A 456422-nucleotide genomic window follows, 5' to 3' on the forward strand; every position below is an offset into this window, starting at 1 on the left:
CGCGTCGCAGGTGATCGGGATCATCATCATGATCGTCCTGGCCATCGTGATGGAATCGGTCCTGGCGCTGGTGATCGGCGGCGTCGCGGGGGCAGGGGCCAAGCTGCTGCTGACGCATTTCGGCCTGCCGGGCCTGCGCAACCGGTTTCGCTGGGAACGGACCGCCGCGAGCGAGCTGATCCATTTCGGCAAGTGGATCTTCCTGTCCACGCTGTTCTGGTTCTTTGCCAGCCAGGGTGACAAGGCGATCCTCGGAAAGTTCCTGACCCTTGAAACGCTGGGCATCTACAACATCGGCTACTTCCTTGCCAGTTTTCCGCTGTTGCTGGGGCTGAACGTGACGGGGCGTGTGATGATACCGGTCTACCGCGAGGGGGCGGCGCCGGACCGGCTCGCGCGGCTGCGGTATGGCCTGACGCTGGGGGTCGGGGGGATGCTGGTCGTCATGGCCCTGATCGGTCCGTGGCTCGTCGATCTGCTGTACGACAGCCGGTACGAGAGCGCGGGCGGGGTTGTCGTGCTGCTGGGGCTGGCGCTGATCCCGCAGGTGATCGGGATGACCTATGACCAGGCGGCGCTTGCAGCGGGGGACTCGCGCCGGTTCTTCATCTATTCCGCGCTGCGCTCGACGCTTCAGGTCTCCCTGCTTCTGCTGGGTGCCTTTCAGGGCGGGCTGGTCGGCGCGATTCTTGGCATGGGGCTCGCCATGGCGCTGTCGCATCTGGTGCTGATCTGGCTGGCCCGGGCGCATCACGTCTGGGATGCGCGCCACGATCTGCTGTTCTTTGTCTTGGGCGGAATCGCCACCGTCCTGGCGCTGTGGCTGCACATGGCGGCGCTGCAGGCGCTGACCGCCTTTGCCTGACCCTTGCGGGTCGGTCGCGCGGCGGCTCAGCCCTGTCCCGGATCGGCCTGCCGCGCCAGCCGGGCGTTGCGCCCCCGCTGGCCCGCCTCGGCCCGGTCCTGCCAGAGTTTGGACAACCCGCTGCGCCGCTTGATGCGTCCGACCTCCGGGATCGACACGACGGGCACCAGCCCGGTCTCGCGCTCCATCTGGCGGGCGGTGCGGATCACGGGGCGGCGCAGTTCAAGCAGGAAGGCGAGGCCGAGCCCGAGCATGAGCGAGGCCGCCGCGCCCATCGCCGCGCGTTTCTTGCGGCTCATGCTGATGGGGTAGTCGGGCACGCGGGCCTCTTCCAGTGTCGTCAGCCGCTCGCCCCGCGCCGCATTCTCGAGGGAAAATCCCACCTCGGCTTCGTTGCGCCGGGTGGCGATCACGTCCAGCTGCCCCTGAAGCTGTTCCATCCGGCGCTGGAACTTGGTGAGCGTCTGCTCCACCTCGGGTGTCGTTTCGATGCTGGCAGCCAGTTCGGCGCGGCGGTCCTGCAGCAACTCGCGCTGGGTCGTGAGGCTGTCGATCTGCGCGTCTAGGTCGGCTTCCTCGCGCGCGATCGTCTCCGCCCGGGCGTTGCGGTCTATCCGGCTTCGCGCCAGCTGTGTCGCGATGATCTCGCGGTCCAGTTCAAGCAGCGCGTCGTTGATGCTGGCGATCTCGGAGCGGACGAATTCCAGGCTCCCTTCGATGGAGATGTCGTTGGCGCTGCGGTAGGCGGCGAGTTCCTCGTCCAGTCGGGCGATCTCCCCGATCAGCTGATCCTCCTGGGCGGAAAAGAATTCGAGCGTCTCGCGGGTCTGCTCACGGCGCTGCGCGGCGGCCAGATCGCGGGTGCGGTCGGCGAATTCATGCGCGACGGCCTGTGCCTTTTCGGGGTCGCCCAACCGGGCGGTGATGGTAAGCACCGCGATGGTGCCATCGTCGGCAAAGCCTTCGCGGGTGGCCGCCACACCGTTGATCGTCACCGAGCGGCGCAGCAGATCCACCTTTTCGGACGGACGCAGCGCCGGCAGGTCGGCAAAGAGGTCGAATTTCTCGATCATCGCGCTCAGGCTGTCCCGCGCCATGAGCTGCTGCTGGATCAGCTGAAGCCTCCTGGCCGAGGACGCCTCGACCGTGGAGGGGGCAAGCGAACCGGCGATCTTGGGCTGTTCGATCTGGATGACTTCGGCGGATTCGTAGACATGCGGCTGCGACAGCGCCCAGTACAGCGACAGGAAGCATCCCGCGATGAAGACGAACGAGATGATCCCGATGCGGCGGCGCACCATGTCCAGGAAGTCTGCCAGGGAATAGATTGGTCCCATGTGCCCGTCACCTCAATGCAAATGACCCCTGAACGGCGCGGCCGATCTGGGGTTTTCCGTCTTACACCATCGAATTCGGGCGAAGTTGAGGCACAAACTTGCCGGCTCGCCCGCTTTACCTGTATGTTGGCAGGCTGTTCTTGCGCGCGCGGTTCAGCACGACACCCAGAAGCGGGACCTGACCATCCAGCATCCGCTCGCATTCGACAAGCTGCCGGCCCATAGTCCGCGTGCCATCGGACACCAGCAGCATGCCGTCGAGCTCCGGCAGGAACGCCGATACGTCATCGTGCCCCAGCATGGGGGGCAGGTCGTAGATCACGAGGCCGGGCCGCAGCGCGGCGCGCATCTGGTCAAGGGTGCGGGACAGCCTTGGATTCTGCAGGGTTTCGGCGGCGTCCGGGTCGGGCCGCGCGTTGAGGCCCAGCGCCAGGGTGTCGCTGACACGCTGGATGTGATCCTTGAGGGATATCTCGCCGCGCAGATAATCCCGCATGTCGCACGGCGGGGTGATGCCCATCGCCTTGTGCAGGCCGGGATCGCGCATGTTCAGATCCATCAGAATCGTCCGCGATCCGGCGATGCGCGAGAGGCTCAGCGCCAGGTTCAGGGCGGTGAAGGTGCTGCCACAGCCGCGGGTCGGAGCCGATACCGCGATGTTGACCCAGCCGTTTTCGCCGGTCGTCTTGCGCAGGCGGGTGCGCAGCAGGTCAAACGCTTGCACCGCGAGACTGTCGCGGTCCGCGTCCACGACGGGGATCGAGGTGCTGCGCCTGTCCCGATCGCCGGGCGCCGCGAGGTCGAGTTCTTCCCACTGGGGCAGATCGCGCTCTGCCAGCCCGGACGCTGGCGTGTGCGCCGTGATCGCAGGTGCGGGCGACACGGTGGGCATCTGCATACCCGGCGTGGGCATCGCTGCCGCGCTGTCGTCCGTGCCCGCCGGCTGGTCGGGCTGCGGGCGCGCGTCGCGCGCCGCCGCGGCGCTGTCCGTGCCCGCACGGTGGCGCGGCCGGATGCTGTGCCGCAACCCGTCCGGGCGTGCCCAATCGGCGTCTTCCGCGCCGAAATCCGAACTGTCGGCCCTCAGAAGATTATCCTTCATTCCGGCCTCCTTGGGGGTGTCTGACATGGGCAGGGACCATACCACAGTGTTCTTCGGCGCTAAAGCAAGCCATCGTTTCAATACCCCGTCTGGCGCAGGACCACGCCGACCGTCTTGTACAGGATCGTCATGTCGAGCCGCAGGGACAAGGCGTTTTCGTAGGCCTCGTCGACCCCGTGGCGGTAGGTAAACCTGTTGTTGTTGCGCGCGCTGACCTGCCAGAGGCCCGTCAGACCGGGACGTACAGCGAAATAAGCCTTGGGATTACCGTAGAGTTCCAGTTGATCCACCATCATCGGGCGCGGGCCGACAAGCGACATCTCTCCCTTGAGGACATTGATCAGCTGCGGCAGTTCATCCAGCGAGGTGGCCCGGAGAATCCGGCCGACCCGTGTGATTCGGGGATCGTTGCGCAGTTTCTGGAGCGCGTCCCATTCGGCCTTGGCCGCCGGGTCGCTGGCCAGCAGCTCCAGCAGGACCTTGTCCGCGTCGCGCACCATGGTCCGCAGCTTGATGATCGAGAATGTCTTGCCGCGACGCCCCAGACGGTCCTGCCGGTAGAAGGGCTGGCCCCCCTCGATCCAGAGCGCGATGGCGCAGAGCGCGATCACCGGCACCCAGATCGGCATGGCAAGGACGATCAGCGTCAGGTCCATCAGACGCTTGAAGCCGTTTCTGTAGGGTTTGGCAGGCGTGTGTTTGCGCGCTATGGCTGCGTCCCAGAGGGGCGCCGTCGGTGCCGTTACGCTTTCCGCTCCGACGACGAATACCGGCGTGACGGACTGTTGATCAACAAGATCGAACAGCCCGTAGCCCGGTCGATCCATCTGGAATTTCTTCATCACAACCCCCCAGGGTCGCATCATAATGTTGACCCGGTGCGGACATGCCCGCACCGGGCCGTTACTGGTCACTCACCCTGCCGAACCACGAAAAACCGGCAGTACTTTCCGCGATGCATACGCCCAATCAGGACCGCATGACAGGGATTCGCCGATCAATTTTGTGCAAGCACGGCGGCCATTTCGTGACCGGGCGAGGCAGGCACCACGGCTCGGGCCAATTGTTAGCATTTTTTCGCCTCAATTGGCCGGATTTGTCGGAAACAATCTGTTTCACGGTCGACTTCGGCCAATCTTGCACGCAGCGCGCGAAAATCGCCTCCGCCGATGGCGATCCGGCCCAATCCCACGTGAACAATGCGCCGCACGAAGCTGGATTGTCGGCATATGCGCCTTGGGCGTTTGCCGCCGCGTCGTTGGAATCGCCTAGGCAACGGCAGGGCAGAGCGATGTGGGGGGAAGTGGCAGCCCGTAGGGGAATCGAACCCCTCTTTCCAGGTTGAAAACCTGGCGTCCTAACCGATAGACGAACGGGCCACTGACCGTGAGCGGTTCATTAGGGTTTTCGGTGGGGGTCCGCAAGCAGAAATTTCCCCAAGTCCGAGATAATCTGCACTCAGGCGCGTGCCGCGTCTTCCAGCCGCAGCTGTACGCTTTGCCTGCCGCGCCAGGTGTTGATGTCGAGCCGGCCGGCGAGGTGAAAGCGCGCCCCGCCGTGCGCCTCGAGCGCCGCGCCGAGGGGAGAATCGTACGCGCCGAAACAGATCGCGTCCATCTTCGTGCCCACGCCGTCCCCGAAGCTGATCTTGAGGTGGCTGTCGCCGAGACGCCTTGCGAAATGAACCTTCATGTCGGCAAAGACATAGCGCGGCGCAGGGGCCGCCGCCCCGAAGGGGCCGGCTTCCTCGATGCGTTCGGCCAGTTCGACGGTGGCCGCGCCGGGCATCAGCAGACCGGTCACGTTCAGGTCCGACGGTCCGGCCAGATGCGCCCCCTGGCGGGCCAGCAGTTCCGCGAGCCGCGCCATCGCGGCCTCAAGCTTGTCCTCCGCCACGGTCAGCCCGGCGGCCATCTTGTGCCCGCCCCCCTTGAGCAGGAGCCCTTCGGCCGCCAGCCGCTGGATCGGCGCGCCAAGGTCTATGCCGTTGACGGAACGGCCCGACCCCTTGCCGATTCCGTCCTCGATCCCGATCACGATGGCCGGACGGTTCGACGCCTCCTTGAGCCGCGAGGCCACGATGCCCACGACGCCGGGGTGCCAGCCGGGGCCGGAGGCCCAGACCAGCGGGGCGTCGAAACCGCGCGCTTCGGCCTGTGCCAGGGCGGCGGCACGCACCGCCGCTTCGACGTCGCGGCGCTCGGTGTTCAGCGAATCCAGCCGCTCGGCCAGCGCGGCGACCTCGTGCGAATCGTCGGAGGCCAGCAGCCGCGCGCCAAGGTCGGCCTGTCCGATCCGTCCGCCCGCATTGATGCGCGGACCCAGCAGAAAACCGAGGTGGTAGGCGGTGGGCGCGGTGTCCATCCTCGCCACGTCGGCCAGCGCGGCCAGCCCCGGCCGGTCGCGCCGGGCCATCACCTTGAGCCCCTGGCGGACGAACGCCCGGTTCACGCCGACCAGCGGCGCCACGTCCGCCACCGTCGCGAGCGCGACCAGATCCAGAAGCGCCATCAGGTCCGGCCCCTTGCCCCCCGCCGCGCGCAGTTGACGGCCCGCTTCCACCAGCATCAGGAACACGACCGCGGCAGCGCAGAGATGCGCCAGCGCCCCGTCCTCGTCCTGCCGGTTCGGGTTCACGACTGCCAGGGCCTCGGGCAGCGTTTCACCGCCCAGGTGGTGATCCAGGATCACCACGTCCGCGCCCGCCGCGGCGGCCACCGGGCCATGGGACAGGGTACCGCAATCCACGCAGACGATCAGGTCATGCGCGGCGGCCAGCGCGGCCATCGCGGCGTCGTTCGGCCCGTAACCCTCGTCGATGCGGTCGGGGACATAGAGCGTCGCGGAATGGCCCATCCGGCGCAGCCAGATCAGCAGCAGCGCGGCGGAACTGCCGCCGTCGACATCGTAGTCCGCAAAGATCGCGATCCGTTCGCGCCGGTTCACGGCCGCGAGGAACCGGGCCGCGGCCTTCTCCATGTCCTTGAGCGTCCTCGGGTCGGGCAGCAGGTCGCGCAGGGCAGGGGCAAGAAAGCCCGCCGCTTCCTCCGGCGGCACGCCGCGGCGGGCCAGCACCTGGCAGACCGCCTGCGGCAGCCCGGTGCGCTGCACCAGCAGCTCGGCCGCGCGTTCGTACTCGACACCGGGACCGACCCAGCGCCGTCCGGTCAACGAGGCCTCAACGCCGAGAAAGCTCACCTTCACCCCGTTTCATTGTTCCAGAAATACACGTCGCGGCGCCCGCCAGGGGCGCGCCTTCAGGCCCGGTCGACCGGCGTGCGGTAGTTGATCCGCCGCACCGATCCGGTCTTGGACCGCATGATCAGGGTCTCGGTCGTCATCCAGCCCGGCTCGCGCTTGACACCCGGCAGGATGTTGCCGCCGGTCACGCCGGTCGCGGCGAAGATCACGTGCTCGGTCACCATTTCATCGCGGCTGTAGACGCGGTCGAAATCGGTGATGCCCGCCTTGGTCGCGCGGGCGCGTTCGTCGTCATTGCGGAACAGCAGCCGGCCGTACATCTGCCCGCCCATGCACTTGAGAGCGGCGGCGGCCAGGACACCTTCGGGGGCGCCGCCTGCGCCCATGTACATGTCGATTCCCGTTTGCGGGTCGGCGCAGTGCATCACCCCGGCGACGTCACCGTCGGTGATCAGCCGGATCGCAGCCCCGGTGTCGCGGACTTCGGCGATCATCTCTTCGTGGCGCGGACGTTCAAGGATGCAGACCGTGATATCCGAGGCCGCACAGCCCTTGGCTGTCGCCAGCGCCTTGACCCGTTCACCGGGGGTCATGTCCAGCGTGACGACCCCGGTCTCAAAGCCGGGACCGATCGCCAGCTTGTCCATGTAGGTGTCCGGCGCATGAAGCATGGAGCCGCGCGGACCCATCGCGATCACTGTCAGTGCGTTTGGCATGTCCTTTGCCGTCAGCGTCGTACCCTCGAGCGGGTCGAGCGCGATGTCCACGCCGGGGCCGTTCCCGGTGCCGACTTCCTCACCGATATAGAGCATCGGCGCCTCGTCCCGTTCGCCTTCGCCGATGACGACCACGCCCGCGATGTCCAGCATGTTAAGCTGCGTGCGCATCGCGTTCACGGCGGCCTGGTCCGCGGCCTTCTCGTCACCCTTGCCGATCAGCTTGGCCGATGCGAGGGCAGCCGCCTCGGACACGCGGGCGAGGCCGAGGGACAACATGCGGTCTTGGAAATCGGCGGATGTGGGCATGACAATTCCTTGCTGGTTTGAATATTGCCCCGTCCTCTAGCGCGCCCGGTGGGTTCACACAAGCGCGCCGGCCCCCATGGCGCACCCGGCCCGTGTTTCACGGGCCGGGTGCCTGTTTTCAGGGATATATCTCGCCGGCGAACCATGTGTCGGCGGGCACCCAGTCATTTCCGCTGCCGCCCCAGCCCTGGTTCACGTAGAACCACCGGTCATAGACGGTCTCGTTCCAGCAGAAGACAAAGCACTTCCGGACCACGCGGCGCTGCCAGGCATAGCCATAGGCCACCGGATAGTGGCTGAGCCAGCCGGTACCGATCACCGCCGGGGTGTCCCGGTCGCGGATCGAATTGCGGGCGTATTCGCGCAGGCGGCTTTCCGAGGCGCCGACGGAATTGTAGTGGGTGGTCAGGCTGGTTCCGGTACGCCCCACGAAATAGGCGCTCGCGTCGCTCATCTCCCAAGGGTAGGTCGCGCCCTGGCCGAAGATGCAGAAGGTGCCGACGTCGTCCGCGATCTCCTCGATCACGTTGTTGACGCCGGTGGTCTGCGAGGTGGGCGAGATCACGTTCGCCCCGGTGCCGCCGTCCTGCCGGTAGAGCCCCCAGCGCGGCGCCCAGTAGCTGTTGCCCGTCCCGGCCTGCCGGTCCCCCCAGAGGAACAGGATGGTCCAGGCCAGTGAACCGCAACCGATGGCGCAGCCGTTGACCGTGTATTGATTGTAGGGTTGTTCGCTGACGTTTCCGTCCGCCCAGTAGTATGTGTAGGCCATTGAAATCACTCCTCGAAAAAGTTCATGCCGCTGCCGGGCTTGCGGTCCGACGGGGTGCTGTCCGATACCGCGAAGAACGGCAGCGTCTCGCGCAGCCCCGACCGGTAGGAGACATGCATCTCGAACGAGACTTCCTGCGGCAGCGCCTCGTCCGCGACGTGAAGGGCGACCGCGCCGCTGCCCTCGGGCGTATCAAGGGGTTCGATGCGCACCAGCCGCGCGCCCTCACCGGAGACTTCGACGGCGGCATCGGATTCGAGCAGGGCAACCCGGTGCGTGGTGCCGGTCTTGATCCCTTCGCCCATTTTCGCAACGAGGTCCTCGATCTCCCATGCAGGGGCCGCGTTGCGCGCGAGATCGGCCAGAAGGGGGCCGAACGTCTTGGCATAGACCTTGCGCAGCTGGGCCCAGCTTTCCACCTCGCGCAGCTTGACCCGCTGGGGGCGCGCGCCGCGATTGATGGTCTCGGGCTTGTCCTGCAGCGGATCGCCGTCGTCCTTCGGCTTTTGTGAGGGCCGCACGAGGGTGGAGGAGATCCGGCCCCTTGCCTTTTCCATGTCGTCTGGCAGCCCTTCGATGGGCAGCGGCAGCTGTCCGGTCTGGGCGGCCATCTCGCCATCCTCGGTTTCGCCGACGTAGGACAGCGCATCGACCTTGAAGATGCGGGCGACCTTGCCGCCCTTTTCCTCTGCCGCCGCCGCGATCTGCCGGCTTGGCGGTTCCCGGTCGAGCGACCAGTGGGCGATGGGGTGGTCGTGCCCCTTGCTTGCCGCGATGATGAAGCCGGTATCGGCAGGCATCGCCATCTTGCCGCCGCGGTCGCCGCGACCGGTGATGGCGGCGGGGCGATCCTCCCCGCGGCCCAGGTCGACCGCGAACTCGTAATAGGCGACCTCGTCGAGGTCGGGGCGGAACAAGGCCGTGACCTGCGGCATCAGGCGTGCCCGGCCGCCCGTGGGGTCCATTTCCGTACCCCTGACGGTTTCGAGCAGTTGTGCCGCACGGCGCCTGATCGCCGTGGGGACTTCTTCAATATGAATTTGCATCTGTTTGCTCCCTTGAATGAAAGGGGCGCCTGGAAATATCTCGGCATACGCGATGCCCGCGCCCCGGGATACCATCAACCGGGACTAGAATTTCGCCAAGTACGGGAATCCTTACCCGTTTTCCGCGGGTGCAGCGAAACGGCCCGAAGTCAACTTCGGGCCGCAGATGCTTGTTTTGAAATGGATTTGTGGAGAGCGGCTCGCGCCGGTCAGACTTCCTCGATCCGCAGGGCGACAGGTGCGCCAGCCATCACGCCGGTGCCGTCCATCGCGGCGATGGCGCGTTCGAGATCGGCAGGTATCGTCCGGTGGGTCACGATCAGCACCGGGGCCGAGGCCGCGTCGTGTTCGTACTGGCGCATCCGGTTGATGCTGACGCCCGCCTCGCCGAGGACCGTGGCGATCTTGGCGAGGGCGCCGGGTTTGTCCACCAGCGCCATCCGCAGGTAGTAGGGGGCCGGTGTCTTGGACTGGGCCGATTTGGCCTGCACCAGCGTGGTCGCGGGCTGGCCGAAGACCGGCAGCCACACGCCCCGCGCGATGTCGCAGACATCGGCCATCACGGCACTGGCGGTGGGCCCTTCGCCGGCCCCGGCGCCGCGGAGCACGATCTGGCCGACGGCGTCCCCTTCGAGCACCACCATGTTGGTGCCGCCGTCCAGTTGTCCGAGCGGCGAACTGTCCGGCACGAGGCAGGGCTGCATGCGCTGTTCCAGCCCGCGCCCGGTTTTCTGGGCAACGCCCAGAAGCTTGATCTTGTAGCCCATGTCGGCGGCGGCGCGGATGTCCTCGATGGTGACCCGTTCGATCCCCTCAAGCTGAATGCCGTGGAAATCGACCTGTGCGCCGAACGCGATGCTGGACAGGATCGCCAGCTTGTGCGCCGCGTCGATGCCGCCTACGTCCAATTGCGGATCGGCTTCGAGATAGCCGAGCGCATCCGCCTCGGCGAAGATGTCCTGATAGGTCTGGCCGGCGCTTTCCATCCGCGTGAGGATGTAGTTGCACGAGCCGTTCATCACGCCCATAACCCGCGTGATGCCATTGCCCGCCAACCCTTCCAGCAGGGTCTTCACCACGGGGATGCCCCCGGCGACGGCCGCTTCGTAGCGCAGGCTCAGGCCCTGTGCCTCGGCCAGTTCGGCCAGAGCCTGACCATGGATCGCAAGCATCGCCTTGTTGGCGGTCACGACGTGTTTACCCGCCTTCAGCGCGGCCTCCGTTGCGGCCTTGGCCGGGCCGTCGGACCCGCCCATCAGTTCCACGAAAACATCCACGTCGTCCCGGGTGGCCAGCGTGACCGGATCGTCTTCCCAGTCATATCCTTTCAAGCTGACGCCACGGTCGCGGTCGCGGGTGCGGGCGGATACCGCCGACACGCTGATCTTGCGCCCCGTGCGCGCTTCGAGCAGAGCCGCCTGTTGCCGGATGATGCGCAGAACGCCGACGCCGACCGTGCCCAGACCGGCGATACCAAGGCGAAGGGTGTCAGACATGGGCGGGATCCTTTGGCTGGGGGGAAGAGACGGTTTTGCCGCGATGTAGCCGTTTCGATGGTCGCGTGCAACGCGCGAGACCTATTGCAGGCCCTCTGCCAGCCGCTGGCGTTCCCGGCCCGTGAGCACCGAGCCCCGCAGCCGGGCGGCGCGGGCGCGCAGCCGCGCCACGCGCGCCTCCAACTGGGCCTGGGTGGCGCCGGCATCCACGCGGCCCGCCGTCGCCTGTGCCAATACCGGCTCCAGCGGCACAAGGTCGGGATATTCCGAAGCGGCCAGTTCCGGCGACACGGTCCTGTCCAGTTCGGGAAACTGGGTGCAGGCCGCAAGGCCACCGGCAGCCAACAGGACGATGAGGGCGCGAATGCTCATGCGGACTTTCTTGCACCAGCGCGTTTCACGGCGCAAGCGGGCTTTGCTTTTGAACAAGGGTTCATTAGTCAGGTGCCATGGCACGTACCGCAGGTTCACATTCCGACATTACCGGCCCCAAGGTCCGCGCGGCAGCGCAGAAGCTGTTCGCCCGCGGCGGCTATGCGGCGGTGTCCATGCGGGCCATCGCGGCCGAGGTGGGCGTGCAGGTCGGGGCGCTTTACAACTATACGCCCGACAAGCAGACGCTGCTTTTCGAACTGATGCGCGACCATCTGGAAGAGCTGCTGACGGCGCTTCCAGTCCCGGCGGGCGACGCGCTGGCACAGCTTGAAACCTTCGTGTCTTTCCACATCCGCTTTCACGCGGACCGGCCCGATGCGGTCTTTATCGCCTATATGGAGCTGCGCAACCTCGACGAGGAAAACTTCATCACGGTCGAGGCGTTGCGCCGCAGGTACGAAGACCGGCTGGAGAATATTCTGCGCGCGGGCGTCGACAGCGGTGCCTTCGCGGTGCAGGACACCAAGATCGTGACGCTGGCGCTCATCGCCATGCTGACGGGCGTCAACACGTGGTTCCGCGAAAGCGGCCGGCTGTCACTGGACGAGGTCGTGGCGCAGTACTGGGACATGGTCCGCAAGGCGGTGGGCCACACCGCCTGACGGGGGAGGGGTGGGCCGCGTGCCCACCCTGCGGGTCAGTGTGCGGGCCGGATGAACTTGCCGTTTCGCAGGTCGGCAAAGGCTTGTTCCAGCTCGGCGCGGGTGTTCATCACGATGGGTCCGTGCCAGGCGACCGGCTCTTCGATGGGCGCGCCGGAAATCAGCAGGAAGCGCACGCCTTCCTCGCCCGCCTGCACCGTCACCTCGTCGCCGGTGCCGAACCGGATCAGCGTGCGGTCACCGCTGAGATCGCGGATGTTCACCTCTTCGCCCGCGACTTCCTTTTCCAGCAGCACGCCCGACGGGGCCGACGCATCGGCAAAGGCGCCGGCACCTTGGAAAATATAGGCGAACGCGCGGCGGTAGGTATCGATCCGGAAGGTCTTCTTCACGCCCGCAGGCACCGTGATGTCAAGGTATTGCGGATCGGCGGCGATGCCGTCCACCGGGCCGGTCTTGCCCCAGAAGTTGCCGGTAATCACCTTGACCCGCGTACCGTCGTCGTCCGTCACGACCGGGATATCCGCCGACGTCACGTCCTGATAGCGCGGCGCGGTCATCTTCTGCGCGGAGGGCAGGTTGCCCCAAAGCTGGAAGCCATGCATCTGACCGCGGGCGTTTCCGGCGGGCATCTCCTGATGCAGGATGCCCGACCCGGCGGTCATCCACTGCACGTCGCCCGCGCCCAGCGTGCCGGTGTTGCCCAGTGAATCGCCGTGTTCCACCGTACCTTCCAGCACGTAGGTAATGGTTTCGATCCCGCGGTGGGGATGCCAGGGGAAACCCTTTTCGAAATCCTCGGGGCGTTCGTTGCGGAAGTCGTCGAACAGCAGGAACGGGTCCAGTTCCGACGGGTCCTGAAAGCCGAAGGCGCGGTGCAGTTTCACGCCGGCCCCTTCGAGGGTGGGGATCGCACGGCGGGTTTCTAGGGTAGGTCTGAGGGACATGATCGGTCTCCTGTGACTGGTATGCCCGTGGGATATAGGAGCGGGCGGGCCGCGCACAATGCCGGCCGCCGCGCGGTCCCTGTGCATTTCTGCAAAGGCCCCGACCGCCGATCACCCGCTTGGCGAGAATCACCCTTTCGTGTCACGCTGGGATTTTTAGCAGGTATTTCGGTTCTTCATTCATTTCTTGCGCAAGGATTCCGTTCATGAAGCTCATTCATCCCACGCTGGCCCTCGGGCTTGCCCTTGGCGCCTCGGTCGCACTGGCGCAATACAAGCAGGATCATCTCTGTGTCGACGGGACCAACCGGATCTGCAACATCCTGCCCGCCGATCTGGACGGGCTGGCGATAGGTGTTCAGGGATATACCCCCTCGACCGACCGCCGGAACGAGGACCAGGCCCAGCAGATCAACTTCGATTACTTCGGCTGGCAGAGCTTCGCGGCGCTCAACGCGCCGGCTGACGCCAGCGGCCGACCCATCGGCGTCATCGGAAGCGCCCCCGAGGCCCCGCGTGTCTGGGAAAGCTTTGCCGGCGTGGACGATGTTTTTCCCGGCAATGCCATCGTGCCCGACATCTGCGACGCCGGCGGACGCATGACGCTGGCGCGGACCTCCAAGGTGACGACGTCGAGCTTCATCCAGCCGATGACCCCCTATCCGCTGATCGACGCCGCGGGGAACTTCGTTTTGTACGATGTCCGGATCAACGACGCCGCCGTCGGATACCTCGAGGAGAACGGGCTTACCACCAAGGCCGGGCAGCAGGCCTTTGCGGACGCGGGCGGTGTCTGGGACTTTCCGCGTGGCAAGGACGGCGTGGTCGGCGCGATCGAAGTCAAGACGTCATGGCGCCTGCTGGAGAACGGCGACAACCCGCTGGGGTATTTCACCCTGCCGGTCACCGTCGTGGTCGCGGCGGAAGACAGCGCCAGCGGCGCGCCGATGTGCCTGGAGGAGATCGCGGGCCTGACGGGCATGCACATCATGCAAAAGGTCGCGACACCCGAGGAATTCGCCGAATTCTGGATCTGGGCGTCGTTCGAGCACGCCTCCAATGCGCCGCTCGCCAAGGGGGCGCCAATCTCGCAGATGGATGAGCAATCGACCCTGAAGAACCGCGAGCCCGCCGCGTCCTGCCCCATTCCGGACGATGCCGCCGGGCCCTATGCATTCTTCGATGCGGCCTGCACGGACGGTGGTGCGGCCTGCACGCCGAACGCACCACCGGTCGGCGCGGATTTCAAGTGGCAGGCGCAGATGCCCTACGGCGGCGCGTATCTCTTTGACGACCGTTTCGGCACGCAGGTCGTCCGGTGCTGGGATCTCTACGCGACGGGGCAGGAGGTGAACGCCCGGTTCAAGGCCGCGCTCGCCGGGACGATCTGGGAAAACTACGACCTCATCGGTGTCCAGTGGGCCAACGACCACGGGGATTATTACGCGGAAAAGATGAAGCCCTTTGCCGCGCCCATCTACATGGTGAACTCGACGCTGGAGACGTACCTGCAGATCAACCCGGTGCTGGATGCCCACGGAGGCCTGAACCGGGACAGGCCTTCTTCCTGCATCAACTGTCATGACATGGCGCGGGATGCGATCGGCAACCACAGCAACTTCAGCTTCCTCGGGGGCTACGCCAAGTAGCCCGTTCCGGCCCAGGTCGCAATCAGGCGCGACAGGTCGCGTTCGCGGCCCGCTGATGGGTGGCACCGGGACAGGAGGATGGCATGAAGGTCGGTTTCATCGGTTTGGGAAACGTCGGCGGCAAGCTGGCAGGCTCGCTGCTGCGCAACGGGGTGGCATTGCATGTGCACGACCTGAACCCCGCGCTGGTGGCGCGGAAGGTCGAAAAGGGCGCCATCGCCGCCGCGGATCCCGCCGCGCTGATGCAGGCCTGCGACGTGGTTATCACCTGCCTGCCAAGCCCCGCCGCCTGCGCGGACGTCTTCGCGCAGATGCTGCCCCATATCGGGCCGGGCAAGGTCTGGATGGAAATGTCGACCACGGACGCGGACCAGATCAAGGCCCATGCGGAGGCGGCCATCGCCCGGGGCGGGGAGGCGGTCGACTGCCCGGTGTCGGGCGGTTGCCACCGCGCGGATACCGGCAACATCAGCATCTACGCGGGCTGCACGCGCCCCACCTTCGAAAAGGTGCTGCCGATCCTGACCCACATGGGCCGGCGGATCCTGCATGTGGGCGACGTCGGTGTGTCCAGCACGCTGAAGGTGATGACCAACTATCTTGCCACGATCAACCTGCTGTCGCTGTGCGAGGCGCTCACGGTGATGAAGGCGGCGGGGATGGATCTGGGCGTGACCTACGAAGCGATCGCCGCTTCCTCGGGCAACTCCTTCGTCCATGAGACCGAAAGTCAGCTGATCCTGTCGGGATCGCGGGATGTGAATTTCACCCTCGACCTCGTGCAGAAGGACGTCGGGCTGTTCCAGAAACTGGCCGACGATCACGGCGTGCCGCTGGAACTGTCGCCGCTGATGATCGAGATGCTGACCGATGGTCAGCGGCGATACGGCGTGACCGCGCAATCCGACCGCATGATCGAACGTCTCGAAGAGGCAACGGGCCTCAGCATCACGGCGCCCGGATTTCCCACCGAACTGGTGGACGACGAGCCCGAAGAGCGCGGCTACGAGGTGCCGGTGCGCCGATAGGGCCCCAAACGCAGAACGCGGCCCCGGTCAGGGGGCCGCGCTCCGATGTCTTCGCGTGGTTCGGCTTATGCCAGTGCGAGGTTCGTCGCCGATTCGCGGCCGTCACGGCCGGCTTCGATGTCGAAGGTCACTTTCTGGTCGTCTGCCAGGCCGGTCAGGCCGGCGCGCTCAACAGCGGAAATGTGCACGAACACATCTTTGCTGCCGCCGTCGGGCGCGATGAAGCCGAAGCCTTTTGTTGCGTTGAACCATTTTACGGTGCCAGTGGCCATATCCGTAGTCTCCGTTTTGGGGCTGTCCGCAGTATGCGACAGCGTGGCGTAGTCGGTCTGGATCGGGACTGAGCGCCGTGTGAGGGAGACAGTGGGTCGAAAAAGAATAACGTAAGCAACGTCCGTCTATCACAAAACACGACGAAAATCAAGTGTCGATGACCTTCGCGCGCCCGATGTCACCCAGCGTCAGAGCGCGGATTTCCTCAGCAGTTCGGGACGTTCACGGCAAGGCCGCCGAGCGAGGTTTCCTTGTACTTTTCCGACATGTCCGCGCCGGTCTGGCGCATCGTCTCGATACAGGCATCGAGGGGGACGAGGTGCGTTCCGTCGCCGCGCAACGCAAGGGAGGCCGCGGAAACCGCCTTGATCGCTCCCAGCCCGTTACGTTCGATGCAGGGCACCTGCACCAGTCCCTTGACCGGATCGCACGTCATGCCGAGATGGTGTTCCAGCGCGATCTCGGCGGCGTTCTCGATTTGCTCCGGCGTGCCGCCCATCACGGCGCACAGACCGGCGGCTGACATGGCGGCGGCGCTCCCGACCTCGGCCTGACAGCCCGCTTCCGCACCGGAAATGGAGGCGTTGAACTTGACTAGTCCGCCGATGGCGGCTGCGGTCAGCAGGAAATCCTCAATATGCGCCTCCGAGGCGCCGGGCACGTGGTCGAGGTAGTATCGCAAGGTGGCCGGCATGACCCCGGCGGCCCCGTTGGTGGGGGCGGTGACAACCTGGCCACCTGCCGCGTTCTCCTCGTTCACGGCCATGGCGTAGACGCTCATCCAGTCGTTGATCGTGTGCGGCGCGCGCTGGTTCTGGCCGCGTTCGGCCTGAAGGGCGTCGTGGATACCCTTGGCGCGGCGTCTGACGTTGAGCCCGCCTGGCAAGGTGCCGTCGGTGGTCAGACCCCTGTCGATGCAGTCGTTCATCACCTGCCACAGCCGTTTCGCACCTTCGCGCAGATGGATCTCGCCGTTGCGGGAAATCTCGTTGGCGCGCTTCATCTGCGCGATGCTTTTGCCCGAGGCGCGGGCCATTTCCAGCATCTCGGCGGCGGATTTGAAGGGGTAGGGCACGGGGTCGCCCTCTTCGGTGTTGCGCCCGGCTGCCAGTTCGGCTTCGGTCATCACGAAACCGCCGCCGATGGAATAGAAGGTCTCTCGCAGTGTCACGTCGCCCTGGGCGTCTCGTGCCATCAGCATCATGCCATTGGCGTGGCCCGCGAGTTTCGTGTCGTAGTCAAAGACCATGTCCGCGCCCGGATCGAAGTGCAGCGGCGGCAGCCCGTCGACCTCGATGGTGTGGGTCTTGGCGATCTGCGCAAGCACGGCTTCGGCCCTGTCGTGGTCATAGGCCTGCGGCGTGAACCCGGCGAGCCCGAGGATCGTCGCGCGGTCGGTCGCGTGGCCGACCCCGGTAAAGGCGAGGCTCCCGTGGAGCGAGGCGCGCAGCCCGGCAAAACGGAAAGGCGACGCGCGCATCATGTCGAGAAAGCGTCCGGCGGCGACCATCGGCCCCATCGTGTGCGAGGACGAGGGGCCGATGCCGACCTTGAACATGTCGAAAACGGAAAGAAACATCAGGTGGCACTTCCTTCGGGTGGCGTCGCAAGACACGGCGCGGTGAACGGGGTTGGCCCCAAACCTTCGGCGTCCTGCGCGGCGCGGGTACAGGGCAGGGCTTCGACGGCGGCGCAAAGATTGCGGAGATGCGGCGTATCCGCAAGGCGGAACCATCCACGGTCCGCATCGCTGGGATAAAGCGCGCACCAGCGCAGACAGGCCGCCAGATAGAAATGCATCACGCCGGGGTGCGCCGGGTCCAGCCAGACGGGGCATTGCGCCGCCACTGCGTCGAGCGTCCCCAGATGCGTCGCGATGGCCGTCTGCATCGTCTTGCGCAGCGCGGCTTGGTGCAGCTTATCCGGGCCCGCGTATTTCTCCGGGTAGAACGTCATACGCAGCGCGGGGTGCAGGGTATTTGAAACGAAGAACAGCCATTTCAGGAAACCGGCGCGGTCCCGCATGTCGGGCGACGGCGCCAGACCCCCATGCCGGTCGGCGAGCCACAGCAGGATCGCGCCCGTCTCGAACAGCGTGCCCTGCGGCGTTTCCAGCACCGGAATCAGCCCGTGGGGATTCAGCGCCCGGTAGGCGGCCCCGGCCTGTTCGGCAGCGGCGCGGTTCACCAGTCGGGTCCGGTAGGGCAGCCGCCGGTGTTCCAGCGCCAACCTGACGATCAGCGACGCGTTGTCGGGGGCATAGTGGAGGATATACGCGCTCATGAACGCTGACCTACCGCAGGCACGGCGGCGCGCATGGCGGAAAACGACACTTCTGCGCCGGGCAGGGTCAGGCGCTTTACCGTCCGGGCCGCAGGGCGGCATCCTCTACACTGATCCGGTGATACAGCATCGCCGCGTTCAGCAGCGTAAAGACCACCGCCACCCAGGTCAGACCGAGGACCATCGGCGCCACGATGATCTCGGCGACCACCAGCGTGTAGTTGGGATGCGGAATGAACCGGTAGGGACCGCGCGCCACCAGGGGTTCGTCCAAGACGATGATCCGCGTGGTCCATCGGCCGCCAAGGGTGGCGAGTATCCAGACCCGTAGAAATTGCAGCAGCACGTAAAGCGTTAGCCAGAGCCGGTCGAGGTGGCTGTCATGCCCGAAGACGATCAGCGCCAGCACCCAGGCGGTGTGCAGCGCCACCATCACCGGGTAATGGCCCGCGCCGACCTCGCGGGCGCCGCGCGCCAGCAGCAGGGCGGTATTGCGGCGGGCGATGGCCAGCTCGGACAGGCGCTGGACCACGATGAACCCGAGGAACAGCGCGGCGCCGACAGTCATATCCCGACCTGTATCGGCAACATCGCGGCGGTGAAGCCGGGACCGAGCGCGCAAAGGGCGAGTTGCCCGCCCTGACCGGCCTGCAACACCCGGTCGAGAACGAAAAGCGCGGTGGGCGCCGACATGTTGCCTGCCGCCCGCAAGGTGTCGCGTTCGGCATCGAGCGCGCCCGGACGCAAGTCCATCGTGGCCTCGATCGCCTCAAGCACCTTGGTGCCGCCGGGATGGCAGACGAAGCGATCCACGTCATCCAGCGACATATCAGCCGCGCGCAGCATCCCCAGCAGGGCCTCGCGGAAATTTTCCTGAACGAAGGGGGGAATCGACCGGTCGAACACGACCCCGAGGCCGGATTCGTCCACGTCCCACCCCATGATCGGCAAGGTGTCGGGCCACAGGTGTTCCTGCCCGCTCCCCAACTGCACGCGCCCCGCGCCGTCAGCGGTGTCGGAACGCAGAACGGCAGCGGCGGCGCCGTCGCCGAAAAGGACGGTGGCGATGATGTCGGCCTTGCTGAGCCTGTCGCGCCGGAACGCCAGAGAGCAGGTTTCCACTGCCACCATCAGGATGGTCTGGCCGGGATGGGCCGACGCGAGCCGCTGCGCGATGGCCAGCCCGGTCACACCGCCCGCGCAGCCGAGACCGAAAACGGGAACACGGTGCACGTCGGTCCGGAATCCCATTTCCTTGTGGGCCTGCGCTTCGAGGGTCGGGGTCGCGATCCCCGTCGAGGACACGGTCACGATGGTGTCGACCTGTGGCGCGGTGATGCCCGCAGCCCGCATCGCGCGGTCGGCGGCCTGCATGAACAAGGCCTTCGCACCTTCCTTGTAGGCTGCACCACGGTCGGCCCAGCCATGATCGCTTTCGAACCATTCCAGCGGCTGGACGCAATAGCGCCTATCGACGCCGGCATTTTCGAACGCCGGGACCAGCCGTTCGAACTGCGGATAGGTCGGCGCGAGGAGACGCCGCGCGGTTGCCACGGCCGCGTCTTGCGTGAGTTCATGCGGTGGAAGTGCCGTTCCGATGCCATCGAGGCTGACAAGGGTTGCCTCAACGGCCCGTCCCCGGGGGGAGGAAAGAATCTGGAGCATCTACTGGCACTTTCGAAAAGGGTTACGAAGATGAACGACCGCGGTGCGGGCTTCGTTCCCGGCCCCGCAGCGGGGTACCGCCCCGGTTTGCCCCCGCGTCCTCCCGATTTCGGGCAGAAACACGGCGCTTGCCCCTCGCGCCGGGCGGTCAATGGCCCTATAAGCCGGTGAGGTTACGCAGAAGGAAGAAGTCACATGGCTGGTGAGCTGTCCCCCATCGACAAGGCAAAGTTCGTCGCCGCCAAGCGCGCGGCGCAGTTCGTCGAAGACGGCATGCGGGTCGGCCTTGGCACCGGGTCCACCGCGGCATGGCTCGTGCGGTGTCTGGGCGAAATGGTGCGCGAGGACGGCCTTCGGATCCGCGGTGTCCCGACATCGACCCGCACGGCGGAACTCGCACGCGAGGTCGGCATAGAGGTCATCAGCCTCGACGAGGCGAAATGGCTGGATCTCACCATCGACGGTGCGGATGAATTCGACGGGGATCTCAACCTCATCAAGGGCGGCGGGGGCGCGCTGCTGCAAGAGAAAATCGTGGCGACCGCCAGCGATCAAATGGTCGTGATTGCCGACATCGGCAAGGAAGTGGAGCATCTGGGCGCCTTTCCCCTGCCGATCGAGGTGATCCCCTTCGGCTGGCAGACGACACAGGCGCTGGTGGAGGAAACGCTCATCAGCATGGATGTGCTGGGCCGGTCCTCGACCCTGCGGATGAACGGCGACCGTCCTTTCATTACAGACGAAGGCAACCACATTCTCGACCTGCATCTCAACCGGATCGGCAACGCGCGGCAGCTTGCGCTGGTGCTGAACCAGATGCCGGGCGTGGTGGAAAACGGCCTGTTCATCGACATCTGTGACGCGGTCGTGATCGGCTACGGGGATGGCAGGGTCGAAGTGCGGGACATAAATGAAGGCACGGTTGCGACGGAGCGACTGGATTTCGTCGAGACGGACAACCTGTTTTCCGATCTCAGCGACTGATTGCAGACAAGGAACTTCCGAATGGCTGATACCGATTTCGACTACGACCTCTTTGTGATCGGCGGCGGGTCCGGCGGCGTGCGCGCCGCGCGGGTCGCGGCCGGGGAACACGGGGCAAAGGTCGCACTGGCCGAAGAGGACCGGTACGGTGGCACCTGCGTCATTCGCGGCTGCGTGCCGAAGAAGCTGATGGTCTTCGCGTCGGGGTATTCGGACGTGGTGGACGAGGCCAAGTGTTTCGGCTGGGACCTCAAGCAGGGACCGTTCGACTGGCACGACTTCCGCTACCGGCTGATGAAAGAACTGGACCGGCTCGAACAGGTCTATCGCAAGCTGCTGGCAAATTCCGGCGTGGAAACCTTCGACCAGAGGGCACGGCTCAGGGACGCGCACACGGTGGAGCTGGCGGACGGCACCACGAAGACCGCCAAGCACATTCTGGTTGCGACCGGGGGGCATCCGGTCCGGCCTGACCTGCCGAACGCGGACCTCGGCATCGTGTCAGACGACATATTCCACCTCGAGAAACTGCCGAAGTCGCTGCTGATCATCGGCGGTGGCTACATCGCCTGCGAATTCGCCTGCATCATGCGCGGTCTGGGTGTCGAGGTCACGCAGTACTATCGCGGGGCGCAGATCCTGCGCGGCTTCGACGAGGAAGCGCGCGGTCTGGTCGCGGAAAGCATGCGCGACAGCGGGATCGATCTGCACACGGGCACCAACATCGTCGAAATGTCGCTTGCCAGCGAGCGCGAAGAGGGCGGGCAGCCGACGGGCTCCGATGCCACGATGGGGGCCAGCGCCCAGCAGGCCGCCGATCTGCGCGAGTCCGCTGAAGGCGCGAAGGCAGGGCAATCAGGGCCGATCTGGGTCAAGTCGACCAACGGCGGTGAAAAGGTCTTCGACATGGTGCTGTTCGCCACCGGGCGCGATCCTTCCACCCATGACATGGGGCTCGAGGACATCGGTGTGAAACTGGGCCGCCGGGGCGAGATCGAGGTGGACGAGTACAGCCAGACCGCCGTGCCGTCCGTCTATGCCATCGGTGACGTGACCGACCGGGTCAACCTGACCCCGGTGGCGATACGCGAGGGCATGGCATTCGCCGAAACGGTGTTCGGCGGAAACCCGACGCCGGTGGATCACGAGCTCATCCCCTCTGCCATCTTCACCCAGCCCGAGATGGGCACCGTGGGGCTGAGCGAGGAGGACGCGCGTGACCGCGAACCGGTCGAGATCTATTGCACCTCCTTCAAGCCGATGCAGACCGCCTTTGCCGGCAAAGCGGACCGGGTGCTGATGAAGCTGGTGGTGTCCAAGGAAACCCGCGTGGTCCTGGGCTGCCATATCGTCGCACCCCATGCCGGGGAGCTGATCCAGATGGCGGGCATCGCGGTCAAGGCAAAGCTGACAAAGGAACAATTCGACGCGACCTGTGCGGTGCATCCGACCATGTCCGAAGAACTGGTCACCATGCGCAAGCCGACCCGCACCGCTTGAATCCGGGCGGTTTGCGCCCACATTCAAAAGCGTACATAGAGTAACCAGATAAGGCCGCGTTCCGCGGCGCAGAGGGGAACACGACATATGGCTGGCAATTCGGGCGGCCCCTGGGGAGGGGGCGGCAATGGCGGTGGAGGCCGCGAGAACGGACAAGGCGGCGGACAGGGCGGCGACCGTGGACAGAACGGTGGCGGTCGCGGCTCCGGCGGCCGCGGACCCGGTGACCGACCGCAGATCCCGGAAATCGACGATCTGGTCCGGAAGGGGCAGGAACACCTGCGCGTCCTGATGGGCGGCGGCAACCGCAACCGGGGCAATGGCTCCGGCGACAACGGCGGCAATGGCGGCCCCGCGCTGACACGGGGCACGGTCGGTCTGGGGCTTCTGGCCGCGGCGGGCCTCTGGGCTTTCGCCAGCTTCTACACGGTGCGGCCCGAACAGCAGTCCGTCGAGCTTTTCCTCGGCGAGTTCCACCAGATCGGGACGGAAGGTCTGAATTTCGCGCCGTGGCCCTTTGTCACCGCCGAGGTGTTCGACGTCACCACCAACCGGACCGAGACCATCGGCATGGGTCGCGGCGCGTCCGATAACGACGGGCTGATGCTGACCACGGACGAGAACATCGTCGATGTGGATTTCCAGGTGGTCTGGAACATCAAGAACGCCCGCGACTTCCTCTTCTCGCTGCGCGAGCCGGATGCGAGCGTGCGGGCGATTTCGGAATCCGCGATGCGCGAGGCGATCGCGCAGTCCGAGCTGGCCCCCATTCTCAACCGGGACCGGGGTGCCGTGGCCGAGCAGGTGAAAGTGTTGATCCAGTCGACGCTGGACAACCGCGAGACCGGCATCAACATCCTGCGCGTCAACCTCAACAAGGTGGACCCGCCCAGCCAGACGGTCACGGTGACGAACGCCGATGGCACGACGCGGCAGGGGTCCGCGGTGGATGCATTCCGGGATGTGCAGGCCGCCGAACAGGAGCGTGACCGTCTGATGCGTCAGGCGGATGCCTACGCGAACCGGCGCACCGCCGAGGCGCGCGGTGAAAGCGCGCAGCTGCTGGAATCCGCCGAAGGCTACCGCGCGCGCGTCGTCAACGACGCGGTCGGTGAGGCCAGCCGTTTCGAGGCGGTTCTGGCCGAATACGAGCAGGCCCCGGAAGTCACCCGGAAGCGCCTGTACATCGAAACGATGCAGAAGGTGCTGGGCGACGTCGACAAGATCATCCTTGAAGGTGGTGTCGGCGGGTCCGGCTCGGGGCAGGGCGTTGTGCCCTATCTGCCCCTCAACGAGTTGCGTCGCAATGGAGGGTCGAACTGATGCGTAAGATCGGATTTCTGATACCCGTCGTGGTGATTGCGCTTGTCGCGCTGCTGTCCTCCATCTTCGTCGTGGACGAACGGGAGAATGCCCTCGTCCTGCGCTTTGGCCAGATCAAGCAGGTCAGGACCGAACCCGGCCTCGGCTTCAAGCTGCCGTTGCTGGACGAGGTCGTGCGCTTCGAGGACCGGATCCTCACGCTCGAGACCGAGCTGATCGAGATCACGCCCGCCGACGACAGGCGTCTGCTGGTCGATGCGCTGGTGCTCTACCGTATCGCCGATGTCGTGCAGTTCCGTCAGGCCATCGGTGTCGGCGGCCAGCGTCAGGCCGAGAACGACCTGAGCGGCATCATGGAATCGCAGATCCGTGCCGTGCTCGGCTCGCAGGGGGTGACGTCGAACACCATCCTGTCGCCGGAACGGGCGGGGCTGATGGACCAGATCCGCGAGAATGCCGACCAGCGTGCAAGCGTGCTGGGGCTGAGCATCGTGGACGTGCGGCTGCGCCAGACGAACCTGCCGGAGCAGAACTTTGACGCGACCCTGCAGCGGATGATCGCCGAGCGGGACCGCGAGGCAACGGACGAGCGTGCCCGTGGTCAGGAAGCGGCCCAGCGGATCAGGGCGCTGGCTGACCGTACGTACGAGGAAATCCTGTCGGAGGCCCGGCGTGACGCGCGCATCATCGAAGGTGAGGCGGACGCCGAGCGCAACAGGATCTTCGCGCAGTCCTACGGCCGGGATCAGGAATTCTTTGAATTCTACCGGTCGCTGACGGCCTACGAGGAAGCGCTGAAGGGGCAGAACTCGACGATGGTGATGTCCCCGGATTCGGAGTTCTTCAACTACCTCCGGTCGGATCAGGGCAGCCGGTCTGTCGAGGGCGAGTTCAACGCCAGTGGCGCGCCCGCGCGTTCCGCGAACAACGCTCCCGCAACCCCCGCGGCATCCCAGCCCGCAGCACCGGCGCCCGAGGCGCAGGAGCCTGCCGCGGATGAAACCGCTGACGAGGCACCGGCACCCGCCGCCGAGCCTGCCGCTGAGCAACCCGCGGCGGATGCGCCGACGCAATGACGCTCCTGCTGCTCGCGCTCGGGCTGGTGATGATCCTTGAGGGGCTGGTGTACGCACTGGCCCCTTCGCTTTTGGAGCGGATGCTGGAACTGCTGCGCACCATGCCCGAACAGGCGATCCGGCAGATCGGTGCGCTGGTCGTCGTGGGCGGCCTTGTGCTCGTATGGCTCGCGTTCCAGATCGGGGTCTGACGGTGGCTGACGCCCGCTCTCGTTTCCGTCACCGGCTGTTGAAAAGCCCGTGATGTGCCACATCTTTGATGTTGCGGTGCATCTGTACACCATGCACTCTGTCGGCAAGATGCTTCGGGCAGCTTGCCCCATCGGACAAAGCAGGAGACAACCCCATGCAGTCACGCACACAAGTGCGCGCCGTTCCCTTTCACGAAAGCCGGATGTTCAAGGGCCTGATGCTGAGCCTGCTGGCCTTCGTGCTGATGGTGGCGCAATCCATCGCGGTTCTGGCCAAGCCGGAAAGCCTGGCGCCGCTGGCGGAGCAGATCAGCCCCTCGGTCGTCAACATCACCACCTCCACCGTGGTCGAAGGGCGTACCGGCCCGCAGGGCATCGTGCCCGAGGGCTCCCCCTTCGAGGATTTCTTCCGTGAGTTCCGCGACCGCAACAACGGGGGCGAAGGTCAGCGGCCCCGCCGGTCGTCCGCGCTCGGGTCCGGCTTCGTCATCTCCGAAGACGGCTACGTGGTCACCAACAACCACGTGATCGACGGGGCCGACGAGATCACGGTCGAATTTTTCTCGGGCAAGGAATTGACCGCCAAGGTGATCGGCACCGACCCCAACACGGACATCGCCCTGTTGAAGGTCGAAGCGGACAATCCGTTGCCCTATGTCAGCTTCGGCGACAGCAACGAGGCCCGGGTCGGCGACTGGGTGATCGCCATGGGTAACCCGCTGGGGCAGGGGTTCTCGGTAAGTGCGGGGATCGTATCGGCCCGCAACCGCGCCCTGTCGGGCACCTACGATGACTACATCCAGACCGACGCGGCCATCAACCGCGGGAATTCGGGTGGACCGCTGTTCAACATGGACGGCCAGGTGATCGGCGTGAACACGGCGATCCTGTCTCCCAACGGCGGTTCCATCGGGATCGGGTTCTCCATGGCGTCCAACGTCGTGACCCGCGTGGTCGACCAGCTGAAAGAGTACGGCGAGACGCGGCGCGGCTGGCTGGGCGTCCGCATCCAGGACGTGACGGAGGACATCGCCGAGGGCCTGGGCCTCGCGTCCGCGACCGGCGCGCTGATCACCGATGTGCCGGACGGTCCCGCCAAGGAAGCGGGCCTGCTGACCGGTGACGTCATCATGTCCTTCGACGGGGTCGAGGTGGCCGATACCCGCGCCCTCGTGCGTCAGGTGGGCAATTCCCCCGTGGGAGCGAGCGTTCGCGTCACGGTGATGCGCGAAGGCAAGAGCCAGACCGTCAAGGTCGTGCTTGGCCGTCGCGAGGACGCGGACAGCGAGGCCGTGACCGGCGCCGAGGAAGAAGAACTCGAGGAAGCGCCGGTTCAGCAGTCCATGCTGGGGCTGACGCTGACCCCGCTGACCGACGAGATCCGCGAGGAACTGGGTGCCGATGCCGGTACCATGGGTCTTGCGGTCACCGAGGTCGATGAAGCGTCGGAGGCGTTCGAGAAAGGGCTGCGCGTGGGTGACATCATCACCGAGGCAGGCCAGCAGAAGGTGACGTCCATCGCGGACCTCGAGGAACGTGTCGCCGCGGCAAGGGACGCGGGGCGCAAGTCGCTTCTGCTGCTGGTCCGCCGGGCGGGCGACCCCCGCTTCGTGGCGCTGTCGCTCGAAGGCTAGGCAGACCGCTGGCGCAGGACAGGAAAGGGCACCCCGGCGGTGCCCTTTTTCATTTTCGCGCTTCGCGGTCGGCGGCGGGCGGATCAGCCCGTATCGCGCTCGACCGCGATCAGCCCGAGGCTCCGCGCGGCCTCAAGCGACAGGACGCCGCTGTCGGGCCCGCTCTCCTGCTGATACCGCTGGACCGCAGCGCGGGTGGCATCGTCCATCTTGCCGGTAATCGCACCGTCAAACAGGCCACGTGCCGACAGGGCGCGCTGCAGCGATGACACGAATTCGGCGGTCAGCACCTCGGGACAGGGGGTCTCGAACCAGTTGTCGCGGCGGGGCACCACCATTTCCTGATGCGTTTCCGACCGGTAGACCGGCAGCTTGGCGACGCTCCCGTCCGGATTGACCTTTGCCGGCTCGACCTGGACCTGTTCGGTCACCGTCTCGAAGACCGCCGGGCTCACCGTCCGTCCCCAGCAGCTGCCGGGGGCCGCGCCTGCGGGGCCGTTGCGTGTCGCCTCGAGCACGCCGGGATCGGGGGGCGCGTCCGCGGCGGGGGCCACCCCGTCGCAGGATGCAAGAAGCGCGCAGAACAACGCGCCGAGACAGGGGCGCAATACGCGCGCCGGGGGGATAATCGCCTGTGACATGGCCCAATACCTGTGGGTCTGGTGTTTTGCCGCGACCCTAGCCGGTTTTCCCGACCTTGCCTAGCGCAGCGCCGAGAAATGGGGGTGGCAGACGACCATCCACGCCGCTAGAACATGCGGAAAGCAGATGAGGGAAGGGACCCATAATGGCCAAGATTACTTACGTGGAGCATGGTGGCAAAGAGCACGTCGTCGAGGTCGCCAACGGCATGACCGTGATGGAGGGCGCACGTGACAACAACATTCCCGGGATCGAGGCCGACTGCGGCGGCGCCTGCGCCTGTTCGACCTGCCATGTCTACGTCGATCCCGCCTGGGTCGACAAGCTGCCGGCGAGGGACGACATGGAAGAAGACATGCTCGACTTTGCCTACGAGCCCGACGCGGAGCGGTCGCGGCTGACCTGTCAGCTCAAGGTGACCGACGCGCTGGATGGCCTGCGGGTCCAGATGCCCGAAAAGCAGATCTGAATGCCTCGGCCGCCGCGTCGGCCCTGGCCATTCGGTCGCGGGGTTGCCTGTGGCGCCCTGATGCTCGCCGCGCTGGGGGCGGGCCGGGCGGTCGCGGATATCGAAGCCGCGCGCTACGACATGCCGACCGAGGTGTACGGCCACGGCGTTCTGCCCGGCGGGGAATACGCCGGGCTGGAGGTCCGGCTGACCGGGGGGCGTGTCATCGGCGTCGGCACGTTCGAGGCTGTCTACGAAGATACGGCGCCCCGCCTCGTGGATCTCGACGGCGACGGCGAGAACGAGCTTATCACCGTGATCTCGTATTTCGAAGAGGGGTCAGCGGTGCGCATCTTCGACGAGGTGCCAAGCGAGGGCCACCCGCGCGGAACGACCATCGCCGTCGTGGCGGAGACACCGCCCATCGGCACCCGGCATCGGTGGCTCGGTATCGTGGGGGCCGCCGATCTGGACGGCGACGGCCAAGTGGAGATCGCCTATGTCGACCGGCCGCACCTTGCGCGGGTGCTGCGGATCTGGCGCTACCGGGATGGCACGCTGGAAGAGGTGGCCCGCCTGCCGGGCGTGACCAACCACCGGATCGGCATGGCCGACATCTCGGGTGGCATCCGGCGATGCGGCGGGCGGCCCGAGATAATCATGGCGGACGCGGCGTGGCGTCGGATCGTTGCGGTGCGGCTTCAGGCGGGCGCGCTCACGGCGCGCGACGCCGGACCCTACCGGGGCAATGGCAGCATCGACGCTGCAATGGCCTGCTGATGCGCCTGTGTCGTGCGCTGATGCCCCTTGTCCTGCTGCTTTGCGGCCCCGTTTCGGCGCAGACGCAGCTTTCGCCGGAAGAATTCATGGACCACGCGGCAGGTCGTACCCTGACCTTCGAAAGCCTCGGGACGGGGCGGCTCGTCGGGATCGAGGAATTCCTGTCGCGCCAACGCACCGTCTGGGCGCGCAGCGACGGAAGCTGCACCTATGGCGAGGTCACCCTGACCGACAGCCAGGTCTGTTTCCGCTACGAGGACCAGTGGGGCGTGAACCACTGCTGGACACCCTACGAAGTCGACGGGACCATCATCGTCGTATCGCCGGGTGGCTCCCGCCAGCGGGTCAGTCGGATCACCGATCAGCCGGTGGCCTGCTATGACCCGCCGATGTCGTGAGCGGCGGCGCCGTCAGTCAAAACCGCGCCAGCATTTGCCTTCGTAGATCTCGTAATCCGCGGCAAACAGCTCTCGTATCCTTCCGCGCTGGGCCGGTGTCGGGGTGAAGCCGTTGTCGCGTGACCTGTTCACATGGGCGGCCTGGTCCGGCGGGATCGGCGCGCGGTCAAATGCGACGCGCACCATGTTGAGGGCGGGCAGCAGGTCTTCGAGCCGAAAGATCATGTCGAGCAGCGGCTTGCCCGCGTCATCGCAGATGTCGTCCGACATCGCGGCCACATGGGTCTGGAAATGCAGCCCGTAGGGTTTGATGTTGGAAGGCGAAGCGCGGCATTCCTCGATGGCCGCCAGAAACCGGTCGAAGTCCTGCTCCGGCTCGCCGCCGAACACCAGACGGTCTGTCATGAGGGAGGTTTGCGCCCCGAACCGTGCCGGATCGCTGCGCGCCCAGAGGTAGCGGAACTGGCTGACGCAGCGCGCCAACGGGTCGCGGCAAAAGGCAAAGCGGAAATAGCGGTCGAAATCGTCGGGATACAGATAGGTCTGCGCGAACAGGCAGCGCCGGAACTGGTAGGGGCCCAGCAGGACGCGGAAATTGTTGAGGATGTCGTTGTATTCGGCTTTGGGGGCCTGCAGGAAACCGGTCGGCATCATGTTCTTGTCGGTCAGGTGATACAGATCCCCCAGCATTTTGCGTGTGGACAGGCCCGCGCTTTTCTTGATGTGAAGCCAGAAGATGCCTGTCTTTCCGGTCACGTCGAGGGTGGGCAACCGGCTCACAAGGCCCGCCATCCGATGTCACGCCGGCAGAACCCTTCGGGCCAGTCGATCCGGTCCACCATCGCATAGGCCCGCGCCTGCGCTTCGGCCAGGGATGCACCGCGCGCCGTGACGTTGAGCACCCGGCCGCCGGCGGCGCGGAACTGCCCCTCCGCGCGGGTGGTTCCGGCGTGAAACACCATGTTCGCGCTGTCCTCCGGCAGCGCGTCGAGGCCCCCGATCACGCTTCCCTTCTCGTAGCTGCCGGGATAGCCGTCAGCCGCCATCACCACGGTGATCGCGTGATCCTCGGCCCAGTTGACCCGCGCGTCGGCCAGGCGGCCGTCGGCGGTGGCGTGCATCAGGTCGAACGCCTGCGCGCCCAGCCGCATCATGAGGACCTGGCATTCCGGATCGCCAAAGCGGACATTGTATTCGACCAGCCGAGGCGCGCCGTCGCGGATCATCAGCCCGGCGTAGAGCACCCCTTGGTAAGGGATGCCGCGCCGGACCATCTCGGCCATGCAGGGGCGGACGATCTCGTCGAGCGCCCGCTGCGCGATTGCGTCGGTCAGCACGGGCGCGGGGGAATAGGCCCCCATGCCGCCGGTGTTCGGTCCGGTGTCGCCGTCGCCGACGCGCTTGTGATCCTGCGCGGTGCCGATGGGCAGCACCGTCTCGCCGTCGCACAGCACGAAGAAGGAGGCTTCCTCGCCCTCCATGAACTCCTCGATCACAACTTCGGCGCCCGCATCGCCGAAAGCGCCTTCGAACATGGTATCCACCGCCGACAGGGCTTCGTCCTCCGTCATGGCGATGATGACGCCCTTGCCCGCGGCGAGGCCGTCTGCCTTGATCACGATCGGCGCGCCATGGGCCTTGACGTGGGCGCGGGCGGCGTCCGCATCGGTGAAGTGGCCGTAGGCCGCCGTCGGCGCCCTGGCCGCATCGCAGATTTCCTTGGTAAAGGCCTTTGACGCCTCGAGCGCTGCCGCGGCAGCCGAGGGGCCGAACACCGTGTAGCCCGCGGCACGCAGGTCGTCGGCGACCCCCGCGGCGAGGGGCGCCTCGGGCCCGACGATCACGAAGTCGATGTTGTTGTCGTCGCAGAAGACGGCGACGGCGCCGCCATCCATGATATCGAGATCGGCGCAGTCCGCGATCTTCGCGATGCCCGCATTGCCCGGTGCCACGATCAGCTTGTCGCACTTCGGGTTCTGCAGGGTGGCCCAGGCGAGACTGTGTTCGCGTCCGCCGCTGCCCAGAATGAGGATGTTCATGGGGCTGCACTCCCTTGGCCTTTGTCTGCTCGCGTTCTATTCTGCACCCGACCAAGACACAAGGACAGGACATGGACCTGATCGACGATCCGCGCGAAGGGCTGAACAGCCCCGAATTCTCCGTCACCGAAATTTCGGGGGCGATCAAGCAGGTGATCGAAGGCGAATTCGGACACGTCCGGATCAGGGGCGAGGTGGGCCGTGTCAGCAGGCCGAGGTCAGGGCATGTCTACCTCGACCTCAAGGATGACAAGTCGGTGATCTCGGGCGTGATCTGGAAGGGGGTCACCGCCCGGCTGGAGACGCAGCCCGAAGAAGGCATGGAAGTGGTTGCGACGGGGCGCGTCACCACTTTCGGGGGGCAATCCAAGTACCAGATCGTGATCGAGGACATCAAGCCGGCGGGGATGGGCGCGCTCATGGCGCTGCTGGAAAAGCGCAAGAAGGCGCTGGCGGCGGAAGGCCTGTTCGACCAAGGGCGCAAGCGGCCCTTGCCCTACCTTCCCGATGTCATCGGTGTGGTCACATCGCCTTCGGGTGCGGTGATCCGCGACATCCTGCATCGACTGCGCGACCGGTTCCCGCGCAAGGTGCTGATCTGGCCGGTCGCGGTTCAGGGTGCCAGATGCGCGCCCGAGGTGGCGCGGGCAATCGCGGGCTTCAACGCGCTGACCCCCGGCGGCGCGATGCCGCGGCCCGACTTGCTGATAGTCGCGCGCGGCGGCGGTTCGGTCGAGGATCTGTGGGGCTTCAACGAGGAAATCGTCGCACGGGTAGCCGCGGCTTCGGAGATTCCTCTGATCTCCGCCGTGGGGCACGAGACGGACACGACGCTGATCGATTACGTGTCGGACCGTCGCGCGCCCACGCCCACGGCGGCGGCGGAACTGGCGGTGCCTGTCCGGCACGAACTGGCGGCCTGGCTCGACAGTCAGGAAGCCCGGATGCGCGTGCTGCTGAGCCAGGGGCTCAGCCGCCGCGACCAGCGCCTGCGCGACATGGCGCGTGCGTTGCCCCGCGCCGACACGCTGCTCGACGGGCCGCGCCAGCGGCTCGACCGCGCGGGCGAGAAGCTGGAGCCGGCGCTGATCTCCGGCGTGCAGCGCCGGCGGGTCAGGCTTGCGGATGTGTCGGGTTCGTTGCGCCCGTCGACCTTGCGCCAGCGCGTGGGGCAGGAACGCCGCAGGCTGAACGAGGTCGCCGCGCGGCTGACGCCCGCCCTTGATCGGCTCATCGCGGCGCGGAGAGACCGCTTCGAGAGCCGTGCGCGGGGTTTCCGGCCCGCTGCGCTGGAACGCGACCGTGCCCGCAAGGCCGATGCCTTTGCCGCGCTGGTCGGCCGGCTGTCCGATGCGGGCCAGCGCCAGACGCGCGGCTGGCGGCAGCGGATCGACGCGCTGGACCGGCTTCGTGAAACGCTCAGCTACAAGGCGACGCTGGCCCGCGGCTATGCCGTGGTGCGCGGCGACGGCGAGGTCGTGACCGGCAAGGCGGCGGCGCAGAAGGCGGCACGGCTCGAGATCGAATTCGCCGATGGCCGCGTGACCGTCGGCGCGGCGGGCACGGGTCCGACAGGCAAAGCGACCTCACGCAAGTCGGGTGAAAAGCCGCCGGAGCAGGGATCGCTGTTCTAGGTCAGACACCGACCTTGGGGCCGAGGCATTGAAAGGCATCCTTGCCGGGGTCGCTTTCGACGATGCGCGTGGGAAAGCCGCCGTTGCGCAGAACCGCCACAATGCCGGTCGACGTGCGTTCCACCGCCCAGCACTGGGGGTCGGGGTTGTTCTCGTAGGTAAAGCAGATCAGCCCGTCGCGGGCGAACCATTCGCCCTCGATGCAGGTCCCATCCCGCTCCGACCAGCGGACGCGCCGGTCCTCCATGTAGCTTTCGGCGGCGGTCACGCCCCGTCCGTCGCCCCGGTCGAAATAGATCGTCTTGCCGCCCACGTAGTCCCGAAACGCCTGTGCGGTGTCCAAAGGCTCGGCCGATGCGATGCCCGCGCCCAGCAGCAGGGCCGCGATCAGCGGTTTCACACGCCGACCTTCGGGCCGAGGCAGATCATTTCCTCGTCGCCGTCCCGCGCCTCGTAAAGCTCGGTCGTCTGCGGGTCGTTCTCGAACCGGGCGATCAACCCGCCGGTGCCGCGCGAAAAGCTCCAGCACTGGGGGTCGGGATTATCCTCGTAGACAAAGCAGATCAGCTGCCCGTCCTGATACCATTCGCCCTCGCGGCAGTCGCCGTCGAGAAACGACCAGACGACACGACGGTTCTCGTGGTAGACCTCGGCACCGTAGGCGGTGCCGCCCCGCCCGTAGAACAGGGTCTTGCCGCGGGTGTAGGCATCGAACTCCTCGGCCGTCATGAGATCCTGCGCGGCGGCAGGCAGCGCCAGCAGGCTGGCGAGGATCAGGGCAATGCTTCTCATTCGGGCAGAGTGTCAGAAAGGCCCGAACGGTTCCAGTGGGGATCGAGGCTCATGCGACATCCTGCCACCGCGCGGCGCGCCGGTCCATGACCCGCCGCCAGACCGGCGGCACGAGCGCCACGACGGCCATCACGGGCAGGCTGTGCGGCAGGACAGGCATGGTGTCGGGGGTGACTTCCAGCGCCGGGAAGGCGCGGGACGGCCGCATGTGATGATCCGAATGGCGCGGGGCGTTCAGCATCATGGCGCTGGAATACCACTTGGGCGCGTTCCAGCTATGCTGTGGCCCGACCGGTTCGGGCTTGCCGGTATCGAGGCGGCGGCGCAGGCCGTAGTGCTGCACGTAATCCGACAGCAAGAGCTGCCACTGGGCGTAGAGCGCGATGCCGACATGGGCCGCGACGCCCGGAAGCCCCGCGAGCGCAAAGGCACAGGCCAGCGCCACGGCGCCGCCGCCGACGTAATACAGGTAGGGATGGCGCCAGAGGGCGGGCGGCGGCACGGCGCGGTTGCGATGCCGGTTCTCGGCGCGCAACCCGGCGAGGAATTCCCCCTTGAGGACATGACCGCAGTAGCGCCAGAAGCCCATGCCGAGCGGGGCCGAGTTGGGGTCCGCGTCGGTGGCGGCGTGGACATGGTGCACCCGAAGATGGGCCGACACATGGTGGCCATGCAGCAGCGACACGTAGATCGCCGCCCCGATCCGCCGGGGCAGGCGGCTGCGCGCATGGATCAGCTCGTGGGCGTTGGAATTCGACACCTGGCCAAAGAACAGCCCGAGGCCTGCGAAGATCAGCAGCCTGTCCACGAGGTCGAGATGCGCCCCGGCCCCCAGCGCCCACACCCCCAGCGCCAGCAGCGGGAAATGCACCGCCGCCAGCAGAAGGCTCAGCGACCGGCCCGTGGCGGGGCTGACCTGCGCGCTCCGTGGCAGCTTGTCCATGAAGAACACGAAAACCGTGATCGACAGCACCGACACGACAGGCCAGGCGCCGCCGAACAGGCAGGCGAAGGTCAGGAGGCCCGCGGGCAACAGGCTGGCAAAGGCGTACCACATCATCGTTTGCGGCTCCGGTCCGGGTCCGGGGTTTCTTATAGGCGAATTGTGTTCCCGCCTAGACGCGTATTGGGGATTTCGACGCGCAAACCGTGTCGAAATCGTCGCTTTTCGATCGCGGCAGGCGGCGGGGTTTTGCTAGGGTCGGCGCAGCCCCGGCGGGGCACGGCAGAAGGGAATGCAACATGGCGCTGGACGATCACGCAAACACCGGGAACGACGGGCCGAGGAAAGGCGTCTGGAAGTCCGGCAAGGGCAAGGGGCGGCGCCACACCAAGGGGCGGCAACTGCTGGACGGGCCGTGGGAAGAGGTACGCGCCCTGCTGGGCGACCGTCCCCGCGACCGCGACCTGCTGATCGAATTCCTGCACCTGATCCAGGATGCTTTCGGCCACCTGTCGGCGGCCCATCTGCGTGCCCTCGCCGAAGAGATGCGGATCTCAATGGCGGAAGTCTACGAGGTCGCGACGTTCTACGCGCATTTCGACGTGGTGAAGGAGGGCGAGACTCCGCCCCCCCCCTGACCATCCGCGTGTGCGACAGCCTTTCGTGCGAACTGGCCGGGGCCCAGGCCCTGAAGACCGCGCTGCAAGACGGGCTCGACCCGGCGGAGGTCCGCGTGCTGCGGGCGCCCTGCATGGGCCGCTGCGACACCGCGCCGGTGCTGGAGATCGGCCATAACCACATCGACCACGCGACACCCGAGAAAGTCCAGGCGGCGATCGCCGCCGGGGACACCCACGCCCATGTGCCGTCCTACCAGGCCTTCGACGCCTACAGGGCGGAGGGCGGGTACGAAACCCTTGCAGACCTGCGGGCGAGTGGCGACTGGGAAGCGGTCCAGCAGAAAGTGCTGGACAGCGGGCTACGCGGCCTCGGTGGTGCCGGCTTCCCGTCGGGCAAGAAATGGGGCTTCGTGCGGGGCAACGCCGGGCCGCGATACATGGCCGTGAACGGTGACGAGGGCGAGCCGGGCACGTTCAAGGACCGCTGGTATCTCGAACGCGATCCGCACCATTTCCTCGAAGGGATGCTGATCGCCGCCTGGGCGGTCGAGGCCGAAAAGGTCTTTCTCTACATGCGCGACGAATATCCGGCCGTGCTGGAGATTCTCCGGCGCGAGATCGCCGCGATCGAGGCGGCGGGGATCGTCGAGACCGGCTACATCGACCTGCGGCGCGGGGCCGGCGCCTATATCTGCGGCGAGGAATCCGCGATGATCGAAAGCATCGAAGGCAAGCGCGGCATCCCGCGGCACCGGCCGCCCTACGTGGCGCAGGTCGGCATCTTCGACCGCCCGACACTGGTGCACAACGTCGAGACGTTGCACTGGGTGGCAAGGGTCTGCCGCGAGGGGCCCGAAGTCCTGAGCGGGACCGAAAGGAACGGGCGCAAGGGATTGCGCAGCTATTCCGTGTCGGGCCGCGTGGCGAAGCCGGGAATGTACCTGCTGCCGGCCGGCTCCACCATTACGGACATCATCGATGCCGCGGGCGGGATGGCCGAGGGACATGTGTTCAAGGCCTATCAGCCGGGGGGGCCGTCCTCGGGCCTGCTGCCCGCGTCGATGGACGACATCCCGCTCGATTTCGACACGCTGCAACCTCACGGGTCGTTCATTGGGTCGGCCGCGGTGGTGGTCCTTTCCAAAGCCGACAGCGCGCGTGCGGCGGCGTTGAACATGCTGCGCTTCTTCGAGGACGAAAGCTGCGGCCAGTGCACGCCCTGCCGTGTCGGATGCGAAAAGGCGGTCAAGCTGATGCAGGCGGACCGCTGGGACACCGAATTGCTGGAGGAACTCAGTACCGCGATGGTCGATGCCTCGATCTGCGGTCTGGGGCAGGCGGCGCCGAACCCGATCCGGATGGTGATGAAGCATTTCCCCGACGAGATCTGAGGCGTCCGATCCGGGGCAGGCGGCCGCTTTGCGACCTCCTGTCAGCCGAATCTTGCCTGTGCCCCGCGTCTTTCGGTTCCCTCGGGCATGGCGCGGTGCCAAAAGGGGCGCACCTGCCAGAGGAGAACGAGATGCGAGGTATGATCGGAGCCGTGCTGGCCGCCAGCGTGACCGTCTGTGGCTGTGCCGCCCCTTCGGCGGGCATCCTGCCGGGCCGGTACGAGGTTTTCGGCGTGGAAGAGGGCGACATGCTCAAACTGCGGGCGGGGCCGGGGACCGGGTTCGTCGAACTTCTGGGCATGCCCAACGGCACCGAAGTGGACGTCGGGCGCTGCGAATCGACGGGCGCGACCCGCTGGTGCGAGGTCACCCTCGCAGACGCGCGGGGCGCCACCGGCTACGCATCCTATGCCTACCTGCGGCGGAAGTAGCGGGCGCAGAGGCGACCGCCGGCGGCGTCAGCGGTCGGCCTTGTCCACGCCATAGGTCTGGAACAGCTTGCCCTGCAGCATGAAGAAACCGAACATCGCCACCGGCAGGCCGAACGTCTTGAAATAGACCCATGTCTCGGTGGAGAAGCTGCGCCAGATCACCTCGTTCGCGATGGCCAGCCCGATGAAGAAGTACATCAGCCGCCGGGTAAGCAGCATCCAGCCGCCATCCTGCAACGGCATAATCTCTTCCATGACGTATTTCAGGTAGGACTGCCCCCGCAGCAGCCCGACGGCAAGGATCCCGCCGAACAGGAGGTAGATCATCGTCGGCTTCATCTTGAAGAAACGGTCGTCGTTCAGCCAGACCGACAACCCGCCGAAGACCACCACGAGAACCACGGTGGCCACCTGCATGCGGTTGAGCCGGCCTGTCAGCGCCCACATGATCCCGGTCGCCGCAACCAGCAGCGGGATGAAAGCGGCGGTGACCACGATGAACCCGTCGTACTCCGTCCCGGCGATGGTGAAGGTTCGGTCCTTCAGCCTGAGGTACGCGATGAAGAACAGCAGGATCGGGCCGTACTCGAGGGCCGATTTCAGAAAGGGGTTCACTTCCCGGTGTGTCGCCATGTCGTCGCGCTCCTTTATCCGCCAAGTTCCACTATCACAGCGCCCGCCGCGATCAATGCCATCAGGGCCACGCGGCGCGGGCCGACCGTCTCCTTGAGAAAGACAACCCCGATCAGCGCCGCGAAGACCGTCGATGTCTCGCGCAGGACCGCGGCCTCGCCCACCTTGTCGAGCCGGGTCGCCATCATGATGGCACCGAAGCTGGCAAAGGCGACCAGTCCGCCGAACAGTCCGCGCAGCATCAGCGGCCCGACCTCGGGCGGGGCGGCCATCCGGCGCCAGCGCACCGCCGCGATGACCGGCATGACGACACCGTCGATCATGAAAAACCATGCAAGGAAGGTAAAGGGATTCTCGGTCGCGCGGATGCCGTAGGCGTCGAAGGTCGTGTAGAGCGCGACGAAAAGGCCCGTCAGCACCGCGAGACCCAGCGCGGCGTTCAGCGTGTCGCGCTGCGCCTCGAGCTTGCGCAGGTTGTAGACCGCTAGGCCGAAGATGCCCGACAGGAGCACCGCCACGCCCATCCACTGCACGCCCGTGAACCGTTCACCGAAGATCAGGTAAGCACCGATCACCGCGAACAGCGGCCCGGTGCCTCGCACGACCGGATAGACCACCGTGTAGGCACCCTTGGTATAGGCCCATGCCTGAAGCAGCTTGTAGCAGACATGGATCACCCATGCCCCGGCAAAGATGATCCACATGTGCGGCTCGGGCCATGGCACCACGAAAAGGGCAAAGGGTGCCGCCATCACGCAATAGCAGAAATCCACCGCGCCGCGCGTCATCCAGGGGTCGTGACGCCCTTTCTGCAGCGCGCCGAACACCGCGTGCAGGACCGCGGCGGACAGCGCCAGGACCAGCGCCAACTGGTGGCCCGCAGGGGTACCTTCGATGGCAAGCAGCCAGTCGCTCATTCACGCAACCTCGGAACCGGGGCCCGGCAGGGACTGTTGGTCAACAGAAGTTTCAAGCCAGGAACGCCCCGATGTTCGAGACCATCGCCGCCGATCTGACCAATTCGTTTTCCGCGACCCCCATGAGCGTCGCGGCCCTGCGCATGGGCATGGCGCTGCTGTTCGGCGCCATCATCGGGTTCGAACGCGAATGGCGGGCGAAGCCCGCGGGATTGCGCACGCACATGCTGATTTCACTGGCCGCCTGCGTCTTCATTCTTGTCGCCTTCGAGATCAGCGCGCTGGACTTCGGCGACGACGACACCCGGCGGGTCGATCCGCTGCGCCTGATCGAGGCCGTGACGGCCGGTGTGGCCTTTCTGGCCGCGGGCGCCATCTTCACCTCGGGCGGCAACGTCAAGAACCTGACCACCGGCGCCAGCATGTGGCTTGCGGGCGCGATCGGCCTGTGCTGCGGTGCCGGGCGCGTCCCGCTCGCCGCGCTGGCGACGGTGCTGGCCCTCCTGGTGCTCATTCTGCTGACCTGGGTCGAACGGCGGTCGCCGATGATGTCTGACGACCCGGACTGAAAATCATCTGTCGTAGCCAACCAGTGCATCCGCGAATTCCTGCGGGTCGAAAGGCGACAGGTCATCGATCTGCTCGCCCACCCCGATGGCATGGATGGGCAGGCCGAACTTGTCAGCCAGCGCGACCAGCACGCCCCCTTTTGCGGTGCCGTCGAGTTTCGTCATGACCAGACCCGAGACATCGGATATTTCCTGAAAGACCTTGACCTGGTTCAGCGCGTTCTGCCCGGTGGTGGCATCCAGCACCAGCAGCGTGTTGTGCGGCGCGGTCTCGTCCTTCTTGCGGATGACGCGCACGATCTTGGCGAGTTCCTCCATCAGGTCGCCGCGGTTCTGCAAGCGGCCCGCGGTGTCGATCAACAGCAGGTCGGCCCCGTCCGCCTGCGCCTTGGTCATCGCGTCGAAGGCGAGGCTTGCCGGGTCGGAGCCCTGTGCGGCCGTCAGCACGGGAACGCCGGCACGGTCGCCCCAGACCTGCAACTGTTCCACCGCCGCGGCGCGAAAGGTGTCTCCTGCCGCGATGACGACCTTCTTGCCCGCCGCGCGGAACTGGCTGGCGAGCTTGCCGATCGTCGTGGTCTTTCCCGATCCGTTCACGCCGACCACCAGCACCACCTGTGGGGTCTTGGGGTAGATCGGCAGGGGCCGCGCCACCGGGTCCATGATGCGACTGACCTCGTCGGCCATCAGCTGCTTGATCTCGACCACCGAAAGCTTCCGGCCGAAGCGCCCCTCGGCCATGTTCGCGGTGACGCGCAGGGCGGTATCCACGCCCATGTCCGCGGTGATCAGCAGTTCCTCGAGCTGTTCGAGCATGTCATCGTCCAGCACCCGGCGCACCACGTTCTTCTGGCTGGCGCCCCGGCCCATGATACGGCCCAGGAAACCGCCCTTGCGTGCCGGTTCCTCCACCGCGTCAGACAAATCCGGCGCGACGGAGGTCATCGTGGTGCGCAGCGGGGCGGGCGCGGCCTGCGGCGGAACGGGATCGGCGAGCGGCGTCACCTCCGGCGGCGTATCGCGCTGCGGCACCTCCTGCGGCGGGCTGGTGGGCGAGGGCAGCTCCTCCGGTGTCGGGTCCTGCGGTTGCGGTGCCTCGGGCGGCGGCGTCGGGTTCGGCTGCGGCTGCGGCGCGGGATCGGGACGCGGTGCGGGATCCGGCGCCGGAGTCTCCCGCGGATCGGGATCCGGGGCAGGATCGGGGCCCGGGTCCGGGACGGTTTCAGGCTCCGGCTCCGGAACTGTTTCAGGCTCCGTTTCCGGTACTTTTTCCGGCTCCGGCTCGGGGACCGGCTCCGGTTCGGGGGTGGGCTTTGGATCGGGTGCGACCGTCTTGATGTCGGGTTCGGCATCGGCGGCGGGCAGGGGGGCCGGTTCGCGGTCCACCGCCTCGGGGAGTGCGGCGGTGGCGGCGGCGGGGGCTTCCTCCATCACCTCGTCGACGCCGGCCGCTTCTTCCTCGCCGCCGTCGCTGACGATCGCTTCAAGTCCCTCGTCGATCTTGGAAGAGGACTTGAACAGCCGGTCTTTCAGCTTCTTGAAAAATGCCAAGGGGTATCTCCATTCCGGTTTCCATTGAAATATAGGCTACCTGGGCGGGATGGAAGGGCGCGGCGTGCAATTGACATGACAGCTGGCCCGTTCCACCAAGAGGGCATGACCCGTTGGCTGATCCTCGCTGTCGCATTGCTTGCGCCGCCCGTGCTGGCCGACGCGCCGGGGCGCATGTGCTCTTCGGGCAAATGGGGACACGTGGAATGCATCCGGTCGGCGCATTTCGTCTATGATACCTGCAACGCCATCCGGACATTCGCGGATCGTCATGACCTGAACCGCGATTTCTTTGCCCGGCTCATCTGGCAGGAAAGCCGGTTCGACCCCAACGCGCTGTCCCACGCGGATGCGCGCGGCATCGCGCAATTCATCCCGTCCACCGCCGCGCTGCGCGGGCTGAAAGACCCCTACAATCCGGCGGAGGCGCTGGAGCATTCCGCGCAATATCTGGCCGAAATGGTTGCACGCTACGGCAACGAAGGCATGGCCGCCGTGGGATACAACGGGGGCGAGCGGCGCGCCGAAGGCTTCCTGAAGGGCGGCGGGCTGGCCCCCGAAACCGTGCAATACGTTCCGATCGTCACCGGCCTTTCCGCAGAGACCTGGCGCGACGACCCGCCCAAGGCACATGACATGCGCCTGTCGAAAACGTCAGACTTCCTGCCCGCCTGCTACGAGATGGCGCGCAACAGGCGGATCACCGCGCTCGCGCGGCCCAAGGCGCGGGTGAAGCCGTGGGGCGTGCAGGTCGCCTTCGCCACCTCCGAAAAACTTGCGCGGGCGCGCGTGACGGAACGCACGGCAAGTTGCCGGGCCGCCGTGAAGGGCGAGACGACCGACCTCGTGTTCAAGAAGAACCGGGTGAGCGGGCGGAAGGGCTACTACTTTGCCCAGTTCGGCCGGAACCGGAGAGAGGATGCGCAAGCGCTGTGCGATGCCATGCGCCGCCAAAGCTGCATCTGCCTTGTCGTGCAGAATTGATCCGCGACCGAGGCCCCGAACCGGACGACTGAGACAGAGAGGCGGCTAGGGGCGCTTGTCCGCGTGCAGCGCGCGTCCCGCCTGCACGCCGGGGCGGGCGCCCATCAGATCGAGCCAGCGCGCCATGTGCGGCTTGTCATCCAGTGTCTGTTGCTGGCCTTCCCACAGCGAAGCCCAGCCCCAGATCGCGAAATCCGCGATCGACGGGAAATCGCCGGCAACATACTCGTTCCCCGCCAACTGACGATCCAGAACCCCGTAAAGCCGTGCGGTTTCCGCGCGGTAGCGGTCCTTGGCATAGGGAATGTCCTGTGGCGGATCCTGTCTGGGGGCGAACTTGAGGAAGTGGTGGGCCTGACCGGCCATCGGGCCAAGCCCGCCCATCTGCCACATCAGCCACTGGTCCACCGCGATGCGTTCCCGCTCGGTGCCGCCGCAGAATTGCCCGGTCTTGCGGGCGAGATACTGAAGGATCGCACCGGATTCGAATATGGAGACCGGCGCGCCGTCGGGGCCGTCCGGGTCCACGACTGCGGGCATCCGGTTGTTCGGCGCGATCTTCAGGAACGCCGGGTCGAACTGGTCGCCCGCGCTGATGTCCACCAGATGCGTGGTGTAGGGCAATCCCATCTCCTCCAGCGCGATGGAGATCTTCCATCCGTTCGGGGTGGGCCAGTAATAAAGGTCGATGGGGGCGGTCATGCCGGTTCTCCTGCCTGCGCGGCTCCATCATGCCGGTTTTGCAGCGAATGCCAAGGCGCGGCTCTTGACCTGCCGGTGGCCGCGCAGTAGCACAGCGGCGTGGTGATTTGTTACCGGATTGCGGGCCACGGCAGGCACAGCCTGTCAAAACCGCTAAAAGGTCGAGGAAAGACTCCTTTCGCTTGACCGCGTCTGGAGTTTTTTTGTGGCCCGCAGGCCAGGCCGAAAGGATACGAAAATGAGCAAAGACTGGCATCCCAGCACCCGCGCCATCCATGCGGGCACCCGCCGCAGCCAATACGGCGAGGTGAGCGAGGCGGTATTCCTGACGCAGGGCTTCGTCTATGACAGCGCCGAACAGGCCGAGGCGCGGTTCGAGGCGCTGGGCGAGGACGAATTCATCTATGCCCGCTACGGCAACCCGACAGTGCGCATGTTCGAGGACCGCATCGCCGACCTTCTGGGCTACGAGGATTGCTTTGCCTGCGCCTCCGGCATGGCCGCCGTCAGCGGAGCGCTGACCGCGTTGCTCAAGGCGGGGGATCACGTGGTCGCCGCCCGCGCGCTCTTCGGATCCTGCCTTTATGTGCTGGAAGACGTGCTTGGCCGCTTCGGGGTCGAGGTCACGTTGGTCGACGGCACCGACAATGCCGCCTGGGATGCGGCAATTCGTCCCGACACGCGCCTCGTGTTCTTCGAGAGCATCTCCAACCCCACGCTCGAAGTCGTCGACATGCGTCACGTGGTCAAGGCGGCACATGCGGTGGGCGCGATCGTCGTGGCGGACGATGCCATGGCGACCCCGGTATTTTCCTATGCCAAGGCCTGCGGCGCGGACATCGCCATCGTCTCGACCACCAAGCACGTGGACGGGCAGGGGCGGATGCTCGGCGGGGCGATCTGCGGGCCCCGCGACCTGATCCGGGGCCCGATCGAAGCCTACATGAAACACACGGGCGGCGCGATGAACCCCTTTGCCGCATGGACCCACCTCAAGGCGCTGGAAACCATGGGCCTGCGGGTGCGTGCACAGGCCCAGACCGCGCTGGCGCTGGCCGATGCGCTGGACGGGCACGACCGTATCGCAAGCGTCCGCTATCCGACCCACGCCGCCCATCCCCAGCAGGCGCTGGCACTGGCACAGGCCCCGGTGGGCGGCACCGTCATCGCCTTCGAGGTCAAGGGCGGCAAGGAAGCCTGTTTCAGGTTCCTCAACGCGCTCGAGATCATCACGATCTCGAACAACTTCGCCGATGCGAAGTCCATCGCGACCCACCCCGCCACCACGACGCATCAGCGGCTTGCGCAGGAACAGAAGGATGCGCTGGGCATCTCGCCCGGTCTGGTCCGGCTTTCCGCCGGGCTGGAGGATCCGGCCGACCTGATCGCCGATCTGGTGCAGGCGCTGACGGTCTGAGCCGCCAGCCGGTCGGGTTTGACCGCGCAGGATGCAAACTGTGACATATTCTCCTGTGGTAATCCGGGCGGGGCAACCTAAGTATCGGCTTGCAAGGACAATGGGAGCCTGAGCCATGAATGCGATCACGTCAGTAGAAAAGGCGCCGGAACGGTCGGACGCCGAAAAGGCACTTGAAACCCTGCTCGCCTGGGCCCGTTCGGCCAGCAAGGAAGAGGTGGCCGACCTCGACCCCTCGGTGTCGCGGCTTCTGTCGGACGCTCCGGAGTACCCCCAGTTTCGCCGGGACTATCCCGACGATTTCGCGGTTGGCGAGGTCTACAAGTCGTCCCTGCCGGACCTCCAGAACGGCCCGAGCAGCCTGATCCGGGGCGCGCGCCAGCAGATCCAGCACGTCGGCATATCCAACTTCCGCCTGCCGATCCGCTTTCACACTCGCGACAACGGCGATCTGACGCTTGAAACCTCCGTCACCGGCTCCGTCAGCCTCGAGGCCGACAAGAAGGGCATCAACATGTCGCGCATCATGCGCAGCTTCTACAAGCACGCCGAGGAGACCTTCAGCTTCGACGTGATCGAGAAGGCGCTGGACGACTACAAGACCGACCTCGAAAGCATGGACGCGCGTATCCAGATGCGGTTCTCCTTTCCCATGAAGATCGAGAGCCTGCGCTCTGGCCTGTCGGGCTACCAGTACTATGACGTCGCGCTCGAGCTGGTCGAAAAGGACGGGGTGCGGCGCAAGATGATCCACCTCGATTACGTCTATTCCAGCACCTGCCCCTGTTCGCTCGAGCTGAGCGAACACGCAAGAGCCACGCGCGGGCAGCTGGCGACACCGCATTCGCAACGCTCGGTGGCGCGGATTTCGGCCGTGATCGACTGCGCCAAGCAGTGCCTGTGGTTCGAAGACCTGATCGACGCCTGCCGGCGTGCGGTGCCGACCGAGACCCAGGTGATGGTCAAGCGCGAGGACGAACAGGCCTTCGCCGAACTGAACGCGGCCAACCCGATCTTCGTCGAGGACGCGGCACGTCTGTTCTGCCAGCAACTTCAGAAGGAACCGCGGGTGGGCGACTTTCGCGTGGTGGCCAGCCATCAGGAAAGCCTGCACTCGCACGATGCGATCTCGATCCTGACCGAAGGGCCGACTTTCGAAATGGCGAGCATCGATCCCAAGCTGTTCAATACGCTGTTCCACGTCGGCTGACATCGCGGCATGGCGCGGTCGGGGCCCGGTCTTCGGACCGGGCCTTTTGCGTGTCTGCGCGGCGCCCGCGCCAGCCTCCCGAAAGCCGTCCATGCTGCAGCGCAGAGACCTGCAGAACCGGCGCGGCGGCTATGCATTTTTGGTGGTACTCCCCGACACTTGGCAGGGCTATTTGGGGGTCAGGGAAGAGACCACAAGCACTAAGGCACTTTCAAATGACCTACCAGACCACCATGACAACAACCGGCTTCGGCGCTTCCGCACACGCGGTCCGGGCTCGGGTCGGTGCGTTCTTCAACACTCTCGGCAAGGCGATGGTCGCAAACTCCGCCGGTCAGCGCCGCGTCAACCAGGTTCTGGCCCTGCAGGCCAAGTCGGACGACGAACTGGCCGCGATGAAACTCAAGCGTGACAACATCGTCTATCACGTGTTCAAGGACCTCTACGCTTTCTGAAGCGCACCCTTTTTTCCAGATCAACGGCCCGGAGCCGTGCCGCCTCAAAAGCCGCACGCCGGGCCGTTTTCATGTCTGGCGGGGGTGTGCGCTTGACACCGCGATTGCCAGACGCCAACGCTGCCGCATGATGGATCTGCGCCCTGTCGGTTACGTTGTCGGCCTTCTCGTGGGGGTCATGGGGCTTGCCATGACCGTACCACTGCTGGTCGATCTGGCCGAAGACCGCGGCCATGTCTTCGTCTTCGTCGAGGCCGGATTGATCACCACGGCGGCGGGCGGACTGATGGCGCTGGCCTGTGCCAACGGGGTCAAGCAGGGGCTGACGATCCAGCAAACCTTTTTGCTGACCACGGGCGTCTGGGTGATGCTGCCGATCTTCGGGGCCCTGCCGTTCATGCTGGGCGCGACGCAGTCCAGTTTCACCAACGCGGTATTCGAGGCCATGTCGGGGCTGACCACCACCGGTGCCACAGTGCTCACCGGGCTGGACGACCTGCCCAAGGGGCTGTTGCTGTGGCGCGGCATCCTGCAGTGGCTGGGCGGCATCGGGATCATCATCGTCGCCATGGTGTTCCTGCCGGAACTCAAGGTCGGGGGCATGCAGATCTTCAAGTCCGAGGCCTTCGACACCTTCGGCAAGATCCTGCCCCGCGCCGGCCAGATCGCGACACAGATTTCCGTCATCTACCTCTGGCTCACGGTGGCCTGCGTGTTGAGCTACCTGGCGCTGGGCATGAACACCTTCGACGCCACGGTGCACGCGCTGACCACGATTTCCACCGGCGGGTTCGCGAACTACGACGCCTCCTTCGGGCGGTTCACCGGGGCGCCGGAGTACGTGGCCAGCCTTTTCATGATCCTCGCGGCACTCCCTTTCGTGCGCTACGTGCAGCTCATCAACGGCAATCCGCTGGCGCTGCACCGCGATCCGCAGGTGCGCGGCTTCGTCATGACGATCGGGGTGCTGGTGCTGGTCATGGTCCTGACATTGCAGCACGTCTTTCCCCACGACGTCGAACAGAGCTTTCGGGAGGCGTTGTTCAACATCACCTCGATCATCTCGGGCACCGGCTATGCCTCGGTCGACTACATGACCTGGGGGCCATTCGCGGTCGCGCTGTTCTTCTTCATCGGGCTGATCGGGGGCTGCGCGGGCTCCACGGCCTGCTCGATCAAGATCTTCCGCTACCAGCTTCTCTTTGCGTCGATCCGCGCCCAGCTTGGCCGGATCCGGTCGCCCCACGCCATTTTCACGCCCCGCTATGACGGGCGGCCCGTGGGCCCCGACGTGCTGTCGTCGGTCATGTCGTTCTTCATGTTCTTCGTGGTGACGCTGGGGCTGATTTCGGTCGCGCTCAGCATGACGGGGCTCGATTTCGTCACCTCGGTCTCGGGGGCGGGCGCTGCGCTGGCAAACATCGGCCCGGGGCTGGGCGACATCATCGGCCCGGCCGGCAATTTCAGCACCCTCAACGATACCGCCAAGTGGATCCTCGTCTTTGCCATGCTGCTGGGGCGGCTGGAACTGATGGTGGTCTATGTCCTGTTCACGATCAGTTTCTGGAGGGCCTGATGGCCGACACGACGCAAACGCGCCCCCTGGGCGCGCAGATTTCGCACATGCTCAAGGACAGGGGGGTCGATGTGATCTTCGGCATTCCGGGTGTGCATAATCAGGAAATGTACCGCGGGATCGAAGAGGCGGGCATCACGCACGTTCTGGCGCGCCACGAACAGGGCGCGGGTTTCATGGCCGACGGCTACGCGAGGGCCACGGGCAAGCCGGGTGTCGCCTATGTCATCACCGGGCCGGGACTGTGCAACATCATGACGCCGATGGGGCAGGCCTATTCCGACAGCGTTCCGATGCTGGTGATCTCCTCCTGCCTCGACGAGACAGCGGCGCGGCGCGGCCAACTTCACCAGATGAAGGACCAGCGCGCGGCGGCGGAGACCGTCTGCGACTGGTCGGAGGAGGCGCGCACGGCCAAGGCCGCCTATGCGCTGATCGACCGCGCGATGGCGGAATTCACCGCCAGCCGCCCGCGGCCCAAGCATCTGCAGGTGTCCATCGGCCTGCTGGAGGCCGAGGCCCCGGCCGCGCGCGCACCCCTGCGCCCGACGTCCCGCGCGACCGGAACGGCCGATGGGGTGGCGCAGGCGCTGGCCCTGCTCGAAGGGGCGCGAAGGCCGCTCTTCGTCTTCGGCGGCGGCGCGCAAGCGGGGGCCGAGCCGGCGCGCGCGCTCCTGCAGAGGCTCGGCGCGGCCAGCTTCACCACCTATGCCGGTCGTGGCATCGTGTCCCCCGACGCGCCGCTGCACTTCGGCAGCTATCTCTCTCGCCCGGACAGCGCCGATGTGGTCGCGAGGGCCGACGCGGTCATCGCCATCGGCACCGAGTTGGCGGAGGTCGACATCTGGCGTCCGGATCTGGGCCACGCCGGGCAGATGCTGCGCGTCGATCTCGATCCCGAAAGCCTGACCGATGCCGCCCGCGCCGACTGGCACGTGCAGGCGGACGCCGCCGCGTTCCTGTCCGATCTGCTGACCGCCCTCGACGGCAAAGCGGACCGTCACAGCGACTGGACGAGCGAAGAAGTCGCCAGCGCGCGGGGCAAATGGCGCCGCGACGTCGAGGCGGAGTATCCCGGCATCCCCGGCATCACCGATGCCCTGCGTGACTGCCTGCCCGACGGGACGATGGTCTATTCCGACATGACCCAGTTCGCCTATGCCGCGACCGAGGTCTGGGACATGGACCGTCCCGGCCACTGGCATCATCCCTACGGGTTCGGCACGCTGGGCTATGCGCTGCCCGCCGCCATCGGCGGTGCAGTGGCGCGGCGGGGGCAGCCCACCCTGGCGATTATGGGCGACTACGGCTTCCATTACACGATGGCTGAGCTGGGCGTGGCTGTGGAACTGGGCCTGAGCCTGCCGATCCTGTTGTGGGACAATGGCAAGCTGGGCGCCATCGAGGCCAGCATGGTCGGCGCACAGATCGCGCCGAACGCGGTGGTCGCGCGGAATCCGGATTTCCCCAGACTGGCCGAAGCCTTTGGCGCCCGCGCCGTGCGTCCATCGAGCCTGTCGGAGATGCAGCAGGAAGTGCGCTCGGCGTTCGATGCTGATGGTCCGACGCTGATCTACGTGACGCCCGACTTGGCGCGCTGAGCCGCTTTTCAGGGCAACCGGCCGGATCCCGTGGGGTTTCCGGCCCTGTCGGCCGTGTCAGTCCCAGCAGCTCACGAGAACGGTCATGCCCTGCGCGGCAAGGCGCAGGTCGCGCGGGGCGATCGTGCCGGAACGGTCGCTCGCCTCCAGCGTCAACCCGGCGCCGCTGGCCAGTTCCGCGATCACGGCCGCATCGACGGCGAAACTGACGTCCTCCGGCAGTTCCCGCGCCCCGGTGGCGCGGGGCAGGAGCATGCCCATCACGTTGCCGCTGGCATCGAAGACGGGCCCGCCCGCATCGCCGGCCTGCGCGCCGAGGGACAGGCGCTTGACGCTTTCCTCGCCCTGCAGGCCGCGCACGTCCGACAGGGTGCCGAAGGTCAGTGTCGCCGCCGACAGGACCCCTTCGTAGGAGAAGCCCGCAACGGACACCTCTGACTGGAGCCGCGGCGCCTGGACCCCGAATTCCGCCACCGCAAGGGGTGCCAGCGCCTCGCGCGGGCGCAGCAGGGCCACGCCGCTGGCGCTGTCGACGGCGATCACGTCGGCTTCGGTATCGCCGTCGATGGTCAGGCGACCGCAGCCTTGCACCGCTTCGGATGTGGTGGCGACGGCCCCGTCTGCGTCCACGAAGAAGCCGGAGCGCGCGATGCGGGGCTGGCGCACCTGCAGGCCGGCCACGAGGTCCACGGCCTGTTCCTCTCCCGCGCCTTCCGCCGGATCAAGCACGCCGGGCAGGCGGCGCAGGCTCTTGGACATCTCGGCGATCACGCGGCGGCGGCGTTCCTCGTCGCCGGCGGGCCAGATCAGGGTAAAGCCTTTGATCTGTCCGTTCTCGAGCGACACCTGCGTCTGGCTGATGATGCTGCCGTTCTCGCCGATCAGTTCGAACGAGGTGCTGCTGCGCTCGCGCGGGCCATTCAGCGGCACGATCTCGAGGGTCTGCATGATGTCGTAGAGGCCGAACAGCGTATCCTGGTCGCCCTCCTGGCTGATCAGCAGCACCCGCGCCCCGATGTCGCCGATGCTGTTGTACTGCGCAAAGGGCGGTTCGTATTCGGACAGCGCCACTTCTGCCGTGGGCATCACGATCTCGATCCCGGCCTTGTCGTCCCGCACGGTCTGCAGGCCCAGGCCGTCCAGCACCGCGTTGTATTGCTTGAGCAGCGCCGCGCGCTGCAGCGTGGTCAGCACGCCGGTCACCTCGAAACCGTTGGCCTCCTGCCATGCGGCCATGGAATTTCGCGTGCCCCTGCCGAAGGCACCGTCGATGGCCGCGTCGTAGAAGCCTGCCCACTGCAACGCGATCTGCAGGTCGCGGCGTTCCTGCCCGTCCAGCAGGCGTTCGGACTGGCGTGCCTCCTGCACCGTTTCGTCGGCGGGCTCGGGTTCGGGGGCGGGCGCCTCGGCAAGCGGTTCATCCTGCGGGGCCGCCTCGGCGGGGTCTTCCGCCGGCGTGGTTGCGACAGAGGCGGGCGGTTCGATCACGCCGTTGTTCAGCACGTTGGCGCCGATGGGCCAGAACTGCTGGCGAAACCGGATGCTGAGCTGGATGAAGCTGTCGCGCGGCACCAGACCGTCACGGACGTAGCTGCGCAGCACCTCTTCCGCGTCCGCACGCCGGTACGGGCCGACGGCAATGCCGTACCAGCCCCCGCCAAGGGCAAAGCCGTTCACGTCTTCCAGCAGGGAGGCATAGGCGCGCGCCCGGTCCGTGGCTGCGGCAAGGCTCGGCTGCGCCTCGATCTGGACCCAGACGATCTCGTCCGCGGCCTGTGCGAATGTGGGGCTGGACATGGGCGGAGAGAAGACCAGGGTTGCGGCGCAAAAAGCCAGAACAAGACGGATCATCGTGGGGCGTACTTTCACTGAATCGAAATCCGGCGCAGATAAGCAGGAAACCGCCACGATTGCCATGGCTTATGGCCCGGATTTAATCACAATGCCGCAATTGACGCCTTGCGGCGACAGCCGTAGGTAGGGCGCGCACACCAGGAGGTCCTTCAGATGTCCCGAAATCCCGACGCGCCGCGTTCCTTCCAGGCCATCATCCTTGCCCTTCAGGCCTACTGGGCCCGGCAGGGCTGCGCGGTGTTGCAGCCCTATGACATGGAGGTCGGTGCCGGCACGTTCCACCCGGCCACCACGCTGCGCAGCCTCGGCACGCAGCCCTGGACAGCCGCCTATGTCCAACCCTCGCGCCGCCCCACGGACGGCCGCTACGGCGAGAACCCGAACCGCCTGCAGCATTATTACCAGTACCAGGTCCTAATCAAACCCAGCCCGCCGAATTTGCAGGAGCTTTATCTGGGATCGCTCGAGGCGATCGGGATCAACATGGATCTGCACGACATCCGATTTGTCGAGGACGACTGGGAAAGCCCGACGCTGGGCGCATGGGGGCTGGGCTGGGAAGTCTGGTGCGACGGCATGGAAGTCAGCCAGTTCACGTATTTCCAGCAGGTCGGCGGCCACGACTGCCACCCCGTCTCGGGCGAACTGACCTACGGGCTGGAGCGGCTGGCGATGTACGTGCTTGGTGTCGATCACGTGATGGACATGCCGTTCAACGATCCCGACGCGCCGATCCCGCTGAAATACGCCGATGTCTTTCGCCAGACGGAAGAGGAATACGCGCGCTGGAACTTCGACACCGCCAATACCGAGGTGCTGCTGCGCCAGTTCGAAGAGGCCGAAGCCCACTGCAAGCACATCCTCGACCAGCCGGCCGAGGATCCCAAGACCGGCAAGCGTATCGTCATGGCGCATCCGGCCTATGACCAGTGCATCAAGGCGAGCCACATGTTCAACCTGCTGGACGCACGCGGCGTGATCTCGGTTACGGAACGCCAGGCCTATATCGGGCGGGTGAGGGCGCTGGCCAAGATGTGCGCGGACGCCTTCGTGCAGACCCGTGCCGGCGGCTGGACCGGGGACGCGGCGTGAGCGGCAAGATCATAGGAATCGTCATCTTGGTATCTGCTCTGGTCGCGGGCGCGGCGCTCTATTACCTGCAGGTCTACGGCTACTACGACGAGGTGCGTCAGGAGAGCGTGGCCCTTGTTTCGCTGAACTCGGGCCAGTCCGAGGAAATCCCCGCGGACGGCATCACCGCGATCGACGCGGACAGCTCGCCCATCCGGTTCCGGGCCTGTTTCACCACGCCGCTGAGCCTCGCCTTCCTGACCGAAAGCTACGAGATGGTGCCCGATGCCACGCCCCGCAACGCGCCCGGCTGGTTCTCCTGCTTCGACGCGGAGGCGATCGGCACCGCGCTAGACGCGGGGGGCGCGCTCGCCTTCATGGGACAGAAGAACGTCGCTTACGGCGTGGACCGGATCGTCGCCATTACCGAGGACGGGCGCGGCTACATCTGGCACGAACTCAACGACTGCGGCGAGAAGGCCTATGACGGCACCGTCGTGGGCGAGGAATGCCCGCCGCGCCCGGAGACAGCCGCGGACTGAGCGCGCAATTACCGGATTTGCTGGAACCATATGCCGGGCTCGTGCGCTCTGCCCTTCATGGGGAGGCGCTGCACATGGCGGACAAGTCACACGAAGGTCTGAAATGGGTGATGCGCGCGGGCTACGGTGCGCGGGCCATGATCTACGCGACGATAGGGGTGCTGGCCATCATCGCCGCCTTCACCTCGGTCGAGGCGTCGGGCACCGAGGATTCCCTCCAGACACTTCGCGCGCAGCCCTACGGTGTCGTCGCACTCTGGATGATCGGCATCGGCCTTCTGGGCTACATGGTCTGGCGCGTCATCGCGGGCATCGCGGACGTCGAGGATCATGGCACCGATGCCAAGGGGATCGTCGCGCGGGGCGGTCAGGTGGCTACTGGCCTGATCCACGCGGGTATCGGCGTGTCGGTGCTGTCGCTCGCCATGGGCAACGGCGGATCGGGCGGCGACAGCACGCAGGACTGGACGGCCAAGCTCATGAGCATGCCGATGGGCCGCTACATCGTGGCCGTGGGCGCGCTCGTGCTGCTGGGGGCCGGCATCTACTATTGCTACAAGGGGTGGAGCGGGAAGTACAAGGAACACCTCGCCGCCTCGACCTTCACCACGAGGTTCGATCCGGCGATCAAGGGTGGCCTGATCGTCTACGGGATCCTGCTGTCGCTCGTGGCGCTGTCTATCGGCATCGCGGCCCTCAACGCCGATCCGTCGCAGGCCGGCGGACTGGGCAAGGCGTTGCACACGTTGCGGACGCAGCCCTACGGGCCGGTTCTTCTGGGGATCGCCGGCGTGGGCCTGCTGGGTTTCGCGCTCTACAACGTCGTTGAAGCCGTGTTTCGTATCGTGCCCAAGGTCGAAGGCCCGGACGTGGAAACGCTGGCAAAAGCGGCCACAGGCTGACGGCTGGGTCTGGACGGCAGGGAGCGCGACAGTTATCCCTCCGCCACGTTCCCAACCAAAGTGTGACCCGTGCCAGACCTGCTGATCGAACTCTTCTCGGAAGAAATTCCCGCCCGCATGCAAAGCCGCGCCGCCGCCGACCTGCAGAAGCTGGTAACAGACGGTCTGGTCGAAGCGGGTCTGACCTATGCGCATGCCGCCGCCTTTTCCACGCCCCGCCGCCTGACCCTCGCGCTGGAGGGGATGCTCGCCGCCAGCCCGCGCACCGTCGAGGAACGCAAGGGCCCCAAGGCGGATGCCCCCGAAAAGGCGATCGAAGGGTTCCTGCGCGGCGCCGGCGTCAGCCGGGACGCGCTGGAGGAACGCGAGACCCCGAAGGGCACGATCCTGTTCGCACGTATCGAAAAGCCGGGGCGCCCGGCGGCGGAGATCGTCGCCGAGGTGCTGGAACGCACGATCCGCACCTTTCCTTGGCCGAAGTCGATGCGCTGGGGCAACGGGACGCTGAAATGGGTGCGTCCGCTGCACTCCATCATCTGCCTCATCTCGGACGAGAGCGGGGCCGAGGTGGTGCCGCTCGACATTGACGGCATCCGGGCGGGCGACAGCACCCGGGGGCACCGCTTCATGGCGCCCGACAGCTTTGCCGTCACCGGGTTCGAGGATTATGAGGCCAAGCTGGCGCGGGCCTGCGTCACGCTCGACCCGCAGGCCCGGGCGGATACCATCTGGCACGACGCGACGAACCTCGCCTTCGCCGCCGGGATGGAAGTGGTCGAAGACGCGGGACTGCTCGCCGAGGTCGCGGGCCTCGTGGAATGGCCCGTGGTCCTGATGGGCCCCATCGCCCCCGATTTCCTCGACCTGCCGCCCGAGGTGCTGCAGACCTCCATGCGCGAGCATCAGAAGTTCTTTTCCGTGAAGAATCCCAAGACGGGCCGGATCGAGAAGTTCATCACCGTCGCCAACCGCACGACCGCGGACGAGGGTGCGACGATCCTCGCGGGCAATGAGAAGGTGCTTTCCGCGCGCCTGTCGGACGCGAAATTCTTCTGGGAAAACGACCTGCGCGTGGCGACGTCCGAAAAGGGCATGGAGACGTGGGTCGACGCGCTGCGCGACGTCACCTTCCACAACAAGCTGGGCACGCAGGCCGAACTGATCGACCGGATGGCGGCACTCGCGCGCGAGATCGCCCCGATGGTCGGCGCCGATCCCGACCGCGCCGAACAGGCCGCCCGCGTGGCCAAGGCGGATCTGTCGTCCGAGATGGTCTACGAATTCCCCGAACTTCAGGGCCTGATGGGCCGCTACTACGCCGAAGCCGCCGGGCTGCCGGCCGATGTCGCTGCCGCCGCGCAGGAGCATTACGCGCCCTTGGGGCCGTCCGACCAGGTGCCGACCGCGCCCGTCTCCATCGCCGTGGCGCTGGCCGAGAAAATCGACAAGCTGACCGGCTTCTGGGCCATCGACGAGAAGCCCACCGGGAGCAAGGATCCCTTTGCGCTGAGGCGGGCGGCGTTGGGGGTTATTCGGATATTGGTGGAGAATGATATTGGTCTTGCTTTGGCCGACCTGTTTCGTGCGAGTGGCAAAATGCATGCTTGGGAAGAAGGCAATGAGTACGGCGCAGCACTGACTGACCTCCTCGCCTTCCTCCACGACCGCCTCAAGGTCTACCTGCGCGACCAGAGCATCCGCCACGACATCATCGACGCCTGCATCGCGATGGAGGGCAGCGACGACCTGACCCTTCTCGTCAAACGTGCCCGTGCGCTGAACGAGACGCTGAAAACCGATGACGGCGAGAACCTGATCCAGGGCTTCAAGCGCGCCAACAACATCCTCACGCAGGCGGAGGAGGCCGATGGCGTCGAATACTCCTTCGGAGCCGACCGCAAGTTCACCGAGACGGAGGAGGAGCGCGCGCTTTTCGACGCGCTCGACGCTGCCGAGGCGCGGATCGGCATCGCGATGGAGACGCAGGACTTCGCCACCGCCATGGCCGCGATGGCAGAGCTGCGTGGCCCCATCGACGCCTTCTTCGAAGCGGTGCAGGTGAACTCGGACAATGGCACGATCCGGCGCAACCGTCTGAACCTGCTGAGCCGGATCCGCACCACCTGCACGTCGGTCGCCGATCTGACCCGGCTCGAAGGCTGATCGTGGCCTTGTCCCGCGGCCGGACGGGCAGGGCGCGGGGCTTGCCAGACCGCGCAATCGGCCTATGCTGCCGGGGAATGTCCAAGGTGCTGCAGTGCAGAATAACCCCTATACCACACTAGTCACGGCCACCGCGCCCATCACCAACGAGACTCACGGGGGGCGGGCAAAATGCCTGCAGCGGCTGGTGCGGCTGAACCTGCCGGTCCCGCGCACCGTGGCCCTTTCTTTTGAAGCGGTACGCCATCTGGCCGACGCGCAGCTGCCCAACGTCGATGCGGTCGTGGGCGAATTCCCGCAGGATGCGATGCTGTGCGTCCGCCCGTCCAGTCAGGATCCCGACTGGGGCGGGCCGGGCGCGGTGCTGAACATCGGCATGAACGACGCCATGCACGAGGTGCTTTCGGCCTCGCTGGGGGAAGACGCGGCAGCGCGTCTCTACACCCGGTTCGTGCAGTCCTACGCGGTCAACGTGGCCCGGCTGGATCCCGACATGTTCGACGAGGTCAACGGCGATGGCAGCGCCGCGCTGGCCCAGTCCCTGCAGGCCTACGAGCAGGAGACGGAGGAAACCTTTCCGCAGGACCGCACGACCCAGCTTTCCGCGGTCCTGCGCTCGATGGCGCGGGCGTGGAACGGCACCTCGGCCCGTCTGCTGCGCCAGGCCAAGGGGCGCCGGCGGATGCCGGGCTGGGGCTGGTGGTGCAGGAAATGGCCTTTGGGGTCGGGTCCGGTCAATGCGGGTCCGGGGTGCTGCAACTGGTCAACAGCGACTCGGGCGCGCCGCAGATCACCGGGCGCTATCTCAGCCAGTCACAGGGCCGCGACGCGCTCGAAGGGGATGCGGCGGCGCTCTATCTCACCCGCGATCCCCGCGGCGACTCGCTCGAGGAACTGGTGCCGGACGCCTTTGCCGAGCTTACCGAACACGCCGCGCTGATGCGGCGAAAACTGCGCGAGGAGATGCAGGTCGAGTTCGTGATCGAGAACGGCCGCCTGCACATCCTCGACGGCGTGCGCGTGGCCCGGTCCTCGCGGGCGGCGGTACGGATCGCGGTGGCACTGGCCGATGACGGGATCATCCCACGCGAAGAGGCCCTGATGCGCGTGCAGCCGCGCACCCTCACGGAACTGCTGCACCGGCAGGTCGATCCGCGCACCAAGCGCGACGTGATCGGGCGCGGTATCGCCGCAAGCCCCGGCGCCGCCACCGGCAGGATCGTATTTACCGCGACAGAGGCCCAGGCCAGCGCGGCACGCGGCGAACCCTGCATCCTGATCCGCCGCGAAACATCGCCCGAGGACATTCGCGGCATGCATGCGGCCGCCGCGGTGCTGACCGAACGGGGCGGGATCACCAGTCACGCGGCGGTGATCGGTCGCGGGATCGGGCTGCCCTGCGTCGTGGGCGCGTCCAACATGCGCTTCAACCTGCGCAAGGGGCAGATCACCGCGCCGGATGGCCGGGTGTTTTCGACCGGCGACGAGATCACGGTCGACGGCACCAACGGACAGGTGCTGGCCGGGGCGGCGCAGATGCGCGAGGCGGCGCTGGACGAGACCTTCAACCGCCTGATGTCCTGGGCGGAGAGCGCCGCCGATATCGAGATCCGCGCCAACGCCGACACCCCGGCCGATGCGCAGACCGCGCGGAACTTCAACGCGCACGGCATCGGGCTGTGCCGGACCGAACACATGTTCTTCGATCCCGGCCGCCTCACCGTCATGCGCGAGATGATCTTTGCCGAAACCGGCGAGGACAGGCGCGCGGTTCTGGAACGGCTGCTGCCCATGCAGCGCGACGATTTCACCCAGCTTTTCCGCATCATGCAGGGGCAGCCGGTCTGCATCCGCCTGTTCGATCCGCCGCTGCACGAATTCCTGCCGTCGGACAAGGCGGGGCAGCGCGAACTGGCCGAAGCGCTGAACCTGCCGCTGTCGGACGTGACACGGCGCGTCGAGGGCCTGAGCGAATACAACCCGATGCTGGGCATGCGCGGCGTAAGGCTGGGTGTAGTGGTGCCGGAAATCTACGAGATGCAGGCCCGCGCGATCTTCGAGGCGACCATCGCCGCCAGCCGCGACGGCGAGCCTGTGGTCCCCGAGGTCATGATTCCCCTCGTCAGCGCCCGGCGGGAGGTGGAACTCATCAAGACGTCGGTGGATGCCATCGCCGCCGCCGTCCGCAACGAGACCGGCGTTCAGTTCACCTACCGGCTGGGGGTCATGGTCGAAACTCCGCGCGCGGCGCTGCGCGCGGGCGAGATCGCGCCGCATTGCGCCTTTCTCAGCTTTGGCACCAACGACCTCACACAGATGACCTATGGCCTGTCGCGCGACGACGCCGGCCGCTTCATGTCGAACTACGTCCAGCAGGGGGTCTTCCCCGAAGATCCGTTCCACGTGCTCGACACGGATGGGGTGGGGGAGCTGCTCAAGCTCGGCGCGGAACGGGGGCGTGCAACCCAGCCGGGCATCACCCTGTCCATCTGCGGAGAGCACGGCGGCAACCCCGAATCGATTGCCTTTTGCCGCGCTGCGGGATTCGACTACGTTTCCTGTTCGCCGTTTCGCGTTCCGGTTGCACGTCTGGCGGCGGCCCAGTTGGCGATCGCCCACAAGATCGGGTAGCAGGCGGGTCTTTGCCGGCTAGAACTGGCCGTTCAACATGTCGCACGGCCCCACGGGTTTACCTGCGCGCCGATCTTGGCTAGGCCCGCCCAAGCTGAAATAACATAATGGTGCGCAAAATGCGTCTGTTCCTCTCTGCCGCCAGCCTCGTGCTGTTGTCACTGATGACGGTTCTGCCCGTCGCGGCCCACGCCAATGCCTTCCAGGCCCAAGAACTCGCGCGGCTGGAAACCAACGGTCTGAAATCCGCCGGCGCGAAGCGGCTGAAGTCCTTCGTCTCCGCGCCGAAGGGGGCGCAGGGCGACGTGAAATTCTCGCAGGCCTGGCTCGATGCCCAGCCCAAGGCGACGGGTTCCGCCGAATGGCGCTGCCTGGCCGAGGCGCTGTACTTCGAAGCGCGGGGTGAAACCGTCAAGGGCCAGTTCGCCGTTGCCGAGGTCATCAAGAACCGCGTCAAGAGCGGACGTTTCCCCGGTTCCTTTTGCGGGGTCATCAACCAGGGCACGGGCAAGAAGTACCAGTGCCAGTTCACCTACACCTGCGATGGCCACAAGGAGGTCATTGCCGAGCCGATGGCCTTTGCTCGGGTCGCCAAGGTCGCCCAGTACACCATCGACGGCAAGGTGCCGCCGCTGACCGATGGGGCGACGCACTACCACACCACCGCCGTGCGTCCGCGCTGGAGCCAGGTCTACACCCGGACCACCCGCATCGGCGTGCACCTCTTCTATCGCCATACCTGGCGGTCGGCGTCGAACTGACGCCGCTTTCGGGCGCCAGTCCGACGGATTGCGGGCTGTCAAGGACGCGCCGAGCGGGTAGAGAGACCCCGAAACCTCCGCCCGCGATCTGCCCCCTTGCCGAAAGCCCGATCCATGTCCGATGAAGCCCGCCTTGCTTTTGCCCACCCCTCAGAGCGGGCGGAGGCCCTGGCCGGGCCGGACCCGCTGGACCGCATTTCACTGCGCGATCATATCGTCGAAGTCGAGATCGGGGCCTTTCAGGCCGAACGCGGGGTCACCCAGCGGGTCTGCTTCAACGTGGTCGTCGAAGTACAGCCCCTGACCGGGCCCGTGGACGACGACGTCGACCGTATCCTCAGCTATGACCGCGTGACGGAGGCCATTGCCGCCGAACTGGCGGTCGAGCGTCTGGCCCTGCTGGAAACGCTGGCCGAAAGGGTGGCCGAGCGGATCCTGCTGGAGCCTCAGGCGGTGCGCGCCTTCGTCCGGATCGAGAAGCTGGACCGCGGGCCCGGCGCGCTCGGGGTAGAGATCGTGCGCGCGCGCGGCGATGCCCCCGCCGCCGAGGTTTCGCCGGATGCCGCGCCGCATCCCGAACTCGTGTATTTCGGCAATGCCGCCATCGCCTCGCCGCATCTGCCGGGTTGGCTGGACCAGCTGGAAACGCTCGGTCGTCCGCTGATCCTCTGCGTCGGCGCACCGGACCGGACGGCCCCGCAGGTGCCGCACCGCATGGCGCAACGCCGGATCGACCTGCTCGCGATCGAACAGAACGCCTGGGTGCTGGCGGCGCGCGATCCCCGCTGCGTGGTGGTGGCCACCCGCACGGAGCTCGACTGGGCGATGCGCAACGGGCAGACCTGCGTCTGGGCCCCGTCCAAGATCGTGCTGGATTCGGTCGATTCGCCCTCCGTCCAGCCCCGCGACTCGGTCGCGTTGGCCGCATGGTTCGCCGCGACGTTCGATGCGCAGGAAATGCTGGTGATCGGTGCCGACCTGCCCGATGGCGCGGATGTGCCCCTGCAGGGCGTGGCCCTCGATCAGGCCCGGCTCTGATGCGCTACGTTCGCCCGCTGGTGCAGGTCGGCACCGTCCGTCCGGACGACGCCCATTCTCTCGCCGGGGGATGGGCCTGGTTCAACCAGGTCGAGGTCCTGTCCCGGCAGGAACCGCCCGCCATCCTCCCGGCGCGTGACGTGCCGGCCAGCCGGCTGGCGACCCTGACGGACCCGAGGCCGAACATCGGCGGTCTGAGCCTCGACCGGCCCCGCGTGATGGGTATCCTCAACGCCACGCCCGACAGTTTCTCCGACGGTGGCAAGCACGCCGCCGCGGCGGACGCCATCGCGGCGGGTCTGCGGATGCGCGAGGACGGCGCCGACATTCTGGATGTCGGCGGTGAATCCACCCGTCCGGGCGCGGTGACCGTCCCGGCCGGGGAGGAGACCCGCCGCGTGGTGCCGGTCATCGCGGGGCTGCGCGACAGCGGCGTGCTGATCTCGGCCGATACGCGCAAGGCCGATGTCGCGCGCGCGGCGCTCGACGCGGGCGCGGGGCTCATCAACGATGTGTCCGGCTTCAGCTACGACCCCGCGCTGCAGGGGGTCGCGGCCGAGGCAGGCGTCCCGGTCTGCGTGATGCACGCGCTCGGCGATCCCGCCACGATGCAGGACGACCCGCGCTACGACGACGTGCTGCTGGACGTCTACGATTACCTCGATGCGCGCATCGGCGCACTGGTCGCCGCGGGCATTCCGCGCGGGCGCATCATCGCCGATCCGGGCATCGGCTTCGGCAAGACCATCCAGCACAACCTTGCTTTGCTCTCAGGCCTGTCGCTGTTTCACGGATTGGGTGTCGCGATCCTGCTTGGTGCCTCACGCAAAGGTTTCATCGGGAAACTCGGGCGCGCACCCTTGGCGGAAAGCCGCGCAGGCGGGTCCATCGGCGTCGCCCTCGCGGGGGTGACGCAGGGTGTCCAGATGTTGCGGGTTCATGACGTGAGAGATACCGTACAGGCGATCACGCTCTGGCGTGCGGCTATTTCAGGACGGGCAGATGACTAAGCTTTTCGGCACCGACGGCGTGCGCGGCACCGCCAATATCCACCCGATGACCGCCGAGATGGCGCTGCGCATCGGCGCGGCCGTCGGCAGGTACTTCCGTCGCGAAGGCAAGGGCGTGCACCGCGTGGTGATCGGCAAGGACACCCGGCTGTCGGGCTACATGTTCGAGAACGCCCTGACGGCGGGGCTCACCAGTTCGGGCATGAACGTGCTGCTGCTGGGGCCGGTGCCGACACCGGCAGTCGGGTTGCTGACCCGGTCCATGCGCGCCGATCTCGGCGTGATGATTTCGGCCAGCCACAACCCCGCGCAGGACAACGGGATCAAGTTCTTCGGCCCTGACGGCTACAAGCTGTCGGACCAGGTAGAGGCCGAGATCGAGGCGCTGGTGGCCGATGGGGTCGAGATGGTCCAGGCCCCCGAGATCGGCCGGGCCAAGCGGATCGACGACAGCCGGTTCCGGTATATCGAACGGGTGAAATCCAGCTTTCCCCGCCAGATGCGGCTCGACGACCTGAAGGTCGTGATCGACTGTGCCAACGGCGCGGCGCACCACGTCGCACCCATGGCGCTTTGGGAACTGGGCGCGACGGTGGTGCCGATGGGCGTGTCGCCGAACGGGCACAACATCAATGAAAGCTGCGGGTCCACCCACCCCGAAGCGGCGGCGGAAGCGGTGGTGGCCCATGGGGCGGATGTCGGCATCTGCCTTGACGGTGACGCCGACCGGGTGATCCTGATCGACGAGAACGGCAACGTCGGCGACGGCGACCAGTTCATGGCGCTCATGGCGGCGCGGTGGGCGGCGGAGCAGCGGCTGGCCGGCGACGCGCTGGTCGCCACGGTGATGAGCAACCTCGGGCTCGAGCAGTTTCTGCAGGACCGCGGCCTGCGGCTCGAACGCACCGCCGTCGGCGACCGTTATGTCGTCGAACGGATGCGCGAGGGGGGCTACAACCTCGGCGGCGAACAGTCCGGTCACATCGTGATGACGGACCACGCCACCACCGGCGACGGCCTCATGGCCGGTCTGCAGTTCCTGGCGGAAATGGTCCGTGCGGACCGCCGCGCCTCGGAGCTGCTTCACCAGTTCGACCCGGTGCCGCAGTTGCTGAAGAACGTGCGCTTTGGCGCGGGGCAGACCCCGCTGGACATGCCGGATGTGCAGGCCGCGATCTCGCAGGCGGAGGCGGAACTGTCCGGAGGAGGCCGGTTGCTGATCCGCAAGTCGGGCACCGAACCTCTGGTGCGGGTGATGGCCGAACACGAGGACGCCGAGTTGATGGCCCGCGCGGTGGACAGCGTCGTCGCGGCGGTCTCGCAGTCGGTCGAGGCCTGAAGGCTCCGGGCCTCAGGGCCGGGCAAAGAGCCGCCGCAGGGCGCCGTACTGGCTGAGCGCCAGTCCCGCAAGGATCAGTGCCATGGCCTGCAGCAGGCTGGGCGGCAGCGGTTCGCCAAGCAGCGCGGCGCCCAGCAATACCGACCACAGGGGCACCTGGTAGTTCACCAGCGACATGAAGACGGGACCGGCGCTGCGCACCACCAGCACCCTCAGGAAGTTCGCCGCGGCGGTAGGCACGATGCCCAGAAACGCGATGACGCCCAGCATGTAGGCGCTGCCGATCGCGGGCGGCCAGCCGTCGACGGCCAGCGCAAGCGGCACCGACAGGCAGGTGCCGATGAGCAGCAGGACCGTGGCAAGGCCGATGGGGTCGACAGGCGGCAGGCGCCGCATCAGGATCGAGCTGAGGGCATAGCATGACGCCGCGCCCAAGCAGGCGAGCCGTCCCGCCGTCTCGAGCGTGCTGCCGGTATGCGCCAGTGCCTGACCGCCGATCAGCACGGCAACCCCGGCAAAACCGATCAGGAAACCTGCCAGCCGGCGCAGGGTCATCCGTTCGCCCGGCACAAGAAAATGCGCGAGCGGCAGCAGGATCAACGCGGTGGAGGCCATGCTGACCCCCGCATACCCCGAGGTCACATGCTGCTGACCCCAGGCGAGAAAGGCAAAGGGGACCGCACCGCTCAGCGCGCCCACGGACACAAGGGCAACGACCTGGGACCGGTCGGGCGCGGCATAAAACAGGGGGCGGCCCCGCAGGGTCCAGATCACCACCATCACCAGCGAGGCCAGCCCCACCCGCGCCGCCGCGACCCAGAAGGGGGGCAGGGCCGTCAGGGCGATTTCCGTCACCATGAAGGTGCCGCCCCAGATGATGCCGAGCGTGGCAATCATCAGCCAGCTTGTCGCGGTGATCCGGGGGGTGGTGTCCATGGCGCCAGATAGGCCGATGTCCCGATCCGTCACAACCCGAAACTGCGGGCGACCGTATTGACCATCGGCGAGAAAAGCTATGTTCCGCATTGCCCGCCGCGCGCGGGACCGGACAAGGAAGGTTTATGGATACCGAAGGCTTCATCGTTGTCGTGGGCATGGCGTTCGCCATTGTCGCCATTCTGTACTGGATGCAGGTCCGCAAGGACGGACGCCGCAACCGCAAGGACTGACAACCGGTCGCGTCGGGCAGCCGTGATAACCAGCGCGGGAACTTTCCGGTCGTTTCGCATGTTCGCTTCCGAAGGAGGAACTGAACATGGACTGGACGATACTGACCGGCCTATTGGCCTTCGTGACATTGGCCATCGTGGTGTATGTCGCCCTCAGAAGCAAACGCAGGGTGGACGACAGGCGTAAAACGCCCGAAGCCCCCAAATCCACCCTCGCGGCGGATGCACCTTCAAAGGGCAAACCGGCGGACGTCTGAGACGCCGCCCCGCGCAACGAAAAGGCCCGGTCCTGCGACCGGGCCTTCCTGTATCGGATCGGGCCGTCTGGCCGATCAGTTCTTGGCCTTGTCCACCATCTTGCCGGCGGAAATCCACGGCATCATCTCGCGCAGCTTCTCGCCGACCTGTTCGATCTGATGCTCGTCGTTCAGGCGGCGCGTGCCCTTGAAGAAGGGCTGACCCACGGCGTTCTCCTGCATGAAGTCGCGCACGAACTTGCCGCTCTGGATGTCGGACAGAACCGCCTTCATCCGCGCCTTGGTCTCGTCGTAGGGCAGGATCCGCGGACCGGAGACGTATTCGCCGTATTCCGCCGTGTTCGAGATCGAGTAGTTCATGTTGGCGATGCCGCCTTCGTAGATCAGGTCGACGATCAGCTTCACTTCGTGCAGACACTCGAAATAGGCCATCTCGGGCGCGTAACCCGCCTCGACCAGTGTCTCGAAACCCATGCGGATCAGTTCGACCAGCCCGCCGCAGAGAACCGCCTGCTCGCCGAAGAGGTCGGTCTCGCATTCCTCGCGGAAGTTCGTCTCGATGATGCCCGAACGGCCCCCGCCGATGGCGGAGCAGTAGGAGAGGCCGATTTCCAGCGCCTTGCCCGACGCGTCCTTGTCCACCGCCACGAGGCAGGGCACGCCGCCGCCCTTGACGTATTCGCCGCGCACGGTGTGGCCGGGGCCCTTGGGTGCCATCATGATGACATCGACGCCTTCCTTCGGCTCGATCAGGCCGAAGTGGACGTTCAGACCGTGGGCAAAGGCGATCGCGGCGCCCTCGCGGATGTTGTCATGGACGTATTTCTTGTAGGTTTCCGCCTGCAGTTCGTCGGGCATCGTGAACATGATCAGGTCGGCCCAGGCCGCGGCCTCGGCGATGCCCATGACCTTCAGGCCTTCACCTTCGGCCTTCTTGGCCGAGGGCGAGCCTTCGCGCAGGGCGACCACGAGATTCTTGGCGCCGGAATCGCGCAGGTTCAGCGCATGGGCGTGGCCCTGGGAGCCGTAGCCGAGAATGGCGACCTTCTTGTCCTTGATCAGGTTCACGTCGCAGTCACGGTCATAGTAAACGCGCATATCGGATGTCCTCTGGTTGGTGTGTTCCGTTGCGCACCATAGGGAAGTTCGCGCTGGCCGCCATTGATGTTCTGTGTGTATTTGGGAAACAATGAAAAATGTCATTCGCCAAAATGGAGAAACTCGGAAAAATCATGCTTGATGACCTGGACCGGCGCCTGTTGCGCTACTGGCAGGCGGAGCCGACGCTCGGCCCCGTCGACCTCGGGGAACGCTGCGGCATCACCGCCGGCAAGGCGGCGCGCCGCATCGCGCGGCTCGAGGAAGCGGACGTGCTGCGCGGGGTGGGCGCGGTGATCAACTGGGCCGCGCTGGGATACGCGGTCGAGGTATCGCTGCGGGTTACGCTGGACAAGACGCAGGGGAACGCCTTTGACCGGTTCCTCGCGGAGGCCCGGCAGGTGCCCGAGGTGATCGAGGTGCAGACGTTTCTCGGCCGGGTCGACGCGCGGCTGTCGATCATCGCCCGCGACATGGCGCACTACCAGCACATCTACCGGAGCCGGATCCTCACGCTGCCGCACATCGCGGATATCGAGGCGCTGATGCACGTGGCCCGGATCAAGCGCGAGGCGGCGCTGCCGCTGTGACCGATCTCGACGACATCGACCGCAAGCTCATCCGCGCGCTGGCCCGCGATGCGCGCCAGTCGGCAAGCGCGCTCGGTAAACGCTTCGGGCTGTCGCAGCCCGCGACATGGCGGCGGATCCGCCGACTGGAAGAGGCGGGCATCATCCGCGAGCGCCACTTGCGTCTGAACGCCGAGGCGCTGGGTTTCGGCGTGACCGTCTTCCTCGGCATCAAGCTGGCGACCAAAGGGCGCGTCTCGCTCGAGGATTTCGAGCGCGCGGTGGTGGCCATTCCCGAAGTCCAGACGGTGGAGCACGTGCTGGGCATGTACGACTACCGCCTGCGGGTTGTCGCCCGCGACCTGCCGGATTTCGAACGTGTCCTGCGGCGGCGCATCATGACGCTGCCCGGCGCGGGAGAGGTGGAAGCGAACGTGCTGCTGAGCGAGGAGCGGTTGCCGGGCCCCCTCTGATCCGCGCGGACCCCGGCGACCCTGACTTTATTTCCGGCCGTCCGCCGGATGGCTTTGCCAAGGCGGGCGCAAAGGATTAGCAGTCGTACCAAACAGGAGAATGACATGGCGCTGCTCAACACGATCGACCCGGAGGGTCTTGAAGAATTTTCCGTGGTCTTCACCGACCGCTCGCTCAACCACATGTCCGCCGCGTTCCAGCAGGTGATGCGCGACATTTCCGCCGTGCTCCGCGAGGTCTACCAGGCCGACGCCGTGGCCGTGGTGCCCGGTGGCGGAACCTTCGGGATGGAGGCCGTGGCCCGCCAGTTCGCGCGCGGTGCCGATGTGCTGGTGGTCCGCAACGGCTGGTTCTCCTACCGCTGGTCGCAGATCATCGAGAACGGCGACCTGACCGGCGCGGTGACGGTGATGAAGGCCCGGCCGCAGGGCAATGCCCCGGCGAGCCCCTACGCGCCCGCCCCGATCGAGGATGTCGTGCAGGCCATTCGCGATCAACGGCCGCAGGTGGTTTTCGCGCCGCACGTGGAAACCTCCGCCGGGGTGATCCTGCCGGATGATTATATCGCGCAGATGGCCGCCGCCGCGCAGGAGGTGGACGCGCTCATGGTGCTCGACTGCATCGCCTCGGGCTGTGCCTGGATCGACATGCGCGCCCTGGGGGTCGACGTGCTGATCTCGGCGCCGCAGAAAGGCTGGTCGGCGTCGCCCTGCGCGGGGCTGGTGATGATGTCCGAGCGCGCCGAGGCCCGGCTGGCCGAAACCACGTCGGACAGTTTCGCCATCGATCTGGCAAAGTGGCGCGCGATCATGAAGGCCTACGAGGACGGCGGCCATGCCTACCACGCGACGATGCCAACCGACGCGCTGCGCGGCTTCCGCGACACCATCCTTGAAACCCGCGAGCATGGCTTCGCTCGCCTGAAGGAGGCCCAGTGGCGACTGGGAGACGGTGTGCGCGCCCTGTTGCGCGACAGGGGCGTCGTTTCCGTCGCCGCCGACGGGTTCGGCGCGCCGGGCGTCGTCGTCAGCTATACCGACGACCCCGAAATCCAGTCGGGCCGCGCCTTTGCCGCCGAGGGGATGCAGATCGCGGCGGGCGTGCCGCTTCAGGTCGGCGAACCCGAGGGATTCAGCACCTTCCGGCTGGGGCTGTTCGGTCTCGACAAGCTGTACGATGTGGACGGCACGCTTGCGCGGCTCAAGGCAGTGGTGGACAAGGTTCTGTAATCCCCTGACGGGAGCGCGATCCGACAGGTCGGGTTGGAGTATTTATGGCATAAAGAAGCGAGGCCAAGTCCTTCTTTATGCTGCAAATACTCAAACCTGACAGGGCCACCGGCGCGAGGATGAAGACGTCTTACCGGACCCCCAAACCCATCTGCATGAGCATCTTTCGCACCGGCGCAAGGCTGTAGAGCGCGTCCAACCCGGCGGCGCGGGCGTCGCGGGCCACCGGCGTGCTGGCCTGGCTGGCGCGGTTCAGCAGGTCGATGCCCGTGATCCGCAGCCGGATGTCGCCATGGCGCGCCTTGTGATAGGCGTCCAGCATCTCGGCATCGCCCAGCCCGTCCGGCCGGGCCTGCGCGAGCTCCAGCAGGGTTGCGATATCCGTCAGTGACATGTTCAGCCCCTGCGCGCCGATGGGGGGCAGCACATGCGCGGCCTCGGCGATCAGGGCCAGCCGTTCCCCGTTCAGCCGGGCGGCCTGCTGGCTGATGATGGGCCACAGGTTGCGCGGCGTGACGAGGGTCAGCGGCCCGAACAGGTGGCAGGAGCGCTCGGACATCTCGCGCTCGAACTCAGGCACCGGCATCGTGGACCGGGCAAGCTGCGCACGCCCGTCATCCATCCAGACGATCGCCGAACACGGCAATCCTTCGTGGTCGGGCAGGGGCACCAGCGTGAAGGGACCGCCGGTGCGATGAATCTCGGTCGACACGTTGTCGTGCGGGATCGGGTGGGTCACTGCAAAGGCAAGGGCCTTTTGTCCGTAGCGGCGTGTCGTGACGGGAATGCCGGCCGCGGTGCGCATCGGGCTGTCGCGTCCATCGGCGGCGATCACCAGCCGCGCGCTGATCCGGCTGCCGTCGGTCAGGGTCACGCGCGCCTCCGCCAGTCGGGTAAACAGCGATGTCGTCCCGGTGCCGGGGCGGAAATCGACCCTGTCCAGTGCGTCAAGCCGGCCCACCAGTTCGCGCCGCAGCAGCCAGTTGGAAAAGTTCCAGCCAAAGGGCGCGTCCGAGATGTCGGCGGCGTTGAACTCCCGCGTGACGCGCGGTTCCGGCTCCGCCCCGCCGGCATCGACGATCCGCATGATCTGCAGCGGTGCTGCCTGGGGGGCCAGCGCCTCCCAGACGCCCGCGTTCTCCAGCATTCGGCGGGCGGGTTGCAGCATGGCGGTGGTCCGCATGTCCGCACCTTCCGCATCGCGCGCCGTCACCGGCGGGGCAGGGTCCACGCAGATCACGTCGAAGCCCGCGGTGCCAAATGCGGCCGCAGCCGTGAGCCCGGCAATGCCGCCGCCCGAAATCAGGATGTCGCAGTCATATGTCATGACCGCTATTTAACCCTTCAGCAGGCCAAGGAAAGCCGCCAGATCGTCGGTATGGTGATGGATGTGCGCGGCATCGCGTCGCGTCGGCGCGACGTGGATCGTCTGCATGCCCATGGCGTGGGGCGCGATCAGGTTGCGCGCGTCGTCCTCGAACATCGCGCCGCGTGCCGGGGTCAGCCCGTCGAGCGCGAAGACGGTGTCGAAAGCCGCGCGGTCCGGCTTGGGCAGGAAGCCCGCATGTTCGACACCGTAGATCGCATCGAACAGCCCGCTCAGGCCGCGGGCCGCCAGCACCCGTTCGGCATAGGGCGCGCAGCCGTTGGTATAGACGATGCGGCGCCCCGGCAGGTCACGGATCTGCGCGGCCAGTTCCGGATCGGGGGTCAGGCTGTCCATCGAGATATCGTGCACGTCTTGCAGGTAGGGGGCGGGATCGACGTCGTGTTCCCGCATCAGCCCCGCCAGCGTGGTGCCGTGGGTTTCCCAGTAGTGCAGCCGAAGGCGGTCCGCCTCCGCGGCGTCCACACCCAGAGTACGCATCACCCAGTCGGTCATGCGCACCTCGATCAGCGCAAAGAGCTGCGCCGAGGGGGGTACAGCGTATGGTCGAGGTCGAAGACCCAGGTGTCCACGTGAGAGAAGGCATCGCGCATCATGTGCCCGTGTTAGGCGCTGCATCGCGGCCCCGCAAGTCTTGCGCTGCGGTCGAAGGGCGGTAAGGTGGCGCGTCAGAAAGGAAATGCCATGCCGCCGCCCAAACCCGGCTCCACCGATGCCTATACGATGATCCTCGATGCCATCGATTCCGGCATCTATCGTCCGGGGGACCGGCTGGTGGAAAGCGAGCTTGCGGACCGTTTCGGCGTGTCGCGCACGCCCATCCGCGAAGCGTTGCAGCGGCTCGAGACCCAGTCGCTGCTGGCCCGCGACGGGCGGAGCCTGATCGTCGCCTCGCTCGATCACAACCAGACGGCGGAACTCTACGTGGTGCGCGGCGAACTGGAGGGGCTGGCGGCGCGGCTGGCCGCACGGCACGCCACGCCCGAAGAGGTCCGCGTGCTGCGCGAGATGGTCAGCGCCGATGACGCGCTGGTCGGCGATCCGACGGCGCTGGCGCGGTCGAACCGCCGGTTTCACAAGCAGATCCACCTCGCGTCGCACAATCGGTATCTCGTGCAGCAGCTTGACCTCGTCTACCGTTCCATGGCCCTGATGGCGACGACCTCGCTTGCCGTCGAGGGACGCGGAGAGATCGCGCAGGCCGAACACGACAGGATCGTCTCGCGGATCGAGGCGCGGGACGAGGATGGCGCGGACGAGGCATTGCGCGCGCATATTTCGCTCGCCTTCGTGACCCGGCTCAAGCAGGAGGCCGCGCGGCTCGAGACCGAGGGCTGACGGGCGAGAGCCCATGCGCCGTCTTGTCCCAGAAAAACGGGTCGCGGATACATTCGCGCAAGGCCTTGAAGGCCGCGAGAGCGCCCATGGGGAAATACATCGGCGTCGTAAGCACCCAGACCATCAGGTGCCTGTGCGCAGGCCCTGACACGGCCACCGCGGCGATGGTCAGGTTCACCAGTTCCGCAAGGACGAAACCGGCCGCCATCGCCCAGGTGGCGTGCGGCCCCAGCGTCAGGGCGAGAGGATGGGTCACCCCGAAGAGGGTGATCCAGAAGGACCACAGCAGGGGCGCACAGGCAAACTGCGAGAACGTGGCCAGCAACAGGGTCTGGACACCCAGGAACCGCTTCCAGCCCAGATCGCGCAGCAGTTGGCCGGGCCGGCGCATGTGCACGCACCACGTGATGAGAAACCCCTTGAGCCAGCGGGACCGTTGCCGCACCCAGGGCCAGGCGCGGCAGTTTGCCTCCTCGTAGGTGACGGTGGGGAGCAGTTCAGTGACATAGCCATGCCGCGCCAGCCGCACGCCGAGGTCCGCGTCCTCGGTCACGTTGTGGGCATCCCAGCCGTTCAGCCTTTCCAGAATGTCGCGACGAAAGAACAGCGTGGTGCCGCCCAGCGGGATCACAAGGCCCAGCCGGGCGACGCCGGGCAGGATCATCCGCCACCAGGTGGCGTATTCGATGGTGAAACAGCGCGAGATCCAGTTGGCCCGGCTGTTGTAGTAGTCGAGGACGCCCTGCAGGCAGGCGACATTGCCCGGCGCGTCCCGAAAGCGGGTCACCACCCGTTCGATCTGGTCCGGTGCCGGTGCGTCTTCCGCGTCCCAGACCCCGATGATGCTGCCTTCGCAGAAATCGAGGGCGTAGTTCAGCGCGCGCGGCTTGGTGGTCAGCCCGTCGCCCTGCGGCACCTCGATCACGGTGATCCAGTCCGGCAGGTCGGTGCGGCCGATGGTGTCGCGCGTCAGGTTGTCGTGTTCCTCAAGGACGAGGACCACGTTGAGCAGGGACTTCGGGTAGGTCAGCCGCGACAGACGTGCGATCAGCGCGCCCGCGATTTCCGTCTCTTCGAGCAGCGGCACCAGAACCGATACGCGGGGCAGGCGAAACGGCCCGACCGTCCCCGGCGGCTGCGGGAGCGTGTCATCCTGAAGCGGGGAGACCTGCGTGACGAAGGCCGCCAGCTTCAGTCCGGTACTCAGGGCCAGGGTGGCGAACGCCCAGAGCATCGCGACCGTCATGACCCACAGCGGGGCGACCAGCAGCGCGAGGATAAGGCCGGTGACAACCGCGGCGGCGCCGTAGTGCCGAGCGCCGCGCCGGGACTGCCAGGTGCGGCAGCTTTCCACCGCCGGAACCCGTTGCGCCGCCTTCACCGCCAGTTCCGGGCCGTAGAGCCGCCCGATCTGACGGCGGATCTGCCGCGCGTCCGAAATGACCGGGAGCAGGGCCAGCCCCCCGGTGCCCATGCAGGCGCGCAGCCTGTCGAAATCCTGTGGCCGTTCGGTGGCCACCAGCAGCAGGCCGCCGATCCGCTGCCAGGGCACGACGCCGAACCGCAGGCAAAGCGCGGCGGGCAGATCGCGGCCAAGTGCCATGTCGGGCGGATCGGCGGACAGGTCGACCCGGTGGGCGCGGTACTGGTGCGAAAGGGCCTTCAGCACGTCCTCGCGCCCGACCATGCCCTCGGCGATCAGGATCTCACCCAGCGGCGCGTCGATGCGCATCTGCACCCGTAGGGCGTGCCGCAGGTCGGCCGCGTCGATGGTCCCGGCATCCACCAGGTATTGACCCAGGGGCGTGCCCGTCGGCGCAGGCGGCGCGACCTTCACCTCCGGCCAATGCAGGCGAAGGTTGCTCATGCTCTACCAGCCCGGCTATTCAAGATGCCGGCACGGTAGGGCCTTATTGGTTAAGGCCGGATTAAGAGAAGATTAACAACGTCCTAACGGGCGGGGCCGCTATCAGGCATCCGCCGCCACCTTACCGCGCGCGGCCATCGCCTCGGCAAAACGTTCGAACAGGTAATAGCTGTCCTGCGGCCCGGGCGAGGCTTCGGGGTGATGCTGAACCGACCAGACAGGGCGGCCGTCCAGCCGGATCCCGCAGTTCGAGCCGTCGAAGAGCGACACGTGGGTTTCCAGCACGCCCTTGGGCAGGGATTGCCCGTCAACGGCAAACCCGTGGTTCATCGAGGTGATCTCGACCTTGCCGGTGTCGTAGTCCTTGACGGGGTGGTTCGCCCCATGGTGCCCGTGGCTCATCTTGACGGTCTTGCCGCCCAGCGCGAGCGCCAGCATCTGGTGTCCGAGGCAGATGCCGAACACGGGCAGGTCCGTCTTGTCGAGCACCTCGCGGATCATCGGCACCGCGTAGGTGCCGGTCGCCGCCGGGTCCCCCGGCCCGTTGGACAGAAAGACGCCGTCGGGCTGGTGCGCCATGATGTCGTCATACGTCGCCGTCGCGGGCAGGACCGTGACCTCGCATCCGGCCGAGGCGAGGCACCGCAGGATGTTGCGCTTTGCACCGTAGTCCACCGCCACGACCTTGTGGCGCGGGGCGTCCTGCGTGGGATAGCCATCGGGCCAGGCCCAGCGCATCTCGTCCCAGCGGTAGGACTGCGCACAGGTCACATCCTTGGCAAGGTCCATGCCCTCGAGCCCGGCAAAGGACCGCGCGGCGGCGATCAGCCCCTCGATGTCGAAGTTGCCTTCCGGATCATGGGCAAGCGCCACGTGGGGCGCGCCCAGGTGCCGGATCGCGCGGGTCAGCCGCCGGGTGTCCACGCCGCCAATCGCGATGCGGCCGCGTGACGCGAGCCAGTCCGACAGGGGCTGCGCGTTGCGCCAGTTGCTGGGGTCGGTGGGCATCCATTTCACCACCATGCCGGCCGCGACCGGGTCGCCGGTCTCGTCGTCCTCGGGGTTGGTGCCGACATTGCCGATGTGCGGGAAGGTGAAGGTGACGATCTGGCCCGCGTAGGAAGGATCGGTCATGATCTCCTGGTAGCCCGTCATCGCGGTGTTGAAGCACAGTTCCGCCGTGGTCTGGCCGGTCGCGCCGAACCCCATGCCGTAGAAAAGCGAGCCGTCCGCAAGGGCGAGACAGGCAGTCGGGCGGGGGGGAGTGGGCGCGGACATCGGGGCAGCCTCCGGAACGGGATGTGGCAGGGTAAACGGCTGGCAACCTACTGCCCGGCGGTCATGGGGTCAAGGCTGCGCGCGAAAACAGATATGAAGCGAAATCAATCACTTGACGTTACGTGCGTCCCCATTGCGCGGCGGGCGGCGTGAAGGTATGTTAGGCACTTTGACACCTGCTGGACCAAATGGGGACCATATGACACTGCGCACGCGCATTTCGGAATCGCTGAAACAGGCGATGAGGGACAAGGATGCGAACCGCCTGTCCACCCTGCGGCTGATCAATGCCGCGATCAAGGACAGGGACATCGCGGCGCGCGCCACCGGCAATGACGATGGCGTCGGAGACGACGAGGTGCTGGCGATCCTCGGCAAGATGGCCAAGCAACGTCAGGAATCCGCCCGCGCCTACGAGGAAGGCGGCCGGCTCGACCTCGCGGAGCGCGAGAACGGGGAAATCCTGGTGATCGAGGAATTCCTGCCCCGTCAATTGTCCGAAGCGGAAGTGGCCAAGGCCGTCGACGCGGCGATCGCGGAGCAGAACGCCACGTCGATCCGCGACATGGGCAAGGTGATCGGCGCCCTGAAAGGCCGTTACACCGGCCAGATGGATTTCGGCAAGGTCGGCCCGATGGTCAAGGACCGGCTGAGCTGAGGCCCCGCCGGCGCTGCATCAGTCAAGCGTCAGTTCGCTGATTGCCGTGTCGCTGTAGCGGCTGCCGGGGTAGGTGGCCCGGATCGTGAGGCTGATCCAGCTCACCGCGTCCAGACCCGTCGTGTCGAAGGCCTGCATGGTGGTGTCGTCCCGCAGGGCGATGGCGCCTTCGGCCCGGTTGGACGCTTCGAGGTACAGCTCGCGCACGCGGCCGTTCTTGAGGAAGATGTCCTGCGACTTGGCATAGCCGGTGACCACGCCCAGACGGCGGACCGTGGTGGGCCGGTCGAAACTGACGGTGATGCGCTGGCCCTCGCCGGTGCCGCCGACACCTTCCACCCAGGCGGTTGCGAGATCGTTGTCGAACATGTTCGTCAGCACGTAGCTGTTGCGCCCCTGCGATTCCAGCGTGGAAGAGGCGCAGACCCGGGCCGGACCCGCCCCCAGCGTGAGCTGGCGACAGGATTCGCCGGCCATCGCGGGCGCGCGGGCCTGTGCGGCGGGCGGGGCGGGCTGCTGGGCCACGGGGGTCGCAGGCACCGGCCCGGCAGCGCCCTTGCGCCGTTCCCATCCCCGCTGCACCGCCGCGAGCCGCTGATACCGGGGCGGATGCGTGGCCGACCCCTGTTCGCCAAAGCTCTTCCACAGCGCCTGTGTCTCGTCCAGCGTCGCGCCGAGCGCGGCCAGCGTGAAACCCGCGTATTCGTCGGCCTCCAGCTCGGTGGGCGGGCGTGATCCCCCCGCGGTGATCGTGTGGCCCTGCAGGTGATGCCCGACCTCGTGCGCCATCACGGCATAAAGCTGCCAGTTGCTGTCCGGCTTGTCCCGGTAGGTCCGCATCCAGACCGGGTTGAACGCGAGGTACCGCTGCTCGTCGATGATGACGGCGGCGGCATTCCCGACTTCCTGCGTCTCGACCACCTGGAAATTGGGCGCGAGGCCGGACACGCCGAGGATGTCGTTGACCACCGACCACACCTCCTGCACCGAAAAGGCATCGGCGGCGGCAAAGTCCGAAATCTCGATATTCACCTTCTCGCAGCCGAGGATGGTACAGGCGACCTGTTCCTCCGCCCGGACGGGAAGGGCGAGCATCATCAACAGGGCAAGCGGGGCTTTGGCAAAGGGGGGCATGGCGATCTCCGGAACCTCGTTCGACTTAATCGCGCCGAAAATTCCGGTAAAACCCCCTGAACAGGGGATATCAGCGCCTCAGCGACCGGTTGAGGTCGTCGTAGAGCGCGATCCGCTCTTCCTCGCTCAGAAAGCGGCCGATCTCGACTTCGCGGCCGTGCCCGGACAAGGTGATGTAATGCGGCACCGGGCCGTCCTTTTCGTACTTGGTGACTTTTGTCCAATAGCGGTTGCAGTCCCATTCCTTTACCTCGCCCTTCGGCGTGCGGTGGGTCAGCCGGGCCGTGTCGGCATCGAGAATCAGGATTTCCTCGATCTGTCGGGACCGATGGTTGGCCTGCAGGGCAAAGTAGATCCCCGCGACCGCGGCAAGCATAAAGGGCAGCAGACCCCAGAGCAAAATCGTCCCGAGCAGGGGGAGCGTCGGGATCAGGATCAGGGTAAAGGTGGTCAGGATAAAGGCGGCGAACCCCCGCGCCGGCAGGGATTCATGCGGCCAGAGGCGCATGCGCTGCGGCGTTTCATCGGGCTGTGTGGTCCACTCGTACGGCATGGGCGAATGATAGCCGCATCGCGCGCCTTGGCAATGCGGCACCTGCGCTCATCCGGCAGGCCCCGCGCGCCGTCGGGCGCGCGGCATCTGCACCGGTCTGATCAGGAAAGGTGCGCCCGCAGCATCCAGGCGAATTTCTCGTGTGTCTGCCCGCGCTCGATGCACAGGTCCTCGGTCAGGGTATCGCCTTGTTCGGCCGCCAGTTCACCGGCACCGGCCAGCGTTTCCGCCAGCGTTTCCTGCGCTTCCTTCAGCAGGCGGATCATCTCTTCGGCGGCGGGTTCCCCCTCGGCCTCGGCCACCTTGGACCGTTTCAGCATGCCCGCGAGCGTGCCTTCCGCATGGCCCTGCAGCGCCTTCACCCGCTCGGCCAGGTCATCCTGCGCGGTGAAATGATCCTCGTAGATGGTCTGGAACAGCTCATGCAGCGGGCCAAAGGCCATGCCGGTCACGTTCCAGTGGAAATTCTGGGCGAGCATCGTGGTCACCGCGGTTTCGGCGACGCACTGGTTCAGCGCCTCGATGATCTGCGCGCTGGCATCGGTGGAAAGGGTCTGGGCTGTCTGGGTCATCTGCGCCTCCTGCATCTTGAAAGGGGTGCTGGCTGGCATCCGGCTGGCTTGCACCCCAAGCAATATAGGCGCCGTATCGCCTTGGCAAGGCAATTTAGAATAATTCTAAGAAGTAGGCGGCGAGAGAGCGGCGCCCAGCAGGAAGATCAGGTTGCGCCGCGCGTGGCGTGGCACGCGCGAATGCAGCAGGAAGGTCGCGCTGGCGGTGTCGTCGGTATCCAGCGCACGGGCCAGCGCCATCAGCCAGTTCTCGTCGAAGGACGTGTCCCGCTCTCCCTCGCGGAAGAACACGGGGCGCCGGCCCAGCGCCTGATGCAGGCCGCGGATCAGGATCTCGGACGCGGCCTGCGCGGCCACCTCGCGGTTCCCCGACAGCGCGGCGCAGGCACCGAACAGGTCGATGAAAGACTTGCACCGGCTGTCCCGCGACACCCGGCGCAGATGGGTCAGCAGCGGGGTCGGGGCGGGCGGCCCTTCGGGGTCGCAATCGTAGGCGCCCAGGATCCTGTGACGTACCGCGCTCATGCCGCCTTGCCACCGTCCAGCACCGACAGGCTGACCTTTTTCTTGCGGCACCGGTTCGCATAGGCCTTTTCCCAGTGGCCATAGCGGCCCATCACCGATTGCTGCGCCACCAGCAGCTCGATGAAGGCCTCGCGCTCGCCGTTCTTCTTGAGGCCCTTGAACACGGATTTCTGCGCCTTGGTCATGGAACACCCGATGCAATGGCCTTCACGCCTGAACTTGCAGACGTCGATGCAGGGACTGGGGACTTTGGGCATGCTATCCTCGTTTGACTGGGGCGGGGTGCCGCCTTGGCTGGGTCGATTTCAATGCAGTACCGGCGTTGCGGCGCCGGGCCTGCCGGGGCGGGAAGGCGGGGCGCTGCGGGCCATGCCCTGCATCGCGCGCCCGACCTGGGCGGCCATCAGCGCCAGATGCTCGGCCTGTGCGGCGGGGGCGATCAGGCTCGCGATCATCGCCGCCTCCGCAAGATCGCCCTGTGCGGCCTCGCGCACGAAGGTCTGCAGCACCGCCTCGTCCGCGCCGATGCAGCTGCAGCCCAGCCCGTGCCAGGTCAGCGGACGCCGGGCGTGCCGGCACAGCGCGCCGAGCAGGCGGTCGAAACCGCGCGTCTCGGCGGCGCCGCCCGCGGGGCCATAGCAGCGCGCGAACCCCCGGCTGACTTCGGCCTGTCCCTCGGGGCTCTCCCGCCACAGGCGCATCGACAGGATCAGCTCGGCCTCCCAAAGGGGAATGTCGGTCAGATGGCCCACGACGCTGCTGCCGGGAATGCGATCGGCGCCGGTCATTTCGTCAGGATCAGCTTGCCCGCGCGGGTGATGCGCAGGATGTAGGTCTGTCCGTCCAGAACGATGGTCGCCTTTTCCCCGTTCGCGACAAGGTCCCGGGCATCGTAGACGGCGGAGTCCGCGGCGGCGGCATCCGGCCGGGGCGTGGGCAGCTTGGACATCAGTGTCATTGTCCCGTCCCCGTGGCGCGCCCGCGCTCCAGATCCATCAGGTGTTCAAGGGCCACCCCCTCGATGCTGGCGGCGTCTCCGCCGGATTGCACGATGTCCCGCCACGCCGACGCGGCGGTCGCGCGCGGCCCCCGGTCTGTGTCACGCTCGGTCTTGGTCACGTCTGTCTCCTTTTCGTGAACATCCGGGCTGCCTGTCGCGGTGGCTGGGACGGGTTGGGTTCCGACTGCAAAGCTGAGTATTCGAGTCGGGTATTAAGGTATCGTTACTTTTTCCGACTAAATCAGTCAAGAAACTATCGAACGCCGATGCGGACCTTTGCCGGCAGGCCCCAGAACGGAAAAACCCGCCGTCCAGGCATGAACGGCGGGCTCGGGGCAAGTACGACCAGGGGGCGGATGCCGCGGCGGCAGCGGTCAGTCGTATTCCACCAGCAGGTCCTTCGCGTCGATCTGCGCGCCCGGCTGGACGTGGACAGCCTTGACCTCGGCGTCACGCTCCGCGTGGATGCCGGTTTCCATCTTCATGGCCTCGATGGTCAGGAGCAGGTCACCCTGCTTGACCTTCTGGCCGGCCTGCGCCGCGACGGAGGCAACGACACCCGGCATGGGCGCGCCCACGTGCTTGTCGTTGCCCGGCTCGGCCTTGGGCCGTTTCGCGGCGGTGCCGGCGACCTTCCGGTCGGGCACCCGGATCACGCGGGGCTGGCCGTTCAGCTCGAAGAAGACCTTGACCTCGCCGTCCTCCGTCGTCTCGCTCAACGCCTGCATCCGGATTTCCAGCGTCTTGCCGGGGTCGATCTCCGCCGAGATTTCCTCGGCGGGTTCCATCCCGTAAAAGAAGGTGGACGTGGGCAGGGTGCGCACCGGGCCGTACTGCTGGTGCCGTTCCATGTAGTCGACAAAGACCTTGGGATACATCAGGTAGCCGCACAGATCCTCGTCGTCGATCTCCATGCCGTCGAACTTCTCCGACAGGTCCTTGCGGGTCGCTTCCAGGTCCACGGGGTCGAGATGCTTGCCCGGCCGTTCCAGGTTCGGCTTTTCGCCCTTGAGAACCTTCTTGACGATCTTGTCGGGAAAGCCGCCGGGCGGCTGGCCGAGATTGCCGCGCATCATGTCGATCACGGAATCGGGAAAGGACACATCGACGTCCGGGTCTTCCACCTGTTCGCGGGTCAGGCCCTGGCTGACCATCATCAACGCCATGTCGCCGACAACTTTCGAGGAGGGCGTCACCTTGACGATATCGCCGAACATCTGGTTCACGTCGCGGTAGGTCCGTGCGACCTGCGGCCACCGGTCGTCCAGCCCCATGGCGGACGCTTGCGCTTTCAGGTTGGTGAACTGCCCCCCCGGCATCTCGTGCAGGTAGACCTCGGAGGAGGGGGCCTGCATCCCGGTCTCGAACGCGGCGTAATGCGCGCGCACCTCCTCCCAGTAGTCGGAAATCTCGCGGATCGCGGACATGTCGAGCCCGGTGTCCCGGTCGCCGTGCTGGAGCGCCGAAACCACCGAACCCATCGTCGCCTGCGAGGTGTTCCCCGAAAGCGCGTCCATCGCGCAATCGACGGCATCCACACCGGCCTCGGACGCGGCGAGAATGGTGGCGCAGGCGATGCCCGCGGTATCGTGCGTGTGGAAATGGATCGGCAGGCCGACCTCGGTCTTGAGCGCAGAGATCAGGACGCGCGCCTGCGCGGGTTTCAGCAGCCCCGCCATGTCCTTCAGGCCCAGCACGTGCGCGCCCGCGGCCTTCAGGTCCTGGCCCATCTTGACGTAGTACTTCAGGTCGTACTTGGCCCGGTCGGGGTCGAAGATGTCACCGGTGTAGCAGATCGTGCCCTCGCAGACCTTGTCGGCCTCGATCACCGCGTCCATTGCGACGCGCATGTTCTCGACCCAGTTCAGGCTGTCGAAGACGCGGAACACGTCGACGCCGGAGGCGGCGGCGGTCTTGACGAAATGCTGCACGACGTTGTCGGGGTAATTGGTGTAGCCCACCCCGTTGGAGGCCCGCAGCAACATCTGGGTCATCAGGTTGGGCATGCGTTCGCGCAGGTCGCGCAGGCGTTGCCACGGACATTCCTGCAGGAACCGGTAGGCCACGTCGAAGGTGGCGCCGCCCCAGCATTCCACGCTGAAAAGCTGCGGCAGGTTGGCGGCATAGGCGGGGGCCACCTTGATCATGTCATGGCTGCGCATCCGGGTCGCCAGCAGGGACTGGTGGCCGTCGCGCATGGTTGTGTCGGTAATCAGAAGCTGGCGCTGCTGGCTCATCCAGTCCGCCACGGCCTGCGGGCCTTTCTGCTCCAGCAGGTTGCGGGTGCCCATCATCGGCTCGCCCCGCGTGGCGGGCGGCCGGGGGTCACGCAGCTGCGCGGGCGGGCGGGCGTGGCCCTTTGTTTCCGGGTGCCCGTTCACTGTGATGTCCGCGATATAGGTCAGCACCTTCGTGCCCCTGTCGCGGCGCGAGGAGAACTGGAACAGCTCCGGTGTCTCGTCGATGAACTTGGTGTGGTACGTGTTGTCTAGGAACGTGGGGTGCTTCAGCAGGTTCTCGACAAAGGCGATGTTGGTGCTCACACCCCGGATGCGGAACTCGCGCAGGGCCCGGTCCATCCGGGCGATGGCCATCTCGGGGGTCGGTGCCTTGGCCGTGATCTTGGTCAGCAGGCTGTCGTAGTACCGGGTGATGACACCGCCCGCATAGGCCGTGCCGCCGTCCAGCCGGATGCCCATGCCCGTGGCAGAGCGATAGGCGGTCAGCCGGCCGTAGTCGGGGATGAAGTTGTTCTGCGGATCCTCGGTGGTGATACGGGTCTGCAAGGCGTGCCCGTTCAGCTGCACATCGCCCTGGCTGGGCTTGCCCGCCGCCTCGGCGATCGTCTTGCCCTCCGCGATGAGGATCTGCGCCCGCACGATGTCGATCCCGGTGACTTCCTCGGTGACCGTGTGTTCCACCTGCACGCGGGGGTTCACCTCGATGAAGTAGAATTTCTCGTCTTCCATATCCATCAGGAATTCGACGGTGCCCGCGCATTCGTAGTCCACGTGCGCACAGATCTTGCGGCCCATCTCGCACAGTTCCGCGCGTTGCGCCTCGGTCAGGTACGGGGCGGGGGCGCGCTCGACCACCTTCTGGTTGCGGCGCTGGACGGAGCAGTCCCGCTCGAACAGGTGATAGATCTCGCCGTGCTTGTCCCCGAGAATCTGCACCTCGACGTGCCGCGCCTTGAGGATCATCTTCTCGAGATACCCCTCGCCGTTGCCGAAGGCCGCTTCGGCCTCGCGCCGGCCCTCGCGGATCTTCTCCTCCAGTTCTTCTTCCTTGTAGATCGGGCGCATGCCGCGCCCGCCGCCGCCCCAGGACGCCTTGAGCATGAAGGGATAGCCGATCTCGCGCGCCTCGGCACGGATCGCGTCCATGTCGTCGCCCAGCACCTCCGACGCGGGAATGACCGGCACGCCTGCCTCGATCGCCACCCGCCGTGCGCTGGCCTTGTCCCCCAGGGCGCGCATGGTCTCGGCGCGGGGCCCGATGAAGGTGATGCCGTTCTGGACGCAGGCGTCCACGAGGTCGGGATTTTCCGACAGCAGCCCGTAGCCCGGATGGATCGCGTCCGCGCCCGAGGCCTTGGCGACCCGGATGATCTCGTCGATGCTCAGATAGGCCGCCACCGGGCCCAGCCCCTCGCCGATGCGATAGGCCTCGTCCGCCTTGAACCGGTGCAGGCCCAGCTTGTCCTCCTCGGCAAAGACCGCGACCGTCCTTTTTCCCATCTCGTTGGCGGCGCGCATGATGCGGATCGCGATTTCGCCCCGGTTCGCAATGAGAATCTTGGAGAATTCGGTCATATCAGGTTTCCTTCGACAGCATGGTAACGTGCGGGCGTGCTGCGCTGCGGCACCAGCGCAGGCTCACACGCTGCCGGGACTTTGGCAAGGTGCTCTGCGGCGTCCCGTCATGGCAAAACGACGTCAGGACAGCAGAATCGGATCGGGCAGGGCGCCGAGATCGGACAGGCCGAGCTGCCCCATGTTCGAGATCATGTCCTTGGCCAGCATGTCGATCAGGTGGTCCACGCCGCGCGGCCCCAAGGCCCCCAGCGCAAAGTGGAACGCCCGGCCCAGCATGACGAAGTTGGCCCCGAGCGCCAGCGCGCGCAGAATGTCGAGCCCGCCTTCGATTCCGCTGTCGAAGATCAGCGGGAGGCCGGTCGCCGCGCGGATGTCTGGCAGCGCCTCGATGCTCGCCGGGGCGCCGTCGAACTGGCGTCCGGCGTGGTTCGACACCCAGACGGCATCGATTCCCATCTCTTCGAGCCGGACCGCGTCCTCGGGCCGCAGCACGCCCTTGACGATGAAGGGGCCGTCCCAGGCATCGCGCAGCCAGGCGACGTAGTCCCAGTCGGGGGCGGTACGCAGCAGGTAGCCCATGTGCGCGGTCGGGGGCAGGTTCGCGGTGGCGTCGGTGACGTATTTGTCCAGCCCGCGCATGTGGGGCATGCCCCGCAGTGCGGTATGCCAGGCCCAGACCGGCCGGGTGGCGACCTGCGCCAGCAGCCGCGGCGTCAGGCGCGGCGGATTGGTCAGGCCAGATCGGACCTGCCTCTCGCGACGCGACGAACTGGGGACGTCCACCGTCAGGATCAGCGTCCCGAAGCCTGAGCTGCGCGCGCGCTCCAGCATGTCGGCGCGGATCTCCGGATCACGGGGGGATACATCTGGAACCAGGCGTGCTTGCCGAGGTGCGGGGCCATGTCCTCCGGGCTCTGGGTGGCCACAGTGGAGATGGCATAGGGGATCTCACGGCGTGCAGCGGCGCGGGCAAGGTGGCCTTCGGCGCCGGGCCAGATCAGGCCGGACATGCCGATCGGCGCGATGCCGAACGGGTAGGGAAAGCGCTGTCCGAGGAAATCGGTCGTCAGGTCCGGCTTGACTTCGCCATGCAGGACGGAAGGCACCATGCCGATCCGGTCGAGCGCGCTGCGGTTTCGCGCCTTTGCCGCCTCCGTGCCCGTACCACTGTCAAGGTACTCCCACACGAAGGGGGGATGCGCCGTTTCGCACGGGCGCGCAGGTCGGCGATGGCGGGGTATCTGTTGTCGAGGTCCATGCGCCATTTGCGCCGGGACCATCCGCAATGTCCAGATACCGCGCGGGCTGCCCGCCGGATTCCGCGAAGCGCCGCTGCGGGGGTGTCACCCGGCCTGTCGCCGCAGCCGGTCGTGCTGCGTTCCCTGCTCGATCAGACCGACGAGTGCGGCGATGGCGGTATCGACCTCGTCCTGCGCCCCGGGTGCATCACCGGCATCCTTGATCAGGTGAAGCCCGCTCCGGGTGACGGCGCGCGTCGCGCGTTCGGCGATGCGCCGTTCCGCGGCCGACCGGATGTCGTCCAGCCGTGAATCGATGGTCCGGCACAGCCCCGCGAGCATGCCGGCCGAACCGCTCAGGATATCGGGGGCGTAAATACCCTGTTCCACCGCCTCCAGAAGCGCGGAGATCTTGCCCAGTTCACAGACCGAGGTCGTGGCGAGATAGCGCATGTCCTCGAACGCGATCTCGTCGTGGTCGTCACGCTCGATCCTCTCCAGCACGACGGCGCTGCCGATGATGCGGTCGGGGCCGTCGGGCATGGGCAGATATTGCAGGGTGGTGTCCCAGATCATCGTGCCCTCGGGCAGGTCCAGCACCTCGCGATAGCGTTGGGTCGCCTTTTCGGTCAGACATTTTTCGTACTTGCGGCTCACCGCCGCCGCCTGTTTCGCGTTCAGCAGATCCGTGATCGGCTTGCCCCGGATGGCCTGCGTGGACAGCCCTGTCACGCTCTCGTGGCGCGCGTTCAGCGCCAGTACCTCGAAACTGCCTGTATCCTGGTAGCGCTGCGCGATGAACATGGGCACGTTGAACCTGTCGATCTGCCGTTTCAGGCGCTGGGCGTCTCCTGTCTTGAACATCGGGTCGTCCTTCTTTGCGTAACCTTCGTTCGTGAAAGGTATACGGAAATTCATTATCAAATGGTGAACCGTCGAAGACGTTTAAAAATGCATGATAATCAGCAGCTTGCTTTCGGTAATTCGGCCCGATCGAACAGCCCCGCGGCGGGCGCGAACATAATGAGAACTCGGCTTTTCATCAGTGCCGCGAACCGCTATGTTTCCCGCCATGAGCAGCTTTGATGAAATGGACGCCTTCGAAGGCGCTTCGCTGTCCGCTCGGGCGATGGCGGCACGGCCGCAGCCCTACCTGGACTCCCTGAACCCCGCGCAGCGCGCCGCGGTCGAACAGCTCGACGGGCCGGTCCTGATGCTGGCGGGGGCGGGCACCGGCAAGACCAAGGCGTTGACCACGCGGATCGTCCACCTGCTGGTCACGGGCCGCGCCCGCCCGAACGAAGTGCTGGCGGTGACCTTCACGAACAAGGCCGCGCGCGAGATGAAGACGCGGGTGGGCCAGACGCTGGGCCAGCAGGTCGAGGGGATGCCGTGGCTGGGCACCTTTCATGCGATCTGCGTCAAGCTGCTGCGCCGGCACGCGGAACTGGTCGGCCTGAAATCCAACTTCACCATCCTCGATACCGACGATCAGCTGCGGCTGCTCAAGCAGCTCGTCGCGGCCGAGAACATCGACGACAAGCGCTGGCCCGCGCGGATGCTGCTGGGCATCATCGACGGCTGGAAGAACCGCGCGCTGACGCCCGACAAGGTGCCGGCGTCGGATGCGGGCCTCTACAACCACCGCGGCACCGAGATCTACGAACAGTACCAGCGCCGGCTGGTGGAACTGAACGCGGTGGATTTCGGCGACCTGCTGCTGCACATGGTCACGATATTCCAGAAACACCCGGACGTGCTGGAACAGTACCAGCGCTGGTTCCGCTACATCATGGTGGACGAATACCAGGACACCAACGTCGCCCAGTATCTCTGGCTGCGGCTCCTGGCGCAGGGCCATCGCAACATCTGCTGCGTGGGCGACGACGACCAGTCGATCTATGGCTGGCGCGGCGCCGAGGTGGGCAACATCCTGCGCTTCGAGACCGATTTCCCCGGCGCGCATGTGGTCAAGCTGGAACAGAATTACCGCTCCACCCCGCATATCCTTGCCGCCGCCTCGGGCGTGATCGCGGGCAACGAGGGGCGGCTGGGCAAGACCCTGTGGACCGAGGCCGAGGAGGGCGAGAAGGTGCGCCTGATCGGCCACTGGGACGGCGAGGAGGAAGCCCGCTGGATCGGCGAGGAGATCGAGGCGATGCAGCGCGGCACCCGTGGCATGGACGCGATCGGGCTCGACTCCATGGCGATCCTCGTGCGCGCCTCGCACCAGATGCGCGCCTTCGAGGACCGGTTCCTGACCATCGGCCTGCCGTACCGCGTCATCGGGGGGCCCCGTTTCTACGAGCGGTTGGAGATCCGGGACGCGATGGCCTATTTCCGGGTGGTGACCTCGCCCGACGACGATCTCGCGTTCGAGCGGATCGTGAACACGCCCAAGCGCGGCCTCGGCAACGTGGCGCAGCAGAAGATCCAGACCACCGCCCGCGAACACGGCGTGAACCTGGTCGAGGGCGCCCGTATCCTGCTGGCGCATGACGGCATCGGCGGCAAGGGGGCGGCGCAGCTGCGCCAGTTGATCGACGGCATCGACCGCTGGCACAAGATGCTGCGCGGGCCGCTGCGCCCGGCGGCGGGCGGCGAGGACGACGTGATCGAACAGACCGCCACCGTCTTCGACGAGGGCCCGCCGGAGGTCACCCACGTGGAGCTGGCCGAGATCATCCTGGACGAATCCGGCTACACCGGCATGTGGCAGAACGACAAGACGCCGGAGGCGCCGGGGCGGCTCGACAACCTCAAGGAGCTGGTCAAGGCGCTGGAGCAGTTCGAGAACCTGCAGGGCTTCCTGGAGCATGTCAGCCTCATCATGGACAACGAAAGCGACGACGGCGGCGAGAAGGTCAGCATCATGACCCTGCACGCGGCCAAGGGGCTGGAGTTTCCCGCCGTCTTCCTGCCGGGATGGGAGGACGGGCTGTTTCCCTCGCAGCGGTCGATGGATGAAAGCGGCATCAAGGGGCTGGAGGAGGAACGCCGCCTGGCCTACGTGGGCATCACCCGCGCGGAAGAACTCTGCACGATCTCGTTCGCCGGGAACCGCATGGTGTTCGGCCAGTGGCAAAGCGCGATGCCGTCGCGGTTCATCGACGAACTGCCCCAGGACCACGTCGAGGTGCTCACGCCGCCCGGCCTCTACGGCGGCAGTTTCGGCGCGGCCATGCCGAAAAGCACCCTGCACGACGCGGCGGCGGAGGCGAACGTCTACAACTCGCCCGGCTGGCGCCGTCTTCAGGCCCGCGCGGGAGAGCGCGGTGTCAGCCAGCCACGCGAGCAGCGCAATGTCACCATAGACATGAACGCCGTCAGCAGCTTCACGATGGGCGAACGGGTGTTCCACCAGAAGTTCGGCTACGGCGCGATCATCGGGATCGAGGGCGACAAGCTGGAGGTGGATTTCGAGAAGGCCGGCGTGAAAAAGGTCGTCTCGCGTTTCCTGTCCGGCTGCGATGACGTGCCGTTCTGAAGGCATCCCGCCGGCGCGGGTCTGATCCTGCGGTGCGCGCTGCGCGCGCATTACATTATTGACTATCGCTGCGGGCCCACCATCCCAGAGGGTCCGGCACCGCCCTTTCTTGATCCCGTCCTGGCACCCGCCGTCCGGCCCCACAAGCAAAATAGCCGTATCCCCTTCGGGGCCCCTCGGCGATTTGGCTTGTGGGTCCACCCGTCGCGCGCCCTGTCGGGGTCAAGCAAGGGCGGCGCCAGACCAGAGATGTGGGGAGGGGACAAAGAAACAGCGGTGCCGTGGGAGGACGGCACCGCTGCTCTTTGTCGGCCCGAAACGTCTAGGGAGGATCGGTTTCGGGTCTGTACGGGACCACGCTGCATCAGGGAGGAGGAAGGTGCAGTGGCCCCGGTCACCAGTCGTCCCAAGGGAGGAGGGGACGACCGATCTCTGTATCGCGTCAGATGCGCGAGGATTCGATCGCGATCCGCTTGATGTCGCTGCGGCTCAGGCCGAGGTCCGCGAGATCACGGTTGCTGAGCGCGCTCAGCCCGTCGAAGGTTTCGCGGTACATGCGGTATTGCTTGTAGCGGGTTGCCAGCGCGTCAAAGCCTGAGCCGATGCGGCCGAGCAAGGAAGAAGTGGGTGCGTTTGTTGTTGTCGTTGAATATGCCATCGTGGCGCCTCTTGTTTTCATATCATCGTCGTTTCGGATAGGGGGCATATACGCCTCGAAAAATTCCGCGCAACGGCCAACGCTGCAACGCCGTTATGCGGCTTTTGCATGGGCGACGTCGGGGCAACCTGTTGTTATGAATGCATAAACAACGCGCCCTGCACGGGCGTCTACGACTTTGGATGGGGGGAAACAGAAAAAGGGCGGCGACATCAGGGAGGAGGAGGATGTCGCCGCCAATAACAGACGGTGTCGGGAGGAGGATGACCCCGTCTGGTCTTTCTCTTGAAGAGCGTTGCCGCGCTTCACAGGCTCAATATCGCCTTTATGCTGCAATTGCACAATGGATAGTTTTGCAATGCTGCCATGCAGCAAGAACATGGAGTCGCTGTAGAATTCCTGTGCACCCTGCCAAAGGCTTGGGCAGGTCGCCGCGCGCCCTTGTGATTTTCGCAGAAAATGGCATGTGAAGGACAAGCACAGGAGGTTCTCATGCCGATCAGCAAGTCCGATGTCGAATCCGCCCTTTCCCGGGTCAGCCTTCCCGATGGCCGGAGCCTGATGGCGCACGACCTCGTTCGCGCCCTGCGGATCGAGGACGACGTGGTCCGTTTCGTGATCGAGGCGCCGAGTGCCGAGGTGGCGCAGGCCATGGGCCCGCTGCGCGACGCCGCCGAGAAGGTGGTTGCGGAACTGCCCGGCGTGCGGAGCGTGTCGGTCGCCCTGACGGCACACGGCCCGGCGAAGAAGCCGGAAGCGCCCCCCAGTCTCAAGATCGGCGGCCATCCGAAGCCGCAGGAGGCCCCGATGAAACCCGCGGGGGTCGACCGGATCCTCGCCATCGCCTCGGGCAAGGGCGGCGTGGGCAAGTCCACAGTCAGTTCCAACCTCGCCGTCGCGCTGGCGCGTCAGGGCAGGCGGGTAGGGCTGCTCGACGCGGACATCTACGGTCCCAGCCAGCCGCGCATGATGGGTATCAACAAGCGCCCGGCGAGCCCCGACGGCAAGACCATCATCCCCCTGCAGGCGCACGGGGTCACGATGATGTCGATCGGCTTCATGATGGAGGAAGGCAAGGCGGTCGTCTGGCGCGGCCCGATGCTGATGGGTGCGCTTCAGCAGATGCTCGGGCAGGTGCAATGGGGGGAGCTCGACGTGCTGATCGTCGACCTGCCGCCGGGCACGGGTGACGTTCAGCTGACCCTCTGCACCAAGTCGGAACTGACCGGCGCCATCGTGGTCAGCACGCCGCAGGATGTCGCGCTGCTGGACGCGCGCAAGGCGATCGACATGTTCGCCACGCTCAAGACGCCCGTGCTGGGCCTGATCGAGAACATGTCGATGTTCGTCTGCCCGGATTGCGGGGCGGAGCATCAGATCTTCGGCCACGGCGGTGTCGCGGCCGAAGCGGAGAAGATGGGCGTGCCGCTGCTCGGGGCGCTGCCCATAGACCTCGAAACCCGGCTGGCGGGGGATTCCGGCACACCGGTTGCCGCTGGCGAAGGGGCGATGGCGCAGGCCTATGCCCGCATCGCCGAAGGCCTGGTCAAGGGCGGCATGGCCTGAACCGCGCGGGCGGTCAGGACAGGGGGCGTCCTTCGACCAGATGGCCATAGAGCGTCGTCAGCACCGAGACGAAGATGATCCCCTCGGCCAGGAACACGCAGGTTTCCAGCAGCAGGGCACCCGCGCCCGTGGCCGGAAAGACGAGCGATGCGACGACGGTCATGAAGACGCTGAGCAGCGACAGCAGGGCCGCGACCGCGAGGATCGGCCCCGACAGAGGGGCGGTGACGATCCAGCTTTGCACAAGCCCCATGCGCTCTCCCATGGCGGCGGCGGGCAGCGTCACGCTGAAGCGCATCGCGACCCAGAGAAACGCGATCCCTCCCACGACGCCGAGGATCACCGATCCGCCCCCGCCCGGTCCGCCTGTCAGGCTCGCGAGGATGCTCAGGGCCGTGAGGATCGGGACCGCCGTCAGCATCTGCACCAGCGCAAGGGTGAAAGCGCGCCAGACGTAAAAGGCGATGACGCCCCAGCCCGGCCGCAGATCGCGCGCCCGCTCGGGGCCGTTCAGCAGCACGTGGCGGTGCCAGTGGATCGCCATGAGCGCATAGCCCAGCAGCCCCGAAAGTCCCAGCGCCAGCATCAGCAGGATGTCGGACGGCGGAATGGTCAGTATCGTGTCCGTATCGCTTGCGGCAATGGCCGCCAGCGTGTCGGGCACCAGCGTCGTCACGGCGATCGTGCTGGCCAGCACCATGGCCAGCCCCGGCAGGATGACCCGGAACGTGGTTCCCGGTTCGTGGATCAACATGCGCAGCGCATGGGCGATGATGGACAGTCCGAAGGTCACTGCAAACTCCCGTGGTTGCTCACCTTCTGACCAATCCGGACTGCGGGCGCAAGCGAAGGGCGGTCAATTCTGCCATCGACCGCCCCGCCTGCGCGCCGGTTTCGTCCGGCCTCAGAAGATGAAATCGGCGCTGTCCAGATCCCCGAGGTCCACGCCCCGCAGCAGAACCGTGCTGTTGTCGCCCGCGTCGATCAGCACGCTGCCGCCGATCTGCGTGACATGGTTGGCCATCAGGTCGGCGAAATCGGTGATCTGCGCGGCCCCGCTGAGGTCGATCCGTTCAAAGGGATTCAGCGCATCGAAATCGTTGATGGTGTCGTTGCCGAAGCCGCCCGCCATGTCGGCGAACACGAAGGTGTCCGCGTTGAAGTGGCCTGCCATGACGTCGTCTCCGGCGCCGCCGATCAGCACGTCGAAACCGGCGCCGCCGGACATGGCGTCATTGCCGTTGCCGCCCTCGATCAGGTCGTTGCCCCGGCCGCCGAAGAACCGGTCGTCACCGTCCTGACCCCGCAGGGTGTCGTTGCCCATCTGGCCGAACAGCGCGTCGCCGGTGGCGCCGCCTTCGGCCACGTCATTGCCGTCGCCGCCGAACAGCCGGTCGAACCCGTCGCCGCCCAGCAGCAGATCGTCGCCGCCGTCGCCGTAAAGGTTGTCCGCCTGCGCGCCGCCGTCGATCGTGTCGTTTCCGGCGCCGCCGCGCAGCAGGTCGAACCCGCTGTCGCCGAACACGCGGTCGTCGCCGTCGCCTGCGTCGATGCTGTCTTCCTGGGCGCCGCCCCGCAGCAGGTCGTTGCCGCTACCGCCGAGGATGCCGTCGTTGCCGAAGTCCCCGAGGATGGTATCCGCGCCGGCATTGCCGTGCAGGTTGTCGTTTCCGCCGCCGCCGCGCACGAGGTCGGCACCGTCGCCCGCGCGCACGCTGTCGTCGCCGGCCCCGCCTTCGACGGTGTCGCGCCCGGCGCCTGCCGTGATCGCGTCATGACCCGCGCCGCCGGTGATGTGATCGTCCCCGAAGGAGGCGGTCATGGTGTTGTCGCCGGCATCGCCGATGAGCTGCTGGTCAAGGGCCCCCTGCGACGCGCCGAAGTTCTGCGTGACGAGAATGGAATCGTAGAAGCTGCCGCTGCCATAGCTCATCGGGCCGATGCCGATGCCGATGCCGACATGGGTGTAGTCGGCGTTCAGGATGTTGGCGCGGTGCGACGGTGAATTCATCAGCCCCTCGTGGAGGTCGCGCACATCGTCCCAAAGCCCTTCCGGCCCCCGGATCGTCTGCACCGCGAGGTTCTCGCCGGTCCGCCAGGCGCCTGAATTGTCGAAACCCGCTGCGAGGATACGCTGTGTCGCCGTGCTATCATTCACGCCGGTGTGGCTGAACGTATCGGTCAGCGTCATCCAGTCGGTGTGGGCGTCGGCGGACTGGTTGAGGTTCATCTCGAGCGTGAGCGGCGCGAGCCCGTGCTCCGCACGCACGTCATTGATGAGGGTCAGCATGTAGGCTTCGATATCGGAAGCGAGGGTCATGAAGGGTTCCTTTTGTCAGCGGTGCCACCGGGGCCGCCGTGATTTTGGGTTCGAAAGACTAACGAGTGTTTGATGTGATGAATGCGGTCTCCTTTCGTCCCGTTTCCGGTTTTTTCTGGACCTTTTCTGGCATCCGAAAAAGGCGCGAAGCCCGAACCGTGGCAAATTGTCTCCCATTTCCGGCCTTGCCGGGCCTTTCGGTTCCGGCCCGCGATTGGTGCGTCCCCCGAAACGCGGCGTGAGGGGGCAGGGTGGGCTGCCCCGAAATGGGCGATCACGGGAAACGGGCCGCGCCGGGTGCGAGGCGCTGGGAATTCAGGGGAAACCGGTTCCGGCCGCCACGGCGATTCGGCCAAAACCTGCCGATTCCGAATCAAATTCATGGGAACGGGCTTGAAAATCAACGGACAATGCCTTGAAAATCGGGAACAGGTCGGGAACATAACCTGTGGATAAACTTGCGGATGAAATTTTCCGGGAATTCATGGGACATTTTTGTTCCGCACCGCGCCTCACAATATATTGTGTTGATCGGACAGATTCTAACTGAATAGGCTAAATTTTGCTCAAATTATTCTACCAGATTTTGATCGGTCCCCATGTGCAAAACTAAATCTCGTGGGTTTCGGGCAAAAAAAATGTAGACGCCCACGAATTCCCGTGGCATCCCTAGTGCATCGGATGAGAACGGGACACGGGGCAACAAACGACCCCACAAAAACAAAAAACCTAGCAGGTTTCATACAGGCACCTCGCTTTCATCAGACCAAAGAGATCCGGCGCGCGGGCGAGCAGACATCCCCCCAGGTGGCGCGCGCAGTCGGACTTCCCCGCCAAGCTGCGGGACGAGGGCGGCGGGTTGATCGGTGGCAGCAGATCAACCCGCCGTTTCCATGTCCGGAGGACGCTTCGGATCAAGAGAACGGCACTTTCGCGGGGGCGCGACAAAAAGACGAAGCGCAACGCGCGCAGGCAGGAAAATCAAGTGGGCCGCAGGTTCAGAGGCGAAAGCCAGCACAAGGTCGATAGCAAGGGGCGGGTTTCCATACCGGCCTCTTTCCGACGTGTGCTGGAAGCCGGCGACCCCAACTGGAAATCCGGCGAGAACCCCGAACTCGTGATCGTCTACGGCGACGAAAAGCGCAATTTCCTCGAATGCTACACGATGGAGGCCATCGACGAGGTCGACGGCAAGATCGATGCACTGCCGCGCGGCTCCGTCGCGCGCAAGGCGCTGCAGCGGCTGTTCCACGGCCAGTCCTTTCCCACCACGGTGGACGAGACCGGCCGCCTGGTACTGCCAACCAAGCTGCGCAAGAAGATCGACCTCGACACCGAGGCCTTCTTCTTTGCCACCGGCGATACCTTCCAGATCTGGAAACCGGAAACCTACAAGGCCGAAGAGGAATCCTGGGCCGAGAAGCTGCCTGAAGATTTCGATCCGATGGCCTTCCTGGACGGCGACGTGGAGGTGTGAAGCTGATGGCTGCTGCGGCCTCTCCCGAACCGACTGCCCCTCATACTCCCGTTCTGCTGCGCCCGCTTCTGGATGCCGTGGCGCCCGTGTCGGGCGTCTGGCTCGACGGGACATTCGGCGCGGGCGGCTACACGCGTGGCCTGCTCGAGGCGGGGGCCGACCGGGTGATCGCGGTGGACCGCGACCCGCTGGCCTTCGAGATGGCACAGGGCTGGGCAGCCGACTACGGCACGCGGATCACCATGCAGCAGGGCGTCTTCTCGCGGATGGACGAGTACGGCCAGGATCTCGACGGCGTGGTGCTGGACCTCGGCGTGTCCTCGATGCAGCTCGACCGGGCCGAACGCGGCTTTTCGTTCATGAAGGACGGACCGCTCGACATGCGGATGTCGCAGGACGGGCCGACGGCCGCCGATCTGGTCAACGAATCCGACGAGGCGCTGATCGCCAACATCCTCTTTCAGTACGGCGAGGAACGCGCCAGCCGCCGCATCGCCAAGGCGATCGTCCGGGCAAGGGCCGAAGCGCCGATCACGACGACCTTGCAGCTGGCGTCGCTGATCGAAGGCTGCCTGCCACGCGCCAAGCCGGGCCAGTCGCACCCCGCGACCCGCAGCTTTCAGGCGATCCGCATCGCGGTCAACGATGAATACGGCGAACTGTTCGAGGGCCTCATGGCGGCGGAGCGTGCCCTCCGCCCCGGCGGGCAGCTCGCGGTCGTGAGCTTCCATTCGGTCGAGGACCGGATGGTGAAACGGTTCCTGACGGCCCGGTCGGGCGGCGGCGGCAATGCCAACCGCTTCGCCCCGCAGGAAGAGCGCCCGGACCCGCAATTCAAGGTCGAAAAGCGCAAGGCGATCGGCCCGGACGCGCAGGAACTCGACGAGAATCCGCGCAGCCGGTCCGCCAAGCTGCGTGTGGCCATCAGAACGGATGCACCCAGCGGTGCGGTAGATGCAAAATCCATCGGCATGCCGATGGTGAAGGGGCAGTAGATGCGAGCGATACTTTATGTTCTCACGTCCATGGCGGTGATTGGACTGGCTTTCTGGGCCTACCGCGAGAATTACGCGACGCAGCAGGCGCTCAGCGAGGCGGACAAGCTGCACGCCAACATCCGCGCGGCGCACGCCCGGCTGGCGGTGCTCAAGGCGGAATGGGCCTACCAGAACCGCCCCGAACGGCTGCGCGATCTCGCCGTGCTCAACTTCGACCGGCTCGGCCTGCTGCCCCTGCAGCCCGACCAGTTCGGCGCGGTCGATCAGGTGGCTTATCCGCCTGCGCCGCTCCTGCCCATCACCGATCCGGTCGACGTGTCGACCATGAACGCCCCCGAGGAGGACCCGCTATGATCCGCACCCCCCTGCGCCCGCTGGCCCGCATCCTCGAGGCCCGCCAGAAAGGCGAGAATCCCGACGCGATCGAGCGCGAGAACAAGCGCATCCGGCACGAACAGATGCGCGACCGGTCGCGCCAGCGCGCCGAAGGCCGGCTGCTGGTGCTCGGCATCTTCTTCTTCTGCGCCTTCTCGGTGGTGGGCGCACGCATGGGCCTTCTCGCCACGTCCGAGGCCACGGAGCCGCGCGCCCATGCACCGGGCGCCGTGATCTCGGCCTCGCGGGCGGACATCGTGGACCGCAACGGCAACATCCTCGCCACCAACTTCGAGACCCACGCGCTCTATGCCCAGCCGCGCCACATGGTGGATCCGGTGATGGCCGCCAAGAAGCTCGTCGGCGTCTTTCCCGACCTCGACGAGGAGCGTCTGCTGAAGGATTTCACCGGTAAGCGCAAGTTCCTGTGGATCAAGAAGAAAATCAGCCCTGAACAGATGCAGGCCGTGCATGATATCGGCGATCCCGGCCTGCTGTTCGCGCCCCGCGACATGCGGCTTTATCCCAATGGCAAGCTTGCAGCGCACGTGCTGGGCGGTGCGAGCTTCGGCAAGGAGGGTGTCCATGCCGCCGAGGTCATCGGCGTTGCCGGGGTCGAGCGGTACTTCGACGACTACCTGCGCGATCCCGCCAACGGCAACAAGCCGCTGGAACTGTCGCTGGACCTGACCGTTCAGGCGGCCGCCGAGCAGGTGCTCTGGGGCGGGATGAAGCTGATGAACGCCAAGGGCGCCACATCGGTGCTGATGGACGTCAAGACCGGCGAGGTCGTCAGCGTGGTCTCGCTGCCCAGCTTCGATCCCAATGACCGGCCCCGCCCCGCGACCAAGGGCGACCCGTCCGACAGTCCGCTCTTCAACCGGTCGGTGCAGGGCGTCTACGAACTGGGGTCGACCTTCAAGATCTTCGCGGCGGCGCAGGCCATCGACCTCGGCCTCGTGAGCGCGGAGACGGTGATCGACACCAGCGGCCCCTTCAAGGTCGGCGGGTTCAAGATCGGCGAATTCCACAACAAGAACTACGGCAAGCTGAGCGTGACGGACATCATCGTCAATTCGTCCAACCGCGGCACCGGGCGCATCGCCTTGCAGATCGGCGCCGAGCGGCAGCAGGATTTCCTCAGGAAGCTCGGCTTCTTCGAGGCGACTTCCTTCGAGATCGTCGAGGCGGCGGGCGGCAAGCCACTGCTGCCCAAGCGCTGGACCGACCTGTCTTCGGTCACGATCTCCTACGGGCACGGGCTGTCCTCCAGCCCGATGCACCTCGCGGCGGGCTATGCCGCGCTGGCCAACGGCGGCTACAAGGTCGCGCCCACCCTGATCAAGCAGACCACGCCGCAACTGGGGCCGAGGGTGATCTCGGCAAAGGCGGCGGCCGATGCGCGGATGATGCTGCGCAAGGTCGTCAGCGACGGGACCGCCAGCTTCGGAGAGGTGCCCGGCTATCAGGTGGGCGGCAAGACCGGCACGGCGGACAAGCCCAAGCCGAACGGCGGCTATTACAAGGACAAGGTCATCGCGACCTTCGCATCGATCTTTCCCGCGCATGACCCCCAGTACGTGCTGATCGTCACGCTCGACGAACCGGTGGAGACATCGGGCACCAAGCCGCGGCGCACCGCGGGCTGGACCGCGGTACCGGTCGCGGCCGAGATGATCCGCCGGGTCGCCCCGCTGCTGGGCGTGCGGCCGACAGTTGAACCGCTCGAGGAGGCTGTGATAACGCTGGCTGGCAACAACTGAGCCACACGCCAAGCCGCAAAGGCGCCAAGATGAGCAGCCCCAGAACATCCTCACTCAACGCGCTGGGCCTGATTTCAGGCAATGGCGCGAACCCGGAAATCCGCGATCTTCAGGTCGACAGCCGCGAGGTGGGGCCGGGATGTCTCTTTGCCGCGATCCCGGGCACGCGGGTGCACGGCGCCCACTACGTGGAAAGGGCGCTCGAAGACGGGGCCGTGGCGGTTCTGACCGACAGCGAGGGCGCCAGCATTGCCGGCGATGCGATTCGCGCGGCGGGTGCCGCGCTCGTGGTCTCGGATACCCCGCGCGAGGCGCTGGCACGGACCGCGGCGCTGTGGTTCGGCGGTCAGCCCGCCGTGATGGCGGCGGTGACCGGCACCAATGGCAAGACCTCGGTCTCCACTTTCGTCCGCCAGATCTGGATCGAAATGGGGCACGCCGCCGTCAACCTCGGCACCACCGGTGTTGAGGGCGCCTGGACCGCGCCGCTGGCCCACACGACGCCCGAACCGATCACCCTGCACCGCGCCCTGCGCGCGGCGATGGACAACGGCATCACCCATGCGGCGATGGAGGCGTCGAGCCACGGGCTCGACCAGCGGCGGCTGGACGGCGTGACCCTGCGCGCGGCGGGCTTCACCAACTTCACCCAGGATCACCTGGACTACCACGAAACCTTCGACGCCTATTTCGACGCCAAGGCGGGCCTGTTCGCCCGCGTCCTGTCCGAGGACGGGACGGCCGTCATCAACATCGACGACCCCAAGGGGGTGGACATGGCGGCCATCGCCCGCGCCCGTGGCTGCGAGGTGCTGACCGTGGGCCGGGACGGCGGCGATCTGCACCTGACCGCGCAGCGGTTCGACGCCACCGGGCAGGATCTGCGTTTCGAATGGCAGGGCAAGGCGGTGCAGAAGCGGCTCGACCTGATCGGCGGTTTCCAGGCCGACAACGTGCTGCTCGCGGCGGGGCTGGTCATCGCCTGCGGGGGACAGCCGCAGGAGGTCTTCGACACGCTGCCGCACCTGACCACGGTCCGGGGCCGGATGCAGCTTGCTGCGACCCGTGGCAACGGGGCGGCGGTCTTTGTCGATTACGCGCATACGCCCGATGCCGTCGCGACCGCGCTGTCGGCGATGCGCCCGCACGTGATGGGCAGGCTCGTGGCCATCGTGGGGGCGGGCGGCGACCGGGACCGGGCGAAGCGGCCGCTGATGGGGGCCGCGGCGATGGCCCATGCCGACACGGTGATCGTCACCGACGACAACCCCCGGTCGGAAGACCCCGCGAGCATCCGCGCCGCCGTGCTCGAAGGCGCGCCCGGCGCGATCGAAATCGGCGACCGCGCCGAGGCGATCCTGCGCGGCATCGACCTGCTCGAGCCGGGCGACGCCCTGCTGATCGCGGGCAAGGGACACGAAACAGGGCAGATCGTCGGCAGCGACGTGCTGCCATTCGACGACGCGGAACAGGCCAGCATGGCCGTCGCGGCACTGGACGGGAGACTGGCATGACACTCTGGACCGCTGCGCAAGCGGCGACGGCCACGGGCGGCCGCGCGGTGGGAGACTGGTCCTGCGACGGCGTTTCCATCGACACCCGCACCATCGAGGCGGGCGATCTCTTCGTCGCGCTCAAGGATGTCCGCGACGGGCACGACTTCGTGGCGCAGGCGCTCGAGAAGGGCGCGGGCGCGGCGCTGGTGTCCCGGGTGCCGGACGGCGTGGCCAAGAACGCGCCGTTGCTGATCGTGGAAGACGTGCTGCAAGCGCTCGAACGGCTGGGGCAGGCGGCGCGCGCCCGCACGCAGGCCAGGGTGGTGGCGGTGACCGGCAGCGTCGGCAAGACCTCCACCAAGGAGATGCTGCTGGCAATGCTCGGTGACCAGGGCCGGACCCATGCCAGCGTGGCCAGCTACAACAACCACTGGGGCGTGCCGCTGACGCTGGCGCGCATGCCCGCCGACACGGAATTCGCCGTCATCGAGATCGGGATGAACCATCCCGGAGAGATCGCACCGCTGGCCCGGATGGCGCAGGCCGACGTGGCGATGGTCACCACCGTCGCCGCGGCGCACCTCGAGGCCTTCGAGAACCTGGCCGGCATCGCGGTGGAGAAGGCGTCGATCTTCGAGGGCGTCAAACCCGGCGGCTGGGCCGTCCTGAACGCCGATATCGAACACGCGGCGATCCTCATGGCCAAGGCGGTGGACTGCCGGCTGCGCGACCTGGAATTCGGGGTGCACGGGCATCATTTCAAGCTGCTCGACGTGCAGGTGCAGGCCGATACCACAGTGGTGCAGGCCAGCCACGAGGGCGCGCCGATCCTGTTCAAGATCGCCTCGCCCGGCCGGCATTTCGCGATGAACGGCCTTGGCGCGCTGGCGGTGTGTCACGCGCTGGGCGTCGACATGGCGCTGGCGGCGCAGTCGCTGGGCCGGTGGCAGCCCTACCGGGGCCGTGGCGTGCGCGAGGTGATCGTGCTCGATCCCGTCGACACCCACATGACACTGGCCCTGATCGACGACAGCTACAACGCCAACCCGACCTCCATGGCCGCCGCGCTGGCGGTTCTGGCGGGGGCCGAGGTCACCCATGACATCGGACGGGTCAGCAAGGGGCGGCGGATCGCGATCCTGGGCGACATGAAGGAATTGGGCACGGGGGCCGAAGCGCTCCACGCCGGGCTCGCCGGGCTGGAAACGACCCGCGCGCTGGATGTCGTCCATTGCGTCGGGCCGCTGATGCGCGCGCTCTACGACGTGCTGCCCGACCATCAGCGCGGTGCCTGGACCGAAACCGCCGCCGAGTTGCTGCCCGACCTGCGCGGTCTGCTGGATTCCGGCGACGTGGTGCTGGTCAAGGGGTCGCTTTCCACCCGTCTGGGGACGATTGTTGACGCCATCCGGAAAATGGGCCATCCGGTGGAAACCCCGTGATCCGGGGCCCCGGCAACAAGATGTTGAGTAAGGACGCGATCGAATGCTCTATTGGTTGACCCTCCTGTCGGATGGTGGCGATTTCTTTAACCTGTTTCGCTACATCACCTTCCGCGCCGGCGGGGCGTTCCTGACCGCGCTGATCTTCGGCTTCCTGTTCGGGCGCCCGTTGATCGCGGTCCTGCGCCGGCGCCAGGGCAAGGGCCAGCCGATCCGCGGGGACGGCCCGGAAGGGCACTTCGTCAAGGCGGGCACGCCCACCATGGGGGGGCTGCTGATCGTGGGGGCCCTGCTGACGTCGACGCTGCTCTGGGCGCGGCTCGACAATGCCTATGTCTGGATCGTGCTCTTCGTGACCATGAGCTTTGCCGCCATCGGCTTTGCGGACGACTATGCCAAGGTCAGCAAGCAGAACACCACCGGCGTGTCCGGCAAGGTGCGGCTGCTGCTGGGATTCCTGATCGCCGCCGTCGCCGGGTTCTGGGCCGCGCAGTATCATCCGGCGGAGCTGCAGTACCAGCTGGCGCTGCCTGTCTTCAAGGACACGCTGGTCAACCTCGGGGTGCTGTTCGTGCCCTTCGCGATCATCGTGATCGTGGGGGCGGCGAACGCGGTGAACCTGACGGACGGTCTGGACGGGCTGGCGATCATGCCGGTCATGATCGCGGCCGGAACGCTGGGCGTCATCGCCTATGCCGTGGGCCGGGTCGACTTCACCGACTACCTCGACGTGCATTACGTGCCCGGCACGGGCGAGATCCTGATCTTCACCGCCGGCCTGTTCGGGGGCGGGCTGGGGTTCCTGTGGTACAACGCGCCGCCCGCGGCCGTCTTCATGGGCGACACCGGGTCGCTGGCGCTGGGCGGGGCGCTGGGCGCGATCGCGGTGGCGACCAAGCACGAGCTTGTCCTCGCGATCGTCGGCGGGCTGTTCGTGGTGGAGGCGCTGTCGGTGATCGTGCAGGTGCTTTATTTCAAGCGGACGGGAAAGCGGGTGTTCCTGATGGCGCCGATCCATCACCACTACGAGAAGAAGGGGTGGGCGGAACCGCAGATCGTGATCCGCTTCTGGATCATTTCGCTGATCCTCGCGATGATCGGGCTGGCGACGCTGAAGGTCCGGTAGATCGCGCTGCCGCGCCGCCTGCGGCGGGCGGGGCGGCGCGCCGGGGCGCGCGCCGGTGGAGGCGCTGCCTCCACACCTCCGGTGTATTTGGGGAACAATGAAAGGGCGCGTCAGAAGATGGACCAGTCCATCCGGGTGGTGAGTTCCGCCAGCGCCTCGGTGCCGCGGTGGGAGTTGCCGTAGCGGTTGAGGCCGGGGCTCCAGACCGCGATCGCGGCGGTATGGGGAACGATGGCGAGAATGCCGCCGCCCACGCCGCTCTTGCCCGGAATCCCCACGCGGTAGGCGAAATCGCCCGAGCCGTCGTAGTGTCCGCAGGTGAGCATCATCGCGTTCAGCCGCCGGATGCGGCGCGGCGAGACGAGGCGCGGCAGGCCGGGCGCATGGACAAGGAACCGTCCCGCCATGGCCAGTTGCGCGGTGGTCATCTCGATGGCGCAATGGTGGAAGTATGTGCCGAGGACCTTTTCCGGGCTGTTGGTCAGGTTGTCGTGGGCGGCGAGAAAATGTGCGAGCGCGAAGTTGCGGTGCCCGAAGTCGGTTTCCGAGGCGGCCACGGTTTCGTTGATGTGGATGTCCTCCGATCCTGCCGCGGTGCGCACGAAGCGGATGATCTCGGCCAGGGCCTCGCGCGGGGCGCGGCGGCCCAGAACCGCGTCGGTGGTGACGATGGCGCCCGCGTTGATGAAGGGATTGCGCGGGCGGCCGTTCTCCTGCTCGAGCTGGACGATGGAATTGAAGGCCCGGCCCGAGGGTTCGCGGCCGACACGGGTCCAGAGCTGGTCGCCGGCCCGGCCGAGCGTGATCGCGAGGGTGAAGACCTTGGTGATCGACTGGACGGAAAAGGGGACGTGGGTGTCGCCCGCCTGGTGCAGCCGGCCGTCGGCGGTCACGACGGAGATGGCGAACTGCGCGGGGTCCACCCCCGCGAGCTGCGGAATATAGCTTGCGACCTGGCCCCAGTCCGCCGCCGCGCGGGCGTCACGGTCCAGCTTCTGCAGCACGCTGTCGAGGTCGGGCATTTCGCGGCGCTCCGGGTTGTGAAGGGCGCGCGTTGCGACCATTCTGCCCCTCAACGGGTAACAGGGGTAACGAGATGATTCCAGTACGAGGCTTGGAGGGTGCGCAGGTGGCGGTCCTGGGGCTGGGCCGGTCCGGTCTTGCGGCGGCGCGGGCGCTGGCGGCGGGCGGCGCGCAGCCCCTGTGCTGGGACGACAACGCCGAGGCCCGCGCCCGCGCCGAGGCCGAGGGGCTCGTCTGCGCCGACCTCAAGGCGCCGGGCGCCTTCGAGGCCATCGCGCGGCTGATCGTCAGCCCCGGCATTCCGCATCTCTATCCCGCGCCGAACCCCGTGGTGCAGGCCGCGCTGGAAGCGGGCGTGCCGGTGGACAACGACATCGGGCTCTTCTTCCAAAGCTTCGCGACCCCCGACTGGGACGGGTACGACGTGATGCCGCGGGTGGTGGCGGTCACCGGGTCGAACGGCAAATCCACCACCTCGGCGCTGATCCATCACATCCTCGAACACGCGCAGCGGCCCTGCCAGCTGGCGGGGAACATCGGGCGGGGGGTGCTGGATCTCGACCCGGCGGTGGACGGCGAGGTGGTGGTGCTGGAATTGTCGAGCTACCAGACCGAGCTGGCGCGGGCGCTGACGCCGGACGTGGCGGTCTTTACCAACCTGAGCCCGGATCACCTGGACCGGCACCATGGTATGGGCGGCTACTTCGCGGCCAAGCGCCGGCTGTTCGCCGAAGGCGGGCCGGACCGCGCCGTGATCGGGGTGGACGAGGTCGAGGGGCTGTACCTTGCCGGGCAGTTGAGCGAGGGGCGGGCCGACGACCGGGTGATCCGGGTCAGCGTGGACCGCAAGCTGACCGGGCCGGGCTGGCAGGTCTTTGCGCGCAAGGGGTTCCTGTCGGAGTATCGCAAGGGCAAGCAGGCGGGCGCCATCGACCTGCGGGGCGTGGCCGGGCTGCCGGGGGCGCACAACCACCAGAACGCCTGTGCCGCCTATGCCGCCTGCCGGTCGCTGGGGCTCGCGCCGCGGGTGATCGAGGCGGCGTTCCACACCTTCGGCGGGCTGCCGCACCGGTCGCAGACCATCGCGGAGGTGGGCGGCGTGCGTTACGTCAACGACAGCAAGGCCACCAATGTCGATTCCGCGGCCAAGGCGCTGGCGGCCTTCGGCAACATCCGCTGGATCTGCGGCGGGCTGGAAAAGGAAGGCGGTCTGGAAGGGCTGGCGGGGGCCACGGGCGGCGTCCGCAAGGCCTATGTCATCGGGCGGGAAGCCGCGGCCTTCGCCATGCAGCTGAACGTGGAGGCCGAGGTCTGCGGCACGATGGAGGTTGCCGTGGCCCGCGCGGTGGCCGAGGCGGAACCGGGAGACGTGGTGCTGCTGGCCCCGGCGGCGGCCAGTTTCGACCAGTACGACAGCTTTGAACGGCGGGGCGAGGACTTTGCCGCGCGGGTCGCGGCGGAAGTCGGCGTTGCCCATGGGTAACGTCCTGTTTTCGTTAGTAAAACATTAACCCTTTGCCGATGTGGCGATGGCGTTCCCGCAGGCGACGGCGGAGGACCATGCCCATTGGAAATTGTAGCCGCCCAGCCAGCCCGTGACATCCAGCGCTTCACCGATGAAATGCAGGCCGGGCACATCGCGGCTTTGCATGGTGCCGGAGGAGATGCGATCGGTGGCGACCCCGCCCAGCGTGACCTCGGCGGTTCGGTAGCCCTCGGAGCCGGTCGGCTTGAGATGCCACTGGCGCAGGGCTTGGGTGATCTCGGCGAGGCGGGCGTCTGACTGGTCCGCGAGGTTGCCCGACAGGCCAAGCGCGGGGGCAAGGTGATCCACCAGCCTTGCGGGCAGGTGGCGGCCCAGTTCGGTCGAAATGGCGCGCCGGCCCTCTGTCTGGCGTTGCGCGCGCAGGGTCGTCAGCAGGCTGTCGCCCGGATCGAGGTCGAGGGAGAGGGTGTCGCCCTCGCGCCAGTAGGACGAGGCCTGAAGGATGGCGGGACCGGACAGGCCGCGATGGGTGAACAGCACCGCCTCGTCGAAGGCCGTGCCGCCGGCCGTGACACGCGCGGGCGCGGCGACACCCGAGATCGGCGCGAACCTCTGGTCGGAGAAGGTCAGCGGGACGAGTGCCGGGCGCGTGTCGGTCACGGCGTGGCCGAACTGGCGGGCGATGTCGTAGGCGAGGCCGGTCGCGCCCATCGCGGGGATCGACTTGCCGCCGGTGGCCACCACGAGGTTGCGCGCCCTGACGATCCGGCGCGCGCCCTCGCGGTCGAGCGTGACCGCGAACCGGCTGCCGTCGTGGGTGATCTCGCCCACGGTCGTGCGCAGCCAGAGGTCGGCCCCGGCCGCCGTCATCTCGTCGCGCAGCATTTGGATGATCTGGGGCGATTTCCCGTCGCAGAACAACTGGCCGAGGGTTTTCTCGTGCCAGGTGATGCCGTGCCGCGCGACCAGATCGATGAAATCCCACTGGGTATAGCGGCTGAGGGCGGACTTGGCGAAATGCGGGTTCTGGCCGAGAAAGTTCGCGGGCCCGGTGTGCATGTTGGTGAAATTGCACCGCCCGCCGCCCGAGATGCGGATCTTTTCGCCCGGCGCCTTGCCGTGATCCACGACAAGCGTGCCGGGCCCTGCGTGGGCCGCGCACATCATGCCGGCGGCCCCGGCGCCGAGGATCAGGGTGGTGACGTCCATGCGCGGGCCATGCCCGCTTTGCGCGCGCCGGTCAAGCGCGGGCCGGGATCAACCCGGCGTGAGGTCGCCTTGCCCCGCCGGCGGCGTGCGCCAGTTCCAAGCGAGCGGGTTCTTGATGGCGTCTTCCCGCCCTCCGGGAAATTTTTTTCGGCGCCCGTATCCGCGCGAAAGCCATGACAGAGCGTCCGGACGCAGGGCAGGCGCCGTCCGCGCCTTTGCCGGCGGGGTCGGGCCATGGAACGCGGGCTGGAAACGCCGCGTTGGAATGTCGCAACTCAAGACATTGGAGGAGTCACATGAACATCCAGACAAGACCCGACATGCTGACCACTCAGGACGAGTATCCGACCCGGCTGCCCGGCGAGGAACGGCTGAGCAGGCGCAAGGACCCGGTGCTGTGGTCCGAGTGGTCCGACGACGCGCCGATCGCCAAGGCGGAAGCCGAGCATTATGCCGAGAACGGCTATCTCGTGCGGCGCGACCTTTTCGATGCGGACGAGCTGAAGATGCTGACCGAGACGGCCGATCTTCTGCGCGAGGGCGGCGGTGACGTTCCGGACGCCGACCTGATCCGCGAGCCGGACAGCGATGCCGTGCGCACCGTATTTCGCCTTGACCAGCATTCCGAGGCATTCCGCCGTCTGGCCTGCGATCATCGTCTGGCTGGCGTGGCCGAGTTCCTTCTCGGCGACCGGGTGTACCTGCACCAGTCGCGCCTGAACTACAAACCGGGCTTTGCCGGCAAGGAGTTCTACTGGCACTCGGATTTCGAGACATGGCACGCCGAGGACGGGATGCCGCGGATGCGCGCCGTATCGGCTTCGGTGCTGCTGACGCCGAACGGTCCGCACAACGGGCCGCTGCTGCTGGTGCCCGGATCGCAGGGCGTTTTCATCAGCTGTGCCGGCGAGACGCCGAAGGACAACCACGAGACCTCGCTGAAGGAACAGAAGGTCGGGGTGCCGCAGCCCGGTACGATCGACCGGCTGGCGCGCGACGCAGGTGGTATCGCCTCGGCCGAGGGGGACACCGGCACGGTGATCTTCTTCGAGTGCAACACCCTGCACGGGTCCAACGGCAACATCACGCCCGATCCCCGCGCGAATGCGTTTTTCGTCTACAACGCGATGTCCAACGCCGTGACCGCGCCCTTCGCGGCATCGGCGCCGCGCCCGGATTTCCTCGCCAACCGCGAGACGCCGGAAGCGATCCGGCCGATTTCGGGTAGATTGGTCGACTGAACGCGATCCGGTGGGTGCAGAACGCTTCCCACCGGATCGAACTGCTGCTATACTGATCCGAACGCCCCCGGCAAAAGAGGGGCAAGAGGCAGTCTGAGGCAGTGTATCCATGACAGAGATGGTCTATGGCGCGGTTCCCGTTCGGGAAGGCGAGCCGATTGTTCCGAAATGGTGGCGTACCGTCGATCGCTGGGCATTGTCCTGCGTCCTGATGCTGTTCGCCGTCGGCATGTTGCTGGGCCTTGCCGCGTCACCGCCGCTGGCGGCCAAGAACGGCTTTGATCCTTTCCACTACGTTCAGCGTCAGGCGTTCTTCGGCGGGCTCGCGATCGTCGCGATGGTGGTGACCTCCATGATGTCGCCCGTCGTGGTGCGGCGTCTCGCCGTCATCGGTTTCATCGGCGCCTTCGTGGCACTTGCCCTGCTGCCCTTTCTCGGCACCGATTTCGGCAAGGGTGCTACGCGGTGGTATTCGCTGGGCTTCGCCAGTGTGCAGCCGTCCGAGTTCCTCAAGCCCGGTTTCATCGTGGTGACGGCGTGGCTGATGGCGGCGAGCGTGGAAATCAACGGTCCGCCGGGCAAGGCGTGGTCCTTTGCGCTGTGCATGTCGATCGTGCTGATGCTGGCGCTGCAGCCGGACTTCGGGCAGGCCTGCCTCGTGCTTTTCGGCTGGGGCGTAATGTATTTCGTCGCCGGGGCCCCGATGACCCTGCTGGTGGGCATGGCGGGGCTGGTGGTGATGGCCGGCAGTTTCGCCTATTCCAACTCCGAGCACTTCGCGCGGCGGATCGACGGGTTCCTGAGCCCGGACGTCGATCCGACCACGCAGCTTGGCTATGCCACCAACGCCATCATCGAGGGCGGGTTCTTTGGCGTCGGCGTGGGTGAGGGCGAGGTGAAGTGGTCGCTTCCCGACGCCCATACCGATTTCATCATCGCGGTGGCGGCCGAGGAATACGGGCTGGTGCTGGTGCTGTGCATCATCGCGCTTTACACCGGAATTGTCGTGCGGTCGCTCCTGCGTCTCGTGCGGGAACGCGACCCCTTCATCCGGCTCGCTGGGACGGGCCTTGCCTGTATCTTCGGCGTTCAGGCCATGATAAACATGGGGGTGGCGGTACGGCTGCTGCCGGCCAAGGGGATGACGCTGCCTTTCGTCAGCTACGGCGGGTCGTCGGTGATCGCCTCGGGCATCGCCGTGGGCATGCTGCTGGCCTTTACCCGCAGCCGTCCGCAGGGCGAGATTTCCGACATTCTTGGCCGGGGCCGGGGCCGCTAGCCCCGCGCCGCCGGACGGAGGACACCATGACCGCACCCTTGTTGATCATCGCAGCCGGCGGCACCGGGGGGCACATGTTCCCCGCGCAGGCGCTGGCGGAGGTGATGCTGGCGCGCGGCTGGCGGGTGCGCCTGTCCACCGACGCGCGGGGTGCGCGCTATACCAGCGGATTCCCGTCCGAGGTCGACATCCAGCAGGTCAGTTCGGCCACTTTCGCGCGGGGCGGCCCGCTGGCCAAGGCCATGGTGCCGCTGCGGATCGGGGCAGGGGCGCTGGGTGCGGCGGTGCGGATGATGCGCGACCGGCCCGCGGTGGTCGTCGGCTTCGGCGGCTATCCGAGCATTCCGGCGCTCTCGGCGGCGACGCTGCTGCGCGTGCCGCGCATGATACATGAACAGAACGGCGTGCTGGGGCGGGTCAACACGCTTTTCGCGCGCCGGGTGGATGCGATGGCCTGCGGCACGTGGCCGACCGACCTGCCCGACGGGGTCGAGGGCGTGCACGTGGGCAATCCCGTGCGCAGCGCGGTGCTGGACCGGGCGGGGGCGGGTTACATCCCGCCGGGCGACTATCCGATGGAGATCCTCGTGATGGGCGGCTCGCAGGGCGCGCGGATCCTCAGCGACGTGGTGCCTGCCGCGCTCGCGGCGTTGCCGCTTGCCATGCTCAGGAACATCCGCGTGAGCCATCAGGCCCGCGAGGAGGACGGCCAGCGGGTCGCGGACTTCTACGCCGAGAACGCCATCGCGGCGGATGTGCAGCCTTTCTTCGACGACGTGCCACGCCGGATGTCGGAGGCGCAACTGGTCATCAGCCGATCCGGCGCGTCCTCGGTCGCGGACATCTCGGTGATCGGCCGGCCGTCGATCCTGATCCCCTTTGCCGCCGCGACGGGCGACCACCAGACCGCCAACGCGCGGGGACTGGTGGAGGCGGGCGCGGCGGTCATGATCCCCGAAAGCAAGCTCAGCACCGACGCCCTTGCCGAGCAGATCCAAAGCATTCTCGAACAGCCCGACGCGGCCTTGCAGATGTCGCGGGCGGCCCATGCCGTGGGCAAGCCCGAGGCAGCGGAGGCGCTGGCGCAGATGGTCGAAACCCTGGCGCAGGAAGGAAAACGCAGATGAACGCAGCAGCAGCCACCAAACTGCCCACGGATGTGGGCCCGATCCATTTCGTCGGCATCGGCGGTATCGGCATGTCTGGCATCGCGGAAGTGCTGATCAACCACGGCTACCGCGTTCAGGGCTCCGACCTGAAGGCGAGCAAGATCACCGACCGGCTGGCCGATTTTGGCGCCACGATCTTTGAAGGGCAGCGTGCCGAGAACATCGAGGGCGCCGAGGTCGTCGTCATTTCCTCGGCGATCAAGAAGGGCAACGCGGAACTGGACGCCGCACGGCTCAAGGGGCTGCCCATCGTCCGGCGGGCCGAGATGCTGGGCGAACTGATGCGGCTGAAGTCCAATATCGCGGTCGCGGGCACCCACGGCAAGACGACGACGACTACGATGGTCGCGGAACTGCTGGTCAAGGGCGGGATCGATCCCACGGTTGTGAACGGCGGGATCATCCACGCCTACGGCTCCAACGCGCGGATGGGGCAGGGCGAATGGATGGTGGTCGAGGCGGACGAGAGCGACGGGACGTTCAACCGCCTGCCCGCCACCATCGCCATCGTGACCAACATCGACCCCGAGCACATGGAGCACTGGGGCGATTTCGACCGGTTGCGGCAGGGCTTCCTCGACTTCGTGTCGAACATCCCCTTCTACGGGCTGGCGGTCTGCTGCACCGACCACGACGAGGTGCAGAAGCTGGTGGGCAAGATCACCGACCGCCGGGTCGTCACCTATGGCTTCAACGCGCAGGCGGACGTCCGGGCGCGCAACCTGACCTACAAGGCGGGGATCGCGCATTTCGACATCCACCTTCAGGCCGAGGACACGGTGATCGAAGGCTGCGAACTGCCGATGCCGGGTGACCACAACGTGTCCAACGCGCTGAGCGCGGTGGCGGTGGCCCGGCATCTGGGGATGAAGCGGGACGAGATCCGCGCGGCGCTGAAGAGCTTCGGCGGCGTGAACCGGCGCTTCACCAAGGTGGGCGAAGTGGACGGGGTGACCATCATCGACGACTACGGCCACCACCCGGTCGAGATCGCGGCGGTCCTGAAGGCCGCGCGGCAGGCGACCGAGGGGCGGGTGATCGCCGTGCACCAGCCGCACCGCTACACCCGGCTGAGCCATCACTTCGACGAGTTCTGCGCCTGCTTCAACGATGCCGACGTGGTGGGGATCGCCGATGTCTATGCCGCGGGAGAAGACCCGATCGAGGGGGCGGACCGCGACGGGCTGGTGGCGGGCCTGATCCGGCACGGCCATCGCCACGCCCGCGCGGTACAGGGCGAGGACGACCTGCTGCGGCTGGTGCGCGAACAGGCGGGACCGGGCGACATGGTGGTCTGCCTTGGCGCCGGGACCATCAGCGCCTGGGCCAATGCGCTGCCCGATAAGCTGCAGGCGCTCAAGGGCGCCGCGGCCTGAAACGGGCGCCGGGGCCATAATTCTGCCGCGCCGGCGTGGTTCAACCCGCCCGCCGGCTGATCGGAACGCCCCGACAAGCGGGCGACGACACGAGGAAGAGGAAGGAGCAGCGGGCATGACGCTATTATGGGTTTCCGTTCTTTGGGTGCTGGCTTCGGCTGCGGTGGCGATGCTGCCCATGCGGCAGCAGTACGTGCCGGGTGTGGCGCTGCTGATGGCGGCGCCGGTGCTGATCGTGGCGATCGTCGCGCACGTGGGCTGGTTCATGGGCATGCTGGCGCTGGCCGCCTTCGTCTCGATGTACCGCAACCCGCTGCGGTATCTGGTGGCGCGCCTGCGCGGGCAGGAATTCGAGGTTCCCCGGTGACCCCATCGCTGGTCCTTGCCTGCCTGTGGGCGCTGGCCGCCAACGTGATCGCGATGACCCCCAGCCGGGATCACCACTGGCGCAATGCCTACATCCTGATCGCCATCGGCATCCCGATCCTCGGCTACGTCACCATGCAGCATGGTCCCTGGGTCGGGTTGCTGGTGCTGGCGGGCGGATGTTCGGTGCTGCGCTGGCCGGTGATCTACCTGATGCGCTGGTTGCGCCGCGGCGGGCGGGACATGGATGTGAGGGGGCCTGCCGAATGACCGGGACCATCGCCGTGCTCGTGGCGATTCTCGCGGCGTGGATGCTGGCCTGCGCCGTGCAGGGCTACCGCGTCAGGCTGCTGGGTTTTGCCGGCGTTCTGGTGCTGGGGCTGGCGTTGAACATGCTCTGGATGACGCTGCATCTGGACGCGCGGCCGCTGGAGGGCAACGCGCTGATAGCGCAGGCGGCGCTGACGCTCTACGGGCTTTGCGCCTTCGGCGCGGGATGGCTCGTCGGCCGGGTGGTGCGGCAGTTCCGGGCCAGCCGGGTGGACGACAGCACCGTCTGACCCCGCGTGCGGGCCGTTTGACGGCTGCGGACATTGCGGCTACTCCGATGCCATGAGCAAAACCGACCTTCCGGCCGTGCGCGGCAAGCTGACGGCGCAACGCGCGCTGCGAGACCTGACCTGGCTGCGCGTCGGTGGTCCGGCGGATCACCTGTTCCAGCCAGCCGACCTCGACGATCTGCGCGACTTCCTCGCGGCGCTGCCCGACGACGCGACGGTGTTCCCCATGGGTGTCGGATCCAACCTGATCGTCCGGGACGGTGGCCTGCGCGCGGTGGTGATCCGGCTCGGGCGGGGGTTCAACGCGATCGAGATCAGCGGCGACCACGTGATCGCCGGCGCCGCCGCGCTGGACGCCCACGTGGCCCGCAAGGCGGCGGACGCGGGGTTCGACCTGACGTTCCTGCGCACCATTCCGGGCAGTATCGGCGGTGCGGTGCGGATGAATGCGGGCTGCTATGGCAGCTACACGGCGGATCATTTCGTCAGCGCGCAGGCGGTGACGCGACGGGGCGAGATCGTCACCCTCACGGCGGAAGACCTGAATTTCCGCTACCGGCAGAGCGACCTCGACGAGGGCGCGGTGATCGTCGGCGCCGTCTTTGCGCCGCCACGGGGCGTTCCGGAAGAACTGCACGCGCGCATGGAGAAGCAGCTCGCCCGGCGGGACGAGACCCAACCGACCAAAGACCGGTCCGCAGGGAGCACCTTCCGCAACCCGGCGGGCTTTTCCAGCACCGGGCAGGCGGACGACACGCACGAGCTGAAGGCCTGGAAGGTCATCGACGATGCCGGAATGCGCGGTGCCCGGCTGGGCGGGGCACAGATGAGCCCGAAGCATTCCAACTTTCTCATCAACGCGCAGGACGCGAGCGCCGCCGACCTCGAAAACCTTGGCGAACAGGTGCGAAAAAAGGTTTACGATTCCAGCGGGATCACGCTAGAATGGGAAATCATGCGGGTCGGTGATTTCGTGGACGGGCCGGACGCAGAGGCATAAGCCGAAAACGGCGAACACCATAATAACAATGGGCCGAAAATGGCCCGGGACAAAGGCACTTCAGTGGGTATGTCGAGCAGGACAAACCCGACAGTGGCGGTACTATTGGGCGGACTCTCGGCCGAGCGCGAGGTGTCGCTTTCATCGGGGCGCGCTTGCGCCGCTGCACTGCGGGAACATGGCGGATACAAGGTGGTCGAGGTCGACGCGGGCCGCGACCTGTGTGCCGTGCTGGCCGATCTCTCTCCCGATGCCGTTCTGAATTGCCTGCATGGTCGCTGGGGCGAAGACGGCTGCGTGCAGGGCCTGCTCGAATGGATGGGCATTCCCTACAGCCATTCCGGCGTGCTGTCCTCCGCGCTGGCCATGGACAAGCAGCGCAGCAAGGATGTCTATCGCCGCGTCGGGCTGCCGGTGGTCGACAGCTTCATCCGCTGCAAGGCCGAGGTGATGGCGCACCATGTCATGGCGCCGCCCTACGTGGTAAAGCCGAACAACGAGGGATCGTCGGTGGGCGTCTACCTCGTGAACGAGGAGAACAACGGTCCGCCGCAGTTGGACGACGCCATGCCCGAGCACGTGATGGTCGAGACCTACGCGCCGGGGCGCGAGCTGACCACCACGGTCATGGGCGACCGGGCGCTGACCGTCACCGACATCATCACCACCGGCTGGTACGATTACGACGCCAAGTACAAGGCGGGCGGATCGACCCACGTGGTGCCCGCCGACATTCCTTCCGACATATTCGACCTGTGCCTCGACTACGCGCTGCGCGCGCACGCGGCGCTGGGGTGCCGGGGCATCAGCCGGACGGACTTCCGCTGGGACGAGGCGCGCGGCGCCGACGGGCTGATCCTGCTGGAGACGAACACCCAGCCGGGCATGACCGCCACCTCGCTGTCGCCCGAGCAGGCCCAGTCCTGCGGCATATCCTTTCCCGAGCTTTGCGCGTGGATGGTGGAGGACGCCTCATGCGATCGCTGATCCGTCGCAACAGGCAGACGGCGGTCAAGGCCGATCCCGCGCCGTCCCGCTGGGCATGGCGTATTCAGCGCCTCATGCTGACGCCCGGCTTCCGGCTGATGCTGCGCGCGGGCGTGCCGTTCTGCCTGACCCTGATGGCCGGCACGATCTACCTCGCGGATGATGCCCGGCGCACCCAGATCGTCGAGGCGGTCGCGGATGCCCGCCGTGCGATCGAGGAACGCCCCGAATTCATGGTCAAGCTGATGGCCATCGACGGTGCCGAGGACGCGCTGTCCGCCGAGATCCGCGCCGCCGTGCCGATCGAGTTCCCGCTCAGTTCCTTCGATCTGGATCTCGAGCAGGTGCGCGACACGATCAAGGGTCTGAACAGTGTCAAGAACGCCAGCGTGCGGATTAAGCCGGGCGGCGTTCTGCAGGTGGTGGTGATGCCGCGCGTGCCGGTGGCGGTCTGGCGCAACGCGGAAGGGCTGACACTGGTGGACGAGGGCGGCGCGCCGGTCGCGCGCATCGCCGGCCGGGCCGAGCGCCCGGACCTTCCGCTGATCGCGGGCGAGGGTGCTGCGCGCCACGTGCCCGAGGCGCTGACCCTCATCAAGGCGACCGAGCCGATCGCCGGACGGGTGCGCGGGCTGGTGCGGATGGGGGCCCGTCGCTGGGACGTGGTGCTGGACCGGGATCAGCGCATCCTTCTGCCCGAGTACGACGCCCTGCCGGCGCTGGAGCGCGTGATCGCGTTGCAAGGCGCGCAGGAGGTGCTGACCCGCGACGTGTCCCGCGTGGACATGCGGCTGTCGGAGCGCCCCACGGTCAGGCTGACAGAAGAAGCCACCGAAGCGTGGTGGAACATAAAACAGAGCACGGGACGCTAGAGCCCGGCCATATCACAAGGCAGTGACACGATGATGGACCTTTACGACAGTCAACGCTCGATGCGGAACATGCGCCGGATCGCGATGCAGAGGGGGGTCGTGGCCATTCTCGACGTGGGCACGTCGAAGATCGCCTGCCTCGTGCTGCGGTTCGACGGCAGCGGCGAACTGGGTGACGAGGGCGAGATCGGCTCTCTCGCGGGGCAGTCGGGCTTCCGCGTCATCGGGGCGGCGACGACGCGGTCGCGCGGGGTCAGGTTCGGCGAGATCTGCGTCATGAGCGAGACGGAGCGGGCGATCCGCACCGCGCTTCAGGCGGCGCAGAAGATGGCGGGCATCCGCGTCGATCACGTGATCGCCTGTTTCTCGGGCGCCGAGCCCCGCAGTTACGGGCTCGACGCGCAGATCGAACTCGACGGCCAGTCCGTCACGGAGCAGGACGTGGCGCAGGTGCTGGCGAACTGTGACGTTCCGGAATACGGCGAGGATCGCGAGGTGCTGCACGCGCAGCCCGTGAACTTTGCGCTCGACCACCGGTCGGGCCTGATCGACCCGCGCGGACAGCTGGGCAACACGCTGTCGGTGGACATGCACATGCTGACGGTGGATGCCGCCGCCGTGCAGCACCTTGCGCATTGCATCAAGCGCTGTGACCTCGAACTCGCGGGGATCGCGAACTCCGCCTACGTGTCGGGCATCTCGTCGCTGGTTGAGGACGAACAGGAGCTTGGTGCCGCCTGCATCGACATGGGCGGCGGATCGACCGGGGTGTCGATCTTTATCAAGAAGCACATGATCTATGCCGATTCCGTACGGATGGGCGGCGATCACGTGACATCGGACATTTCCATGGGGCTTCAGGTGCCCACCGCGAACGCGGAACGCATCAAGACCTTCTACGGCGGGGTGCATGCCACCGGGATGGACGACCGCGAGATGATCGAGATCGGCGGCGAGACCGGCGATTACGAACACGACCGGCGCACCGCCAGCCGGGCGGAGCTGATCGGCATCATGCGGCCTCGGGTGGAAGAGATCCTCGAGGAGGTCCGGGTGCGGCTGGACGCGGCCGGGTTCGATCACCTGCCCAGCCAGCAGATCGTGCTGACCGGCGGGGGCAGCCAGATCCCCGGACTCGACGGGCTGGCGTCCAAGATCCTTGGCCAGCAGGTGCGCCTGGGGCGTCCGCTGCGTGTCCATGGCCTGCCGCAGGCCGCCACCGGCCCCGGCTTTGCCAGCGCGGTGGGCCTGTCCCTGTTCGCGGCGCATCCGCAGGACGAATGGTGGGACTTCGACATTCCGGCCGATCGCTACCCGGCGCGGTCGCTGAAACGCGCCGTGAAATGGTTCAGGGACAACTGGTGATCGCAATATGGAGTGGGGTCACCGACATGCGGGCAAAATCAGCAAGAATCTGCCCATATATTGCGTAATTATGGTGTTTTGTAGGTGACGATGCGGCAGCAAACCGTTAAGCTTTCCTGAAATCTCGACGACGAAGCGCTCATGGGACGTGGGCTAAAAAACAGGCGGACAGCACATGACACTGAACCTTTCATTGCCCGGACAGGACGATCTGAAACCCCGTATCACCGTCTTTGGTGTGGGCGGCGCCGGTGGTAACGCGGTCAATAATATGATCGAAAAACAACTGGATGGCGTCGATTTCGTCGTGGCCAACACCGACGCGCAGGCGTTGCAGCAGGCCCGTGCGGAGAACAAGGTTCAGCTGGGAATCAAGGTGACCGAAGGGCTGGGCGCGGGTGCGCGGGCCTCTGTCGGTGCCGCGGCGGCCGAAGAATCAATCGAACAGATCGTCGATCACCTCGCCGGTGCGCACATGTGCTTCATCACCGCAGGCATGGGCGGCGGCACCGGCACGGGCGCGGCCCCGATCATCGCCCAGGCCGCGCGTGAGCTGGGCGTGCTAACCGTGGGCGTCGTGACCAAGCCGTTCCAGTTCGAGGGCGCCAAGCGGATGCGCCAGGCCGAGGACGGCGTCGAGGCGCTGCAGAAGGTCGTCGATACGCTCATCATTATCCCGAACCAGAACCTGTTCCGGCTCGCGAACGAGAAGACGACCTTCACCGAGGCATTTTCGATGGCCGATGACGTTCTGTACCAGGGCGTCAAGGGCGTGACCGACCTGATGGTGCGTCCGGGTCTCATCAACCTCGACTTCGCCGACGTGCGCGCCGTGATGGACGAGATGGGCAAGGCGATGATGGGCACCGGCGAGGCCGAGGGCGAAGATCGCGCCATCCAGGCCGCCGAGAAGGCCATCGCCAACCCGCTGCTGGACGAGATCAGCCTGCGCGGTGCGAAGGGCGTTCTCATCAACATCACCGGCGGTGCCGACCTGACCCTCTTCGAACTGGACGAGGCCGCCAACCGCATCCGCGAGGAAGTGGACCCGGAAGCCAACATCATCGTCGGCTCGACCATGGACGAGGGCATGGGCGGCGTGATGCGCGTGAGCGTGGTGGCCACCGGCATCGACGCGACCGACGTGAACACCGACATCCCGGTGCCGCGCCGGTCCATGAGCCAGCCGCTCAAGCCGCAGACCGTGACCGAGGAAGCGCCGGCGCCCGCCGCGGCAGCCGTCGCCGCCTCCACGCAGCAGGACAGCCAGAAGCCTCTGTTCGAGGACATGGACGTGCAGCGTGCCGCCGCCGAGGAGCAGGCAGAGGACATCTTTGCCGAGGACACTGCGCAGGAGACGGACGATCTGCCGCCGCCCGCGTACCAGCCGCAGGTCGCCGCCTTCGAGCCGCGTCAGGAAGACGACAGCATCGAGGCCGAAGTGGAGCCGGAAGCCTACGTGGCGCCCCGCGCGCCCGCACCGGGCACGCCGTCTCCCGAGGCGCTGGCACGTCTGCGCGCCGCAGCGCAGAAGGCCAATCCCGAACAGGCGCGTCCGGCAGCGCAGCAGGCGCGTCCGCAGCACGCCGCGCAGGGCGGTCAGGACAAACCGCGCTTTGGCATCAATTCGCTGATCAACCGCATGACCGGCCATGGCGAAAGCGACAGCCAGGCGCAGCCGCAGCACCGCCCGGTGCGCCAGCAGCCGCCCGTCCAGCACACGCCGCAGCGCAGCGCATCTGCCGCGCCGCAGCCCTCGCAGGAGGCCGATCCGGACCAGGAACGCATCGAAATTCCCGCGTTCCTGCGCCGTCAGGCAAACTGAGACCTCACATATTCGAACGGGAAAGGCCGCCTTTGGGCGGCCTTTTTCATTTGTGAACAGGGAGTTGCGGCCGGTCGGGCGCGATCGTGCGCATTTGTGACAGACATGTTTCAGTCGGTTGCAAAGATTGAGTTGAGTGAAACGAACCCCGCCCTTAACTCTGGGTTCAACTTAGACAACGATCTATGAACCCTGAGGACGAGCCCGTGCAAACCACCATCAAATCCCCGATTTCCTTCGGCGGTCATGGCCTGCATTCCGGTGCGCCGGCCACGGTTACCGTGAATCCCGCCAGCGCGCATCATGGCATCTGGTTCAAAAGGACGGACATCTCTCTGGGTGACCGGCTGATCCCGGCGCGGTGGGATGCGGTGAACCGCTCTCCGCTGTGCACCAAGCTGGAAAACGCCGCCGGTCTGCATGTGTCGACCGTTGAACATGTCATGGCCGCCCTGGCGGGCTGTGGCATCCACAACGCGCTGATCGAGATTGATGGCCCCGAAGTGCCGATCCTCGACGGGTCGGCGGTGCAGTTCGTGCGCGGCTTCATGCAGCGCGGCATCCGCGTGCTGGCCGCGCCGGTAATGGCCTTTGAAGTGCTCAAGGAAGTGACGGTCACCGACGGCGAAGCGCGGGCGACCCTCGCACCGTCCGACACGCTGCGGATCGATTTCGAGATCGATTTTCAGGATGCCGCCATCGGCCACCAGAAGAAAACCCTTGTCATGAACAACGGATCCTTCGCCCGCGAGCTGTGCGACAGCCGGACATTCTGCCGTCGCGCGGACGTCGAGGCCATGCGCGCCAACGGTCTGGCCCTGGGCGGCACCGCGGAGAACGCGGTTGTCGTGGACGGGGACACCATCCTGACGCCGGGCGGCCTGCGCCATGCGGACGAGCCGGTGCGGCACAAGATGCTGGACGCGCTGGGAGACCTCGCCCTCGCGGGGGCGCCGCTGCTGGGCCATTACACCGGCTACCGCGCGGGCCATTCGCTGACCAACACGCTGCTGCGCGCGCTTTTCGCGACGCCGGATGCCGTTCGGCTGGTCAAATGCGACCCACTGATGACCGCGCGTCTGCCCGGTTCGGGCCTTGTCTGGGACGAGATCCCGCAGGTCGCCTGAGCGGGCGCGGCGGTATCGCTTTACACCCATTGAAACACGCCGCAAGGCGCTGTATTCCCGATGCAAAGCCATCTGGCGCGGTCGCGTTCACGCATTCGGACGTCACCATGCTACAAAGCGCGTAATGCAAGTTTTGCCGCGCAAAATATTGTGGTAGTCAGAGGCTCAACAGGGGTCGCAAGGCCATGGGCAGGACCGGACGAAGGGGGAAACGCATGTCTCGGACGATATCGCGCAAGCGGATGATCGGAACGGTCCTTGTCGTCGCTGCCCTCGGGGCGTGTGGCAACCAGGACACCGGACGGTTCACCAAGAACTTCTTCAACCCGCAGGAAATCCCGCTCGAAACCTATTCGGCGGAGCAGATCTTCGAGCGGGGCGAGTTCGAACTGAACCGCCGGCAACCGCAGGAAGCGGCGTTCTATTTCGCCGAGATCGAGCGGCTTTATCCCTATTCCGAATGGGCGAAGCGCGCGCTGATCATGCAGGCGTTTTCCTATCACCAGGACCAAGACTATCCCAACAGCCGGTCCGCCGCGCAGCGGTTCATCGATTTCTACCCCGATGACGACGACGCGGCCTATGCCCAGTATCTGCTGGCACTCAGCTACTATGACCAGATCGACGAAGTCGGTCGCGACCAGGGGCTGACCTTTCAGGCGCTTCAGTCCCTTCGTGATGTCATCGAACGTTATCCCGACAGCGAATATGCCAAGGCGTCGATCCTGAAATTCGACCTTGCCTTCGATCACCTTGCCGGCAAGGAAATGGAGATCGGCCGCTACTACCTGCGGCGCAACCACTATACGGCGGCGATCAACCGGTTCCGCGTCGTGGTCGAGGACTTCCAGACCACCACCCATACCGCCGAGGCCCTTCATCGCCTCGTGGAGGCCTATCTGTCGCTGGGCCTGACGCGGGAAGCGCAGACCGCGGGCGCGATCCTCGGTCACAACTTCCAGGGCAGCGAGTGGTACGAGGACAGCTACAAGCTTCTGACCGGGCAGGGCCTGCAGCCGGCGTTCTACAAGAACAACTGGCTGGGTGCGATCTACCGCCAGACGATCAAGGGCGAGTGGTTGTAAGCGGGGCGGGCTGAGGCCCGGCCCATCGGAAAGCTGTCATGCTGCGCGGACTCGACATTTCTGACATGCTGATCATCGATCGGCTGGAGCTCGGCTTTCAGCCGGGTCTGAACGTGCTGACGGGCGAAACCGGGGCGGGCAAGTCGATCCTGCTGGACAGTCTGGGTTTCGTGCTGGGCTGGCGCGGGCGTGCGGACCTCGTCCGGCAAGGGGCGGAGCAGGGCGAAGTGACCGCATGGTTCGACCTGCCGCCCGGCCACCCGGCCCACCGCGTGCTGGAAGAAGCGGGATTGCCCGGCGGGGACGAGCTGATCCTGCGGCGGATCAACACCTCGGACGGGCGCAAGACATCATGGGTGAACGACCGCCGCTGTTCGGGCGAGGTGCTGCGCGCCCTGTCGGACACGCTGGTCGAGCTGCATGGCCAGCACGACGACCGGGGCCTGCTGAACCCGCGGGGTCACCGGGCGATCCTTGACGATTTCGCGGGCAACGCGGCGGCGCTGGCCCGGACCCGCAGCGCGTGGGCCGCGCTGTCGGCGGCGCGCAAGGCGGCGGAGCGGGCGGCGCGGGAGCGGGCGGAGATCGCGGCGGAAGAGGAATTCCTGCGCCACGCGGTCACAGAGCTGGACAAGCTGGACCCGCAGGAGGGCGAGGAAGCGGCGCTGGACACCCGCCGGCGCCTGATGCAAAGCGCCGAGAAGATCCGAGCGGACGTGGTGAACGCCTACGAGATCATGGGCCAGAACGGGGCGGAGCGGGCACTGGGCGACGCCTTGCGCTGGCTGGACGGGGCGGCGGCACGGGCCGAGGGGGCGCTGGAAGCGCCGATGGCCGCGCTCAACCGCGCGATGGTCGAACTGGACGAGGCGATGTCGGGCGTGGCGGATGCGATCGACGGCATGTCCTTCAACCCGCTGGAACTGGAAGAAACGGAAGAGCGGCTGTTCGCGATCCGGGCGCTGGCGCGCAAGCACGACGTGGCGCCCGACGATCTGGCAGGCTTCGCGGAAACCCTGCGCGCGAAGCTGGACGCGCTGGACGCGGGGGAGGCGGCCCAGGCGGACCTGGAAAAAGCGGTGCGCGATGCGGAGGCGGCCTATGCCGCCGCGGCGGAGGCGTTGAGCGCCGCACGGGCCACCGCGGCGCGCAAGCTGGACAAGGCGGTCACCGCGGAACTCGCCCCGCTCAAGATGGAGCGGGCGGTCTTCGAGACCCGGATCGAGCCCGAAGACCCCGGCCCCGAGGGGCACGACGCGGTGTCCTTTACCGTGGCGACCAATCCCGGCGCCCCGGCGGGCCCTCTGGGCAAGATCGCCTCCGGGGGCGAGCTCAGCCGGTTCCTGCTGGCCTTGAAGGTGTGCCTGACGCAGGGCCAGTCCGGACTGACGCTGATCTTCGACGAGATCGACCGAGGGGTCGGCGGGGCGACGGCCGATGCCGTGGGCCGGCGGCTGTCGGCGCTCGCGGCGGACGGGCAGGTGCTGGTGGTGACCCATTCGCCGCAGGTGGCGGCCCTCGGCGCGCATCACTGGCGCGTCGCCAAGGCGGTGAACAAGGGCATGACCACATCAACCGTCGTGCCGCTGAGCCCGCCGGAGCGGGTGGACGAGGTGGCGCGGATGCTGTCGGGCGACCAGGTGACCGATGCGGCCCGTGCGGCGGCAGAGGCCCTGCTGGCGGGATGAGGCTGTCGCGTGGCACCCTGACGCCGCGGGGGCGGCGCACCGCCGCCCGGAGCCGGACAAGGGGAATGGCGCGGGGGCGGCGGACCCGATGAGCGAAGCGGACAGATCCTTTGTCGCCGGGCAGATCAGCGATGCCACCGACGCCTGTCGTCAGGGATGGCGGGTGCTCAAGTCGCAGGGGCCGGGCAAGATCCAGTTCTGGTTCATCGCGCTGGTGATCGGCATCGCGGCGGGGTTCGCGGCGCTGTTCTTCCGCAAGGGCATCAACTGGCTGCAATCCACCCTTTACGGGACCGACGACGTGAACACGCTGCACAGCTTCCTGTCGGGGCTGGAGTGGTACTGGGTCGTGATGATCCCGGCCATCGGCGGCCTGATCGTGGGGATCATCCTGCACCATTTCACGCATGACGCGCGGGCGCGGTCTGTGGCGGACGTGATCGTCGGGTCCGCGCTGCACGAGGGGCGGGTGGAGACACGCGCCGGAATCGCCTCGGCCGTCGCGTCGTGGATCACTCTCAGCACCGGGGGGTCGTCCGGGCGGGAAGGGCCGGTGGTGCATCTGGCGGCGGTGATCTCGACCAAGATCAGCCGGTTGATCCATGCCGACGGCGTCAACGGCCGCGACCTGTTGGGTTGCGCGGTCGCGGCGGCGGTCTCGGCCAGTTTCAACGCCCCGATCGCCGGTGCCCTGTTCGCGCTCGAAGTGGTGCTGCGCCATTTCGCCGTCCATGCCTTTGCCCCGATCGTCATCGCCTCGGCGGCGGGCACGGTGATCAACCGGCTGGAGTTCGGCGGCGTGACGGAATTCGCCCTGCCGACCTACGGCGATCTGCAATTCTATGTCGAACTGCCCGCCTTCCTGCTGCTGGGGCTGACCTGCGGGCTGGTGGCGGTGGCGCTGATGCGCAGCATCTTCTGGGCGGAGGATTTCGGCAACTACCTGCAGGCCCGCACCCGGTTGCCCCGGTGGCTGCGCCCGATGGTGGCGGGCGGGCTGCTGGGCGTGATCGCCCTGTGGTTTCCGCATATCATCGGCGTGGGGTACGAGACCACGTCGCGGGCGCTGACCGGGTCGCTGGTGCTGAACGAGGTGATCGTCTTTACCATGCTCAAGGTGGCGGCGGTGGCGATCACGCTGGGCGGGCGCATGGGCGGCGGGGTGTTTTCGCCCTCGCTGATGATCGGGGCGCTGACCGGTCTGGGGTTCGGGCTCATCGCCACGGGGGTGTTTCCGGATGTATCCGGATCCTCGACGCTTTACGCGCTGGCGGGCATGGGGGCGGTCGCGGCGGCCGTGCTGGGCGCACCGATCTCGACCACGCTGATCGTGTTCGAGATGACGGGCGACTGGCAGACCGGTCTTGCCGTGATGGTGGCGGTGAGCATGTCGACCGCGCTGGGAAGCCGTCTGGTGGACCGCAGTTTCTTCCTGACCCAGATCGAACGGCGGGGCATCCATCTGGCGGCGGGGCCGCAGGCCTATCTTCTGTCCATGTTCACGGCGGCACGGGTCATGCGGCGACCTGACGACACCCATGCCGCGAGCGCCGAAGAGTGCTGGCAGCTCATCGACGAGGGGACCTACATCGACGCGACGGCGACGCTCGAATCGGCGCTGCCGATCTTCGAGAACACGGGCGTGCGGTTCATCCCGGTTGTAACGCTATCCGCCGGTACCAACGCCGAGTTGCTGGGGGCGCTTTTTCACGTCGATGCGCTGAAAGCGTACAATCGGGCGCTGGCGGCCACGGCGGCCGAAGAACACAGCTAAGCGTTTCATCTTGCAGGACAGTTACGGCAAAGGCGGCGCGACTGTTTCCGAATCGGCGCAAATATCCGGCCGCGCCGGCATTTTTTGACTTCCTCAATTCGTTAATAAATTCCTAATCTCGGAAATATGTCAAATTTAAGGAGCGGTCTGCCATGCTCGCCTATTTCCTTCTTCCCCTTATTGGTTTGGGGCTCATCGGGGCCATTATCAACGACAACAACGACGATGATCCGGTGACCGAGACACCGGAAACCCCGCAGGAGCCGGAGACGCCGCAGGAGCCTGACCTTCCGGTGACCGAAGGCACGTCGGGCGACGACGTCTATATCGGCACGGGCGGGGACGACCTGTTTCGTGCGGGCGCCGGCGATGACGTCCTGAACGGCTATGGCGGCGACGACACGCTGGACGGGTCCGCCGGGGACGACAGCATCAACGCGGGCGGTGGTGACGACGTGATCGACGGGCGGCAGGGCAATGACACCCTGAGGGGCCGCGAGGAGAACGACACCATCAATGGCGGCTTCGGAGCGGATTCGATCTTTGGCGACGGCGGCGACGACAGCCTGACCGGCGGCGGACAGGGCGACACCATCTTTGGCGGCCGCGGCGACGATTTCATCGCCGGACAGTTGGGCAACGACCTGCTGGAAGGCGGGCTGGGTGCGGATACGATCCTCGGCGGCGCGGGGCAGGACACGCTCATCGGCTACCGGACGCCCACCAACGGCACCGAGATTCCCGGCCTCACGGACGAGGCGCCGGACGTGCTGGACGGCGGCAACAACAACGACCTGATCCGCGCCAACGACGGCGACATCGTCACCGGCGGCGCCGGGGCCGACATCATCGAGGCGCTCGGGTTCGATCAGCCCGGCGAGGCGGCGGTCGTGGTCACCGATTTCGACCCGGAGGAGGACGTGCTGGTCCTGGCCGAAAGCCAGGGTGACCCGCTGAGCATCGAGGCCGACGACAGCCGTCTCGACATCCGCGCGGCGGCCAACGGCACCGACACCGAGGTGGTCTTTGACGGCGTGGTCTGCGCGATATTGCAGAACACGAATGCCTCGGCGCTGGCGTCGAACACGAACTGGCTGGCGAATGTCATGCAGGTCTCCGACCCGCTGCCGTTGCCCACGCCGCCGAACGTTCCCGCCGCGCCGGTTCCGCCCGCGGCCTGAGCGGCGATCACCTGACAAAGGCAGAACGGCGCGGGACATCCCGCGCCGTTCGTCGTCATGCAGGGACCGGTGCCGGGGCTTTAGGCGGCACTGGCCAGTTCATCCGCGCCGGCAGCGTCTCGCGCCGTCCAGGTGCCGCCCCGGTACCGGCGCCCCAGTCCACCCGTGCCGTCCATCGTGAACAGGGCCAGCCAGCCGTTGTCGAACAGCGCGCGGACCTGCGGCTGCCGGTCGAGCACACCCGAGATCATCTCTTCGGGGGCATCGACGACGACGATCAGGCGGCTGGGCAGGTGGCGCGGCGCGTCGCCGTCGTTGACCGACTGCCATGGCAGCCCGGCCCGCAGCGGCCCGCCGTTGCCTTCGAGGACACCGATGCCCCCGACCACGTTGTGCAGCAGCTTGTTGCCGGCGCCGAACATCTCGGGCGCGACGGTCGCGCCGTGGTACTGCAACGCGATCCAGCTCGCCACGACTACCGGCGCGGTCAGGATCAGGTCGAGCGTTGCGGCGTCCTTGTCCTGCGTCCAGTCGTAGTCATGCAGGAACACCTGCCCGCCGAGATCATGGCCAAGGGTGCGGGCGCGGGGTGCGGCGATGAAACCGCGACACCCGGCCAGACCCCATTCCGGGCGCACCTCGGACCAGTCGTGGCCCCGGCGGGCGAGCGACGCGGGCGTTCCCCGCGGGATCGTGCCCGCGCGCTCGGTCCGCGCCACCAGTCCGGCCCTCGCGAGGGCCGTCTCGAGCCGGCGCAGTGACGCCAGGTGGCTCTCCGGCACGGTGTCTGCATAAAGGTGTACCGCGTCGGACACCGTATCGTGCAGACCGGCGACGAACTGCGTATCCTCGGGCACCGCGATCTGCCGGTCGGCGAGCCCCTGACGCACCTGCCGGTCGTTCAGGAGGGCCGCCAGAAGCCGCGCGTTCACGTCGCCCGCGTGACCGCCGCAGGCGCCGCACTGCAGGGCGCTGGCATGGGGCGCGTTGGTGACCGTCGCCCCGTGCCCGCACAGCAGCACCAGCGGCGCTAAATCCCGCGTCAGGGACATGGCGCGCAGGATGTTCTCGGCTGCCGCGACCCGTTCCGACAACGGAAGATCGAGCGTCGGGGCGGGCGCATGGGCCGCCCGGCCCGCGATCCCCAGCGCATCGCGCAACAGCTTCCCGACGTAGAGCGGCCCGGCGGCCTCCACGAAGGCGAAGGCGGAAACCGCCGCGCGCTTGAACCGGCCCCAGGCCCGCACGGCGCGCAGCCGCACCCTTTCGGCGGTCTCTGCCGGGTCGCCGGCGCCGCCACGGGTTTCGATGCCGGGGTTCAGCAGGATCGGCGCCCGCGCCTCGACGATGTCCGAGGCATAGGCCCGGTGCGCCACCGGCAGGCCGAAGAAGCCCGCGAAGCCGATGGTCCGGATGCCGTGGTCGGCGGCTTCCAACGCGCGCCTCAGCCGCTCCGACCGGACGTCGATGCAGAAGGCCGCCTGGATCTCGGACCGGGTGTCCGGCTGGGGAAGGGCGGATGTCGACAGCGTTTCCGCAAGCTCGCGTTCCGCGCTGCGGTCGACGGCGTCCTGAAGCGCCGCGTCGATCAGCGTGTCTTCATCGGCGTGCACGGGCTGGGCATAGCGCGTCTTTGCCGCCTGCCATGCCGCGGTGCCCGACGGGCCCAACCGGGCGTGCAGCGCGGCCTCCCACGCGAGGCGAATGGTCAGAAGCTCGAAGAGCGTCGCATCGCGCGTGCCGTCCCGTTCCGCGATCCAGGACAGGTGCCGGGCGTATTGGCTCCATCCCGGCAGTGTCATCAGCAGCCGGTGAAAGTAGAGCGGCGCCGCTTCGGCGGGGAGGTCCAGCGTCTCGCAGGCCTCGGCAAAGGCGGTACGGGCGTCCGTGGGCAGCGCCTGCACCTCCTGCGCAAAGCCCGCGAAACCGGCGATGGCGGGCGTGAGGTCGCGACTTGCCTGCGCCTGCCATGACGCCCAGGCGCCGACGCGGGGCGCGGGCCAGAAGGCCTGGCCCTGGTCGAAATGCGCCCCGGCCCAGTGGCTGATGCGGTCTTCGACCAGCGCGGGCCAGTCGATGCCCGTGTCGTTCGCCGCGATCCCGGCCACGGTGGGCAGGGGGCGCGCAGTGTCGCCTGCCCGGTCCAGCGCGTCGCGCAGGGATTGCGCCGCGATCCCGTGTGCGGTGGCGGCCTCCTGCAGGTCCATGTCGGTGATCCGGCCTGATTTCAGGCGCTCCGACACCGTCTCCCGCGCGAGGAACATGTTCCCGCCGCCGACCAGCTTCATCCTTGCCGCGGCAATGGTCCGGTCTTCGCGCGTCTGACCCAGCCACGGATTGACCGCCACGGTGGCTTCGAGCGGAAAGGCGGGGGGCAACTGTTGCATGGCGTCTTCCGCCGCTGCGAAGAAGCGAAGGGTCTGGCCCGGCCAGGTGATGTGGGTCTTCATTGCATTTCTCCGGTCTTGAGGGTCCACCGGCCGGAAATCCGGTCCGACATTGCGTTGAGATAGAGGCCGTTCATCAGATGGACCCGCAGGCCCATGGCCGCGGGATGATCGGCCCAAAGGGGGAAGGTCGACTGCGCCACCGCGGCGACCGCGAAGCTGACCACGGCCAGCGTGATCGCCGCCCAGACCAGTCCGTCGGGCGCGGGCGGGGGCGGCAGGGTGCCGGCTGCGGCGAGGCTCGCCATTTCCTGCAGGGCGAAGTAGGCGACGGTCGCCGCGATCGACAGGCCGACCGTGCGCCACGCCAGCGCGCGAGGGGCGAGACCGGCCATGCCCTGGGCGATCAGGTAGACGACGCCGAAGATCAGGATCGCCCCGAGCGCCGCGGCCTGCGGCGATTTGGAGGGCAGGCCGAAGGCGAGACCGACGACCACGTACAAGGCCAGCGCGATGCCGAAGGCGCGGGCCACGGCCCCGAGATGCGGCACCGCGATCGGCCCCGGACGGCGGATCGACGACACTTCGCCCACCGCCCCGCCAGAGGCGAGGAAGGCGTGGGCCTTGTAGAGCGAATGGGCGACGATGTGCAGCAGGGCCAGCGGAAACAGGGCCAGCCCGCACTGGAGCACCATGAAACCCATCTGTGCGCAGGTGGACCAGGCAAGCGCGGTCTTGACCGCCGGTTGGGTCAGCGCCACCGAAGCGCCGAGGAGCGCGCTGAAACCGCCGACCAGCGCCAGGGCCGCCAGCACGCCGGGCGCGGCCAGAAGCACGTCGGCGAACCGAATCAGAAGGAAGCCGCCCGCGTTCACGACGCCGGCGTGCAGCAGGGCCGAGACGGGCGTGGGGGCTTCCATGACTTCGGTGAGCCACCCGTGGGTCGGGATCAGCGCAGATTTGAAGATCGCCGCAATGGCCAGCAGCAGCGCCGCTGCCCAGAGCAGATCCGCACCTGACCCTGCGCGGGCCTGCGCGTTGAGTGCGGCGATGTCACCGGTGCCGGCGCAGGCGATCAGCACCCCGCAGGCGAGGACCAGCGCGACGCTGGCGACGATGGCGCTCCGCGCCTTCTTGCGGGCTGCCCGTTGGGCGCGCACGCGGTCGGGGTAGTGCAGGAGCAGCCTGTGCAGGGTCGTCCCGGTGGCGACCCAGCCGATGGCGAGCTGGACGAGGTTGCCGGCACCGACCAGCAGCAGGACGCAGCCGACGGTCGCGGCCATCCAGCCTAGGAACGCGGGCTGGCGCGCTTCGCCGTCGAGGGCGACGCGGGAGAACCGGAGCACGATCCACCCGACGAAGGCGACGGTCAGCGTCATCGCCACGCTGACGATGTCGATCCGCTGCGAGAGACCGAAGGTGCCGACGCCGATGAGCGCGCCGGTCGACGGGCCGAGGATCGCGAGGCGCAGGGCCCCCAGCAGACCGACGAGAAGCGCCGCGAGCGCGGCAAGCTCGGGCAGGCGCAGGCGCCAGTGGCCGCGCGGCGGTGGCGCAAGATGCATCGCAAGGGCCGAGACGGCCATGAGAAGCGGGGCGAGAAGGGGCAGGAACGTCATCGAAATCCTCCGAGGCTGGAACTCCGGACGATCTAGAAGACGTGTGTCATGAAGAAAAATACATTGTTATGAACATTTCGTTCATATAAACAGAACGATATGCGCCTGAACTATCACCACCTGCGGTACTTCTACGAGGTCGCCCTCGAAGGGAACCTGACCCGCGCGGCGGAGCGGCTGAACCTGTCGCAATCGGCGCTGTCCACGCAGATACGGACACTGGAGGACCGGCTGGGGCACGCCCTGTTCGACCGCGGGGGGCGCAGCATGACCCTGACCGAAGCGGGGCGCATCGCGCTGGATCACGCGGAGCGCATCTTCGATGTGGGCGACGATCTGGTCGGCACCCTGATCGGAGCAGGCGCGACCGGCGCGCCGCTCAGGGTCGGTGCGCTGTCGACGTTGTCACGCAATTTCCAACTGCGGTTCCTGCAGCCGGCGCTGTCGGAGGGGGCCGAACTGGTCCTGTCGTCCGGCGGCAGCGGGACGCTGTTGCGCGCGCTGGAAGACCTCGCGCTGGACGTTGTGCTGCTGACCGATCCGCCGCCGCGTGACAGTTTCCCCGACCTCGTGGCGCATCGGATCGCGGAACAGCCGGTGGGGCTGCACGGCACGGCCGCGCGCGTGGCCCATGACACCTTGGCGGACCTGCTGAGCACCGAGCCGGTCATCGTGCCCACCGAAAGCTCGATCCGGACCGGATTCGACAGCCTCGTGTCGCGCCTGGGGGTCACGCCCCGGATCGCGGCGACGGTGGACGACATGGCGATGGTTCGTCTGCTGGCGCGCAACGACGTGGGGCTGGCCATCACGCCCGCCGTGGTGCTGGCGGACGAACTGGCGCAGGGCATGCTGTTCAGCGCGCCCTTTCCGCTTGATATCGTGGAAAGTTTCTACGCGGTGACCGCCCCGCGCAGTTTTCCCCATCCCCTGATCGAAAGGCTGCTGGCCCCGCGCCCGGAACCGTCCGGGCGCGCCGCATCGACGGTCGGCTGACGCCGGTCAGATCCGTTCGACGGTGATTTCATCCAGCGGATAGAAGGCAAGGTGATCCTTGATCTCGGCCACGTCCTGCTTGGGATCCTCGTAGGACCAGACCGCGTTTTCCAGTGTACGGCTCTTGGTCACGACGGAATAATAGGCCGCATCGCCCTTGTGGGGGCAGTGGGAGCTATGGTCCGTCCGGTCGAGGAAGGCCATCGCGATGTCCTCGCGCGGGAAGTAGATCACGGGATCGTAGTCGCCTTCGGCCAGTTCAAGGGCATTGTTGCTCTCGCCCAGCACGGCGCCGCCCGCCCGAACGCTCCAGGTGCCTTCTGCCTTGGTGATCTTGATATGGTCTGCCATGCTCTCCCCCTTGCTCGACGGCCGTCACAGCGGCGCGGTGGCGGCATCCAACCACAGTTTTGTTTCAGGCGATACCCGCGACCCGATTTTTTCCGCGACGTCCGCATGATACCGGTTGAGCCAGTCGATATGGGCGGGTTCCAGCATGTCGGGCAGGATCAGCCGCCGGTCGATGGGGGCGAAGCTGAGCGTTTCCCAGTGCAGCATCGCGCGGTGGTCGTCCCCGCCGGGCAGGGAAGGGGCCTCGCGCACCACCATCAGATTCTCGATCCGGATGCCGAAGGCGCCTTCGCGGTAGTATCCCGGTTCGTTGCTGAGGATCATGCCCGGGCGCAGCGGCGTCGTGCTGATCCGGCTCAGACGCTGGGGGCCTTCGTGAACGCTGAGATAGGCGCCGACGCCATGGCCCAGCCCATGGTCGAAATCCTGCCCCGCGAGCCAGAGCGGCATGCGGCCCACGGCCTCGATATGGCTGCCGGCAAGGCCTGCGGGCCACCGCAGCCGGCTCATGGCGATCATCCCGGCGAGCACGCGGGTAAAGGCGGCGCGCGCGTCCTCGGGCGGGGTGCCGATGGCGATGGTCCGGGTGATGTCGGTGGTCCCGTCGAGGTACTGGCCGCCGGAATCGATCACGATCAGGTGGCCGTCCTCGAGGGTGCTGTCGGTCTCCTCGGTCACGCGGTAATGCATGATCGCCCCATTGGGCCCGGTGCCCGCGATGGTGTCGAAGCTGATCTCCTGCAGGGCGTTGTCCCGGCGTCGGAAGGCTTCCAGTTTCGCGACGACGTCGGTTTCCGTCACCTTGCCCGCCGGTTGCGCATCGAGCCAGGCGAGCAGTTCGCACAGCGCGGCACCGTCGCGCAGGTGGGCGGCGGCGGAGCCGGCGATCTCGGCGTCGTTCTTGCAGGCCTTCGGCAGCGCGCAGGGGTCATCCGCCCAGGCGGCGCGGTCGCCGAGCGCATTGGCCACGGCCAGCGGGACGGACTGCTTGTCCAGCCGCACCGGGCCTTCGAGCGTCGCCAGCCGGTCGAGCAGATCTCCGGGAGGCGAGACATGCACATCGGGGCCGAGGTGGTCGGCCATGCCGTCCAGCTTGGCGGGTGCCATGAACAGATCCACCGAACCGGTGTCGTGCAGAATGGCAAAGCCGTGCGCGACCGGGTTGTGCGCGATGTCCGACCCGCGGATGTTCAGCAGCCAGTTGTGGCTGTCGGGCAGTGTGATGACGGCGGCACGGTGGCCCGCGTCCTGCAATTCCCGCGCGAGGCGGGCCCGCTTGGACGCGTGGCTTTCCCCGGCAAAGTCGATCGGATGCACCTTGGCCGGCCCCATCGGCGGCGCGGGCTGGTCGGGCCAGACCCGGTCCACGAGGTTGTCGCAGGCGCGCAGCTCGATGCGGCTGCCTGCGAGGGCCTCCTCGATCTGGTCGATCTGGCCCGGCGTGTGCAGCCACGGATCGAAGCCCACGACGCCGCCGTCCGGCAGGTGGTCCTTCAGCCAGCTGCCCAGCTGTACCTCGGGCCAGGGCACCGGCGTGAAGTCGGACGCGACCTGCGCCTTGACCTGCGTGCGGTAGCGGCCGTCCACGAAGACTCCGGCGACATCGGGCAGCACGGCACAGAACCCGGCGGAGCCGGTGAATCCCGTCAGCCATGCCAGCCGGTCGTCCCGCGGGGCCACGTATTCGCCCTGGTGGGCATCCGCACGGGGTACGATGAACCCCGCCAGCCCCTCGGCAGCGATCTCGGTACGCAGCGCCCGCAGCCGGGGCGGTCCCTGTTCCGGCCGCGCGGTGACCTCGAAACTCTGGAACATGCCCGCTCCTTCATTGTTCTTCAAATACACAAATACCCGGCGTCAACCGGCGCGGCGCATGCCCATGACGCGCGCCCGCGCCCTCGGGTCCTTGTCGAAGAGCGCAGCGAGCTGTTCGGTCATCGCACCGGCGAGCTGGTCGACATCGGTGATCGTCACCGCCCGGTCGTAGTAGCGCGTCACGTCGTGGCCGATCCCGATGGCGAGCAGTTCGACCTGCTTCTTGCGCTCCACCATGGCGATCACGTCGCGCAGGTGCTTCTCGAGATAGTTCGCCGGGTTCACGCTGAGCGTGGAATCGTCAACCGGGGCCCCGTCCGAGATCACCATGAGGATCTTGCGTGCCTCGTGGCGTGCCGTCATCCGGCGGTGGGCCCATTCCAGCGCCTCGCCGTCGATGTTCTCCTTCAGAAGCCCTTCCTTCATCATCAGTCCGAGGTTCGCGCGCGTCCGTCTCCACGGGGCGTCGGCGGACTTGTAGATGATGTGGCGCAGGTCGTTGAGGCGGCCCGGCTGGGTCGGCCGGCCGTCGTTCAGCCAGGCTTCGCGGGCCTGTCCGCCCTTCCACGCACGGGTGGTGAAGCCGAGGATTTCGACCTTGACGTTGCAGCGTTCCAGCGTCCGCGCAAGCACGTCGGCGCAGATGGCGGCGATGGAGATCGGCCGCCCCCGCATCGACCCGGAGTTGTCGAGCAGCAGGGTCACGCAGGTGTCGCGGAATTCGGTGTCTTTCTCCACCTTGAAGGACAGCGGCGTGGTCGGGTTGGCCACCACCCGCGCGAGGCGCCCCGCGTCCAGCGTGCCTTCCTCGAGGTCGAATTCCCACGACCGGTTCTGCTGCGCCTGCAGGCGGCGCTGAAGCTTGTTGGCCAGACGGCTGACCGCGCCCTTGAGCGGATCGAGCTGCTGGTCGAGGTACGCGCGCAGGCGTTCGAGTTCCACCGGCTCGGCCAGGTCCTCGGCCCCGATCACCTCGTCATGGGTGTCGAGGTAGACGAGGTAGTTGGGGTCGGCGTCCGAGACCGGCTGCGGCGCGGGCGGCTCCATGGGGGCGTCGCCCTCGGGCATCTCGGCTTCCTCGCCCAGCTCCTGGTCGGCCATGTCGTCCATGCTGACCTGCGCCTCGGAGGCATCCTGCTGCTCTTCCTGGGACTGCTCGGCGCTGCCTTCTGTGTCGTCCTCTTCCTGGTCGTCCTGTCCGGTGCTGTCGGGATCCTGTTCTTCTTCGGCCCCTTCCTCGGCGTCGTCCTCCTGGTCGTCGTCCATCTGGTCGGGATCGTCGCCAAGCTGGTCGCCGTAGCCGAGGTCGGAGATCATCTTGCGCGCGAATTTCGCGAAGGCGGACTGATCGTGCAGCACGTCGCCCAGCGTGTCGAGCGATCCGCCCGCCTGTTCCTCGATGAAGCCGCGCCAGAGGTTCATGGCATTTTCCGCGCCGGCAGGCAGGTCCCGCCCGGTCGCGAGGTGCCGCACGAGGTATCCCGCGGCGGTGGCCAGCGGCACGTCGCCGGGCTGCTTGGCCTGATCGTAGCCGCGGCGCAGCGCGTCATGCTTGATCTTGACGTCGATGTTGCCCGCGGTGCCCGGCATGTCGCGCGCGCCCATCGCCTCGCAGCGGGCGGTTTCCATCGCCTCGTAGAGATCGCGGGCCATTTCCCCCTGCGGCTGGTAGCGCGCGTGGGTCTGGCCGTTGTGGTACCGGCGGTTCAGGGCGAGGGCATCGGCGGTGCCGCGCGCCAGCAGCACTTCGTCGCGGGTCATCCGGCGGCTGACCTGTGGCAGCCGCATGGCGTCGCCCGACAGCCCGGAAGGATCGACCGAGTAGCTGACGCTCAGGTCGGGATCGTTCGCCATGACCTTGGATGCCTCGGCCAGCGCCTTCTTGAACGCATCTGCTGGGTTGTCGGATTTGGTCATCGGGGCACTCATGCAATGGTCTGGTCTGTGCCGCAACCTAGGCCGTTCACACTGGAATGACCAGCGGCGCGGAGGGCTTTCAGCGGATCAGATCATCGCATTCGCGCAATTCCAGCGACAGCCGTTCACGCGCGCGATCCCGGCGGCCAGCGTCGGGCGAGAATTCCGCGTCGTTGCGCAGGTAGGCATGGCTGCGCCACGCGTGGAACTTGGCGTTATGGGCGACCGAAGGCGGCATCCCGTAGGCCACCGCCGCGGGCAGGGCGGCCTCCGTCAGGGTGTCGAAGATGGCACTGTCCCGCGGGCCGGTAGCATTGCGACCCCAGAAGGTTTCCTGCGCCGACAGGCGGCCCGCGCAGGCCGCGAACAGCGTGGCCCGGTCCGAAGGGGAGACGGGCAGCGCCTGGGCGGCGCCGGCAGTGACGACAAGGGCGGTCGTGATTCGTATGAGGTGCGCAGGGGTCATGTAACGAGTTTATGACACTTTCCGAAAAAGTCCTGGCATGGGTGAGATTTTTTCGCCGCACGGGCGGTAACCGGGGGTCGCACGCACCGGTCGACAGCGCCGACCCCCAAAGCGCGTCGTCAACGACTTTCGGCGCGGGCGGAAAGCCGCGCGCGGCAAGGAACGCGGTCTAACCGCTTATCCCGATTGGAGTTTCGCCCCGCGCGACCATCCGTGCCCCGCCTGCCATGGGCCAAATTCCGCCGGTTCCGATCTGCTCGCCGGGAACCGGACACGGGGTTGGCGGATTTGCTGCTCAGAACGGCGGGAGCGGCGATGCAACAAGGCGCTGTCGGCCCCGTCAGCAACCAAGTGAGGAGAAAGACCATGACCAATCTGAAGCAACATGCGAGCACCTTGGCACTGATCGCCACCCTGACTGCGACACCCGCCATTCTTGCGGCCCAGACGGCCACAGCGCCCGCCGACGACACGGCAACCGAACAGCCGATGGCGCAGGACAACGCGGAAGCGCCCGCCGATGAAACCACTCCGGAAGCGTCCGACACGGCTGATGCAGAGATGCCTGCCGACGATGCGGCCAGCGACACGGCAGAGGCACCCGCGGATGACGCGATGACGTCCGACACCGCAGAGGCCCCGGCGGATGACACCATGTCCTCCGACACGGCGGAAGCGCCTGCGGACAACACGATGTCCTCCGACACCGCGGAAGCACCGGCTGACGACACCATGGCAACTGACGGCACCGACACCGCTGCCGTGCCCGCCGATGACGGGATGACCGCCGAGGGCGCCGAAGCGACCGAAATGGCCGCCGACGAGCCGGCCAAGGAAGTCGAGGGCCAGATCCGCATGCAGGGCGAGAACACCATCCTTGCAGATGATCTGATCGGCACGAATGTCTATTCGACTGCCGGCGAGAACATCGGTGAGATCGACGACCTGATCGTGAACCTCGACGGATCGGTCGAAGGTGCCGTGATCGGCGTCGGTGGCTTCCTCGGGATCGGCGAGAAGTGGGTCGCCGTCGCCATGGACAGCCTGTCCACACAGCAGGACGAGAACGGCAACGTGACGCTGACCAGCTCCGCCACCAAGGCCGACCTCGAAGCGGCCGAGCCCTTTGTGACGGCACGCGACCTTGCCGCCGCCCAGCGGTCGGTTGAATCCGCGCCGGCCGACGGTGGGGTGCAGACCCAGCCGGTGGAATAAGTCCGGCAAAACGGGATCGGTCTGACTGATCCGACAAGCCACCGACGTGATCGCGTCGGTGGCTTTTTCGTGCGTGGTGCCGGGTGCGGTACGGGATGTTCTGCGAGCATGTGCGTCGTCGCGCAAGTTCAAGGCGCCAGGGCTTCACGAAGAAAAACAATTAGGTGAACAGCAAAATTGCGTTCTGCGGGAACCAGTTCCGTGCGGGGTCGTTATCTATTCAGCAAATCAAAGGATAACGGTGCGCTGATGCACACCGCCAATGAAAGGAATGAACATGACCTTGAAGAACAACGCCGCCCGTATCGCTCTTGCAGCAATGCTGACCGCTTCGCCCGTCGCCCTGATGGCGCAGCAGGCCGACACCGGTTCCCCCGCACAGTCCGTCGCGTCGGACCCCGATGAGAACGTCGGCGGCGAGACCGCCGCGGCGGGCTCCATGGAGCAGACGTCGAAGTCGCTGGAAGACACCGGCGCCTACAGCGATGACGCGCGGGCGGATGCAGAGACCGAAGGGTCGCTGATCAAGACCGACCCGGAAGACACCGAAGGATCGCAACTGCTGACCGAGTGATCCAGACCGGATCATGAATGGCCCTGCCGATCGGCGGGGCCATTTTTCGTTCAACGCTGCAATGAAAAGGGGCGCCCCGACGGGACGCCCCTTTTTCCTTACACGATCCGCAGGATCAGCCCAGGCTGACGCTGGCGGCGCTTTCGGGCAGTTCCTCGTCGAACAGGCGCTGGTAGAATTCCGCAACCGTCTGACGCTCCAGTTCGTCGCACTTGTTGAGGAACGACAGCCGGAAGGCATAGCCGATGTTGCGGAAGATCTCGGCGTTCTGTGCCCAGGCGATCACCGTCCGCGGGGACATGACGGTGGACAGTTCCCCGTTCATGAAGGCGGTGCGCGTCAGGTCCGCGACGGTGACCATCTGGCGGACGGTCTTGCGCCCTTCGGCATTGTTGTAATGCGGGTTCTTGGCCAGCACGATCGCGCTTTCGGCGTCGATGCTGAGATAGTTCAGCGTGGCCACCAGCGACCAGCGGTCCATCTGGCCCTGGTTGATCTGCTGGGTGCCGTGGTAGAGGCCGGTCGTATCGCCCAAGCCCACCGTGTTCGCGGTGGCGAAGATGCGGAAGTAGGGATGCGGTTCGATCACCTGGTTCTGGTCCAGCAGGGTCAGCTTGCCGTCGACTTCGAGCACGCGCTGGATCACGAACATCACGTCGGCGCGGCCCGCGTCGTATTCGTCAAAGACGATGGCGGTCGGGTTGCGCAGCGCCCAGGGCAGGATGCCTTCCTGAAAGTCGGTGACCTGTTTGCCGTCGCGCAGCTTGATCGCGTCCTTGCCGATCAGGTCGATCCGGCTGATGTGGCTGTCGAGGTTGACGCGCACGGCAGGCCAGTTCAGCCGCGCGGCGACCTGTTCGATGTGCGTGGACTTGCCGGTGCCGTGGTAGCCCTGGATCATGACGCGGCGGTTGTGGTTGAAACCGGCGAGGATCGCCAGGGTCGTGTCGGGATCGAACTTGTAGGTGCTGTCGAACTCCGGCACGCGGTCCGTCCGGTCCGCGAAACCTTTGACCATCATATCCGTGTCGATGCCGAAAACGTCGCGGACGCTGATGTCTTCTGTCGGTTTCATGTTGATGTCCAGCTCGGCGTCAGCCATGTGTCCTCGTCCTTTTCGGTCTGGTCCCGCTCGGGGAGATATCGGCCCGCCTCTGGTGCAACATATCTAGAGCACGCGCAAGGGTCGGGCCGCGGGTTTGTACCGGCCCGCGCCCCGTTAACTGGCGCGTGCCGCGTCGATGGCAACCTGCGCGCATCCGCAGGCGGCTTTCACCGGGTGGTCGGCGCGCGCTTCGGCGAGGTCGAGCCGCAGCTTGACGTGCGGCGCCTCGTCGCTGTCGCCCCGGGCGATCAGGCAATCGTAGAGGCCGCGCAGCGCCCAGACATTGTCGGGATGCACGCAGGCGCGCGGCAGGCCGGGTACGAGGCCCAGATCCTGACGGAACACCTGTTCTGCCTCTGCCAAGTGACCCTGTTCGAACAGCAGCGCCCCGAGGGCGTGCCGCGTGGGCTGCATCCATCCCCAAGGCTCGTCGTAGGGCAGCGCGTCGTCCAGCGCGACCGCGCGGCGCAGGTGGGTAAAGGCGACGTCGTAATCGCCCTTGCGGTAGGCCAGTTCCCCTTCCAGCATGGCGGTCGCGACTTCCAGCAGGTCAACGCCACGCACGTTGTGCAGCAGGCGGGTTTCGGGCACCCGCGCCTTGACCGCGAGAAAGGTGTCGAGCTGTGCATCGGCGTCCTCGATATGCCCCAGCGCGGAATAGGCCAGTCCCTTGGCATACTCGATGAAGGCGGTGCACATCACGTAGGTTTCCGTATCCTCGGGCAGCTCCAGCTTGAGGATCTCCTCCCACATGCCGAAACGGATCAGGACGTGCGGCTCCATCCCCAGGATCGTCTCGAAGAAATCGGCCATCGGCGGTGACTTGATCTGCAGCAGCGCGTCTGGCGTCGTCTCGCGCATGCCGCGGACGGCCCGCATCGCCGGTTCGAACTGCCCCATGTAGAGCGCGCCGCTGATGACGAAGTGATAGTTGTGCTGGCGGTATCCGGTGTAGATGTTGAACGGGCCTTCGGCTTCGTAGTATTTCAGATCGGCTTCGATCGCGCGTTCGTTCCATCGCACGACGTTCTCGTAGGCGCCGCACAGCACGTCGATGTGCGTGGGCATGTGCACAAGGTGGCCCGCGTCGGGCACAAGGGTGCGCAGCACGTCGGCGGCGCGCAACGCCTTCTCCGGGTAGGGCGACATTTCCATCAGGTGGACGTAGAGGTGCAGGATGCCGGGATGCGCCATGCCGCCGGGCAGGGCCATCTGGGTTTCCAGCACCGCCTGCGCCTCCAGCGTCTCGGCGTCCGGCGCCACGGCGCCCTGCGCGATGTCCCACATCTGCCAGGGCGTCAGGTTCATCAGCGCATCGACAAAGACGGTCGCCACGTCGGCGTCGGTGGGGTGCTCCTTGTGCAGCGCGCGCATCGCGTCGGCAAAGGCGCGGTCCCACGGCGCCATGTCCTCCACCGGGTCGCGCTGCGGATAGCGGGCGGTGAGGGCCTGTATCAGCGCCGCTTCGACCGGGCTTGCGCCGTCGGCGACCGCCAGCGCGGCCTGCGTCGCGTCATAGGCTTCGGCCAGTGCCTCGGCGCGGCCCTTGCTGTCGAACAGGACCCACGGCAGGTTGTAGTTCGGCCCGGCGGCATAGGCGTGGCCCCAGTGTGCCATGGCGCAGCCCGGATCGGCCTCGGCCGCCCTGCGGTAACAGGCGATCGCCTCCTTGTGGTTGAAGCCGTAGGCCCAGTTCAGCCCCCGGTCGAACCATGTCTGTGCCTGCGCCGACGCAGTAGTGACGGGGCGGGTGTAGGCCCCGAGGTCGTATTGATAGTCCATCCTGACGCTCCTGCAATCGGGCGGAGCATGCCAAGTCCTGCCGCGATTGCCCAGAGCCATGGGCCGCTGAATTCCGCAAAACCTGCACGATCACACGGCGGTGCCCTGCACGCGGCTAACTTAGCAAGGGGTTACATCACAAGGAGACAATGAGATGCGCAAGATGACAGTGGACCAGCGATTTCCCATCGCGCTGGTGATCGGGTCGGCGGGGGCTGCCGTGGCCCTGGCCATTCAGGCCACAACGGGCACCTTTTCCGGCGAGGCGGGGTTTGTGCGGGTTGCGGGCGCGGGGGCGTTGCTGGGCGGCCTCGCCCTGGCTGACGGGTTCGGACGACCGGGCTGGGCCGGGCTGATCCGGTCGGTCCTGAGCTTTGCCGGGGCCACCGTCTTCGGGGCGATGATGGCGGTCGTGTTGCTGCCCCTCGACCAGTTCCTGTCGGATATCGACCCCTTCGGTCCGCTGCGCGATGCCGTGTCGGCGGCGGTCGTGGGGCCGTTGTTCGTGCTTGGCAGTATCCTCGAAGAGGCTGCCGTGCTGGCGGTCTGGTCGGTGGGGGCGGGCGCGGCGCACCTGTTGCGCCGGACCCTCTGAAGCGGCGATCAGTCCTTGAAGCTGCGGCTGCCCTTGATCTGGTCCCAGGCCCACATGACCTGCTGAAGCTGGTCTTCCTGAGACCGGTCGCCGCCGTTCATGTCAGGGTGCAGCACCTTGATCAGCAGCTTGTAGGCCTTGCGGATCTCGGGCTTGGTCATCGTATCCTTGACCTCGAGAATCTCGACCGCCCGGCGTTCGGTCGGGGGCAGGCGGCGGCCGGTCTGGCCGGTCCGGCCCGGGTTCTGGGTGGCGTTCTTGCCCAGCACCTGATGCGGGTCTTCGATGCCCAGCCGGGCCCAGGCCCGTGCCTCGGGGTCGCCCAGCGGCTTGGTCTTGCGTTCCCAGACCTTGTCCTCGCTCATCTGGGCATTCAGCTCGGCCTCGGTGGTGCCGTCGAAGAAGTTCCATTTCAGGTTGTACTCGCGCACGTGCTGCTGGCAGAACCAGTAGTAGTCGTCCAGAACGTCGGGCGCCTTGGGCGCGCGGTACTTGCCGGGCTCTTCGCAGCCTTCGTGATCGCAGATCCGTGTCGAAGTCTCGGAGGCCCCTGACATGCCGCGACGGCCGCGGGGGTTCTTCTTTTTCGAGGACGACACGGACATGTCGAACCCGAAGGGATCTGGTTTGGACATAGCGATAGACCTTTTCGACTCGGAGAGATGAGTTTAGACCTTCCGGGGCAAGATTGAAGGGGCTTGACAAAAAAATGGCGGGAAAATTGTCGAAGACGGAAGAGATCAGAACGGCCCTGGAATCCGCTTTCGATCCTCGCGAACTGGAGGTGGTGGACGACAGCGAAAGCCATCGGGGTCACGCCGGCTTTCGCGAGGGGGGCGAAACGCACTACAACGTGCGCATCCGGTCCACCGCTTTCAAGGGTCAGTCACGCGTCGCGCGCCACCGCGCGGTGCACGCGGCGCTGGGGCCGGAGCTGATCGGCCGCATCCACGCGCTGGCGCTTGATCTCGACGTTTAAGAGCGGCCGCTAATCGTCTGAAACCGGAAGATTCTTGAACTGTGCGCGCTTGCCGAGAGAGGTGCCGACCTTCTTGACGTCGCCGGTGTCTTCGACGCCGTTGTCGTCATCGTTCTTGGTGTCTGCCGGCGTGTCGTCGGTCTTGGGCGCGTCGCTGTCCGTTTCCGCAGCCGCCGCCGGGGCGTCGGACTCGTCGGAGGACGGGGCCGCTTCGGCTTCGTCATCAGCAGGGCCGGGCAGAAGCTCGGGTGCGAAATCCGCCGTGTCGTCCTCGCGCAGGCGGCGGAAAACCAGAACGTTGCGCCATTCGGTCGTCGTCGATGTCAGCCCCGACCGTTCGATCGACGGCAGGGTCTCGGCGCGCTGGTATTCCCAGCCGTAGCCCGCGAGGCCGTTCATAAGCTCTTGCAGGGCATAGGAAAAGCGGGCCTCCGCGCCCTTGACGCCCTTGCCTTTCAGGCCCTTCGACGGGGCCGGGACGACCTTGTATTCGTAACGGGGCATGGGGTTCCTTCGCGGTGGTTCGGTGGGTCTCTTAGCTGATTGCCTGCGTCAGGGTCGCTTCAACCCGATGCGGCGTCCCACGCGGGCGTCGGCCGGCAGCGGGTCCTGCGTGGTCTTGAGGCTTGTCAACGCGTCCTGGATCGGCTGCGGCATCGGCGCGACGCGCGGGCCGGATTGGTCCACGTGCAGGGTCAGCCCTTCGGCGGTTGCGGCGATCCAGCCGTCCTCGTGAAACAGTTCCTGATAGTAGTGAAAACGTTTCTCATCGAAATCAATCAGATGGAAGGCGGACTTCACCCTGTCACCCTCGTGAAGTTCCCGCAGGTAGCAGATGTGAAATTCAGCCACGTAGGTGGTGCAGCCGGTCTTCTGGTAGTCGGGGCCGAACCCGAGCCTCTCGTAGATCTCGTCGACAGACTGGTCGAACAGGACCGAGTAATAGGCCATGTTGAGGTGGCCGTTGAAATCGATCCATTCGGGCTTGACGGTCTGGAAGGAAGTGCTGGTCATCATGGAAATCGCCGCGCCCTCAGCCCTTGAGCTTCTGCGCGACGATCTGGTTGACCGCCTTGGGATTGGCCTTGCCGCCTGTCGCCTTCATCACCTGGCCCACGAACCAGCCGGCCAGCTTCGGGTTCTCCTGCGCCTTCGCGACCTGATCGGGATTGGCGGCGATGATCTCGTCCACCGCCTGTTCGATCGCGCCGGTATCGGTGACCTGCTTCATGCCTTCGGTTTCCACGATCTCCGCAGGGTCGCGGCCGGTGGTGTAGCAGATCTCGAACACGTCCTTGCCGATCTTGCCGCTGATCGCGTCCGAGGCAATCAGGTCGACGATGCTGCCGAGCTGGTCCGGGCTGACCGGGCTTTCGGTGATGTCGCGGTCGTCTTTCTTGAGCCGTCCGAACAGTTCGTTGATGACCCAGTTCGCGGCCATCTTGCCGTCGCGGCCCTTGGCTGTCGCTTCGAAGTACCCGGCGGAGTCGAGGTCGGCCGTCAGCACCGACGCGTCGTAGTCGCTGAGGCCGAAGTCATTGATGAAGCGGGCCTTCTTGGCATCCGGCAGCTCGGGAAGGCGGGCGGCGATATCGTCCACCCATGCCTGTTCGATCTCGAGCGGCAGCAGGTCGGGGTCGGGGAAATAGCGGTAATCGTGCGCTTCCTCCTTGGACCGCATGGAACGGGTTTCCTGCCGGTCGGGGTCGAACAGCCGCGTTTCCTGCACCACTTCGCCACCGCCTTCGATGATCGCGATCTGGCGGCGCGCCTCCACCTCGATGGCCTGCTGGATGAAGCGCATGGAGTTCATGTTCTTGATTTCGCACCGGGTGCCGAGGTGGCTGAAATCCTGCGTCTCCTGGTACCGTTCGTAGGCGCCGGGACGGCAGACCGACACGTTCACGTCGGCGCGCATCGCGCCCGACTGCATGTCGCCGTTGCAGGTGCCCAGATAACGCAGGATCTGGCGCAGCTTGCCAAGGTAGGCCGCCGCTTCCTCGGGGCCGCGGATGTCGGGGCGGCTGACGATTTCCATCAGGCAGACGCCCGTGCGGTTCAGGTCGACGAAGGACATGCTGGGATCCATGTCGTGAATGGATTTGCCGGCGTCCTGTTCCATGTGGATGCGCTCGACCCGGACAAGCCGTGCGGTGCCGTCACCCATTTCGACCAGAACTTCGCCTTCGCCCACGATGGGTTCGTAAAGCTGGCTGATCTGGTAGCCCTGCGGCAGGTCCGGGTAGAAGTAGTTCTTGCGGTCGAAGGCGGACTTCAGGTTGATCTTTGCCTTCAGGCCCAGCCCGGTGCGCACGGCCTGTTCGACGCAGAATTCGTTGATCACCGGCAGCATCCCGGGCATGGCCGCGTCCACGAAGGCGACGTTGCTGTTCGGCTCGGCGCCGAACCGGGTCGATGCGCCCGAGAACAGCTTGGCGTTCGAGGAAACCTGCGCGTGCACCTCCATGCCGATCACCAGTTCCCAGTCGTCCTTGGCCCCGGCGATGCGTTTGGGTTTCGGCGTGTCGTAGGTCAGGTCTAGCATGGCGCACCTTGGTCAGGGATCATCGGTCTATCCGGGTCATAGGACAGCGCGGGATATGTCGCAAGGGTGTGCTGCGCTGCCGCGTCAGGCGGGCATGGCCTGCGGTCCGGTCTCGGTGAACACGATGCGGTGGCCGGCGGCGATCTCGCGGCTGAACAGCGACGTGATGATCCGCATCGCGTCCTCGCGCCCCGAGGCTGCGAAACGCGCCGGTGACCGCACCCGAAGGTTGTTGTCGAAGCCCTGCGCGGCGTGGGCCCAGATCATCGGGTGAAGTTCGGTCAGGTGATCGCGGACGATGTCATGGGCGCATTCCGCGATGTGCACGCGGTTCTGGTCGGCCTGGTCGTTGCCGGAAAACGCCTGTCCGACCGAATTGGCACAATATGCCGCCAGCAGGTTCGCGGTGTAGGCGTTGGGTCGGCGTTCCAAAATGTCGTGCAGACCCTCGATGAAGAAATCCACGTCGAGGTTCGCGCAGGCCTGGTCGTCACAGGCGATGGCGTCGAACTGCACCCAGGTGTAGCCGCCCGCGCCCCAGAGGCTTTCCGTGCGTGCGGCGGTGCGGCGCGCTTCGAGTTCCAGTTCGCCGTAGCTGCCGAACCACCGCGGGAGAAGATGATTGCCAAGCGCCCGCATCGACCGCGGGTTGGCGGGGTTGAGGTCGATCAGGGTTTCGTAGTGGTCGGCGACCCGGTGTTCGCCCTGCGCCGCGTTCGCCAGCAGCGCGCAGCCCGTTCCGGCCAGCAGCGGAGAGTCCTTCTTGCGGTCCTTGTAATCGTCGACGATATCCCGCGCGCGGTCGAAATGCGCGGCAAAGGCGGCGCGGTTGCGCTGGGGCACTTCCGCGTCCCAGCCGGTGCCGCGCCAGGCCCAGCCGATATCCATGTGGGCCTGCGCCACGATGGCACCGATCACGTGGTCGTCGGACCGTTCGGCAAGCACGTGTTCCAGCGCTTCGATCCCCGCCAGCAGGGGCGCGTCCTTGGCCGGTTTGCCATCCAGCAACGCGTGTTCCGCTGCGAGGATCACATCGGAGCGGGCGCCGTAGGCGAGGAGTTCGGCGACCGGCATGAAGCCGGGGGTCAGTTGGCGCTGCGAGTCGGCCTCGCGGATCATGTCCGACAAGGCGTCCCAGTCCTCCTGCCGGACCATGCGCTGACCCCGCTGCAGGTAGTGGTCGCGCACGTTGTCCTCCGCCGTCGGATCGGGGCAGGCAATGCTGAGCATGGCCGGGGGTTCCTCGGGGCCGGGCCGGGGACGGCGGCGCAGGAGCGGTGTCTTCAACGGCAGGACAGGCTCCGGTTCCGGCCGGGAGGCGAGCAGCGATCCCAGAGGCCGGATGCGGAGTTTGAGAAGGGGGAGCAGCGATTTCATGTGGGGATCGTCCGAAGGTTCTGGCAGGTTCCCCGAGGGTGGTCCCGCAATCGGGCTGAAACATGGCTGGCGTGCGGAGATCTCGGGGAATAACTTCCCCTGTCGCGTGCATTTTTCTCAGGAATGTCAGAATGGTTAAGGATTGTCCCGGCCCCGGAACCGAAGGCGGCGCGGGGCCCCGATTGTTGCGGGGTCTTGCCGGCAAATGCGCGGAAGCTTGCCAGCCCCAATTGCCGCGCACATAGTGTGCGTCATGAAATTTGCCGGCCTGACCATCACGCTCGTCATCATCTCCGAGGCGCTTCTGGCCGAGGGGCGCGCGCCGCTGCGTCCGCAGGCCCGGACCACGGTCGTCGAGCAGCCGGTGATCGGCCCGATCCCCGTGGTTCCCGTGTCAGAGGATCCGGTGCCGGCGCTGCCGGCCCGTGCCCAGGCCGCGCCGCTGGAATTGCCCGGCACCGTCGATCTGCCCCCCGCGTCAGCCGACGACGTGGCGCTGGCCATGCCAGTGGTGCCGGTGCTGAGGCCCAAGGCGCGCGCGCCGAACCTGCCGCGGACACGGTGGCAACATATGGCGGGGCACGCCCTGTGGACGCGCACGGCGCTGGCCGCGCTCAAGGCGCATGGCAAGCCGCTGGTGGACATGGTGCCCGGCGACATCGACACGTGGTGTCCGGCCTATCCGCAGGCCGACGAACGCAGGCGCCGGGCCTTCTGGGTCGGTTTCCTGTCGGCGCTGGCCAAGCACGAGAGCACCTACAAGCCCTGGGCGGTCGGCGGCGGCGGTCGCTGGTACGGCCTGCTGCAGATCCTGCCGGGCACCGCACGCGGCTACAAGTGCAACGCGGGCGACGGCGCGTCGCTCAAGAGCGGCCCCGCGAACCTCAGTTGCGCGGTGCGCATCATGGCCCACACCGTGCCGCGCGACGGTGTCATCTCGGGCCCACGGGGGAACCGGGGCGTCGGCGCGGACTGGGGGCCCATGCGCTCTGCCTCCAAGCGGCGGGAGATGGCCAACTGGCTGCGGCGGCAAAGCTATTGCGAGCCGATCAGTGTCGTGCGTCCGCGCGCGCGCCCCTGAGGCCCGGCAGCCGTTCGGCGGGGCCTATTGCAGCAACTGGAAATGGAACCGCTTGACCCGCACCCCCTGCGAGACAAGCGCCGTCTCGAATGATCGGTGCGGCGGTGTCGCCTCGAAGGGGATCCTGATCTTGCGGCCGTTCGAGAGGACCACGGTAGCGCGCACCGAGAAATCGAGCCGCGTGTCGAGCCGCAGGTGGTCGATTTCAGACAGGGCGATATGCGCGTCGCGCGGTCCGGTAAACCAGCGCAGCCGGGTGGGTGTCAGATCCATCCCCGCCAGCGGGTTTCGCACGAGATCCCAGAGCGCGGGCAGGGTGAAGGCGCCGAGGATGGCCACCAGCACCGGCGCGGCCTCCAGCCCGATCCAGAGGGCGGCCAGCGCGCCCCAGACAGCGACGAGCACCGCTGCCCCCCGCAGGCTGCGCCCTTCGCGGCGGAAGCTGAGAACCGCGTCCTGCGGGGCCACCGTCACCGCGTCTATCTGCCGCCCGAGACATCGAGGGTCGAGCCGGTGATGTAGCTCGCCTCGTCCGACAGCAGCCACAGGGCCGCATGGGCGATTTCCTCTGCGGTGCCCGCGCGGCGCATCGGCACATTGCCGGACAGGCGCATGGCGCGGTCCGGGCTGCCGCCCTTGGCGTGGATGCCCGTTTCGATCAGGCCGGGACGCAGGGACATCACGCGGATGCCTTCGGCCGCGACCTCGTCCGACAGGCCCTTGGTAAAGGTGTCGATGGCGGCCTTGGCGGCGGCATAATCGACGAACTCGTTGGCCGATCCCAACCGCGCAGCGGCGGAGGAGATGTTGACGATCGCACCGCCGTCGCCCTGCGCCTGCATCCGCCGGACGGCGGCGCCGGCCACCAGTATCGCGCCGATCACGTTGACGTCGAACATCCTGCGCAACCGGGCGTGGGTCAGTTCGGTCACCGATGCCGCGTGATCGACGATACCGGCGTTGTTGATGAGCGCATCGAGCTGGCCGAATTCGTCGTCGATCTGCGCGAACATGTCCTCGATGGCGTCCGGGTCGGCCACATCGGCAGGGCAGAGCAGGGCATGGGCCCCCGCACGTTCCACATCGCTGGCGACGCGGTGCGCCCCGTCGTGATCCGTGCGATAGTTGAGGACGAGGTCGTAGCCCCGTGCGGCCGCCAGCCGTGCGCAGGCCGCACCGATCCCCGCCGAAGCGCCGGTGATGAGGCAGACCGGCCGGGTCACGACGCGCCCCGGATGCGGGTCAGCATCTCGGTGGTGTCGCGGCTGAGCTTCGGCGTGGACAGGATCCGGTCGAGTTCGGCCGCGATCAGCGCCTGACGGTCCGCGTCGTAGCGCTTCCACGTCTGGAACGCCGAGCACATGCGGGCGGTGGTCTGCGGGTTCTTCGGGTCAAGCCGGATCAACCAGTCTGCCAGCAGCCGGTAGCCCTTGCCCGAAGCGTGGTGGAAGCCCGCATGGTGCATCGCCAGCGCACCGAACACGGCGCGGAAGCGGTTCGGCGTCTGCCACGTGAAATCGGGATGGTCGGTCAGCGCCTCGGCGACCGATGCCGCCTCCTCGGGCCGGGCCTGCGTGACCTGCAGTCCGAACCACTTGTCCATGACCAGCCGGTCGTCCTTCCACTGGGCCTCGAAGGCGGCCAGCGCCTCGCTGCCCCTGTCGATATGAAGCAGGGCCGCCAGCGCGGCGAGCTGGTTGGTCATGTTGTCCGCGCTGTCGAACTGGGCCTGCGCCGCCGCGCCGCCGTCCCGCCGGGTGATCAGCGACAGCATGGCGTTGGCGAGGCTGCGTTGCCCGGCCTGTTCGGCGCCGGGGTCGTAGGGCGCGCTGACGAGATGGGTATCGCGGATGCGCTGCGCGGCGTCGCCGAAGGTTTCGGCCATGGCATCGCGCATCGCCTCCACCCCGGCATGGATTTTCTCGGGCATCGGGGTGCCGCCTTCGGCGTGGATCAGCGCCGCCAGTTCGGATTGCGTGGGTAGTCCCAGCATCAGCGCCCTGTAGGCGGGGTCGAGCGTGTCATCCGCAACGACCTTGCGGATCGCGTCGAGAAAGGCGGGATCAGCCCCTGCGCCGTCGTGGATCATGGGCAGCAGGGATCCGCGCGCCAGCGTCCGCGCCGATTCCCAGCGGTTGAAGGGATCGGTGTCGTGGGCCAGCAGATGCGTGCGGTCCGCATCGCTCAGATCATGTTCGAGCATCACCGGCGCGGAAAACCCGCGCAGGATCGAGGGCACCGGCCGCCGGGCGAGCCCTTCGAAACTGAAACTCTGCGTGGCTTCCGACATTTCGAGGATGCGGGTCTCGGCCACTTCCTCTCCATCGGGGCCGATCAGCCCGGTCGCGATGGGAATGATCTGCGGTTTCGGGTCGGGCGAGGCCGCGCTTGGCTTGGTGTCCTGACGGAAGGTCAGGGTCAGGATCCCGTCCTCCCAGCTTTCGCTGACCTTCAGCCTCGGGGTGCCGGCCTGCGAGTACCAGCGCTTGAACTGGGCGAGGCTTCTTCCCGTGGTGTCTTCAAAGACCTTCAGCCAGTCCTCGATCGTGCAGGCCTGTCCGTCGTGACGGTCGAAATAGAGCGCGAGCGCGCGGTCATAGGCCTCGTCACCCACCAGCGTCTTGAGCATCCGGATGACCTCGGCCCCTTTCTCGTAGACCGTGGCCGTGTAGAAGTTATTGATTTCCTGAAAGCTTTCCGGCCTGACGGGATGCGACAGCGGGCCTTGGTCCTCGGGGAACTGGCGCGCGCGCAGGTCGATCACGTCCGCGATGCGTTTGACCGGGGCGGAGCGCATGTCGGAGGTGAACTGGCTGTCGCGGAACACGGTCAGCCCCTCCTTGAGGCACAGCTGGAACCAGTCGCGGCAGGTGATGCGGTTGCCGGTCCAGTTGTGGAAATACTCGTGCGCGATGATGGCTTCGATCCGTTCGAAGTTCATGTCGGTGGAGGTCTGCGGCGACGCGAGCACGGCGGAGGAGTTGAAGATGTTCAGCCCCTTGTTCTCCATCGCGCCCATGTTGAAATCGTCGACGGCGACGATGTTGAAGAGGTCCAGATCGTATTCGCGGCCATAGACGTCCTCGTCCCACTTCATCGAGGCCTTGAGCGCCTGCATGCCGAAGGCGCATTTGTCCTCGTCGCCGGGGCGGACGTAGAGGTTCAGATCCACCTCGCGGCCGTTCATGGTGGTAAAGCGGTCCGAGTGGGCCACGAGATCACCCGCGACCAGCGCAAAGAGATAGGCAGGCTTGGGCCAGGGGTCGTGCCATTCCGCCTGATGTTCCGTCGCGGCGACGGGGTTGCCGTTGCTCAGCAGGACGGGGTGGGGCCCGTTGATCGTAACCGTGAAGACGCTCATCACGTCCGGGCGGTCGGGATAGTAGGTGATCTTGCGAAAGCCTTCGGCCTCGCATTGCGTGCAGTACATGCCGTTCGACATGTAGAGCCCCTCGAGCGCGGTATTCTCGATCGGCGCGATCTCCACCTCGGCCTCCCAGATGAAGGGGGCATCGGGGACATCGCAGGTCAGCCCTTCTTCGGTGAGGGTGCAGGTCACGTCATGGCCGTCGATCCGGGCGGAGATCAGTCGCAGGTTCTCGCCATGCAGGAAGAATCGCCTGTCCGTGGCATCGGGGTTGGGCCGGAAGGCGATCCGGCTTTTGACGCGGGTGTGCCGCGGATCGAGGTCGAACTCCAGCGCCACGCTGTCCACGATAAACCCGAACGGGGTGTAGTCTGACAGGTAGACGGTGTTGGGGGCGGCATCGCGCATGAAAGTACCTCTTTTGTCGGAACCGATCTTTGTCCCGCACGTTATGTTCCTGAAGCATGCCCTGCAACGGGTCGAATTTATTGAGACGAGGAGAGATTAATGTCCGCGCCTGACACGAATGTTGACAAGCAAGAAGAACGTCACAAGCCCGCGTTGCTGGGCATCAAGGGTGCAATGCTGTTCGGTGTCCTGATGCTGCTCATCATCGTGTTCCTCGCCGTGATGCGCGGAGGCGATGACGAAGCGGTGCCGGTTGGTGCAAACAACGATGCAACGACCAGCGACACCGGTGCCGTTGCGGTCGATCCAGTCGAGCCCGGGACGAACGAGTCCAACTGAGGCTGATTACAGTGTAGAGAAGTCAGACGGTCTCCGGTTTCGGGGGCCGTTTTGTCGTTCCGGCAGAGGTGCCCCATGGCGAAGATGCGCAAGAAGTCGGACTTGCCGGAAAAGACGTGTGCGACCTGCGGTCGGCCGTTTGTCTGGCGTCGCAAGTGGGCCGACTGCTGGGACGACGTCAAGTACTGCTCCGACCGGTGCCGCCGCGACAAGCCCGACACAAGGGGCGGATCCACGGCATCGGCGGACTGATCCGGCGGCGATACTTGTCCACCCCCGCCAAGCACCGTACACCTGCGTGACCTGAGCAACGCAAGGAGGGGCAAGGATGGCGGACAGGATGGACAAGCACGGCCTGCAGGTGGCGACCACGCTCGTTTCCTTCATCGAGCAGGAGGCGCTGCCCGGCACCGGTGTCGCGCCCGATGCGTTCTGGCGGGAATTTTCGGATCTCGTGCATGAATTGGGCCCGACCAACCGGGATCTCTTGTCAAAACGGCAGGACCTTCAGCGGCAAATCGACGACTGGCACGTCGCGCGCCGCGGACAGCCCCATGATGCCGAAAGCTACCGCGCCTTCCTCGAGGATATCGGCTATCTCGTGTCCGAGGGGCCCGATTTCACCATCGACACCGATAACGTGGACCCCGAGATCGCGACAGTGCCCGGCCCTCAGCTGGTCGTCCCGATCACCAACGCGCGCTTTGCCCTGAACGCCGCCAATGCGCGGTGGGGCAGCCTGTATGACGCGCTTTACGGCACCGACGCGCTGGGCGATATGCCGCCGCCGGGCGGATACGATACCGACCGGGGCGCGCGCGTGGTCGCGCGGGCCAAGGCGTTCCTCGACGATGCGGTGCCCCTGATGTCCGGCAGCCACGGTCAGCTTGTCGGATACCGGGTCGTCGACGGCCAACTGGAAGGATTGCTGCTGAACGACGAGGATCATCGCGGGGCAATCACCACGCACAGCGAATCCGGCGGCGCGCCCACGATCCATCACGGGATTGCGCTGGCCGATCCCGGCTGCTTTGCCGGGTACCGGGGGGCGGCCGATGCGCCAGATGCGATTCTGTTCAGAAACAATGGTTTGCACATCGAAGTTCAACTTGACGCCGACAGCCCCATCGGCAAGACCGATGCGGCTCATGTGTCGGATATCCTGCTGGAAAGCGCGGTCTCGACGATCATGGACTGCGAGGACAGCGTCGCGGCGGTCGATGCGGAGGACAAGGTCGGTGCCTATCGCAACTGGCTGGGCCTGATGAAAGGCGACCTTGCCGAGACCTTCGAGAAGAACGGCAAGACGGTCACCCGCGAGATGCACGCCGACCGCGACTTCACCGCGCCGGACGGCGGCACGGTCACCGTCAAGGGGCGGGCCCTGATGCTTGTCCGCAACGTGGGGCACCTGATGACCAACCCGGCGGTCCTCGACCGCGAGGGCCGAGAGATCGGCGAGGGTCTGATGGACGCCATGATCACCACGCTGATCGCCATGCACGACCTCTCGCGCCGGGACGGCCCGCGCAATTCCGTGACCGGGTCGGTCTACGTGGTGAAACCCAAGATGCACGGTCCCGCCGAAGTCGCCTTTTCCGACCAGATTTTCACGCGTGTCGAACAGGCGCTGGGCTTGCCGGTTCACACCGTCAAGCTGGGGATCATGGACGAGGAACGCCGCACCAGCGCGAACCTCAAGGAATGTATCCGCGCCGCACGGCACCGGGTGGCCTTTATCAACACCGGCTTTCTCGACCGGACGGGCGACGAGAACCATACCAGCATGGAAGCCGGTGCCATGGTGCCGAAGGGCGAGATGAAGAACGCCGCCTGGATCGCCGCCTACGAAGATCGCAACGTGGACATCGGCCTCGCCTGCGGGTTGCAGGGGCGCGCCCAGATCGGCAAGGGCATGTGGGCCATGCCGGACCGCATGGCGGACATGATCGAGGCCAAGATCGGCCATCCGCAGGCCGGGGCGACCTGTGCATGGGTGCCGTCTCCCACGGCGGCGACGCTACACGCGATGCATTACCACGCGGTGGACGTGATGGCGCGCCAGAAGGAGATCGCGGCAGGCGGGCCGCGCGGGACACTGGAAGATCTGCTGCGGATCCCCGTGATGGAGGGGCGGAACCTGAGCGACGAGGAGATCACCCGCGAGATCGAGAACAACGCGCAGGGTATCCTGGGCTACGTGGTGCGCTGGGTCGACCAGGGCGTGGGATGTTCCAAGGTGCCCGACATCAACGATGTCGGCCTGATGGAAGATCGTGCCACCTGCCGCATCTCGGCGCAGGCGCTGGCGAACTGGCTGCACCACGGGGTGATTTCCGAGGCACAGGTCAGGGCGGGGCTGGAGAAGATGGCACAGGTCGTGGACCGTCAGAATGCCGATGATCCGGCCTATCGCCCGATGGCGCCGGGATACGACGGCATCGCCTTCAAGGCGGCCTGCGACCTGGTGCTGAAGGGGCGCGAGCAGCCGTCCGGCTATACGGAGCCGGTCCTGCACGCGCGGCGGCTGGAATTGAAGGCGTCGGGCCGGGATTGACGCGGCAAGGCGTATTGGCGGCAAACGGAGGGACAGCATGGCCATATCATTGAGACGCGCCCGGACGATCATTCGCAAGGCGCTCGAGAAGGGGCGCGAGATGGGGCTGAAGCCGCTGTCGGTCGTGGTGCTTGACGCGGGGGGACACGTTCAGGCGTTCGAACGGGCCGACGGCGCGGCGCCGGGCCGGTTCGCCATCGCGCACGGCAAGGCCCATGGCGCCGTGATGCTGGGCATGGCCGGCACGGCGCAGATGAAACGGGCAGAGGACCAGGCCTATTTCATGGCGGCGGTCAACGGGGTGTACGGCGGCAAGGTGATCCCGGTGCCGGGCGGGGTGCTGATCCGCGACCGGCGGGGCGCGGTCGTGGGGGCCGTCGGCGTGACGGGGGACGCGTCTGAAAAAGATGCAGAATGCGCGATGGCGGGCATCGAGGCGGCGGGCCTGCAGGGCGAAATCTGACGGGGTGCTTGAGCGTGCGGCGGCCATGGCCTATGTTCATGCAGATGCAGCAACAGAAGGTGATCCATGGTCCGTCCCGTCGTCGGCATTATCGGTAATTCGCATCTGATCAACGATCAGTACAAGGTCCATGCCGGGGGCCAGATGAATACCGAGGCGGTTTCCCAGGTGTCCGACTGCGTGCCCTTCATCATTCCCGCCGACCCGCGGCACATGTCCGTGACTGAGCTGATGGAAACCTGCGACGGCTTCCTGTTCACCGGTGGCCGGCCGAACGTGCACCCCGAGGAATACGGCGAGGCGGCGACGGCGGCGCATGGCGATTTCGATCGCGCCCGCGACGGGATCGCGCTGCCGCTGATCCGGGCCTGCGTGGAAAGCGGGCAGCCCTTCTTCGGCGTCTGCCGCGGCTTTCAGGAAGTGAACGTGGCGATGGGCGGGACGCTTTACCCCGAGATCCGCGAATTGCCGGGCCGCATGAACCACCGTATGCCGCCGGACGGCACCATCGAGGAAAAGTTCGAGCTGCGCCACGACGTCACCTTTTCCGAAGGCGGTGTGTTTCACAAGCTGATGGGCGCGCAGAAGGTGCGCACCAACACGCTGCACGGGCAGGGGATCAAGACGCCCGGTGCGCGCATCGTGATCGACGGTTACGCGGACGATGGCACGCCGGAAGCGATCTATGTCAAGGGCGCGAGCGGTTTCACCCTGTCGGTCCAGTGGCATCCGGAATGGAACGCGGGCCAGGATCCCGTGTCCCGTGTCCTGTTCGAGGCCTTTGGCAAGGCCGTTCGCAGCTGGGCGGCTGGCGAAAGAACCCCCGCGCTGAAAGCCGTCTGAGCGTCGCCGCAACGGCCCAGCCCCTCTAATGCAAAGCCGTCAGCGGGTCGTGCCGCGCCCGAGAGGTGGGCGCCGGCGGGAGCGATGGCGTCACGAGGTCCGGGATCGGTTGCCCGCGCCGCAGGTCGCGATGGATCGAACTGTGGGCCCAGTCCTCCGGGCGCGTCACCAACCCTGCGTGCACCGGGCTGAGATGCACGAGGTCGCGGTGACGGGCGAAGTCGGCATGGTCGGTGATCCGATGCTCCCAGAACCGCCGTTGCCAGATCCCCTTTTCGCCGCGCGCGATCTGGCCGGGTGTCCGGTGCGCGGGAAAGGGCATGTTCCTCGAGAACTTCGCCTTGACCATGCCGATGCGGATGGCAAGCCCGGCGCGATCTTCAGGCAGGGTCCAGACCGTGTGGATCACCGACGGCAGGACGGCGATGGCGTCGATCCGGAAGGGGTGGTGGACGAAAGTCTGCCGGACAGCGCGGCGCAGGTCGTCGACACGCCGGGTCAGCAGGTCGTCCCCGGGCTGCGCGAGCCGTATGGTAAAGAAATAGGTGCCGCCGGTGCGGTTTCCGAAACGATCTGCCATCCGCCCACGCTAGCGCCGGCGCGGTTAATGACAGGTTAACCGGCGGGCAGGACGAAAGCGGGCGTGACGTGGCGGCGCGGGGCTTCCATCAGGTTTCATTGTTGCGTTTGCTGCATTGCTCGTGAAATAAAGTTTCGACATGGAATCCGGTGGCGCTGCCTTATATTTGGGCAACGATAGCGCCAAACGCCGGAACACCGCTGCGGTAGCAGGGGTGTTCCGCTTGTAGATCAGGGGGCTGCGCGGTAAGTGCATCATGTGCAGGATCAAGCCGCGCGCGCCTGCCTGACCAGAATGGGGGAAGAAGAGTGAAGATCGGTACGCCGAAAGAGATATTCGAGGGGGAGAACCGGGTCGCCATGACGCCGGAGTCCGCGCAGCAGCTTCAGAAACTGGGGCATGACTGCGTGATCGAGACCGGCGCGGGGATGGCCGCGGGCTTCGACGATGCCGCCTACAAGGACGCGGGCGTGGAGGTGGTCAAGACCGCCGCCGCCCTGTGGAAAGCTGCCGACGTGGTTGCCAAGGTCCGCACTCCTTCCGATGCCGAGATGAAGCGGTTGCGCGAAGGGCAGACGCTCATTTCCTTCTTCAGCCCGGTGGCCGATGAAGCCAAGATGAAACAGGCCGCCGAGAAGGGCGCGACCGTCATCGCGATGGAGATGATCCCGCGCATCAGCCGCGCCCAGAAGATGGATGCCCTGTCCTCTATGGCGAATATCGCCGGGTATCGCGCGGTGATCGAAGCGGGTAACAACTTCGGCCGCTTCTTCACCGGCCAGATCACCGCCGCGGGCAAGGTGCCGCCAGCCAAGGTGCTGGTTGTCGGGGCAGGGGTCGCCGGCCTCGCCGCCATCGGCACGTCGACCTCGCTGGGCGCGATTACCTATGCCTTCGACGTCCGGCCCGAAGTGGCCGAACAGGTGGAAAGCATGGGCGCGGAGTTCGTCTATCTCGACTTCGAGGAAGAACAGCAGGACGGATCGGCCTCGGGCGGCTATGCCTCTGTTTCGTCTCCTGAATTCCGCGAGGCGCAGCTTGCCAAGTTCCGCGAGCTGGCCCCCGATATGGACATCGTGATCACGACGGCGCTGATCCCGAACCGCGAGGCGCCCGAGCTCTGGACCGAGGACATGGTCAAATCCATGAAGCCCGGCAGCGTCATCGTCGACCTCGCGGCGGAAAAGGGCGGCAACTGCAAGCTGACCGTGGCGGACGAGAAGATCGTGACCGACAACGGCGTGACCATCATCGGCTACACCGACTTCCCCAGCCGGATGGCCACGCAGTCCTCCACCCTGTTCGCGACCAACATCCGTCACCTGATGACCGATCTCACCCCGGACAAGGACGGTGTGATCAACCACAACATGGATGACGACGTGATCCGCGGCGCGACGATCGCGCACGGCAAGGAAGTCACCTTTCCGCCGCCGAAACCCAAGGTTTCCGCGATCGCGGCGGCACCGAAGAAGGAAAAGGCCAAGGAACTGACCGCCGAGGAAAAGGCGGCGCAGGAGCTTGCGGCCTTCAAGACGCAGACGCGCAACCAGGTGACGTTGCTGGCCATCGGCGGTGCCCTGTTGCTGGGCGTGGGCCTCGTGGCGCCCGCCAGCTTCATGCAGCACTTCATCGTCTTCGTGCTTGCCGTCTTCGTCGGCTTCCAGGTGATTTGGGGCGTCGCCCATTCGCTGCACACGCCGCTCATGGCGGTGACCAACGCGATTTCGTCGATCATCATCCTCGGCGCGCTGATGCAGCTCGGATCGAGCTCGTTCATCGTGGTGCTTCTGGCCGCGCTGTCGGTGTTCATGGCGGGGATCAACATATTCGGCGGTTTCATGGTGACGCGGCGCATGCTCGCCATGTTCCAGAAATCCTGAGAGCGGAGAAGTAACAATGGAATTCGGTTTTACAACAGCGGCATACGTGGTCGCAGCCGTCCTGTTCATTCTGTCGCTCGGCGGGCTTTCGGGGCAGGAAAGCGCCAAGCGCGCGGTATGGTACGGCATCGTCGGCATGGCCCTTGCGGTCGTCGCCACGCTGATCGGGCCGGGATCGGGGCTGTGGCTGCTGTCGCTGCTGCTGATCGCGGGCGGCGGCGTGATCGGGATGCAGCTGTCCCAACGAGTGCAGATGACGCAGATGCCGGAACTGGTGGCGGCGATGCATTCGCTCGTCGGTCTGGCGGCGGTTTTCGTGGGCCTGAACGCCCATATCGAGATCGGTCGCGTGGCCGCGGCCTTTGCCGATGCGGGTTTGCCCTTTCCGCAGCAGGACTACGGCACGCTGACCGGCGCGGCCAAGGAGGTCGCCGACCAGTTCCGCGGCTTTGCGGCCATTGTCGCCAAGAAGACCCAGGTCGAAGTGAACATCCTGCGGGTCGAACTGGTGCTGGGCATCTGGATCGGCGCCGTGACCTTCACCGGGTCGGTGATCGCCTATGGCAAACTGGCCGGGCGCGTGAACTCCGCGGCCGAGAAGCTGCCGGGCGGCCACATGCTGAACATCGCGGCGGCTACGGTGTCGGTGCTCTGTCTGATCTGGTACCTCGGTTCGGGCGGGATCTTTCCGCTGCTTCTGCTCACGCTCTGCGCGCTTTTCGTCGGGTATCACCTGATCATGGGCATCGGCGGTGCGGACATGCCGGTCGTGGTGTCGATGCTGAACAGCTATTCCGGCTGGGCCGCCGCGGCCATCGGTTTCAGCCTCGGCAATGACCTGCTGATCGTGGTGGGTGCGCTTGTGGGCTCCTCCGGTGCGATCCTGTCCTACATCATGTGCAAGGCCATGAACCGGTCCTTTGTCAGCGTGATCCTCGGCGGGTTCGGCGGACCGGCGGGCGAACAGATGCAGGTCGAGGGCGAGCAGGTGGCCATCGAGGCGGACGGCGTCGCACAGGCGCTGAACGAAGCCGACAGCGTCATCATCATCCCGGGCTATGGCATGGCCGTTGCGCAGGCGCAGCAGGCGGTCAGCGAACTGGTCAAGAAGCTGCGGGCCAAGGGCAAGAACGTGCGGTTCGCCATCCACCCGGTCGCCGGGCGCCTGCCGGGGCACATGAACGTGCTTCTGGCCGAAGCCAAGGTGCCCTATGACATCGTGATGGAGATGGACGAGATCAACGACGACTTCCCCGACACGGACGTCGCCATCGTGATCGGCTCCAACGACATCGTGAACCCGGCGGCACAGGACGATCCCAACAGCCCCATTGCCGGCATGCCGGTGCTGGAGTGCTGGAAGGCCAAGACGGTCATCGTCTCCAAGCGGGGGCAGGGTACGGGGTATTCCGGGATCGAGAACCCGCTGTTCTTCAAGGACAACACGCGGATGTTCTACGGCGATGCCAAGGCCAGCCTCGACAAGCTGCTGCCGCTGATCGACTGACCTACCCGGTCGAAGAACGGCCATGACAGAGGCACCCCACCCGAAAGGGAGGGGTGCCTTTTTCCGTTCTGGCGGGGGCGGATGGGGTCAGGGGCGCCCTGTTCAGCCGGGCCTTCCGCCGCTGCCCGGCGGTCCGGCGCGGTTTCCCGGCGGGATGGTATACGGCGGTGCACCGTCAACCTATTGAAAAAATGAAATTTTATCTGTTCAAGTTTGCAATATCGCCTATGTTCAAACGAAATGACATTCAATGCCGGACCTGCACATGGCCCCGATCAAGGATTATCCCCAGCGCTACGCCCTCACCGGCGAATTGCATGCGCGACCCTTTCCGTCGATCAGGGCGCCGTCCACGGCAGTGTTCCTTGCCATCAAGCAGCCGCACGACGCCGCCTCCCGGGACAAGTCCGCGGATCTCGCGCATCTGGCGGCACTGCTGGACCACTACGGCGCGCCGCGGCCCGATGCGAACGCCACGCACTATTTCGGGGAGATGGGCAAGTACTGGCTCAAGTGGGAACAGCACACCGAGCTTGTGACCTACACGGTGTTTCGCCGGGACCTGAGCGAACGGCCCTTCGACCCCTCCGAGTTCGACGTGTTCCCGGACTACTGGCTGGCCGATGCGCCGGGCGGGCGGATCACGTCGGCCTTGCTGCGGATCATGCCCCGACCGACGGAGGACGATACCATTTCCGAGATGCTGCGCGACTGGTTCGTGCCGGAAAGCCTTGCGGTCGCAAGCGTGCTGGAAGGTGCGGCGGTGGTGGCGAGCGATTTCCGCATCGATTCCTCCGGTCACATGCGCATTGCCGTCTTTGCCCATCCCGAGACCGGCAACCGCCGGATCGGCCGGATCGTGCAGCGCCTCTGTGAAATCGAGATGTACAAGGCGGCCTCGATGCTCGGCTTTTCCATGGTGCGAGAGGTCGGACCTCAGCTCAACGCGCTGGACAACAAGCTGACCGACCTGATGGCCGACATGCGCGGCCCCACGGCGCTGGCCGAAGACACGCTGCACGCGCTTCTGGATATTTCGGTGGAACTGGAAACCCTTGCCGCGCAGTCCGCCTTCCGGTTCGGTGCGACAGGCGCCTATCAGGCGATCGTGGACCAGCGCATCGGCGCGTTGCGGGAGACGCGGTTCATGGGGCGTCAGGGCTTTGCCGAATTCATGATGCGCCGCTACGAGCCCGCGATGCGCACGGTCCAGTCGGCGGAACGGCGGCTGGCGACGATGTCGGGCCGGTCCATCCGGGCGTCCGACCTGCTGCGCACGCGGGTGGACGTGGAACGGTCGGCCCAGAACCAGGCGATCCTGGCCAGCATGGACAAGCGCGCCGATCTGCAACTGCGCCTTCAGCGCACGGTGGAGGGGCTGTCCGTCGTCGCGATCAGCTATTACGCCGTCTCGCTGGCGGGCTACCTGCTTTATCCGGTGGCCGAGGCCGCGGGGCTCAGCAAGGGGCTGCTGACCGCTGCCGTCACCCTGCCGGTGGTGGTGGGCGTCTGGTGGATGGTGCGGCGCCTGCGCAAACATCTGGAGTAGCGGCGCAGGCCCGGCCTGTGGGAATGGACCGGGCCGGACCTCCCGAGACGTCCGGCGCCGGGGTCAGCGGCCGCGAATCCGCGGGTCCAGCGCGTCACGCAGGCCATCGCCGAGGTAGTTCACGCTGAGCACTGTCAGTGAAATCGCGATACCGGGCAGCAAGACCCGTTCCGGAAAGTCCTGCATCCGCGGAACGGCGTCGGCCAGCAGTTTGCCCCATGTCGGATAGTCGGACGGGAACCCGACACCCAGAAAGCTGAGCGCGCTTTCCGTGATGATCGCGGTGGCAAGGCCAAGGGTGGCCGAGACCATGATGGGCGAGATCACGTTGGGCAGCAGGTGGCGCCGGATGATCTTGCCGCTGGTGGTGCCGATGGACCGTGCGGCGAGGATGAACTCACGCTCCTTCAGGGCGAGGATGTCGCCGCGCACGATCCGCGCGGTCTGCATCCACGAGGTCAGCCCGATGACCGAGACGATCAGGATGAACATGCCGCCTTCGGGACCGAAGTTTGAATTCAGGGGCTGGCGGAACAGCGTCACCGCGAGCAGGACGAGGGGCAGGATGGGCAAAGAGAGCACAAGGTCGGTGAAGCGCATCAGCCAGAAGTCCAGCCGCTTGAAGTAGCCGGCGATGACGCCGATCGCGGTGCCGATCACGAGCGCAAGGCCCATGGCGAGCCAGCCGACGGCCATCGACACGCGGCCGCCCGCGATCATCTGCGCGAGAATGTCCCGGCCCAGCTGATCGGTGCCGAAAGGATGTGCCCAGCCCGCCGCGGCCTCGCCATCCCAGAGGAGGGTGTAGATCGGGCGCCAGTTCTTGTTGCGGATGTCCAATGCCTTGGGGTCCACATCCCAGATGTAGGGGCCGAAGAGCACGGTGAACGTGATCAGGATCAGGAAGCCGCCGCCAAAGACCGCGCCCTTGTGCTTTCGGAACTGATCCCAGACATCGCGCCACTGGCTGCGGGGTGGTTTGGACGGCCCCTTGTCCATCAGCGCGCCGATGGTTTCGATATCGGCTTCGAGCGGGCTTGCGGGGGTCGCTTGCTCAGTCATAGCGGATCCTCGGGTCGAGCAGGCCGTAGAGCACGTCTGCAATGAGGTTGAACAGCACGATCAGGACCGCGAAGATGAAGGTCAGTGTCATCACCATCGGCAGATCGTTGGCGAAGAGGGCGGTCAGCAGCAACTGGCCGATCCCGTTCACCTTGAACACGTTCTCGGTGATGATGGCCCCGCCGAAGATCGCGGGCATCCCCAGCGCGATCACGGTGACCACCGGGATCATCGAGTTGCGCAGCACGTGCACCATCACCACCACGCCTTCGCGCAGCCCCTTGGCGCGGGCCGTGCGGACATAATCCTGGTTGAGGTTGTCCAGCATGGCGCCGCGCATGTAGCGGCTGATCTGCGCGGTGGTCTGCAGCGCGAGCACCATCACCGGCATGATCATCTGGAAGAACTGCACCTTGAAGCTTTCCCAGTCGTTCACGACGTGAGTGGTATCGTAGATCGACGGCAGCCAGCCCAGGTAGACCGAGAAGATGACGATCAGCAGCGGCCCGGTAAAGAACGGCGGGATGGAGAAACCGATCATGGTGATGAATGTGCCCGCCTGATCGAAGACCGAGTAATGGCGATAGGCCGAGTAGATCCCGATGGGGATGGCGATGACGATGCCGACGATGTAGCTCAGCCCGACCACCCAGAGGGTCTGCGGCATCCGCTGTGCCACGATGTCCATGACGGGGCTGCGGGTCTGCCACGAGATCACCCGCAATTCACCCTGGTAGAGCGACGTGTCGGGCAGCCAGCCCAGAAGGGTGCTTGAATTCGTGAGGTAGTCGATGAAGACCTTCGGCTCGATCCAGAAGAACTGCACAAGCCACTTGTAGTACTGGATGTACCACGCCTGACCGAGGCCGAGCGCCTCGCGCATCTTCTGCTTCACTTCCGGCGGGACCGTCAGCGGCACCTGCGCCATGGGATCGCCGGGAGCCAGTTGCAACAGGCCGAATATCACAAGGCTGATCAGCAAAAGCGTCGGAATCGACAGAATCAATCGTCGTATGGTGAAGGTCAACATGAGCGCCGCCTTTGCCTATGTGTCTTGGGGGAGGATCGCGAAGGGGGAGAGGCCCGCAGGCCGCGCGGGAGGCCGGAGCAGGGCGCGCAGAAATTGCGCGCCCTGCCGTGTCACATCATTCCTTGATGCGGTACCAGTCGGCGACGTTCCACAGTTCGGAGTCCCAGGTGTTCAGGACCACGCCGCCAAGCGTGTTCGACACGGCGGAGACGCGGCCACGATCGACCAGCGGCACGATGGTCATGCTGTCCTTGGTGACCATGTTGTTGAGCTGCTTGGCGATCTCGCCGCGCTTGTCCAACTCGCCGGTGCGGGACAGTTCGTCCAGCAGCGCGTCGTACTCTTCGTTGCAGAAACGGTTGATGTTTTCGCCCTGCCACTGGCTGGACGGCTTCGGCTCGTTGCCGCAGCGGTAGGCCGCGAGGTAGGCCTGCGGGTCGGTGCCGTCGAAGTTGTTGGCGTACATTTCCACGTCCGCATAGAACTTCTGGAAGGTGTCCGGCGAACCGGGGTCGCCGCCGAAGAACACGGAGGCATCGACGTTGCGCAGTTCGGTTTCAACACCGATCTGGCTCCACCAATCCTTGATCAGCGCCTGGAAGTCCTGGCGGACCGCGTTGGTCGAGGTCTGGTACAGCAGCGACAGCTTCTTGCCATCCTTGTCGCGTACGCCGTCACCGTTGGTGTCGGTCCAGCCGGCTTCTTCCAGCAGGGCCTTCGCGCCTTCGATGTCCTGAGTCAGGCACTCGGTGTTGTCAGACGCGTAGAGCGCCGGCGCCGGCACGAGGTTGCAGGTTGCGCGGCCGGCCTGGCCGTAGCCCACTTCGACCAGCAGTTCGCGGTCGATCGCCATGGACAGCGCCCGACGTACCCGTTCATCCGACAGGATCGGATGCGGATGCGCCACGGTGGAACGCTCGCCCTCCGGCAGGTCCGGCGAGGGGTCGGTCAGGTTCATCTCAAGACGCTCGACCAGCGTGCCGAAGGCGGAGATCGGCTTGCCCATGCCAGCTTCGGCCATCTTGGACAGCACGTCGGGGGCCAGCTGCATGTTCCAGGCGTAGTCGTATTCGCCCGTTTCCATGACCGCCCGGCCTGCCGCGACCGCATCGCCGCCGCCCTTTAGGGTCAGCGTGGCAAAGGCCGGCTTGCTGGGATCGCGGAAGTTCTCGTTGGCCGCCATGGTGATCACGTCGTTCGGGCGGAACTCCGTCACGGTGAAGGGGCCGGTGCCGATCGGGTTGAAGTTCTGCTCGGTGCACTCGGGCGCCTTGGGGCCAAGGCAGTTCTCGAACTGCGCTTTCTGAAGGATCGGGGACTGTGCGCCCATGAAGGGGCCGTAGGGGTTCGGCTTGGCTTCGTTGAAGTGAACGGTCACGGTCTGGTCGTCGATGATTTCGACTTCCTTCACGCCGTCGAACTTGGCGCCCTGCGCGCAGCCGCCTTCGGGGTGCATGCAGTACTCGGCCGTGAACGCGAGGTCAGCGGATGTGACGGGCGTGCCATCGGACCACATCATGCCATCGGCGATCTTCCAGGTGATGGAGGTCAGGTCTTCGCTCACGCCGCCGTTCTCGACGGTCGGGATCTCGGCGGCGAGGTAGGGCACCATCGCGCCGGTCTCGTCGTAGCGGCCCATGGGCTCGATCACCAGCGACGAGGCCTCGAGGTCCTTGGTCCCGCCGGAAAGGTAGGGGTTCATGATCGAGGGCGCCTGCCAGTAGATGATCTTGACGTCACCGTCGCGGCCACGCTCGCCGCCCTGGTCCTGCGCCAGGGCGAGGGGGGCGAAGGCCGTCGTGGCGATGGCACCCATCAGTAGGGTTCTCAGTTTCATAGTGTACTCCATGTTGGACGCTTTGGTGCGCCGTGTTCTGCGACGGGATAGTGCCCATCTGTTTTTGCCATCCGGGCGAAGGTTTAAGTAAGGCTTCTAACCTTGCGTAAACTTGGAGGAATACCAGTGTCCAGCCGCCAGTCCCCCCGGAATGCATGGCCAGTATCGAAACAGTTTTTGCCAGAAATGCAAGCCCGGAGATTTGCCTGACACGAAATCGAACCCGCGCGGGCGACAGTGGTTTGACGCAAGAAGGGATTGGCCTTAGCGTTCATCAATCGCACCCGCAGATTTCACAGGGAAACCCATGCTGGACAACTCAGGCACGGCACCGATCGCACAAATCAAGGGCTTAAGGGTCGAATTCCAGACCAAGGACGGCCCCGTCGTGGGGGTGGAGGACGTCAGTTTCGACATCAATCCGGGCGAGACGGTCTGTATCGTCGGCGAATCCGGATCGGGCAAATCCGTGTCCTCGCTGTCGCTCATGCGCCTGATCGAATACGGCGGCGGGGAAATCGCGAACGGCCGCCTGCTTTTTAATCGGTCGGATGCCGGCGAGATCGATCTGGCGCAATCCGACCAGTCGCTCATGCGGCACATCCGCGGCAACGAGATCGGGATGATCTTTCAGGAACCGATGACGGCGCTGAACCCGGTCTTCACCGTGGGACGCCAGATGACCGAAGGTCTGCGCCTGCACCGCGGGCTGAGCAAGGCCCAGGCCGAGGAGCGGGCGCTCGCGCTGCTCAAGCAGGTGCGAATCCCCGAACCCGAACGGCGGCTGAAGCAGTTTCCGCACGAGCTGTCGGGCGGTATGCGCCAGCGGGTCGTGATCGCCATGGCGCTTGCCTGCGAGCCGCGCCTGCTGATCGCCGACGAACCGACGACGGCGCTCGACGTGACGATCCAGGCCGAGATCCTCGCGCTGATGGACCGGCTCAAGCGCGAGACGGGCACGGCGGTGATGTTCATCACCCACGACATGGCGGTGGTCGCACAGATGGCCGACCGCGTGGTCGTGATGTTCCGTGGTCTCAAGGTCGAGGAGGGCACGGTCGAGGAGATTTTCGAGAATCCCAAGCACGCCTACACCAAGGCGCTGCTTGCCGCGGTGCCCAAGCTGGGGGAGATGAAGGGGAAGCCCTATCCCGAGCCGATGCGCCTGCTGGGAACGAAGGACCAGGAGATCAAGCCGATCAAGGGCACCACGGAGACGCTGCTGACGGTCCGGAACCTGACCACGCGTTTCCCGGTCACCGGAGGTTTCCTGCGCCGCACCATCGCCAACGTGCACGCGGTGGAGGACCTCTCCTTCAGCATCAACAAGGGCCAGACCCTGAGCCTCGTTGGGGAATCCGGCTGCGGCAAGTCCACCGCGGGCCGCTCGATCCTTCGGCTTGTGGAGCCGAAATCCGGCGAGATCGACCTCGACGGCAAGGACATCATGGCGCTGAACCAGCGCGACCTGCGCACCGCGCGTCTGGACATGCAGATGATCTTCCAGGATCCCTTTGCCTCGCTCAATCCGCAGATGCAGCTGGCGGACCAGGTGGCGGAGCCGATCCACAACTTCCGGACGCTGAAGGGCGCGGAGGTCAGCAAGCGCGTCGAGATGCTGTTCGACAGGGTGGAACTGCCGCGCAGCTTCATGCGGCGATTCCCGCACGAGCTGTCGGGTGGCCAGCGTCAGCGCGTGGCGATCGCACGGGCACTGGCGTTGAATCCCAAGCTCATCATTGCGGACGAGGCGGTGAGCGCGCTGGACGTGTCGGTGCAGGCACAGGTGTTGAACCTGATGATGGAACTGCAGGCCGAAATGGGGCTGTCCTTCCTCTTCATCAGCCACGACATGGCCGTGGTCGAACGGGTGAGCCATCAGGTGGGCGTGATGTACCTTGGCCGGATCGTGGAACTGGGCTCGCGCCAGCGGGTCTTCGAGAACCCGCAGCATCCCTATACCCAGGCGCTGATGAAGGCGGTTCCGGTGGCCGACCCGCGCCAGCGCAAGAAGGAAAGCGAGCTGAACTTCAAGCCGATTCCCTCGCCGATCCACCCGGTCGGCTATCAGGCCGAACCGTCGGCCTACCGCGAAGTCGAACCGGGCCATCTGGTGCTGACGACGGACAGCGGTTACTGAACATGCCAGTGATCTACCCGAATTCCCCGGACCGAACGGCCGCCCCGCGCGCCGCGGGGCCGGGCCCGCGATGAATGGAGCCGCGATGACCGACCGCCTGACCCCCCTGCAACTGATGGAAAAGCTGATCAGCTTTCCCACCGTCAGCCGGGATACCAACATTCCGTTGATCGACTGGGTCGCGGACTACCTCGACAGCCACGGCATCGAAAGTCATCGCTACATCGACCCCGAGCAGCCCAAGCATGCGCTGTTTGCCCATGTCGGCCCGTGGGAGGAAGGGGCGATCGTGCTGTCGGGCCATACCGACGTGGTGCCGGTCGACGGCCAGCCATGGGACACCGACCCGTTTTCCGTCGTGGAGCGGGACGGCAAGTACTACGGGCGCGGCACCTGCGACATGAAGGGATTCGATGCGCTGGCCCTCTGGGCGCTGGTCGAGGCACACCACGCCGGTGTCAGCCGGCCGCTGCAGATCGCGCTGAGTTTCGACGAAGAGGTCGGCTGCACCGGCGCGCCACCGATGATCCGGGCCATGCAGCCCGTTCTGCCCAAGGGATCGGCCGTGATCGTGGGCGAGCCGTCGCGGTTGCAGGCGGTGACGGGCCACAAGGGCGGCATCGGCTTCGACACGCATCTGATCGGCTTCGAGGTCCATTCGTCGATGTTGCACAAGGGCGTCAACGCGATCATGGCGGGGGCAAAGCTGATCGAATGGGCCAACGGCATCAACACCGAGAACATGGAGGCCAAGCCGACATCGCTGGCGGCCATGTTCGACCCGCCCTTCACGACACTGCATGTCGGCATGATCTCGGGCGGGACGGCGCACAACATCACCGCGAAGGACTGCCGCTTTGCCATGGATTTCCGCGTGGTGCCGGGCGAGGACAAGGACGCCTGGGCGACATCCTACCTCAAGAAGGTGCGCGAGGTGGAAGAGCAGATGCAATCGGTGGTGCCCGAAGCGCGGATCGACATCTCGGAGCGCTTCGACGTGCCCGCGCTTCAGCCCGAGGACGAAGGCGCGGCCGAGACGCTGGTGCGCCAGATCACCGGCGACAACGCGAGCCACAAGGTAAGCTACGGGACCGAGGCGGGGCAGTTCCAGGAGGCGGGCTATTCCGCCGTGATCTGCGGCCCCGGCAGCATCGACCAGGCCCACCAGCCGAACGAGTTCATCGAGGTCAGCCAGTTCGAGGCGGGTCATGACTTCATGAAGAAACTGGTGGCCCGGCTGGGGGCCTGAGGCTTGCGGGAGGCGTCTGCGGCCGCCCTCACGTGACCGGCGGCGCGGGCGGCCTGCGTTGCATTCGAGTATTTTGGGCATAAAGAAGCCGGGGGAGCGCCCGGCCCGGGACGAGGTTTCCAGATATGGGCGGTTTTCCGATTTCGATGCGCAACCCGGTGGTGTACCCCGGCCCGCCGCCCGCCGACACGGACGTGGTGGTGATCGGCGGCGGCGTGATCGGGGTTTGCACGGCGCTCTATCTTGCGCGGGCAGGGCGGCGGGTGACGCTGCTGGAGAAAGGGCGCGTGGCGGGCGAGCAGTCCTCGCGCAACTGGGGCTGGATCCGGCAGCAGGGCCGTGATCCGGCCGAACTGCCGATCATGATGGAGGCGCTCCAGCTCTGGCAGGATCTCGCTGCCGAGACGAACGTGGATTTCGGCTTGCGGCAGACCGGTGTCACCTATCTGGCCGAAACTGAAAAGGCGCTGGCGGGCTACGAGGCCTGGGCCGGGACCGCCGCCGCCCACGGGCTGGACACGCGGATGCTGAGCCCCGACGAGGTGGCCGGGATGTTTCCCGGCCTGCATCGGCGCTACGTGGGGGGCATGACCACGCCGTCCGACATGCGGGCCGAACCCTGGCTGGCGGTTCCGGCGTTGGCCGGGATCGCGGCGCGCGCGGGCGTCCGCATCGTCGAGGGCTGCGCGGTGCGGCGGCTGGACGTCACGGCCGGACGCATCAGCGGCGTTCATACCGAGGCGGGCCGCATCGCCTGCGGGCAGGTGGTGCTGGCAGGCGGCGCATGGTCGGCCCTGTTCCTGCGCAATCACGGGATCGGCCTGCCGCAGCTTTCCGTGCGCGAGACCGTGGTCGCGACCGAACCGCTGGCCGACGTGCACGCCGGGGCCGCGGCGGACGCCGGGCTGGCCTTTCGCCGCCGCGAGGACGGCGGCTATACCCTGGCGGGCAGTGGCCGATCCGAGCTGTTCATCGGCCCGGACGCCTTCCGAGCGCTGCCGCACTACATCCCGCAGTTGCGGGCGGCGCCCTTCGACCAGGGCTATCGGCCCGCGGCCCCGCGGGGATTTCCCGATGCCTGGGGCACCCCGCGCCGTTGGAGCGCGAAGGAGGAAAGCCCGTTCGAACGCATGCGGATCCTCGATCCCGCGCCGAACCGGCGCCTCGTGGCCCGTGCCTGCCGTGGTTTCGCGGCGCGTTATCCCGACCTCGGGCCGGTAAAGGTCAGGGCCGCCTGGGCGGGCATGATCGACACGATGCCGGACATCGTGCCGGTGATGGATCACAGCCCCGACATCGAAGGGCTGGTGATCGGCACCGGCATGTCGGGCCACGGCTTCGGCATCGGCCCCGGGGCGGGGCGGTGTCTGGCCGCACTGGTCACGGGCGGCGAGGTCGGTCATGATCTGAGCCGATTCCGCGCCAGCCGATTCACCGATGGCAGCCCGATCGTGCTGCCGCCTCTCTGAGACACCCGCGCAAAGGACCGTCCATGCCGATCAAGAACCGTTTCGCCGAAACCCACGCCGAGATCACCGCCTGGCGCAGGCATCTGCATCAGCATCCCGAACTGCTGTTCGACGTGCACGAAACCGTCAAGTTCGTGGAGGAGAAGCTGCGCAGCTTCGGCATCACCGATATCACCACCGGGATCGGCAGGACCGGGCTCGTCGCCGTGATCGAGGGGCGCCAAAACACATCGGGCAGGACGATCGGCCTGCGTGCGGACATGGACGCCCTGCCGATCACCGAGGCGACCGGGGTCGACCACGCCTCGACGAACCCGGGCAAGATGCACGCCTGCGGCCATGACGGGCACACCGCCATGCTGCTGGGGGCGGCGCAGTATCTTGCCGAGACCCAGAATTTCGACGGGCGCTGCGTGCTGATCTTCCAGCCGGCGGAGGAAGGCGGCGGGGGCGGCAACGAGATGGTCAAGGACGGCATGATGGACCGCTGGGACATTCAGGAAGTCTACGGCATGCACAACATGCCGTTCTTTCCGGCGGGGGAGTTCGCGATCCGGCACGGCGCGCTGCTTGCGGCGGCGGACGAGTTCGAGGTGTTCATCGACGGGCGCGGCAGTCACGCGGCGGCCCCGCACAACGGCGCCGACAGCAACCTTGCCGCCGCCCACGTGGTGGTGGCGCTGCAAAGCATCGCGTCCCGCAATGTCGATCCGGTCAAGCAGGTGGTGGTTTCCGTCACCACGGTCCAGAGCGATACCGACAGCCACAACATCCTGCCGCAGTCGGTGCGCCTGCGCGGTACGGTGCGCACCCTCGACGAGGCGGTGCGCGACCTCGCCGAGGCGCGGTTCCGGGAGGTGGTGGAACACACCGCTGCCGCCTACCAGTGCAAGGCGCGCATCGACTACCAGCGCGGCTACCCGGTCACCGTGAACCATCCCGACCAGACGGATTTCGCGGCGGACGTCGCCGAGAAGGTGGTGCCGGGGGTTCTGCGCGACCTGCCGCCGGTGATGGCGGGGGAAGATTTTTCCTACATGCTGAACGCGCGGCCGGGGGCCTACATGATGATCGGCAACGGTGACAGCGCGTCCCTGCACCACCCGGAATACGATTTCAACGACGCGGCGATCCCGGCGGGCTGTTCGTGGTTCGCCGAACTGGTGGAAACCCGGTTGCCGGTGGGGTAGATGAAGGCGAAAGGTGGGCGAACGGCCCGCCTCTATCTGGTTTCCCCGCCCCAACCATCGAAAAGGACATCCCATGCCCGTCAAGAACCGCTTTGCCGAACTGCACGATGATATCACGGCCTGGCGACGTGATCTGCACGAACATCCCGAAATCCTGTTCGACACCCACCGCACCGCGGCCACCGTCGCGGAGAAGCTGCGCGCGTTCGGGTGCGACGAGGTGGTCGAGGGGATCGGCCGCACCGGCGTCGTCGGCGTGATCAGGGGCAAGAGCACCGCATCGGGCAAGGTGATCGGGTTGCGCGCGGACATGGACGCGCTGCCGATCCACGAGCAGACCGGGCTTGACTATGCCTCGAAGACGGACGGGGCCATGCATGCCTGCGGCCATGACGGCCATACCGCCATGCTGTTGGGGGCGGCGCAATACCTGGCGGAGACGCGGAATTTCGATGGCACGGCTGTGGTCATCTTCCAGCCCGCCGAAGAGGGCGGCGGCGGCGGCAAGGTCATGTGCGACGACGGCATGATGGACCGCTGGGGCATCCAGGAGGTCTATGGCATGCACAACTGGCCGGGTATGCCCACCGGCAGCTTCGGCATCCGGACCGGTCCGTTCTTTGCCGCCACGGACCTGCTGCAGATCGAGATCGAGGGGCTGGGCGGCCACGCGGCCAAGCCGCACGAGACGATCGACACGGGGGTGGTGACGGCGCATGTCATCACCGCGCTGCAGACGATCGTCAGCCGCAATGCCGACCCGATCGGCAACATCGTGGTGTCGATCACCTCGATCGAATCGTCGTCCAAGGCTTTCAACGTGATCCCGCAACGCGTGAACCTGATGGGGACCGTACGCACCTTGAGCAACGAGCTGCGCGACCTCGCGGAGAAGCGCGTCACCGAGATCTGCGAGGGGATCGCCGCAACCTTCGGCGCCAAGGCAACGGTCGACTACAAGCGGAACTACCCGGTGATGGTGAACCATCCCGAACAGACCGAGTTTGCCGCCGACGTGGCGCGGAGCGTTTCCGGCCAATGCGACGAGGCACCGCTTGTGATGGGGGGAGAGGATTTCGCCTTCATGCTGGAGGAACGGCCGGGCGCCTATATCCTGGTGGGCAACGGTGACGGGGCGATGGTCCATCACCCGATGTACAACTTCAACGACGAGGCGATCCCGGCGGGATGCAGCTGGTGGGCCGGCGTGGTCGAACAACGGATGCCGGCGGCCTGACCCACACGCGCAGGGCGGGCTGGGGCCCGTCCTGTTTCGCGCCACCCGGAGGGCGTGCCCCGGGCCGGCGTTCCGTTTGAGTATTTTCGGCATAAAGAAGCGGGGGATGCGCCCCGGTGCACCCCTGCGCGCGCCTGTCAGCCGTGCCAGAGGGACTGGTAGACCGCGTCGATCCCGTCCGCTTCGGCGCGGGCGCTGAAGCGGGACAAGGCGGTGTGGCGGGCGGCTTCGGCGATGGTGTCGTCGCGCTCCAGCAACGCCTTGGCGGCGGCGGCGGCAGCTTCGGGGTTGTCGAGGGGCACGATGGTGCCGACCCGGCCCGCATCGGAAAAACTGCGGTAATAGCCTGCGTCGCTGCCTACGAACGGCGTGCCGCTGGCGAGACCTTCGAGCGGCACCATGCCGTAGCCTTCGTAACGGGGCAATTGCATGACCAGCGACAGGGCGCGCATCAGGGGGGGCAGGTCGGGGGACGGTATCTCTCCGACAAAGCGCAGGCGGTCCGTCAGCCCTGCCGCCGAAACCCTGTTTCTGAGGCCGTTCAGGTAGCTTTCGAACTTGCCGCCCGCGCGGCCGACGACCAGGGCGGTGACATCCGGATGATCGGGCAGGAAGCGCAGCATGGCGTCGACGAAGATATCCGTTCCCTTTTCGGGGCGGATGCGCCCCACCGTGGCGATCCCCCGGCTGCCGCCGAAGCCCAGGGCCTGCCATGCGGCGGCGCGGTCCGGTGCGGGGGTGAACAGATCGGTATCCACCCCGTGAGGGACGACCGCGCGGACGTGGGGGACGAATTCGGCGGCTTTCTCGGTGGTGGCGATGACCGCGTCCATGCGGCGGATCAGCCAGCGGGGATAGGCGGAATGCAGCCTTTGCGCGGCGGAGGTAAAGACGATGCGGATCGGCGCGCGGCGCACGTCGCGCAGCCAGATCGCGCTGCGCATCTCGGGGTTGCGGCGCACGTGCCAGATGGCGAAGGGGCGGTTTTCCGTCGGGCCGCTGCGGCAGACGCGGTGGGCCTGCGCAGGCGTCACGGGGGCCGGGCATCCAGGCAGGGGCTGGCCCACCAGCGCCAGATCGTGGTGGCGCATCTGCTGGCGGATGACATTCGCCGCCGTGGCGGAAACGCCGGTGAAGTTCGGGTTGTAGTTGGTGACGAAGAGCTCAGGCACGGGGGGCAAGCTCCAGCGCCTTGATCAACCGTTCGGCGATGCTGTCGAGCATGTCGGTCCGGTCTCGGGTGAAGGCGGAGGCCGCGGCCCTGACCGCCTCGAGCGCGGCGGGATCGTCTAGCAGCGCACCGACCCGTTCCGCGATGTCACGGGCATCGGCCACCAGGCGCGCGGCGCCGCGGGCCTCCATCTCGGCGAAGGTCTCGGCGAAATTCGTGACGTGGTTCCCGGACAGGACCGCCGCCCCCGCCTGCGCGACCTCGAACGGATTGTGCCCGCCGATGGGGCGCAGCGAGCCGCCGAGGAACACGATATCACCGAGCGCGTACCAGGTACCAAGTTCGCCCAGTGTATCGGCGAGAAAGACCTGGCCGCCCGGCATGTCGCCCCGGGTGCGGCGGGTCAGGCTCAGCCCCGCGTCCGCGATCAGGCCGGTGACCTCCTGTCCCCGGTCGGGATGGCGCGGCACCAGTATCAGGCAGAGGTCGGGATAGCGTTCCAGCAAGGCCTTGTGGGCGGCCAGCACGGTCTGTTCCTCGCCCGGGTGCGTCGAAGAGGCGATCCAGACCGGGCGATGCCCGAGCGCCGCGCGCGCCTCGAACAGGGTATCCTCGTCCCGCGGCAGGGGGCCGGCCAGCGATTTGAGGTTGATGCCCCGGGCCACCCGGTCGGCGGGTGCGTTGATCTCGACCATGGCTTCGGCCATGGCGTCGTTCTGGGTGAGGATCAGGTCGAAGACCTCGAACAGGTAGCGGGCGGTTTTCGGAAAGCGGCGCCAGTTGGCGATGGATTTCGCCGACAGGCGCGCGTTGACCAGCGCCATCCGTGTCCCCCGCGCGTGGGTCCGCCGCAGCATCTGGGGCCAGAGCTCGCTTTCCACGAAGATCGCGGCATCGGGACGCCAGTGGCGCAGGAACCGCCGCAGCGGTCCCGGTGCGTCGAGCGGCGAGAACTGGTGCACGCATCGCGGCGGCATCCGCCGCGCGACCATCGCGGCTGACGTCGCGGTGCCGGAGGTGATCAGGAAGCGTGCCGCCGGCAGGGCATGGCCCATCCGGCCGATCAGCGCGAGGACCGCCTGCGTCTCTCCCACGGAGGCGGCGTGGAACCAGACGAGCGGCGCGTCGGGATCGCGCGGTTCGGTGGCATGGCCCAGCTTTTCGTGGCAGCGCACGACCGGCACGCCAGCGCGGCGCAGCTTGGAAATGGCCACGCGGGCGGCGAAAGGCACCAGCACCGTGCTGGCCCCCACCCAGAACCGGTAGAGCAGGGGAGCCATGCCGGGATCAGCCGCCGGTGTGGCTCATGTGCCGGGGCATCTGGCCGTCGAGCCGTTGGCGGGAGTAATCGAAATCGTGACCCTTGGGCTTGCGGTCGATGGCGGCACGGATGGCCGCCTCGAGCGGTGCATCGTCATCGGGATGGGAGCGCAGGGGGGCCCTCAGGTCGGCCACGTCTTCCTGTCCCAGGCACATGAAGATCTCGCCGGTGCAGGTGATCCGCACGCGGTTGCAGCTTTCGCAGAAGTTGTGGGAGAGCGGCGTGATGAACCCGATCTTCTGTCCGGTCTCCTCGAGCCGGACATAGCGCGCGGGTCCGCCCGAGCGTTCCGCCAGATCGGTGACGGTGTATTCCTCGGCGTAGCGGGCGCGCACGTCGCGCAGCGACCAGTACTGGCCCAGGCGGTCCTCGTTGCCCAGATCGCCCATCGGCATGACCTCGATCCAGGTCAGATCCATGTCCCGTTCCGCGCACCAGCGGGTGATCGCCGGCAGTTCTTCCTCGTTGAAGCCCTTGAGCGCGACCGCGTTGATCTTGACGCGCAGCCCCGCACGCTGGGCGGCGTCGATGCCGCGCAAGACCTGCGGCAGGCGGCCCCAGCGGGTGATCTCGGCGAACTTGGCCTCGTCCAGCGTGTCGAGCGAAATGTTCACCCGGCGCACACCTGCGGCGTAGAGATCGTCGGCGAAGCGTTCGAGCTGGCTGCCGTTGGTGGTCAGCGTCAGTTCCTTGAGCGCACCGCTGTCGAGATGTCGTTTCATGTTGTCGAAGAACGTCATGATCCCACGGCGCACCAGCGGCTCGCCCCCGGTGATGCGCAGTTTCTGGACACCCAGGCCCACGAAGGTCGAGCACAGACGGTCCAGTTCTTCCAGCGTGAGCAGTTCCTTCTTCGGCAGGAAGGTCATGTTCTCCGACATGCAATAGACGCAGCGGAAATCGCAGCGGTCCGTGACGGAGACGCGCAGGTAGGTGATGGCGCGGGCGAATGGGTCGATGAGCGGAGCGTTCATACACAATAGGTAATGGCGTGCCCCCATGCCCGCAAGCGGCATTTCCGAGATTGCGACCGGGGGCGCGGGGCGCTAGCCTGTGGGCATGAAAAGAACACTTGTCCTCATCGCGTTGGTATCCGGGGTATCGGGCTGCGCCGCCGTGTCCGAACGGTTCGGGCTGGGTGGCGGATCCGGCACCACCGACCAGACGACGCCCGCCGACCCCTTCGTGTCCGCCCCGGAAACCGTGGAAACATCCGCGCTGGACCCGGCGACAGCGGCCCCGCCGCCCCCGGCCTCGGCCCGTTCGGCCGAGTCGCTGGACACCACGACGCCGGAACAGCGCGCCGCGGCAGCGGCCCCGGCAGCCGAGGGCAGCCGCGCCCTGGGCACGACCGTTGCCTCGTTGGGCGATCCGACGCAGCCGGGGCTGTGGCTGAAGACACCCTTGGTCGGCACCGAGTCGCAGGGGCGGGTGACCAATCCCGCGACCGGCAAATCCTCTGCCGTCACGCTGATTCCCCGCGGGGGCGAGGCGACGGGCGGCAGCCAGATGTCGCTTGCCGCGCTGCGTCTGATCGGTGCCTCCCTGACGGACCTGACCGAGGTCGAGGTCGCGCTGGAGGGGTGACGCGATCCGCCTTTGCGCGTGCCGGACGTCAGCTTGTCCTGGTCAGATGGCGCAAGGCTTCGCGGCGGGCGAAGGGCTTCATGTCCCCGCCGTGCCGGTCGATGAACGCGGTGGTGCGCGCGGGATCGTGTTTCGACAGGTCGCGCAGCCACCAGCCGATCGCCTTCTGAATGAACCATTCCCGGTCCGCGACCAGATGGGCCGCCCATCCGAGGATGCGGTCGCGTGCCGCGCTTTCCGCGGGCTTGGGGTTGTTCTGCTTGGTCCACGGCAGGGTGGAGACAAGCGCCGCGCGGCGGGTCCACATGTGATCGGAGGAGACCCACGTTTCCACCTCGTCCAGCCGTGCGGGATCGGCCACGAGCCGTCTGGCACCGGCCATGCAGGCGTGATCCGCGATGGCCCAGCTATCGAAGGTCGGTGTCCATGAGGCGATCAACTGCCATGCGGGGGTATCATCGGGCCGGATCCGGGCCTGTGTCAGCAGCTTTGCCGCGGCGAGGCGGGCTTCGAACACGTCGGTGCGCCATAGCCCGTCGGCGATCGCCACGCGGGCCTTCGCGTCTGTGCCGGCACGCCATTCCTTTACAAGGTCGTTGATCTGCGGGTTCGACAGACCGAGGTAGGGGCGGTCGATCTTGTGATAGGCCTGCATCTGCGCGGCCCGGTCCGGATCCGCGTGCGCCCGGAGCTCCTCGAGGCAGCGCTCATGCATCGGTGTCGCCGAGGATGTGGGTCGGCAGGCCGTCGATGCTGTTGAGGTTGCGTTCCCGCCAGTAGGCCGCGACGCCGTCCGGCCCCTTGTCCTCCGACCATTTCCGCAGCACCTCGCGGGGTGCCTTGTGGTCGAAGAAGGGCACAGCGAAGCCGCAACTCGTCTGAACGAGGTCGACCGTCAGGTCGTAGATCTGACGCGCACCGGGATCGGGGGGGAACGCGGCATTCAGTTCGGCGAACGCGTGGTCCCGCGGATGCAGCGTCCGGGCCGAGCCGTAGGCGCGCAGGATCATCGGGCGGGTTTCAAAGCCGCACCACATCAGCGTCATCCGGTTGACCTGCGCCAGATGCGCCGCCGTCTCGTTCCCCGAGCCGGTCAGGTTGCGCCAGACGATGCGGTTCGGATCGAGAACGCGCAGCGAATCCATCCCCTTCGGCGACACGTTGACACGGCCCTCGGCCGCTGCTGTGCCGCAGAAGAATATGTGCTGCGCCTCGATGAACTGGCGGTGGTCGGCGGAGATGCTGTCGAACTGCTTGGCCACGGGCTATTCCACCGTCACCGATTTCGCCAGGTTGCGGGGCTGGTCCACGTCCGTGCCCTTGGCGACGGCGGTGTGGTATGCCAGCAGTTGAGCGGGCAGCGCGTAGAGGATGGGCGCCAGCGCATCCGGTATCTCGGGCATCTCGATGCTCGACCACACCCCCTGGCTCGCCTCCGAAAGGCCCCTGGCGTCGGAGATCAGGATCACCTTTCCCTTGCGCGCCATGACTTCCTGCATGTTGCTGACGGTCTTGTCGAAGAGCGCGTCGCGGGGCGCCATGACAATGACGGGCACCTCTTCGTCGACCAGCGCGATGGGGCCGTGCTTCAGCTCGCCTGAAGCATAGGCTTCGGCGTGTATGTAGCTGATTTCCTTCAGCTTCAGCGCACCTTCAAGGGCGAGGGGATACATCTGGCCACGGCCCAAGAACAGGACGTCCCGCGCGGTCGAGAGCTTGTAGGCCGTGTCGCGCATGGCGGCGTTCTGCTCCAGCGCCTGATTGATGATCGACGGCAGCCCGCGCAGCGCCTGCACGTGGCTGTCGAGCGTGCCGGCATCCAGCACGCCGCGGTCGCGGGCGGCCTTGAGCACGAGCATGAACAGCACCGTCAGCTGGCAGGTGAAGGCCTTGGTCGAGGCCACGCCAACTTCGACGCCTGCGTAGATCGGCAAGGCAACGTCGCTTTCCCGCGCGATGGAGCTTTCGGGAACGTTGACCACGCTCGCGATCTTCTCGGCCTTGCCGGCGCAATAGCGCAGGGCGGCGAGGGTATCGGCGGTCTCGCCCGACTGGCTGACGAAGATGGCCAGTGTCCCCTTGGTGATCGGGGGTTCGCGGTAGCGGTACTCGGACGCCACGTCGACTTCGACAGGGATGCGGGCGATCTGTTCGAACCAGTACTTCGCGGTCAGACAGGCATAGAAAGCGGTACCGCAGGCGACCATCGTGATCCGTTCGATCCCGGCGAAGTCGAGCCCCGCACCCGGCAGGTGGATCTCGCTGTCGGTGCCGAGATAGTGTTGCAGCGCCTGACCCAGCACTCCGGGCTGCTCGGCGATCTCCTTGGCCATGAAATGCTTGTGCCCGCCCTTGTCGATGCGGGTGCTGTCGATCTGGATGGTCTTGATCGGCCGCTCGACCACCGCGCCCGCGCTGTCGGTGATCTCGACCGATGTGCGCGTGATGACGGCGGTGTCGCCTTCTTCGAGATACGAAATCCGGTCGGTCAGCGGCGACAGCGCGATGGCGTCAGACCCGACGAACATTTCGCCCGTGCCGTAGCCGATCGCCAGCGGGGATCCCTTGCGCGCGGCAATCATCAGATCGTCCTCACCGTCGAACAGGAAGGCCAGGGCGAAGGCGCCTGTCAGCCGGGACAGCGCCTGTTTCGCTGCCGCCACCGGGTCGGCGCCCTGTGCCATGTAGTGCTGGGTCAGCAGCGCGACGGTTTCCGTGTCCGTTTCGGTCACGAATTGCACACCGTGTCCGGCGAGTTCCTCGCGCAGTTCGCGGAAATTCTCAATGATGCCGTTGTGCACGACAGCCACGCCGCCGGCGCGGTGCGGGTGGGCATTTGTGACCGTGGGCGCGCCGTGGGTGGCCCAGCGGGTGTGGCCGATGCCGGATTTCCCGGTCAGCGGTTCATGCACCAGCAGGTCGCTGAGGTTGACCAGCTTGCCCACCGCGCGCCGGCGGTCCAGTGTGCCGTTGTTGACTGTGGCGATCCCGGCGCTGTCATAGCCGCGATATTCCAGGCGCTTGAGCGCCTCGACTAGGATCGGCGCCGCCTCGTGATTTCCGAGGACTCCCACGATTCCGCACATTTTCAGCTGCCTCGCTGCATTCTGGCCTTCTTGGCCTTCAGGATTTCGAACAGTTTCCGGCCCATGCCGGGTTTTTCCACCTGCGGCGCGCGGGCGAGGGCCAGCGCATCGGGTTCCACGTCCGACGTGATGACGGAGCCCGATCCCGTCATGGCGCCGTCGCCGATGCTCACCGGGGCCACCAGCATGGTGTTGGACCCGATGAAGGCGCGGGCGCCGATGTGCGTGTGGTGCTTCATCACGCCGTCGTAGTTGCAGGTGATGGTGCCTGCGCCGATATTGGCGGCGGCGCCGACAAAGGCATCGCCCACGTAGCTGAGGTGATTGATCTTGGCCCCTTCGGCCACCTGTGCATTCTTGATCTCGACGAAGTTGCCGACGCGCACGTCCTCGGCCAGTTCGGCGCCGGGGCGCAGACGGGCGTAGGGGCCGACAACCCCGCCGCGGGCGACATGGCACCCTTCGAGATGCGAGAAGGCCCGGATGGTCGCGCCGGATTCCACGGTGACGCCCGGCCCGAAAACCACGTTAGGTTCGATCAGGGTGTCGCGCCCGATCACGGTGTCGCGGGCAAGATAGACTGTTTCCGGGGCCGTCAGGGTCACGCCGTCTTCGAGCAGCGCCGCCCGGGCGCGGGTCTGGAACGTGGCGTCCGCCAGCGCGAGGTCGGCGCGCGAATTGACGCCCATGGTTTCGGCCTCGTCGCAGGTGACGGCGGTGGCCCGCAGCCCGCGTCCGCGGGCCAATCCCACGATGTCCGTCAGGTAATACTCGCCCGCCGCGTTGTCGTTGCCGACCGCGTCGATCAGGTCGAACAGCAATTCGGTGCGGGCGGCGACCACGCCAGAGTTGCACAGCGTGATCGCGCGCTCTGCATCGGTGGCGTCCTTGAACTCGACGATACGCTCCAGCGTGTCGCCGTCCATCACGAGACGGCCGTAGCGGGCCGGGTCGGCGGCCTCGAACCCCAGCACCGCGACATCGTGGTGATCCAGCGCGGCCTGCATCCGCTCCAGCGTCTCGGCACGAATGAAGGGGGTGTCGCCGTAGAGGACAACCGTCATGCCGTCGAAAGCCGCCAGTGCCTCGCGGGCCTGGGCGACGGCGTGCGCCGTGCCAAGCTGCTCTGCCTGTTCGACCACGATCGCGTCGGGATCATGGGCCAGCGTGGCGGCGCGCACCAGATCGGCGCCGTGGCCCGCGACCACGACGGTGTGTTCGGGCGCCAGCACGCGGCCGGATTCCATCGCGTGTATCAGCATCGCCTCGCCGGCGATGGGGTGCAGGACCTTGGGCAGGTCCGAATTCATCCGTGTGCCTTTGCCTGCGGCAAGGATGACCAGTGACGTATTCATACTGTTCTCTTTATGCTCTACCTTGCATTCTGTTTACCCCCTCCGCACAAAGGCGCAAGGGTGGCAGGGATCAAGATAGGTTGCGGCCTGCAACAAGAAGGGGCAGGGAACCGCGTGGACGGGGGTGGCATGAAGACGGTTGTTTTCGATCTGGACGGAACGCTGGCGGATACGAGTGGCGACCTGATCGCCGCCGCGAACGCCTGTTTCAGGGACATGGGAGCGGGTGACATCCTGGACCCCGTCGCGGATGCCGGCACCGCCCTGCGCGGGGGGCGCGCCATGCTCACTCTGGGCATGGGGCGGCTGGGACGGGCCCGGGATGAGGACACCATCAATGCCTATTATCCGCGCCTGCTCGAAGCGTACGCGCGCGACATAGACACGCATACTACGCTCTATCCCGGCGCGATGGAGGCGGTGATCCGGCTCAAGCAGGCGGGTTACAGGGTGGCGATCTGCACCAACAAGCCCGAAGAGCTTGCCAACACCCTGCTGACCCGGCTTGGCGTGCGCGACGTGTTCGACGCGATGCTGGGGGCCGACACGCTGGCCGTGCGCAAGCCGGACCCCGAACATCTGTTCGAGACGGCCCGGCGGGCCGGCGGCGATCCCGCGCTGTGCCTGCTGATCGGCGACAGCGATACCGATCGCAACACGGCCCGGAATGCCAAGAGGCCTTGCGTCCTCGTCACCTTCGGACCGGCGGGCGACGACATGGCGGCACTGGAGCCGGAGGCGCTGTTGAACCATTACGACGATCTGCACGACATCGTCGTGGGCCTTGTGGGGGCGGCAGGATGAGCGACGTGTTCAAGGGCAGTTTCACCCAGCAGGAACCGATCCCCGAAGAAGGGATCGAGGCGGCGGTCGCGGTCATGCGTTCGGGTCGTCTGCACCGCTACAACACGGCCCCGGGCGAAGTCGCACAGACCGTGCTTCTGGAACAGGAATTCGCGGCGAAGGTCGGCGCGCGCTACTGCCTTGCCGTGGCATCGGGTGGCTATGCAATGGGCACCGCCCTGCGTGCCGTCGGGGTCAGGCCCGGCGATCGCGTCCTGACCAATGCCTTCACCCTCGCACCGGTGCCCGGCGCCATCGCCGCCGTGGGTGCCGTTCCGGTTTTCGTCGGGGTGACGCGGCAATTGGTGATCGACATCGAGGACCTCGCGGCAAAGGCCGATCAGGCCAACGTCCTGTTGCTCAGCCACATGCGCGGCCATCTGGCGGACATGGAGGCCCTGATGCGCCTGTGCGATGCGCGCGGCATCACGGTGATCGAAGACTGCGCACATACGATGGGTGCCGCATGGAACGGTATCCCGTCGGGGACACAGGGCAAGGTGGGGTGTTATTCCTGCCAGACCTACAAGCACATGAACGCGGGCGAGGGGGGCTCCTGATCACGGACGACCCGGTGATCGCCGCCCGTTCCGTGATGCTTTCCGGCTCCTACATGCTGTACGAGAGCCACAAGGCCGGGCCCCCGAAGGAGGTGTTCGAGACCATCCGCTTTGACACGCCGAATGTTTCGGGTCGCATGGACAACCTGCGCGCGGCGATCCTGCGGCCCCAACTGCGCGACCTCGACCGCCAGTGCGCGCGCTGGAACGAACGCTATTTCCGTATCGAAGCGGGATTGCGCGGCACGCCCGGTCTGACGGTGATCGAGCGTCCGGCGCAGGAAACGATCGTCGGATCGTCGATCCAGTTCCTTCTCGACGGCTGGGACGCGCGGGACGTGCAGGAGGTGCTGCGCCGGTGCCGGGAGCGGGGGGTGGAGCTGAAGTGGTTCGGCGCTGCCGAACCGGTCGGGTTCACCAGTCGCTACGATTCATGGCGGTACGTGAAGGCCGAAAGAATGCCCGCCAGTGACGCGGTACTGGCGGGCATCGTGGACATGAGGGTGCCGCTGACCTTTTCTCTCGAAGACTGCGATCTCATCGCGCGGATCATCCGTGCCGAGGTGGGCGCGGTGCACCAGAACGTCGAAGGCGGGGCGCACAGCCCCGCCTGAGCGTCAGAACATCAGCGTTCCGTGCTTGCCCGCGTCGGGCTTTTCATCGGTGACGTTAGCCTTGGCGATCTCGTAGAGGAACTTGAGGTTGCCTTCGGTCACCCAGACCTCGGCTTCCTTGAGGTCCATGCGCAGCAGTTGCACATCGGGGTCATTCTTGTCCCCGTCGAACCATGCGGCGGCAAAGGCGTTCCAGATGTCATCGAGCTGTTCGTCATCGTGTGAAACGGTGATCCGCCCATGGATGCGCGCGTAAAGATGCTCATCCTTGCTGGAAACGATGTATTCCGCGTCCGCGCCGGTGCCTGCGGCCTTGGAAATGTCGGTGTCCTTGGCGGTGATGAACCAGAGCGTGTTCGGCGTATCATCATCGACGAAATGGCTCATCGGAACGGAGCGCGCGTTGTCGGCGCCCAGCATGCCGGAGCGGATGTCTTCCATGCGGTCCCAGAATTCCTTTTTCAGATCGGTGCTCATTGCGGTATCCTTTGCAGATGTTGGCGTGTTTCAGTCGGCCAACGGCTGCGGGGGGCAGCGGGTTCCGCAGCAGGACGCAGCTTGACGAAAACGATGCCGCCGCGTAGGTAATGAACATTCGTTCAATAACGAAGCCGGGGAGGCGGACATGTTCAATGCGAGTATGAGTTTCGATCTGGGGGAAGACATCGGTGCCCTGCGGGAAATGGTGCATCGCTGGGCGCAGGAACGGGTCAAGCCCATGGCGGCCGAGATCGACGCCAAAAATGACTTCCCTTCCGAACTCTGGCGCGAGATGGGCGAGCTGGGCCTTCTCGGCATGACCGTGGAGGAGGAATACGGCGGATCCGGCATGGGCTATGCGGCGCATGTGGTCGCGGTCGAGGAAATCGCCCGCGCTTCCGCGTCCGTCTCGCTGTCCTACGGCGCGCATTCGAACCTTTGCGTCAACCAGATCAAGCTGAACGGCACGCCCGGTCAGAAGGCCAAGTATCTGCCCAAGCTCTGCACGGGGGAACATGTCGGCGCGCTGGCCATGTCCGAGGCCGGTGCGGGAAGCGACGTCGTGTCGATGAAGCTGAACGCGGAGAAGCGCAACGATCACTATCGTCTTTCCGGCAACAAGTACTGGATCACGAATGCTCCGGATGCCGAAACGCTGGTCGTTTACGCCAAGACCGACCCGAAAGCGGGATCGAAGGGGATCACGGCCTTCCTGATCGAGCGGGGGATGAAGGGGTTCAGCACGCCACCCCACCTCGACAAGCTGGGCATGCGCGGGTCGAACACCGGCGAACTCGTGTTCGACGATGTCGAGGTGCCGTTCGAGAACGTGCTCGGCGAGGAAGGCCGCGGTGTCGCTGTCCTGATGTCGGGTCTGGACTACGAGCGCGTGGTGCTGGCCGGGATCGGGCTGGGCATCATGGCCGCGTGCCTTGACGAGGTCATGCCCTACGTGAGCGAACGCAAGCAATTCGGGGAGCCGATCGGAAATTTCCAGCTGATGCAGGGAAAGATGGCCGACATGTACACCGCGATGAACTCGGCGAGGGCGTATGTCTACAGCGTGGCGCAGGCCTGTGACCGGGGCAGCGTCACGCGTCAGGACGCCGCTGCCTGCTGTCTCTATGCCTCCGAGCAGGCGATGACGCAGGCCCACCAGGCGGTGCAGGCGATGGGCGGCGCGGGATACCTGAACGACACCCCCGTCGCGCGCATCTTCCGCGATGCCAAGCTGATGGAGATCGGGGCGGGCACCTCGGAGATCCGGCGCATGCTGGTGGGGCGTGAAATGATGGCGTCGATGGGCTAGGCGATGCCGCGGTGGTTGTGGTGGACCCCCTTGGTCGTGCTGACCGCGGTGGCGGGACTGTTGGTTTTCCGCCAGGGTTGGATCACCGCGCATATGACGGAGACGGACGTGATAAATCACTATGCCGACCGCTACGTTTCCGAGCATGGTGGACGGAAGACCGATTGCCACGCGGTGCCGGGGGCGGTGGCCGAAGTCTGGCTCGAGGTGCGGTGCGGCGGTGTGGTGATCTATCCGGTGGACCGGGCGGGCCGGCTGCTGCGGCGCGACCCGTCGGAGCCGACGACATGAGGACTGGCCGATGCCTTCGACCCGGCGGGCCCGGATTGTCGGCAGCAATGAAAACGAGGGAGACACGACCATGAGGCTGCTCTTGGTACTGGCGATGACCTGCGCGGGCGCGGCCGCGGCGCAGCAGGTGGACGGCAATGCGGTACGATCCTGTTTCGCGAACACCCCGATCGGAGAGACGACGCCCGACTGCCTTGGCGCGGCATCGAATGCCTGCCAGGACCAGGGCTTCGACACCACGCAGGGGATTACCCAGTGCATCCAGGCCGAAACGGCCGTCTGGGATGATCTGCTGAACGCCGAGTACAAGAGCACGCGCGCCGCCTTGGCGGATCAGGACGCCGCGCTGCCGGACACGTTGCTGACCGCGCAACGCGCCTGGATCGCCTTTCGCGATGCGGAATGTGCTTTGGACTATGCGCGCTGGCAGGGCGGTTCGATCCGCAGCGTGGTGTTTGCGAACTGCATGATGGTCATGACGGCCCGGCGCACGCTGGAGCTGCGGGACATGAAGGGAAATTGACGTGAAATTGCTATCTCAGGCTTTGCCCTCCTCCGAGGCCTACAAGGCGAACGAGGCCGCGCACCTCAAGGCGCTTGAACCGGTCCGGGCGGCGGCGGAGGCCGCGGCGCTGGGCGGCGGAGAGAAATCCCGCGCGCGCCACGAAAGCCGGGGCAAGATGCTGCCGCGCGAGCGTGTGGCGAACCTGCTCGATCCCGGCAGCCCGTTTCTGGAAATCGGCGCGACGGCGGCGCATGGCCTCTACGACGGGGCGGCGCCCTGCGCGGGCGTGATCGCGGGCATCGGCCGGGTGCAGGGGCACGAGGTCATGGTGGTCTGCAACGATGCCACCGTGAAGGGGGGCAGCTATTATCCGATGACGGTGAAAAAGCACCTGCGCGCGCAGGAGATCGCCGAGGCCAATCATCTGCCCTGCGTCTATCTCGTGGATTCGGGCGGTGCCAACCTGCCGAACCAGGACGAGGTCTTTCCGGACCGGGACCATTTCGGCGCGATTTTCTACAACCAGGCGCGGATGTCCGCCAAGGGTATCCCGCAGATCGCCGTGGTCATGGGGTCGTGCACGGCTGGCGGTGCCTATGTGCCCGCGATGTCGGACGTCACCATCATCGTCAAGGAGCAGGGCACGATCTTTCTCGCCGGGCCGCCGCTGGTCAAGGCGGCGACGGGCGAAGTGGTCAGCGCCGAGGATCTGGGCGGCGGCGACGTGCACACCCGGCTGTCGGGCGTGGCCGACTACCTCGCCGAGGACGACGCCCATGCGCTCGCGCTTGCCCGGCGGGCCGTGGGCGGGTTGAACCGCGCGCGCCCGGCGACGGTGCAATGGGAAAGCCCCGAGGAACCGGCCTATGACCCCGCCGAGATGCTGGGCGTGGTGCCCGCCGACCTGCGCACCCCCTACGACATCCGCGAGGTCATCGCACGGCTGGTCGACGGCAGCCGCTTCGACGAGTTCAAGTCCCGCTTCGGCGAGACGCTGGTGACCGGCTTCGCCCACGTCAAGGGGTGCCCCGTGGGCATCATCGCCAACAACGGCGTGCTGTTTTCCGAAGCCGCCCAGAAGGGCGCGCACTTCGTGGAGCTCTGCAGCCAGCGCAACATTCCGCTGGTCTTCCTGCAGAACATCACCGGCTTCATGGTGGGCCGCAAGTACGAGAACGAGGGCATCGCGCGCCACGGGGCCAAGATGGTCACCGCCGTGGCAACCACAAATGTGCCCAAGATCACGATGCTGGTGGGCGGATCTTTCGGCGCGGGCAACTACGGGATGTCCGGGCGGGCCTATCGACCACGGTTCCTCTGGACGTGGCCCAACAGCCGGATTTCCGTCATGGGCGGGCCGCAGGCGGCGGGCGTGCTGGCCACCGTGAAGCGCGATGCGATGGAACGGGCCGGGGAAACCTGGACCGAGGAAGAGGAAACCGCCTTCAAGCAGCCCACCATCGACATGTTCGAGGAGCAGTCGCATCCGCTCTACGCTTCCGCGCGGCTTTGGGACGACGGCATCATCGACCCGCGCAAGAGCCGTGATGTGCTGTACCTGAGCCTGACAGCCAGCCTCAACGCCCCGATCGAACCGACGCGCTTTGGCGTGTTCCGCATGTGACCCGCAACGACGGAGGATCGAAGGATGGCGAAACTTGAAGAGGTGCTGGCGCGCTACCCGGGAGCGCAGACGTTCTCCTTCGGGGACACGCCCGAGCTGATCTCGGCGCTTACGGCGCTGGTCCGGTCCGGGGCAAAGCGGGCGACCTGTACCGCCCTCGCCGATGTGGAGGCCGGGCGCGAGACGATGCCGGTCGTGGGGCGGCGGGACGTGGCGCTCGACGCCGACGGCAGGCCCGCGCTGGTGATCGAAACCAAGGAACTGGTCCGGACCACCTGGGCGGGAATGACCGAGGAGATGGCGCTGGCCGAGGGGGAGGACGACACGCTGGAAAGCTGGCGGGCCGGGCATCGCCGATACTACGAGCGCCACGGCATATTCTCCGAAGACATGACGCTGATCTGGGAGCGCTTCGAGGTCGTCGAGGCGTTCTGACCGTTGCGGCGGTGCCTGACGCCGCGCCGGGTAACAAAGAGATGAAAAGGGACCAAAGATGTTCGACACGATCCTGATCGCAAACCGGGGCGAGATCGCCTGCCGGGTCATGCAAACGGCCCAGGCGATGGGCGTGCGCTGTGTCGCGGTCCATTCGGATGCGGATGCGGGCGCCAAGCACGTGGAAATGGCTGACGCGGCCGTGCATATCGGCGGGTCGGCCCCGGCGGAAAGCTATCTCAAGGGCGACCGGATCATCGCGGCGGCGCTGGAGACAGGCGCGCAGGCGATCCATCCCGGCTACGGCTTCCTGTCGGAGAACCCCGACTTCGTCGAGGCGGTCGAGGCGGCCGGGCTGGTGTTCATCGGCCCTTCTGCAAAGGCGATCCGCGCTATGGGGCTCAAGGATGCCGCCAAGGCGCTGATGGTCGAGGCAGGCGTGCCGGTCGTGCCGGGATATCACGGCTCGGACCAGGACGATGACCTGCTCGCGCGGGAAGCCGAAAAGATCGGCTATCCCGTCCTGATCAAGGCGGTCGCCGGCGGCGGCGGCAAGGGCATGCGGCAGGTGGACGACGCCAAGGGGTTCAAGGCGGCGCTCGAGTCGGCCAGGTCGGAGGCTAGAAGCGCCTTCGGCAACGCCGATGTGCTGGTCGAGAAATTCGTTGCCAAGCCGCGCCACCTCGAGGTGCAGATCTTCGGCGACGGAACTTCTGCGCTGCACCTCTTCGAGCGCGACTGTTCGCTGCAGCGGCGGCACCAGAAGGTGATCGAGGAAGCCCCGGCACCCGGCATGACGGAAGAGATGCGCGCCGCGATGGGCGCCGCTGCCGTCCGCGCGGCCGAGGCCATCGGCTACGCCGGGGCGGGAACGGTGGAATTCATCGTGGACGCGTCGGACGGGCTGCGCCCGGACGGGTTCTTCTTCATGGAGATGAACACACGGTTGCAAGTGGAACACCCCGTGACGGAGGCGATCACGGGGGTCGATCTGGTCGAATGGCAACTTCGGGTCGCGGCGGGAGAAAGCCTTCCGATGCGTCAGGAAGATCTCGCCATCGACGGCCATGCCTTCGAGGCGCGGCTCTACGCCGAAGATGTTCCCAAGGGTTTCCTTCCGGCGACCGGAACGCTGACCCACCTGACATTCACCGAACGGACGCGCGCCGATTCCGGCGTGCGGGCGGGCGACACGATCAGCCCTTTCTACGACCCGATGATCGCCAAGGTGATCGTGCATGGGCCGACCCGCGACGTGGCGCTGGCGCGACTGCGCGCGGCACTGGCGGGGGCACGGGTGGCCGGCACCGTCACGAACCTCGCGTTCCTCGGGGCGCTGGCGGGTCACACCGGCTTTGCCATGGGGGACGTCGATACGGGGCTGATCGCCCGCGACATTGACGCGCTGACCGAGGTTCCGGCGTTGCAGCCCTGGCACGAGGCGCTGGCGGGCATGGCGGCGCTGGGCCTGCTGGACCCGTCGGAGGATGCGGGCTTCGCGCTGTGGCGACCGCTGCGACGGCAGGTGATGCTGGCCAGATCGGGCGAGGACAGTCTGCTCAAGGTCAGGGTGATGTCGCCGGACCGGCAGGTCTGGTCGGTGGGAGAGGCCGAGGTGACGGCCGAGCGCCGCGCGGGCGCGTGGTATCTTGACGGCAACCGGGCGCCCGAAGTCAGTGTCGCGGGGCAGGTGGTCACCGTCTTCGACGGCTACGGCATGGCCTTCGACGTGATCGACCCGCTGGCGCGGGCGGCGGGCCGCAGCGGCGACGGGAATGTCATCGAAGCACCGATGCCCGGCATGGTCAGGCTGGTCGATGCAAAGGTGGGCCAGAAGGTCGCCGCGGGCGACAGGTTGGCCGTGCTCGAGGCGATGAAGATGGAACATTCCTTGCTGGCCGAGCGTGACGGTGTGGTGGCCGAGGTGCTGGCCGCGGCCGGCGATCAGGTCGAGGCGGGCGCCGCCCTGGTGCGCCTCGAAGCGGAGGATGAGGCGGCCGCCTGAAGGGGAGGCAAGCGGTGAACCGGCGCCCCGGTACTGGTCGCCGGGCCGGGGAACGGCTATCTCTCCCCCGGGTGGATCCCGCAGGGCGCCGGCACGGTGCCGGGCAGGCACGCCGGCCCTTGACCACCGCAGCAGCGCCCCATGTGCGTGAGGACGACAAAAGATTCTATTGAGGTTTCCAAGATGATCACACTGCATCACTGTCCGCAAACGAGGTCGATGCGCACGCTCTGGCTGTTGAACGAGATGGAGGTGGAGTTCCAGGTGCGCACCTACGCCTTCGACAGGTCGCTGCGCGACCCGGCCTATCTGTCGCTCTCACCGGCAGGGCGTGTGCCCGCGCTGGAGATCGACGGCGAGCGGATGTTCGAAACCGGTGCGATCACGGAATACCTGTGCGAAAGGTTCAGCCCCGAAAGGCTGGGCCGGATGCCCGGCGTGCCGGACCGCATGGCATGGCTGGTCTGGCTGCATTTCGCCGAGACGATCAGCCAGCACACGGCGGCGCTGACCCAGCAGCACGTGGCGCTGCGCGAAGACCACATGCGCAGCCCCATCGTGATGAAGCTGGAGGCGGCGCGCATCGGCAAGTGCTACGACGCATTGGAAGCGCGGCTATCCACCCCGGTCGAGAACCGCGACTACCTGCTGACCAGCGGTTTCTCGGCGGTGGATATCTCGGTCGGGCAAGCGGTCTACATGGCGCGTTTCTTCGCGAAGCTGGACAAGCATCCGGCAGTTGCGGAATGGTACGAGAGGATCACGGACCGCGAGAGCTTTGCCGAGAGCCTTCCGCAGGGGGAAGGCATCTACGACAGGGACTTCTACGAGCCTTGGCCCGTCGACTGACCGGCGCGCTGCGCGCCCGCAACCATCGGAAAGGGGTCTCGAATGAGCCTTGGTCCTTGCGAGATATTCGAAGTCGGCCCGCGTGACGGGCTTCAGAACGAGGCGCGGGAGATCCCGGTGAGCGAGAAGGTCGCGCTGGTCGACAAGCTGTCGGGCGCGGGCTTCGTTCGGATCGAATGTGCGTCCTTCGTATCGCCCAAATGGGTGCCGCAGATGGCGGGGTCGGGGGAGGTCCTTGCGGGGATCGACCGGCGCGAGGGGGTGCGCTATGCCGCGCTGACCCCGAACATGCGGGGCTACGAGGATGCGTTGGCCGCCGGGGCCGACGAGGTGGCGATCTTTGCCTCGGCCTCGGAAGGGTTCAGCCGAAAGAACATCAACGCCACCATCGCCGAATCCATCGAGCGCTTTGCCCCGATCCTCGAGGACGCGCGGCACCGCGACATGCCCGTGCGGGGCTATATCTCCTGCGTGGTCGAATGCCCCTACGACGGTGCGGTGGCCCCGGCCTCCGTCGCGTCGCTCGCCGACAAGCTGTTCGCGATGGGCTGCTACGAGATATCCCTCGGCGACACCATCGGCGCCGGAACGCCCGACAGCATCGCGAGGATGCTGCTGGCGGTCCGCGATGCGGTGCCGGTGGGCCGGCTCGCGGGCCACTACCATGACACCAACGGACGGGCGATGGCGAATATCGACACTTCCCTCTCGCTGGGGGTCCGTGTCTTTGACGCCGCGGTGGGCGGTCTGGGGGGCTGCCCCTATGCACCCGGGGCCAAGGGGAATGTCGCCACCGAGGCCGTGAATGCCCACCTGCTGGCGCTGGGCTACGAGACCGGCATCGACCAGGCCGTGGTCGAAGAGGCGGCAGACCTCGCCCGGTCGATGCGGTAGCGGCACAGGCGCCGGTGTCCAGACAGGAAAGCAGAAGGAATAGAACGATGTTCAAGACGGTTACGATCGAAACGGATGCCCGGGGTGTGGCGACCCTGACCCTGAACCGCCCGGACAAGCACAACGCCATGTCGGCGCAGATGCTGGCGGACCTGACGGCCGCGTCGGAACACCTGGCGGCGGACGATGACGTGCGCGTCGTCGTACTGACCGGGGCAGGGGCGTCCTTCTGTGCGGGAGGGGACCTGGCCTGGATGCGTGACCAGCGCGACATGGACGCCGAGACCCGTTCGGCCGAGGCGCGCAAGCTGGCGGATATGCTGGGTGCGCTCAACCGCCTGCCGAAGCCGCTGATCGGCCGGGTGCAGGGCAACGCCTTTGGCGGGGGCGTGGGCATGGCGAGCGTTTGCGACGTGGCCATTGGCGTGGACAGTCTGCGCATGGGTTTCACCGAAACCAGACTGGGCATCATTCCGGCCACCATCGGACCTTACGTGATCGCCCGCATGGGCGAGGGCAAGGCGCGGCGGGTGTTCATGTCGGGTCGGCTGTTCGACGCGCAGGAAGCTCTGTCGCTGGGCCTGCTGGCGCGGGCGGTCCCGCAAGACGAACTCGACGCGGCGGTGGAGCGCGAGGTAAAGCCCTATCTGTCCTGTGCCCCCGGTGCGGTTGCCGCGGCAAAGGCGCTGGCGCTCAAGCTGGGCGGTGCGGCGACGCAGGACGCGGTGGAGATGTCCATCGCGGCACTTGCCGCCCGGTGGGAAACCGACGAGGCCGCCGAGGGGATCGGCGCCTTCTTTGACAAGCGCAAGGCCGCATGGGTGGCATGACCGCGCACCGGGCTTGCGCGGCGCGCGTGATTGGCGCAACTCTCCGCTGATCCCGACAGCATCGCCGGAGCGCCGCTTGAAATTCATCGTCGACTATTTCAGCCCACGGGAAGTCTTCCGGACGGGCGACGACACGGCGGCGCGGTCCGTCTGGGGCTATGTCTGGCGGATGACGGGCTGGCATCAGGTCGGATGCTGCATCGGGGCCATCGCCGTTGCCGTGCTCAACCTTGCGCCCATCGAGCTTCAGCGCCGCATCGTGAACGAAGTGGTGGAAACGCAGAACGTGCCGCTGCTGCTCCAGTTCGGGCTGGCCTACCTCGTCGTGATCGTCCTGCATCAGGCGGGCAAATTCGCATTGCGGTGTTACCAGTCGTGGCTGACCGAAAGCGCCAATATCTACACCCGGCGGCACCTGCTGGGGCTTTACGGCAACAAGATCGAGACCGCCGAAGACAGCGAGGGGCGGGTCGTCTCGATCATCGGGTCCGAAGTGGAGAAGCTGGGCGGTTTCGTCGGTGAGGCGCTGTCGCAATCCTGTGCGAACGTCGCTCTCCTGCTGGGCGTTCTGGGCTACATGTTCGTGGTCGAACCCAGCATCGCCCTGTTCGCACTGGCGTTCATGGTGCCGCAGATCGTCCTCACGCCGCTGATGCAGCGGCGTCTGAACGAACTGGTCGAGGAAAGGGTGGCCTTCATCCGCGAACTGGGCGACCGGGTGTCCGACATGGAGGCCCCGGTGCGCGAGGAGGGCGGCAGGATCCTCGACCGGATCTTCGACAACCGGATCCGGTTCAACCTGCTCAAGTTCGCATTGAAGGCGGCGCTGAACCTGCTGAACGCGCTTGGGCCGCTTTCCGTGCTGATCTTCGGTGGCTACCTCGTGATGCAGGGCGAGACGCAGGTCGGCGTCATCGTCGCCTTCATATCGGGGTTCGAGCGGATCAGCGCCCCGGTGCGCGAACTGGTCAGCTTCTATCGCGTGGCAGAACAGGCCCGTGTGCAGCACGCGATGATCGCAAAGTGGATGGCCAAGGTCGCCACGTGAACTGCGCCCCGTGTTGAGGCGTTGGCCCCACAAATCACAGGAGCTTAGAGACATGCGAATTCTTTTCACCGGAGGGGCGGGCAAGGCGGGGCGTCATGTCGTCCCCTATCTGCTGGCGCAGGGGCACCAGATTCTGAACGTCGATCTTGAACCGCTCGATCATGAAGGTGTCGACAACCGCATCGCCGACCTGACGGACGCGGGACAGGTGTTCGACGTCATGCAGAACTATGCCAACCTGTCCGAGCTCGAACCGGGCGGCGGCACGCCGGCGTTCGATGCGGTGGTGCACTTCGCCGCCATTCCGCGCATCCTGATCCGGCCCGACAACGAAACCTTCCGCAACAACACGTTGAGCACCTACAACGTCATCGATGCGGCGGTGCGCAATCGCATCCCCAAGATCATCTTCGCATCCTCCGAAACCACCTACGGAATCTGCTTTGCCGACGGCGGTCGCACGCCGGAGTATCTGCCGGTCGACGAAGAACACCCCACGGTGCCGGAAGACAGCTATGCCATGTCCAAGGTCTGCTGCGAGGCGATGGCGCGCAGCTTTCAGGCGCGATCGGGGGCGAACATCTATGGCCTGCGGATCAACAACGTGATCGAGCCGCATGAATACGAAACGCTTTTTCCCGGCTTCATCGCCAATCCGGAACAGCGTGAACGGAACCTGTTCGCCTATATCGACGCGCGCGATCTTGGCCGCATGGTGGAATGCTGCCTGCGCACCGACGGTCTGGGATACGAGGTGTTCAATGTCGCGAATGCCGAGCATTCCGTCGATCTGCCCACGCAGGAACTCATCTCGAGATTCTACGCCGACGTGCCGATCAGGCGCGACATGGGGCGCGAGGAGACGTTCTACAGCATCGAGAAGGCGCGCGAGATGGTGGGGTTCGAGCCGGCCTACCGATGGCGTGATCTTGTTGATCTGTCGGCGGTTTGACCGGCGCGAGGGCGCCGGCGCCTGCGTCAGTTTCACGCCGCCAAAAACATGGGGCTTCGGTTGACCCTGTCGGGACGTCGGAGTAAACCCGAAACCGAGCCATGACTGGCCCGAGCGCCTTGGCGCACCGTGCCCAGCACCATAAAGGAGCCTCCCCTTGGACGACATGCTGCGGGAATATCTGCCCATCCTCGTTTTTCTGGCGGTGGCCATCGGATTCGGCGTGATCCTGATCCTCGCCGCCGTCGTCATTGCCGTGCGCAATCCCGACCCCGAAAAGGTGTCGGCCTACGAGTGCGGGTTCAACGCGTTCGACGACGCAAGGATGAAATTCGACGTGCGGTTCTACCTCGTGTCGATCCTTTTCATCATCTTCGATCTCGAGATCGCCTTCCTGTTTCCGTGGGCCGTGGCGTTCAAGGACATTTCGATGGTCGGCTTCTGGTCGATGATGGTTTTCCTTGCGGTGCTCACGGCGGGCTTTGCCTATGAATGGAAGAAAGGGGCCCTCGAATGGCAGTAAAGGACAACGAAACCCCTCTGGTCACCGAGACCCGGGGGTCCGGCGGTCACCAGGGCGAGCGGATCAAGTCGGGCCCGTCGGCCCGCGCGCCGGTCGAGGCGTACAAGGCCGGTTTCGACCGCGACGTGGCGACCCAGAACCTCAACGCCGAACTGCAGGACAAGGGGTTCCTCGTCACCTCGACCGCCGACATCATCAACTGGGCGCGCACCGGGTCGCTCCACTGGATGACGTTCGGCCTGGCCTGTTGTGCCGTCGAGATGATGCACACCTCCATGCCGCGCTATGACCTCGAACGCTTTGGCACCGCGCCACGCGCCAGCCCGCGCCAGTCGGACCTGATGATCGTCGCGGGGACGCTGACCAACAAGATGGCCCCGGCGCTGCGCAAGGTCTACGACCAGATGCCCGAGCCGCGCTACGTGATTTCCATGGGATCCTGCGCCAACGGTGGGGGGTACTATCACTACAGCTACTCGGTGGTTCGCGGCTGTGACCGGATCGTGCCGGTGGACGTCTACGTGCCGGGCTGCCCCCCGACGGCGGAGGCGCTGCTCTACGGGATCATGCAGCTGCAACGCAAGATGCGCCGGACCGGCAACATCGTGCGCTGAGGCGCGCGGCGCGCACCATGCCTGCGCGTGACGCGCGGAACGGAACAACCATGCGCCCGATGCGCATGTCGAAGGGATAGAGATGAGCGAGCAACTTCAGGAACTTGGTGCCTACATCGAGGCGAAGCGTCCCGATTGCATTCTGGCGTGGGACATCGCACAGGGCGAGCTGAACATGGACGTCACGCTGACGAACATCGCCGGTCTGGTCGATTTCCTGAAGGGGGACCCGACGTGCCGGTTCTCCACGCTGGTGGACATCACGGCGGTTGACTACGCCGGCCGGGCAAAGCGGTTCGACGTGGTGTATCACCTGCTGAGCATGTACCAGAACCATCGCATCCGGTTGCGCGTCGCCACGCGCGAAAAGGACATGGTGCCGAGCCTCGTGAACGTTCATCCTTCGGCCAATTGGTTCGAACGCGAGGTGTTCGACATGTTCGGCATCCTCTTTTCGGGGCATCCGGACCTGCGGCGCATCCTGACCGACTACGGTTTCCGCGGCTATCCGCTGCGCAAGGATTTCCCCACCACCGGCTACACCGAGGTCCGCTATGACGAGGCGCAGAAGCGCGTCGTCTACGAGCCGGTCAGCCTCGTGCAGGAATACCGCCAGTTCGACTTCATGTCGCCGTGGGAAGGAGCGGAGTACATCCTGCCCGGTGATGACAAGGCGGAAGGTGCCAAGTGAGCGTGTGGTGGCTGATCCTGTCGGCACTGACGGCCATCCCGATGGTGCGGCTGCTGCCCCACTTCGGAATCAACAAGTACTGGGTGGCAGTCTGTGTCGTTCCATTCGGAACTCTCGCCCTTCTGTGGTGGATGGGCTTCAAACTGCAAGAGTTGGAGAAACTGTGATGATCGCATTTCTGGAAGAGGTACTGTCCCGTCTTTTCGGCACCCGCCAGCAGGTGCCGGTCCGGGTCCGGGCGGACCGTCCGCATCCACAGCAGCGCCAATTGAAGGGACGTAAATGATGGACGGCGACATTCGCGTGAACCGCTACGACGACGGATCGAGCGACGCCCAGACGGGCGAGCAGCAGATCCGCAACTTCAACATCAACTTCGGCCCGCAACACCCCGCGGCGCACGGGGTTCTGCGCCTCGTGCTGGAGCTGGACGGCGAGATCGTGGAGCGCTGCGACCCGCATATCGGCCTGCTGCACCGTGGCACCGAGAAATTGATGGAGAGCCGGACCTACCTTCAGAACCTGCCGTATTTCGATCGCCTCGATTACGTCGCGCCGATGAACCAGGAACATGCCTGGTGTCTGGCCATCGAGAAGCTGACCGGTACCGTCGTGCCGCGCCGCGCCTCTTTGATCCGCGTGCTGTTCTGCGAGATCGGTCGCGTTCTCAACCACCTGCTGAACGTGACGACGCAGGCGCTCGACGTGGGCGCGCTGACGCCCCCGCTCTGGGGATTCGAGGAACGCGAGAAGCTGATGATCTTCTACGAGCGGGCCTGCGGCGCGCGGCTTCACGCGGCCTATTTCCGGCCCGGCGGCGTCCACCAGGATCTGCCGGATGCGCTCCTCGATGACATCGAGGCGTGGTGCAAGTCTTTCCCCGAGGTGCTGGAAGACATCGACGGCCTGCTGACCGAAAACCGTATCTTCAAGCAGCGCAACGTGGATATCGGCGTGGTCAGCGAAGAGGACATCCTGAACTACGGCTTCTCCGGCGTGATGGTGCGCGGCTCGGGCCTCGCCTGGGACCTGCGGCGGTCTCAGCCCTATGAATGTTACGACGAGTTCGACTTCCAGGTGCCGGTCGGCAAGAACGGCGACTGCTTTGACCGTTACCTCTGCCGGATGGAGGAGATGCGCCAGTCGGTCCACATCATCGAACAGGCGATCGAGAAACTGCGCGCGCCCGAAGGAAAGGGCGACGTGCTGGCCCGCGGCAAGATCACGCCGCCCAGCCGCACCGCGATGAAGACTGATATGGAAAGCCTGATCCACCACTTCAAGCTTTACACCGAAGGGTTCCACGTGCCCGCGGGCGAAGTCTATTGCGCGGTCGAGGCCCCGAAGGGGGAATTCGGCGTCTACCTCGTGGCGGATGGCTCGAACCGGCCCTACCGCGCCAAGCTGCGCGCGCCGGGCTTTTTGCACCTGCAGGCGATGGACCATATCAGCAGGGGCCACCAGCTGGCCGATATCGCCGCGATCATCGGCACCATGGACGTGGTGTTCGGGGAGATCGATCGGTGACGGTACGTTTTCGAGACCGAAAGACTGGTGAAGAATATGTGCTTGAGCCATATGAAGATGGATATCGTCTCGAACTTTCATTCAGCAGCATTGAAGACTGGAGGCGGTTCAGGCCGATTGCCCGCGGTGCGCGTCTGAAGAAGGTTTCGACAGACAAGCCAAGTATGAAATCTCTAGAGAACCTGGAAGAAATCTAATGCTACGCCGCCTATACTCTGAACAACCCGAGAGTTTCGCCTTCACGCCCGCCAACCAGAAGTGGGCGGAAGCGCAGATGACCAAGTATCCCGAGGGGCGGCAGGCCTCCGCGATCATCCCGCTCTTGTGGCGTGCGCAGGAGCAGGAGGGCTGGCTCTCCCGTCCGGCGATCGAGCATGTGTCCGAGATGTTGGGCATGGCCTATATCCGGGGTCTCGAGGTCGCGACGTTCTACTTCATGTTCCAGCTCCAACCCGTTGGTTCGGTTGCGCATATTCAGGTCTGCGGTACGACCTCCTGCATGATTTGCGGGGCAGAGGACCTGATGGCCGTCTGCAAGGAACGGATCGCCCCCAATGCGCACGAACTGTCTGCGGACGGCAAGTTCTCGTGGGAAGAGGTCGAATGTCTCGGCTCCTGCGCGAACGCGCCGATGGCGCAGATCGGCAAGGACTACTACGAGGATCTGACGGCGGAGAGTTTCGGCAAGATCCTTGACGAACTCGCCGCGGGCCGGGTGCCGCTGCCGGGGCCGCAGAACGGGCGGTATACCTCCGAGCCGAAAGCCGGTCTCACCAGTCTGAAGGACCACGAGGACGGCAGGCCGGAACACAATGCGAGCGTGGCCCTCGCCGTGGAGATCGGCGACACGATCAAGCGGATCGACGGAACCGAGGTTCCGCTTCTGACGCCGTGGCTTGCCGATGGCGCCAAGCAGGGCGGGAAGCCCGCGCGCGCAGGTCATGACGACCTGATGCCGCCCGAAGGTCCGGACGGGGCGCAAGGTGGCAGGTCCAAGGCCGAGGAACAGGCCCCCCGCGACCGCGGCGACAGTTCGGACAAGTACGCCGAGGCAAGCGGGGAAGCGCCCGAGGTCGAGGCCAAGGGCCGGCCCGACGAGGGTGACGTGGCGCCTGATGCCAAGACCGACGCGAAGGCCGAATCCGGCGTGACGACATCCTCCGGCGCAAAGCCGGCGACATTGGACACCGCCCGCGACGGCGGGGCGGACAACCTGAAGCTGATCAAGGGCGTCGGACCCAAGCTGGAAAAAATGCTGAACGAAATGGGATTTTTCCATTACGATCAGATTGCCAATTGGACCGCGGAGGAAGTGGCCTGGGTCGATCAGAACCTCACCGGGTTCAAGGGCCGGGTCTCGCGCGACAACTGGGTTGACCAGGCCAAGCGTCTGGCTGCCGGAGAGGAGACCGATTTTTCCACCCGCGCCAGCAAGGACGGCCTGTACGATAACTGACCGGCTCTGAACCGGTCCAACAGGAAGGGAACTTGCGATGGCGGTGAATGACAATTCGATGGGATGCGCGGCGAGAAGCTGGGCATTGGCCGTGTTGGGCGGGCTCGTCATCGGGGTCGTGGTCTGGGTGGTCTCGCCCTGGGGTTTCGCCGCCGCTGCCACGTTGGCGGTGCTGATCGCGCTGGTCGTCGGTCTTTTCCTGTCGCTCGCGGTATGCCCCGGATCGAAACGGTCAAGCCCGCCCGTATCTGCAGGGCCTTCGACGTCGGCCACGTCTTCCGGGCAGGCCGAAGCCCCGGCATCCGAACCGGCAGCCGCCCCGTCCAAGCCTGCGTCGTCCGCGCCTGCATCGTCCAAGCCAGAACAGTCCGGCACCGCGTCGGCCACTGCGGTCAAACCATCCGCGCCCTTGCCCGGACAGGCCGAACTGGCAAGCCGCAAGGGGGATTGGAAATACCAGAAGGACGCCGATGTCCCGGCATCCGACGCACCGGCCCGGGAATCCGCACCGGCCAAGGCGGGCCCTTCGTCGGTGTCCGATGTTCCCGCGGCCGATGAGGGGGAGGCCAAGCCCAGGCGTGCGCCCGTGGCCGCCGACGGCAAGCCCGAACTGCTGGACGCCCCCCGCCCCGAAGGTGCCGATGACCTCAAGCTGATCAGCGGCGTGGGACCGAAACTGGAGCAGACCCTGAACGAACTGGGGATCTGGCACTTCAGCCAGGTTGCAGGCTGGCGCAAGAAGGAAATCGCTTGGGTCGACGAGCGGTTGCGCTTCAAGGGACGGATCGAACGTGACGATTGGATGAGCCAGGCCAAGATCCTCGCCAAGGGTGGCGAAACCGAATTCTCGAAGAAGAAAAAGAAATAGGGTCACGAAAGGTGACGGAGCCGTCATGAACGAGCAGAGGGACAAGGCGCTGGCCCGCAAGGGCCAGACAGTTGCGCTGGTGATTGCCGGAACCATGCTGTTCTGGCTGGCGGCGAACTGGGTGGGGCCCGCCCTCGGTCTGCCGGGGCGCTACGCCCTGCTGATCGACTTTGCCGCGCTAGCGGCGTTGTTCTGGGCGCTGGTACTCACCTACCAGATATGGCAGGTCAGACGGTCGGCGGACGACAGATAGAACGCTCCTCGGGGAGCAACAGACAATCCGGCCTTGCATGGGCCGGGCAAACGTAAGGGACGCAGCAATGCTTGCAGATCAGGACCGCATCTTTACCAACATCTACGGGATGCACGACCGCACCCTCAAGGGCGCGCAGCAGCGCGGCCACTGGGACGGCACCGCCGGGATCATCAAGAAGGGCCGCGACTGGATCATCGACCAGATGAAGGCCAGCGGGTTGCGCGGCCGGGGCGGCGCGGGCTTCCCCACCGGGCTCAAGTGGTCCTTCATGCCCAAGGAAAGCGACGGCCGGCCGGCGTATCTGGTCATCAACGCGGACGAATCCGAACCCGGAACCTGCAAGGACCGGGAGATCATGCGCCATGACCCCCATACGCTGATCGAAGGCTGCCTGATCGCGTCCTTCGCGATGAACGCGCATGCCTGCTACATCTACATCCGGGGTGAGTACATCCGCGAGCGCGAGGCGCTGCAGGCGGCCATCGACGAAGCCTACGAGGCCGGCCTGCTGGGCAAGAACGCGGCGAAGTCGGGCTGGGACTTTGACCTGTACCTGACCCACGGCGCGGGCGCCTATATCTGCGGCGAGGAAACGGCGCTGCTGGAAAGCCTTGAGGGCAAGAAGGGGATGCCCCGCATGAAACCGCCGTTCCCGGCGGGCGCGGGACTCTACGGTTGCCCGACGACGGTGAACAACGTCGAATCCATCGCCGTCGTGCCGACGATCCTGCGGCGCGGACCGGAATGGTTCGCCAGCTTCGGACGTGCCAACAACGCGGGCACCAAGCTTTTCGCCGTTTCCGGCCACGTCAACAATCCCTGCGTTGTCGAGGAGGCGATGTCGATCACCTTCGAGGAATTGATCGAGACCCATTGCGGCGGTATCCGCGGCGGTTGGGACAACCTCAAGGCGGTGATCCCCGGCGGTTCCTCGGTGCCGCTGATCCCCGGATCGCAGATGAAGGATGCGATCATGGACTTCGACTACCTGCGGGAGCAGCGGTCGGGGCTGGGCACCGCGGCGGTGATCGTGATGGACAACTCCACCGACGTGATCAAGGCGATCTGGCGGCTGTCGAAGTTCTACAAGCATGAAAGCTGCGGCCAGTGCACGCCCTGCCGCGAAGGCACGGGCTGGATGATGCGGGTGATGGACCGTCTGGTGAAGGGCGATGCGGAACCCGAAGAGATCGACATGCTGCTGGACGTGACCAAGCAGGTCGAAGGGCACACCATCTGCGCCCTGGGCGATGCGGCGGCCTGGCCGATCCAGGGTCTGATCCGCCATTTCCGCGACGAGATCGAGGATCGGATCAAGCACAAGCGGACCGGCCGCGTCAGCGCCGTGGCGGCCGAATGATGGCGGGTTTCGAGGCCTATGGGCATGCGATCATGTCGCTGGCCCTCTGGTCCGTTGTCAGCATCGTTCTGGGCATGATCGCCACGCGGGGCAAGACCGCCGAGAACACCTGTGCCTGCGGCCATCCCAAGCGCGACTACAGCAATGTGGTGTACCGTCGGGGCCGTGCCTTTGCCAACGCGATGGAAATGTCCGGGCCCTTCATCGGCGCGACAGTCGCCGCGATGCTGGCCGGTGCCGCGCCGTTCTGGGTCAACCTGCTGGCGTCGGTCTTTCTGGTTTCCCGCGTCGCCGTGGCGGCGGTGCACATCGGAACGGAGAACCAGCCGTTGCGCTCGGCCGTGTGGATGGTTGGGCTGATCTGCGTATTGGGGTTGGTTGGCATGGCCGTCTGGGCGGTGCTCTGACCGGGGTGCCGATTGCCGGTCCTCGCCGCCAGTGAAAGGTTGCCTGATTTCGCGATTTGGCCGATATGTTGGCGGAGAAGGGGCAAACCCCGCGGGCAGAGCAGGAGACCGCAGATGAAGAAGTTCAGATTTCCCGAGGACGGCGACGTCGCTGCCGACATCCGGGAACGTTACGGCTTTGACGGCGCCCTGCTGGACATTTACGCGCAGAACGAGGGGGTTAAGGTGCACAAGTGGCACCATTATCTGCCCCTCTACGACCGCTATCTGAGCCGATACCGGGGGACGCCAGTCAAGTTCCTGGAGATCGGGGTGAACAACGGCGGATCGCTGCAGATGTGGCGGCGCTACCTCGGGCCGGATGCCGTGCTGTGCGGCATCGACATCAATCCTGATTGCGCGCAGTACGACGGCCAGTCCGGCATGGTCCGCATCGGATCTCAGGACGACCCCGAATTTCTGGCCAGCGTGGTCGCGGAAATGGGCGGCATCGATGTGGTTCTGGACGATGGCAGCCACCGGATGCGGCATATCGAGGCATCGCTCCGGGCGTTGTTTCCGCTGTTGACCACCGGGGGCACCTACATGATCGAGGATCTGCACACCGCGTATTATCCGCGTTTCGGCGGTGGCTTTGACGCGCCGGAGAATTTCTATAACACGGTGCGCAGGATGATCGACGACATGCACATGTGGTATCACAACAACAAACCTGCGCGGATTCCCGAGATGAAGCGCGAAATCAGTGGGGTGCATGTGCACGATTCCATTGTCGTGATCGACAAGGCGGAAGCGCAACGGCCCACCCATTCGAGAGTTCAGAAATGACGAAGACCCGAAACAGCGTACTGGCGCTGCTCTGCGCCGCCCTGGTCGCGGGCTGCTCCGACAACGAGAACCGCTTTGCCTTCGACGGCAAGTACTTCCGCACGAAGGTCAAGAAGGTGGATCGGCAGCGCGACGAATTCACCGCCACGGTGCGCGGTGTCTCGCAATCCTTCGAGGGCGCGCGCGGTGCGGTGCTGCATGCGGCGAACGGATATTGCGTCAGCACCTACGGCAGTTCCGATATCGACTGGGTCGTCGGGCCGGACACCCCTGCGGATCAGCTGCGCATCGTCGACGACACGCTGACGTACCGCGGCACCTGTCCGCAGGCGCAGTAGGGACATGGGCTGAAACCTGCGGATCATGGCCGTCCGCCACGGTGGTTATTGCATATCAGGGCGATTTTCCCCACGTGTCGGACGGTTTCCAAAGGAGAACACTATGCGTTTGATGATGACCGCCCTGTTGGGCCTCGGCCTGCTGGCCGCCCCCGTATCCGCAAAGCCGCCGCTGCGCGAAGTGGCGGCGATCGATGATGCCCTGCTGGACGTGGGCATCGCCGATGCCATCCGCGATCATTGTCCCACGATCGAGGCGCGGCTCATCAAGGCGACCGCGTTTCTGTGGCGGCTGAAGGGTCAGGCGAACGACCTCGGCTATACCGACGCCGAAATTGACGCCTATCGCAAAAGCGATGCGGAAAAAGAGCGGCTGAAGGCCAGGGGGCGGGCGTTTTTCAAGGCGAGGGGGGTCGATACTTCCGATCCGCAAAGCTATTGTGCGCTCGGACTCGAAGAGATTCAAAAACAGAGCCGGATCGGTTCGTTACTGAGAGCAAAGTGAACCTATGAGCGACCTGCGCAAGATCATCATTGATGGCAAGGAAATCGAAACCGATGGCGCGATGACGCTCATCCAGGCGTGCGAGCAAGCGGGGATCGAGATCCCGCGTTTCTGCTATCACGAGCGGCTTTCGATCGCCGGCAACTGCCGCATGTGTCTGGTGGAGGTCGTGGGCGGCCCGCCGAAGCCGGCGGCAAGCTGCGCGATGCAGGTCAGGGACCTGCGCCCGGGGCCGGAAGGTCAGCCGCCGGTGGTCAAGACGAATTCGCCGATGGTGAAGAAGGCCCGCGAGGGGGTGATGGAGTTCCTGCTCATCAACCACCCGCTCGACTGTCCGATCTGCGACCAGGGCGGCGAATGCGACCTGCAGGATCAGGCGATGGCCTACGGGGTCGATTTCTCGCGCTACCGTGAACCCAAGCGGGCGACCGAAGACCTCGATCTCGGGCCGCTGGTGGGCACGCACATGACGCGCTGCATCTCCTGCACGCGCTGCGTGCGTTTCACGACCGAGGTCGCGGGCGTGCACAAGATGGGGCAGACCGGCCGCGGCGAGGATGCCGAGATCACCAGCTACCTTGGCGAGACACTGGACAGCAACCTGCAGGGCAACATCATCGACCTCTGCCCGGTGGGCGCGCTGGTCAGCAAACCTTACGCCTTTACCGCGCGTCCCTGGGAACTGACCAAGACCGAATCCATCGACGTGATGGATGCACTGGGATCGAACATCCGGGTGGATACGAAGGGCCGCGAAGTGATGCGGATCCTGCCGCGCAACCATGACGGCGTGAACGAGGAATGGATCTCGGACAAGACCCGCTTTGTCTGGGACGGCCTGCGCCGTCAACGTCTGGATACCCCCTATATTCGCGAGAACGGCAAGCTGCGCAAAGCCGAGTGGCCCGAGGCGCTGGCGGCGGCGGCCGCCGCGATGAAGGGCAAAAAGGTCGCCGGTCTGGTCGGCGATCTGGTGTCGGTCGAGGCGGCCTATGCCTTGAAACAGCTTGTCGAAGGGCAGGGCGGTATCGTCGAATGCCGCACCGACGGGGCCAAGCTGCCCGCGGGCAACCGCTCGGCCTATGTCGGAACGGCGACGATCGAGGATATCGACACGGCCAAGGCGATCCTTCTGGTCGGCACCAACCCCGCGGTCGAAGCGCCGGTGCTGAACGCGCGCATCCGCAAGGCGTGGACGCGGGGGGCGAATGTCGGCCTGATCGGCGAGGCGGGCGATCTGACCTATGACTATCATCACGTGGGCACCGGGCCGGATGCTTTCGCGGGGCTCGACGACAGCGGCTTCGATCCCGCCACCGACGGGCCGTCGCTGGTCATCGTCGGGCAGGGCGCGCTTGCCCGTGACGACGGCGACGCGGTTCTGGCGCAGGCGATGGCCGTGGCGGAGAAATCGCAGGCCAAATTGCTGATCCTTCACACCGCCGCGTCGCGCGTCGGCGCGATGGATGTCGGCTGCACGGCCGAGGGCGGGATCGCCGACGCGCTCAAGGCCGATGTGATCTACAACCTCGGGGCGGACGAGGGCGACATCCCCGCCGGACCCTTCGTGATCTATCAGGGCAGCCACGGCGACCGGGGCGCGCACCGCGCCGACATCATCCTGCCGGGTGCGGCCTATACCGAGGAATCGGGCCTGTTCGTGAATACCGAAGGCCGCCCGCAGGTCGCGCAACGCGCCAGCTTTGCCCCCGGTCAGGCCAAGGAAAACTGGGCCATCCTGCGCGCCCTGAGTGCCGAGATGGACGCGACGCTGCCGTTCGATTCCCTTGCGGCCCTGCGCCGGGCGTTGGTGGATGCGGTGCCCCATCTGGGTGACGTGGACATGGTGGCCGAGAACGACTGGCAGCCGCTTGAGCGAGGCGAGTTCGACAGCGCACCTTTCGGGGCGGCGATTGCCGACTTCTACCTGTCCAATCCGATCGCGCGGGCCAGCCAGCTGATGGCCGAGCTGTCGGCCAATGCGGCGGCCCGTCGGGCCAATCCCATGGCGGCGGAGTGAAAATACCTGCCGTTCTCGCCGTGATGGTCGTGGGCGCTTGCGAACCGCAGGTGCCCATGGCGTCCGATTTCATCCCCGAATACAAGGGGGTGGAAACGGTGTTGCTGGACGGCGATCTGGTGCAGTTCAACGTGGCGATGACCAAGGCCCTGAGCACACAGGACGTGGCGGATTACGCGGAATGCGCCGCCGCGCGTTACACCCTGATCCGGGGCTACGGATTTGCGCGTCACGTGCGCACAAATGTAGATCAAGAGGGTGGCATCTGGCGGGCGGATGCTGTTTATACGATCTCGCCAAGCTTGCCACGGGGCATAAAGACAATCGATGCCGAAGTGACCACGCAGAACTGCGTGGAAAAAGGCATACCGACGGTGTGAGGGACAATGGCTGACTTCTTTACGAACACGGGGTTGGGGATCGGGCTGCTGGTCACGGGACAGGTCCTTCTGATCCTGCTGCCGCTGCTGCTTTGCCTGGCTTTCCTGATGTACGCCGACCGCAAGATCTGGGCCGCCGTGCAGATGCGCCGCGGGCCCAACGTGGTGGGCGTCTTCGGCCTGCTGCAAAGCTTTGCCGACCTTCTGAAATACGTGGTCAAGGAAGTGGTGATTCCCGCTGGTGCCGACCGGGCGGTGTTCCTGCTCGCCCCGATGGTCAGCCTCGTGATGGCGCTGATTGCCTGGGCGGTGATTCCGTTCAACGACGGCTGGGTGCTGTCGGACATCAACGTCGCGATCCTGTACGTGTTCGCCATTTCCTCGCTCGAGGTCTACGGCGTCATCATGGGCGGCTGGGCGTCGAACTCGAAATATCCGTTTCTCGGCTCGCTGCGCTCCGCCGCGCAGATGATCTCCTACGAGGTGTCGATCGGTCTCATCATCATCGGGGTCATCATCTCGACCGGGTCGATGAACTTCTCGGCCATCGTCGCGGCGCAGGAAGGGGCCGGAGGCATCTTCAACTGGTATTTCCTGCCGCACTTCCCGATGCTGATCCTTTTCTTCATCTCGGCCCTGGCCGAGACGAACCGCCCGCCGTTCGACCTTCCGGAAGCTGAATCGGAACTGGTTGCGGGCTATCAGGTCGAGTATTCATCGACCCCGTTCCTGCTGTTCATGATCGGTGAACTGGTCGCCGTCGTGCTGATGTGCGCGCTGGTGTCGCTGCTGTTCCTCGGCGGCTGGCTGTCGCCCATCCCGTTCCTGCCGGACGGGTTCCTGTGGATGTTCCTGAAGATGCTGCTGGTGTTCTTCATGTTCTCCATGGTCAAGGCAATCACCCCGCGCTACCGCTACGATCAGCTGATGCGCCTTGGCTGGAAGGTGTTCCTCCCGTTCTCCCTGTTCTGGGTGGTGTTCGTTGCGTTCGCGGCAAAATTCGAATGGTTCTGGGGCATCTACGCCCGCTGGCCCGTAGGAGGCTGACATGACACAAATCGACTATTCCCGCGCTGCCAAGTACTTCTTGCTGCAGGATTTCGCCAAGGGGTTCGCTCTTGGGTTCAAGCAGATGTTCCGGCCCAAGGCGACGGTCAACTATCCGCACGAGAAAGGCCCGCTGTCCCCGCGTTTCCGGGGCGAGCACGCCCTGCGCCGCTATCCCAATGGCGAGGAACGGTGCATTGCCTGCAAGCTGTGCGAGGCGATCTGCCCCGCGCAGGCCATCACGATCGACGCCGAACCGCGCGAGGACGGCAGCCGTCGCACCACGCGTTACGATATCGACATGACGAAGTGCATCTACTGCGGCTTCTGCCAGGAAGCCTGCCCTGTGGACGCCATCGTCGAGGGTCCGAATTTCGAATTCAGCACGGAAACGCGCGAGGAGCTGTACTACGACAAGGCGAAGCTTCTTGCCAACGGCGAGCGTTGGGAAGCCGAGATCGCCCGCAACCTCGAGCTGGACGCGCCCTACAGATGAGTGACCCCACCAACCCCTTCGAGGCGATGATGCGCCAGGCCCAGGAGATGGCGAAGTCCTTTCCGGCGATGGATGCGTTTTCGCCCAAGGTCTTCGAGGCGATGATGGGGACGATGCCGAAGGACATGATGGAAATGATGTTCGGCAACACCATTAACGAGGGTGGACTGGACGCGCGTACGCGGCTGCTCCTGACGCTCGCCGGGCTGACGATGCAAGGGGCGCAGAACGACGTGGCGGTACGCCAGACCGTCCGCCACGCGCTGGAGGCCGGCGCGACCAAGCAACACATCACCGAGACGATTGGCCAGATGTCGGTATTCGCCGGCGTGCCCGCCATGAGCCGCGCGCTGGAACTGGCCGGGCAGGTCTGGGACGAAAAAGAGGAAAAGGAATGACTGTCTTTTCATTCTATCTGTTTGCAATCTGCGTGATCGCCGGCGGGCTTTTCACCGTCGTCAGCCGCAATCCCGTGCATTCCGTGCTCTGGCTGATCCTCGCGTTTCTCAGTTCCGCCGGTCTCTTCGTCCTTCTGGGGGCTGAGTTCGTCGCGATGCTGTTGATCATCGTCTACGTCGGCGCGGTCGCGGTGCTGTTCCTGTTCGTCGTGATGATGCTGGATGTCGACTTTGCGCAGCTCAAGGCGGAGATGGCCAAGTACATGCCGCTCGCGCTGCTGATCGGGCTGGTCATCCTGATGCAGTTCGTCATGGCCTTCGGTGTCTGGGAAAGCAACGAGGCCGCCGAGGGTCTGCGCACGCAGGTGACCAACCCGGATCTCTACAACACCGAGGCGCTGGGGCTCATCCTTTACGATCAGTACTTCCTGCTGTTCCAGCTTGCGGGCCTGATCCTGCTGGTCGCCATGATCGGCGCGATCGTTCTGACGCTGCGCCATCGCACCGACGTCAAGCGGCAGGACGTGGTTGCCCAGATGATGCGCGACCCGGCCAAGGCGATGGAACTGCGGGATGTGAAACCGGGGCAGGGGCTTTGAAACCGGGCGTCGCCATCGCGGTGGCGACAGCCATCGTGGTCGGCGTCCTTGTGGCCAACGGATACTTTTGACGGATAGGCGGATAGCAATGTCCAGAAACACAATCGTGGTGCTGATAATCGTCCTGATCGTCGCGATCGGCGGCTACGGATTTATCGGCTGAGCGGCGGGTTCCCGGTGGAACTCGGGACCGTGAAAGACTAGAAGCCCGGCAACAGGGCGCGAGACGAGGGACGACATGATCGGACTTGAACATTACCTGACGGTGGCGGCGACGCTGTTCGTCATCGGCATCTTCGGGCTATTCCTGAACCGCAAGAACGTGATCATCCTGCTGATGAGCATCGAGCTCATGCTGCTGGCGGTGAACATCAACTTCGTCGCTTTCTCGAGCTTCCTCGGTGACCTCGTCGGGCAGGTCTACACGCTCTTCGTGCTCACGGTCGCGGCGGCCGAAGCGGCGATCGGTCTCGCGATCCTTGTGTGCTTCTTCCGCAATCGCGGGACGATCGCGGTCGAAGACGTCAACATGATGAAGGGCTGAGGATCATGGAAACCGTTCTCCTTTTCGCTCCGCTCGTCGGTTCGCTCATCTGCGGCTTTGGCTGGAAGATCATCGGCCAGCCCGCCGCGCAGTGGACGGCCACCGGGCTTCTGTTCCTGTCCGCCATCCTGTCCTGGATCGTCTTTCTGGGTTTCGAAGGCCCGACCGAGCATATCGCGATCATGCGGTTCATCGATTCCGGCAGCCTGACCACCGACTGGTCGATCCGGCTGGACCGGCTGACGGCCATCATGCTGATCGTGGTCACAACCGTGTCCAGCCTCGTGCACCTGTATTCCTTCGGCTACATGGCGCATGACGAGAACTTCAGGGATACCGAGCAATACCGCGCCCGGTTCTTTGCCTACCTGTCGTTCTTCACCTTCGCGATGCTGATGCTGGTGACCTCCGACAACCTCGTGCAGATGTTCTTCGGCTGGGAAGGGGTTGGCGTCGCGTCCTACCTGCTGATCGGCTTCTACTATCGCAAACCCAGCGCCAATGCCGCGGCGATCAAGGCGTTCGTGGTGAACCGGGTGGGTGACTTCGGCTTTGCGCTCGGCATTTTCGCCCTGTTCCTGATGACGGACAGCATACGCTTCGACGATATCTTTGCCGCAGCACCCGACCTCGCGGATCAGACCATCGGCTTCCTCTGGACCAACTGGAACGCCGCGAACCTGATTGCCTTCCTGCTGTTCATCGGCGCGATGGGCAAGTCGGCACAACTGTTCCTGCACACGTGGCTTCCTGACGCCATGGAAGGCCCGACCCCGGTGTCGGCGCTGATCCACGCCGCGACGATGGTGACGGCGGGTGTCTTCCTCGTCTGCCGGATGTCGCCGCTGATGGAATTCGCCCCGCAGGCGATGACCTTTGTCACCGTGATCGGCGCGACGACGGCTTTCTTCGCCGCAACCGTGGGCCTCGTGCAGACCGACATCAAGCGCGTGATCGCCTATTCGACCTGTTCGCAGCTCGGCTACATGTTCGTGGCCGCCGGTGTGGGCATGTATTCGGCCGCGATGTTCCACCTGTTCACGCACGCCTTCTTCAAGGCGATGCTGTTCCTTGGGGCGGGGTCGGTGATCCATGCCATGCACCACGAGCAGGACATGAACAACTACGGCGGCCTGCGCAAGAAGATCCCCTATACCTACGCCGCCATGATGATCGGGACGCTGGCGATCACTGGTGTCGGCATCCCGCTTACCCACATCGGCTTCGCGGGCTTCCTGTCCAAGGACGCGATCATCGAAAGTGCCTGGGGTGGCGGTTCGATGTACGGCTTCTGGCTGCTCGTGGTCGCCGCGGCGATGACCAGCTTCTACAGCTGGAGGCTGATCTTCCTGACCTTCCACGGCAAGCCGCGCGGGGACAAGCACACGCACGATCATGCGCACGAAAGCCCCATGGTCATGCTGGTCCCGCTGGGTGTGCTGGCGCTGGGGGCGGTCTTCTCGGGGATGCTGTGGTACGGCAGCTTCTTCGGGCACGCCGACGAGGTGGCCGAATTCTACGACATCCCGCTGGCAGAGGCCGCCGCACAGGGTGACGACCACGCCGAAGGCGCGGAAGACAGCGGCGTAACCGGACCGGTCGATGGCGACCATGGCGCCGGCGCCGTGATCGAAGGAGAGCAGGGCGCGGAACACCACTATGCCTTTGGTGGCGCGCCGGGCGAAGGGGCGCTGTACTTCGGGCCCGACAACCACGTGCTCGAGGCCGCGCACGAGGCGCCGGTCTGGGTCAAGGTCAGTCCGTTCATCGCGATGCTTCTCGGCCTGCTGATGGCGCTGTGGTTCTACATCTGGAACCCCGCGCTGCCCGGTCGTCTGGCCGCGAACCAGCAGCCGCTCTACCAGTTCCTGCTGAACAAGTGGTACTTCGACGAGATCTATGACGCGATCTTTGTCCGTCCCGCCAAGGCCCTTGGCCGCTTCCTGTGGAAGCGCGGGGATGGCAGCGTGATCGACGGCACCCTGAACGGTGTCGCGATGGGCTTTGTCCCCTGGCTCACACGGCTCGCCGGTCGGGCGCAGTCGGGTTACATCTTTACCTATGCCTTTGCCATGGTGATCGGGATCGCGGTTCTGGTCACATGGATGACGATGACCGGAGGGTCCCACTGATGGACACGCATCTTCTTTCCATCATCACCTTCCTGCCGGCCTTTGCGGCGCTTGTCCTGGCGGTGTTCCTGCGGGGCGACGACGCGGCCGCGGCCCGCAACGCCAAGTGGCTGGCGATGATCACCACCTCGGTGACCTTCGTCATATCGCTGTTCGTCCTGTTCGAGTTCGATCCCGCCAACACAGGCTTCCAGTTCGTCGAGGAGTCGGAATGGCTGCTTGGCATGACCTACCGGCTGGGGGTCGACGGCATCTCGGTCCTGTTCGTGATGCTGACCACCTTCATGATGCCGCTGGTCATCGCGGCAAGCTGGAACGTCGAAACACGGGTCAAGGAATACATGATCGCCTTCCTCGTGCTCGAGACCCTGATGCTGGGTGTCTTCATGGCGCTGGACCTGATCCTGTTCTACCTCTTCTTCGAGGCGGGGCTGATCCCGATGTTCCTGATCATCGGGATCTGGGGCGGGGCCAACCGGATCTATGCCAGCTTCAAGTTCTTTTTGTACACCTTCCTCGGCTCGGTTCTGATGCTGGTGGCGATGGTGGCGATGTACACCGACGCCGGCACCACATGCATCGGGGCCTGCGACGTGAGCCTGCTGAACCATACCTTCGCCTCCGACACCTTCAGCGTGCTGGGCGTCCAGGTGATCGGCGGGATGCAGACCCTGATGTTCATCGCCTTCTTTGCCAGCTTCGCTGTCAAGATGCCGATGTGGCCGGTGCACACGTGGTTGCCCGACGCGCACGTTCAGGCGCCCACGGCCGGCTCCGTGGTGCTGGCGGCGATCCTGCTCAAGATGGGTGGATACGGCTTCCTGCGGTTTTCGCTGCCGATGTTCCCGGTAGGGTCGGAGGTGCTGACACCGCTGGTGCTGTGGATGAGCGCCATTGCCATCGTCTATACCTCGCTGGTCGCGCTTGTTCAGGAAGACATGAAAAAGCTGATCGCCTATTCGTCGGTCGCGCACATGGGCTTTGTCACAATGGGCATTTTCGCCGCGAACCAGCAGGGCGTTGACGGGGCGATCTTCCAGATGGTCAGCCACGGCTTCATCTCGGGCGCGCTGTTCCTCTGCGTCGGCGTGATCTACGACCGGATGCACACCCGCGAGATCGACGCCTACGGGGGTCTGGTGAACCGGATGCCGGCCTATGCGCTGATCTTCATGCTGTTCACGATGGCGAACGTGGGCCTGCCTGGCACATCGGGTTTCGTGGGCGAATTCCTGACCTTGATGGGCACGTTCCAGGTGAACACCTGGGTTGCCGCGGTGGCGACAACCGGCGTGATCTTCTCGGCAGCCTACGCGCTCTGGCTGTACCGCCGGGTGGTGATGGGCGACCTGATCAAGGAAAGCCTGCGGTCGATCACCGACATGACCGCACGGGAGAAGTGGATCTTCGCGCCTCTCGTCGTGATGACGCTCCTGCTCGGGGTCTACCCGTCCCTTGTGCTGGACATGATCGGGCCTTCCGTCGCCGCGCTTGTTGAAAATTATGACCTCGCGCTGGAGGCGGCAGGGACCGCCGTCCAGACCGCCGAAGTGTCGAACTAAAAGGACCGACGCGATGATTTCCGCTGATCTGAACATCATCCTGCCCGAAATCCTGCTGTCGTGCTTTGCCATCCTGGGCCTTCTGGTGGCGGTCTACACCACCAAGGACAGGGTGGGCGGCCTGCTGGTCTGGCTGACCGCGATCGTCTTTGTCGTGCTTGCGGCATGGATCGGCTTTACCGGAGAGGGCACACGCATCGCCTTTGGCGGCATGTTCATCGAGGACAGCTTTGCCCGGTTCGCCAAGGTGACGCTCCTGCTGAGCGCCGCGGCGGTGCTGGTCATGTCCGAAGGCTACATGAAGGCGCGCGGCCTGCTCCGGTTCGAGTACCCGATGCTCGTCGCGCTCTCCGTTGTCGGCATGATGATGATGGTCAGTGCCGGTGACCTCATGGCGCTGTACATGGGGCTGGAACTGCAATCGCTGGCGCTCTACGTCGTGGCCTCGCTGCGTCGGGATTCGGTGCGGTCGACGGAGGCGGGGCTCAAGTACTTCGTGCTCGGCGCGCTCAGCTCGGGCCTGCTGCTTTACGGCGCGTCGCTGGTGTACGGCTATGCCGGTACCACGATGTTCTCCGGCATCATCCAGACGGTGCAATCCGGCGAGACCTCCGTCGGAATGCTCTTCGGCATCGTCTTCCTGATCGCCGGCATGGGCTTCAAGGTGTCCGCCGTGCCATTCCACATGTGGACGCCGGACGTCTACGAAGGGTCGCCGACGCCGGTTACCGCGTTCTTCGCCACCGCGCCCAAGGTTGCGGCCATGGGGCTTTTCGCCCGCGTGCTGCATGACGCCTTCGGCAACGCTGTCGGGGACTGGAGCCAGATCGTCGCGCTGCTGTCGGTCCTGTCCATGTTCCTGGGGGCCATCGCCGCCATCGGCCAGACCAACATCAAGCGCCTGATGGCCTTCTCCTCCATCGCCCACATGGGCTACGCGCTCATGGGCCTTGCCGCCGGTACGGCCCTCGGTGTTCAGGCCATGCTGGTCTACATGGCGATCTACGTCACCATGAACGTCGGCACCTTCGCCTTCATCCTCCTGATGAGCCGCGACGGCGCGCCGGTGACCGACATCGCCTCTCTCAACATGTACTCCAAGGTCAATCCGGGCCGGGCGCTGGCCATGCTGGTGCTGCTCTTCTCGCTCGCCGGTGTGCCGCCGATGCTGGGCTTCTTCGGCAAGCTTTACGTGCTGCGCGCGGCCTATGACGCGGGGCTGGTCTGGCTGGCGGTCGCGGGCGTGATCGCGTCGGTGATCGGTGCCTACTACTATCTCCGGATCGTGTTCTTCATGTATTTCGGATCCGAACAGACCGACCCGCTGGACCGTTCGGGCAGCGGGGTGCTGTCGGGCTTCCTGATGGCTTCGGCGCTGATCATGGTGCTCGGGATCATCAACATGTTCGGTGTCGAGGGGGCGGCGGCGGCGGCCGCAGGGGCGCTTGTCAACTGACCTGAAAGCACCGCTTCGGGGGGCAGGCGGGCGGCCGATCGCCGGGACGGTCTGATGGCCTGGCCAGACGGATACAACCGGCACGTTCTCGACTCCGTCGATTCGACCTTGGCCGAGGCGGCACGCCGCCTGTCGGCAGGCGCGTCGGCCGAGTGGATACTCGCCTTGGAACAGACGGCGGCGCGGGGCAGGCGGGGCCGGTCCTGGTCCACGCCGCGCGGCAATTTCGCGGCCACCCTGATCCTGCCGTGTTCCGAGCCGCCCGCACGGGCGGCGCTTCGGTCTTTCGTCTCGTCGCTCGCCCTCTACCGCGCTTTCGAGGAAGTGACGGGCCTGCCCGGGAGCTTTGCCCTGAAATGGCCGAACGACGTCCTGCTGAACGGGGGAAAAGTGGCGGGGATCCTGCTGGAAGCGAGCGGGTCGACCCTGTTGATCGGGATCGGTGTGAACCTCGCCAATGCGCCGGCCGCCGCCGAAGTCGAAGCCGGTGCGGTGACCCCGGTCAGCATCGCGGCGGAACTGGGAATCGACGTGGCACCGGAGGTGTTTCTGGACGTGCTCGCATCGGAATACGCGGTGCTGGAAGACCGCTTTTCGACATACGGGTTCGAGCCCATCCGCACCGCATGGATGGCCCATGCCGCGCGCCGGGGCGAGGTCATCCGCGCCCGTACCGCCCGCCACGAGACGCGTGGTGTCTTTGAGGATGTGGACGATCAGGGTAACCTGATACTCGGGACCGAAGCGGGCCGGGTGCCCATTGCGGCGGCTGACGTATTTTTCTGAACGAAGGGGGCCGGGCATGCTCTTGGCGATAGACTGCGGAAACACCAACACGGTCTTTTCCGTCTATGACGACGACACCGCGCTGTGCACCTTCCGCACATCCACGCATCACGCACGCACGGCCGACGCCTATTTCACGTGGTTCTCGACCCTTCTGAAGCATCACCGGATCGAGCCCGACATCACGGAGGCGGTGATTTCCTCGACTGTGCCGCGCGTCGTCTTCAACCTGCGTGTCTTTTGCGACCAGTACTTCGGGTGCCGCCCGCTCGTGGTCGGCAAGCCCGATTGCCTGCTGCCCGGCCAGCCGCGCGTGGATCAGGGCACGATCGTGGGGCCGGACCGACTGGTCAATACCGCGGGGGCCTTCGACCGGCACGGTGGCAACCTGATCGTGGTGGACTTCGGCACCGCCACGACATTCGACGTGGCGGGCCACGATGGTGCCTATGTGGGCGGGGTGATCGCGCCGGGGGTGAATCTCAGCCTCGAAGCCCTACATATGGCAGCAGCGGCGCTGCCGCATGTGGACATTACCAAACCACAGCGTGTAGTAGGCACCAACACGGTCGCCTGCATGCAGTCCGGTGTGTTCTGGGGCTATGTTGGCCTGGTCAAGGAAATATGTGCCCGGATCAAGGCCGAGCGGGACCAGAACATGAAAATCATCGCGACCGGCGGGCTGGCCCCGCTGTTTGCCCAGACCGAAGACCTTTTCGACGTCATTGAAGATGACCTCACGATGCACGGCCTGACCGTGATTCATAAGTATAATAAGGACAAAGCTGAATAATATGAGCAGCGACAGATTGATCTACCTTCCCCTCGGCGGGGCGGGTGAAATCGGCATGAACGCCTACGTGTATGGCTACGGGAAACCCGGCAAGGAGCGGCTGATCGTCGTCGACATGGGCGTGGCCTTTCCGGACATGGACAGCAGCCCCGGGGTGGACCTGATCCTTCCCGACATCCAGTGGCTGAAGGAACGGCGCGACCGGATCGAGGCGATTTTCGTCACCCATGCGCACGAGGACCACGTGGGCGCCGTCGCCCACACCTACGAGGCGCTGCAGGCGCCGGTCTATGCCCGAAATTTCACGGCCAATATCGCGCGGCGCAAGATGGCCGAGCATGGTCACCCCGACGACGCGGTGCAGACCGTGGGCGCATGGCCGCACCAGCAGGGGGCGGGGCCGTTCAAGGTCGGCTTCCTGCCGATTTCGCATTCGATACCTGAATCCTCCGCCCTGGTGATCGACACCCCCGAAGGCCGGCTCATCCACTCCGGCGACTTCAAGATCGATCTGACACCGGGCGTCGGAGAACCCTTCGACCCCGCGCTCTGGGCCGATGTGTGCAAGGACGGGGTCAAGGCGCTGGTCTGCGACAGCACGAACGTGTTCTCGCCGCTGCCGGGGCGATCCGAAGGGACCCTGGGCCCCGATATCGAGAAGCTGATCGAAAGCGCCTCGGGCATGGTTGTGGCGACCACCTTTGCGTCCAATGTCGCGCGGGTAAAGACCCTCGCCACGGCGGGGGAAAAGGCGGGGCGGTCGATCGTGTTGCTGGGCCGTGCGATGAAACGCATGGTAGAGGCCGCGCTCGAGACCGGCGTGATGGACGATTTCCCCCCGGTCGTCAGCCCCGAAGATGCCCGCGGTATCCCCCGCGAGAACCTGCTTCTTCTGGTCACCGGAAGCCAAGGCGAACGCCGCGCCGCATCGGCGCAGCTGGCACGGGGCAAGTACCAGGGGATCGAGATGAAGGAAGGGGACATGTTCCTGTTCTCGGCCAAGACCATCCCGGGCAACGAGCGCGGTGTCATCCGCATCGTCAACCAGTTCTCCGAACTTGGGGTCGATGTCGTCGACGACAGTTCCGGCCTTTACCACGTGTCGGGCCACGCCAACCGTCCCGACCTCGAAACCCTGCATGACGTGGTCAAGCCGCAGGTGCTGATCCCGATGCACGGCGAACACCGCCACCTGCGCGAACACGTCAAGATCGCCGAGGGCAAGGGGATCACCGGTGTTCTCGCGGTCAACGGGATGATGATCGATCTGTCGGGCAACAAGCCGACCGTGGCCGAGTATGTCGAGACGGGCCGCACCTATCTCGACGGGTCGGTTCAGATCGGGGCGCTCGACGGGGTGGTTCGCGACCGCATCCGCATGGCCCTGAACGGCCACGTCACGATCACCGTGATCCTCGACGAAGACGACGAGCCGCTGGGCGATCCATGGGTCGACATGATGGGGTTGCCGGAAACCGGGCGGTCGAATGCGCCCCTTGCCGAGATCATCGAGGCTGACCTCGCGCAGTTCCTGGGCCGGTCCAAGGCTGCGACCCTGCGGGACGACGACAAGCTGAACGAAGGCCTGAAACGCACTGCCCGGCAGTCGGCGCAGGACGAGATCGGCAAGAAGCCCGAAGTGACAGTGGTGGTCAGCCGGCTGAGCTGACGCCCGATCACTCCTCCGGCGCGGCTTCGGCCGGGTCGGAGGCGACAGGTTCGTCGCCACTGCACATGTAGACGGCGCCGCCCACTGCCAGAACGGACACGCCCACGGCAGCAAGGGCCGCAGGCGTGGAAAGTGCCGTGACGACGGCCGAACTGGTGTTGCCCACATTCGCAATCAGCGTGCTGGCGCTGCCTGACAGGATCATGGCGCCCGATTTGTGCGCGACCGCGACCGCCGCCGAAGGGTCGGTGACGGCCGCGACCGCGGAACTGGCGATGGATTTGCTGACGGCAACCGTTTCGGCCTTGGTCGTGTTGACACGTTCGCAGACGGTCGTCCGGCACAGGCCGCGGAAATTGCGTTCTCCCGGCACGAGGAAATACCCGGTCTCGGCGTCACGGGTCAGGCAGTAGCCGTCGATCTGGTTGTCCGGAACGGTGGTGGCAAGGTAATCGTACAGCACACCGCTCAGGCAGGCGGGCGGGCTGCCCCACGCCCTGTTCCACTTGGCCGAGGGCCAGTTCAACAGTTTTTCCCGGGTTTTGACCTCGTCGGCGAAGGTGGCGAAGTTTTCCGCCTCTATGACCACCTCGCTGCCGTTGACGAAGGCGCGGCATCGTTCCGCCGTGGCGGTGGATGCGACAAGCATGAAAAGAAGGATCAGGAAACTGCGGAACATGGGGGCCTCATCGACTGCCGGCCCATCATAATGCTCCGTCGCGCGCGCGGCCATGCGGTGACGCGACCGCGCGCTGCTTTCTGCCGATCAGCAGTCCGCCGTCATTCGCGGTCTTCGAAACTCAGTCCGATGAAATCGGGCGTGTGATCGCCCAGGCCCACGACACGCTTGTCGTTGCCGCGGCTGTTCTGGCTCCGGCTGCGCGACTTGCTGCCCTTGTCCTGATCGTCCTTGGGGCCGGAGGTATCGCTTTTCGTGTCTGCGACGCTTTCCTTCGGCTTGTCGTCGGCCTTCGCGGCGACGTCGGTTTTTGCCTCGGTCTCCGGCTTTGCGGTGTCCGGCTTTGCGGTGTCCTGCTTTGGCTTGCGGCTGCGCGAGCGGGATTTCTTCGGCTTGTCGGTCTTGTCGGCGCCGGATTTTTCGCCGCCGTCCTTGTCGCTTTCGGATGCCGAGGCGGTGCCGAGCGGGTTGTCCATGCGGGGAATCTCCCGTTCGACAAGCCGCTCCACATCGGCGAGGTTCTTCTCGTCGCGCGGGTTGCAGATCATGATCGCCTTGCCGTCGCGCCCGGCGCGGCCGGTGCGACCGATGCGGTGCACGTAGTCCTCGGCGTGGCTGGGCACGTCGAAGTTGAAGACATGGCTGACCGACGGCACGTCCAGCCCGCGCGCCGCAACGTCAGAGGCGACGAGGAAGCGCAGATCGCCGGCGCGGAAGCCGTCCAATGTCCGCGTGCGCTGGCTCTGGTCCAGATCGCCGTGGATCGGCGCGGCGTCGTAGCCGTATTTCTTCAGCGACTTCGCGACGACGTCGACATCCATCTTCCGGTTGCAGAAGATGATGGCGTTGGTGCATTTTTCGCCTTCGGCGTCGATGAGGGCCCGCAGCAGGTTACGCTTTTCGGTGCCCTCGCGATCCTTGCGGGAGGCCTTGAACATGACCACGCCCTGCGTGATGTTCTCGCCGGTGGTGGCCTGCCGGGCCACTTCGATGCGGGCCGGGTTGCTGAGGAAGGTGTTCGTGATCCGCTCGATCTCGGGCGCCATGGTGGCCGAGAAAAACAGCGTCTGACGGGTAAAGGGAACAAGGCCGAAGATGCGTTCGATATCGGGAATGAACCCCATGTCGAGCATCCGGTCGGCTTCGTCCACCACCATGACCTTGACGTCGTTCAGGATCAGCTTGCCGCGTTCGAAATGGTCCAGAAGGCGACCGGGCGTGGCGATCAGCACATCGACACCCTTGTCGATCGCGGCATCCTGTTCCTTGAAGGAGACGCCGCCGATCAGCAGGGCCTTGGTCAGCTTCGCGTGCTGGGCGTAGGTGTCGAAGTTCTCCGCCACCTGGGCGGCCAGTTCCCGCGTCGGGCACAGCACGAGGCTGCGCGGCATCCGTGCGCGTGCGCGGCCGCGGGCCAGCATGGTGATCATCGGCAGCGTGAAACTGGCGGTCTTGCCGGTACCCGTCTGGGCGATACCCAGAACGTCGCGTCCTTCGAGCGCAGGGGGGATCGCGCCGGCCTGGATCGGTGTGGGGGTTTCGTAGCCCGCTTCGGCAATCGCCTTGAGGACCTTGGGATTCAGGTTCAGGTCAGAAAATTTTGTCATGTATGTCCGTGTTTCGCGGACACTTGTTGGCCCGCAGCAGCAGTCATGCAGGCCCCCGTGGCCCAAGGCGGCACTGCCGCTGCATGTTGTGCTCCCATAGCAACATAATGGGGCGCGGTCAAACAGATGCGGCCCTAGTCAGACCAACCGGGGAAATGCGTTGCCAAATGGGTGCTTAACTTTAGATCGGTCCGGTGCAGCAGATCGTGCGCGGCCAGCCGCGCGCGGTGGTCCGGCGTATCGGCGCAGACCTCGTCGTAGAAGGCCCGCAGCCCCGCTTCGCCGTCCTCCGCTTCGAGGATCGCGAAGAATTCGTTCAGTGTCAGGCCGCCGCGCGCCCGTGGCTTGGCGGGGCCAAGATCGGCGCGGTAGGATCCCTTTTCCAGCCTGAACCTGTATGCGGCCTGCCAATCCTCCCAAGATCTGGCGTGGGCATGGGCCAGGCGCAGGCCGTCAAGTTCCTGCGTGTCGTCGATCATGTCCGGTCCGCGAAAGGCATTGTGGATCCGGATCGTGATGCCCTCCATTCCGGTCCTGACAAAGACTTTCCCGGCGAGGTGGCTCAGGAAGCCGCCCTTCACGTATTCTCCGAAGGTCGGGTAGACCGCGTTCACGATGCGCTCCCGGTCAGGCCCGTTGGGGATGAACCGTTTGAAGGCCGTGCCATCGCCTCCCAGCATCTCCATCGGACGCGCGCGGGCGGTTTGGACGTGGGAAGGCAGCAGGGCGAGGTGATCGGCCACCGGCCGGTCGCTGACGAGGAATTCGTCGACATCGATATGCGCCAGCCAATCCACGTCCTGCGCCCGCGCATAGGCCTGCGTGGCGTTCAGGGTCTGTCGCGACTGATGCTTGACGGGGCGCTTGCCGATGAGCGGCTTCCAGTGCGCAGCGTCGCACAGGGTCACGCGGCACTTGGGGTGGTCCTGCAGCGCCCGCTGCGCCGCGGGGCAGGGTTCGTCGAGGTAGATGAACAGGCGATGCGCACCGGCCTCGATGTGGTAGGCGGCAAAGCGCAGGATTTCCTCGGCTTCGGCCTTGATCGTCGCGACAAGACCCCAGCGCGGGCTCACACCATCATTTCCTTGGTCGCGGTCAGGCGCACGTCCGGATAATCGCGCTCGACGCGGTCGATGTCCCACTGCAGGCGCGTGAGGTAGACGATGTCGCCGTCGTGGTCATGGGCGATGTGCTGCTTGTTGGCCTCGGTGAACTTGTCCACGGCCTGCTTGGGGCCGTTGACCCAGCGGGCCGATGTGAATTGCGAGGCTTCGAAACGGACCGGCAGCCCGTACTCCAGTTCGATCCGGCTCGCCAGAACCTCGAACTGCAGTTGCCCGACGACCCCGACGACGAAGCCCGACCCGATCGCGGGCTTGAAGACCTTGGCCGCGCCTTCCTCGGCGAATTGCATCAGCGCCTTCTCCAGATGCTTGGCCTTCATCGGGTCGCCCGCGCGCACCCCCTGCAGCAGTTCGGGCGCGAAGGAGGGAATGCCCGTGACTTTGATCTGCTCGCCTTCGGTCAGCGTGTCGCCGATGCGCAACTGGCCGTGGTTCGGAATGCCGATGATGTCACCGGCCCATGCCTCTTCGGCCAGTTCCCGGTCGGAGGCGAGGAACATGACCGGGTTGGTGATCGACATGGGCTTCTTGCTGCGCACGTGCGTGAGCTTCATGCCGCGGGTGAAATGCCCCGACGCGAGCCGGACAAAGGCGACCCGGTCGCGGTGCTTGGGGTCCATGTTCGCTTGAACCTTGAAAACGAAGCCGGAGACGTTCTTTTCCTCGGGGAGGATCTGGCGCGGTTCGGCGGACTGGATCTGCGGCTCCGGTCCGTAGGTGGCGATGCCGTCCATCAGTTCCTTGACGCCGAAGGAATTGATGGCGCTGCCGAACCAGATCGGCGTGAGCGACCCCTCGGCCATGAGTGCCGGGTCGAGGGACGGCATCAGTTCGCGGACCATCTCGAGGTCTTCGCGCAGTTTTTCCAGCAGGTCAGCCGGCACATGCTCGGCCAGCTTAGGGTCGTCCAGACCTTCGATGCTGATGCTTTCAGCCACGCGGTTGCGGTCGGCGCGGTCCATCAGCTCCAGCCGGTCGCGCAGGATGTCGTAGCACCCGATAAAGTCCCGGCCCTGGCCGATGGGCCAGCTGGCCGGTGTCACGTCGATGGCGAGATTTTCCTGGATCTCGTCGATGATTTCGAACACGTCGCGCGATTCACGGTCCATCTTGTTGCAGAAGGTCAGGATCGGGAGGTCGCGCATCCGGCAGACTTCGAACAGCTTCTGTGTCTGGCTCTCGACGCCCTTGGCGCCGTCGATGACCATAACCGCCGCATCCACCGCCGTCAGCGTGCGATAGGTGTCCTCGGAAAAGTCCGAGTGGCCCGGCGTATCCACCAGATTGAAGCGATAGGTGCGGTCCTTTCCGCGGAAGTCGAAGGACATGGCCGAGGCGGAAACGGAAATCCCGCGGTCCTTTTCCATCGCCATGAAGTCCGACCGCGTGCGCCGTGCCTCGCCCTTGGCCCGGACCTGCCCGGCCATCTGGATGGCGCCGCCGAACAGCAGGAACTTTTCCGTCAGCGTGGTCTTGCCCGCATCCGGGTGCGAGATGATCGCAAAGGTGCGGCGCCGCGCGATTTCGGGCGGCAGTTCGGGGCGGTTCTTGGGGCTGTCCAACATGGATCGGCGTATATATTCGCCATGGTGCCGGGGCAAGCGCGACCTGAGGGTGGTTATTCGGCCGCTTTCGGCTGCAGGTCGACGATGGTGTTGTCGATCGCCGTCGGATCCGTGCGGACGGTCTTCTCAAGGCCCAGCTCCGGCATGATCTCCTGCATTTCGGCGCGCAGGCGGTCCAGCTGCGCTGCCGCCACGCTCTCTTCCAGCTCCACCTCGTGAACCCAGTGCTTCAGTTCCGTGGAGATGCTCTTGGCCTGTTCCAGCCTGCTGTTGAAGAGTTCGATTTCCTGCTGGCGCTGCTCGAGGAAGCTGCGCGCGCGGGCGATCTTCTCGTCGGCATAGACCTGCGCCAGTTCACGGCTGATATGGCTCATCTGCGCCGCGACCTCCAGCAGGCTCGGCTCGAGCGTCGAGAGATCCGGGTGATCGCGCAGGTAGGCCAGGCGTTCGCGGACGGCGTCGAACTCCGAACTCATCTTGAAGGTCTGGGCGCGGTCCGCGGCGTGTACGACGTGATAGGCCTGGGCGACGTCACGCATCCCGATGGAAAACGAGCGATGCGAATTCTCGAGCTGCATGATGCGGCGGTTCGACGGCAGGAAGAAACACAGGCCCACGGCAAGAACCGTCAGGCCGATCTGCGCGTACATTCCGGCTTCGGGGACGGGCTCGCCCTGAAAGAAAACGGTCATGCTGATCCACGACCACTGGCCGAATGCAGCCATCAGCGTGGCGCCCAACAGCGCGAGTGCGGCCAGCAGGAAGACTGCCAACGCGAGGCGCTGCATCAGGTATTGGACCAGATAAAGGGCCGCCTGAACATGTAACAAAAACTTTACTCCGCAAACCGTCGTTATAGGCAAGTTTATGCTGATCGGGTCGCATTGCCATAAAAAAACTAAATTTTGCCCGAAAAGTTAACGCCTACGCGTACTATGACATACCGAAGGGCGGGATTGTCGCGGTTTCGGCGTCAATCCCGCGCGCCCGAGCGGGATTGTTCAGTGCGCAGGCCGATCAAAATAGAACCGATCACGCAGCCAGTAAACAGGTAAAGACCCCATGCCGTTTCGACGCGGCCGACGCCGATTCCCTTGGCCAAAGTGACGTAAAGCGCGATGAGGAACACGTCCGCCATCGCCAGTTTTCCCAGCAATTGCAGGGCCGGCAAGGCGCGATGACTGAGCAGGCGGAAGTGGATCAGCGCAAGCCCGATCGTCTTCAGATACGGCGCGAAGAGGGCAAGGAAAGTGACGAGAAGCGCCAGCGGGATGTCCGTGGTCCAAAGCGATGCCAGACCCGTCAAGACCGAAATCTCGTCCATCCCGAAGATCGGCAGCAGTCCTGCGCGCATCAGCGGCGCGGTCCAGGCGATGGGATAGAGCACCAGCAGCGTCAGGTTCGCCGCCCTGAGCATCAGCGCAGGTAGACCCTGTCGTACCGGGGGCCGAGCGATGTCAGAACCTCGTAGCCGATTGTTCCGGCGAAACCGGCGACGGTGTCGATCGACTGGTGAAGACCGATCAGTTGCAGGTGTTCCGGGACCTCGTCCAGCGCGGTCACATCGACGGTGAGCATGTCCATCGACACGCGGCCCGCCAGCGGCAACTTGTGCCCGTCATGGGTGAGGGTGGCGACATTGCCCATCGCGCGGATCAGGCCATCGGCATAGCCGCCGCTGACCGTGGCGATCCGCATCGGTGCGGGGGCGGTAAAGGTCATTCCGTAGCCCACGGTTTCCCCGGCCGCGATGTCGCGCACCTGCACCACCGGCAGGTCCAGCGTGACCACAGGTGTTGCATCGACGAAAGGCAGGCCGCCATAAAGACCGATGCCGGGGCGGGTCATGTCGAAGTGGAATGCCGGGCCGAGGATCGTGCCGCCCGTCGCGGCCATGGAACGCGGCACGTCCAGCCCCTCGGTCATGTCGGTGAAGTTCTGCAGCTGCATCGCGTTCATCGGATTGTCCGGCTCGTCGGCGCAGGCGAGATGCGACATGATGAGCGTGGGCTTCTGTGCCAGCGCGATGTCGCGCAGGGCGGCCCATTCCGCCGGTTCCATTCCCAGCCGGTTCATGCCGCTGTCGAGTTGCAGGCCGAAGGGATGGCCCGGCAAGGCCTCCACGTGGATCAGCAGCTGATCGACGGAGTTGATCATCGGCACGAGGTTGCCCTCGCGGATCATGTCGGCGTCGCCCGGCATGTGGCCGGAAAAGACGTTGATCGCGGGACCGGGGCCGATCACCCGGCGCAGGGTCACGCCCTCTTCGGCGGAATGCACGAAGAAGGTCCGCGCCCCGGCGTCGGCCAGTACCGGTGCCACCCGCGCCACCCCGAGGCCGTAGGCATCCGCCTTGATGACCGCGCCCGTCTCGCAGGTGGACAGGGCGTCGAGCGCGCGCCAGTTGGCGGCGATGGCGGGCAGGTCGATGGTGAGGGTCGGTGAGCTCATGGTCTGTGTTGGTCCTGTCGCAATGGTGTGGTCACGCGGTCTTGCGCTTCATCCGGGCGCTTACACCGCGCAGGCGGTCGAGGAAAATCCCCACGATCTTGGGGTTCAGGAACAGGCCGGGGCCGAAACGGATGCCGAGGTTGTTCAGGTTTTCGATCGAAATGGATCGTGCGGCGCGGGAGAATCCACCCTCGCGCGCTTCCTCGAAGGTGCCGTTGACGCCCAGCGTATCGAAGCCGAAGGAATTCGAGAACAGGAAGTTCAGGCTTTCCGAATGCATCGTCAGGTCTGCGGGATCGTCGGTCTTGTCGAGCGTGCCGCGCGGCGGGTCGATGCGCCAGCTTTGCCCGGTATCGTCGAGGTGCACGACCACCGGCTGCAGCACGCGGATCGGCGAAGCGACCTGTGCCAGCCGCATGGCGGCCCGCGAGTTGTTGGCGAATACCCTCTCGCGCCATTTGGCGAAACTGGCGCGCAGGGTATCCTCGTCCACCGTGTCGTAGGTCATGAGGTCCTGGCCCGCACGGTCGTACTGCGCCGCCCAGTACGCGACGGCGGCCGCGTTCTGGCCGGGACGCACGCGGCCGTCCGTCACGTCGCCGGGTTGCATGACGCACAGATCGAATGGCGCTTCGAGGAAGGCCTCGATCACGTCTTCCGGGCGGTTCGCCGCGTCGTTCAGATAGGCGTTGCGTTCGTGGGCGAAGCTGACGAAACTCGCGAAGGGGATGACGGTTTTGGGTTCAAGAACTTCCGCCTGTATCTTGATATTGTTCAGCTTTTCCTGCGCTGCCGCCTCGCGCCAGTCGCGGTTCTCGCGCCCGCCTTTCCAGGCTGCATAGCTGAACTGGGTCAGCAGGATGTCGCATGTTCCGACCGCTGCACGCACCTCTTCGGCGCGCGCGATCGTTCGCACCGCGCAATCGTTGAGGTTCAGAACGTGGGTATCCCCCATCCGCACCGAAAGCGCCGAGTCGTAGAATTCGTCCTTGAAACAGGTCACCGATACGTCTTTGCCCAACTCGTAGGATTTGCCAAAGGTCAGCTCTGTCAGGTCGAATCCTTCGGCGCGGAGGAAATAGGCCACGCGCTGGTCGTCGATGTCCTGAAACAGCAGCTTGATGCCGCGCTGGCGGATCATATCGCCCCATCGCTTGAAAAAGCCGACCGAGAAGTGATCGGGATGTTCGTGGCTGATCCAGATATGCGTGACCCGCGACAGCAGTTCCCTGATGCGATCGTCGGGTGTTTCGACCAGCAGCCGCCAGCCCTTGTGAAAGGCCGGGCCGTTGTACCACGGGTCGGACAGCAGGGCGACCTGACCATGGGTCATCAGGACCGAGGCGTGGTTGACGAATTCGATCTGCATCACGATGCTCCGCAGTCAGGGGTTGCCACCGTCTAACCAAGACGGCCAAGGGGGTAAAGCATATGCAGCGGCTCAGGATCATGGCGGGCCATCCCGCGCTGGTCATGATGGCTCTGGCGTGGATCTGCGGGGTTGTCGCGCTGCTGCTGGCCGGCCCCGCATGGGCCTGGTATCTGGTGCCGCTCGGGATCGGGGCGCAGCTTCTGAACGAATACAACCTGCATCGTTTCGTCTTTCACCTGCCGCCGCCGCGTCGGCAATGGGCCTTCGACCTGCTGTACCGTGCACACTACGGTCACCACGATTTTCCGACGAACACGGGGCTGTTCTTCGTGCCCGCCTGGGTGGCGCTGCCGATGCTGGCGGCGAACTTCTTACTGGTGTGGGGGATCGCCGCTCTCGTCGGGGTGACGCAGCCGATGTGGGTCGCGGTGGCCATCGTGCCGGTAGGCGGGGTGGCCATGTTCATGGTCTACGAATGGTTCCACATGACCGCACACCTCAACATCCCCAAGTCGCGCGTCGCCGCCGAGGTGACGCGGCTGCACAACCAGCATCACTTCCGCGATTTTTCGCGCTGGTTTCACGTCAGCCCGGGGGGACGGGTAATCGACCGTGCGATGGGGACGGACATCGACCGCGAGGCGCTGAAACAACGCCAGCGCGTCGATTTCATCCGGACGTTGGGCCTGCGGCCGGACGACTCCCGGCTGGTCGCGGCACGGGCGCGGTTCGCGCCGCGGTTCGGCATCAGCGCGGCGGAGGTGGCCCAGGCCGGAAATGTGAAGTCTCCGTAACGTCACGCGAACTTCCCTTGCCCTGCCCCGGAAGGTGCCTAAGGTCGTGGCATCGACAAAGGGAGAGGAACATGAAGCATTACATCATCGCCACCGCCGCGGTGGCACTCGGCGCGCAGGGCGCACTGGCCGAGAACCGGATCGACACGCAACTGCCCAACGCCCCGGAACTTGCCGGCTACGGCGACCTGACGGTCGGGGTTCGCACGCTCGAGATGGTGAACCCCGACCAGATCGACATTCTCGCGATCGACCCGCAGGCGGAGAAACCTGCCGAATGGCCGCGCTACGATCGGCCCCTGACGGTCGAGATGTGGTATCCGGCGGCGGAAGGGGCCGAGGGGGACACCAGCTTGCAGGCCTATCTCCGCGACGGCACGACCGAAGTGACGCTGGTCGGCAAGGCCCACCGCGATGCCGAGCCTGCCGCCGGTGAAGAGGCCTATCCGCTGGTGCTGATCAGCCATGGATATCCGGGCAACCGTTTCCTGCTGTCCCACCTGGCCGAGAACCTGGCGTCCAAGGGGTACGTGGTGGCCTCCATCGACCATACGGACAGTACCTACCGCACGCAGGCGGCCTTCGGGTCGACACTGGTGAACCGGTCTCTGGACCAGCTCTTCGTGCTCGAGCAGATGGCACAGAAGGCTGCCGATGGCGGCGAGTTCGCCGGCCTCTACGATGCCGGGAACACGGGGCTGGTCGGTTATTCGATGGGCGGCTACGGCGCGGTCATCACCGCCGGCGGCGGCGTGACCGAGGCGTCGGTCGGATATGGCTGGGGCGGCCCGCACGGCACGCTGGGTATCCATCAGGCCGGTTCGGAAACCCACGAGGATCTTTTCGACGACAGGATCAAGACCGCCGTCGCCTTTGGCCCCTGGGGCATGAACACCGGCTTCTGGGATGCCGAAGGTCTGGCCGGGGTAAAGATCCCGATGTTGTTCATCGCAGGGTCGCAAGACGACACCTCTCTCTACGAGAAGGGCGTGCGCGCGATCTGGGAAAACGTCTCGGGCGTTGAAACGGCGCTGCTGACCTACATCAACGCGGGTCACAACGCGGGTGCGCCCATGCCCGCGCCGGAAGAAAGCTACTATTTCAACGAGGACAAGGGCTTCAACATCTCGGAGCACTACACCGACCCGGTGTGGAACACGGCGCGGATGAACAACATCGCCCAGCACTTCGTGACGGCCTGGCTGGACGAGCATCTCAAGGGCGACGCCGAAGCGGGCACTTACCTCGACCTGGTCGAGAACTCGAACGACGGCACCTGGTCGATGAACGAGGACGGCACGGAAAAGGAAGACCACAGCTACTGGAAAGGTTTTCCGGAAGGCACGGCCAAGGGGCTGGTCTACGAGGTCAAGACCCCCGAATGACAAGACAAGGGCACCGGCATCAGGCCGGTGCCCTTGATCGGCTGAAGGTTCAGTGGGCGCAACCGGCCCGGAAAACCTGAAGATCTCGGAACCCGGGCCAGACGATCAGAATTCCTGGTCGTTGCCGTTGCCTTGCTGCCAGGGTTTGACGAGGTTGCCGAAGCGGGTGAAACGCCCCTCGAAGCTCAGGTCGACCGTCCCGATGGGGCCATGGCGCTGCTTGCCGATGACCACCTCGGCGCGACCGTGCAGGCGCTCCATCTCTTCCTGCCAAGCGGCCATTTTCTCCAGCTCGTGGTCGCCGGGTTTCTCCCGCTCCTTGTAGTATTCCTCGCGGAACACGAACATCACCACGTCTGCGTCCTGTTCGATCGAGCCCGATTCCCGCAGGTCCGACAGCTGCGGGCGCTTGTCCTCGCGGCTTTCCACCTGACGGCTGAGCTGTGAGAGGGCGATCACCGGAATGTCCAGTTCCTTGGCAATGGCCTTGAGACCCATGGTGATCTCGGAAATCTCGTTCACCCGGTTCTCGGACTTGCCGGTGCCGCGGACCAGTTGCAGGTAGTCCACGATCAACAGGTCGAGCCCGTGGGTGCGCTTGAGGCGCCGGGCGCGGGCCGCAAGCTGGCTGATGGGCAGGGCGGGCGTGTCGTCGATGAAGAGCGGGCAGGCTTCCAGCGCCTTGGCGGCGTCGACGAAGCGGCGGAACTCGGCTTCGGTCATGTCGCCCGAACGGATCTGCTGGGACGGAATTTCCGCGGCTTCCGACAAGATCCGCGCGGCGAGCTGTTCGGCGCTCATCTCCAGCGAGTAGAACCCGACCACGCCGCCGTCGACCGCGCCTTCGGTGCCGTCGGGCGTGATGCCCCGCTTGTAGGCCTTCGCGACGTTGAAGGCGATGTTGGTCGCCAGTGAGGTCTTGCCCATGGACGGACGGCCGGCAAGGATCAGCAGGTCGGACCGGTGCAGGCCGCCCAGCTTGGCGTCCATGTCGATCAGCCCGGTACTGACGCCGGACAGGCCCCCATCGCGCTGGTAGGCCGCGTTGGCGACATTAACGGCGTCTGTCACCGCCTTGAGAAAGCTTTGAAATCCGCTTTCGACCTGACCTTGTTCGGCCAGTTGGTACAGCTTCTGTTCCGCCTCGACGATCTGCTCCCGGGGCTCGGAACTCACGTCCACCTGCGCGGCTTTCGCGGAAATGTCCCGGCCCAGCTGGATCAGGTCGCGCCGCACGGCGAGGTCGTAGATCATCTGTGCGTAGTCGCGCACCGCGAAGGCGCTGATCGCGGCCCCCGCAAGGCGTGCCAGATAAGCGGGGCCCCCCAGTTCCTTCAGGCCCTCGTCGTCTTCCATGAACGCTTTCAGCGTCACCGGGCTGGCCAGGTTGTTCTTGGCGATCCGTTGTGCGGCGATGTCGTAGATGCGCGCGTGCACCGGATCGTAGAAGTGCCGCGCCGAGATGATCGAAGCGACACGATCGTAGATGTCGTTGTTCGTCAGGATCGCACCCAGAAGCTGCTGTTCGGCCTCGATGGAATGCGGCATCGTTTCCGGCGCCTGCACGGCGATGTCGTTCGCGTTCAGCGATGTGATCTCGTTCATTGTCTCACCCGTTTACTGCGTCCGCTGTCATAGGCAGCGGGGCGGGCGGGGGCAAATTGTATGTTTTTGTGGATATGTGGTTGAGAACCGCCCGCGCACCACATCTTGCCCGCCGCAAGGGGGTCGGGTCAAGATGCGGTAGGGTCTCTGTCAGGATTTGCGGGCGTCCTGCCACTCTCGCGGCGCGTTGAGAAAGCTTTCCACTTCGCGCATCGTATCGGCGTCGAAAGCGCCCTGCGCCTTCGCTTCGGCCAGCACATCCCACCACGTGCAGAGCGCGTGAAGGGTAACGCCATGATCCCCCAATGTCTTTTCGGTCTGCGGGAAAATGCCGTAATAGAAGATCACAGCCGTGTGCGCGCAGGTCGCCCCGGTGTCGCGAATCGCGTCCACGAAACTCAGTTTCGAGCCGCCATCCGTGGTGAGGTCTTCCACCAGCAAGACGCGCTGCCCCTCGGTCATGTCGCCTTCGATCCGGGCGTTGCGGCCGTAACCCTTGGGCTTCTTGCGCACGTAGGTCATGGGCAGCGCCATGCGTTCGGCCACCAGCGCCGCGAAGGGGATGCCAGCCGTCTCGCCGCCCGCGATGTTGTCGAAGGCCTCGAACCCCGCGTTGCGCATCACGGTGACGGTCAGGAAATCCATCAGCGTCGCGCGGATGCGGGGGTAGGAGATCAGCTTCCGGCAGTCGATATAGGTCGGCGACGGCAGGCCGGAGGCGAGCGTGAAAGGCTCCTTCGCATTGAAGTGTACTGCACCGATCTCCAGCAGCATCCGGGCGGTCAGGCGGGCCATCTCCTCGGCGGGGGGGAAGCTGGTGGGGATCATGGGCAGGCTCCTTCAGGCGGTCCAGTGCAGCGGCATGGCCGGATCGAAGACGGTCACGGGGCCGTCCGGTGTGTCGATGTGGGCGGGGAAGTCGGGCGTTTCGCGCACCAGCGTGAGGGTCTCCTCGTTCACCGGCAACCCGTAGAAGGCCGGGCCATGCAGCGACGTGAAGCCTTCGAGCCGGTCGAGCGCGTCCTCCTGCTCGAACACTTCGGCGAGGATCGACAACGTGTTGGGCGCGGTGAAACAGCCTGCACAGCCGCAGGGAAGCAGCTTGTTCGCATCGGTGTGCGGCGCGCTGTCGGTGCCCAGAAAGAAGCGCGGATCGCCACCGGTCGCGGCGCGCCGCAAGGCCAGCCTGTGGCTTTCGCGCTTGGCCACGGGCAGGCAGTAGTAATGCGGGCGAATACCGCCCGCGAGGATGTGGTTGCGATTGATCACCAGATGATGCGTCGTGATCGTCGCGGCGAGGTTCCGGTCCGAGGCCAGGACATAATCCACCGCGTCGGAGGTCGTGATATGCTCCATCACGACGCGCAAATCCGGATGGGCCGTGCGGATCGGATCAAGAACACGGTCGATGAAGGCCGCCTCCCGGTCGAAGATATCGACCGCCGTATCCGTCACCTCGCCGTGGGTACACAGGGGCAGGCCGATTTCGGCCATTTTCTCCAGCACGTGACTGACGCGCGAGAAGTCGGTGACGCCACTGGCGGAGTTGGTGGTGGCACCGGCCGGATAGAGTTTGACCGCGTGGATCAGCCCGTCCGCGTAGGCCTGTGCCACGTCGCCTGCGTCCGTGTTCTCGGTGAGGTACAGCGTCATCAGCGGGGTGAAGGCGGACCCTTCGGGCAGGGCGGCGCGGATGCGGTCGCGGTAGGCTGCGGCATCGGCGCCGGTCACCACGGGAGGCACGAGGTTCGGCATGATGATCGCACGGGCGAAATGCCCCGCGGAGTGAGGCAGCACGGCGCGCAGCATGTCGCCGTCACGCAGGTGCAGGTGCCAGTCATCTGGCCGGCGGATGGTCAGGGTCTGTGTCATGCCGACGCGCTAGCACAACCGCAGGGGCGGGGCCAGTATCCTTTGCGGGGCAGGACGCGGCGGCGCGAGGGCTAGCGGGCCACGCGCGCCTTTTCTATCTGCGCCAGACGGTTCACGAAACGGCGACCGCCGATGCGGTTGGTCACGTTGCGGCACAGCAGTTCCAGCAGCCCTTCGCGATCGTCGTTGTCGAGCGCGTTCATCAGGTTGCGCAGGTAGGGCCGGTAATCGCGCCGGGCGCGATAGAGCCGGGCGAACAGGTCCGAATCGAGGCTGCCGTCCGCCGCCGCTTCGAGCAGGGGCGCCCATTGCTCCATCTCCAGCAGGTCCGTCTGGAGCGCGTCGCCCATGAAGCGCATGCGCAGCTTGGTGACATTGGGCCGGGTGAACAGCGCCGCGTGCATCGCATCCAGCGCCTCGCGCGGATCGTACAGCACGAACGCCCGGTCGGCGGCATCCAGCATGTCGGGGGCATATCCGTAGCGCGAGGTGAAATCCTGCATCCGCATGTCGGTAAACCGCGGATCCCATTCCGTCACGCGCGGATCGAGCGTCGCCTGCGGCTGGATGGCCAGTACGGCAGCGCCCGGAGAGGCGACCGAATAGGCCGAAGCGGCATAGCCGCAAGGCCCCGCGCCGTAGAACAGGACGGTTTCGAATTCGTCGAAGAACCCGTCGTCAATCAGCCTGTCGAAATAGCCGAAGACGGCCCGATCGCGAAACCACGTGTCCCCGTCGCTGGCGAGACACAGGTGGGACCAGTTCCGGTTGCGTACCATCTCCCATCCCAGCGGCTGCGCGAGATCCGACAGGGCGTGCATGCCCTGAATGGTCTCGAAGCTGACAAGCAGCACCGGGTCGCGTTCGATGAAGGCGGCAAAGTGGCGCTTGCCCAGGGGTTCGAAATAGCCGTCCTCCTCGCAGAGGTTCGATACAGCCGCGAGCCAATCGCGTTTGGAAAGGCCCGCAAGGGACGATTGCAGTGTCAGGTTTTCGTCAGCCATTGCTGCATCCTCGATGCCACTTGCCACGCCGGATACGCGGGATTGTGCAGGCAGTAATGCAGGAATGAGGCAGAAATTGGGAGAATTTTCGCGGAATCGGTGCTAGTCGCCCTGGCTCTGCCGCGCGAGGTTGGCGTGATGGATCAGGAACCGCGCCGCCTGTCGGGAAAGCGGTCTGGTCGGTTGGGCCATCATCAGCCGCCCGAAGAGCGCGCGGAAAGGCTCCTGCAGCATCAGTGCCTCGAAACGGGACTTGCGCCATTCCACCGCCGTCTTGTGGAGCCCGCCCAGCGTCGGGTCCGCTTGCAGATCCCGCAGCACCTGATCGCGCCGCGGCGCGATGGCACCGATGCTGGTGTCCTCGTCGGTGTTGAAATTCCGCTCGACGAAGTAGTCGAGCCCGAGCAGGTCGTCGGCATGCACCGCCCGGCCTCGATCCGCCTTGAGCACGTAGGATTCCAGCGCGCCCAGCGGGTAGTGGTTGAGCTGGGCGAGGCCGTAGTTGTCCTGTCCGAAATTGGAAAAGATGCGCTTGGTCTTGAACTGGTCGGGCAGGGGGCGGCCGTGCCCGTCGAACCATCGTGCGTCGGGCAGGCGGTCGGGGTCGGGTGATCTTGGACGATGTACGCCCGGTTTCCGGTAGGTGCCGTCGTTGCGGTACAGGGTCTTGAACATCGCCGCGCGCCAAGGCCAGTGCAGCACGGCGGGTGCGCAGCGGGTAAAGGTTTCGGTCACGGGGGCATCCTGATAGCGGACGTGCCCGCCGGTTCCGAACAGCCGCCACGTGAGGGTGATCGCCGTGGCCTCCGGAAGGGCGGCGTGCAGGTCGGCCAGCGTATGCTCACCTGCATGGATGTTGACGAATTCGTCCACGTCCAGCGGCAGCAGCCAGTTTGCCGCGCGGACGTCTTCCAGCCCGGCCGCCGTCTTGAGCGCGGTGAACTGGATGCCGCCCTTGTCGTAGGGGCCGTCGTTGCGCACGTGCCTGAGCCAGCCCAACCCCTCGAGGTGATCCAGCATGTCGTCGGTCCCGTCATCGCAGTCGTTGGAAAAGACCACGAACCGGTCGATTCCCACGGCGCGGTGATGGGCCAGCCATTCAAGCAAGAAGGCGCCTTCGTTGCGGACGCACAGAAGGGCTGCGTGGGTCACTTACCAGTCCGTGCGGAAACAGACGACCTTGCCCTGCGAGCCGCGGTGGTAATAGGCGAGCCCCGCGTCCATGAAGGCCTTGAAGATCTTGTTGATCCCCTCCGGGCCGATCCACTGGGGATGGGTTTCGAGGATCGCGGCGCGCAGGCCCGACAGGTCCATCTGCGGGATCAGGTCCGCCTCGGCCCCCTCGATGTCGCAGATCAGCACGTTGGGTTTGATGTCTTTCATCACCGTGTTCATGTTCAACACGTCGACCTTGGTGGCGGGCGGGTCCACTTCGCCTTCGAGCACCTGAAGGGACGAGCCGAGCAAGGCGTCACGGACGTAGAAATCCACCGTGCCCTTGCGCGGCCCCAGGATGGCATTGGTCACTTCGGCGTTCCCGACCCCGTTGGCGGCGTGGACGGTCTGGATATAGGGGATGAGGTGCGGATTGGCCTCGAACGAATGGACGGAGGCGATCTTGCGCTTGGTGGCAACCAGCGTGGACATGTATCCGATCCCCGCGCCCAGTTCCATCACCACATCGCCTTCCCGCACGACCCTCAGGGCGGCTTCGGTCTCCTTTGCCTCGTATTGGTTGGTGCGCAGCAGCTTGCGGACGCGGCCCTGAATGATGTCGGGATGCTTGGGAAACCGCATCCCCCGCGACATCACGAATTGCGCATTGGCCGCGCCGCCGGATTTGCGCGGGGGGGTATCGACCGGGTTGCCATCCATCTCAGCTCTCCATGTCGAGCGAGAGCGCATAGGCGACCCGCTCCGTTTCGTTCAGTTTGATCTCAAGCGCCTGGGTGTAGAGATCGCGGAATTCCGGCATGTCGTGCAATTCGGCCGCCTTGGCCTTGTGCCATCTGAACCCCGCTTCGTGGGCGGCGCGCAGAACCTTGTCCTGCATCAGGCGCTCGTATTCCGCCCGAACGCGGGGGATGTTGCGCTTGATCGTGATGTCGCGGAAATCGGACCAGTCCATCCTGATCCAGTAGTTGATCCCGATCGACCGGTCCACGTGCAGGGCCCGGCCACGCTGACGCTTGATCAGAAAGGATTCGGCGGACCGCAGCGCATAGTGGTTGAGCTGGAGAAGGTCGTAGCCGACATTCTTCTTGGAGGACCGCCAGCCGTTGTGGGCGGCGTCGCGGGTCATGTCGCGGCCCGATCCGTTGACCCATTTCACCTTGTCTTCAAAGGGTTGCGCCAGCTTGTTCGGCCGGTGGCAGGACAGTTTAGCGTAGGCGCCGATGTTGCGGAACATGGTCTTGAAGCCCCAGACCGTGTGCGGCTTGGGGCAGTATTTCGGCGCGCAGGTGTCGAACTGGTCGATGACGAAGTCGTCGCGCAGTTCCGTCACACCGTTGTGGCCGAAAAGGCGCCACGTCATCGCGACATTGGTGGCATCGGGCACCGCGGCAAAGAAATCGTCCAGCGTGCCGTTGCCCGTCCGCACGTTCATGAACTCGTCCACGTCGATGTGGATGATCCATTCCGCATTGCGGATCACCGGTTCCTTCAGCGCCTGGTTCAGCGCGTACTGCTGGGGGGAGTTTCCCTTCCAGTTGTCGTTGTTGCGGTGTTCGATCACCCCCATCTCCTGCAGGCGTCCGAGGACCGCGTCGGTGCCGTCGCTGCAGTCGTTGGTGTAGATGAGGAAATTGTCGACCCCGATGGCACGGTGATACGCGATCCACTCGACGATGTAGGGCGCTTCGTTCTTCATGCAGCCGACGATCACGTTGCCGGTCGATCCGGGCGGGAGCGCACGGGGCGGGGCAGGGTCATAGGCCGCGCCCAGCTCTTCCTCGTTCACCGCGCCGAGGTTGTTGTGGGGGCGGAACTGGGTGGAGAGCACCATCTGGTGGTTGACCTTGACCCGGTTCAGCAGGCGGGTGTTCGCGTCCTGCGCCGTCGGGTCGGTATCGTCGCCGGGCAGCAGATCGTCGAATTTGCCGGCCGCTTCCTGCACGGCTGCGGCCTCCGCCTTCTTGCTGGCGACGGGGATCGCGTTCTTCTGGATGCCGAAAGCGAAGGCGGCCAGATACTGGGTCGCACGGAATCCCATGGTCGGGTCGGCTTCCTGCCAATCATTTTCTGGCGGATCCGGTGTCAGCGCGGTCTTCAGGTCCGGAAAACGGTCGACCAGCGCGGCATTGGCGGCGGCGAAATGGCGCGACACCGCGTGCAGGCTTCCCGGTGCGATGGGCGGGCCACCGACGCGGACGTTCATGCGTACTTGCTGGCAAAACTCGCGGTCGATGATGATCTGCCGCGCGCGGGCATAACGGAAAAGCCCCTCGTTCATCTGGCGGATGCGGGTCAGCGATGCGGCGGCTTCCGGCTGGGGGATGCGGTCGGTCTCTGCCTTTCCCAGCCCCCTGACGCCCAGCACGTTCTCCAGCTCCGCCGTCCCGCTGTCGGCGCACAACGTGTCGAGGTCCAGCGGGCGCAGCGTGACCCGGCCCTCGCCGAACACGTCTTCCCAGGTCGACAGCAATGCCGTGTAGTCCAGCCAGAACGGGGGGCACTGCACGTCGTTGAACTGCGCAAGGTAGCTGTCGTTCTCCTGACGCAGGGCCAGGGCCGCCTGCCACCAGTCCGTCTGACCCGCCAGCGCCAGCTCCTGATCCAGGTTGCGACGCCGCCCTTCCAGCACCGCGAGGTTGTAGTGATGCGCGAGGGCGCGGGCCTGTTCGTCGACATGTGCGACGATGTCGATGCGGTCGAAGTGCGGCGACATCAGCGCGTGCAGCCGGGACACCTCGGCAGGAGAAGACAGCAGGCTGCCCAGCTGCGCCGCGGCAAGCACCACGTGATCGCCCTTCATCTCGGGCAGTTCCCTGCTCAGGAGGGTCCGGAACTCCGCCGTCAGCGTCTGCTGGACCAGCGGATTGTCGAGCCCGCGCTTGTGCCGCAGCACGCTGACCTCGTCCGCGTCGGCACATGCGGCGTAAAGACGTACATGGTTCCAGTCGGGCGCGATGACCCCCTGCTTGGCCAGCGCCCCTTCCTTCTCCTTGAACAGGCCCCGCAGCCGCATGGCCGATTTTTCGGAAGGTCCGATGAAGAGCGTCAGCCGCATTCAGCCTGCCTCCTGCGCGGGGCCTTGCCCACGTTGCTCTGCCCCCACCAGGGCAGGTTCAGTCCAAGATACCTGCCGATCCGATCGGGCGCGTCGGCGTCCTCGATGTCGTATTCCATGAAGTTTTCCGCGCCGGCAAAGACACGGCGGCAGAAGGCGTAGTGTCCCTCCATCCAGCGGGCCAGTTCCGCCTCGGAACCGCCGAAGCCGCGCGGCAGCCCCGGTATGTCGGCTTGCGGGAGACGCCGCTTGCCCAGGTTGTTCCAGCGCATCATGCTGTCGGCGGCCCGCGCGGGGTCGCGGGTCGTGAGCAGGAACCGGACGCCGGGATGATGCGTGGCGATGGCGCTGATCAGGCCCCAGTCGGTCTGCGGCCAGAGCGAGCGGTCCTCGCGCACCGCCGACATCTCGTTGATCGCGTCGAATTCATCGAGCCGGGCAAGGGGGTCGCCGGTCGCGAAATAGTCCTCGTAGATCACCTTGCCCACGTGCTGGCGCGGAATGTCCGTGCGGGTGCTCTGACCCGGCCGGATCTTCCAGTCCGCCACGGTCAGACCGGCCTCGCGCAGCGCATCCGTGAGGGTGGTGGTGCCGGTCTTGGGCAGGGCGAGATTGACGACACGCAAGCGGCTCACAGGGTTTCCCCCGGTTGCAGGCCGATCTCTTCGCGCAGGGCGGCTTCGGACGCGGCATAGGGGCTGGCCGGGCGCAGCTGGTCGCGCATCTCGCGGTAGCTGTCCTGCGCCAGCAACGCATCGCGTTTCTCCCGGTGCAGCCGGACCGCCTCGGCGTGCAGGACCGCCACACCGTCGAGCGCCATGAGCCTGTCCATCTCGGCCTCGAGGGCGGGCAGGTAGCGCAGGATGCTGTCATCGAAATATGCGCCGTCGTTGCGCTCCCGCCAGTAAGTGTCGTCGAAAGCGCGGTGCTCGCGGTTCACGTCGCCGCGATCGTTCTTCACCAGATAGCTGTCCAGCGAGCGCAGCGCGTAGTGGTTCAGCGTGGCGAAGGCCCGCGCGCCGCGGGCGGGGAAGGCCCGGATGCGTCGCTTGTTCAGCCGCTTGCGGAACGGCGGCGGCACGGGGCGGCCGGCGCCGTCGGTCCAGCGCGGCCGCTCCTTCGCCTCGTCGTGAAAGGGGCGGTGCGCCCCGTAGTACTCCAGCGGAAAATCCCGTCTTACCAGGCTCTTGACCTCGATCGCGGTCTCGGCGCACCAGATATCGGGATTGTGGCTGCGCAGGAACTGAGAGATCACCGGCGCGTCCGCAAAGGTTTCCAGCCCCCCGTTCGCCATGAACTGGAAGGTGATCGAGATCGCCTTGGGGTTGCCGCAGGCCGCGACCAGCGCCGGGATCGTGTGATCGCCCACGTGGATGTTCAGGAATTCGTCCACGTCCGCGATCCAGACCCAGTCGGCCTGCCGCACCAGCGGGTGCCGCCGCGCCGCCTTGAGCGCCTGCATCTGGTAATTGCGGTTGGTCGCCGGGTTCGGCAGATGCGCGCAAAGGCCATGCGCCGCCAGCCGGTCCAGCAGCAGGTCGGTCGCATCGGTGCAATCGTTGGAATAGAACAGGAAATCGGTCACCCCGATGACCCGGTTGAAGGCGATCCATTCCAGCAGGAAGGGCCCTTCGTTCTTGACGCAGGTGACGGCCGTGATGCCCATGGCCTAGCTGCCCAACGCTGGGGGGGTGTCTGTGGTCTGTCCCATCATCCGCCTCCGGGTGTCGGTGGCAACAGGCCCCGACCCTCGTCATTATTCGACAAAGAGTATGGCAGCGTCACGGAATCGCGTCAATCTGGCGCGTCGATGCAGGACACCGGGTGGCGATACGGCACTTTTTGGCACCTTGACCCGGCAAGGCACAGATGCACCTTTGATGCCAGTTGGGGAGGTTTCATGCACGACATCACATCCATCGATGCGGTCCAGAAAATGCTGGACGCACAGGGCTATGTCTGCGGCAGGCCGCTGGCAACGGTCGTCTTCCTGTCGCTCAAGCTGGGCAGGCCGCTCTTTCTCGAAGGCGAGGCGGGGGTGGGAAAGACCGAGATCGCCAAGGCGCTCGCGGCAGGGCTCGACCGGCGCCTGATCCGCCTGCAGTGTTACGAGGGGCTGGATGCGGCGTCCGCGGTCTACGAATGGAACTTTCCGGCACAGATGATCGCCATCCGCAGCGCCGAGGCTGCGGGTGCCGCGGACGGCCCGGCGCTGACGACGTCGCTGTTCACCGACGACTTCCTGATCGAACGGCCCTTGCTGCAGGCGCTGCGCCCGGACGCGCGGGGCGCGCCGATCCTGCTCATCGACGAGCTGGACAGGACCGACGCCCCCTTCGAGGCGTTCCTGCTCGAGGCGCTGAGCGATTTTCAGGTCACGATTCCCGAAATGGGCACGATCACCGCGCCGGAACCTCCGATCGTGATCCTGACCTCGAACCGCACCCGCGAGGTTCACGACGCGCTGAAGCGCCGCTGCCTCTATCACTGGGTCGACTATCCCGGCTTTGACCGGGAGATGGAGATCCTCTCTGCCCGCGCGCCCGAAGCCGCCGAGGCGCTGAGCCGCGAGGTGGTGGCCTTCGTGCAGCAGCTGCGCACCGAGGACCTGTTCAAGAAACCCGGCGTGGCCGAGACCATCGACTGGGCAAAATGCCTGCTGGCACTGGACGTTCTGACGCTCTCGCCCGAGGTGATCGCCGACACGCTGGGGGCGGTTCTGAAATACCAGGACGATATCGCGAAACTGCAAGGCTCCGAGGCCAAGCGCATCCTTGACCAAGCGCGTGCCAGCCTCGGGCCGGCGTGATCTTCTTTATGCCCGAAATACCTCCGGGGGTCTGGGGGCAGCGCCCCCAGGAAACGGCAGATGCCTGAATACCCGCCGCTCGACCTTCCCGAGGACCCCAAGCTTGCGGGGAACATCACCCATTTCGCGCGCGCCCTGCGCCGGGCGGGCCTGCCCATCGGGCCGGGCCGTGTGATCGACGCCATCCGGGCGGTCGAAGCGGCGGGATTCACCGACCGGCGGGATTTCTACTGGACGCTGCACGCCTGTTTCGTGAACCGGCCCGAGCACCGGCGCGTCTTTGCGCAGCTGTTCCGGCTCTACTGGCGTGACCCGCGCTACCTTGAGCACATGATGGCCGCCATGCTGCCCGCGATCCGCGGCGTTCAGGAGGACCGGCCCGCGCAGGCCGCCGAGAAACGGGCGGCAGAGGCCCTGCTGGACGGCGCGGAGGCCCCACCGGCCGAAGACGCGGAGGAGCCGCGCGACGAGGACGCGCTGATCGAGGTCGACGCCAGCCTGACCATGTCCGCTTCGGAGCGGCTCAAGACGCTGGATTTCGAGCAGATGAGCCTCGCCGAGATGGCCGAGGCGAAACGGATGCTTGCACGGCTGAAGCTGCCGGTGAAACCGATCCCTTCGCGGCGTGCGATGGCATCGCAGCGGGGGCGGATCGACCCTGCCCGCAGCCTCAGGGCCGCGCTGCGGCGGGGGGGCGAGATGGACAGGCTGGCCTACCGGACGCCGCGACCGCGCTACCCCAACCTCGTGGTGCTGTGCGACATCTCCGGCTCGATGAGCCAGTATTCCCGCGTGATCCTGCAATTCCTCCACGCGGTCAGCAACGCGCGTGGCGCCGGATGGGCACAGGTGCATGCCTTTACCTTCGGCACCCGGCTGACCAACATCACCCGCCATCTCGCGACCCGCGACGTCGATGCGGCACTTGCTGCCGCCGGGGCCGAAGCGCAGGACTGGGAAGGGGGCACGCGCATCGGTGCCTGCCTCGAGGCCTTCAACCGCGACTGGTCGCGGCGGGTCATGGGGCAGGGGGCTGTCGTCCTTCTGATCACCGACGGGCTGGACCGCGACGCGCCCGAGGACCTCGCACGCCAGATGCAGCGTCTGCACCTGACCGCCCGGCGGCTGATCTGGCTGAATCCCCTGCTGCGGTGGGACGGTTTCGCGCCCAAGGCCGCGGGAATCCGCGCGATGCTGCCCCATGTGGACAGCTTCCGCGCCGGTCACTCGATCGCGTCACTGGAAGAACTGGCGGCGGTGATATCCAGACCCGACGACACCGGCGAGAAGACCCGCCTAATGGGGGCGTTGGAAGCCTGAGCGCCCGCGGCGCGCCGCCCTGTCGCGGCACGCCGTCGGCCCGCGCCGCGGGATCAGGCGAATGTTGCGGCGAAGGTCTTGCGATAGAGGTCCGACAGGTCGGCCAAGGGGGCCGAAACGCCGCCGAAACTGACATCGCTGCCGCCGAACTTGCCGACGCTGACCAATGTCACGCCCGCGCGGGCCGCCGCGATCATCAGCGCCTCGGCCTGGTCGAAGTTGCAGGCGATCAGGTAGCGGGCCTGGTCCTCTCCGAAAAGCGTCGGGGTGTCGGCCGCGTCGAGGGTGACGCCGACGCCGGATTTCTCCGCCAGTTCGAACGCGGCCAGGGCGAGCCCGCCATCGCTGAGGTCGGTACAGGCCTTGATGTTCGCGCGGTTGGCGCGGATGAAATCGCCATGGGCCTTCTCGGCCGCCAGATCCACCGCCGGGGCATCGCCCTCGACCCGGCCAAAGACGCGCGCCAGCACGGCAGACTGGCCGAGGTGGCCGGTCGTCTCTCCGAGCATCAGGGCGACATGGCCGTCGCGGACCTCGCAGCCGATTATCTCGTCCGGGTGGGAAATGAGACCGACCGCGCCGATGGTGGGGGTCGGCAGGATCGCGGTGCCGTCGGTTTCGTTGTAGAGCGACACGTTACCCGAGACGATGGGCATGTCCAGCGCCTCGACCGCGGCGCCGATCCCTTGGATCGCCCCCACGAACTGACCCATGATCGCCGGCTTCTCGGGGTTGCCGAAGTTCATGTTGTCGGTGGTTGCCAACGGGGTGGCGCCGACTGCGGTCAGGTTGCGGTAGGCCTCCGCGACCGCCTGCTTTCCGCCTTCTACCGGGTTCGCCTTGACGTAGCGCGGGGTGACATCCGAGGTGAAGGCGATGGACTTGTCGGTGCCGTGTACGCGAATGATCCCCGCGCCCAGACCCGGCGTGCGGGCGGTGTCGCCCATCACCATGGTGTCGTATTGCTCGTAGACCCACGCCTTGGAGGCGTAGTTCGGATCGGACAGCAGGGCGCGCAGACCGTCGATCGGATCGACGCCGGGAACGTCGGTAAGCGGCTCGGCCGCCGGGGTCTCCTCCCACGGGCGGTCGTATTCGGGAGCGGTAGAGGCGAGTTTGCTCAGCGGCAGGTCCGCCTTGACCTCTCCGTTGAGTGTGATGAGGAAACGGTCCTCGGCGATCGTTTCGCCTATGATGGCGAAGTCCAGATCCCATTTCTCGAAAACCGCGCGCGCCTCGGCCTCGAGCTCGGGTTTGAGCACCATCAGCATCCGTTCCTGGGATTCGGACAGCATCATTTCATAGGCGGTCATGTTCGCTTCGCGCTGGGGGACGGCTTCGAGGTTCAGGCGCACGCCCAGACCGCCCTTGTCGCCCATTTCAACCGCCGAGCAGGTCAGGCCCGCTGCGCCCATGTCCTGAATGGAGATCACGGCACCCGTCGCCATCAGCTCAAGCGTCGCCTCCATCAGCCGTTTTTCGGTAAAGGGGTCGCCGACCTGCACGGTGGGGCGCTTTTCCTCGATGGTGTCGTCGAACTCGGCCGATGCCATCGTTGCCCCGCCGACGCCGTCGCGGCCCGTCTTGGCACCGAGGTAGACGACCGGCATGCCCACGCCCGAGGCCGCTGAGTAGAAGATCTTGTCCGCATCCGCGAGCCCGGCGGCAAAGGCGTTGACCAGGCAGTTGCCGTCGTAGGCCGCGTCGAAACGGACTTCGCCGCCCACGGTGGGCACGCCGAAGCAGTTGCCGTAGCCGCCGACACCGGCCACGACGCCGTGCACCAGTTGGCGTGTCTTGGGGTGGTCGGGCCGGCCGAAGCTGAGCGAGTTCATCGCGGCGATGGGACGCGCGCCCATGGTGAAGACATCACGCAGGATGCCGCCGACCCCGGTGGCTGCCCCCTGGTAGGGCTCGATGTAGGACGGGTGGTTGTGGCTTTCCATCTTGAAGACCAGCGCCTGCCCATCGCCGATGTCCACGACACCGGCATTCTCGCCGGGGCCGCAGATGACCTGCGGGCCTGTCGTGGGCAGGGTACGGAGCCATTTCTTGGAGGACTTGTAGGAACAATGTTCGTTCCACATGGCCGAGAAGATGCCCATCTCGGTGTAGTTGGGGGCACGCCCGAGAATCTTGTTCACCTCTGCGAATTCGTCGGGCGTGAACCCGTGCGCTTTGATGATCTCTGGCGTGATCTCAGGTTCGGTCATGTGATGGTATCCCCGGTGGCGTCGCTGCGCCCGTCTTAATTCAACCGGGGTGAGGGGAAAAGGGCAAAGCGGCCCGACCGGCGTCGCCGGGTGGCGCAGCGGGCGATCCTGCCTCGGACCGTGTGACGGGCAAAAAAAAAGGCCGAGCACGAAGCTCGGCCCAAGTCCAACAGGGAGGTATGAAGCGAAGTGCCAGAAACGTGTTCGAAGCGCTTCAATCTTCATACCGCCCAATTAGGCAGCAGCGTGCATCGGATCAAGTCGGATCTGCGATTCCGACAGCATGCCGGGTATGCGCTTGGCGCATGGCTCAGGCGTTTTCCTTGTCACGCATGCGCTTACGGTAGGTGATGATCTCGTCCTGCACGAAGTCACGGAAGGCGGCGACCCGCTTGGACTGCCGAAGTTCCTCGGGGTAGGCGAGGAAGACCGGCACATCCGCCGACTCGGTATCCGGCAGCACCTGCACCAGATTGGGGAAATCCTGCACAAGGTAGTCGGGCAGGACGCCGATCCCGAGGTCGTGCAGCACGCCTTGCAGCACACCGAAGTAGTTGTTCACCGTGAGCAGCGACCGCACGTCGTTCAGCATGATCTGCTGGACAAGGTTCTGGCCGGCGGCCACCTGGGCGCTGTCGGTGTTCTGGCAGATCAGCCGGTGGTCCTGAATGTCCTCGAGCCGTTTGGGCGTCCCGCTGGCGGCGAGATAGGCCGGCGTCGCGTAGAGACACATGCGGATCATCATCAGCTTCTTGCGGATCAGGTCCGCCTGGCTGGGTTCCTTCATGCGGATCGCCACGTCCGCCTCGCGCATCGGCAGGTCGAGCACCCGCTCCTCCAGCATGAGGTCCACCGACAGGTCCGGATACTTCTCGTAGAGTTTGGGCATCCGCGGCGCCAGCCAGAGCGTGCCGAAGGCGGTGGTGGTGGTCACCCGCAGCTGGCCGAAGACTTCTTCCTCGCTGTCGCGGATGCGGGCGGTGGCGGCATCGACCCGCTTCGTCATCGAGCGGGTCGCGTCAAAGAGCAATTCGCCCTGTTCGGTAAGGATCAGGCCCCGTGCATGGCGGTGAAAGAGGTTGGTGTTGAGCTGTTCCTCGAGCCCGCGGATCTGGCGGCTGACGGCGGATTGCGACAGGTTCAGCTTGTCACCCGCATGGGTGAGCGACCCCGCATCGGCCACGGCGTGAAAGATTCTGAGTTTGTCCCAATCCATGATCGGCGCTTTCGTTGGCTTTGGCTGTCTCTATCCTAAATAGACATAAGATAAAGTCGCTGGGTGGGATTAATGCCAGTATTCCCACAAAAATTACCTATACAGGTCAGCATAGATGACCTATATATCCCGTATGAAGCGAGACATACGCCCGGGGAGGACGCCATGACCACGCAGAAGATTTCACTCAACGATCGGTTCGACCTGGAGAAAAGCCCGGTGTTGCTGAACGGCACGCAGGCTCTGGTCCGGATGATGTTGATGCAGTCGGCACGGGACAAGGCGGCGGGGTTGAATACCGCGGGCTACGTGACGGGATACCGTGGCAGCCCCCTGGGGGCCGTGGACCTTCAGATGGCCCGGGCCGAGAGGGTCCTCACCGAACATCGCGTGCGGTTCGAGCCGGGCCTGAACGAGGATCTCGCGGCCACCGCATTATGGGGCTCGCAGCAGGCGGAACTGCGCGGCGAAGGCCTGTATGACGGGGTGTTCGGTCTCTGGTATGGCAAGGGGCCGGGTGTGGACCGTTCGGGCGACGTGATGCGTCACGCCAACATGGCGGGCACGAGCAGGCACGGCGGCGTCCTGATGGCCATGGGCGACGACCATACCGGCGAATCCTCTACCGTGCTGCACCAGTCAGAATGGGCCATGGTGGACGCCTACATGCCTGTCGTCAGCCCGGCGGGCGTTCAGGAGATTCTCGACTACGGCATCTACGGCTGGGCGCTGAGCCGCTTTTCCGGGCTCTGGGTCGGCCTCAAGACGATGAAGGACACCGTGGAGGCCACCAGCGTGGTCGACGGCGACCCGCAGCGGATGCAGATCGTGGTGCCCGAGTTCGAGATGCCCGAGGGCGGGCTGAACATCCGGCTTCAGGACACCCCGCACCTGCAGGAAGCGCGGATGATCGACTACAAGCGTTTCGCGGCGGAGGCGTTTTCGCACGCCAACAAGATGGACAAGCGGATGTGGGGCAAGCGCGGCGCCAAGATCGGTTTCGTCGCGGCGGGCAAGAACTGGCTCGACCTCGTTCACGCCATGAGCCTGCTGAACATCGACGAGGCCGAAGCGGAGCGCCTCGGTCTCACGCTGTACAAGGTCGGGCAGACCTTCCCGCTGGACATGCACGGCTTCCACGACTGGGCCGAAGGGTTGGACCTGATCGTCGTGGTCGAGGAAAAGCGCAAGCTGGTCGAGATCCAGATCAAGGAGGCGCTGTTCAACGACAGCCACCGGCGCGTCTATGGGTGGCACAAGTCCGGGGCGGGCATGGAGCACGGTGAAGAGCTGTTCCCGACACGCGGCGCGCTGGACCCGATCTGGATCGCCGAGAAACTGGGCGGCATCCTGCTGGAGGAGGGGCGCGACACCGACGGCATCCGCGCCGGCATGGAGGCGCTGGACGATGCGCGGCGGGCCGACAACGCCGAGGACATCGCGGCGCGGTTGCCCTACTTCTGCTCGGGATGTCCGCACAACACCTCGACCAAGCTTCCCGAGGGCGCCCGCGCTTATGCGGGCATCGGTTGCCACTACATGGTCCAGTGGATGGACCGCGAGACGACGGGCTTCACCCACATGGGGGGTGAAGGGGCGAACTGGATCGGGGAGGCCCCGTTTTCCAAGCGCAAGCACGTGTTCCAGAACCTCGGCGACGGGACCTACAACCACTCCGGCGTGCAGGCGATCAGGGCGGCCATTGCCGCGGGCACGAACATCACGTTCAAGATCCTCTACAACGATGCCGTCGCCATGACCGGCGGCCAGCACAACGAGGGCGACCTCGACGCCCCGCGCATCGTGGCCGAGCTGCGCGCGATGGGGGTCAGGGAACTCGCGGTTGTCTACGACGAGAAGGAGGACGTGGACTTTGCCGCCTTCAAGGGCGTGCCGTTGCATGAACGTGCGGAGCTGATGAACGTACAGAAGAAGTTCGAGCAGGTGGAGGGCGTCAGCGCGATCGTCTACATCCAGACCTGCGCGGCCGAGAAACGCCGCCGCCGCAAGCGCGGACTTTTCCCGGACCCGGACAAGCGCGTCTTCATCAACACCGATGTCTGCGAGGGCTGCGGTGACTGCGGCGTGCAGTCCAACTGCGTGTCCATCGTGCCGCAGGAGACCGAGCTGGGCCGCAAGCGGGCCATCGACCAATCGTCCTGCAACAAGGATTTCTCCTGTCTCAAGGGGTTCTGCCCTTCTTTCGTGACGCTGGAGGGGGCGCAGGTGCGCAAGGATCCGACCACGAAGATCGACATACCCGATCTGCCCGCGCCCGATCTGCCCAAGATCACCGGCACCCATAACGTCGTCATCACCGGCGTGGGTGGGACGGGGGTCGTCACCATCGGCGCCGTGCTGGCGCAGGCGGCCCAGCTCGACGGCAAGGGAGCGGGCATGATGGAAATGGCCGGTCTGGCGCAGAAAGGCGGCGCGGTGCACATCCACTGTCGCATCGCCGAACGACCCGAGGACATCAGCGCGATCCGCGTCGCCACCGGCGAGGCACATGCCTTGATCGGAGGAGACCTCGTGGTGTCCGCAGGCAACAAGACGCTGGGCCTGACACGGGCAGGGCGGACCGGCGCGGTGGTCAATTCGCATCAGATCATCACCGGCGAATTCACCCGCGACACCGAATTCAACATGCCCTACGACCGTCTTTCGCTGGCGCTCGAAGCGCGGCTGAAGGAGGACGTATCGTTGTTCGATGCCTCGGATCTGGCCAAGGCCGCGCTGGGCGACAGCATCTATTCCAACATGATGGTCTTTGGCGGCGCCTGGCAGAAGGGGCTGATCCCGCTGAGCCTGCAAAGCATAGAGGATGCCATCCGCCTGAACGGGGCCGCCGTCGAACGCAACCTGCGCGCCTTCGAGATCGGGCGTTGGGCGGTGCTGCATCCCGAGGACGCGGCCGCTGTCACCAAGCCGAAGGTCGTGTCGCTGCCGAAATCGCTGGAGGACCGGATCGCCTACCGCAAGGAGCACCTGACCGGTTACCAGTCGCGGGGGCTGGCCAAGCGCTATGCCAGGATGCTCGAGGGGATCGAGGATGCGAAGCTGCGGGAGGCGGTCGCGCTGGGCTATCACAAGCTGCTGTCCTACAAGGACGAATACGAGGTCGCCCGCCTGCTGCTGCGCAGCCACGACAAGGCGTCGGCGGAGTTCGAAGGCGATTTCAAGATGACGTTCCACATGGCGCCTCCGATCATCTCGAAGGAGGGGCCGGATGGACGTCCGGTCAAGCGGGAGTTCGGCCAGTGGCTTCAGGGGCCGCTGCGTGTCATGGCGGGGATGAAGCGTCTGCGCGGCACCCCGCTGGACATTTTCGGATACTCGGCCGAGCGCAAGATGGAACGCGCGCTGATCAAGCAGTACGAGGCCGACATGGCCGAGGTGCTGCCGAAGCTGACGGACCGGACCCGAGACGCCATCGTCGCGCTGGCGGAGTTGCCCCTGCAGATCCGGGGCTTCGGCCCGGTGAAGCAAACGAACGAGGCCAAGGCGGCCAAGCGGCGCGAGGAACTGCTGGCGGTGATCCGCGCGGGCGGTGCCGAAACCGCCAAGGCCGCGGAGTAGCTGTAACGCTCCTGTCGCATTTCAGCCCTATACTGCCTGCAGCGCAAGAAATGCAGGTGCAGGCATGCCGAAGTTGAGCCCGGCGCGGGCCCGGGACATTTCCTATTCGTGGTCCGCGCAGAGCCCGGCGGGCAGGGCGCTCATCCGATTGATGGAAAACTCGACCGGGCGCCTGCGCCTGATCCGGCGCGCGGCGGGATACGAGGACGAGGTGGGTGCCGGGGCGTGCTTCTTCGATGTCATGGTGGCGCGCTACGGCCTGACCCTCGACGTCGTGTCGGGGAGCCTCGATGCGATCCCGCGACAGGGGCCGGTCATCTTCATCGCCAACCATCCCTATGGCATTCTGGATGGGCTGATGCTGGGTCACATCATGTCGCGGTCGCGGGGGGACTTCAGGATCCTTGCGAACGCCGTCTTCAACCGCGCGCCCGACCTGCATCGCCACCTCCTGCCGATCGACTTTGCCGAGACGCGCGAGGCACTGGCGCTGAACCTCGCCACGCGGCGCTCCGCGCTCGATTACCTCGGCCGGGGCGGGACCATCGGGATCTTTCCCGGCGGCACCGTCAGCACGGCGGCAAGACCGTTTTCAAGGCCCCTCGATCCCGGCTGGCGCGGTTTCACCGCGCGGATGATCGCGAAATCCGATGCCACGGTCGTGCCGGTCTTCTTCGACGGGCAATGCAGTCGCACGTTCCAGATCGCCAGTCACCTGCATTCGACCCTGAGGATGGGCCTGCTGATCAAGGAGTTCCGAAAACGGCTGGATACGCCGGTGCGCGTTTCCATCGGCGCGCCGCTGGGGCGGGAGGTTCTTGACCCCCTGCGCGGCGACACGAAAGCGATGATGGATTTCCTGCGAAAAGCCACATATGAGTTGTCCCCGACGCCGGTTCATGTGCATGAACTGGGGTATGAATTCGAGGAAAGGCATCGCGCCTGAAGGGACGACATGGCGGTTGGCATTTTTGACAGTGGGTTGGGTGGTCTGACCATCTGGCAGGCGGTGCAGGCGCGGCTTCCGGAGGTGGAGTTCACTTATCTTGCCGACAGCGCCCACGCGCCCTACGGCGTGCGAACCGCCGATGACATCTACAACCTGACGACCGCCGCGGTCCAGCGGCTGTTCGATTCCGGCTGCGGCCTGGTCGTGCTGGCCTGCAACACGGCGTCGGCCGCCGCGCTGCGCCGCATGCAGGAATCGTGGGTGCCCACCGACAAGAGGGTGCTGGGTGTTTTCGTCCCGATGATCGAGGCGCTGACCGAACGCCAGTGGGGCGACAACTCGCCGCCGCGCGAGGTGGCGCTGAACCACGTGGCGCTGTTCGCGACCCCCGCGACGGTTTCCAGCCGTGCGTTCCAGCGCGAACTGTCGTTTCGCGCCATCGGTGTCGACGTCGAAGCGCAGGCCTGCGGCGGCGTGGTCGATGCGATCGAGGAGGGGGATTACATCCTTGCGGAGGCGCTGGTGCGAAGCCATGTGGACGCGCTCAAGCGCAAGATGCCGACCCCCCAGGCGGCGATCCTCGGCTGTACCCACTACCCCCTCATGCAGGAGGCGTTTCAGGACGCCCTGGGGCCGGACGTTCAGGTGTTTAGCCAGGCAAATCTCGTGGCCGAAAGCCTGGCGGACTACCTTGACCGGCATCCCGACATGATCGGCGGGGGCGGCAGTGCCTTCCTGACGACAGGCGACCCCAAGCAGGTGAGTTCGCGCGCGACGCAGTTCCTGCGACGACCGATCACATTCACTGCAGCCTGAACCCAAGATATTCCATCCCCTGCAAGAGGGACCACGACATGACCCACAACATCGCCATTCTCGGCGCGTCCGGCTATACCGGTGCTGAACTGGTCCGGCTGATCGCCGGCCATTCCTCGATGAAGATCACGGCTCTTGGCGCCAACTCCAAGGCCGGCCAGACCATGGCGGAGGTATTCCCCCACTTGCGCCATCTGGATCTTCCGGCGCTCGTCACCATCGACGAGATCGATTTTTCCGGCATCGACCTGTGCTTTTGCGCGCTGCCGCACAAGACATCGCAGGAAGTGATCGCGGCGCTGCCGCCCGACCTTAAGGTCGTCGATCTTTCCGCCGACTTCCGGTTGCGCGATCCCGCGGCCTACAAGAAATGGTACGGCAACGACCATGCCGCGCTGGCCCAGCAGGAGGAAGCGGTCTACGGGCTCACCGAGTTCTACCGCGAGGAAATCGCCTCCGCGCGGCTGGTGGCCGGAACGGGCTGCAACGCGGCGACGGGGCAGTTCGCCCTGCGGCCGCTGATCGCCGCCGGGGTGATCGACCTCGACGAGATCATCATGGACCTGAAATGCGCGGTTTCGGGCGCAGGGCGCTCGCTCAAGGAAAACCTGCTGCACGCGGAACTGTCCGAAGGCTATCATGCCTATTCCGTGGGCGGGACACACCGGCACCTGGGAGAGTTCGACCAGGAATTTTCGAAAGTGGCGGGACGGCCCGTGCAGGTTCAGTTCACGCCGCATCTAGTCCCCGCAAACCGCGGGATCCTCGCGACCTGTTACGTCAAGGGTGACGCCCAAGCCATTCTGGATACACTCGAAAAGGCGTATGAGGCAGAGCCTTTCATCAAGGTGCTGCCACTGGGCGAAGCGCCCAGCACGCGTCACATCCGGGGCTCGAACTTCTGCCATATCGGAGTTGTGCGCGACCGGATCGAAGGGCGGGCATTGGTGATTGCGGCGCTCGACAATCTCACGAAAGGGTCAAGCGGGCAGGCGTTGCAGAACGCCAACCTGATGTTAGATATCGAAGAGACGGAGGGGCTGATGATGGCGCCCCTCTTCCCATGAGGATCCGATAGCGCGATGAAAAGCCTGAAAAAGCAGCGTCGAATTCAGGTCATCGCCGTGGCGGTCGTTGCCCTGATCGTCTCCACGGCGCTGATCGGCTACGCGATGCGCGATGGGATCAATTTCTTTCGCGCACCCTCGCAAGTGATGGCGGAGCCGCCTGCGCCCAACGAAGTCTTCCGCATCGGCGGCCTTGTCGAGGCGGGCAGCCTTGTGCGCGGCGATGGCGAAACGGTGCGGTTCAGCGTGACCGATGGCGGGGCGACCGTCCCCGTTACTTTCAGCGGTGTTCTGCCGGATCTGTTCGAGGAGAACCAGGGCATGGTCGGCACCGGGCGCTACGTGAACGGTGTCTTCGAAGCCTCTGAAATCCTTGCGAAACACGACGAAACCTACATGCCGAAGGAAGTTGTGGACGCCCTGAAGGAACAGGGCGTCTACAAGGCGCCGGAGGGCTGAGCAACGCGCGGTCGGCCTCGCTTTCGTTAAGTCTTTCCTGAGCAGTCTTTGCCCCGATCATCGGGCAAGGAGCGGCAGACATGCAGACGGTCAGGCAGATCGCCGAAGCCATCGTGGCACGGGAGGGCGGTTTCGTGGACGACCCCGACGATCCGGGCGGGGCGACCAATTTTGGGGTCACGATCCACACGATGCGGCGGCTGGGGCTGGACCTGAACAGGGATGGCAAGGTCGATGCGGTCGATGTGCGCAGCCTGACGCAGAGGGATGCGGTGGACATCTTCATCCGCCATTACTTCGACCGGCCCCTGATCGGTGACCTGCCGACGATGCTTCAGCCCAGCGTTTTCGACATGTACGTGAACGCGGGGGCGAACGCGATCCGCATCCTTCAGGGGCTGCTGACGCAGATGGGCTATGACGTTGCGGTGGACGGGCTGCTTGGGCCGCAGACCGTCGGCGCGGTCCAGAGCGCGATGCGCCGCGGGGCGGATGCCTTTGTCGATGCTTATGGCATCGCGCGGCGCAACTACTACTTCCGTCTCGCGGACCGTCGCCCGGCGAGCCGCAAGTACGCCCGCAGCAGGGCTGGCGGCAAGGGGGGCTGGATCAAGCGGGCCGAGGAGTTCATTTCGCCGCAGTACCACCTGACCGCCGCGGCATTCCAGCAAAGGATCGCGGCATGGGACTGATCGAGAACATTCTGGGACTGGTCTTTGGCGGCGGGCGCAACGCGCTGCGCGAGACGGTCGAGGTCTTTCGCGAAAACGCAGAGGCCGGGGCGGTACGCGGGGCAGAGGCCCGGAATCAGGCCACGACGCAGTTTGCGGCGGAGTTCGCGCTGGCGCGGCAGGGCCGTTTCGACCGCTTCATGGACGGGTTGAACCGCCTGCCGCGTCCGGCGCTGGCGCTTGGGACGCTGGGCCTGTTCGTGTCCGCGATGGTCGATCCGCTGTGGTTTTCCGAACGCATGCAGGGGATCGCGCTGGTGCCCGAACCCCTGTGGTGGCTGCTTGGCGTCATCGTTTCGTTCTACTTCGGCGCGCGCCACCAGCTGAAGGCCCAGCAATTCCAGCGCGAGATCGCGGGCAGCGTCGTGCGGTTGCCGCAAGTGCTGGACAACATCGGCCAGATCAGGGCGCTGCGTGCCGACAGTCCGCGCGCTGCGGACACGGATGGCGATGCGCGCCTCGCCGTCGCGGCGATCGCGCCAGACGCCAACCCGGCGCTCGAGGTGTGGAAGCGCGGCGCGGCCTGAAGGGCGGGCGGCTGCGACGCTTTGATGCGCCGCGGCCCACAGAAACCCATGGCGGCGGCACGGGCCCGGCCCTATACTCGGGTCATGATCACAGAGCTCGGACATTTCGCCCTGATCCTCGCCTTCGCAGTGGCGATCGTTCAGATGATCGTGCCCCTCGTGGGCGCGCAAAAGCGGTGGCCCGGGTGGATGGCGGTCGCGGAGCCCGCGGCGGGCGCGCAGTTCGCCCTGACGGCGCTGAGTTTCGGCGCGCTGATGTGGGCCTTCATCAACTCCGATTTCTCCCTTCGGCTCGTGGTGCAGAACAGCCATTCCGCGAAACCGCTGCTTTACAAGATCAGCGGCACATGGGGCAATCACGAAGGGTCGATGCTGCTGTGGGTGCTGATCGTCACGCTTTTCGGCGCCATGGCGGCATGGTTCGGCGGCAACCTGCCGCCCACGCTGCGGGCGCGGGTGCTGTCGGTGCAGGCGGCCATCGCGGTCGCGTTCTTCGCGTTCATCATCTTCACCTCCAACCCCTTCCTGCGGTTGGAGACTCCGCCCTTTGACGGTCGTGACCTGAACCCGCTCCTGCAGGATCCGGGTCTCGCCTTTCACCCGCCGTTCCTCTACCTCGGCTACGTGGGGCTAAGCATGGCCTTCAGCTTTGCCGTCGCCGCGCTCATCGAGGGGCGCGTTGACGCCGCATGGGGCCGTTGGGTGCGCCCGTGGACCCTGGCCGCGTGGATCTTCCTGACGATCGGCATCGCCCTGGGATCCTGGTGGGCCTATTACGAACTGGGCTGGGGCGGTTTCTGGTTCTGGGATCCGGTGGAAAACGCAAGCTTCATGCCGTGGCTTCTGGCGGCGGCGCTGCTGCATTCGGCCATCGTGGTCGAGAAACGCGAAAGCCTGAAAAGCTGGACGATCCTGCTGGCCATTCTCGCGTTCGGCTTCTCGTTGATCGGCACCTTCATCGTGCGCTCGGGCCTTCTGACGAGCGTGCATGCCTTCGCCAACGATCCTGAAAGAGGTGTTTTCATCCTCGGTATCATGGCGTTCTTCATGGGTGGGGCGCTGATCCTGTTCACCCTGCGGGCCAGGGTGATGGAGGCCAAGGGTGTCTTCGGCCTCGTCAGCCGCGAGTCCGCGCTGGTGGTGAACAACCTGCTGCTGGCCGTCGCCTGTTTCGTTGTGTTCGTGGGGACGATGTGGCCCCTGCTGGCCGAGATGTTCTTTGACCGCAAACTCAGCGTGGGCCCGCCGTTCTTCAACGCGGCCTTCACGCCGTTCATGGTGCTTCTGGGGCTCATCCTCCCTGTCGGCTCCGTGCTGCCGTGGAAGCGCGCGCGGCTCGGTCGGGCGATCCGCCCGCTGCGCTATGCCTTCGTGCTTGCCCTGGCGGTCGGCGGGCTGGCTTGGGCCATGCAGTCGGGGCGCAGCCTGCTGGGACCGATGGGGCTGTTCCTGGGCGCCTGGCTGATCGCCGGCGTGGTCGTGGAACTGGCGCAGCGCACGGGGCGCGGGGCGGGTCGCCTGGCGCGGCTGCGGCGCCTGCCGCGCGCCGACTGGGGCAAAGCGGTCGCCCACGCGGGGCTGGGCGTGACCATCGCGGGCATCGCGGGGCTCACGGCCTGGACACAGGACGACATCCGCGTCGCGCAGTTGGGCCAGCCGTGGGAGGTTGGCGGCTACACCCTGACGCTGAACGCGGTGAACGACATCCGCGGGCCGAACTACCAGTCGACGCAGGCCGACGTCACCCTGTCGAAGGATGGCAGCGTCATTTCGCAATTGCAGCCGGAAAAGCGTTTCTACCCCGTCGCGCGGATGCCGACCACGGAGGCCGCGATCGACTATAACCTCGCACGCGACGTCTATGTCGTGATCGGGGATCGCCAGCAGAACGGCGGCTGGACCGTGCGCGTCTACATCAAGCCGCTCACGAACTGGATCTGGATCGGCTGTGGGCTGATGGCGCTTGGCGGTCTGCTCAGCCTCAGCGACCGCCGCTTCCGCGTCGCCGCCGGGGCGCGCAAGACCCGCAGGGCAGCGGTGCCGGCGGAATGAAACGGCTGGTCCTGATCCTGATGTTGCTGGCGTCGCCGCTCGCCGCGGTACAGCCGGACGAGATGCTTGACGATCCCGCGCTCGAGGCGCGGGCGCGGGAGCTTTCCAAGGGACTGCGCTGTCTGGTGTGCCGGAACGAGAGCATCGACGAAAGCAACGCGAGCCTGGCCCGTGACTTACGGATCCTGCTGCGCGAAAGGCTCGTGGCCGGTGACAGCGACGAGGAGGCCGTGGATTTCATCGTGCAGCGCTACGGCGAATACGTCCTGCTTCGGCCCGAGGCGACGGGCGCGAACTGGCTGCTTTGGGGGGCGGGCCCGCTGATGCTGCTGGTCGCGGGCGGCGTGGGCTTTGCCTATGTCCGCGGCCGGTCGCGGGCGCCTCGCGCGGAGGAGGCCGCGCTTACCGCCGATGAACGGGCGCGGCTGCGCGAGATTCTCGAGGACTGACGTGCGGTTTCGCTGGCCCGCCCGGTGTGCTTTGCTATCAAGGAGCAAACGCTGCAAGGGAAGGAACCGGACACATGGAATATCAGACGATCACCTACGCGGTGGCGGATGACATCGCCACGATCACGCTCAATCGCGCCGACAAGATGAACGCGCTGACCACGCAGATGCGGGCGGAAATCACCCATGCAGCTACACAGGGCGGCAAGGAAGCGCGGGTCGTGGTCATCACCGGCGCGGGCAAGGCCTTCTGTTCGGGGCAGGATCTGGGTGACGGCCCTTCTGCCGCATCGCTGGATCTGGAGCGTACCCTGCGCGACGAATATGCGCCCATGCTGCGTGCGATCGTCAACTGTCCGGTGCCGACCATCGCCGCGGTGAACGGCCCCGCGGCGGGGGCGGGTGCCAATCTGGCGCTGGCCTGCGACGTGGTTTTCGCTGCCGAAAGCGCGTACTTCATGCAGGCGTTCACGCGGATCGGGCTGATTCCGGATGCGGGGGGCACCTACGTTCTGCCGCGCAGCATGGGCACGGCCAAGGCGATGGGCGCGGCCCTGTTCGCTGACAAGATCAGCGCGCGGCAGGCGGACGACTGGGGCATGATCTGGTCGGCGGTCCCGGATGCGGATTTTGCCACCCGTTGGAAGGAAAGCGCCGCCCAGCTCGCGAAGGGGCCGACCGCCGCCTATGCAGCGGCCAAGCAGGCCATCCGCGGGGGCTGGGACCACAGCTTCGAGGATCAGCTGACCCAGGAGGCGGAACTTCAGGGGCAGTGCGGCAATACCCGCGACTTCAAGGAGGGGGTGCTTGCCTTCATCGAGAAGCGCAAGCCGACATTCGAAGGGCGCTGACCGGCGCGTCGGGGCGGCGGCTCAGGTCGTCCGCTCCACCAACAACACATCTTCCTTGCTGGGCGCGGGACCGTTGGCGCTGGCCACGACCGCGACGGCCACGCCGTCGGCCAGTACCGTGTGGACCGAACCGGATACCTGCCGGATGGTGATTTCCGGTGGCGTCTGGCCCTTGTCGTAGACCACGGCGATCTGATCGCTGTCGCGCAGGCTGTCGGGCACGAGCGCGCCATGCGGGCCGGGCTCCGACCGCGCTCCGGTCGGCAGGAGGCTGGCCGCGCGGTCCCAGCGCAAGTGTCCCCGCGCGGGTCGGTCGGAATGGCAATCTGACATCTCAGGCTCCGCTGATGGAGGGGGGCAGGGCGCGGTGCGCGTTACGGCGGCGGGCAGGGAAGGCTTGCGTGGCAGCAAGGTCCAATTGCGTTTTAGGGGCCGCGCCGGCAAGCACCAGCAGGATCGACCCGCAGATGAACCATAGCGTCATGGTGCCTCCCGCGTCCAATTCAGTCGAGGTTAGCGGGGCTTCGGAAAGCTGGTCAAGCAACTCGACGCATTGTGCGGCCTGTCGAAACAATGCCTTAATTTTGCCGTTTTCCGGGCGGCGGTGTTTCGACTTGTGAAAAGGACTTTGAAACAGTCAGGCCGCGTTTTCCCCTTTGGTGCAGGGTTGGATCAAACGACTGACTTGATTCGAGGATTCCGGGCCCGGTGCCACCTACACGCCAGGGTTGCCATGTCGAACCCCGTTGCGACCTGCGCTGGATGGGTTGTTGACGCTGGGGCAACAAAAGAAAACGCCCCGCGGAACGGGGCGTTTCGGCGCATCTGTCTTTCGACTCAGCGGTTTTCGATATCGACGTAGTCGCGCTCGGTCTGGCCGAGATAGAGCTGCCGCGGACGGCCGATCTTGAGCTGCGGATCGCTGATCTGCTCCTTCCACTGGGAGATCCATCCGACGGTGCGCGCCACGGCGAAGATCGGCGTGAACATCGAGGTGGGGAACCCCATCGCTTCGAGAATGATGCCTGAGTAGAAGTCGACGTTGGGAAACAGCTTCTTCTCCGCGAAATACGGATCGTCGAGAGCCTGCTTCTCCAGTTCCTTGGCGACCTGCAGGATCGGGTTGTCCTCGATCCCCAGCAATTCCAGCACCTCGTCGGCGCTTTCCTTCATGACGGTCGCGCGCGGGTCGAAGTTTTTGTAGACCCGGTGGCCAAAGCCCATCAGGCGGAAGGGATCGTTCTTGTCCTTGGCGCGGGCGATGTACTCGGGGATCTGATCGGGCGTGCCGATTTCCTTGAGCATTTCCAGGCAGGCCTGGTTGGCGCCGCCATGCGCCGGGCCCCAGAGGCAGGCAATGCCCGCCGCGATGCAGGCAAAGGGGTTGGCGCCCGAGGACGACGCAAGACGCACGGTGGACGTCGATGCGTTCTGCTCGTGGTCCGCATGCAGGGTAAAGATCCGGTCCATGGCGCGCGCCAGGATCGGATCCACGTGATATTCCTCCGCCGGGACCGAGAAACACATGCGCAGGAAGTTCGACGCGTAGTCCAGATCGTTGCGCGGATAGACGAAGGGCTGACCGATCGAATACTTGTAGGCCCATGCGGCGATCGTCGGCATCTTGGCGATCAGCCGGATCGACGCGACTTCACGCTGCCAGGGATCGGTGATGTCCGTGCTGTCGTGGTAGAAGGCCGACATCGCACCGACGACACCCACCATGACGGCCATAGGGTGCGCGTCACGGCGGAAGCCGCGGAAGAAGTTCATCATCTGCTCGTGCAGCATCGTGTGGTTGGTCACACGGCTTTCGAAATCTTCCAGCTCCGCCGGGGAGGGCAGTTCGCCGTAAAGCAGGACGTAGCAGACCTCGAGGTAGTGGGACTTCGCTGCCAGCTGGTCGATGGGATAGCCACGGTGCAGCAGCACGCCGGCGTCCCCGTCGATATAGGTGATGGTGCTGTCGCACGCCGCGGTCGAGGTGAAGCCGGGGTCATACGTAAAGACGTTCGCCTGCGCGTAGAGCTTGCGGATGTCGACAACGTCGGGACCGGCGGTGGGCGAGAAAATCGGCAGCTCGTAGTCTTTGCCGTCGATGGTCAGCTTTGCGGATTTCGTACTTTCAGTCATGCGGTCCCTTCCAATTGCATTGGCACCAGGGCCTTCTGCCCTGCGCCGCGGCATGGCCCAGCCAGTGGGCCCGCCGGTGTGTTATCGCGTCCAGTGTTGCCAAGTAATTAACCTTGTTCACGCCGCCGCATCTGTCAGTCGGGCGATGGTCTCATCACGTCCCAACACGAGCATCATGTCAAAAACGGATGGGGTGACCGTGCGCCCAGCCAGGGCAGCCCGAAGGGGCCCCGCGAGTTTGCCGAACTTGGTGTCATGTGCGGCCGCAAAGCCGTTCATTACCTCCTCCAGCGTTTCCTTGTTCCAGCTAGCATCTTGCAGGTGCGGCGTCAATTCCGCGAGCAATCCGCAGGCGTCGGGAGACAACGCCCCAAGCGCCTTCTCGTCCGCCGCGACGGGCCTCGAAGTCAGCACGAAATGTGCCTTTTCAAGGAGTTCGGGCAATGTCTTCGCCCGCTCCTTGAGACAGTACATCGCCCGCTCCAATCCGGCAGCCTGGGCGTCATCCAGCGCAGGCAGGTGGGCTGCGGCAAGGTATCCCTCGCATTCCTGCCGCAGCGCGGCATCCTCGGCCACCGCGATATGCTGACCGCAGATGTTCTCGAGCTTCTTCAGGTCGAACTGCGCCGGGCTCTTGCGGATACCGTCGAGGTCGAACCACTCGCGCGCCTGCGCGTCGGTGAAGAATTCGTCGTCACCGTGGCTCCACCCCAGGCGGGCGAGGTAGTTTCGCATGCCCGCAGCCGGATATCCCATGGCCTGATATTCCTGCGCCCCGAGCGCGCCGTGCCGCTTTGACAGCTTCTTGCCGTCCGGTCCGTGGATCAGGGGGATATGGGCCCAGACCGGCACGTTCCAGCCCATCGCCTCGTAGATCATCATCTGGCGCGCGGCGTTGTTCAGGTGGTCGTCCCCCCGGATCACATGGGTCACGCCCATGTCGTGATCGTCCACCACCACCGCCAGCATGTAGACCGGTGTGCCATCCGAACGTAACAGCACCATGTCATCGAGTTGCGCATTCGAGATGGTGACGTCCCCCTGCACACGGTCGCGGATCACGGTCTCGCCGTCCTGGGGGGCCTTGATGCGAATGACGTAAGGGGCATCCGGATGTGTCGACGGGTCGGCATCGCGCCAGGGCGACTGGTAGAGGGTGCTGCGCCCCTCGGCCTTGGCGGCCTCGCGGAAGGCGGTGATTTCTTCCTGCGTGGCAAAGCACTTGTAAGCCTTGCCGGCATCCAGCAGGTCGCGCGCGACCTCGGCATGACGGGGGGCGTTCTCGAACTGGCTCACGATATCTCCGTCGTGATCCAGACCGAGCCACGAAAGGCCCTGCAGAATCGCGTCGGTCGCCTCCGGCGTCGAGCGGGCACGGTCGGTGTCTTCGATCCGCAGCAGGAACCGGCCGCCGTTTCCCCGCGCGTAAAGCCAGTTGAAAAGCGCCGTTCTGGCTCCGCCGATGTGCAGGAAGCCGGTAGGCGATGGGGCGAAGCGGGTGACGACATCGGCGGACATTGGATATTTCCTAACAAGGTCTTACGTTTTGCGGATCGCGTTAACCTGATGTTCATCACGCGCCCGCTAGGTTGCCGCCTGTCTATCCAGTGCGGTGCGCGGGGGCAAGCATGGGCCTGTCAGGACGGTTCGGCGATGGCGTGGCCGCGATGTTGCTGGCACAGCGCGGCGGTTTGATCTGTTGGGTGCCGGTCTGCCTGGCGATCGGGATCGGGACATATTTCTCGCTGGCGGTGGAGCCCGGTGTTTCGATGCTCGTCGGCTTGGCGGTGGTGGCACTGGCGCTGACGGTGGCGGCGCGCCGTTTGCCCGAACCTGTCGCGCCCCTGGGCTTTGCGATCGCTCTTTGCATATGTGGCGTGGTGCTGGCTGCGGTGCGTGCGCACGGCGTGGCGGGGCCGGTGCTGGCCTGGCGCTACTACGGCCCGGTGGAGGGGCGGATCATCGCCATCGACCGCAGCCAGTCCGACGCGCTCAGGCTCACCCTCGACCGGGTCCGGCTGCACGGCGTGCGCCCCGACCGCACGCCCGATCGGGTGCGCCTGTCGCTGCACGGCGACGCGGGCATTGCGCCGGAACCGGGGCTGCGTGTCATGACAACGGCGCACCTGTCGCCACCTTCGGGGCCGGTCGAACCGGGCGGTTTCGATTTTCAACGCCACGCCTGGTTCGAACGGCTTGGGGCGGTGGGCTACACGCGCGTGCCGCTTCTGGGCGTGGCACGGGCGCAGGAAGGGCAGGCGGGCCTCGCCGTATTTCGCATCCGTATGGCGGCCTCCGCGCGCATCCAGGAGGTGCTGCCGGGCGACATCGGCGGGTTTGCCGCCGCCATCACGACGGGTGACCGCAGCGCCATCGGCCGCGACGCGCTGGAGGATCTGCGCGCCAGCAATCTTGCGCATCTGCTGGCGATATCGGGCCTGCACATGGGGCTCCTCAGCGCCGTGGTGCTGAGCACGCTGCGGCTGCTGCTGACACTGCACCCGGTCACCGCGTTGCACTGGCCCACGCGGGGGATCGCCGCCTGCGGCGCGCTGATCGCGGCGACGGGATACCTCGCGCTGTCGGGAGGCAACGTCGCGACGGAGCGGGCCTACATCATGGTTGCGGTCGCCTTGGGTGCGCTGATGATCGGCCGGCGCGCGATTTCGCTGCGGGCGGTGGCCGTCGCGGCGACCCTCGTGCTGATCCTGCGGCCCGAAGCCCTGACCGGCCCCGGTTTCCAGATGTCGTTCGCCGCGACGACGGCCCTTGTCGCCGTCTTCGGCTGGTTGCGCGGGGTCGATATGGCCTGGCTACCGCGATGGTTGAAGCCCGCTTTTGCCGTCGTCGTCTCCTCCGCCGTGGCGGGCCTGGCGACCGCGCCGATCGCGGCGGCCCATTTCAACACCATCGCGCACTACGGCCTGATCGCGAATCTGGTGTCGGTCCCGCTCATGGGCGTGCTCATCATCCCCGCCGCCGTTATGGCGCTGCTGCTTGCCCCCTTTGGCGCGGAGGCGGTCGCACTGACGGTCATGGGGGGCGGGCTGCGCTGGATCCTCGGCGTGGCACATTGGATCGCCGGGCTGGAGGGCGCTCGCGGTCACGTGGTGGGACCGGGGGAATGGGTGATTCCACTCCTCGTGCTGGGGTTCCTGGTGCTGATCCTCTGGCGCGGGCGGCTTCGCCTTGCCGGTCCGCCAATCATGGTGCTGTCGCTCTGGATGTGGCTCGGGGCGGAACGGCCCGTGGTCCTCGTGGCGGACAGCGGCGCGCTGGTCGGCGTGATGACGCCGCAGGGCCGGGCATTGAGCCGGGAAAGGACGGCGGGCTTCGTTGCCCGCAACTGGCTGGAGAACGACGGGGACGGGGCCGAGCAGTGGACCGCCGCGGGGCGTTGGCCATCGGACCCCGACGTCATCCATCTCAGCGGCAAGCGCCGCGTTGCTGCGTTTGACGGCTGCCGTCCGGGGCAGATCGTGGTGACGAACGTGTCCGCGGCCGCGCTGCGGGGTGCCCCTTGCGAGGTGTTCGACCCGAGCGGCTGAAACATACCGGCGCGCTGGCGCTGACGCCCGCCGCAGAGGGATGGAAGGTGACAACGGCCCGCGAACGGACCGGTGACAGATTATGGACCAACTGGCCCCGTGACGGCCGCCGCGCGACCGATCAATACGTGCGGATCAACCCGACGAGCCGGCCCTGAACCTTGACCCGGTCGGCGGGAAGGACGCGGGCCTCGTAGGCGGGGTTCGCCGCCTCGAGAGCGATGGACGCGCCGCTGCGCTTGAATCGCTTCAACGTCGCCTCGAGGTCATCGACAAGGGCCACGACGATGTCGCCCGTGTCGGCGGTGGAGGTTTCGCGGATCACGACGATATCGCCGTCGTTGATGCCGGCCTCGATCATCGAGTCGCCCTTGACCTCGAGCGCGTAATGCTCGCCCGATCCGGCCACCATGCCGCCGGGAACCGCCACGCGGTGAGTCTCGTGATTGATCGCCTCGATCGGGACACCGGCGGCGATCTGGCCCATCACCGGCAGGTCAAGCGCGCTCGCCTCGACCGGCAGCGCCCGGGCGGGCGGCGGGCTGTCGGGGCGATCCCCGTCGATGACGCGGGGGGTGAAGCCGCCGGACGCGCCGCCAAGGCTTTCGGGCAGTTTCACGATCTCGATGGCGCGGGCGCGGTGGGCGAGACGCCGGATGAAACCGCGCTCTTCCAGGGCGGTGATCAGCCGGTGGATGCCGGACTTGGACCGCAGGTCCAGTGCCATCTTCATCTCGTCGAAGCTTGGCGGTACGCCATCGCGCTGCACCCGTTTCTGGATGAATGCCAATAGATCGAGTTGTTTCTTTGTCAGCACGGCCCGTCCCTCCGGTCAGATGTTTCTTTTTGTTCTAGGGATGTTCCTGTTTTGTGTCAACGCGGAACGACAGGCGTGGGATCAGAGCGGAATGATCGTGACCGTATCGCCCGCCTTTCGGGCAGGGTCGGCCACGGGGCGGACCAGCAGCGCATCGGCATGGGCAAGGATCGACAGCAGCGAGGAATCCTGTCGGCGCGCGGGATGCACCGCGCCATCGCGTATCTGCGCGCGCATGTAGTGGGCGCGCGGCCCGTTGGGGGCAGGTCGGTGGCCAGTATCGCCTGCCGGGTCGGTGCCTCCGTCTCGGCCAGACCCAGCATCCGGCGGATGACCGGCGCGACAAAGACCGTACCGCAGACCATGGCGGACACTGGGTTGCCGGGCAGGCCGATCATCGCCGCGTTGCCGATGCGCCCGGCCATCAGCGGTTTTCCGGGGCGCATCGCGACCTTGTAGAAGGACTGCTCCATCCCGATTTCCGCGGCGACCCGGCCGACGAGATCGTGGTCCCCGACCGAGGCACCGCCGATGGTCACGATCAGGTCGGCCTCCCGCGCCAGCCGGAACGCCTGCACCAGCGATGCGGCATTGTCGCGCGCGATGGGCAGCAGCCGGACCTCTGCGCCAAGGGCCTCGAACATCGCCGTCAGCCCGTGGCTGTTCGAGGCGACGATCTGGTCGGGGCCCGGATCCTCGCCCGGCTGGACCAGTTCGTCCCCGGTGGCGACGATGGCGATCAGCGGCTTGCGGGTGACCGGGACACGCGCAATGTTCATCGCGGCCAGCAGGGCGATGTCGGTCGGACGCAGCAACAGGGGCGCGTGCACCTTGTCGCCGGCTGTGAAATCGCCTCCGGCGGGACGGATGTTGTCTTTTTCGCCGATGTCGTGGCCGAGGGTGATCAGGTCGCCGCGCCGACTGGTGTCTTCCTGAATGACGACGAAATCGGCCCCTTCGGGCACGGGCGCGCCGGTGAAGATCCGCACCGCCTGTCCGGCACCGACGGTGCCGTGGAAACGGTGGCCCGCGGCGGATTCGCCGATCACCTTGAACATGGCGTCGGGTTCCACCTCGGCGCGCCGCAGGGCGTAGCCATCCATGGAGGATGCGGCAAAGGGCGGCTGGGTGCGGCCGGCGATGACGTCGCGGGCCAGTACGCGGCCCGCCGCCACGCGCAGGGGCACCTCTTCCACGTCCAGCGGGCCGACCAGCGCGAGAAGCCGGGACAGCGCCTCCTCGACGGAAATCATGTGGCGGCGTAGCGGCCGGACTTTCCGCCGTCCTTCAGCACAACGCGCAAGCCGCCGATCTCCATACCCTTGTCGACGGCCTTGGCCATGTCGTAGACGGTCAGCGCCGCGACGGAAGCGGCGGTCAGGGCCTCCATCTCCACCCCGGTCTGGCCGGTCGTCTTGACGGTCGCCTCGATCCGGATGCCGGGCAGGTCACTGTCCGGGGTCAGTTCCACACTGACCTTGGTGATCGGCAGGGGGTGGCACAGCGGGATCAGCGAGGCGGTCTGCTTGGCGGCCATGATCCCGGCCAGCCGCGCGACCCCCAGGACATCGCCCTTTTTGGCGCGCCCTTCGGTAATGATATCAAGTGTTTCCGGTCGCATCTTGATGTGGTTCTCGGCCACGGCGATGCGCGATGTGACGTCCTTGTCGGACACATCGACCATATGCGCGTCGCCTTTGCCGTCGAAATGCGTCAGCGCCATCACATGCCCCCGGCGGTCAGCGGATTTGCCAGCAGGTGGCGGGTCGCCTGTTCCACGTCGTCCTGCCGCATCAGGCTTTCCCCGATCAGGAAGGCCCGCGCGCCGAACATCGCCATGGCGGCGAGGTCATCGGGGGTGTGAAGGCCGGATTCGCAGACGATGATGCGGTCTGGCGGGACCCGTTTGGACAGCTTGCGCGTGACATCAAGAGAAGTCTCGAAGGTATTGAGATTGCGGTTGTTTATCCCGATGAGCCGGCTGTCCAGCTGGCTCGCGCGCTCCAGTTCCTCGGCGCTGTGGACCTCGATCAGCGCGTCCATGCCGAAGTCGGTCGCCGCCGCTTCGAGTTCTGCCGCCTGCGCGTCCGAAACGGAGGCCATGATGATGAGAATGCAATCCGCGCCCAACGCGCGGGCCTCGGCCACCTGGTAGGGATCGTAAAGGAAATCCTTGCGCAGGACCGGCAGATCGCAGGCCGCGCGCGCCTCGGTGAGATAGTGTTTCGCGCCCTGAAAGCTCGGCGTGTCGGTCAGCACGGACAGGCATGTGGCCCCGCCCGCGGCATATGCCGCCGCCAGCTCGGCGGGCTGGAAATCCTCGCGGATCAACCCCTTGGACGGACTGGCTTTCTTGATCTCGGCGATGAGGCCGTAGCCCTCGCGAGAGGCCTTGTGCAGGCTTTCGGCGAAGGGGCGGACCGGACCGGCCGCCTTTGCCTCCGCGGTCACCTCCTCAAACGAACGTTCGGCCTTGTCGGCGGCGATTTCATCCAGCTTGTAGGACTTTATCTTGTCGAGAATGGTTTGTGTCATGCGGCCTCCGGGTTGGCCCAGTTTATGGGGGGCAGGCCCTGGTCGTGCAACCACGCATTGGTGCGCGAGAACGGGCGCGAGCCGAAAAAGTCGAGGTTGCCATACATGCCCACGGGGTGATGGCTCTGGATCTTGAGGTTCGTGGTTCCGTCAACCGACGCGGCGGCCTTCTGTGCGCTGCCACCCCAGAGCAGATAGGCGCGCGGGCGATCCGAAAGCCGCCCCAGCACCTGGTCGGTCAATTTCTGCCAGCCCAGCCCTTCGTGGCCCTTCGGCTGCCCTGCGGGCACGGTCAGGACGGTGTTGAGCAGCAGAACCCCCTGATCCGCCCAGAACCGCAGGTCGGCGGTCTGTGGGGCGGCGCCGATGTCGTTGCGCATCTCCTTGAAGATGTTGGCAAGCGAGCGCGGCAGGGGGCGCGTGTCCTCGTCCGCGGAGAAGGCATAGCCATGGGCGTGATTGGGGGTCGGATAGGGGTCCTGGCCCAGGATGACCACCTGCACCTCGTCCGGTTGCAGATGTTCCAGCGCTGCAAAGACCTGATCCTGCGGCGGGAAGACCTCGCGCTTTTCAGCGCGCAGTGCCGCCTCGATCCTTGGGTAGTCGTCGGCGAAGAAGGGCAGTTCCGCCCATGCGCCAAGCCGTTCAATGGGTGATTTCATCACTTTTCCTGCGAAACCGCGGCTACGCGGCGCAACTTTTCCCGGGCTGCGCCGGAATCGAGGCTGCTGCGGGCCATTTCGACACCTGCCTTGAGATCGGTCGCGGCGTCAGCGACCACCAGCGCCGCTGCCGCGTTGAGCAGCACCGCGTCGCGATAGGCCGACGGCGCGCCGTCCAGCACCGCGTGAAACGCCTGTGCGTTCTCGGCCGGGCTGCCGCCGACGATTGCGTCGAACGGGTGGACGGGCAGGCCCGCGTCCTCGGGGTGGACTTCGAAGTCGGTCACGGTGCCCGCGTCAAGGCCGCTGACCCAGCTTGTTCCGGTAATCGTCAGCTCGTCGGTGCCGTCGGAGCCGTGCACCAGCCATGCCTTGTCGCTGCCGAGCGCGAGAAGCGTTTCGGCCATGGGGCGGATCAGATCGCGCGAGAAGGCACCGGTCAGCTGCCGCCGCACGCCGGCCGGATTCGTCAGCGGGCCGAGGATGTTGAATATCGTCCGCGTGCCCAGCTCCGACCGGGTGGGCATGACGTGGGCGATGGCCGGATGATGCATCGGTGCCATCATGAAGCCGATACCGGCCTCGTTCAGTTCCCGTTCGACCACGCGCGGGCCGACCATCACGTTCAGCCCCATCTGGGTCAGCGCATCCGCCGCGCCGGACTTGGAACTGAGGTTGCGGTTGCCGTGCTTTGCCACGACCACGCCGGCACCTGCCACGACAAAGGCGGTGGCGGTCGAGATGTTCAGGGTGCCCTTTCCGTCGCCGCCGGTCCCGACGATGTCCATCGCGCCCTCGGGCGCCTTCACCGCGTGGCACTTGCCGCGCATCACGCTGGCGGCCGCGGCGTATTCGTCGACCGTTTCGCCCCGCGTGCGGAGCGCCATCAGAAAGCCGCCGATCTGGCTCGGCGTCGCTTCGCCGTCGAACAGGATCTCGAAGGCCTCGGCCGCCTGCGCGCGGGTCAGCGGCCCGTTCGCCGCGGCGTCGATCAGGGGTTTCAGCGCAGCGCTCATGCCGGCACCTTCATGCGGTCGAGGAAATTCTGGAGCAACTTGTGCCCGTGGTCGGACCGGATCGACTCGGGGTGGAACTGCACCCCGTGCAGTGGCAGGTCCCGGTGCTGCAAGCCCATGATCGTGCCGTCTTCCAGCGCGGCGGTGACTTGCAGGCAGTCGGGCAGGCTGTCGCGTTCGACCACCAGCGAATGATACCGCGTGGCCGGAAACGGGCTTGGCAGATCGGCAAAGACGCCCTGACCCTCGTGGTGCATCAGTCCCAGCTTGCCATGGACGATCTCTTTGGCGCGGACGACCTTGCCGCCGAAGGCCTGTCCGAGGGTCTGGTGACCGAGGCACACCCCGAGAAGCGGCAGGCCGGCGTCCGCGGCGGCGCGCGTGAGGTCGAGACAGATCCCCGCGCGGTTCGGGTCGCAGGGCCCGGGCGACAGCAGGATGCCCGCGGGCCGCAACGCAAGCGCGTCAGCCACCGTGATCCTGTCGTTGCGGTGAACGGCCACTTCCGCGCCCAGTTCCCCCAGGTAGTGCACCAGGTTGTAGGTGAAGCTGTCGTAGTTATCTATCAGGAGCAACACGTCTTGATTCTTTGTCCTTGCGACCGGATTGGCACTGGTTTCGCAGCCCCTGCCGGGGGTATAGTCCGGGCCTACATGTTCAGGGTTGCCCGCTGGCGTCAAGAGCGGTCCGCGCATAAGAACAGGGCAGGCAGGGGGCGTCTTGGCGCCGTCGGAAGAGCAGGGAGTGCGACATGGCACGGGGTTTTCTCAAAGGAGCCGTTCTCGGCGGCGTGGTCAGCCTGGGTGTGGCGGGGGTCGCCTCGATCCTCGTGGATCCACCGATGCCCCCTGAGGTCGGTGACGTCGCGCCCGGCGGCACCGAGGCACCCGCGCGCGCCGATGACGCGACCACGGCGGACGGCAGTCTTTCCGATGCGGCGCCGGCGACCGTTCCGGCTGCCCCGCAGTCCGCGCCTCCCGATCCCGACACCCTGACGACGTTGGACAATGGCACCACCAGCCCGGCGGCGGCCCCCGAGACGGCCAGTGTCGAGGCGCTGAACACGCCCGAGGCCGGCCCGGAGACCGGCGGCGTGGCGGCGGAGGGGGAAAGCCCGGTCCTGCCCAACCCGCAGGCTCTGGCCCCGATGGCGCCGCAGGAGCCGGATGACCTGTCCATCAGCACGGAACCCGCACAGCCGCCCGCGCCGGAGCCGGAAGCCGGGCCGTTCGACTCCGCGCCCGAGGTGCCCGACGCCCCGGATCAGCCGAGCGCGCCAGAGGTTGTCGAGACAGCCCCCGACACCCCTGTTGCGCCCGCCGAACCGGTGGAGACCTCGCCGGAGAGGGCGCCCGCCGACAGCGACGGGGACGCGGTCGCTGAAAGCACCGCGCCCGAGGCGGGGGCGGAGCCGGACACGGCAGAGGCGACCCCGCCCGCGGCGCCGGAGCCGGCCGCGCCCGACGCCGACGGTCTGCCCGACACCGCGGAGACCGAGCCCGCCGCTGCACCCGACACTGCAGAGACTGACTCCGCCGCTGCGCCCGACTCCGCGGGGACCGATCCCGCCACTGAGCCCGACACCGAAATGCAGACCGAAACGCAGGAGGCTTCCGGGGCCGAAACGGCTGCCGACCGGCCCGCGATCGGCACACCGGCCGTCACCCTGACCGACCGGCAGAGCGGTGTGACGGTCAACCGGCCCGGCGACACCACGCCGGCGGAAACGTCCGACACGCCCGAGACCCAGGAGGCAGCAGCCGAGGCAGACGATCCCGCGTTGCCGCCGATCCGCGCTTTTGCCGAAGCGGCACCGGACACCGGCGGCAAGCCTCTCATGGGCATCATCCTGATCGATGACGGATCGGGGTTGACCTCCGGCGCGCAGGGTCTCGCGGCGCTGCGCAGCTTTCCCTATCCGCTCAGCTTCGCGGTCGATGCCGCACAGCCCGATGCCGCCGAACGCATGCGGATGTATCGCGAGGCCGGTTTCGAGGTGCTGGCGATGGTGGGCCTGCCCGAAGGGGCGCAGCCCAGCGATGCGGAAACGACCTTCAACGTGGTGCTGCCCCGGCTGGACGAGGTGGTGGCGGTGCTCGAAGCGCCGGAGGGCGGGTTCCAGTCCAGCCGCGACCTGTCGGATCAGATCACCGCGATCCTGTCGGACACGGGACACGGGCTGGTGACGCAGGACAAGGGGCTTAACACCATGCCCAAGCTTGCCCGCAAGGAAGGCGTGCCCGCCGATCCGGTCTTCCGGGATTTCGACAGCAAGGGCCAGAGCGCCACCGTGATCCGCCGGTTCCTCGATCAGGCAGCCTTCAAGGCGGGTCAGGAGGGGGCGGTCATCATGCTGGGCCGGCTGCGCCCCGACACGATCTCGGCGCTGCTGCTCTGGGGGCTTCAGGACCGGGCCAGCAGCGTGGCGCTGGTGCCTGTCTCCACTGTCCTGACCCGCGAATAGATACCGCTTTCGGGGGCCGGACCTCAGCGCCAGAAGGCCATCCATTCGATCAGGTCGAACAGCTTCTTGCCGAGGTAGATCAGGTGCTCGGTTCCGAAGTAAAACACATCGACCGCGATTGCCGCGACGATGACGAGACCGAGGACAAGGGCGATGCGGTTGGTCACGGGGCAGGGCTGCCTTTGCTTGGAACTGCGCAGGATATGACAGCCCGGCCGCCGCTGCGCAAGCGTCAGCCCAGCTGGCCCATCGCCACGGCCACATCCGCCATCCGGACCGAGAACGCCCACTCGTTGTCGTACCAGCCCAGCACCCGCACGGTCCGGCCGGCCACCACGATGGTCTGATCCGGGGCGAAGATGCAGCTTTCCTCGGTGTGGTTGAAGTCGATCGAGACCTTCTGTTCCGGGTCGTAGCCCAGTACCCGCTTCATCGAGCCGTTCGCGGCGGTCTTGGCGGCGAGGTTGATTTCGTCGACCGTCACGTCGCGGCTGGCCTGAAAGGTCAGGTCCACGGCAGAGACATTGGGCGTCGGCACCCGGATCGCGGTGCCGTCCAGTTTGCCCTTGAGCGCCGGCAGCACCTCGCCAAGGGCCTTCGCCGCACCCGTCGAGGTGGGGATCAGCGCCATGGCCGCCGCCCGCGCGCGGTAGAGATCCTTGTGCCGCCGATCCAGCGTCGGCTGGTCGCCCGTGTAGCTGTGGATCGTGGTCATCAGGCCGCTTTCGATACCCACGGCTTCGTGCATGACCTTTGCCATCGGGGCAAGGCAGTTGGTGGTGCAGGACCCGTTCGAGATCATCCGGTCGGATTTCTGCAGCGTGTCGTGGTTGACGCCGTAGACCACCGTCCGATCCACGTTCTTGCCCGGTGCCGACAGCAGCACGCGCTTGGCCCCCTGCTCGAGATGGGTCTTTGCCTTGTTGCCGTCGTTGAAGTTCCCGGTGCATTCGAGGACCACGTCGCACCCGTGCCAATCCAGTTCCTCGAGATTGTAGGTCGACATGACCTCGATGTCGTTCTGCCCGAGGTTCATGTAGCCGTCGTCGATGCTGATCTCGCGGGGGAAACGACCGTGAACGCTGTCGTATTTCAGAAGATGCGCTGCGGTTTCGATCGGACCGGTCGCGTTGATCTTGACCACCTCGATGTCGTCGCGGCCGCTCGCGGCGATGTGGCTGAGGGTACAGCGGCCGATCCGGCCAAATCCGTTGATACCGACTTTGATGGTCATGGTGTGATCCTTTGGGTGCAGCGTTGCGCGCTCTATAACGGCGGGTGCTGCAGGTGCGAAAGACCCAAACGCCCCTGTTTCCGGGATGTTAGCGATAAACCTTCATGTTAGCGGTAAACACCGGCAAAGGTTGGGTTTGCCTCGCGCGCGGGGCAGGCTAGCTCTGCCAAGACTGACAAGGGGCAAGAAGATGAGCGGATTGATCGCACTGCTGGACGACGTGGCGGCCATCGCGAAGGTCGCGGCGGCGTCCGTCGACGACGTGATCGGACAGGCGGCAAAGGCGGGGGGCAAGGCTGCGGGCGCGGTGATCGACGACGCCGCGGTGACGCCCAAGTACCTGCACGGCTTCGAAGCCTCGCGCGAACTGCCTGTCGTCTGGCGCATCACCAAGGGATCGTTGCGCAACAAGCTGGTCTTCCTGCTGCCGATCGGGCTGGCGCTGTCGAATTTCGCCCCTTGGGCCATCCCGCCGCTGCTGATGCTGGGCGGGGCCTACCTGTGTTTCGAGGGGGCCGAGAAAGTGGCGCACGCCCTCGGGATATCTGGCGGGCACGAGGATTACCCCGGCAAGGAAAAGGTCATCAAGGATCCTGCGCGCCTCGAAGAGCAGAAGGCGGCCGGCGCGATCAAGACGGATTTCATCCTGTCGGCGGAGATCATGACCATCGCGCTGTCCGCGATTCCGCCCAGCAGTTTCTGGATGGAGGCGGCCACGCTCGCGGTCGTGGCGGTGATGATCACCGTGGCGGTCTACGGGGCCGTCGCGCTGATCGTGAAGATGGATGACGTGGGGCTTGCCATGGCGAACCACGGCCGGCTCGGCGTGACACGCGCCGTGGGGCGGGCGCTGGTAAAGGGGATGCCGGGATTTCTCAAGCTGCTGACCATCGTGGGCACGGCGGCAATGCTTTGGGTGGGTGGCTCGATCATCGTGCACGGGCTGGAAGAGCTGGGCTTCGGCGCCCTTGGCCATTTCATCCACGATGCCGCCGTTGCGGCGGCGCAGATGGTTCCGCCCGGAATCGAAGGGGCGACGGAATGGGTCGCCACCGCCGCGATGGACGGTGTCTTTGGCCTCGCGCTGGGTCTGCTGCTGATCCCGGTCGGAGAGAACATCGTCACGCCCCTGTGGCGCGCGCTGCCGTTCACGGGCCGCAAGCTGGCCTGACGGTCAGCGCCGCATCGCCGGTCCGCCACGGCATCACGCTTCCCTTTAACGCGAAAAACCCGCCACGGGGGCGGGTTTTCCGAGATCTGAAAACGAGGGTCAGAGCAGCGCCTTGGCCCGGTCCGCCACGTTGCGGGCGGTGATGCCGAATTTCTCGAACAGCTCCTCGGCAGGGGCGGACGCACCGAAGCTGTCCATCCCGACGAAGTCCGCCTTGCCGAACTTGCCGCGCTCGCCCAGCAGCCAGCGGTCCCAGCCCAAGCGGACCCCGGCTTCGATGCCCACGCGGACCGCGCCGCCGGGCAGGATGCGCTTGCGATAGGCCTCATCCTGCGCCGCGAACAGCTCCATGCAGGGCATGGACACGACGCGCACGCCGATCCCTTCTTCCTGCAGCAGCTCACGTGCCTCCAGCGCGACGCTGACTTCCGAGCCGCTGGCGATCAGGATCACCTGCCGCTTGCCCTCGGCATCGGCCAGCACGTAGGCGCCTTTTTCGACCATGTTGTTGTTCTTGTGGTCCTTGCGGACGGTGGGCAGGCCCTGACGGGTCAGCGACAGCACGGATGGTGTCTTCTTGGAGGTCAGCGCGATTTCCCACGCCTCGGCGGTTTCCACCGTGTCGGCGGGACGGAAGACATAGGTGTTGGGTGTCGCCCGGCTGATCGCCAGATGCTCGACCGGCTGGTGCGTCGGGCCGTCCTCGCCCAGACCGATGGAATCATGGGTCATGACGAATACCGTCGGGATTTTCATCAGCGCGGCCAGCCGCATCGAGGGGCGGGCATAGTCGGTGAAGCACATGAAGGTGCCGCCGTAGGGCCGGACGCCGCCATGCAGCGCCATGCCGTTCATCGCCGCCGCCATGCCGTGTTCGCGGATGCCCCAGTAGACATAGCGTCCGGCGCGGTTGTCCACGTCGAAAACGCCGAGGTCCGCGGTCTTGGTGTTGTTCGACCCGGTCAGGTCGGCAGAACCGCCGACGGTTTCGGCCATGATCGGGTTCACGACCTCGAGCACCTTTTCCGACGAGGCGCGGGTCGCCAGCTTGGGCGCGGCCTCCGACATCTGCTTCTTGAACGCCTTGATCGTCGCACTCAGCTTCTTCGGCGCGTCGAGGGCCAATGCGCGATTGAAGGTCTCGCGCTTGCTGCGCGGCATCGCGTCGAACCGTTCCTCCCAGGCGCGGCGCTCCTCTGCGCCCCGCTTGCCGATTTCTTCCCAGGCGGACTTGATCTCGGCGGGGATCTCGAAGGGGCCCGCGGTCCAGCCGTAGGCGGCCTTGGCATCCGCCATCTGTTCCGCGTCGGTCAGCGCGCCGTGACCCTTGGAAGTATCCTGCGCCGCGTGGCCGAGGGCGATGTGCGTCTTGCAGGCGATCATCGTGGGCTTGTCCGACTTGCGCGCCTCGGTGAGGGCGGCGTCGATCTCTTCGGGGTCGTGGCCGTCGATCTCGATCACGTGCCAACCTGCCGCGACGAAGCGGCCGACCTGATCGGTGCGGTCCGACAGGGTCACCGGACCGTCGATGGTGATGTCGTTATTGTCCCAGAGCACGATCAGCTTGCTCAGCTTGTGGCGTCCGGCGAGCGTGATCGCTTCCTGGCTGACGCCCTCCATCAGGCAGCCGTCGCCCGCGATCACGTAGGTGTGGTGATCGACGACCTTCTTGCCATAGGTGGCGCGCTGGATTTCCTCGGCCATCGCGAAGCCGACCGAATTGGCGATCCCCTGTCCGAGCGGGCCGGTCGTCGTCTCTATCGCGTCCGCGAGGAAGTTCTCGGGGTGGCCGGCGGTACGCGCGCCCATCTGGCGGAAGTTCTTCAGTTCTTCGATCGGAAACTGCGCGTCACCGACGAGGTGAAGCAGGGAATAGATCAGCATCGATCCGTGCCCGGCGGACAGGATGAACCGGTCCCGGTCGGGCCAGAGCGGGTTGGCGGCGTCGAATTTGAGATGCTTTTCGAACAGCACGGTCGCCACGTCGGCCATGCCCATCGGCATGCCGGAGTGACCGGAATTCGCGGCAGCGACCGCGTCCAGCGTCAGGGCGCGGATGGCGGTTGCTTTGGACCAGTGGTCCGGATGGGCTTTGGCGAGTGCGTCGAGATCCAAGGCTGGCTTCCTTATTGCGCGTCGGGTTTGCGCCTGTGCATAGCAGTCAAGGGCCAAAGTTCAAGCGCAACAGGCAAGGCACGGTCGCGGCGGTTCAACTTCGCCGGTCAAGTCGCTGATCTGAAAGGGGGGCGCAATTGCCCGATCCTTTGGTTAGGATAATCCGAAACGCACCGCGCGGGCGATTCGCACCGGGCGCGGTGCGCCACGACGAACGGGGACAGACAGGACGTGAGGGAACCGGGGAATGAGTGACATAGACGAATTGCAGCGCCGCATCACCGCGGCGATGGACCGTGTGGCAGCCGGGCTCGAAAGTCTGGACAAGCCCGTGGCCGGACCGGACCCCGAACTGGTCCAGGCGCTGGAGGACGAGCGCACCGCGAACGCCCAGCTCACCGAGCGGGTCCGCAACCTGAAATCCCGCGCCGAGACCGAGACGGCAGGCCTGCGGACGCAGGTGGAAGAAACCCAGGCGCGCATGGCGCAGCTCGACATCGAACTGCAGCGCGTCCGCCGCGCTAACGCGCAGCTCACCGATGCCTGCGCGGCGCTGCAGGCCGCCAACGCCGAAGGGGTCGGGGACGCGCATCTGATCAACAAGGCGATGCTTGCCGAACTCGAAGGTCTGCGCGCCGCCCGCGCCGCCGATGTCGCCGAAAGCAGCGCGATCCTCGCGGCGCTCGGCCCGTTGCTGGACGGGGCGGACGATACCGCCGGGACGGATCAAGAGGAGGATGCCTGATGCCCGAGGTACGGATCACGATCGGCGGACGCCAGTTCGAAGTCGCCTGCCAGGAGGGCGAGGAAAACTATCTTCACGCCGCGGCCAAGATGCTGGACGACGAGGCACAGGTGCTGTCGGATCAGGTCGGTCGCATGCCCGAGGCGCGGATGCTGCTGATGGCCGGCCTTCTCTTGGCCGACAAGACGGCGAGCATCGAGGACCGCATCGCCGAGATCAAGGCCGAGCTGGCCGAGCGTGAGGCGGAACTTGCCGGTCTGCGCAATGTCAAGATCGAGCCGGAGCGCATCGAGGTGCCCGTGGTGCCGCAATCGGTCAAGGAGACCCTCGCGGAACTGGCGGCACGCGCCGAGGCGCTGGCCGCCGAGGTCGAGGAAAAGGCCGCGAAATGAGGCTGTCCCTGTGCTGCGCATGGCTTCTGGTCGTTGCCGGCCCGGCCGTGGCCCAAACAGATGTGCAGGCCATGACCTATACCTGCGAGAGGGGCGTCGCGGTGCCGGCGGTCTACGTCAACGTCGAAGGGGAGCCGGGCATCGCCGTCATTGGCGTGGAAGGCGGGATGTTCAATCTTCGCGCCGAACCTGCCGGCTCCGGCGTGCGCTATGGATACCCTTCGGACGGGTCGCACTATGTCTGGTGGACCAAGGGCGAGGCCGCGAGCCTGCTGTGGCATGACGGCACCGACGGGTCGGAGCAGGTGCTGCTGAGCGAGTGCGCGGTAAAGTGACAGTACGGTGAACGCGCAAGGCACCGGGCCGCGGGCGGCCCGGCCTTGTCAGGCAGGCGGCGTTCAGCCGTTGGCTTCGCGGATCTTGTCGGCGGCGTCCTTGTCGTAGGCCACCCCGTTTTCATCGAACAGGGTGTCGAGCTCGCCCGACAGGGTCATTTCCGTGATGATGTCGCAACCGCCCACGAACTCGCCCTTCACGTAAAGCTGCGGAATGGTCGGCCAGTCGGAGAAATCCTTGATCCCCTGACGGATTTCCTCGTCCGCGAGCACGTTGACGTCGGAATAGGTGACGCCCATGTAGTTCAGCACCCCCGCCACACGGGAGGAAAACCCGCACTGCGGCATCTCCTTGGTGCCTTTCATGAAAAGAACCACGTCGTTCGAGGTGATCGTGTCCTGGATCTGGGTTTTCGCGTCGCTCATCTGATTGTCCTTGAATGAAATGTTTTCAGGCGGGGGCCCGGGTTGTCAGCGCGAGGGCGTGCAGCTCCCCGTTCGCCCCGTCCATCTTGCCCTTGAGCGCGGCATAGACCGCGCGCTGCTGCTGCACCCGGTTCATGCCCTTGAAGGAAGCGTCCTCGACCATCGCGGCCATGTGGACACCGTCGTTTCCTTCGACCACGATCCGGGCGTCGGGAAAGGCCGCGCGAAGAAGGTCCTCGATCTCGCTGGCTTGCATGGGCATGGCGGGGTCTCCGGTGTTGATCTCTTGCCGACAGATGTAGTTGCCGTGGCTGGACAGTGCAAGCCACCGCCGAAGGCCGGCGCACTGTGACCAAGGTCGCGCTGGCGGGACAGGCGCGGCGGTGATCATATCTGATTGAGCGTGGGTGTCCCGCGCACTACATTCTTCCGGGCGGGCCCGTCGGCCCGACAACCGCGGGACGGAAAGGAACGCAGGCATGGCAGCGCAGACACCCCCTGAACAGGCGCTCGAGTGGATCGAGGCGGGCCGGCGCGTTGCCGTAGCGACGGTCATCGAGACATGGGGTTCCGCACCGCGCCGGGTGGGGGCGCAACTGGTGGTTTCGGACGAAGGGGAGATGGAGGGCTCGGTCTCGGGCGGCTGCGTCGAGGGCGCGGTGGTCATCGAGGCACTGGAGGCGCTGGAGGACGGCGGGACGCGCGTGCTGGAATACGGCGTCAGCGACGGCGACGCCTTTGCCGTGGGCCTCGCATGCGGCGGGAACATCCGCATCCTGCTGGAGCCCGTGGGCGAGACCGGGATGCCCGAATCCATGCTGCGCGACCTCGTGGCGGCACGCGCCGCGCGCCAGCCCGTCGCATACGAGGCGGCGCTGGACGGCAGCGCCCGCCGGCTGGTCGACCCGGGGCACGAGGACCGCTTTCGCATGGACCGCTCCGGTGTCAGCGAGGACGGCAAGACCTTCGTCGCGATCCACAACCCGCCGCTGCGGCTGGTCATCGTGGGGGGCGTGCACATCGCGCAGCACCTCGTGGGCATGGCGCGCACGACGGGGTTCGATCCCGTCGTCGTCGACCCGCGCGAGGCTTTCGGTGCCGCCGCGCGCTTTCCGGATGCGCGGGTCATCAACGACTGGCCGGATGCCGCGCTGGAGGAGATCGGCCTCGATGCGCGCTGTGCCGTCGTGCTGCTGACCCATGATCCCAAGCTGGACGATCCGGCGATTCACCTCGCCCTGCGATCGCGGGCGTTCTACATCGGCGCGCTCGGCAGCAAACGGACGCACGGTGCCCGTGTCGCCCGGCTGGCCGAGGCGGGCTTCCCGGAGGCGGAGATCGGCCGCATCCACGGCCCCGTGGGCCTCGACATCGGGGCGGCCGGCCCGGCCGAGATCGCGGTCTCGATCCTGGCCGAGATGATACAGACGCTGAGGCAACCATGAAGTTCGGCACCGTCCCGCTGGCCCAGGCCGAAGGCGCGGTGCTGGCACACTCCGTCCCGGTCGAGACGGGCAGGCTGCGCAAGGGCAGGGTGCTGGGCGCCGGGGACGTGGAGGCGCTGGCGCGGGCAGGGCATGACAGCGTCATCGTCGCACGGCTCGACCCGGATGACGTGGGCGAGGATGCCGCGGCGGAGCGCCTTGCCAAAGCGGTGCTGGGGCAGGACCACCGGCTTCAGCCCACGCGGCCCTTCACCGGTCGGGTGAACCTGCTGGCGACGGGGCCGGGCGTGGTCGAGATCGACGTCGCCGCGCTGGAGTCGGTGAATGTGGTCCACCCGATGATCACCATCGCCACCGTTCCGAAATGGCACCAGATCCGCGACCGCGGCATGGCCGCGACCGTCAAGATCATTTCCTATGCGGTGCCCGAAGCGGATCTGGACCGCGCCTGTGCGGCGGCGGGCGCGGCGGGGGCCATCCGCCTGCGCCAGCCGGTGCTGAAAACGGCAACGCTGTTCATCACCGAGATACCGGGCGGCGTGGGCGACAAGGGCAGGACGGCCATCGCCGGCCGGCTGGAAGCGCTCGGCGTGACGCTGGAGGCCGTGCGCATGGTGCCGCACCGGCTGGCACCGCTGGCCGCGGCGCTGGCGGATTGCGCGTCCGACCTCGCGCTCGTCCTGACCGGGTCGGCCACCTCGGACATCGACGATGTGGCACCAGCGGCACTGCGCGCGGCGGGGGGCAGTGTCACGCGGTTCGGCATGCCGGTGGACCCGGGCAACCTGCTGTTCCTCGGAGAGCTGGCCGGGCGTCCCGTGATCGGCCTGCCGGGCTGTGCGCGCGCGCCCGCCCTCAACGGCGCCGACTGGGTGCTGTCGCGGGTGATCTGCGGCGTGCCCGTCACCTCGTCGGATATCGCGGGCATGGGGGTCGGCGGCCTGCTCAAGGAAATTCCGACACGCCCGCAGCCGCGCCGGGGCCGCTCGGACTGATCGCGACGGTGCCCGCGCTACTTTAGTCCAATATCCCGTGATGCCGGTTTTTTCCTATTCTCAACACGGGTGCTGCGTGTTTTACTCGGGCGCAAACAAGGTCACTAAGGGGAGGACTACATGACACAGGTCAAGATGACCGTGAACGGCAAGACCGCGTCCGGCGACGTGGAAGGGCGCACGTTGCTGGCCCAGTTCCTGCGCGACGATCAGGGTCTCACCGGGACGCATATCGGTTGCGACACCAGTCAGTGCGGGGCCTGCGTGGTGCATGTGAACGGGAAGGCCGTGAAGGCCTGCACCATGCTGGCGATCGAAGCCGATGGCGCGACCGTGGACACGATCGAGGGCCAGGCCAACGCCGACGGGTCGCTGAACGTGATCCAGCAGGCGTTCCAAGACCACCACGGGCTTCAGTGCGGTTTCTGCACGCCCGGCATGGTGATGTCGGCGGCGGCGCTGCTCAAGGACAATCCCAAGCCGACCGAAGCGGAGGTGCGTCACTACCTTGACGGCAACATCTGCCGCTGCACCGGCTACCACAACATCGTCAAGGCGATCATGGCCGCATCCGGCCAGGACGTGGGCGCGATCGCCGCCGAGTGACGAAGGGGCGGGCCCCGAGGCCCGCCGCGCGCTCCGGACCGCAGGTGATGCGGGTCGGGCCGATCAAGACTGATCCTGCGCCGGGGACGGGCAAGATGCCCGTGTTCCCCCGCGCGGAAGACCAAGACAGGTGCCGGACAACTGCACCACATCCAGGGAGGAACGATCATGCCTAAAGACGGCGGAATTGGTGCCAGCACGAAGCGGCGCGAGGACGTCCGGTTTCTGACCGGCAACGGGAAATACACCGACGACATCAACCTGCGCGGGCAGGCTTATGTCTTCTTTCTGCGCTCCGACGTGGCGCACGGCAAGCTGACCAACGTGGATACCTCGGCGGCCGAGGGCATGGACGGCGTGGTGAAGATCTTTACCGGGAAGGACTTCGAAGGCGTGGGCGGCATGCCCTGCGGCTGGCAGGTCACCGACAAGCACGGCCAGCCCATGCAGGAACCGGGCCACCCGGTGCTGGCGCAGGGCAAGGTGCGGCACGTGGGCGAGCCCATCGCCGCCGTCGTGGCCGAGACGCTGGGCCAGGCCCGCGATGCCGCCGAGGCGATCGTCGTGGACATCGAGGAACTGCCCGCGGTCATCGACATGAAGGAAGCGGTGAAGGACGGCGCGCCCAAGGTACATGACGAGCTGACCTCGAACCTCTGCTACGACTGGGGTTTCGTCGAAGAGAACAAGGACGCGGTGAACAAGGCCTTTGAAGAGGCCGCGCATGTCACCACGCTGGAACTGGTCAACAACCGTCTGGTGGCCAACCCGATGGAACCGCGCGTGGCCGTGGGCGACTACAGCCGTTCGGACGGCGAGCACACCCTTTATACCACGTCGCAGAACCCCCACGTGATCCGGCTGCTGATGGGCGCCTTCGTGCTGGGCATCCCCGAGCACAAGCTTCGGGTCGTGGCCCCTGACGTGGGCGGCGGTTTCGGCACCAAGATCTTCCACTACCAGGAAGAGGCCTTCTGCACCTTCGCGGCCAAGGCGTGCAACCGTCCCGTCAAATGGACGTCGAGCCGGTCGGAGGCGTTCATTTCGGACGCGCACGGTCGCGACCACGTCACCAAGATCGAACTGGCGCTCGATGCGGACAACAACTTTACCGCCATCCGGACCGACACCTACGCGAACATGGGCGCGTACCTTTCGACCTTTGCACCGTCGGTGCCGACCTGGCTGCACGGCACGCTGATGGCGGGCAACTACAAGACGCCGCTGATCTACGTGAACGTCAAGGCGGTCTTCACCAACACCGTGCCCGTCGATGCCTATCGCGGGGCAGGGCGCCCCGAGGCGACCTACCAGCTCGAGCGGCTGGTGGACAAGGCGGCCCATGAACTGGGCGTCGACCCGATCAAGCTGCGGCGGCAGAACTTCATCACGGAATTCCCCTATGCCACCCCGGTGGCGGTGGAATACGACACCGGCGACTATGTCGCCACGATGGACAAGCTGGAAGAGATCGCCGACATCGCCGGTTTCGAGGCGCGCCGCAAGGAAAGCGAAGCGAAGGGCAAGCTGCGCGGCTTCGGCGTGAACTGCTATATCGAGGCCTGCGGCATCGCGCCGTCGAACCTCGTGGGCCAGCTTGGCGCGCGGGCGGGCCTGTACGAAAGCGCCACGGTCAGGGTCAATGCGACCGGCGGCCTTGTCGTCATGACCGGCAGCCACAGCCACGGTCAGGGCCACGAGACGGCCTTTCCGCAGGTGATCGCGGAAATGATCGGCATCGACGCCTCCATGGTCGAGATCGTGCACGGCGACACCTCCAAGACGCCGATGGGCATGGGTACCTACGGCTCGCGATCCATCGCGGTCGGGGGATCGGCGATGGTGCGGGCGACCGAGAAGATCATCGCCAAGGCCAAGAAGATCGCCTCGCACCTGCTTGAAGCCTCGGAGAGCGACATCGAGCTCAAGGACGGTGCCTTCAGCGTGGCGGGGACCGACAAATCTGTCGCCTGGGGGGACGTGACGCTTGCCGCCTACGTGCCGCACAACTATCCGCTGGAGGACATCGAGCCGGGGCTGGAAGAGACGGCGTTCTACGATCCCAGCAACTTCACCTACCCGTCGGGCGCCTATGCCTGCGAGGTGGAACTTGACCCCGAAACCGGCCATGTCACCATCGAGCGTTTCTCGGCGGCGGATGATTTCGGCAACATCATCAATCCGATGATCGTGACCGGACAGGTCCACGGCGGGCTGGCGCAGGGGATCGGCCAGGCGCTGATGGAAAACTGCGCCTATGACAGCGACGGCCAGTTGCTGAGCGCGTCCTACATGGATTACGCCATGCCGCGTGCCAGCGACGTGCCATTCTACACCGTGGATCATTCCTGTCAGACGCCCTGCACGCACAACCCGCTGGGGGTGAAAGGCTGTGGCGAGGCGGGGGCCATCGGGTCGCCCCCGGCGGTGGTCAACGCGGTGCTCGATGCGATGCGGTCGGGTGGCAAGGACGTGTCCCATATCGACATGCCCGTGACACCCTCGCGCGTCTGGGCCGCGATGCAGGGATGAGCTGAGAGGGCGGAGCCGGGGGGCGTTGCCCCCCGGACCCCCAGAGGTATTTTTGGCATAAAGAAGCCGGTGCCGCCGCGAGACCCCGTAGGCGGTACCCGGTTCGAAAGGAAAGAAGATGTACAATTTCGACGTCGAACGCCCCACCTCCATCGCGGACGCGGTGCAGGCAATGGGCAAGGAAGAGGCCCAGCCCATTTCCGGCGGGCAGACCCTGATCCCCACGCTGAAGGCCCGGCTGGCCGCACCTTCCGTGCTGGTTTCGCTGACCGCCATCGACGAGATGAAGGGCGTGTGCATGTCGGACGACGGCAAGCTTTGCATCGGGGGCGCCACGACCCATGCCACCGTCGCCGCCGAGGCCAAGGCGCATTACCCGGGCCTCGCCTCGCTCGCCGCGCGGATCGGTGATCCGGCGGTGCGCAACCGCGGCACGATCGGCGGGTCGCTGGCCAACAACGATCCCTCCGCCTGCTATCCCGCGGCGGCGCTGGCCTCGGGCGCGACCATCGTCACCAACAACCGCGAGATCGCCGCCGACGACTACTTTCTCGGGATGTTCACGACCGCGCTGGAAGAGGGCGAGATCGTCACCGAGGTGAAGTTTCCGGTTCCCGAGGCGGCACACTACGAGAAATTCATCCAGCCTGCCTCCCGGTTTCCGCTGGTGGCGGTCTTCGTGGCGAAATTCGCGGACGGTGTCCGGGTCGCGGTGACCGGGGCGTCGAACGATGGGGTCTTCCGCTGGACCGAGGCGGAGGAGGCGTTGTCCTCCGATTTCTCCGCGGACGCGGTCGCGGGGCTCAAGGCCAGCGGCGACATGATCAGCGACCTGCACGGCACGGCGGAGTACCGCGCCCATCTGGTCGGCGTCATGACGAAGCGCGCGGTGGCCGCGCTCGCCTGATCCACGGCTGCACGCCCGGGAAGGAGACAATCCGCGCGCCTGACGGTGCGCGGATTTTCGTATGCGCGATGCGGTCAGGGAACCCTTGGCACGGCGGAACGTTCACTCACAAGCGCTGCCCGAACGGCGTTCGGAACAAAGTGAGGAACGAGAAATGAAAACGTTTTTGAAATCAACCACTTCGCTTGGGATGAGCCTGATGCTGGCGTTGCCGCACGGGGCCTTCGCGCAGAGCAGCGATGCGCCCGCCTGCGATGTGAGTGCGGAAAATGTGACCTTTCCATGCACGCTTGACGGGCAGATGGTCGCGAACGCCGACGAGTTGACTGTCCTGCAGGGTCTGAGCCAGCAGGCGGCGGAAGCTGCGGGTCAGCAGGAGCAGGCCGCGGAGCCTGCACCGGCGGAGAATTCCACCGCATCGTCCGTGGGCGCGCCGGATTCCCAGGCCACGATCAACATGCAGGCCGCCCAGGAGCAGGCCGCTCAGGAGGCCGCCGACGCCCAGGCTGCGGCTGACGCACAGGCGGCGGAAGACGCCCAGGCCGCCGCAGATGCGCAGGCTGCGGCCGATGCGCAGGCAGCAGCCGATGCACAAGCCGCCGCCGACGCCCAAGCCGCTGCCGACGCGCAGGCGGCAGAAGATGCGCAGGCAGCAGCCGATGCGCAGGCAGCAGCCGATGCGCAGGCGGCAGAGGACGCGCAGGCGGCAGCAGAGGCTCAGGCCGCAGCCGATGCGCAGGCGGCACAGGATCAGGCCGCTGCCGACGCCCAGTCCGCAGCCGAGTCGGGCGACGTCGCCGACAGCCAGGGCACCGTTACGGTCGATCCGCAACTGGCCGATGATTCCACCGCGTCCTCCGTCGGCGCGCCGGACTCGCAGGTCGATCAGGCGGTACAGGACGCCCAGGGCGACGTGAATCCCGAGGCGACAGCCGAGGCGCAGGCCGAAGCGGACCGTCTTGCCGCGGAACTGGAGGCACAGCGCGCGGCAGACCGGGAAGCCGAGCGCGAAGCGATTGCCGCCGCCGCCGCTGCTGCCGAGGCAGAGAACGCCGATGCCGAAGTGGTGACGGAAGAGGTGACGGAAGAGACCGTCCGGTCGTCCGACGAGGAATTCGCCACGACCGTGACCGGCGAGCAGACGGCCGCCGCCGCACCCGCGGCTGACGACGACGGCCTCAGCAAGTTCGAAAAGGCCCTGCTGGTGGGTCTTGGCGCCGTCGTGGTGGGGTCCGTGCTGAAAAACGGTGACAAGGTCGTGAGCCGGTCCGGTGACCGCGTGATCCTTGAACAGCCGAATGGCGAACTGCGTGTGCTGAAGGACGAAAACGCGCTGCTGCGTCAGCCGGGCGATCAGGTGCAGACCCAGACCTTCGACGACGGGTCGAGCCGGACCATCGTGACCAAGCCGGACGGGTCGCAGATCATCACGATCCGCGCGCGCGACGGATCGGTGCTGCGCCGGGTGTCGGTCGATGCCCAGGGCAACCAGACGGTTCTGTTCGACGACCTGGTCGAAGAGCAGCGCGTGGTCGTGAACGAACTGCCGCAGGTGAACCAGCAGCAGCAACAGGTGGAAATGGTCAGCAACCAGGACGAGCGGGCGCTGCGCGCGGCTCTGCAACGGGAACTGGCAGCGGACACCAACCGCACGTTCTCGCTCCGCCAGGTGCGCGACATCCAGCAGGTGCGCGCGCTGGCGCCGCAGATTGAACTGGACGCCGTGCGCTTCGAGACCGGTTCGGCCGCGATCCAGCCCGAGCAGGCCCAAAGCCTCGCGCGGATCGGCACCGCGTTGCGCGAGCAGATCGCGCAGAACCCGCGGACCGTGATCCTGGTCGAGGGCCACACGGATGCCGTCGGCAGCGCCACCTACAACCTGGCGCTTTCCGACCGCCGCGCTGAAACGGTTGCGCTGGCGCTGACGGAATACTTCGACGTTCCGGCGCAGAACATGGTGACCCAAGGCTACGGCGAATCCGATCTCAAGGTGCCGACGTTGGAAGCGGAACAGGCAAACCGCCGTGCGGTGGTGCGCAACATCACCAACCTGCTGCGCTGACCCGCGTCGGACGAGCCGACCAAGAACTGAAAAAACGAAAGAACCCCCGCAAGAAATTGCGGGGGTTCTTGTCTGTGCGTCCGGCGGTTTGAAGCCGGTTCCGATCAGCCCTTGTTGGGCAGGGGACCGATCAGCATGACCATCTGGCGGCCTTCCATCTTGGGAAAGTTTTCCACCCGGCCGTATTCCTTGGTGTCTTCCGCCACCCGTTCCAACAACTCGCGGCCCAGGTTCTGGTGCGCCATCTCGCGACCGCGAAAGCGCAGGGTGACCTTCACCTTGTCGCCGTTTTCGAGGAACTTGAAAACATTCCGCATCTTCACGTCGTAATCATTCGTGTCGGTGTTCGGGCGGAACTTGACCTCTTTGATCTCGATGATCTTCTGCTTCTTGCGGGCTTCGGACTCGCGCTTCTGCTGTTCATACTTGAACTTGCCGAAGTCCATGATCTTGCAGACCGGCGGATTGGCATTCGGCGAAATCTCGACCAGGTCCAGGCCGGCTTCCTCGGCCATGTCCAGGGCACGGGCGGGGGAAACCACGCCCACGTTCTCGCCGTCGGCGCCGATCAGTCGAATTTCCGGGGCACGTATGTTTTCGTTGACGCGCGGTCCGGTATCCCGTGTCGGTGGCGCGTTGTGAGGTCTGCGAGCGATGGTGGTCATCCTTTGGTTGTTGCTGTATTTTCGAAGTTGCAAGGTAGACGTGGCAACGGGCTTCTTCAAGCCGGTAAATTGGTGCCAGAGCGGTCTTTTGTGCCAGTTTCCACTTGAATGTGACGGTTGCGTTGCGCATTTGAGCGGGCAAGGTGCGAGCCGCCCGCCGGGGCGGTCTGGCCGTCAAAAGGGGAAAGAACATGAAGAATCTGATCTGGATCATCGTCGCGGGCGTGGTCGCGCTCGGGGGGTACATGCTGTATTCGGGCAAGTCGCCCGCCGAGCTTGCCAACGAGACATCGGAAGCGGTGAAGGAAGCCTCCGATTCCGTGAATGCGCCGGAGGCACTGGAAAGCGCCAGCGAGGCCGCAGGGGAAGCCGCCGAGGCCGTCGAAGGCGCGGTCAGCGATGCGGTGGATGCCACCGCCGAAGCCGCGCGCGAAGCCGGTGAGGCCATTGCCGACACCGCGTCGGATGCCGGGAACGCCATTGCAGAGGCCACCGAAGGTGCCATGGCCGCCGCGGAAGACGTGGCTGACGATGCCGCCGTCGCCGCTTCGGACGCTGTCGATGCCACGACCGAGGCTGCATCAGACGCGGCGGAAGCCACGGCCGAGGCAACCGAAGACGCTGCCGAAGCGACGGCCGAGGCCGCGGGCAGCGCCGCCGAAAGCACCGAGCAGGCGGCGGAAGCGACGGTGGATGCAACCGCCGAGACCGCTGATGCCGCTGCGGAAGAGACCGCAGAGGCCGCCAGCAGCGCCGCGGATGCGACCGCGGAGACCGCCGAGGATGCAGCCGAGGCGACCGCGGAGGCCGCGACCGCCGCTGACGCTGACGCGGCGGAGCAGGCCGCTGCCGGTGTGGAGGGCGTCGAGCCCGGCATGGTGGATGATCTGCTCACCGTCGATGGCTTCGATTTCGACAAGGTGGTGGCGATGATCGACAACTCCGAGCTGAGCGCGATGCAGAAAACGACGCTGACCAACAGCCTCGACGCCGCGCGGAACAACCCGGAACTGCTGGAAAATGCGCTGGAAACCGTGCGTCAGGCCCTGAACATTTGATCGGTCGCCAGCGCCAAAAAGAAGCCGCGTCCCGACACCGGGGCGCGGCTTTTTTCATGTCTTGCGGGTGCTTCAGCCGACAAAGGCCTTTTCGACCACGAAATGCTTGGGATCGGAATTCGCGCCTTCCTCGAGGCCGAAGCCTTCGAGCGTGGCGATCATGTCCTTGTTGAACTCAAGACTGCCGCAGACCATGCCGCGGTCCGTTTCCTTGTCGATCCCGTCGATCCCGAGGTCGTCAAAGACCGTGCCATCCTTGAGCAGGTTCGTGATGCGGCCCATCTTGGGGCTCTGCTCTCGGGTCGTGGTCGGATAATACCGGATCTTGTCGAGGTTCTCGGCCCCGATGAGCTCCTGCATCATCTCGTCGGACTTCAGGGTCTCGATCAGCTGTCTGCCATACTCCAGCTCCGCCACGTCGCGGCAGGTGTGCATCATCACGACCTCGTCGAACTTCTCGTAGGTCTCCGGCTCGCGCAGCAGGGATGCGAACGGGGCAAAGCCCGTGCCGGTGGCGAAGAACCACAGCCGCTTGCCCGGCAGCAGGGCGTCATGCACCAGCGTGCCGACGGGCTTGGGCCGCAGGATGATCTGGTCGCCCGGCTGGATGTGCTGAAGCTTGGAGGTCAGCGGGCCGTCCTGCACCTTGATCGAATAGAATTCCAACTCGTCGTCCCAGGCGGGGGAGGCGATGGAATAGGCCCGCAGAAGGGGTTTCTGCTTGCCGGTCTTGGGATCGGGATCGCCCATCAGGCCGATCATCACGAATTCCCCGGATCGGAACCTCAGGGACGCGGGCCGTGCGACACGGAATGAGAAGAGCCTGTCGGTCCAGTGCTTTACCGAAGTCACGGTCTGCGCGTCGGGCAGGGCGGGCTGGGCTGTCGTCTTGTTCACGGGGGTTTGCTCGGTCATAATCATATGTACACAAGCGATTGCTTGCGTTCCCTTCTTAGAAGATCGGTGGGTTCAGGGCAATCTTCGCCTTTGCCGCGCGTCAGCCGCGCAGGCGCGATTGATAGTCGTTCAATTTCCAGTCGGCCCGGAACAGCCACTGGTCCTCCGGCTGGCGATTGGCGATCTCGTCGTGCACCTCGACCTCGTCAAAGCCCGCGCGGCGGGCCATGGCGTACTGGTCCGCGATCACGTGACCCTTGGCGCGCAGCCGGCCGGTGTATCCCCGCAGGCGCAGGGCGCGTGCGATCGTGAAACCGCGGCCATCGGCGGAGGTGGGAAAATCGACGCGGATGATCTTGAGCCCGGACAGGGAAACCGCCTGCGGGTCGGCATCCGATGCGAGGTCCAGCGCCACGCAGTCGTTTGCGGCCCCGCTCGAGCAGAAGCCGCCGGTCCAGTCGTCTGCGACGAAACCTGTGTCGTTGATGAGTTGTGTCATGTCCTGCCTCCGGTTCGCACCATTTTGCCGTTCACGAAATGGATGCCGCATTCGTCTTTGTCACTGTCTCTCCAGCGGCCCGCGCGGGGGTCCTCGCCGGGTTTCACCGGCGACGTGCAGGGCTCACAGCCGATGGAGGGGTACCCCTGCGCCACCAGCGGATGGCGGGGCAGGCGGTTCTCGGTCATGTAGGTCTGCACATCGGCAGGATCCCAATACGCCAGCGGGTTGACCTTGATCCGGTCCGGCAGACCGGGGCCGCGCTGTTCCAGTTCGAAGTGCTCCAGCGCCGCGCGCGTGCCCGACTGGAAGCGTTTGCGCCCCGAGATCCAGCCGTCGAAGCCGCGCAGGGCGGTTTGCAGCGGCACCGTCTTGCGCAGAGCGCAGCAGGCATCGGTATCGCGCTGGTGAAGCGTGCCGTCCGGGTCCGCCGCGCGGATGCTGCCCGACCGCAGGATCGTCACGTTGCGCAGACCCAGCCGTTCCGTCACCTCCTGCTGGTAGACCAGCGTTTCAGTGAACAGCATCTCGGTGTCGATGAAGAGGATCGGCAGATCGCGGTTCACCATCGAGGCGAGGTGCAGCAGCACGACGGATTCGGCACCGAAACTGGAGACGAGCGCGAGGTTCGGAACCTCCTCGCCCGCGCGGCGCAGCACGTCGGTGGCGCTGTGGTGGCGCAGCTCCGAATTGAGCCGCGCCACCTGGGCCGTCACACCCTGTGCCGGTGTATCGCCCGGCGCTGTCGCGGCGGAACCCACCTCTGCGGGGTGATCAAGCGGCATCTGCCCGGTCCTTGGTTTCGGCGTCGGGGTACAGCGCGGCCTTGAACGGCGCCATGCCCAGACGGCGGTAGGTCTGCAGGAAGGTTTCCGCAGGCTCCGAACGCAGGTCGAGATAGGCCAGCACCAGCCGCTCCACGGCCGGGATGATCTCATCGGCCGAGAATCCGGGGCCGGCGCGGGTGCCGATGGCCGCATCCTCGGTGCCGTCACCGCCCAGCGTGATCTGGTAGTTTTCCACGCCTGCGCGGTCCAGCCCAAGGATGCCGATGTGGCCCACATGGTGGTGTCCGCAGGCGTTGATGCAGCCCGAGATCTTGATCTTGAGCGGGCCCACGTCATGCTCCAGCTTCAATTCGTCGAACCGGGTCGCGATTTCCTGCGCGATCGGGATCGAGCGGGCGGTGGCAAGCGCGCAGTAGTCCATGCCGGGGCAGGCGATGATGTCGCTGATCAGCCCGATGTTCGCGGTGCCCAAGCCCTCGGCCCGCAGGGCGGAGAAGACACTGGGCAGGTCCGACTTGTGCACATGCGGCAGGATCACGTTCTGCTCGTGGCTGATCCGCAGTTCGTCGTGACCGTAGCGCCGCGCCAGGGCCGCCATCAGGCGCATCTGGCGGGCAGAGGCATCGCCGGGCGTCTTGCCATGCGCCTTGAGGCTGATCGACACGATGGCATAGCCGGGTGCGCGATGCGCGGACAGGTTGGTATCGGCCCAGCTGCGGAACATCGCGTCGTTCTGGTACGCGCTGCGATAGGGGGCTTCATCCCCCACCTTGAACTCGGGCGCGGCGAAGTCGGCCTTGATTCGCGCCAGCATCTGCTGGTCGACGCCGGTGAACTGCGGACGGATCAGTGCATAGCGTTCGTCGACGCGGGCACGGATGTCGTCGATGCCGTTCTCGTGTACGGTGATCTTGATGCGCGCCTTGTACTTGTTGTCGCGGCGGCCCAGCAGGTTGTAGACGCTGACGATGGCTTCCAGCGTGGGCAGCAGATCTTCCTCTGCCACGAAATCATAAAGAACCTTGCCGATCATCGGCGTGCGGCCCAGGCCACCGCCCACGATCACCTCGTATCCGATGGCCCCGTCGCGTTCCACGATGCGCAGGCCGATGTCATGGGCCTTGATCACCGCCCGGTCGGCGGCGGCCCCGGTGACGGCGACCTTGAACTTGCGCGGCAGGAACTGGAATTCCGGGTGGTCGGTCGACCACTGGCGGATCAGCTCGGCCACCGGGCGGGGGTCGGCGACCTCGTCCGCTGCGGCCCCGGCGAAGTGATCCGCCGTGACGTTGCGGATCGTGTTCCCGCTGGTCTGGATGGCGTGCATGTTCACCTCGGCGAGCGCGTCCAGCATGTCGGGCACGTCGCGCAGCTCGGGCCAGTTGTACTGGATGTTCTGGCGCGTGGTGAAGTGACCGTAGCCCTTGTCCCATTTCTCGGCGATCATGGCGAGCTGGTCCATCTGGCGGCTGTTCAGCGTGCCATAGGGGATCGCCACGCGCAGCATGTAGGCGTGCAGTTGCAGGTAGAGGCCGTTCATCAGGCGCAGGGGCTTGAATTCGTCCTCGGTCAGCGAGCCGTCGATGCGGCGCTCGACCTGCGCGCGGAACTGGGCGTTGCGCTGTGCCAGGAAATCGGCGTCGAACTCGGTGTAGTGATACATCAGAAACGCTCCTCTGTCGCGGCGGCCTGTTTGCCGTGGTGATAGTTGGAGGGACCGGTCGCGCGGAAATCCTCGCGGAAATGGGTGGGGTGCGGCACGCCGTCCTGAACGGTCACTTCGGCGAGATAGGCACCGACAACGCTGCCGGGTTGCGATTGCGCCTCGATCAGCCGCAGATCGGCGTCGGCCTCGTCGGTCAGCACCTCGGCTTCCTCGAGGTGGCGGGTCCATCCGGTGGCGGTCATGTAGATCACGTCGCCCTCCAGAAGGGCATTCGCGGTCATGACCTTGGGGGTGAAAGGTTTGGGCATCAGGCCATCTCCTCGATCGGCATGTCGGTGGCGGCTTGCGCGGCGGCGCGCGGGGCAAGTCCGTAGAATGTCAGGGCAGGGCCGGTCATGGCCGCGTCGGCGATATCGGCGGCCATCCGGTCTAGCGTGGTGGCCAGCACCCGCTGATCGGGGCGCGAGGCGTTCTCGATCACCGTGACCGGGGTGGCGCGGTCCGCACCGTGCATGATCAGGCGGCCCTGAACGAAGCGGGCGGATTTCTTGCCCATGTAGATCGCGGCGACCTCGTCGGGTCGGGCGAGCGCGGCCCAGTCGTGATCGGCAAAGCCCTTCATGTCGTGGCCGGTCAGGAACCGGACCGACGCGTTGCGCCCCCGGCGGGTGAGGCTCTGGCCGATGGTCGCGACGGCGGCCGAGGCCGAGGTGATGCCCGGCACGATGTGCCAGCCGATGCCGTGGGCGTCGATGGCGTCGATTTCCTCGTCCAGACGGCCGAAGACGGTGGCATCGCCGGATTTCAGCCGGACCACCTGAGCGCCCGATCCGGCGTGTTCCACCAGCAGATTGTTGATCGTCTGCTGGCTGGTGGAGGGGCCGAAGCCTTCCTTGCCGACGTCGATCATGAGCGCCTCGCGGCGGGCCAGTTCGAGGATCTCGGCGCTGATGAGGCGGTCGTAGATCACCACGTCGGCCTCGTCGAGCGCGCGGCGCGCCTTGAGAGTCAGCAGTTCCGGATCGCCCGGTCCACCGCCGACAAAGGCGACGTGACCCGGCCGCGCGGCCCGGTTCATGTGCGCGTCCAGCAGATCGTGCAGGCCGGTCTCCACGGCGTCCGCGCCGTCGGCCAAGGCGCGTGGGCCCGCGTTGAAATAGTAGTCACGCCAGAAATCCCGGCGCGGCCGACCGAAGGGCAGCGCGTCGGCCAGCTTGCGGAAGCCCTTGCCGATGCGCGCCAGCGTCCCCAGCGATGTCGGCAGGCGCTCTTCCAGGTCCGCCTTGATGGCGCGTGCCAGAACGGGTGCCGCGCCTTCCGTACCGATGGCGACCGTCACCGGGTCGCGGTCGACGATCGCGGGCGTGATGAAGGCACTGTCATGCAGATTGTCCACAATGTTGACGAGCGCCCCCTCGGCCCGTGCGATTGCGGCGGTACGCCGGTCCTCTTCCGCGTCCTCGTCCGCGGCATAGAACAGGCGGGTGCACAGCGCGTCGCCCGGACCAAAGGCGCGGCGGTGCAGCGTCAGCTTGCCCGCTTCCGCCCAGGCCGTGATCTCTTCGGCCGGTTCGGCGGCGTAGACATTGATCCGTGCCCGTGTCTTCAGCAGCAGCCGCAGCTTGGCCAGGGCCGCCTCGCCCCCGCCCGATAACGCGATGCGCTGTCCTTCGGTGGCGAGAAAGATGGGAAAATGGTCCATGGAGGTGCCCCTTGCGATGGCCGGTGTGCTTCGTTGACTTACGCCTGAATATAGGAAATGTTCCCTGTGGGAGGCCATAGCATCCGGCAGATAAGGAATTCTGTTCCGATTTCAGCGACCTGAGGAACAGATGTTTTGGTAAAAGGAAAATTGTGGAATGTCGGTTCGGATAGACGAGACAGATCGGAAAATTCTTGGTGAGCTGCAGCGGGATGCGGCGCAATCGCTTGAGGATATCGCCAAGGCGGTGGGGTCTTCGAAGACGCCGGTCTGGAATCGCATTCGCAAGATGCGCGAGGCCGGGATCATCGGCCAGCAGACGGTGATCCTGGACGCCGAGGCGCTGGGATTCGAGGCCTGTTTCTTCGTGCTGATCCGCACCTCCGAGCATGAAGCGGGCTGGCAGGCGGCCTTTCTCAAGGCATTGCGGGACCGCCCCGAGGTGCAGGAGGCGCACCGGCTGGCGGGTGACATCGACTATATCCTGAAAGTCCGGGTAAAGAATGCGCGGGCCTACGATGTCTTCTATCAGGCGCTGATTTCGGAGGTGCGGGTGCACAACGTCACGGCGCTTTTGTCGATGGAAGAGCTGAAGTCGACGGTGGCGCTGCCGTTGTGACCGGATCCGCCGGACACGGCTGCGCCGTGACGCCCTTCTATGGGTGCCCGTTGCCGATGTGAGCCCGAGCAGCCCGGCGGGGTGGGGGTTGAGACGGCGTGTTTTCCTCTGAGAAGGTGTTCAGGGCGCGGTGCGTCCTGAACGACCTTTCCCGAGGGTCTGTGCGAGCAGCAGCCGCGTCAAGGACATGCCGCGCTGCGCGCGGTCGCGCGGGGCGCGATCCTTGACCCGGCTGCTGCTCACGGGGTGACCATCAGCCGTTCGAGCTTGTGGAAATGATAGCTGTCCGCGTAGCGCGGCGTCTCGGCCAGGGCCAGGTCGGGCAGCCGGGCAAAGAGCGCGGGCAGCGCCTTTTGCAGCTCCAGCCGGGCGAGGGGCGCGCCCACGCAGAAGTGCAGTCCGCCGCCGAAAGCGGCGTGGGGCCGGCCGGGGCGCTGCGGATTGAACAGGTCGGGTGCGACGTGAACCTCGGGGTCGCGGCCCGCGGCGCCAAGTACCAGCGCGATCTCCTCTCCCTTCTTCAGGGTCGCCTCGCCGAGGTCTATGTCCTCGTAGGCGTAGCGCGTGAAGATATGCAGCGGCGGATCGTAACGCAGCACTTCCTCCACCGTCGCGGCAATGTTGTGCGCGGCCAGCGCCAGGGGGTCGGTGTCGTTCTCGAGCAGGCATTTGACCGCGTTGCCCAGCGTGTGCACCGTCGCCTCGTGGCCTGCGTTCAGCAACAGGACGCAGGTGCTGACAAGCTCGTCCGTATTCAGGCTGTCGCCCTGCGCTTCGGCGGCGATCAGCTGCGAGATCAGGTCGTCGCCCGGCCGGGAGCGGCGTTGGTCGATGTAGCCGTCGAGGTAATCCACGAACTCCCGCGCGGCCTCCTCGGCGGCATCTTCGGTCGCACGTGTGGCGCCCGCCATGTACATGGCCACCATCGTCGTCGACCAGCGCAGCAGGTCCGGCGCGCGATCCTCCGGCACGCCGAGCAGGCGAGCGATGATGCGGACCGGAAGCTGCGTGCAGAATTGGGGGATCAGGTCGAAGGCCCCGCTGGCGGGCAGGTCCCCGAGAAGCTCGGCGGTGATCTCGTCGATGTCGGGGCCCAGGTTCGCGATCCGCCGCGAGGTGAAGGCCCGCAGCACCTGCCCACGCAACCGGGTATGACGCGGCGGTTCGAGCTCGAGCATGGAGTTGTCATGCAACCGCGTCCATGTCTGCAGATGCGCGGGCCGCGGCCCCGGATCGGGATGCTCCCGGCCCAGCCTGCGATCGCGCAGCAGCGCCGTGACCGTGGCGGAATCGAAGGCCGCCGGCATGCTGTAGTCCTCCCAGAAAAGGACCGGCCCCCGCGCGCGTGCTTCATCGTAGACCGCATAGGGATTCTGGATGAAGTCGGGCGCGTGCGGGGATTGGGAAAGTGTTTTCATGCGTTGCAGATGCCCGAGCGGCTCTGGTCAATGCAAGGGCGCATGTGCAATCTGATGTCATGGTGAGCGGAATACGGCAAAGAGCGGCGGTGATGCTGGCCTTTCTCGCGGTGGTGGCCGCGCTGACGGGCGGTGTCTGGCGCTATTTCCACGCGCAGGGACTGGACCTGCTGGCGGACCGGGGGCGCGCGGACCTCGCCCTTGCCGGGGACCGGCTGGTGGGGCAGTTGCAACGCTACCGCGACCTTGCGGTGCTGATGGCCGATCACCCCGCGGTGCTGGATGCCGTGAAGGGCGCCGGCGGGACGGACACGGATGAGATGTTGCTGGCGGTGGCGGACAAGACCGCTGCGATGGACGTTCTGGTGGTGGACCGGGCGGGGCGCTTGCGGGCTTCGGCGCTGGGACGGGACATGCCGGAGGGATTGGCGGAGGCGACCTTCCTGCGGCGGGCGCTGCGCGGCGCGCTGGGATGGGGCCACGGCGAAGCGGCCCCGCTGACGGCGCGGGCGTTCTTCCATGCGGCACCGATCTTCGGCAGGTCGGGGAGGGCCGAAGGCGCGGTGGTGGTGATCACCGACCTCAACGGGATCGACTACAACTGGCGCGGCAGCACCCCCGCGGCCTTCTTCACCGATGCGGGCGGGGAGGTTTTGATCGCCAACCGGTCGGAACTGCTGTTCTGGCGCCGGCCGCCGGGGTCACCCGGTCTGGTGCCGTCGGTCGGCCCGACCCCGCCCTTCGAGGCGCAGATGCTGGGCGGTCACGAGATCTGGGAACTGGACTGGGGCCCCTATCTGCCCCGGTCCGCGCTGCATCTGACACAGCATCTGCCCGTGATCGGCTTGACGGGCGAGGTGTTGCTGGACACCGCACAGGCCCGCCGGCTGGCCACGGCGCAGGCCGGCGCAGTGGCGGCGCTCTGCCTCGCCTTCGGGTCGCTGCTGTTCCTCGCGGCGGAACGGCGGCGGGCACTCGCCAGTGCCAATGCCCGGCTGGAAGACCGGGTGGCCGAGCGGACCCACGCCCTGCGCGACACCAACGCCAAGCTGCTTGCCGAAGCGGCGGAACGCGAGGAAGCGCAGGCGGCACTGCGCCGTGCGCAGGACGAACTGGTGCAGGCGGGCAAGTTGAGCGCGTTGGGCCAGATGTCTGCCGGGATCAGCCACGAGCTGAACCAGCCCCTGATGGCGATCCGCTCGTTTGCCGAGAACGGCAAACAGTTCATGGCACGGGGGGCCACGGACCGGGCGTCGGAAAACCTGTCGCGCATATCGGAAATGGCACAGCGCATGGCGCGGATCATCCAGAACCTCCGGGCCTTCGCCCGGCAGGACCAGCGGACGGACGACGCCGTGGATCTGCGCAAGGCCCTCGAGGGGGCGATCGACCTGACCCGTGCCCACGTGGAAGACGCGCGGGTGACGCTGATCCATACCCCGCTGCAGGCGCCGATCCGGGTTCGTGGCGGCGAGGTCAGGCTGGTGCAGGTTTTCGTCAACCTCATCACCAACGCCGTGGATGCGATGGCCGACACGACCGAGAAACGGCTGCAGATCGACGTGGACGAGGGCGAGGTGGTCACCGTCAGCTTTCGCGATACCGGTCCGGGGATCGAGATGCCGGACAAGGTCTTCGATCCGTTCTACACCACGAAATCGAACGGGCCGACGGCGGGTATGGGGCTTGGCCTGTCGATCAGCTATGGCATCGTCCAGAGCTTCGGTGGCCAGATCAGGGGGAGCAACTATGCGGGCGGGGCGCTGTTCACGGTGACACTGGAACGACATTCAAGGGATGTGGTTGCGGCATGAAGGGCAGGGTTCTTCTGGTCGACGACGACGCAGCCGTGCGCGAGGCGCTGGCGCAGACGCTGGAGCTTGCGCAGATCAGCGCGCTGACGGCGGGGTCATTCGTCGCGGCCAAGGACCGGATCACGCGGGCTTTCGACGGCGTGATCCTGTCGGACATCCGGATGCCGGGACGGGACGGGTTCCACCTGCTGGATTACGCGCGCCAGCAGGACCCCGACCTTCCGGTGATCCTGCTGACCGGCGAGGGCGACATCCCGATGGCAGTTTCGGCGATGGGGCAGGGCGCCTTCGGCTTTCTCGAGAAACCCTGCGCGCCCGCGGATCTTCTCGCGGTGCTGGAACGCGCGCTCAAGACCCGGGCACTGGTGCTGGAAAACCGCCGCCTGCGCGATCTGGTGGAGACAGGCGATCCGGCGGCGCGCATGATCTTCGGCAATTCCGAGCTTTCCGAGGGGCTGCGCAGACGGGTGCGGCTGGTGGCGCAGGCCGAAGGCGATGCGCTGATCAGCGGGGCACCGGGCACGGGCATCTCGAAGGTGGCCGAGGTGCTGCATCTGAGTTCCGCACGATCCAAGGCGCCTTTCGTCAAGCACGCGGCATCCGGGCTGACGCCGGAAACACTGCCGCAGGCCCTTCGGACCGCGGACGGGGGCAGCCTGTTTCTCGACGAGATCGCGCAACTGCCGCGGCAGGTGCAGCTGATGCTGAGCGAGACCCCGGAGGGGCAGAGTGCGGTGCGCCTGATCGCGGGGAATACCCGCGATCTGGCCGCGGAGGTCGACGCGGGGCGGTTCAACGCCGAACTCTACTGGCGGCTGGAGGGGCTGAGCGTCCGGATCCCCAGCCTGTCGGAGCGGCCGGAGGACATTCCCGTCATGTTCCGGCGCTACGTCGATCAGGCGGCCGAGCAGTCCGGCCTGAAACCGCCCGAGGTGACGCCGGATGTGGTCGCGGACCTGATGCGCCGGGACTGGCCCGGCAACGCGCGCGCGCTGATGTCGGTGGCGATGCGGTTCGTGTTGGGCCTGAACGACGATCTGGTGCCTGACGCCTCGCTCGGGCTGGTCGAACAGATGGCGCGGGTCGAACAATCCCTGCTCGAGGCGGCACTGCGCCGGGCCGGCGGACAGGCTTCCGCCGCGGCCGAGGCGCTCAAGCTGCCGCGCAAGACCTTCTACGACAAGCTGGCCCGTTACGGGATCCGGCCGGAGGATTTCCGGGCCTGAGGTTTGTGCGGAAATCCGCACATACGCTGGCGGATCTGTGCGGCAAACCGCACGGCGCGAGACGCCCGCAGGGAAGACAGGTTCAGGAATCCTGCGCATCCCCCTGATTTTATGGCCTAATTATCGCCCGCTCCGGGCGACGCTTCACGCGCTTGTGAAAGGATTCGGAAATGTGGCTCCTTGCGACAGCGCGTCCCGATCGGTGCGCCAACCTGATTCCAAAGCTCTGGGAGGAGATCACAATGAAATTTTTCACCGCCGCTTCCGTGGCCCTGACCCTGTCCGTCAGTGCGGGTGCCGTCGCCGCTGCCTGCGATGATGGCGAGATGGTCATCAAGTTCAGCCACGTCACCAACACCGACAAGCACCCCAAGGGCATCGCCGCATCCCTGCTGGCCGAAAGGGTCAACGCCGAGATGGACGGCAAGGCCTGCATGGAGGTCTTCCCGAACTCCACGCTCTACGACGACGATCAGGTGCTCGAGGCGATGCTGCAGGGCGACGTCCAGATGGCCGCGCCCTCGCTGTCGAAATTCGAGGCCTTCACCAAGCAATTCCAGATTTTCGACCTTCCCTTCATGTTCGTGAACATCGACGCCGTGGACAAGTTCCAGCAGGGCGAGAAAGGCGAGGCGCTGAAGAATTCGATGCAGCGCCGCGGCCTGCAGGGGCTGGGCTTCTGGCACAACGGCATGAAGCAGATGTCGGCGAACAAGCCGCTGGAGATGCCGGGCGATGCGAAAGGCCTGAAGTTCCGCGTTCAGCCGTCTGACGTGATCGTTGCCCAGTTCGAGCAGCTGGAGGCCTCGCCCCAGCCGATGGCCTTTTCCGAAGTCTACGGCGCGCTGCAGACCGGCGTTGTCGACGGCCAGGAAAACACGTGGTCCAACATCTACGGGCAGAAGTTCTTCGAGGTTCAGGACGGCTCGACCGAAACCAACCACGGTGTGCTCGACTATCTGGTCGTGACCGGTTCCGACTGGTGGGAAGGACTGGATCCGGAAATCCGCGACCAGTTGGCCACCATCGTCGAAGAAGTGACGGCAGAGCGGAACGCGGCCGTGAACGAGGTGGACATGGAAGCCCGGCAGGCGATCCTGGACGCCGGCGGCGTGATCCGCGAGCTGACCCCCGAGCAGCGTCAGGCCTGGGTCGATGCGATGAAACCGGTCTGGGCGCAGTTCGAGGAAGGCGTCGGGGCGGACAACATCGCCGCCGCGCAGGAAATCAACGAGTCGATGTAAGCGACCACGGACACCAAGGGCACGGGCCGCATCCGCGCGGCCCGTGCGCGCCGCGCGTGATGGGAGGAAGATCATGAGCGCCAGCAAATACGAGCCGAAGGGTGCCTTCGGCCGCTTCATCCATACATTCGAAGAAACCGCGATTGCCGTGCTCCTGGGTCTGATGACCCTCGTCACCTTTGTGAACGTGGTCCTGCGATACGTGTTCAACCACGCGCTGATCTGGGGCCTCGAACTGACCCTTGTCCTTTTCGCGTGGCTGGTCCTGTTCGGGGTCAGCTATTGCGTCAAGGTCACTGCGCATCTCGGCGTCGATGCCGTGACCAGCATCCTGCCGACCGGCCCCAAGCGCTGGCTGGCGATCCTGTCGGGCCTCATCTGCGTGTTCTACGCGGTGCTGATGATGAAGGGCGCATGGGATTTCTGGGCCCCCTTTGCCGGGTTCAATCCCACTGACGGGCGCTGGTTCCCCACCGGCTTCGTCGAGCGCCGGTCGCAATCCTTCTACGAAAGCGACCAGATCCCGATCCCTTTCCAGTGGATGAGCGACTGGCTGGCCTACACCTTCAACTCCTTCATGGACGGCAACCAGCTGGTCACCGAACCCTACGAAAAGATGCCGCGTCTCGTGCCCTACGTCATCCTGCCGCTGGGCTGTGCGCTGCTGCTGTTCCGTTTCGTGCAGGCGACGCTGGGCGTGATCGCCGGCCGTCGCGACAGCCTGATCGTGAGCCACGAAGCCGAGGAAGCGGTCGAAAAGGCCGCCGCCGAAGACGCAAAGGTCTGATATAATGGATGTTCTGGTTCTCTTTCTCATGGTCGTCGGCCTGATGCTGATCGGGGTGCCGATCGCCGTCTCGCTTGGCCTGTCGTCGATGCTGTTCCTGCTGGTGCTGTCGGACACGTCGCTCGCCTCTATCGCCCAGAGCCTCTATGGCGCGATGGCGGCGCATTACACGCTCCTGGCGATTCCCTTCTTCATCCTCGCATCGTCCTTCATGTCGACGGGCGGGGTGGCACGGCGGATCATCCGCTTTTCCATCGCCTGCGTCGGGCATCTGCGCGGCGGGCTGGCCATCTCGGGCGTGCTGGCCTGCATGATGTTCGCGGCGCTCTCGGGGTCGTCCCCCGCCACGGTGGTGGCGATCGGCACGATCGTGATCGCCGCCATGCGCCAGGCCGGATACACCAAGGACTTCGCCGCCGGGGTCATCGCCAACGCGGGGACGCTGGGCATCCTGATCCCGCCGTCCATCGTGATGGTGGTCTATGCCTCGGCCACCGACGTGTCCGTGGGGCGCATGTTCCTCGCCGGCGTCATCCCCGGTCTTCTCGCCGGTATCATGCTGATGGTCACGATCTACATCATGGCGGTGCTCCGCGACATGCCCAAGGGCGTCTGGGCCGGCTGGGGCGAAGTTTGGACCAGCTTCCGGGAAGCCTTCTGGGGGCTGATGCTGATCGTCATCATCATGGTCGGCATCTACGGTGTGCCGGGCATCACCGGCGCCATCTTCACCCCGACCGAGGCGGCGGCGGTGGCATCCGTCTATGCCTTCATCGTGGCGATGTTCGTGTACCGCGACATCGGGCCGCTCAAGGCCGCCGATGCGCCGGAGGCGCTGGCGAACGCGCCGGCGGGCGCACGCAGCATGGGGGCCGCCGAAGTGCCCGCGGCGCGGCGGTCCAGCCTGCTGCAAAAGCCCTGGGCGCTGGTCACGGCATTCTTCCATCCCGATACCCGTGACACGCTGTTCGACGCGGGAAAGCTGACGGTCACGCTGATGTTCATCATCGCCAACGCGCTGATCCTCAAGCATGTGCTGACCGACGAACAGATCCCGCAGCAGATTTCCGCGGCCATGCTGGATGCCGGGCTGGGCCCGATCATGTTCCTGGTCATCGTCAACGTGATCCTGCTGATCGGCGGCCAGTTCATGGAACCCTCCGGCCTGCTGGTGATCGTGGCGCCGCTGGTGTTCCCGATCGCCATAGAACTGGGGATCGATCCCATCCACCTCGGCATCATCATGGTGGTGAACATGGAAATCGGGATGATCACGCCACCGGTGGGCCTGAACCTCTTCGTGACCTCGGGTGTCGCGAACATGCCGATGATGAAAGTGGTCAAGGCGGCACTTCCCTTCACCGCCGTGCTGTTCGTCTTCCTGATCCTCGTGACCTATGTCCCCGTGATCTCGACATGGCTCCCGACGCTGATGATGGGGCCGGAACTCATCACCAAGTAGGGGGCCGGCCCATCCGGCGGCGCGTCACGATGGCGTGCCGCCGGCAATTCCGGGCAGCCGCGCGAAAAGGTCAGGAGGCCGCGAGCGCCGCCACGATCGGCGCGAAATCCGCGGCCTTCAGGCTGGCGCCGCCCACCAGCGCACCGTCGACGTTCTCGGCCTCGAAAATGGCTGCGGCGTTGTCCGCCTTGACGGAGCCGCCGTAGAGGAGCGGGATGCCACCGCCCACCTCCGGCCCGAAACGGTCTTCGAGCGCCGTGCGGAGGAAATCGTGAACCTCGACGATCTGCACCTGTGTCGGCACATTGCCGGTGCCGATGGCCCAGATCGGCTCGTAGGCGATGACCGTGTTTTCCGCCGTGGCGCCATCGGGCAGGGAGCCTGCCAGTTGCGCGCCGATCACCTCCAGCGTTTTGCCGGCATTGCGGTCGGCCTCGGATTCGCCCAGGCACAGTATCGCCGCAAGGCCGGCCGACCATGCCGCCCGGACCTTGGCATTGACGTCGGCATCTGTCTCACCGTGGTCGGCGCGCCGTTCGGAATGGCCCAGGATCACGTGCGTCGCACCGCTGTCCGCGACCATGTCGGCCGAGACGTCGCCGGTATGCGCACCCGACGGTGCCGCGTGGCAGTCCTGCGCGCCGATGAGGATCGGCCCCGACAGTTCCCTGGCACGATGGAGAAGCGGGGCGGGCGGGCAGATGATCACCTGCGGCGGCTGCGCCGGCAGCATGTCGCGAAGGGCATCCAGTTCGGCGAGGGCGCTTGCCGTGCCGTTCATCTTCCAGTTTCCCGCTGCAATCTTTACGCGCATGTGGCTGTCCTCACTCCGTTTAGATCTGGTTACCACCCCGGGGAGGGCGAAGGCAACGCGCGGGCAACGCCGTCAGCGCGCGAGATGGGCCAATGCCTCGTTTGCAAGCGATGTGGCGGCGGCGGGGTCGTCAAGCGCCGCATCCGGCAACGACCAGTAGGGCATGGCGGAAACGGTGCCATTCTTCCGGGTGTAGACCCATCTTTCGCAGCCCATGCCGGAAAGACGGTTCTGGAACTCATCGGTACCCGCCTTGAGCAGGATCTGCCCGTCGGACCGCATCAGCCCGAAGATCCTGTCGCCGCTGTACAGGCCGAGCCCGCCGAACATCCGGCGGGTGTGAAGATCGGGAACGTCGGAAAACAGCTCGGTGGCGAAGGCGATGTCCGCCGCCGCGAGGCTCACTTCGCGCCGAGTTTCTCGTCGAACTTAATGGATTCGCCGCAGCCGCAGGCCTCCGTCACGTTCGGGTTGGAGAACTTGAAGCCGCTTTCCAGCAGCGTGGTCTCATAATCGATCTCGGTGCCGAACAGGAACATCTGCGCCATCGGGGCAATCATGACCCGTGCGCCGTCCTGTTCCACGACCTCGTCATTGGGATCAGCGACGTCGACATATTCCATGGTGTATTCCATGCCCGCGCAGCCGCCTTTCTTGACGCCGATGCGCAGGCCGGCGTGGCCTGCCGATGCCATCAGCTTGGAAATCTGGGCGGATGCCTTGGGTGTCATGGTGACGGCTTGCTTGCCGGGAATGCCGAACATGTGGTGCCTCCTGTTACACGCAAGATAAGGTCTCTGCGCCGTTTTCTCAACCGGGCGCGCGCGGCCCCGTTACATGAAGCCCAGTTCGAGCCGGGCTTCGTCGGACATCATGTCCATGCCCCATGGCGGTTCCCACACGAGTTCGACGTTCACCTGCTTGACGCCCGGCAGCGGCTCGACCGCGTCCGCCACCCATCCCGGCATCTCGCCCGCGACGGGACAGCCCGGTGCTGTCAGCGACATCTTGATGTCGACCGCGTTTTCCGCGTCGATGTCGATCGTGTAGATCAATCCCAACTCGTAGATGTTCACGGGGATCTCGGGGTCGTAAACCGTACGGCAAGCCTCGACGACCTGGTCGTAGAGCGGATGATCCGTGCTGGAGGGCGCAATCAGCGGCGTGCCTTCGAGCGGCTGTGAATTCTCGGTCATTTCTGCCTCTGCTCTCGTTCCTGACTGTTTATATAGGGATAGCGCGGCGCCCCGTCCAGTGGGGGGCGCGACCCCTATGACTTGCGCCGGCGGCTGGGCTGCGGTTTCACCCGTGCCTCGATCTCGTCATAGACCTTGCCGACGATGTCCTTGCCGGTCGCCTTCTCGATGCCTTCGAAACCGGGCGAGGAGTTGACTTCGAGCACCTTCGGTCCGGTCTCCGAACGCAGCAGATCCACGCCCGCCTTGCCGAGGCCGAAGGCGCGTGCCGCGCGGACGGCGGTGTCGCGTTCCTCCTTGGAAATCCGGACGACCTTGGCGGACCCGCCCCGGTGCAGGTTGGAGCGGAAGTCACCCTCCGCGCCCGTACGCTTCATCGCCGCCACGACCTTGCCCGCGACCACGAGGCAGCGGATGTCCTCTCCGGCGGCCTCCTTGACGAAGTTCTGGACAAGGAAATTCGCCTTCAGCCCCCGAAAGGCGTCGATCACGGACTCGGCGGCCTTCTTGGTTTCGGCCAGCACCACGCCCTTTCCCTGGGTCGATTCCAGCAGCTTCACGATCAGCGGTGCGGTGCCGACAAGGGCCATCAGGTTGCTGGTGTCCTTGGGCGAAGCCGCGAAGGCGGTCGTGGGCATCCCGATCTTCTTGGACGCGAGGATCTGGTGGGCATGCAGCTTGTCGCGGCTGGCGGTGATCCCCGCGCTGCCGTTCACGCAGTAGGTGCCGATCGTTTCGAACTGGCGGATCACGGCGGTTCCGTAAGATGTGACGGACGCGCCGATGCGCGGGATCACCGCATCGTAGCGGGGCAGCCGTTTCCCGTCGTAATGCACTTCGGGCGCAAGCGAATTGATTGCCATGTAACAGCGGGTGGTGTCGATCACCTCGACGGTATGGCCGCGCTCCTCTCCGGCCTCGACAAGGCGGCGCGTCGAATAATTGTCCTCGCGGCTCAGGACGGCGATCCTGAGCGCGCGGCGCGGTGCGGCGTGGCGCACCTTGGCGGTGTGGTAGACATCGTAGCTGAGGTCGGGTTGCAGGCGCCGTTCGGTCGCGGAAATGATGATGTGGTCCCCCAGCGCCTGACGGCCCAGCAGCATCCGGCTGTTCATCGTGGCGCGGTTGGTCAGGGTGATCTCGATCGGCCAGCTCTGGCCACCCACCTCGAGCGTGGACCCGATCACTAGCCGCTGCTCGCTTTCGCCGTTGGACGAGGTCACCTCGCGCCGGTCGATCAGAGGGGCGGAGCAGGTGATGGAGATGTCCTCGCGTCCCGGTATCGGGTGCACGTTGAACCGGACCTTGGGCTTGGCAGAGGATCCGAACGTTTCGATGTCGTGGGCGTGCAGTGCCGATGTCCGCGCGCCGGTGTCGACCTTCGCCTTGATGGCGGGTAGGCCGAGGTCGGGCAGCGAGACCCATTCTTCCCATCCGAATGTGAGTTCGTTCATGCTCGTTCCCCTGCTGGTGCGCGGCCTGCCTACCGGCTTGGCCCGGTGGCTTCAAGCCGGCGTGACGTCCTTCGCCACGAGGGGGAAAACACGCCGGTCGCCCTCCCGTTCCATCCGCGCGGCCTCTGCCAGCAGTCCCTCGCGAACGCGGCATTCCACCTCCCAGAACGTGCCGGGATTGGCCGTGGGCAGTTCGAAGCGCACCTTCATGCCGACCGCGTCGTGCTCGGTGACGTGCACCTTCGCGCGGTCCATGGGCGATACGTCCGAGGCGTCTTCCTTGTCCAGCAGGTCGAAGAATGCCTTGCGCAGCCGCTCGACATCGGCACCGTGGGCGAGCGACAGGTAGATCGGGCGGACCATCTCGGCCTCTTCGATGGACCAGTTCTCGAACGGGTCGGACACGAAGGTGCTGACCGGCACGATCAGCCGGGTGCCGTTCCAGACCATCAGCTGGACATAGGTGAAGTCGATCCGCTCGACCGTGCAGAAATAACCCTCGAACATCAGCAGGTCGCCGATCCGCGCGGACCGGTTGAGCGCGATCTGGACAGAGGCCAGGATGTTGCCCAGCACCTCGCGCGCCGCAAAGCCCAGCACCACCGTCAGTGCGCCCGCCGAGGCCAGCAGGGAAAGCCCCAGCGTGCCGAAAGTGGTGATCGAGCTCAGGACCACGCCGGACGCCGCCAGGGTCGCGATCACGATGACGAACTTGCGGGCCGCCGAGATGGTCGTCGCCATCGCGCGCAGATGCGCGTTCTCGGGCTCGGCCAGCTCGGTCGCGGTCGAGGCGCTGATCCGGTCGAAGATCTCGTCGATGACCAGTACGATCGCCAGCGTGATCGCCACCACGTAGGAAATCAGGACCAGCGGAGAGATCATCGCGTCGATGATCCCCGTCACCACGAGGATGCGGCTGGTGGCCGTGCCGATGGTAAAGGCGAAGATGATGATCGCCGCAGGCCATTTCGAAGCCCGCGCGACGAAGCGGACGCTGCGATGCTTGGCCCGGTCGCCGATCCGCCGCAGGATTCGGTAGGCGATGGTCGCGGCGATCAGCGCGACGATGACGAAGGCGGGCAGGAACAGGACTTCCCACAGGTACATGCCCCAGAAGGCGGGCACGCGCAGCCAGTCGGGCATGGCCATCTCGAGCCTTGTCGGGCCATAGAGGTCGTGCAGCGCCGGAATGTTGTCGACGCTCTGGCGGGAAAACACCCAGACCGGCTGGTCATCCCCGACCTTGATCCGGTTGAGCCGCAGCGGCACGGGATGGCCGCCGCGCTCCAGCCGGTCGATCAGGATCGACCGGCGCACGCGGCCGGTGTCGTTGTCGTCCGAGCTGCCCGAAATCCAGCCGTCGGGCCTGTCCTCCAGCGAGGACCACGGGATCACCACCTTGCGCTCGAGGATGACGGCCAGTTCCTCCGCCCGGGCGGCGCCGACGAATTGCTGGTCGCTCTGCGCCACGTCCGACAGGTCGAGCAGATGCGCCGCCTCGCTGAAATGGCCGTTGTCGGTGAGGTAGAGGAACGTCTCCATCGCCGCCATCGGCGTGGCACGATCCATCGAAGAGGGCGGGGGCGGCAGGCCGGGGTTCAATTCCGGCTGTTCGAACCAAGGATCCTGCGCGAATGCGGCCGAAGCGGTGCAGAGCAGGACGAACGCGAACCCGGCGAGGAATTTTCGGAAAAGAGAGATCATGTCTACCGGCTGCATCGTCAAGTAATTAGTCCGCCGCGGACCGCGTCAAGAAAACCGTCAGTTTTCGTTGATGTCGCGTGTGATGATGCGTCCGCCGCTCGACTGGCGGCGAAAGGCAAAGCGCAGGCCGATCCAGGCCAGCAGCGACAACAGGGCGAACAGGGCGAGCAGGGCGGGCACCCCGGCCGCGGGCAGGATCAGGACGATGCCGGCCATGGCGATGGCACCCAGCCCGAATCCCAGGAAGATGAAGGCGGGGGCCAGCAATTCGAGCACGCCGAGCGCCAGCGCGATGCAGATCCACACCCACCACAGCGTGAGGTAGCCCGCCATCACCCGCGGCCCCTGAGCAGGCGGAAGGCGTCGCCGAAGGCGGCGAGCGCCTCGGCCGGGACGATCACGGTCTGGTTGCCGTCGCCTGCGGCCATGCCGCCCAGGGCCTCCACCTGTTTGAGCGCGATCTGGTACTGCGCTGCCTCGAGGCCGTTCTCGTTGATGGCCTGGGCGACGACCTGGGTGGCGTAGGCTTCGGCTTCGGCAAGCACGCGTCGGGCCTTCGCCGTCTGTTCCGAAGCATAGAGTTCGGCGTCCGCGGCGAGTTCGACCGCCCGTTTCTTGCCCTCGGCCTCGGTGACCTGTGCGCGCCGGGCCCGTTCGGCATTGAGCTGCTGCATCATCGCGGCGCGGGTCGCCGCGTCGAGGTTCACGTCGAGGATCTCGGCGCGCGTGACCTCGATGCCCCAGTTGTCCACGGCGTCCTCGACGTTTGCCTTGATCGTTGTGATGAGCGCGGAGCGATTGGCCTGCACCTCGTCGAGGTCCATCTTGCCGATCTCGGCCCGCACGATCCCGGCCACGGTGGTTGAAATCGCGCTGTCCACGTCGCGGATGCGGTAGACGGTCTTTTCCGGCTCGGTGATGCGGTAGAACACCGAGGTATCGACCTGCGTGAGCACGTTGTCGCGGGTGATCGCGTCCTGGCTGGCCGTCGGCAGCTGGCGTTCGAGGATCGACACCCGGTGGGCGATCCGGTCGATGAAGGGCACGATCATGTTGATGCCGGGCCCCAGCACCTTGCGCAGCCGTCCAAAGCGTTCGACCACGTGCTGTTCGGACTGCGGGACGATCTTGACCGCGCGGAAGATCACGATGACGATCAGCACGGCCAGCAGCAGGAAGGCGAGATTGTTTTCCAGCAAGCCAACGATCAGGTTCTCGAAATCCACGGTCCAGTCCTCTTGATGTGGCGCGGGCCTATATCTGCGCTGCATTCGCCGTGAATTGCAAGTTCCGACGCAAGGCGGTATGCGGCGCGGCAGGCGGCGGAGAGATACATCGATGACCCGGATCACCTTTGAAAGGTTGGCCAGCGACGGCAAGGCGAGGACCGGCGTGATCCGCACGCCGCGGGGCGATATCCGCACACCCGCCTTCATGCCGGTGGGGACCGCGGCGACGGTCAAGGCGATGATGCCCGACAGCGTGGCCGCGACGGGCGCCGACATCCTGCTGGGCAACACCTATCACCTCATGCTGCGCCCGACCGCGGAGCGCGTGGCGCGGCTAGGCGGGTTGCACAAGTTCATGAACTGGTCGGGGCCGATCCTGACCGACTCCGGCGGTTTCCAGGTGATGAGCCTCGCGGACCTGCGCAAGCTCACCGAGCGCGGCGTGACCTTCAAGAGCCATATCGACGGATCGCGGCACGAGATCACGCCGGAACGGTCCATGGAGATCCAGGCGCTGCTGGGCAGCGACATCGTGATGTGTTTCGACGAATGCCCGGCGCTGCCCGCGTCGCGCGACCGCATCGCCGAGAGCATGGAGCTGTCGATGCGGTGGGCAAGGCGGTCGCGCGACGCCTTCGGTGACCGGCCCGGTCACGCGCTGTTCGGCATTCAGCAGGGCGGATTGGAGCGCGATCTGCGCCAGCAGAGCGCCGAGGCGCTGTGCGAGATCGGATTTGACGGCTATGCCGTGGGCGGGCTTGCCGTGGGGGAAGGGCAGGAGGCGATGTTCGACTGTCTCGACTACGCACCGGATCAGCTGCCCGAGGACCGGCCGCGCTACCTGATGGGGGTCGGAAAGCCGGACGACATCGTGGGGGCGGTCGCGCGGGGCATCGATATGATGGACTGCGTGCTGCCGTCCCGATCGGGGCGGACCGGGCAGGTGTTCACACGTCTGGGCGTCGTGAACATCAAGAACGGCCGCCATGCGGACGATCCCCGCCCGCTGGACGAAAGCTGCGGCTGCCCGGCCTGCCGCAACTATTCCCGCGCCTATCTGCACCACGTTTTCCGCAGCCAGGAGATCATCAGTTCCATGCTGCTGACATGGCACAACCTGCACTACTACCAGGATATCATGGCCGGCATGCGGGCCGCCGTCGCCGAGGGGCGCTTTGCCGCATGGCAGGCCGATTTCCATGCCACGCGGGCGCAAGGCGACATCGACCCACTCTAGCCTGCGGGCGGCAAGGGCGGGGCGGCTATAGGCGCATGGCTGGGTTGCGGGGGCTTGCAGGGCTGTGCCGGCGGATTAACTGACTTGTCCAAAGAGAACACACCCAAGGACACCCGACATGACCGAACCGCTTTTCACACCCGCCAAGGCAGGTGCCATCGAAGCCGACAACCGGATCGTGATGGCGCCGCTGACCCGGAACCGCGCGGACGACGACACCGGCGAAGTGGGCGACATGCACGTCGACTACTATCGCCAGCGCGCGGGCGCCGGCATCATCATCACCGAAGCCACGCAGATCAGCCCCGAGGGCAAGGGCTATATCCAGACGCCCGGCATCCATACCCCGGGTCAGGCCGCCGCATGGCGCAGGGTGACCGACGCGGTGCACGAGGCGGGCGGCAAGATCGTGCTGCAGCTCTGGCATGTCGGCCGGATCAGCCACACCTCGCTGCAGCCCAATGGCCAGCAGCCCGTGGCGCCGTCGGCGACCAATGCAGGGGTCAAGACCTTCACGGCAAACGGTTTCGAAGCCACATCCGATCCGCGCGCTCTGGAGCTGGTGGAAATCCCCCGGCTCATCGCTGACTTTGCCAACGCGGCCAAGCTGGCCAAGGACGCGGGCTTCGATGGCGTCGAGGTGCACGGCGCCAATGGCTACCTTCTGGACCAGTTCCTCAAGACCGGCAGCAACTACCGCACCGACGGATACGGCGGCCCGGTGGAGAACCGCGCCAAGTTGCTGCTGGAGGTGCTCGAAGCCGTCACCAGGATCTGGGGCGGCGACCGGGTTGGCCTGCGCCTGTCGCCTTTCTCGCCCGCCAACGGCAGCAGCGACGACAATCCGCAGGAAACCTTCGAATACGTGATCAAGGAGCTGAACCGTTTCGGCCTCGCGTATTTGCATATGATCGAAGGGGCCACCGGCGGATCGCGCGACCTCGAAGAGGGGCAGAGCATCGACAAGCTGCGCGCGCTGTTCGATGGGCCGTACATGGCCAACAATGGCTACGATCGCGCCATGTCGCTCGAGGCGGTGAAGAACGGCCACGCGGATTTCATCGCCATCGGGCGTCCGTTCATCGCCAATCCCGATCTCGTGGAACGCTACCGGCAGGATCTGCCGATCGCGGAAGGGGACCAGAAGACCTATTACGGCGGCGGGCGCGAAGGCTACACGGACTATCCCGCGTACAGCAAGGAAGCGGCGGAATAGGGCAGGGCGACCGGTGTCCTGCGCGACGGCCCTTCGCCGCGCAGGACCCTTCGGGCGTGAATTCGGATCCTCCGCGCAAAAGCCCGGTTGCCATGGCCGCGGCGCCGCGCGATGATGATCCAAAGCCCAGAAGGGATTGAAACAGGCGGGACGGATAGACATATCCATCCCATGTCAGGAGACGGCGGCGGTTGCCTAGAAAGGGACCCTTTCGTCTTGCTAGTATAAGGAAAAGAGCATGTTAGAGCCACTTAACGCTTCCTACCCGGTGTTGCCGCTGCGCGATATCGTGGTGTTCCCGCACATGATCGTCCCGCTGTTCGTCGGTCGCGAGAAATCCGTGCGCGCGCTCGAGGAAGTCATGTCCGACGACAAGCAGATCCTGCTGTCGAGCCAGATCGACCCCGGCGAGGATGATCCCGACAGCAAGGGCATCTTCAAGGCGGGTGTGCTCGCCAACGTGCTGCAGCTGCTCAAGCTGCCCGACGGCACCGTCAAGGTACTGGTCGAAGGTCAGGCGCGGGTGCGCATCACCGAATATCTCGACAACGAGAACTTCTTCGAGGCGCGGGCGGAGTATCTGACCGAAATGCCCGGCGATGCGGCGACCACGCAGGCGCTGATCAAGACGGTCGCGGATGAATTCGAGCGCTACGCCAAGGTGAAGAAGAACGTCCCGGACGAGGCGCTGGCTGCGGTCGGCGAAACGAGCGAGCCCGCCCGGCTGGCCGACCTCGTTGCCGGTCACCTTGGCATCGAGGTGGAGCAGAAGCAGGATCTTCTGGAAACGCTGTCGGTCTCCGAACGGCTCGAGAAGGTCTATGGCCTGATGCAGGGCGAAATGTCCGTCCTGCAGGTCGAGAAGAAGATCAAGACCCGCGTGAAGTCCCAGATGGAGCGGACCCAGCGCGAATACTATCTCAATGAACAGATGAAGGCGATCCAGCAGGAGCTGGGCGACGGCGAGGACGGCAAGAACGAGGTCGCCGAGCTGGAAGCGCGGATCAACGACACCAAGCTGTCCAAGGAAGCCAAGGAAAAGGCGGATGCGGAGCTGAAGAAGCTCAAGAACATGTCGCCGATGTCCGCCGAGGCGACCGTGGTGCGCAACTATCTCGACTGGATGCTGTCCATCCCGTGGGGTGTCAAGTCGCGGACCAAGAAGGACCTGTCGAAGGCCCAGAAGGTGCTGGACGACGATCACTACGGTCTCGAGAAGGTCAAGGAACGCATCGTCGAATACCTTGCCGTGCAGCAGCGTTCGTCCAAGCTGAAGGGCCCGATCATGTGCCTTGTCGGCCCTCCGGGCGTGGGCAAGACCTCGCTGGGCAAATCGGTCGCCAAGGCCACGGGGCGCGAGTTCATCCGCATCTCGCTCGGCGGCGTGCGGGACGAATCCGAGATCCGGGGTCATCGGCGGACCTACATCGGCTCCATGCCCGGCAAGATCATCCAGGCGCTGAAGAAGGCCAAGACCACGAACCCCCTCATCCTGCTCGACGAGATCGACAAGATGGGTCAGGACTTCCGTGGCGACCCTGCCTCGGCCATGCTGGAGGTGCTCGATCCGGAACAGAACTCGACCTTCGTGGACCACTATCTCGAAGTGGAATACGACCTGTCGAACGTGATGTTCCTGACCACGTCCAACAGCTATAACATGCCGGGGCCGCTTCTCGACCGGATGGAGATCATCCCTCTCTCCGGATACACGGAGGACGAGAAGCGCGAGATCGCCAAGCAGCATCTCGTGGCCAAGCAGATCAAGAACCACGGGCTGAAGGCCAAGGAATTCTCCATCGAGGATTCCGCGCTGACCGGCATGATCCGCTATTACACCCGCGAGGCGGGCGTTCGGAACCTCGAGCGGGAGATCGCCAAGGTGGCGCGCAAGTCGCTCACCAAGATCGTCCGCAAGGAAGCGGAGAGCATCACGGTCACGGGCGACAACCTCGAGGAGTTCCTCGGCGTGCGCAAGCACCGCTACGGCCTCGCGGAGAAAGAGGACCAGATCGGCGTGGTGACCGGCCTTGCCTATACATCCGTGGGCGGGGAGCTCTTGAGCATCGAGGCCCTGCGCCTGCCGGGCAAGGGCCGGATGAAGACCACCGGCAAGCTGGGTGACGTGATGAAAGAGTCGATCGACGCGGCCTCAAGCTACGTCCGGTCGATCAGCCCGAAGATCGGCGTCAAGCCGCCACGCTTCGACACGCTGGACATTCACGTTCACGTTCCGGACGGGGCCACGCCCAAGGACGGGCCTTCGGCCGGTCTGGCCATGGTGACGGCGATCGTGTCCGTGCTGACACAGATCCCCGTGCGCAAGGACATCGCCATGACCGGCGAGGTCACGCTGCGCGGCAATGCCTCCGCCATCGGCGGATTGAAGGAGAAACTGCTCGCGGCCTTGCGGGGGGGCATCACGACGGTGCTCATCCCCGAGGAAAACGAGAAGGATCTGCCGGATATCCCCGACAACGTGAAGGAAGGGCTGACCATCATCCCCGTGAGCCACGTGTCCGATGTGCTGAAGCATGCGCTGGTGCGCCAGCCGGAACCCATCGAATGGGATCAGGAGGCTGAAGATGCAGCAGCCGCCGCCACGCTGGCCGCGCAGAAGGGGTCGGGCGACAGCGCAACCGCGCATTGACGCCGACACGGCCTGAATGAACGAAAGCGCCCCGATCCGGATCGGGGCGCTTTTTTTGTGCGGTGTTATCTGACGGCGCGCATCTCGAGCCCGAGCATGTCGTAATCCACCGCCATGTAGCCGAAACCGATCGGAATGATCGCTTCGGGCATGACCTTGGCCACGTCCTGCGCCATGACGCCTTCGAACGTCTGCTGTCCGCCGACGTAGCGGTATTGATAAAGCGGCAGGCCCATCGAGGTCATGCCCACCGGTTTGATGTCGGTTTTGAGCCGGGCGTCGCTGACGGCACCGCCACCCCCGCCGTTGTTTCCAGAACTGAGGACGATCACGCCAAGCGCGAGGATCATCAACGGGATCAGGGCGCCGCCGGACGAGGTCGAGGCTTCTTCCACGATGACAGGTGCGCTGACAACGGGTTCGGCAAGCGAGCCGGCCGTGGCAGACGACGCGGCGATGCAAAGGGACAATGCGGATGCTTTGAACAGGTTTTTCATTAAATACCCTCCTGTGAGTGGAGACATGTTGTGGTGGACTCGTGTCATCGGTCAACAGATTTGAACGCACCGCACCGGATGCGGTGTTTGACCGTTGCCACGCCTCGGGAACGTCGCGCGGCCCGGAATCGGGCATTTCCATCGCAGGCCGACAGCAAACTGCGCAGAATCGGCACACTCGCGCGAATATGCGAGGCGGCGGTCGCATTTTCGTATCCACGGGAGGATCGGTGTGCTAGAACGGAAAAAAAGCAAAAGAACCTACGAGGCAGTACAATGGCAACCAAATCAACCCGGTCCACAAGGACCAGAAAGACCCCCGTGGCAACAAAATCTGAAACTCCCGCACCCGTCACCGCGATTGATGGCAAGGCGCCCGCCGCCGCCGCAAAAGCAACCCCTGCCGTCGTCGATGCGCCGCAATCGGTCATCCTCGGCCCCGTCTTGCGCAAGAAGGAACTGATCGACCAGGTCGTGAAACGTTCCGGCATCAAGAAGAAGGACGCAAAGCCCGTCGTCGAAAGCCTGCTGTCCGTTCTGGGCGAGGCGCTGGCCGATAACCGTGAACTGGTTCTGCCGCCCTTCGGCAAGGTCAAGGTCCGTCGTGAAAAGCAGATGCCGAATGGCCGTGTCATGGTCGTCAAGGTCCGGCAGGCTGGCGGATCCGAAAGCGGTCCGTCCGATACGATGCCGGATGCGGCCGAGTAACGGTTTTTCGCATCCCCTCTTGCAACCGCCCGCGCGATTGGCTAATTCGCGCGGCAAGGGTGATTAGCTCAGTGGTAGAGCGCTTCGTTCACATCGAAGATGTCAGGAGTTCAAATCTCTTATCACCCACCATTCTTCCCGCGCTTCGATAAGAACCGGCCGGTTGGTAGGCTGAGAGCCTGACCTACGCGCGCCCTTCGGGCACTCTGGGTCAGGCGTTCAAATCTTCTGTCACCCACCGCTTTTCCGATGTCTTCGGAATGATGCCACGCTTTCGGCAGGTCGTGTGTGGGCATCCATATGCAAGGCGAAGAGGGCGCAGACGTGCTGCGCCCCCGTCTTGGGTCAGAGGCCCGGCAGAAACTTCGCGAGGCCACGCTGCTCGAAGGTGGCGCCGCGCTCCGCTCCGAAGACGTACTTGCCGCCGATGCCCACGTAGGTCTCGGTATCGCTGCCAAAGCCGACGTCGGCCCGCACGGCACCGACCTCGAGGAAGAGGTTGACGTCGCTGCCGACCACGTCGCGGTCGATCTTGACGCCAAGACGCGTGGCATCGCCGACCCCCTCGGGGTTCAGGTGGTCGAGCGCGCCGGTGATGCCGACGCCATTCTGCAACTCGTAACGCGCGGAAACGCCCAGCAACGTCGCGTCGGCGGTGCTGTCGTCAAGTCGGCCGAGATAGCCTTCGAAATCCCACAGCGCCATTTCGTGGCCGGCTTCGACGCCATAGAAATCGGCATCGCCCGCGTCGAAATTGTCGTTCACGTAGAAGGCGCCGAGAGAGGTGTAGTCATCAACGTGATAGATCCCGTGCAGACCGATCGATTGCACATCCTCGTTGGACGCGCCGAATTTCGCGGCACCGAGGTCGAGTTGCGCGCCGAAGCTGCGGTCGAAGCCGAATTCCACGGACCCTTCGATGGCGATCTTGTCCACGTCCCAGTCGGAAGTGAAGCCGGAGTAGGAAAGTTGCACCGACCCTCCGGTCACTTCGACCGCGTGGGCGGCGGTGGCGCAAAGGAGGGGAATGCCGAACGCGGCGGCGAGAAATGTCTTCATGATACTGCTCCAACAGGTTTAGGCCCCGGTTTTTTCCGGGTGTCGCTGCCCTCTTTTCGACCTGTGCGGGAGGCAACACAATGGCCCTAACCGCAGAACGCCGACGGTGCGGACTGTTCGCGGCGGCCTGAGTCCTTTATGCAACGCAGGCGATTCCTTGCCGATGTTCCGGTCGCGTGCAGGGGGATGCGAAGGAGCCGACATGACCTACCCGACAATCTGGTTCCTGCGCCATGGTCAGACGGAATGGAACCGCGATCACCGCCTGCAGGGGCGGCTCGATTCCCCGCTGACCGACCAAGGCGTCGCCGAGGCGCGGCGCCAGGCCAGCCTGATGCCGCCGATCCTCGCGGCGGGGCCGGCGCTCATCGTCTCGCCGCTCGGACGGGCGCGGCAGACCGCCGACATCGCGCTCTGCGGCACAGCCTACCGGACCGATCCGCGGCTGATGGAAATCGACGCGGGCGACTGGCAGGGCTTGCGGCGCGAGGACATCCTCGAGGCGCACCCGGACCTCGCGGCGCGTGCGCCGACACCTCTCGACATATACGAGGCGGCCCCGGGCGGCGAGGGGCTGGCCGCCTTTCACGCCCGTATCCGTGATTTCATGCAGGACCTCCAAGGCCCCACCGTGATCGTGGCCCACGGCCTGCTGGGCCAGGTGCTCCGGGCGGAAGCCTGCGGTCTGCCGCCCGAGGACGCCGGGCGGCTCTCCAACCTGCAGGGCTGCGTCTACCGGCTGGACAAGGGTGTCGAAACCCGGCTGGAGGCGCCGTGATGACCAGCGTCCCGCCGCTCTATATCCTGCGCCACGGCGAGACGACGTGGAACGCCATGGGCCGGCTTCAGGGTCATTTCCATTCGGACCTCACCGACCTTGGTCGGGCGCAGGCCGAGACACAGCGCGCGATCCTTGGGGCGCGCGATACCGACGGGTTCGACCTTGTCAGCAGTCCGCAGGGCAGGGCGCTGCAAACCGCGCGCATCGTGATGCGGGACATGCCCGGTCACCTGCGCACCGACCCGGCGCTGTCCGAGATCGGCCTGGGGGAATGGGCCGGTCGGGACCGTGCGACGCTCCTCGCGCAGACCGGGGCGGCCGACGGTTTCGCGCTCTACGAACTGGCGCCGGGGGGCGAAGGGCTGGATGCGCTTCAGGCCCGCTGCAGCGCCTTCATCGCGACGCTGCGCCGGCCGGCGATCCTCGTGACACACGGCATCACCTCGCGGATGCTGCGCCTGCTGCTCACCGGCAGGCCGCTGGCAGACCTGCGCCATGTGGACGGAGGGCAGGGCGTGGTATTCCACGTGGTCGACGGTCGCCAGTACCGCCTGACTTTAGGGGCTTGATGCGGCCCCCGGCCTTGGGCTAAGAGATCCGGACCGGGTCGTTAGCTCAGTTGGTAGAGCGCTTCGTTTACACCGAAGATGTCGGGAGTTCGAGCCTCTCACGACCCACCACTCGCTCTCTTTTAGCTGCCTTCCGACCCACGCAAGTTGCGGTCCGAAAAAAGTATTTTCCTTTCGGCCTTGTTGAAAGACACCCGCGCTCTACACTTCCCTCACCGGCGGCCCCGTGGGGCGTTGACGGTGGTGCCCGGGGGGAGACGCGCGAAAGTGCTGAAGAAACAGAGTCTGTACGATCCGATGGATTTTCTCGCCGGAACGGGCGAGATGGCGCAGCGCATCCGAAACCACGATTGGCAGGATCATCCGTTCGGTCCGCCCGACACCTGGCCGCAGACGTTGCGGTCCGCGCTGTCCATCGCGCTGAACTCGGCTTTTCCCACGGCGATCTACTGGGGGCCGGAGTTGCGGCTGCTCTATAACGATGCCTGGTCGCCGATCCCGGGCCCCCGGCATCCGGAGGCGCTCGGCGCGCGGGCGGAGGACGTCTGGAGCGACATCTGGCACATCATCCAGCCCCAGTTCGCCGAACTGATCGGGACCGGCCAGGGGCTGTTCCTCGAGGATCAGCTGCTTCCGATGCGGCGCTACGGATTCGAGGAAGAAACCTACTGGAATTACAGCTTCACCCCGCTCAGGGCCGAGGATGGCCGCATCGTCGGGATCTTCAACTCGGGCAGCGAAACGACGGAAAAGGTCATTCAGGCACGCAACGCCGAGGGGCTGGTCGTGCTAAACCAGAAGCTGCGGGACTGCGACAAGGCGGACGATGCGCTGGCGCTGTCCCTGTCGCATCTGGGCGGTCTGCTGAACGCCGACCGGGTCGGGATGCTGGACCGGGTGGCGCAATCCGGCAGGGAGGGGCTGACGCTGACCAAGGAGTGGTGCGCCGCTGGCGTGGCCGCCACCGATGACGATCTGGCCTTTTTCCCGCCGGATCACGTGCAGCGGCTGATGACGGGCAGGGTGGTTCAGCTATCGCTCGCCGATCCGGACCTCGCGGCGGACGATCGTGATTTCCTGACCCGCAAGGGTGTATCGGGGGTGCTGGCCGTGCCATGGACCGAACAGGGGCAGGTCGTTTCGGTGCTTTATCTTCATGCGGGGGAAGCGATACGTTTCCATGCCGTGAACGTCGGAACGGTCGAAAAGGTGCTCGAGACGACCATGTTCTGGTTGGACCGCGAACGTCACCGCGAACGCGAGAAGGTGATGGCGGCGGAAATCGACCACCGTGCACGCAACATGCTGGCGGTTGTCCAGTCCATAACCCGGATGGCCCAGGGGACGGATGTCGCCGACATCAAGGCCAAGTTGTCCGATCGCTTTACCGCCCTCTCGAGGGTGCATTCCCTGTTGGGTCGGAAGCGTTGGATCACTCTTGAGTTCCGGGACCTGGTCGAAGACGAGCTTGCGCCCCTGGGCCAGGAGATTTCGGATCGGATCACCCTGAGCGGCCCGCGCATCGTGCTCAAGCCCCAGCAGGCGCAGCTTTTCGCGATGATCCTGCACGAACTGACGACCAACGCCATGAAATACGGCAGCATCAGCCATGACGCCGGCAGGTTGTCGGTGGCCTGGTCCAACGATACCGACGGCAGCATCACGCTCGACTGGGTCGAGACAGGGGGCGTGATCGGACGGGACGCCGAACTGCGTGATTCCGCGGGCGGTTTCGGTTCGGTCCTTCTGACCAATCTGGTCGAGACCCAGATGGGCGGTTCCGTTGAAAGGGTGCTTGGCGATCACGGTATCACCTATCGGTTCGTCTTGCCGCTGAATCGGACGTCCCGTGTTGCGTCGGCGCGACCCGTGTCCGAGGATGTGCAGAACCCCGAGAAGCGGCCGCTGTCCGTCATGGTCGTCGAAGATGATGCGATCATTTCGCTCGACCTCGCGGATCTGATGACCTCCGAGGGGCACCACGTGTTCGGCCAGTTCAGCACCGTTACTACCGCCCTCGACGCCTTGCAGGGCGAGCTGCCCGATATCGCGTTGCTTGACGCGAACCTTTGCAGCGAGAGTTCCGCCCCGGTGGCCGAGGCGCTGAGCGCGCGGCGCGTTCCTTTCATCGTGGTCAGTGGCAATGGCGGCGGCTTTCCCGAAGGGGACGCCCGTACGGCGGCACCGCTCATTGAAAAGCCGATCTCGAATGCCGAGCTGATGTCGGCGGTGCAACACACCCTCAACTGAAACCCGCGCTGGCTGACCAGTAATTCCCGGCGGCAGTCGGGGCTTGCGCGCCAAGCCGAGGGAAATTTTGCAATCGGTATCGGTCGCGGTCATAACGCGACAAATCGGTGATTTGCAGCGACATCCTCGAAAATCTACTGTTGATTCCCACATCGATATTGTGTGGTCTCCGCGACGGGCACCGGTGAGTCCGGATAAAATGCAGCGATGGGGAAATAATGCACAGCATCGGGGAGTCCTTGGGTCTTGCGGTCGCGCTGGTGATTTCCGCTGACCGCGACCTGCTGGAAATCGTGCTGCTGTCGTTGCGCGTCAGCCTTTCCGCGACTGCGGTTGCGTGCCTCGTCGGTCTGCCCCTGGGGGGTCTTCTGGCCATCGTGCGCTTCCGGGGGCGGGGGGCTGTTCTCGTGCTGGTGAATGCGTTGATGGGACTGCCGCCCGTGGTCGTCGGTCTGCTCGTCTATCTTTACCTGTCGCGATCGGGACCGCTCGGGTTTCTCGGGCTGCTTTATACCCCGACCGCCATGATCGTGGCCCAGACCATCCTGATCGCGCCGATCGTGGCGGCCCTGTCCCGTCAGGTGCTGGAAGACCTGCACGCGGAATATGCCGAACAGTTCCGCTCTCTCTGTCTCACACGGCTGCAGATCATGCGGGCGCTTCTGTGGGATGCCCGCTACTCCCTGCTGACAGTGGGGCTTGCCGGTTTCGGCCGTGCCGTGGCCGAGGTCGGCGCGGTGATCATCGTGGGCGGCAACATCGACCATCTCACCCGCGTGATGACGACGGCCATCGCGCTCGAAACTTCCAAGGGCGATCTGGCGCTTGCCCTTGCACTCGGGATCGTCCTGCTGGTCATCGCGCTCGGCGTGAACGCCGCCGCGCAGTCGGTGCGGATGACGGCGACACGGCAGGCGCATGTCTGAGCGGCGCACGACATCTTCCGGTCCGCCGGCGCTGCTGCCGCTAAAGGTGCGCGACCTCGTCCTCCGGCTGGGCGGCGCGGCGGTGCTGGACGGGCTGTCGATGGATCTCCAGGGGGCGGGCTGCACCGTCATCATGGGGCCGAACGGAGCGGGCAAGAGCCTGCTGCTGAAACTGCTGCACGGGCTCATCGCGCCCACGTCGGGCCACATCCGCTGGGGCGGTCAGCCGCCGGGCGCCGTGACGGCCCGGCAGGCGATGGTGTTCCAGAAGCCGGTGCTGCTGCGTCGGTCCGTCGCGGCCAATATCGACTTCGTCCTGAAAGCCCGTGGCAAGGATCGCGCGTGCGGGGCGGGGCTGCTGGATCACGTGGGGCTGGCTCACAAGACAGACCAGCCCGCGCGCCTGCTGTCGGGCGGAGAAGCGCAGCGTCTTGCGCTGGCGCGGGCGCTCGCCACCGACCCCGAGTTGATGTTCCTCGACGAACCCACGGCCAGTCTCGATCCCGCGTCTGTCCTCGCGATCGAGCGCATCGTGGCGCAGGCCCGCGACGACGGCATGCGGATCGTCTTCGTCACCCATGACGTCTGGCAGGCACGCCGGATCGCTGACGAGGTGGTCTTTCTCCACCGGGGCCGCGTCGAGGAGCATGCCCGCGCGACCGACTTTTTCCCCGAGCCGCGCAGCGCCGTGGCCCGGGATTACCTGAACGGCAGAATTGTCCTCTGAAACAGCAAAAAGGGAAGGAACCATAATGCTCAAGAGATACCTCATCACCCCGGCGGTCCTGGCGCTGCTCGGCGGCGCGGCCATGGCGCAGGAATCGATCATCGTGCAGTCGACGACGTCGACCGCGAACTCGGGCCTGTACGATTACCTGCTGCCGCTCTTTCAGGATGAAACCGGCATCCAGGTCAATGTCGTCGCGGTCGGCACCGGCCAGGCGATCAAGAACGCCGAGAACTGCGATGGCGACGTGCTGCTGGTCCACGCCAAGGCGGCGGAGATGAAATTCGTCGAGGCCGGGTTCGGCACCGACCGGACCGACCTGATGTACAACGACTTCGTCATCGTCGGCCCCGAGGCGGACCCGGCGGGCGTCGCGGGCATGTCCGATGTCGAGGGCGCGCTGACGCAGATCGCCGAGGCCGGTGCGCTGTTTGCGTCGCGCGGCGATGACAGCGGCACGCACAAGAAGGAAATGGCGCTCTGGTCGGACGCGGGGGTCGACCCGACTGCCGCCAGCGGCGACTGGTACCGCGAGACTGGCTCCGGCATGGGGGCCACGCTGAACGCGGGCATCGGCATGGGCGCCTACGTGATGACCGACCGCGCCACGTGGATCAGCTTCGAGAACAAGCAGGACTACGCCATCGCCGTCGAAGGGGACGAGGACATGTTCAACCAGTATGGCGTGATCCCGGTCAGCCCCGAAAAATGCCCGAGCGTGAATGCCGAGGCTGCCCGGACTTTTGCCGATTGGCTGGTCTCGGCCGAGGGACAGGCGGCCATCGCGGCATACAAGGTAGCGGACCAGCAGCTGTTCTTTCCCAACGCCCCCGGTAACTGATAGGCTCATCCGGGCAGAGGGCCGTCCTCTGCCCGGATGACGGTGGACATGCCATGACGGAACCTTCGATGCCCGACCACGAATACCTGACGGTCAGGGAACTGGCCGACCTGCTGCGTCTGAAGGAGCGCAAGGTCTACGACCTGGCCGCGTCGGGCAGCGTGCCGTGTTCGCGCGCGACCGGCAAGCTGCTGTTCCCGGCCGACGAGATCCGCGCGTGGATCGAGCGGGCGAAGTCGGGCAGTGGCGTGGCCGCGCCGCCCTCGGTGGCGCGTGCGCCGATCCTGCTGGGCAGTCACGATCCCTTGCTTGACTGGGCGATCCGACAATCGCGTTGCGGGCTTGCCAGCTACTACGACGGATCGCTGGACGGCTTGCGGCGCTTCACGGCGGGCGAGGGGGTCGCGGCGGGGCTGCACATCCACGATCCCGTTTCGAACAACTGGAACGTGCCCGCCGTGGCGGCTGCGGCAGCGGGCCAGAATGCGGTACTGGTCACTTTCGCGCTGCGCCAGCGTGGCTTGGTCTTCAGGTCGGGTGGCGCGGCGCCGCGCAGTTTTTCCGACCTTGAGGGGCGCAGCTTCGTGCCCCGCCAGCCGGAATCGGGGACGGAGATCCTGTTCTGGGAACTGGCGGACAAGGCCGGTCTGGCGCGGGACGGGCTGCGGCTGGCGGACGTGGCCCGGACGGAGGACGAAGCGGTCGAGGCCGTGCGCCGCGGCGATGCCGAGGCCACCTTCGGGCTGGAGGCCGCCGCGCGCGCCTACGGGCTGGAATTCCTGCCGCTGGTCGAGGAGGAATTCTCCCTTCTGGTAGAACGCAAGGCGTGGTTCGATGCGCCGATGAAGAGATTGATGGCGTTTTTCGCGGAAGAAACCTTTGCCCGTCGGGCGGCCTCCAGCGGGGGCTACGACATCGGACATCTCGGCCGCGTCACCTGGAACGCCTGACCCTCAGATCAGCGCGTCGATCATCGCACGGGTCGACTCGAGGCACTGTGCGGGCGTCATCCGGTTCGGCTGCAGGTGCAGGTTCTGCCAGAACCCGTCCGTCAGCGTGTCGATCCACTGCGCCACCTGCTTGACCTTCTGCTCTTCAGCGTCCTGCATCAGCGCGCCGCAGATTTCCCGGATCGCGCCGCTGCGATCGGTATCGAACTCCCTGCAGATCGCAGCGTATTGCGGCACGAAGGTCTGTTCACCCCAGAAAGCGAACCACAGCGACAGCGATTCGGGCGAGCAGACCTCCGGCGAGAAATCCGCCGCGATCAGGGCCATCAGCCGGTCCCGCGGATCCGGCCCGGCCGTGTCGAGCGCCGCGCGCCAGGTGTCGGCGTAGAACTGGTAATGCGCCCGCAGGGTTTCCACCAGCAGCCCGTTCTTCGACTTGAAGTAGAAGACAGCAACGCCCTGCGACAATCCCGCTTCGGCCGCGACCGTGGCCAGCGTCGTCTTGGCCAGACCGTGTTCGATGATCGAGCGCCGCGTCGCATCGAGCAACTGCCGACGCCGACGGTCCGCGTTGTCCTTGCGTTCCTTGCGGGGCTTCGTGCTGCTGTTGATCGTCTCGTCGGTCAATCGCCGTTCCTCCGGGGGTGTCGTCGTTTTTTTCATACCGGGGCGGCAATGTCATTCCATTTGTTTTTGTTTGAGCGCTCAAAAAAACTTTACGACAAATTCGCGCTCCGGTAAGACTGGAGCCAAGCAGCGAGGAGAGGGCGCATGTCCGGGGCAAAGTACGACGCGATCATCGTGGGGGCGGGGCACAACGGCCTGACCGCCGGCTGCTACCTCGCCAAGGCGGGGCTCAAGACCCTGATTGTCGAGAAGAACGACTGGATCGGCGGGGCTGCGGTCAGCCGGTCCCTGCATGACGGCTGGACCTATTCCAATTGTTCCTATGTCTGCTCGCTCCTGCGCCGGGAGATCGTGCGCGACCTTGAACTGCCGCGTTTCGGCCTTCAGGTGATTCCCTACGAGGGCGGGGCGACCTTCACCCGCGATAATGACTATTTTGCCTACATGTCGGATCACAACGCGCTGCTGCGTGAAATCGCCCGGCACAGCCCGCGCGACGTGGATTCCTACGCGCGTTTCTCGCAGACGGTGATGCGCCAGTGCCGTTTCATCCGGCCCTTCCTGCTGCGCGGCGCGCCCGATCCCACGTCGCTGCATCCGCGGGACCTCGGTGAACTGGCGTTCCTCGTGAAAAAGGCGCATGGCCTCGGGGCGAAGGAACTGGGGGAGACGATCCGCTTCTGGACCATGTCCATCGGCGATTTCCTCGACGAGCATTTCGAAAGCGATCTCATAAAGGCGCATCTTGCCGGGTCCGGGATCATCGGAACGGGGCTGGGGGTGTATTCCCCCGGCACCGCCTACGTGCTGTTGCATCACTACATGGGCGACGTGGACGGCGCGATCGGCGCGTGGGGCTTCGCGCGCGGTGGCATGGGGGCGATTTCCAAGGCGCTCGGCATGGCCTTCGAAGAGGCGGGCGGCGAGATCCGCAAGGGCTCGGGTATCGACAGTTTCCGGATCAGAGACGGCAAGGTCGTGGGTGTCGCGCTGGAGAACGGCGATACCTACGATGCCCCCATCGTGGCGTCGAACATGGATGTGAAGCGCACCTTCCTGCAGCATGTGGACCCGGTCGAGGTGCCCGACGACTTCACGAGGGCGGTCGAACGGTTCAAGATTCGCGGGTCGTCGGCCAAGCTGAATATCGCGCTGGACGGGATGCCGGAGTTTCCGGCCGCGCCCAAGGGGGCGCCGTTCCTGCGGGGCGATCTTCACTGCTCCACCTCCCTGGCCGAGCTGGAGCGCGGCTACGACGACTGGAAAGACGGCAAATGGTCGGCCGAGCCCTATTTCGACATGCTGATCCCCAGCCAGATCGACCCGACCATGGCGCCGCCGGGCAAGCACATGATGACCGTCTTCGTGCAATACGCCCCCTACGACCTCGACGTGGACGGCACACGGTCCGGCCGGAACTGGAACGCGACGACCCGCGCGGCGCTCGCCGATTGCGTCTATGACAAGATGGAGCAGGCGATGCCCGACATCCGCCAGCGGATCGTCCACGCGGAGGTGCGTACGCCGCTCGACATCGAGAACGAGGTGGGCCTGACAGAAGGCAACATCTTCCAGGGTGAACTGACCTTCGACCAGCTTCTCTTCAATCGGCCCGTGCCGGGTTATTCCGATTACACCACGCCGATCGAAGGGTTGTTCATGGTGGGGTCGTCCAGTCATCCGGGAGGCGGCGTGATGGCCGCGCCGGGCGCGAACGCGGCGCGCGAGATCCTGCGCCGGGCCGGCAAGGGGCGCGAGATGCCGAGGTTCGCGGCATGAGCGATTCCTTCGATGTGATCGTGATCGGCGCGGGCCACAACGGGTTGACGGCGGCGACGGTGCTGGCGCGCAAGGGCAAGCGGGTCTGCGTGGTGGAAAAAACGGCGCAGCCCGGCGGCATGGCGCGCATGGTGGACTATGCGCAAGGCGCGCGGGGGCCCGAAATCGCCCATCTGCTCTATAATCTCAGCCCGGCGGTGGCCAAGGATACCGGCCTGACGGTGGATGCGCGCCGACTGCCCACCATCGCCCTGTCCCCGGACGGACGCCACGCCGAACTGCGCGGAGACAGCCTGCGTCATGCCGATGGCGAAGCCCACCCGGATGCCGCGGCCTATGCGGAACTTCGGGCGCGTCTGGTGCGCTTTGCGGGGCTGCTGGGGCAGATGTCGGACGCGCCACCGCCCTCGCTTGCCGAGGGTCTGGCCAACCTCGCCAGCCTGCGCGACCTCGGCGGGTTGGCAAAGCTCGGTCTGAACCTCAAGCGGTTGGGCAAGGAGGACATGCGGGAGTTCCTTCGGATCGTGCTGTCCAACGCCTATGACCTGCTTCTGGACGATCTTTCCGACGGGCCGGTCGCGGGGGCGCTGGCCGCCGACGCGGTTCGGGGGGCATTCAGCGGGCCCCGCGCGCCGGGGTCCGTGTTCACGCTGATGTACCGCATGGGGCAGGGCGGCGAGTCCGCCTGGCCGATGGGCGGCTTCGGGGCCTTCGAAAAGGCGGCGGCGGATGCCGGGGCGGTCCTGCGGTGCGGCACCGGCGTGGCCTCCGTCTCGGTGGAGGATGACCGGGTGCGCGGCGTCACGCTGGAGGACGGCACGGAGCTGCGCGCGCGGGCCGTGCTGTCCAGTCTCGGGGCCGCAACCACCATGCGGCTTGCCGGCCCCGCCCATTTCGACATCGAAGCCACGCGCCGGTTGCGCAAGATGCGGGCGAAGGGAACGGCAGCCAAGCTGAACCTCGTGCTGTCGGAGGCGCCCGACATGCCGGGTCTGAGCGACGCGCAGAAGGCGGGGCGGCTGATCGTGGCGCCTTCGGCAACCTACGTGGAAAGCGCCTTCAACCCGGTGAAATACGGCCGCGTTTCCGATGCGCCGGTGATCGAGGCCGTGCTGCCCTCGCTCACGGACCCGTCGCTGTGCAGGGACGGGCGGCAGGTGCTGTCGGCAATCGTCAGCTACGTGCCTTTCGACCCCGAGGGCGGCTGGACGGAAGAGGCGCGCGCGGATCTTGCCCGCAAGGTCATCGGCACCCTGGAAACCTACATGCCCGGCCTGTCCGGCCGCGTCACCGGTCAGACCCTTCTGACCCCAGACGACATCGCGGCCTCGACCGGGGCGCCGGGGGGGCACTGGCACCACGGCGAACTCAGCATCGACCAGGTTCTCACGGTGCGTCCCGTGAACGGCATGTCGCGCTACGCCTTCGGCATCGGGGGATACTACCTGTGCGGTGCTTCCGCGCATCCGGGCGGGGATATCACCGGGTCTCCCGGTCGCAACGCGGCGCGCCGCCTGCTGGAAGAGGGAATACCGTCATGAGCCATGCCGTTGCCGGGACCGTTCCGATCGGCCTGATTGCCGGTCCGTTCCACGATCGCCTGGAAAGCCTGAGCCATGCCAAGGGCTGGATGAACTGGGCGGGATACCTGTCGCCTTCCGTTCTCGACACGGCGGAGTTCGAGTATTTCGCGATCCGCAACCAGGCGACGCTTTTCGACATCTCACCGATGCACAAGTACCGCGTCAGCGGGCCTGACGCGCTGGACATGCTCAACCGGGTGGTCACGCGGGATCTGCGCAAGATCGGCGACGGGCGCGTCGGCTACGTCCTTTGGTGCGACGAGGAGGGCATGCTGATCGACGACGGCACGCTTTTTCGGTTCTCCGCCACGGACTTCCGCCTGTGCTGTCAGGAACGGATGATGGGCTGGCTGCTCGATGCGTCCTGGGGCTTCGACGTCGAGGTGCGCGATGAAAGCCACGAGGTCGCGGGCCTTTCCCTGCAGGGGCCGACCGCGTACTCGGTCCTCAAGGAGGCGGGGCTGGACGTGGGCGACATGAAGCCCTTCGATTGGCGCGAGGTTGAAACGGACCTCTGGATCTCGCGGACCGGGTTCACCGGCGACCTCGGCTACGAGCTCTGGGTGCCGTGGGACAAGGCGCTGCCGCTGTGGGACCGGCTGTGGGACGCGGGGCACCACTGGGGGCTGCGCGCGGTCGGCTACGATGCGCTGCACATCGCCCGGATCGAGGCCGGGTTCATGGCGGCCGGGATGGATTTTCAGCCGGTGCACGCCACGATGCGGCTGCACCGGGGGCGCACACCGCTCGAACTGGGGTTCGACCGGCTGGTGCATTTCGACAAGGGCCACTTCAACGGGCGCCGCGCCTTGCTGGCCCAACGCGACAAGGGCCTGCGGACCCATCTGGTCAAGGTGGACCTCGGCGGGTTCAAACCCGCGCAGGACGCGTTGATCTACCACCGCAAACGGCGCGAGGTCGGCTATGTCACCTCGGGTGTCTGGTCGCCGACGACCAAGCGCAACATCGCCCTGGCCGAATTGAAGGCCCCGTTCGGCGTCGGCAAGGTCAAGGACCTCTGGGCCGAAATCTATGTCAATCAGGAGGGCCGCTGGGCGCGCCGCATGGTGCCCGTGACGGTCCAGGACAAGCCATTTTTCATCAACGGACGTGCGCGGGCAACTCCGCCCGCCGCCTTCTGATGACCAAGGAGAGCAAAGACATGACAACGCTTCCGCGCGACATGACCAACGGCACACCGCCGGACCTTCTGAACGAATGGGATCGCAATCACCAGCTGCATCCCTGGGCGGCGATGGACGCCTGGCAGGAGAGCGACTATCACCCGATCGAAAGCGCCGAGGGCATCTATCTGTGGGATGCCGAGGGCAAACGCTACATCGACGGGCCGGGGGGCATGTGGTGCGTCCAGATCGGCTATGGCCGCAAGGACATGGCGGCGGCGATTGCCGAACAGGTCATGCGTCTGCCCTACACGTCGCCCTGGACCACGACCACCGACCCCTCGACGATCCTCGCCAAGAAGATCGCCGATCTCGCGCCCGGCGACCTCAACAACGTCTTCTTCACCACCGGCGGTTCCACCGCCGTCGACACCGCGCTGCGCACGATGCATTTCATGAACAACGCCCTCGGTCGGCCCGACAAGAAGATCGTGATCGCCCGTGAAAAGGGCTACCACGGCTCGACCTACCTCGCGTCGACCGTGACCGGCAAGGAACGTGACAAGAGCCGTTTCGACATCGAGAAACGCCTCGTCCGGTTTTTGCCCGACGTGAACCCCTACAACCGCCCCGACGGCATGAGCGTCGAGGACTGGTGCGATGCCAAGGTCGCAGACCTCGAGAACATGATCGAGGAGGTCGGCGCCGAGAACGTCGGCGCCTTCATCGCGGAACCCATCCTGTGTTCCGGCGGTGTCATCGTTCCGCCCGAAGGCTATCACAAGCGCACGCATGAACTCTGCCGCAAGCACGATATCCTCTATATCTCGGACGAGGTGGTGACCGCGTTCGGCCGGCTGGGGCACTGGTTCGCCTCGGAGGACGTGTTCGGCATCACGCCCGACATCATCACCTGCGCCAAGGGGCTGACGTCGGGCTATCTGCCGCTGGGGGCCTGCATCATTTCCGACCGCGTGATGGAGCGGATGACCGGCCCGGACGAGAATGTCCTGTTTTCCAACGGTTATACCTATTCGGCGCATCCAGTCTGCTGTGTCGCCGCACTGAAGAATATCGAGATCATGGAAGAAGAGCGGATCCTCGAACACACCCGCGAGATCACGCCGCATTTCCAGTCCCGGCTGCGTGCGCTGGCGAAGTTTCCCATCGTGGGCGACTTGCGCGGCATGGGCCTGCTGGGCTGTATCGAGGGCCGTCCGGACACGCCCGGCACGTCGCTCGCGGCGGAACGCAAACTGGGCGCGCTGCTGGACGAAGCCTGCGAGAAGCGCGGTCTTCTGGTACGGCCCCTGATCAACATGGCGGTCTTCTCGCCGCCGCTGGTGATCACCAGGGCACAGGTGGACGAGATGTTCGATCTGCTCGAAGAGGCGCTGGAAGAGGTGACGGCCGAGATGGCGTCAGACTGAGGTCTCCCGCCGCCCGTAGCGGGCGGCGAGGTCCACCGTCTCGCCCAGTTCCATGCCCGCGCGGTGGCCCGAATACACCGCCGCGGCGATCAGTCCGGGCGCTTCGGCGTCTCCGATCAGGCTGATGCTTTGCAGGCCGTGATCGGTCGCGCGTACCGCATCGTACAGGGTTCGGTCGGGTATGCGCCGGGTCAGCGGCAGGACCGCGTCGCAGGCCAGCGTGATATCCGCGCCGCCGAAGGGGCAGGCCAAGCGCGCGGCCCCGCCCGCCGCCTGCGTCATCACGCGGTTCGTCACGATCCGCACGCCCGCGGCGATCAGCGCCGCGGTCGAGGCGTATTGTTCCTGCGTGAACGTCCCCCATTCACAGACCCGCCCCGCCGGGGTGACGAGCATCACGTCATGGCCGGCCCTGCGCAACGCCAGTGCGAGGACCGAGCCGTGGTAATAGTGGTCGTCGTCGTAGATCGCGATATGTTCCGCCTCCACCATATGCCCCGCCAGGACGTCGTCGGCGCTGACGATCATGTCCCTGTCCATCTCGTGCAGGCCGTAGGGATTGTTGCGCCCGACGGTATCGTCGGCCCAATGCGCGCCGGTGGCCACGATCAGGTGGTCGACGGACATGGCGGGCAGGTCGTCCGGCCCGATCCGGCTTTCGGGGTACAGGGTGACGTTGTCCATTTTCGCGATCTGTCCCAGCCGCCAGTCGCGGACCCGCGCCCATTCCGACAGGCCGGGCAGGGCGGATTCACGCGTCACGCGGCCGCCCATGACCCGACGCGCCTCTGCCAGCATCACCTCGTGGCCGCGCGCGCCCAGCACACGGGCCGCTTCCAGCCCCGCGGGGCCGCCACCGACCACGAGAACACGCGCCGCCGACGGCGCGGCGGCAAGGCGTTCCGGGTGCCATCCCAACCGCCACTCATCCCCCATCGTGGGGTTCTGCGTGCAGCGGATCGGAACGCCCTGGCTGTCATGGGCGTAGCAGATGTTGCAGCCGATGCATTCACGGATGTCCGCGCTGCGCCCCTCGCGGATTTTCAGCGGCAGGAACGGGTCGGCGATGGACGGGCGGGCGGCGCCGATCATGTCCTGTGCCCCGCTGCGGATGACCTGCGCCATCATGTCCGGGTCGGTGAAACGGCCCACCGCCACGACCGGCCGGTCGGTCAGGGCCTTGGCCCTCGCCACGCTTTCGGTCAGCGCGCCCTGCCTGACGAAACGTGAATTGCTCATCTCGATGTCGTAGTCCGGCACCGTCAGGTCCCACAGGTCCGGCAGATCGGCGAGCAGGCCGAAGGCATCGTAGCTTTCCGCGTCTTCCAGCCCGACGCTGAAGCGGCACGCGACCGCGGCGCGGCCGGACAGGGCCTCCCGCGTGTCCTCGATCAGTTCGCGCACCAGCCGCACCCGGTTTTCCAACGGCCCGCCATAGGCGTCGGTGCGGGTGTTGGTCCGTGCGTCAAGGAACTGCGACAGCAGATAGCCGTGGGTGGCGTAGACATAGACGATGTCGAAACCGGCCTCGACGGCGCGCAGGGCCGCATCGCGGTGCCAGCGGCGCAGGTCGGCAATGTCGGTCAGGTCCATTGGGCGGGTCTGGCCCGGCTGGACCTCGCCATCGTCGGTCTGGGGCAGGCTGCGCAACCCCATCGGAGGAAGCCGGGTGGCATGGTTCACGATCATGCCGCCCCCGGCCCAGAGTTCGACACCCGCCAGCGCGCCGTGTGCATGCACCGCATCCGTCATCAGCCGATGCGCACGGATGTCGCTGTCATCCCAAAGCGCGCAATAGGCGTAATAATCGTTGTCCGACGTGGGATGAATGGAGCAGTATTCGGTATTCACCACGCCCCAGCCGCCTTCGGCCTTCACGCCGCGCATCGCGGCAAGGCTGCGCGGCCGACGCCAGCCCATGCCGGTACAATGCGGGACCTGGTAGAACCGGTTCGGGGCGGTCACCGGGCCCAGTCGGAGCGGCTCGAAAAGGATGTCATGTCTTGAATCGCGCATTTTCTGGTCGAAGCCCCCGGTTTTTCAATCATTATTATTTGAGCGCTCAAATAAATGTTGTGTCAACTCTCTTTCCCCCTTAGCCTCAGGGCCAGAGGTTTGCCGGAACGCGTCCGGCCGGCCGACAAGAACAGACAAGGGAGAGACGGATGACCACTTCAAGACTGAAGGTCGCCGCGCTGGCCGGAGCCGCCGCGCTGCTGACATCGACCGCCATGGCGCAGGATGCCGAACTGACGGTATTCGACTGGGCCGGGTACGAGGATCCCGAATTCTACAGCGCCTACATCGAAGAGCACGGCGAAAAACCCACCTTCGCCTTCTTCGGCGACGAGGAAGAGGCGTTCCAGAAGCTCCGCTCGGGGTTCAAGGCGGACGCCGCGCACCCCTGTTCGCAGTCCGTGCCGAAATGGATGGAAGCGGGCCTGCTGGAGCCGCTCGACACCTCGCGGATCGACCGCTGGGACGAGCTGAACGAGGAGTTCCGCGAGATCGAGGCCTACAAGAAGGACGGCGAGTACTACTTCGTCCCGATGGACTGGGGCAACACCGCGCTGACCTACAACACCGAGAAGCTGACCGAGGAGCAGGTCCAGTCGCTGCAGATCTTCGCCGACCCGTCGATGGCCGGCAAGGTTTCCGTGGGCGACAGCGTGGACGACGCCTATGCGCTCGGCTTCCTCGCCACCGGCGTGCAGGACTGGACGCAGGCCACGGACGAACAGTTCCAGGCGGCCTCAGATTTCCTGCGCAAGGTGCACCAGAACGTGCTGTCCTACTGGGACAGTTCCTCCTCGCTGGCGCAGCTGATGCAGTCGGGGCAGGTGGAACTCGCCTGGGCCTGGAACGAGACCTCGGCCACGATGGGCGGCGAGGGCCTGCCCATCGCGATGAAGCGCGACACGGACGAGGGCGCCTCGAGCTGGGTCTGCGGCTACGTCAAGCTGAAGGACGGCGAGGGGTCCGATGACAAGTTCTACGACTTCATCAACGCCTGGCTCGCCCCGGAATCCGCCGACTATATCGTGAATGCCTGGGGCTACGGCCATTCCAACGCGGCACGCATGGCGGAGATGGACCAGGAGATGCTGAAATCGGTGGGGCTCGACAGCAACGACGCCCTGCGGGCGAACACCCTGTGGCAGGCGCCGCCCCAGCCCGAGATGCGCGAGAAGATGATCGCGGAGTTCGAGAACATCAAGGCCGGCTTCTGAGCCGCCGGATCTTTTTGCAGAGGTCACATGCCGCCGCGATCCGAAGGGGTCGCGGCGGTTTCCTTTCGCGGGGTGCCGCCCCCTCACCCCAGCCCTCTCCCCCCCTTGGGGGAGAGGGGGTGGCGTCGCGCCCCTGGACGGGGGAGCGCGCAGTTGATGGTCTTTTCCGGGTTGGTGGCGAGAACGCTCGGGAAGCCGGGCTAGCCCGGCTTTTGCGCGAGCAGGTGGTGCGGGCAGTGTTCGCCGGTTTCCAGCACGAGGATCATGGCTTTCCAGGTCTCGATCGAGGCGGCGATCAGGTCGGCGCCGTGCGCCTGTTCCCAGGCCGGCCGGTCGGGGCCGGTGAACCGGGCGAGTTCCTGTCGGGCGAGATCCAGATACCAGCGGTTGCGGTTGGTGAGGCGGATGTTGCGGAAACCCGCGGCCGACAGGGCCTTTTCGTACCGCGCGGGCGAGGCCATGGCGAAATCGAGATCCTCCAGCGCGATATAGGCGGCCATCTCGGGAGAGGGGTCCCCGTCGTAAGACATCAGCCAGTCCGAGGCCGCGAACCAGCCGCCGGGCCGCAGGATGCGAAAGACGTCCTGCGCCAGCGCTTCCTTGTCCGGAATATGGATGATCGAATCCTTGGAGAACACGACGTCGAACGTACCGGGCTCGAAGGGCAGGGGGCCGGGGGTGACTTCCGTTATCGTGATCCGGTCCTGCAGCCCGGCTGCGTCGACACGTGTTTGCGCGGCGGCGCAGACCGGCGTTTCCACGTCGATCCCGGTGACATGCGCGGCGCCGTGATCGCGCACCAGTGCCACCGCGATGGCCCCCGAGCCGCTGCCGATGTCGAGCATCCGCGCTCCTTCGACGGGCGCGTCCTTCACCACGCGGGCCACTTCCTCGGGGCCGCCGGGAGAGAGGTAGCCTTCGCCCCAGAGTTCCTCGAGAAGCGCGATGTGGCGGTCGTCGTAGTTCAGGTCGGTCATGGCCGGTCCTCGTACCGTTGCAGGGTGGTCTGGTATGCGTCGATGAAACGGGCGACGTAGCGTTCCATCGGCACCAGCGGGCCCGGGCGGTAGTGGCGCGATGCCACGCCACGGGCGTTGTCCTCGACGATGCGCTTGTCGCTCTTCGTGGTGACGTCCCAGAGCCATGTCAGCCGGTCGATGTTGTAGTCGCGGCCGGGCCGGGCCCCCTCCCGGACGAGCCAGATGATCTCCTGCGCGCAGTGATCGGTGTCTGTCGGCAAAAAGCGGTAGAGCACCGCGTGATCGCAGTAGAGCAGCATGGGGTTCAGCATGCCGACGTAGGCATCCGAGGCGCCGCCGTCGTGCCCGGTGATCTGCCCCAGAAGCGGCGCCACCGGCGTGCCGTCCTCGCTGCCCGTCCGGTAGCCGTCGAAGAGCGCGTACCGGTTGTAGGCGTGATCGGCGACGCCGGGCGTGCCGCTGCGGCCGATCCGGTCGATGAAGGTGGTCGGCACGCCGCAGGCGGCGGCGCGGGCCGCCATCGCGTCGTTGAGCGGGGCGACACGGTCCTCCGCCAGGTGGGTGGCGTGGCTGCGCGCGAACTCGGGGTGCGCGGGCGTGCAATGGTAGCATTCGTTGTAGTTCTCGACGAGCAGCTTCCAGTTCGCGCGAACCGGGTAGACTTCGCGGTGGGCGATCCGCGTCGCGGCCAGGTCGAAGGGGGCGAGGCAGGGCGTCAGGGCCGCGCGGAGGGGCGCGAAATCGGGCGGATCGTCCGCGAGCGAGACGTATATCAATCCTTCGAGCACTTCCATCGCCACCGGGATGAGGCCGAGCGCCGCGCGGTCGTGGTGATCCTCCAGCATCCGGGCGCTGAACAGGCTGCCGTCGAGGTTGAACACCCAGGCGTGATAGGGACAGGTGAAGCGGCGGACATTGCCCCGCGGTTCGATGCACAGGCGCGAGCCACGGTGGCGGCAGACATTGGCAAAGGCGGCCAGGTCGCCCTTGGCGTCCCGCACCACGATCACGCTGTCGTCGAGGATGTCGAAAACGAGGTAATCTCCGGGGGCCGCGAGCTCAGACACATGACCGGCGAGCAGCCATTCGCGCCCGAAGATCGCGGCGCGGTCCGCCTCGAAGATCTCGGGCGCGGTATAGAAGGGCTGCGGCATGGCGTAGCCCTCTCGCTGGGCGGCGATCAGTTCGGCCAGCTGCATCCGGTCACTCCCCGAAGACGACGATGGATTCCGTGCCCCAGCCCACCGAGACCTTGCTGCCCGGCGGCACGACCGAACGGCCCGCGGTGTTGCGCATGGAAATCGTCAACGGTTTCTCGCTGCCGGGCAGACGCACCTCGTAATAGGTCATGTCGCCGTAGTACTCGGTGTCCACGACCTCTCCCTCGACCCGGTTCTGGGTCCAGTCCTGGTTGTCGAAGATCACCGTCAGCATTTCGGGGCGCACGCCGATGGTGTCGATCGTCCGGGGGTCGATGTCGGGCCCCAGCCTGTCGCGCGGCATCTCGACCCGGCCGAGGCAGTCGATGTCGAGTGTCACGTGGCTTTCGCCGAGATCCGTCACCCGGGCGGGCAGGAAGTTCATCACCCCGATGAAGGAGGCGACCCGCTTGTTCACCGGATGCCGGTAGAGCCCTTCGGGCGTATCGAGCTGGGCGATCTCGCCCTCGAACATCACCGCGATGCGGTCGGACATGATTAGCGCTTCTTCCTGGTCGTGTGTCACCAGGATGAAGGTGATCCCGATCGACCGCTGAAGACTGCGCAGTTCCATCTGCATCTGGTCGCGCAGCTTCTTGTCCAGCGCCGACAGGGGTTCGTCCAGCAGGATCACCTTGGGCTTCATCACCAGCGCGCGGGCCAGTGCCACGCGCTGCCTCTGTCCCCCCGACAGCTCATGCGCCTTGCGCTTGCCGTAGCCTTTCATGTCGACCAGCGCGAGGACCTCCTCGACCTCCCGGGCGATGTCCTTCTTCGACATCTTGCGGGTCTTCAGGCCGTAGCTGACGTTCTCCTCGACGTTGAGATGCGGAAAGATCGCATAGCTCTGGAACACCATGTTGGTCGGGCGCCTGTTGGCGGGAATGCCTTCCATGTCCTTGCCGCCGATGGCGACCGAACCGCTGGTCACCGGTTCGAACCCGGCGATGGTCCGCAGGAGAGTGGTCTTGCCGCAGCCGGACGGGCCGAGCAGGGAAAAGAACTCTCCCTCGCGGATATCCGCCGTGATGCCGTGCAGCGCGGTAAAGGTGCCGAATTTCTTGACCACGTCCCGGATCGCGATCATGGGGGTCTTGTCGTCGTTCATGTCTGTCTTTCCGCTCATGGTTCAGACCCCCGCCAGCGTGGTGTCGACGCCCTGTCGCGCCGCCGACCGGCGCCGAAGCGCCTCCGCCGCGATCAGCAGCAGCACGGAAACCGCCAACAGCAGCGTGCCGAGTGCCATGACCGACGGCAGCTTGGCCGGGAACCGCAGCTGGCTCCAGATGTAGACCGGCAGGGTCACGTCGGTGCCGGTCAGGAAGAAGGCGATGATGAATTCGTCGAGGCTGATGGTGAAGGTGATCAGCAGGCTGGAGATCACGCCGGGCAGCACGAGGGGCAGAGTGACCCGCCGGAAGGTGCCCCAACGGGATTCCCCCAGATCGAAGGAGGCTTCCTCCAGTTCACGGTCGAGGCCGCGGTAGGCGGAACTCAGGATCGCGATGGAGAAGGGCGTGCAGATCAGCACGTGGCCCCCGACCACGGTCCAGAGCGACAGGGGCATGCCCAGCTGGTTCAGCATCACCAGCAGGGCCACCGCCACGATGATCTCGGGCAGGACCAGCGGCAGCATGATCAGCCCCACGATCCCGGTCTTGCCGGGAAAGACGAACCGGGCCGAAGCGCGGGCGGCGAACGCCCCCAGCAGGGTGCTGAGAACCGCGGTGGTCAGACCCACGATCATGGAATTGCCAAGCGCGGTGTGCAGGGTTTCGGTGTACCACAGGCCCACGAACCACTCGGTGGTGAAGCCCGAAAGCGGAAAGGCGATGATCGTCGAGGTATTGAACGCGAAGAGCGGCAACAGGATCACCGGCGCGTAGAGAAAGATCATGTAGACGACCGCGTAGACGGTCAGCCAACGCACGGAGAGCCATTTCATCGCACGCGTCCCCCCAGTTTCTTGCCGCCGAAGAAGATCGCGGCGCTGATCAGGCCGATCACCACCATCGCCGACACCGCCAGGGCCGCGCCGAGCGGCGCATTGTTCGCCTTGCCGAACTGGATCTGGATCATGTTCGAGATCATCAGCCCGTCGGTCCCGCCCACGAGCCGCGGCGTGATGAAATCACCCACCGTTGGGATCAGCACGATCAGCGTCGAGGCGACGATGCCCGGCATCGCCAGCGGCAGGGTGATGCGGAAGAAGCGGCGCATCGGGCTGTCGCCGAGGTCGGTGGCAGCTTCCAGAAGCGACCGGTCGATCTTTTCCAGCGCCACGAAGATCGGCAGGATCGCGAAGGGCGCCCAGGCATGGGCCAGCGTGATGACCACCGCGTTCAGGTTGTAGAGGATGAAGGTCAGCGGCTCCTCGATGAAGCCGAGGCCCATCAGCGTGGTGTTGAACACGCCGTTGTACCCCAGGATCACCTTCCACAGGAAAACCCGGAGCAGGTAGCTTGTCCAGAAGGGGACGGTGATGAGGAACAGCCACAGCGCCTTGCGCTTCTGCACATGGAAGGACAGGAAATAGGCGATCGGAAAGGCGAGGATCACGGTCACCGCCGTCACGATGAGCGAAATCTTCAGCGATCGCCACATCAGCACCTGGTAGATCGGCTTCGTCCACGCCTCGCGGTAGTTGTCCAGCGTCGGCGTCATGTCGATGGTCAGGTAGTCCTGCGTCCAGAAGCTGAAGGTGATTACCATCAGCAAGGGCGCGGCCAGCATCACCAGCACATAGGCGAACGTCGGGCTGATCAGCCTGAGGCCCTGCACCGCTTCCCTGTCAAAGCGCCACGCCATCAGCCAGCGCTCCTGCCGGGGGCGGCATCACCGCTCATTCGGCCGCGACCTTTCCGGCCAGCAGTTCCGCGTTGCGCGCGGCCACCGTCCCCTTGGGCGGCTCATCCTCGTTCAGGACGGGGAAATGCTCGCGCAGGCAGTCGTGATAGCTGCGCACCGTGTTCTCGAGATCCGACAGGAACACCCCGTCGTACCCGCTCGAGAATGCGGCCTCCCAGGACCAGCGGACCAGTTCCTCGTCCTCTTCCGAGGTCAGGCGGTCGATCCTGCTGCTCAGGTAGCGCGCCAGCCGCATGCGACGGTCTTCCTTGCCCAGTCGGTAGGTGGTGCCACGCTGCATGGTCTTGCCAAATTCAATCGGGAATTCCTGGTAGAATTTGACACAATCCGGATAAATGCCAAGCACGCAATTGGGAAAGAGCCCGATATAGAGCCAGGCCTTGGCGTGGCTTTCGTCCAGTTCCGGCGGCGCCTGCAGGATGGACGTATATGCCCGCACGCTCCAGAGCCGGTGATCGGCCTCGCGAAACTCCGAGTAGGACCGCGAGGCGCCGTTCTCGAAATCCTCGTCGTAATAGTTGGAGCCGAAGAGATCCTGAAGCCCGGGATGGGCCATCGGCACGTGATAGCCTTCGTTGTCCACGTCGCGCACGCACTTCCAGTTCACTTCCGCCACATCGGCATAGAAGCCTTCGCCCGAGGGCATCAGCCCCTCCAGGTCGTACTGGTCGATCTCCTCGTCGAACCGCGCCAGCACTTCCGAGATCGCGGGCTGGGGGCCGGGACGGAACCGCACGAAAACGAAACCGCGCCACGTGTCCAGCTCGATCGCCTTGAGCCCGAAAGCGACCGAATCGAGTTCCGGCAGCTTGTCGGGCTGTGCCGCGCCGCGCAGCGTGCCGTCGAGGTTGTAGACCCAGCCGTGGAAGGGGCAGATGATCGCGTTCTTGCAATTGCCCTGTTCCGCGGCGACGACCCGCGACCCCCGGTGCCGGCACAGGTTGTGAAAGGCCCGCAGCTCCCCGTCCTTGCCCCGGATGACCAGCGCGCGCTCGCCCACGCAGTCAAGCGTGACGAAATCGCCCGATTCCGGCAGGTCGTTGGCATGGCAGACCAGCTGCCAGTGAGAGCGGAACAGGAGATCCTTTTCCATCTCGAGCATCTCGGTGTTGAAGTAACTCCACGCGGGCAGACCCTTGCGGTCATGATCATTCGGCAGGTCTTTGGCCTGTGCGGCAGGGGACGTCATGGCAAACTCCGGGTTGATGTTTACACCAGCTTAACAAGTTTTTTTGAGCGCTCAAATAAATTTTTCACTTGACGATATCAGATCGGCCCTCCTGCCCGGTTTCCGGGCAGCGGTGCAGGGCGATCCCGCAATTGGGACCGATCGAGAGGTGATGGACAAGATGATTTGACAGGCACACCGCGGACACGCGACACGAGATCGATCTTCAGACCAATGCAAAGCCCGACTCTGCGCCCTTCGCCGGGAAATGGCCGGGCTTATGGAAACTGGGAAACACCAAACCCGCGCCGTGGCAGGCGGAATCGTCGCTGTCGGGGGATTTTGGCTCCGGCGGAAGGGGGGCGACCCTTGCCGTAAAGCCAATTGAATCCTAACGATTTTTCTTTCGATTCCACGCCGAGTCCGACGGTGTGCACACGTTGTTGCTCAAGTATGTGCATACGGTCAAGAGGTGCACAAGAGGACATTAATAAAGCCGAAGTGAACCGCCCGACGCAGCACCTGACAGCCCCGCAAACCGGTCGGGCGCGGAGCAGAGATTGCGGAGGACCTTTCGCGTTGCGGGGGAGGCTGAAGGGTTGCTCTGTAATGGCTTAGAGTTGCGCTCGCTTCGCGCCGAAGGATATCTGAATCCACTAACCGGGATGTGACGCGCTGTCCGGACCAAATCGAAAGACAGCGCGTCAGGTGTTCAGCGGAACCTGGCTGCATTCTCTGCAGCCGCGGCATCCGTGTCGCCCTGACCGAACGCCGACGGTCGCGGCTCCGGCAGTTGCAGCGCCTCCTGGACTCGGGGCTTGGCGTCGATGCGGTCGAACCACGCTTGCAGGTTCGGCAACCCGTCGACGCTCACCGTGGCCCAGAAGTAGCTGCGCGCCCAGGGGTAGGTCGCGATATCCGCGATGGACATCGCATCACCTACCAGCCAGTCGCGCCCGGCAAGCCGCGTGTCCAGCACCTCCAGCAGGCGGCGGCTTTCGGTCACGTAGCGGTCGATAGCATAGGGCACCTCGTCGCCATTTGGCTTGGCGATCCGCTGGAAGAACATCGCCTGGCCCATCATCGGGCCGATCCCACCCATCTGGAACATCAGCCATTGCAGCGTTTCCGAGCGCTCCTTGCGGTCGTGGCTGAGGAACCGGTCGTATTTCTCGGCAAGATACCACAAGATCGCGCCGCTCTCGAATACTGCGAAATCATCCGCGCCGCGATCCACGATAGTCGGAATGCGCCCGTTTGGATTCAGGCGCAGGTAATCGGGCGCTTTCTGCTCCTTCTTCCCGAAGTCGATCGGCACCAGCTCGTAGTCGATCTGCGTTTCGTGCAGGAAAATCAGGGGCTTCCACCCGTTCATGGTGTTGGCGATATAGAGAACGATATCAGGCCGCGTCATTGGCGAGCTCCCCGAATGTCGTGGCAAGATGGGCGTCGAACCGAGCGAGGTCGGAGGCCACGTCGGGGTTCTTCATCACGTCGAAGGCCCCGAAGGTCGGCAGCGGCGTCATGCCAAAGAACCTGGCGTTCAGATGGACCGGACGCAGGAGGTCATCCAGAGACATGCCCCCGAAGAACGGCTCTGCCGGGTCGTCGAAGGCTTCAGCCGGGGCGTTCAGCGTGGCTGAGATAATGTAACGCGTGCCTGCCAGCTTGCCGCCCATGCCGTAATTCGCCTTCGGTGCGGCTGCGCTGCGTCCGTCGCCGTTGCTGAGCTGTCCGCCCATACCGACCGTGTAGACCTCATCCATGTATTTCTTGAAGGACCACGGCACGCCCATCCAGTTCACCGGGAACTGTAAGACGACCACGTCCGCCCACAGGTGGCTGTCCACCTCGGCCTGCACATCATAACCGGCTGCGACAGTGGTCAGGCGGACCTCGTGCCCCTGCGCTTCGAGTGTAGCTTTGGCGCGCTCCGCGAGCGTCTTGTTGAGTTTACCGGGGGCAAATTCATAAGGCTGCGCGCCGTTCAGTATGTGGATCTTGGTCATGTCGTCTCTTCCATCGTTGCTGCGCCCGCTTGACTTCGGCGGGGTCCGGGATGAAATGATCGTGGTGGGAAGTAAAAACAACCAGTATACTTTTAGTAACCTAATCAGGCGCGGATCAGCGGAGCGTAAAACGATGGATGCAAAGATCGAAGTAGACGGTGCCGGCCGACGGAGCGCGGCCAATGCCTGCACCGAGCCCTGCGCTATCGAGCGTGGCATGCGGATCATCGGAGGCAAATGGACCGGCTCCATCCTCTGGCACGTCAAGGATGGGCCGGTGCGGTTCAACGACCTCGCCCGGATGATCGGCGGCGCGTCGAAGAAAATGATCACGGAACGCTTGCGGCAACTCGAAGACCAGGGGCTGGTCAGGCGCGAGGTCTGCGACACCGCCCCGATCACTGTCGTCTACGAAATCACTGATTTCGGGCGCACAGCCTTGGGTTTTCTGGATGAGCTGCGGAAGTGGAGTGAGGGGCTTCCGAAGAGTTTGACCGCGGAAAAGCGATAGCCTGTCGAGAGCGCGATCGGCCCAAACCTGACGTTCAAAGCTGAGACTGTCGCCGCGCTGCGGCGCAGCCAAACCGGTCATTTACGAGTCGCGCAGAATTTGCGCGATTGGATTGCTATTGCGCGGACCTTCCGGACCTTCGCTGCACGCGCTCGACTTCTGCTACCTGCCCTTGGTGAGGCGCCCGTAGGAGGTCAAACAGCGGCCATGCGCTGCGTCGGAGATATCTGTAAGGATCGGCGCTACACCATAGTTTTTAGGGCCAACTTGTTCTCGCTCGAGTTGAAGAACTTGACAGGAACGCGACTGTATGAGCGACAGTTGGAAGCGTGCGTTGACTACACCTTCGGATTCCAGAAGAACTGGGCTCCCGGAAACTACCCAAAGGATGTTCTGTGAGTGGTGATGAAAAAGTAGGTTTAATGGAGGCTCGCTCGGCTCTCCAGGCGGAGTGTTTGAGAGTTTTTCCTGTTGTTCGGAAGCAAGTAGACGCGCACCGCAATACATTTATTTGGCAAATGGACAAGGGGTTAGAAAACAGCGTATTCGGCACTCCGGTTGACCAGGCTCACAATGCAAATTTAACCACTGATCAAGTTAGGCGGATTGCCCGAGAGAATGGCAAGATATACAGCCAAGCGTGCATGGCAATCACACCAAAAGTCCTGGCTCTCTCCTCAAGCATTGAGAGCCTTTCTTATGGCACGCTTTCTCTTCATGAAGAGCTCAACTGCTTTCGCTCTATCGTTGAGAGACTTGCAGTCCTGGAAGCATCTCTCAGAAAGATTGCGCACAAGACCAGCCTACCGGAAATAAAATCATTTGGTGACTTGCTTGAGGTGCGAGAGTCTATTTGGCCGTTAATTGGAACAAGGTTCAGCTGGTCGGATCTTCAGGTCGTCGATTTTCCGGAAATGCCTTCGAAGACAGATTACCTTCATGATGCCGCCGAAACTCGGGTGGATCTTTCAGCGAGAAATATCCTCAATCAGATCGATAGACTTCAGAAAGAGGAAAGTTACAAGGGGATACGTCCATTCTATAATTTCTGCTGCGAGTTTGTTCACCCAAATATCGGTGACAACTTGGCGACCACCAGGAAAAAACGCATAGTAAGAACGCAGGGCGGTCAACTTGCCTACATGACGGAATACAATGAAAACCCATTGGTAACATCAAGCGACGACAGCGACTTCTTCATCCTGTTCTCAAAGGCTTACGCCTTCGGAACAATGCTGGCACGAGAGGCTGAAAGGGTAACGCTGCAATATGGGATTCTATTGAACAAGATAGAACGCGTTAACCAAAAATGCGCACACAAGGTGGTGAAAAGACAAAAAAATGTTTTCTCGAGGGATGACTTTTGCCCGTGCGGCTCAGGGAGAAGTATACGCGTATGTGCGTTCCGATGAGAATGATACTGAGAAAACAAGCCCAGAATTGGACGTGCCATGCAGGAAGGGCGGGTTGCCTTACTTAGACCTTGCGCCCCATTCACCTTGCCATGTTGGCAAACTTCGCATCGCTGACCGGAACGCGGCAAGACGCCTGGTGTCGAGAGCGGCCCTAACCGAACCTTGAGCCGCATCCAAAATGTTGCGTGGAAGCAATCTTTTGACGACGTTCATTATTTGCGTTCCGTTACGGTGCGCTTTGAATGGGTCATGTCGGTTACCAGAAGAAATTCCATTCAACACGAGCCAAAATCTTTTTCTCTGGCGCTGAGAGCTGGTGCCCGGCTTGGCCGTTACAGATTGGGAAGGCGCCATGCATTCTTAGGAAATCGCTCAAGAAGAAACTTTCGACGTCAAATAGGTTGTCATTGCCGTAGTTGCGTAAAACTTCTGATGAGTAGGTGGTGAACTTCACTCTGTGGGTATTGGCGTAATTCGAAATCCCCAAATTACCCGACTGCCCTGTGAGGTGCCCCCGCAAGCGCATCGCAATACTATTCTGCTTTGACTCGCTCATCCCAATATAGATCAAGCGCGAGGGTCGAAACGGGTAGGCAATGCGCAGTTCGGTTAGAAAGATGAAGTAGATGCCCGCCACGCCCTGAACGAACTTGACCTCTTGCTCACGAAAATTGTAGGTTCGTGTGAAAATTATATTCATATACAAATCCTTAATGGAGCCGTTGATTGATGGCTATCGAGAAAATTCAGTCCGCCAGCGAGGTGCTGGCAGCCTTCATGGGCGAACAGGCGCAAGATGAGAGCCTTGACCAAGCCACCATTGCGGTCATTGCTGGCCTGCGCGGCGACGACAAGCTCACCCGCACCAACCTCCTGCGCAAGCTCGACGAGGCTCGCAAGGCGGCACTCAAAGAAGGTGGCAGGCAACGCGAAAGCAGATCATGACCAAGCTGCGCAAGCTCTCCGTCTCGGGGTTTCGCGGGGCGCGCTTCGCGCTGCCGCTCGATTTCACCAACAAGAGCAGAAGCCTTGCCATCTTTGGAGAGAATGCCGCCGGGAAGAGCACCATCACCGACGCGCTGGAGTGGTTTCTGACCGACCGTGTCGGCCATCTCTGGCGTGAAGACTGCAAACAGGAGGCCCTGCGCCACGTCCTGATCGCGGAAGGCGATGACATCACGGTTGCGGTAGAATTTGTTGGAGATAGCCTCGCAGGCGAAAAACGCCTCTCTTCCGCTCTGAAGACAAGCACTGACTTGGCCAACGACAACACTCGTCGCGTTGTCGAAGGGCTTCAGGACGACCGTATCATTCTTCGTCATGCCGATATTGTCGCCTTCCTTGACCAGCAAAAAGGCGCAAAGCGCAAGGCCATCGCCGATATCATCGGCTATGAAGAGATAAACAAATTCCGGGATGCGATCCAGGGCACGCTCAATGCGCTCAAACGCGAGTCAACCTACACCGGAGCAAAGTCACATTCTGTTACTCTGGAAGGCGACATGGTCCGTGGCGTCGGCCAGATCGTGCCGGATCGGCAAGCATTCCTGACCATTGCTCAAAACATTGCCGCGCCTTTCAAAATCGGCACTGAAATTACGGATCAGGCCACCTTCGCAGAAGCCGTGAAAGAGTTGAACGCCCTCGGCAACAGTGAAGAAAAGATCAAGAAAGCGCAGCGCCTGGATCAACTCGTCAAAGCGTGCAGCGCCTTGGCCGCCGAGATCACCACCTTCGCCCCAGACACCGAAGCTTTCGTCACCAGCTACAATGCACTCGCCAAGGAGAGCGAGAGCGTAAACCAGCTCCGGCTGAGTGACTTTCTGGGCAAAGGGAGCGCCGTCATTGAATCCGAGGACTATGTCGATGATGCCTGTCCATTCTGCTTGAGCGCTTACGAGCTTGGCCTCTTGCGGGGCGAAGTTGCCAAACGCATCGAAGACATGAGCGAAATTCAGGAGCGCCTCGAAAACGCCAAGGCTCAGAAGGACTCGGTGCTACAGGCTATCCTCTCCATTGGAATCCAGGCCAAGGCTATCGGTGAGACATACAACGACCTCACAGGCTTCGATGATCTGATGGCCGAAACCACGACGGCGCGGAAGCTCTTGCGAGCGGCACATCAAGGCATCACGGCTGCCTACGAAGGCCTTTCTGTCTACGGAGCTCCCGATGGCTTCGAAGATGGCATTGCACGTCTCCAACATTGCTGTGAAACTGCTGCGGCCAAAGCTGAAGAAGAGGCGGGCAAACTCGGACTTAGCGAGCAGGAACAGAACGTTGCAACCGCGCTATCGACACTCCGGATGCTGGAGAGCCAAGTCCGCGATTATGAACGTGCACAGCGTGTCATCGATGCCTATGAAGCACAAATACTGACGCTTGATGCGATCTTTGAACGTTTCATTAAGGTCCAGAACGCGGCCCTTCAATCGGTTCTTGATACGATCAGTGCCGATGTCGGGAAATTCTATGCCAAGCTCCACCCCGATGAGAGCGTCGATAACGTTCGACTGACGATGGTGGGCGAGGAAGGGGTCGAGTTTCAGTATGCTTTCCACGGCCACGAGGTTCAGCCGCCCCGGAAATATTTGAGCGAAAGCCATCTGAATTCTCTGGGTGTGGTGCTATTCCTCGCCAATGCCCGCATCTTCAATAAGCAAGCGAAATTTCTGGTGCTCGATGACATTGTCACCAGCTTCGACACTTCCCACCGGCGCCGGTTGCTGCGCCTGCTGCGGGACGAATTTTCTGACTGGCAGATTATCATTCTGACCCACGAGAATGTCTGGTTCGAAATCATCAAGAAGGAGATGGCCCAGCACGGCTGGAAATTTCATGAAGTTTGTGCGGACGGCCCAAACGGCATTGTGTTAGACGACTCCCCGGCCAACCTCAAAGAGATCATCGCGCAGAAGAAGGGGAAGGATGATGTTACCAATGATCTGCGTAAACTACTGGAGTTAGTGCTCAAAGAGATCTGCGCCTCATTGGAGGTCAAAGTAGCCTTTCGTTTCAATGAGTGGAATGAAAAGCGCATGGCCGACGAGCTAATTGGCCAGCTTCGATCTACGCTCGGCGACAAGTCTCCCGATCTCAAAAAGCATGCTGTATTTTCTGATCTGGCCGGGTCCGCGCTCGTAGCCAATCTCGTGTCGCACGACAACAAGGACAAGATAGTTGGCGAAGATATCGATGTGCTCTTGGAGGACATTGAGAAGCTTACCGAACTCTTCACGTGTGCCGAATGCGATCGCTACATTTCGGCGAAGATTGAAGTCCCCGGCGAGAAAACTATTTCCTGCAAGTGCGGAAAAACGCGAATACCTTGGAAGTAGGATCGGGCCCGACCTTTAGCGAAAGAAAATTTGGGTGGTATTCAACCGACGACTGAAGGCGTTTCTAAACCTTTTCGGGCCACGACGATGATCGTCCAACCTGCTCACCGTCCGACTGCAACACCCATGTCTTTGAGCCTTGATTGCCTCGTTGAGTGCAAGCGCAACGAACGACCGCTTCCCGCCCTTCGAGCTGCAGATGGCAGGCCATGCTTCGGCCTGAAACATATCAACGAGTGCACGTGAAGGTGATTCTGGCCTTGTTCAATTGACCTTGCTTCGCGTGGCTGGCTTAAGGTCGGTGCTCCGCGCCAATGCTACCTGCCAGCCCCGAGGAGGCCCTTCATGCCGAGCCCCAGTCGCCTGCTTACGCTCGTGCTTAGGCATGAGCCGGAAAAAATCGGTATCCAGCTCGATGCTGCCGGTTGGACGGATGTTCCGCTTCTGCTGCGTGCCATGAAGCGGCAGGGGCAGGCTATCTCATTGGCGGAACTTGAAGCGATCGTCGGTGAGGACAACAAGAGCCGTTTCACGCTGTCGGATGACAAAAAACGTATTCGCGCGGCGCAAGGGCATTCGGTTCCAGTTGATCTTGGTTTGTCGCCACAGCTGCCTCCGCCCGTTCTCTATCACGGCACCGCCAGGCACTATCTCGATCCAATTTTCGTGGAAGGCTTGGTTCCCGGAGGACGGCAGCTCGTTCATCTGAGTTCCGACGTTGAGACTGCGACACGCGTTGGCGGCCGCCACGGCAAGGCCGTGGTCTTGTCTGTGGATTGTGAGGCCATGGTGACTGAGGGTCACGAGTTCTTGGTTGCCGACAACGGTGTCTGGCTGACAGCCTCTGTGCCAGCCAAGTTTCTGGGCTTTGTGCCGATTTCAGAGTAATCTCGGCAGCGCTTTCACGCTGCTTCGGCTTGGTCCATCTGACGCTCCAACGCTTGTCGTGCCAAGCCGACGACGTAAGCAAGGTCTTCCATCTTGTTCAGCCGGACCTCCGAGTTGCCGTTGCCCCACCGGCCAACGCCCGTCACGTCTTCAACCATTCCTTGCGGATCGTTGATGTCGTAGGGCTCGATATTGAGCGAGATGCGCAGGCCTTTCGCTTGGGGCACGACATCCGCAAAGTTTGTTTCGGCCTTAAAGGCGACATAGAGCTTTAGGAATTCGCGGGAAACACAGGGATCGAGGGCAAGGAGCCGCTGCTCAAAAGCGTCGAACAGTTCTCTGCTGTGGCCCCCTGATAGGTGGTGATGATCTTGGATCGTGTATCCCGTCGTCGGCACATCCTTCGCCACGTTCATGGCATCGAGTTCGGCATCCGTTAGCACTGGTGCTGCCCAGACTTTTGTCGCTTCCTTTGCCAGCTTTGCGGCGCGCGCCTGAATGGCTTCCTCGTTCCATGCCTCAGTCGCGCCAAGGCCGTCATTCACGCGGAGCGGGCTGTGCTTGAAGCCATTCTCCATGTCGCGCTTCTTGCGGAACGGGTGGTTTCTGTATTCGGGATTATAGCCGGTAAGGGTCAGGTTGCCGAGAGTGTGCAGCCAGCGCTCCTGGACCTGTTCAGCCTCAGGACCAAGCTCAGCCTGCCACTCGGCGGAAAGGTTAGGGTCTTGGGGCAGGATATGTTCGATCGTGTAATCATCCACATGCACGCGCTCTTTGCGGCCATGATTTTCAAAGCGGCGAAGCCAGTAGCTGCGTGGCGGGAAGTTGTAGAGGTCCCGGGTCTTCAGTTCTTGGATAAACTCTTCATCGCGCGGGAAGCGCCGATAAGACTTCATGCCAAAGAAGTAGGTCCGGACACTGCTGAGGTAGTCCGCCTTGTCGATGGAGCGCGCGAAGTTGGCAAAGGTTTTGTTCAGCGAGTTGGTCGGAATGGAGCAGATCGCACGACGGAAAACATATGCCTCCACCATACGCAGCACCTCGTGGAATTCTTCACAAGTCAGGCGCCCGTTATCGAAATCATCGAAGACCTCAAGCAAGAAGGGATAGGCCACGTCGACCTTTAGCTCGCGGATATCTTGGAATGCCTCGGCCAGCTTCGGGTCGGTTTGGTGGCCAAGCGCGATGACACAGTAGAAGCGTGCATAGCTGCGGACCTCCTTGACCAGATCCTCTATCGTGCCGCCTCTGGACTGCACTTGGCGTGCATAAGCTTTGTAGGCCTCATAGACATCTCCCAATCGGGGAATATTGCCTGTGCGGACCGTCAGATAATGGCGCATGAAGCTGTCAAAATGGGCCGTATAGGCGGCCTGGCCGAAATCTTGCTCCATGGGGTGCCAGTAATGCTCGTAGAGCCTTGTCTGGTAGTCCGGCTCAAGCCCCATGAGAATGAAGTTCCGGATAAGGTCTGCCTGACTGAGCTCGCGCCCGGTCGAGTTCATACTTTCGAAGATGAGCTGGGGATTATCATGTTCGCGGCTCAGCGCGATATCCACCATGATCAGCTTGCCGAGCCCCTTGCAGATCGTCTCGACGACAGCCTCTCCTGCCGCCAGGCGGTTCTTGAACGCGTCATAGTTTTCGACGATGCGGTCGGATTTTGGTGCGGGGTAATCATGCTGACCGACGATGGCTTTCAAGGTGTCACGGTCGGTGCGGGTCAGCAACAGCTTGTAAAACTCATCACCACTGCGTCGGTGGTTGGTCAGGAGTGTCTCTCGGATTTCGTCAGCCGAGAAGCCCTCTACAGGCTCGCCATCACCCACAGTGTCGGCGAGGGCCGCCAGTAGCAATGTGATGGTGGTCAGGCGCTGCTGACCATCGATGACCAGGTTTGGAGCGCGCTTCGTGTTGTTAGACAGCCCATCTTCAATGTAGACGATGGAGCCGATGAAGTGCACATCGATACCGTCTTCCGATCCAGCTCGATAAACATCATCCCACAGCTGGGTGCATTCTTTCTCGGTCCAGGAATAGGTTCTTTGATAGATCGGAATGACAAATCTTGGGGCGGCTCTAAGGAACTGGAGGAGGCCGGCTTCGGTCGCTTTCACAGGGGCACCTAATTCAAAAATGTAATCTGAGATCGAGCGCAGCCTAAAGGGTTCGTCGCCCCGAAACGATCATTGTCCATGAGCGAGGGGATAACAATTCGAATGTGTGCCGTGAGGGAACAGGGCCTGTAGGGTGATACGACATTAGAGCGTGCCCGCGGGCTTCGGGTAAGCAGTCGCGCCGGTTCTTATCGGTGAGCCTACTGTTTCTGCTTGAGGTTTTGCCGCTACTGACAAAGGTTTTCTCGTAGGAGAGGCAGGCAGATGGTCGGCGGAATGAGCGAAGCGATAAACGATCGAGCAAAGTTGATGATGCACCGCCTGATCGCACGGCAAATCAGGATGCGGCCTGAGCTGTTGAAGCGAGCGCGCATACGGATGGGAGAGCCGTCGCAGCGTGAACTATCGGCTGCCGAGGAGTGGCGTCAAATTTTGAGGCGGGACGCAGACATCGTCGCGAGGCTTCTGTGCGAGCGCTCTGAGCGGATGTATCGTCTGCGTCTTTCATCACCCTTCATCGGTGTCATCGATTTTTCGGATCCGAATGTGCGGCGACGGATCCACCGCCTGTGTAGGGATCGCCTGGTTAAACAAAATCATAGGTAACGTTTCTTGGCCGGGGCTCATTTTACTTCAAGTTGGGCGTCAGGGCAGGGCGTGCAGATGGCTGGAGTGTAAATAGGATCATTCTTGGCACCGCCAAAATGTTCCGGTTTCGCTGACCGTCATAGGACGGCAGGCATGCGTCCGGAAGATGCCTGCAGGAACATCATTTGTGAGGTGCGCACGTTCGGTTCTAAAGAGCTGCCTTCTGCTTCCGAGAAAGTGCGACCTGTCTCTGGTATTTCTCGACCAGTTTCTGGTTTTTCTCGACCGGTTTCTGGTTTTTCTCGACCTTCCTCTGGTATTTCTCGACCTTCCTCTGGTTTTTCTCGACCTATCGCCCGGTAAAACTTTGAAATTAAAGGCCGAAATGCCCCTCTGAATCTTAGAATCAAGAGAATCTATATGAAAGGGGCGGAATGGCCACCTGCGATGTATGCCGCAGCCTCGGCGTAAGTTCTTGATTGACCCGTTTGGGCCACCGGCGAAACGTCCCTATTTCAATTCGGAGGCGGGCAACAGATGAAGAGCGCGGGAGTATCCCGATCAGGAAAATTATAAAGATGCAGGTCGGAGCTGTCTTGCTTTTGAGAGGTGAACTCCGTCGTTCTGGGAAACGCGGCTCGGAAGTCCGCACTGATGACGACGTGCCTTCGTCGCTGTCGCACATTCTACGGTCCAGCTCCCAAGCGTCACCCGAAATGGCTTGAAGGTTTGGCGCTGTCGCAATTCCAATTCCTCACTGATGCGCGTAGGTTTGGACTGACACAACCTTGGGAAGGCCAAGATGCCTGTTTTCAAAGTTCAAACGGAAGGCCTTGGCGACGAGGAAGCGGCTGCTCTGGTTGCTGACATTGAAGCGTTGAACGCGGCCTTTGTAGACGACGCGAGACGAGACCTGGCTTCCATCGCGTTGCGCTTGGTTGCCGATATCGTCCGGGGGCAAAGCGGCGAAGACGCCAAACCGATGACATTGACGGCTGAAGAACGGGAGAATCTTGCGGGCTTCGGGGTCACGCAGCTTGAACCGATGACGGCAGCGGAGAAGCTTGCGTCATCGCCTGTGCAGGACGGTCTGAAATCACGCGCTGAGATGCTCGCGACTGCGGTGCCGCTTGAGGAGGCAGCGGAGCACATGGGGTGTTCTGTCGAGGCCGTTCAGCAGCGCATTGCCCGAGGCACGCTTGTCACTGTCGAGCGACCGACGGACGGCGTAGTGACGGTGCCGGTATTCCAGCTCGCGCAAGACGGAGAACTGCCGCACTGGGAGCGCCTCATGGAATACGTGAGGGGAAAGCCATCTGCCTTGACTGTGCATCGCATGATGACCCTGCCTCAGGATGAAACTGATGGCATGCCTCCGCGCGATTGGTTGATTGCAGGCGGCGCGCCAGGGCCTGTTGCGGTCCTGATGGCAGGGCTCTGACATCGCACGCGCGGCGCGTTTTCGCATCGTTTGCAAAAGGGCAGTGTGGTTGGCAATTCAGCATATGCGGTCTGGTGGCCCCAAGGCTTGTTCAAGCGTCTGACCGAACTCTTCAAGCGAGCCCCAACACGGCCGAGAAAGACAGACAGGCAGCGATAGAGCGGCCTCGCTCGGCGCATTTGGCGGCTCGCGGACCATGGCAACTGCTTTCGACGTAAGCTGCCCGAGCGATCTTGCGCCCCCGCGGTATCCACGCCTTTCCGACAAATGCCAGCAAGACCAATCTCTGAGAGATGGATACACTCGCAGATATCATCACTCGAGGAAACGCCGCAGCTTTGTCCGGCGCGCCCTTCGTAAACAACTGGCCGCAAGCGCGCGGCGCCATCTATATGATCGGTTGCGCTGGCGGTGGCCTTGACCAGGTGCGCTTGACTGAATTCGAAGAGCGGTTTCCGCAAGACTTCGAGGAGCTGGCTATGACGATAAAGATGGCTCTTCCAAGCAAAGAGACCTACGAACTGGCCCATCTTCAAGTGACGCGCGTCCTATTAGGTCTGGGGCTCATAGACGGTCCTTGGGAACAGCTTCGAGTATTGATCCGCCGGGCAGGCCGAGATCATGATATCGAGAACGCGCTGTATGCGCTGCGGCGGGCGGCTCTCGATGCAGGCCTTGCACCGTCGGATATCCAAACGGACTGGGTCTGGTCTCTCGACGCCGAGTTGGCGGGGGGGCTGGCGCGGCAATCCTTGCGCCGCGCTGCGACAGTGTTCAACGAGCTATTCGATATCCCGGACGTTCTGGAAGCGGGCGTGCTGCCGGCAGAGCGGATCGGGGCGCCACCGACCTACGACCGTCAGGGCCGACCGCTGTGTCCGCTTCCGCCGACGCTGTCCGGCTACCTCTCCGGTAAGGAGACCTCGAAGACGGGGCTGCCCCAAGTATGGCAGGCGATTTTCGTTTCGGGCGCCGTTGAACTTCCCGCTGATCCCTCGGCAGACGATCTTCTTGAACCTCAAACGTGGGACCGGATCGCGGCGCTCCCGCAATCGACGACCGGGGTAGGGGCGGCGAGCTGGGCACAATACCTCCTTCGCACAAAACGCGTGCTCCTGCCTTATGCCACAACCGCGCTTCCGGAGCGCTTGCCTGATCGTTTGGAGGCAATGCTCACGCGTCGAACTGATCGGAGCGCCCTTTGCGCTTTGTGGGGGGCTATGCGCGCGCAGGGCGTGACCGACGCCGGGCCGGAAGACCTGCTTAGCTCCGCGATTTGGGAGGGCCTGTGGGCGAACGTGCCGGAAGCGACAAAACCAGCGACATGGCGGCAATACAAGTCGCGGGCGAAGAAGGTCCTGAACGAGCATTGCCGTCAAACCCAAGGCGACAGCCTTCCATAGTGCGTCACTCGACGACATGGCCTGTTTTCCTATCGAGTGACAAAATTCGGCCCCATCTCCTCTCCGAATTCAGGAGATGCGGGTCATGCCAACAACACTATCAACGGAACGGAGAGCTGAACTGGACGGAGCGCTGGCAAGCGGCTGCCAGCTGACTTCTGCGCAATTGGCTTATCATATCGGTGTTGATCGCAAGAACGCGCCCAAAATCGCCAAGTCATTCGGTCTCGAGCCCGAGGGGCGGCATTACCCTTGGCGTCGCATCTGGCGGTGCCTTCACAATACAGAAGGCGCTCTTCTGCCCGCGCATTTGGTGGGGTTGAAGGACAGGTATCCTGGATCAGTGCTTTTGGCTGGTGTTGAGGATCTGGAAGTCGCGCTGCGCGTTCCGCTGATGTCCTTCGCGAGGATGTCCGAGGCTCTCGGTCGAAGATCCGACACCTTGAGCAAGGCCCTGCGTGAAGGGCGTGAAACTCTCCCTTTTCCATTGATCACGCTTGGGCCGCGCACGCGGGTCTTTCGCAAGCTCGAAGTCCGGCTATGGGCCGAGGAAGAGATCCGGCTCGATCTACCAAAGGCCCTCGGCTGGACCACTCCGGCACCGGAGCAGGTCGAAGGCGGGGTCGAAGAGACGGAAGGTTCGTCGTTCCTCGATGAGGACCCACTTTCGGCTGATCCTGCCAAAAAAGCCATTTTCGGACAGTTCGCCGGGCCCAAACAGAAGCCTGCGACATAGCCGGAAAAAGGTCGAACTCCCCCTTCTTTCCGGCACAGGGAAACGAGTCAGAGAATGACCTTTCCTGCGACATTACCGGAAATCAGCGACTTTAACGGAACTTACGCAGAGAGAAGACCAAGTGACTTTCCCATTTATGCTACCAACGACGACTGAGCCGAAACGCCCATCAGAGGTCCGCAATATGCAGGACGTCTGGGATTACTTTGCTTGCCAAGCGCCGGATCCGGCGAAGGCAAAAAAAGATGTCCCGGAAGGGTGGCGCCTGCAATATCTGACGAAGCTGAAGAGTCACTGTGGGGGGGGCCCTCTGGCAATGATCTTCGCGCATGGCGATATGCTGGCCGAGTTCGACGGGGCCTTTCCTAAGGTGCGGAAAGGCGTGCATCCGCGCCCGGACCTGCCGCAGAATTTGGAAACCTACAAGAAGTGGCGGCGGCAATGTCGCAAAGCCATCGAGATTGCCACGGGTGCTGCCAGCGAGAAAGCGGAGCTGCGGGCGCGGCAGGACGGCTGGGCTGATCTCCTTGTGGCGATCAAACTGCACACTACGGATGGGGGCATCGTGCATCATGCCGCGGCCAGCCCCGTCGTGACCCTCGCCGATGTAGGGCGACGTGCGGGAGTCTTGCCGCATGAATTGGCTGAGGAGGGCATCCTGGATCGCCTCGAAGCGTCCTTTGGGACAGCCCACGACCTTAAGGCGGCTCGCAAAGCCCAGAGCTTTTTACGGGACTTCGCTTGTATCCCTGAGATCGGCGCCGTGCTGCCAAATTCACCTGTGGAAGTTTTTCCCATCCGCCGGTCGCACGCAGCGATCCCTGCGCATATTGAGATCTACTTGGCGCAACTCGTTAAGCGCGCAGGTGGAGCAAAGGACGAGGTTTCAGGTGGCGACAGCGATGATGTTGGTCCTACAACAAAGCAACGCTGGTTTGCGGCCCTGCGTCATCACATCCGAACTTTGCCGCATTGTCCGGAAGAGCGGGACCTCGGCTACACAAAGCCCATTTCCAATCTCGAAACGATTGACGATCTGGCCGGGTTGTTTGCGCGAGAGCATCTCTACGCCACATTGCGGCGAACAAAGGAAATGGAGCACCTACCAGGACACATCTGCCATGCCTCTGCCTATCAATATTACACCGACATCCTTCGGATTCTCTGGTCGAATAATCCCGAAACTGATGACTTCGGGGAGCAGATCGAGCAGGATGCGCCGCAGCTGATCGACGCACGAACACATCGCGCGATCAAGAATTGCCGTATCATGACGCAGGGGCGCGAACTCGCCAATGGCATGACCAAGAAGAACCAGGAATGGTGCCAGGCGCTTGTGCAAGACAAAGCGAAACGCGTGCGATTTCGTCGATTGCATTTGAAGATGATGGCGATGGCAGAAGCCATTTTTGATGCTGCCGCTGCGGAGGGCCGAACGCTTACAGCGACGGAGATCAATCGGGTTCGACAACTTGGCACCTCTGCCGCCGCCTGCGCGATCGAGGTTGCCGGTCGGCCTATTCGCCTCGGCAATGTTCTCGGTTTGAGACTTTACGGCTCGCGACAGAACCTGTCGACCAAGGATCCGAACTACAGCTTCACGCTGTATGCGGATGAGACAAAGTCGGGCAAAGACGAACCAAAGACACCGCTTGTCGCCGCGCTCGGTGGCCCGAAGGTGATGGCATGGTATTTGAAGAAGATCCGGCCGCTTTTCCCGCACCACGAAACGAACATCTACTTGTTTCCAGCAATTATGACGGCCGGGAAGAGGCTTTGTGACAAGACATTTGATGCTTGGTTTCAGCGCGCGGCATCGGCCGCAGACCTGCCAATGACGTTTCACCAGTGGCGGCACGGCTACGCCTCGCTGCTTCTCAGCGCCAACTGGAATAATCTGCCGCTCGCTGCGGAGATGCTGGGCAATACACCAGGAGTCTGCGCGAAGAACTACGCGTGGATCGATAAAGAGCGCTTGATCCTCAAAGGGCAGGCGGAAACTCTCGCCGGACTGGAGGCCGACCTATGACGCGTCGTGCCGCTTTGTTGAAAAGACCGCATATGCAGGTCTTGCTCGACCATCCTGAAATCGAGGCCCTCTCCGACACGGAAATCCGCGTCCTGGAGGGGTTCATGCGGTTCTGCGCCGAACATCGGTTGGCTGATCCGAATGGAGGTGACGTAAGGGCCTGGTGCCGTCTGGATAATGTCGCCTCAGATAGCCTCCCAGAACTCGCTGCAGCGCTGCGGCGCCTTGGGGTCGGCAGTGACCTCCTGAACGATCTCGAGATCGCCCACAGCGCGCAGGATCGTAAAGCACGGTTTCGAGGGGTTCCGAAGGGCGCGACGCGCACCTTCAAACGCGTGGTTTCGGTTCCGCTCGCTGACCTACCTGACGACTGGCAGAGAACGCTGCGACGCCTGCGATTTGGAGAGGCCTACGCCCCCTCGATCATGACGCGGATGGAATCTCGCCTTGGCATGTTCGTCTGGTCCGCGAAGCGTGCCGGATGTCCCGTAGACCTTGCGGACACGGTAGCTCTTCGGGCTCTCTACAGTGATCTGCGAGACCGATCGATCACTCGGCAGCGCGAGAGCGCCAGAAAGAGGGGCCTCAAAGACGACGTCGACACCCCTCGATGGGCCTACCTGCGCTCGACCTGGGAAGAGCTGCGACGCTTTGCGTGCGCCCATGGAATGCCGGATGAGCTCTGGGACAAGCTTACGGTAACTTATTCCGTGCTCGTCACAAAAGAGGGTCGGCAAGCCGCCGAGAAGTTTGCAAAAGCGGAAGCTGCTGGGACCCGAACCGAATTGCTCAAAAACGCTGAAGCCATGTTGGTGTTGGCTGGGAATATTGATTGCCCGCACATACGTCATGCGATGCGCAACCGCGCGGCTGCAATTGCCTTGGGCTGTGGTATCCCCGCGCGCTCAGCTGATGTGCTCGTGCATCACCGGTTCGGGGTGGGGATCAGTTACGAACCCCACCGGAACGCTTACAGGTTTCGCTATACGGCAAATAAGACCGCAGGCAGCACCGGCGTCCGAATCGATGTTCCGCTGTTGCCGTGGTGGAACAAGTTCATCGACGCGCTCATCCTGCAAGACGACGATCCGCGTTACCTGGGTTCTTTGCGTGCGATGCTCATTGCGCAGCAACGTCCGCTTTATGTGCACTACGATGGCACGCCGGCGACCTACGCATGGTATAGCCGCATGTGGTCGATCGTCACGGGAACTGGCGGGCATATCGCGCGCACGCTGATCTACGACGACGCCATCGAGCAGGGCGCTGAGGGTATCCAGTATGCTCGGCTGCTGAATGGGCACGCTCCGACGAGTCCGATCGTCCAATCCTATGAGAGCGAGCGCTTGAGGCGGGAGCGGGTTTTGCAGGCGCAAAGCGCTATGGCTGTCTTGTTCGGTGACGATGAAGAAGACCTCGCGGACTGGGATTAGTGGACCGTCATTCACCACTTCATCTGTCGTGCGGGGGGCATACGGACCTTTCTTCGGGGGCAGCACCCATATATCTCGCCCTCAAACTGGCACCCGCACGACGAGGAGGGCGGGAAGCCGACTTTCGCTGCATGTGGGAGCAACAACGATCTCAAACCAATAAGCGGATACTCTACGAGCCAAATGCTCTTGGGAATCTCGCATATCGGAGTGTGGGTTCACCAGTGTCGCACCGGACTATGTGATCCTCACGATGTGTCCGGTCCTCAGCCGTTTTGTGCGAAAAGGCCCTTCGGCTTGGTCATTCTTCGGGTTGGTCGTCATCGAGCCAAGCGTCTTCCGGTTCAAAGACATCGACTTCGCCCAATTCAATTTCGTGCTTCGGATCATCAATTTCACTGTCCAGATAGATGATCTCCTGATCATCCGTCCCAATGCCGTATATGTCGACAGTGATTGTTGCGCGAACCCTCATGCCCTCATCAACTTCGATGCACCGCCCGCCCATGCTAACGGACTCTTTGTCGATGCCGTCCCAAACAGAGAAATCGAGTTCGACCATAACTCTAACGACCAATCCCAAAGGCATGCTCAGGACAAGTCGAGCCGCCTGATCTTCCTCACGATCCTCGAAATCGATAACATTGATTTCATCCTCTGGTGGCCAATCAATGCTCTGTAGTTCGCCTGCCCACGTGAAGACTTCTGCCTCACCAAACGACGGATAAGCGGAAGCTGAAAATTCAAGATTTTCTACGCGCAGCGCAAGGTTTGAAAATACCTCATCTGAACCGTCCCCCTCTTCTACCAGCCAAGTGTGAACCGCCATCTTGAGGACGGGCGGCGCGTTTCGTATCAGCGCCAACGCCTTCTCAATTTCTGGCACAATGTAGAGGTTTTCGGACTTTTCGCAGTATGCTCGCCAGTCACCGTCCTTCGACACGACAAGGACTCCAGTGCCGCGTTCCACTGCGGCGCATTCGAGAGCGTTCAATGCAAGAGCGTCTGGAAACTCGTCTTTTTTTCGTCCGGTGCCAAAGGGTGGTTCGCCAGAAAAGTAGGCGTCAAACAACGTCGATGTGTCGACCAGGGAATGATCATCAATGACCTTGCAACCGCTTTCGGCCAAATATTTGTCCCAACGCTCTTTAGCTATCTCACTCGCCGATTTTCCCCCGGTAATCTGATCAAGAATTTCATCTCTAGTAGGTTTCTGGGTATCAAAAGCAAAGAGGGCCTTCCCGACCTCTTTCTTTGCTTTCTGCAAGGCAACTTGCGCTGCATTTTCGAGGTGGTTTTCGACCTCTTTCGCGACAGTGCTCGACAGCATGTAGTCGAAAGAAAGCGGTTTCAGCCGCGCCGTAGCCTGCATTGCCGCCGAGTTCAAGTTGAGCTGTTTCTGATCGAAGATACTCGTGTCGATCGAGATCGCGGTAATTCCGCCATCCGCAAGCAGTTTCTTGAGCTCTTCTTCGTCGGCTATCGGCATTAAAGAATAAACCATCGATTGGGTTGGTGGATTAAATAGTCGAAATCGATTGAATTGTGAAGCTTGGTTTCATGCTGGGTGCAAAGATCGAGCAATCCGCTTTCAGGACGCCGCACTGCGGCGTCCTGAAAGCGATGAACGGCTGCTTTGGGCCGATCTTAACGCTCCAAGGTGTCGCGCGCTTCTGCGACGACCTCTCGCAGGAATTCAGCAACGACCTTTACCCGGCGGGAGGACAGGAGGTCGCTCTGCGTCACCAGCCAAATGCCCTGATCGATGCCGAGATCGGCATCTAAGCAGATCAGCCCGCGTGGTGTCGCAAGGAGATGTGGCAGAACCGCCAGGCCCACGCCAGCAGAACACGCCGCGACCTGGGCTGCCAACGAGGTGGTGAGCCCCGCAGGCGCCCGTCCGCGTAACACGCGCTCGATCCATTGGGCCGCAGGCAGGTGGCTGTGGCTGTCGGCCCAGGCGATTACTTCGTCCTTATCGAGATCTACGGGGCCCGCGCCGCGCCGTTCCAGATAGGCAGGCGCAGCGTAAAGCCCGTATCCAAGCGTCCCCAAACGTTGCAGTGAGACATTGCCGCGATCCGGCTTCACCATGCGCAGCGCGATATCCGCGTCCCGGCGGTGCAAGTTGACCGTGGCGATGTCGGTCAGAACCTCTAGCACCAAGTTTGGATGTGCAAGGCGCAAGCGCGGCAGTGCGGGCAGGATCAGGGCCGTGGCGAGGTTCTCTGCCGTTGCGAGGCGCACGGTGCCGGAGACCTCCTGAGCGCTTGGGAGTGCGGCGCCGAGGGAGCGCGCGACGGCCTCCATCTCTTCGGCGCGCGCGACCAACTCTGACCCGTCGTCGGTCAGCCGATAACCGGTGTGGTGGCGCAGGAAGAGCGGCTGACCGAGGGCCGTTTCGAGCCGCTCAATCCGGCGAGAGACCGTCGCGATCCCGAGAGAAAGCGCCGCCGCCGCCGCGTTCAGCGAGCCGGAGCGTGAGACTGCGAGGAACACCCGCACGTCATCCCAGACCATGTTGCTGTTTTCCATATTTGGAAATCGGGTTGCCAGTAGAGCGCATTCTCGCTCAATTTTGGAAATGCCATTCTCCTGCTAAGTTATCAAGTCAGGAGATCACCATGTTGAAACGCACACTCGGAACCGACCTCCACGTCTCCGCCATTGGCCTCGGCTGCATGGGTATGAGCGAATTCTACGGTCCGCGCGACGATGAGGTCTCGCTGCGCGTGCTGCATGAGGCGGCAGAGCTGGGGATCGACTTCTTCGACACCTCGGACATGTATGGGCCGCATCACAACGAAGAGCTGATCGGGACATTCCTCAAGAGCAGCAAGGCGCCAGTGAAAGTCGCCACCAAGTTCGGCATCGTCCGCGCGCCGGGCGACTACCGCCGCAGTCTCGACAATCGGCCCGATTACGCCCGCGCGGCCTGCGAAGGATCGCTGCGGCGCCTCGGGGTGGAGCAGATCGACCTCTACTATGTGCATCGCGTGGCGGCAGAGCAGCCCATAGAAGAGACGATGGAGGGCCTCGCTGCGCTGATCAGGGAGGGTAAAATCGCGCAGATCGGATTGTGCGAAGTCAGCGCAGAGACCTTGCGTCGCGCCCACGCGGTGCATCCGGTCAGCGCGGTGCAGACGGAGTATTCGCTCTGGACGCGCGAGCCGGAAACCGAGATTCTGCCGACCTGTCGCGCTCTCAGCGTGGGGTTTGTGCCTTACTCGCCGCTCGGGCGAGGCTTTCTGACCGGGCGGTTCCAGGACGGCGCTTTCGAAGAAGGCGACTTCCGCGCCTCGCTGCCCCGTTTCCAGAAAACAGCCCTTCAGGCCAACCGCGGGATCGCTGATCTTATCGCGATGATGGCCGCACGCAAGGGCATCACGCCTGCGCAGCTGGCACTGGCCTGGCTGCTGGCGCAGGGGGACGACATCGTGCCGATCCCGGGCACCAAGCGGTCATCCAACCTGCATGACAACGTGGCAGCCGCCGAAGTGACCCTGTCAGAGGATGAAATGGCCGAGATCGAAACCGGACTGCTGGCGCGGCCCGTCACGGGCGAGCGCTACACGGCCGAAGGCATGAAGGGGGTGAACGTATGACTGACCGTCTGAACGCCGCCTTCGCAGTCCTGAGCGACCTCGAGGAGGGCGCGCCAGAGCGCGTGAAAGCCAATCTCGATGCGTTTCATCCGGATGCGGCAGAGGTTGTCCTCGGGTTTGCCTTTACGGATGTGCTCAGCCGGGACGGCCTCGATCTGCGAACGCGTGAAATGCTCACCGTGGGAATGCTGGCCGCGATTGGCACCGCGCCCGGTCAACTCGAATTTCACATGCGGGCGGCATTGAACACCGGCGTGAGCCGGGAAGAGCTGAGTGAAATCGTCTTGCAAGTAGCGGTCTATGCCGGAGTGCCGGCCTGCATGAATGCCATCAGTGCAGCACGGAAGGCGTTCGAGGCGTAAAGGCAGAGTGGTCATTTGCCGTAGCGAAGGAACTGGCGCGCCTTTCGATTTAAGAAAGATGCGTCAGAGACTGGGCCAGGGCCCGGCATTGCAAGAGCTGCACGACGGCTCCTGCCTATCGTCCCTACGTCCGCGATTTCACGCCATGCCCTCTTCGAGCGAAGCGTTCTCCAGTGCGCTTGGCTCATACTCGGTATAGGTGCGCGAAGCTGAGATTGATGTCGCATCTGCAAGTCATGCCTTGCCCGATCGTCAGCCTATGGCTCAGCTGGCAATGTTGCGCACAGCTGAAGCTGATCGTTCAAGGAAGCTGCGCAGTGGCATCGATCCGCCCTGCCATTGTCTGCAGAGGGCCGGGATGAAATGCGCCGCCGTTTGGCGGCGGCGCAAATCTAATCAGACGCCCAGCCCGAAGTTGTCATCTTAACCCTATTGGGCGGTGCGCAAGGCGTTTGGGAGCGGCCTGTCCGGTGCGGATATTTCTGAGCGGCACCCCAGTCTTGCTGATATGTGCCGATGCCTCTCGCTGTGCAGTTTGGTTGAATAGCACAAGGCGCAGGTCGGACAGGGCTTCTGGAAGGCCATAATGACGCTCAAAAAATCGAGGGTAAGCGCTGAGAAGGGGAATTGGCTGGACGGCTGTTTGTGCGTGGTCATCTCGGTGAGACCACGCTCAATCAGCCGCCTGCCGGCGAAACGGGGAAGAGGAAGGTGTGTATGCCCCGCGGTTTTGCGCGATAGCAGAGACCGACAAAATCGAGCCGGACGCGCTGAAAGACATAAAAACAGAAAGGAAAATAGCCACTTAGAAATGACCCCGCCCGAAGGTTGCCGTTGGCAACTCATCGCGACGCTCAGGGCGCACGTAAGAGCATCGCAAAACCGTCCCGGCCGACCTCCCTGCCGAAGACGGGAATCTTGAACCGCGCAGTTTTCAACGATTGGTCCACTGGCCTTTCGCTGCGCAGGGAGGTTCACTTCATGAATGATATGACAACGCGCCGCTTCGGCGGTTTCGCGCGCGCAGTTCAGGACGCGCATAAATTCATTTGCGCGAATGACGCCAGCCTGTGCTGCATTCTTCGCATCGCTGGGGGAGACTATGGAGAGGATCTTCTCTGTGAAACCCGTCGGATTTTCGAAGAGGAAGACACACCGGATGTGAACCAACTCGGGCGCCTCTTTGCCGCGATGCGGATGATCTTGTCGGAAGCGGGGCACATGCCTGGCGATCAGCTTGCAGCACTTCGCTGGCATGGCGCGCGGGTCTCAGATCTGTCGTCGCGTCTCCCGATCTAACATCAAAACGCAGGCCCCTTGGTGGGGCCTGCGTTTATGACGTGTTAGACTGAACGCACCGGAGGTCAGCATCTTGGCGAAGGCGCAGCGTATGAGATGGCATCAGCTCACTACGCGGAGCCCATGTTCGGCTGCACGGCTTCCGATTTCTCTATCATCAGGACCAAAGGGTTTCCTGATCATGGAGATATCAACCTGGACCGATTGCAGGCGATCAAACAAGGTCTGAATACCCAAGCTTTGAGCGTATGACGCTGCCCCTTCGTCCTTGGGCACGTGTCCCATCAAGCGACAGCGCACAGCATCTGACTTGTCATCCGTCAACAGGTCGGTGTGGAATGTTGTGCGGAGTGAGTGGAAATCCAAGCCTGCCCAGTAGCACCCATTCGTCTTGCGGTAGTATCCGAACCGCTTGCTGAAATTGGCCGAGAACGTGCCTTTCTGAACGCCACCCGTAAGGCATGGGAACAGGCGAATATGGCCCTGCTTCTTGCGCAAATTGACAAGCTTTAGCAGGCCGAGTGAGAGGAGCTGCGGGTGCACGGGTAGGTCGCGTTCACTGCTCAGCGTCTTCGTTCCGTTGATGATGGTCCGCTCGATCCGCAAGTATGCAATGCCCTTGTCGAAACCAAAATCGTCCGGGCCAAGTTGAAGGCATTCTTCCATGCGCATGCCCATGTGGCGCGCGATGAGGGGAGCCCAAAACATCGGATCGCCGACGTCTTCAAGCGGCTCCTGGAAGATCGGCGTGTGAAAGAGATCGCAAAGCCTGTCATCCCAAGCGCGCCGTGCATGTGCGCCTTCGGTGCTCTTGAGTTGCTCCACCTCCTCAGTCGTCCAGTTGCAGATGCTGAATGGATCGTGGTCGATAATTTGCAAAGCGAAAAGCGTTTCACCGATCGCGCGAGGAACACGTCCGTGTTTCAGGTATGTATCTACTCGCAGGCGCTTCACGTGCTTGGTTGAGATCAGTTTGTCGATCTCTTCGGCAGATGCCCCACGGTCTTTCGCTGCTGCGATTTCTCGATCTGCTTTTGCCTGCTTGGCATCTGCAACTTCGATCAGTTCGATCATGCTGTATTTTTCGCGCTCGGCTGAGGAGCGGCCGTGGTTCTTCGGCACGCGCCACATTGTTTCGAGCGCGTCATTCACTTCATCGAACGAGATTTCATCAACCGGGACGTCCCCCAACACCCCAAGCCAGAAGTTCAGGGCGAACCGAAATTTTCCCTTATGGTCTTCGTTCAAGCGGTCTTCGACAGGCTTGGATCGTATATCGGGGTCGATGCGCATGCGCTTCTTCGGTGTGTCGAAGGGAGCCACATAGCCGAGGCTAATGAGTTCAAAATGAAGCACAATCGCCTCTCGCAGCGTGATGCCGCGCTTTTTCTCGAGCGCCGCGCGGGTTTCGTCGGTCAAGAGCTTCCGATCAATATAGATCTTCGGCGGCCTGGCGAGGATACGGGCGTCTTGCCACTGCTGCGCGCTGTATCCATCGGGCGCGTCAAGATCGGCGGGAATGACCAGTGGTGTCGACGATAGATCCTCCGTCTGATCTGCCTGACTGTCTTTCGACACAGGGGCTGCGGGTGCTTTCTCGAATGACGGCTCTTCCAACTGGACGCGGTGTGTCAGGGGCTCTGGAGCTGTGGCAATGGGCGCATCGGCGGAAGGCATGACCCGGTTCTGCGCGACGGCGGTCGAAGCGAAAGAAGCGGGTGCCACCGAGCTACCCTGTGGCGAAGTCAAGGTCGCGGGACGGTGGTGAGTAACGTCCGTGGAGATTGCCCGCTGGAATACGGGTGTGGGCTGCTCGTAGAAGCCCTGTTGCCGCTTGTGACGTTCCTTACTGATATCCAGCAGGACCTTTGTCGCCTCATAGGCCAGTCGCGTCCAGTCCTCACAGTCCTCTGCTATGGAGAGGCCCAATTGGCTGGCGACGTGGCGAAGCGGCGCGCGTGCTACTTCTCTGTCGCCAAGGTAAAGAGCCTGGCAGAGCGTAGATTGCAGCACTTCTTCCCGTTGCAGGTCGATGGCGGCCATCTCGGCGCTTCGCGGGGCAGCAATAGCGCGCGCGTGCTCGAACGCTTCGATTTCGAAGCGCGCGAGGTTTTCCAGCATCTGAACCTGTGTCTCGGGCGCAATCGCCATCGTCATCTCCGCATTCGCGGCGAAGAGAAGGTCGCTCATCTCGGTGAGGCGGCGGGCCAGCATCTTCGCGTTGAAAGGGAGATTGGTTCGTAGCGAAAAACACAGGAGCAACTTTGACGATGGGGTCCAGATATCGCTCCCGCCACCACCGATGGCCATCCGGTCAACGCCGTTGAACGCGGAGGGGATCCGGCGTCGCCAATAGTAGCCATTTCGGCGGATCTCGAGGTGAGGGGGGAAGCTCCGACTCCGGGCCATTTTCGGGCCCTCCTGTGCACACGCTGTGCACCGCCGAGTGCACACGTTCGTGCACCTCGTCATCGAGCCTCGTTTGCCAGTATCGAAAAACTCTGCCTTATCAGCAGGTTGTGAGGATAATGGCTCCGGCGGTAGGGATCGAACCTACGACCAATTGATTAACAGTCAACTGCTCTACCGCTGAGCTACGCCGGAACGGTCCCGGGCATATAGCAGTGCCGATTTTCCGCGTCCAGAGGGGAAAGGTGCAAAAGTGCGGGTTTTTTTCTCAGGCCGTCAGAGCAGGTGAAATGTGGCGTCCGCCTGCAGGGCGCCCGTCGGTGCGATGCGCGATTTCTGCGTCAGATCAACGAGATGGGCCAGAACGTTGCGGGTGGCGGCCGGCAGCAGGGCGGCGGGCGTGTCGGCGTAGATACGGGCCGCGAGGGTCGCCGCGTCGGCGGGGCCGTCCCCGAGCGCCTCGAGGATCGCCGCCTCGCGGGACAGGCGGTGACCGGTCAGCCAGTCCAGCCGGGCGGCGGGGTCCGTCACCGGGGCGCCGTGGCCGGGGTAGAAAACGCGCCAGTCCCGTGCCGCCAGCCGGGCGCAGGAGGCCATGAAATCCGTCAGGTCGCCGTCCGGCGGCGAGACCAGCGAGGACGCCCAGCCCATCACGTGATCCGCGGTGAAACAGGCATCGTTCCAGCCGAGGCTGATGTGGTTGCCCAGATGGCCGGGCGTGTGCAGCACCTCGAGCGTCCAGCCTTCGGCCTCTACCATCTCGCCGTCGGTCAGGGTCCGGTCCGGCACGAAGCCGTGGTCGATGCCCTCGCCACCGCCCATCGGGCCACTGCGCGCCAGCCGCTCCATGATGGCGGAGCGCCCGGCAAGGGGGCCGCCGAAACCCAGCACCTGCGCGCCGGTGCGGTCGGCGAGCGGACGGGCGAGGGGCGAGTGATCGAGGTGGCTGTGCGTCACGATGACATGACTGATCCGTTGACCGGCTTTCACGGCGTCGAGGATCGCCTGCAGGTGCGCTTCGTCGGGCGGGCCGGGGTCGATCACCGCCAGGTCGGTGGTGCCGAGGATATAGGTGTTCGTGCCGCGATAGGTCATGGGCGAGGGGTTCGGCGCCACGATCCGGCGCAGCCCCGGCTCCAGCTCGATCGCGTCCCCCACGGGCGGATTGAAATCGTCGGGTGGCAGCATCGGCGGGACCTTTCATTTCGGCTTTCACGCGGGTCTGGCGCTGGCTAAGGTCTAGACATGTTTTTTGTCTGGCTCAAACGCTATGTGCCGCGGGGCATCTACGGGCGCGCGGCGCTGATCCTGCTGTTGCCGGTGGTGATCCTGCAGCTGGTCGTCGTCGTGATCTTTGCCCAGCGTCACTTTGAGGGTGTGACGAACCAGATGTCGGACACCGTGGCGCGCGAACTGGCGCTGGTGCTGGAGGTCGTGGACGATGCCGCCCCTGGCGCGAATGTGGCCGCCACGGTCAATGATCGGCTGGGCCTGCTGGCGATTGCCGCCGAAGCGGTGCCGGAGGCAGCGGTGCCGGGGGCCAACATCTACCACTGGTACGACTACTCGGGCCGGGTGCTCGCGCGGCGGCTCGACCTGCGCCTGCCGGGGTACCGGGCGGTCGACCTCGGCGATGACAATGTCGTGGATCTCTACGTCGATACCGACAGGGGGCCGCTGAGGCTGCGGTTCGACCGGCGGCGCATCTCCGCGTCGAATCCGCACCAGCTTTTCGTCTACACGGTGTTCTTCGGCGTCGTGCTCAGCCTCATCGCGTCGATCTACCTGCGCAACCAGCTGCGCCCGATCAAGCGGCTGGCCCGCGCGGCCGAAGCTTTCGGGCGCGGCCGCCACGAACCCTACAGCCCTTCCGGCGCGGTGGAGATCCGCGCGGCGGGCAACGCCTTTGTCGACATGCGTGCCCGCATCGAACGGCAGATGGAGCAGCGCACTCTGATGCTGTCGGGGGTGAGCCATGACCTGCGCACGCCGCTGACGCGCATGCGACTCGGTCTTTCGATGCTGGACGACGAAGAGGCCGAACCGCTGCTTCAGGACGTGGAGGACATGCAGCGGATGCTGGACGAATTCCTGAACTTCGCCAAGGGCGCGGCAGAGGGCGATCCCGAACCGGTCGATCCGCATGCGCTGATGACTGAGGTCGTCGAGGACGCGCGCCGCGCCGGGCGCAACGTCACCCTGCTGCCGCCCGAGGGCGAGGGCACCGGAACGGTCAAGCTCCGGCGGGTCGCCATGCGCCGGGCGGTGGACAACCTGATATCGAACGCGGTCCGATACGGGGCCAAGGCCGAGGTTTCGGTCATGCTCAGCGACAGGACGCTTCGCATCCGGGTCGAGGACGACGGCCCCGGTATCCCCGAGGCGCGCCGGATCGAGGCCGTCAAACCCTTTACGCGGCTCGATCCCGCGCGCAACCAGGACAAGGGCGGGGGCGTCGGGCTGGGTCTCGCCATCGCCACCGACATCGCACGCGCCCATGGTGGCGTTCTGAGGCTGGGAGAATCGCCGCGCCTGGGCGGATTGCGCGCCGATATCGTGATCGCGCGATAGCGGCTTCTCGCGTCGCGGCGGGGCGCTTCGGGCGAATCTTGGTGAATCGGGTCGGGCCGAAGGTTTCACGGTGCGGAAACAGAATTAACCAACATCCAAAATCGTTTCGGCGTGATTCAATTGAAGGTTGAATTCTTGCGGAAACCGCCCTGAATTTCTCAACCATAAATAGAATCCAGACATTAATTGGCCGTTCGGTTTGCTCAATTGCCCAATTTATGGCTAATTTCAGAACGTGGGATGAAAGATCAGGGAGAGGAATTCGGCGATCGGGAAAGCCAGCGGTCATGCGACCTTGGCATCGGATCGGCGAAGTTTGTCAGCCGTCCGTTCGCGCGGATCGCCGACGAAGCGGAAGCATTTTCAACTGGGATCATGGGCGCGCTGCCGTGCCGCGCAAGGTCGGCAGGGATACGGCGTCTTTTCAGGTCTCCCTTCGGTGAAACCGCGAACCGCACTCCCCTTGGCCTCTTTCATCGCAAGACCGCCGCGGCGTCATCGCGTCGGGGTCTCAAGTAGTTTTGTCCGGCCATTGAGGGCGGGCAGGTTTATGGAATGAAAAAGGAATTGGACGACATGACCAGACATTTTCTCGGAACAGCAGCCATCGCCGCACTGATGAGCACCGCAGCCTATGCAGGCGAGGGCAACGATGCCACGCTTGACCAGATCGGGGCGGGCAACTCCGCGCTCATCGAACAGATCAGCGACAACAACCAGGCGGGTGGACCGCGCGGGTTGTTCCAGGACGGTGACAACAACGAGATGACCGTCGAACAGTCCGGTTCCATCGGCGGAAACCGCCTGGCCACCGCGAACCGCAACAACGCCCAGTACGGCCAGAACGGTGACAACAACGTCGCCGAGATCGAACAGTCCGGCAACAACAACACCGTGCTCGAACTGTTCCAGAACGCACCCGATACCGGCGCGCCTGCCGACACCAACGTGCTGTCGCTGACGCAGTCCTCCGACGGCAACCTGATCGACTACGTGCTGCAGACCTTCTCGGGTGCCAGCCCGGTCGGCGCGAACGACATGTCGATCGAACAGTCCAACGGTGACGACAACCGCATCTTCAACGCGTCCCAGCAGGGCAACGGCAACACGATGGATGTCGAGATGACCGGCACCTCGAACTTCCTGCGCGTGTCCAAGCAGGCCGGCGTGGCGAACAGCTCCACCGTGATCATCTCGGGCGACGAGAACGGGTTCGACTCGTCCGCTCAGTACAACATCCGTCAGTTCCCGCTAGGCGGCGCCTATGCCGGCACCAAGACCAGCGTGCCCAACGCGGGCGGCCGCCTGCCGCTGGCACCGTCGAGCGTGCAGCAGAATGGCACCGGGAACGGGACCTACGTCGAGCTTCAGGGTAATCGCACCGCCTTTGGCGTCTCGCAGAACGGCAATGGCAACGACGCGCTCGGCATCGTGATCCGCGGCGATGACAACGCCTTCAGCTCGGACCAGTACGGCGACGGCAACACCATCGCGCTGACCACCGTGACCGGCATGGGCAACTCCATCGGCTTCGCGCAGGAAGGCGACGACAACCTCGCCAGCGCGGACGTCGCGGGCGATGACAACCGCGTGCGCCTGACCCAGTTCGGCGATCGCAACGACACGACCCTGTGGGTCGGCACCAGCGACAACACCGCGACGCTGGACGTGATCGGCGACGACAACCGTCTCGAAGCACAGCAGCGCTTCGGCGGGTCGAACGTGATGACCGTGAACGTCACCGGCGACAACAACAACAACAGCGGCGCGCTGTTCACCGGTGCTGCACTCGATGCGCGCAATGCGGCCAACGGTGCGACGGGCCTGACCTTCGGTCGCGGCCGTCTGTGGCAGCACGGCGCCAACAACGACCTGACCCTGACCGTCAGCTCCAGCGACAACCTGTTCGCCACGCTGCAGCAGGGCGACAACAACACCATCAACGGCACCATCGGTGGCGGTGACGGCAACAAGGCCGCCGTGGCACAGCTGGGCAGCGACAACACCGCGACCTTCAGCCAGATGGGCAGCGGCAACAACGCGGGCATCATCCAGTAAGGACGCCCCGCGCAGGATAACGCCCCCGGCCGGATCGCTCCGGCCGGGGGTTTTTCTTTGTGTGATCCCCGAACAGGGCAGGGGCCCGTCGCCGATCATTGCCGCGCCGCCGGTCGCGCGACGGCCCTTGGGCCGTCAACGGTCGCGCCTCGCGGGCGTGACGCAGCGCGACGGTTGATCCCGCCGCCGGGGCAGGCCAGTCTGAAGCCGAACCCACCGGAGCCCCGCATGACCCCTTATGACATGATAAAGGCGCATCTCGACAGCGCCGTACCCTTCGCCACCCACACCGGAATCGACTTGCTCGAGATCGCGGACGGCACCGCCAGCGCCCGGCTGGTGCAGCGGCAGGAAGTATCCAATCACATCAAGTCGGTGCACGCCGGTGCGATGTTCACACTGGGCGAGGCCGCCTCGGGCGCGGCGATGGCGGGCGCACTGGCGCCGATGATCTTCGACCTGCGCCCCGTCGCCGCCACCGCCCGGATCGCTTACGTCAAGGTCGCCCACGGCACGCTGACCGCCCACGCCAAGACCTCTGAGCCGGGTGCCACCCTGCTCGAAACGATCAGGACGGAGGGCAAGGCGGCCTTCGACGTTGAGGTGGATATCCGCGACGAAAGCGACGAGACCGTCGCGGAAATGACCGTGAACTGGCATGTAAGCGCGGCAAGAACCTAGCGGCGCTGGAACGTGGCAGGTGAAATGGTAGGCCCGGCAGGACTTGAACCCGCAACCAAAGCGTTATGAGCGCTCTGCTCTAACCAATTGAGCTACAGGCCCGCCACGACGGTTGGGTAGGCGCGCGGAACGGTTTCGTCAAGGCTTACCGTTGCGCAGAAGGCGACGATGCACTAACCCCGGCGCCAACGGGATCACTGCGCCGGGGGCCATGACATGTCGACACCAAGTAACGGGATCACCTACGCGGATGCGGGCGTCGACATCGACGCCGGCAACACGCTGGTGGAGCGGATCAAGCCCGCGGCGAAACGGACCGCGCGGCCCGGCGTCATGTCGGGGCTGGGCGGGTTCGGCGCGCTCTTCGATCTCAAGGGTGCGGGCTTCTCCGACCCGGTGCTGGTCGCGGCGACGGACGGCGTGGGCACCAAGCTGCGGATCGCCATCGACACCGGCAACGTGGACAGCATCGGCATCGACCTTGTCGCCATGTGCGTCAACGACCTCGTGTGTCAGGGGGCAGAGCCGCTGTTCTTTCTCGACTATTTCGCCACTGGCAAGCTGGAGATCGACAGCGCCACCCGCATCATCGAAGGGATCGCCGAAGGCTGTGCCGCTTCGGGCTGCGCGCTGATCGGCGGCGAGACGGCCGAGATGCCGGGCATGTACCATGCGGGCGACTTCGATCTCGCGGGCTTCGCGGTGGGCGCGATGGAGCGGGGCACCGAACTGCCCCGCGCGGTGGCCGAGGGCGACGTGCTGCTGGGCCTGCCCAGCGACGGCGTCCATTCCAACGGCTATTCGCTTGTCCGCCGCATCGTCGAACTCAGCGGCCTCGGCTGGGACGATGCCTGCCCCTGGGGCGGGGGAACGCTGGGGGCGGCGCTGCTCACCCCGACGCGGCTCTACGTCAAGGGCGCGGTGGCCGCCCTGCGCGACGACTGCGTGCGCGCGCTGGCGCATATCACCGGCGGCGGCCTGACGGAGAATCTGCCGCGCGTGCTGCCCGACGGGCTCGGCGCCGAAATCGATCTCGACGCATGGGCGCTCCCGCCTGTCTTCGACTGGCTGGCGGAACAGGGCGGCATGGCACAGGCCGAACTGCTCAAGACCTTCAACTCCGGAATTGGCATGATCGCCGTCGTCGCGCCCGACAGGGTGGAGGCCGCCCGCGCCGCCTTTGCCACGGACGGCCACGACGCCATCGAGATCGGGCGCATCACCGCCGGCAACGGCGTGACGTACCGGGGCAGCCTGAGGTGACGAAACGGGTTGCGATCCTTGCCTCCGGCGGCGGGTCGAACATGCGCGCGCTGGTCGCGGACATGACGGGCGACCACCCCGCGCGGCCCGCCGTTGTGCTGTCCAACAACGCCGACGCCGGCTGCATCGCTTGGGCCAGGGCGCAGGGAATCGCGACCGAGGTGGTCGATCACCGCCCCTTCGGGTCCGACCGCGCGGCCTTCGAGGACGCGGTAAGCGCCGCGCTGGCCCCCCATGCGCCGGACATCATCTGCCTCGCGGGTTTCATGCGCAAGCTGACCGCCGGTTTCACCGATGCCTGGGCCGGGCGCATGATCAACATCCACCCCTCGCTCCTGCCCAGGTACAAGGGCCTCGATACCCATGCCCGCGCGCTCGCGGCGGGGGATGCGGAACACGGCTGCACCGTGCACGAGGTGACCGCCGCCCTCGACGACGGCCCGATCCTCGGCCAGGCGCGCATCCCCGTTCTCCCCGACGACACGCCCGAGACGCTCGCCGCCCGCGTGCTCGTGCAGGAGCATCGCCTGTACCCGGCCGTCCTGCGCCGCTTTGCGGCGGGCCTGCGCGACCGGATCGACCTGACGGGGTGACTGGCAAAGGCCGCGGACATGCTGTAGCTGTGTCCGGACCAGCAGTTCAGAAGTGACTCCATGAAAACGATCACCAGTACCGCCGACCTGGCCGCCTTCTGCAAGGAGGCCGCCGACCACGACTACGTTACCGTCGACACGGAGTTCCTGCGCGAACGCACCTATTATTCCAAGCTGTGCCTCGTGCAGCTGGCCATGCCCGGCAAGGACGACAGCAACGCCGTGCTGGTCGATCCGCTGGCCGAAGGCATCTCGCTCGATCCGCTCTACGAGCTGTTCCGCGACACGTCGGTGGTCAAGGTGTTCCACGCCGCCCGGCAGGATCTCGAAATCTTCTACGTCGATGCGCAGGTCTTTCCCGAGCCGCTGTTCGACACGCAGGTCGCGGCCATGGTCTGCGGATTCGGCGAACAGGTGGGCTACGAGACGCTGGTGCGCAAGATCTGCCACACCGGCGTGGACAAGACCTCGCGCTTCACCGACTGGTCCCGCCGTCCGCTGACCGAAGATCAGAAGAAATACGCCCTGGCCGACGTGACCCACCTGCGCCAGATCTACGAATTCCTGCGTGACAAGCTGGAGGAAAGCGGCCGCGCCCGCTGGGTCAGCGAGGAACTGGAAACGCTGACCAGCCCCGACACCTACGTGACCCAGCCGCGCGAGGCGTGGAAGCGGGTCAAGACACGGACGTCCTCGCCCAAGTTCCTCGCCATCGTCCGCGAACTGGCGGCCTTCCGCGAGGACTATGCCCAGAACCGCAACGTGCCCCGCAACCGGGTGTTCAAGGACGATGCACTGGTCGAACTTGCCAGTCTCAAACCGTCCACCCCCGAGGAACTGGGCCGCGCTCGGCTGCTCCTGCGCGAAGCGCGGCGCGGCGACATCGCGGACGGCATCCTTGCGGCGGTGAAGGCAGGTGTCGCCTGCAAGCCCGCGGACATGCCCCAACCGGACCGGAGCCGCGACAAGCTTCAGGTGAACCCGGCCCTCGCCGATCTGCTGCGTGTGCTGCTCAAGGCCAAGACGGAGCAGGCCGGCGTCGCCGCCAAGCTCATCGCCCCGGCGTCCGATCTCGACGGCATCGCGGCAGGACTGCGTGACGTGCCCGCCCTCAGCGGCTGGCGGCGCGAAGTCTTCGGCAACGACGCCTTGCGCCTGTGCGACGGGGAAATCGCCCTCACGGCCCGCGGCAACGATGTCAGGGTGGTTGAACTTTGACACCCAAACCATTTAAGGAGAACACAATGTCTGAAATCACCCGCAAACATACCAATACCCGGATGAGCCAGATCGTCACGCACAACGGCACCGTCTACCTCGCGGGCCAGGTCGGTACGCCGGGCGCCAGCGTCGCGCAGCAGACCCAGGATTGTCTCGACAGCATCGACAAGCTGCTGGCAGAGGCGGGGTCGGACAAGTCCCGCATCCTGCAAGCCGTGATCTGGCTGGCCGACATGTCCGATTTCGAAGAGATGAACGGCGTCTGGGATGCCTGGGTTCCCGAAGGTCAGGCGCCCGCCCGCGCCTGTGGCGAGGCCAAGCTCGCACGCGCCGACTTCACGGTGGAAATCATCGTGACCGCCGCCGCCTGAGCCCGGTCGCGGGATCAAGAATTTCCCGTAAGTTATTGAAAATGCAGCCTTCGCTGATCTCGTGTCAGCGGCGGCGCGTTTCCTGGGCGTTCAGCGCGCCCTCCACGCGGATCACGTCGACATTGCGCAGTTGCTGGTCGGTCAGTTTGCGGCCCGCCGTCACTTCGCGCGTCGGCACGGTCCCGACGGGCGTGTTCGCCTTGGGGCGAACCCCTTCCAGCCGGTAGGTCAGCACGCCGTTCACGGGTTCTTCGTCCTCGTTCGCGGGGGTCAGCTGCACCGCGTAGATGCCCTGCCGCGCGGCAAGGCCGGTCGCGCGGATGATCGCGCCGCCGGGCACCCGTTCCACCGTCAGGTCGGTGACCTGCTCGAACGGGCGGCCAAGGTAGATCTCCTCGTTCGCACGACCGCGCGAAAAGAAACCGTTGCTGCGCGGTATCAGCGGGTTGGTCGATTCCGGTGCGGTCGTGGCGACCGAACGGGACTGTCCGAACCAGTTGAACGGGTTGACCCGGCTGTCGCGGATGGCCCCGCAGGCCGACAGGGTCAGGCTCAGAGCCGCGAAAAGGGTCAGGGTCTTGCGCATTGTGCCGCCTCGGGTGTTTTCTTGATCTTTGACTAGCCTATTCGACAGTCCTTGGGAAGGGGGTGGACCTTTGCCGGGGCGCTGCTTACCTCTGGCCCAGGTGCAATTCAGGGGAACCGTCCATGGCCAACGCCGCTTTCGAAGAGCTTGTCGAGGATTTCGAATTTCTGGACGACTGGGAAGACCGCTATCGCCACGTCATCGATCTGGGCAAGGCGATGGACCCGCTCGACGAGGCGCTGCGCGTGCCCGCGACCAAGGTGGACGGTTGCGCCAGCCAGGTCTGGCTTCACGCGCAGTTCGACGACGGCACGCTGCATTTCGACGGGGCGAGCGACGCGATGATCGTGTCGGGCCTGATCGCGGTGCTGCGGGTGCTCTACAACGGGCTGAGCCCGGACGAGGTCGTCGCGGTCGATGCCCGCGCGGAAATGGGCCGCCTCGGGCTGAACGATCACCTGTCGGCACAGCGGTCGAACGGTCTGCGCGCGATGATCGAACGGATCAGGGAACTGGCGGCGCAGGCGGCCTGAGCGCGAGGTCCGGCATCCACGCCAGCGTCACCGCGGCAAGCACGATATACCGGCCCCCCTTGGCCAGCGTCACCAGCAGCACGAAGGGGCCGATCGGCATGCGCATCACTCCCGCCACCACCGTCAGGGGATCGCCCACCAGCGGCAGCCAGCTGCCCAGCAGGGACCATCGCCCATAGCGCGCGTACCAGCCCTGCGCGCGCGCAAGCTGGCGCGGCGACACGGGAAACCAGCGCCGGTCGCGAAAGTGCAGCAGGTACCGGCCCAGCACCCAGTTGAGCACGGACCCCAGCACGTTGCCCGCCGTCGCCACCAGCACCAGCAGCACCACCGGGTGCGTCCCGGCCACCATCAGGCCGACCAGCACCGCCTCGGATTGCATCGGCAGGAGCGTCGCCGCCACCAGCGCCGCAAGGAACAGGGCAAGATATCCGATCACCCTCCGCGATACCCCACCGGGTCCGCCGTGGTCACAGCCGGGCCAGCGCCGTTTTCAGGTCACCATACCCGGTATAGCGCCGCTCGAACGCCAGCCCCAGCGTCTCGGCGCAGGCGCGGGCCTTCTCCGTCAGCGCGGGGTCGTCGGTCTGGGCCTGGTACACCAGCTTTTCGTAGTTGCCGAAATACATGTCCCGCAGTTCGGGATGCCGGTCGAGCCCCATCGGCTTCATGATGAAGGCATCGAACTGCCGGACGAGGAAATCGGTCAGGTAAAAGGCGGTGAATTCCTCTTCGGCCTTTGCCGCAAAGGCATCGTTGCCCTCGAAGAAGCTGTAGCAATGCGGCCCCGCCACCATTTCCACCCCCAGCTCGGCACAGGCCGCCTGAAGCTGCCCGCCGGTGCCGCAATCGGCGTAGACCACGAAGATGTCGTCGTAATCGGCCCGGTGTTTGGCGACGGCCTCGCGCACCGCGGCGGTGATCCGGTCGGGAAACAGGTGATACTTCGCGGGAAGACAGGTCAGGTCCAGGTGCGTCCAGCCGTTGACGGCTTTCAGGTCGAGGATCTCGCGCGCCAGCGCCCCGCAGGCGATCAGCAGGATCCGCCCCCGCGGCCGTTCCAGTTCCAGACCGGTTTCGGTCAGGGTATCGTCCGACGGGATCATCGCAGGCGCACGGCGGTGCCGTAGGCGACGATCTCGGAAGCGCCGTTCATGATCGACGATGTCTCCATCCGGCACCCGACAACGGCATCCGCGCCAAGGTCACGCGCGGCGGCGGCCATCCGGTCCAGCGCCTGTTCCCGCGCGCCCGCCAGCATCGAGGAATAGCCCTTCATCTCGCCGCCAACGAGGTTGCGCAGGCTCGCCAGCACGTCCGTGCCGATGTGCTTGGCCCGTACCGTCGCCCCGCGCACGAGGCCCAGCGTCTCGACCACCTCGCGGCCCGCGATCCCTTCGGTCGTGGCGATCAGCATGTCACTTCTCGATGCGATCATAGTGATCGTCCTCCCTGTTCGACAGCCGCTCGCCGATCACGCGGGCGACGATGTAGGCCACCAGCGCGGTCGGCACGGCAAGGGTCATCCCCGCCCAGGGCGATACGCCGACGGCCACCAGCAGCAGCCAGCCCAGCCACAGCGTGGCACCGGCGGCGGCGATCACCGCGATCAGGATGAGGACAAGGCGTTCCAATGGCATATTGAGGCTCCTTTCCCGTCAACATGGTGCTTCCGCGCCGCAATGAAAAGAGCCTGCCGTGCGCCGCAAGGCTCCGCAGGGCAGGGCGGGTCTCCGACCCCGGCGGCAGCAAAAAGGCCCCCGGAACGCACCGGGGGCCTGTCAGGATCTCGCGGTCTATCGACCTGCTCAGGCGCTCTTGGCGCTGTTGTGCTTGCGGTGCATCCATTCCTTGGCGGTTTCCACCGCCACGGCGGCATCGCGGCAATAGGCGTCCGCGCCGATGGCCTTGCCGAATTCCTCGTTCAGCGGCGCACCGCCCACGAGGATGATGTAATCGTCGCGGATGCCCTGTTCGACCATCGTGTCGATCACGACCTTCATGTAGGGCATCGTCGTGGTCAGCAGGGCGGACATGCCAAGAATGTCGGCCTTTTCCTTCTCGATCGCCTCGAGATAGTTTTCCACGGGGTTGTTGATGCCCAGGTCGACGATCTCGAAACCGGCGCCTTCCATCATCATGCCGACAAGGTTCTTGCCGATGTCGTGAATGTCGCCTTTTACCGTGCCGATCACCATCTTGCCGATGGTCGGCGCACCGGTTTCGGCCAGCAGCGGCTTGAGGATGGCCATGCCGCCCTTCATCGCGTTGGCCGCCAGCAGCACCTCGGGCACGAAAAGGATCCCGTCGCGGAAGTCGGCGCCGACGATGGTCATGCCGCCCACGAGGGCCTTCGTCAGGATGTCGTAGGGTTCCCAGCCCCGGTCCAGCAGGATTTGCACGGCCTCTTCGATCTCTTCCTTGAGACCGTCGTAGAGGTCGTCGAACATCTGTTGGACAAGCTCTTCGTCATCGAGCTCGGAGAGGATGATTTCTTCATCGTCAGACATGGTGGTCCCTTCTGCCGTCTTTGCAGGTGCGGTGCGCTTTCGCCTACATGTCACGAATTCCCGCCATCGGAAGAGCGAATTGCGACATGGGCCGCGTAAAGCGCGACGCCATCGGCCCAAGACTACGCTTTTTATGCCCGGGGAGACAAGGCGTTGACGCCTCGAATGCCATCTAACCGGATTGCCCATGTTCCCATTTTGTTCTAACGTTCGGCATGGATAGGGAAGATCGGCGATTCAGGGTGGTCGGACGCGCGGCGGGCAGCAACCATGCCGGCCGGTTCGAACGGCACGCGCGGGTGCAGGTGGACGATGGCTGGACGCCGGAGGACGATCTGCCGGTGCTGCGCACCCATACCGCGATCGAGGTGCCGCGCAAGGTCATCACCTACAACACCTCGCCCGATCTGCCCTTCGACCGCTCGATCAACCCTTACCGGGGCTGCGAACACGGCTGCGTCTACTGTTTCGCGCGGCCCAGCCACGCCTATCTCGGTCTCTCGCCGGGCCTGGATTTCGAGACACGGCTGGTGGCGCGGCCCGAGGCGCCGTCGGTCCTGAAACGCGAACTGGCGGCGAAATCCTACCGCGTCGCGCCCATCGCCATCGGCACCAACACCGATCCCTATCAACCGATCGAGCGGGAGCACGGGATCATGCGCGCCTGCCTCGAGGTGTTGTCGGACGCGGGCCATCCCGTCGCCATCGTGACCAAGGGCGCGCTGATCGAACGCGACCTCGACATCCTGTCGGACATGGCCGCGCGCGAGCTGGTGCGTGTCGGCATATCGGTCACCACGCTGGATGCACGGTTGAGCAGGTTGATGGAACCCCGCGCCCCCGCGCCGCAACGACGCTTGCGGGTGATCCGGGCCTTGTCGGACGCGGGCGTGCCGGTGCGCATCATGGCCTCGCCGCTGATCCCCGCGCTGACGGACCCCGAGCTCGAGGCGATCCTCGCCGCGGGCCGCGATGCGGGCGCACGCCATGCCAGCTGGATCATGCTGCGCCTCCCGCGCGAGGTGTCGCCGCTGGTGCAGGACTGGCTTGCCACCCATTATCCCGACCGGGCGGACCGGATCATGGCCCGCCTGCGCGAGATGCACGGCGGCAAGGAATACGACGCCACGTGGCATCGCCGCATGCGGGGGGAGGGGCCCTACGCCGAGATCATCGCGCGGCGATTCGACGTGGCGATCAGGCGGCTGGGGCTCGACCTGCGCTCTGGTCCGATGCGCTGCGACCTGTTTCGCCCGCCGTCCAGGGACACGGCCCAGCTCTCCCTGTTCTGACTGCGGCGGGCGACGGGTTAACGCATTTTTATCCAATATTAACAGTGCGTTAAGTTACCCATGGGTAACGTGCTGCCGGGGTGTCAGCCGCGGCGGCGGCCACCGCGCCGCTCGCGCTTGGGCGCACCGCCGTCACCGGTGCCGTCACTGTCCGAAGAGAACGGCCCGAGAACCGATACGATCTCCTCCAGCGTCGGCGCGGGCCCCTTGGGCTGGCTGTCCAGCGCCGCCCGCATCGCCACCAGATGCTCCGGCATGGTCCCGCAGCAGCCGCCGATGATCGTCGCGCCGCAGTCGCGTGCCATCACCGCGTATTTGCCCATCAACTCCGGCGTGCCGTCATAGTGGATATGGCCGTCCTTGTACTTCGGGATCCCCGCGTTGCCCTTGGAAATGATCGGAAGCGCGGGATTCTTCGAGGCGAAACCCAGCACCGTGCGCAACAGGTCGGAGGCCCCGGTGCCGCAGTTCGCGCCAAAGGCGAGCGGCCCGTCGTCCAGCCCCTCGACCATGTCCACCATCCCTTCCGAGGTCACGCCCATCATGGTGCGTCCCGCCGTGTCGAAGCTCATGGTGCCGCACCACGGCAGGCCCGCGCGGGCAAAGCCCTCGGCGGCGGCCTTGTATTCCTCGGGCGCGCTGATCGTCTCCAGCCAGCCGATGTCGACGCCGCCGGTCTTGAGCCCGTCCGCGGCCTCGTGGAACATCTCCACAGCGGCGGCATGGCTCAGCGTGCCGACGGGTTCCATGATGTCCCCGGTCGGGCCGACCGATCCCGCGACGATCACCTTGCGCCCTGCCGTATCGGCCACCTCGCGCGCCAGTTCGGCGGACACCCGCGCCAGTTCATGCACCCGGTCCTGCGCTCCGTGCAGCTTGAGCCGCGATGCGTTGGCGCCGAAACTGTTGGTCAGGAACAGGTCGCTGCCGCTGTCCACCGCACCGCGGTAAAGCTTGATGATCTTCTCGGGCTCTTCCACGTTCCACATCTCGGGCGCGTCGCCGGACATCAGCCCCATGTTGAACAGGTTGGTGCCGGTGGCCCCGTCGGCCAGCAGATAGCCCTTTTCGGCCAGAAGATCGGTCAGTGCATTGGACATGATTTTACTCCGCGCGTGTTTCCCTGCCTATTTCACGCGGTCCGCGCTGTCGCAAGTTCATATTCCTCATCTTGTTCATGAAGCGCGGTTCCGTGGATCAGCGGCGGCGGATGGTGCACCTCGCGGGCGATGTCCGCCAGCGCCAGCAGCAGTACCCCACCGCCGGGAGCGGCGGCATAGCGCGGCGACCAGCGCGGCGCGAAAGCGGACTTGAACCGTGTCAGCCCGTCGGCCCCGGCCCGGTCAAGCACCGCCCGGCAAAGCCATGCCGGCAAGGGGCGCTTCAGCGCCGCGATATCGGGCACGGCGGCAAGGCTCAGGCGGGTCAGCCCGCGCGCTCGCGCCTCCGTAACGGCCGCCGTCACCAGCGCCTGCATCGTGCCATCGGGGGCCCGCGCCGCCAGCCGCATCAGGTCCAGTGCCATGTCGCGGGGCCCCGCGTGAAAGGTCGCGAAACCGACCAGTTCCGCGCCCTGCAGGGCAAGGAAAACCCGCTGCCCCGCCACGTAGTCGGGACAGAACCGCCCCATGGTGCCACCTCGGGCGCCGCCGTTGCGATGCTGCCACTCCGCATCGAGCGCGGCCATCCGGGCAAGCGGCAGCCGCGCCGCCGGCCGAACCTCGACGCCCGCCTTCGCCGCCTGGCGCAGCTTTCGCCGGAGGCTCCGGCAGCCCGGTCGGTCGAGATCGAAGCGCTGCGGATCCAGCAGCGCCTCGCGCGCGATGCGCGTCACGTGCCAGCCCGCCGCCCGGACGCGGGCCGCTTCCCGCGCGCTGCACTTGTAAAGCACCGGCACCCTGTTCCGGGCGCGCGCCTCGCGGTGCAGGGCCATGAGGGCTTTCCGGTGAAGAATGGCCGCGCCGCCCGGCAGCACCACCAGCGCCTGCGGAGTCGGCCACAGGGCGGCGGGGCGGCCGCCAAGCATCGCCAGATGACCCCCGTTCTGGCGCAGCAAGCCCAGCTCCGCGCCGGTATCGCCGCAGGGCACCGCCCCGGTCCGGCGGGACGTGCCGCGCGGCAGGGGCCGCACCAGCGCCACGGCCCCCAGAAGGGCGGGCAGGGCGTAATAGAGCGCACGGTAGCCCATCACAGCCGCCAGCAGATCGGCTTTCGGCACGTCGGGCAGCAGGGCCAGCAAGGTCAGTTCGAACGGCCCGGCGCCCCCCGGCGCCCCCGACAGCAGCCCGGCGCCGAAGGCGAGCAGGAAGACCGGCACGAAGCCGGGCAGCGTGACCGTGCCCTGCGGCAGCAGCAAGTAGAGCACCAGCGCCGCGGCCAGCAGGTCCACCAGCGCCCAGAACAGGATCGATCCCATGGCCGGCAGGCTCGGCACGGCCCGCAGCCAGCGCGCGACCCGCGGCAGGGGCGGGGGCGGCCCGAAGGCCGCGAGCGTCGCGCACAGCGGAAGCGCCGTCACTGCGGCCAGCGCGGGCGGCAGGGTCCACGCCGGCGCGGGCAGCAGCAGGCAGGCCAGCGCGGTGATCCACCCCCATGCCAGCAGGAAGCTGGCTGCCACGCACGCCGAGAGCCGCAGCGCCGTCGCGACCCCGAGTTGCGGCAGCAGCCGCTGGCGGACGAGGGCACCCGTCAGCACGCCGAAGCCGAGGGTCTGGGACAGGGCGATGGCCACGGTCCCGCTGAAGCGGGCGTGGCGGGGCGACAGCCCGGTGTCCAGATGCCGGTGGAACAGGGCGTCGTACCGGCCCAGGGCGGCAAAGCTGACCGCGACGCAGGCCAGTGCCAGCGCAAGGGCGGGCGCGCCGACGTTGCGCAGGCCCGCGGGCAGGGCGCGCCAGGGCGTGTCCCCAAGCTGCAGGCCAACCAGCCAGAGGCTGCCGAGCGTGATGCCCGGCGGCACGGCCAGCCGCGCCGTGCGCGCGACCTGCCGTCCTGTCCAGATCCGCCTTGCCATGGTCCCGACCCCCGCTCTTTCTCGACCGGGGTCGTATAGGCGGTGGCGGCCCTCCAAACTGTTAAGACCGGGCAGGCAACGCAAAAACGCGCCCTTCATTTGACTGAAAGGCGCGTCGAATGCGCGTCAATGCCCGCGTGGGATCGCGGGCGGGCCGGGGGTCAGTCGGTCTCGCTGACGATCTGGGCCTTGGCCTCGGTCATCAGCGAAGCCATCTTGGCGCGGATGGTCGCCTCGTCCGCGCGGTGGCCGAGATCGCCCGACACCTTGCGGAACACGTCCTCGTCGCCCGCTTCCTCGAAGTCGGACTTGATGACCTCGCGCGCGTAGGCCGCGGCGTCGTCGCCCGTCTTGCCCAGCAGGTCCGCGGCCCAGAGGCCCAGCAGCTTGTTGCGCCGCGCCTCGGCCTTGAACTGCATTTCGGCGTCGTGGGCGTACTTGTTCTCGAAGGCGTTCTCGCGGTCTTTCATCGTGGACATCTGGGTCTCCCTGGCAAAGATTGTCTGCGCCTAGATGTGGGTGCGGCCGCTGCGCGGCGCAAGGGAAAAGCGCCCCAAGGCGTGCTTGCGGTAAGCGCACCCATAGACTAAGAGGAGCGCGAACGGGCCACGCATCTCTCCTCCCGGCGGGCCCCCTTTGCGGAAAGGACGCCCATGGCCCGGCGCAACAAGATCTACGAAGGCAAAGCCAAGATTCTCTACGAAGGTCCCGAACCCGGCACCATCGTACAGTACTTCAAGGACGACGCCACCGCCTTCAACGCGCAGAAGAAGGACGTGATCGAAGGCAAGGGCGTGCTGAACAACCGCCTGAGCGAATTCTTCATGACCGGGCTGAACCAGATCGGGGTGCCCACGCATTTCATCAAGCGGCTGAACATGCGCGAGCAGCTGGTGCGCCAGTGCGAGATCATCCCGCTCGAGGTCATCGTGCGCAACTTTGCCGCCGGGTCCATGGCCAAGCGGCTGGGGATCGAGGAAGGGATGCAGCTGCCACGCCCGATCGTCGAATACTGCTACAAGGACGACAAGCTGGGCGACCCGCTGGTCACCGAGGAACACATCGCCGCCTTCGGCTGGGCCAGCCAGCAGGACATGGACGACATCCTGAGCCTTGCGCTGCGGGTGAACGATTTCCTCTCGGGCGTGATGATGGCCGTGGGCATCAAGCTGGTGGACTTCAAGATCGAGATCGGCCGCGTCTACGATGGCGACTTCCAGCGCCTGATCGTCGCGGACGAGATCAGCCCCGACAGCTGCCGCCTGTGGGACATCGAGACCGGGCAGAAGCTGGACAAGGACGTGTTCCGCCGCGACCTGGGGTCGCTCACCGACGCCTATACCGAAGTCGCGCGTCGGCTGGGGGTGATGCCGAAATCGTCGACGCCGATTTCCAAGCCGACCCTCATCAACTGAGACCGGCCGCGCGCCGGAGTATTTTTGGCATAAAGAAGCGAGGGGACGCGCCATGAAGGCACGGGTGCATGTGATGTTGAAGAACGGGGTGCTCGACCCCCAGGGCGAAGCGGTGCGCCATGCGCTCGGCGCGCTCGGGTTCGACGGCGTGAACGGCGTGCGGCAGGGCAAGGTGATCGAGCTCGACCTCGCGGAGGGCACCACGGAGGCGGACGTGACCGCCATGTGCGAGAAGCTGCTGGCCAACACGGTCATCGAATCCTACACGGTGGAGATGGCCTGATGCGGGCCGCGCGGCTGACGCAATGGCGCGCGCCGCTCGAACTGGTCGAGGTGGAGACGCCCGACGTACCGGAGGGCGGCGTTCTGCTGCGGGTGCTCGCCTGCGGCATCTGCCGGTCCGATTGGCACGTCTGGACCGGGGCGGACCCCGACGTGGTCCTGCCCCATATCCCCGGACACGAGTATTGCGGCGAAGTGGTCGCCGTCGGTGACGGCGTGACGCGCTGGCGCCCCGGCGACCGGGTGATCGCGCCGTTCATCCTCGCCTGCGGCCGCTGCCCCGACTGCGCGGCGGGACATCAGACCGTCTGCGCGCGGCAGGTGCTGCCGGGGTTCACCCAGGCCGGATCCTTTGCCGAGATGGTCGCCGTGCCCTTCGCCGACACCAACCTGACGCCCTTGCCCGAGGGGCTGGACCCGGCGATCGCCGCCGCGATGGGCTGCCGGGTGACCACCGCCTACCATGCGCTGACCGGCCGCGCCGCGGTGCGGGCGGGCGAATGGGTCGCCGTCTTCGGCGCGGGCGGCGTGGGGCTGTCGGCCCTGCTGCTTGCGCGGGCCCTCGGCGCGCGGGTCGTCATGGTGGACGTCGTGCCCGAAAAGCTCGCCACCGCGCGCGATCTGGGCGCCAGCGGCGTCGTGAACGCGGCCGAGGCCGATCCCGTGGCGGCGATCCGCGACCTGACGGGGGGCGGCGCAGACGTGGCGATCGAGGCGCTGGGGCTACCGGAGACCACCGCCAATGCCCTGCGGTGCCTGCGCAAGCTGGGGCGGATGGTGCAGGTCGGCATGCCGGCGGGCGCGCATTTCACCATGCCGGTCCCGATGGACGCGGTCTATGGCGGGCAGCTTGCCCTGTTCGGCACCCGGGGCATGCCCGCATGGCGGTACCCCTCGCTGCTGTCGCTGATCGCGGCGACCGATCTCGACCTGTCCCCGCTGGTCACCCGGCGCGTCGCCCTGTCGGACGCGACCGCGGAACTGGCCGTTTTCGACGGGCCCGCACCTCCCGGCGTGGCCGTCATCACCGACTTTCAATCCTAGGAGATCTTCCATGCGTGCAGCCGTCATCGTGTTTCCCGGATCCAACTGCGACCGCGACCTCGCCGTGGCCTTTCGCGCTGCCGGCGCCGAGGTGGAGATGGTCTGGCACAAGGATAGCTCCCTCCCGCAGGGCATTGATATCGTTGGGATTCCCGGTGGGTTCTCCTACGGTGACTACCTGCGCTGCGGGGCGATTGCGGCGCAGTCCGCGATCTGCGGCGCGGTCAGGGAGCACGCGGAACGGGGCGGCTACGTCCTCGGGGTCTGCAACGGGTTCCAGGTGCTGACCGAAACGGGCCTGCTGCCGGGCGCGCTGCTGCGCAACGCGGGGCTGAAGTACATCTGCCGCACCGTCGGGCTGAAGGTCGAGACCGCGGCCAGCGATTTCACCGCCGGCTACGCCGCGGGGGACGTGATCGACATCCCGATCGCGCATCACGACGGCAACTACTTTGCCGATGCCGACACGATCCGGCGGTTGCAGGACGAGGACCGCGTGGCCTTTACCTATACCGACAATCCCAACGGCGCGCAGGCGGACATCGCGGGCATCCTGTCGGCCAACCGGCGGGTGCTGGGGATGATGCCGCACCCGGAACGGGCGGCGGACGCGGGCCATGGCGGCACGGACGGGGCGGCGCTCTTCCGCGCATTGGCGGGGGCGCTGGCAGAGGCGTGACTTGAGTGCGCGGCCCCCAGGGCGTAGATTGCGCGGATGGTGGAACCAAGTGACAAGCGGCGTACTCTGACGGTCTCCTGGCGGGTCCGGCTGGCCACCGGTGCGCTGATGCTGCTGGCGATCGTCACGATATCGGTCACCAACAGCCTGCTGACGGACCGTTTCACCGAAAGCACCCGCAGCCGGGCCGAGCTGCGGATCGCGCTGTATTCGGGCAACCTGCTGGCGGAGTTGCGTCAAAACGCCATCGTGCCGCAGCTTCTGGCCCGCGACCCGACCCTCATCACCGCCTTGCAGACGGCGGATTATTCGCTCTCCACCCAGCGGCTGATCTCGTTCGTCGAGGAAATCGGCGCGGCCTCTCTTATGCTGTACGACGTGGACGGGCGCACCGTGGCCGCGACCGACCGCAACAGGCTGGGCGCGAACCACCGTTCGGATGCCTACTTTGTCGATGCGATCCGGTCGAACGCCACGATCTTCAGCACCATCAAGATGGAGGGGGGCGGCTACAAGTTCATGTATTCCCGCCGGATTCAGGATGGCGGGGCGACGCTGGGCGTGATCGCGGTCGAGGTGGACCTGCAGAAGTTCGAACGCGCGTGGGCGGGGATCTCGGATGCGGTCATCGTGATGGACAGCAGCGGCGAGATCATTCTCGCGACGGAGCCGCGCTGGCGCGGCCTGACGGAACCCGAGGCGCTGTCGACCCAGCCGGCGCGGACGGCCATCGAACGCGCGATCAAGGTCACCGCGGACTGGACCGCGCTGCCGCCCGACGCCTACCTGCAGGGCGAGGCCGTGATGCGGCTGGAGAACAAGATCCCCTTCCGCGGCTGGCGCATGACCAGCTACACGACCTACGCGTCGGTCCGCGAGAAGGTGAACGGCGTGCTGGCGCTCGAGGTGATGGGGTTCGCCATCCTGCTGGCGCTGACGTTCTATTTCCTCAGCCGCCGCACGGCGGGGCGTCTGGCGATCTTCCAGCGCGAATCCGCGAAGCTGCGGGCGCTGAACGCGGCGCTTCAGCGGGAAATCGCCGAGCGCAAGCGCGTGCAGGAGACCCTCGCGGTGGCGGAGCAGACGCTGGAGCAATCCAGCAAGCTGGCCGCCCTGGGCGAGATGTCGGCGGCGGTCAGCCACGAGCTGAACCAGCCGCTGGCGGCGATGAAGACCTACCTGGCGGGCGCGCGCCTGCTGTTGCGGCGCAACCGGCCCGAAGAGGCGCTGTCGTCCTTTGGCCGGATCGACGACCTGATCGAGCGGATGGGCGCGATCACGCGGCAGCTGAAATCCTATGCGCGCAAGGGGCAGGAGGCGTTTTCGCCCGTGGACATGGGGGCGGCGCTGGCGTCCTCGCTGTCGATGATGGAGCCGCAGCTGCGCCAGCGGCAGGTGCAGATCAGCCGGATCCTGCCGGATGCGCCGGTCATGGTCATGGGAGACCGGATGCGGATCGAGCAGGTGATGGTCAATCTCTTGCGCAATGCCCTCGACGCCACCAAGTCGGAGCGCAACCCGCAGGTGGAGATCATGCTGAGCGCGGGAGAGACGGCGACACTGACGGTGCGCGACAACGGGCCGGGGATCGAGGATCTCGACGCGCTGTTCGAACCGTTCTACACGACCAAGCAGCCCGGCGACGGCGTCGGACTGGGGCTTGCGATCTCCAGCGGGATCGTCAGCGACCTGGGCGGACGGCTGACGGCTCGGAACGGACAGGGCGGTGGCGCGGTTTTTGAAATGCAACTGCCCATTCTGGGCGATACGACAAATGTGGAAGCGGCGGAGTAGACGGCTATGGCACAGGCAATGAAGATCGCGATTGTCGACGACGAACAGGACATGCGGCAGTCCATCAGCCAGTGGCTGGCGTTGTCGGGGTACGACACGGAAACCTTCGGATCGGCCGAGGACGCCCTGAAGAAGCTGGGGCCGGATTATCCCGGCATCGTCATCTCGGATATCAAGATGCCGGGCATGGACGGGATGCAGTTTCTCAAGAAGCTGATGGGCAACGACAGCGCGCTGCCGGTCATCATGATCACGGGCCACGGCGATGTGCCGATGGCGGTCGAGGCGATGCGCGTGGGCGCGTTCGACTTTCTGGAGAAACCCTTCAACCCCGACCGGATGAACGAGCTGGCCAAGAAGGCGACGCTGGCGCGGCGGCTGACCATGGACAACCGCGCCCTGCGGCGCGAATTGTCGGACGGCGGTCAGCTGATGAAGAAGCTGATCGGCCAGAGCCCGGTGATGGAGCGCTTGCGCGAGGACATCCTTGACCTTGGGCAGGCCGACGGTCACGTGCTGATCGACGGCGAGACCGGGACCGGCAAGACGCTGGTGGCGCACGCGCTGCACGCGGTCGGCAGCCGCGCCGGCAAGAAGTTCGTGTTGGTGAGCTGCGGTGCGCTGGAAGAGGACGCGCTGAGCAAGCGGCTTTTCGGCCCGATGCTGCCGGAGGACACCCAGCTTCCCGCGGTCGAGGAAGCCCGTGGCGGCACCTTGGTGCTCGAGGATATCGAGGCGCTGTCGGAAACCCTTCAGGCGCGGCTTCTGAGCGTGATCAACGAGCAGGGCACACCGGCCGAGACCCGCATCGTCGCGATCTCGAACCTGCAGGAAGCCGGGCGGACGTCGGAGGACGCGCTGCGGTCGGACCTTTTCTACCGGCTGGCGGCCCTGCGGATCACGGTGCCGCCGCTGCGCCAGCGCGGAGAGGATATCCTGACCCTGTTCACACGGCTGTCGGACCAGTTCGCGGACGAGTACGGCTGCGAGGCGCCGCAGGTGAGCGCACAGGAGGCCGCGCAACTGCTGCAGGCCCCGTGGCCGGGCAACGTGCGCCAGCTGATCAACGTGGCGGAACGCGCGGTGCTGCAATCGCGGCGCGGATCGGGCACCATCGCCTCGCTTCTGATGAGCGACCACGACGAGATGCAGCCGGTGATGACGACCGAGGGCAAGCCGCTGAAAGAATATGTCGAAGCCTTCGAGCGGATGCTGATCGACAACACCATGCGCCGGCACAAGGGGTCCATCGCCAGCGTGATGGACGAGCTGTGCCTGCCGCGCCGGACGCTGAACGAGAAGATGGCCAAGTACGGCCTGCAGCGGTCGGACTACCTGTAGGAAAACGCACAGGCCGCCCCGGTGGGACGGCCTGCCAAGCGATCTGCGGTGTACGCGTCGGGGATTTGCCCCGAGGCGTCTTCGGTCAGCCCCGCTGATTCTGGGTGATGGTCTGCGCCTGGCCCTCGTCGTTGGTGATGCAGGTCCAGTAGGGCGCATTGGGCACGTTCACGATGTACTGGTTGACCTCGATGATCGGGATCGTGGTGTTGATCGAGGCGCCGCTGACGCCGGTTTCGTTCTCGACGGCGGCGATGCAGCTTTTCGTCGCCCGCAGTTCCGCCCGCGCGACCGGATCGTTCGCCACGGCAACTTCATCGCAGGCGGCAACGCCGAGCAGGGCGATCAGAAGGGCGGGGCGCAGAAGAGGGGGCATGGCGGATCCTTTGATGTCTGATGGCCAGGTGAGGCCGCGTAATGTGGATTGGCGCGGGCACCGGGCAGCGGGTCCGCGCGGGGCGACTGTTCCCAAGCGGTGGCTTGTTGTCAAGCAGGGTGCCCGATTGGCCGGCATTCGAGACACTCCGTCACGATTGCCCATTGTCATTTGCCCCCCAAACCACTTAACTGTGGGGAGGGAGGATTGACGCGATCCTGCGCCAATCTGGCCTCCCGCACACAGTTTCGCTGTTCTAGCGCGTTCCCACAGAACCGCTGAACAGACCGATCGGGCCGGAAACGGCCAAAGAACCGCTGACGGTCCGGGCAATGCCCCATGAAAAACCGCAGTAAATAATGGGTATGTCCACCCCAAGGGGCGGCACATATCGGAGAAGAACCGCGATGACGCGCGCGAGAGCCAAGAGCAGACGATCAGCGGCCGGTTTCGGCCCCGTCTTTGCCGCGTCCCCCATCGCCCTGACAAGTCACGTCCCGCAGCCGCTCGCTCCCCCTGGGAGGGACGCGGCCCGCGTGTCGTGCAAAGTGGATTTATGCCTAAGAAAATGCTTATCGATGCCACCCACGCGGAGGAAACGCGTGTCGTGGTCGTGGACGGAAACAAGGTCGAGGAATTCGATTTCGAATCCGAGAACAAGCGCCAGCTTGCTGGCAACATCTACCTCGCCAAGGTAACACGTGTAGAGCCGTCGCTGCAGGCGGCCTTCATCGACTACGGCGGCAACCGGCACGGCTTCCTCGCCTTTTCGGAGATTCACCCCGACTACTACCAGATTCCCGTGGCCGACCGTCAGGCGCTGCTGGAAGAGGAGCGCGCCTATGCAGAGGCGCAGGCGGCCCGCGAAGAGGAGGAGGACAAGCCCAAGCGGTCTTCCCGGTCGCGGTCGCGCAGCCGGTCCAAGTCGAAGGCGGAGGATGTCACGTCGGAGGACGCGACGACATCCAGCGATATCAGCGGGATGGAGACCGTCGACCTGTCGGACGACGACGAGGTCGAGGTCGCCGAGGATGAAGCGTCTTCGCCGATGGAACGGGTGGGCGAAACCCCGGTCGAGACACCGGCGGTGGACGATGACGATCACGACGACGATGACCACGACGGCGAGGGCGACAGCGCCGCGGATCGCGACGACAGCATCGAATCCGTCGCCGACGAGGACGACAGCGAGGAAATCCGCATGCCGCGCAAGCCGCGGCCCAAGCGCTACAAGATCCAGGAAGTCATCAAGGTGCGCCAGATCCTGCTGGTGCAGGTTGTCAAGGAAGAGCGCGGCAACAAGGGCGCGGCGCTGACCACCTATCTGTCGCTGGCGGGCCGCTACTGCGTGCTGATGCCGAATACCGCCCGCGGTGGCGGCATTTCGCGCAAGATCACCAACGCCGCCGACCGCAAGAAGCTCAAGGAGATCGCGAACGAGATCAAGGTGCCCACCGGGGCTGGCCTGATCGTGCGCACGGCCGGCGCGAAGCGCACCAAGGCCGAGATCAAGCGCGACTACGAATACCTGCAGCGCCTGTGGGAGCAGATCCGCGAGCTGACCCTCAAGAGCATGGCGCCCGCCAAGATCTACGAGGAAGGCGACCTTATCAAGCGGTCGATCCGCGATCTCTACAACCGTGACATCGACGAGATCCACGTGGAGGGCGAACGCGGCTACCGCATCGCCAAGGACTTCATGAAGATGATCATGCCGTCCCACGCCAAGAACGTGAAACGCTACGAGGAGCGGCTGCCCCTGTTCGCGCGCTACCAGGTGGAATCCTACCTGAGCGGCATGTTCAATCCGACCGTGCAACTGCCCTCCGGCGGTTACATCGTGATCGGCGTGACCGAGGCGCTGGTGGCGATCGACGTGAACTCGGGCCGGGCCACCAAGGAAGGCTCGATCGAGCAGACGGCGCTCAAGACCAACCTCGAGGCGGCCGACGAGGTCGCGCGCCAGTTGCGCCTGCGCGACCTTGCCGGTCTGATCGTCATCGACTTCATCGACATGGACGAGCGCAAGAACAACGCCGCCGTCGAGAAGCGGATGAAGGACAAGCTCAAGACCGACCGCGCCCGCATCCAGGTCGGCCGCATCTCGGGGTTCGGCCTCATGGAGATGTCGCGCCAGCGCCTGCGTCCCGGCATGATCGAGGCGACGACCCAGCCCTGTCAGGCCTGCCATGGCACCGGGCTGATCCGGTCCGACGACAACCTCGCCCTGTCGATCATCCGCCAGATCGAGGAGGAAGGCACCCGCAAGCGGTCGCGCGAGGTGCTGATCAAGGCGCCGGTCGGCATCGCCAACTTCCTGATGAACCAGAAACGCGAACACGTGGCGCAGTGCGAGGCACGCTATGGCATGTCCGTGCGGATCGAGGGCGACCCGCATCTGGTCAGCCCCGACTTCAGCATGGAGAAATTCAAGACCGCGACCCGCGTCGTGCCGCCGTCGAACCACGTGGTTTCGGTGGACACGTCGCTGATGGACCAGATCGACGAGGATGACGCCGCCGCCGACGAGGCCGAGGACGAGGCGGACAGCGGCGATACCGGCAGTTCCAAGGGCGAGCACGGGAACGGCGGGTCTTCGTCTTCCTCCTCCTCGTCCTCCGACGGGGAAGGCAAGCCCAAGCGCCGCCGCCGCCGCCGCCGCAGCCGGTCCAAGAGCAAGTCGAACGGGGATCACCAGAACGGGGATCAGCAGAACGGCGACCAGTCCTCCGATGACGATGCGTCCGGCGACGATGCGCGTGAGTCCGGCGATTCGGCGGACAAGGTGAGCCAGTCGCCCGAGGCCGCCCAAGGTGATACGCCGGCCGACGCCGTGCCGTCGCAGGACGCGGCGGCCGAGCCTGCCGAGACCAAGAAGAAGCCGACCAGCCGCAGCCGTTCGCGCAGTTCGTCGTCCAAGGCAAAGGCCGAGGCCGAAGCCGCCGCCGATACCGATGCCAAGGCATCCGCCCCGGCGGAGAGCGCCGGATCGGCGGAGGAAGACAAGCCCAAGCCGAAGTCCACGCGCTCGCGCAGCAGTTCTTCCAAGTCGAAATCGACCGCCAAGAAGGACGACGCGGCCAAGGCGGACGACGCGGCAACCGGGGACGCACCGGCCAAGACGACGGCGGCCAAGCCGAAGTCGTCGCGCAGCAGTGCCAAGCCGAAGGCGGCGCCCCCGACCACCGAGGCCGAGGCGCCCGCCGTGGATATCGCGCCCGAGCAGCCCGCGCCGCCTGCCGACACCGCGCCGCAGACACCGGAACCGGCCGTCGACGACAAGGCGGAAAAACCGGCAGACGCGGGCACCGGCGCGCCGGAGACTCCGCTGCCCGGCGTGCCGGTCGACCCCGAAGCGCAGGCCGCCAAGGCCGAGGCCGAGAAAGCCAAGGAAGACGAGACCGCCGAGAAAAAGCCCAAGAAACGGGGCTGGTGGTCGCTGGGCGGCTGATCGCCGCACGGTCGCAGATGCGTGAAAGGCGGGCCTTGGGCCCGCCTTTTGCTATCCGCCCTTGCGCACGAGGTAGACCTGCGAAGGCCCTTCGTCGCGGGTTTCGAGCAGGGTGTGACCGGCCTGGGCGCAGAAGTGCGGGACGTCCACGATGGCGGCGGGATCATCGGCACGCATCGAAATGCAGTCGCCCGGCGCCAGCGCCCCCAGCCGCTTGCGCAGCTTGAGAACGGGCAGGGGGCAGAGCAGCCCGAGGGCGTCGAGGTCATGCGTGGTCATGGCGTCGGGATAGGACAGATATTTCAGCCCGTCCACAGGCTTGTGACCCCTGGGGGCGTGACGCGGCCCCGCAACGGGTCTATGGGTTGGGCATGTTTGGTATCGAACTCATCGACGCGGGGCTGCTGCCCGCGATGCTCGTGGCGCTGCTGGCCGGCGTCATCAGCTTTCTCAGCCCCTGCGTCCTGCCCATCGTGCCGCCCTACCTCGCGTACATGAGCGGTGTGAGCCTTGGCGACATGTCGAGCGTGGGGACGGCGCGGCGGCGCGCCGTGGTGGCGGCCCTGTTCTTTGTGCTCGGGCTGAGCACGGTGTTCCTGATCCTCGGCTTCACCGCCTCGGCCTTCGGTGCGTTCTTTCTGCAGAACCAGGTGATCTTCGCGCGCATTTCCGGTGTCGTCATCATCGTTTTCGGTCTGCACTTTCTCGGGCTGTTCCGCATTCCCTTCCTCGACCGCGAGGCGCGGATCGAGGCGGGGGACAAGGGCGGTTCGAGCTTTGGTGCCTATGTGCTGGGGCTTGCCTTTGCCTTTGGCTGGACACCCTGCATCGGGCCGCAGCTGGGCGCGATCCTGTCGCTGGCGGCCTCAGAGGCCTCGGTCTCGCGCGGGACGCTTCTGCTGGGGATCTACGCGGCGGGGCTGGGGATACCGTTCCTGCTGGCGGCGATGTTCATCACCCGCGCCATGGGCCTGATGAACCGGATCAAGCGGCATATGGCGCTGATCGAGCGGGTCATGGGCCTGTTGCTGATACTGGTCGGGCTCGCCATGGTGACCGGCGCGTTCTCGAGCTTTGCCTTCTGGCTGCTGGAGACCTTTCCCGCGCTCGGCGAACTGGGATAGCCTGCCGGGTCGCCGCGCGGGGGCCATGGCGGTTACGCGAATGCGCCTTACTCTCGCCCGGATTTCTGTCTAGGCTTTCGGCAGGCAGACGGGCATCGAGCGGCAGGACATGGCGGCAGCATCGGACAATCGCGTGGCGCGGCGCCGGGTATTCTATATCCCCGGCTACGATCCCATACACCCCCGCCGCTACCGCGAGCTCTACCGCAAGGAGGGCGCGGCGCAGGCCCGGATCTCGGGGTACGAGATTGGGCTGACGCCGAAAGCGGGGGGCGCCAACTATGGCTGGCAGGTCGCGGCCACGATCGACGGGACGGCCGTTTCGACCGAGGTCGAGGTGCTGGTCTGGTCCGACATCGTCCGCGACAGCATGAGCAATTCGATCCCGGCCACCTATCTGCAACTGGTGCGCACCGCCTGGGTCTACATCGGGTCCGGCGCACTGTGGCGTCTCATGCGGCTGCGCAAGGGGCCGGTGATCGCGGCGCTTTACCCGGTGGGCATGTTGCTGGTGCAGCTAGCCCTCGCGGTGCTGGCGGGCTGGGCGGTCGGTGCGTCGCTGTGGGCGCTCTGCACCCTGCTGCTGCCGGCGGTCCCCCCGGTGCTGGCCGGCGGCGTGGCCGCGCTGGCCGGTGTGGCCGTTGCGATCGCGGTCCTGCGATGGTTCCGCAGGAAGGACGGCAAGTTCTTTGCCTATTACCTGATGCATGACTATGCCTATTCCGCCGCGACCCGGGGCGCCAATCCGCCCGCGCTGGAGATGCGGATGGCCGCCTTCGGCACGGCCATCGCCGCCGCGCTGCAAGAAGATGTGGACGAGGTGCTGGTGGTCGGCCATTCCTCGGGGGCGCATCTGGGCGTGTCGGTCCTGGCCGACCTGATCCGGGCGGGTCGGGTGCCCGGCGACGGCCCGGTGCTGTCCTTTCTCAGTCTCGGGCAGGTGGTGCCGATGGTGTCCTTCCTGCCGCAGGCGCACCGTTTGCGCGCGGATCTTGCCTTCCTGTCGGTGCGGGACGAACTCACATGGGTCGACGTGACCGCGCCGGGCGACGGCTGTGCCTTTGCGCTGTGCGATCCGGTGGCGGTGTCGGGCGTGGCGCCGCCCGGCCGCAAGTGGCCGCTGGTCTTCTCGGCGGCGTTCACGCAGTCGCTCAGCCCCGCGCGGTGGAAGGCGCTGCGCTGGCGGTTCTTCCGGCTGCATTTCCAGTACCTCTGCGCCTTCGACCGGCCCAAGGACTACGACTATTTCCAGATCACCGCGGGGCCGCGCACGCTGGGCGCACGCTATGCGGACCGCCCGCCGTCGCGCTCGCGCATCGACCGCGCGGTCAGCAAGTACACCTCGCAGGCCGCATGACCCGACCGCCCAAGCCCGAAAGCCGACCCGACCGGGTCTCGCTCTGGCGGTATGCCCGGCTGTTCCGGGCGGACATCCTGTCGGCCCAGCCCGCGCGGCTGTACCGCGCCTGGATGGCGGAGTTCCGCACGCCCTTTTTCCGCAGCTACCTGATGAACCAGCCCGAGCTGGTGCGCACGGTGCTGAAGGACCGGCCCGACGATTTTCCCAAGTCGGACCGCATCGGCGAGGGGCTGCGCCCGCTGCTGGGCAACTCGGTGTTCCTCACCAACGGCGAGACATGGAAGCGGCAGCGGCGGATCATCGACCCCGCCTTCGAAGGGGGCCGGCTGCGCGAGACCTTTCCGGCGATGTGGCACGCGGCGGAGGCCGCGACAATGCGGCTTGCGCCGCAGGCGGGCAGGGTGGTGGAGATCGAGGCCGAGACCAGCCACGCGGCCGCCGACGTGATCTTTCGCACGCTGTTCTCGATCCCGATCGAACACCACCTCGCGCGCGAGGTCTTCGAGGAGTTCAGGGCCTACCAGCGCAGCCAGCCCCTGCTGAACCTCGCGGCATTCGTGCCACTGCCCCGCTGGATGCCGCGGTTCTTCCGGCGGCGGACCCGCGCCAGCGCCGCGCGGATCCGGCGGCTGATTGCCACGCTCACCCGCGAGAGGATGACCGAGATCGAGGCCGGGACCGCCCCGGACGACCTTGCCACCAAGATCATGACGAATGTCGACCCGGTGAGCGGGGCGCGGTTCGACACGGACGAAATGGTGGACCAGGTGGCGATCTTTTTCCTCGCCGGACACGAGACCAGCGCCTCCGCCCTGGCGTGGACACTGTACCTGATGGCGACCCATCCCGAGTGGCAGGACCGGGTGGCCGAGGAAGCACAGGTGCTGCAGGCCTGCGATTTCGCCGTCATGTCGAAGCTGCGCGTGAGCCGCGACGTGTTCCGCGAGGCGCTGCGGCTCTATCCGCCGGTCCCCATGATGGTGCGGGAGAGCACCTGTCCCGAACATTTCCGGGAGCGTGCCGTCGCCCCGGGCGCGCAGCTGGTGATCAGTCCGTGGCACCTGCACCGCCACGAACGGCTGTGGGATGATCCCGACGGGTTCGATCCGGCCCGCTGGGCCACCGAGAACGGGCAGAAATGCCAGCGCGACGCCTATATCCCGTTTTCCGCCGGCGCGCGGGTCTGCACCGGCGCCGGTTTCGCGATGATCGAGGGGCCGCTCATCCTGTCGCGCCTGCTGCGCGATTATCGGGTCGAGGCAGTGCCGGGCCGGGTGCCGGTGCCTGTCGCGCACCTGACGGTCCGGTCGGAAAGCGGAATCTGGCTGCGCCTGACCCGCCGCTGAGCGCCGTTTGCGCTATCATCCGCGGGTCTCTCTACCATCGGCGGGCGTCTTGTCCTAAGAACGTCGGGGATTGGAATCAAAGCACAGGCAGGACCCTCCATGGCGATCAACTCGGCCCAGAAGATGCAGATGAAAAGCGGCAAGGGGTTCATCGCCGCGTTGGATCAATCGGGGGGCTCGACCCCCAAGGCGCTGAGCCTCTACGGCGTCGAGCCTGAGGACTACAACGGCGAAGAGGAAATGTTCGCCGCGATGCACGCCATGCGGTCGCGCATCATCCTTGCGGATGACTTTACCAGCGACAAGGTGATCGGCGCGATCCTGTTCGAGCGGACCATGGATGCGCAGATCGACGGCAAGCCGGTGGCACAGCTGCTGTGGGAGGACCGCAAGGTGGTGCCGTTCCTGAAGATCGACAAGGGGCTCGAGGACACCGAGAGGGACGTTCAGCTGCTGAAGCCGATGCCGGGGCTGGATGATCTGCTGGCCCGGGCAAAGGACATGGGGATCTTCGGGACCAAGGAGCGGTCGGTGATCCACGAGGCCAACGAGGCGGGGATCGAGGCCGTGGTGGCACAGCAGTTCGAGGTGGCGAAAACCGTCTGCGCCGCCGGGCTGGTGCCGATCATCGAACCCGAGGTGAACATCAACTCCGAGACCAAGGCGATGGCGGAGGAGATGCTGGCGCGGGCGCTGATGGCGCAGGTCTCCGAACTGGACGCCGATCAACTGGTGATGCTGAAGCTGACCATCCCAGAAGAGGCCGGGATCTATGACGCGCTGGCGGGACACGACAACGTATTGCGCGTCGTCGCGTTGTCAGGCGGCTATTCCACCGACGAGGCCTGCCGCAGGCTCAGCCGCAACCCCAAGATGATCGCCAGCTTCTCGCGGGCCCTGACCGAGGGTCTGAACGTGAAGATGTCGGATGCCGATTTCAATGCGGCCCTGGGCGAGAACATCGACAAGATCTACCGCGCGTCGGTGAACTGAGGGGGCGGAATTCTCCGAGAATTCCTGCCTGTTTTCCTGCGAGGAAAACAGGTCCGGGATGTGAGCCAAGGCGCCTTTGATCTGGAATTCTCGCGGAATTCCAGAACGTTTTCCACGGTGGAAAACGTTACACGATGCACCTGATGCGCTCCTGGTTGCAAAAGACGATGATGTGGCCCGCGTTCTCGACCGCCTGGAATCCCCTGCGCCGCACCTCGCTCTCGAACGCCTCGCGCCCGACGTAGCGTTCGATATCCCGCGTCTTGCGCCGGATGATGCCGCCGGTGAGCACCTGCTTGGCACTGAACACGTCACGCAGCCAGATTTCGGGGGAAAGGGGGCCTGAGAGCATCTGCATCCCCCGATCCTCCCGGATCAGGGTAAACGATCCTTTAACGCGCGCAGCACGTAGAGCCGGATCGCCGAGGCCAGCCCCGTCTCGATCCCGCGCGCCGCGTCGATCTCGGCCACGAGCGCGTTGATCGGCAGGTCGCGGTCGGCCGCCAGCGCGCGCAGCTCGGCCCAGAATTCATCCTCAAGCGACACGCTGGTCCGGTGCCCTTTCAGCGTGACCGAATGCTTGACCGGCCGCCCGCTCATGTTTCGCGCTTGTGGCCGTCGAGGTCGCGGCGCGCGCGCTCGGCCTCGGCCTGCTCCTTGCGCTTCTGGGCCTTCGGGCGCCCGAAGGCCACGGCGTTTTCGTCCGCCTGCCTGCGCTTGAGGGCCTTGGCCCGCGCCTTGCGCGCCTTGTTGAGGTTTATCGGCCCCTCGCTCACTTCGGTCCGATCATGTCCTCGGGCCGCACCACGCGATCGAAGGTCTCTTCGTCCACGAAGCCCAGCGCGATGGCCTCTTCCTTGAGCGTCGTGCCGTTCTTGTGGGCGGTCTTGGCGACCTTGGTGGCGTTGTCGTAGCCGATGGTGGGGGCGAGGGCGGTGACCAGCATCAGCGATTCCTTCATCAGCTTGTCGATCCGTTCGATGTTGGCCTCGGTGCCCGCGACCATGTTGTCGGTGAAGCTGGATGCGGCATCGCCCAGCAGCTGCATGGACTGGATGACGTTGTAGCTCATCATCGGGTTGTAGACGTTCAGCTCGAAGTGACCCTGAGAGCCAGCGAAGCCCACGGCGGCGTCGTTGCCCATCACGTGGGCGCAGACCATGGTCAGCGCCTCGGCCTGCGTCGGGTTGACCTTGCCCGGCATGATCGACGATCCTGGCTCGTTCTCCGGCAGGATCAGCTCGCCCAGGCCCGAGCGGGGGCCGGAGCCGAGAAGCCGCATGTCGTTGGCGATCTTGAACATCGACGCCGCCACGGTCTTGAGCGCGCCCGAGAACATTACCATCGCGTCATGGGCCGCCAGCGCCTCGAACTTGTTGGGCGCGGTGACGAAGGGCAGGCCGGTGATGCCGGCGATTTCCGCCGCGACCTTTTCGGCAAAGCCCTTGCGGGTGTTCAGCCCCGTACCGACCGCCGTGCCGCCCTGCGCCAGTTCGTAGATGTCCGGCAGGCAGGCTTCGATGCGCGCGATCCCCTTGGCCATCTGGTGGGCGTAGCCGCCGAATTCCTGGCCCAGCGTCAGGGGCGTGGCATCCTGTGTATGCGTGCGGCCGATCTTGATGATGTCCCTGAATTCCTCGGACTTCGCCGCCAGCGCCTTGTGCAGCTTGCGCAGGCCGGGCAGCAGCGTATCGCGGGCGACCATGCCGATGGCCACGTGCATGGCCGTGGGGAAGGTGTCGTTCGACGACTGGCCCATGTTACAATGGTCGTTGGGGTGGACCGGGCTTTTCGAGGCCATCTGCCCGCCCATGATCTCGATCGCGCGGTTCGAGATCACCTCGTTGGCGTTCATGTTGGACTGGGTGCCGGAGCCGGTCTGCCAGACCACGAGCGGAAAGTTATCGTCGAACTTGCCGTCGATCACCTCTTGCGCGGCCTGCTTGATCGCCGTCGCGATGTCGCCATCCAGATCGCCGAAGCCTTCGTTCACCGTTGCCGCCGCCTTCTTGATCACGCCAAGAGCCCGGATGATCGCCACCGGCTGACGTTCCCAGCCGATGGGGAAGTTCATAATCGACCGCTGGGTCTGCGCGCCCCAGTACTTGTCGGCGGGAACTTCGAGGGGGCCGAAGCTGTCGGTTTCGGTGCGGGTGTCGGCCATGTGGGGCTCCTGGTGTCCTGGATCGGTTGGTCACGGGTTTAGCGGCCCGCGTGATCCGGTGCAATCGGGAGGTGGCGCTAACAGGTGCCGCGCCGCACCGCTACTTGCGGAAGGAGTCGAGCGACACGATCTCGGCGTCCTTGTGCGCTTCTTCGGGCACTTCCAACTCGTCCTCGGTCTGCTGGGGCAGATCGCGCTGGCGCTTGTCCGGCGCATCCTCGCTGTCCTGCTGCTCGAAGCGCAGGCCGAATTCGACCGACGGGTCCACGAAGGTGCGGATCGCGTCGTAGGGAATGTAGAGCGGTTCGGGTGCATCGCCGAAATTCAGCGTGACGGCAAAGCCTTCTTCGCTGACTTCCAGCTTGTCGTACCAGTGCTGCATGACCACCGTCATCTCGCCGGGATAGCGGTCCGACAGCCAGTCCGCCAGTTCCGCATCCGGATGCGAGGTGTCGAAGGTGATGAAGAAATGGTGATTCCCCGGCAGGCCCCGTTCCGCGACATCCAGGAGAACCTTGCGGATCAGTCCCCGCATGGCTTCGTGCATCAGGTTGCCATAGTCGATCTTGCGGCTCATCGCGGTCTCCGGTTGCGCCCTTGGGCAGGGGAAGCATAGCCCATTCACCGTCAAGGAAAAGGGGGGCCGTGTCAAAGCGCGCCGAACAGCAGGGCGGCGGCGGCGAGGGCGGCCATCGTCAGCACGAATCCCCACCGCATCCCGAGCATCAGCACCAGTCCGGCGGCGACAAGACCGGCTGCCAGCGGATCGAAGCTGGCGGGCTCCGGCAGAGGCACGGCGAGCCGATCACCCGTCGAGACACGGTCGAACAGGACATGGATCGCGAACCAGACCGACAGGTTCGCGATCACGCCGACGACGGCGGCGGTAATCGCCCGGAGCGCGCCCGAGAGACGCGGCTGGGCGGAAATCCGCTCCAGGTAGGGGCCGGCGAGGAAGATCCACAGGAAGCAGGGGGTGAAGGTCACCCAGAGCGCGAGGGCACCCGCCGCCAGCGCCCCGCCGACCCCCGCCTGCGCGAAGCCTGCCATCATCGCCACGAATTCGGTGACGAGGATCAGCGGCCCCGGCGTCGTTTCGGCCAGCCCCAGCGCGTCGATCATCTGGTCGGTGTCGATCCATCCATAGTCCTGCACGACCGTCTGGGTCATGTAGGCCAGCACCGCGTAGGCCCCGCCGAAGGTGACGACGGCGAGCCGCGAGAAGAACAGCCCCAGTTGCAGCAGGAATTCCCGGTCGATCGCCCAGAGGACCGCCAGCGGCGCGGCCCAGAGCGTGCCCCACACCAGCAGGGTGCGCCGGCTGTGCGCCGCGCGGACGGGCGGGGCCTGTGCCTCTTGCGGGGCGGGCCGCCCCCGCGCCAAGCCCCACAGGCCGGCGCACAGGATGATGAGCGGGAACGGCAGACCGAACACGAACAGCGCCGTGAAGGACAGCAGCGCCAGCGCCCAGCCCTGCAGGCCGTCCAGCGCCTTGCCGGCGACCTTGCGCAGCGCCTGGAAGACGACGACGATCACCGCCGCCTTGATCCCGAGAAAGGCGGCCTGCACGAGGGGGACCTGACCGTAGAACGCGTACCCCAGCGCCAGCGCCGCGATCACCAGCGCGCCCGGAATGACGAACAAAAGCCCTGCGAGAAGGCCGCCTGCAACGCCGCGCAGGCGCCAGCCCGCGTAGGTGGCAAGCTGCATCGCTTCCGGCCCCGGCAGCAACATGCACAGCGACAGCGCGCGCAGAAACGTCGCCTCGGTCAGCCACGGGCGCCGTTCCACCAGTTCGTCGTGCATGATGGCGATCTGCGCCGCCGGTCCGCCGAAGGACAGCAGCCCGATGCGGCCGAAGACCCGCAGCATCTCGCCCCAGGCAATGGCGGCGTCGGCCGGGGATCGATCATCGCCAGGGGGGGATCGGAGAGGATCGCGCGGGGCAGGTCCGGGCATTGCGGGTGGCCTCGCGGGCAGAAACCATGCGAACTTTCGGCGGCTGCCTCACGGGGCGTTCGCGGCTGCCCCGGCGCAAGGACAACACCGCCCTGCGGGGCTGTCAAGCAAGCGGGTGCGGGTCAGGCCACAAGGTTGCGGGGGGTGTCTTCGGCGTCCTGCCCGGCGGCCTGTTGCGACCCGCGCGGCAGGCGCATGACAAAGGTGCTGCCTTCGCCGGGAACGCTGGTCGCGGTCAGGGTGCCGCCGTGCGCTTCGGCGATGTCGCGCGAGATGGCCAGCCCCAGCCCCGTGCCGCCGAACTGGCGGGTCGAGGTGGAATCGACCTGGTGGAAGGCTTCGAACACGCGGCTGACCTGGTCCTGCGGAATGCCGATGCCGGTGTCGCGGACCGAGAACACGACGGAATCTTCGCTGACGGAGGCGGTGAGGTCGATGCTGCCCTCCTTGGTGAACTTGCTGGCGTTGCCGACGAGGTTGATGAGAACCTGCCGCACGCGGTTCGCGTCGGCGTAAACATCCCCGGCATCCACCGTCACGTTGAAGGCCAGTCCCTTTTCCTCGATCATCGGGCGCATCTGGTCTTCGACCGTCGTGACGATGTCGGCGACCTCGTGCAGTTCGGGCTGCAACGTCTGGCTGCCGGATTCGAGCTTGGCGAAATCGAGGATCTCACTGATCAGGGTCAGCAGGTGGTCGCCGGACCTTTCGAGCCGCGCCATCATGCCGGTGACCTGCGTGAGCAGCGCATCGACATGGGGCTCGATCTCGCGGGCGGCCTCGGGGTGGGCTTCGAGCGCCTGCTCGAGCGCCTTGGCGGGGGGCAGCCGATCGATGTTGCGCGCCAGCCGGGCGTGCCCGAGGATCACCGTCAGCGGCGTGCGCAGCTCGTGGCTGAGGACGCCCATGAAATCCGTCTTGGCCTTGTTCGCCGCTTCCGCCGCCTGCTGCGCGCGTTTCAGCTCGGTCACGTCGATGCGCAGGCCGACGATGCTGCCGTCGTCCATCAGCCGGTCGGATGTCTGCATGATGCGGCCGTCCGGAATGATCTGTTCGGGGTCGAGCGAGCCGTCCAGCGGGCGGTTGCGCCACATTTCGAGCCATTCTTCCTCGCGGCCGACGGCGTCCTTGATGATACCCTTGTCGAGGCTGGACTTGACGATGTCCTCGTAGAGCACGCCGATCTTCACGACGGAGGAGGGGCCGTGCATTTCGGCGTACCGCCGGTTCATCGCCACGAGGCGTCCCTCGGGGTCGAACATGACGAACCCGTGCGGCAGCGCCTCGATGCCGTTTGTCAGGCGCGTTTCGGCGGCACGGCGGTTGTCGGCCAGACGCAGCACGTAGAAAAGCCCGACACCCACCAGCGCGGCAAAGAGAAACCGCAGCGTCCAGTGCCAGAGGTACATGGGGCGATGCTTGGGCCAGCCTTCGATGGGCGTCGCGGCGAGTTCCCAGATGCCCAGCGGGATGTTCAGCGTCATGACGACGGGATCCCGGCTGAGGGCGCCGACGTCGCCCAGGCGAAGCTCGGCGCCGAAACGGTTGTCCGGTCGCCGCTCGCGCAGGACGATGTCGTATTGGTCCGTCAGGGCCTCGTTGCTGATGCTCTGGATGAAGGATTCGTAGTCCAGCACCACGGAGACGATGCCCCAGGGTTCGAGCGCGTTGCTGCTGCCCCGGCGGGTAAAGACCGGCTGACGCAGGATCAGACCGCGTCCGCCTTGCACGAGGTCCACCGGGCCGTCGATCTGGCCGCGGCGCGTGTTCATCGCTTCCTCGACCTTGGGGAACTGCCGCGGGTTCGCGCGATAGTCCAGTCCCAGTGTCCCTTCGTTGCCGGTCTTGGGAAAGATCATCTCGACCACGAGGTCGGGCGCCGCGGCGATGTTCACCACGTCGTTGCTCTGCAACAGGAAATCGACCGCCTTGATGTTGAATTCGGTCTGGTTCATGTCGGGATTTTCGGACAGGGCGCTTGCCAGCTGGTTCAGACGCAGCACGCGGTCGACCATCTGGATTTCGAACTGTTCCCGTATGGCGGACAGCTCGAGCGCGGCATTCATCCGCAGGTTCTGCAGGTAGGTCTGGTAGGAAAGATCTTCGATCCGTTTGCCGAACGTCAGGATCAGCCCGCTGACCATCGCAATCAGCAGAAAGCGCGGTGCCCAGATCCTCATGTTGCGTTGAGGTGCCGCTCGATTTCCCGTTCTGCGGGTCACCATACCTTGATCAGATCCTTTTCCCTGCCGCGCTGAAGATGGCTGGAACCGCCTGTCACCATGCACTCATCACGTTTCCATTTATTCGGGAAGTGCCGGTTGCAAGTCACTGATATTCCGTTCCATCGCGGTGTTTTTGATGTAGTGTGACACGATCACACCATCGAAAAACGGCATCAGCACGACCGGAAAACGGCATCATCGCCGTGGTTGTGGCACAATCGGAAGTTGGGGGATGAAGTGCAGGCTTCTGTTGCCAGGTGCCTGCGAACCCCGCCTGATGCTGCAAGGCATCAGGGCTTAAGATTTCGGTAGATCCGACTGCTTACGCAGCCATTGCCACCGGTGCACGATTGTCATTTGCAATTGTACGTTTTGAACCGATAACGGTGGTATCTCACCGGGACAAAGCTAACCCCTTTAGACGTTCGTCGATCCTGTTTCGGCCCCATGATCCCCAAATGAAGGATTATTGGTGGAGCCGCCGGGTACCGCCCCCGGGTCCGATCCGCTTATTACGAGCGCGTTTATGTCCATAGTCCCGAAGAACAAGACAGATATAGGGGACCCGGCGCGCCGTTTCAATCGTCGCGATGCGGGAAATCCGGAAAATCACAACAGCCCGCCCGCACCCCAGGCCAGCCCCAGCGCGATTGCGGCGGCGGACAGGGCCGCGGCGTAGCAGGCCAGTTTGACGCGCGAGAAGGGCCGTTCGCCGAAAGTGCGGCCGTCTATGCCGGAGACGACCACCTTCATCGGCCTGCCGCGCCAGGTGTAATGCGCGATCCAGACCGGCAGCAGGATGCGGCGGTACCGGATGCCCGTGGTGTCGGTCTGGAACCGGATGGCGTGCACGCCGGACCGGCCGATGTGCTGGCGGATGCGGTTGCGGATCAGCAGCTTCTTGTCGGGTGCATTCGCCGTGAGGCCCTGCGCGACGCTCTGGTGATGCCGTTCGGCGGCGAAACCCGCGAGGTAGCCCACGCGGTACGGCTTCAGCGCCGCCGGGTCGAAATCGTGCAGGATCCCGTCGCGGATCATCGCGGTCACATGGGGCGAGGCGGGCATCAGCAGGTCGTCGAAGCGCAACTGGAGCGCGCCCGAGGTGCTGTGGGTGCGGCGCCGGTCTCCCGAGCCCGTGGTGTACCGCGCCCAGTATTCCAGCGCTTCGTGGCTGTCGAAGGTCCAGAACGGCGCGTAGATCCCCACGAGCCGCGCGTCGTCCAGCAGGGCGGGCAGGGCGCGGGGGGCCGCCAGCCTGCGGCCCACCCAGGCGCGCATCCGCGTGCGTGCCGCCGCTTGTTCGATGCGGAAGGGGATCAGCGCGGTGGTGCGGTAGCCGACGTCGGCGGGGGCCAGAACCACCGGCCCGTTGCAGTAGGGGCAATCGGTGGAGAGCGCGGGCCCGATGAACAGCACCGCGCCGCCGCAGTTGCGGCATTGGTGCGTGCGGTCGTGGCTGACGTCGGGCAGGTCGGCCCCGGTCGTTTCGGCATCGTCCGGCGCGTAGGGGAACTCGCGCGCCGCCGTTGCATCCCACGGGCTGTCGAGGTCGGAGAGGCTGCCGCAACTCGTGCAGCGCAGCGCCCCGTCCGACGGGGAAAAGACGCAATGTGCGCCGCAGTTGGGGCACGAAAGCGCCGCCTGGTCGGCGGTCACATGGTCCGGCGCGCCCTTGCCCATCAGTCGTTGTCCCCCAGTGCCGCCGCGATCTCGAGCAGGATGCGCAGCCGCAGCCACGACCTGTCCACCGCCCCGGCGAGGTCACCGCTCATGTGCCAGTCGCCGATGATCGTGGCCAGGAACCAGGTCGCCATCAGCCAGAAGGCGATGACGGCCCAGCCCGCGACCGACCGGAGCCGCCCGGCGGAACCGGGGCGCAGTTCGTGCCTTGCCTCGTAGACACGGATGAGCTTGATGACCGGCAGGATGCCGACAGCCGTGGACAGCGCCAGCAAGCCGAGGGTGGCGATCAACGGACCGTGGAGCAGGGACATCGGCGAACCTTACATGCGGGAACCGTCCCTTCGTAACACGGCAGGGGTCCCCGCCGGAACCGGGGCGGCCAAAAACCCGCCGAAATATGGGGTAAAATGATACCTTAATTGCAAGTCACTAATTTCGCTGGATAAATTTGGAAAGGTCGTGCTTGACCCGCCGCGCGGGATGGATATAACCCGCCCATCAGTTTACAGGCGGCACGCCGTGGCGGCCTCCTTCACCACCAAACGGGAATGACCGATGAAAACTTTCTCTGCGACACCGGCAGACATCGACAAGAAGTGGATCATCATCGACGCCGAGGGCGTCGTGCTGGGCCGCCTCGCCTCGATCGTCGCCATGCGTCTGCGCGGCAAGCACAAGCCGTCCTTTACCCCCCACATGGATTGCGGTGACAACGTCATCGTGATCAACGCCGACAAGGTCCAGATGACCGGCAAGAAGCGCGAAGAGCACTTCTATTGGCATACCGGGCATCCCGGCGGGATCAAGTCGCGCACCAAGGCGCAGATCCTCGAGGGTGCACACCCCGAGCGGGTCGTGATGCAGGCCGTCAAGCGCATGCTTCCCGGCAACCGCCTGAGCCGCCAGATCATGACCAACCTGCGCGTCTACGCAGGCGGCGATCACCCGCACGAGGCGCAGAGCCCTGAAGTTCTGGATGTCAAATCCATGAACAAGAAAAACACCCGGAGCGCATGAGCATGGCTGACGAAATCAAGACACTCGACGATCTGAAGGATGTCGTGACCGAGGACATCGGTGGCGTCCAGGGCGCTGCAGCGGACGAGGCGATCAGCCGCGAACCCGTCCGGGACGAGCTGGGCCGTTCCTATGCCACGGGCAAGCGCAAGGACGCTGTCGCCCGTGTCTGGATCAAGCCGGGCTCCGGCAAGGTCACCGTGAACGGCAAGCCGCAGAACGACTACTTTGCGCGTCCGGTGCTTCAGATGATCCTGGCGCAGCCGTTCGGCATCACCAACACCGAAGGCCAGTTCGACGTCGTCGCGACCGTCAAGGGCGGTGGCCTTTCCGGTCAGGCCGGCGCGGTCAAGCACGGTGTCTCCAAGGCACTTCAGCTGTACGATCCCTCGCTGCGCGGTGCGCTGAAGGCGGCAGGTTTCCTGACTCGCGACAGCCGCGTGGTGGAGCGCAAGAAGTACGGCAAGGCCAAGGCGCGCAAGAGCTTCCAGTTCTCCAAGCGTTAAGCCGCTGTTTCGATTACGGGGAAGGGCCGCACCACCGGGTGCGGCCCTTTTCATTTCCGGCGGGCCGGTTTCCCCCGGCGGACGCCCGGAAAAAGTCGCGGGACGGGGGTGCGTATCGTGGTGGCCGTGCCTAGATTGGGACAAAAGGAGAGCGACATGCAGTATTCCCTTCTCGATCTTTGTCCGGTTCCCGAGGGCAGCGACGCCGCGCAGGCGATGCGCAACACGACCGCCCTCGCGCAGCGGGCGGAGGCGCTTGGATACCATCGGTACTGGATGGCCGAACATCACAACATGCCCGGCATCGCCTCTGCCGCCACCTCGGTGCTGATCGGCCACGTTGCGGGGGTCACCCGAAAGATGCGCGTGGGCGCGGGCGGCGTGATGCTGCCGAACCATGCGCCCCTCGCCATCGCGGAGCAGTTCGGGACGCTTGCGACACTCTACGGTGACCGGATCGACCTAGGACTGGGGCGAGCACCGGGCGGCGATCAGGCGGTCTATCACGCCCTGCGGCGCGCGGGCAGCGACGATTTCGTGGGCGACGTGGCCGAGTTGCAGGGCTACCTCGGGGATGCGCGGCCCAGCGCCACGGTGCGCGCCCTGCCGGGCGAGGGCACCCATGTGCCGCTGTGGATCCTCGGCTCGTCGCTTTACGGGGCGCAGGTGGCGGCGCATTTCGGGCTGCCCTATGCCTTTGCCTCGCATTTCGCCCCCGACGCGCTGGAGCAGGCAGTCGCTGTCTACCGCCACCAGTTCCAGCCGTCCGCGCAGTTGGACAAGCCGCATTTCATGCTGGCCGTCAACGTTTTTGCCGCGGACACCGATGCCGAAGGGGCGTACCTGCGGACGTCGATGCAGCAGGCCTTTGCCCGCATGCGGACCGGCCAGCGCGGCAAGTTGCCCCGGCCCGTCGAGGACATCGACGCCGAGATCGGCGAGGCGGTGCGCCGCGGCGTGGATCAGGCGCTGCGGGTGACCGCCGTGGGCAGCCGGGAGACGGTGCGCGCCCAGCTGGAGGCCTTGCAGGCCGAATACCGGCCCGACGAGATGATCCTGACGGGGCAGATCCACGACCCCGCGGCACGGGTGAAATCCTTCGAGATCGCGGCGGAGGTCATGCAGGGCCTCGACGCCGTGGCGGCCTAAGCTGCTTGTCAATCAAACCTAACGGTCTTCTGAAATCGTCGTAGAAGGATGCCTTTTTGCGTACTGCTCTGTTACGAACTTACCGCTTTTCGCACTCCGGGATCGACCTGTAGGCTGTCCGCCGATCTCCTCGGTGACAGTGGTTGCAGGGCGACGTTTTGCGGTTGCGGGGGAAACGAATTGCCCGTTCTTAGCGTTTCTAGATCTTGTGGCCATATTGGTCTCCATGACACTTTGTAGTGCCATCTTACTTCGAAGCCGAGATCAAAGCAAGAACATCACTCATCGGGGCGGATCAGCCCCAGACCCCGCAGGTAGATGCCGATGCCTGTTTCCAGCAAGTCGTCGGGCGGAAAGGGCGAGGCGCGACCGGGGGAGTTCCGGGCGAAAAGCTCGACAACGCCGTGACTCATCGCCCAGATATGGGCCGAGAACATGGAGGCAGGCGGGCGGCGGTCGTCGGGAATGTGCTTGCTGAGGTCCGTGGCGGCGCGTTCCAGCACCGCATTGGCGCGGCCCGCCACGGCGGCAAGTTCGGGCGTGCGGTTCACCGAGATGCCGCTTTCGAACATCGCGATGTAATGACCGGGATATTTCCGCGCGAAGGCCAGGTAGGCCCGGCCCGTCGCTTCGAAGGCCTTCAGCGCCGAGGGCTGCCCCGACTGGTAGGCGAAGTCCATCAAATCCGCAAAAATCTCGTAGCCCTGCCGGGCGGCTTCGGCGATCAGATCCTCGCGCCCGTCGAAATGGCGATAGACCGCCGCGGGGGTCACCCCCGCCTGCTTGGCCGCCTCCGACAAAGTGAACCCGGTGGGGCCCCGCGACTCGATCAGTTCGAGGGCGGCATCCACCAGCGCCTGTCGCAGGTTGCCATGATGGTAGCCGCGTTTAGGCATCCCAAAGATCCGGACCGCCACAGATCAGCGGGTCGATCTCGCCGATGGCACGGGCATCCTTGCGCGGATAGTCGAAGGCATGACACAGCACCCGCATCGCGTTGAGCCGCGCCCGCCGCTTGTCGTCCGAGCGGATGATGGTCCAGGGCGCGTGGGGCGTGTGGCTGCGGGTCAGCGTGTCGCGGATCGCGGCGGAATAGGCATCCCATTTCTTGAGGCCCTCCACGTCGATGCTGCTGAGTTTCCACTGTTTCAGCGGGTCGCTTTCGCGCGCCAGCATGCGGCGGAGCTGTTCGCCCCGGCCGACGTTGAGCCAGAACTTGAACAGGTGGATGCCGTCATCCACCAGCATCCGCTCGAAGTCCGGCACCTGGGTGAAGAAGTGGCGATTCTGCTCGGGCGTGCAGAAGCCGAAGACGGGTTCGACCACGCCACGGTTGTACCAGGACCGGTCGAAGAACACGATCTCGCCGGCCGTGGGCAGGTGGGCGACGTAGCGCTGGAAATACCATTGGCCCTGTTCGGTCTCCGTCGGCTTGGGCAGCGCGACCACCCGGGCCGCGCGGGGGTTGAGGTTGGCGCGCAGGCGGCTGATCGTGCCTCCCTTGCCGGCGGCATCGCGCCCTTCGAAGACCGTGACGATGCGCGTGCCGCTTTCGCGCACCCATGCCTGCAGCTTGACCAGTTCGATCTGAAGCCTGTCGTACTCGCGCTCGTACTGCTTGCGCCCCAGCCGTTCGGAATGGGGATAGCTTGCGGTGATGATGTCATCCTTGTCCGCGCGCCGGATGGCGTTGCGGATGCTGTCGGGCGCCTCGTTCTCGAAGAATGCGCTGATCGCGCCGTCGAAGGGCAGGTCCATGCGGCCTCCTGTCGTGTTCTTTCGTTTCAATATGGGATGTTAAGAGGCTTAACGCAAACCCGCACGCGTCGCGGCGCGGTCGATGGCGGCGATGACGGCGTCGGGCGCGGTGTGTTGCAGCATGTGGCCCTGACCGGGGAGAATGTCGAGCGCGCCGTCGGGCACGTCGCCCATCAGCACCTCGGCGTGGATATGGGCGGGCACGATCGTGTCGGCGTCGCCGTGGATCGCCTCGATCGGCATGGTCAGGGTGGCGTAGTTCTTCTGCATCTCGACCACGTGGGGCCGCAGGGCGTTGACCTGCTGGGCATTCGCGCGCAGGGACGCCCGGCGCAGGGTCAATCCCGTGCCTAGGTGGTCGCCGTATCCTTCGGGCGCATCCTGCGGGGCGAAGATGCTGCCGATGCTGGCCTCGACGTAGGATTTCGGCACGAAGGCGGAGACCATCGGCACGAAGAGCGCACCGCCGAGGCGCGAGCCGTTGACCGTGTAGGTCCAGCCAAGGCCGCCGGGCCAGGGTTCGGACACGGCGCTGACCAGCACCAGCGCCGCGGTGTCGGCGGGGCGGGAAAGGCCCCAGGCAAGCGCCACGATCCCGCCGAACGAATGGCCCAGCACGATCGGGTTGCGGACGTCCAGCCGGTCGGCGGCCTTTTGCAGAAGCGCCGCCTGCGCCATCGGCGTTTCCTCGGTGATGTTCCATGCCCCGCCGGAACCGGGCAGGCGCCCGGTGTAGCCCATGCCGGGGCGGTCGAACAGGATCACCCGGTATTGGTCCGCCAGCCGTTCGGCGAAGCCCATCGTGAAATCGCGCAGGTTGCCGCTGGCCCCGTGGATCAGCACGAGGTCCGGACCCTCGCCCATGACCAGCGCGTGAACCGGCGTGCCGTCGATGTCGAGGATCCTGCCGACCGGGGGCGTCGCCGCCTCCGCAGCCGCTTCGCGCGAGGAGGCCCGCCACTGCACCACGCCGACCAGCAGCGCGAGCAGGATCACGAAGAGGATCAGTGCGGTCCTCAAGGCGTCAGGTTCCGATGCGGGAGATGTCGTAGGGACAGCTCTGGTAGATTTCGTTGATCCAGTTGCCGTAGAGCAGGTGCGCATGGCTGCGCCAGCGGTTCATCGGCGCGCGCGCGGGGTCATCGTCGGGATAGTAATTGCAGGGCACGTTGACCGGGGTGCCCGAGGCGATATCGCGGTCGTATTCCTGCTTGAGCGTATCGCTGTCGTACTCGAAATGGTTGAACACGTAGAGCGCGCGGTGGCCCGCGTCCTCGATCAGGCAGGGGCCGACCTCGTCGCTTGCCAGCAGGGTGGTCAGTGCCGGATGCGTGTCCACCTCGTCCTGCCGCATCTCCGTCCAGCGCGAGACCGGCACGACGCAGTCGTCGGAAAACCCGCGCAGATAGGGCGAGGCCGGGGCGAGGTTGCGGTGCCGGAAGCAGCCGAAGGCCTTTTCCTGCAGGATGTGCTTCTTGACGCCGTGGAAGTGGTTAATCATCGCCATGCCGCCCCAGCAGACGCCGAAGGTGGAATGCACGTTGGTCTGGGTCCAGTCCATGACGCGGCGCAGCTCGTCCCAGTAGGTGACCTCTTCGAAGTCCATGTGTTCGATCGGCGCGCCGGTGATGATCAGCCCGTCGAATTTCTCGTCCCAGACATCGCTGACCGGGCGATAGAAGCTTTCCATGTGCTCGGCGGCGGTGTTGCGGGTGCGGTGATCCGACATGCGCAGCAGGCTCAGTTCGATCTGCAGGGGCGTGGCCCCGATCAGCCTTGCGAACTGGTTTTCGGTCTGGATCTTCTTGGGCATCAGGTTCAGCAGCGCGATCTTGAGCGGGCGGATGTCCTGATGATCGGCTAGCTCGTCATCCAGCAGCATCACGCCCTCGCGGCTCAGCACGTCGTAAGCGGGTAGGTTTGCGGGAATCTTGATGGGCATTGCAGAGGTCGATCCTTGTGAGGGGCTTAGATAGACCGCGTCGGGCGCGCTGCCAAGAGGGCGGGCCCGCGCAGCCTAGCGCCCCGTTTCGAGACAGGTCGCGATCAGCTCCACGAAGTCGGCCTCGGACGTCAGCGGGCCGATCTGATCGGGGGTGATGGTGACACCCCATTTCGCCATCGCCGCATAGCGCGGCTGGCGGTGCGACAGGGCCTGCGCATAGGTCCACCTGACAAAGGCGTCAGGATCAACGTCGTCTTCGGACACGTTGTTTTCCAACAGGTAATCCTTCCAGACCCGTGCCAGGAACGCGGGCTGGTAGGCCATCGGTTTCGGCGCCCTGTCGAATCGCCGGATCAATTCCTGCGTGTGCGCCTCGTCCCCCTTGATCCAGACCAGAAGGCATTCTTCCGACAGGGTTCTGAGCAGCGGATCGTCGGGGTTTTCGGGGTCCACCCATTCGCAGATCGACCCCCCGGTGTCGCAGATGAAATGGTCGTAGCCGTACAGGGTCTTGGCGCGGCGGGCGAAATGCGGCGTGTCGTTGAGCGCCGCGATCTCGGCCAGGCGGAAGGCCTCCTGCCGGGTGGCGTATTCGGCCATCGGCAGGCCGCCCTTCTCGCGCGAACCGGGCTTGCCCAGCCACGTGGCGACGGGGCTGAGGTTCTCGAAGGTGATGTTGGACGCGATGTAGATGCTGTCGGTCATCAGCAGGTCGCGCAGGAACGGGACCTTCATCGCCTCGGCCTTGGCGTTGTCGACGATCGCCTCGCCGAGGTAGCGGGTGCCGATGCGGTAATCGATTGAGTAGTGGAACCAGTCTCCCGTGACGCGCAGCAGCCCGCTCAGGTGGGTCTTGCCCAGCCCGGACATGCCGAAGACCAGAACCTTGCGGCGCGATGCGGTGCGCCAGTCGTGGGCGGTGGGGTAGAGCATGGGCAAGTCCTGTCGGCCAGTTTCGACCTGACTAGCGCAGCCCCGCGGAATGTGCCAGCCGCTCCGTAAGGGGGCGGGGCCGGAACCCCCGCGCCCGGTGGGCGCGGGGACATCGCTTGGGCCATTCGGTCCGGATCAGAAGGAATAACCGACCTTGAAGCCCACCGACACGGCGGAATTGCCGTCGAAGTTGGCGCGGCCCGCGTCCGGCGTGCCGGTCTCGGGCTGGGCATCGCCCAGATCGGTGTAGCGCACGCCGCCGCTCAGGTTGATCTGGTCGGTCACCTGGTAGCTCGCGCCAAGGGCGACGTATTTCGCCCCGTGAGTCGGCGCGAGGGGCGAGACCAGCGTGTCACCGCTGGAGTCCTGGAAGCCGAAGGCCAGCGAGGCCGACAGCCGGTCGGTGAACCGGCGGCCGATGCCGATCTCGTAATCCGTCGAATTGTCGATGGTTGTCAGGCTTTCACCTGCCGCGCCGGTAAAGACGGGCGGGCGGACCAGCACGTCCTCGTAGCGGGCATGGCGGATCGAGCCGAACAGCAGCGTATCCTGCGCGATGCCGGTCTGGAACTCCAGGTTCAGGCTCTCGGGTGTCGTGACCTCGGTGATGGAACCGGGGTTGACCACGGCCGGCCCGATCCGTTCGACCGTCGGCAGGTCGTGGTCGATCTTGGAGTTGTAGGTCAGCGAGATGCGCAGCGCGATGTCGGGCCGTTCATAGGCCGCCCCGACGACGTAACCGAACGCGCCGTCCTCGGCGAAGGTGGCGTTGTAGCCGTTCAGCCCCGCATAGGCGAGGCCGCCCAAGGTCACGTTCGCCTTGATCTCCTGATAGCGCAGACCGCCGTGAAGGCTGAAATTGTTGTCGAACTTGTAGCGCCCGAGCGCGGTCAGCGCGAAGCTGTCGACGATCGCGCTGGTGCCGCCAAGGGCCGTGGTCGTCGGATCTCCCGGATAGGTGACATCCGAACCGTAGGGTTCATCCACGATCAGGGCGAAGGACACGTTCTCGTTGATCTGGTATTTCAGCCCCGCGCCGATGGTCGAGAAATTGTCGCCCACGTTGCCGATGAAGTTCGTGGTCCCGGTCGATCCGTTCTCGCGGCCCTCGATGCTGGGATCGGTGTAGCCGAAGCTGAGTTCCAGCAGGTTGCCGGGTGCGAACAGGATTTCGACCGACTGACCGGATCGGTCGAGGTTGCCCGCAGAGGCCAGTGTCGTGGTGGCCAGCAGGGCGGCGATGGTGCCAAGTGTACTCTTCATGTCTGGTTTCTCCTCCCCAGAAACTCCGGCAAACACGATGCGCCGGTGCGTCAAGGAGAGGGCTTCCACATAGCCGGCGTCAACGGGTTCCGTCGCGGAACGCGGCTTTCCGCCGGTACGCCTGCGGCAAAGTCACGACACCTTGCGGCGCGTCTCGACCCAGATGTTCAGGTAGTTGCCGGCAAAGATCACGATCCCGCCGACGAAGACCCAGGCGTCGACGGTCTCGCCGTAGATCAGCATGGCCAAGATGGCGATGACCGGCAGGCGGGCGAAGTCGATGGGCGACACTACCGCCGCCGGGGCCAGCCTGAGCGCATTGGTGATGCAGAAGTGCGCGAGCAGCCCGCAGGTGCCCACCAGCGCCAGCAGCGGCGTGCTGGCCAGCGTGGGCAGCGCGATGTCGCCGTCGTATCCTGCCGTGACGAGCCCGAGGATCAGTTGCAGCAGGGTGAGGTAGAACATGATGGCGGTGATGCTCTGCCGTGCGGTCAGTTTCTTGGTGGTGATGAAGGTCAGTGCGAAGAAGACGGCGCAGCCCGCCGCGGCCAGAACGCCGGAGTTGAGCCCGGCCACCGTGGGCCGCGCGACGATCAGGATGCCGATGAACCCCATCAGGGCGGCGATGGTGCGTACCCGCGTCAGCCGCTCTCCCAGAAAGACGGGCGAGAGCACGATGACCCAGAGCGGCGTGGTGAATTCGAAGGCGAAGACCTGCGCCAGCGGGATCACGGTGACCGCGTAGAACCACAGGTTCTGGCCCGAGAAGTGGACGAGGTTGCGCACCACTTGCAGCCCCAGCGCATCGCGGTTGATCTCGCCCAGCGTGCCGGCGGCGCGGGCCACCGCCATCACGATGACGAACCCCACGACCGACCGGTAGAGCATGATTTCGAAGGTGTCGTAGTCCACGCCGAGCTTGCGCCCCGCGAGGGCCATCGCCGTGAACGAACCGATCGCCCCAAGCATCCAGAACGCCGCCTTCAGCGTCTGGTTGATGGGCGGGATGATCGCCTCGTCGGTCATGCGCGTGTCCCGGTCAAGGCGGGATCACTCCCACTCGATCGTGCCCGGCGGTTTGCTCGTGATGTCGTAGGTCACGCGGTTGATTCCGGGCACCTCGTTGATGATACGGGTGGCCGTGTCGCCGAGGAACTCGTGGCTGAAGGGGTAGTAGTCGGCGGTCATGCCGTCGACGCTTGTCACCGCGCGCAGGGCGCAGGCGAAATCGTAGGTGCGCCCGTCGCCCATGACGCCCACGGTCCGCACCGGCAGGATCGCGACGAAGGCCTGCCAGATCTCGTCGTAGAGCCCATGTTTGCGGATCTGGTCGATGTAGACCGCGTCGGCCTCGCGCAGGATGTCCAGTTTCTGGCGCGTGATCTCGCCCGGGCAGCGGATCGCGAGGCCCGGACCGGGGAAGGGGTGACGGCCGATGAAATGCGCGGGCAGGCCCAGTTCGGCCCCGAGGGCGCGCACCTCGTCCTTGAACAGTTCGCGCAGCGGTTCCACCAGTTTCAGGCCCATCTTCTCGGGCAGGCCGCCGACGTTGTGATGGCTCTTGATGGTGACCGACGGACCGCCGGAAAAGGACACGGATTCAATGACATCGGGGTAAAGCGTGCCCTGCGCGAGGAATTCGGCGCCCTCGATCTCGTTCGCGTATTTCTGGAACACGTCGATGAACAGGCGCCCGATGATCTTGCGCTTGGTCTCCGGATCGCTGACGCCGTCCAGTTCGCCCAGGAACAGATCGACCTCGTCCGCGTGGATCACGTGCAGGTTCATGTGGTCGCGGAACATGCCGACGACCTCTTCGGCCTCGTTCTTGCGCAGCAGACCGTGGTCCACGAAGACGCAGGTCAGCTGGTCGCCCACCGCTTCGTGGATCAGTGCCGCCGCGACGGAGGAATCGACCCCGCCGGAAAGCGCGCAGATCACCTTCTTGTCGCCGATCTGCTCGCGGATGGCCGCCACCGCTTCCTCGCGATAAGCGCGCATGGTCCAGTCACCCTTGAACCCCGCGAGACGCACGAAATTCTCGTAGAGCCGCGCGCCATTCGGGGTGTGATGCACCTCGGGATGGAACTGCACGGCATAGAAGTGCCGGTTGACGTCGGCGGTGATGGCAAAGGGCGCATGCGGCGAGGTGCCGAACACCTCGAACCCCGGCGCGATCTTGCTCACGTGGTCGCCGTGGCTCATCCAGACCTGCTCGCGGTCGGTGGCGAACCAGCCCTCCAGCAGGTCCAGCGATTGCCCCGTCGGCGTGACGAAGGCGCGGCCGAACTCGGCGGTGCCGTGTCCGCGCTCCACGTGGCCGCCAAGGCAGTGCATCATCACCTGTTGGCCATAGCAGATGCCGAGGATCGGAACACCGAGGTCGAAGACCGAGGCAGGCGGCATCGGCGCGCCTTCGGCGAACACGGAGGAGGGACCGCCGGACAGGATGACAGCCCTTGGATCGAATTCGCGCAGGAAGGCGTCGTCGACACGGTTGAAGGGGTGGATCTCGCAGAAGACGTTCAGCTCGCGCAGGCGGCGGGCGATCAGCTGCGTGACCTGGCTGCCGAAGTCGATGATCAGCAGGCGGTCGTGGGCGGCGGGGGAGATGAGTTCGGTCATGGCCATTGATTAGGCAGGCTTTCGCACGGTGGCAAGTGGCCGAAGCGGAGACGATGCCGGGCAGGCAGATTTTCGGTCCGAAATGTCCGGCGCGGGGCGGGCGCGATGTCGTTTTTATCCCGTGGGGGGCGGAAACCGCGCGAAGCGGTCCGAGGCGATACGCTAGGAGAGGGAAAATTCTGAACAAGGGTCGAAGCATGGCGGAATCAGCACGGCGCGGACGGACACGTGGGGGCGGCGGCGCAGCGCGGCGCGCGGAGCGCACGGCGGTCTCATTCGAAACCGCGCGCTACATCGAACGCAACATTCCAAATTTCGAGGTGCTGAACGACGAGGCGCTGGAAATCATCGAGCGCAACGCGGAAACCGTGCTCGAGGAGATCGGGGTCAATTTCCCCGACAACCCCGAGGCGCTTCAGAAATGGCGCGACGCCGGTGCAGATGTGCAGGGCGAGCGGGTGCACATACCTCGCGGTCTGGCGCGCAAACTTTGCGCCACCGCGCCGTCCACCTTTACCCAGCACGCGCGCAATTCCGCCCGTAACGTCGAGGTCGGCGGCCGCAACCTCGTGCTCGCGCCGGTCTACGGCCCGCCCTTCGTCCGCGATACGGCGGGCGGACGGCGCTACGCCACGATGGCGGACTTCAACAAGTTCGTGAAACTGGCGTACATGTCCAAGTGGCTGCACCATTCCGGGGGCACCGTCTGCGAACCGACGGACATTCCCGTGAACAAGCGGCACCTCGACATGCTGCACGCCCACATGACCCTGAGCGACAAGCCCTTCATGGGGTCGGTCACCGAACCGAGCCGGGCGCGCGATTCGGTCGAGATGTGCGGTCTTCTTTTTGGCGAGGATTTCGTGCAGCAGAACACCGTGATGACCTCGCTCATCAACATCAACTCGCCGATGACCTTCGACGACGTGATGATGGGGGCGCTCAAGGTCTACGCGGAGAACAACCAGGCCTGCATCATCTCCCCGTTCATCGTGGGTGGTGCGATGGCCCCGACCACCGTGGCGGGAACGCTGACACAGGTCCTGGCGGAAACCCTTGCCGGGGTCGCGTACAGCCAGCTCTGCCGGGCCGGCGCGCCGATCGTGATGGGGGCTTTCGTGACGTCCATCGACATGAACTCGGGCGCGCCCACCTTCGGCACGCCGGAGGCCGCGCATATCACCTACGGCGCGGGCCAGCTCGCGCGGCGGCTCAACCTGCCTTACCGCTCGGCCGGGTCCTTCTGCGGCTCGAAGCTGCCCGATGCGCAGGCGGCGTACGAAACGGCGAACAGCCTGAACATGGGCCTGCTTTCCGGCGTGAACTTCATGCTGCACGCCTGTGGCTGGCTCGAAGGGGGCCTTGTGTCGTCCTTTGAAAAATTCGTCATGGACGCCGACCAGCTTGGCGTGCTGCACCACTTTGCCCAGGGCGTCCACATGGACGAGAACGGCCAGGCGATGGATGCCATCCGCGAGGTCGGACCGGGCGGTCACTACCTCGGCTGTGCCCATACGCAGGCCAACTTCAAGTCCGCCTTCTGGAAGTCCGATCTTCTGGACTACAAGCCCTTCGAGACCTGGGAAGATGAGGGCGCGCGCGACACGACCCAGCTTGCGAGCCTGCGGGTCGAAAAGATGCTGGCGGACTACCAGCAGCCGCCGATGGACGAGGCGATCCGTGAATCCCTCGACGCTTTCGTCGCCCGCAAGAAGGCCGAGTCGCCCGACAGCTTCATGTAGGCGCGGGCCGACACTGGATGAACCGACAAGACCCGTCGCCTGACCGGCGGCGGGTCATTGCATGCGGGGCGACGGCTTGGTGATCGCGCGCAGTACCCGCGCCTCTGCAACCATCGCGATCAGCACGTCGATGTGCCGCAGCAGGCTGTAGCCCGCATCGGAATTCAGGCGCTCCTTTTCCAGCGCGGCCTCGATATCCATCAACTGCAACAGGGCCGCCGCGTGACGCGGCAAGACCCCGTACCCGAGGAGACGGGGCAGGTGGCTTGACCTGCGGTAATTTTCCGCGCCGAGGCGCGCCGCGCGCATCATCAGACGCGGGCGGTGAAGGGTGTTGAGCATCGACAGGACATCTTGCATGGCCGGGTTCCTCAGCAAAACGCGCTCCCACCACGGGAGAATCGCTGCCCCGGTTTTTGCACAACTCAAGCGGGTGTTGCGTTGCCATCGCGGGGCCCGTTCGCCGCTTTCACCACTGTTTAGAATTTGGAAACAATGATTGAGAAACTGATCGAATTTTAACGATCAGGTAACCAGTGCAGCCATAGGTTGCGTCCTGTTGGCCTGTGGATAACTTTGCAAACATCTGAAACCAAACCAGAAAACCGAAGTGGAATTGAATTGCCAGCCGAAAGCGGTCACCAATCCCTGCACTTGCCTGCCTGGGTGCCCGAGGGGGCGCTGCACTATCTCGCGCACACGGAACTGGGGCAGCCGATGCGGGAACTGGCGCGAAGCGCGGGCTGCCATGCCTCGACGATCATGCGCCAGATCCGCCGCATCGAGACACGGCGCGACGATCCGCTTGTGGATGCCGCGCTCAGACACCTTGGCAAGTTCCGCGCGGCGAAACACTGTTCGAAGGAAGACCCGCCCATGGTCCAAGACACCCCCTGCAAGGTACCGGACGAAGCCACGCTGGAGCACGAAGCGCTGCGCATCCTGCCCCGGTTGTGTGAAACCGGCGCGGTGCTGGCTGTTGCCGCCGACATGGAGAAGGCGGTCGTCGTCAGGGATACCGCATCCGGCGGCAGCACGCGGACGGCCGTCGTCGACACCGCCGTGGCGCAGGCGATGGCGCTGAAAGACTGGATCGCGCCGACCAATTCGGGGCGCATCATCCGCTACTTCATCACCACGGCCGGGCGCAACGCGCTGCAACGGCTGATCGGCAGGGACAGGGCCGGCAAGCGCGCCGACCGCGGCTTTGCCGAGGCGCAGACTGCCTTCGACGGGCCGGGTGCGGACTGGGAGGACGGCAGCGATCCCGCCTGCGAGACCCGCCGCCAGCGGATGCGGTATTCGGTTGCCGAAAGTCCCCTTGTTGCCTTGTCCCGGCGGCGCGACAGATCGGGAAAGCCGTTCCTGACCGATGCGCAGGTTCACGCCGGAGAGCGCCTGCGCGAAGATTTCGAACTGGCCCAGATGGGAAGCCGCATCACGCAGAACTGGCAGGGTTTCCTGACGGGCGGGACGCAAGCGGGGCCGGGTGCTGGCGCCGGCGTTCCGGATCATGCCCGCGCGGCGCAGTCGCGCGTGACCGCGGCGCTCAGTCACCTTGGGCCCGGGCTCTCGGACGTGGCGCTGCGCTGCTGCTGCTACCTCGAGGGGCTGGAGACCACCGAAAAGCGGCTTGGCTGGTCCGCGCGGTCGGGCAAGATCGTGCTGCGCATCGCGCTGATGCGGCTCAGGCGGCACTACGACGAAACGATCGGTCCCGGCGGCCCGATGATCGGATGAGCGCAGCCCGACCGGCGGATGCCAGATACGCCGCCGATCACGAAAATGTTTTTGGTGCTCTCCACGGCCCGTGCCATGGTGATGGGAAAACCAGTTTCCGATCACTTTTGCGATTTCCGAGGGAGACCATCACATGCAAAAGACTTTCACTTCCAAGACCGTGGCCGTTCTGATGTGCGGCATGGTCGCCACCGCAGGCTTTGCTGCCAGCCACGCGGGCGGCGAGAACAAGAGCGTCGAGGCCCGCCACCACCAGATGCAGATGATCGCCTACCACACGGGCATCCTGGGGGGCATCGCCAAGGGCGAGATGGAATACGACTCTGCAATGGTGGATGCCGCGGCCAGCAACATCGCCTCTCTCGCGGCGATGGAGCGTGCGACCCTCTGGATCGAGGGAACGGAGCAGGGGGCCGCCGCCGACTCGCGCGCGAAGCCGGAAATCTGGAGCGACGCGGAAGGGTTCGCCGCCGCGTTCGAGGATCTCGAAACCGCTGCCAGCGCCGTGGTCGGTGCCGGTGACACCGCTGCCGTGGGCGCGGGGATGGGTGACATCGGCGGCGCCTGCAAGGCCTGCCACGAGAAATACCGCGGCCCGGAAAACTGATCGCCGGGGCTGACCCTTGCGCCGTTTCCTGATTTCGGTCTGCCTGCTGGCGGTAATCGGTCTGGGGGTGTTCTGGGTGCTGACGCGCCCGGCGCCCCTGAGGGCCGATGTCGCGGCCGGTCATACCGTGGATGCAGACAACGGCGCGGGGGTCTTTCACGCGGGCGGCTGCGCCTCTTGCCATGCGGCACCGGAAAGCGAAGACAAGCTGACCCTGGCGGGTGGGGAAGCCTTTGCCAGCCCCTTCGGCACGTTCCACGCGCCCAACATCTCGCCCGGGCCGCAGGGCATCGGCGGTTGGGATTTGCCTGCCTTCGCCCGCGCGGTCACGCGGGGCGTCTCGCCCGAGGGGCAGCATTACTACCCCGCCTTTCCCTACACGGCATACGTCCACATGACCGATACGGATGTGGCCGACCTCTTTGCCTACATGCAGACGCTGCCGGTCTCCGACACGCCAAGCAAGCCGCACGACGTGGGGTTTCCCTTCAACATCCGGCGCGGCCTGGGACTTTGGAAGCTGCTTTACGTCCACGAAGACTACGTGATGGCGGGCGATCTGGACGACGAACTGGCGCGCGGCCGCTACCTGGTCGAGGCATTGGGCCATTGCGGCGAATGCCATACCCCGCGCGGGCCGCTGGGCGGGCTCGAGCGTGACGCGTGGCTGACCGGCGCGCCCAATCCGTCGGGCAAGGGGCGGATCCCCAATATCACGCCGGGCGGACTGGACTGGTCGGCGACCGATATCGCCTATTACCTGCAAAGCGGCCTGACCCCGGACTACGACAGTGTGGGCGGGTCGATGGCGTCGGTCGTGCAGAACCTCGCGCAGTTGCCCGAAGATGACCGGGCGGCCATTGCCGCCTACCTCAAGGCGCTGCCCTAGTGGTTTGAACCGGCTCCGACGCCTGCTATCCTCTGGGCAGGAAGGAGCCGCAAATGCAGATCCTGATCGTGGGTGCCGGCCCGACGGGCCTGACGGCGGCCGTCGAACTTGCCCGCCGGGGCGTTGTGCCGCGCGTGATCGACAAGCGTCCGGGCCCGTCGCAACTGAGCCGCGCGGTGGGTATCCTGCAACGGTCCATGGATATCCTTGCGCCGTCCGGCGTGGCCGATGCCATCGCGGCGGAAGCCATCCGCTTCGACGGTATCGCCTTTCACAAGGGGGCGGAGCGGATCGCGACCTTCCCGCTGAATTTCGACGACCGAACGCGCCTCTATGGGCTGCCGCAGGACCGGACGGAACATTTCCTTGCCCAAGCGCTTGAACGCTACGGCGGACGGATCGAGTACGACGTTCCGTTCGAGGGGCTGACGCAGGACGCGGCAGGTGTCCACGCCGTCCTGGGGGCAGGACCGCGCGGTTCGACCAGGTGATCGGCGCGGACGGCACGCACAGCGCCGTGCGGCAGGCACTCGGGCTGGACTTTCCCGGCTACGACCTGTCGGGCCGCTGGTCCATTGCCGACGTGGACAGCCCGGACTGGCGCGATCCCCGGTTGTTTCAGGGCTTTCTCTTGCCCGAGGGCGAGGTCTGCATCGTGGCCCCGCTGGAACGCGCGCGCTTCCGGGTCATCGCCAGCACCGCGGACGCGCTGGCGGCCCTGCCGGTTCCGATGAACGTGAGCGCCGTCCGCCGGAGCGGGGATTTCACCATCTCCGTGCGTCAGGTGACGCGTTACACGGTGGGGCGGGTACACCTTGCCGGGGACGCGGCGCATTGCCATTCCCCGGCCGGCGGGCGCGGCATGAACCTTGGAATCGCCGACGCGGCGGACCTTGCCGGTCGGCTGATCGATGGTGGGTTGCCGGAGTATCACGCGGCGCGGCAGGCCGAGGGCGCGCATGTCCTGGCGTTCAGCGAGGGCCTGCGAAAGGCCGTGCAGTCGAAAAGCCCGCTGCGCCGGGCGGTGATGCCAAGATTGATGCGGATGATCGCCGCCGTTCCGCCGCTGCGCCGGGCCGCGATGCGGTATTTCGTGAGCGGCTAGGCAAGCCCCAGCTTGCGGTTCCGCGCCTCGCGCAGGCGCGCGAAATCGTCGCCCGCGTGGTAGGATGACCGCGTGAGCGGCGTGGCGGAGACCATGAGGAACCCCTTGCCGTAAGCCGCCTTTTCGTAGGCCGCGAACTCATCCGGATGCACGAACCGGTCCACCCGATGATGCTTGGGCGTGGGTTGCAGGTACTGGCCGATGGTGAGGAAGTCGATATCGGCGGCGCGCATGTCCTCCATCACCTGAATGACCTGCTGGCGCTCTTCGCCGAGGCCCACCATGATCCCGGACTTCGTGAACATCGACGGGTCCAGTTCCTTGACCCGCTGGAGCAGGCGCAGCGAGTGGAAATACCGCGCGCCGGGCCGCACCTCGGGGTAGAGCCCCGGGACGGTTTCGAGGTTGTGATTGAAGACGTCCGGCTTCGCGGCGACCACGACCTCCAGCGAGCCCGGCGTCGCGCGGATGAAATCCGGTGTCAGGATCTCAATCGTGGTCTCGGGCGACCGTTTGCGGATGGCGCGGATGGTCTGGGCGAAATGTTCGGCCCCGCCGTCCTCCACGTCGTCGCGGTCGACGCTGGTGATGACCACGTGATTCAGCCCCAGCTTGGCGACGGCGTCCGCCACGCGGCCCGGCTCGAACACGTCGAGCGCCTCGGGCGGCTTGCCGGTGGCGATGTTGCAGAAGGTGCAGGCGCGGGTGCAGACCTCGCCCATGATCATCATGGTGGCGTGGCCCTGCGACCAGCATTCGCCGACGTTCGGGCATCCGGCTTCTTCGCAGACCGTGGTCAGCTTGTTGTCGCGCATGATCTTCGCGGTGTCGGCATATCCCTTGCCACCGGGCGCCTTGACCCTGATCCAGTCCGGCTTCTTGGGCTGGGCGTTGTCGGGCTTGCGCGCCTTTTCCGGGTGGCGCTGTTCGGGGATCTTCAGATCGCGCATGGAGACCTCATGTTGCATGAGCCTTATGTAACACAGTTGCGGCCCGGCGAAAGCCCGTGCGGCGCAATGCCGTCCTGCGTTCCGTGCGGGGCGGTCAGAAGCGGCGCGGCACCCGTTCGGTGGTCGCCCAGTCGGGCCACCAGCCCATCCATTCGATGCCGAAGATCAGAAGCGCCAGAATGATCGCCCCAAAGACGAGCTTGACCCGTGTCGCGGACGGCGGGTTGCGGGCCCAGCGGGACATGCGCATCAGCCAGATCGGGTTCATGTGAAACGGACCTTTCCGATGAAGGGCAGGTTGCGGTCGCGTTGGGCGTAGTCGATGCCGTAGCCCACCACGAATTCGTCGGGAATCTCGAACCCGGTCCAGTCCGCCTTCATGTCGACCTCGCGGCGGCTTGGCTTGTCCAGCAGGGCGATGGTCTTGAGCCGGGCGGGTTCGCGCGATTTGAGGAGGTTGGTGACGTGATGCAGCGTGTGGCCGGTGTCGACGATATCCTCGACCACCAGCACGTCGCGTCCTTCGATGGCGCCGCGCAGGTCCTTGAGGATGCGCACTTCGCGGCTGCTCTGCATGCCGTCGCCATAGCTCGACGCTTCGAGGAAATCGACCTCGATCGGGAGGTCCAACTCGCGGACCAGATCGGCGATGAACACGAAGGATCCGCGCAGAAGCCCGACCACCACCAGCTTGTCGGTGCCCTCGAATTCCGCCTGTATGGCCCGGCACAGGGCCTCGATCCGGGCGGCGATGGATTTGGCCGAGATCATTTCATCAATCACGTAGCGACGATCTGTCATGACCATTGGCCCTTGAATTCATGGCGTTTACCGGTGACATAGAGCTAAACCGAGCAGACCCGGAACGCAATGCCGACCCATTCAGAGACCAGAGAGCTGCCCTATACCCCGCAACAGATGTACGATCTGGTTGCGGACGTGGGCAAGTACCCCGAATTCCTGCCCTGGACCGCCGCCGCCCGCATACGCAGCGACGAACAGGTGGATGACCACCGCGTGATGGATGCGGACCTTGTCATCAGCTTCAAGGTCTTCCGCGAACGGTTCACCAGCCGCGTGACGCTGTGGCCCGACGACATGAAGATCGACACCGAATACCTGGACGGACCATTCAAGTACATGCTGTCGAACTGGCACTTCGAGGATGCGCCGAAGGGCTGCAATGTGCATTTCCACGTGGATTTCGAATTCCGCAACCGCATCCTTCAGGGAATCATCGGCGTGGTGTTCAACGATGCCATGCAGCGGGTCGTGCGCGCCTTCGAGCAGCGCGCGGCGGATCTCTACGGCCCCGCCGGATGAAGACCGTCACGGACCAGCTGATCCGGTTTCGCAAGGCCGAGGTGCCCGCCGAAGCGGCCGTGATGATGCGTCTGTCGCTGTTCGACTGGGCCGCCTGCGGCATCGCCGGGGCGCAGGCGGGCACGTTCGACGATTTCGCCGCCGCGCAGCGGGCGATGGGCACGGGACAGGCGCAGATATTCGGCGGTGGCTCTGCCACGGCACCTTCCGCCGCGCTTGTGAACGGCACGCTGTCCCACGCGCTGGATTACGACGATACCCATTTCGCCCATATCGGGCATCCGTCTGTCGCGGTGCTGCCCGCCGTCATCGCGCTGGCGGAGGAACTGTCCGCGCCGCTGGACGACGTGGTTCTTGCCGCGACGCTGGGGGTCGAGGCTTCGATCCTCGTGGGTCTGTGGCTGGGGCGCAGCCATTACCAGGTCGGGTACCACCAGACGGCCACCGCCGGGGCCTTTGGCGCGGTGATGGGCTGCGCGCGTCTGCTGGAACTGGACAAGCGGCAGCTGCGGGCCGCGCTGGGGCTTTGCGCCAGCATGGCGTCGGGTCTGAAGGCACAGTTCGGCACCATGGCCAAGCCGCTCAACGCCGGTCTTGCCGCACGCACGGGGGTGGAGGCGGCGCTCTGGGCGCAGGCCGGCATGACCGCGGCGGAGGACGGGCTTGCCGGGCCGCTGGGATTTGGCCCGACGCACCACGGCGAGGCGGCGGAGGTCACGTTGCCGCGCGGCACCTGGCGCATCACCGAGATCAGCCACAAGTTCCACGCCTGCTGCCACGGTCTGCACGCGATGCTCGAGGCCGTCCGGGAGGCCACGCTCGATCCCGATACCGTGGAGAGCATCCACATCCGCACCAGTCCGCGCTGGATGAGCGTCTGCAACATCGAGACACCGGCCACCGGGCTGGAGGCCAAGTTCAGCTACACGCAGACATGCGCGATGGCGCTTCTGGGGCACGATACCGGCGCCATCGCCAGTTTCACCGATGATGTCACGAAAGACGCGGACATCGTCGCGCTGCGCGCGCGGATCCGGGTGAGCGAGGAAGCCCGCCTGTCCGAGACGCAGTCGGAAGTCGCCGTGTCCCTGGCCGGGGGGGCGATGCGGCGGCTCAAGCATGACCTGTCCGCCCCGTTGTCGCTGGAAACCCGCGCGGCCAAGCTGCAGGACAAGGCCGTGGCGCTTCTGGGCGAGGACCGCGCCGAAGCGCTCTGGCAGGCCGCCCAGGGCGACGACCTGCGCGCCCTGATGGATCAGCTCGTCAGGTCGTAGGCGCGTTCGCCGTGGCTGGACAGGTCCAGCCCGTCGGATTCGGCCTCGGCGTCGACCCGCATGGGAACCACCGCGCGGCAGGCGTAGGCGATGACCAGTGTCATGACGGTGGTGAAGGCGCCGACGATGGCCAGCGATCCCAGTTGCGCGGCCCACGTGCCGGCCCCCAGCGCCGCGATCATAACGGTGCCGAATATGCCGCCCACGCCGTGCACGGCAAAGACGTCGAGCGTGTCGTCCACCCGCATCTTGTTCCGGATCAGCACGACGGCCTCCTGGCACAGGATGCCCGCGATGCCGCCGATCAGCAACGCCGCCCACGGGCCCACGAAACCCGACGCGGGCGTGATCGACGCGAGGCCCGCGATGGTGCCCGTCACGAGACCCACCAGCGACGACTTGCCGAACTTGATCTTCTCCCACAGCGCCCATGTCAGCGAGGCGGTCGCGGCGGAGATATGGGTCACGGTGATCGCCATGGCGGCGCCGCCGTCGGCGGCCAGCTGCGAGCCGCCGTTGAAGCCGAACCAGCCGACCCAGAGCATCGCGGCCCCGATCATCACGAGTCCGGGGCTGTGCGGCGGCTTGGTGTTGTCGCGGCGCGCGCCCAGCATGATCGCGAGGATCAGCGCGGCGATCCCCGCCGTTTCATGCACCACGATGCCGCCCGCGAAATCCCGCACGCCGGTCTCGCCGAAGATGCCACCGTCGGCCAGCATCCCGCCGCCCCAGACCCAGTGCACCACCGGCGCGTAGCACAGCAGCATCCACAGCCCCGAGAACAGCAGCAGGAAGGCGAAGTTGACCCGCTCCACGTAGGCGCCGACGATCAGGGCGGGCGTGATGATGGCGAATGTCATCTGGAAGGCGAAGAACAGGATCTCGGGCAGGGTGCCGGCGAGGCTGTCGGCGGTGACACCGCCGAGGCCGGCCTTGCCCAGCCCGCCCCAGATCCCGCCGGGTTCGGCGCCGAAGGCGATGGAATAGCCCAGCAGGAACCACAGCACCGACATCAGGCAGGCGAGCGCGTAGCAATGCATGAACACGCTGAGCACGTTGCGGGCGCGCACGAGCCCGCCATAGAACAGGGCAAGCCCCGGCAGTGTCATGAAGAGGACCAGCGCGGTGGCGGTCATGATCCAGGCGGAATCGGCGGCGTTCATCGTTGGGTCTCCCGGTCGGCATCAAGGTTGCCGCACCTTGACCAAGTGCCGTGCCCGGAAAAGTCCCGGCCTGCCTGTTTTGTGGTCTTTTGTGAAAATGCCTGATTTTTCGGCGGGAAGCCGCACCTTTCGCCCAGGATCAGGGCAAAGTGTGAAGCCCTTCGAGCAGCAGCGTCTGCGCATAGTCGCGCGCCGCGGTACGCACCCGGCTGCGCCCCAGCGCGCCGAATTCCTGTGTGACGCTCCAGACCTGAATGCCCGAGGCGAGGCCGAAGCAGACCCGGCCTTCGGGCTTGTTGTCGGATCCGCCGGGGCCGGCGATCCCGGTGATCGACACGGCCAGTCCCGCGTCCGACCCGGCCAGCGCACCCGTCGCCATCTCCTTCGCGACCTCTTCGGACACCGCGCCGTGCATGTGAAGCGTGCCGGGTTTCACCCCCAGAAGTGCTGTCTTGGCCGCGTTGGTGTAGGTCACGAACCCGCGGTCGAACATCATCGACGATCCGGGCAATTCGGTCAGCGCCGCCGCGACGAGCCCGCCGGTACAGCTTTCGGCGCAGGCAATCATGACACCCTTAGTCCTAGCCAATTCAAGTATTTGTGCGGCAATGCTCATGTCAGAACTCCGTGGTACAGCCCGGCGAGCGCCATCACCCCCAGCGCCGCGAGGATGCCCGCGATCACGTCGTCCAGCATCACGCCGAGCGGATCGCCCCGCCGGTCGGCCCATCCCACCAGCCAGGGTTTCCAGATGTCGAACAGCCGGAACAGGACGAAGGCCGCGATCCAGCCCGGCCACATCACCGTCACGTCCATGCCCCGTGTCCAGGCCGCGTAGGACAGCGGCAGCAGCGCGACCCACTGGCCCGCGACCTCGTCGATCACGATCTCGGAGGGGTCATGGTCGTCGCTGCCCGCCGTCATCCGGGAGGTGGCCCACCAACCGCCGAAGAACGCGGCGCCGATGCCCAGCACCAGCAAGGGCAGCCCCCCAGCACATGGAGCAGCCAGCCCCAGGGCAGCGCCACCAGCGATCCCCAGGTGCCCGACGCGGGCCGGATGTACCCGATGCCCAGCACCGTGCCGATCAACCGCGCGGGGGTCATGGCTTCACCAGCGTTGCCGTGGCCATGCAGGCAATCCCTTCGCCCCGGCCGGTAAAGCCCAGCCGTTCCGACGTTGTCGCCTTCACGGACACGCGCGACTCTTCAAGGCCCAGCAACCCGGCCATGACGCGCCGCATTTCCGGGGCGTGAGGGCCGATCTTGGGGGTTTCGCAGATCAGCGTGCAGTCCACATGGGTCAGGGCAAAGCCCGCGTCCGACGCGAGGGTCGCCGCGTGACGCAGGAATATCTCGCTTGCGGCGCCCTTCCATTGGGGTTCCGTCGGGGGAAAGTGCTGGCCGATGTCGCCCATGGCCAGTGCGCCATAAATCGCGTCCGTCACCGTGTGCATGCCGACGTCCGCATCCGAATGTCCCACCAGCCCGCGATCGTGCGGGATGCGCACCCCGCACAGCGTCACGTGGTCTCCCGGCCCGAAGGCGTGCACGTCGAAGCCGTTGCCTGTCCTGATGTCCATCCTGCCCTCCAGTAGGCGTGCCGCGCGGGCGAAGTCGCCCGGCGTGGTGATCTTGATGTTATCCGCGTCGCCCCGCGTGATGGCAACCGGGTGTCCCGCCGCCCGGGCCACCGCCACGTCGTCCGCCGCCGGGCCGTCGTACTGCCGGTGCGCGTCCCGGATCAGCGCGAGGTCGAAACCCTGCGGGGTCTGGGCCGCCACGAGGTTGTCACGGTCCTGCGTGCCGGCGACCTGCGCGCCCTCGCTGCGCCAGAGCGCATCCGTGACCGGCAGGCCGGGCGCCGCGGCATCGCATGTATCGAGCGCCGCGATCACGTCCGCGATCACAGCCTGGCTCACGCAGCAGCGCGCCGCGTCGTGGATCAGCACCTTGCCCGTCGCGGGCAGCAGGGCCAGCCCCGCACGGACCGAGGCCGCGCGGTCCGCGCCGCCGGGGGCCACATCTATGCCCTCGCGCCGGAAGGCTTCGGCCCGGTCCATGTCGTCGGGGTGCAGGACAAGGGCGATGCGGTCGACGCGGGGCGCCGCGCGGAAGGCGGCAAGGGTATGTTCGAGTACGCTGCGCCCGGCGATCCGCTGCCACTGCTTGGGAAGGTCGCCGCCGGCGCGGGTGCCGCGCCCGGCTGCCACCACGAGGGCGGAAATGGTCATCTGGGCCTCCGGTCACGCATGAGGTCTGTCTAGGCAAACTGGCGGAGGCGCGCAATCGGCATGTCGGCTGCCTAAAAGATAGGCACAACGCAATGTGATGGCCGTTAATGGGGCGATATCGCGTTGAGGTCCGGGTGGTGCGGGAGTAGACCAGAGACAAGCGCCCAAGGATTAAGCACGTGACCCCGACCAGCCTGCCGATCGACCTGACCCCGCCGGTGTTTCTCGCCCCGATGGCCGGAATCACCGATCTGCCTTACCGCAGCCTCGTGGCGCGCTTCGGCGCGGGGCTGGTGGTCTCCGAGATGGTGGCCAGCCAGGAGTTGCTGACCCGTCGCCCCGGCACCCGCGAGAAGGCCGAACTGGGGCTTGGGGTCGAAGGGACCGCGGTGCAGATCGCGGGACGCGAGGCCGAACCCATGGCCGAGGCCGCGCGGATGATCGCGGGGCAGGGCGCGCGGATCATCGACATCAACATGGGCTGCCCGGCCAAGAAGGTGACCAACGGCGCGTCGGGGTCCGCGCTGATGAAGACCCCCGATCACGCGCTGCGCCTGATCGAGGCGGTGGTCAGCGCTGTGGATGTTCCCGTCACGCTCAAGACCCGTCTGGGCTGGGACGACGGGATGCTCAACGCCCCTGACATCGCCCGGCGTGCCGAGGCGGCGGGCATCCGCATGATCACGATCCACGGCCGCACCCGCTGCCAGTTCTACAAGGGACGTGCGGACTGGCGCGCGATCCGGCGGGTCAAGGACGCGGTCGGCATCCCCGTCATCGCAAATGGCGACATCACCGGCCCCCGTACCGCGCGCCAGGCGCTGGACCGGTCCGGCGCGGATGGCGTCATGGTCGGGCGCGGTGCGCAGGGCCGGCCCTGGCTGCTGGCCGAGATTGCCCACGCGCTTCACGGCACGCCCGCCCCCGAGGTGCCCGAGGGGCGCGCTTTCGCGGACATGGTCGAGGATCATTACGATGCCATGCTGTCCTTTTACGGGGCGGCGCTGGGGGCGCGGGTCGCGCGCAAGCATCTGGGCTGGTACATGGACGCCGCCGGCACCTTGCCCGGCCCGCGCCGGGCGCTGCTGACCGCCGCCACACCGGGCGCGGCGCGGCGGCTGATCCGCGACGTCATGATGCCCGACCGGGCCGCGGTGGCGGCGTGAGCATGGACCGCCAGATCTGGGCCTCGCTGCCCATCCCCAGTTTCGTGATCGCGCCGGACAACCGCATCGACGCGGTGAACCCGGCCGCCGAAGGGTTTCTCAACGCCTCGGCCAAGCATGTCACGGGCACGCCGATCTGGGACATGGTGGCCGTCGACGATCCGCTCGAAGAGGCGTTTGCCCGCGCGCGGGAGACCAGCACGCCGCTTTTCGTCAACGACATCGACGTGGGGTCGGGCCAGCGGCCGCCGCTGAAATCATCGCTGCAGATCGCGCCGCTGTCGGGGCGCCCCGGTTACATGCTGATGATGATCAGCCCGCGCGAACTGGCCGGCCGCATGACGCAGAGCCATTCCGTCAAATCCGCCGCGAAGTCCGCCATCGGGATGGCCGAGATGCTGGCGCACGAGATCAAGAACCCCCTTGCCGGCATCACCGGCGCGGCGCAGCTTCTGTCGATGAACCTCAGCGCCGAGGAGCTCGAGCTGACGGATCTGATCGTCGCCGAAAGCCGCCGGATCGTGAAGCTGCTGGAACAGGTCGAGCAGTTCGGCAACCTGACGGAGCCGGTGCGCAAGCCGGTCAACCTGCACGATGTGCTGGACCGGGCCCGGCGCTCGGCGCTGCTGGGCTTTGGCGCGCAGATGAAGATCATCGAGGATTACGACCCCTCGCTGCCGCCCGCACTGGGCGACAAGGACCAGTTGCTGCAGGTGGTGCTGAACCTGCTGAAGAACGCGTCCGAGGCCGCGGGCGAAGGCGGCGGCACGATACGGCTGCACACCTATTTCGAACATTCCTTCCGGCTGCGCCGTGCCGACGGCACGGGCCAGTCGCTGCCGCTGCAGATCGAGGTGATCGACGACGGTCCCGGCCTGCCGGAACACATCAAGTCGGTGATCTTCGACCCCTTCGTGTCGGGGCGTGAGAACGGCACCGGGCTGGGGCTGGCGCTGGTCAGCAAGATCATTTCAGAACACGACGGCTGGATCTCGGTCGACAGCACGCCGGGCCGTACCGTCTTTCGCATTTCGTTGTCCCGCGCCCCGGCGCAGCAAGAGGAGAGTTAAGACATGGATGGCACCGTTCTCGTCGCCGATGACGACCGCACGATCCGCACCGTCCTGACACAGGCGCTGACCCGCGCGGGCTGCAAGGTACATGCCACGTCCAGCCTCACGACGCTGATGCGCTGGGTGGGCGAGGGCAAGGGCGACGTGGTCATCACCGATGTGGCCATGCCGGACGGCAACGGTCTGGAAATGCTGCCGAAGATATCCATCGACCGGCCCGACATGCCGGTGATCGTGATCTCGGCCCAGAACACCATCATGACGGCGATCAAGGCGGCGGAGGCCGAAGCCTTCGATTACCTGCCCAAGCCCTTTGACCTGCCGGACCTGATGAAACGCACGGCCCGCGCGCTCGATCGCAAGGGCGCGCCGCGCGCGGCACCCGTCTCCAAGGCCGCGTCCGAGGACCGTGACGATCTGCCTCTGGTCGGACGCACACCGGTGATGCAGGCGCTTTACCGGCTGGTAGCGCGGGTGATGAACACGGATCTGCCGGTTCTCATCTGGGGCGAGAGTGGCACCGGCAAATCGTTGATCGGACGGGCGATCCACGACTTTTCCGATCGCCGGTCGCTGCCGTTCGTCACCGTCACCGGCGCCGAGCTGCAGGATCTCGAAGGACCGGCGCGGGTTCTGGCGCGGGTGCGCGGCGGAACGCTGCTGATCGACGAGATCGCGGACATCGACCAGGAGGTTCAGGCCCGCATCGCGCGGATGATGGACGCGCCGGGCGAATACAGTCCGCGTTTCCTCGCCACCAGCCAATCCGACCTCGCCGCCGCGATGAAGGCAGGCACCCTGCGCCGCGACCTTTATTACCGGTTGTCGGGCGCGACACTGCATGTGCCCGCCCTGCGCGACCGGGTGGAGGACATAGAGCTTCTGGCGGCGCATTTCCTTGAAAAGGCCGAAGGCACGGGCACCACCGGGCCGCGCCATCTGTCCGAAGGGGCCGCCAAGGTCTTTGGCAACTATCCATGGCCGGGCAACGTGCGCCAGCTTGAACACGCCATGCGCCAGCTGGCGCTGACCAGCCGCGCGGCGGAAATTTCGCAGGCCGAGGCGGAACAGGTTCTGGGCGCGCAGCCATCCGCGGAACCGCTGAGCACGCAGGCCAATACCGAACGTCTGGGCCAGAGCGTGGAGCGGCACCTGCGCCGCTATTTCGACCAGCACGGCGCGATGCTGCCGCCGCCGGGGCTCTATGCCCGCATCCTGCGGGAGGTCGAGGCGCCGCTGATCGAGATCGCCCTTGGCGCGACGTCCGGGAATCAGGCGAAATGCGCCGATCTGCTGGGCATCAACCGGAACACCCTGCGCAAGAAAATCACCGACCTCGATATTGAGGTGACACGGGGTCGCAAAATGATGTAAAACCGCCACATAACCGTGGCCATCGTGTCTCAGCCAAAGGCTCAGTGCGGTCAGGACCACATAATATGGCGGTTGATGCCCCGGTGCATCACATCATCAGGCGAGGTAGCGGGTGGTATCCCGGTCACGCAGGATTACGTTGGAACGTCTGGGCCGCCTGCGGCGTGTCAAGCGTGTGCGCAATCTGGCCACGCTGGGTCTGGTCGTGCTCGGGCCCGTGCTGGCCATGGCGACCTATCTCATCCTCGGTCCTCTGGGGCAGGGGGCGAACACGCCGAGCCTGCGGCTCATCCTGCTGACGGACCTTGTCTATGTCCTGCTTGTCGCGGCTCTGGTCCTGTCGCAGGTGGCCCGGCTCATCGCCGCGCGCCGGGCCAAGTCGGCGGGATCGCGGCTGCACCTGCGTCTCACGGGCGTTTTCGCCCTGATGGCGCTGATCCCGACCGTCAGCGTCGCGGTGTTCGCCGGGCTGACGGTGAACGTGGGGCTTGAGGGCTGGTTCTCGGACCGGGTCCGCTCGGTCGTGGAAACATCGCTGACCGCCGCCCAGGCCTACGAGAACGAGCAGCGCGAGGGCCTGCGCGAGGACGCGGCGGCGCTGGCGCGGTTCATCGACCAGAACGCCGGGCCGGGCCGCGTGCTGACCGACCGCCAACTGCTGACCGAGGGGCAGCGCCAGATCCAGCGCGGCCTGCGCGAGGCCTACCTGATCGACGGCACCGGGCAGATCCGGGCGCGGGGAGCGCGGTCCTATCTTTTCAACTTCGAAGAGCCGACGAGCGCGCAGATCGAGGAATCGCGCGGCAGCCGGATTCTGGTGATCGAGGACTGGGCGAACAACGAATTCCGCGCGCTGGTGCCGCTGGACAGCGCTGTCGATCGGTATCTCTACGTCAGCCGCGATGTGGACGGTGATATCCTGTCGCTTCTCGATGAAACACAGGAGACCGCGCGGCTCTACCAGCAGCTCGAAGCGGATCGGGGCAGGCTGCTGTTCGAGTTCGGTCTGCTCTATGTCGGGTTCGCGGTCATTCTGATCCTCGCGGCGGTCTGGCTGGGCCTGTGGTTCGCCGAACGGCTCTCGGGCCCCGTGGGGCGGCTGACAGGCGCGGCGCAACAGGTCGGGGCGGGGGACCTCAACGTGCAGGTCCGCGAGGAGGACGGCGACGACGAGATCGCCATGCTCGGACGGTACTTCAACCAGATGACCACCCAGCTGCGCGGCCAGCGCGAGGCCTTGCTGGACAACAACCGGCAGATCGAGCGTCGCCGCCGGCTGTTCGATTCCGTGCTCACATCGGTCACGTCGGGGGTGGTGGGGCTGGATCCCGAGGGGCGGGTGACCTTCGTCAACCGTTCCGCGATGCGGCTGCTCGACTGGGCCGAGGACCAGCAATCGCTGGCGCTGACGGTCGCAGTGCCCGAGTTCGGCCCGCTTTTCGAGACGCTTGCCGGCACCGGGGTCGAGGCGACGACCGGCGAGGTCAAGGTGTCGCGTCAGGGCGCGATGGAGAACCTGCTTGTCCGCATGGCCACCCGGCGCAGCGACAACGGCAGGCTGGAGGGCTACGTCGTCGCCTTCGATGACGTGACCGACCTCGTGAGCGCGCAGCGCATGGCGGCCTGGGGCGATGTCGCCCGCCGGATCGCGCACGAGATCAAGAACCCGCTGACGCCGATCCAGCTTTCGGCGGAACGCATCAGGCGCAAGTTCGGCAAGCAGCTGCAGGGCGAGGACGCCGACAAGCTGGAGCAGATGACCGGCGTCATCATCAGGCAGACCGGCGACCTGCGGCGCATCGTCGACGAGTTTTCCAAGTTCGCGCGGATGCCCGAGCCTCTGACGGCCGAAGAAGACCTGTGCCAACTGCTGCGCGACGCGGTGCTGCTGCAACAGGCGGGGCAACCGGGGGTGCGGATCGACCTGACGTTGCCGGACCGACCGGTTCCGGCGCAGGTGGACGCCGCGATGATCTCGCAGGCCCTGACAAACCTCATCAAGAACGCCGGCGAAGCGATTGAAAGCCTGAAGGAAAAGGGCGCGCCCGATGATCTGGCGCCGCGCATCGTCGTGACGCTGGTGCCGGGGGGGACCACCGCCCGGATCACCATTGCCGACAACGGCATCGGCCTGCCCGAGGACCGCGCCCGCCTGTTCGAACCCTATGTGACGACCCGCAGCGAAGGCACCGGCCTTGGCCTGCCCATCGTCAAGAAGATCATCGAGGAACACGGCGGCAGCCTGACGCTCGAAAACGCCCCGGTGTTCGAGGGGCAGACCCATTTCGGCGCGATGGCGGTGATCACCCTGCCGGTCGTGCCATCCCAGAACCCCGCCCAGATGGAGGAAACCGCATGAGTGATATTCTGATTGTTGATGATGAGAGGGACATCCGCGAGCTGATTTCGGACATCCTCGAGGACGAGGGATTTGCCACCCGGCTTGCGGGCGGATCGGACGAGGCCATGGCGGCGATCAACACGGAACCGCCGGCGCTGATGATCCTCGACATCTGGCTCAAGGACAGCCGGATGGACGGCATCGACATCCTCAAGGCGGTCAAACGCGACAATCCCGACGTTCCGGTCGTCATCATCTCGGGGCATGGCAATATCGAGATCGCGGTGGCCGCAATCAAGCAGGGGGCCTACGACTTCATCGAGAAGCCTTTCAACATCGATCAACTGCTGGTTGTGATCCGCCGCGCCATGGAAACCTCGCGCCTGCGCCGCGAGAACCAGACGCTCAAGCGCAAGGACGTCGTGTCGTCCGAGATGCTTGGCAATTCGGCGGCCTTCCGTTCGCTTGTCGGCCAGCTCGACAAGGTGACCAAGTCGAACGGCCGCGTGATGCTGAGCGGGCCCGCCGGATCGGGCAAGGAGATCGCGGCCCGCTACATTCACGGCCATTCCAACCGCGCGCAGGCGCCTTTCGTCACCGTCAACTGCGCCGGGGTCGCCCCCGACCGGATGGAGGAAGTCCTGTTCGGTCGCGAGACGGCAGAACGGGGCGTGGAGCCCGGCCTGCTGGAGCAGGCGCACGGCGGGGTGATCTATTTCGACGAAGTGGCGGACATGCCGCTGGGGACGCAGTCCAAGATCCTGCGGGTCTTGGTGGATCAGCAGTTCACCCGCGTGGGCGGCAACGACAAGGTGCGCGTGGACCTGCGGGTCATCTCGTCGACCAACCGCGACCTTGAGGCGGCGATCCGCGCCGAGACCTTCCGGCAGGAACTCTACCATCGGCTGAACGTGGTGCCGATCTCCGTGCCTAGCCTCGAGGACCGGCGCGAGGACATTCCGCTGCTCGCGGAGCATTTCATCGCCGAGTTCAACCGCAGCCAGGGGCTGCCGCAACGCGCGCTGAGCGAGGACGCGGTGGCGCTGATGCAGACGATGGTCTGGCCCGGAAACGTGCGACAGCTCAAGAACCTCGTGGAACGGGTGCTGATCCTGGGCGAGGGGACCGGGCCGATCGAGGCGCGGGAACTGCCGGGCGAGGACGAGCGCGGCGAGGACGATGGCCGCGTCGTGCTGTCGGGTGCGCTGGCCACCCTGCCGCTGCGCGAGGCGCGTGAAGCCTTCGAGCGGGAATACCTGCTGACCCAGATCAACCGCTTCGGCGGCAACATCTCGCGCACGGCGAATTTCGTCGGCATGGAGCGTTCCGCCCTGCACCGCAAGCTGAAATCGCTCGGCGTTGTGACCTCGGCCAAGTCGGGGGTCCGTGTGGCCCACGTCGACGAGGAGCAGGCGGCGGAGTGACGGGCGCCCTGCGGCCGGCGCCCGGTTTCAGCCGCGGTTGACGATCTGGAAGCTGCCGTCGCGGTTGCGGATCACGCAGGCACGCGGCCCAAGCGCGGGCAGCACCCGCGTGGCGGCGGGTGGCGCGGCGCGCGCGATGGTGTCGGGGCAGGGCGGTATCGACACCGGGGCATAGCCCTTGTCGGCCATGCACTGGCGTTCGACACGGTCGCGCAGCCCGTCATTGGGGTCGAAGCTGACGGTTTCGCCGGGGATGTAATAGCCGGGCACCACGCTGCAATTGCCCGCCGAATCGCAGCGCCGGCGCGGCGGCACGAATTCGGGCGGTATGCGCCGCACCTGCGTGCTGGCGGGCACGTCGCGCAGGGCCGATACCTGGCAGGCGGTCGTGTCGCGGTTCAACCGATCCACCGCGACGCCGGGTTTGTAATAGGTTGTCAGCGGCGCGCAGCCTGTCGCCAGCCCGAGGCCCAGAAGGGCAATGATGCGAAGGTGTCTCATGCGTGCATTCTGCACCCGGCCCGGCGCAAAGGCAATCGCCGCCCTTGCCAAGCCGGGCGTCATGTCCTCTAACCGGGGCAGGACGCGCCGGAGCGCGCGCCCCGGGGCAACTTGAGGACGCACCATGAAGGTGATCATTTGCGGCGCGGGACAGGTCGGCTGGCAGATCGCCCGCCACCTCAGCGGAGAGCGGAACGACGTGACGGTTGTCGACAGCAACGCCGACCTCATCCGGCGGGCCACCGACACGCTCGACGTACAGGGGATCGCCGGTTTCGCCAGTTACCCGGACGTGTTGGACCGGGCCGGCGCGCGGGACGCCGAGATGATCATCGCCGCCACCCATTCGGACGAAGTCAACATGGTGACCTGCCAGGTCGCGCATTCGGTCTTCGGGATCAATCGCAAGATCGCGCGCCTGCGCTCGCAAAGCTATCTCGATGCCATCTATTCCGACCTCTACCGCCGCGATCACATGCCCATCGACGTGGTCATCAGCCCCGAGAAGGAAGTCGCGGCGGCGGCGCTGCAGCGTCTGTCGGCACCGGCCGCCTTCGACACCGAGATATTCATGGACGGGCAGGCGCACCTGCTGGGCATCACCATCGACCAGGATTGCCCGGTGGTGAACACCCCGCTGCGCCAGCTGACCGACCTGTTCTCGACCCTGCGGGCCGTGGTGGTGGGCGTGCGGCGCGACGGCACGCTCTTTGCGCCCGAATCCGCCGACCAGCTCTTTGTGGGGGACGACACCTATGTGTTCACCCACCACGAGGACATCTCGCGCACGCTGGAAATCTTCGGCAAGCGCACCTCCAAGCAGGAGCGGATCGTGCTGGTGGGCGGCGGCAACGTGGGCCTTACCGTCGCGCTGCAGCTTGAAAGCGGCGCCAGCCGCATGCGCACCAAGATGATCGAGAAGAACCGCGCCTGCGCCGAACGTGCCGCGGAAGCGCTTGAGCGGACCATCGTGCTGAACGGCGACGGGCTGGATGCGGGGCTGCTGGCCGAGGCGGGGATCAGCCGCGCCGACGCCATGCTGGCGGTCACCGACGACGACAAGACCAACATGCTGGCCTGCGTGCGGGCCAAGGCGGAGGGCTGCCCCTTTACCATCGCGCTGGTCAACGATCCGACGCTGGTGCCGCTGATGTCGCCGCTTGGCATCGACGCCTACATCAACCCCCGCGCCACCACCGTCAGTTCCATCCTGCGCCACATGCGGCACGGACGGGTGCGTGCGGTCTACTCCATCGGCGACGCCGAGGCGGAGGTGATCGAAGCGGAGGTGCTGTCGACCTCTCCCATCGCGGGGCGGATGATCTCGGAAATCGAGTTCCCCGAGGGGGTGCTGGTGGGGATGCTGCGCAAGGGCGGCAAGATCGTGCGGCCGCTGGCGAACACGCGCATCGACGAAGGCGATACCATCGCCGTCTTCGCCCTTGCCGGGGACGTGCCCAAGGTCGAGCAGTTGCTGCAAGTTTCCATCGACTTCTTCTGAACCATGAGTGCCCCGCGCCACAGGAAGACACCGACGCTGCGCGACAGTTTCCGCGACCTGCCGCTGTTCCTGCTGATCTTCGGCGTTGCCTGCGCGTCCATGCTGGTGCCCGCGATCCACGGCCTTGTGGTCAACGATCACACTAGCGCGCAGGCCTTTCTCTATGCCGGGCTGCTGGGACTGGTGGCCTTCAGCCTCGTGGCGATCGCCCACGCCGGCCGCGCGCCGCGCCACGGCACGCTGGGTCCGCTGATGTCTCTGCTGTCGGCCTTCGTGTTCCTGCCGGTGATGCTGGCCGTGCCCTTTGTCGAGGCGCTGCCGACGACGCGTTTCATCAACGCCTATTTCGAAATGGTCAGCGCCATCACCACCACCGGCGCGCCGATGTTCCAGGACCCCGAGCGCCTGAGCGGGACATTGCACCTGTGGCGTGCGCAGGTGGGATGGATGGGCGGGCTGCTGATGTGGGTCGCGGCCTCTGCGATCCTCGCGCCGCTGCACCTGGGCGGTTTCGAAGTGACGGCGCAGGCCGAACCGGGACGGCGCGATACGTCATCGGCGCGGATGACCCAGATGCATCCGCGGGTCAGGCTGATCCGGGTGACACGCACGCTGCTGCCGATCTACGCGGGGCTGACGCTGCTCCTGTGGCTGTTGCTGCTGGCGGAGGGCCAGCGCCCGCTGGTGGCGCTGTGCCACGCGATGTCGGTGATGGCGACATCCGGCATATCGCCGGTCGGCGGGGTGCAGAACACGGGCATCGGTCTGTCGGGCGAGGCGGTGATGGCCCTGTTCATGCTGTTCGCCCTGTCGCGACTGACCTTTTCCAAGGATACGATCACGGCGACCCAGGGCGGTCTGCGGACCGATCCGGAATTCCGGATCGGCCTCTTCATCACCCTGGCGGTGCCGCTGGTGCTGTTCGCGCGGCATTTTCTCGGGGCCTACGACGTTTCGGCCATGGAACAGCTTGGACAGGCCGTGCGCGCCTTCTGGGGGGCTCTTTTCACGGTGCTGTCGTTCCTGACCACCACCGGCTTCGTGTCGGTCCACTGGATCGAGGCGCAGGACTGGTCCGGCCTGCCGACACCCGGACTGATCCTGATGGGGCTGTCGCTGATCGGTGGCGGCGTCGCGACCACCGCGGGCGGGGTCAAGCTTCTGCGGGTCTTCGCGCTCTATCAGAACGGCGCGCGCGAGATGGAACGGCTGGTGCATCCGTCGTCGGTCAGCGGTGCGGGAACCGCCGGCAGGCGACTGCAATCGAACGGGGCCTTCATCGCCTGGATCTTCTTCATGCTGTTCGCGCTGTCGCTCACGGCGGTGACGCTTCTGCTGACGCTGACTGGTGTGCGGTTCGAGAACGCGGTCGTGCTGTCCGTCGCCTCGCTTGCCAGCACCGGGCCGCTGGTGGAATATGCCAGCGACACACCGATCCGGCTGATCGAGCTGACGGTCGCGGCCAAGGGGATCCTCTGCGGGGCCATGGTACTGGGCCGGCTCGAAACGCTGGCCATCATCGCGCTGCTGACACCGGACCTGTGGCGCGGCTGACACTGGCCGGGGGCAAAACCCGTGGGGGTGCCTAGATTGGGGGTGGAAACTCCCCGGCGCTGCCTTCATAGTTGGGGAAATTTGGGGGGGCCCGGTCCGCGGGTGCCAGCAAGAACAAAAGCGAGAAGTCCAATGGCGTCTGACAGACAGAACCTTCAGGATGCGTTCCTGAACCACGTGCGCAAGACCAAGGTCCCGGTCACGATCTTCCTTATCAACGGTGTGAAACTGCAGGGCGTGATTACCTGGTTCGACAATTTCTGCGTTCTGCTGCGCCGCGACGGACAGTCGCAGCTTGTCTACAAGCACGCCATCTCGACGATCATGCCCAGCCAGCCGATCAGCCTTTACGAGGGCGAAGACGCCTCTTGAGCAAGGCGCCCTTCCAGATCGACAACAGCGACGGGCCGCGCATGACGCGGGCCTGGGTTCTGCATCCTGAAATCAGGTCCGATCCGGACCGTCGCACGCCCAAGCCGGCGCTGGACGAGGCCGTGGCCCTGGCCCGTGCCCTGCCGCAGCTCGAGGTGGTGGGCGCCGACGTGGTGCCGTTGCGCACCGTCGATGCCGGCAAGCTGTTCGGCAAGGGCAAGATCGCCGAGCTGCACGACACGCTGAAGGAGGCGGAGGTGGAACTGGTGCTGGTCGACGGCCCGGTCAGCCCCGTTCAGCAGCGGAACCTCGAAAAGACCTGGGGCGTGAAGCTGCTGGACCGCACCGGCCTGATCCTCGAGATCTTCTCGGATCGCGCGGCGACGCGCGAGGGCGTCCTGCAGGTGGAAATGGCCGCGCTGAACTACCAGCGGACCCGGCTGGTCCGTGCGTGGACCCACCTTGAACGCCAGCGCGGCGGGCTGGGGTTCGTGGGTGGCCCCGGGGAAACCCAGATCGAGGCCGACCGCCGCGCCATCGACGAACAGCTGGTGCGCCTGCGCCGGCAACTCGACAAGGTGGTCAAGACGCGTGCCCTGCACCGCGCGGCCCGGGCCAAGGTGCCTTACCCGATCGTCGCGCTGGTCGGATACACCAACGCGGGCAAGTCCACGCTGTTCAACCGGCTCACCGGGGCCGAGGTCATGGTCAAGGACATGCTGTTTGCCACGCTCGACCCCACCATGCGGAGCCTTGTGCTGCCCGACGGGCCGGAGGTGATCCTCAGCGATACGGTGGGTTTTATCTCGGACCTGCCGACGGAACTGGTCGCCGCCTTCCGCGCCACGCTGGAAGAAGTGCTGGCCGCGGACATCGTGCTGCACGTGCGCGACATCAGCCATGCCGAGACGGAGGAACAGGCGCATGACGTCCGGGAGATCCTGACCTCGCTTGGGGTGGACAAGGATACGCGCACCTTCGAGGTCTGGAACAAGCTGGACCTGCTGGCGCCGGACACGGCAGAGGCGATGCGCCAGCGCGCCGAGCGGGACGCGGACGTGATCGCCATCTCGGCGATCACCGGCGAGGGGCTGGAAGGGCTGCAGACCGCCGTGGCCGAGGCGCTGCAGGGCGCCGTGCGGGTGGCCGAGATATCGCTGGATTTCTCGCAGGGCCGTAAGCGCGCCTGGCTGTTCGAACAGGACGTGGTAGAGCACGAGACCCAGACGGAAACCGGCTTCGACCTCGTGGTGCGGTGGTCGGCGCGGCAGGAAGCGCAGTTCCAGGCGCTGTGAGCCGCGCGGCGCGTTGATCGCATAGGCCGGGAAACGGTCAGGCGCCGGATCGCCGCAACGCCTATGGGGTGCGCAGGGTTCCCCGAAAAAATCGGCGATGGAAATTAGAATTCTCCGGTCCCCGCTGCATATCAAGATGCAACGCAGCGTCGGAGCATCACATGACCCTCATCGTACTATACATCGCCACTTTCGTTCTCTTTCTCGGGCTCGACTACGTCGGTCTCACCAACATCATCAGGCCCGTGTTCGAGCGCGACATCGGTCCCTTGCTGCTGGACAACTTCCGCTTGGGCCCGGCGGTGGTGTTCTATGCCTTCTACGTGGGCGTCCTGCTGTGGTTCGTGTCCTGGCCCGCGATCATGCAGGACAAGAGCCTGCTGTGGGTGCTTGGCAACGCCGCGCTGATCGGGGCGATGGGCTATGGCACCTACGAGTTCACGTCGCTCGCCGTGATGAAGGACTGGACCTGGCAGATGACGCTGACGGATTTCACCTGGGGCACATGCCTGACCGCCGTGGCGGCCACCGGCGGTGTCTGGGTCGCGCGGCTGGTGGGCTAGGGAGAAGGGCTCTGCCAGTGTCCGCTATGGACCGATGGTCGCACTCGATGCACCGTGGCGAAAATCGGGTCTGATCCCTGAATAGCCTTGCCGACCGCCCGAATGGGACACCGGGCCGGCACCGCCGGCCAGCGTCCGTCCCGCCCCCCACGGGGCGGGCGCTTCGTCAACGTCAGGCATAGGGGTGCCGGAGCGCATGATGGTTACGAGGTCACTTTGCGGCGAGCCGCCCCGTCGGGACGGACGCTGGCCTCATTGCTCATGTCGTCCAAGGTCAACAATGTCCCGCACACCGGCCCTCCCCTCAGGCCCCGGTTTCCGAGGCCCAGCGCCACGCGCCGGGGGCGAGGTCGTTCAGGTGCCAGTCCCCGATAGACCAGCGGATCAGCCGAAGGGTGGGCAGCCCCACGTGCGCCGTCATCCGCCGCACCTGCCGGTTGCGCCCCTCGCGTATCGTGATGCGCAGCCAGGCGTCGGGCACCGTCTTGCGGTACCTTACGGGCGGGTCACGGTCCCACAGGCCCTCAGGCGCCTCCACTTGGGTGATCTCGGCCGGCTTCGTCGGCCCATCCTTCAGCGTGACGCCCCGACGCAGCGCATCCAGCGCGGCGGCATCCGGGCGCCCCTCGACCTGCACGAGGTATGTCTTGGCGCGCTTGTACTTCGGGTGGGCGATCCGGGCCTGCAATGCCCCGTTGTCGGTCAGCACCATCAGCCCCTCGCTGTCGCGGTCCAGCCGCCCGGCGGGATAGAAGCCGGGCTGGTCGATGTAGGCGGACAGCGTGGGCCGGCTTGAGCCCTGCGTCCCCTTGTCGGTGAACTGCGACAGCACGCCGAAGGGCTTGTTGAACAGGATCACGCGGTTCACGGCGTCTCCGGTCGCAGGGTGGTGATCCCAACGGATGCCGCGCGCGCGAGATCCTCGTCCAGCGACATGGGAATGTACTCTCCCCGCCGCCAGAGCTGCGCCAGGTCGTCGTAGTGGCGGGACAGGAAGTGGCCGGACTGGCCGGTCGACGTGATGAAAACCGACGAGTTGGGATCGGCAAAGTCGTAGACCCCGCGATAGCCCGCACCGTGCACGTTGTCGAAGGGGTCGGGCAGGGTGCCCTTGGTCCGCCCGCGCTGCAGCGTGTTGTCCCCGCCAGAGGTGGATTGCCGGATGTTCACGAAATACCGCAGCACGGGCACCTTTCCCAGCACCGGGTGGTCGTGTGTCGCCTGGTGCGCATCCCCCCAGCGCAGGGATTCAAGCTGCGACCCCCAGTTCTCGTCGATCCAGATGAGCGCGTCGTCGAGCGCCAGCCGCGCCATGTCGGGGCAGGTCTCGACGGGGGCGGACTGGCGCACGTCGCACCATGCGGAGGCCCCGTCCACGTCGCGGAACACCCGCTCGATGAAGAGAGGCTCCACATGGGTGAACTCGGCGGCAAGCGGGCCCAGGTCGTCCTGGATCAGCCGTGCCTGAAGCGCCCTGAGCCAGGCGGCGTAGATCAGCGGTTCGGGCAGATGTTCGTTCATTTCGCCCGACCATTCCGCCAGCAGTCCCAGCGCCCTCTGCCGTTGACGTTCGGCGGTGCCGTCCGGGGCTGTGCCTTCGGTGAACCACAGGTCCGCACCGATCAGCGGCAACAGCGACCGCGCGGTGAAGCTCACCGTGTCGAGCTGCGCCTCGATGAAGCTGTCGCGCGTATGGACCTGACGGCCCTGCATCAGGCGCTGCCACCGCTGGATGCGCTGCGTATCGCCCCAAAGGTAGGAGACATGGTTCGGAAAAGGACGGTCCACCGTCTTGTTGTTGGTATTGCCAAGGATACCGCCAGCGGGGGCGACGAATGCCGGGTTCGCGGTGAAGGGCATCACGCCCTGCCAGCGGTTCGCGGCGATCCAGCCGGGCGAGGGAAGCCGCCCTTTCGACTGGTGCGCCGGGTCGCGCCGGGGCAACGCGCCGATGGTCTTCATCGCGATCTGCTGGCGATCCACCAGCGTGAGGTTCTGGGCCGGTGCGATATAGCGTTCCGACGCCCGGATCGCCTCGGCGATGGATTTGGCCTCCATCAGGTCGAGCGCCGCGGCGAGCGAGGTGTCCTTGGCGCTGAGCACCGTCCAGCTGAGCGAGGCGACATGCCCTGGCGGCGTGATGCTGGCGAGATTGTAATGGCTGCCGGGAAGCACCGGGCCGTTGTCGGTCCACCGCAGGGTGACGGTGACGGGATCGGCGTCCTTGACCGTGATGATGGAGGACCGGGTGACGAAATCCTTGAACCCCTCCGGCGTGCGGTACTGCTCTCCGTCATCGGGGTTCAGCGCCTCGATGTGCACGTCCTGATCGTCCACGTAGGCAGAGGTCAGTCCCCAGCCGAGGGTGGCGGACCGGCCGGTCAGCACCGCCGGGATGCCGGGGATCGTGCCGCCGATCACCCCGCCCGACGCCAGTTCCATCCGCGCGAGGTACCAGATCGACGGTGCGGAGAACCCCAGATGCGGGTCGTTCGCCAGCAATGTGCCGCCCGAGGCAGAGCGCGAGGGCGCGGCGGCCCAGGCATTCGACGCGCCGGCAAAGGCGATGTCCTTGAACGGCGACAGCGGATGCGGGTCGAGCGGGATGTTTTCCGCGAAACGGGTCACGCCAGGGACGATCTGGGCATATTCCGGAAGCGCCGCCACGCCGGGCCCGGGCACGTCCGGCAGGATGTCGCGGATGCGGTCCGGCTCGGGCAGGGCCAGCGAGACCCGTGCGCGCAGCACTTCGGCCTGCAGATGCGCAGACAGTTGCAGCCCCATCAGCTTGGTGATGGCGATGGAATCCGCAGGCCGCCAGGGTGCCATGGGCGCGTTGAACAGCAGCATCTCGGGCGCGCCGCGGCCCAGCGCCTCGGTGTTGATCTGGGTGATGCGCGCGTTCACGCCGGCGGAATAGGCTTCCAGCTTGGCGCGGGTCGCCGGGTCGAGCGCATCCACCGATTGCACCGACAGCCGGTAGATGTCGAACCTCCGGAGGAGCCTGTCGGTGTTCAGCGTGGCTGCGCCGAAGACCTCGCTCAGCCGGCCCTGCGCGGTGCGTCGCAGGGTGATCATCTGCCACATGCGGTCCTGTGCATGCGCAAACCCGAGACCGAAGAACACGTCGAGATCGTCCTCGCCGAATATATGCGGCACGTTGGCGTTGTCGCGGACGATCTCGACGGGGGCGGTCAGCCCCGCGACCTCGACGTCGTCGTTGTAGTCGGGCAGCGAGCGCGCCGCGAGCCAGTAGACCAGCCCCACCGCCACGACGCTGATCGCGATCAGCGCCGCGGTGATCCTCACGAGCCAGCGAAAGACAGTGACCATGAAACTCTCCGAGGGACCGGCGCGATTGACCAGCGCGCGCAGGGTGATAGGTAAATCTCTGACTAGCGCAACTGATGGACAAGGAAAAGCAGATGGCGAAACTCGCATTCTTGGGACTGGGCGTCATGGGCGCGCCGATGGCGGGGCATCTGCAGAAGGCGGGGCATGACGTGACCGTCTATAACCGCACCGCGTCCAAGGCCGAGGATTGGGCGAGCGCCCACGGCGGGTCCATGGCGCGCACGCCGCGCGAAGCGGTAAAGGACGCCGAGGTCGTGATGGCCTGCGTCGGCAACGACGACGACCTGCGGTCGGTCTGTCTGGGCGACGACGGGGCCTTTGCCGGGATGACTGCGGGGGCGATCTTTGTCGATCATACCACCGTGTCGGCGGCGGTGACGCGCGAACTGTACAAGACCGCCGACGCCGCGCAGATCAGTTTCGTCGATGCCCCGATTTCCGGCGGGCAGGCGGGCGCGGAGAACGGACAGCTTTCGATCATGTGCGGTGGTGACACGGGGGCCTTCGACCGGGCGCTTCCGGTGATGGAGGTCTACGCCAAGATCTGCCGGCGCATCGGCGAGAGCGGCGCGGGCCAGATGACCAAGATGTGCAACCAGATCGCCATCGCGGGCGTGGTGCAGGGCCTGTCCGAGGCGCTGCATTTCGCCGAGAAGGCGGGCCTCGACGGCCGCGCGGTGGTCGAGGTCATCAGCCAGGGCGCCGCCGGTTCCTGGCAGATGGCGAACCGCTATGAAACCATGCTGGACGACAAGTTCGACCACGGTTTCGCGGTGGACTGGATGCGCAAGGACCTCGGCATCTGCCTTGACGCCGGGGACGAGGTGGGCGCGAGCCTGCCGGTGACCGCCCTCGTCGATCAGTTCTACAAGGATGTGCAGAAGCTGGGCGGCGGGCGCTGGGACACCTCCGCGCTGATCAAGCGCCTGCGCGCCGCGGGCTAGGGCCTGTTCTCGCGGGAACAGGAAAAATATCTTGCGATAACTTAAAATTATCAAGAGGTTACGTTGGTAAGTTAAGGTAACCAAGTTCGGTGATCGAAAATGGCAGATAATGTCGTTATCTGGACCCTGGACTGGGTCCCGATGCCAGATGGTCCGGCTGGCTTTGTCCGTGACCTGCGGCTGCGATGGGCATGTGAAGAAGCGGGCTTGTCTTACGAGGTCCGCACAATTCCATTTGAAGGCCGCGAAGCCAACCACCTTGACCGGCAACCGTTCGGACAAGTGCCGTACCTTGATGACGGTGAAATAAGGATGTTCGAAAGCGGCGCCTGCCTGCTTCATCTCGCCCGGAAAAGCGAAGTGCTGATGCCCCGCGACCCGGTCGATGAAGCCCAGGCCCTGCAATGGACTTTTGCTGCGCTCAACTCGGTGGAAATGGTATCGGTCCCCTGGTGGTTTCTGGACATGACAGGTGCGCAGGAAAACGGCTTGACCGGCTGGCTCGAAAGTCGGCTTTCGCATATCGATCGTGTCCTGAGCGAGCGCGAATGGCTGGCAGCGGATCGTTTCACGGTCGCGGACCTCGCAATGGCCGATGTGCTGCGTGTCGGAAAAGTCAGGTCCTTCGGAGACCGCCCCGCGACAGAAGCCTATCTCAGCCGTGTCACGGACCGTCCGGCTTTCAAGAAGGCCTACTCCGATCAAATGGCCCACTTTGCGGCAGCCGAGGCGAAAAGAGCCCAAGCCCAGGGTTGACCGGCGGGTTTGGCCGCAGAGCCGACCCCCCAACTGTCTCCGTCTGATTGTCCGCTTTCGGTTTTTCCGATGGCGTCGGGTCAAGCGGGGGGCTGCTCACCACCTGGTTCAGAACCGGCGTCGGCGCGCCGGGGCGATGGCTGCCCCGGCGCGGCACTGGCAATCGGCGAAATGAAACCGGATCAGGGGATGATGCGGGTGTACTTGGTGCCTTCCAGCGTTGCGCCAAGGCGCAGTCCCGCGCGGCCGAATACGGCGGCCAATACGGGGCTCAGGACGGTGGTGGTGTCGGCCGACACGCTGTCGCCCTTGTCTGAAATCACGTATTCCACGTCAGCACCTGCGGCCCAGCCCGGAGAGCGGCGGAACTCCGACAGGGCTGCCGGGGTCATGAAGAACAGCACATGGGCGTATTGCTGCGCCCCGATCTGAAGGCCGCCCGAGCCCTTGACGACGGAATAGTAATCAACCGTCACGTCATCGATCAGCAGCGCGCCGCGCCCGTAGGCGCCACCAAAGCCCAGTCCCGCTTCGGTCACCAGCGGCATCACCAGCATCCCGTTGGCCTTGTCCGCAAGGTTCCGGGTGTTGGGATAAAGCCGATACATCTCTTCGACCGTGGCGCGCACGCGGGCGTCGATGGTCGTGCTGCCCCGCGATCCGACACCGTTGCCACATGCCGCGAGGACGGGAGTTGCGGAAAGCGCACCCAAGGTAAAGGCACGCCGCGAAAGCATAGATTTTTTCATGTTGTTCTGCCCGTGAAAGTTGCCTGTTGCCGGTTGGTCCGACTTGGATGCAACTTTAGGCATAATTCGGCCTGCTGTCATGCTCTTAAGGCCACTTGGGCGAATTATTGCCCGGATTCGGCCAGCGGCAGGGTGAACCAGAAGTCGGTGAAGGCGTCCGGCGTGCTGTCGAAACCGATCTCGCCGCCCAGGTTTTCGACGATCTGCCGGCAGATGCTGAGCCCGAGACCCGTCCCGCCGTGTTCCCGCGTGAGCGACGGCGCGGCCTGTGCGAAGGGCGTGAAGATCGCCTCGCGAAACTCCGCGGGGATGCCCTTGCCGCGGTTCCGCACGACCACCCGCGCGCGGTCGCCGTCACGGTCGAGCGTGACCTCGACCTGGCTGCCCCGGTCCGAGAACTTGGCCGCGTTCGACAGCAGGTTGTCCATGAGCTGCGCGAACCGGGTGCGGTCCACCGGCGCGCGAAGCGCCGCTTCGGGCAGGCGGGTCGCGACGGTGACATCGCGCGGACCCGTCATGTGCCGGATATCGACGACGGCCGTTTCCACCAGCGGACGCAGATCCTGCGCCTCTATTTCCAGTTCGAGATCGCCCTTCGAGAATTTCTCGAAATCGAGAATGTCGCTCACCAGCAGCGCGAGCCGGTCGCAGTTCTGCTGCGCGATCTCCAGCAGGCGGCGTTCCGGCGCGGACAGGTCGCGGTCGGCGGTATGTGCGTTGAACAGCTTGAGCGCGCCCTGGATCGAGGTCAGGGGCGTGCGCAGCTCGTGGCTGACAGTGGCGACGAATTCGCTTTTCAGTTCCTGCAGGCGATGCTGTTCGGTCGCGTCGACGACCTGCAGGATGATTTCCACGACCGCGCCCTTGTCGTTGCGGACCGCCGCGAGGTCGACATCGGCCCAGATGACACTGCCGGTGCGGTGCAGAAGCCGCCGCTCCGTACGTTGGGTCGGTCGCCTGCCTTCGCGCACGCCGCGCATGTCGGCCATGCCTGCATCGATTTCCTCGGGATGCAGGATCGCTGAGAAGGGCTGACCTTCGAGATCCTCGACGGCATGACCCAGAAGGGTCGCGATGGCCGCATTGACCCGCAGCAGACGCCCGTCGGGATCGAGGATCGCCTTTCCGATGGGGGCGTGATCGAAGGCGGACTGGAATTGCTGGGCGATTTCGCGCAGGGCGATTTCGACCTCCTTCCGGTCGGTCACGTCCTTTTGTGCGCCGATGATCCGGGTGGGGTTCCCGTCGGCGTCCCGCTCCGCGACGGCGATGTCCGACCGGAACCACCGCAGCGCACTGCGGTCGCGGGAATAGAGCCGATATTCGCTGACGCTGCGGCTGTCGAGATTGTGCGCCAGTCGCCGCATCGGTTCGTCCGCGGCCTCGCGATCGTCCGGGTGCACGCGGCTGCGCCATTCCTCCTGCACGTCGACGGCTTCGTCCTGCGACAGGCCCATCAACTCGCGCCAGATCTCCGACACGTAGGCCTGTTTCGTCACCACGTCGAATTCGAAGACGCCGATATGCGCACCGCGGATGGCATTGCGCGCACGCAGCAGTTCGGCACTTCGTTCGCGGTCGCGGGCCAGTTCCCCGGTGATCTCGCGCAGCACGAGCGTATGGCGGGCCGGGGCGTCGGTTTCCTGCCAGGCGGTGATGTGGACGGCAACGTCGATCTGCCGGCCGTCCCGATGACGAGCCGATACGGCGCCCAGCTTGACGGAGGTCGCCGGCGGTACGATCCGACTGTCGAGGCTGTCGCTGTCATGATCCGGCAGGAGCGCCGAGATCCTCTCTCCGGTCAGCTGTCCGGTATGATAGCCCAGCAGCGCGCAGGCCGCCGGATTGCTCTGGAGGACGATGCCTTCGTGGTCCAGAACGATGATCGCGATCTCGAGGCCGCTCACGGCCTGCGCCATCAGGTCATCGTCTGCCATCAGGTCGGGCCTTGCTTTCACTACACCAAACACGCGGACCTCTGCGCCAAACCAATCACTCACTCTCCGGCAGGGGGACGACAGAAAATTTCCGATACCCGACTACCTTTTAAGTTGAGTTAGGCGATAAAAGGTGTCCAATCGGGGACTGAATTGTGTCGGATTGATGTTTTTTTCGAACTTGATCGGCCCGAAACGCACCATTCTTTCGCGCGCGGCAGCGCTTTGGGACTTATCCGCCGTTGAGCAACCTTGCGGCGGCCGGGGCGAAATAGGTCAGCACGCCGTCGCATCCCGCGCGTTTGAACCCCATCAGGCTTTCCATCATCACGCGTTCCTCGTCGATCCAGCCGTTCTGGGCCGCGGCCTTGATCATCGCGAATTCGCCGGAGACCTGGTAGGCGAAGGTGGGCGCGCCGAAGGTGTCCTTCACCCGTCGGCAGATGTCGAGATAGGGCTGGCCGGGCTTCACCATGACCATGTCCGCGCCTTCGGCCAGGTCGCGTGCCACCAGCCGCAGCGCCTCGTCCGCGTTGCTGGGATCCATCTGGTAGGTCTTCTTGTCGCCGGTCAGCGCACCCGAGGCGCCCACGGCGTCACGGAAGGGACCGTAGTAGGCCGAGGCATACTTGGCGGCGTAGCTGAGGATCATGACGTCGGAGTGGCCCTGGGCTTCGAGCGCGTTGCGGATGGCGCCGATGCGCCCATCCATCATGTCCGACGGGCCGATGATGTCGGCGCCCGCCTCGGCCTGGGCGAGTGCCATCCGCACGAGCGCGTCGACCGTGCGGTCGTTCACGATGATCCCGTCTTCGACGAACCCGTCGTGCCCGTTGATGTTGTAGGTATCCAGCGCCACGTCGGTCATCACCGCAAGATCGGGGAAACGGGACTTGATCGCCCGGATCGCGCGGTTGGCGTGGTTGTCGGGATCCCACGCGCCTTCGCAGTCTTCGGTCCGCTCTTCGAGGCCGGTATAGGGAAAGAGACACATGGCCCCGATCCCCAGCGCGTGCGCCTCGGCCGCCGCATCGACGATCCTGTCCACCGACCGCCGCATCACCCCGGGCATGGAAGGCACGGGTTCCTCTATGCCTTCGCCCGACCGGACGAAGACGGGCCAGATCAGATCGCCCACGTCGAGCGTGTTTTCGCGCACCAGCGCCCGGACGGCGGGGCTGACGCGGGTCCGGCGCAGACGCGCGGCGGGGAAGGGGGCGACGATGGGGTTCATGCAAAAATACCTCAGTTGGCCTGAGCACTTGCTTGGCATGAAAAAATCGGGCTCTCAAGGGTAGGAATTGTCCGGAGCCTTGGGTATGACCTGCGCACTTGTGATCCAGAGGGCGAGCGTTGGACTGGTACCAGACCCTTTTCGAACTCATCGACATGCGGTCCTTTTCGAACCTGTGGTTCTGGATCGTGCTTGCGGTGACATGGTCCACCGCGAGTCACTGGGTGCTGGGCGTGCCCTATGACATGGTGTTGCGTGCCCGTCGGCAGGGCGATCAGGCCGAGGTCGATCTCGAGGACATGGTGCGGATCAACGTGAACCGTCTGCTGTTCATCGCCCAGGTGTCGGGCCTGTGGATATTGGGGTTCGGCTGTTTCGGGCTGACCATGCTGGTCCTGCTGGGGTTCGTATACGGGATGGAGTTCGCGCAGGCCGTTTTCCTGCTGGCGTTTCCCCTGTCCCTGATCGGCTTGCTGAGCCTGTCCACCGCGCGGCTGATCCAGGCCGAAGAAAGCGGCGGCGAGCGGTTGCGCAGGCGCCTCACGCGGCACCGGCTCTACACGCAGATCATCGGGATGGTGTCGATTTTCGTCACGGCGATCTGGGGCATGTATCAAAACGTGGCGCTGGGGCCGCTCGGCGGTTGACAGCGCCCCGCGCGGGGCCAATTGGGACGACATGACGGAGCAGACAAAAATCACGCTGTCGGGCGTGCCCGAAGGCTTTGACGCCCGGGCGGTCCTCAACGAGGTCGCCAAGGGCGCGCCGGTCCTGCACGTGGCGCGGGACGACAAGCGGATGGCCGCGATGCAGGCGGCGCTGGCGTTCCATGCGCCGGACATGCCCGTGATCACCTTTCCCGGCTGGGACTGTCTGCCCTATGACCGGGTGTCGCCGCATGCGGACATCTGCGCGCGGCGTATGGCCACCCTTGCGGCGCTGGTACACGGGATGCCGGAAAGGTTCGTGCTGCTGACAACCGTCAATGCCGCGACACAGAGGATTCCCGCGCGCAGCGTGCTGCGCGAGGCCGCGTTCTCGGCGCGGGTCGGCAGCCGCATAGACGAGGCGGCGCTGCGGGCCTTCCTCGTCCGGATGGGCTTTGTCCAGAGCCCGACCGTGACGGAGCCGGGGGATTACGCGATCCGCGGCGGAATCATCGACATCTACCCGCCGGGCGATCTTGGCCCGGTGCGGCTGGACCTGTTCGGTGACGTGCTCGACGGCGCCCGCCGGTTCGACGCGGCGTCCCAGCGCACGACGGACAAGCTGGACATGGTGGAGCTGGCCCCCGTCAGCGAGGTGATCCTTGACGAGGCGGCGATCACCCGTTTCCGGCAGAACTACAGGATCGAGTTCGGCGCGGCGGGCACGGATGATCCGCTGTATGAAGCGATCAGCGCGGGGCGCAAGCATCAGGGCGCGGAACACTGGCTCGCCTTCTTCCACGACGGGCTGGAGACGCTTTTCGACTATCTGCCGCGCGCGACGGTGACGCTGGACGATCAGGTGACGCCGGCGCGGCTGGCGCGCTGGGACACCATCGCGGACCAGTACGAGACCCGGCGCATCGCCATGTCGAACCGGTCGAAGATGGACAGCGTCTACAAGCCCGCGCCGCCCGAGGGGCTGTACCTCGACGACGACGCCTGGCTGATGGCGACGCAGGACCACCGGGTGATCCAGTTCATGCCGCTGCCGCAGCCCACGGGGCCGGGCGTGCTGGACGCCGGCGCGCGCATCGGGCGCAGTTTCTCGCCCGAGCGGCAGCAGGAATCGGTCAGCCTGTTCGGCGCGCTGGCCGATCACATCCGCCGCAAGCTGGACGAGGGGCCGGTGCTGGTCGCGAGCTATTCCGAAGGTGCGCGGGAGCGGCTGACCGGCCTGATCGAGGACGAAGGGCTGGCCGAGGCGATCCCGGTCAAGAACGGCACCCGCATCGGCAAGCGCGGACTGCATCTGGCGGTCTGGGCGCTGGAGGCGGGCTTCGAAGCGCCTTGGGAGGCGGCGGGGCCCAAGGGCCGGATCACCGTGATTTCCGAACAGGACGTGCTGGGCGACCGGCTGATCCGGGCGCCGCGCCGCAAGCGCCGGGCGGAGAATTTCCTGACCGAGGCGCAAAGCCTCAGCCCCGGCGATCTGATCGTGCACGTGGATCACGGCATCGGGCGCTATCACGGGATGGAGGTGATCACGGCGGCGGGGGCGGCGCATGAATGCCTGCTGCTGGAATACGCCGAAGGGTCCAAGCTGTATCTCCCGGTCGAGAACATCGAACTGCTGTCGAGATACGGCCACGAGGAAGGGCTGCTGGACAAGCTGGGCGGCGGGGCATGGCAGTCCAAGAAGGCCAAGCTGAAGGAACGCATCCGCGAGATGGCGGACAGGCTGATCCGCATCGCGGCGGAGCGCGCGTTGCGCAAGGCCCCGGTGCTGGAGCCGCCCATGGGCGCATGGGACGCCTTTGCCGCGCGCTTCCCCTATACCGAAACGGACGACCAGCTGCGCGCGATCTCGGACGTGGTGGACGACATGACCAGCGGCAATCCGATGGACCGGCTGGTCTGCGGCGACGTCGGTTTCGGCAAGACCGAGGTGGCGATGCGCGCGGCCTTTGTCGCGGCGATGTCGGGGGTGCAGGTGGCGGTGATCGCGCCCACGACCCTGCTGGCGCGCCAGCACTACAAATCCTTCGCCGAGAGATTCCGGGGCTTTCCGGTAGAGGTCCGGACGCTCAGCCGGTTCGTCTCGGCCAAGGAGGCGGCCCTGACGCGGGATGGCATGGCCAAGGGAACCTGCGACATCGTCATCGGCACCCACGCGCTGCTGGCCAAGGGGATCAAGTTCAAGAACCTCGGGCTGCTGATCATCGACGAGGAACAGCATTTCGGCGTGACCCACAAGGAGCGGCTGAAGGCTCTGCGCACGGACATCCATGTGCTGACCCTGACCGCCACGCCGATCCCGCGCACGCTGCAATTGTCCCTGACCGGGGTGCGCGACCTTTCCATCATCGGCACGCCGCCCGTGGACCGCCTTTCGATCCGCACCTACGTCAGCGAATTCGACGCGGTGACGATCCGCGAAGCGCTGCTGCGCGAGCACTACCGTGGCGGGCAGTCGTTCTACGTCGTGCCGCGGGTGTCCGACCTGGCGGAGATCGAGAATTTCCTCAAGGAACAGCTGCCGGAGCTGACCTATGTCGTGGCGCACGGCCAGATGGCGGCGGGCGAGCTGGACGACCGGATGAACGCCTTCTACGACGGCAAGTTCGACATTCTGCTGGCCACGACCATCGTCGAATCGGGCCTCGACATCCCCACCGCCAACACGATGATCGTGCACCGGGCCGACATGTTCGGTCTGGCGCAGCTTTACCAGATCCGCGGGCGCGTGGGACGGTCCAAGACGCGGGCCTATGCCTATCTCACGACCAAGCCGCGCGCGAGGCTCACCCCCACGGCGGAGAAACGCCTGCGGGTGCTGGGCAGTCTCGACACGCTCGGGGCAGGGTTCACCCTGGCCAGCCAGGATCTCGACATTCGCGGGGCGGGCAACCTCCTGGGCGAAGAACAGTCGGGCCAAATGCGCGACGTGGGGTTCGAGCTCTACCAGTCGATGCTGGAAGAGGCGATCGCCAAGATCCGCGCGGGCGAGATGGAGGGGCTGTCGGAAGCCGACGAGCAATGGGCGCCGCAGATCAACCTCGGCGTGCCCGTGCTGATCCCCGAGGATTACGTGCCGGATCTGGACGTGCGGCTGGGGCTGTACCGGCGCCTGTCCGAACTGACCACCAAGGTCGAACTGGAAGGCTTTGCCGCGGAACTGATCGACCGCTTCGGCAAGCTGCCGCGCGAGGTCAACACGCTGATGCTGGTGGTGCGGATCAAGGCGATGTGCAAGCGGGCGGGCATCGCCAAGCTGGACGGCGGCCCCAAGGGGGCCACGATCCAGTTCCACAAGGACAAGTTCGCCTCGCCCGAAGGACTGGTGGCCTTCATCAAGGATCAGCGCGGGCTGGCCAAGGTCAAGGACAACAAGATCGTGGTGCGGCGTGACTGGAAGAACGACGCGGACAAGATCAAGGGCGCTTTCTCCATCGCGCGCGATCTCGCCGAACACGTGATCGCCAAGGAAAAAGAGAAGGGCGGCAAGGCCAAGGCCTCCTGACGCGGGCGCCGGTGTGCCGGCCTACTCGGCGACGGCAAGGCCCCCTTCGGCCCGCATCAGCAGGACCATGAGGCCGACACCGGCACAGCTCATCGCGCAGACCGCACCGAACAGCAGCGACACGTCGCCGCTGAACATCATCGCCACCGGCGACGCGATCAGCGCCGCGAACACGGTGGAGGTCGAGCCGATGACGGAGGCGGCCATGCCCGCCATGTGGCCCATCGGGGCCATCGCGATGGCGTTGAGATTGCCGAGGGTCAGGCCCGCCTGCGAAAAGAGGCACAGCTGCCAGAAAAGAAAGATGCCGAAGCCCGCCGGGTTGAGCGGATCCGCGAAACCGAAGAAATACATCGATCCCGAGAGAAAGACTTGCGCGGTGAGCGCAAGACCAACCAGCCGGCGCATGCCCATCCGCTCGACCAGAAGGGCGTTGACGATGCTAGCCGTGCCTGCGGCCAGCGCCACGGCACCGAACCAGAAGGGAAAGGTATCCGGCCTTTGATAGACTTGGTCATAAACCTGCTGGATCAGCATCAGGGTCGCGAACAGCATTGCCATCGCCAGCGACTGCACGAGGATGGAAACCCTGACCGTGCGGTGGGACGCGATTTCGCGCACCGAAGCGACGATGAGGTTGAGCCGGAGCGGCCGGCGATGTTGGTCCGGCAGGGTTTCCGGCAAACGCAGCGCCATCCAGATCACGCTGATCAGCGAGAAGGCGACGAACGCCAGGTAGATGCCGCGCCAGTCGGACAGGTCGATGATGAGCGCACCCATCGCGGGGGCGAAGGCCGGCACGAGGGTGAAGATCAGCATGATGATGGAGACGATCTTGGCCATCTCGCGTCCCGCGAACAGGTCACGCACCACGGCAATCGCCACCACGCGGGGGCCCGAGGCGCCCAGGCCCTGGAACAGGCGGGCGATCAGCATCATCTCGAGCGAGGTGCTCGCCCAGGCCACGACGGTGGAGACGAGGTAGAGAGCAACTCCCCCGAAAATCACCGGCCGCCGCCCGAAGGCGTCCGACATCGGTCCTGTCAGGAAGGTCCCCATGCCCATCCCCAAGACGAAGGCAGTGAGTACCAGCGGGGCGCGGTGCGCCGTTTCGGGAGACAGTTCCTGCGCGATCTCGGGCAGGGCGGGCAGCATGGCGTCGATCGAAAAGGCAATGGTGGCGAACATCATGGCGATCAGACCAACGAATTCCGCCCGGTGCATCGTCAGTTCCTGTTTTCGATCTTCCACGTCCCGCTCCACCCCATGCGTCGGGCTCGTGGCCTGACGCTATTCAGCGTCTAAATAACCCATGGTTGCAAATCCGACAATCAACAATTGAAACGACTTTTGAATTTTCGTGTTCAGGACGCCCGGCGTGTCATTTCGACACCTGCCTCGCCCGCCGCCCACGGCAGGCTCACCAGATGCACGATGTCCCGCAGGGCCGAAAGATCCACCCCCGGAGGCACGTCGCCAAGGGCGAGGACGTCCACGTTGTAATTGACGATATCGGTGCGCAGCTGGTCCCAGCACTCCTGTCCGATCACGTGCGATACGAAGCGCGTGCGTTCCAGCCGCATCCGGCGCAGCGCGTAAGGGGTGGTGACGGCAAGCCCGCTCCTGCGGCAGAAGGTGTCGGTCGCACAGCCCACGATCACGTCGCGTCCCAGCGCACCGAGCCGGCGCAGCCGTGCGCTGCAGTCCGGGCCCATGTCATCGAAGATACCGTAGGTCAGCAGAACCCGGTGCGGCGCGGGAGAGATCATGCGCCGGTCCTTTCGACGGGGCCCGTTTCCTTGAGCCAGATCGCCTGAACCGGGCAGGGGCGTTGGCGGAACACCGGTTCCGCGGCGGGACGCCCGCCGGGCCGGGAGGAAGGAAGGATGATGAATGCCCGTCCGGTATGCCATGCGGTATCGCCGTCGGGGGTTGCCCGTTCTTCTGCCATCTGCCTGCTCGATCCGTACTGCACGGGGTCTCTGCCCCGTTTGAGGATCAAGGTTAGGCGAGGCGCGGAAGGCTGGCAAAGGGTCGTTGCGAATCAGCCGCGCCATGTGGCCGATCTGCCATAGTCACGCGAAAGCGGCCGTTCAGGTCGCGTCGGAGAGTTCCGCGATGACCTTGGCCCACAGCTCGGGCGGCTGTGCGCCCGGTACCGCGTGCCGGTTGCCGACGATGAAGGTCGGCACCGCGGTGATCCCCATTTTCCGGCTGTGGGCGTCCCTGTCGAGGATTGCCTGCCTGTCCTCGTCGGTCTGCAGCAGGCGGGCCACCACGGCGGCGTCCATCTCGATGCTGTCCGCCACGTCTGCCAGCACCTCGGGGTCGCCGATGTCGCGGCCCTCCACGAAATAGGCCTTGAACAGGGCCGACACGGCGGCGGTCTGCCGTCCCTCGATGCCCGCCCAATGGATCAGGCGATGCGCGTCAAGCGTGTTGGGCGTGCGCTGCATCTCCTCGAAGTTGATGGTGAGGCCAGCGGACCGGGCGTGCTCCGCCACCGGTGCATAGGCGCTTGCCGCGGCTTCCTTGCCGCCGAACTTGCGTTCCAGATAGGTTCGCCTGTCCATGCCGCCGGCGGGCATGTCGGGGTTGAGCTGGAAGGGATGCCATTCGATCACGAAGGGATGATCCGGGTGATCCAGCAGCGCGCGGTCCAGTTGCGCCTTGCCGATGTAGCACCAGGGGCAGATCGGGTCCGACATGATATCAAGCTTGATCGGTTCCGGCATCTTTCCTCGCTTCGTAATCCTTGCGCAGCTTGCGGCGCAGCAGCTTGCCGTTGGCCCCCGTGGGCAGCGCGCCGACGCGGATGTAGAGCCGCGGCCGCTTGTAGCGCGCCAGTCTCTCCTCGGCATAGCGGCCCAGCGTGGCGTCGTCCAGCGGGTTGGCCGAGGTGTAGAACGCGGCGATCACGCTGACGCCGGGTTTCACCTCGATCTCGGTTGCGGCGATCCCGGTCACGCCGGGCGCATCGGCCAGCGCCGCCTCCACCTCGAGCGGGGAGACCCGGAAGCCGCCCGCGTTCATCATGTCGTCCTGCCGCCCGAGGTAGGTAACCTGTCCGTCCGCGTCCATGACGCCCTGGTCTCCGGTCAGGAACCAGTCGCCGCGGTAGCGCGCGGCCGTCTGTTCGGGCGCGCCCAGATAGCCCAGCATCAGCCCCGGATCGCTGCGGTGGATGGCGATTGTCCCCGGCGTACCGGTCTCCGCCACGCCATCCTCCGCGAGGATGGCGACTTTTCGCCCCGGTTGTGGCCGCCCCAGCGCCCCCGCCGCTGCGGGGTGCTCGGGGCAGCCCGATATGAAGGTCGAACATTCGGACATGCCGAACGCCTCGAAGACAGGCGTGCCCGTCGCCGTTTCCCAGGCGGTGCGCACCGCGGGGCTCAGCTTTTCTCCCGCGCTCAGGCCGTGGCGCAGCCGCGGCAGGTCCAGCTTCCGCGGTGTCTTGAGCATCTGCCGGTAAACCCCCGGCGCGGCGGCGAAAAGCGTTGCCCCGTGTCGCGCCATCAGGGCCGGCAGATCCTGCGCCGGCGTGCCGGGGGCCGGGATCAGCGCGGTCGCGCCCCGCGTCCAGGGATCCATCAGCCCGGTGCCCAGCGTGTAGGTCCAGTTGAAGGCCCCGGCGTGCAGCATCCGGTCATCGGCGCGCAGCCCGTACCAGCCGTCGAACATCATCCGCCGTGCGAGGATCGCGCGGTGGGCATGGAGAACGGCCGTCGGCTGTCCCGAGGTGCCGGAGGTGTAGATGATGTAGCCGGGCCGGTCCGCGGGGCCGAGGTGCCAATCCACCGCGGGCAGGTCGCGCATGGCTCTCAACGCGTCGAGGCCGATGCGCGCGCCATGCGGCGGGCAGGGGACGGACGGGTCGTGCAGGATCGCGGCAGGGGCCAGACCGGGCAGCAGCTTCGCCACCTCCGCCTCGGTCAGGGCCGCCGCCGTCGGCACGGGCACCAGCCCTGCGGCCAGCGCGCCGAGATAGGCGATGGGAAAGTCGGGCGTATTGCCCAGCCGCATCAGCACCACGTCACCGGGCGCCAGCCCGGCCTGCAAGAGCCCCGTCCCCGTGCCGCGCACCGCGGCGCGCAGCCGGGCAAAGCTCCAGTCCTCGCGGGCATCGGGCCGCAGAAGGGAGAGCGCGACCTTGTCGGGCGCATCCCGACCGGCGCGCAGCACGTACCGCGCGAGGTTGAAGCCGCTCTCGAGGGTGTCATCCGTCATGCCATGGCGCTAGCCCAGCACGTGGCGCGTTGCAAGCGTCACGGCGCGGCGCTAAAGCAGGAGGATGAACCGAAACGCCAGCCTGATCGAGATCGCCCGCGCGGGCGGAGAGCCGGAAATCACCCCGCCACTGGACCTCGGCGCGCGGGTGCGCGACCTGCGCAAGGCGCGCGGTTGGACGCTCGAGCAGGCAGCACGGCAGGCGGGACTGGCGCGCTCGACCCTGTCAAAGATCGAGAACGGCCAGATGTCGCCCACCTACGAGGCGCTCAAGAAGCTGGCGACCGGGCTCGAGATCTCGGTGCCGCAGCTTTTCACGCCGCCCGCGGCGGAAAAGATCAACGGTCGTATGGCGGTCACCCGGACCGGCGAGGGCACGGCCAAGGCCACCACCACCTACGAACACGAGCTTCTCGCAGAGACCCTGCGCAAGAAGCAGATGCTCCCCTACCGCGCGCGCATCCGCGCCCGCAGCATGGAGGAATTCGACGGCTGGGTGCGCCACGACGGGGAGGAGTTCCTCTATGTCCTGACCGGGGTGATCACGCTCTATACCGAATTCTACGAACCGGTGGAGATGCGGCGGGGCGACAGCGCTTATTACGATGCGACCATGGGACACAACGTCGTGTCCGCTTCGGCCGAGGACGCGACCATCCTCTGGGTGACGGCGCTGTCCTGATCTTCTTTATGCCCCAAGTACTCCGGGGTTTGGGGCGGAGCCCCAAGACATCATGAATCGCATGCGGCGCAGCCGCACCTTCGGGTCACTTCTCCCCGGGTGACCACCACCAGACTTCCGGCATGAAATTCGGCCCGTCCCCGTAAAGCGGGATGTGATCGGGATACCTCATCTCGGCCCGGTGGGCGATCAGCCCCTCGTCGAACTGCCAGAACGGGATGACGTAGCGCCCGGCGGTCAGCACCCGGTCGAGCGCGCGTACCGCGTTGGTGAAATCCTCGGCCTCCCGCGCGGTGAGCATCCTGTCGATCATCGCGTCGGCGGCGGGGCTTTGAACGCCCATCAGGTTGCCCGAACCGGGTTCCGATGCGGCGGCGGTCCCCCAGTAGTAGCGCTGTTCGGTGCCCGGGCTGAGCGACAGCGCGCGGCGGAAGGTGGTCATGTCGAAGTCGAAGGTTTCCAGCCGCTTGGTCATCTGCGCGGGGTCCACGACCTCGACCCGCGCCGCGATCCCGAGCCGTTCGAGCGCCTGCACGTACAGATCCGCGATCTTCTCGGAGCCGCCGACATCCAGGCGGCTGCCCTTGGACAACGTGATCTCGACCGTGAGCGGCCGGCCTTCGGCATCGCGCATCACCCCGTCTTCGGCGGAATAACCCGCCGCCTGAAGCTGCTTCATGGCGTGGCGGATGCCCGCGCGATTGCGGACGGACCCGTCGCCCTCCGGCAAGGCGTAGCCGCTCAGCGTACCTTCGGGCAACGTGTCCTCGAACGGCGCCAGCAGCGCCGCCACGGGGGCCGGCGCGGGGCCGGGGCGCATCGCGAGGTCCGAGTTCGAGAAGTACGAGGTGATCCGCGGCAGCGCGCCGCCGGTCAGCGTTTCGTTGATGTACTCGAAATTGAAGGCCCAGATCATCGCGTCGCGCACGCGCCAGTCGTCGAAGGGCGGCCGGCGGGTGTTCATCACGAAGCCGGTCATCCCCGACGGCTTGGAGTGGGGAAAGGTGGATTTCACGATCTCGCCACGCTGGACCGCGGGAAAGTCGTACTGTGTCGCCCAGGTCTCGGCGTTGAATTCGCGCACGGCCGAGATTTCGCCGGCCTTGAAAGCCTCGAACACGACGTTCGCGTCGCCGTAGAAATCCAGCCGGATCTCGTCAAAGTTGTTGGTGCCCCGCCGAAAGGGGATATCCGCCCCCAGTAGTCGGGGTTGCGTTCCAGCGTGATGTAGCGGCTGGCGGCGTAGTCGGTGATGACATAGGGACCGCTGCCCAGGGGCACCTCCTGCAGGGGGGCGTTGGCGAAATCCTTGCCCTCCCATTGCGCCTTGCTCAGGATCGGGCGCATGCCCGCCAGCAGGGCCAGTTCGCGGTTGTCGGTGTTGAAGGTGATGCGCAGGGAACGGGGGCCGGTCTGTTCGATGGTTTCGATCTGGTTCCACAACCCGGCATAGCGCGGGTGCCCTTCGATGCCGAGCAGTTCGTAGGAAAAGATCACGTCGGCCACGGTCACCGGGCTGCCGTCAGAGAATCGGGCCTCCTCGCGCAGGGTGAATTCGACCCAGGATCGGTCCTCCGGGACGTCGATTGATTCGGCCAGCAGACCGTAGAGCGCGAAGGGTTCGTCCCAGGATCGGCCCATCAGGGTCTCGTGGGTGAAGAAGGGCAACTGCCAGGGAACGGTGCCTTTGCGGACATAAGGGTTGAGGCTGTCGAAGCCGCCGGAGTTTCCGAGGACGATCCGGCCCCCCTTGGGCGCGTCCGGGTTCGCGTAGGGCAGGGACACAAAATCAGGTGGGAGAGCGGGGTCACCGTACATAGATATCCCGTGCATCGGCTCCGCCTCGGCTGTCGCGGCAAGGAGAATCAGTGAAGAAAATGCCGCAAACGCCCAAGCTCTCTGGAAAAAATGAATCAGCATTTTCGCAACAATCTCCGCCTGCCCTTGTTTTGTTGGGGCCTTGAATAGCTGGGGTTCGAGGGCACTTCAAACTTTATGCTTGGCGAAAGGCGCGAGATTGCTTATACATAGGGCACTGCTCGATAGGTTTCTTGCCTGTATGAAACCTGCCTCAATAACTTAACGCCAGCTTCGTGCTGGCGTTTTTTTTTGGCGGACCGCCCTGCGGCGTGGGCCGTGCAGGTGTCGCCGGCGTGCGCATCTACAGGAATGGTTCCCGCGCGCTTTGCACCGCGCTATTCAGGGTGAAACATTCCCGCCTGCGGCGCGTTCCCTTTGCAGATGCAGCAGGGCATGATGCAATGCAGCATTTCAATCAGGAGACATCATCATGGCCTATACCATCGACCTTACCGGCAAGACCGCCGTGATCACCGGGTCCAATTCCGGCATCGGGCTGGGAATCGCCTGGGAACTCGCGCGTGCGGGTGCGGACGTCGTTCTCAATTCCTTCACCGACCGCGAGGAAGACCACGCGCTGGCCAGGGAGATCGCGGAGGAGACCGGTGTCACGGCGCGCTACATCAAGGCGGACATGTCCAAGGGGGACGCGTGCCGACAGCTCATCGCCGACGCGGGGCGCTGCGATATCCTGATCAACAACGCCGGTATCCAGCACGTGGCGCCGATCCCGGATTTCCCGGTGGAGAAATGGGATGCGATCATCGCGATCAACCTCAGTTCGGCCTTTCACACGACCGCCGCCGCCCTGCCGATGATGCGGCAGGCGGGGTGGGGCCGGATCATCAACATTTCCTCGGCACACGGGCTGACCGCCTCGCCTTTCAAGTCCGCCTACATCGCCGCGAAGCACGGCATCGTCGGCCTGACCAAGACGACCGCGCTGGAGACGGCGCAGGAACCGATCACGGCGAATACCATCTGCCCCGGCTACGTTCTGACCCCGCTCGTCGAGGCGCAGATCCCCGACACGATGAAGGAATACGACATGTCGCGCGAAGACGTAATCAAGAACGTGATGCTGGAACGTCAGCCCAGCAAGGAATTCGCGACCGTCGAACAGCTGGGCGGTACGGCGACCTTCCTGTGCTCGGACGCCGCAGCGCAGATCACGGGCACCGCCATCAGCGTGGACGGCGGCTGGACGGCGCTCTGATGGCGAAAGGCAAGAGCGGCAGGAAGCGGATCAATCTGGCGCTGCAGGGCGGGGGCGCGCATGGCGCCTTCACCTGGGGCGTGCTGGAGCGCTTCCTGCAGGATCCCGACCTGGAGATCTGCGGCATCTCGGGCACATCCGCCGGTGCGCTGAACGGGGCCGCGCTGAAGGCCGGATTCGTCGCCGGGGGCGCGGAGGGTGCGCGCGAGAACCTGGCCTGGCTGTGGCGGCAGGTGTCGGGGGTGGCGGACCTGCGCCTGCAGTCGTGGATGGCCCCCTTCGGCATCGCTGCGGTGAGCCAGGCGTTGGAGTATTCGTGGCCGGTGGCGATCGGCGATGCCGTGTCGAACGTGACCTCTCCCTACGTGTACGGGCCTTTCTACCGGAACCCGCTGACCGACATCGTGTCGCAGATGGATTACGACCATGTCTGCAACGGGGTCGCGCCGCTTCTGTACATATGCGCGACGAGGGTGCGCAACGGCAAGATCCGGGTGTTTTCGGGCGACGAGATCGGGCCGGAGGCAATCATGGCCTCGGCCTGTCTGCCGACCGTGTTCCAGGCGGTCGAGATGCACGATGCCGAAACCGGGCAGACGGAGGCATTCTGGGATGGCGGCTATACTGGGAACCCGGCACTGTTTCCCTTGTTTGGCAAGGGGTTGCCGGACGACATTGTCGTCATCAACATCAACCCGCTGGAACGGCATGATCTGCCGCGCACACCCAAGCAGATACAGAACCGGATCAACGAGATCAGTTTCAACTCGAGCCTGCTGCGCGAGCTCAGGGCGATCGAGTTCGTGCAGCGTCTGATCGACAGCGGCCGGGTGCCCGAAGGCGCGATGCGCCGGGTCAGGGTCCACATGGTCGCGGATGACGCGTTGATGGAAAAGCTGTCCGTTGCCACGAAACTCGTGCCGCTCCCCGCGGTGATCGCGACGCTTTACGAAGCGGGGCAATCGGCGGCAGACCGGTTTCTCGAGATGCACAAGGACAAGATCGGCGTGGAAAGCAGCGTCGATCTGCCCGAGATGTTCGGCTAGGCGGAGCCACGCGCGACAGGTTCTCTCAGGAAAAGGTGGCGCTAGTCCCGGGCGGGCAGGGCTTCGGGCAGGTCGTTCTTGTCGCCCCGTTGGGGCGGATAGACCAGCCCGGCCGAGATCACCAGCTTGGCCGCGTCTTCCACCGTCATGTCCAGTTCGATCACGTCCCGCTTGGGAAAGAACAACAGGAAACCTGAGGTGGGGTTCGGCGTCGTCGGTACGAACACGCTGACCATCTCGTCCGTGGGGTCCGACTTGTCCGCCACCTCGCCCTTGGCGGTGGTCGAGATGAACCCCAGTGCCCATATGCCCCGCCGGGGATATTCGATCAGGCAGGCCGTTTCAAAGCTGCGT

The 456422-nt window shown here is 65.6% G+C and carries 422 protein-coding genes, 5 tRNA genes, 1 other RNA gene and 8 pseudogenes (2 of these 436 only partly in view); 237 read left to right on the forward strand and 199 right to left on the reverse strand.

Annotated elements, in window-relative coordinates:
• Window positions 1-865, forward strand: the 3' portion of a protein-coding gene (locus BOO69_RS05745) for an oligosaccharide flippase family protein (protein ID WP_071973664.1). Its footprint begins 440 nt before the window's first position; the window shows 865 of its 1305 coding nt (coding positions 441-1305); the start codon falls outside the window, past its left edge; its stop codon occupies window positions 863-865.
• Between the two features lie 26 nt (window positions 866-891).
• Here BOO69_RS05745 and BOO69_RS05750 read toward each other — a convergent pair whose 3' ends face one another.
• The 10 genes from BOO69_RS05750 to BOO69_RS05795 all read right to left on the reverse strand — a co-directional run bounded on the left by BOO69_RS05750 (window position 892) and on the right by BOO69_RS05795 (window position 11213).
• Window positions 892-2202: a GumC family protein gene (locus BOO69_RS05750; protein WP_071971125.1), complete on the reverse strand. Its 1311-nt coding sequence runs from the start codon at window positions 2200-2202 to the stop codon at window positions 892-894.
• A 115-nt stretch (window positions 2203-2317) separates the two neighbouring features.
• Complete coding sequence (locus BOO69_RS05755; protein ID WP_071971127.1) at window positions 2318-3304, reverse strand: CpsD/CapB family tyrosine-protein kinase; 987 nt, start codon at window positions 3302-3304, stop codon at window positions 2318-2320.
• 77 nt (window positions 3305-3381) lie between these two features.
• On the reverse strand, window positions 3382-4146 hold the full coding sequence (locus tag BOO69_RS05760; RefSeq protein WP_237267574.1) for a sugar transferase: 765 nt from the start codon (window positions 4144-4146) through the stop codon (window positions 3382-3384).
• Between the two features lie 462 nt (window positions 4147-4608).
• Window positions 4609-4683 (reverse strand) — tRNA-Glu (locus BOO69_RS05765).
• Window positions 4684-4762: 79 nt separating this feature from the next.
• Window positions 4763-6502, reverse strand: a complete 1740-nt coding sequence (recJ, locus tag BOO69_RS05770) for a single-stranded-DNA-specific exonuclease RecJ (protein WP_071973665.1) — start codon at window positions 6500-6502, stop codon at window positions 4763-4765.
• Between the two features lie 59 nt (window positions 6503-6561).
• The gene (glpX, locus tag BOO69_RS05775; RefSeq protein WP_071971129.1) at window positions 6562-7530 is read right to left on the reverse strand and encodes a class II fructose-bisphosphatase; all 969 of its coding nucleotides are present in this window, start codon (window positions 7528-7530) and stop codon (window positions 6562-6564) included.
• A 118-nt stretch (window positions 7531-7648) separates the two neighbouring features.
• Entirely contained in the window at window positions 7649-8299 is a 651-nt protein-coding gene (locus BOO69_RS05780; protein ID WP_071971130.1) for a hypothetical protein, read from the reverse strand.
• Window positions 8300-8304: 5 nt separating this feature from the next.
• Complete coding sequence (locus tag BOO69_RS05785) at window positions 8305-9345, reverse strand: hypothetical protein (protein WP_156874868.1); 1041 nt, start codon at window positions 9343-9345, stop codon at window positions 8305-8307.
• A 209-nt stretch (window positions 9346-9554) separates the two neighbouring features.
• Window positions 9555-10841 carry a homoserine dehydrogenase gene (locus tag BOO69_RS05790; protein WP_071971134.1) on the reverse strand — a complete coding sequence of 429 codons (1287 nt, stop codon included), beginning with the start codon at window positions 10839-10841 and terminating at the stop codon, window positions 9555-9557.
• 81 nt (window positions 10842-10922) lie between these two features.
• Window positions 10923-11213, reverse strand: coding sequence for a hypothetical protein (locus BOO69_RS05795; protein ID WP_071971136.1), 291 nt, complete (start codon window positions 11211-11213; stop codon window positions 10923-10925).
• A 77-nt stretch (window positions 11214-11290) separates the two neighbouring features.
• Here BOO69_RS05795 and BOO69_RS05800 point away from each other — a divergent pair, with 77 nt between their 5' ends.
• Window positions 11291-11878 (forward strand): TetR/AcrR family transcriptional regulator, encoded by a 588-nt coding sequence (locus BOO69_RS05800; RefSeq protein WP_071971138.1) that lies wholly within the window; start codon window positions 11291-11293, stop codon window positions 11876-11878.
• Between the two features lie 35 nt (window positions 11879-11913).
• Here the strand turns inward: BOO69_RS05800 and BOO69_RS05805 are convergent, their stop codons facing one another.
• Entirely contained in the window at window positions 11914-12825 is a 912-nt protein-coding gene (locus tag BOO69_RS05805) for a pirin family protein (protein ID WP_071971139.1), read from the reverse strand.
• 206 nt (window positions 12826-13031) lie between these two features.
• On the opposite strand from BOO69_RS05805, the gene BOO69_RS05810 reads away from it, so the two are divergent.
• Entirely contained in the window at window positions 13032-14474 is a 1443-nt protein-coding gene (locus BOO69_RS05810) for a hypothetical protein (RefSeq protein WP_071971141.1), read from the forward strand.
• Window positions 14475-14557: 83 nt separating this feature from the next.
• The gene (locus tag BOO69_RS05815) at window positions 14558-15502 is read left to right on the forward strand and encodes an NAD(P)-dependent oxidoreductase (RefSeq protein ID WP_071971143.1); all 945 of its coding nucleotides are present in this window, start codon (window positions 14558-14560) and stop codon (window positions 15500-15502) included.
• A 65-nt stretch (window positions 15503-15567) separates the two neighbouring features.
• Here BOO69_RS05815 and BOO69_RS05820 read toward each other — a convergent pair whose 3' ends face one another.
• From BOO69_RS05820 to BOO69_RS05840, 5 genes are all read right to left on the reverse strand, one after another.
• Entirely contained in the window at window positions 15568-15774 is a 207-nt protein-coding gene (locus BOO69_RS05820) for a cold-shock protein (protein ID WP_071971146.1), read from the reverse strand.
• 206 nt (window positions 15775-15980) lie between these two features.
• A complete protein-coding gene (locus BOO69_RS05825; protein ID WP_071971148.1) occupies window positions 15981-17354 on the reverse strand; it encodes an L-serine ammonia-lyase in 1374 nt (457 codons plus the stop codon).
• On the reverse strand, window positions 17354-18058 hold the full coding sequence (locus BOO69_RS05830; RefSeq protein ID WP_071971150.1) for a glutathione S-transferase family protein: 705 nt from the start codon (window positions 18056-18058) through the stop codon (window positions 17354-17356). The genes BOO69_RS05825 and BOO69_RS05830 overlap by 1 nt, the downstream gene beginning before the upstream one ends.
• Before the next feature lie 76 nt (window positions 18059-18134).
• Complete coding sequence (locus BOO69_RS05835) at window positions 18135-18626, reverse strand: isoprenylcysteine carboxyl methyltransferase family protein (protein WP_071971152.1); 492 nt, start codon at window positions 18624-18626, stop codon at window positions 18135-18137.
• The gene (locus tag BOO69_RS05840) at window positions 18623-19723 is read right to left on the reverse strand and encodes a type III polyketide synthase (RefSeq protein ID WP_083545460.1); all 1101 of its coding nucleotides are present in this window, start codon (window positions 19721-19723) and stop codon (window positions 18623-18625) included. Before BOO69_RS05840 ends, BOO69_RS05835 begins: the two co-directional genes overlap by 4 nt.
• Before the next feature lie 195 nt (window positions 19724-19918).
• On the opposite strand from BOO69_RS05840, the gene rpiA reads away from it, so the two are divergent.
• From rpiA to BOO69_RS05870, 6 genes are all read left to right on the forward strand, one after another.
• Window positions 19919-20707: a ribose-5-phosphate isomerase RpiA gene (gene rpiA / locus BOO69_RS05845; protein ID WP_071971154.1), complete on the forward strand. Its 789-nt coding sequence runs from the start codon at window positions 19919-19921 to the stop codon at window positions 20705-20707.
• A gap of 21 nt (window positions 20708-20728) precedes the next feature.
• A complete protein-coding gene (locus BOO69_RS05850) occupies window positions 20729-22207 on the forward strand; it encodes an FAD-dependent oxidoreductase (protein WP_071971156.1) in 1479 nt (492 codons plus the stop codon).
• An 87-nt stretch (window positions 22208-22294) separates the two neighbouring features.
• Window positions 22295-23530: an FtsH protease activity modulator HflK gene (gene hflK / locus BOO69_RS05855; RefSeq protein WP_172839500.1), complete on the forward strand. Its 1236-nt coding sequence runs from the start codon at window positions 22295-22297 to the stop codon at window positions 23528-23530.
• Window positions 23530-24606, forward strand: coding sequence for a protease modulator HflC (hflC, locus tag BOO69_RS05860; protein WP_071971158.1), 1077 nt, complete (start codon window positions 23530-23532; stop codon window positions 24604-24606). Before hflK ends, hflC begins: the two co-directional genes overlap by 1 nt.
• Window positions 24603-24797 (forward strand): DUF2065 family protein, encoded by a 195-nt coding sequence (locus BOO69_RS05865; protein WP_071971160.1) that lies wholly within the window; start codon window positions 24603-24605, stop codon window positions 24795-24797. Before hflC ends, BOO69_RS05865 begins: the two co-directional genes overlap by 4 nt.
• A 218-nt stretch (window positions 24798-25015) precedes the next feature.
• A complete protein-coding gene (locus BOO69_RS05870) occupies window positions 25016-26431 on the forward strand; it encodes a DegQ family serine endoprotease (RefSeq protein ID WP_418361306.1) in 1416 nt (471 codons plus the stop codon).
• 83 nt (window positions 26432-26514) lie between these two features.
• Here BOO69_RS05870 and BOO69_RS05875 read toward each other — a convergent pair whose 3' ends face one another.
• On the reverse strand, window positions 26515-27072 hold the full coding sequence (locus tag BOO69_RS05875) for a peptidoglycan-binding domain-containing protein (RefSeq protein ID WP_071971164.1): 558 nt from the start codon (window positions 27070-27072) through the stop codon (window positions 26515-26517).
• Between the two features lie 146 nt (window positions 27073-27218).
• Between BOO69_RS05875 and BOO69_RS05880 the strand changes: the two genes are divergently transcribed.
• Genes BOO69_RS05880 through BOO69_RS05890 form a run of 3 tightly spaced genes read left to right on the forward strand, consistent with a single transcriptional unit; the run spans window position 27219 to window position 28699 of the window.
• Entirely contained in the window at window positions 27219-27542 is a 324-nt protein-coding gene (locus BOO69_RS05880) for a 2Fe-2S iron-sulfur cluster-binding protein (RefSeq protein ID WP_071971166.1), read from the forward strand.
• A gap of 60 nt (window positions 27543-27602) precedes the next feature.
• Window positions 27603-28301, forward strand: coding sequence for a hypothetical protein (locus BOO69_RS05885; RefSeq protein WP_071973668.1), 699 nt, complete (start codon window positions 27603-27605; stop codon window positions 28299-28301).
• Window positions 28301-28699 carry a hypothetical protein gene (locus tag BOO69_RS05890; RefSeq protein ID WP_071971168.1) on the forward strand — a complete coding sequence of 133 codons (399 nt, stop codon included), beginning with the start codon at window positions 28301-28303 and terminating at the stop codon, window positions 28697-28699. The genes BOO69_RS05885 and BOO69_RS05890 overlap by 1 nt, the downstream gene beginning before the upstream one ends.
• A gap of 12 nt (window positions 28700-28711) precedes the next feature.
• Here BOO69_RS05890 and BOO69_RS05895 read toward each other — a convergent pair whose 3' ends face one another.
• Window positions 28712-29455: a sulfotransferase family 2 domain-containing protein gene (locus BOO69_RS05895; RefSeq protein ID WP_216637008.1), complete on the reverse strand. Its 744-nt coding sequence runs from the start codon at window positions 29453-29455 to the stop codon at window positions 28712-28714.
• Between the two features lie 20 nt (window positions 29456-29475).
• The gene (gene purD / locus BOO69_RS05900; protein WP_071971171.1) at window positions 29476-30738 is read right to left on the reverse strand and encodes a phosphoribosylamine--glycine ligase; all 1263 of its coding nucleotides are present in this window, start codon (window positions 30736-30738) and stop codon (window positions 29476-29478) included.
• 71 nt (window positions 30739-30809) lie between these two features.
• Between purD and xseA the strand changes: the two genes are divergently transcribed.
• Window positions 30810-32372: an exodeoxyribonuclease VII large subunit gene (gene xseA / locus BOO69_RS05905; protein WP_071971172.1), complete on the forward strand. Its 1563-nt coding sequence runs from the start codon at window positions 30810-30812 to the stop codon at window positions 32370-32372.
• A gap of 1 nt (window position 32373) precedes the next feature.
• Here the strand turns inward: xseA and BOO69_RS05910 are convergent, their stop codons facing one another.
• The 3 genes from BOO69_RS05910 to BOO69_RS05920 are packed head-to-tail and all read right to left on the reverse strand — an operon-like array spanning window position 32374 to window position 34224.
• Window positions 32374-32772 carry a hypothetical protein gene (locus BOO69_RS05910; RefSeq protein ID WP_071971174.1) on the reverse strand — a complete coding sequence of 133 codons (399 nt, stop codon included), beginning with the start codon at window positions 32770-32772 and terminating at the stop codon, window positions 32374-32376.
• Window positions 32769-33164: a hypothetical protein gene (locus tag BOO69_RS05915; protein WP_071971176.1), complete on the reverse strand. Its 396-nt coding sequence runs from the start codon at window positions 33162-33164 to the stop codon at window positions 32769-32771. The genes BOO69_RS05910 and BOO69_RS05915 overlap by 4 nt, the downstream gene beginning before the upstream one ends.
• A gap of 49 nt (window positions 33165-33213) precedes the next feature.
• Window positions 33214-34224 (reverse strand): alkane 1-monooxygenase, encoded by a 1011-nt coding sequence (locus BOO69_RS05920; RefSeq protein ID WP_071971178.1) that lies wholly within the window; start codon window positions 34222-34224, stop codon window positions 33214-33216.
• Window positions 34225-34406: 182 nt separating this feature from the next.
• Here BOO69_RS05920 and BOO69_RS05925 point away from each other — a divergent pair.
• A pseudogene (locus BOO69_RS05925) lies at window positions 34407-36118 on the forward strand (NAD(P)H-dependent oxidoreductase subunit E).
• Window positions 36119-36249: 131 nt separating this feature from the next.
• Window positions 36250-36549: an SH3 domain-containing protein gene (locus BOO69_RS05930; protein WP_071971180.1), complete on the forward strand. Its 300-nt coding sequence runs from the start codon at window positions 36250-36252 to the stop codon at window positions 36547-36549.
• Window positions 36550-36576: 27 nt separating this feature from the next.
• Here the strand turns inward: BOO69_RS05930 and BOO69_RS05935 are convergent, their stop codons facing one another.
• Together BOO69_RS05935 and BOO69_RS05940 are read right to left on the reverse strand one after the other, a co-directional pair.
• On the reverse strand, window positions 36577-37182 hold the full coding sequence (locus BOO69_RS05935) for an inner membrane-spanning protein YciB (protein ID WP_071971182.1): 606 nt from the start codon (window positions 37180-37182) through the stop codon (window positions 36577-36579).
• 14 nt (window positions 37183-37196) lie between these two features.
• The gene (locus BOO69_RS05940) at window positions 37197-38099 is read right to left on the reverse strand and encodes a DMT family transporter (RefSeq protein ID WP_071971184.1); all 903 of its coding nucleotides are present in this window, start codon (window positions 38097-38099) and stop codon (window positions 37197-37199) included.
• 71 nt (window positions 38100-38170) lie between these two features.
• Between BOO69_RS05940 and BOO69_RS05945 the strand changes: the two genes are divergently transcribed.
• Window positions 38171-38668, forward strand: a complete 498-nt coding sequence (locus BOO69_RS05945; protein ID WP_071971186.1) for an MgtC/SapB family protein — start codon at window positions 38171-38173, stop codon at window positions 38666-38668.
• A 3-nt stretch (window positions 38669-38671) separates the two neighbouring features.
• Here BOO69_RS05945 and ftsY read toward each other — a convergent pair whose 3' ends face one another.
• Window positions 38672-40219 (reverse strand): signal recognition particle-docking protein FtsY, encoded by a 1548-nt coding sequence (ftsY, locus tag BOO69_RS05950; RefSeq protein WP_071971188.1) that lies wholly within the window; start codon window positions 40217-40219, stop codon window positions 38672-38674.
• A gap of 105 nt (window positions 40220-40324) precedes the next feature.
• Here ftsY and BOO69_RS05955 point away from each other — a divergent pair, with 105 nt between their 5' ends.
• A complete protein-coding gene (locus tag BOO69_RS05955) occupies window positions 40325-41203 on the forward strand; it encodes a lytic transglycosylase domain-containing protein (protein WP_071971190.1) in 879 nt (292 codons plus the stop codon).
• Between the two features lie 45 nt (window positions 41204-41248).
• Here the strand turns inward: BOO69_RS05955 and BOO69_RS05960 are convergent, their stop codons facing one another.
• Complete coding sequence (locus tag BOO69_RS05960; protein ID WP_071971192.1) at window positions 41249-41905, reverse strand: glutathione S-transferase N-terminal domain-containing protein; 657 nt, start codon at window positions 41903-41905, stop codon at window positions 41249-41251.
• 238 nt (window positions 41906-42143) lie between these two features.
• On the opposite strand from BOO69_RS05960, the gene BOO69_RS05965 reads away from it, so the two are divergent.
• From BOO69_RS05965 to BOO69_RS05985, 5 genes are all read left to right on the forward strand, one after another.
• Entirely contained in the window at window positions 42144-43322 is a 1179-nt protein-coding gene (locus BOO69_RS05965) for an aminotransferase class V-fold PLP-dependent enzyme (RefSeq protein ID WP_071971193.1), read from the forward strand.
• A 115-nt stretch (window positions 43323-43437) separates the two neighbouring features.
• Window positions 43438-44532 (forward strand): GTP cyclohydrolase FolE2, encoded by a 1095-nt coding sequence (gene folE2 / locus BOO69_RS05970; RefSeq protein WP_071971195.1) that lies wholly within the window; start codon window positions 43438-43440, stop codon window positions 44530-44532.
• A gap of 215 nt (window positions 44533-44747) precedes the next feature.
• Window positions 44748-44987 carry a hypothetical protein gene (locus tag BOO69_RS05975; RefSeq protein WP_071971197.1) on the forward strand — a complete coding sequence of 80 codons (240 nt, stop codon included), beginning with the start codon at window positions 44748-44750 and terminating at the stop codon, window positions 44985-44987.
• Window positions 44988-45114: 127 nt separating this feature from the next.
• Window positions 45115-46563, forward strand: coding sequence for a TrkH family potassium uptake protein (locus BOO69_RS05980; protein ID WP_071971199.1), 1449 nt, complete (start codon window positions 45115-45117; stop codon window positions 46561-46563).
• Window positions 46563-48164 carry a 5-guanidino-2-oxopentanoate decarboxylase gene (locus tag BOO69_RS05985; protein WP_071971200.1) on the forward strand — a complete coding sequence of 534 codons (1602 nt, stop codon included), beginning with the start codon at window positions 46563-46565 and terminating at the stop codon, window positions 48162-48164. The genes BOO69_RS05980 and BOO69_RS05985 overlap by 1 nt, the downstream gene beginning before the upstream one ends.
• A 57-nt stretch (window positions 48165-48221) precedes the next feature.
• Here BOO69_RS05985 and BOO69_RS05990 read toward each other — a convergent pair whose 3' ends face one another.
• Window positions 48222-50015: a serine protease gene (locus BOO69_RS05990; RefSeq protein WP_071971202.1), complete on the reverse strand. Its 1794-nt coding sequence runs from the start codon at window positions 50013-50015 to the stop codon at window positions 48222-48224.
• Between BOO69_RS05990 and BOO69_RS23205 the strand changes: the two genes are divergently transcribed.
• The 10 genes and pseudogenes from BOO69_RS23205 (at window position 49960) to glmM (ending at window position 61475) form a co-directional block, all read left to right on the forward strand.
• Window positions 49960-50145 carry a hypothetical protein gene (locus BOO69_RS23205; protein WP_172839471.1) on the forward strand — a complete coding sequence of 62 codons (186 nt, stop codon included), beginning with the start codon at window positions 49960-49962 and terminating at the stop codon, window positions 50143-50145. The two genes, BOO69_RS05990 and BOO69_RS23205, sit on opposite strands and share 56 nt — an antisense overlap.
• 26 nt (window positions 50146-50171) lie before the next feature.
• Complete coding sequence (locus tag BOO69_RS05995; protein ID WP_071971204.1) at window positions 50172-51110, forward strand: glycine--tRNA ligase subunit alpha; 939 nt, start codon at window positions 50172-50174, stop codon at window positions 51108-51110.
• A complete protein-coding gene (locus tag BOO69_RS06000; protein WP_071971206.1) occupies window positions 51107-51631 on the forward strand; it encodes a DUF6446 family protein in 525 nt (174 codons plus the stop codon). Before BOO69_RS05995 ends, BOO69_RS06000 begins: the two co-directional genes overlap by 4 nt.
• 74 nt (window positions 51632-51705) lie before the next feature.
• Entirely contained in the window at window positions 51706-52533 is an 828-nt protein-coding gene (locus BOO69_RS06005) for a DUF1206 domain-containing protein (protein ID WP_237267576.1), read from the forward strand.
• 69 nt (window positions 52534-52602) lie between these two features.
• A complete protein-coding gene (gene glyS, locus BOO69_RS06010) occupies window positions 52603-54696 on the forward strand; it encodes a glycine--tRNA ligase subunit beta (RefSeq protein ID WP_071971208.1) in 2094 nt (697 codons plus the stop codon).
• A gap of 64 nt (window positions 54697-54760) precedes the next feature.
• A pseudogene (locus tag BOO69_RS06015) lies at window positions 54761-57327 on the forward strand (putative PEP-binding protein).
• Between the two features lie 119 nt (window positions 57328-57446).
• A complete protein-coding gene (locus BOO69_RS06020) occupies window positions 57447-58088 on the forward strand; it encodes a cell wall hydrolase (protein WP_071973670.1) in 642 nt (213 codons plus the stop codon).
• A gap of 114 nt (window positions 58089-58202) precedes the next feature.
• Window positions 58203-59126: a dihydroneopterin aldolase gene (locus tag BOO69_RS06025; RefSeq protein WP_071971210.1), complete on the forward strand. Its 924-nt coding sequence runs from the start codon at window positions 58203-58205 to the stop codon at window positions 59124-59126.
• Window positions 59126-60136 (forward strand): dihydropteroate synthase, encoded by a 1011-nt coding sequence (gene folP, locus BOO69_RS06030; RefSeq protein WP_071971212.1) that lies wholly within the window; start codon window positions 59126-59128, stop codon window positions 60134-60136. The genes BOO69_RS06025 and folP overlap by 1 nt, the downstream gene beginning before the upstream one ends.
• Entirely contained in the window at window positions 60129-61475 is a 1347-nt protein-coding gene (glmM, locus tag BOO69_RS06035) for a phosphoglucosamine mutase (RefSeq protein ID WP_071971214.1), read from the forward strand. The genes folP and glmM overlap by 8 nt, the downstream gene beginning before the upstream one ends.
• A 12-nt stretch (window positions 61476-61487) precedes the next feature.
• Here the strand turns inward: glmM and BOO69_RS06040 are convergent, their stop codons facing one another.
• Window positions 61488-62411 carry a DMT family transporter gene (locus BOO69_RS06040; RefSeq protein ID WP_071971215.1) on the reverse strand — a complete coding sequence of 308 codons (924 nt, stop codon included), beginning with the start codon at window positions 62409-62411 and terminating at the stop codon, window positions 61488-61490.
• A gap of 319 nt (window positions 62412-62730) precedes the next feature.
• Here BOO69_RS06040 and BOO69_RS23210 point away from each other — a divergent pair, with 319 nt between their 5' ends.
• Window positions 62731-62901, forward strand: coding sequence for a hypothetical protein (locus BOO69_RS23210; RefSeq protein WP_172839502.1), 171 nt, complete (start codon window positions 62731-62733; stop codon window positions 62899-62901).
• Window positions 62902-62976: 75 nt separating this feature from the next.
• On the opposite strand, the gene ilvC is transcribed toward BOO69_RS23210, so the two are convergent.
• Complete coding sequence (ilvC, locus tag BOO69_RS06045) at window positions 62977-64104, reverse strand: ketol-acid reductoisomerase (protein WP_257786728.1); 1128 nt, start codon at window positions 64102-64104, stop codon at window positions 62977-62979.
• Between the two features lie 29 nt (window positions 64105-64133).
• Here ilvC and BOO69_RS06050 point away from each other — a divergent pair, with 29 nt between their 5' ends.
• The 3 genes from BOO69_RS06050 to BOO69_RS06060 all read left to right on the forward strand — a co-directional run bounded on the left by BOO69_RS06050 (window position 64134) and on the right by BOO69_RS06060 (window position 66271).
• Window positions 64134-64589: an Lrp/AsnC family transcriptional regulator gene (locus BOO69_RS06050; protein WP_071973671.1), complete on the forward strand. Its 456-nt coding sequence runs from the start codon at window positions 64134-64136 to the stop codon at window positions 64587-64589.
• Complete coding sequence (locus BOO69_RS06055; protein ID WP_071971219.1) at window positions 64586-65041, forward strand: Lrp/AsnC family transcriptional regulator; 456 nt, start codon at window positions 64586-64588, stop codon at window positions 65039-65041. The genes BOO69_RS06050 and BOO69_RS06055 overlap by 4 nt, the downstream gene beginning before the upstream one ends.
• 105 nt (window positions 65042-65146) lie before the next feature.
• Entirely contained in the window at window positions 65147-66271 is a 1125-nt protein-coding gene (locus tag BOO69_RS06060) for an aminotransferase class V-fold PLP-dependent enzyme (protein ID WP_071971221.1), read from the forward strand.
• A 130-nt stretch (window positions 66272-66401) separates the two neighbouring features.
• Here the strand turns inward: BOO69_RS06060 and BOO69_RS06065 are convergent, their stop codons facing one another.
• Together BOO69_RS06065 and BOO69_RS06070 are read right to left on the reverse strand one after the other, a co-directional pair.
• Entirely contained in the window at window positions 66402-67598 is a 1197-nt protein-coding gene (locus BOO69_RS06065; protein ID WP_071971223.1) for a UbiH/UbiF family hydroxylase, read from the reverse strand.
• A 9-nt stretch (window positions 67599-67607) separates the two neighbouring features.
• Window positions 67608-68254: pseudogene (locus tag BOO69_RS06070) on the reverse strand (pyrimidine 5'-nucleotidase).
• 88 nt (window positions 68255-68342) lie between these two features.
• On the opposite strand from BOO69_RS06070, the gene BOO69_RS06075 reads away from it, so the two are divergent.
• Window positions 68343-68996: a GntR family transcriptional regulator gene (locus BOO69_RS06075; RefSeq protein WP_071971225.1), complete on the forward strand. Its 654-nt coding sequence runs from the start codon at window positions 68343-68345 to the stop codon at window positions 68994-68996.
• Here BOO69_RS06075 and BOO69_RS06080 read toward each other — a convergent pair.
• The gene (locus BOO69_RS06080; protein ID WP_071971227.1) at window positions 68959-70863 is read right to left on the reverse strand and encodes a glycosyltransferase; all 1905 of its coding nucleotides are present in this window, start codon (window positions 70861-70863) and stop codon (window positions 68959-68961) included. The genes BOO69_RS06075 and BOO69_RS06080 overlap by 38 nt on opposite strands.
• A 102-nt stretch (window positions 70864-70965) precedes the next feature.
• The gene (gene carA, locus BOO69_RS06085; RefSeq protein ID WP_071971229.1) at window positions 70966-72141 is read right to left on the reverse strand and encodes a glutamine-hydrolyzing carbamoyl-phosphate synthase small subunit; all 1176 of its coding nucleotides are present in this window, start codon (window positions 72139-72141) and stop codon (window positions 70966-70968) included.
• A 199-nt stretch (window positions 72142-72340) separates the two neighbouring features.
• Here carA and BOO69_RS06090 point away from each other — a divergent pair, with 199 nt between their 5' ends.
• Complete coding sequence (locus BOO69_RS06090) at window positions 72341-72799, forward strand: GatB/YqeY domain-containing protein (RefSeq protein ID WP_071971231.1); 459 nt, start codon at window positions 72341-72343, stop codon at window positions 72797-72799.
• An 18-nt stretch (window positions 72800-72817) separates the two neighbouring features.
• Here the strand turns inward: BOO69_RS06090 and BOO69_RS06095 are convergent, their stop codons facing one another.
• From BOO69_RS06095 to BOO69_RS06140, 11 genes and pseudogenes are all read right to left on the reverse strand, one after another.
• A complete protein-coding gene (locus BOO69_RS06095; protein ID WP_071971233.1) occupies window positions 72818-73933 on the reverse strand; it encodes an NADase-type glycan-binding domain-containing protein in 1116 nt (371 codons plus the stop codon).
• 70 nt (window positions 73934-74003) lie between these two features.
• Window positions 74004-74486: a DUF2244 domain-containing protein gene (locus BOO69_RS06100; RefSeq protein ID WP_071971235.1), complete on the reverse strand. Its 483-nt coding sequence runs from the start codon at window positions 74484-74486 to the stop codon at window positions 74004-74006.
• 101 nt (window positions 74487-74587) lie between these two features.
• Window positions 74588-75058, reverse strand: a complete 471-nt coding sequence (locus BOO69_RS06105; RefSeq protein WP_071973672.1) for a Dps family protein — start codon at window positions 75056-75058, stop codon at window positions 74588-74590.
• A gap of 105 nt (window positions 75059-75163) precedes the next feature.
• Window positions 75164-75583, reverse strand: a complete 420-nt coding sequence (locus BOO69_RS06110) for a hypothetical protein (protein ID WP_071971237.1) — start codon at window positions 75581-75583, stop codon at window positions 75164-75166.
• Window positions 75580-75840, reverse strand: coding sequence for a DUF1289 domain-containing protein (locus BOO69_RS06115; protein ID WP_071971239.1), 261 nt, complete (start codon window positions 75838-75840; stop codon window positions 75580-75582). Before BOO69_RS06115 ends, BOO69_RS06110 begins: the two co-directional genes overlap by 4 nt.
• Window positions 75841-75888: 48 nt before the next feature.
• The gene (locus BOO69_RS06120) at window positions 75889-76371 is read right to left on the reverse strand and encodes a hypothetical protein (RefSeq protein ID WP_071971241.1); all 483 of its coding nucleotides are present in this window, start codon (window positions 76369-76371) and stop codon (window positions 75889-75891) included.
• Window positions 76368-76541 (reverse strand): hemin uptake protein HemP, encoded by a 174-nt coding sequence (gene hemP / locus BOO69_RS06125; protein WP_418361301.1) that lies wholly within the window; start codon window positions 76539-76541, stop codon window positions 76368-76370. The genes BOO69_RS06120 and hemP overlap by 4 nt, the downstream gene beginning before the upstream one ends.
• On the reverse strand, window positions 76538-76702 hold the full coding sequence (locus BOO69_RS22980; protein ID WP_156874869.1) for a hypothetical protein: 165 nt from the start codon (window positions 76700-76702) through the stop codon (window positions 76538-76540). The genes hemP and BOO69_RS22980 overlap by 4 nt, the downstream gene beginning before the upstream one ends.
• A 255-nt stretch (window positions 76703-76957) precedes the next feature.
• Window positions 76958-80398: a pyruvate carboxylase gene (locus BOO69_RS06130; protein WP_071971243.1), complete on the reverse strand. Its 3441-nt coding sequence runs from the start codon at window positions 80396-80398 to the stop codon at window positions 76958-76960.
• A 123-nt stretch (window positions 80399-80521) separates the two neighbouring features.
• Window positions 80522-81659: pseudogene (locus BOO69_RS06135) on the reverse strand (alpha-hydroxy acid oxidase).
• 85 nt (window positions 81660-81744) lie between these two features.
• Window positions 81745-82503 (reverse strand): PAS domain-containing protein, encoded by a 759-nt coding sequence (locus tag BOO69_RS06140; protein ID WP_071971245.1) that lies wholly within the window; start codon window positions 82501-82503, stop codon window positions 81745-81747.
• A 208-nt stretch (window positions 82504-82711) separates the two neighbouring features.
• Here BOO69_RS06140 and BOO69_RS06145 point away from each other — a divergent pair, with 208 nt between their 5' ends.
• Complete coding sequence (locus BOO69_RS06145; protein WP_071973674.1) at window positions 82712-85126, forward strand: ATP-dependent helicase; 2415 nt, start codon at window positions 82712-82714, stop codon at window positions 85124-85126.
• Window positions 85127-85568: 442 nt separating this feature from the next.
• On the opposite strand, the gene BOO69_RS06150 is transcribed toward BOO69_RS06145, so the two are convergent.
• Window positions 85569-85742: a DUF1127 domain-containing protein gene (locus tag BOO69_RS06150; protein ID WP_335743935.1), complete on the reverse strand. Its 174-nt coding sequence runs from the start codon at window positions 85740-85742 to the stop codon at window positions 85569-85571.
• A 534-nt stretch (window positions 85743-86276) separates the two neighbouring features.
• Between BOO69_RS06150 and BOO69_RS06155 the strand changes: the two genes are divergently transcribed.
• Entirely contained in the window at window positions 86277-87350 is a 1074-nt protein-coding gene (locus tag BOO69_RS06155) for an Mrp/NBP35 family ATP-binding protein (RefSeq protein ID WP_071971249.1), read from the forward strand.
• 13 nt (window positions 87351-87363) lie between these two features.
• Here BOO69_RS06155 and BOO69_RS06160 read toward each other — a convergent pair whose 3' ends face one another.
• From BOO69_RS06160 to BOO69_RS22985, 3 genes are all read right to left on the reverse strand, one after another.
• Window positions 87364-88143: a hypothetical protein gene (locus BOO69_RS06160; protein ID WP_071971251.1), complete on the reverse strand. Its 780-nt coding sequence runs from the start codon at window positions 88141-88143 to the stop codon at window positions 87364-87366.
• Between the two features lie 111 nt (window positions 88144-88254).
• Window positions 88255-89670 carry a CAP domain-containing protein gene (locus BOO69_RS06165; protein ID WP_071971253.1) on the reverse strand — a complete coding sequence of 472 codons (1416 nt, stop codon included), beginning with the start codon at window positions 89668-89670 and terminating at the stop codon, window positions 88255-88257.
• 315 nt (window positions 89671-89985) lie between these two features.
• Window positions 89986-90156, reverse strand: coding sequence for a hypothetical protein (locus BOO69_RS22985; RefSeq protein ID WP_156874870.1), 171 nt, complete (start codon window positions 90154-90156; stop codon window positions 89986-89988).
• 499 nt (window positions 90157-90655) lie between these two features.
• On the opposite strand from BOO69_RS22985, the gene mraZ reads away from it, so the two are divergent.
• From mraZ to mraY, 7 genes are read left to right on the forward strand one after another with little or no spacing between them, the layout of a single operon-like run.
• The gene (gene mraZ, locus BOO69_RS06170) at window positions 90656-91147 is read left to right on the forward strand and encodes a division/cell wall cluster transcriptional repressor MraZ (RefSeq protein WP_071971255.1); all 492 of its coding nucleotides are present in this window, start codon (window positions 90656-90658) and stop codon (window positions 91145-91147) included.
• 5 nt (window positions 91148-91152) lie between these two features.
• Window positions 91153-92142, forward strand: coding sequence for a 16S rRNA (cytosine(1402)-N(4))-methyltransferase RsmH (gene rsmH / locus BOO69_RS06175; RefSeq protein ID WP_071973675.1), 990 nt, complete (start codon window positions 91153-91155; stop codon window positions 92140-92142).
• Complete coding sequence (gene ftsL, locus BOO69_RS06180) at window positions 92143-92499, forward strand: cell division protein FtsL (RefSeq protein ID WP_071971257.1); 357 nt, start codon at window positions 92143-92145, stop codon at window positions 92497-92499.
• Window positions 92496-94283 (forward strand): peptidoglycan D,D-transpeptidase FtsI family protein, encoded by a 1788-nt coding sequence (locus BOO69_RS06185; protein ID WP_071971259.1) that lies wholly within the window; start codon window positions 92496-92498, stop codon window positions 94281-94283. Before ftsL ends, BOO69_RS06185 begins: the two co-directional genes overlap by 4 nt.
• Window positions 94284-94312: 29 nt before the next feature.
• Window positions 94313-95797, forward strand: a complete 1485-nt coding sequence (locus tag BOO69_RS06190; RefSeq protein ID WP_071971261.1) for a UDP-N-acetylmuramoyl-L-alanyl-D-glutamate--2,6-diaminopimelate ligase — start codon at window positions 94313-94315, stop codon at window positions 95795-95797.
• Entirely contained in the window at window positions 95794-97221 is a 1428-nt protein-coding gene (locus BOO69_RS06195) for a UDP-N-acetylmuramoyl-tripeptide--D-alanyl-D-alanine ligase (protein WP_071971263.1), read from the forward strand. The genes BOO69_RS06190 and BOO69_RS06195 overlap by 4 nt, the downstream gene beginning before the upstream one ends.
• 43 nt (window positions 97222-97264) lie before the next feature.
• Window positions 97265-98347 (forward strand): phospho-N-acetylmuramoyl-pentapeptide-transferase, encoded by a 1083-nt coding sequence (mraY, locus tag BOO69_RS06200; RefSeq protein ID WP_071971264.1) that lies wholly within the window; start codon window positions 97265-97267, stop codon window positions 98345-98347.
• Window positions 98348-98457: 110 nt separating this feature from the next.
• Here the strand turns inward: mraY and BOO69_RS06205 are convergent, their stop codons facing one another.
• Window positions 98458-99369, reverse strand: coding sequence for a glutaminase (locus tag BOO69_RS06205; protein WP_071973676.1), 912 nt, complete (start codon window positions 99367-99369; stop codon window positions 98458-98460).
• A 74-nt stretch (window positions 99370-99443) separates the two neighbouring features.
• On the opposite strand from BOO69_RS06205, the gene murD reads away from it, so the two are divergent.
• Window positions 99444-100853: a UDP-N-acetylmuramoyl-L-alanine--D-glutamate ligase gene (gene murD / locus BOO69_RS06210; protein ID WP_071971266.1), complete on the forward strand. Its 1410-nt coding sequence runs from the start codon at window positions 99444-99446 to the stop codon at window positions 100851-100853.
• Window positions 100854-100877: 24 nt separating this feature from the next.
• Here murD and BOO69_RS06215 read toward each other — a convergent pair whose 3' ends face one another.
• Window positions 100878-102065 carry a BaiN/RdsA family NAD(P)/FAD-dependent oxidoreductase gene (locus tag BOO69_RS06215; RefSeq protein ID WP_071971268.1) on the reverse strand — a complete coding sequence of 396 codons (1188 nt, stop codon included), beginning with the start codon at window positions 102063-102065 and terminating at the stop codon, window positions 100878-100880.
• Window positions 102066-102361: 296 nt separating this feature from the next.
• Between BOO69_RS06215 and BOO69_RS06220 the strand changes: the two genes are divergently transcribed.
• The 17 genes from BOO69_RS06220 (at window position 102362) to BOO69_RS06300 (ending at window position 120960) form a co-directional block, all read left to right on the forward strand.
• Window positions 102362-103306: a phytanoyl-CoA dioxygenase family protein gene (locus BOO69_RS06220; RefSeq protein WP_071971270.1), complete on the forward strand. Its 945-nt coding sequence runs from the start codon at window positions 102362-102364 to the stop codon at window positions 103304-103306.
• A gap of 109 nt (window positions 103307-103415) precedes the next feature.
• Window positions 103416-104585 carry a putative lipid II flippase FtsW gene (ftsW, locus tag BOO69_RS06225; protein WP_071971272.1) on the forward strand — a complete coding sequence of 390 codons (1170 nt, stop codon included), beginning with the start codon at window positions 103416-103418 and terminating at the stop codon, window positions 104583-104585.
• 26 nt (window positions 104586-104611) lie between these two features.
• Window positions 104612-105712, forward strand: coding sequence for a UDP-N-acetylglucosamine--N-acetylmuramyl-(pentapeptide) pyrophosphoryl-undecaprenol N-acetylglucosamine transferase (locus tag BOO69_RS06230; protein WP_071971274.1), 1101 nt, complete (start codon window positions 104612-104614; stop codon window positions 105710-105712).
• Window positions 105709-107130 (forward strand): UDP-N-acetylmuramate--L-alanine ligase, encoded by a 1422-nt coding sequence (gene murC, locus BOO69_RS06235; protein ID WP_071971276.1) that lies wholly within the window; start codon window positions 105709-105711, stop codon window positions 107128-107130. The genes BOO69_RS06230 and murC overlap by 4 nt, the downstream gene beginning before the upstream one ends.
• Window positions 107131-107245: 115 nt before the next feature.
• A complete protein-coding gene (locus BOO69_RS06240) occupies window positions 107246-107497 on the forward strand; it encodes a DUF2484 family protein (protein WP_071971278.1) in 252 nt (83 codons plus the stop codon).
• Complete coding sequence (locus tag BOO69_RS06245) at window positions 107494-107766, forward strand: DUF2484 family protein (RefSeq protein ID WP_071971280.1); 273 nt, start codon at window positions 107494-107496, stop codon at window positions 107764-107766. The genes BOO69_RS06240 and BOO69_RS06245 overlap by 4 nt, the downstream gene beginning before the upstream one ends.
• Window positions 107763-108056, forward strand: a complete 294-nt coding sequence (locus tag BOO69_RS06250; RefSeq protein ID WP_071971282.1) for a hypothetical protein — start codon at window positions 107763-107765, stop codon at window positions 108054-108056. Before BOO69_RS06245 ends, BOO69_RS06250 begins: the two co-directional genes overlap by 4 nt.
• Window positions 108057-108108: 52 nt before the next feature.
• Window positions 108109-109056 (forward strand): UDP-N-acetylmuramate dehydrogenase, encoded by a 948-nt coding sequence (gene murB / locus BOO69_RS06255; protein ID WP_071971284.1) that lies wholly within the window; start codon window positions 108109-108111, stop codon window positions 109054-109056.
• A 69-nt stretch (window positions 109057-109125) separates the two neighbouring features.
• A complete protein-coding gene (locus BOO69_RS06260; RefSeq protein ID WP_071971290.1) occupies window positions 109126-110043 on the forward strand; it encodes a D-alanine--D-alanine ligase in 918 nt (305 codons plus the stop codon).
• Window positions 110031-110915: a cell division protein FtsQ/DivIB gene (locus BOO69_RS06265; protein WP_071971291.1), complete on the forward strand. Its 885-nt coding sequence runs from the start codon at window positions 110031-110033 to the stop codon at window positions 110913-110915. Before BOO69_RS06260 ends, BOO69_RS06265 begins: the two co-directional genes overlap by 13 nt.
• 30 nt (window positions 110916-110945) lie before the next feature.
• On the forward strand, window positions 110946-112280 hold the full coding sequence (gene ftsA / locus BOO69_RS06270) for a cell division protein FtsA (RefSeq protein WP_172839504.1): 1335 nt from the start codon (window positions 110946-110948) through the stop codon (window positions 112278-112280).
• 175 nt (window positions 112281-112455) lie between these two features.
• Window positions 112456-114105, forward strand: a complete 1650-nt coding sequence (ftsZ, locus tag BOO69_RS06275; protein ID WP_071971293.1) for a cell division protein FtsZ — start codon at window positions 112456-112458, stop codon at window positions 114103-114105.
• Window positions 114106-114311: 206 nt separating this feature from the next.
• Window positions 114312-115232, forward strand: a complete 921-nt coding sequence (lpxC, locus tag BOO69_RS06280) for a UDP-3-O-acyl-N-acetylglucosamine deacetylase (protein WP_071973678.1) — start codon at window positions 114312-114314, stop codon at window positions 115230-115232.
• A 215-nt stretch (window positions 115233-115447) separates the two neighbouring features.
• The gene (locus tag BOO69_RS06285) at window positions 115448-116317 is read left to right on the forward strand and encodes an outer membrane protein assembly factor BamD (protein WP_071971295.1); all 870 of its coding nucleotides are present in this window, start codon (window positions 115448-115450) and stop codon (window positions 116315-116317) included.
• A 38-nt stretch (window positions 116318-116355) separates the two neighbouring features.
• Window positions 116356-118005, forward strand: a complete 1650-nt coding sequence (recN, locus tag BOO69_RS06290) for a DNA repair protein RecN (protein ID WP_071971298.1) — start codon at window positions 116356-116358, stop codon at window positions 118003-118005.
• Window positions 118006-118093: 88 nt separating this feature from the next.
• Window positions 118094-119779 carry a chloride channel protein gene (locus BOO69_RS06295; protein ID WP_071973679.1) on the forward strand — a complete coding sequence of 562 codons (1686 nt, stop codon included), beginning with the start codon at window positions 118094-118096 and terminating at the stop codon, window positions 119777-119779.
• A 152-nt stretch (window positions 119780-119931) separates the two neighbouring features.
• A complete protein-coding gene (locus BOO69_RS06300) occupies window positions 119932-120960 on the forward strand; it encodes a calcium-binding protein (RefSeq protein WP_071971300.1) in 1029 nt (342 codons plus the stop codon).
• 80 nt (window positions 120961-121040) lie between these two features.
• On the opposite strand, the gene BOO69_RS06305 is transcribed toward BOO69_RS06300, so the two are convergent.
• Both BOO69_RS06305 and BOO69_RS06310 read right to left on the reverse strand, forming a co-directional pair.
• Complete coding sequence (locus BOO69_RS06305; RefSeq protein WP_071971302.1) at window positions 121041-123410, reverse strand: YbcC family protein; 2370 nt, start codon at window positions 123408-123410, stop codon at window positions 121041-121043.
• Window positions 123407-124966: a proton-conducting transporter transmembrane domain-containing protein gene (locus BOO69_RS06310; protein WP_216637009.1), complete on the reverse strand. Its 1560-nt coding sequence runs from the start codon at window positions 124964-124966 to the stop codon at window positions 123407-123409. Before BOO69_RS06310 ends, BOO69_RS06305 begins: the two co-directional genes overlap by 4 nt.
• Window positions 124967-125065: 99 nt before the next feature.
• Here BOO69_RS06310 and BOO69_RS06315 point away from each other — a divergent pair, with 99 nt between their 5' ends.
• Window positions 125066-125962 (forward strand): LysR family transcriptional regulator, encoded by an 897-nt coding sequence (locus BOO69_RS06315; protein ID WP_071971304.1) that lies wholly within the window; start codon window positions 125066-125068, stop codon window positions 125960-125962.
• Window positions 125963-125968: 6 nt separating this feature from the next.
• Here BOO69_RS06315 and BOO69_RS06320 read toward each other — a convergent pair whose 3' ends face one another.
• From BOO69_RS06320 to BOO69_RS06335, 4 genes are all read right to left on the reverse strand, one after another.
• The gene (locus tag BOO69_RS06320) at window positions 125969-126313 is read right to left on the reverse strand and encodes a DUF427 domain-containing protein (RefSeq protein ID WP_071971305.1); all 345 of its coding nucleotides are present in this window, start codon (window positions 126311-126313) and stop codon (window positions 125969-125971) included.
• Between the two features lie 24 nt (window positions 126314-126337).
• Window positions 126338-128128 carry an aminopeptidase P family protein gene (locus tag BOO69_RS06325; protein ID WP_071971306.1) on the reverse strand — a complete coding sequence of 597 codons (1791 nt, stop codon included), beginning with the start codon at window positions 128126-128128 and terminating at the stop codon, window positions 126338-126340.
• Between the two features lie 42 nt (window positions 128129-128170).
• Window positions 128171-130045, reverse strand: a complete 1875-nt coding sequence (cobT, locus tag BOO69_RS06330) for a cobaltochelatase subunit CobT (protein WP_071971309.1) — start codon at window positions 130043-130045, stop codon at window positions 128171-128173.
• A 79-nt stretch (window positions 130046-130124) separates the two neighbouring features.
• A complete protein-coding gene (locus BOO69_RS06335) occupies window positions 130125-130511 on the reverse strand; it encodes a hypothetical protein (protein WP_071971311.1) in 387 nt (128 codons plus the stop codon).
• A gap of 366 nt (window positions 130512-130877) precedes the next feature.
• Between BOO69_RS06335 and BOO69_RS06340 the strand changes: the two genes are divergently transcribed.
• Together BOO69_RS06340 and BOO69_RS06345 are read left to right on the forward strand one after the other, a co-directional pair.
• Window positions 130878-131726: a PRC-barrel domain-containing protein gene (locus BOO69_RS06340; RefSeq protein ID WP_172839505.1), complete on the forward strand. Its 849-nt coding sequence runs from the start codon at window positions 130878-130880 to the stop codon at window positions 131724-131726.
• Window positions 131727-132003: 277 nt separating this feature from the next.
• Entirely contained in the window at window positions 132004-132300 is a 297-nt protein-coding gene (locus BOO69_RS06345; RefSeq protein WP_156874872.1) for a hypothetical protein, read from the forward strand.
• Between the two features lie 115 nt (window positions 132301-132415).
• On the opposite strand, the gene cobS is transcribed toward BOO69_RS06345, so the two are convergent.
• Both cobS and BOO69_RS06355 read right to left on the reverse strand, forming a co-directional pair.
• Window positions 132416-133402, reverse strand: a complete 987-nt coding sequence (gene cobS / locus BOO69_RS06350) for a cobaltochelatase subunit CobS (RefSeq protein WP_071971315.1) — start codon at window positions 133400-133402, stop codon at window positions 132416-132418.
• Between the two features lie 117 nt (window positions 133403-133519).
• The gene (locus BOO69_RS06355) at window positions 133520-135187 is read right to left on the reverse strand and encodes a tetratricopeptide repeat protein (RefSeq protein ID WP_071971317.1); all 1668 of its coding nucleotides are present in this window, start codon (window positions 135185-135187) and stop codon (window positions 133520-133522) included.
• 154 nt (window positions 135188-135341) lie between these two features.
• Between BOO69_RS06355 and BOO69_RS06360 the strand changes: the two genes are divergently transcribed.
• The gene (locus BOO69_RS06360; RefSeq protein WP_071971319.1) at window positions 135342-135782 is read left to right on the forward strand and encodes a hypothetical protein; all 441 of its coding nucleotides are present in this window, start codon (window positions 135342-135344) and stop codon (window positions 135780-135782) included.
• Window positions 135783-135790: 8 nt separating this feature from the next.
• On the opposite strand, the gene BOO69_RS06365 is transcribed toward BOO69_RS06360, so the two are convergent.
• Entirely contained in the window at window positions 135791-136417 is a 627-nt protein-coding gene (locus tag BOO69_RS06365) for a J domain-containing protein (RefSeq protein ID WP_071971321.1), read from the reverse strand.
• Window positions 136418-136503: 86 nt separating this feature from the next.
• Here BOO69_RS06365 and BOO69_RS06370 point away from each other — a divergent pair, with 86 nt between their 5' ends.
• The gene (locus BOO69_RS06370; protein ID WP_071973681.1) at window positions 136504-136761 is read left to right on the forward strand and encodes a BolA family protein; all 258 of its coding nucleotides are present in this window, start codon (window positions 136504-136506) and stop codon (window positions 136759-136761) included.
• Window positions 136762-136770: 9 nt separating this feature from the next.
• On the opposite strand, the gene BOO69_RS06375 is transcribed toward BOO69_RS06370, so the two are convergent.
• The 4 genes from BOO69_RS06375 to BOO69_RS06390 form a co-directional block, all read right to left on the reverse strand.
• The gene (locus BOO69_RS06375; RefSeq protein ID WP_071971323.1) at window positions 136771-137265 is read right to left on the reverse strand and encodes a hypothetical protein; all 495 of its coding nucleotides are present in this window, start codon (window positions 137263-137265) and stop codon (window positions 136771-136773) included.
• Window positions 137266-137313: 48 nt separating this feature from the next.
• Window positions 137314-137778 (reverse strand): thioesterase family protein, encoded by a 465-nt coding sequence (locus BOO69_RS06380; protein WP_156874873.1) that lies wholly within the window; start codon window positions 137776-137778, stop codon window positions 137314-137316.
• Between the two features lie 16 nt (window positions 137779-137794).
• Complete coding sequence (gene gatB, locus BOO69_RS06385) at window positions 137795-139306, reverse strand: Asp-tRNA(Asn)/Glu-tRNA(Gln) amidotransferase subunit GatB (protein WP_071971325.1); 1512 nt, start codon at window positions 139304-139306, stop codon at window positions 137795-137797.
• A gap of 84 nt (window positions 139307-139390) precedes the next feature.
• Window positions 139391-140683: a hypothetical protein gene (locus BOO69_RS06390; protein ID WP_237267577.1), complete on the reverse strand. Its 1293-nt coding sequence runs from the start codon at window positions 140681-140683 to the stop codon at window positions 139391-139393.
• Window positions 140684-140936: 253 nt separating this feature from the next.
• On the opposite strand from BOO69_RS06390, the gene BOO69_RS06395 reads away from it, so the two are divergent.
• Window positions 140937-141764, forward strand: coding sequence for a transglycosylase SLT domain-containing protein (locus tag BOO69_RS06395; RefSeq protein WP_156874874.1), 828 nt, complete (start codon window positions 140937-140939; stop codon window positions 141762-141764).
• A gap of 24 nt (window positions 141765-141788) precedes the next feature.
• Here BOO69_RS06395 and BOO69_RS06400 read toward each other — a convergent pair whose 3' ends face one another.
• From BOO69_RS06400 to pepN, 3 genes are read right to left on the reverse strand one after another with little or no spacing between them, the layout of a single operon-like run.
• Entirely contained in the window at window positions 141789-142238 is a 450-nt protein-coding gene (locus tag BOO69_RS06400; protein WP_237267578.1) for a hypothetical protein, read from the reverse strand.
• Window positions 142239-142243: 5 nt separating this feature from the next.
• The gene (locus BOO69_RS06405) at window positions 142244-142987 is read right to left on the reverse strand and encodes an SDR family oxidoreductase (RefSeq protein ID WP_071971327.1); all 744 of its coding nucleotides are present in this window, start codon (window positions 142985-142987) and stop codon (window positions 142244-142246) included.
• Window positions 142984-145539, reverse strand: a complete 2556-nt coding sequence (pepN, locus tag BOO69_RS06410; RefSeq protein ID WP_071971329.1) for an aminopeptidase N — start codon at window positions 145537-145539, stop codon at window positions 142984-142986. The genes BOO69_RS06405 and pepN overlap by 4 nt, the downstream gene beginning before the upstream one ends.
• A gap of 99 nt (window positions 145540-145638) precedes the next feature.
• Between pepN and BOO69_RS06415 the strand changes: the two genes are divergently transcribed.
• The 5 genes from BOO69_RS06415 to BOO69_RS06435 all read left to right on the forward strand — a co-directional run bounded on the left by BOO69_RS06415 (window position 145639) and on the right by BOO69_RS06435 (window position 149741).
• A complete protein-coding gene (locus BOO69_RS06415; RefSeq protein WP_071971331.1) occupies window positions 145639-145878 on the forward strand; it encodes a hypothetical protein in 240 nt (79 codons plus the stop codon).
• Window positions 145879-145953: 75 nt separating this feature from the next.
• Window positions 145954-146130: a DUF2256 domain-containing protein gene (locus BOO69_RS06420; protein WP_071971333.1), complete on the forward strand. Its 177-nt coding sequence runs from the start codon at window positions 145954-145956 to the stop codon at window positions 146128-146130.
• 76 nt (window positions 146131-146206) lie between these two features.
• Window positions 146207-148435 (forward strand): malate synthase G, encoded by a 2229-nt coding sequence (locus tag BOO69_RS06425; protein ID WP_071971335.1) that lies wholly within the window; start codon window positions 146207-146209, stop codon window positions 148433-148435.
• Between the two features lie 37 nt (window positions 148436-148472).
• Window positions 148473-148898 (forward strand): GlcG/HbpS family heme-binding protein, encoded by a 426-nt coding sequence (locus BOO69_RS06430; RefSeq protein ID WP_071971337.1) that lies wholly within the window; start codon window positions 148473-148475, stop codon window positions 148896-148898.
• Between the two features lie 66 nt (window positions 148899-148964).
• A complete protein-coding gene (locus BOO69_RS06435; protein ID WP_071971339.1) occupies window positions 148965-149741 on the forward strand; it encodes a gamma-glutamyl-gamma-aminobutyrate hydrolase family protein in 777 nt (258 codons plus the stop codon).
• A gap of 25 nt (window positions 149742-149766) precedes the next feature.
• Here the strand turns inward: BOO69_RS06435 and BOO69_RS06440 are convergent, their stop codons facing one another.
• Window positions 149767-150321: an REP-associated tyrosine transposase gene (locus BOO69_RS06440; protein WP_071971341.1), complete on the reverse strand. Its 555-nt coding sequence runs from the start codon at window positions 150319-150321 to the stop codon at window positions 149767-149769.
• A gap of 308 nt (window positions 150322-150629) precedes the next feature.
• Between BOO69_RS06440 and BOO69_RS06445 the strand changes: the two genes are divergently transcribed.
• From BOO69_RS06445 to BOO69_RS06455, 3 genes are all read left to right on the forward strand, one after another.
• Entirely contained in the window at window positions 150630-152204 is a 1575-nt protein-coding gene (locus BOO69_RS06445) for a Re/Si-specific NAD(P)(+) transhydrogenase subunit alpha (RefSeq protein WP_071971343.1), read from the forward strand.
• A gap of 16 nt (window positions 152205-152220) precedes the next feature.
• The gene (locus tag BOO69_RS06450; RefSeq protein WP_071971345.1) at window positions 152221-153711 is read left to right on the forward strand and encodes an NAD(P)(+) transhydrogenase (Re/Si-specific) subunit beta; all 1491 of its coding nucleotides are present in this window, start codon (window positions 152221-152223) and stop codon (window positions 153709-153711) included.
• A 265-nt stretch (window positions 153712-153976) separates the two neighbouring features.
• The gene (locus BOO69_RS06455) at window positions 153977-155260 is read left to right on the forward strand and encodes a DUF3422 family protein (protein WP_071973686.1); all 1284 of its coding nucleotides are present in this window, start codon (window positions 153977-153979) and stop codon (window positions 155258-155260) included.
• Between the two features lie 63 nt (window positions 155261-155323).
• On the opposite strand, the gene BOO69_RS06460 is transcribed toward BOO69_RS06455, so the two are convergent.
• The 3 genes from BOO69_RS06460 to BOO69_RS06470 form a co-directional block, all read right to left on the reverse strand.
• A complete protein-coding gene (locus tag BOO69_RS06460) occupies window positions 155324-156322 on the reverse strand; it encodes an ABC transporter permease (protein ID WP_071971347.1) in 999 nt (332 codons plus the stop codon).
• Window positions 156315-157352 (reverse strand): ABC transporter permease, encoded by a 1038-nt coding sequence (locus BOO69_RS06465; protein WP_071971349.1) that lies wholly within the window; start codon window positions 157350-157352, stop codon window positions 156315-156317. Before BOO69_RS06465 ends, BOO69_RS06460 begins: the two co-directional genes overlap by 8 nt.
• A gap of 115 nt (window positions 157353-157467) precedes the next feature.
• The gene (locus BOO69_RS06470) at window positions 157468-159189 is read right to left on the reverse strand and encodes a peptide ABC transporter substrate-binding protein (protein ID WP_071971351.1); all 1722 of its coding nucleotides are present in this window, start codon (window positions 159187-159189) and stop codon (window positions 157468-157470) included.
• A 307-nt stretch (window positions 159190-159496) separates the two neighbouring features.
• Between BOO69_RS06470 and BOO69_RS06475 the strand changes: the two genes are divergently transcribed.
• The 5 genes from BOO69_RS06475 to BOO69_RS06495 all read left to right on the forward strand — a co-directional run bounded on the left by BOO69_RS06475 (window position 159497) and on the right by BOO69_RS06495 (window position 166474).
• Window positions 159497-161329 carry an ABC transporter ATP-binding protein gene (locus BOO69_RS06475; RefSeq protein WP_071971353.1) on the forward strand — a complete coding sequence of 611 codons (1833 nt, stop codon included), beginning with the start codon at window positions 159497-159499 and terminating at the stop codon, window positions 161327-161329.
• An 85-nt stretch (window positions 161330-161414) separates the two neighbouring features.
• Complete coding sequence (argE, locus tag BOO69_RS06480) at window positions 161415-162578, forward strand: acetylornithine deacetylase (protein WP_071971355.1); 1164 nt, start codon at window positions 161415-161417, stop codon at window positions 162576-162578.
• 125 nt (window positions 162579-162703) lie between these two features.
• The gene (locus BOO69_RS06485; protein WP_071971357.1) at window positions 162704-164047 is read left to right on the forward strand and encodes an NAD(P)/FAD-dependent oxidoreductase; all 1344 of its coding nucleotides are present in this window, start codon (window positions 162704-162706) and stop codon (window positions 164045-164047) included.
• Between the two features lie 23 nt (window positions 164048-164070).
• Window positions 164071-165237, forward strand: a complete 1167-nt coding sequence (locus BOO69_RS06490) for a M20 aminoacylase family protein (protein WP_071971359.1) — start codon at window positions 164071-164073, stop codon at window positions 165235-165237.
• 73 nt (window positions 165238-165310) lie between these two features.
• The gene (locus BOO69_RS06495; RefSeq protein ID WP_071971361.1) at window positions 165311-166474 is read left to right on the forward strand and encodes a M20 aminoacylase family protein; all 1164 of its coding nucleotides are present in this window, start codon (window positions 165311-165313) and stop codon (window positions 166472-166474) included.
• A 137-nt stretch (window positions 166475-166611) separates the two neighbouring features.
• Here the strand turns inward: BOO69_RS06495 and BOO69_RS06500 are convergent, their stop codons facing one another.
• From BOO69_RS06500 to moaA, 3 genes are read right to left on the reverse strand one after another with little or no spacing between them, the layout of a single operon-like run.
• Window positions 166612-167646, reverse strand: coding sequence for a glycosyltransferase family 4 protein (locus BOO69_RS06500; RefSeq protein ID WP_071973687.1), 1035 nt, complete (start codon window positions 167644-167646; stop codon window positions 166612-166614).
• Window positions 167639-168925, reverse strand: a complete 1287-nt coding sequence (locus BOO69_RS06505) for a 3-deoxy-D-manno-octulosonic acid transferase (protein ID WP_071971363.1) — start codon at window positions 168923-168925, stop codon at window positions 167639-167641. The genes BOO69_RS06500 and BOO69_RS06505 overlap by 8 nt, the downstream gene beginning before the upstream one ends.
• Window positions 168926-168932: 7 nt before the next feature.
• Window positions 168933-169940: a GTP 3',8-cyclase MoaA gene (gene moaA, locus BOO69_RS06510; protein ID WP_071971365.1), complete on the reverse strand. Its 1008-nt coding sequence runs from the start codon at window positions 169938-169940 to the stop codon at window positions 168933-168935.
• An 85-nt stretch (window positions 169941-170025) separates the two neighbouring features.
• Between moaA and BOO69_RS06515 the strand changes: the two genes are divergently transcribed.
• Window positions 170026-170553, forward strand: coding sequence for a hypothetical protein (locus tag BOO69_RS06515; RefSeq protein ID WP_071971367.1), 528 nt, complete (start codon window positions 170026-170028; stop codon window positions 170551-170553).
• A gap of 28 nt (window positions 170554-170581) precedes the next feature.
• Here BOO69_RS06515 and BOO69_RS06520 read toward each other — a convergent pair whose 3' ends face one another.
• Genes BOO69_RS06520 through glmU form a run of 4 tightly spaced genes read right to left on the reverse strand, consistent with a single transcriptional unit; the run spans window position 170582 to window position 174994 of the window.
• The gene (locus BOO69_RS06520; RefSeq protein WP_071971369.1) at window positions 170582-171268 is read right to left on the reverse strand and encodes a DNA alkylation repair protein; all 687 of its coding nucleotides are present in this window, start codon (window positions 171266-171268) and stop codon (window positions 170582-170584) included.
• On the reverse strand, window positions 171261-171815 hold the full coding sequence (locus BOO69_RS06525; RefSeq protein WP_071971371.1) for a pyridoxamine 5'-phosphate oxidase family protein: 555 nt from the start codon (window positions 171813-171815) through the stop codon (window positions 171261-171263). The genes BOO69_RS06520 and BOO69_RS06525 overlap by 8 nt, the downstream gene beginning before the upstream one ends.
• A gap of 3 nt (window positions 171816-171818) precedes the next feature.
• On the reverse strand, window positions 171819-173639 hold the full coding sequence (gene glmS, locus BOO69_RS06530) for a glutamine--fructose-6-phosphate transaminase (isomerizing) (protein WP_071971373.1): 1821 nt from the start codon (window positions 173637-173639) through the stop codon (window positions 171819-171821).
• A gap of 2 nt (window positions 173640-173641) precedes the next feature.
• The gene (gene glmU / locus BOO69_RS06535) at window positions 173642-174994 is read right to left on the reverse strand and encodes a bifunctional UDP-N-acetylglucosamine diphosphorylase/glucosamine-1-phosphate N-acetyltransferase GlmU (protein WP_071971375.1); all 1353 of its coding nucleotides are present in this window, start codon (window positions 174992-174994) and stop codon (window positions 173642-173644) included.
• Between the two features lie 129 nt (window positions 174995-175123).
• On the opposite strand from glmU, the gene BOO69_RS06540 reads away from it, so the two are divergent.
• Entirely contained in the window at window positions 175124-175798 is a 675-nt protein-coding gene (locus BOO69_RS06540; protein ID WP_071971377.1) for an HAD-IA family hydrolase, read from the forward strand.
• A pseudogene (locus BOO69_RS06545) lies at window positions 175795-177011 on the forward strand (DegT/DnrJ/EryC1/StrS family aminotransferase). Before BOO69_RS06540 ends, BOO69_RS06545 begins: the two are co-directional and overlap by 4 nt.
• Before the next feature lie 3 nt (window positions 177012-177014).
• On the opposite strand, the gene BOO69_RS06550 reads toward BOO69_RS06545, so the two are convergent.
• Complete coding sequence (locus tag BOO69_RS06550) at window positions 177015-177488, reverse strand: pyridoxamine 5'-phosphate oxidase family protein (protein WP_071971379.1); 474 nt, start codon at window positions 177486-177488, stop codon at window positions 177015-177017.
• Window positions 177489-177636: 148 nt separating this feature from the next.
• Between BOO69_RS06550 and BOO69_RS06555 the strand changes: the two genes are divergently transcribed.
• The 37 genes from BOO69_RS06555 to BOO69_RS06730 all read left to right on the forward strand — a co-directional run bounded on the left by BOO69_RS06555 (window position 177637) and on the right by BOO69_RS06730 (window position 211488).
• Entirely contained in the window at window positions 177637-178800 is a 1164-nt protein-coding gene (locus BOO69_RS06555; protein ID WP_071971381.1) for an isovaleryl-CoA dehydrogenase, read from the forward strand.
• 3 nt (window positions 178801-178803) lie between these two features.
• A complete protein-coding gene (locus BOO69_RS06560) occupies window positions 178804-179091 on the forward strand; it encodes a hypothetical protein (RefSeq protein ID WP_071971383.1) in 288 nt (95 codons plus the stop codon).
• Window positions 179092-179161: 70 nt separating this feature from the next.
• Window positions 179162-179614 (forward strand): lysozyme inhibitor LprI family protein, encoded by a 453-nt coding sequence (locus BOO69_RS06565; protein ID WP_172839506.1) that lies wholly within the window; start codon window positions 179162-179164, stop codon window positions 179612-179614.
• Window position 179615: 1 nt separating this feature from the next.
• Window positions 179616-181220: a carboxyl transferase domain-containing protein gene (locus BOO69_RS06570; protein ID WP_071971387.1), complete on the forward strand. Its 1605-nt coding sequence runs from the start codon at window positions 179616-179618 to the stop codon at window positions 181218-181220.
• Between the two features lie 24 nt (window positions 181221-181244).
• Window positions 181245-181655: an ASCH domain-containing protein gene (locus BOO69_RS06575; protein ID WP_071971389.1), complete on the forward strand. Its 411-nt coding sequence runs from the start codon at window positions 181245-181247 to the stop codon at window positions 181653-181655.
• Between the two features lie 58 nt (window positions 181656-181713).
• Complete coding sequence (locus tag BOO69_RS06580) at window positions 181714-183660, forward strand: acetyl/propionyl/methylcrotonyl-CoA carboxylase subunit alpha (protein WP_071971391.1); 1947 nt, start codon at window positions 181714-181716, stop codon at window positions 183658-183660.
• Window positions 183661-183843: 183 nt separating this feature from the next.
• On the forward strand, window positions 183844-184509 hold the full coding sequence (locus BOO69_RS06585; RefSeq protein WP_071971393.1) for a glutathione S-transferase family protein: 666 nt from the start codon (window positions 183844-183846) through the stop codon (window positions 184507-184509).
• Window positions 184510-184551: 42 nt separating this feature from the next.
• Window positions 184552-185403: a hydroxymethylglutaryl-CoA lyase gene (locus BOO69_RS06590; protein ID WP_071971395.1), complete on the forward strand. Its 852-nt coding sequence runs from the start codon at window positions 184552-184554 to the stop codon at window positions 185401-185403.
• A 47-nt stretch (window positions 185404-185450) separates the two neighbouring features.
• Window positions 185451-186233, forward strand: coding sequence for a crotonase/enoyl-CoA hydratase family protein (locus tag BOO69_RS06595; protein WP_071971397.1), 783 nt, complete (start codon window positions 185451-185453; stop codon window positions 186231-186233).
• 76 nt (window positions 186234-186309) lie between these two features.
• The gene (locus BOO69_RS06600) at window positions 186310-187281 is read left to right on the forward strand and encodes an ABC transporter transmembrane domain-containing protein (protein WP_237267579.1); all 972 of its coding nucleotides are present in this window, start codon (window positions 186310-186312) and stop codon (window positions 187279-187281) included.
• A 52-nt stretch (window positions 187282-187333) separates the two neighbouring features.
• Window positions 187334-188233, forward strand: a complete 900-nt coding sequence (locus tag BOO69_RS06605) for an NAD-dependent epimerase/dehydratase family protein (protein ID WP_071971399.1) — start codon at window positions 187334-187336, stop codon at window positions 188231-188233.
• A 157-nt stretch (window positions 188234-188390) separates the two neighbouring features.
• Window positions 188391-188756 (forward strand): NADH-quinone oxidoreductase subunit A, encoded by a 366-nt coding sequence (locus BOO69_RS06610; protein ID WP_071971401.1) that lies wholly within the window; start codon window positions 188391-188393, stop codon window positions 188754-188756.
• A complete protein-coding gene (locus tag BOO69_RS06615) occupies window positions 188747-189370 on the forward strand; it encodes a NuoB/complex I 20 kDa subunit family protein (protein ID WP_237267580.1) in 624 nt (207 codons plus the stop codon). The genes BOO69_RS06610 and BOO69_RS06615 overlap by 10 nt, the downstream gene beginning before the upstream one ends.
• Window positions 189371-189452: 82 nt before the next feature.
• Window positions 189453-190061: an NADH-quinone oxidoreductase subunit C gene (locus BOO69_RS06620; protein ID WP_071971403.1), complete on the forward strand. Its 609-nt coding sequence runs from the start codon at window positions 189453-189455 to the stop codon at window positions 190059-190061.
• Window positions 190058-190228, forward strand: coding sequence for a hypothetical protein (locus BOO69_RS22990; protein WP_156874875.1), 171 nt, complete (start codon window positions 190058-190060; stop codon window positions 190226-190228). The genes BOO69_RS06620 and BOO69_RS22990 overlap by 4 nt, the downstream gene beginning before the upstream one ends.
• A gap of 115 nt (window positions 190229-190343) precedes the next feature.
• Entirely contained in the window at window positions 190344-191588 is a 1245-nt protein-coding gene (locus tag BOO69_RS06625; protein WP_071971405.1) for an NADH-quinone oxidoreductase subunit D, read from the forward strand.
• 196 nt (window positions 191589-191784) lie between these two features.
• Window positions 191785-193044: an NADH-quinone oxidoreductase subunit E gene (locus BOO69_RS06630; protein ID WP_071971407.1), complete on the forward strand. Its 1260-nt coding sequence runs from the start codon at window positions 191785-191787 to the stop codon at window positions 193042-193044.
• A gap of 37 nt (window positions 193045-193081) precedes the next feature.
• A complete protein-coding gene (locus BOO69_RS06635; RefSeq protein ID WP_156874876.1) occupies window positions 193082-193912 on the forward strand; it encodes a hypothetical protein in 831 nt (276 codons plus the stop codon).
• Between the two features lie 25 nt (window positions 193913-193937).
• Window positions 193938-194165 (forward strand): DUF5337 domain-containing protein, encoded by a 228-nt coding sequence (locus BOO69_RS06640; RefSeq protein ID WP_071971410.1) that lies wholly within the window; start codon window positions 193938-193940, stop codon window positions 194163-194165.
• Window positions 194166-194232: 67 nt separating this feature from the next.
• Window positions 194233-195528, forward strand: coding sequence for an NADH-quinone oxidoreductase subunit NuoF (gene nuoF / locus BOO69_RS06645; RefSeq protein ID WP_071971412.1), 1296 nt, complete (start codon window positions 194233-194235; stop codon window positions 195526-195528).
• Window positions 195525-195935 (forward strand): MAPEG family protein, encoded by a 411-nt coding sequence (locus BOO69_RS06650; RefSeq protein WP_237267581.1) that lies wholly within the window; start codon window positions 195525-195527, stop codon window positions 195933-195935. The genes nuoF and BOO69_RS06650 overlap by 4 nt, the downstream gene beginning before the upstream one ends.
• 114 nt (window positions 195936-196049) lie before the next feature.
• Window positions 196050-196763, forward strand: a complete 714-nt coding sequence (locus BOO69_RS06655) for a class I SAM-dependent methyltransferase (protein ID WP_083545463.1) — start codon at window positions 196050-196052, stop codon at window positions 196761-196763.
• Window positions 196760-197101, forward strand: coding sequence for a hypothetical protein (locus BOO69_RS06660; RefSeq protein WP_071971415.1), 342 nt, complete (start codon window positions 196760-196762; stop codon window positions 197099-197101). Before BOO69_RS06655 ends, BOO69_RS06660 begins: the two co-directional genes overlap by 4 nt.
• A gap of 103 nt (window positions 197102-197204) precedes the next feature.
• Entirely contained in the window at window positions 197205-197606 is a 402-nt protein-coding gene (locus BOO69_RS06665) for a DUF5333 domain-containing protein (RefSeq protein WP_071971417.1), read from the forward strand.
• Window positions 197607-197610: 4 nt separating this feature from the next.
• Window positions 197611-199626 (forward strand): NADH-quinone oxidoreductase subunit NuoG, encoded by a 2016-nt coding sequence (nuoG, locus tag BOO69_RS06670; RefSeq protein ID WP_071971419.1) that lies wholly within the window; start codon window positions 197611-197613, stop codon window positions 199624-199626.
• Window positions 199627-199649: 23 nt separating this feature from the next.
• Entirely contained in the window at window positions 199650-200006 is a 357-nt protein-coding gene (locus tag BOO69_RS06675; protein ID WP_071971420.1) for a hypothetical protein, read from the forward strand.
• 6 nt (window positions 200007-200012) lie between these two features.
• A complete protein-coding gene (gene nuoH, locus BOO69_RS06680) occupies window positions 200013-201053 on the forward strand; it encodes an NADH-quinone oxidoreductase subunit NuoH (RefSeq protein ID WP_071971423.1) in 1041 nt (346 codons plus the stop codon).
• 1 nt (window position 201054) lies between these two features.
• The gene (nuoI, locus tag BOO69_RS06685; protein ID WP_071971425.1) at window positions 201055-201549 is read left to right on the forward strand and encodes an NADH-quinone oxidoreductase subunit NuoI; all 495 of its coding nucleotides are present in this window, start codon (window positions 201055-201057) and stop codon (window positions 201547-201549) included.
• Entirely contained in the window at window positions 201546-201947 is a 402-nt protein-coding gene (locus tag BOO69_RS06690; protein WP_071971427.1) for a carboxymuconolactone decarboxylase family protein, read from the forward strand. Before nuoI ends, BOO69_RS06690 begins: the two co-directional genes overlap by 4 nt.
• Window positions 201944-202546, forward strand: a complete 603-nt coding sequence (locus tag BOO69_RS06695) for an NADH-quinone oxidoreductase subunit J (protein WP_071971429.1) — start codon at window positions 201944-201946, stop codon at window positions 202544-202546. The genes BOO69_RS06690 and BOO69_RS06695 overlap by 4 nt, the downstream gene beginning before the upstream one ends.
• A gap of 238 nt (window positions 202547-202784) precedes the next feature.
• Complete coding sequence (gene nuoK, locus BOO69_RS06700; protein ID WP_071971431.1) at window positions 202785-203090, forward strand: NADH-quinone oxidoreductase subunit NuoK; 306 nt, start codon at window positions 202785-202787, stop codon at window positions 203088-203090.
• 5 nt (window positions 203091-203095) lie between these two features.
• Window positions 203096-205222 (forward strand): NADH-quinone oxidoreductase subunit L, encoded by a 2127-nt coding sequence (gene nuoL / locus BOO69_RS06705; protein WP_071971433.1) that lies wholly within the window; start codon window positions 203096-203098, stop codon window positions 205220-205222.
• Complete coding sequence (locus BOO69_RS06710) at window positions 205222-206784, forward strand: NADH-quinone oxidoreductase subunit M (RefSeq protein WP_071971435.1); 1563 nt, start codon at window positions 205222-205224, stop codon at window positions 206782-206784. The genes nuoL and BOO69_RS06710 overlap by 1 nt, the downstream gene beginning before the upstream one ends.
• A gap of 13 nt (window positions 206785-206797) precedes the next feature.
• The gene (nuoN, locus tag BOO69_RS06715; RefSeq protein WP_071971437.1) at window positions 206798-208240 is read left to right on the forward strand and encodes an NADH-quinone oxidoreductase subunit NuoN; all 1443 of its coding nucleotides are present in this window, start codon (window positions 206798-206800) and stop codon (window positions 208238-208240) included.
• Window positions 208241-208294: 54 nt separating this feature from the next.
• Window positions 208295-209026: a biotin--[acetyl-CoA-carboxylase] ligase gene (locus tag BOO69_RS06720; RefSeq protein WP_071971439.1), complete on the forward strand. Its 732-nt coding sequence runs from the start codon at window positions 208295-208297 to the stop codon at window positions 209024-209026.
• A 16-nt stretch (window positions 209027-209042) separates the two neighbouring features.
• A complete protein-coding gene (locus BOO69_RS06725) occupies window positions 209043-209819 on the forward strand; it encodes a type III pantothenate kinase (protein WP_071971441.1) in 777 nt (258 codons plus the stop codon).
• Between the two features lies 1 nt (window position 209820).
• Window positions 209821-211488 carry a ribonuclease J gene (locus tag BOO69_RS06730; RefSeq protein WP_071971443.1) on the forward strand — a complete coding sequence of 556 codons (1668 nt, stop codon included), beginning with the start codon at window positions 209821-209823 and terminating at the stop codon, window positions 211486-211488.
• Between the two features lie 7 nt (window positions 211489-211495).
• Here the strand turns inward: BOO69_RS06730 and BOO69_RS06735 are convergent, their stop codons facing one another.
• From BOO69_RS06735 to BOO69_RS06770, 8 genes are all read right to left on the reverse strand, one after another.
• Window positions 211496-212167 (reverse strand): hypothetical protein, encoded by a 672-nt coding sequence (locus tag BOO69_RS06735; protein ID WP_156874877.1) that lies wholly within the window; start codon window positions 212165-212167, stop codon window positions 211496-211498.
• A gap of 101 nt (window positions 212168-212268) precedes the next feature.
• Window positions 212269-213774, reverse strand: a complete 1506-nt coding sequence (locus tag BOO69_RS06740) for a DEAD/DEAH box helicase (protein WP_071971447.1) — start codon at window positions 213772-213774, stop codon at window positions 212269-212271.
• 134 nt (window positions 213775-213908) lie between these two features.
• On the reverse strand, window positions 213909-214847 hold the full coding sequence (locus BOO69_RS06745; RefSeq protein WP_071971448.1) for a glycosyltransferase family 2 protein: 939 nt from the start codon (window positions 214845-214847) through the stop codon (window positions 213909-213911).
• On the reverse strand, window positions 214844-216463 hold the full coding sequence (locus BOO69_RS06750) for a peptide chain release factor 3 (protein ID WP_071971450.1): 1620 nt from the start codon (window positions 216461-216463) through the stop codon (window positions 214844-214846). The genes BOO69_RS06745 and BOO69_RS06750 overlap by 4 nt, the downstream gene beginning before the upstream one ends.
• A gap of 53 nt (window positions 216464-216516) precedes the next feature.
• Window positions 216517-217251: a DNA repair protein gene (locus BOO69_RS06755; RefSeq protein WP_071973693.1), complete on the reverse strand. Its 735-nt coding sequence runs from the start codon at window positions 217249-217251 to the stop codon at window positions 216517-216519.
• Window positions 217252-217436: 185 nt separating this feature from the next.
• Window positions 217437-217880, reverse strand: coding sequence for a paraquat-inducible protein A (locus tag BOO69_RS06760; protein WP_071971452.1), 444 nt, complete (start codon window positions 217878-217880; stop codon window positions 217437-217439).
• On the reverse strand, window positions 217880-218914 hold the full coding sequence (alr, locus tag BOO69_RS06765; RefSeq protein WP_071971454.1) for an alanine racemase: 1035 nt from the start codon (window positions 218912-218914) through the stop codon (window positions 217880-217882). The genes BOO69_RS06760 and alr overlap by 1 nt, the downstream gene beginning before the upstream one ends.
• A gap of 31 nt (window positions 218915-218945) precedes the next feature.
• Complete coding sequence (locus tag BOO69_RS06770; protein WP_071971456.1) at window positions 218946-220283, reverse strand: MBL fold metallo-hydrolase; 1338 nt, start codon at window positions 220281-220283, stop codon at window positions 218946-218948.
• Between the two features lie 62 nt (window positions 220284-220345).
• Between BOO69_RS06770 and BOO69_RS06775 the strand changes: the two genes are divergently transcribed.
• Both BOO69_RS06775 and BOO69_RS06780 read left to right on the forward strand, forming a co-directional pair.
• Window positions 220346-221080: a sterol desaturase family protein gene (locus BOO69_RS06775; protein ID WP_071971458.1), complete on the forward strand. Its 735-nt coding sequence runs from the start codon at window positions 220346-220348 to the stop codon at window positions 221078-221080.
• Between the two features lie 71 nt (window positions 221081-221151).
• Window positions 221152-222465 (forward strand): alpha/beta hydrolase family protein, encoded by a 1314-nt coding sequence (locus BOO69_RS06780; RefSeq protein WP_071971460.1) that lies wholly within the window; start codon window positions 221152-221154, stop codon window positions 222463-222465.
• Window positions 222466-222570: 105 nt separating this feature from the next.
• Here BOO69_RS06780 and BOO69_RS06785 read toward each other — a convergent pair whose 3' ends face one another.
• The 9 genes from BOO69_RS06785 to BOO69_RS06825 all read right to left on the reverse strand — a co-directional run bounded on the left by BOO69_RS06785 (window position 222571) and on the right by BOO69_RS06825 (window position 232843).
• The gene (locus tag BOO69_RS06785; protein ID WP_071971463.1) at window positions 222571-224070 is read right to left on the reverse strand and encodes a replicative DNA helicase; all 1500 of its coding nucleotides are present in this window, start codon (window positions 224068-224070) and stop codon (window positions 222571-222573) included.
• Window positions 224071-224220: 150 nt separating this feature from the next.
• Complete coding sequence (locus BOO69_RS06790) at window positions 224221-224898, reverse strand: orotate phosphoribosyltransferase (RefSeq protein ID WP_071971466.1); 678 nt, start codon at window positions 224896-224898, stop codon at window positions 224221-224223.
• Between the two features lie 12 nt (window positions 224899-224910).
• Window positions 224911-225942, reverse strand: coding sequence for a dihydroorotase (gene pyrC, locus BOO69_RS06795; protein WP_071971468.1), 1032 nt, complete (start codon window positions 225940-225942; stop codon window positions 224911-224913).
• 71 nt (window positions 225943-226013) lie between these two features.
• Window positions 226014-226946 (reverse strand): phosphoadenosine phosphosulfate reductase, encoded by a 933-nt coding sequence (locus BOO69_RS06800; protein WP_071971470.1) that lies wholly within the window; start codon window positions 226944-226946, stop codon window positions 226014-226016.
• Between the two features lie 102 nt (window positions 226947-227048).
• Window positions 227049-228098: a glycosyltransferase family 2 protein gene (locus BOO69_RS06805; protein ID WP_071971472.1), complete on the reverse strand. Its 1050-nt coding sequence runs from the start codon at window positions 228096-228098 to the stop codon at window positions 227049-227051.
• On the reverse strand, window positions 228099-228821 hold the full coding sequence (locus tag BOO69_RS06810; protein WP_237267582.1) for an FkbM family methyltransferase: 723 nt from the start codon (window positions 228819-228821) through the stop codon (window positions 228099-228101).
• A gap of 1 nt (window position 228822) precedes the next feature.
• A complete protein-coding gene (locus BOO69_RS06815; protein ID WP_071971474.1) occupies window positions 228823-231177 on the reverse strand; it encodes a glycosyltransferase family 2 protein in 2355 nt (784 codons plus the stop codon).
• Window positions 231168-231812, reverse strand: coding sequence for a sulfotransferase family protein (locus tag BOO69_RS06820; RefSeq protein WP_071971476.1), 645 nt, complete (start codon window positions 231810-231812; stop codon window positions 231168-231170). The genes BOO69_RS06815 and BOO69_RS06820 overlap by 10 nt, the downstream gene beginning before the upstream one ends.
• On the reverse strand, window positions 231809-232843 hold the full coding sequence (locus BOO69_RS06825) for a glycosyltransferase family 2 protein (RefSeq protein WP_071971478.1): 1035 nt from the start codon (window positions 232841-232843) through the stop codon (window positions 231809-231811). The genes BOO69_RS06820 and BOO69_RS06825 overlap by 4 nt, the downstream gene beginning before the upstream one ends.
• A 234-nt stretch (window positions 232844-233077) precedes the next feature.
• Here BOO69_RS06825 and BOO69_RS06830 point away from each other — a divergent pair, with 234 nt between their 5' ends.
• Entirely contained in the window at window positions 233078-233986 is a 909-nt protein-coding gene (locus tag BOO69_RS06830) for an AAA family ATPase (RefSeq protein ID WP_071971480.1), read from the forward strand.
• 60 nt (window positions 233987-234046) lie between these two features.
• Window positions 234047-235306 (forward strand): vWA domain-containing protein, encoded by a 1260-nt coding sequence (locus BOO69_RS06835; RefSeq protein ID WP_071971482.1) that lies wholly within the window; start codon window positions 234047-234049, stop codon window positions 235304-235306.
• Window positions 235307-235359: 53 nt separating this feature from the next.
• Here the strand turns inward: BOO69_RS06835 and purL are convergent, their stop codons facing one another.
• Entirely contained in the window at window positions 235360-237519 is a 2160-nt protein-coding gene (gene purL / locus BOO69_RS06840; protein ID WP_071971484.1) for a phosphoribosylformylglycinamidine synthase subunit PurL, read from the reverse strand.
• A gap of 310 nt (window positions 237520-237829) precedes the next feature.
• Window positions 237830-238735, reverse strand: coding sequence for a LysR family transcriptional regulator (locus BOO69_RS06845; RefSeq protein ID WP_071971487.1), 906 nt, complete (start codon window positions 238733-238735; stop codon window positions 237830-237832).
• Between the two features lie 165 nt (window positions 238736-238900).
• On the opposite strand from BOO69_RS06845, the gene BOO69_RS06850 reads away from it, so the two are divergent.
• The 10 genes from BOO69_RS06850 to BOO69_RS06895 all read left to right on the forward strand — a co-directional run bounded on the left by BOO69_RS06850 (window position 238901) and on the right by BOO69_RS06895 (window position 250215).
• Window positions 238901-242314, forward strand: a complete 3414-nt coding sequence (locus tag BOO69_RS06850; RefSeq protein WP_071971489.1) for an indolepyruvate ferredoxin oxidoreductase family protein — start codon at window positions 238901-238903, stop codon at window positions 242312-242314.
• A gap of 64 nt (window positions 242315-242378) precedes the next feature.
• Window positions 242379-243260 carry a lysophospholipid acyltransferase family protein gene (locus BOO69_RS06855; RefSeq protein ID WP_071971491.1) on the forward strand — a complete coding sequence of 294 codons (882 nt, stop codon included), beginning with the start codon at window positions 242379-242381 and terminating at the stop codon, window positions 243258-243260.
• 9 nt (window positions 243261-243269) lie between these two features.
• Entirely contained in the window at window positions 243270-244079 is an 810-nt protein-coding gene (locus BOO69_RS06860) for a glutamate racemase (RefSeq protein ID WP_071971493.1), read from the forward strand.
• 38 nt (window positions 244080-244117) lie between these two features.
• Entirely contained in the window at window positions 244118-245146 is a 1029-nt protein-coding gene (gene argC, locus BOO69_RS06865) for an N-acetyl-gamma-glutamyl-phosphate reductase (protein ID WP_071971495.1), read from the forward strand.
• Window positions 245147-245161: 15 nt separating this feature from the next.
• Window positions 245162-245605 carry a cytochrome c maturation protein CcmE gene (gene ccmE, locus BOO69_RS06870; protein ID WP_071971497.1) on the forward strand — a complete coding sequence of 148 codons (444 nt, stop codon included), beginning with the start codon at window positions 245162-245164 and terminating at the stop codon, window positions 245603-245605.
• 80 nt (window positions 245606-245685) lie between these two features.
• Window positions 245686-246297 (forward strand): holin-associated N-acetylmuramidase, encoded by a 612-nt coding sequence (locus tag BOO69_RS06875; protein ID WP_071971498.1) that lies wholly within the window; start codon window positions 245686-245688, stop codon window positions 246295-246297.
• A complete protein-coding gene (locus tag BOO69_RS06880; protein WP_071971499.1) occupies window positions 246288-246863 on the forward strand; it encodes a holin family protein in 576 nt (191 codons plus the stop codon). The genes BOO69_RS06875 and BOO69_RS06880 overlap by 10 nt, the downstream gene beginning before the upstream one ends.
• An 84-nt stretch (window positions 246864-246947) precedes the next feature.
• Window positions 246948-248915: a heme lyase CcmF/NrfE family subunit gene (locus tag BOO69_RS06885; protein ID WP_071973695.1), complete on the forward strand. Its 1968-nt coding sequence runs from the start codon at window positions 246948-246950 to the stop codon at window positions 248913-248915.
• Window positions 248912-249364 (forward strand): cytochrome c-type biogenesis protein, encoded by a 453-nt coding sequence (locus BOO69_RS06890; protein ID WP_071971500.1) that lies wholly within the window; start codon window positions 248912-248914, stop codon window positions 249362-249364. Before BOO69_RS06885 ends, BOO69_RS06890 begins: the two co-directional genes overlap by 4 nt.
• A gap of 74 nt (window positions 249365-249438) precedes the next feature.
• On the forward strand, window positions 249439-250215 hold the full coding sequence (locus BOO69_RS06895; protein WP_071971501.1) for an enoyl-CoA hydratase-related protein: 777 nt from the start codon (window positions 249439-249441) through the stop codon (window positions 250213-250215).
• 21 nt (window positions 250216-250236) lie between these two features.
• On the opposite strand, the gene BOO69_RS06900 is transcribed toward BOO69_RS06895, so the two are convergent.
• The 4 genes from BOO69_RS06900 to gltX all read right to left on the reverse strand — a co-directional run bounded on the left by BOO69_RS06900 (window position 250237) and on the right by gltX (window position 253866).
• A complete protein-coding gene (locus tag BOO69_RS06900) occupies window positions 250237-250509 on the reverse strand; it encodes a hypothetical protein (protein WP_237267583.1) in 273 nt (90 codons plus the stop codon).
• 40 nt (window positions 250510-250549) lie between these two features.
• Complete coding sequence (locus BOO69_RS22995) at window positions 250550-250699, reverse strand: hypothetical protein (protein ID WP_156874878.1); 150 nt, start codon at window positions 250697-250699, stop codon at window positions 250550-250552.
• Between the two features lie 353 nt (window positions 250700-251052).
• Window positions 251053-252348 (reverse strand): citrate synthase, encoded by a 1296-nt coding sequence (gltA, locus tag BOO69_RS06910; protein ID WP_071971504.1) that lies wholly within the window; start codon window positions 252346-252348, stop codon window positions 251053-251055.
• A gap of 117 nt (window positions 252349-252465) precedes the next feature.
• Window positions 252466-253866 (reverse strand): glutamate--tRNA ligase, encoded by a 1401-nt coding sequence (gltX, locus tag BOO69_RS06915; RefSeq protein ID WP_071971505.1) that lies wholly within the window; start codon window positions 253864-253866, stop codon window positions 252466-252468.
• A 110-nt stretch (window positions 253867-253976) separates the two neighbouring features.
• Between gltX and BOO69_RS06920 the strand changes: the two genes are divergently transcribed.
• The gene (locus BOO69_RS06920) at window positions 253977-255896 is read left to right on the forward strand and encodes a ComEC/Rec2 family competence protein (protein WP_335743936.1); all 1920 of its coding nucleotides are present in this window, start codon (window positions 253977-253979) and stop codon (window positions 255894-255896) included.
• A gap of 121 nt (window positions 255897-256017) precedes the next feature.
• Here BOO69_RS06920 and lexA read toward each other — a convergent pair whose 3' ends face one another.
• The 7 genes and pseudogenes from lexA to BOO69_RS06955 form a co-directional block, all read right to left on the reverse strand.
• Window positions 256018-256713: a transcriptional repressor LexA gene (lexA, locus tag BOO69_RS06925; RefSeq protein WP_071971506.1), complete on the reverse strand. Its 696-nt coding sequence runs from the start codon at window positions 256711-256713 to the stop codon at window positions 256018-256020.
• An 81-nt stretch (window positions 256714-256794) separates the two neighbouring features.
• A pseudogene (locus tag BOO69_RS06930) lies at window positions 256795-257966 on the reverse strand (molybdopterin molybdotransferase MoeA).
• Window positions 257963-258436 carry a cyclic pyranopterin monophosphate synthase MoaC gene (gene moaC / locus BOO69_RS06935; RefSeq protein ID WP_071971507.1) on the reverse strand — a complete coding sequence of 158 codons (474 nt, stop codon included), beginning with the start codon at window positions 258434-258436 and terminating at the stop codon, window positions 257963-257965. The pseudogene BOO69_RS06930 and the gene moaC overlap by 4 nt, the downstream one beginning before the upstream one ends.
• Complete coding sequence (gene trpC, locus BOO69_RS06940; RefSeq protein ID WP_071971508.1) at window positions 258436-259248, reverse strand: indole-3-glycerol phosphate synthase TrpC; 813 nt, start codon at window positions 259246-259248, stop codon at window positions 258436-258438. The genes moaC and trpC overlap by 1 nt, the downstream gene beginning before the upstream one ends.
• Window positions 259245-259910, reverse strand: a complete 666-nt coding sequence (locus BOO69_RS06945; RefSeq protein ID WP_071971509.1) for a uracil-DNA glycosylase — start codon at window positions 259908-259910, stop codon at window positions 259245-259247. The genes trpC and BOO69_RS06945 overlap by 4 nt, the downstream gene beginning before the upstream one ends.
• Window positions 259910-260926, reverse strand: coding sequence for an anthranilate phosphoribosyltransferase (gene trpD, locus BOO69_RS06950; RefSeq protein WP_071971510.1), 1017 nt, complete (start codon window positions 260924-260926; stop codon window positions 259910-259912). Before trpD ends, BOO69_RS06945 begins: the two co-directional genes overlap by 1 nt.
• The gene (locus tag BOO69_RS06955) at window positions 260923-261504 is read right to left on the reverse strand and encodes an anthranilate synthase component II (protein ID WP_071971511.1); all 582 of its coding nucleotides are present in this window, start codon (window positions 261502-261504) and stop codon (window positions 260923-260925) included. Before BOO69_RS06955 ends, trpD begins: the two co-directional genes overlap by 4 nt.
• 173 nt (window positions 261505-261677) lie before the next feature.
• On the opposite strand from BOO69_RS06955, the gene BOO69_RS06960 reads away from it, so the two are divergent.
• The gene (locus BOO69_RS06960) at window positions 261678-263390 is read left to right on the forward strand and encodes a divergent polysaccharide deacetylase family protein (protein ID WP_071971512.1); all 1713 of its coding nucleotides are present in this window, start codon (window positions 261678-261680) and stop codon (window positions 263388-263390) included.
• Between the two features lie 23 nt (window positions 263391-263413).
• Here BOO69_RS06960 and BOO69_RS23215 read toward each other — a convergent pair whose 3' ends face one another.
• Entirely contained in the window at window positions 263414-263557 is a 144-nt protein-coding gene (locus BOO69_RS23215; RefSeq protein WP_172839507.1) for a hypothetical protein, read from the reverse strand.
• 65 nt (window positions 263558-263622) lie between these two features.
• Window positions 263623-264624 carry a type I glyceraldehyde-3-phosphate dehydrogenase gene (gap, locus tag BOO69_RS06965; protein WP_071971513.1) on the reverse strand — a complete coding sequence of 334 codons (1002 nt, stop codon included), beginning with the start codon at window positions 264622-264624 and terminating at the stop codon, window positions 263623-263625.
• 190 nt (window positions 264625-264814) lie between these two features.
• Between gap and BOO69_RS06970 the strand changes: the two genes are divergently transcribed.
• Entirely contained in the window at window positions 264815-265795 is a 981-nt protein-coding gene (locus BOO69_RS06970) for a DUF808 domain-containing protein (protein WP_071971514.1), read from the forward strand.
• 99 nt (window positions 265796-265894) lie between these two features.
• Here BOO69_RS06970 and tkt read toward each other — a convergent pair whose 3' ends face one another.
• Window positions 265895-267910, reverse strand: coding sequence for a transketolase (gene tkt / locus BOO69_RS06975; protein ID WP_071971515.1), 2016 nt, complete (start codon window positions 267908-267910; stop codon window positions 265895-265897).
• A 247-nt stretch (window positions 267911-268157) separates the two neighbouring features.
• On the opposite strand from tkt, the gene BOO69_RS06980 reads away from it, so the two are divergent.
• The 3 genes from BOO69_RS06980 to BOO69_RS06990 are packed head-to-tail and all read left to right on the forward strand — an operon-like array spanning window position 268158 to window position 269382.
• On the forward strand, window positions 268158-268655 hold the full coding sequence (locus BOO69_RS06980; RefSeq protein WP_071971516.1) for a hypothetical protein: 498 nt from the start codon (window positions 268158-268160) through the stop codon (window positions 268653-268655).
• Entirely contained in the window at window positions 268655-269047 is a 393-nt protein-coding gene (locus tag BOO69_RS06985; RefSeq protein WP_071971517.1) for a cell division protein ZapA, read from the forward strand. The genes BOO69_RS06980 and BOO69_RS06985 overlap by 1 nt, the downstream gene beginning before the upstream one ends.
• A complete protein-coding gene (locus tag BOO69_RS06990) occupies window positions 269044-269382 on the forward strand; it encodes an MliC family protein (protein ID WP_083545464.1) in 339 nt (112 codons plus the stop codon). The genes BOO69_RS06985 and BOO69_RS06990 overlap by 4 nt, the downstream gene beginning before the upstream one ends.
• 63 nt (window positions 269383-269445) lie before the next feature.
• On the opposite strand, the gene grxD is transcribed toward BOO69_RS06990, so the two are convergent.
• Window positions 269446-269808 (reverse strand): Grx4 family monothiol glutaredoxin, encoded by a 363-nt coding sequence (gene grxD / locus BOO69_RS06995; protein WP_071971518.1) that lies wholly within the window; start codon window positions 269806-269808, stop codon window positions 269446-269448.
• Between the two features lie 25 nt (window positions 269809-269833).
• Entirely contained in the window at window positions 269834-270070 is a 237-nt protein-coding gene (locus tag BOO69_RS07000) for a BolA/IbaG family iron-sulfur metabolism protein (protein ID WP_071971519.1), read from the reverse strand.
• Window positions 270071-270287: 217 nt separating this feature from the next.
• Here BOO69_RS07000 and BOO69_RS07005 point away from each other — a divergent pair, with 217 nt between their 5' ends.
• The 6 genes from BOO69_RS07005 (at window position 270288) to BOO69_RS07030 (ending at window position 278355) form a co-directional block, all read left to right on the forward strand.
• Window positions 270288-271253 carry an XdhC family protein gene (locus BOO69_RS07005; protein ID WP_071971520.1) on the forward strand — a complete coding sequence of 322 codons (966 nt, stop codon included), beginning with the start codon at window positions 270288-270290 and terminating at the stop codon, window positions 271251-271253.
• Window positions 271250-272248 (forward strand): molybdopterin-binding protein, encoded by a 999-nt coding sequence (locus BOO69_RS07010; RefSeq protein ID WP_071971521.1) that lies wholly within the window; start codon window positions 271250-271252, stop codon window positions 272246-272248. Before BOO69_RS07005 ends, BOO69_RS07010 begins: the two co-directional genes overlap by 4 nt.
• Before the next feature lie 120 nt (window positions 272249-272368).
• The gene (locus BOO69_RS07015) at window positions 272369-272854 is read left to right on the forward strand and encodes a (2Fe-2S)-binding protein (RefSeq protein WP_071971522.1); all 486 of its coding nucleotides are present in this window, start codon (window positions 272369-272371) and stop codon (window positions 272852-272854) included.
• A 168-nt stretch (window positions 272855-273022) separates the two neighbouring features.
• Window positions 273023-275386, forward strand: coding sequence for a xanthine dehydrogenase family protein molybdopterin-binding subunit (locus tag BOO69_RS07020; protein WP_071971523.1), 2364 nt, complete (start codon window positions 273023-273025; stop codon window positions 275384-275386).
• 118 nt (window positions 275387-275504) lie between these two features.
• Window positions 275505-276293, forward strand: coding sequence for an FAD binding domain-containing protein (locus BOO69_RS07025; protein ID WP_071971524.1), 789 nt, complete (start codon window positions 275505-275507; stop codon window positions 276291-276293).
• 190 nt (window positions 276294-276483) lie between these two features.
• On the forward strand, window positions 276484-278355 hold the full coding sequence (locus tag BOO69_RS07030) for an OmpA family protein (protein WP_237267584.1): 1872 nt from the start codon (window positions 276484-276486) through the stop codon (window positions 278353-278355).
• A 104-nt stretch (window positions 278356-278459) separates the two neighbouring features.
• On the opposite strand, the gene infC is transcribed toward BOO69_RS07030, so the two are convergent.
• Window positions 278460-279020, reverse strand: coding sequence for a translation initiation factor IF-3 (infC, locus tag BOO69_RS07035; RefSeq protein WP_071971526.1), 561 nt, complete (start codon window positions 279018-279020; stop codon window positions 278460-278462).
• A gap of 191 nt (window positions 279021-279211) precedes the next feature.
• On the opposite strand from infC, the gene BOO69_RS07040 reads away from it, so the two are divergent.
• A complete protein-coding gene (locus tag BOO69_RS07040) occupies window positions 279212-280078 on the forward strand; it encodes a hypothetical protein (protein ID WP_071971527.1) in 867 nt (288 codons plus the stop codon).
• A 72-nt stretch (window positions 280079-280150) separates the two neighbouring features.
• On the opposite strand, the gene BOO69_RS07045 is transcribed toward BOO69_RS07040, so the two are convergent.
• The 6 genes from BOO69_RS07045 to cysG form a co-directional block, all read right to left on the reverse strand.
• Complete coding sequence (locus BOO69_RS07045) at window positions 280151-280993, reverse strand: ferredoxin--NADP reductase (RefSeq protein WP_071971528.1); 843 nt, start codon at window positions 280991-280993, stop codon at window positions 280151-280153.
• 82 nt (window positions 280994-281075) lie between these two features.
• On the reverse strand, window positions 281076-281474 hold the full coding sequence (locus tag BOO69_RS07050; protein ID WP_071971529.1) for a DUF934 domain-containing protein: 399 nt from the start codon (window positions 281472-281474) through the stop codon (window positions 281076-281078).
• Window positions 281471-282259 (reverse strand): phosphoadenylyl-sulfate reductase, encoded by a 789-nt coding sequence (locus BOO69_RS07055; protein WP_083545465.1) that lies wholly within the window; start codon window positions 282257-282259, stop codon window positions 281471-281473. Before BOO69_RS07055 ends, BOO69_RS07050 begins: the two co-directional genes overlap by 4 nt.
• Window positions 282249-283925, reverse strand: a complete 1677-nt coding sequence (locus tag BOO69_RS07060) for a nitrite/sulfite reductase (protein ID WP_071971530.1) — start codon at window positions 283923-283925, stop codon at window positions 282249-282251. Before BOO69_RS07060 ends, BOO69_RS07055 begins: the two co-directional genes overlap by 11 nt.
• Window positions 283925-284236: a DUF2849 domain-containing protein gene (locus BOO69_RS07065; protein ID WP_071971531.1), complete on the reverse strand. Its 312-nt coding sequence runs from the start codon at window positions 284234-284236 to the stop codon at window positions 283925-283927. The genes BOO69_RS07060 and BOO69_RS07065 overlap by 1 nt, the downstream gene beginning before the upstream one ends.
• The gene (gene cysG / locus BOO69_RS07070) at window positions 284236-285630 is read right to left on the reverse strand and encodes a siroheme synthase CysG (protein ID WP_071971532.1); all 1395 of its coding nucleotides are present in this window, start codon (window positions 285628-285630) and stop codon (window positions 284236-284238) included. Before cysG ends, BOO69_RS07065 begins: the two co-directional genes overlap by 1 nt.
• A 157-nt stretch (window positions 285631-285787) precedes the next feature.
• Between cysG and BOO69_RS07075 the strand changes: the two genes are divergently transcribed.
• Window positions 285788-286249 (forward strand): Lrp/AsnC family transcriptional regulator, encoded by a 462-nt coding sequence (locus BOO69_RS07075; protein ID WP_071971533.1) that lies wholly within the window; start codon window positions 285788-285790, stop codon window positions 286247-286249.
• Between the two features lie 239 nt (window positions 286250-286488).
• Here the strand turns inward: BOO69_RS07075 and BOO69_RS07080 are convergent, their stop codons facing one another.
• On the reverse strand, window positions 286489-287667 hold the full coding sequence (locus BOO69_RS07080; RefSeq protein WP_071971534.1) for a cytochrome P450: 1179 nt from the start codon (window positions 287665-287667) through the stop codon (window positions 286489-286491).
• 92 nt (window positions 287668-287759) lie between these two features.
• Here BOO69_RS07080 and BOO69_RS07085 point away from each other — a divergent pair, with 92 nt between their 5' ends.
• The 5 genes from BOO69_RS07085 to BOO69_RS07105 all read left to right on the forward strand — a co-directional run bounded on the left by BOO69_RS07085 (window position 287760) and on the right by BOO69_RS07105 (window position 294200).
• On the forward strand, window positions 287760-289481 hold the full coding sequence (locus BOO69_RS07085) for an ATP-binding protein (protein ID WP_237267585.1): 1722 nt from the start codon (window positions 287760-287762) through the stop codon (window positions 289479-289481).
• The gene (locus tag BOO69_RS07090) at window positions 289478-290707 is read left to right on the forward strand and encodes a sigma-54-dependent transcriptional regulator (protein WP_071971535.1); all 1230 of its coding nucleotides are present in this window, start codon (window positions 289478-289480) and stop codon (window positions 290705-290707) included. The genes BOO69_RS07085 and BOO69_RS07090 overlap by 4 nt, the downstream gene beginning before the upstream one ends.
• A 242-nt stretch (window positions 290708-290949) precedes the next feature.
• Window positions 290950-291951: a TRAP transporter substrate-binding protein gene (locus BOO69_RS07095; protein WP_071973699.1), complete on the forward strand. Its 1002-nt coding sequence runs from the start codon at window positions 290950-290952 to the stop codon at window positions 291949-291951.
• A 73-nt stretch (window positions 291952-292024) separates the two neighbouring features.
• On the forward strand, window positions 292025-292738 hold the full coding sequence (locus BOO69_RS07100) for a TRAP transporter small permease (protein WP_071971536.1): 714 nt from the start codon (window positions 292025-292027) through the stop codon (window positions 292736-292738).
• Window positions 292739-292742: 4 nt separating this feature from the next.
• A complete protein-coding gene (locus tag BOO69_RS07105) occupies window positions 292743-294200 on the forward strand; it encodes a TRAP transporter large permease (protein WP_071971537.1) in 1458 nt (485 codons plus the stop codon).
• 70 nt (window positions 294201-294270) lie between these two features.
• Here BOO69_RS07105 and tpiA read toward each other — a convergent pair whose 3' ends face one another.
• The 8 genes from tpiA to BOO69_RS07145 form a co-directional block, all read right to left on the reverse strand.
• Window positions 294271-295014 (reverse strand): triose-phosphate isomerase, encoded by a 744-nt coding sequence (tpiA, locus tag BOO69_RS07110; RefSeq protein ID WP_071971538.1) that lies wholly within the window; start codon window positions 295012-295014, stop codon window positions 294271-294273.
• Window positions 295015-295086: 72 nt separating this feature from the next.
• The gene (locus BOO69_RS07115) at window positions 295087-295419 is read right to left on the reverse strand and encodes a TfoX/Sxy family protein (RefSeq protein WP_071971539.1); all 333 of its coding nucleotides are present in this window, start codon (window positions 295417-295419) and stop codon (window positions 295087-295089) included.
• Window positions 295416-295778 (reverse strand): HesB/IscA family protein, encoded by a 363-nt coding sequence (locus BOO69_RS07120; protein WP_071971540.1) that lies wholly within the window; start codon window positions 295776-295778, stop codon window positions 295416-295418. Before BOO69_RS07120 ends, BOO69_RS07115 begins: the two co-directional genes overlap by 4 nt.
• Window positions 295779-295847: 69 nt before the next feature.
• Entirely contained in the window at window positions 295848-296210 is a 363-nt protein-coding gene (locus BOO69_RS07125) for an SUF system Fe-S cluster assembly protein (protein ID WP_071971541.1), read from the reverse strand.
• Between the two features lie 74 nt (window positions 296211-296284).
• Window positions 296285-297664 carry a 30S ribosomal protein S6--L-glutamate ligase gene (gene rimK, locus BOO69_RS07130; RefSeq protein WP_071971542.1) on the reverse strand — a complete coding sequence of 460 codons (1380 nt, stop codon included), beginning with the start codon at window positions 297662-297664 and terminating at the stop codon, window positions 296285-296287.
• A 51-nt stretch (window positions 297665-297715) separates the two neighbouring features.
• Complete coding sequence (locus tag BOO69_RS07135) at window positions 297716-299368, reverse strand: mechanosensitive ion channel family protein (protein ID WP_071973700.1); 1653 nt, start codon at window positions 299366-299368, stop codon at window positions 297716-297718.
• Between the two features lie 57 nt (window positions 299369-299425).
• Window positions 299426-299701, reverse strand: coding sequence for an NfeD family protein (locus BOO69_RS07140; protein WP_071971543.1), 276 nt, complete (start codon window positions 299699-299701; stop codon window positions 299426-299428).
• Window positions 299701-300639: an SPFH domain-containing protein gene (locus BOO69_RS07145; RefSeq protein ID WP_083545467.1), complete on the reverse strand. Its 939-nt coding sequence runs from the start codon at window positions 300637-300639 to the stop codon at window positions 299701-299703. Before BOO69_RS07145 ends, BOO69_RS07140 begins: the two co-directional genes overlap by 1 nt.
• Before the next feature lie 67 nt (window positions 300640-300706).
• Between BOO69_RS07145 and tgt the strand changes: the two genes are divergently transcribed.
• The 3 genes from tgt (at window position 300707) to lon (ending at window position 305700) form a co-directional block, all read left to right on the forward strand.
• Window positions 300707-301834: a tRNA guanosine(34) transglycosylase Tgt gene (tgt, locus tag BOO69_RS07150; protein WP_071971545.1), complete on the forward strand. Its 1128-nt coding sequence runs from the start codon at window positions 300707-300709 to the stop codon at window positions 301832-301834.
• A gap of 118 nt (window positions 301835-301952) precedes the next feature.
• The gene (locus tag BOO69_RS07155; protein ID WP_071971546.1) at window positions 301953-303050 is read left to right on the forward strand and encodes an alkene reductase; all 1098 of its coding nucleotides are present in this window, start codon (window positions 301953-301955) and stop codon (window positions 303048-303050) included.
• 238 nt (window positions 303051-303288) lie between these two features.
• Complete coding sequence (lon, locus tag BOO69_RS07160; protein ID WP_071971547.1) at window positions 303289-305700, forward strand: endopeptidase La; 2412 nt, start codon at window positions 303289-303291, stop codon at window positions 305698-305700.
• Between the two features lie 65 nt (window positions 305701-305765).
• Here the strand turns inward: lon and BOO69_RS23615 are convergent, their stop codons facing one another.
• Complete coding sequence (locus BOO69_RS23615) at window positions 305766-306197, reverse strand: tail fiber domain-containing protein (protein WP_071971548.1); 432 nt, start codon at window positions 306195-306197, stop codon at window positions 305766-305768.
• Window positions 306198-306518: 321 nt separating this feature from the next.
• On the opposite strand from BOO69_RS23615, the gene BOO69_RS07170 reads away from it, so the two are divergent.
• Both BOO69_RS07170 and BOO69_RS07175 read left to right on the forward strand, forming a co-directional pair.
• Window positions 306519-306905, forward strand: coding sequence for an HU family DNA-binding protein (locus BOO69_RS07170; protein WP_071971549.1), 387 nt, complete (start codon window positions 306519-306521; stop codon window positions 306903-306905).
• 57 nt (window positions 306906-306962) lie between these two features.
• Window positions 306963-307037 (forward strand) — tRNA-Val (locus tag BOO69_RS07175).
• Window positions 307038-307250: 213 nt separating this feature from the next.
• Here BOO69_RS07175 and BOO69_RS07180 read toward each other — a convergent pair.
• Window positions 307251-307964 (reverse strand): hypothetical protein, encoded by a 714-nt coding sequence (locus BOO69_RS07180; protein WP_071971550.1) that lies wholly within the window; start codon window positions 307962-307964, stop codon window positions 307251-307253.
• Between the two features lie 202 nt (window positions 307965-308166).
• Here BOO69_RS07180 and BOO69_RS07185 point away from each other — a divergent pair, with 202 nt between their 5' ends.
• From BOO69_RS07185 to BOO69_RS07220, 8 genes are all read left to right on the forward strand, one after another.
• Window positions 308167-308742, forward strand: coding sequence for a histidine phosphatase family protein (locus BOO69_RS07185; RefSeq protein WP_071971551.1), 576 nt, complete (start codon window positions 308167-308169; stop codon window positions 308740-308742).
• The gene (locus BOO69_RS07190) at window positions 308742-309314 is read left to right on the forward strand and encodes a histidine phosphatase family protein (protein WP_071971552.1); all 573 of its coding nucleotides are present in this window, start codon (window positions 308742-308744) and stop codon (window positions 309312-309314) included. Before BOO69_RS07185 ends, BOO69_RS07190 begins: the two co-directional genes overlap by 1 nt.
• 35 nt (window positions 309315-309349) lie before the next feature.
• Window positions 309350-309425, forward strand: a tRNA-Val gene (locus BOO69_RS07195).
• A gap of 156 nt (window positions 309426-309581) precedes the next feature.
• Window positions 309582-311564, forward strand: coding sequence for an HWE histidine kinase domain-containing protein (locus BOO69_RS07200; RefSeq protein WP_156874880.1), 1983 nt, complete (start codon window positions 309582-309584; stop codon window positions 311562-311564).
• Between the two features lie 218 nt (window positions 311565-311782).
• On the forward strand, window positions 311783-312490 hold the full coding sequence (locus BOO69_RS07205; protein ID WP_071971554.1) for an ABC transporter permease: 708 nt from the start codon (window positions 311783-311785) through the stop codon (window positions 312488-312490).
• Complete coding sequence (locus tag BOO69_RS07210; protein ID WP_071971555.1) at window positions 312483-313217, forward strand: ATP-binding cassette domain-containing protein; 735 nt, start codon at window positions 312483-312485, stop codon at window positions 313215-313217. The genes BOO69_RS07205 and BOO69_RS07210 overlap by 8 nt, the downstream gene beginning before the upstream one ends.
• Before the next feature lie 25 nt (window positions 313218-313242).
• A complete protein-coding gene (locus tag BOO69_RS07215; protein ID WP_071971556.1) occupies window positions 313243-314058 on the forward strand; it encodes an ABC transporter substrate-binding protein in 816 nt (271 codons plus the stop codon).
• Window positions 314059-314111: 53 nt separating this feature from the next.
• Entirely contained in the window at window positions 314112-315008 is an 897-nt protein-coding gene (locus BOO69_RS07220) for a helix-turn-helix transcriptional regulator (protein WP_071971557.1), read from the forward strand.
• Between the two features lie 3 nt (window positions 315009-315011).
• Here BOO69_RS07220 and BOO69_RS07225 read toward each other — a convergent pair whose 3' ends face one another.
• Window positions 315012-315671, reverse strand: coding sequence for a TetR family transcriptional regulator C-terminal domain-containing protein (locus BOO69_RS07225; RefSeq protein ID WP_071971558.1), 660 nt, complete (start codon window positions 315669-315671; stop codon window positions 315012-315014).
• A gap of 108 nt (window positions 315672-315779) precedes the next feature.
• Between BOO69_RS07225 and BOO69_RS07230 the strand changes: the two genes are divergently transcribed.
• Genes BOO69_RS07230 through BOO69_RS07245 form a run of 4 tightly spaced genes read left to right on the forward strand, consistent with a single transcriptional unit; the run spans window position 315780 to window position 321551 of the window.
• Window positions 315780-317414, forward strand: coding sequence for a phytoene desaturase family protein (locus tag BOO69_RS07230; RefSeq protein WP_071971559.1), 1635 nt, complete (start codon window positions 315780-315782; stop codon window positions 317412-317414).
• Window positions 317411-318955 (forward strand): phytoene desaturase family protein, encoded by a 1545-nt coding sequence (locus BOO69_RS07235; protein WP_071971560.1) that lies wholly within the window; start codon window positions 317411-317413, stop codon window positions 318953-318955. The genes BOO69_RS07230 and BOO69_RS07235 overlap by 4 nt, the downstream gene beginning before the upstream one ends.
• The gene (locus BOO69_RS07240) at window positions 318952-320139 is read left to right on the forward strand and encodes an aminomethyl transferase family protein (RefSeq protein ID WP_071971561.1); all 1188 of its coding nucleotides are present in this window, start codon (window positions 318952-318954) and stop codon (window positions 320137-320139) included. Before BOO69_RS07235 ends, BOO69_RS07240 begins: the two co-directional genes overlap by 4 nt.
• Window positions 320140-320159: 20 nt before the next feature.
• Window positions 320160-321551 carry an aminotransferase gene (locus BOO69_RS07245; protein ID WP_156874881.1) on the forward strand — a complete coding sequence of 464 codons (1392 nt, stop codon included), beginning with the start codon at window positions 320160-320162 and terminating at the stop codon, window positions 321549-321551.
• On the opposite strand, the gene BOO69_RS07250 is transcribed toward BOO69_RS07245, so the two are convergent.
• Window positions 321543-323567: an oxidoreductase gene (locus tag BOO69_RS07250; RefSeq protein ID WP_071971562.1), complete on the reverse strand. Its 2025-nt coding sequence runs from the start codon at window positions 323565-323567 to the stop codon at window positions 321543-321545. The genes BOO69_RS07245 and BOO69_RS07250 overlap by 9 nt on opposite strands.
• A 149-nt stretch (window positions 323568-323716) precedes the next feature.
• Between BOO69_RS07250 and BOO69_RS07255 the strand changes: the two genes are divergently transcribed.
• Window positions 323717-324781 carry an extracellular solute-binding protein gene (locus BOO69_RS07255; RefSeq protein ID WP_071971563.1) on the forward strand — a complete coding sequence of 355 codons (1065 nt, stop codon included), beginning with the start codon at window positions 323717-323719 and terminating at the stop codon, window positions 324779-324781.
• A 200-nt stretch (window positions 324782-324981) separates the two neighbouring features.
• On the opposite strand, the gene BOO69_RS07260 is transcribed toward BOO69_RS07255, so the two are convergent.
• From BOO69_RS07260 to BOO69_RS07295, 8 genes are all read right to left on the reverse strand, one after another.
• Window positions 324982-325758, reverse strand: coding sequence for a methyltransferase domain-containing protein (locus BOO69_RS07260; protein ID WP_071971564.1), 777 nt, complete (start codon window positions 325756-325758; stop codon window positions 324982-324984).
• On the reverse strand, window positions 325755-326960 hold the full coding sequence (locus tag BOO69_RS07265; RefSeq protein WP_071971565.1) for an aromatic ring-hydroxylating oxygenase subunit alpha: 1206 nt from the start codon (window positions 326958-326960) through the stop codon (window positions 325755-325757). The genes BOO69_RS07260 and BOO69_RS07265 overlap by 4 nt, the downstream gene beginning before the upstream one ends.
• Window positions 326961-326964: 4 nt before the next feature.
• On the reverse strand, window positions 326965-328086 hold the full coding sequence (locus BOO69_RS07270) for an ABC transporter ATP-binding protein (RefSeq protein ID WP_071971566.1): 1122 nt from the start codon (window positions 328084-328086) through the stop codon (window positions 326965-326967).
• A 3-nt stretch (window positions 328087-328089) separates the two neighbouring features.
• Window positions 328090-328905, reverse strand: coding sequence for an ABC transporter permease (locus BOO69_RS07275; RefSeq protein ID WP_071971567.1), 816 nt, complete (start codon window positions 328903-328905; stop codon window positions 328090-328092).
• Window positions 328902-329768: an ABC transporter permease gene (locus tag BOO69_RS07280; RefSeq protein WP_071971568.1), complete on the reverse strand. Its 867-nt coding sequence runs from the start codon at window positions 329766-329768 to the stop codon at window positions 328902-328904. The genes BOO69_RS07275 and BOO69_RS07280 overlap by 4 nt, the downstream gene beginning before the upstream one ends.
• Window positions 329769-329802: 34 nt before the next feature.
• Window positions 329803-331017: an aromatic ring-hydroxylating oxygenase subunit alpha gene (locus BOO69_RS07285; protein WP_071971569.1), complete on the reverse strand. Its 1215-nt coding sequence runs from the start codon at window positions 331015-331017 to the stop codon at window positions 329803-329805.
• 691 nt (window positions 331018-331708) lie between these two features.
• Window positions 331709-332410, reverse strand: coding sequence for a glutathione S-transferase family protein (locus BOO69_RS07290; RefSeq protein ID WP_071971570.1), 702 nt, complete (start codon window positions 332408-332410; stop codon window positions 331709-331711).
• Window positions 332397-333005 carry an NAD(P)H-dependent oxidoreductase gene (locus BOO69_RS07295; protein WP_071971571.1) on the reverse strand — a complete coding sequence of 203 codons (609 nt, stop codon included), beginning with the start codon at window positions 333003-333005 and terminating at the stop codon, window positions 332397-332399. Before BOO69_RS07295 ends, BOO69_RS07290 begins: the two co-directional genes overlap by 14 nt.
• Between BOO69_RS07295 and BOO69_RS07300 the strand changes: the two genes are divergently transcribed.
• Together BOO69_RS07300 and BOO69_RS23000 are read left to right on the forward strand one after the other, a co-directional pair.
• The gene (locus BOO69_RS07300) at window positions 333004-333516 is read left to right on the forward strand and encodes a winged helix-turn-helix transcriptional regulator (RefSeq protein WP_237267586.1); all 513 of its coding nucleotides are present in this window, start codon (window positions 333004-333006) and stop codon (window positions 333514-333516) included. The two genes, BOO69_RS07295 and BOO69_RS07300, sit on opposite strands and share 2 nt — an antisense overlap.
• A 395-nt stretch (window positions 333517-333911) precedes the next feature.
• Window positions 333912-334928, forward strand: a complete 1017-nt coding sequence (locus BOO69_RS23000; RefSeq protein WP_156874882.1) for a hypothetical protein — start codon at window positions 333912-333914, stop codon at window positions 334926-334928.
• 259 nt (window positions 334929-335187) lie between these two features.
• On the opposite strand, the gene BOO69_RS07310 is transcribed toward BOO69_RS23000, so the two are convergent.
• Entirely contained in the window at window positions 335188-335631 is a 444-nt protein-coding gene (locus BOO69_RS07310; protein ID WP_071971574.1) for a hypothetical protein, read from the reverse strand.
• Window positions 335632-335660: 29 nt separating this feature from the next.
• Here BOO69_RS07310 and BOO69_RS07315 point away from each other — a divergent pair, with 29 nt between their 5' ends.
• From BOO69_RS07315 to BOO69_RS07325, 3 genes are all read left to right on the forward strand, one after another.
• Window positions 335661-335876: a hypothetical protein gene (locus BOO69_RS07315; RefSeq protein WP_071971575.1), complete on the forward strand. Its 216-nt coding sequence runs from the start codon at window positions 335661-335663 to the stop codon at window positions 335874-335876.
• Window positions 335873-338269, forward strand: coding sequence for an ATP-binding protein (locus BOO69_RS07320; protein WP_071971576.1), 2397 nt, complete (start codon window positions 335873-335875; stop codon window positions 338267-338269). The genes BOO69_RS07315 and BOO69_RS07320 overlap by 4 nt, the downstream gene beginning before the upstream one ends.
• Window positions 338270-338614: 345 nt before the next feature.
• Window positions 338615-339157 carry an RNA 2'-phosphotransferase gene (locus tag BOO69_RS07325; protein ID WP_071971577.1) on the forward strand — a complete coding sequence of 181 codons (543 nt, stop codon included), beginning with the start codon at window positions 338615-338617 and terminating at the stop codon, window positions 339155-339157.
• Between the two features lie 14 nt (window positions 339158-339171).
• Here BOO69_RS07325 and BOO69_RS07330 read toward each other — a convergent pair whose 3' ends face one another.
• Entirely contained in the window at window positions 339172-341274 is a 2103-nt protein-coding gene (locus BOO69_RS07330; protein ID WP_071971578.1) for a DUF262 and DUF1524 domain-containing protein, read from the reverse strand.
• Window positions 341275-342664: 1390 nt separating this feature from the next.
• Here BOO69_RS07330 and BOO69_RS07345 point away from each other — a divergent pair.
• The 5 genes from BOO69_RS07345 (at window position 342665) to BOO69_RS07365 (ending at window position 348904) form a co-directional block, all read left to right on the forward strand.
• Window positions 342665-343303, forward strand: a complete 639-nt coding sequence (locus BOO69_RS07345; RefSeq protein ID WP_071971581.1) for a hypothetical protein — start codon at window positions 342665-342667, stop codon at window positions 343301-343303.
• A gap of 293 nt (window positions 343304-343596) precedes the next feature.
• The gene (locus tag BOO69_RS07350; protein WP_071971582.1) at window positions 343597-344706 is read left to right on the forward strand and encodes a hypothetical protein; all 1110 of its coding nucleotides are present in this window, start codon (window positions 343597-343599) and stop codon (window positions 344704-344706) included.
• A gap of 85 nt (window positions 344707-344791) precedes the next feature.
• Complete coding sequence (locus BOO69_RS23005; protein WP_156874883.1) at window positions 344792-345442, forward strand: hypothetical protein; 651 nt, start codon at window positions 344792-344794, stop codon at window positions 345440-345442.
• A gap of 184 nt (window positions 345443-345626) precedes the next feature.
• Window positions 345627-347471 (forward strand): site-specific integrase, encoded by a 1845-nt coding sequence (locus tag BOO69_RS07360; protein ID WP_071971584.1) that lies wholly within the window; start codon window positions 345627-345629, stop codon window positions 347469-347471.
• Window positions 347468-348904 (forward strand): hypothetical protein, encoded by a 1437-nt coding sequence (locus BOO69_RS07365; RefSeq protein ID WP_156874885.1) that lies wholly within the window; start codon window positions 347468-347470, stop codon window positions 348902-348904. The genes BOO69_RS07360 and BOO69_RS07365 overlap by 4 nt, the downstream gene beginning before the upstream one ends.
• Before the next feature lie 301 nt (window positions 348905-349205).
• Here BOO69_RS07365 and BOO69_RS07370 read toward each other — a convergent pair whose 3' ends face one another.
• Entirely contained in the window at window positions 349206-350393 is a 1188-nt protein-coding gene (locus BOO69_RS07370; RefSeq protein WP_071971586.1) for a PIN domain-containing protein, read from the reverse strand.
• Between the two features lie 158 nt (window positions 350394-350551).
• Window positions 350552-351439 (reverse strand): LysR family transcriptional regulator, encoded by an 888-nt coding sequence (locus tag BOO69_RS07375; protein ID WP_071971587.1) that lies wholly within the window; start codon window positions 351437-351439, stop codon window positions 350552-350554.
• An 89-nt stretch (window positions 351440-351528) separates the two neighbouring features.
• Between BOO69_RS07375 and BOO69_RS07380 the strand changes: the two genes are divergently transcribed.
• The 3 genes from BOO69_RS07380 to BOO69_RS07390 all read left to right on the forward strand — a co-directional run bounded on the left by BOO69_RS07380 (window position 351529) and on the right by BOO69_RS07390 (window position 354170).
• On the forward strand, window positions 351529-352509 hold the full coding sequence (locus BOO69_RS07380) for an aldo/keto reductase (RefSeq protein WP_071971588.1): 981 nt from the start codon (window positions 351529-351531) through the stop codon (window positions 352507-352509).
• Window positions 352506-352871 carry a carboxymuconolactone decarboxylase family protein gene (locus BOO69_RS07385; RefSeq protein ID WP_071971589.1) on the forward strand — a complete coding sequence of 122 codons (366 nt, stop codon included), beginning with the start codon at window positions 352506-352508 and terminating at the stop codon, window positions 352869-352871. The genes BOO69_RS07380 and BOO69_RS07385 overlap by 4 nt, the downstream gene beginning before the upstream one ends.
• Window positions 352872-353705: 834 nt before the next feature.
• Window positions 353706-354170 (forward strand): hypothetical protein, encoded by a 465-nt coding sequence (locus BOO69_RS07390; protein ID WP_216637011.1) that lies wholly within the window; start codon window positions 353706-353708, stop codon window positions 354168-354170.
• Between the two features lie 102 nt (window positions 354171-354272).
• Here the strand turns inward: BOO69_RS07390 and BOO69_RS07395 are convergent, their stop codons facing one another.
• The 3 genes from BOO69_RS07395 to BOO69_RS07405 all read right to left on the reverse strand — a co-directional run bounded on the left by BOO69_RS07395 (window position 354273) and on the right by BOO69_RS07405 (window position 357767).
• A complete protein-coding gene (locus tag BOO69_RS07395; protein ID WP_156874887.1) occupies window positions 354273-356480 on the reverse strand; it encodes a site-specific integrase in 2208 nt (735 codons plus the stop codon).
• A 219-nt stretch (window positions 356481-356699) separates the two neighbouring features.
• Window positions 356700-356774: transfer RNA gene (locus BOO69_RS07400), tRNA-Asn, on the reverse strand.
• 81 nt (window positions 356775-356855) lie between these two features.
• Window positions 356856-357767 (reverse strand): MBL fold metallo-hydrolase, encoded by a 912-nt coding sequence (locus BOO69_RS07405; protein WP_071971592.1) that lies wholly within the window; start codon window positions 357765-357767, stop codon window positions 356856-356858.
• 57 nt (window positions 357768-357824) lie between these two features.
• Here BOO69_RS07405 and BOO69_RS07410 point away from each other — a divergent pair, with 57 nt between their 5' ends.
• The 3 genes from BOO69_RS07410 (at window position 357825) to BOO69_RS07425 (ending at window position 361889) form a co-directional block, all read left to right on the forward strand.
• Window positions 357825-359150: an ATP-binding protein gene (locus tag BOO69_RS07410; RefSeq protein ID WP_071971593.1), complete on the forward strand. Its 1326-nt coding sequence runs from the start codon at window positions 357825-357827 to the stop codon at window positions 359148-359150.
• Between the two features lie 576 nt (window positions 359151-359726).
• Window positions 359727-361208 carry a hypothetical protein gene (locus tag BOO69_RS07420; RefSeq protein WP_172839509.1) on the forward strand — a complete coding sequence of 494 codons (1482 nt, stop codon included), beginning with the start codon at window positions 359727-359729 and terminating at the stop codon, window positions 361206-361208.
• Window positions 361209-361436: 228 nt separating this feature from the next.
• Window positions 361437-361889: a DUF4442 domain-containing protein gene (locus BOO69_RS07425; protein ID WP_071971596.1), complete on the forward strand. Its 453-nt coding sequence runs from the start codon at window positions 361437-361439 to the stop codon at window positions 361887-361889.
• A gap of 25 nt (window positions 361890-361914) precedes the next feature.
• Here BOO69_RS07425 and BOO69_RS07430 read toward each other — a convergent pair.
• A tRNA-Ile gene (locus BOO69_RS07430) sits at window positions 361915-361991 on the reverse strand.
• Between the two features lie 114 nt (window positions 361992-362105).
• Between BOO69_RS07430 and purM the strand changes: the two genes are divergently transcribed.
• From purM to BOO69_RS07450, 4 genes are read left to right on the forward strand one after another with little or no spacing between them, the layout of a single operon-like run.
• Window positions 362106-363152: a phosphoribosylformylglycinamidine cyclo-ligase gene (gene purM, locus BOO69_RS07435; RefSeq protein WP_071971597.1), complete on the forward strand. Its 1047-nt coding sequence runs from the start codon at window positions 362106-362108 to the stop codon at window positions 363150-363152.
• Window positions 363149-363745, forward strand: a complete 597-nt coding sequence (gene purN, locus BOO69_RS07440; protein ID WP_071971598.1) for a phosphoribosylglycinamide formyltransferase — start codon at window positions 363149-363151, stop codon at window positions 363743-363745. The genes purM and purN overlap by 4 nt, the downstream gene beginning before the upstream one ends.
• Before the next feature lie 60 nt (window positions 363746-363805).
• Window positions 363806-364963: a ribonuclease D gene (gene rnd, locus BOO69_RS07445; RefSeq protein ID WP_071971599.1), complete on the forward strand. Its 1158-nt coding sequence runs from the start codon at window positions 363806-363808 to the stop codon at window positions 364961-364963.
• A 26-nt stretch (window positions 364964-364989) separates the two neighbouring features.
• Window positions 364990-365337 (forward strand): RidA family protein, encoded by a 348-nt coding sequence (locus tag BOO69_RS07450; protein WP_071971600.1) that lies wholly within the window; start codon window positions 364990-364992, stop codon window positions 365335-365337.
• Between the two features lie 64 nt (window positions 365338-365401).
• On the opposite strand, the gene BOO69_RS07455 is transcribed toward BOO69_RS07450, so the two are convergent.
• Window positions 365402-365923, reverse strand: coding sequence for a hypothetical protein (locus tag BOO69_RS07455; RefSeq protein WP_071971601.1), 522 nt, complete (start codon window positions 365921-365923; stop codon window positions 365402-365404).
• Between the two features lie 122 nt (window positions 365924-366045).
• On the opposite strand from BOO69_RS07455, the gene BOO69_RS07460 reads away from it, so the two are divergent.
• Complete coding sequence (locus tag BOO69_RS07460; RefSeq protein WP_071971602.1) at window positions 366046-366456, forward strand: SufE family protein; 411 nt, start codon at window positions 366046-366048, stop codon at window positions 366454-366456.
• Here the strand turns inward: BOO69_RS07460 and BOO69_RS07465 are convergent.
• The 5 genes from BOO69_RS07465 to BOO69_RS07485 form a co-directional block, all read right to left on the reverse strand.
• Window positions 366428-366895 carry a YqaA family protein gene (locus BOO69_RS07465; protein WP_071971603.1) on the reverse strand — a complete coding sequence of 156 codons (468 nt, stop codon included), beginning with the start codon at window positions 366893-366895 and terminating at the stop codon, window positions 366428-366430. The genes BOO69_RS07460 and BOO69_RS07465 overlap by 29 nt on opposite strands.
• Before the next feature lie 31 nt (window positions 366896-366926).
• Entirely contained in the window at window positions 366927-367562 is a 636-nt protein-coding gene (locus BOO69_RS07470; RefSeq protein WP_071971604.1) for a DUF1638 domain-containing protein, read from the reverse strand.
• Entirely contained in the window at window positions 367559-367894 is a 336-nt protein-coding gene (locus BOO69_RS07475; RefSeq protein ID WP_237267587.1) for a YbjQ family protein, read from the reverse strand. The genes BOO69_RS07470 and BOO69_RS07475 overlap by 4 nt, the downstream gene beginning before the upstream one ends.
• Window positions 367875-368096 (reverse strand): hypothetical protein, encoded by a 222-nt coding sequence (locus tag BOO69_RS07480; protein WP_071971606.1) that lies wholly within the window; start codon window positions 368094-368096, stop codon window positions 367875-367877. Before BOO69_RS07480 ends, BOO69_RS07475 begins: the two co-directional genes overlap by 20 nt.
• A gap of 168 nt (window positions 368097-368264) precedes the next feature.
• Window positions 368265-368966: a corrinoid protein gene (locus BOO69_RS07485; protein WP_071971607.1), complete on the reverse strand. Its 702-nt coding sequence runs from the start codon at window positions 368964-368966 to the stop codon at window positions 368265-368267.
• 215 nt (window positions 368967-369181) lie between these two features.
• Here BOO69_RS07485 and BOO69_RS07490 point away from each other — a divergent pair, with 215 nt between their 5' ends.
• Window positions 369182-370258, forward strand: coding sequence for a PA0069 family radical SAM protein (locus tag BOO69_RS07490; protein WP_071971608.1), 1077 nt, complete (start codon window positions 369182-369184; stop codon window positions 370256-370258).
• An 83-nt stretch (window positions 370259-370341) separates the two neighbouring features.
• On the opposite strand, the gene bmt is transcribed toward BOO69_RS07490, so the two are convergent.
• The 3 genes from bmt to BOO69_RS07505 form a co-directional block, all read right to left on the reverse strand.
• Window positions 370342-371358: a betaine--homocysteine S-methyltransferase gene (gene bmt, locus BOO69_RS07495; RefSeq protein WP_071971609.1), complete on the reverse strand. Its 1017-nt coding sequence runs from the start codon at window positions 371356-371358 to the stop codon at window positions 370342-370344.
• A 32-nt stretch (window positions 371359-371390) separates the two neighbouring features.
• Entirely contained in the window at window positions 371391-373271 is a 1881-nt protein-coding gene (locus BOO69_RS07500) for a phosphatidylglycerol lysyltransferase domain-containing protein (RefSeq protein ID WP_071971610.1), read from the reverse strand.
• Between the two features lie 161 nt (window positions 373272-373432).
• Window positions 373433-373750 (reverse strand): DUF1476 domain-containing protein, encoded by a 318-nt coding sequence (locus tag BOO69_RS07505; RefSeq protein ID WP_071971611.1) that lies wholly within the window; start codon window positions 373748-373750, stop codon window positions 373433-373435.
• Window positions 373751-373924: 174 nt separating this feature from the next.
• Between BOO69_RS07505 and purC the strand changes: the two genes are divergently transcribed.
• Genes purC through BOO69_RS07535 form a run of 6 tightly spaced genes read left to right on the forward strand, consistent with a single transcriptional unit; the run spans window position 373925 to window position 379826 of the window.
• Window positions 373925-374686 carry a phosphoribosylaminoimidazolesuccinocarboxamide synthase gene (gene purC, locus BOO69_RS07510; RefSeq protein WP_071971612.1) on the forward strand — a complete coding sequence of 254 codons (762 nt, stop codon included), beginning with the start codon at window positions 373925-373927 and terminating at the stop codon, window positions 374684-374686.
• 52 nt (window positions 374687-374738) lie between these two features.
• Window positions 374739-374969: a phosphoribosylformylglycinamidine synthase subunit PurS gene (purS, locus tag BOO69_RS07515; RefSeq protein WP_071971613.1), complete on the forward strand. Its 231-nt coding sequence runs from the start codon at window positions 374739-374741 to the stop codon at window positions 374967-374969.
• Window positions 374969-376012 carry an alcohol dehydrogenase catalytic domain-containing protein gene (locus BOO69_RS07520; protein WP_071971614.1) on the forward strand — a complete coding sequence of 348 codons (1044 nt, stop codon included), beginning with the start codon at window positions 374969-374971 and terminating at the stop codon, window positions 376010-376012. Before purS ends, BOO69_RS07520 begins: the two co-directional genes overlap by 1 nt.
• A gap of 10 nt (window positions 376013-376022) precedes the next feature.
• Window positions 376023-376691, forward strand: a complete 669-nt coding sequence (gene purQ / locus BOO69_RS07525; RefSeq protein ID WP_071971615.1) for a phosphoribosylformylglycinamidine synthase subunit PurQ — start codon at window positions 376023-376025, stop codon at window positions 376689-376691.
• Between the two features lie 36 nt (window positions 376692-376727).
• Window positions 376728-378485 carry a sensor histidine kinase gene (locus BOO69_RS07530; protein ID WP_071971616.1) on the forward strand — a complete coding sequence of 586 codons (1758 nt, stop codon included), beginning with the start codon at window positions 376728-376730 and terminating at the stop codon, window positions 378483-378485.
• Between the two features lie 6 nt (window positions 378486-378491).
• Window positions 378492-379826 (forward strand): sigma-54-dependent transcriptional regulator, encoded by a 1335-nt coding sequence (locus BOO69_RS07535; RefSeq protein WP_071971617.1) that lies wholly within the window; start codon window positions 378492-378494, stop codon window positions 379824-379826.
• Between the two features lie 85 nt (window positions 379827-379911).
• Here BOO69_RS07535 and BOO69_RS07540 read toward each other — a convergent pair whose 3' ends face one another.
• The gene (locus tag BOO69_RS07540; protein WP_071971618.1) at window positions 379912-380202 is read right to left on the reverse strand and encodes a hypothetical protein; all 291 of its coding nucleotides are present in this window, start codon (window positions 380200-380202) and stop codon (window positions 379912-379914) included.
• Between the two features lie 556 nt (window positions 380203-380758).
• Here BOO69_RS07540 and BOO69_RS07545 point away from each other — a divergent pair.
• A complete protein-coding gene (locus BOO69_RS07545) occupies window positions 380759-383653 on the forward strand; it encodes a ribonuclease E/G (RefSeq protein ID WP_071971619.1) in 2895 nt (964 codons plus the stop codon).
• Between the two features lie 51 nt (window positions 383654-383704).
• Here BOO69_RS07545 and BOO69_RS07550 read toward each other — a convergent pair whose 3' ends face one another.
• Window positions 383705-383932 carry a sulfurtransferase TusA family protein gene (locus BOO69_RS07550; RefSeq protein ID WP_071973703.1) on the reverse strand — a complete coding sequence of 76 codons (228 nt, stop codon included), beginning with the start codon at window positions 383930-383932 and terminating at the stop codon, window positions 383705-383707.
• A 92-nt stretch (window positions 383933-384024) separates the two neighbouring features.
• On the opposite strand from BOO69_RS07550, the gene BOO69_RS07555 reads away from it, so the two are divergent.
• From BOO69_RS07555 to BOO69_RS07570, 4 genes are all read left to right on the forward strand, one after another.
• Window positions 384025-384777 carry a cytochrome c biogenesis CcdA family protein gene (locus tag BOO69_RS07555; RefSeq protein ID WP_071973702.1) on the forward strand — a complete coding sequence of 251 codons (753 nt, stop codon included), beginning with the start codon at window positions 384025-384027 and terminating at the stop codon, window positions 384775-384777.
• A 109-nt stretch (window positions 384778-384886) separates the two neighbouring features.
• Window positions 384887-386134, forward strand: a complete 1248-nt coding sequence (locus BOO69_RS07560) for a hypothetical protein (protein WP_071971620.1) — start codon at window positions 384887-384889, stop codon at window positions 386132-386134.
• Complete coding sequence (locus BOO69_RS07565) at window positions 386131-387483, forward strand: cytochrome P450 (RefSeq protein WP_071971621.1); 1353 nt, start codon at window positions 386131-386133, stop codon at window positions 387481-387483. Before BOO69_RS07560 ends, BOO69_RS07565 begins: the two co-directional genes overlap by 4 nt.
• A gap of 99 nt (window positions 387484-387582) precedes the next feature.
• Window positions 387583-388476, forward strand: a complete 894-nt coding sequence (locus tag BOO69_RS07570; protein WP_071971622.1) for a fructose bisphosphate aldolase — start codon at window positions 387583-387585, stop codon at window positions 388474-388476.
• A gap of 127 nt (window positions 388477-388603) precedes the next feature.
• On the opposite strand, the gene BOO69_RS07575 is transcribed toward BOO69_RS07570, so the two are convergent.
• From BOO69_RS07575 to BOO69_RS07620, 10 genes are all read right to left on the reverse strand, one after another.
• Window positions 388604-388834, reverse strand: coding sequence for an N-(5'-phosphoribosyl)anthranilate isomerase (locus tag BOO69_RS07575; RefSeq protein WP_071971623.1), 231 nt, complete (start codon window positions 388832-388834; stop codon window positions 388604-388606).
• A gap of 17 nt (window positions 388835-388851) precedes the next feature.
• Window positions 388852-389076: a ribbon-helix-helix domain-containing protein gene (locus BOO69_RS07580; RefSeq protein WP_071971624.1), complete on the reverse strand. Its 225-nt coding sequence runs from the start codon at window positions 389074-389076 to the stop codon at window positions 388852-388854.
• Window positions 389073-389252, reverse strand: a complete 180-nt coding sequence (locus BOO69_RS07585) for a DUF4169 family protein (RefSeq protein ID WP_071971625.1) — start codon at window positions 389250-389252, stop codon at window positions 389073-389075. The genes BOO69_RS07580 and BOO69_RS07585 overlap by 4 nt, the downstream gene beginning before the upstream one ends.
• Window positions 389249-390640: a class II fumarate hydratase gene (gene fumC, locus BOO69_RS07590; protein WP_071971626.1), complete on the reverse strand. Its 1392-nt coding sequence runs from the start codon at window positions 390638-390640 to the stop codon at window positions 389249-389251. Before fumC ends, BOO69_RS07585 begins: the two co-directional genes overlap by 4 nt.
• A gap of 100 nt (window positions 390641-390740) precedes the next feature.
• Window positions 390741-391217 (reverse strand): SspB family protein, encoded by a 477-nt coding sequence (locus tag BOO69_RS07595; protein WP_071971627.1) that lies wholly within the window; start codon window positions 391215-391217, stop codon window positions 390741-390743.
• Between the two features lie 71 nt (window positions 391218-391288).
• The gene (gene chrA / locus BOO69_RS07600; protein ID WP_071971628.1) at window positions 391289-392512 is read right to left on the reverse strand and encodes a chromate efflux transporter; all 1224 of its coding nucleotides are present in this window, start codon (window positions 392510-392512) and stop codon (window positions 391289-391291) included.
• Between the two features lie 209 nt (window positions 392513-392721).
• Entirely contained in the window at window positions 392722-394779 is a 2058-nt protein-coding gene (locus BOO69_RS07605) for a sensor histidine kinase (protein ID WP_071971629.1), read from the reverse strand.
• Window positions 394780-395060: 281 nt separating this feature from the next.
• Window positions 395061-395410: a transfer-messenger RNA gene (gene ssrA / locus BOO69_RS07610) on the reverse strand.
• Between the two features lie 23 nt (window positions 395411-395433).
• Complete coding sequence (locus tag BOO69_RS07615; RefSeq protein WP_071971630.1) at window positions 395434-396504, reverse strand: TFIIB-type zinc ribbon-containing protein; 1071 nt, start codon at window positions 396502-396504, stop codon at window positions 395434-395436.
• Window positions 396504-396818, reverse strand: coding sequence for a hypothetical protein (locus BOO69_RS07620; RefSeq protein ID WP_071971631.1), 315 nt, complete (start codon window positions 396816-396818; stop codon window positions 396504-396506). The genes BOO69_RS07615 and BOO69_RS07620 overlap by 1 nt, the downstream gene beginning before the upstream one ends.
• 244 nt (window positions 396819-397062) lie before the next feature.
• Here BOO69_RS07620 and rplM point away from each other — a divergent pair, with 244 nt between their 5' ends.
• The 3 genes from rplM to BOO69_RS07635 all read left to right on the forward strand — a co-directional run bounded on the left by rplM (window position 397063) and on the right by BOO69_RS07635 (window position 399179).
• On the forward strand, window positions 397063-397524 hold the full coding sequence (gene rplM / locus BOO69_RS07625) for a 50S ribosomal protein L13 (RefSeq protein ID WP_071971632.1): 462 nt from the start codon (window positions 397063-397065) through the stop codon (window positions 397522-397524).
• A 2-nt stretch (window positions 397525-397526) separates the two neighbouring features.
• The gene (gene rpsI, locus BOO69_RS07630; RefSeq protein WP_071971633.1) at window positions 397527-398030 is read left to right on the forward strand and encodes a 30S ribosomal protein S9; all 504 of its coding nucleotides are present in this window, start codon (window positions 397527-397529) and stop codon (window positions 398028-398030) included.
• Window positions 398031-398186: 156 nt separating this feature from the next.
• Window positions 398187-399179 (forward strand): LLM class flavin-dependent oxidoreductase, encoded by a 993-nt coding sequence (locus BOO69_RS07635; RefSeq protein WP_071971634.1) that lies wholly within the window; start codon window positions 398187-398189, stop codon window positions 399177-399179.
• Window positions 399180-399457: 278 nt separating this feature from the next.
• On the opposite strand, the gene BOO69_RS07645 is transcribed toward BOO69_RS07635, so the two are convergent.
• The 8 genes from BOO69_RS07645 to guaA all read right to left on the reverse strand — a co-directional run bounded on the left by BOO69_RS07645 (window position 399458) and on the right by guaA (window position 407703).
• Window positions 399458-400075 carry a TetR/AcrR family transcriptional regulator gene (locus tag BOO69_RS07645; RefSeq protein WP_071971635.1) on the reverse strand — a complete coding sequence of 206 codons (618 nt, stop codon included), beginning with the start codon at window positions 400073-400075 and terminating at the stop codon, window positions 399458-399460.
• On the reverse strand, window positions 400068-400937 hold the full coding sequence (gene ppk2 / locus BOO69_RS07650; RefSeq protein WP_071971636.1) for a polyphosphate kinase 2: 870 nt from the start codon (window positions 400935-400937) through the stop codon (window positions 400068-400070). Before ppk2 ends, BOO69_RS07645 begins: the two co-directional genes overlap by 8 nt.
• Before the next feature lie 48 nt (window positions 400938-400985).
• Window positions 400986-401957: an alpha/beta fold hydrolase gene (locus tag BOO69_RS07655; protein WP_237267588.1), complete on the reverse strand. Its 972-nt coding sequence runs from the start codon at window positions 401955-401957 to the stop codon at window positions 400986-400988.
• A gap of 4 nt (window positions 401958-401961) precedes the next feature.
• Complete coding sequence (gene metA, locus BOO69_RS07660) at window positions 401962-402879, reverse strand: homoserine O-acetyltransferase MetA (protein WP_071971637.1); 918 nt, start codon at window positions 402877-402879, stop codon at window positions 401962-401964.
• 75 nt (window positions 402880-402954) lie between these two features.
• Window positions 402955-403815, reverse strand: a complete 861-nt coding sequence (locus BOO69_RS07665; protein ID WP_071971638.1) for an ATPase — start codon at window positions 403813-403815, stop codon at window positions 402955-402957.
• Window positions 403816-403950: 135 nt separating this feature from the next.
• Window positions 403951-405078, reverse strand: a complete 1128-nt coding sequence (locus BOO69_RS07670; RefSeq protein ID WP_071971639.1) for an OmpP1/FadL family transporter — start codon at window positions 405076-405078, stop codon at window positions 403951-403953.
• A gap of 132 nt (window positions 405079-405210) precedes the next feature.
• On the reverse strand, window positions 405211-406104 hold the full coding sequence (locus tag BOO69_RS07675) for a DMT family transporter (protein ID WP_237267589.1): 894 nt from the start codon (window positions 406102-406104) through the stop codon (window positions 405211-405213).
• Between the two features lie 24 nt (window positions 406105-406128).
• Window positions 406129-407703 (reverse strand): glutamine-hydrolyzing GMP synthase, encoded by a 1575-nt coding sequence (gene guaA / locus BOO69_RS07680; RefSeq protein ID WP_172839511.1) that lies wholly within the window; start codon window positions 407701-407703, stop codon window positions 406129-406131.
• Window positions 407704-407900: 197 nt separating this feature from the next.
• Between guaA and BOO69_RS07685 the strand changes: the two genes are divergently transcribed.
• Window positions 407901-409445, forward strand: a complete 1545-nt coding sequence (locus BOO69_RS07685; RefSeq protein ID WP_071971640.1) for a trimethylamine methyltransferase family protein — start codon at window positions 407901-407903, stop codon at window positions 409443-409445.
• Between the two features lie 54 nt (window positions 409446-409499).
• Here the strand turns inward: BOO69_RS07685 and BOO69_RS07690 are convergent, their stop codons facing one another.
• Window positions 409500-409805 (reverse strand): DUF6477 family protein, encoded by a 306-nt coding sequence (locus BOO69_RS07690; protein WP_071971641.1) that lies wholly within the window; start codon window positions 409803-409805, stop codon window positions 409500-409502.
• 294 nt (window positions 409806-410099) lie between these two features.
• Between BOO69_RS07690 and BOO69_RS07695 the strand changes: the two genes are divergently transcribed.
• The 5 genes from BOO69_RS07695 (at window position 410100) to BOO69_RS23505 (ending at window position 413786) form a co-directional block, all read left to right on the forward strand.
• Window positions 410100-411185: a DUF6456 domain-containing protein gene (locus tag BOO69_RS07695; protein WP_071971642.1), complete on the forward strand. Its 1086-nt coding sequence runs from the start codon at window positions 410100-410102 to the stop codon at window positions 411183-411185.
• Between the two features lie 133 nt (window positions 411186-411318).
• Complete coding sequence (locus BOO69_RS07700) at window positions 411319-411792, forward strand: c-type cytochrome (RefSeq protein ID WP_083545470.1); 474 nt, start codon at window positions 411319-411321, stop codon at window positions 411790-411792.
• Between the two features lie 16 nt (window positions 411793-411808).
• Window positions 411809-412681, forward strand: coding sequence for a cytochrome c (locus BOO69_RS07705; RefSeq protein ID WP_071971643.1), 873 nt, complete (start codon window positions 411809-411811; stop codon window positions 412679-412681).
• 53 nt (window positions 412682-412734) lie between these two features.
• Window positions 412735-413172, forward strand: a complete 438-nt coding sequence (locus tag BOO69_RS07710; RefSeq protein ID WP_071971644.1) for an FAD-dependent oxidoreductase — start codon at window positions 412735-412737, stop codon at window positions 413170-413172.
• On the forward strand, window positions 413169-413786 hold the full coding sequence (locus tag BOO69_RS23505) for an FAD-dependent oxidoreductase (RefSeq protein WP_071971645.1): 618 nt from the start codon (window positions 413169-413171) through the stop codon (window positions 413784-413786). Before BOO69_RS07710 ends, BOO69_RS23505 begins: the two co-directional genes overlap by 4 nt.
• Here the strand turns inward: BOO69_RS23505 and lipA are convergent.
• The 3 genes from lipA to hpt form a co-directional block, all read right to left on the reverse strand.
• Window positions 413783-414736, reverse strand: coding sequence for a lipoyl synthase (gene lipA, locus BOO69_RS07720; RefSeq protein WP_071971646.1), 954 nt, complete (start codon window positions 414734-414736; stop codon window positions 413783-413785). The two genes, BOO69_RS23505 and lipA, sit on opposite strands and share 4 nt — an antisense overlap.
• A gap of 94 nt (window positions 414737-414830) precedes the next feature.
• Window positions 414831-415004 carry a hypothetical protein gene (locus BOO69_RS23220; protein ID WP_172839512.1) on the reverse strand — a complete coding sequence of 58 codons (174 nt, stop codon included), beginning with the start codon at window positions 415002-415004 and terminating at the stop codon, window positions 414831-414833.
• Window positions 415001-415537 carry a hypoxanthine phosphoribosyltransferase gene (gene hpt / locus BOO69_RS07725; RefSeq protein WP_071973709.1) on the reverse strand — a complete coding sequence of 179 codons (537 nt, stop codon included), beginning with the start codon at window positions 415535-415537 and terminating at the stop codon, window positions 415001-415003. Before hpt ends, BOO69_RS23220 begins: the two co-directional genes overlap by 4 nt.
• Window positions 415538-415606: 69 nt before the next feature.
• On the opposite strand from hpt, the gene BOO69_RS07730 reads away from it, so the two are divergent.
• Both BOO69_RS07730 and BOO69_RS07735 read left to right on the forward strand, forming a co-directional pair.
• Entirely contained in the window at window positions 415607-416059 is a 453-nt protein-coding gene (locus BOO69_RS07730) for a type II toxin-antitoxin system RatA family toxin (protein ID WP_071971647.1), read from the forward strand.
• The gene (locus BOO69_RS07735; RefSeq protein ID WP_071971648.1) at window positions 416056-417333 is read left to right on the forward strand and encodes an MmgE/PrpD family protein; all 1278 of its coding nucleotides are present in this window, start codon (window positions 416056-416058) and stop codon (window positions 417331-417333) included. Before BOO69_RS07730 ends, BOO69_RS07735 begins: the two co-directional genes overlap by 4 nt.
• Here BOO69_RS07735 and BOO69_RS07740 read toward each other — a convergent pair.
• From BOO69_RS07740 to BOO69_RS07755, 4 genes and pseudogenes are all read right to left on the reverse strand, one after another.
• A complete protein-coding gene (locus BOO69_RS07740) occupies window positions 417315-418496 on the reverse strand; it encodes an ammonium transporter (protein WP_071971649.1) in 1182 nt (393 codons plus the stop codon). The genes BOO69_RS07735 and BOO69_RS07740 overlap by 19 nt on opposite strands.
• A 139-nt stretch (window positions 418497-418635) precedes the next feature.
• Complete coding sequence (locus tag BOO69_RS07745) at window positions 418636-419112, reverse strand: CinA family protein (protein WP_071971650.1); 477 nt, start codon at window positions 419110-419112, stop codon at window positions 418636-418638.
• A pseudogene (locus BOO69_RS07750) lies at window positions 419109-419602 on the reverse strand (phosphatidylglycerophosphatase A family protein). The gene BOO69_RS07745 and the pseudogene BOO69_RS07750 overlap by 4 nt, the downstream one beginning before the upstream one ends.
• A complete protein-coding gene (locus tag BOO69_RS07755) occupies window positions 419599-420729 on the reverse strand; it encodes a bifunctional 2-C-methyl-D-erythritol 4-phosphate cytidylyltransferase/2-C-methyl-D-erythritol 2,4-cyclodiphosphate synthase (protein ID WP_071971651.1) in 1131 nt (376 codons plus the stop codon). The pseudogene BOO69_RS07750 and the gene BOO69_RS07755 overlap by 4 nt, the downstream one beginning before the upstream one ends.
• A gap of 179 nt (window positions 420730-420908) precedes the next feature.
• Here BOO69_RS07755 and dusB point away from each other — a divergent pair, with 179 nt between their 5' ends.
• From dusB to ntrX, 5 genes are all read left to right on the forward strand, one after another.
• Window positions 420909-421895 (forward strand): tRNA dihydrouridine synthase DusB, encoded by a 987-nt coding sequence (gene dusB / locus BOO69_RS07760; protein ID WP_156874888.1) that lies wholly within the window; start codon window positions 420909-420911, stop codon window positions 421893-421895.
• A gap of 2 nt (window positions 421896-421897) precedes the next feature.
• Window positions 421898-422965 carry a two-component system sensor histidine kinase NtrB gene (locus BOO69_RS07765; RefSeq protein WP_418361302.1) on the forward strand — a complete coding sequence of 356 codons (1068 nt, stop codon included), beginning with the start codon at window positions 421898-421900 and terminating at the stop codon, window positions 422963-422965.
• A 3-nt stretch (window positions 422966-422968) separates the two neighbouring features.
• On the forward strand, window positions 422969-424342 hold the full coding sequence (locus tag BOO69_RS07770) for a response regulator (RefSeq protein ID WP_071971653.1): 1374 nt from the start codon (window positions 422969-422971) through the stop codon (window positions 424340-424342).
• Between the two features lie 112 nt (window positions 424343-424454).
• Window positions 424455-426701, forward strand: coding sequence for a sensor histidine kinase NtrY-like (locus BOO69_RS07775; RefSeq protein ID WP_172839513.1), 2247 nt, complete (start codon window positions 424455-424457; stop codon window positions 426699-426701).
• On the forward strand, window positions 426698-428107 hold the full coding sequence (ntrX, locus tag BOO69_RS07780; protein WP_071971655.1) for a nitrogen assimilation response regulator NtrX: 1410 nt from the start codon (window positions 426698-426700) through the stop codon (window positions 428105-428107). Before BOO69_RS07775 ends, ntrX begins: the two co-directional genes overlap by 4 nt.
• A gap of 27 nt (window positions 428108-428134) precedes the next feature.
• Here ntrX and BOO69_RS07785 read toward each other — a convergent pair whose 3' ends face one another.
• The gene (locus tag BOO69_RS07785; protein WP_071973711.1) at window positions 428135-428608 is read right to left on the reverse strand and encodes a hypothetical protein; all 474 of its coding nucleotides are present in this window, start codon (window positions 428606-428608) and stop codon (window positions 428135-428137) included.
• 124 nt (window positions 428609-428732) lie between these two features.
• On the opposite strand from BOO69_RS07785, the gene trkA reads away from it, so the two are divergent.
• From trkA to BOO69_RS07810, 5 genes are all read left to right on the forward strand, one after another.
• On the forward strand, window positions 428733-430109 hold the full coding sequence (gene trkA, locus BOO69_RS07790) for a Trk system potassium transporter TrkA (RefSeq protein ID WP_071971656.1): 1377 nt from the start codon (window positions 428733-428735) through the stop codon (window positions 430107-430109).
• A 3-nt stretch (window positions 430110-430112) separates the two neighbouring features.
• Complete coding sequence (locus BOO69_RS07795) at window positions 430113-431663, forward strand: TrkH family potassium uptake protein (protein WP_071971657.1); 1551 nt, start codon at window positions 430113-430115, stop codon at window positions 431661-431663.
• Window positions 431664-431795: 132 nt separating this feature from the next.
• Complete coding sequence (gene hfq, locus BOO69_RS07800) at window positions 431796-432035, forward strand: RNA chaperone Hfq (protein WP_007119530.1); 240 nt, start codon at window positions 431796-431798, stop codon at window positions 432033-432035.
• Between the two features lie 41 nt (window positions 432036-432076).
• Window positions 432077-433330 carry a GTPase HflX gene (gene hflX / locus BOO69_RS07805; protein WP_071973712.1) on the forward strand — a complete coding sequence of 418 codons (1254 nt, stop codon included), beginning with the start codon at window positions 432077-432079 and terminating at the stop codon, window positions 433328-433330.
• A 161-nt stretch (window positions 433331-433491) separates the two neighbouring features.
• Entirely contained in the window at window positions 433492-433893 is a 402-nt protein-coding gene (locus BOO69_RS07810) for a DUF2177 family protein (RefSeq protein WP_071971658.1), read from the forward strand.
• Between the two features lie 304 nt (window positions 433894-434197).
• Here the strand turns inward: BOO69_RS07810 and BOO69_RS07815 are convergent, their stop codons facing one another.
• Window positions 434198-434761 carry a pseudouridine synthase gene (locus BOO69_RS07815; protein ID WP_071971659.1) on the reverse strand — a complete coding sequence of 188 codons (564 nt, stop codon included), beginning with the start codon at window positions 434759-434761 and terminating at the stop codon, window positions 434198-434200.
• Complete coding sequence (locus BOO69_RS07820; protein ID WP_071971660.1) at window positions 434758-437226, reverse strand: penicillin acylase family protein; 2469 nt, start codon at window positions 437224-437226, stop codon at window positions 434758-434760. Before BOO69_RS07820 ends, BOO69_RS07815 begins: the two co-directional genes overlap by 4 nt.
• A 74-nt stretch (window positions 437227-437300) precedes the next feature.
• On the opposite strand from BOO69_RS07820, the gene BOO69_RS07825 reads away from it, so the two are divergent.
• Together BOO69_RS07825 and BOO69_RS07830 are read left to right on the forward strand one after the other, a co-directional pair.
• Window positions 437301-438191, forward strand: coding sequence for an NAD(P)-dependent oxidoreductase (locus BOO69_RS07825; protein ID WP_257786733.1), 891 nt, complete (start codon window positions 437301-437303; stop codon window positions 438189-438191).
• A 99-nt stretch (window positions 438192-438290) separates the two neighbouring features.
• Window positions 438291-438947 (forward strand): glutathione S-transferase family protein, encoded by a 657-nt coding sequence (locus tag BOO69_RS07830; RefSeq protein WP_071971661.1) that lies wholly within the window; start codon window positions 438291-438293, stop codon window positions 438945-438947.
• Between the two features lie 182 nt (window positions 438948-439129).
• Here the strand turns inward: BOO69_RS07830 and BOO69_RS07835 are convergent, their stop codons facing one another.
• The 3 genes from BOO69_RS07835 to hemB all read right to left on the reverse strand — a co-directional run bounded on the left by BOO69_RS07835 (window position 439130) and on the right by hemB (window position 442867).
• Window positions 439130-439696 carry a lipid-binding SYLF domain-containing protein gene (locus BOO69_RS07835; protein ID WP_071971662.1) on the reverse strand — a complete coding sequence of 189 codons (567 nt, stop codon included), beginning with the start codon at window positions 439694-439696 and terminating at the stop codon, window positions 439130-439132.
• Between the two features lie 104 nt (window positions 439697-439800).
• Window positions 439801-441633 (reverse strand): PAS domain S-box protein, encoded by a 1833-nt coding sequence (locus BOO69_RS07840; RefSeq protein WP_071971663.1) that lies wholly within the window; start codon window positions 441631-441633, stop codon window positions 439801-439803.
• A gap of 232 nt (window positions 441634-441865) precedes the next feature.
• Window positions 441866-442867, reverse strand: coding sequence for a porphobilinogen synthase (gene hemB, locus BOO69_RS07845; RefSeq protein ID WP_071971664.1), 1002 nt, complete (start codon window positions 442865-442867; stop codon window positions 441866-441868).
• Between the two features lie 119 nt (window positions 442868-442986).
• Between hemB and BOO69_RS07850 the strand changes: the two genes are divergently transcribed.
• Together BOO69_RS07850 and mfd are read left to right on the forward strand one after the other, a co-directional pair.
• The gene (locus BOO69_RS07850; RefSeq protein ID WP_156874889.1) at window positions 442987-443514 is read left to right on the forward strand and encodes a component of SufBCD complex; all 528 of its coding nucleotides are present in this window, start codon (window positions 442987-442989) and stop codon (window positions 443512-443514) included.
• A gap of 31 nt (window positions 443515-443545) precedes the next feature.
• Complete coding sequence (gene mfd, locus BOO69_RS07855; RefSeq protein ID WP_071971665.1) at window positions 443546-447037, forward strand: transcription-repair coupling factor; 3492 nt, start codon at window positions 443546-443548, stop codon at window positions 447035-447037.
• 21 nt (window positions 447038-447058) lie between these two features.
• Here the strand turns inward: mfd and BOO69_RS07860 are convergent, their stop codons facing one another.
• The 5 genes from BOO69_RS07860 to BOO69_RS07880 form a co-directional block, all read right to left on the reverse strand.
• Complete coding sequence (locus BOO69_RS07860; protein WP_071973715.1) at window positions 447059-448288, reverse strand: multidrug effflux MFS transporter; 1230 nt, start codon at window positions 448286-448288, stop codon at window positions 447059-447061.
• A 113-nt stretch (window positions 448289-448401) separates the two neighbouring features.
• Window positions 448402-448806, reverse strand: a complete 405-nt coding sequence (locus BOO69_RS07865; RefSeq protein ID WP_071971666.1) for a nucleotidyl transferase family protein — start codon at window positions 448804-448806, stop codon at window positions 448402-448404.
• Window positions 448803-448988 (reverse strand): hypothetical protein, encoded by a 186-nt coding sequence (locus BOO69_RS07870; protein WP_071971667.1) that lies wholly within the window; start codon window positions 448986-448988, stop codon window positions 448803-448805. Before BOO69_RS07870 ends, BOO69_RS07865 begins: the two co-directional genes overlap by 4 nt.
• Window positions 448989-449130: 142 nt before the next feature.
• Complete coding sequence (locus BOO69_RS07875; RefSeq protein WP_071971668.1) at window positions 449131-449772, reverse strand: DsbA family oxidoreductase; 642 nt, start codon at window positions 449770-449772, stop codon at window positions 449131-449133.
• The gene (locus BOO69_RS07880) at window positions 449750-451264 is read right to left on the reverse strand and encodes a class I adenylate-forming enzyme family protein (RefSeq protein WP_071971669.1); all 1515 of its coding nucleotides are present in this window, start codon (window positions 451262-451264) and stop codon (window positions 449750-449752) included. Before BOO69_RS07880 ends, BOO69_RS07875 begins: the two co-directional genes overlap by 23 nt.
• Before the next feature lie 64 nt (window positions 451265-451328).
• On the opposite strand from BOO69_RS07880, the gene BOO69_RS07885 reads away from it, so the two are divergent.
• Window positions 451329-451946 carry a helix-turn-helix domain-containing protein gene (locus tag BOO69_RS07885; RefSeq protein WP_071971670.1) on the forward strand — a complete coding sequence of 206 codons (618 nt, stop codon included), beginning with the start codon at window positions 451329-451331 and terminating at the stop codon, window positions 451944-451946.
• An 85-nt stretch (window positions 451947-452031) separates the two neighbouring features.
• Here the strand turns inward: BOO69_RS07885 and BOO69_RS07890 are convergent.
• Window positions 452032-453764: pseudogene (locus tag BOO69_RS07890) on the reverse strand (extracellular solute-binding protein).
• 484 nt (window positions 453765-454248) lie between these two features.
• Between BOO69_RS07890 and BOO69_RS07895 the strand changes: the two are divergent.
• Window positions 454249-455022 (forward strand): 3-hydroxybutyrate dehydrogenase, encoded by a 774-nt coding sequence (locus BOO69_RS07895; protein ID WP_216637023.1) that lies wholly within the window; start codon window positions 454249-454251, stop codon window positions 455020-455022.
• Window positions 455022-456068 carry a patatin-like phospholipase family protein gene (locus BOO69_RS07900; protein WP_071971672.1) on the forward strand — a complete coding sequence of 349 codons (1047 nt, stop codon included), beginning with the start codon at window positions 455022-455024 and terminating at the stop codon, window positions 456066-456068. The genes BOO69_RS07895 and BOO69_RS07900 overlap by 1 nt, the downstream gene beginning before the upstream one ends.
• 41 nt (window positions 456069-456109) lie before the next feature.
• Here the strand turns inward: BOO69_RS07900 and BOO69_RS07905 are convergent, their stop codons facing one another.
• Window positions 456110-456422 carry the 3' end of a DUF502 domain-containing protein gene (locus BOO69_RS07905; protein ID WP_071971673.1) on the reverse strand. The gene runs 422 nt beyond the window's last position, so only the last 313 of its 735 coding nucleotides appear in the window; the start codon falls outside the window, past its right edge; its stop codon occupies window positions 456110-456112.

Origin of the sequence: Sulfitobacter alexandrii (assembly GCF_001886735.1) — a bacterium.
GTDB lineage: Bacteria > Pseudomonadota > Alphaproteobacteria > Rhodobacterales > Rhodobacteraceae > Sulfitobacter > Sulfitobacter alexandrii.

Coding starts and splice junctions, on each gene's coding strand:
- BOO69_RS06115 (WP_071971239.1), bottom strand. CDS start 75,840: ATGCCCAAAGTCCCCAGTCCCTGCATCGACGTCTGCAAGTTCAGGCGT.
- BOO69_RS06710 (WP_071971435.1), top strand. CDS start 205,222: ATGGACACGCATCTTCTTTCCATCATCACCTTCCTGCCGGCCTTTGCG.
- trpD (WP_071971510.1), bottom strand. CDS start 260,926: ATGAGCGCTGCGCTGAAACCCCTGATCGACGCCGCGGCGAACGGGCCG.
- tpiA (WP_071971538.1), bottom strand. CDS start 295,014: ATGCGCGTAAAGATTGCAGCGGGAAACTGGAAGATGAACGGCACGGCA.
- BOO69_RS06780 (WP_071971460.1), top strand. CDS start 221,152: ATGAAGCATTACATCATCGCCACCGCCGCGGTGGCACTCGGCGCGCAG.
- BOO69_RS06605 (WP_071971399.1), top strand. CDS start 187,334: ATGCGAATTCTTTTCACCGGAGGGGCGGGCAAGGCGGGGCGTCATGTC.
- argC (WP_071971495.1), top strand. CDS start 244,118: ATGACCCACAACATCGCCATTCTCGGCGCGTCCGGCTATACCGGTGCT.
- gatB (WP_071971325.1), bottom strand. CDS start 139,306: ATGCTAGACCTGACCTACGACACGCCGAAACCCAAACGCATCGCCGGG.
- xseA (WP_071971172.1), top strand. CDS start 30,810: ATGGACCTGATCGACGATCCGCGCGAAGGGCTGAACAGCCCCGAATTC.
- recN (WP_071971298.1), top strand. CDS start 116,356: ATGCTGCGCGGACTCGACATTTCTGACATGCTGATCATCGATCGGCTG.
- BOO69_RS05805 (WP_071971139.1), bottom strand. CDS start 12,825: ATGTCCCTCAGACCTACCCTAGAAACCCGCCGTGCGATCCCCACCCTC.
- BOO69_RS06615 (WP_237267580.1), top strand. CDS start 188,747: ATGGCAGTAAAGGACAACGAAACCCCTCTGGTCACCGAGACCCGGGGG.
- BOO69_RS07605 (WP_071971629.1), bottom strand. CDS start 394,779: ATGAGGATCTGGGCACCGCGCTTTCTGCTGATTGCGATGGTCAGCGGG.
- BOO69_RS06760 (WP_071971452.1), bottom strand. CDS start 217,880: ATGCTCAGGGCGGCGAACCTGACGCTGCTGGTGCTCTATCCCATCGCC.
- carA (WP_071971229.1), bottom strand. CDS start 72,141: ATGTCCGCGCCCACTCCCCCCCGCCCGACTGCCTGTCTCGCCCTTGCG.
- guaA (WP_172839511.1), bottom strand. CDS start 407,703: ATGACCGAACTCATCTCCCCCGCCGCCCACGACCGCCTGCTGATCATC.
- gap (WP_071971513.1), bottom strand. CDS start 264,624: ATGACCATCAAAGTCGGTATCAACGGATTTGGCCGGATCGGCCGCTGT.
- BOO69_RS05980 (WP_071971199.1), top strand. CDS start 45,115: ATGATGGATCTGCGCCCTGTCGGTTACGTTGTCGGCCTTCTCGTGGGG.
- cobS (WP_071971315.1), bottom strand. CDS start 133,402: ATGGCTGACGCCGAGCTGGACATCAACATGAAACCGACAGAAGACATC.
- pepN (WP_071971329.1), bottom strand. CDS start 145,539: ATGCGCGATGCCGCCCCCAACACCGTCTACCTGTCAGACTACACCCCG.
- BOO69_RS07155 (WP_071971546.1), top strand. CDS start 301,953: ATGACCGAACCGCTTTTCACACCCGCCAAGGCAGGTGCCATCGAAGCC.
- BOO69_RS07300 (WP_237267586.1), top strand. CDS start 333,004: ATGTCGTCTCTTCCATCGTTGCTGCGCCCGCTTGACTTCGGCGGGGTC.
- BOO69_RS05990 (WP_071971202.1), bottom strand. CDS start 50,015: ATGATCCGTCTTGTTCTGGCTTTTTGCGCCGCAACCCTGGTCTTCTCT.
- folE2 (WP_071971195.1), top strand. CDS start 43,438: ATGAATGCGATCACGTCAGTAGAAAAGGCGCCGGAACGGTCGGACGCC.
- BOO69_RS07000 (WP_071971519.1), bottom strand. CDS start 270,070: ATGCCCATGCAAGCCAGCGAGATCGAGGACCTTCTTCGCGCGGCCTTT.
- nuoN (WP_071971437.1), top strand. CDS start 206,798: ATGATTTCCGCTGATCTGAACATCATCCTGCCCGAAATCCTGCTGTCG.
- glmS (WP_071971373.1), bottom strand. CDS start 173,639: ATGTGCGGAATCGTGGGAGTCCTCGGAAATCACGAGGCGGCGCCGATC.
- BOO69_RS06790 (WP_071971466.1), bottom strand. CDS start 224,898: ATGATCCCCACCAGCTTCCCCCCCGCCGAGGAGATGGCCCGCCTGACC.
- BOO69_RS06775 (WP_071971458.1), top strand. CDS start 220,346: ATGCAGCGGCTCAGGATCATGGCGGGCCATCCCGCGCTGGTCATGATG.
- ftsZ (WP_071971293.1), top strand. CDS start 112,456: ATGACACTGAACCTTTCATTGCCCGGACAGGACGATCTGAAACCCCGT.
- BOO69_RS06220 (WP_071971270.1), top strand. CDS start 102,362: ATGAACATCCAGACAAGACCCGACATGCTGACCACTCAGGACGAGTAT.
- BOO69_RS06890 (WP_071971500.1), top strand. CDS start 248,912: ATGAAACGGCTGGTCCTGATCCTGATGTTGCTGGCGTCGCCGCTCGCC.
- BOO69_RS07015 (WP_071971522.1), top strand. CDS start 272,369: ATGACACAGGTCAAGATGACCGTGAACGGCAAGACCGCGTCCGGCGAC.
- moaA (WP_071971365.1), bottom strand. CDS start 169,940: ATGAACGCTCCGCTCATCGACCCATTCGCCCGCGCCATCACCTACCTG.
- BOO69_RS07635 (WP_071971634.1), top strand. CDS start 398,187: ATGCAGTATTCCCTTCTCGATCTTTGTCCGGTTCCCGAGGGCAGCGAC.
- BOO69_RS07595 (WP_071971627.1), bottom strand. CDS start 391,217: ATGAGCCGCAAGATCGACTATGGCAACCTGATGCACGAAGCCATGCGG.
- BOO69_RS07570 (WP_071971622.1), top strand. CDS start 387,583: ATGGCGATCAACTCGGCCCAGAAGATGCAGATGAAAAGCGGCAAGGGG.
- BOO69_RS06485 (WP_071971357.1), top strand. CDS start 162,704: ATGGGCGGTTTTCCGATTTCGATGCGCAACCCGGTGGTGTACCCCGGC.
- BOO69_RS06725 (WP_071971441.1), top strand. CDS start 209,043: ATGCTCTTGGCGATAGACTGCGGAAACACCAACACGGTCTTTTCCGTC.
- BOO69_RS06415 (WP_071971331.1), top strand. CDS start 145,639: ATGTCCGCGCCTGACACGAATGTTGACAAGCAAGAAGAACGTCACAAG.
- BOO69_RS06475 (WP_071971353.1), top strand. CDS start 159,497: ATGCTGGACAACTCAGGCACGGCACCGATCGCACAAATCAAGGGCTTA.
- fumC (WP_071971626.1), bottom strand. CDS start 390,640: ATGGCCGACACCCGCACCGAAACCGACAGCTTCGGCCCCCTCGAAGTT.
- BOO69_RS05935 (WP_071971182.1), bottom strand. CDS start 37,182: ATGGCGACACACCGGGAAGTGAACCCCTTTCTGAAATCGGCCCTCGAG.
- BOO69_RS07670 (WP_071971639.1), bottom strand. CDS start 405,078: ATGAAGAGTACACTTGGCACCATCGCCGCCCTGCTGGCCACCACGACA.
- BOO69_RS07225 (WP_071971558.1), bottom strand. CDS start 315,671: ATGAAAAAAACGACGACACCCCCGGAGGAACGGCGATTGACCGACGAG.
- BOO69_RS05880 (WP_071971166.1), top strand. CDS start 27,219: ATGGCCAAGATTACTTACGTGGAGCATGGTGGCAAAGAGCACGTCGTC.
- lon (WP_071971547.1), top strand. CDS start 303,289: ATGTTAGAGCCACTTAACGCTTCCTACCCGGTGTTGCCGCTGCGCGAT.
- BOO69_RS07865 (WP_071971666.1), bottom strand. CDS start 448,806: ATGATCTCTCCCGCGCCGCACCGGGTTCTGCTGACCTACGGTATCTTC.
- BOO69_RS06060 (WP_071971221.1), top strand. CDS start 65,147: ATGGCGCTGCTCAACACGATCGACCCGGAGGGTCTTGAAGAATTTTCC.
- BOO69_RS07075 (WP_071971533.1), top strand. CDS start 285,788: ATGTCGGTTCGGATAGACGAGACAGATCGGAAAATTCTTGGTGAGCTG.
- BOO69_RS07470 (WP_071971604.1), bottom strand. CDS start 367,562: ATGATCCCGTCGGACGATACCCTGACCGAAACCGGTCTGGAACTGGAA.
- ilvC (WP_257786728.1), bottom strand. CDS start 64,104: ATGACATTTTTCATTGTTTCCCAAATACACACAGAACATCAATGGCGG.
- BOO69_RS07235 (WP_071971560.1), top strand. CDS start 317,411: ATGAGCGATTCCTTCGATGTGATCGTGATCGGCGCGGGCCACAACGGG.
- BOO69_RS07105 (WP_071971537.1), top strand. CDS start 292,743: ATGGATGTTCTGGTTCTCTTTCTCATGGTCGTCGGCCTGATGCTGATC.
- BOO69_RS07685 (WP_071971640.1), top strand. CDS start 407,901: ATGGCGGAATCAGCACGGCGCGGACGGACACGTGGGGGCGGCGGCGCA.
- BOO69_RS05960 (WP_071971192.1), bottom strand. CDS start 41,905: ATGACCGCCCCCATCGACCTTTATTACTGGCCCACCCCGAACGGATGG.
- BOO69_RS06050 (WP_071973671.1), top strand. CDS start 64,134: ATGCTTGATGACCTGGACCGGCGCCTGTTGCGCTACTGGCAGGCGGAG.
- BOO69_RS07280 (WP_071971568.1), bottom strand. CDS start 329,768: ATGGCGTGGCGCTTTGACAGGGAAGCGGTGCAGGGCCTCAGGCTGATC.
- BOO69_RS07810 (WP_071971658.1), top strand. CDS start 433,492: ATGACCCTCATCGTACTATACATCGCCACTTTCGTTCTCTTTCTCGGG.
- BOO69_RS06295 (WP_071973679.1), top strand. CDS start 118,094: ATGAGCGAAGCGGACAGATCCTTTGTCGCCGGGCAGATCAGCGATGCC.
- BOO69_RS06190 (WP_071971261.1), top strand. CDS start 94,313: ATGAGCAGCCCCAGAACATCCTCACTCAACGCGCTGGGCCTGATTTCA.
- BOO69_RS07375 (WP_071971587.1), bottom strand. CDS start 351,439: ATGGAAAACAGCAACATGGTCTGGGATGACGTGCGGGTGTTCCTCGCA.
- BOO69_RS06465 (WP_071971349.1), bottom strand. CDS start 157,352: ATGTTGACCTTCACCATACGACGATTGATTCTGTCGATTCCGACGCTT.
- BOO69_RS23220 (WP_172839512.1), bottom strand. CDS start 415,004: ATGAACCCGATCTGGCTGATGCGCATGTCCCGCTGGGCCCGCAACCCG.
- glmU (WP_071971375.1), bottom strand. CDS start 174,994: ATGAATACGTCACTGGTCATCCTTGCCGCAGGCAAAGGCACACGGATG.
- BOO69_RS07360 (WP_071971584.1), top strand. CDS start 345,627: ATGCAGGACGTCTGGGATTACTTTGCTTGCCAAGCGCCGGATCCGGCG.
- BOO69_RS05920 (WP_071971178.1), bottom strand. CDS start 34,224: ATGATGTGGTACGCCTTTGCCAGCCTGTTGCCCGCGGGCCTCCTGACC.
- BOO69_RS07020 (WP_071971523.1), top strand. CDS start 273,023: ATGCCTAAAGACGGCGGAATTGGTGCCAGCACGAAGCGGCGCGAGGAC.
- mfd (WP_071971665.1), top strand. CDS start 443,546: ATGACGGAGCAGACAAAAATCACGCTGTCGGGCGTGCCCGAAGGCTTT.
- BOO69_RS06130 (WP_071971243.1), bottom strand. CDS start 80,398: ATGACCGAATTCTCCAAGATTCTCATTGCGAACCGGGGCGAAATCGCG.
- BOO69_RS05915 (WP_071971176.1), bottom strand. CDS start 33,164: ATGAGAAGCATTGCCCTGATCCTCGCCAGCCTGCTGGCGCTGCCTGCC.
- BOO69_RS05835 (WP_071971152.1), bottom strand. CDS start 18,626: ATGACTGTCGGCGCCGCGCTGTTCCTCGGGTTCATCGTGGTCCAGCGC.
- BOO69_RS07140 (WP_071971543.1), bottom strand. CDS start 299,701: ATGGCGGGCTACCTCACGCTGTGGTGGGTGTGGATCTGCATCGCGCTG.
- BOO69_RS07055 (WP_083545465.1), bottom strand. CDS start 282,259: ATGCCGCTTGATCACCCCGCAGAGGTGGGTTCCGCCGCGACAGCGCCG.
- BOO69_RS06470 (WP_071971351.1), bottom strand. CDS start 159,189: ATGAAACTGAGAACCCTACTGATGGGTGCCATCGCCACGACGGCCTTC.
- BOO69_RS06310 (WP_216637009.1), bottom strand. CDS start 124,966: ATGACGTTCCTGCCCCTTCTCGCCCCGCTTCTCATGGCCGTCTCGGCC.
- BOO69_RS07645 (WP_071971635.1), bottom strand. CDS start 400,075: ATGCCTAAACGCGGCTACCATCATGGCAACCTGCGACAGGCGCTGGTG.
- BOO69_RS07190 (WP_071971552.1), top strand. CDS start 308,742: ATGACCAGCGTCCCGCCGCTCTATATCCTGCGCCACGGCGAGACGACG.
- BOO69_RS06265 (WP_071971291.1), top strand. CDS start 110,031: ATGCGATCGCTGATCCGTCGCAACAGGCAGACGGCGGTCAAGGCCGAT.
- BOO69_RS06495 (WP_071971361.1), top strand. CDS start 165,311: ATGCCCGTCAAGAACCGCTTTGCCGAACTGCACGATGATATCACGGCC.
- trpC (WP_071971508.1), bottom strand. CDS start 259,248: ATGACACAAACCATTCTCGACAAGATAAAGTCCTACAAGCTGGATGAA.
- BOO69_RS06395 (WP_156874874.1), top strand. CDS start 140,937: ATGAAATTTGCCGGCCTGACCATCACGCTCGTCATCATCTCCGAGGCG.
- BOO69_RS07530 (WP_071971616.1), top strand. CDS start 376,728: ATGGTGGAACCAAGTGACAAGCGGCGTACTCTGACGGTCTCCTGGCGG.
- BOO69_RS06430 (WP_071971337.1), top strand. CDS start 148,473: ATGGCCATATCATTGAGACGCGCCCGGACGATCATTCGCAAGGCGCTC.
- BOO69_RS06185 (WP_071971259.1), top strand. CDS start 92,496: ATGATCCGCACCCCCCTGCGCCCGCTGGCCCGCATCCTCGAGGCCCGC.
- glmM (WP_071971214.1), top strand. CDS start 60,129: ATGACTAAGCTTTTCGGCACCGACGGCGTGCGCGGCACCGCCAATATC.
- BOO69_RS07205 (WP_071971554.1), top strand. CDS start 311,783: ATGCACAGCATCGGGGAGTCCTTGGGTCTTGCGGTCGCGCTGGTGATT.
- BOO69_RS06355 (WP_071971317.1), bottom strand. CDS start 135,187: ATGGACTATCAATACGACCTCGGGGCCTACACCCGCCCCGTCACTACT.
- BOO69_RS07505 (WP_071971611.1), bottom strand. CDS start 373,750: ATGTCCACGATGAAAGACCGCGAGAACGCCTTCGAGAACAAGTACGCC.
- BOO69_RS06825 (WP_071971478.1), bottom strand. CDS start 232,843: ATGGGCATCACGGCCGTCACCTGCGTCAAGAACGAAGGGCCCTTCCTG.
- BOO69_RS06075 (WP_071971225.1), top strand. CDS start 68,343: ATGCCGCCGCCCAAACCCGGCTCCACCGATGCCTATACGATGATCCTC.
- nuoL (WP_071971433.1), top strand. CDS start 203,096: ATGGAAACCGTTCTCCTTTTCGCTCCGCTCGTCGGTTCGCTCATCTGC.
- BOO69_RS05875 (WP_071971164.1), bottom strand. CDS start 27,072: ATGTCACAGGCGATTATCCCCCCGGCGCGCGTATTGCGCCCCTGTCTC.
- BOO69_RS07710 (WP_071971644.1), top strand. CDS start 412,735: ATGCAGATCCTGATCGTGGGTGCCGGCCCGACGGGCCTGACGGCGGCC.
- BOO69_RS07785 (WP_071973711.1), bottom strand. CDS start 428,608: ATGAGACACCTTCGCATCATTGCCCTTCTGGGCCTCGGGCTGGCGACA.
- ftsA (WP_172839504.1), top strand. CDS start 110,946: ATGATGGACCTTTACGACAGTCAACGCTCGATGCGGAACATGCGCCGG.
- BOO69_RS07565 (WP_071971621.1), top strand. CDS start 386,131: ATGACCCGACCGCCCAAGCCCGAAAGCCGACCCGACCGGGTCTCGCTC.
- nuoH (WP_071971423.1), top strand. CDS start 200,013: ATGGCTGACTTCTTTACGAACACGGGGTTGGGGATCGGGCTGCTGGTC.
- BOO69_RS06580 (WP_071971391.1), top strand. CDS start 181,714: ATGTTCGACACGATCCTGATCGCAAACCGGGGCGAGATCGCCTGCCGG.
- BOO69_RS07345 (WP_071971581.1), top strand. CDS start 342,665: ATGCCTGTTTTCAAAGTTCAAACGGAAGGCCTTGGCGACGAGGAAGCG.
- BOO69_RS06655 (WP_083545463.1), top strand. CDS start 196,050: ATGAAGAAGTTCAGATTTCCCGAGGACGGCGACGTCGCTGCCGACATC.
- BOO69_RS06320 (WP_071971305.1), bottom strand. CDS start 126,313: ATGGCAGACCATATCAAGATCACCAAGGCAGAAGGCACCTGGAGCGTT.
- rimK (WP_071971542.1), bottom strand. CDS start 297,664: ATGAACGAACTCACATTCGGATGGGAAGAATGGGTCTCGCTGCCCGAC.
- BOO69_RS07245 (WP_156874881.1), top strand. CDS start 320,160: ATGACAACGCTTCCGCGCGACATGACCAACGGCACACCGCCGGACCTT.
- BOO69_RS07385 (WP_071971589.1), top strand. CDS start 352,506: ATGACTGACCGTCTGAACGCCGCCTTCGCAGTCCTGAGCGACCTCGAG.
- BOO69_RS07545 (WP_071971619.1), top strand. CDS start 380,759: ATGCCTAAGAAAATGCTTATCGATGCCACCCACGCGGAGGAAACGCGT.
- BOO69_RS06785 (WP_071971463.1), bottom strand. CDS start 224,070: ATGAACGAGATCACATCGCTGAACGCGAACGACATCGCCGTGCAGGCG.
- hflK (WP_172839500.1), top strand. CDS start 22,295: ATGGCTGGCAATTCGGGCGGCCCCTGGGGAGGGGGCGGCAATGGCGGT.
- BOO69_RS07180 (WP_071971550.1), bottom strand. CDS start 307,964: ATGAAGACATTTCTCGCCGCCGCGTTCGGCATTCCCCTCCTTTGCGCC.
- BOO69_RS05890 (WP_071971168.1), top strand. CDS start 28,301: ATGCGCCTGTGTCGTGCGCTGATGCCCCTTGTCCTGCTGCTTTGCGGC.
- BOO69_RS07555 (WP_071973702.1), top strand. CDS start 384,025: ATGTTTGGTATCGAACTCATCGACGCGGGGCTGCTGCCCGCGATGCTC.
- BOO69_RS06140 (WP_071971245.1), bottom strand. CDS start 82,503: ATGTTCAAGACAGGAGACGCCCAGCGCCTGAAACGGCAGATCGACAGG.
- hemB (WP_071971664.1), bottom strand. CDS start 442,867: ATGAACCCCATCGTCGCCCCCTTCCCCGCCGCGCGTCTGCGCCGGACC.
- BOO69_RS07450 (WP_071971600.1), top strand. CDS start 364,990: ATGTCTGAAATCACCCGCAAACATACCAATACCCGGATGAGCCAGATC.
- BOO69_RS05800 (WP_071971138.1), top strand. CDS start 11,291: ATGGCACGTACCGCAGGTTCACATTCCGACATTACCGGCCCCAAGGTC.
- BOO69_RS07250 (WP_071971562.1), bottom strand. CDS start 323,567: ATGCGCGATTCAAGACATGACATCCTTTTCGAGCCGCTCCGACTGGGC.
- tgt (WP_071971545.1), top strand. CDS start 300,707: ATGACCCGGATCACCTTTGAAAGGTTGGCCAGCGACGGCAAGGCGAGG.
- BOO69_RS06450 (WP_071971345.1), top strand. CDS start 152,221: ATGGAATTCGGTTTTACAACAGCGGCATACGTGGTCGCAGCCGTCCTG.
- BOO69_RS07045 (WP_071971528.1), bottom strand. CDS start 280,993: ATGACCGAGCAAACCCCCGTGAACAAGACGACAGCCCAGCCCGCCCTG.
- BOO69_RS06945 (WP_071971509.1), bottom strand. CDS start 259,910: ATGAAATCACCCATTGAACGGCTTGGCGCATGGGCGGAACTGCCCTTC.
- BOO69_RS07560 (WP_071971620.1), top strand. CDS start 384,887: ATGGCGGCAGCATCGGACAATCGCGTGGCGCGGCGCCGGGTATTCTAT.
- BOO69_RS05790 (WP_071971134.1), bottom strand. CDS start 10,841: ATGTCTGACACCCTTCGCCTTGGTATCGCCGGTCTGGGCACGGTCGGC.
- ppk2 (WP_071971636.1), bottom strand. CDS start 400,937: ATGGACCTGCCCTTCGACGGCGCGATCAGCGCATTCTTCGAGAACGAG.
- BOO69_RS07870 (WP_071971667.1), bottom strand. CDS start 448,988: ATGGCAGAAGAACGGGCAACCCCCGACGGCGATACCGCATGGCATACC.
- BOO69_RS06195 (WP_071971263.1), top strand. CDS start 95,794: ATGACACTCTGGACCGCTGCGCAAGCGGCGACGGCCACGGGCGGCCGC.
- mraY (WP_071971264.1), top strand. CDS start 97,265: ATGCTCTATTGGTTGACCCTCCTGTCGGATGGTGGCGATTTCTTTAAC.
- BOO69_RS05930 (WP_071971180.1), top strand. CDS start 36,250: ATGCGAGGTATGATCGGAGCCGTGCTGGCCGCCAGCGTGACCGTCTGT.
- BOO69_RS06020 (WP_071973670.1), top strand. CDS start 57,447: ATGCGTCTGTTCCTCTCTGCCGCCAGCCTCGTGCTGTTGTCACTGATG.
- BOO69_RS06435 (WP_071971339.1), top strand. CDS start 148,965: ATGGTCCGTCCCGTCGTCGGCATTATCGGTAATTCGCATCTGATCAAC.
- murD (WP_071971266.1), top strand. CDS start 99,444: ATGATTCCAGTACGAGGCTTGGAGGGTGCGCAGGTGGCGGTCCTGGGG.
- moaC (WP_071971507.1), bottom strand. CDS start 258,436: ATGGCGCTGACGCATTTCGACGGCAAAGGCGACGCGCATATGGTCGAT.
- BOO69_RS07285 (WP_071971569.1), bottom strand. CDS start 331,017: ATGACGTCCCCTGCCGCACAGGCCAAAGACCTGCCGAATGATCATGAC.
- BOO69_RS06540 (WP_071971377.1), top strand. CDS start 175,124: ATGAAGACGGTTGTTTTCGATCTGGACGGAACGCTGGCGGATACGAGT.
- BOO69_RS07275 (WP_071971567.1), bottom strand. CDS start 328,905: ATGAAATGGCTCTCCGTGCGTTGGCTGACCGTCTACGCGGTCGTCTAC.
- BOO69_RS07065 (WP_071971531.1), bottom strand. CDS start 284,236: ATGCCCAAACCTTTCACCCCCAAGGTCATGACCGCGAATGCCCTTCTG.
- BOO69_RS06240 (WP_071971278.1), top strand. CDS start 107,246: ATGACGCTATTATGGGTTTCCGTTCTTTGGGTGCTGGCTTCGGCTGCG.
- BOO69_RS23205 (WP_172839471.1), top strand. CDS start 49,960: ATGGGCGGAGAGAAGACCAGGGTTGCGGCGCAAAAAGCCAGAACAAGA.
- BOO69_RS06420 (WP_071971333.1), top strand. CDS start 145,954: ATGGCGAAGATGCGCAAGAAGTCGGACTTGCCGGAAAAGACGTGTGCG.
- BOO69_RS07540 (WP_071971618.1), bottom strand. CDS start 380,202: ATGCCCCCTCTTCTGCGCCCCGCCCTTCTGATCGCCCTGCTCGGCGTT.
- BOO69_RS06575 (WP_071971389.1), top strand. CDS start 181,245: ATGGCGAAACTTGAAGAGGTGCTGGCGCGCTACCCGGGAGCGCAGACG.
- BOO69_RS07125 (WP_071971541.1), bottom strand. CDS start 296,210: ATGACCGAGAATTCACAGCCGCTCGAAGGCACGCCGCTGATTGCGCCC.
- ccmE (WP_071971497.1), top strand. CDS start 245,162: ATGAAAAGCCTGAAAAAGCAGCGTCGAATTCAGGTCATCGCCGTGGCG.
- BOO69_RS05850 (WP_071971156.1), top strand. CDS start 20,729: ATGGCTGATACCGATTTCGACTACGACCTCTTTGTGATCGGCGGCGGG.
- BOO69_RS07365 (WP_156874885.1), top strand. CDS start 347,468: ATGACGCGTCGTGCCGCTTTGTTGAAAAGACCGCATATGCAGGTCTTG.
- BOO69_RS07460 (WP_071971602.1), top strand. CDS start 366,046: ATGGCCAACGCCGCTTTCGAAGAGCTTGTCGAGGATTTCGAATTTCTG.
- BOO69_RS06960 (WP_071971512.1), top strand. CDS start 261,678: ATGGCACGGGGTTTTCTCAAAGGAGCCGTTCTCGGCGGCGTGGTCAGC.
- BOO69_RS06105 (WP_071973672.1), bottom strand. CDS start 75,058: ATGACCCAGACAGCCCAGACCCTTTCCACCGATGCCAGCGCGCAGATC.
- BOO69_RS07770 (WP_071971653.1), top strand. CDS start 422,969: ATGGATGGCACCGTTCTCGTCGCCGATGACGACCGCACGATCCGCACC.
- ntrX (WP_071971655.1), top strand. CDS start 426,698: ATGAGTGATATTCTGATTGTTGATGATGAGAGGGACATCCGCGAGCTG.
- BOO69_RS06300 (WP_071971300.1), top strand. CDS start 119,932: ATGCTCGCCTATTTCCTTCTTCCCCTTATTGGTTTGGGGCTCATCGGG.
- BOO69_RS05815 (WP_071971143.1), top strand. CDS start 14,558: ATGAAGGTCGGTTTCATCGGTTTGGGAAACGTCGGCGGCAAGCTGGCA.
- BOO69_RS05885 (WP_071973668.1), top strand. CDS start 27,603: ATGCTCGCCGCGCTGGGGGCGGGCCGGGCGGTCGCGGATATCGAAGCC.
- nuoF (WP_071971412.1), top strand. CDS start 194,233: ATGCTTGCAGATCAGGACCGCATCTTTACCAACATCTACGGGATGCAC.
- BOO69_RS07455 (WP_071971601.1), bottom strand. CDS start 365,923: ATGCGCAAGACCCTGACCCTTTTCGCGGCTCTGAGCCTGACCCTGTCG.
- BOO69_RS06895 (WP_071971501.1), top strand. CDS start 249,439: ATGGAATATCAGACGATCACCTACGCGGTGGCGGATGACATCGCCACG.
- BOO69_RS07730 (WP_071971647.1), top strand. CDS start 415,607: ATGCCGACCCATTCAGAGACCAGAGAGCTGCCCTATACCCCGCAACAG.
- BOO69_RS07740 (WP_071971649.1), bottom strand. CDS start 418,496: ATGAACGCCGCCGATTCCGCCTGGATCATGACCGCCACCGCGCTGGTC.
- BOO69_RS07325 (WP_071971577.1), top strand. CDS start 338,615: ATGCCGAGCCCCAGTCGCCTGCTTACGCTCGTGCTTAGGCATGAGCCG.
- BOO69_RS07735 (WP_071971648.1), top strand. CDS start 416,056: ATGAAGACCGTCACGGACCAGCTGATCCGGTTTCGCAAGGCCGAGGTG.
- BOO69_RS07700 (WP_083545470.1), top strand. CDS start 411,319: ATGCAAAAGACTTTCACTTCCAAGACCGTGGCCGTTCTGATGTGCGGC.
- BOO69_RS07745 (WP_071971650.1), bottom strand. CDS start 419,112: ATGAGCATTGCCGCACAAATACTTGAATTGGCTAGGACTAAGGGTGTC.
- grxD (WP_071971518.1), bottom strand. CDS start 269,808: ATGAGCGACGCGAAAACCCAGATCCAGGACACGATCACCTCGAACGAC.
- BOO69_RS06770 (WP_071971456.1), bottom strand. CDS start 220,283: ATGCAGATCGAATTCGTCAACCACGCCTCGGTCCTGATGACCCATGGT.
- BOO69_RS07900 (WP_071971672.1), top strand. CDS start 455,022: ATGGCGAAAGGCAAGAGCGGCAGGAAGCGGATCAATCTGGCGCTGCAG.
- BOO69_RS06065 (WP_071971223.1), bottom strand. CDS start 67,598: ATGACATATGACTGCGACATCCTGATTTCGGGCGGCGGCATTGCCGGG.
- BOO69_RS07270 (WP_071971566.1), bottom strand. CDS start 328,086: ATGAGCGGAAAGACAGACATGAACGACGACAAGACCCCCATGATCGCG.
- BOO69_RS07315 (WP_071971575.1), top strand. CDS start 335,661: ATGGCTATCGAGAAAATTCAGTCCGCCAGCGAGGTGCTGGCAGCCTTC.
- BOO69_RS07090 (WP_071971535.1), top strand. CDS start 289,478: ATGAAGGGCAGGGTTCTTCTGGTCGACGACGACGCAGCCGTGCGCGAG.
- BOO69_RS06120 (WP_071971241.1), bottom strand. CDS start 76,371: ATGACCGGCGCCGATCGCATTCCCGGCAGCAGCGTCGTGGGCCATCTG.
- argE (WP_071971355.1), top strand. CDS start 161,415: ATGACCGACCGCCTGACCCCCCTGCAACTGATGGAAAAGCTGATCAGC.
- BOO69_RS07185 (WP_071971551.1), top strand. CDS start 308,167: ATGACCTACCCGACAATCTGGTTCCTGCGCCATGGTCAGACGGAATGG.
- BOO69_RS07535 (WP_071971617.1), top strand. CDS start 378,492: ATGGCACAGGCAATGAAGATCGCGATTGTCGACGACGAACAGGACATG.
- BOO69_RS07665 (WP_071971638.1), bottom strand. CDS start 403,815: ATGCTCTACCCCACCGCCCACGACTGGCGCACCGCATCGCGCCGCAAG.
- BOO69_RS07005 (WP_071971520.1), top strand. CDS start 270,288: ATGGCAGCGCAGACACCCCCTGAACAGGCGCTCGAGTGGATCGAGGCG.
- BOO69_RS06260 (WP_071971290.1), top strand. CDS start 109,126: ATGTCGAGCAGGACAAACCCGACAGTGGCGGTACTATTGGGCGGACTC.
- BOO69_RS07085 (WP_237267585.1), top strand. CDS start 287,760: ATGCTGGCCTTTCTCGCGGTGGTGGCCGCGCTGACGGGCGGTGTCTGG.
- cysG (WP_071971532.1), bottom strand. CDS start 285,630: ATGGACCATTTTCCCATCTTTCTCGCCACCGAAGGACAGCGCATCGCG.
- BOO69_RS07135 (WP_071973700.1), bottom strand. CDS start 299,368: ATGATCTCTCTTTTCCGAAAATTCCTCGCCGGGTTCGCGTTCGTCCTG.
- BOO69_RS06875 (WP_071971498.1), top strand. CDS start 245,686: ATGCAGACGGTCAGGCAGATCGCCGAAGCCATCGTGGCACGGGAGGGC.
- BOO69_RS07425 (WP_071971596.1), top strand. CDS start 361,437: ATGACCCCTTATGACATGATAAAGGCGCATCTCGACAGCGCCGTACCC.
- BOO69_RS06365 (WP_071971321.1), bottom strand. CDS start 136,417: ATGTCCAAACCAGATCCCTTCGGGTTCGACATGTCCGTGTCGTCCTCG.
- BOO69_RS07830 (WP_071971661.1), top strand. CDS start 438,291: ATGGCAGATAATGTCGTTATCTGGACCCTGGACTGGGTCCCGATGCCA.
- BOO69_RS07795 (WP_071971657.1), top strand. CDS start 430,113: ATGAGTGCCCCGCGCCACAGGAAGACACCGACGCTGCGCGACAGTTTC.
- BOO69_RS06555 (WP_071971381.1), top strand. CDS start 177,637: ATGTTCAATGCGAGTATGAGTTTCGATCTGGGGGAAGACATCGGTGCC.
- BOO69_RS06620 (WP_071971403.1), top strand. CDS start 189,453: ATGAGCGAGCAACTTCAGGAACTTGGTGCCTACATCGAGGCGAAGCGT.
- alr (WP_071971454.1), bottom strand. CDS start 218,914: ATGAGCTCACCGACCCTCACCATCGACCTGCCCGCCATCGCCGCCAAC.
- BOO69_RS06800 (WP_071971470.1), bottom strand. CDS start 226,946: ATGGCTGACGAAAACCTGACACTGCAATCGTCCCTTGCGGGCCTTTCC.
- BOO69_RS07030 (WP_237267584.1), top strand. CDS start 276,484: ATGAGCCTGATGCTGGCGTTGCCGCACGGGGCCTTCGCGCAGAGCAGC.
- BOO69_RS06505 (WP_071971363.1), bottom strand. CDS start 168,925: ATGGCTCCCCTGCTCTACCGGTTCTGGGTGGGGGCCAGCACGGTGCTG.
- BOO69_RS06375 (WP_071971323.1), bottom strand. CDS start 137,265: ATGCCCCGTTACGAATACAAGGTCGTCCCGGCCCCGTCGAAGGGCCTG.
- BOO69_RS06735 (WP_156874877.1), bottom strand. CDS start 212,167: ATGTTCCGCAGTTTCCTGATCCTTCTTTTCATGCTTGTCGCATCCACC.
- BOO69_RS06635 (WP_156874876.1), top strand. CDS start 193,082: ATGGCGGTGAATGACAATTCGATGGGATGCGCGGCGAGAAGCTGGGCA.
- BOO69_RS06625 (WP_071971405.1), top strand. CDS start 190,344: ATGATGGACGGCGACATTCGCGTGAACCGCTACGACGACGGATCGAGC.
- BOO69_RS07575 (WP_071971623.1), bottom strand. CDS start 388,834: ATGCAGATGCTCTCAGGCCCCCTTTCCCCCGAAATCTGGCTGCGTGAC.
- BOO69_RS06005 (WP_237267576.1), top strand. CDS start 51,706: ATGGCGGACAAGTCACACGAAGGTCTGAAATGGGTGATGCGCGCGGGC.
- BOO69_RS06675 (WP_071971420.1), top strand. CDS start 199,650: ATGGTCGTGGGCGCTTGCGAACCGCAGGTGCCCATGGCGTCCGATTTC.
- BOO69_RS05820 (WP_071971146.1), bottom strand. CDS start 15,774: ATGGCCACTGGCACCGTAAAATGGTTCAACGCAACAAAAGGCTTCGGC.
- BOO69_RS06095 (WP_071971233.1), bottom strand. CDS start 73,933: ATGCCCCCCTTTGCCAAAGCCCCGCTTGCCCTGTTGATGATGCTCGCC.
- BOO69_RS06660 (WP_071971415.1), top strand. CDS start 196,760: ATGACGAAGACCCGAAACAGCGTACTGGCGCTGCTCTGCGCCGCCCTG.
- BOO69_RS06460 (WP_071971347.1), bottom strand. CDS start 156,322: ATGACTGAGCAAGCGACCCCCGCAAGCCCGCTCGAAGCCGATATCGAA.
- BOO69_RS06215 (WP_071971268.1), bottom strand. CDS start 102,065: ATGGACGTCACCACCCTGATCCTCGGCGCCGGGGCCGCCGGCATGATG.
- BOO69_RS06390 (WP_237267577.1), bottom strand. CDS start 140,683: ATGAAATCGCTGCTCCCCCTTCTCAAACTCCGCATCCGGCCTCTGGGA.
- BOO69_RS07010 (WP_071971521.1), top strand. CDS start 271,250: ATGAAGTTCGGCACCGTCCCGCTGGCCCAGGCCGAAGGCGCGGTGCTG.
- BOO69_RS06230 (WP_071971274.1), top strand. CDS start 104,612: ATGACCGCACCCTTGTTGATCATCGCAGCCGGCGGCACCGGGGGGCAC.
- BOO69_RS07615 (WP_071971630.1), bottom strand. CDS start 396,504: ATGGGCAAGGGCGCGCCGGACCATGTGACCGCCGACCAGGCGGCGCTT.
- BOO69_RS06830 (WP_071971480.1), top strand. CDS start 233,078: ATGCACGACATCACATCCATCGATGCGGTCCAGAAAATGCTGGACGCA.
- BOO69_RS06810 (WP_237267582.1), bottom strand. CDS start 228,821: ATGGATGGCAACCCGGTCGATACCCCCCCGCGCAAATCCGGCGGCGCG.
- BOO69_RS05965 (WP_071971193.1), top strand. CDS start 42,144: ATGAGCAAAGACTGGCATCCCAGCACCCGCGCCATCCATGCGGGCACC.
- BOO69_RS07480 (WP_071971606.1), bottom strand. CDS start 368,096: ATGCCATTGGAACGCCTTGTCCTCATCCTGATCGCGGTGATCGCCGCC.
- BOO69_RS07410 (WP_071971593.1), top strand. CDS start 357,825: ATGTTTTTTGTCTGGCTCAAACGCTATGTGCCGCGGGGCATCTACGGG.
- BOO69_RS07550 (WP_071973703.1), bottom strand. CDS start 383,932: ATGACCACGCATGACCTCGACGCCCTCGGGCTGCTCTGCCCCCTGCCC.
- BOO69_RS06425 (WP_071971335.1), top strand. CDS start 146,207: ATGGCGGACAGGATGGACAAGCACGGCCTGCAGGTGGCGACCACGCTC.
- BOO69_RS07295 (WP_071971571.1), bottom strand. CDS start 333,005: ATGACCAAGATCCACATACTGAACGGCGCGCAGCCTTATGAATTTGCC.
- purQ (WP_071971615.1), top strand. CDS start 376,023: ATGCGTGCAGCCGTCATCGTGTTTCCCGGATCCAACTGCGACCGCGAC.
- BOO69_RS07050 (WP_071971529.1), bottom strand. CDS start 281,474: ATGACACAACTCATCAACGACACAGGTTTCGTCGCAGACGACTGGACC.
- BOO69_RS05785 (WP_156874868.1), bottom strand. CDS start 9,345: ATGCAAATTCATATTGAAGAAGTCCCCACGGCGATCAGGCGCCGTGCG.
- BOO69_RS07380 (WP_071971588.1), top strand. CDS start 351,529: ATGTTGAAACGCACACTCGGAACCGACCTCCACGTCTCCGCCATTGGC.
- BOO69_RS06970 (WP_071971514.1), top strand. CDS start 264,815: ATGAGCGGATTGATCGCACTGCTGGACGACGTGGCGGCCATCGCGAAG.
- BOO69_RS06165 (WP_071971253.1), bottom strand. CDS start 89,670: ATGACCCTCGCTTCCGATATCGAAGCCTACATGCTGACCCTCATCAAT.
- BOO69_RS22985 (WP_156874870.1), bottom strand. CDS start 90,156: ATGAATTCCCGGAAAATTTCATCCGCAAGTTTATCCACAGGTTATGTT.
- BOO69_RS07060 (WP_071971530.1), bottom strand. CDS start 283,925: ATGTATCACTACACCGAGTTCGACGCCGATTTCCTGGCACAGCGCAAC.
- ftsW (WP_071971272.1), top strand. CDS start 103,416: ATGACAGAGATGGTCTATGGCGCGGTTCCCGTTCGGGAAGGCGAGCCG.
- ftsL (WP_071971257.1), top strand. CDS start 92,143: ATGCGAGCGATACTTTATGTTCTCACGTCCATGGCGGTGATTGGACTG.
- BOO69_RS06740 (WP_071971447.1), bottom strand. CDS start 213,774: ATGACAAAATTTTCTGACCTGAACCTGAATCCCAAGGTCCTCAAGGCG.
- gltA (WP_071971504.1), bottom strand. CDS start 252,348: ATGACTGAAAGTACGAAATCCGCAAAGCTGACCATCGACGGCAAAGAC.
- BOO69_RS07320 (WP_071971576.1), top strand. CDS start 335,873: ATGACCAAGCTGCGCAAGCTCTCCGTCTCGGGGTTTCGCGGGGCGCGC.
- BOO69_RS06920 (WP_335743936.1), top strand. CDS start 253,977: ATGGGCCTGTCAGGACGGTTCGGCGATGGCGTGGCCGCGATGTTGCTG.
- BOO69_RS05810 (WP_071971141.1), top strand. CDS start 13,032: ATGAAGCTCATTCATCCCACGCTGGCCCTCGGGCTTGCCCTTGGCGCC.
- BOO69_RS06250 (WP_071971282.1), top strand. CDS start 107,763: ATGACCGGGACCATCGCCGTGCTCGTGGCGATTCTCGCGGCGTGGATG.
- BOO69_RS06335 (WP_071971311.1), bottom strand. CDS start 130,511: ATGACCCCTGCGCACCTCATACGAATCACGACCGCCCTTGTCGTCACT.
- BOO69_RS05830 (WP_071971150.1), bottom strand. CDS start 18,058: ATGAGCGCGTATATCCTCCACTATGCCCCCGACAACGCGTCGCTGATC.
- BOO69_RS06155 (WP_071971249.1), top strand. CDS start 86,277: ATGCCGATCAGCAAGTCCGATGTCGAATCCGCCCTTTCCCGGGTCAGC.
- BOO69_RS23615 (WP_071971548.1), bottom strand. CDS start 306,197: ATGAAAAACCTGTTCAAAGCATCCGCATTGTCCCTTTGCATCGCCGCG.
- BOO69_RS07040 (WP_071971527.1), top strand. CDS start 279,212: ATGAAGAATCTGATCTGGATCATCGTCGCGGGCGTGGTCGCGCTCGGG.
- BOO69_RS06285 (WP_071971295.1), top strand. CDS start 115,448: ATGTCTCGGACGATATCGCGCAAGCGGATGATCGGAACGGTCCTTGTC.
- BOO69_RS06665 (WP_071971417.1), top strand. CDS start 197,205: ATGCGTTTGATGATGACCGCCCTGTTGGGCCTCGGCCTGCTGGCCGCC.
- BOO69_RS06560 (WP_071971383.1), top strand. CDS start 178,804: ATGCCGCGGTGGTTGTGGTGGACCCCCTTGGTCGTGCTGACCGCGGTG.
- BOO69_RS07120 (WP_071971540.1), bottom strand. CDS start 295,778: ATGTTCGGCATTCCCGGCAAGCAAGCCGTCACCATGACACCCAAGGCA.
- BOO69_RS06720 (WP_071971439.1), top strand. CDS start 208,295: ATGGCCTGGCCAGACGGATACAACCGGCACGTTCTCGACTCCGTCGAT.
- BOO69_RS23210 (WP_172839502.1), top strand. CDS start 62,731: ATGGACTGGACGATACTGACCGGCCTATTGGCCTTCGTGACATTGGCC.
- metA (WP_071971637.1), bottom strand. CDS start 402,879: ATGCCCATCAAGATTCCCGCAAACCTACCCGCTTACGACGTGCTGAGC.
- BOO69_RS07620 (WP_071971631.1), bottom strand. CDS start 396,818: ATGTCCCTGCTCCACGGTCCGTTGATCGCCACCCTCGGCTTGCTGGCG.
- BOO69_RS23005 (WP_156874883.1), top strand. CDS start 344,792: ATGCCAACAACACTATCAACGGAACGGAGAGCTGAACTGGACGGAGCG.
- BOO69_RS06345 (WP_156874872.1), top strand. CDS start 132,004: ATGACCTTGAAGAACAACGCCGCCCGTATCGCTCTTGCAGCAATGCTG.
- BOO69_RS06380 (WP_156874873.1), bottom strand. CDS start 137,778: ATGATGACCAGCACTTCCTTCCAGACCGTCAAGCCCGAATGGATCGAT.
- BOO69_RS07025 (WP_071971524.1), top strand. CDS start 275,505: ATGTACAATTTCGACGTCGAACGCCCCACCTCCATCGCGGACGCGGTG.
- pyrC (WP_071971468.1), bottom strand. CDS start 225,942: ATGACACAGACCCTGACCATCCGCCGGCCAGATGACTGGCACCTGCAC.
- BOO69_RS07485 (WP_071971607.1), bottom strand. CDS start 368,966: ATGTCTGACGATGAAGAAATCATCCTCTCCGAGCTCGATGACGAAGAG.
- BOO69_RS05995 (WP_071971204.1), top strand. CDS start 50,172: ATGTCCCGAAATCCCGACGCGCCGCGTTCCTTCCAGGCCATCATCCTT.
- infC (WP_071971526.1), bottom strand. CDS start 279,020: ATGACCACCATCGCTCGCAGACCTCACAACGCGCCACCGACACGGGAT.
- BOO69_RS07220 (WP_071971557.1), top strand. CDS start 314,112: ATGACGGAACCTTCGATGCCCGACCACGAATACCTGACGGTCAGGGAA.
- bmt (WP_071971609.1), bottom strand. CDS start 371,358: ATGTCCAATGCACTGACCGATCTTCTGGCCGAAAAGGGCTATCTGCTG.
- BOO69_RS07765 (WP_418361302.1), top strand. CDS start 421,898: ATGGACCGCCAGATCTGGGCCTCGCTGCCCATCCCCAGTTTCGTGATC.
- BOO69_RS07755 (WP_071971651.1), bottom strand. CDS start 420,729: ATGACCATTTCCGCCCTCGTGGTGGCAGCCGGGCGCGGCACCCGCGCC.
- BOO69_RS06340 (WP_172839505.1), top strand. CDS start 130,878: ATGACCAATCTGAAGCAACATGCGAGCACCTTGGCACTGATCGCCACC.
- BOO69_RS06845 (WP_071971487.1), bottom strand. CDS start 238,735: ATGGATTGGGACAAACTCAGAATCTTTCACGCCGTGGCCGATGCGGGG.
- BOO69_RS07880 (WP_071971669.1), bottom strand. CDS start 451,264: ATGACGGATGACACCCTCGAGAGCGGCTTCAACCTCGCGCGGTACGTG.
- BOO69_RS07885 (WP_071971670.1), top strand. CDS start 451,329: ATGAACCGAAACGCCAGCCTGATCGAGATCGCCCGCGCGGGCGGAGAG.
- rplM (WP_071971632.1), top strand. CDS start 397,063: ATGAAAACTTTCTCTGCGACACCGGCAGACATCGACAAGAAGTGGATC.
- BOO69_RS07580 (WP_071971624.1), bottom strand. CDS start 389,076: ATGAGCGGGCGGCCGGTCAAGCATTCGGTCACGCTGAAAGGGCACCGG.
- nuoK (WP_071971431.1), top strand. CDS start 202,785: ATGATCGGACTTGAACATTACCTGACGGTGGCGGCGACGCTGTTCGTC.
- BOO69_RS07095 (WP_071973699.1), top strand. CDS start 290,950: ATGAAATTTTTCACCGCCGCTTCCGTGGCCCTGACCCTGTCCGTCAGT.
- BOO69_RS07210 (WP_071971555.1), top strand. CDS start 312,483: ATGTCTGAGCGGCGCACGACATCTTCCGGTCCGCCGGCGCTGCTGCCG.
- BOO69_RS05865 (WP_071971160.1), top strand. CDS start 24,603: ATGACGCTCCTGCTGCTCGCGCTCGGGCTGGTGATGATCCTTGAGGGG.
- hflC (WP_071971158.1), top strand. CDS start 23,530: ATGCGTAAGATCGGATTTCTGATACCCGTCGTGGTGATTGCGCTTGTC.
- hfq (WP_007119530.1), top strand. CDS start 431,796: ATGGCGTCTGACAGACAGAACCTTCAGGATGCGTTCCTGAACCACGTG.
- BOO69_RS05945 (WP_071971186.1), top strand. CDS start 38,171: ATGTTCGAGACCATCGCCGCCGATCTGACCAATTCGTTTTCCGCGACC.
- purL (WP_071971484.1), bottom strand. CDS start 237,519: ATGACCGAACCTGAGATCACGCCAGAGATCATCAAAGCGCACGGGTTC.
- BOO69_RS06640 (WP_071971410.1), top strand. CDS start 193,938: ATGAACGAGCAGAGGGACAAGGCGCTGGCCCGCAAGGGCCAGACAGTT.
- BOO69_RS06815 (WP_071971474.1), bottom strand. CDS start 231,177: ATGCGGCTGACGCTCTTCATCGGACCTTCCGAAAAATCGGCCATGCGG.
- BOO69_RS06315 (WP_071971304.1), top strand. CDS start 125,066: ATGCGCCTGAACTATCACCACCTGCGGTACTTCTACGAGGTCGCCCTC.
- BOO69_RS07520 (WP_071971614.1), top strand. CDS start 374,969: ATGCGGGCCGCGCGGCTGACGCAATGGCGCGCGCCGCTCGAACTGGTC.
- BOO69_RS05755 (WP_071971127.1), bottom strand. CDS start 3,304: ATGAAGGATAATCTTCTGAGGGCCGACAGTTCGGATTTCGGCGCGGAA.
- BOO69_RS05940 (WP_071971184.1), bottom strand. CDS start 38,099: ATGAGCGACTGGCTGCTTGCCATCGAAGGTACCCCTGCGGGCCACCAG.
- BOO69_RS06585 (WP_071971393.1), top strand. CDS start 183,844: ATGATCACACTGCATCACTGTCCGCAAACGAGGTCGATGCGCACGCTC.
- BOO69_RS07395 (WP_156874887.1), bottom strand. CDS start 356,480: ATGGCCATCGGTGGTGGCGGGAGCGATATCTGGACCCCATCGTCAAAG.
- BOO69_RS06990 (WP_083545464.1), top strand. CDS start 269,044: ATGAGGCTGTCCCTGTGCTGCGCATGGCTTCTGGTCGTTGCCGGCCCG.
- BOO69_RS07875 (WP_071971668.1), bottom strand. CDS start 449,772: ATGCCGGAACCGATCAAGCTTGATATCATGTCGGACCCGATCTGCCCC.
- BOO69_RS07840 (WP_071971663.1), bottom strand. CDS start 441,633: ATGGCAGACGATGACCTGATGGCGCAGGCCGTGAGCGGCCTCGAGATC.
- BOO69_RS07265 (WP_071971565.1), bottom strand. CDS start 326,960: ATGCAGCTGGCCGAACTGATCGCCGCCCAGCGAGAGGGCTACGCCATG.
- trkA (WP_071971656.1), top strand. CDS start 428,733: ATGAAGGTGATCATTTGCGGCGCGGGACAGGTCGGCTGGCAGATCGCC.
- hemP (WP_418361301.1), bottom strand. CDS start 76,541: ATGACACTGATGTCCAAGCTGCCCACGCCCCGGCCGGATGCCGCCGCC.
- BOO69_RS07500 (WP_071971610.1), bottom strand. CDS start 373,271: ATGGCAAGGCGGATCTGGACAGGACGGCAGGTCGCGCGCACGGCGCGG.
- BOO69_RS06730 (WP_071971443.1), top strand. CDS start 209,821: ATGAGCAGCGACAGATTGATCTACCTTCCCCTCGGCGGGGCGGGTGAA.
- BOO69_RS07490 (WP_071971608.1), top strand. CDS start 369,182: ATGGATAGGGAAGATCGGCGATTCAGGGTGGTCGGACGCGCGGCGGGC.
- BOO69_RS06025 (WP_071971210.1), top strand. CDS start 58,203: ATGTCCGATGAAGCCCGCCTTGCTTTTGCCCACCCCTCAGAGCGGGCG.
- BOO69_RS06860 (WP_071971493.1), top strand. CDS start 243,270: ATGGCGGTTGGCATTTTTGACAGTGGGTTGGGTGGTCTGACCATCTGG.
- cobT (WP_071971309.1), bottom strand. CDS start 130,045: ATGACCAAATCCGACAACCCAGCAGATGCGTTCAAGAAGGCGCTGGCC.
- BOO69_RS06835 (WP_071971482.1), top strand. CDS start 234,047: ATGCCTGAATACCCGCCGCTCGACCTTCCCGAGGACCCCAAGCTTGCG.
- BOO69_RS06090 (WP_071971231.1), top strand. CDS start 72,341: ATGACACTGCGCACGCGCATTTCGGAATCGCTGAAACAGGCGATGAGG.
- BOO69_RS06145 (WP_071973674.1), top strand. CDS start 82,712: ATGAGCAGCTTTGATGAAATGGACGCCTTCGAAGGCGCTTCGCTGTCC.
- BOO69_RS07675 (WP_237267589.1), bottom strand. CDS start 406,104: ATGACCGACGAGGCGATCATCCCGCCCATCAACCAGACGCTGAAGGCG.
- BOO69_RS05795 (WP_071971136.1), bottom strand. CDS start 11,213: ATGAGCATTCGCGCCCTCATCGTCCTGTTGGCTGCCGGTGGCCTTGCG.
- BOO69_RS07290 (WP_071971570.1), bottom strand. CDS start 332,410: ATGACGCGGCCTGATATCGTTCTCTATATCGCCAACACCATGAACGGG.
- nuoI (WP_071971425.1), top strand. CDS start 201,055: ATGACACAAATCGACTATTCCCGCGCTGCCAAGTACTTCTTGCTGCAG.
- BOO69_RS06520 (WP_071971369.1), bottom strand. CDS start 171,268: ATGCATGAGCGCTGCCTCGAGGAGCTCCGGGCGCACGCGGATCCGGAC.
- BOO69_RS05840 (WP_083545460.1), bottom strand. CDS start 19,723: ATGCTCCAGATTCTTTCCTCCCCCCGGGGACGGGCCGTTGAGGCAACC.
- BOO69_RS07310 (WP_071971574.1), bottom strand. CDS start 335,631: ATGAATATAATTTTCACACGAACCTACAATTTTCGTGAGCAAGAGGTC.
- BOO69_RS06630 (WP_071971407.1), top strand. CDS start 191,785: ATGCTACGCCGCCTATACTCTGAACAACCCGAGAGTTTCGCCTTCACG.
- BOO69_RS05780 (WP_071971130.1), bottom strand. CDS start 8,299: ATGGCCTACACATACTACTGGGCGGACGGAAACGTCAGCGAACAACCC.
- BOO69_RS06305 (WP_071971302.1), bottom strand. CDS start 123,410: ATGAAGACCCACATCACCTGGCCGGGCCAGACCCTTCGCTTCTTCGCA.
- BOO69_RS07100 (WP_071971536.1), top strand. CDS start 292,025: ATGAGCGCCAGCAAATACGAGCCGAAGGGTGCCTTCGGCCGCTTCATC.
- BOO69_RS05750 (WP_071971125.1), bottom strand. CDS start 2,202: ATGGGACCAATCTATTCCCTGGCAGACTTCCTGGACATGGTGCGCCGC.
- rpiA (WP_071971154.1), top strand. CDS start 19,919: ATGGCTGGTGAGCTGTCCCCCATCGACAAGGCAAAGTTCGTCGCCGCC.
- BOO69_RS06695 (WP_071971429.1), top strand. CDS start 201,944: ATGACTGTCTTTTCATTCTATCTGTTTGCAATCTGCGTGATCGCCGGC.
- BOO69_RS07240 (WP_071971561.1), top strand. CDS start 318,952: ATGAGCCATGCCGTTGCCGGGACCGTTCCGATCGGCCTGATTGCCGGT.
- nuoG (WP_071971419.1), top strand. CDS start 197,611: ATGAGCGACCTGCGCAAGATCATCATTGATGGCAAGGAAATCGAAACC.
- BOO69_RS06755 (WP_071973693.1), bottom strand. CDS start 217,251: ATGCAGCGCCTCGCGTTGGCAGTCTTCCTGCTGGCCGCACTCGCGCTG.
- murB (WP_071971284.1), top strand. CDS start 108,109: ATGAGCAAAACCGACCTTCCGGCCGTGCGCGGCAAGCTGACGGCGCAA.
- BOO69_RS06040 (WP_071971215.1), bottom strand. CDS start 62,411: ATGGACACCACCCCCCGGATCACCGCGACAAGCTGGCTGATGATTGCC.
- rpsI (WP_071971633.1), top strand. CDS start 397,527: ATGGCTGACGAAATCAAGACACTCGACGATCTGAAGGATGTCGTGACC.
- BOO69_RS05760 (WP_237267574.1), bottom strand. CDS start 4,146: ATGAAGAAATTCCAGATGGATCGACCGGGCTACGGGCTGTTCGATCTT.
- BOO69_RS05955 (WP_071971190.1), top strand. CDS start 40,325: ATGACCCGTTGGCTGATCCTCGCTGTCGCATTGCTTGCGCCGCCCGTG.
- murC (WP_071971276.1), top strand. CDS start 105,709: ATGAACGCAGCAGCAGCCACCAAACTGCCCACGGATGTGGGCCCGATC.
- BOO69_RS06110 (WP_071971237.1), bottom strand. CDS start 75,583: ATGAGCGCGGTACGTCACAGGATCCTGGGCGCCTACGATTGCGACCCC.
- BOO69_RS06205 (WP_071973676.1), bottom strand. CDS start 99,369: ATGCCCGACCTCGACAGCGTGCTGCAGAAGCTGGACCGTGACGCCCGC.
- BOO69_RS06440 (WP_071971341.1), bottom strand. CDS start 150,321: ATGGCAGATCGTTTCGGAAACCGCACCGGCGGCACCTATTTCTTTACC.
- rsmH (WP_071973675.1), top strand. CDS start 91,153: ATGGCTGCTGCGGCCTCTCCCGAACCGACTGCCCCTCATACTCCCGTT.
- BOO69_RS06360 (WP_071971319.1), top strand. CDS start 135,342: ATGCGCAAGATGACAGTGGACCAGCGATTTCCCATCGCGCTGGTGATC.
- purD (WP_071971171.1), bottom strand. CDS start 30,738: ATGAACATCCTCATTCTGGGCAGCGGCGGACGCGAACACAGTCTCGCC.
- BOO69_RS07690 (WP_071971641.1), bottom strand. CDS start 409,805: ATGCAAGATGTCCTGTCGATGCTCAACACCCTTCACCGCCCGCGTCTG.
- BOO69_RS06080 (WP_071971227.1), bottom strand. CDS start 70,863: ATGAGCAACCTTCGCCTGCATTGGCCGGAGGTGAAGGTCGCGCCGCCT.
- BOO69_RS07080 (WP_071971534.1), bottom strand. CDS start 287,667: ATGAAAACACTTTCCCAATCCCCGCACGCGCCCGACTTCATCCAGAAT.
- BOO69_RS06980 (WP_071971516.1), top strand. CDS start 268,158: ATGAGTGACATAGACGAATTGCAGCGCCGCATCACCGCGGCGATGGAC.
- BOO69_RS07350 (WP_071971582.1), top strand. CDS start 343,597: ATGGATACACTCGCAGATATCATCACTCGAGGAAACGCCGCAGCTTTG.
- BOO69_RS06565 (WP_172839506.1), top strand. CDS start 179,162: ATGAGGCTGCTCTTGGTACTGGCGATGACCTGCGCGGGCGCGGCCGCG.
- BOO69_RS06690 (WP_071971427.1), top strand. CDS start 201,546: ATGAGTGACCCCACCAACCCCTTCGAGGCGATGATGCGCCAGGCCCAG.
- BOO69_RS07820 (WP_071971660.1), bottom strand. CDS start 437,226: ATGGTCACTGTCTTTCGCTGGCTCGTGAGGATCACCGCGGCGCTGATC.
- BOO69_RS06650 (WP_237267581.1), top strand. CDS start 195,525: ATGATGGCGGGTTTCGAGGCCTATGGGCATGCGATCATGTCGCTGGCC.
- BOO69_RS07230 (WP_071971559.1), top strand. CDS start 315,780: ATGTCCGGGGCAAAGTACGACGCGATCATCGTGGGGGCGGGGCACAAC.
- BOO69_RS06325 (WP_071971306.1), bottom strand. CDS start 128,128: ATGTTCCAGAGTTTCGAGGTCACCGCGCGGCCGGAACAGGGACCGCCC.
- BOO69_RS06590 (WP_071971395.1), top strand. CDS start 184,552: ATGAGCCTTGGTCCTTGCGAGATATTCGAAGTCGGCCCGCGTGACGGG.
- BOO69_RS06550 (WP_071971379.1), bottom strand. CDS start 177,488: ATGAGCACCGATCTGAAAAAGGAATTCTGGGACCGCATGGAAGACATC.
- BOO69_RS06885 (WP_071973695.1), top strand. CDS start 246,948: ATGATCACAGAGCTCGGACATTTCGCCCTGATCCTCGCCTTCGCAGTG.
- BOO69_RS06750 (WP_071971450.1), bottom strand. CDS start 216,463: ATGTTGGACAGCCCCAAGAACCGCCCCGAACTGCCGCCCGAAATCGCG.
- BOO69_RS06100 (WP_071971235.1), bottom strand. CDS start 74,486: ATGCCGTACGAGTGGACCACACAGCCCGATGAAACGCCGCAGCGCATG.
- BOO69_RS05870 (WP_418361306.1), top strand. CDS start 25,016: ATGCTGAGCCTGCTGGCCTTCGTGCTGATGGTGGCGCAATCCATCGCG.
- BOO69_RS07405 (WP_071971592.1), bottom strand. CDS start 357,767: ATGCTGCCACCCGACGATTTCAATCCGCCCGTGGGGGACGCGATCGAG.
- hflX (WP_071973712.1), top strand. CDS start 432,077: ATGACGCGGGCCTGGGTTCTGCATCCTGAAATCAGGTCCGATCCGGAC.
- purC (WP_071971612.1), top strand. CDS start 373,925: ATGGCCCGGCGCAACAAGATCTACGAAGGCAAAGCCAAGATTCTCTAC.
- BOO69_RS06850 (WP_071971489.1), top strand. CDS start 238,901: ATGACCACGCAGAAGATTTCACTCAACGATCGGTTCGACCTGGAGAAA.
- BOO69_RS07370 (WP_071971586.1), bottom strand. CDS start 350,393: ATGCCGATAGCCGACGAAGAAGAGCTCAAGAAACTGCTTGCGGATGGC.
- gltX (WP_071971505.1), bottom strand. CDS start 253,866: ATGTCCGCCGATGTCGTCACCCGCTTCGCCCCATCGCCTACCGGCTTC.
- BOO69_RS06490 (WP_071971359.1), top strand. CDS start 164,071: ATGCCGATCAAGAACCGTTTCGCCGAAACCCACGCCGAGATCACCGCC.
- BOO69_RS06595 (WP_071971397.1), top strand. CDS start 185,451: ATGTTCAAGACGGTTACGATCGAAACGGATGCCCGGGGTGTGGCGACC.
- BOO69_RS07420 (WP_172839509.1), top strand. CDS start 359,727: ATGACCAGACATTTTCTCGGAACAGCAGCCATCGCCGCACTGATGAGC.
- BOO69_RS06455 (WP_071973686.1), top strand. CDS start 153,977: ATGGCCCCGATCAAGGATTATCCCCAGCGCTACGCCCTCACCGGCGAA.
- BOO69_RS07835 (WP_071971662.1), bottom strand. CDS start 439,696: ATGAAAAAATCTATGCTTTCGCGGCGTGCCTTTACCTTGGGTGCGCTT.
- folP (WP_071971212.1), top strand. CDS start 59,126: ATGCGCTACGTTCGCCCGCTGGTGCAGGTCGGCACCGTCCGTCCGGAC.
- BOO69_RS07215 (WP_071971556.1), top strand. CDS start 313,243: ATGCTCAAGAGATACCTCATCACCCCGGCGGTCCTGGCGCTGCTCGGC.
- BOO69_RS07260 (WP_071971564.1), bottom strand. CDS start 325,758: ATGACCGACCTGAACTACGACGACCGCCACATCGCGCTTCTCGAGGAA.
- lipA (WP_071971646.1), bottom strand. CDS start 414,736: ATGCGCGATCTGAAGATCCCCGAACAGCGCCACCCGGAAAAGGCGCGC.
- chrA (WP_071971628.1), bottom strand. CDS start 392,512: ATGCTGCGGGTCTTCGGCCGCATCGGGCTGCTGTCCTTCGGCGGACCG.
- BOO69_RS05985 (WP_071971200.1), top strand. CDS start 46,563: ATGGCCGACACGACGCAAACGCGCCCCCTGGGCGCGCAGATTTCGCAC.
- BOO69_RS07255 (WP_071971563.1), top strand. CDS start 323,717: ATGACCACTTCAAGACTGAAGGTCGCCGCGCTGGCCGGAGCCGCCGCG.
- BOO69_RS07145 (WP_083545467.1), bottom strand. CDS start 300,639: ATGCAGCGCAGATATAGGCCCGCGCCACATCAAGAGGACTGGACCGTG.
- hpt (WP_071973709.1), bottom strand. CDS start 415,537: ATGACAGATCGTCGCTACGTGATTGATGAAATGATCTCGGCCAAATCC.
- BOO69_RS07825 (WP_257786733.1), top strand. CDS start 437,301: ATGGACAAGGAAAAGCAGATGGCGAAACTCGCATTCTTGGGACTGGGC.
- rnd (WP_071971599.1), top strand. CDS start 363,806: ATGAAAACGATCACCAGTACCGCCGACCTGGCCGCCTTCTGCAAGGAG.
- BOO69_RS07475 (WP_237267587.1), bottom strand. CDS start 367,894: ATGATCGCATCGAGAAGTGACATGCTGATCGCCACGACCGAAGGGATC.
- BOO69_RS05975 (WP_071971197.1), top strand. CDS start 44,748: ATGACCTACCAGACCACCATGACAACAACCGGCTTCGGCGCTTCCGCA.
- BOO69_RS06985 (WP_071971517.1), top strand. CDS start 268,655: ATGCCCGAGGTACGGATCACGATCGGCGGACGCCAGTTCGAAGTCGCC.
- purM (WP_071971597.1), top strand. CDS start 362,106: ATGTCGACACCAAGTAACGGGATCACCTACGCGGATGCGGGCGTCGAC.
- BOO69_RS05825 (WP_071971148.1), bottom strand. CDS start 17,354: ATGTTTCTTTCCGTTTTCGACATGTTCAAGGTCGGCATCGGCCCCTCG.
- BOO69_RS06880 (WP_071971499.1), top strand. CDS start 246,288: ATGGGACTGATCGAGAACATTCTGGGACTGGTCTTTGGCGGCGGGCGC.
- glpX (WP_071971129.1), bottom strand. CDS start 7,530: ATGCCCACATCCGCCGATTTCCAAGACCGCATGTTGTCCCTCGGCCTC.
- BOO69_RS06515 (WP_071971367.1), top strand. CDS start 170,026: ATGAAAAGAACACTTGTCCTCATCGCGTTGGTATCCGGGGTATCGGGC.
- BOO69_RS06855 (WP_071971491.1), top strand. CDS start 242,379: ATGCCGAAGTTGAGCCCGGCGCGGGCCCGGGACATTTCCTATTCGTGG.
- BOO69_RS22995 (WP_156874878.1), bottom strand. CDS start 250,699: ATGACGCTATGGTTCATCTGCGGGTCGATCCTGCTGGTGCTTGCCGGC.
- purS (WP_071971613.1), top strand. CDS start 374,739: ATGAAGGCACGGGTGCATGTGATGTTGAAGAACGGGGTGCTCGACCCC.